This is a genomic window from Pseudomonas solani, from assembly GCF_026072635.1.
Taxonomy (GTDB): Bacteria; Pseudomonadota; Gammaproteobacteria; order Pseudomonadales; family Pseudomonadaceae; genus Metapseudomonas; species Metapseudomonas solani.
This window is the reverse complement of record NZ_AP023081.1, coordinates 5516206-5974671: the sequence shown is the minus strand read 5'-3', so window position 1 is coordinate 5974671 and position 458466 is coordinate 5516206. Positions and strand designations below refer to the sequence as shown.

At 67.0% G+C, this 458466-nt stretch carries 393 protein-coding genes and 9 pseudogenes (2 of these 402 cut by a window edge); 202 read left to right on the top strand and 200 right to left on the bottom strand.

Annotated elements, in window-relative coordinates; genetic code table 11:
- On the top strand, nt 1–76 hold the end of the coding sequence (locus tag PSm6_RS27010) for an ABC transporter ATP-binding protein/permease (protein ID WP_265168778.1). It extends 1604 nt beyond the left edge of the window; only the last 76 of its 1680 coding nucleotides appear in the window; its start codon lies beyond the left edge, outside the window; its stop codon occupies nt 74–76.
- A 173-nt stretch (nt 77–249) separates the two neighbouring features.
- Nucleotides 250–948: a pentapeptide repeat-containing protein gene (locus PSm6_RS27005; protein WP_043244549.1), complete on the top strand. Its 699-nt coding sequence runs from the start codon at nt 250–252 to the stop codon at nt 946–948.
- A 2-nt stretch (nt 949–950) separates the two neighbouring features.
- Here the strand turns inward: PSm6_RS27005 and PSm6_RS27000 are convergent, their stop codons facing one another.
- The 3 genes from PSm6_RS27000 to PSm6_RS26990 all read right to left on the bottom strand — a co-directional run bounded on the left by PSm6_RS27000 (nt 951) and on the right by PSm6_RS26990 (nt 2469).
- On the bottom strand, nt 951–1415 hold the full coding sequence (locus tag PSm6_RS27000; RefSeq protein ID WP_265168777.1) for a hypothetical protein: 465 nt from the start codon (nt 1413–1415) through the stop codon (nt 951–953).
- Nucleotides 1408–1797: a GFA family protein gene (locus PSm6_RS26995; protein ID WP_265168776.1), complete on the bottom strand. Its 390-nt coding sequence runs from the start codon at nt 1795–1797 to the stop codon at nt 1408–1410. The genes PSm6_RS27000 and PSm6_RS26995 overlap by 8 nt, the downstream gene beginning before the upstream one ends.
- Nucleotides 1798–1878: 81 nt before the next feature.
- A complete protein-coding gene (locus PSm6_RS26990) occupies nt 1879–2469 on the bottom strand; it encodes a YopT-type cysteine protease domain-containing protein (protein ID WP_043244546.1) in 591 nt (196 codons plus the stop codon).
- 356 nt (nt 2470–2825) lie between these two features.
- On the opposite strand from PSm6_RS26990, the gene PSm6_RS26985 reads away from it, so the two are divergent.
- The 3 genes from PSm6_RS26985 to PSm6_RS26975 all read left to right on the top strand — a co-directional run bounded on the left by PSm6_RS26985 (nt 2826) and on the right by PSm6_RS26975 (nt 5527).
- Nucleotides 2826–3830 carry a TerC family protein gene (locus PSm6_RS26985; protein WP_265168775.1) on the top strand — a complete coding sequence of 335 codons (1005 nt, stop codon included), beginning with the start codon at nt 2826–2828 and terminating at the stop codon, nt 3828–3830.
- A gap of 90 nt (nt 3831–3920) precedes the next feature.
- A complete protein-coding gene (locus tag PSm6_RS26980; protein WP_265168774.1) occupies nt 3921–4835 on the top strand; it encodes a hypothetical protein in 915 nt (304 codons plus the stop codon).
- Complete coding sequence (locus PSm6_RS26975; RefSeq protein ID WP_265168773.1) at nt 4832–5527, top strand: hypothetical protein; 696 nt, start codon at nt 4832–4834, stop codon at nt 5525–5527. Before PSm6_RS26980 ends, PSm6_RS26975 begins: the two co-directional genes overlap by 4 nt.
- 18 nt (nt 5528–5545) lie before the next feature.
- Here the strand turns inward: PSm6_RS26975 and PSm6_RS26970 are convergent, their stop codons facing one another.
- A complete protein-coding gene (locus PSm6_RS26970) occupies nt 5546–7609 on the bottom strand; it encodes a TerD family protein (protein WP_043244540.1) in 2064 nt (687 codons plus the stop codon).
- 276 nt (nt 7610–7885) lie between these two features.
- On the opposite strand from PSm6_RS26970, the gene PSm6_RS26965 reads away from it, so the two are divergent.
- A complete protein-coding gene (locus PSm6_RS26965) occupies nt 7886–9565 on the top strand; it encodes an SEL1-like repeat protein (protein ID WP_043244539.1) in 1680 nt (559 codons plus the stop codon).
- A gap of 49 nt (nt 9566–9614) precedes the next feature.
- On the opposite strand, the gene PSm6_RS26960 is transcribed toward PSm6_RS26965, so the two are convergent.
- Nucleotides 9615–11111, bottom strand: a complete 1497-nt coding sequence (locus tag PSm6_RS26960) for an aldehyde dehydrogenase family protein (RefSeq protein WP_201769966.1) — start codon at nt 11109–11111, stop codon at nt 9615–9617.
- A gap of 909 nt (nt 11112–12020) precedes the next feature.
- On the bottom strand, nt 12021–13349 hold the full coding sequence (locus PSm6_RS26955) for an alginate export family protein (protein ID WP_265168771.1): 1329 nt from the start codon (nt 13347–13349) through the stop codon (nt 12021–12023).
- A gap of 343 nt (nt 13350–13692) precedes the next feature.
- On the opposite strand from PSm6_RS26955, the gene PSm6_RS26950 reads away from it, so the two are divergent.
- Together PSm6_RS26950 and PSm6_RS26945 are read left to right on the top strand one after the other, a co-directional pair.
- Entirely contained in the window at nt 13693–15192 is a 1500-nt protein-coding gene (locus tag PSm6_RS26950) for an APC family permease (protein WP_184489908.1), read from the top strand.
- Entirely contained in the window at nt 15173–15754 is a 582-nt protein-coding gene (locus PSm6_RS26945) for a DUF3156 family protein (protein WP_265168770.1), read from the top strand. Before PSm6_RS26950 ends, PSm6_RS26945 begins: the two co-directional genes overlap by 20 nt.
- Nucleotides 15755–15760: 6 nt before the next feature.
- On the opposite strand, the gene PSm6_RS26940 is transcribed toward PSm6_RS26945, so the two are convergent.
- Nucleotides 15761–16726: an ATPase gene (locus tag PSm6_RS26940; RefSeq protein ID WP_265168769.1), complete on the bottom strand. Its 966-nt coding sequence runs from the start codon at nt 16724–16726 to the stop codon at nt 15761–15763.
- A 133-nt stretch (nt 16727–16859) separates the two neighbouring features.
- On the opposite strand from PSm6_RS26940, the gene PSm6_RS26935 reads away from it, so the two are divergent.
- Nucleotides 16860–17033 carry a hypothetical protein gene (locus PSm6_RS26935; protein WP_184489911.1) on the top strand — a complete coding sequence of 58 codons (174 nt, stop codon included), beginning with the start codon at nt 16860–16862 and terminating at the stop codon, nt 17031–17033.
- Between the two features lie 53 nt (nt 17034–17086).
- Here the strand turns inward: PSm6_RS26935 and PSm6_RS26930 are convergent, their stop codons facing one another.
- Both PSm6_RS26930 and PSm6_RS26925 read right to left on the bottom strand, forming a co-directional pair.
- Entirely contained in the window at nt 17087–17353 is a 267-nt protein-coding gene (locus PSm6_RS26930) for a helix-turn-helix domain-containing protein (protein ID WP_265168768.1), read from the bottom strand.
- 28 nt (nt 17354–17381) lie between these two features.
- On the bottom strand, nt 17382–17657 hold the full coding sequence (locus PSm6_RS26925) for a hypothetical protein (protein WP_265168767.1): 276 nt from the start codon (nt 17655–17657) through the stop codon (nt 17382–17384).
- A 437-nt stretch (nt 17658–18094) separates the two neighbouring features.
- On the opposite strand from PSm6_RS26925, the gene feaR (PSm6_RS26920) reads away from it, so the two are divergent.
- Nucleotides 18095–19048 carry a transcriptional regulator FeaR gene (gene feaR, locus PSm6_RS26920; RefSeq protein WP_043246592.1) on the top strand — a complete coding sequence of 318 codons (954 nt, stop codon included), beginning with the start codon at nt 18095–18097 and terminating at the stop codon, nt 19046–19048.
- Nucleotides 19049–19068: 20 nt separating this feature from the next.
- On the opposite strand, the gene PSm6_RS26915 is transcribed toward feaR (PSm6_RS26920), so the two are convergent.
- The 8 genes from PSm6_RS26915 to PSm6_RS26880 form a co-directional block, all read right to left on the bottom strand.
- Complete coding sequence (locus tag PSm6_RS26915; protein WP_021221104.1) at nt 19069–20178, bottom strand: histone deacetylase-like amidohydrolase; 1110 nt, start codon at nt 20176–20178, stop codon at nt 19069–19071.
- Complete coding sequence (locus tag PSm6_RS26910) at nt 20175–21374, bottom strand: MFS transporter (RefSeq protein ID WP_052351448.1); 1200 nt, start codon at nt 21372–21374, stop codon at nt 20175–20177. Before PSm6_RS26910 ends, PSm6_RS26915 begins: the two co-directional genes overlap by 4 nt.
- Nucleotides 21364–22233: a transporter gene (locus tag PSm6_RS26905; protein ID WP_184489916.1), complete on the bottom strand. Its 870-nt coding sequence runs from the start codon at nt 22231–22233 to the stop codon at nt 21364–21366. The genes PSm6_RS26910 and PSm6_RS26905 overlap by 11 nt, the downstream gene beginning before the upstream one ends.
- Nucleotides 22234–22316: 83 nt before the next feature.
- On the bottom strand, nt 22317–23300 hold the full coding sequence (locus tag PSm6_RS26900; protein WP_043246588.1) for a response regulator transcription factor: 984 nt from the start codon (nt 23298–23300) through the stop codon (nt 22317–22319).
- A 187-nt stretch (nt 23301–23487) separates the two neighbouring features.
- Nucleotides 23488–24261 (bottom strand): SDR family oxidoreductase, encoded by a 774-nt coding sequence (locus PSm6_RS26895; RefSeq protein WP_043246587.1) that lies wholly within the window; start codon nt 24259–24261, stop codon nt 23488–23490.
- On the bottom strand, nt 24258–25052 hold the full coding sequence (locus tag PSm6_RS26890) for an SDR family NAD(P)-dependent oxidoreductase (RefSeq protein ID WP_043246586.1): 795 nt from the start codon (nt 25050–25052) through the stop codon (nt 24258–24260). Before PSm6_RS26890 ends, PSm6_RS26895 begins: the two co-directional genes overlap by 4 nt.
- Complete coding sequence (locus PSm6_RS26885) at nt 25045–25866, bottom strand: molybdenum cofactor biosynthesis F family protein (RefSeq protein ID WP_021221098.1); 822 nt, start codon at nt 25864–25866, stop codon at nt 25045–25047. The genes PSm6_RS26890 and PSm6_RS26885 overlap by 8 nt, the downstream gene beginning before the upstream one ends.
- Before the next feature lie 62 nt (nt 25867–25928).
- Nucleotides 25929–26165 carry a hypothetical protein gene (locus PSm6_RS26880; RefSeq protein ID WP_265168765.1) on the bottom strand — a complete coding sequence of 79 codons (237 nt, stop codon included), beginning with the start codon at nt 26163–26165 and terminating at the stop codon, nt 25929–25931.
- A 71-nt stretch (nt 26166–26236) separates the two neighbouring features.
- Here PSm6_RS26880 and PSm6_RS26875 point away from each other — a divergent pair, with 71 nt between their 5' ends.
- The 3 genes from PSm6_RS26875 (at nt 26237) to PSm6_RS26865 (ending at nt 29962) form a co-directional block, all read left to right on the top strand.
- Nucleotides 26237–27754, top strand: coding sequence for an amino acid permease (locus PSm6_RS26875; protein ID WP_021221097.1), 1518 nt, complete (start codon nt 26237–26239; stop codon nt 27752–27754).
- A gap of 92 nt (nt 27755–27846) precedes the next feature.
- The gene (locus tag PSm6_RS26870) at nt 27847–28623 is read left to right on the top strand and encodes an SDR family NAD(P)-dependent oxidoreductase (RefSeq protein WP_057387602.1); all 777 of its coding nucleotides are present in this window, start codon (nt 27847–27849) and stop codon (nt 28621–28623) included.
- Between the two features lie 430 nt (nt 28624–29053).
- A complete protein-coding gene (locus tag PSm6_RS26865) occupies nt 29054–29962 on the top strand; it encodes a helix-turn-helix transcriptional regulator (protein ID WP_021221095.1) in 909 nt (302 codons plus the stop codon).
- A gap of 9 nt (nt 29963–29971) precedes the next feature.
- On the opposite strand, the gene PSm6_RS26860 is transcribed toward PSm6_RS26865, so the two are convergent.
- From PSm6_RS26860 to PSm6_RS26845, 4 genes are all read right to left on the bottom strand, one after another.
- A complete protein-coding gene (locus PSm6_RS26860; protein ID WP_021221094.1) occupies nt 29972–30631 on the bottom strand; it encodes a helix-turn-helix transcriptional regulator in 660 nt (219 codons plus the stop codon).
- Nucleotides 30632–30729: 98 nt separating this feature from the next.
- Nucleotides 30730–31095, bottom strand: coding sequence for a cupin domain-containing protein (locus tag PSm6_RS26855; RefSeq protein WP_021221093.1), 366 nt, complete (start codon nt 31093–31095; stop codon nt 30730–30732).
- Nucleotides 31096–31275: 180 nt separating this feature from the next.
- Complete coding sequence (locus tag PSm6_RS26850) at nt 31276–32574, bottom strand: NAD(P)/FAD-dependent oxidoreductase (RefSeq protein ID WP_021221092.1); 1299 nt, start codon at nt 32572–32574, stop codon at nt 31276–31278.
- Between the two features lie 120 nt (nt 32575–32694).
- On the bottom strand, nt 32695–33138 hold the full coding sequence (locus tag PSm6_RS26845) for a GlcG/HbpS family heme-binding protein (protein WP_043244359.1): 444 nt from the start codon (nt 33136–33138) through the stop codon (nt 32695–32697).
- Between the two features lie 233 nt (nt 33139–33371).
- On the opposite strand from PSm6_RS26845, the gene PSm6_RS26840 reads away from it, so the two are divergent.
- A complete protein-coding gene (locus PSm6_RS26840; RefSeq protein WP_043244358.1) occupies nt 33372–34433 on the top strand; it encodes an extracellular solute-binding protein in 1062 nt (353 codons plus the stop codon).
- A 54-nt stretch (nt 34434–34487) separates the two neighbouring features.
- Nucleotides 34488–34910: a homoprotocatechuate degradation operon regulator HpaR gene (gene hpaR / locus PSm6_RS26835; protein WP_043244357.1), complete on the top strand. Its 423-nt coding sequence runs from the start codon at nt 34488–34490 to the stop codon at nt 34908–34910.
- A 402-nt stretch (nt 34911–35312) separates the two neighbouring features.
- Here hpaR (PSm6_RS26835) and PSm6_RS26830 read toward each other — a convergent pair whose 3' ends face one another.
- From PSm6_RS26830 to PSm6_RS26790, 9 genes are all read right to left on the bottom strand, one after another.
- Entirely contained in the window at nt 35313–36767 is a 1455-nt protein-coding gene (locus tag PSm6_RS26830; RefSeq protein WP_265168762.1) for an NAD-dependent succinate-semialdehyde dehydrogenase, read from the bottom strand.
- 88 nt (nt 36768–36855) lie between these two features.
- On the bottom strand, nt 36856–37659 hold the full coding sequence (gene hpaI, locus PSm6_RS26825) for a 4-hydroxy-2-oxoheptanedioate aldolase (protein ID WP_265168760.1): 804 nt from the start codon (nt 37657–37659) through the stop codon (nt 36856–36858).
- Between the two features lie 100 nt (nt 37660–37759).
- Nucleotides 37760–38563, bottom strand: coding sequence for a 2-oxo-hept-4-ene-1,7-dioate hydratase (hpaH, locus tag PSm6_RS26820; RefSeq protein WP_184489932.1), 804 nt, complete (start codon nt 38561–38563; stop codon nt 37760–37762).
- 12 nt (nt 38564–38575) lie between these two features.
- Nucleotides 38576–39880, bottom strand: a complete 1305-nt coding sequence (locus PSm6_RS26815) for an MFS transporter (RefSeq protein ID WP_265168759.1) — start codon at nt 39878–39880, stop codon at nt 38576–38578.
- Nucleotides 39881–39931: 51 nt separating this feature from the next.
- Nucleotides 39932–40324 carry a 5-carboxymethyl-2-hydroxymuconate Delta-isomerase gene (locus tag PSm6_RS26810; protein ID WP_184489934.1) on the bottom strand — a complete coding sequence of 131 codons (393 nt, stop codon included), beginning with the start codon at nt 40322–40324 and terminating at the stop codon, nt 39932–39934.
- A gap of 100 nt (nt 40325–40424) precedes the next feature.
- On the bottom strand, nt 40425–41348 hold the full coding sequence (gene hpaD / locus PSm6_RS26805; protein WP_265168758.1) for a 3,4-dihydroxyphenylacetate 2,3-dioxygenase: 924 nt from the start codon (nt 41346–41348) through the stop codon (nt 40425–40427).
- Between the two features lie 120 nt (nt 41349–41468).
- Nucleotides 41469–42929 carry a 5-carboxymethyl-2-hydroxymuconate semialdehyde dehydrogenase gene (gene hpaE, locus PSm6_RS26800; protein ID WP_021221081.1) on the bottom strand — a complete coding sequence of 487 codons (1461 nt, stop codon included), beginning with the start codon at nt 42927–42929 and terminating at the stop codon, nt 41469–41471.
- A gap of 2 nt (nt 42930–42931) precedes the next feature.
- Entirely contained in the window at nt 42932–43705 is a 774-nt protein-coding gene (locus PSm6_RS26795) for a fumarylacetoacetate hydrolase family protein (RefSeq protein ID WP_043244354.1), read from the bottom strand.
- A 10-nt stretch (nt 43706–43715) separates the two neighbouring features.
- Nucleotides 43716–44375: a fumarylacetoacetate hydrolase family protein gene (locus tag PSm6_RS26790; RefSeq protein ID WP_043244353.1), complete on the bottom strand. Its 660-nt coding sequence runs from the start codon at nt 44373–44375 to the stop codon at nt 43716–43718.
- 305 nt (nt 44376–44680) lie between these two features.
- Between PSm6_RS26790 and hpaR (PSm6_RS26785) the strand changes: the two genes are divergently transcribed.
- Together hpaR (PSm6_RS26785) and hpaA are read left to right on the top strand one after the other, a co-directional pair.
- Nucleotides 44681–45103 carry a homoprotocatechuate degradation operon regulator HpaR gene (hpaR, locus tag PSm6_RS26785; protein WP_021221078.1) on the top strand — a complete coding sequence of 141 codons (423 nt, stop codon included), beginning with the start codon at nt 44681–44683 and terminating at the stop codon, nt 45101–45103.
- 25 nt (nt 45104–45128) lie between these two features.
- The gene (gene hpaA, locus PSm6_RS26780; RefSeq protein ID WP_021221077.1) at nt 45129–46022 is read left to right on the top strand and encodes a 4-hydroxyphenylacetate catabolism regulatory protein HpaA; all 894 of its coding nucleotides are present in this window, start codon (nt 45129–45131) and stop codon (nt 46020–46022) included.
- Nucleotides 46023–46524: 502 nt separating this feature from the next.
- Here hpaA and PSm6_RS26775 read toward each other — a convergent pair.
- Nucleotides 46525–47781 (bottom strand): OprD family porin, encoded by a 1257-nt coding sequence (locus PSm6_RS26775; protein WP_265168756.1) that lies wholly within the window; start codon nt 47779–47781, stop codon nt 46525–46527.
- A 339-nt stretch (nt 47782–48120) separates the two neighbouring features.
- Between PSm6_RS26775 and PSm6_RS26770 the strand changes: the two genes are divergently transcribed.
- The 4 genes from PSm6_RS26770 to PSm6_RS26755 all read left to right on the top strand — a co-directional run bounded on the left by PSm6_RS26770 (nt 48121) and on the right by PSm6_RS26755 (nt 52276).
- A complete protein-coding gene (locus PSm6_RS26770; RefSeq protein ID WP_265168755.1) occupies nt 48121–49140 on the top strand; it encodes a TRAP transporter substrate-binding protein in 1020 nt (339 codons plus the stop codon).
- Nucleotides 49141–49144: 4 nt separating this feature from the next.
- On the top strand, nt 49145–49678 hold the full coding sequence (locus PSm6_RS26765; RefSeq protein WP_265168754.1) for a TRAP transporter small permease: 534 nt from the start codon (nt 49145–49147) through the stop codon (nt 49676–49678).
- Nucleotides 49675–50997 carry a TRAP transporter large permease gene (locus PSm6_RS26760; RefSeq protein WP_265168753.1) on the top strand — a complete coding sequence of 441 codons (1323 nt, stop codon included), beginning with the start codon at nt 49675–49677 and terminating at the stop codon, nt 50995–50997. Before PSm6_RS26765 ends, PSm6_RS26760 begins: the two co-directional genes overlap by 4 nt.
- Before the next feature lie 91 nt (nt 50998–51088).
- Nucleotides 51089–52276, top strand: coding sequence for a Bcr/CflA family multidrug efflux MFS transporter (locus tag PSm6_RS26755; RefSeq protein WP_265168751.1), 1188 nt, complete (start codon nt 51089–51091; stop codon nt 52274–52276).
- On the opposite strand, the gene PSm6_RS26750 is transcribed toward PSm6_RS26755, so the two are convergent.
- Nucleotides 52273–53481: an MFS transporter gene (locus PSm6_RS26750; protein ID WP_043244348.1), complete on the bottom strand. Its 1209-nt coding sequence runs from the start codon at nt 53479–53481 to the stop codon at nt 52273–52275. The two genes, PSm6_RS26755 and PSm6_RS26750, sit on opposite strands and share 4 nt — an antisense overlap.
- 277 nt (nt 53482–53758) lie before the next feature.
- On the opposite strand from PSm6_RS26750, the gene PSm6_RS26745 reads away from it, so the two are divergent.
- Together PSm6_RS26745 and PSm6_RS26740 are read left to right on the top strand one after the other, a co-directional pair.
- Nucleotides 53759–54931 (top strand): p-hydroxyphenylacetate 3-hydroxylase oxygenase component, encoded by a 1173-nt coding sequence (locus tag PSm6_RS26745; RefSeq protein ID WP_021221070.1) that lies wholly within the window; start codon nt 53759–53761, stop codon nt 54929–54931.
- A gap of 68 nt (nt 54932–54999) precedes the next feature.
- Entirely contained in the window at nt 55000–55944 is a 945-nt protein-coding gene (locus PSm6_RS26740; protein WP_043244346.1) for a p-hydroxyphenylacetate 3-hydroxylase reductase component, read from the top strand.
- Nucleotides 55945–55966: 22 nt separating this feature from the next.
- Here PSm6_RS26740 and PSm6_RS26735 read toward each other — a convergent pair whose 3' ends face one another.
- Nucleotides 55967–56158, bottom strand: coding sequence for a hypothetical protein (locus PSm6_RS26735; RefSeq protein ID WP_021221068.1), 192 nt, complete (start codon nt 56156–56158; stop codon nt 55967–55969).
- A gap of 598 nt (nt 56159–56756) precedes the next feature.
- On the opposite strand from PSm6_RS26735, the gene metC reads away from it, so the two are divergent.
- Nucleotides 56757–57938, top strand: coding sequence for a cystathionine beta-lyase (gene metC, locus PSm6_RS26730; RefSeq protein WP_043244344.1), 1182 nt, complete (start codon nt 56757–56759; stop codon nt 57936–57938).
- Between the two features lie 18 nt (nt 57939–57956).
- Here the strand turns inward: metC and PSm6_RS26725 are convergent, their stop codons facing one another.
- Nucleotides 57957–58223: a hypothetical protein gene (locus PSm6_RS26725; RefSeq protein ID WP_021221066.1), complete on the bottom strand. Its 267-nt coding sequence runs from the start codon at nt 58221–58223 to the stop codon at nt 57957–57959.
- Nucleotides 58224–58646: 423 nt separating this feature from the next.
- Between PSm6_RS26725 and PSm6_RS26720 the strand changes: the two genes are divergently transcribed.
- Entirely contained in the window at nt 58647–58880 is a 234-nt protein-coding gene (locus PSm6_RS26720) for a hypothetical protein (protein WP_021221065.1), read from the top strand.
- 6 nt (nt 58881–58886) lie between these two features.
- On the opposite strand, the gene PSm6_RS26715 is transcribed toward PSm6_RS26720, so the two are convergent.
- Nucleotides 58887–59117 carry a hypothetical protein gene (locus PSm6_RS26715; protein ID WP_148304300.1) on the bottom strand — a complete coding sequence of 77 codons (231 nt, stop codon included), beginning with the start codon at nt 59115–59117 and terminating at the stop codon, nt 58887–58889.
- A 240-nt stretch (nt 59118–59357) separates the two neighbouring features.
- Nucleotides 59358–59624, bottom strand: coding sequence for a hypothetical protein (locus PSm6_RS26710; protein ID WP_043244343.1), 267 nt, complete (start codon nt 59622–59624; stop codon nt 59358–59360).
- A 299-nt stretch (nt 59625–59923) separates the two neighbouring features.
- Between PSm6_RS26710 and PSm6_RS26705 the strand changes: the two genes are divergently transcribed.
- From PSm6_RS26705 to PSm6_RS26685, 5 genes are all read left to right on the top strand, one after another.
- A complete protein-coding gene (locus tag PSm6_RS26705) occupies nt 59924–61459 on the top strand; it encodes a nucleobase:cation symporter-2 family protein (protein ID WP_021221062.1) in 1536 nt (511 codons plus the stop codon).
- 886 nt (nt 61460–62345) lie between these two features.
- The gene (gene mltA / locus PSm6_RS26700) at nt 62346–63503 is read left to right on the top strand and encodes a murein transglycosylase A (protein ID WP_043244341.1); all 1158 of its coding nucleotides are present in this window, start codon (nt 62346–62348) and stop codon (nt 63501–63503) included.
- A 42-nt stretch (nt 63504–63545) separates the two neighbouring features.
- A complete protein-coding gene (locus PSm6_RS26695) occupies nt 63546–64367 on the top strand; it encodes a class I SAM-dependent methyltransferase (RefSeq protein WP_265168749.1) in 822 nt (273 codons plus the stop codon).
- A 41-nt stretch (nt 64368–64408) separates the two neighbouring features.
- Nucleotides 64409–64720: a DUF2845 domain-containing protein gene (locus PSm6_RS26690; protein WP_037022034.1), complete on the top strand. Its 312-nt coding sequence runs from the start codon at nt 64409–64411 to the stop codon at nt 64718–64720.
- A gap of 71 nt (nt 64721–64791) precedes the next feature.
- A complete protein-coding gene (locus PSm6_RS26685; RefSeq protein ID WP_265168747.1) occupies nt 64792–67155 on the top strand; it encodes a DNA polymerase II in 2364 nt (787 codons plus the stop codon).
- 12 nt (nt 67156–67167) lie between these two features.
- On the opposite strand, the gene PSm6_RS26680 is transcribed toward PSm6_RS26685, so the two are convergent.
- Nucleotides 67168–67716: an RrF2 family transcriptional regulator gene (locus PSm6_RS26680; RefSeq protein ID WP_043244333.1), complete on the bottom strand. Its 549-nt coding sequence runs from the start codon at nt 67714–67716 to the stop codon at nt 67168–67170.
- A 359-nt stretch (nt 67717–68075) separates the two neighbouring features.
- Between PSm6_RS26680 and PSm6_RS26675 the strand changes: the two genes are divergently transcribed.
- Nucleotides 68076–69278 carry an NAD(P)/FAD-dependent oxidoreductase gene (locus PSm6_RS26675; protein WP_043244330.1) on the top strand — a complete coding sequence of 401 codons (1203 nt, stop codon included), beginning with the start codon at nt 68076–68078 and terminating at the stop codon, nt 69276–69278.
- A gap of 225 nt (nt 69279–69503) precedes the next feature.
- Here PSm6_RS26675 and PSm6_RS26670 read toward each other — a convergent pair whose 3' ends face one another.
- Nucleotides 69504–70133 carry a LysE family translocator gene (locus PSm6_RS26670; RefSeq protein ID WP_265168745.1) on the bottom strand — a complete coding sequence of 210 codons (630 nt, stop codon included), beginning with the start codon at nt 70131–70133 and terminating at the stop codon, nt 69504–69506.
- Between the two features lie 113 nt (nt 70134–70246).
- Nucleotides 70247–70714 carry a PraA/PraB family alkane oxidation protein activator gene (locus PSm6_RS26665; protein WP_265168743.1) on the bottom strand — a complete coding sequence of 156 codons (468 nt, stop codon included), beginning with the start codon at nt 70712–70714 and terminating at the stop codon, nt 70247–70249.
- Nucleotides 70715–70946: 232 nt separating this feature from the next.
- Between PSm6_RS26665 and PSm6_RS26660 the strand changes: the two genes are divergently transcribed.
- Nucleotides 70947–71597 (top strand): helix-turn-helix transcriptional regulator, encoded by a 651-nt coding sequence (locus PSm6_RS26660; protein ID WP_021221053.1) that lies wholly within the window; start codon nt 70947–70949, stop codon nt 71595–71597.
- 28 nt (nt 71598–71625) lie between these two features.
- On the opposite strand, the gene PSm6_RS26655 is transcribed toward PSm6_RS26660, so the two are convergent.
- The gene (locus PSm6_RS26655) at nt 71626–72588 is read right to left on the bottom strand and encodes an AraC family transcriptional regulator ligand-binding domain-containing protein (RefSeq protein ID WP_043244328.1); all 963 of its coding nucleotides are present in this window, start codon (nt 72586–72588) and stop codon (nt 71626–71628) included.
- A 67-nt stretch (nt 72589–72655) separates the two neighbouring features.
- On the opposite strand from PSm6_RS26655, the pseudogene PSm6_RS26650 reads away from it, so the two are divergent.
- From PSm6_RS26650 to PSm6_RS26635, 4 genes and pseudogenes are all read left to right on the top strand, one after another.
- A pseudogene (locus tag PSm6_RS26650) lies at nt 72656–73517 on the top strand (sterol desaturase family protein).
- 86 nt (nt 73518–73603) lie between these two features.
- Nucleotides 73604–74497, top strand: coding sequence for a LysR family transcriptional regulator (locus PSm6_RS26645; RefSeq protein ID WP_021221050.1), 894 nt, complete (start codon nt 73604–73606; stop codon nt 74495–74497).
- A 108-nt stretch (nt 74498–74605) separates the two neighbouring features.
- The gene (locus tag PSm6_RS26640; protein WP_265168741.1) at nt 74606–75826 is read left to right on the top strand and encodes an MFS transporter; all 1221 of its coding nucleotides are present in this window, start codon (nt 74606–74608) and stop codon (nt 75824–75826) included.
- Nucleotides 75827–76148: 322 nt separating this feature from the next.
- A complete protein-coding gene (locus tag PSm6_RS26635; protein WP_043244323.1) occupies nt 76149–76352 on the top strand; it encodes a hypothetical protein in 204 nt (67 codons plus the stop codon).
- Nucleotides 76353–76427: 75 nt separating this feature from the next.
- Here the strand turns inward: PSm6_RS26635 and PSm6_RS26630 are convergent, their stop codons facing one another.
- Nucleotides 76428–78614, bottom strand: coding sequence for a putative bifunctional diguanylate cyclase/phosphodiesterase (locus tag PSm6_RS26630; RefSeq protein WP_265168739.1), 2187 nt, complete (start codon nt 78612–78614; stop codon nt 76428–76430).
- A 123-nt stretch (nt 78615–78737) separates the two neighbouring features.
- Entirely contained in the window at nt 78738–79055 is a 318-nt protein-coding gene (locus PSm6_RS26625; protein ID WP_021221046.1) for a hypothetical protein, read from the bottom strand.
- A 152-nt stretch (nt 79056–79207) separates the two neighbouring features.
- On the opposite strand from PSm6_RS26625, the gene PSm6_RS26620 reads away from it, so the two are divergent.
- Nucleotides 79208–80128 (top strand): pyridoxal-phosphate dependent enzyme, encoded by a 921-nt coding sequence (locus PSm6_RS26620; RefSeq protein ID WP_031288323.1) that lies wholly within the window; start codon nt 79208–79210, stop codon nt 80126–80128.
- Between the two features lie 18 nt (nt 80129–80146).
- Here PSm6_RS26620 and PSm6_RS26615 read toward each other — a convergent pair whose 3' ends face one another.
- The 3 genes from PSm6_RS26615 to PSm6_RS26605 form a co-directional block, all read right to left on the bottom strand.
- Nucleotides 80147–81952: a monovalent cation:proton antiporter-2 (CPA2) family protein gene (locus PSm6_RS26615; protein WP_021221044.1), complete on the bottom strand. Its 1806-nt coding sequence runs from the start codon at nt 81950–81952 to the stop codon at nt 80147–80149.
- A 114-nt stretch (nt 81953–82066) separates the two neighbouring features.
- Complete coding sequence (locus PSm6_RS26610; protein WP_021221043.1) at nt 82067–82264, bottom strand: helix-turn-helix transcriptional regulator; 198 nt, start codon at nt 82262–82264, stop codon at nt 82067–82069.
- Nucleotides 82261–82638, bottom strand: a complete 378-nt coding sequence (locus PSm6_RS26605) for a hypothetical protein (RefSeq protein WP_021221042.1) — start codon at nt 82636–82638, stop codon at nt 82261–82263. The genes PSm6_RS26610 and PSm6_RS26605 overlap by 4 nt, the downstream gene beginning before the upstream one ends.
- 123 nt (nt 82639–82761) lie before the next feature.
- Between PSm6_RS26605 and PSm6_RS26600 the strand changes: the two genes are divergently transcribed.
- The 6 genes and pseudogenes from PSm6_RS26600 (at nt 82762) to PSm6_RS26575 (ending at nt 89173) form a co-directional block, all read left to right on the top strand.
- Nucleotides 82762–83118 carry a VOC family protein gene (locus tag PSm6_RS26600; protein ID WP_031288322.1) on the top strand — a complete coding sequence of 119 codons (357 nt, stop codon included), beginning with the start codon at nt 82762–82764 and terminating at the stop codon, nt 83116–83118.
- 135 nt (nt 83119–83253) lie between these two features.
- Nucleotides 83254–84288, top strand: coding sequence for an AraC family transcriptional regulator (locus PSm6_RS26595; RefSeq protein WP_021221040.1), 1035 nt, complete (start codon nt 83254–83256; stop codon nt 84286–84288).
- Nucleotides 84289–84406: 118 nt separating this feature from the next.
- Entirely contained in the window at nt 84407–86044 is a 1638-nt protein-coding gene (locus tag PSm6_RS26590) for an AMP-binding protein (RefSeq protein WP_021221039.1), read from the top strand.
- Nucleotides 86045–86063: 19 nt separating this feature from the next.
- Nucleotides 86064–86830, top strand: a pseudogene (locus PSm6_RS26585) (3-hydroxyacyl-CoA dehydrogenase).
- Nucleotides 86831–86840: 10 nt separating this feature from the next.
- Complete coding sequence (locus tag PSm6_RS26580; protein WP_021221037.1) at nt 86841–88034, top strand: acetyl-CoA C-acyltransferase; 1194 nt, start codon at nt 86841–86843, stop codon at nt 88032–88034.
- An 11-nt stretch (nt 88035–88045) separates the two neighbouring features.
- Nucleotides 88046–89173, top strand: coding sequence for an acyl-CoA dehydrogenase family protein (locus PSm6_RS26575; protein ID WP_021221036.1), 1128 nt, complete (start codon nt 88046–88048; stop codon nt 89171–89173).
- Between the two features lie 204 nt (nt 89174–89377).
- Here the strand turns inward: PSm6_RS26575 and PSm6_RS26570 are convergent, their stop codons facing one another.
- The 7 genes from PSm6_RS26570 to PSm6_RS26540 form a co-directional block, all read right to left on the bottom strand.
- Nucleotides 89378–89839 carry a hypothetical protein gene (locus PSm6_RS26570; protein ID WP_043246938.1) on the bottom strand — a complete coding sequence of 154 codons (462 nt, stop codon included), beginning with the start codon at nt 89837–89839 and terminating at the stop codon, nt 89378–89380.
- 262 nt (nt 89840–90101) lie between these two features.
- The gene (locus PSm6_RS26565) at nt 90102–91217 is read right to left on the bottom strand and encodes an ATP-binding response regulator (protein ID WP_031288321.1); all 1116 of its coding nucleotides are present in this window, start codon (nt 91215–91217) and stop codon (nt 90102–90104) included.
- A complete protein-coding gene (locus PSm6_RS26560; protein WP_265168737.1) occupies nt 91207–92964 on the bottom strand; it encodes an ATP-binding protein in 1758 nt (585 codons plus the stop codon). Before PSm6_RS26560 ends, PSm6_RS26565 begins: the two co-directional genes overlap by 11 nt.
- Nucleotides 92957–93940, bottom strand: coding sequence for an ATP-binding protein (locus PSm6_RS26555; RefSeq protein ID WP_031288319.1), 984 nt, complete (start codon nt 93938–93940; stop codon nt 92957–92959). Before PSm6_RS26555 ends, PSm6_RS26560 begins: the two co-directional genes overlap by 8 nt.
- On the bottom strand, nt 93931–94329 hold the full coding sequence (locus tag PSm6_RS26550; protein ID WP_021221031.1) for an anti-sigma regulatory factor: 399 nt from the start codon (nt 94327–94329) through the stop codon (nt 93931–93933). Before PSm6_RS26550 ends, PSm6_RS26555 begins: the two co-directional genes overlap by 10 nt.
- Entirely contained in the window at nt 94289–94714 is a 426-nt protein-coding gene (locus PSm6_RS26545) for an STAS domain-containing protein (protein ID WP_021221030.1), read from the bottom strand. The genes PSm6_RS26550 and PSm6_RS26545 overlap by 41 nt, the downstream gene beginning before the upstream one ends.
- Nucleotides 94715–94726: 12 nt before the next feature.
- Entirely contained in the window at nt 94727–95569 is an 843-nt protein-coding gene (locus PSm6_RS26540; protein WP_265168736.1) for an STAS domain-containing protein, read from the bottom strand.
- A gap of 470 nt (nt 95570–96039) precedes the next feature.
- On the opposite strand from PSm6_RS26540, the gene PSm6_RS26535 reads away from it, so the two are divergent.
- The 9 genes from PSm6_RS26535 (at nt 96040) to PSm6_RS26495 (ending at nt 102063) form a co-directional block, all read left to right on the top strand.
- Nucleotides 96040–96186: a hypothetical protein gene (locus tag PSm6_RS26535; RefSeq protein ID WP_158481006.1), complete on the top strand. Its 147-nt coding sequence runs from the start codon at nt 96040–96042 to the stop codon at nt 96184–96186.
- A 98-nt stretch (nt 96187–96284) separates the two neighbouring features.
- Complete coding sequence (locus tag PSm6_RS26530) at nt 96285–96863, top strand: cupin domain-containing protein (protein ID WP_265168735.1); 579 nt, start codon at nt 96285–96287, stop codon at nt 96861–96863.
- A gap of 76 nt (nt 96864–96939) precedes the next feature.
- A complete protein-coding gene (locus tag PSm6_RS26525) occupies nt 96940–97275 on the top strand; it encodes a DUF2388 domain-containing protein (protein ID WP_021221027.1) in 336 nt (111 codons plus the stop codon).
- Nucleotides 97276–97390: 115 nt separating this feature from the next.
- A complete protein-coding gene (locus PSm6_RS26520; RefSeq protein ID WP_043246943.1) occupies nt 97391–97750 on the top strand; it encodes a hypothetical protein in 360 nt (119 codons plus the stop codon).
- A gap of 758 nt (nt 97751–98508) precedes the next feature.
- The gene (locus PSm6_RS26515; protein ID WP_265168734.1) at nt 98509–99006 is read left to right on the top strand and encodes a hypothetical protein; all 498 of its coding nucleotides are present in this window, start codon (nt 98509–98511) and stop codon (nt 99004–99006) included.
- 196 nt (nt 99007–99202) lie between these two features.
- On the top strand, nt 99203–99559 hold the full coding sequence (locus PSm6_RS26510; RefSeq protein WP_265168733.1) for a YciI family protein: 357 nt from the start codon (nt 99203–99205) through the stop codon (nt 99557–99559).
- Between the two features lie 18 nt (nt 99560–99577).
- On the top strand, nt 99578–100327 hold the full coding sequence (locus tag PSm6_RS26505; protein WP_021221022.1) for a DUF899 domain-containing protein: 750 nt from the start codon (nt 99578–99580) through the stop codon (nt 100325–100327).
- The gene (locus PSm6_RS26500; RefSeq protein WP_043245061.1) at nt 100327–101559 is read left to right on the top strand and encodes an RNA polymerase sigma factor; all 1233 of its coding nucleotides are present in this window, start codon (nt 100327–100329) and stop codon (nt 101557–101559) included. The genes PSm6_RS26505 and PSm6_RS26500 overlap by 1 nt, the downstream gene beginning before the upstream one ends.
- A 66-nt stretch (nt 101560–101625) precedes the next feature.
- Nucleotides 101626–102063 carry a YybH family protein gene (locus PSm6_RS26495; RefSeq protein ID WP_021221020.1) on the top strand — a complete coding sequence of 146 codons (438 nt, stop codon included), beginning with the start codon at nt 101626–101628 and terminating at the stop codon, nt 102061–102063.
- On the opposite strand, the gene PSm6_RS26490 is transcribed toward PSm6_RS26495, so the two are convergent.
- The 3 genes from PSm6_RS26490 to soxR all read right to left on the bottom strand — a co-directional run bounded on the left by PSm6_RS26490 (nt 102064) and on the right by soxR (nt 103977).
- Nucleotides 102064–102918 (bottom strand): shikimate dehydrogenase, encoded by an 855-nt coding sequence (locus tag PSm6_RS26490; RefSeq protein ID WP_043245062.1) that lies wholly within the window; start codon nt 102916–102918, stop codon nt 102064–102066.
- A 4-nt stretch (nt 102919–102922) separates the two neighbouring features.
- Nucleotides 102923–103363, bottom strand: a complete 441-nt coding sequence (gene aroQ / locus PSm6_RS26485) for a type II 3-dehydroquinate dehydratase (RefSeq protein ID WP_184489987.1) — start codon at nt 103361–103363, stop codon at nt 102923–102925.
- 140 nt (nt 103364–103503) lie between these two features.
- Nucleotides 103504–103977 carry a redox-sensitive transcriptional activator SoxR gene (gene soxR, locus PSm6_RS26480; RefSeq protein ID WP_021221017.1) on the bottom strand — a complete coding sequence of 158 codons (474 nt, stop codon included), beginning with the start codon at nt 103975–103977 and terminating at the stop codon, nt 103504–103506.
- Nucleotides 103978–104061: 84 nt separating this feature from the next.
- Between soxR and PSm6_RS26475 the strand changes: the two genes are divergently transcribed.
- Complete coding sequence (locus tag PSm6_RS26475) at nt 104062–104373, top strand: hypothetical protein (protein ID WP_021221016.1); 312 nt, start codon at nt 104062–104064, stop codon at nt 104371–104373.
- Nucleotides 104374–104483: 110 nt separating this feature from the next.
- Here the strand turns inward: PSm6_RS26475 and PSm6_RS26470 are convergent, their stop codons facing one another.
- Complete coding sequence (locus tag PSm6_RS26470) at nt 104484–105011, bottom strand: fimbrial protein (RefSeq protein ID WP_021221015.1); 528 nt, start codon at nt 105009–105011, stop codon at nt 104484–104486.
- Nucleotides 105012–105321: 310 nt separating this feature from the next.
- On the opposite strand from PSm6_RS26470, the gene PSm6_RS26465 reads away from it, so the two are divergent.
- Nucleotides 105322–106185: a LysR family transcriptional regulator gene (locus tag PSm6_RS26465; protein ID WP_265168731.1), complete on the top strand. Its 864-nt coding sequence runs from the start codon at nt 105322–105324 to the stop codon at nt 106183–106185.
- 45 nt (nt 106186–106230) lie between these two features.
- On the opposite strand, the gene PSm6_RS26460 is transcribed toward PSm6_RS26465, so the two are convergent.
- The gene (locus PSm6_RS26460; protein WP_265168730.1) at nt 106231–107433 is read right to left on the bottom strand and encodes an HPP family protein; all 1203 of its coding nucleotides are present in this window, start codon (nt 107431–107433) and stop codon (nt 106231–106233) included.
- A gap of 323 nt (nt 107434–107756) precedes the next feature.
- On the opposite strand from PSm6_RS26460, the gene PSm6_RS26455 reads away from it, so the two are divergent.
- Nucleotides 107757–108461 carry a lipoate--protein ligase family protein gene (locus PSm6_RS26455; protein ID WP_265168728.1) on the top strand — a complete coding sequence of 235 codons (705 nt, stop codon included), beginning with the start codon at nt 107757–107759 and terminating at the stop codon, nt 108459–108461.
- 212 nt (nt 108462–108673) lie between these two features.
- Here PSm6_RS26455 and PSm6_RS26450 read toward each other — a convergent pair whose 3' ends face one another.
- From PSm6_RS26450 to PSm6_RS26430, 5 genes are all read right to left on the bottom strand, one after another.
- Nucleotides 108674–109810, bottom strand: a complete 1137-nt coding sequence (locus PSm6_RS26450; RefSeq protein ID WP_265168727.1) for an IS481 family transposase — start codon at nt 109808–109810, stop codon at nt 108674–108676.
- Nucleotides 109811–110169: 359 nt separating this feature from the next.
- Complete coding sequence (locus PSm6_RS26445; RefSeq protein WP_043245068.1) at nt 110170–110403, bottom strand: integrase; 234 nt, start codon at nt 110401–110403, stop codon at nt 110170–110172.
- 80 nt (nt 110404–110483) lie between these two features.
- Nucleotides 110484–112943 (bottom strand): TonB-dependent receptor, encoded by a 2460-nt coding sequence (locus PSm6_RS26440; protein ID WP_265168726.1) that lies wholly within the window; start codon nt 112941–112943, stop codon nt 110484–110486.
- Nucleotides 112944–113145: 202 nt separating this feature from the next.
- Entirely contained in the window at nt 113146–114111 is a 966-nt protein-coding gene (locus PSm6_RS26435) for a FecR domain-containing protein (protein WP_371876976.1), read from the bottom strand.
- Entirely contained in the window at nt 114111–114617 is a 507-nt protein-coding gene (locus tag PSm6_RS26430) for a sigma-70 family RNA polymerase sigma factor (protein ID WP_265168725.1), read from the bottom strand. The genes PSm6_RS26435 and PSm6_RS26430 overlap by 1 nt, the downstream gene beginning before the upstream one ends.
- A gap of 224 nt (nt 114618–114841) precedes the next feature.
- Between PSm6_RS26430 and PSm6_RS26425 the strand changes: the two genes are divergently transcribed.
- The 24 genes and pseudogenes from PSm6_RS26425 (at nt 114842) to pcaC (ending at nt 142066) form a co-directional block, all read left to right on the top strand.
- Nucleotides 114842–116458: a phosphoethanolamine transferase gene (locus tag PSm6_RS26425; protein ID WP_265168723.1), complete on the top strand. Its 1617-nt coding sequence runs from the start codon at nt 114842–114844 to the stop codon at nt 116456–116458.
- Nucleotides 116458–117033, top strand: a complete 576-nt coding sequence (locus PSm6_RS26420; protein ID WP_265168722.1) for a class I SAM-dependent methyltransferase — start codon at nt 116458–116460, stop codon at nt 117031–117033. The genes PSm6_RS26425 and PSm6_RS26420 overlap by 1 nt, the downstream gene beginning before the upstream one ends.
- A 129-nt stretch (nt 117034–117162) precedes the next feature.
- Nucleotides 117163–119228 (top strand): annotated as a pseudogene (locus PSm6_RS26415) (LTA synthase family protein).
- A gap of 250 nt (nt 119229–119478) precedes the next feature.
- Nucleotides 119479–119880, top strand: a complete 402-nt coding sequence (locus PSm6_RS26410; protein ID WP_021221004.1) for a c-type cytochrome — start codon at nt 119479–119481, stop codon at nt 119878–119880.
- A gap of 34 nt (nt 119881–119914) precedes the next feature.
- Nucleotides 119915–121405, top strand: coding sequence for an aldehyde dehydrogenase family protein (locus PSm6_RS26405; protein ID WP_043245075.1), 1491 nt, complete (start codon nt 119915–119917; stop codon nt 121403–121405).
- A 244-nt stretch (nt 121406–121649) separates the two neighbouring features.
- On the top strand, nt 121650–122579 hold the full coding sequence (gene pcaQ, locus PSm6_RS26400; RefSeq protein WP_043245077.1) for a pca operon transcription factor PcaQ: 930 nt from the start codon (nt 121650–121652) through the stop codon (nt 122577–122579).
- A 117-nt stretch (nt 122580–122696) separates the two neighbouring features.
- Nucleotides 122697–123416, top strand: coding sequence for a protocatechuate 3,4-dioxygenase subunit beta (pcaH, locus tag PSm6_RS26395; protein ID WP_265168720.1), 720 nt, complete (start codon nt 122697–122699; stop codon nt 123414–123416).
- A gap of 12 nt (nt 123417–123428) precedes the next feature.
- A complete protein-coding gene (gene pcaG / locus PSm6_RS26390) occupies nt 123429–124034 on the top strand; it encodes a protocatechuate 3,4-dioxygenase subunit alpha (RefSeq protein ID WP_111263929.1) in 606 nt (201 codons plus the stop codon).
- Nucleotides 124024–125115 (top strand): cell division protein ZapE, encoded by a 1092-nt coding sequence (zapE, locus tag PSm6_RS26385; protein ID WP_031288310.1) that lies wholly within the window; start codon nt 124024–124026, stop codon nt 125113–125115. The genes pcaG and zapE overlap by 11 nt, the downstream gene beginning before the upstream one ends.
- Nucleotides 125116–125242: 127 nt before the next feature.
- The gene (locus tag PSm6_RS26380) at nt 125243–126085 is read left to right on the top strand and encodes an IclR family transcriptional regulator domain-containing protein (RefSeq protein WP_021220998.1); all 843 of its coding nucleotides are present in this window, start codon (nt 125243–125245) and stop codon (nt 126083–126085) included.
- Between the two features lie 320 nt (nt 126086–126405).
- The gene (gene pcaK, locus PSm6_RS26375; protein WP_021220997.1) at nt 126406–127755 is read left to right on the top strand and encodes a 4-hydroxybenzoate transporter PcaK; all 1350 of its coding nucleotides are present in this window, start codon (nt 126406–126408) and stop codon (nt 127753–127755) included.
- A gap of 195 nt (nt 127756–127950) precedes the next feature.
- On the top strand, nt 127951–128910 hold the full coding sequence (locus tag PSm6_RS26370; protein ID WP_265168718.1) for an AraC family transcriptional regulator: 960 nt from the start codon (nt 127951–127953) through the stop codon (nt 128908–128910).
- 853 nt (nt 128911–129763) lie between these two features.
- Entirely contained in the window at nt 129764–131122 is a 1359-nt protein-coding gene (gene benA / locus PSm6_RS26365; RefSeq protein WP_265168716.1) for a benzoate 1,2-dioxygenase large subunit, read from the top strand.
- The gene (benB, locus tag PSm6_RS26360; RefSeq protein WP_265168715.1) at nt 131119–131607 is read left to right on the top strand and encodes a benzoate 1,2-dioxygenase small subunit; all 489 of its coding nucleotides are present in this window, start codon (nt 131119–131121) and stop codon (nt 131605–131607) included. The genes benA and benB overlap by 4 nt, the downstream gene beginning before the upstream one ends.
- A 45-nt stretch (nt 131608–131652) precedes the next feature.
- The gene (gene benC, locus PSm6_RS26355) at nt 131653–132666 is read left to right on the top strand and encodes a benzoate 1,2-dioxygenase electron transfer component BenC (protein ID WP_265168714.1); all 1014 of its coding nucleotides are present in this window, start codon (nt 131653–131655) and stop codon (nt 132664–132666) included.
- A gap of 53 nt (nt 132667–132719) precedes the next feature.
- A complete protein-coding gene (locus PSm6_RS26350; RefSeq protein WP_265168713.1) occupies nt 132720–133493 on the top strand; it encodes a 1,6-dihydroxycyclohexa-2,4-diene-1-carboxylate dehydrogenase in 774 nt (257 codons plus the stop codon).
- A gap of 61 nt (nt 133494–133554) precedes the next feature.
- On the top strand, nt 133555–134883 hold the full coding sequence (locus tag PSm6_RS26345) for an MFS transporter (RefSeq protein ID WP_265168712.1): 1329 nt from the start codon (nt 133555–133557) through the stop codon (nt 134881–134883).
- 84 nt (nt 134884–134967) lie between these two features.
- Entirely contained in the window at nt 134968–136239 is a 1272-nt protein-coding gene (locus tag PSm6_RS26340) for a benzoate/H(+) symporter BenE family transporter (protein WP_265170575.1), read from the top strand.
- Between the two features lie 124 nt (nt 136240–136363).
- A complete protein-coding gene (locus tag PSm6_RS26335) occupies nt 136364–137215 on the top strand; it encodes a CoA transferase subunit A (protein WP_021217571.1) in 852 nt (283 codons plus the stop codon).
- Nucleotides 137212–138006, top strand: coding sequence for a CoA-transferase subunit beta (locus PSm6_RS26330; protein WP_265168711.1), 795 nt, complete (start codon nt 137212–137214; stop codon nt 138004–138006). Before PSm6_RS26335 ends, PSm6_RS26330 begins: the two co-directional genes overlap by 4 nt.
- Nucleotides 138003–139208, top strand: coding sequence for a 3-oxoadipyl-CoA thiolase (pcaF, locus tag PSm6_RS26325; RefSeq protein WP_265168709.1), 1206 nt, complete (start codon nt 138003–138005; stop codon nt 139206–139208). The genes PSm6_RS26330 and pcaF overlap by 4 nt, the downstream gene beginning before the upstream one ends.
- Nucleotides 139209–139482: 274 nt before the next feature.
- Nucleotides 139483–140844, top strand: a complete 1362-nt coding sequence (locus tag PSm6_RS26320; RefSeq protein WP_265168708.1) for a 3-carboxy-cis,cis-muconate cycloisomerase — start codon at nt 139483–139485, stop codon at nt 140842–140844.
- 10 nt (nt 140845–140854) lie between these two features.
- Nucleotides 140855–141643, top strand: coding sequence for a 3-oxoadipate enol-lactonase (gene pcaD / locus PSm6_RS26315; RefSeq protein ID WP_265168706.1), 789 nt, complete (start codon nt 140855–140857; stop codon nt 141641–141643).
- A 27-nt stretch (nt 141644–141670) separates the two neighbouring features.
- Nucleotides 141671–142066, top strand: a complete 396-nt coding sequence (pcaC, locus tag PSm6_RS26310; RefSeq protein WP_021217566.1) for a 4-carboxymuconolactone decarboxylase — start codon at nt 141671–141673, stop codon at nt 142064–142066.
- Nucleotides 142067–142953: 887 nt separating this feature from the next.
- On the opposite strand, the gene PSm6_RS26305 is transcribed toward pcaC, so the two are convergent.
- Nucleotides 142954–144216: an OprD family porin gene (locus PSm6_RS26305; RefSeq protein ID WP_021217663.1), complete on the bottom strand. Its 1263-nt coding sequence runs from the start codon at nt 144214–144216 to the stop codon at nt 142954–142956.
- A 117-nt stretch (nt 144217–144333) separates the two neighbouring features.
- The gene (locus PSm6_RS26300) at nt 144334–145710 is read right to left on the bottom strand and encodes an MFS transporter (RefSeq protein WP_021217662.1); all 1377 of its coding nucleotides are present in this window, start codon (nt 145708–145710) and stop codon (nt 144334–144336) included.
- Between the two features lie 579 nt (nt 145711–146289).
- On the opposite strand from PSm6_RS26300, the gene quiC reads away from it, so the two are divergent.
- Entirely contained in the window at nt 146290–148200 is a 1911-nt protein-coding gene (quiC, locus tag PSm6_RS26295; protein WP_265168705.1) for a 3-dehydroshikimate dehydratase QuiC, read from the top strand.
- A gap of 79 nt (nt 148201–148279) precedes the next feature.
- Nucleotides 148280–148948 (top strand): TetR/AcrR family transcriptional regulator, encoded by a 669-nt coding sequence (locus tag PSm6_RS26290; protein ID WP_021217660.1) that lies wholly within the window; start codon nt 148280–148282, stop codon nt 148946–148948.
- Between the two features lie 12 nt (nt 148949–148960).
- Here the strand turns inward: PSm6_RS26290 and PSm6_RS26285 are convergent, their stop codons facing one another.
- From PSm6_RS26285 to PSm6_RS26255, 7 genes are all read right to left on the bottom strand, one after another.
- Nucleotides 148961–150205: a TIGR02270 family protein gene (locus PSm6_RS26285; RefSeq protein ID WP_031287096.1), complete on the bottom strand. Its 1245-nt coding sequence runs from the start codon at nt 150203–150205 to the stop codon at nt 148961–148963.
- Nucleotides 150206–150250: 45 nt separating this feature from the next.
- Nucleotides 150251–151090, bottom strand: a complete 840-nt coding sequence (locus tag PSm6_RS26280; RefSeq protein WP_265168703.1) for a beta propeller repeat protein — start codon at nt 151088–151090, stop codon at nt 150251–150253.
- 71 nt (nt 151091–151161) lie between these two features.
- Nucleotides 151162–152253, bottom strand: a complete 1092-nt coding sequence (locus PSm6_RS26275; protein ID WP_021217657.1) for a PAAR-like domain-containing protein — start codon at nt 152251–152253, stop codon at nt 151162–151164.
- Entirely contained in the window at nt 152253–153290 is a 1038-nt protein-coding gene (locus PSm6_RS26270; protein WP_021217656.1) for a hypothetical protein, read from the bottom strand. The genes PSm6_RS26275 and PSm6_RS26270 overlap by 1 nt, the downstream gene beginning before the upstream one ends.
- On the bottom strand, nt 153290–154390 hold the full coding sequence (locus PSm6_RS26265; RefSeq protein WP_265168702.1) for a DUF2169 family type VI secretion system accessory protein: 1101 nt from the start codon (nt 154388–154390) through the stop codon (nt 153290–153292). The genes PSm6_RS26270 and PSm6_RS26265 overlap by 1 nt, the downstream gene beginning before the upstream one ends.
- A 13-nt stretch (nt 154391–154403) precedes the next feature.
- Nucleotides 154404–154850: a DUF6484 domain-containing protein gene (locus tag PSm6_RS26260; protein ID WP_265168700.1), complete on the bottom strand. Its 447-nt coding sequence runs from the start codon at nt 154848–154850 to the stop codon at nt 154404–154406.
- 28 nt (nt 154851–154878) lie between these two features.
- Nucleotides 154879–157104: a type VI secretion system Vgr family protein gene (locus PSm6_RS26255; RefSeq protein ID WP_043245419.1), complete on the bottom strand. Its 2226-nt coding sequence runs from the start codon at nt 157102–157104 to the stop codon at nt 154879–154881.
- Nucleotides 157105–157486: 382 nt separating this feature from the next.
- On the opposite strand from PSm6_RS26255, the gene PSm6_RS26250 reads away from it, so the two are divergent.
- The 5 genes from PSm6_RS26250 to PSm6_RS26230 all read left to right on the top strand — a co-directional run bounded on the left by PSm6_RS26250 (nt 157487) and on the right by PSm6_RS26230 (nt 160696).
- Entirely contained in the window at nt 157487–157915 is a 429-nt protein-coding gene (locus tag PSm6_RS26250) for a guanosine-3',5'-bis(diphosphate) 3'-pyrophosphohydrolase (RefSeq protein ID WP_021217449.1), read from the top strand.
- Nucleotides 157915–158178, top strand: coding sequence for a hypothetical protein (locus tag PSm6_RS26245; protein ID WP_021217448.1), 264 nt, complete (start codon nt 157915–157917; stop codon nt 158176–158178). Before PSm6_RS26250 ends, PSm6_RS26245 begins: the two co-directional genes overlap by 1 nt.
- Nucleotides 158179–158386: 208 nt before the next feature.
- Nucleotides 158387–158821, top strand: a complete 435-nt coding sequence (locus tag PSm6_RS26240) for a DcrB-related protein (RefSeq protein ID WP_184492199.1) — start codon at nt 158387–158389, stop codon at nt 158819–158821.
- A 46-nt stretch (nt 158822–158867) separates the two neighbouring features.
- Nucleotides 158868–160166, top strand: a complete 1299-nt coding sequence (locus tag PSm6_RS26235) for a PAAR domain-containing protein (RefSeq protein WP_265168698.1) — start codon at nt 158868–158870, stop codon at nt 160164–160166.
- Nucleotides 160163–160696: a hypothetical protein gene (locus PSm6_RS26230; protein ID WP_021217445.1), complete on the top strand. Its 534-nt coding sequence runs from the start codon at nt 160163–160165 to the stop codon at nt 160694–160696. The genes PSm6_RS26235 and PSm6_RS26230 overlap by 4 nt, the downstream gene beginning before the upstream one ends.
- 469 nt (nt 160697–161165) lie before the next feature.
- Here the strand turns inward: PSm6_RS26230 and PSm6_RS26225 are convergent, their stop codons facing one another.
- The 10 genes and pseudogenes from PSm6_RS26225 to tssA form a co-directional block, all read right to left on the bottom strand.
- On the bottom strand, nt 161166–163079 hold the full coding sequence (locus tag PSm6_RS26225; protein WP_021217514.1) for a type VI secretion system Vgr family protein: 1914 nt from the start codon (nt 163077–163079) through the stop codon (nt 161166–161168).
- 126 nt (nt 163080–163205) lie between these two features.
- A complete protein-coding gene (tssH, locus tag PSm6_RS26220) occupies nt 163206–165905 on the bottom strand; it encodes a type VI secretion system ATPase TssH (RefSeq protein WP_265168697.1) in 2700 nt (899 codons plus the stop codon).
- Nucleotides 165906–166020: 115 nt separating this feature from the next.
- A complete protein-coding gene (gene tssG / locus PSm6_RS26215) occupies nt 166021–167049 on the bottom strand; it encodes a type VI secretion system baseplate subunit TssG (RefSeq protein ID WP_021217512.1) in 1029 nt (342 codons plus the stop codon).
- Nucleotides 167013–168871 (bottom strand): annotated as a pseudogene (gene tssF, locus PSm6_RS26210) (type VI secretion system baseplate subunit TssF). The gene tssG and the pseudogene tssF overlap by 37 nt, the downstream one beginning before the upstream one ends.
- Complete coding sequence (gene tssE, locus PSm6_RS26205) at nt 168868–169386, bottom strand: type VI secretion system baseplate subunit TssE (protein WP_021217510.1); 519 nt, start codon at nt 169384–169386, stop codon at nt 168868–168870. Before tssE ends, tssF begins: the two are co-directional and overlap by 4 nt.
- Before the next feature lie 2 nt (nt 169387–169388).
- A complete protein-coding gene (locus PSm6_RS26200; RefSeq protein WP_021217509.1) occupies nt 169389–170174 on the bottom strand; it encodes a type VI secretion system accessory protein TagJ in 786 nt (261 codons plus the stop codon).
- Nucleotides 170175–170403: 229 nt separating this feature from the next.
- Complete coding sequence (locus PSm6_RS26195; RefSeq protein ID WP_031287032.1) at nt 170404–170892, bottom strand: Hcp family type VI secretion system effector; 489 nt, start codon at nt 170890–170892, stop codon at nt 170404–170406.
- A gap of 73 nt (nt 170893–170965) precedes the next feature.
- Nucleotides 170966–172462, bottom strand: a complete 1497-nt coding sequence (gene tssC / locus PSm6_RS26190) for a type VI secretion system contractile sheath large subunit (protein WP_263402563.1) — start codon at nt 172460–172462, stop codon at nt 170966–170968.
- Nucleotides 172463–172474: 12 nt separating this feature from the next.
- Nucleotides 172475–172990 (bottom strand): type VI secretion system contractile sheath small subunit, encoded by a 516-nt coding sequence (tssB, locus tag PSm6_RS26185; protein WP_021217506.1) that lies wholly within the window; start codon nt 172988–172990, stop codon nt 172475–172477.
- Between the two features lie 93 nt (nt 172991–173083).
- A complete protein-coding gene (tssA, locus tag PSm6_RS26180) occupies nt 173084–174118 on the bottom strand; it encodes a type VI secretion system protein TssA (RefSeq protein ID WP_265168695.1) in 1035 nt (344 codons plus the stop codon).
- Nucleotides 174119–174521: 403 nt separating this feature from the next.
- Here tssA and tagH point away from each other — a divergent pair, with 403 nt between their 5' ends.
- The 12 genes and pseudogenes from tagH (at nt 174522) to tagQ (ending at nt 192384) form a co-directional block, all read left to right on the top strand.
- Nucleotides 174522–176207 carry a type VI secretion system-associated FHA domain protein TagH gene (tagH, locus tag PSm6_RS26175; protein WP_265168694.1) on the top strand — a complete coding sequence of 562 codons (1686 nt, stop codon included), beginning with the start codon at nt 174522–174524 and terminating at the stop codon, nt 176205–176207.
- Nucleotides 176208–176277: 70 nt separating this feature from the next.
- Entirely contained in the window at nt 176278–176757 is a 480-nt protein-coding gene (gene tssJ, locus PSm6_RS26170; protein WP_031287028.1) for a type VI secretion system lipoprotein TssJ, read from the top strand.
- A 17-nt stretch (nt 176758–176774) separates the two neighbouring features.
- Nucleotides 176775–178109: a type VI secretion system baseplate subunit TssK gene (tssK, locus tag PSm6_RS26165; RefSeq protein ID WP_031287027.1), complete on the top strand. Its 1335-nt coding sequence runs from the start codon at nt 176775–176777 to the stop codon at nt 178107–178109.
- 6 nt (nt 178110–178115) lie between these two features.
- Nucleotides 178116–179479: pseudogene (locus PSm6_RS26160) on the top strand (DotU family type VI secretion system protein).
- Nucleotides 179476–182991: a type VI secretion system membrane subunit TssM gene (gene tssM, locus PSm6_RS26155; protein WP_265168693.1), complete on the top strand. Its 3516-nt coding sequence runs from the start codon at nt 179476–179478 to the stop codon at nt 182989–182991. The pseudogene PSm6_RS26160 and the gene tssM overlap by 4 nt, the downstream one beginning before the upstream one ends.
- A complete protein-coding gene (gene tagF / locus PSm6_RS26150) occupies nt 182988–183683 on the top strand; it encodes a type VI secretion system-associated protein TagF (protein WP_043247245.1) in 696 nt (231 codons plus the stop codon). The genes tssM and tagF overlap by 4 nt, the downstream gene beginning before the upstream one ends.
- Nucleotides 183683–184411, top strand: coding sequence for a PP2C family protein-serine/threonine phosphatase (locus PSm6_RS26145; protein ID WP_021217498.1), 729 nt, complete (start codon nt 183683–183685; stop codon nt 184409–184411). The genes tagF and PSm6_RS26145 overlap by 1 nt, the downstream gene beginning before the upstream one ends.
- Nucleotides 184412–184430: 19 nt before the next feature.
- Nucleotides 184431–187571, top strand: coding sequence for a serine/threonine-protein kinase (locus PSm6_RS26140; protein ID WP_265168691.1), 3141 nt, complete (start codon nt 184431–184433; stop codon nt 187569–187571).
- Nucleotides 187571–188287, top strand: coding sequence for an ABC transporter ATP-binding protein (locus PSm6_RS26135; RefSeq protein WP_184490496.1), 717 nt, complete (start codon nt 187571–187573; stop codon nt 188285–188287). Before PSm6_RS26140 ends, PSm6_RS26135 begins: the two co-directional genes overlap by 1 nt.
- Nucleotides 188287–189489 (top strand): FtsX-like permease family protein, encoded by a 1203-nt coding sequence (locus PSm6_RS26130; RefSeq protein WP_265168689.1) that lies wholly within the window; start codon nt 188287–188289, stop codon nt 189487–189489. Before PSm6_RS26135 ends, PSm6_RS26130 begins: the two co-directional genes overlap by 1 nt.
- On the top strand, nt 189482–191179 hold the full coding sequence (locus tag PSm6_RS26125) for a formylglycine-generating enzyme family protein (protein WP_021217494.1): 1698 nt from the start codon (nt 189482–189484) through the stop codon (nt 191177–191179). The genes PSm6_RS26130 and PSm6_RS26125 overlap by 8 nt, the downstream gene beginning before the upstream one ends.
- A gap of 227 nt (nt 191180–191406) precedes the next feature.
- Nucleotides 191407–192384, top strand: coding sequence for a type VI secretion system-associated lipoprotein TagQ (gene tagQ / locus PSm6_RS26120; RefSeq protein ID WP_021217493.1), 978 nt, complete (start codon nt 191407–191409; stop codon nt 192382–192384).
- A 160-nt stretch (nt 192385–192544) separates the two neighbouring features.
- On the opposite strand, the gene PSm6_RS30310 is transcribed toward tagQ, so the two are convergent.
- From PSm6_RS30310 to PSm6_RS26010, 21 genes are all read right to left on the bottom strand, one after another.
- Nucleotides 192545–193870, bottom strand: a complete 1326-nt coding sequence (locus tag PSm6_RS30310) for a methyl-accepting chemotaxis protein (RefSeq protein ID WP_286672675.1) — start codon at nt 193868–193870, stop codon at nt 192545–192547.
- Between the two features lie 125 nt (nt 193871–193995).
- Nucleotides 193996–195075, bottom strand: a complete 1080-nt coding sequence (locus PSm6_RS26105) for a protein-glutamate methylesterase/protein-glutamine glutaminase (RefSeq protein ID WP_265168688.1) — start codon at nt 195073–195075, stop codon at nt 193996–193998.
- Complete coding sequence (locus PSm6_RS26100) at nt 195072–195581, bottom strand: chemotaxis protein CheD (protein ID WP_111264215.1); 510 nt, start codon at nt 195579–195581, stop codon at nt 195072–195074. The genes PSm6_RS26105 and PSm6_RS26100 overlap by 4 nt, the downstream gene beginning before the upstream one ends.
- Nucleotides 195574–196383 carry a CheR family methyltransferase gene (locus PSm6_RS26095; RefSeq protein ID WP_021217489.1) on the bottom strand — a complete coding sequence of 270 codons (810 nt, stop codon included), beginning with the start codon at nt 196381–196383 and terminating at the stop codon, nt 195574–195576. The genes PSm6_RS26100 and PSm6_RS26095 overlap by 8 nt, the downstream gene beginning before the upstream one ends.
- A gap of 13 nt (nt 196384–196396) precedes the next feature.
- Nucleotides 196397–196930, bottom strand: coding sequence for a chemotaxis protein CheW (locus PSm6_RS26090; protein ID WP_265168687.1), 534 nt, complete (start codon nt 196928–196930; stop codon nt 196397–196399).
- Nucleotides 196931–196985: 55 nt separating this feature from the next.
- Nucleotides 196986–198620, bottom strand: a complete 1635-nt coding sequence (locus PSm6_RS26085) for a methyl-accepting chemotaxis protein (protein ID WP_265168686.1) — start codon at nt 198618–198620, stop codon at nt 196986–196988.
- Nucleotides 198621–198649: 29 nt separating this feature from the next.
- Nucleotides 198650–199177, bottom strand: coding sequence for a chemotaxis protein CheW (locus tag PSm6_RS26080; protein ID WP_021217486.1), 528 nt, complete (start codon nt 199175–199177; stop codon nt 198650–198652).
- Nucleotides 199174–201336 (bottom strand): chemotaxis protein CheA, encoded by a 2163-nt coding sequence (locus tag PSm6_RS26075; protein ID WP_265168685.1) that lies wholly within the window; start codon nt 201334–201336, stop codon nt 199174–199176. Before PSm6_RS26075 ends, PSm6_RS26080 begins: the two co-directional genes overlap by 4 nt.
- Complete coding sequence (locus tag PSm6_RS26070) at nt 201336–201641, bottom strand: STAS domain-containing protein (protein ID WP_111264209.1); 306 nt, start codon at nt 201639–201641, stop codon at nt 201336–201338. The genes PSm6_RS26075 and PSm6_RS26070 overlap by 1 nt, the downstream gene beginning before the upstream one ends.
- 13 nt (nt 201642–201654) lie before the next feature.
- Entirely contained in the window at nt 201655–202023 is a 369-nt protein-coding gene (locus PSm6_RS26065) for a response regulator (protein ID WP_021217483.1), read from the bottom strand.
- A 9-nt stretch (nt 202024–202032) separates the two neighbouring features.
- Nucleotides 202033–202806 (bottom strand): methyl-accepting chemotaxis protein, encoded by a 774-nt coding sequence (locus PSm6_RS30305; RefSeq protein WP_371877161.1) that lies wholly within the window; start codon nt 202804–202806, stop codon nt 202033–202035.
- Nucleotides 202807–203395: 589 nt separating this feature from the next.
- Nucleotides 203396–204025 (bottom strand): response regulator, encoded by a 630-nt coding sequence (locus PSm6_RS26055; RefSeq protein WP_021217481.1) that lies wholly within the window; start codon nt 204023–204025, stop codon nt 203396–203398.
- Nucleotides 204022–205845, bottom strand: coding sequence for a PAS domain-containing sensor histidine kinase (locus PSm6_RS26050; protein WP_043247072.1), 1824 nt, complete (start codon nt 205843–205845; stop codon nt 204022–204024). Before PSm6_RS26050 ends, PSm6_RS26055 begins: the two co-directional genes overlap by 4 nt.
- 189 nt (nt 205846–206034) lie before the next feature.
- Nucleotides 206035–206781 carry a substrate-binding periplasmic protein gene (locus PSm6_RS26045; RefSeq protein WP_021217479.1) on the bottom strand — a complete coding sequence of 249 codons (747 nt, stop codon included), beginning with the start codon at nt 206779–206781 and terminating at the stop codon, nt 206035–206037.
- Nucleotides 206782–207101: 320 nt separating this feature from the next.
- A complete protein-coding gene (locus tag PSm6_RS26040; protein WP_021217478.1) occupies nt 207102–207533 on the bottom strand; it encodes a YbaN family protein in 432 nt (143 codons plus the stop codon).
- Nucleotides 207514–208101, bottom strand: a complete 588-nt coding sequence (locus PSm6_RS26035) for a biliverdin-producing heme oxygenase (protein WP_021217477.1) — start codon at nt 208099–208101, stop codon at nt 207514–207516. Before PSm6_RS26035 ends, PSm6_RS26040 begins: the two co-directional genes overlap by 20 nt.
- 138 nt (nt 208102–208239) lie before the next feature.
- A complete protein-coding gene (locus PSm6_RS26030; RefSeq protein WP_265168683.1) occupies nt 208240–210864 on the bottom strand; it encodes a TonB-dependent receptor in 2625 nt (874 codons plus the stop codon).
- Between the two features lie 340 nt (nt 210865–211204).
- On the bottom strand, nt 211205–212227 hold the full coding sequence (locus tag PSm6_RS26025; protein ID WP_265168681.1) for a FecR family protein: 1023 nt from the start codon (nt 212225–212227) through the stop codon (nt 211205–211207).
- The gene (locus PSm6_RS26020) at nt 212224–212703 is read right to left on the bottom strand and encodes an RNA polymerase sigma factor (RefSeq protein ID WP_371877160.1); all 480 of its coding nucleotides are present in this window, start codon (nt 212701–212703) and stop codon (nt 212224–212226) included. Before PSm6_RS26020 ends, PSm6_RS26025 begins: the two co-directional genes overlap by 4 nt.
- Before the next feature lie 175 nt (nt 212704–212878).
- Nucleotides 212879–213379 (bottom strand): VOC family protein, encoded by a 501-nt coding sequence (locus PSm6_RS26015; protein WP_043246026.1) that lies wholly within the window; start codon nt 213377–213379, stop codon nt 212879–212881.
- Nucleotides 213380–213459: 80 nt separating this feature from the next.
- Nucleotides 213460–214347 (bottom strand): formate/nitrite transporter family protein, encoded by an 888-nt coding sequence (locus PSm6_RS26010; protein WP_265168666.1) that lies wholly within the window; start codon nt 214345–214347, stop codon nt 213460–213462.
- A gap of 222 nt (nt 214348–214569) precedes the next feature.
- Between PSm6_RS26010 and PSm6_RS26005 the strand changes: the two genes are divergently transcribed.
- Nucleotides 214570–214896: a hypothetical protein gene (locus tag PSm6_RS26005; protein WP_021217471.1), complete on the top strand. Its 327-nt coding sequence runs from the start codon at nt 214570–214572 to the stop codon at nt 214894–214896.
- Between the two features lie 28 nt (nt 214897–214924).
- Here the strand turns inward: PSm6_RS26005 and PSm6_RS26000 are convergent, their stop codons facing one another.
- Complete coding sequence (locus PSm6_RS26000; protein ID WP_021217470.1) at nt 214925–215488, bottom strand: GNAT family N-acetyltransferase; 564 nt, start codon at nt 215486–215488, stop codon at nt 214925–214927.
- 215 nt (nt 215489–215703) lie between these two features.
- Here PSm6_RS26000 and PSm6_RS25995 point away from each other — a divergent pair, with 215 nt between their 5' ends.
- Nucleotides 215704–215907 carry a hypothetical protein gene (locus PSm6_RS25995; RefSeq protein ID WP_021217469.1) on the top strand — a complete coding sequence of 68 codons (204 nt, stop codon included), beginning with the start codon at nt 215704–215706 and terminating at the stop codon, nt 215905–215907.
- 323 nt (nt 215908–216230) lie between these two features.
- Here the strand turns inward: PSm6_RS25995 and trhA are convergent, their stop codons facing one another.
- The 3 genes from trhA to PSm6_RS25980 all read right to left on the bottom strand — a co-directional run bounded on the left by trhA (nt 216231) and on the right by PSm6_RS25980 (nt 218441).
- Complete coding sequence (gene trhA, locus PSm6_RS25990) at nt 216231–216848, bottom strand: PAQR family membrane homeostasis protein TrhA (protein WP_021217468.1); 618 nt, start codon at nt 216846–216848, stop codon at nt 216231–216233.
- Between the two features lie 126 nt (nt 216849–216974).
- On the bottom strand, nt 216975–217892 hold the full coding sequence (ppk2, locus tag PSm6_RS25985) for a polyphosphate kinase 2 (protein ID WP_043246035.1): 918 nt from the start codon (nt 217890–217892) through the stop codon (nt 216975–216977).
- 171 nt (nt 217893–218063) lie between these two features.
- The gene (locus PSm6_RS25980; protein WP_021217465.1) at nt 218064–218441 is read right to left on the bottom strand and encodes a hypothetical protein; all 378 of its coding nucleotides are present in this window, start codon (nt 218439–218441) and stop codon (nt 218064–218066) included.
- Between the two features lie 291 nt (nt 218442–218732).
- Here PSm6_RS25980 and PSm6_RS25975 point away from each other — a divergent pair, with 291 nt between their 5' ends.
- The gene (locus PSm6_RS25975; RefSeq protein WP_265168665.1) at nt 218733–219602 is read left to right on the top strand and encodes a LysR family transcriptional regulator; all 870 of its coding nucleotides are present in this window, start codon (nt 218733–218735) and stop codon (nt 219600–219602) included.
- Nucleotides 219603–219648: 46 nt separating this feature from the next.
- On the opposite strand, the gene mep72 (PSm6_RS25970) is transcribed toward PSm6_RS25975, so the two are convergent.
- Nucleotides 219649–221499, bottom strand: coding sequence for a biofilm-associated metzincin protease Mep72 (gene mep72 / locus PSm6_RS25970; protein ID WP_265168663.1), 1851 nt, complete (start codon nt 221497–221499; stop codon nt 219649–219651).
- A 21-nt stretch (nt 221500–221520) separates the two neighbouring features.
- Nucleotides 221521–222201, bottom strand: a complete 681-nt coding sequence (bamI, locus tag PSm6_RS25965) for a biofilm-associated metzincin protease inhibitor BamI (RefSeq protein ID WP_265168662.1) — start codon at nt 222199–222201, stop codon at nt 221521–221523.
- Between the two features lie 801 nt (nt 222202–223002).
- Between bamI (PSm6_RS25965) and bamI (PSm6_RS25960) the strand changes: the two genes are divergently transcribed.
- From bamI (PSm6_RS25960) to PSm6_RS25925, 8 genes are all read left to right on the top strand, one after another.
- Nucleotides 223003–223695, top strand: a complete 693-nt coding sequence (bamI, locus tag PSm6_RS25960) for a biofilm-associated metzincin protease inhibitor BamI (protein WP_265168660.1) — start codon at nt 223003–223005, stop codon at nt 223693–223695.
- A gap of 20 nt (nt 223696–223715) precedes the next feature.
- Entirely contained in the window at nt 223716–225548 is a 1833-nt protein-coding gene (gene mep72 / locus PSm6_RS25955) for a biofilm-associated metzincin protease Mep72 (protein ID WP_265168659.1), read from the top strand.
- Nucleotides 225549–225972: 424 nt separating this feature from the next.
- The gene (locus tag PSm6_RS25950) at nt 225973–227022 is read left to right on the top strand and encodes a putative 2-aminoethylphosphonate ABC transporter ATP-binding protein (protein ID WP_265168658.1); all 1050 of its coding nucleotides are present in this window, start codon (nt 225973–225975) and stop codon (nt 227020–227022) included.
- 19 nt (nt 227023–227041) lie between these two features.
- Nucleotides 227042–228751 carry a putative 2-aminoethylphosphonate ABC transporter permease subunit gene (locus PSm6_RS25945; RefSeq protein WP_265168656.1) on the top strand — a complete coding sequence of 570 codons (1710 nt, stop codon included), beginning with the start codon at nt 227042–227044 and terminating at the stop codon, nt 228749–228751.
- Between the two features lie 15 nt (nt 228752–228766).
- Complete coding sequence (gene phnX, locus PSm6_RS25940; RefSeq protein ID WP_265168655.1) at nt 228767–229594, top strand: phosphonoacetaldehyde hydrolase; 828 nt, start codon at nt 228767–228769, stop codon at nt 229592–229594.
- A 48-nt stretch (nt 229595–229642) separates the two neighbouring features.
- Nucleotides 229643–230662 (top strand): putative 2-aminoethylphosphonate ABC transporter substrate-binding protein, encoded by a 1020-nt coding sequence (locus PSm6_RS25935; protein ID WP_021217455.1) that lies wholly within the window; start codon nt 229643–229645, stop codon nt 230660–230662.
- A gap of 97 nt (nt 230663–230759) precedes the next feature.
- A complete protein-coding gene (locus PSm6_RS25930) occupies nt 230760–231890 on the top strand; it encodes a TIGR03364 family FAD-dependent oxidoreductase (protein ID WP_021217454.1) in 1131 nt (376 codons plus the stop codon).
- Between the two features lie 161 nt (nt 231891–232051).
- Complete coding sequence (locus PSm6_RS25925; protein WP_265168652.1) at nt 232052–235519, top strand: AAA domain-containing protein; 3468 nt, start codon at nt 232052–232054, stop codon at nt 235517–235519.
- Nucleotides 235520–235522: 3 nt separating this feature from the next.
- Here PSm6_RS25925 and PSm6_RS25920 read toward each other — a convergent pair whose 3' ends face one another.
- The 5 genes and pseudogenes from PSm6_RS25920 to pdxR all read right to left on the bottom strand — a co-directional run bounded on the left by PSm6_RS25920 (nt 235523) and on the right by pdxR (nt 240494).
- Nucleotides 235523–236773 (bottom strand): hypothetical protein, encoded by a 1251-nt coding sequence (locus PSm6_RS25920; protein WP_021217453.1) that lies wholly within the window; start codon nt 236771–236773, stop codon nt 235523–235525.
- A gap of 249 nt (nt 236774–237022) precedes the next feature.
- Nucleotides 237023–237562 carry a cysteine hydrolase family protein gene (locus tag PSm6_RS25915; protein ID WP_021217452.1) on the bottom strand — a complete coding sequence of 180 codons (540 nt, stop codon included), beginning with the start codon at nt 237560–237562 and terminating at the stop codon, nt 237023–237025.
- Nucleotides 237563–237758: 196 nt separating this feature from the next.
- Nucleotides 237759–238196, bottom strand: coding sequence for a CZB domain-containing protein (locus tag PSm6_RS30680; RefSeq protein ID WP_265170574.1), 438 nt, complete (start codon nt 238194–238196; stop codon nt 237759–237761).
- Nucleotides 238197–238238: 42 nt separating this feature from the next.
- A pseudogene (locus PSm6_RS30675) lies at nt 238239–238574 on the bottom strand (methyl-accepting chemotaxis protein); the annotation flags it as partial.
- A 486-nt stretch (nt 238575–239060) separates the two neighbouring features.
- Nucleotides 239061–240494: a MocR-like pyridoxine biosynthesis transcription factor PdxR gene (gene pdxR / locus PSm6_RS25900; protein ID WP_265168650.1), complete on the bottom strand. Its 1434-nt coding sequence runs from the start codon at nt 240492–240494 to the stop codon at nt 239061–239063.
- A gap of 210 nt (nt 240495–240704) precedes the next feature.
- Between pdxR and PSm6_RS25895 the strand changes: the two genes are divergently transcribed.
- Together PSm6_RS25895 and PSm6_RS25890 are read left to right on the top strand one after the other, a co-directional pair.
- On the top strand, nt 240705–240956 hold the full coding sequence (locus PSm6_RS25895) for a hypothetical protein (RefSeq protein ID WP_021221847.1): 252 nt from the start codon (nt 240705–240707) through the stop codon (nt 240954–240956).
- Between the two features lie 113 nt (nt 240957–241069).
- On the top strand, nt 241070–241366 hold the full coding sequence (locus PSm6_RS25890; RefSeq protein ID WP_021221848.1) for a YgaP family membrane protein: 297 nt from the start codon (nt 241070–241072) through the stop codon (nt 241364–241366).
- A 452-nt stretch (nt 241367–241818) separates the two neighbouring features.
- Here PSm6_RS25890 and PSm6_RS25885 read toward each other — a convergent pair whose 3' ends face one another.
- From PSm6_RS25885 to PSm6_RS25875, 3 genes are read right to left on the bottom strand one after another with little or no spacing between them, the layout of a single operon-like run.
- On the bottom strand, nt 241819–244905 hold the full coding sequence (locus PSm6_RS25885) for an efflux RND transporter permease subunit (protein WP_265168647.1): 3087 nt from the start codon (nt 244903–244905) through the stop codon (nt 241819–241821).
- Nucleotides 244902–245999 (bottom strand): efflux RND transporter periplasmic adaptor subunit, encoded by a 1098-nt coding sequence (locus PSm6_RS25880; protein ID WP_021221850.1) that lies wholly within the window; start codon nt 245997–245999, stop codon nt 244902–244904. Before PSm6_RS25880 ends, PSm6_RS25885 begins: the two co-directional genes overlap by 4 nt.
- Complete coding sequence (locus PSm6_RS25875) at nt 245992–247143, bottom strand: efflux RND transporter periplasmic adaptor subunit (RefSeq protein ID WP_286672682.1); 1152 nt, start codon at nt 247141–247143, stop codon at nt 245992–245994. Before PSm6_RS25875 ends, PSm6_RS25880 begins: the two co-directional genes overlap by 8 nt.
- A 216-nt stretch (nt 247144–247359) precedes the next feature.
- On the opposite strand from PSm6_RS25875, the gene PSm6_RS25870 reads away from it, so the two are divergent.
- On the top strand, nt 247360–247587 hold the full coding sequence (locus tag PSm6_RS25870; protein WP_263402597.1) for a hypothetical protein: 228 nt from the start codon (nt 247360–247362) through the stop codon (nt 247585–247587).
- An 8-nt stretch (nt 247588–247595) separates the two neighbouring features.
- Here PSm6_RS25870 and PSm6_RS25865 read toward each other — a convergent pair whose 3' ends face one another.
- Both PSm6_RS25865 and PSm6_RS25860 read right to left on the bottom strand, forming a co-directional pair.
- On the bottom strand, nt 247596–247823 hold the full coding sequence (locus tag PSm6_RS25865; RefSeq protein ID WP_021221853.1) for a DUF2188 domain-containing protein: 228 nt from the start codon (nt 247821–247823) through the stop codon (nt 247596–247598).
- A gap of 130 nt (nt 247824–247953) precedes the next feature.
- Nucleotides 247954–248229, bottom strand: a complete 276-nt coding sequence (locus tag PSm6_RS25860) for a hypothetical protein (RefSeq protein WP_148304376.1) — start codon at nt 248227–248229, stop codon at nt 247954–247956.
- A 671-nt stretch (nt 248230–248900) separates the two neighbouring features.
- Here PSm6_RS25860 and PSm6_RS25855 point away from each other — a divergent pair.
- Nucleotides 248901–249209: a hypothetical protein gene (locus tag PSm6_RS25855; RefSeq protein ID WP_021221855.1), complete on the top strand. Its 309-nt coding sequence runs from the start codon at nt 248901–248903 to the stop codon at nt 249207–249209.
- Nucleotides 249210–249273: 64 nt separating this feature from the next.
- Complete coding sequence (locus PSm6_RS25850; RefSeq protein WP_021221856.1) at nt 249274–249576, top strand: hypothetical protein; 303 nt, start codon at nt 249274–249276, stop codon at nt 249574–249576.
- A 54-nt stretch (nt 249577–249630) separates the two neighbouring features.
- On the opposite strand, the gene egtB is transcribed toward PSm6_RS25850, so the two are convergent.
- Nucleotides 249631–251745, bottom strand: a complete 2115-nt coding sequence (gene egtB / locus PSm6_RS25845) for an ergothioneine biosynthesis protein EgtB (protein ID WP_265168642.1) — start codon at nt 251743–251745, stop codon at nt 249631–249633.
- A gap of 527 nt (nt 251746–252272) precedes the next feature.
- On the opposite strand from egtB, the gene PSm6_RS25840 reads away from it, so the two are divergent.
- Nucleotides 252273–252710, top strand: coding sequence for a hypothetical protein (locus tag PSm6_RS25840; RefSeq protein ID WP_021221858.1), 438 nt, complete (start codon nt 252273–252275; stop codon nt 252708–252710).
- A 132-nt stretch (nt 252711–252842) separates the two neighbouring features.
- Here the strand turns inward: PSm6_RS25840 and PSm6_RS25835 are convergent, their stop codons facing one another.
- Nucleotides 252843–253520 carry a TetR/AcrR family transcriptional regulator gene (locus tag PSm6_RS25835; protein WP_021221859.1) on the bottom strand — a complete coding sequence of 226 codons (678 nt, stop codon included), beginning with the start codon at nt 253518–253520 and terminating at the stop codon, nt 252843–252845.
- Between the two features lie 157 nt (nt 253521–253677).
- Here PSm6_RS25835 and phlG point away from each other — a divergent pair, with 157 nt between their 5' ends.
- Complete coding sequence (gene phlG / locus PSm6_RS25830; protein ID WP_043246616.1) at nt 253678–254562, top strand: 2,4-diacetylphloroglucinol hydrolase; 885 nt, start codon at nt 253678–253680, stop codon at nt 254560–254562.
- A 41-nt stretch (nt 254563–254603) separates the two neighbouring features.
- On the opposite strand, the gene PSm6_RS25825 is transcribed toward phlG, so the two are convergent.
- The gene (locus PSm6_RS25825) at nt 254604–255206 is read right to left on the bottom strand and encodes a TetR/AcrR family transcriptional regulator (RefSeq protein WP_031288662.1); all 603 of its coding nucleotides are present in this window, start codon (nt 255204–255206) and stop codon (nt 254604–254606) included.
- Nucleotides 255207–255728: 522 nt separating this feature from the next.
- On the opposite strand from PSm6_RS25825, the gene PSm6_RS25820 reads away from it, so the two are divergent.
- From PSm6_RS25820 to PSm6_RS25795, 6 genes are all read left to right on the top strand, one after another.
- Complete coding sequence (locus tag PSm6_RS25820; RefSeq protein WP_265168640.1) at nt 255729–256811, top strand: hydroxymethylglutaryl-CoA synthase; 1083 nt, start codon at nt 255729–255731, stop codon at nt 256809–256811.
- A 29-nt stretch (nt 256812–256840) separates the two neighbouring features.
- Complete coding sequence (locus tag PSm6_RS25815; RefSeq protein WP_184490463.1) at nt 256841–258037, top strand: thiolase family protein; 1197 nt, start codon at nt 256841–256843, stop codon at nt 258035–258037.
- Nucleotides 258038–258049: 12 nt separating this feature from the next.
- Nucleotides 258050–258490: a Zn-ribbon domain-containing OB-fold protein gene (locus tag PSm6_RS25810; protein WP_184490462.1), complete on the top strand. Its 441-nt coding sequence runs from the start codon at nt 258050–258052 to the stop codon at nt 258488–258490.
- Nucleotides 258491–258694: 204 nt separating this feature from the next.
- A complete protein-coding gene (locus PSm6_RS25805) occupies nt 258695–259744 on the top strand; it encodes a type III polyketide synthase (RefSeq protein WP_265168639.1) in 1050 nt (349 codons plus the stop codon).
- Between the two features lie 70 nt (nt 259745–259814).
- Nucleotides 259815–261077: an MFS transporter gene (locus PSm6_RS25800; protein WP_043246760.1), complete on the top strand. Its 1263-nt coding sequence runs from the start codon at nt 259815–259817 to the stop codon at nt 261075–261077.
- Between the two features lie 5 nt (nt 261078–261082).
- Nucleotides 261083–261970, top strand: a complete 888-nt coding sequence (locus tag PSm6_RS25795; protein ID WP_265168637.1) for a fumarylacetoacetate hydrolase — start codon at nt 261083–261085, stop codon at nt 261968–261970.
- A 276-nt stretch (nt 261971–262246) separates the two neighbouring features.
- Here the strand turns inward: PSm6_RS25795 and PSm6_RS25790 are convergent, their stop codons facing one another.
- Together PSm6_RS25790 and PSm6_RS25785 are read right to left on the bottom strand one after the other, a co-directional pair.
- On the bottom strand, nt 262247–263182 hold the full coding sequence (locus tag PSm6_RS25790) for an NAD-dependent epimerase/dehydratase family protein (RefSeq protein ID WP_043246758.1): 936 nt from the start codon (nt 263180–263182) through the stop codon (nt 262247–262249).
- 215 nt (nt 263183–263397) lie between these two features.
- On the bottom strand, nt 263398–263895 hold the full coding sequence (locus tag PSm6_RS25785; protein ID WP_043246756.1) for a BRO-N domain-containing protein: 498 nt from the start codon (nt 263893–263895) through the stop codon (nt 263398–263400).
- A 618-nt stretch (nt 263896–264513) separates the two neighbouring features.
- Between PSm6_RS25785 and PSm6_RS25780 the strand changes: the two genes are divergently transcribed.
- From PSm6_RS25780 to PSm6_RS25755, 6 genes are all read left to right on the top strand, one after another.
- Nucleotides 264514–266283, top strand: a complete 1770-nt coding sequence (locus PSm6_RS25780) for a hypothetical protein (protein ID WP_265168635.1) — start codon at nt 264514–264516, stop codon at nt 266281–266283.
- Nucleotides 266284–266474: 191 nt separating this feature from the next.
- Nucleotides 266475–267443, top strand: a complete 969-nt coding sequence (locus tag PSm6_RS25775) for a hypothetical protein (protein WP_265168634.1) — start codon at nt 266475–266477, stop codon at nt 267441–267443.
- Nucleotides 267444–267724: 281 nt separating this feature from the next.
- Nucleotides 267725–268486: a hypothetical protein gene (locus PSm6_RS25770; protein ID WP_265168633.1), complete on the top strand. Its 762-nt coding sequence runs from the start codon at nt 267725–267727 to the stop codon at nt 268484–268486.
- 245 nt (nt 268487–268731) lie between these two features.
- Entirely contained in the window at nt 268732–269295 is a 564-nt protein-coding gene (locus tag PSm6_RS25765; protein ID WP_265168632.1) for a hypothetical protein, read from the top strand.
- Entirely contained in the window at nt 269295–270251 is a 957-nt protein-coding gene (locus tag PSm6_RS25760; RefSeq protein ID WP_265168631.1) for an acyl-CoA desaturase, read from the top strand. The genes PSm6_RS25765 and PSm6_RS25760 overlap by 1 nt, the downstream gene beginning before the upstream one ends.
- 465 nt (nt 270252–270716) lie before the next feature.
- Nucleotides 270717–271061: a hypothetical protein gene (locus PSm6_RS25755; RefSeq protein ID WP_265168630.1), complete on the top strand. Its 345-nt coding sequence runs from the start codon at nt 270717–270719 to the stop codon at nt 271059–271061.
- A gap of 113 nt (nt 271062–271174) precedes the next feature.
- On the opposite strand, the gene PSm6_RS25750 is transcribed toward PSm6_RS25755, so the two are convergent.
- Together PSm6_RS25750 and PSm6_RS25745 are read right to left on the bottom strand one after the other, a co-directional pair.
- Nucleotides 271175–272758, bottom strand: coding sequence for a rhodanese-related sulfurtransferase (locus PSm6_RS25750; RefSeq protein WP_265168629.1), 1584 nt, complete (start codon nt 272756–272758; stop codon nt 271175–271177).
- Nucleotides 272755–273363, bottom strand: coding sequence for a cysteine dioxygenase family protein (locus PSm6_RS25745; RefSeq protein ID WP_043246749.1), 609 nt, complete (start codon nt 273361–273363; stop codon nt 272755–272757). Before PSm6_RS25745 ends, PSm6_RS25750 begins: the two co-directional genes overlap by 4 nt.
- Before the next feature lie 107 nt (nt 273364–273470).
- Here PSm6_RS25745 and PSm6_RS25740 point away from each other — a divergent pair, with 107 nt between their 5' ends.
- The 8 genes from PSm6_RS25740 to PSm6_RS25705 all read left to right on the top strand — a co-directional run bounded on the left by PSm6_RS25740 (nt 273471) and on the right by PSm6_RS25705 (nt 281414).
- Nucleotides 273471–274391, top strand: coding sequence for a LysR family transcriptional regulator (locus tag PSm6_RS25740; protein WP_043246748.1), 921 nt, complete (start codon nt 273471–273473; stop codon nt 274389–274391).
- A gap of 228 nt (nt 274392–274619) precedes the next feature.
- Nucleotides 274620–275414: an ABC transporter permease subunit gene (locus PSm6_RS25735; protein ID WP_371877159.1), complete on the top strand. Its 795-nt coding sequence runs from the start codon at nt 274620–274622 to the stop codon at nt 275412–275414.
- Nucleotides 275415–275416: 2 nt separating this feature from the next.
- Nucleotides 275417–276178, top strand: coding sequence for an ABC transporter ATP-binding protein (locus PSm6_RS25730; protein WP_044402864.1), 762 nt, complete (start codon nt 275417–275419; stop codon nt 276176–276178).
- The gene (locus tag PSm6_RS25725) at nt 276175–277374 is read left to right on the top strand and encodes an acyl-CoA dehydrogenase family protein (RefSeq protein WP_265168627.1); all 1200 of its coding nucleotides are present in this window, start codon (nt 276175–276177) and stop codon (nt 277372–277374) included. The genes PSm6_RS25730 and PSm6_RS25725 overlap by 4 nt, the downstream gene beginning before the upstream one ends.
- On the top strand, nt 277371–278315 hold the full coding sequence (locus PSm6_RS25720) for a D-isomer specific 2-hydroxyacid dehydrogenase family protein (RefSeq protein WP_265168625.1): 945 nt from the start codon (nt 277371–277373) through the stop codon (nt 278313–278315). Before PSm6_RS25725 ends, PSm6_RS25720 begins: the two co-directional genes overlap by 4 nt.
- Nucleotides 278312–279175, top strand: a complete 864-nt coding sequence (locus tag PSm6_RS25715; protein ID WP_265170573.1) for a class II aldolase/adducin family protein — start codon at nt 278312–278314, stop codon at nt 279173–279175. The genes PSm6_RS25720 and PSm6_RS25715 overlap by 4 nt, the downstream gene beginning before the upstream one ends.
- A gap of 15 nt (nt 279176–279190) precedes the next feature.
- Nucleotides 279191–280144 carry an ABC transporter substrate-binding protein gene (locus PSm6_RS25710; RefSeq protein ID WP_265168623.1) on the top strand — a complete coding sequence of 318 codons (954 nt, stop codon included), beginning with the start codon at nt 279191–279193 and terminating at the stop codon, nt 280142–280144.
- Nucleotides 280145–280202: 58 nt separating this feature from the next.
- Nucleotides 280203–281414 carry a dipeptidase gene (locus tag PSm6_RS25705; RefSeq protein ID WP_265168621.1) on the top strand — a complete coding sequence of 404 codons (1212 nt, stop codon included), beginning with the start codon at nt 280203–280205 and terminating at the stop codon, nt 281412–281414.
- 328 nt (nt 281415–281742) lie between these two features.
- Here PSm6_RS25705 and PSm6_RS25700 read toward each other — a convergent pair whose 3' ends face one another.
- From PSm6_RS25700 to PSm6_RS25665, 8 genes are all read right to left on the bottom strand, one after another.
- Nucleotides 281743–282900, bottom strand: a complete 1158-nt coding sequence (locus tag PSm6_RS25700) for a glutathionylspermidine synthase family protein (protein WP_265168618.1) — start codon at nt 282898–282900, stop codon at nt 281743–281745.
- An 8-nt stretch (nt 282901–282908) separates the two neighbouring features.
- Nucleotides 282909–283640 (bottom strand): DUF1190 domain-containing protein, encoded by a 732-nt coding sequence (locus tag PSm6_RS25695; protein ID WP_021221886.1) that lies wholly within the window; start codon nt 283638–283640, stop codon nt 282909–282911.
- Between the two features lie 25 nt (nt 283641–283665).
- Nucleotides 283666–284091 (bottom strand): DUF350 domain-containing protein, encoded by a 426-nt coding sequence (locus tag PSm6_RS25690; RefSeq protein WP_021221887.1) that lies wholly within the window; start codon nt 284089–284091, stop codon nt 283666–283668.
- Nucleotides 284092–284107: 16 nt separating this feature from the next.
- On the bottom strand, nt 284108–284770 hold the full coding sequence (locus PSm6_RS25685) for a DUF2491 family protein (protein ID WP_021221888.1): 663 nt from the start codon (nt 284768–284770) through the stop codon (nt 284108–284110).
- Nucleotides 284767–285792 (bottom strand): ion channel, encoded by a 1026-nt coding sequence (locus PSm6_RS25680; protein ID WP_265168615.1) that lies wholly within the window; start codon nt 285790–285792, stop codon nt 284767–284769. Before PSm6_RS25680 ends, PSm6_RS25685 begins: the two co-directional genes overlap by 4 nt.
- A 45-nt stretch (nt 285793–285837) precedes the next feature.
- Nucleotides 285838–286395 carry a rhomboid family intramembrane serine protease gene (locus tag PSm6_RS25675; RefSeq protein ID WP_021221890.1) on the bottom strand — a complete coding sequence of 186 codons (558 nt, stop codon included), beginning with the start codon at nt 286393–286395 and terminating at the stop codon, nt 285838–285840.
- A gap of 71 nt (nt 286396–286466) precedes the next feature.
- Entirely contained in the window at nt 286467–287171 is a 705-nt protein-coding gene (locus PSm6_RS25670; RefSeq protein WP_265168613.1) for a PspA/IM30 family protein, read from the bottom strand.
- Between the two features lie 26 nt (nt 287172–287197).
- Nucleotides 287198–287854, bottom strand: a complete 657-nt coding sequence (locus PSm6_RS25665) for a YjfI family protein (RefSeq protein ID WP_031288674.1) — start codon at nt 287852–287854, stop codon at nt 287198–287200.
- Nucleotides 287855–288396: 542 nt separating this feature from the next.
- Here PSm6_RS25665 and PSm6_RS25660 point away from each other — a divergent pair.
- The 8 genes from PSm6_RS25660 (at nt 288397) to PSm6_RS25625 (ending at nt 298957) form a co-directional block, all read left to right on the top strand.
- Nucleotides 288397–289983: a flavin monoamine oxidase family protein gene (locus PSm6_RS25660; RefSeq protein WP_265168611.1), complete on the top strand. Its 1587-nt coding sequence runs from the start codon at nt 288397–288399 to the stop codon at nt 289981–289983.
- An 87-nt stretch (nt 289984–290070) separates the two neighbouring features.
- Complete coding sequence (locus PSm6_RS25655) at nt 290071–290565, top strand: RidA family protein (RefSeq protein ID WP_265168609.1); 495 nt, start codon at nt 290071–290073, stop codon at nt 290563–290565.
- A 66-nt stretch (nt 290566–290631) separates the two neighbouring features.
- On the top strand, nt 290632–293094 hold the full coding sequence (locus PSm6_RS25650; RefSeq protein WP_043242848.1) for a TonB-dependent receptor plug domain-containing protein: 2463 nt from the start codon (nt 290632–290634) through the stop codon (nt 293092–293094).
- A gap of 82 nt (nt 293095–293176) precedes the next feature.
- Nucleotides 293177–294031, top strand: a complete 855-nt coding sequence (locus PSm6_RS25645) for an aliphatic sulfonate ABC transporter substrate-binding protein (protein WP_265168607.1) — start codon at nt 293177–293179, stop codon at nt 294029–294031.
- Nucleotides 294032–294310: 279 nt separating this feature from the next.
- Nucleotides 294311–295087, top strand: a complete 777-nt coding sequence (locus tag PSm6_RS25640) for a 2OG-Fe(II) oxygenase (RefSeq protein WP_021221897.1) — start codon at nt 294311–294313, stop codon at nt 295085–295087.
- 4 nt (nt 295088–295091) lie between these two features.
- On the top strand, nt 295092–295841 hold the full coding sequence (locus PSm6_RS25635) for a tRNA-dependent cyclodipeptide synthase (RefSeq protein ID WP_265168604.1): 750 nt from the start codon (nt 295092–295094) through the stop codon (nt 295839–295841).
- 235 nt (nt 295842–296076) lie between these two features.
- Nucleotides 296077–297633: a DHA2 family efflux MFS transporter permease subunit gene (locus tag PSm6_RS25630; protein WP_265168603.1), complete on the top strand. Its 1557-nt coding sequence runs from the start codon at nt 296077–296079 to the stop codon at nt 297631–297633.
- A complete protein-coding gene (locus PSm6_RS25625; protein WP_265168601.1) occupies nt 297620–298957 on the top strand; it encodes an LLM class flavin-dependent oxidoreductase in 1338 nt (445 codons plus the stop codon). The genes PSm6_RS25630 and PSm6_RS25625 overlap by 14 nt, the downstream gene beginning before the upstream one ends.
- A 156-nt stretch (nt 298958–299113) precedes the next feature.
- Here PSm6_RS25625 and PSm6_RS25620 read toward each other — a convergent pair whose 3' ends face one another.
- The 4 genes from PSm6_RS25620 to PSm6_RS25605 form a co-directional block, all read right to left on the bottom strand.
- Nucleotides 299114–299800, bottom strand: a complete 687-nt coding sequence (locus PSm6_RS25620) for an amino acid ABC transporter permease (RefSeq protein WP_265168600.1) — start codon at nt 299798–299800, stop codon at nt 299114–299116.
- A gap of 1 nt (nt 299801) precedes the next feature.
- On the bottom strand, nt 299802–300527 hold the full coding sequence (locus tag PSm6_RS25615; protein WP_265168599.1) for an amino acid ABC transporter permease: 726 nt from the start codon (nt 300525–300527) through the stop codon (nt 299802–299804).
- A gap of 108 nt (nt 300528–300635) precedes the next feature.
- Nucleotides 300636–301448, bottom strand: a complete 813-nt coding sequence (locus tag PSm6_RS25610) for an ABC transporter substrate-binding protein (protein ID WP_265168598.1) — start codon at nt 301446–301448, stop codon at nt 300636–300638.
- A 250-nt stretch (nt 301449–301698) separates the two neighbouring features.
- Nucleotides 301699–302016 (bottom strand): hypothetical protein, encoded by a 318-nt coding sequence (locus PSm6_RS25605; RefSeq protein ID WP_184490439.1) that lies wholly within the window; start codon nt 302014–302016, stop codon nt 301699–301701.
- Nucleotides 302017–302189: 173 nt separating this feature from the next.
- On the opposite strand from PSm6_RS25605, the gene PSm6_RS25600 reads away from it, so the two are divergent.
- The 3 genes from PSm6_RS25600 (at nt 302190) to PSm6_RS25590 (ending at nt 304471) form a co-directional block, all read left to right on the top strand.
- Nucleotides 302190–302909, top strand: coding sequence for an STN domain-containing protein (locus tag PSm6_RS25600; protein ID WP_265168596.1), 720 nt, complete (start codon nt 302190–302192; stop codon nt 302907–302909).
- Nucleotides 302906–303451: an RNA polymerase sigma factor gene (locus tag PSm6_RS25595; RefSeq protein ID WP_184490438.1), complete on the top strand. Its 546-nt coding sequence runs from the start codon at nt 302906–302908 to the stop codon at nt 303449–303451. The genes PSm6_RS25600 and PSm6_RS25595 overlap by 4 nt, the downstream gene beginning before the upstream one ends.
- Nucleotides 303452–303517: 66 nt before the next feature.
- Nucleotides 303518–304471 carry a FecR family protein gene (locus tag PSm6_RS25590; protein ID WP_265168595.1) on the top strand — a complete coding sequence of 318 codons (954 nt, stop codon included), beginning with the start codon at nt 303518–303520 and terminating at the stop codon, nt 304469–304471.
- Between the two features lie 160 nt (nt 304472–304631).
- Here PSm6_RS25590 and PSm6_RS25585 read toward each other — a convergent pair whose 3' ends face one another.
- The gene (locus tag PSm6_RS25585) at nt 304632–304757 is read right to left on the bottom strand and encodes a hypothetical protein (protein WP_021221908.1); all 126 of its coding nucleotides are present in this window, start codon (nt 304755–304757) and stop codon (nt 304632–304634) included.
- A 151-nt stretch (nt 304758–304908) separates the two neighbouring features.
- Nucleotides 304909–305193, bottom strand: a complete 285-nt coding sequence (locus PSm6_RS25580; RefSeq protein WP_021221909.1) for a hypothetical protein — start codon at nt 305191–305193, stop codon at nt 304909–304911.
- Nucleotides 305194–305421: 228 nt separating this feature from the next.
- Between PSm6_RS25580 and PSm6_RS25575 the strand changes: the two genes are divergently transcribed.
- Nucleotides 305422–305832, top strand: a complete 411-nt coding sequence (locus tag PSm6_RS25575; protein WP_021221910.1) for a hypothetical protein — start codon at nt 305422–305424, stop codon at nt 305830–305832.
- 1 nt (nt 305833) lies between these two features.
- Here the strand turns inward: PSm6_RS25575 and PSm6_RS25570 are convergent, their stop codons facing one another.
- The 14 genes and pseudogenes from PSm6_RS25570 to PSm6_RS25505 form a co-directional block, all read right to left on the bottom strand.
- Nucleotides 305834–306328 carry a hypothetical protein gene (locus PSm6_RS25570; protein WP_021221911.1) on the bottom strand — a complete coding sequence of 165 codons (495 nt, stop codon included), beginning with the start codon at nt 306326–306328 and terminating at the stop codon, nt 305834–305836.
- A gap of 112 nt (nt 306329–306440) precedes the next feature.
- Nucleotides 306441–307499, bottom strand: coding sequence for a hypothetical protein (locus PSm6_RS25565; RefSeq protein WP_265168594.1), 1059 nt, complete (start codon nt 307497–307499; stop codon nt 306441–306443).
- 13 nt (nt 307500–307512) lie between these two features.
- On the bottom strand, nt 307513–309318 hold the full coding sequence (locus PSm6_RS25560; protein WP_021221913.1) for a hypothetical protein: 1806 nt from the start codon (nt 309316–309318) through the stop codon (nt 307513–307515).
- A 4-nt stretch (nt 309319–309322) separates the two neighbouring features.
- Nucleotides 309323–310591 carry a hypothetical protein gene (locus PSm6_RS25555; RefSeq protein ID WP_265168592.1) on the bottom strand — a complete coding sequence of 423 codons (1269 nt, stop codon included), beginning with the start codon at nt 310589–310591 and terminating at the stop codon, nt 309323–309325.
- A gap of 18 nt (nt 310592–310609) precedes the next feature.
- On the bottom strand, nt 310610–311542 hold the full coding sequence (locus PSm6_RS25550; RefSeq protein ID WP_265168590.1) for a hypothetical protein: 933 nt from the start codon (nt 311540–311542) through the stop codon (nt 310610–310612).
- Between the two features lie 74 nt (nt 311543–311616).
- Nucleotides 311617–314019, bottom strand: a complete 2403-nt coding sequence (locus tag PSm6_RS25545; RefSeq protein WP_265168589.1) for a hypothetical protein — start codon at nt 314017–314019, stop codon at nt 311617–311619.
- Nucleotides 314016–315179 carry a hypothetical protein gene (locus PSm6_RS25540; protein ID WP_265168588.1) on the bottom strand — a complete coding sequence of 388 codons (1164 nt, stop codon included), beginning with the start codon at nt 315177–315179 and terminating at the stop codon, nt 314016–314018. The genes PSm6_RS25545 and PSm6_RS25540 overlap by 4 nt, the downstream gene beginning before the upstream one ends.
- Nucleotides 315149–316593 (bottom strand): annotated as a pseudogene (locus PSm6_RS25535) (alkaline phosphatase family protein). Before PSm6_RS25535 ends, PSm6_RS25540 begins: the two are co-directional and overlap by 31 nt.
- The gene (gene eboE / locus PSm6_RS25530; protein ID WP_265168587.1) at nt 316586–317806 is read right to left on the bottom strand and encodes a metabolite traffic protein EboE; all 1221 of its coding nucleotides are present in this window, start codon (nt 317804–317806) and stop codon (nt 316586–316588) included. Before eboE ends, PSm6_RS25535 begins: the two are co-directional and overlap by 8 nt.
- On the bottom strand, nt 317803–318687 hold the full coding sequence (locus PSm6_RS25525; protein WP_021221920.1) for a TatD family hydrolase: 885 nt from the start codon (nt 318685–318687) through the stop codon (nt 317803–317805). Before PSm6_RS25525 ends, eboE begins: the two co-directional genes overlap by 4 nt.
- A 23-nt stretch (nt 318688–318710) precedes the next feature.
- On the bottom strand, nt 318711–319454 hold the full coding sequence (locus PSm6_RS25520) for an EboA domain-containing protein (protein WP_043242865.1): 744 nt from the start codon (nt 319452–319454) through the stop codon (nt 318711–318713).
- Nucleotides 319451–320341, bottom strand: a complete 891-nt coding sequence (locus PSm6_RS25515) for a UbiA family prenyltransferase (protein ID WP_021221922.1) — start codon at nt 320339–320341, stop codon at nt 319451–319453. Before PSm6_RS25515 ends, PSm6_RS25520 begins: the two co-directional genes overlap by 4 nt.
- Nucleotides 320338–322221, bottom strand: a complete 1884-nt coding sequence (locus PSm6_RS25510; protein WP_265168583.1) for a 3-dehydroquinate synthase — start codon at nt 322219–322221, stop codon at nt 320338–320340. The genes PSm6_RS25515 and PSm6_RS25510 overlap by 4 nt, the downstream gene beginning before the upstream one ends.
- 707 nt (nt 322222–322928) lie before the next feature.
- Nucleotides 322929–323840, bottom strand: coding sequence for a bifunctional GNAT family N-acetyltransferase/nucleoside diphosphate kinase regulator (locus PSm6_RS25505; RefSeq protein ID WP_265170572.1), 912 nt, complete (start codon nt 323838–323840; stop codon nt 322929–322931).
- A gap of 467 nt (nt 323841–324307) precedes the next feature.
- Here PSm6_RS25505 and ssuD point away from each other — a divergent pair, with 467 nt between their 5' ends.
- A complete protein-coding gene (gene ssuD / locus PSm6_RS25500) occupies nt 324308–325438 on the top strand; it encodes an FMNH2-dependent alkanesulfonate monooxygenase (RefSeq protein WP_265168581.1) in 1131 nt (376 codons plus the stop codon).
- Between the two features lie 134 nt (nt 325439–325572).
- Nucleotides 325573–325779 (top strand): tautomerase family protein, encoded by a 207-nt coding sequence (locus PSm6_RS25495; RefSeq protein WP_265168579.1) that lies wholly within the window; start codon nt 325573–325575, stop codon nt 325777–325779.
- A gap of 110 nt (nt 325780–325889) precedes the next feature.
- On the opposite strand, the gene PSm6_RS25490 is transcribed toward PSm6_RS25495, so the two are convergent.
- On the bottom strand, nt 325890–326774 hold the full coding sequence (locus tag PSm6_RS25490) for a LysR family transcriptional regulator (RefSeq protein ID WP_043245889.1): 885 nt from the start codon (nt 326772–326774) through the stop codon (nt 325890–325892).
- Between the two features lie 91 nt (nt 326775–326865).
- Here PSm6_RS25490 and PSm6_RS25485 point away from each other — a divergent pair, with 91 nt between their 5' ends.
- Both PSm6_RS25485 and PSm6_RS25480 read left to right on the top strand, forming a co-directional pair.
- Nucleotides 326866–327909, top strand: coding sequence for an NAD(P)H-dependent flavin oxidoreductase (locus PSm6_RS25485; protein WP_043245890.1), 1044 nt, complete (start codon nt 326866–326868; stop codon nt 327907–327909).
- A gap of 158 nt (nt 327910–328067) precedes the next feature.
- Nucleotides 328068–328964 (top strand): TauD/TfdA dioxygenase family protein, encoded by an 897-nt coding sequence (locus tag PSm6_RS25480; protein WP_021221664.1) that lies wholly within the window; start codon nt 328068–328070, stop codon nt 328962–328964.
- A gap of 42 nt (nt 328965–329006) precedes the next feature.
- On the opposite strand, the gene PSm6_RS25475 is transcribed toward PSm6_RS25480, so the two are convergent.
- A complete protein-coding gene (locus PSm6_RS25475; RefSeq protein WP_021221665.1) occupies nt 329007–329837 on the bottom strand; it encodes a cache domain-containing protein in 831 nt (276 codons plus the stop codon).
- Between the two features lie 456 nt (nt 329838–330293).
- Between PSm6_RS25475 and PSm6_RS25470 the strand changes: the two genes are divergently transcribed.
- Complete coding sequence (locus PSm6_RS25470; RefSeq protein ID WP_184490411.1) at nt 330294–330917, top strand: LuxR C-terminal-related transcriptional regulator; 624 nt, start codon at nt 330294–330296, stop codon at nt 330915–330917.
- 837 nt (nt 330918–331754) lie between these two features.
- Here the strand turns inward: PSm6_RS25470 and PSm6_RS25465 are convergent.
- Nucleotides 331755–333395: a hybrid sensor histidine kinase/response regulator gene (locus tag PSm6_RS25465; protein ID WP_021221667.1), complete on the bottom strand. Its 1641-nt coding sequence runs from the start codon at nt 333393–333395 to the stop codon at nt 331755–331757.
- 216 nt (nt 333396–333611) lie between these two features.
- Here PSm6_RS25465 and PSm6_RS25460 point away from each other — a divergent pair, with 216 nt between their 5' ends.
- Complete coding sequence (locus PSm6_RS25460) at nt 333612–334112, top strand: hypothetical protein (protein WP_021221668.1); 501 nt, start codon at nt 333612–333614, stop codon at nt 334110–334112.
- A gap of 86 nt (nt 334113–334198) precedes the next feature.
- On the opposite strand, the gene PSm6_RS25455 is transcribed toward PSm6_RS25460, so the two are convergent.
- Both PSm6_RS25455 and PSm6_RS25450 read right to left on the bottom strand, forming a co-directional pair.
- Entirely contained in the window at nt 334199–335062 is an 864-nt protein-coding gene (locus PSm6_RS25455; protein ID WP_265168577.1) for an acid phosphatase, read from the bottom strand.
- 34 nt (nt 335063–335096) lie between these two features.
- Nucleotides 335097–336371: an OprD family porin gene (locus PSm6_RS25450; protein ID WP_371876973.1), complete on the bottom strand. Its 1275-nt coding sequence runs from the start codon at nt 336369–336371 to the stop codon at nt 335097–335099.
- Between the two features lie 537 nt (nt 336372–336908).
- Here PSm6_RS25450 and PSm6_RS25445 point away from each other — a divergent pair.
- The 4 genes from PSm6_RS25445 to PSm6_RS25430 all read left to right on the top strand — a co-directional run bounded on the left by PSm6_RS25445 (nt 336909) and on the right by PSm6_RS25430 (nt 341552).
- Nucleotides 336909–337286, top strand: a complete 378-nt coding sequence (locus PSm6_RS25445) for a DUF4189 domain-containing protein (protein WP_021221671.1) — start codon at nt 336909–336911, stop codon at nt 337284–337286.
- 137 nt (nt 337287–337423) lie between these two features.
- Nucleotides 337424–337819 (top strand): DUF2946 domain-containing protein, encoded by a 396-nt coding sequence (locus PSm6_RS25440; RefSeq protein ID WP_021221672.1) that lies wholly within the window; start codon nt 337424–337426, stop codon nt 337817–337819.
- A 54-nt stretch (nt 337820–337873) separates the two neighbouring features.
- Nucleotides 337874–340039, top strand: a complete 2166-nt coding sequence (locus PSm6_RS25435) for a TonB-dependent receptor (RefSeq protein ID WP_043245891.1) — start codon at nt 337874–337876, stop codon at nt 340037–340039.
- Between the two features lie 10 nt (nt 340040–340049).
- A complete protein-coding gene (locus tag PSm6_RS25430) occupies nt 340050–341552 on the top strand; it encodes a PepSY domain-containing protein (protein WP_265168575.1) in 1503 nt (500 codons plus the stop codon).
- Nucleotides 341553–341746: 194 nt separating this feature from the next.
- Here the strand turns inward: PSm6_RS25430 and PSm6_RS25425 are convergent, their stop codons facing one another.
- The 5 genes from PSm6_RS25425 to imuA all read right to left on the bottom strand — a co-directional run bounded on the left by PSm6_RS25425 (nt 341747) and on the right by imuA (nt 349494).
- Nucleotides 341747–342661, bottom strand: a complete 915-nt coding sequence (locus PSm6_RS25425) for a response regulator (protein WP_021221675.1) — start codon at nt 342659–342661, stop codon at nt 341747–341749.
- A 4-nt stretch (nt 342662–342665) separates the two neighbouring features.
- A complete protein-coding gene (locus tag PSm6_RS25420; RefSeq protein ID WP_043247136.1) occupies nt 342666–343970 on the bottom strand; it encodes a sensor histidine kinase in 1305 nt (434 codons plus the stop codon).
- Between the two features lie 421 nt (nt 343971–344391).
- Complete coding sequence (locus PSm6_RS25415; RefSeq protein WP_265168574.1) at nt 344392–347469, bottom strand: error-prone DNA polymerase; 3078 nt, start codon at nt 347467–347469, stop codon at nt 344392–344394.
- Nucleotides 347466–348881 (bottom strand): Y-family DNA polymerase, encoded by a 1416-nt coding sequence (locus PSm6_RS25410; protein WP_265168573.1) that lies wholly within the window; start codon nt 348879–348881, stop codon nt 347466–347468. The genes PSm6_RS25415 and PSm6_RS25410 overlap by 4 nt, the downstream gene beginning before the upstream one ends.
- 1 nt (nt 348882) lies before the next feature.
- Nucleotides 348883–349494, bottom strand: a complete 612-nt coding sequence (imuA, locus tag PSm6_RS25405) for a translesion DNA synthesis-associated protein ImuA (RefSeq protein WP_265168572.1) — start codon at nt 349492–349494, stop codon at nt 348883–348885.
- Nucleotides 349495–349756: 262 nt separating this feature from the next.
- Here imuA and PSm6_RS25400 point away from each other — a divergent pair, with 262 nt between their 5' ends.
- The 10 genes from PSm6_RS25400 to PSm6_RS25355 all read left to right on the top strand — a co-directional run bounded on the left by PSm6_RS25400 (nt 349757) and on the right by PSm6_RS25355 (nt 359841).
- Nucleotides 349757–350797, top strand: coding sequence for a GGDEF domain-containing protein (locus tag PSm6_RS25400; RefSeq protein WP_021221680.1), 1041 nt, complete (start codon nt 349757–349759; stop codon nt 350795–350797).
- Nucleotides 350798–350981: 184 nt separating this feature from the next.
- Nucleotides 350982–351995 (top strand): methyl-accepting chemotaxis protein, encoded by a 1014-nt coding sequence (locus PSm6_RS25395; protein ID WP_371877158.1) that lies wholly within the window; start codon nt 350982–350984, stop codon nt 351993–351995.
- Nucleotides 351996–352009: 14 nt separating this feature from the next.
- Nucleotides 352010–352375, top strand: coding sequence for a response regulator (locus PSm6_RS25390; RefSeq protein WP_021221682.1), 366 nt, complete (start codon nt 352010–352012; stop codon nt 352373–352375).
- A 1-nt stretch (nt 352376) separates the two neighbouring features.
- A complete protein-coding gene (locus PSm6_RS25385) occupies nt 352377–352703 on the top strand; it encodes an STAS domain-containing protein (protein WP_021221683.1) in 327 nt (108 codons plus the stop codon).
- Nucleotides 352704–352717: 14 nt separating this feature from the next.
- Nucleotides 352718–354910, top strand: a complete 2193-nt coding sequence (locus PSm6_RS25380) for a chemotaxis protein CheA (protein WP_021221684.1) — start codon at nt 352718–352720, stop codon at nt 354908–354910.
- Nucleotides 354911–354922: 12 nt separating this feature from the next.
- Complete coding sequence (locus PSm6_RS25375) at nt 354923–356572, top strand: methyl-accepting chemotaxis protein (RefSeq protein ID WP_021221685.1); 1650 nt, start codon at nt 354923–354925, stop codon at nt 356570–356572.
- A gap of 9 nt (nt 356573–356581) precedes the next feature.
- Nucleotides 356582–357091: a chemotaxis protein CheW gene (locus tag PSm6_RS25370; RefSeq protein ID WP_021221686.1), complete on the top strand. Its 510-nt coding sequence runs from the start codon at nt 356582–356584 to the stop codon at nt 357089–357091.
- On the top strand, nt 357091–357900 hold the full coding sequence (locus PSm6_RS25365; RefSeq protein ID WP_043247064.1) for a CheR family methyltransferase: 810 nt from the start codon (nt 357091–357093) through the stop codon (nt 357898–357900). The genes PSm6_RS25370 and PSm6_RS25365 overlap by 1 nt, the downstream gene beginning before the upstream one ends.
- On the top strand, nt 357897–359021 hold the full coding sequence (locus PSm6_RS25360; RefSeq protein WP_021221688.1) for a protein-glutamate methylesterase/protein-glutamine glutaminase: 1125 nt from the start codon (nt 357897–357899) through the stop codon (nt 359019–359021). Before PSm6_RS25365 ends, PSm6_RS25360 begins: the two co-directional genes overlap by 4 nt.
- A 175-nt stretch (nt 359022–359196) precedes the next feature.
- Nucleotides 359197–359841, top strand: coding sequence for a response regulator (locus PSm6_RS25355; RefSeq protein WP_021221689.1), 645 nt, complete (start codon nt 359197–359199; stop codon nt 359839–359841).
- A 396-nt stretch (nt 359842–360237) separates the two neighbouring features.
- Here the strand turns inward: PSm6_RS25355 and PSm6_RS25350 are convergent, their stop codons facing one another.
- A complete protein-coding gene (locus PSm6_RS25350; RefSeq protein WP_021221690.1) occupies nt 360238–360960 on the bottom strand; it encodes a phosphatase domain-containing protein in 723 nt (240 codons plus the stop codon).
- A 297-nt stretch (nt 360961–361257) separates the two neighbouring features.
- Here PSm6_RS25350 and PSm6_RS25345 point away from each other — a divergent pair, with 297 nt between their 5' ends.
- On the top strand, nt 361258–361512 hold the full coding sequence (locus tag PSm6_RS25345; RefSeq protein ID WP_021221691.1) for a hypothetical protein: 255 nt from the start codon (nt 361258–361260) through the stop codon (nt 361510–361512).
- A gap of 174 nt (nt 361513–361686) precedes the next feature.
- Here the strand turns inward: PSm6_RS25345 and PSm6_RS25340 are convergent, their stop codons facing one another.
- Entirely contained in the window at nt 361687–362106 is a 420-nt protein-coding gene (locus PSm6_RS25340) for a hypothetical protein (RefSeq protein ID WP_265168568.1), read from the bottom strand.
- A 286-nt stretch (nt 362107–362392) separates the two neighbouring features.
- Here PSm6_RS25340 and PSm6_RS25335 point away from each other — a divergent pair, with 286 nt between their 5' ends.
- Both PSm6_RS25335 and PSm6_RS25330 read left to right on the top strand, forming a co-directional pair.
- Nucleotides 362393–364765 (top strand): glucose/quinate/shikimate family membrane-bound PQQ-dependent dehydrogenase, encoded by a 2373-nt coding sequence (locus PSm6_RS25335; protein WP_265168567.1) that lies wholly within the window; start codon nt 362393–362395, stop codon nt 364763–364765.
- Nucleotides 364766–364768: 3 nt separating this feature from the next.
- A complete protein-coding gene (locus tag PSm6_RS25330) occupies nt 364769–365932 on the top strand; it encodes a lactonase family protein (protein WP_265168566.1) in 1164 nt (387 codons plus the stop codon).
- Nucleotides 365933–365935: 3 nt separating this feature from the next.
- On the opposite strand, the gene PSm6_RS25325 is transcribed toward PSm6_RS25330, so the two are convergent.
- Nucleotides 365936–366268, bottom strand: a complete 333-nt coding sequence (locus tag PSm6_RS25325; RefSeq protein ID WP_265168565.1) for a four-helix bundle copper-binding protein — start codon at nt 366266–366268, stop codon at nt 365936–365938.
- Between the two features lie 256 nt (nt 366269–366524).
- Here PSm6_RS25325 and PSm6_RS25320 point away from each other — a divergent pair, with 256 nt between their 5' ends.
- Nucleotides 366525–367646 carry a mechanosensitive ion channel family protein gene (locus PSm6_RS25320; protein WP_371876971.1) on the top strand — a complete coding sequence of 374 codons (1122 nt, stop codon included), beginning with the start codon at nt 366525–366527 and terminating at the stop codon, nt 367644–367646.
- A gap of 1 nt (nt 367647) precedes the next feature.
- Here PSm6_RS25320 and PSm6_RS25315 read toward each other — a convergent pair whose 3' ends face one another.
- Entirely contained in the window at nt 367648–368166 is a 519-nt protein-coding gene (locus PSm6_RS25315) for a CinA family protein (protein WP_021221697.1), read from the bottom strand.
- A 314-nt stretch (nt 368167–368480) separates the two neighbouring features.
- Here PSm6_RS25315 and PSm6_RS25310 point away from each other — a divergent pair, with 314 nt between their 5' ends.
- The 16 genes and pseudogenes from PSm6_RS25310 to PSm6_RS25235 all read left to right on the top strand — a co-directional run bounded on the left by PSm6_RS25310 (nt 368481) and on the right by PSm6_RS25235 (nt 389414).
- Complete coding sequence (locus tag PSm6_RS25310; RefSeq protein ID WP_265168564.1) at nt 368481–369617, top strand: IS481 family transposase; 1137 nt, start codon at nt 368481–368483, stop codon at nt 369615–369617.
- A 423-nt stretch (nt 369618–370040) separates the two neighbouring features.
- A complete protein-coding gene (gene glgA / locus PSm6_RS25305; protein ID WP_043245534.1) occupies nt 370041–371582 on the top strand; it encodes a glycogen synthase GlgA in 1542 nt (513 codons plus the stop codon).
- The gene (gene treZ, locus PSm6_RS25300) at nt 371582–373348 is read left to right on the top strand and encodes a malto-oligosyltrehalose trehalohydrolase (protein ID WP_021221699.1); all 1767 of its coding nucleotides are present in this window, start codon (nt 371582–371584) and stop codon (nt 373346–373348) included. The genes glgA and treZ overlap by 1 nt, the downstream gene beginning before the upstream one ends.
- A pseudogene (gene malQ, locus PSm6_RS25295) lies at nt 373345–375428 on the top strand (4-alpha-glucanotransferase). Before treZ ends, malQ begins: the two are co-directional and overlap by 4 nt.
- Complete coding sequence (locus tag PSm6_RS25290; RefSeq protein ID WP_021221701.1) at nt 375421–378219, top strand: malto-oligosyltrehalose synthase; 2799 nt, start codon at nt 375421–375423, stop codon at nt 378217–378219. The pseudogene malQ and the gene PSm6_RS25290 overlap by 8 nt, the downstream one beginning before the upstream one ends.
- Complete coding sequence (locus tag PSm6_RS25285; protein WP_021221702.1) at nt 378216–378539, top strand: DUF2934 domain-containing protein; 324 nt, start codon at nt 378216–378218, stop codon at nt 378537–378539. The genes PSm6_RS25290 and PSm6_RS25285 overlap by 4 nt, the downstream gene beginning before the upstream one ends.
- 43 nt (nt 378540–378582) lie before the next feature.
- Nucleotides 378583–380709: a glycogen debranching protein GlgX gene (gene glgX, locus PSm6_RS25280; RefSeq protein WP_021221703.1), complete on the top strand. Its 2127-nt coding sequence runs from the start codon at nt 378583–378585 to the stop codon at nt 380707–380709.
- Nucleotides 380709–381743 (top strand): acyl-CoA dehydrogenase family protein, encoded by a 1035-nt coding sequence (locus PSm6_RS25275; protein WP_021221704.1) that lies wholly within the window; start codon nt 380709–380711, stop codon nt 381741–381743. Before glgX ends, PSm6_RS25275 begins: the two co-directional genes overlap by 1 nt.
- Nucleotides 381740–382495, top strand: coding sequence for a PIG-L deacetylase family protein (locus tag PSm6_RS25270; RefSeq protein WP_021221705.1), 756 nt, complete (start codon nt 381740–381742; stop codon nt 382493–382495). The genes PSm6_RS25275 and PSm6_RS25270 overlap by 4 nt, the downstream gene beginning before the upstream one ends.
- Nucleotides 382492–383103, top strand: a complete 612-nt coding sequence (locus tag PSm6_RS25265) for a class I SAM-dependent methyltransferase (RefSeq protein WP_265168558.1) — start codon at nt 382492–382494, stop codon at nt 383101–383103. The genes PSm6_RS25270 and PSm6_RS25265 overlap by 4 nt, the downstream gene beginning before the upstream one ends.
- Nucleotides 383100–383747: a glycosyltransferase family 2 protein gene (locus tag PSm6_RS25260; protein WP_265168557.1), complete on the top strand. Its 648-nt coding sequence runs from the start codon at nt 383100–383102 to the stop codon at nt 383745–383747. Before PSm6_RS25265 ends, PSm6_RS25260 begins: the two co-directional genes overlap by 4 nt.
- Before the next feature lie 461 nt (nt 383748–384208).
- Nucleotides 384209–385495: a zinc-dependent alcohol dehydrogenase gene (locus tag PSm6_RS25255; protein ID WP_265168555.1), complete on the top strand. Its 1287-nt coding sequence runs from the start codon at nt 384209–384211 to the stop codon at nt 385493–385495.
- Nucleotides 385496–385508: 13 nt separating this feature from the next.
- Nucleotides 385509–386429 (top strand): DUF72 domain-containing protein, encoded by a 921-nt coding sequence (locus PSm6_RS25250; protein ID WP_265168553.1) that lies wholly within the window; start codon nt 385509–385511, stop codon nt 386427–386429.
- Nucleotides 386426–387214 (top strand): endonuclease/exonuclease/phosphatase family protein, encoded by a 789-nt coding sequence (locus PSm6_RS25245; RefSeq protein WP_265168552.1) that lies wholly within the window; start codon nt 386426–386428, stop codon nt 387212–387214. Before PSm6_RS25250 ends, PSm6_RS25245 begins: the two co-directional genes overlap by 4 nt.
- The gene (gene clsB, locus PSm6_RS25240) at nt 387211–388431 is read left to right on the top strand and encodes a cardiolipin synthase ClsB (RefSeq protein WP_043245504.1); all 1221 of its coding nucleotides are present in this window, start codon (nt 387211–387213) and stop codon (nt 388429–388431) included. Before PSm6_RS25245 ends, clsB begins: the two co-directional genes overlap by 4 nt.
- Nucleotides 388428–389414, top strand: a complete 987-nt coding sequence (locus tag PSm6_RS25235; protein ID WP_265168549.1) for a lysylphosphatidylglycerol synthase domain-containing protein — start codon at nt 388428–388430, stop codon at nt 389412–389414. The genes clsB and PSm6_RS25235 overlap by 4 nt, the downstream gene beginning before the upstream one ends.
- 257 nt (nt 389415–389671) lie before the next feature.
- Here the strand turns inward: PSm6_RS25235 and PSm6_RS25230 are convergent, their stop codons facing one another.
- The 12 genes and pseudogenes from PSm6_RS25230 to PSm6_RS25175 all read right to left on the bottom strand — a co-directional run bounded on the left by PSm6_RS25230 (nt 389672) and on the right by PSm6_RS25175 (nt 402717).
- Nucleotides 389672–390643 carry a LysR substrate-binding domain-containing protein gene (locus PSm6_RS25230; RefSeq protein WP_184492173.1) on the bottom strand — a complete coding sequence of 324 codons (972 nt, stop codon included), beginning with the start codon at nt 390641–390643 and terminating at the stop codon, nt 389672–389674.
- 52 nt (nt 390644–390695) lie between these two features.
- The gene (locus PSm6_RS25225; protein ID WP_265168547.1) at nt 390696–391673 is read right to left on the bottom strand and encodes a peptidylprolyl isomerase; all 978 of its coding nucleotides are present in this window, start codon (nt 391671–391673) and stop codon (nt 390696–390698) included.
- A gap of 5 nt (nt 391674–391678) precedes the next feature.
- A complete protein-coding gene (locus PSm6_RS25220; RefSeq protein ID WP_265168546.1) occupies nt 391679–392161 on the bottom strand; it encodes a YbjN domain-containing protein in 483 nt (160 codons plus the stop codon).
- 49 nt (nt 392162–392210) lie between these two features.
- Nucleotides 392211–392864, bottom strand: coding sequence for a DNA repair protein (locus PSm6_RS25215; RefSeq protein WP_265168544.1), 654 nt, complete (start codon nt 392862–392864; stop codon nt 392211–392213).
- A gap of 26 nt (nt 392865–392890) precedes the next feature.
- On the bottom strand, nt 392891–394585 hold the full coding sequence (locus tag PSm6_RS25210; protein ID WP_265168542.1) for a putative porin: 1695 nt from the start codon (nt 394583–394585) through the stop codon (nt 392891–392893).
- Nucleotides 394586–394620: 35 nt separating this feature from the next.
- Nucleotides 394621–395349, bottom strand: a complete 729-nt coding sequence (locus tag PSm6_RS25205) for an energy transducer TonB family protein (protein WP_184492168.1) — start codon at nt 395347–395349, stop codon at nt 394621–394623.
- Nucleotides 395350–395351: 2 nt separating this feature from the next.
- Nucleotides 395352–395777 (bottom strand): ExbD/TolR family protein, encoded by a 426-nt coding sequence (locus tag PSm6_RS25200; protein ID WP_021221719.1) that lies wholly within the window; start codon nt 395775–395777, stop codon nt 395352–395354.
- Between the two features lie 10 nt (nt 395778–395787).
- Nucleotides 395788–397653, bottom strand: a complete 1866-nt coding sequence (locus PSm6_RS25195; protein ID WP_021221720.1) for a DUF2341 domain-containing protein — start codon at nt 397651–397653, stop codon at nt 395788–395790.
- A gap of 31 nt (nt 397654–397684) precedes the next feature.
- Nucleotides 397685–399334 carry a ShlB/FhaC/HecB family hemolysin secretion/activation protein gene (locus PSm6_RS25190; RefSeq protein ID WP_021221721.1) on the bottom strand — a complete coding sequence of 550 codons (1650 nt, stop codon included), beginning with the start codon at nt 399332–399334 and terminating at the stop codon, nt 397685–397687.
- Between the two features lie 324 nt (nt 399335–399658).
- Nucleotides 399659–400031: pseudogene (locus PSm6_RS30780) on the bottom strand (transposase); the annotation flags it as partial.
- A 535-nt stretch (nt 400032–400566) separates the two neighbouring features.
- Entirely contained in the window at nt 400567–400848 is a 282-nt protein-coding gene (locus PSm6_RS25180; protein WP_021221724.1) for a hypothetical protein, read from the bottom strand.
- Between the two features lie 975 nt (nt 400849–401823).
- Nucleotides 401824–402717, bottom strand: coding sequence for a LysR family transcriptional regulator (locus PSm6_RS25175; protein ID WP_265168539.1), 894 nt, complete (start codon nt 402715–402717; stop codon nt 401824–401826).
- A 146-nt stretch (nt 402718–402863) separates the two neighbouring features.
- Here PSm6_RS25175 and PSm6_RS25170 point away from each other — a divergent pair, with 146 nt between their 5' ends.
- Both PSm6_RS25170 and PSm6_RS25165 read left to right on the top strand, forming a co-directional pair.
- On the top strand, nt 402864–403841 hold the full coding sequence (locus tag PSm6_RS25170) for a hypothetical protein (RefSeq protein WP_265168538.1): 978 nt from the start codon (nt 402864–402866) through the stop codon (nt 403839–403841).
- Nucleotides 403842–403967: 126 nt separating this feature from the next.
- Nucleotides 403968–404744 (top strand): sulfite exporter TauE/SafE family protein, encoded by a 777-nt coding sequence (locus PSm6_RS25165; protein ID WP_265168537.1) that lies wholly within the window; start codon nt 403968–403970, stop codon nt 404742–404744.
- Between the two features lie 358 nt (nt 404745–405102).
- Here the strand turns inward: PSm6_RS25165 and PSm6_RS25160 are convergent, their stop codons facing one another.
- From PSm6_RS25160 to gspG, 14 genes are all read right to left on the bottom strand, one after another.
- Nucleotides 405103–413820 (bottom strand): filamentous hemagglutinin family protein, encoded by an 8718-nt coding sequence (locus tag PSm6_RS25160; RefSeq protein WP_265168536.1) that lies wholly within the window; start codon nt 413818–413820, stop codon nt 405103–405105.
- 137 nt (nt 413821–413957) lie between these two features.
- Nucleotides 413958–417788 (bottom strand): two-partner secretion domain-containing protein, encoded by a 3831-nt coding sequence (locus tag PSm6_RS30755; RefSeq protein WP_265168535.1) that lies wholly within the window; start codon nt 417786–417788, stop codon nt 413958–413960.
- Between the two features lie 207 nt (nt 417789–417995).
- Nucleotides 417996–419147, bottom strand: coding sequence for a substrate-binding domain-containing protein (locus tag PSm6_RS25150; RefSeq protein WP_265168534.1), 1152 nt, complete (start codon nt 419145–419147; stop codon nt 417996–417998).
- Between the two features lie 562 nt (nt 419148–419709).
- Nucleotides 419710–420504, bottom strand: coding sequence for a DUF2145 domain-containing protein (locus PSm6_RS25145; RefSeq protein ID WP_081711625.1), 795 nt, complete (start codon nt 420502–420504; stop codon nt 419710–419712).
- 1194 nt (nt 420505–421698) lie between these two features.
- The gene (locus PSm6_RS30665; protein WP_371877157.1) at nt 421699–421887 is read right to left on the bottom strand and encodes a PAAR domain-containing protein; all 189 of its coding nucleotides are present in this window, start codon (nt 421885–421887) and stop codon (nt 421699–421701) included.
- Between the two features lie 125 nt (nt 421888–422012).
- Complete coding sequence (locus tag PSm6_RS25140) at nt 422013–422792, bottom strand: hypothetical protein (protein ID WP_265168533.1); 780 nt, start codon at nt 422790–422792, stop codon at nt 422013–422015.
- Nucleotides 422789–425467: a glycoside hydrolase family 19 protein gene (locus PSm6_RS25135; RefSeq protein WP_265168532.1), complete on the bottom strand. Its 2679-nt coding sequence runs from the start codon at nt 425465–425467 to the stop codon at nt 422789–422791. The genes PSm6_RS25140 and PSm6_RS25135 overlap by 4 nt, the downstream gene beginning before the upstream one ends.
- A 343-nt stretch (nt 425468–425810) precedes the next feature.
- Nucleotides 425811–427019 (bottom strand): type II secretion system inner membrane protein GspF, encoded by a 1209-nt coding sequence (gene gspF / locus PSm6_RS25130; RefSeq protein ID WP_021217643.1) that lies wholly within the window; start codon nt 427017–427019, stop codon nt 425811–425813.
- Nucleotides 427019–428437, bottom strand: a complete 1419-nt coding sequence (gspE, locus tag PSm6_RS25125) for a type II secretion system ATPase GspE (protein WP_021217642.1) — start codon at nt 428435–428437, stop codon at nt 427019–427021. The genes gspF and gspE overlap by 1 nt, the downstream gene beginning before the upstream one ends.
- The gene (gspD, locus tag PSm6_RS25120; RefSeq protein WP_265168531.1) at nt 428434–430830 is read right to left on the bottom strand and encodes a type II secretion system secretin GspD; all 2397 of its coding nucleotides are present in this window, start codon (nt 430828–430830) and stop codon (nt 428434–428436) included. The genes gspE and gspD overlap by 4 nt, the downstream gene beginning before the upstream one ends.
- Nucleotides 430827–431378, bottom strand: coding sequence for a type II secretion system protein M (locus PSm6_RS25115; RefSeq protein WP_021217640.1), 552 nt, complete (start codon nt 431376–431378; stop codon nt 430827–430829). Before PSm6_RS25115 ends, gspD begins: the two co-directional genes overlap by 4 nt.
- The gene (gene gspL / locus PSm6_RS25110) at nt 431371–432540 is read right to left on the bottom strand and encodes a type II secretion system protein GspL (RefSeq protein ID WP_265168530.1); all 1170 of its coding nucleotides are present in this window, start codon (nt 432538–432540) and stop codon (nt 431371–431373) included. The genes PSm6_RS25115 and gspL overlap by 8 nt, the downstream gene beginning before the upstream one ends.
- Entirely contained in the window at nt 432537–433505 is a 969-nt protein-coding gene (gspK, locus tag PSm6_RS25105; RefSeq protein ID WP_021217638.1) for a type II secretion system minor pseudopilin GspK, read from the bottom strand. Before gspK ends, gspL begins: the two co-directional genes overlap by 4 nt.
- An 8-nt stretch (nt 433506–433513) precedes the next feature.
- On the bottom strand, nt 433514–433963 hold the full coding sequence (gene gspG / locus PSm6_RS25100) for a type II secretion system major pseudopilin GspG (protein ID WP_021217637.1): 450 nt from the start codon (nt 433961–433963) through the stop codon (nt 433514–433516).
- Nucleotides 433964–434245: 282 nt separating this feature from the next.
- Here gspG and gspI point away from each other — a divergent pair, with 282 nt between their 5' ends.
- Nucleotides 434246–434623, top strand: coding sequence for a type II secretion system minor pseudopilin GspI (gene gspI, locus PSm6_RS25095; protein ID WP_031287085.1), 378 nt, complete (start codon nt 434246–434248; stop codon nt 434621–434623).
- A 2-nt stretch (nt 434624–434625) separates the two neighbouring features.
- Here gspI and PSm6_RS25090 read toward each other — a convergent pair whose 3' ends face one another.
- Nucleotides 434626–435054: a type II secretion system protein N gene (locus PSm6_RS25090; RefSeq protein ID WP_021217635.1), complete on the bottom strand. Its 429-nt coding sequence runs from the start codon at nt 435052–435054 to the stop codon at nt 434626–434628.
- Between the two features lie 57 nt (nt 435055–435111).
- Here PSm6_RS25090 and gspH point away from each other — a divergent pair, with 57 nt between their 5' ends.
- The gene (gene gspH, locus PSm6_RS25085; protein ID WP_031287084.1) at nt 435112–435582 is read left to right on the top strand and encodes a type II secretion system minor pseudopilin GspH; all 471 of its coding nucleotides are present in this window, start codon (nt 435112–435114) and stop codon (nt 435580–435582) included.
- Nucleotides 435582–436199, top strand: a complete 618-nt coding sequence (locus PSm6_RS25080) for a PulJ/GspJ family protein (RefSeq protein WP_021217633.1) — start codon at nt 435582–435584, stop codon at nt 436197–436199. The genes gspH and PSm6_RS25080 overlap by 1 nt, the downstream gene beginning before the upstream one ends.
- 443 nt (nt 436200–436642) lie before the next feature.
- On the opposite strand, the gene glgB is transcribed toward PSm6_RS25080, so the two are convergent.
- Genes glgB through PSm6_RS25065 form a run of 3 tightly spaced genes read right to left on the bottom strand, consistent with a single transcriptional unit; the run spans nt 436643 to nt 442462 of the window.
- Nucleotides 436643–438844 (bottom strand): 1,4-alpha-glucan branching protein GlgB, encoded by a 2202-nt coding sequence (gene glgB / locus PSm6_RS25075; RefSeq protein WP_031287089.1) that lies wholly within the window; start codon nt 438842–438844, stop codon nt 436643–436645.
- Nucleotides 438841–440442 carry a putative maltokinase gene (locus tag PSm6_RS25070; RefSeq protein WP_021217651.1) on the bottom strand — a complete coding sequence of 534 codons (1602 nt, stop codon included), beginning with the start codon at nt 440440–440442 and terminating at the stop codon, nt 438841–438843. The genes glgB and PSm6_RS25070 overlap by 4 nt, the downstream gene beginning before the upstream one ends.
- A gap of 10 nt (nt 440443–440452) precedes the next feature.
- The gene (locus PSm6_RS25065) at nt 440453–442462 is read right to left on the bottom strand and encodes an alpha-1,4-glucan--maltose-1-phosphate maltosyltransferase (protein WP_021217650.1); all 2010 of its coding nucleotides are present in this window, start codon (nt 442460–442462) and stop codon (nt 440453–440455) included.
- A 246-nt stretch (nt 442463–442708) separates the two neighbouring features.
- Between PSm6_RS25065 and gcsR the strand changes: the two genes are divergently transcribed.
- From gcsR to PSm6_RS25035, 6 genes are all read left to right on the top strand, one after another.
- Nucleotides 442709–444229 carry a transcriptional regulator GcsR gene (gene gcsR, locus PSm6_RS25060; RefSeq protein WP_265168529.1) on the top strand — a complete coding sequence of 507 codons (1521 nt, stop codon included), beginning with the start codon at nt 442709–442711 and terminating at the stop codon, nt 444227–444229.
- Between the two features lie 520 nt (nt 444230–444749).
- Nucleotides 444750–445124: a glycine cleavage system protein GcvH gene (gcvH, locus tag PSm6_RS25055; RefSeq protein WP_265168528.1), complete on the top strand. Its 375-nt coding sequence runs from the start codon at nt 444750–444752 to the stop codon at nt 445122–445124.
- A gap of 11 nt (nt 445125–445135) precedes the next feature.
- Nucleotides 445136–448000: an aminomethyl-transferring glycine dehydrogenase gene (gene gcvP / locus PSm6_RS25050; protein ID WP_265168527.1), complete on the top strand. Its 2865-nt coding sequence runs from the start codon at nt 445136–445138 to the stop codon at nt 447998–448000.
- Nucleotides 448001–448153: 153 nt separating this feature from the next.
- Nucleotides 448154–449530, top strand: coding sequence for an L-serine ammonia-lyase (locus PSm6_RS25045; RefSeq protein ID WP_021217646.1), 1377 nt, complete (start codon nt 448154–448156; stop codon nt 449528–449530).
- A 106-nt stretch (nt 449531–449636) separates the two neighbouring features.
- The gene (gene gcvT, locus PSm6_RS25040; RefSeq protein WP_265168526.1) at nt 449637–450752 is read left to right on the top strand and encodes a glycine cleavage system aminomethyltransferase GcvT; all 1116 of its coding nucleotides are present in this window, start codon (nt 449637–449639) and stop codon (nt 450750–450752) included.
- 611 nt (nt 450753–451363) lie between these two features.
- A complete protein-coding gene (locus tag PSm6_RS25035; RefSeq protein WP_265168525.1) occupies nt 451364–451918 on the top strand; it encodes a hypothetical protein in 555 nt (184 codons plus the stop codon).
- Nucleotides 451919–452653: 735 nt separating this feature from the next.
- Here PSm6_RS25035 and feaR (PSm6_RS25030) read toward each other — a convergent pair.
- The 3 genes from feaR (PSm6_RS25030) to paaY form a co-directional block, all read right to left on the bottom strand.
- On the bottom strand, nt 452654–453568 hold the full coding sequence (gene feaR / locus PSm6_RS25030) for a transcriptional regulator FeaR (RefSeq protein WP_031286962.1): 915 nt from the start codon (nt 453566–453568) through the stop codon (nt 452654–452656).
- A gap of 156 nt (nt 453569–453724) precedes the next feature.
- The gene (gene paaX, locus PSm6_RS25025) at nt 453725–454648 is read right to left on the bottom strand and encodes a phenylacetic acid degradation operon negative regulatory protein PaaX (RefSeq protein WP_021217224.1); all 924 of its coding nucleotides are present in this window, start codon (nt 454646–454648) and stop codon (nt 453725–453727) included.
- 67 nt (nt 454649–454715) lie between these two features.
- Nucleotides 454716–455312, bottom strand: coding sequence for a phenylacetic acid degradation protein PaaY (gene paaY / locus PSm6_RS25020; RefSeq protein WP_265168524.1), 597 nt, complete (start codon nt 455310–455312; stop codon nt 454716–454718).
- Between the two features lie 420 nt (nt 455313–455732).
- Between paaY and paaF the strand changes: the two genes are divergently transcribed.
- The 3 genes in view from paaF to paaH are tightly spaced (at most 38 nt apart) and all read left to right on the top strand, a layout consistent with a single transcriptional unit that may run on beyond the window.
- Nucleotides 455733–456506 carry a 2,3-dehydroadipyl-CoA hydratase PaaF gene (gene paaF / locus PSm6_RS25015; protein WP_265168523.1) on the top strand — a complete coding sequence of 258 codons (774 nt, stop codon included), beginning with the start codon at nt 455733–455735 and terminating at the stop codon, nt 456504–456506.
- A 38-nt stretch (nt 456507–456544) separates the two neighbouring features.
- Nucleotides 456545–457336, top strand: coding sequence for a 2-(1,2-epoxy-1,2-dihydrophenyl)acetyl-CoA isomerase PaaG (gene paaG, locus PSm6_RS25010; protein ID WP_265168522.1), 792 nt, complete (start codon nt 456545–456547; stop codon nt 457334–457336).
- A gap of 4 nt (nt 457337–457340) precedes the next feature.
- Nucleotides 457341–458466: the 5' portion of a 3-hydroxyacyl-CoA dehydrogenase PaaH gene (paaH, locus tag PSm6_RS25005; RefSeq protein WP_265168521.1), read on the top strand. 398 nt of this gene lie beyond the right edge of the window; 1126 of the gene's 1524 nt are visible here — the first part of the coding sequence; it begins with the start codon at nt 457341–457343; its stop codon lies beyond the right edge, outside the window.

Sequence of the window (458466 nt, the reverse complement as noted above, 5' to 3'; positions counted from 1 at the left end):
GCCGACGGTGCAACGCCTGTTCCAACGGTCGCTGAACCTGGAGTCGGCGCCGTTGGCGGAAGCGGTGGCGGTGTAGAAGGGCCATCTTTGGTGGGCTGAAGCGGAGCGCCGCCCGGCCCACCCTACGCCCGGGCTACGCATAGGTCATGGCGGGTGCTTTGTTCACAGCAGGGGCGTTCCCGTCAATATTGACGGGGGCGTCGCGGAGCCCCGACCATGGCGCCTTTTCGACGATTCCGGGGCGGTGCGATGCAGGTTGTGGACGGCTATCTACAGGTGGGCCCGGATGAGCTGGAGCAGCAATCGCTGGCCGAATTGCTGCGTGGGCAGAGCCTGCCGCTGCATTTCAACGGGGTGGATTTCAGCGGGCAGGACCTGTCGCGCATGGAGCTCTCCGGCGCGCGCTTCGAGCGTTGCCTGTTTGCCGCTGCCGACCTCACCGCCGCCATGCTCGAAGCCACCGAGTGGATCAGCTGCCGCGCGCCGGAGGCGGTCTTCCGCTCGGCGCAACTCACCGATGCGCGCTTCCTGCGTTCGGACCTGAACAACAGCCGCTGGCAGCGCAGCAAGCTGGCCCAGGCGCGCTTCGAAGGCTGCAAGCTGACCGGCGCCAACTTCAGCGATACCTCCACCCTGGGCATGGTGTTCCACGACTGCGTGCTGCGCAGCGCCTGCCTCTCGGGGCTGTCGTTCTACAAGGGCGAGCTGTACAACCTCGACTTCGCCGAAGCCGATCTCAGCTACTGCGACTTCCGCAAGGCGGTGTTCGTCGAGGGTGGCAGCCTGTCCCTGGCGCGGGTCAACAACGCCCGTTTCGACCAGGCCGACCTGCGCGAGGCCAGCCTCGACGGCCTGCGCCTGGTGGATGCCAAGCTGTTCCACGGCGCCATCATTTCCCGCGCCCAGGCGTCGATGCTGCTGTCGGGGTTGGGCCTGACCGTCCTGTAGAACTAGCCCGGCCACTTCTCCAGGGCCGCGCGGCAATCCTCCACCAGCGCCGGCATGTCGGCCTCGATCTCCTGCCAGCCCAGCAGTGCCAGGGCCTCCTGCGCCGCGGCGCGCAGCGGCGCCCATGCAGGGTGTTCGAAGTTGTTGCCTTCCAGGTTGACGTAGGCGCCGTGGCTCAGGGTCATGCAGGCGGCCAGCAGCGCCTGCAGCTGCCCATGTGCCCGGGGCTGGAGCCGTGGCGGGAAGCCTTCGACGAAGGCCTCGAGGTGATCGAGGTAGGAGGACCAGAGGTCGCAGTCGGCGCAGCAGCCGATGTTCGCCAGCTGCCAATCGGCGTCTCCGGCGAGGAACTGCAGCGCCGGGCCCAGTTCACCGAGGAGGATCAGCCGGCGATATTCCTCCTCGCCGTACCAGAACCAGATCAGCGAAGCGAGGCTCCCCGGGTTCGCGGCACTGGCTTCAGTCATGCCGCGTCCCCGCGTGCCACCAGGCGGGGCGCCCATCCTCGAAGGATTCATAGGTCGGCATCAGCGCGGGGGAATCCTTGTGGTCGAGGCTGCCCACCAGGAGGGCGATGGTCGGCTCGTCGTCGATGGCGCCCAGGGAGCTGCCGCAGTGGGCGCAGAAGGCCCGGCTGGAATAGTCGGAGGAGCGGTAGGTCGCCGGGGCACCGGCGGGGCCGGTCCAGCGCAGCCGTTCGCGCGGCACTTCCACCCAGGTCACCGTCAGCGCGCCGCTGTGCCGCTGGCAGAACTCACACGAGCAGGTGTGCGGGTTTTCGAGCGGGCCCTGCACCTCGAAGCGCACCTGGCCGCACAGGCAACCGCCCTGATGGAGATCCGTGGTCATCGCCGCCTCCCTGGGCCTCGCTGGAATGGTCGCGAAATCTAGCACGGGGAGGGCCGCCGGTGGTGCGGCGGCTTCAACGGTTCAAAGCGTCACGACCTTGTACTGCCAGAGCTCGCGGCCGCCCTTGTGGTACTCCTTCTTGTAGCTGACCAGGCCTTTGAATTCGGACCCCTTGCCTGCCCAGAAGTCCTTCCACCAGTTGCGGATCGACGCCTGGTCTTCATTGATGAGCTCCCACTCGCCCACATTGGGATCGAGGAACAGCACGTGCTCCCTGTCGAGGCTGCTGAACGCCAGGGCATGCCCGCCATCGGCGCCATCCACCACATAGATGTAGGCGCCCGGGATCGCCAGTACATGGTCGATCACATCCTGGCGCGTGCGCAGCCCGGTGAATTTCTTGAAGGGGCCGCCGCCTTCCCGCTTGGTCACCGTCAGGCCGAATCCCTCCATGCTGTTGTCGCTTTTCTTGTTGCGTTGCCTGTGGCTCTCCAGCAGTTCCTGGATGGTCTCCGGGCCGATGATGTCGTAGATGGTTTCACCGGGTGTCAGATGGCCCGCCAGAACGGCCCTGACCCAGCGGCGGCAGGCTTCGAGGCAAACGCCCCGGGCATTGTTCCCGGTGCAGGCGAGGGCGCTGGACTGGTTGACCTTATGGCGTGCGATGGTCATGACACTTCCTTGTTCATGGGGTGGGCGTTCGTTGCGCTTTCTGGCCTGTTGGCTGAGGGAATGCAACAACGGAGGCGATTGAGGCTAGCCAGCGTCAGAGTGCTGTCAATAGACGACAACGAGGTGGCCTCATGCTCAATTCCAGCCTTCATGCAGGGCTGTGCGCAGTCAAGATCACCCGGTTACGGGCGGGGCTTTCGCATGACGCGCAGGAAACACTTTGCAAAAGCCCGCTCGTTGAGCGCCTGCCCCGGGATTCTGTAATTTATCTGCCGTGAAGCCGGGCCCCTCTGGCGGTTAATACCGCGATGTCGGAATCACAGTCTGTACAACTTCGACTGCAAGGAGGGGCTCCAATGACCGCCCTAGATACGTTCCTGTTTTCCGACTTCCTCGGCACCGCCACCTGGCTGTGGCTGGTCTTCTTCGCCGTGGTGTTCGCCCTGCTGGCCTTCGACCTGGGCGTGCTGCATCGCGATAACCGCGAGATCGGCGTCAAGGAAAGCCTGCTGCTCTCCGCCGGCTACATCACCGCCGGCCTGCTGTTCGGCCTCTGGGTGTTCTTCCAGAAGGGCGGCGACGCCAGCATGGATTACCTCACCGGCTTCCTCATCGAAAAATCGTTGTCGATGGACAACGTGTTCCTCATGGCGATGATCTTCAGCTTCCTGGCCATCCCCCGGGAGTACCAGCACAAGGTGCTGTTCTGGGGAATCATGGGGGTGATCGTGCTGCGCGCCGTGATGATCGGCCTGGGTGCGGCGCTGATCCACGAGTTCAGCTGGATCCTCTACGTGTTCGGCGTGTTCCTGGCCATCAGCGGCGTGAAGATGCTGTTCTCCAAGGTGGATGACCACCCGGACCTGGAGAACAACGCGCTGGTGAAGTTCCTGCGCCGGCGCATGCGCGTGACCGATAGCCTGCACGGGCAGCGCTTCTTCGTGCGCCAGGCGGATGCCACCGGCAAGACCGTGCTCTGGGCCACGCCGCTGTTCCTGGCCCTGGTGATGATCGAGTGCGCCGACCTGGTGTTCGCCATCGACAGCGTGCCGGCGATCTTCGCCATCACCCAGGACCCCTTCATCGTCTACACCTCGAACATCTTCGCCATCCTCGGCCTGCGTGCCCTGTACTTCGCCCTGGCGGCGCTGATCCACCGCTTCGCCTACCTGAAGTACGCCCTGGCCCTGGTGCTGGTGTTCATCGGCACGAAGATCTTCCTGGTGGGCATCATCGGCAAGATCCCGGCGGTGATCTCCCTCAGCGTGACCCTGGGCCTGCTGGTCGGCGGCGTGCTGCTGTCGCTGTACAAGACCCGTGGCCAGGCGCCGCAGCCCATCGAGGAAAACCGCGCGAGCTGATGGCGCGGCGTCACACCCGCCCCCTCGCGCACTGACGCGCCGAGGGGGCTTTTTGTTAGGCTGCGCTCCTTTTTTCGCAAGGAGCACTGCGTGGCCCTTTCAGCATGGAAGCACCTGCCCTCGTGGGCGGCCCTGTTCGTCGCCACCACGGCGAGCGCCCATACCCTGCCCAGCACGGTGTACCGCGGCACGGCGGGGGATATGCAGCTGGAGGTCATCCTCCAGTTCGACAGCGCCTGGGACGGCATGGCCGGGTTCGTCGAAACCTCGGCGGCGGCCGATCACCTGACCCTGGAAACGACGCCCTATGACCCCAGTGAGCCGCTGCTGATCAACCTGCGCGACGGCACGCCACTGCCGCCGGCGGCGATCGAGCTGCAGCCCTTCGCCCTCGACCAGCAGGTGCTGCAAGGGCGCTGGATCGACCTGCGCACCCGCGAGGAGCGCGTGGTGCAATTGGAGCGCAAGCTGGTGTTCCGCGACGGCTCCAGGGCGGTCTACGAGGCCGACCTGCTGCAGCAGGGCACCAGCCAGGGCATGAGCTTCCGCGTGCATGCACGCAAGGCGGCCAACGAAGAGGTGCCGGTCTTCGACCGCATCACCGTCACCGACAAGGCCAGCGGCGCGACGCGGCAGGTGATCGAGGGGCTGGATGCCTACTTCTATGGCACCGACACGCTGCGGTTGGCCTACCTGGACGATGACGATTTCATCGACTTCTCCTTCGTGCCCAAGCGCATCCGCGAGAGCGACCAGGCCCTGACCAGCGGCACGGTGCAGTACTACCTCTACGACCCGGCGTCCGGCCGCTACGCACTGCACGCGGGCCTGACCGAGATGGCCGGCAGCGGCTCGCTGTACCCCGATGCCCACCAGCGCGGGCGCTTCGAATACCGCCCCGAAGGCGGCGAACGCTTCCGGCCCGGCACCTTCCAGGCAGGCTTCTACCGCCTGGACGCAGGGCAACGGGTGGTGGCTGAAGCGGCCGGGGAGGCCGCGCAATGAGCCGCCTGTTCCGTTCCTGGCTGCGCCTGGCGCTGCTCGTGACCCTGTGTGGGCCCGGCCTGGCCGGTGCCGTGGACGTCTACCAGGGCACCCTCGGCAAGCAGGCGGTCACCCTGGTGACGTTCCAGCAGAACCGCGTCATCCGCGGCGTGTATTTCTATGACCGCTACCGCACGCCGATCCGCCTCAAACCGGTGTTCAGCAACAACGAGCCCAACAACGGCATCGGCATGGACGAGCTGGACGCCGGCGGGCTGCCGGCTGCGCGCATCCTTGTGTTCTTCTCGGGCTACTACAAGCGCGATGCCACCCTCAATGGCACCTGGACCGACTACCGCACCGGCAAGCGCCTGCCCATCCACATGAAGCACGTGGCCATGCTGCGCTCCGACGAAGCCTGGCCGGGGGCGACCACGGCGGTGTTGCAGGCGGCCTCCACCGAACGCTTCTACTTCCAGGTGCCGCTGGCCAAGGACGGTGGCCCGGCGTCGGCCATCGAGGTGTATGCGAAGAAGACCGGCAAGCGCGTGCAGACCCTGAGCCTGCCGGGTTGCCGCAGCGAGGATGTGGAAACCGTGCAGCTGGCGGTGGAGCAGGGCGCCACCCAGTTGCGGGTGGGCAAGCGCTACCGCTGCGCGGGCGTGGCCTTCGCCTGGGACGAGGGCACGGGGCAGTTCGAGTCGTTGCGTTGACGCGGCCCCGCGCCGGGCTCAGAGGAACTCGGCGCGGATGCGGTCGGTGTCGAACGGGGTGATGCCCTCGCGCAGGCCGAACAGCGTATCGGCCTGCTCGGGCCTGTCCACCCGGCTGCCGCGTGCCTCGGCATGCAGCGCGAACAGGGTGTGCAGGTCCGGGGCGGCGAGGCTGGTCATGGCGCGCAGCATCAGCGAAATGCCGCTGAGGTTGTTGGCGACGTTGTTCCAGCGCGGGTAGCCGCCCAGGCCGATATCCGTCCAGAGGATGCAGCGCTGCTCCAGGTCGATGATGAAGGGCAGGCAGGTCTGCTGGTTGGCGGAGAGGTCGAGGCGGTCTTCCACGGTGCGCGCCTCGAAGGCTTCGCCGGAGTCCACGTCGCTGCGGGCCATCCAGCCGGCGAAGCATTCCGGCAGGTCGCAATACGGCTGGTTGGTGTAGCTGTTGACGCAGGGCACCACGAAGCGCAGGCCCTTGTCGCGCAGCAGCTGCAGGTCGAGGTCGATGAACTCGGCAGCGCCTTGCGGGGCGTCGACGATGTCGCCGCTGTGGTGGCCGCCGTAGCCGTGCAGGTTGTAGTAGGCCACCAGGTCGCGGTAGACGAAGTCGCCATCGAAGAAGGCGGTCGACAGGTCGATGTCGGTGCGGCTGTGGCCGTTGGTCCACCAGAGGAACAGGCGGATGTAGCGCGACTCGGGCAGCGGCATGCGGCTGCCGCGCACCAGGGTACGCAGCGAGCGCGAGGCCGAACGCTGGGCCAGGGGCACCACCCGGTCGGCCAGCTCCGGTGCCAGGTAGCAGCGGCCCAGCGGCGGGCGGCTGGCGAAGCGGGCCACCAGGGTGGCGCGGATCAGCGCGATGGCATCGGCCAGGTGCTCGGGGGCGATGGGCGCGCGCCGATCCGGGAGCGTCCAGGCACGGGCGGCATCGCCCTTGGGGAAGAAGGTGCGCAGGGGCGCGTGCCCGCGATGCTCGAACTGCGCCAGGGCCTGCAACAGCACCGGCGTGGCGACCTGCTGGGCGACCTCGGCGAACTGCTTGAGCACCGCATCCGGCTGCGGGCTGGTGCGCAGCAGGTGGTCCAGGCGCCGGGCCATCTCGCCGGGGCGGGTGGCCAGGCGCTGGCTGGCGGCCTCGACCCGGCCGGTTTCCAGGTCCCGCTCCACCTGGCCATTGAAGCCGCTGAACGGCAGGCCCTCGCGCAACACCTGGAAGGCTTGCCAGGTACGCGGGCATTGGCTGCGGTAGTCGCCGGGGTGCAGGCCTTCGCCAAGGCGCTTCCAGCGTTCGGGCCAGCGGCGCATGTCTTCGGTGGGGTCGCCGCAGGCTTCCAGCAGTGCCAGCAGTCGGCGCCGTTCGCGACGCTTGAAGCCCTTGAAGCGGCAGGGCTCGGCCAGGGAGACATCGCCATCGCAGAGCGCCACGGCCAGGCGCAACACATCGGTGGCGGTGCCGATGCGTTGGTCGACGAAGCGCTCGGCGCGCTCGCCGGGGACGAAGCGCAGCAGCCAGGCGGCGATCAGCGCGAGGTTTTCCTTGAAGGGGATTTCTTCCGGCAGCAGGTCCAGCACCTTGTCGCGGTACTGGCGCACGAACCACTGCAGGTCGGCCTTGTCGTCCGCCGACAGCGAGGTGCGCGAGGCGGCCAGGCGGGTGCAGATGCGCTCGAATTCTTCCTGGGTGCCGAGGTCGATCTCCAGCGGCTGGCGGTGGTGCAGCAGGGGCGCCGGCAGGCTCGGATCCTGCAGGCGCAGGCGTTGCAAGGTGAGGTAGTGGAGGACGGCGCGCTGGTACAGCTGCGCCTCGTCCAGGGCCAGGCTGCCGGCCGGGAAGTCGGGGAACAGCGGGCGGTGTTCACGGTGTGCGCCGGTCATCGGGGCCAGGTGGCGGCGCAGGTCGCGCAGCACCCGGGCGAGCTGCTCCGGCGAGAGGGTCAGCAGGCGCTCGGCGAGGGCCTCGGAGAGCACGAAACCGAGCTGCTCGGTTTCCTTTTGCACCATGGCCACCTGGGCCAGGCTGGCGCCGCCTTCACCGGGGCTGACCGCGAACTTGCGGCAGCGGCGCAGGAAGATTCCGTTCACATCTGCCCCTGAAATGAAAAGCCCACCGTGAGGTGGGCGGGTGGGAAGCGGGCACCCTAGTTTCAGAGGTAGAAGGAAGGACGCCCATAGCCACGGCGTGGAGGATATTGCAGGTGGCGGGAAAAATGAATCGCCGTTTGCAGGCGAACGCTCGACGCTTTCGCATCGTGGCGATTTCTTCTGTGCCACGGCTGGTGAGCACCCGTGCTTCACGCCATGATTGGCCCCTTTGTGCGGGCCATGGATCGGCCGGGCCCGCTGTACCGGGAACGTGCGATGCACATGGAATCGGAACGGCCTTCCGCCGCCTGGCTCTACCTGGGTGGCGAGGGCATCGAGCCCCGTTGCCTGGCGACGGATGCGTACGTGTCGCCGCTTTGGTGCCTGCTGCTGGCGGGTGCCGAGGTGGTGCCGGCGATCACGCCGGCGCAGGTGGAGGTGCAGACGCCCGGCAATGGCCTGCGCCTGTCGCTGGAAACGGCGCAGGACAACTGGGCGCAGTTCGACGCCTATATCCGCCGTCACCCCCAGCACCATCGCGTGCCCGCCATCGGGCTTTGCCTGGACGCGGTGGCGGCCTTCCTGCAGCGTGCCGCTGAAGCCAGCGAGGGGCCTTTGCAGACGTTGTGGCTGCAGGGCGACCTGGATGCGGTTTCCGGCCCCTTCGATGCCAACACCGCTTCGCGCATCGGCTTCTGGAAGTGGAACGCCGACACGCGCCTGCAGGCGTTGCAGGGGGGCACGGTCGACCTGCATGACGTCACCCTGGTGCTGGATTACGAGAACCTCGACGAGTGGGTGCGGGCCTTTGGCCTGGATACGCTGGACCACCCCTGGTTCCGGGCACTGGCCCATCTCGAGGATTTCGCCGGGTTGCAGGTGCCCTTTGCCGAACTGGAGGCGCCTGCCGAAGCCGAGCCGCTGCCGGTCGGGCTCGATGAGCACGACATTGCGCTCGACCCCGGCCCTGAACACGAGCCGGAACACGAGCTGGAACTGGACGAGCCGGCGCCGCCGCCCGTTTCCCCTGGGGAATGGGCGCGCCGTTACCAGGCGGGCGACCCCGCTGCGGCACTGGCGTTGTCCCGTCTGGCCGATGACCCGGCCCAGGCCATGGACTGGGCGCGGCGCGCCTGTGGCCTGGAGGGGGCCGCCGAGCCCACGGCGGCGGCCTGGTTGCGGCTGGCGCAGCTCGCCTTCGAGAGGGCCGGCAGCACGGACGAGCTGCTGCAGGCGCGTGGCTGGGTGGAGCGGGCGCAGGCGCTGGATCATCAGCTGGACGAGGTCTACGCGCTGCTGTTGCTGCAGGCGCGCCTGTGGCTGGATGCCGACGCCGGGCCGGTGGACGGTGCACGGGCTTTCGCCGCGCTGGAGCGGCTGCTGCTCCTGAGCGGGCGCAACCAGGCGGTGCATACCGAGGGGCTGCACCTGCTGGGCATCTGCCGTCGCGATGGGTTGGGCTGCCCGGCGGACCCGGAGGCGGCGCGGGTGTCGTGGCGTTCCGCCGCGTCGGATGGCCATGGCCCGGCGACTCGGGCGCTGGTGGAGTTGCTGGCCGCACAGGCCGACGCCGAGGAGGATGCCCAAGCGGCGGAGCGCTTGTGGCTGGAGGCGTTGAACCACGCCGAGGTCTACCTGGAATGCTTCGCCGAGGAGGGCGACCCGCGGGTGCTGGCGTTCATGCACGGTTTCTGTGGCGAGCTGGCGCTGCGCACCGACCCCATCGACTGGGAGGCGGCGGAGCTGCACCTGGTGCGCGCGGCCGAGGCGGGGAACGTCGATGCCATGGGGCTGCTGGCGATCGACGTCTACCGCAACCGGCAAAGCCCGTTGCGCGACCTCAAGCGCGCGCTGCACTGGGCTTGGCGTTACGGCGTTGCCACGGGGGTGCTGAAGTCGGCCGACGCCGGGTGGCAGCGCTGGGTGTTCGCGCTGTTCTGGTTGCTGCGGGGGTAGGCGAGGTGCATCGCCCGAGCCATGGCGGGCCGGGCGATGGCGCGGTGCATCAGTAGGTGATGCACACCGACTTCAGCTCGGTGAAGCCTTCGATGGCGGCCTTGCCGAACTCGCGGCCCATGCCGGACTGCTTGTAGCCGCCGAAGGGCAGGTTGGGGTCCACCGGGACGTGGTTGTTGACCCAGACGGTGCCGGCTTCGATGCGCGGTATCAGGTCCATCACCCGGCCCAGGTCGTTGCTCCAGATGCTCGCGGTGAGCCCGTAGGGGCTGTCGTTGAGCATGTCCACGGCCTGGTCGACATCGTTGAAGGGCAGCACCGAGAGCACCGGGCCGAAGATTTCCTCGCGCACCGAGGTCATCCCCTGGGTGACCTTGCCCAGCACCGTGGGCTGCACGAAGTAGCCGGGCAGGTCGGGCTGGCCGCCACCGGTGCAGAACTGCGCCCCTTCCTCGCGGGCGATGGCCAGGTAGCGCAGCACGCTGGCCTGCTGGCGACGGGAGACCAGGGCGTTGACCTGGGCGTCCGGGTCCATGCCGGCGCCGACCTTCAGTTGTGCCACCTGGGCGGTCAGGGCTTCGACGAAGTCCTGGTAGCGGCTGGCGTGCACGTAGAGGCGCGAGGCCGCCGCGCAGACCTGGCCCTGGTTGAGCAGGCCACCGCCGATGGCACCGGCCACGGCCTGCTCGATATCGGCATCGGCGAGCACCAGCATGGGGTTCTTGCCGCCCAGCTCCAGGGTGAAGCGGGTCATGTTGTCCAGCGCCGCGCGGCCCACCTGCTTGCCCACGGCGGTGGAGCCGGTGAAGGACACCTTGTTCACCAGCGGGTGGGCCACCAGCGCGGCGCCGGCATCGGCACCGCCGACCAGCACGTTGAAGGCGCCCGCCGGGATGCCGGCCTGGATCGCCAGCTCGGCCAGGCGCAGGGCGGTGAGCGGGGTTTCGTCCGCCGGCTTGATGATGATGGTGCAGCCGCAGGCCAGGGCCGGCATCACCTTCCACAGGGCGATCATCATCGGGAAGTTCCACGGCACGATGCCGGCGATCACCCCGGCCGGCTCGCGGCGGGTGTAGGCGTTGAAGCGCGCCTGGGCCGGCACGGGGATGGACACATCCAGCGTCTGCCCTTCGATCTTGGTGGCCCAGCCGGCCATGTAGCGCATGTAGTTGACCGAGGCGCCGACCTCCACCGCGCGGGCGAGGTGGATGGACTTGCCCTGGTTGAGGGTTTCCAGTTGCGCCAATTCCTCGCCATGGGCTTCCACCAGGTCGGCGAAGCGCAGCAGCACGCGCTCGCGCTCGGCGGGGGCCAGGCCGCTCCAGACGCCCGAGCGGAAGGTGCGGTGGGCGGAGGCGACCACGGCATCCACCTGCGGCGCGTCGGCCTGCAGGATGCGCGAGAGCGCCGCGCCGCTGGCGGGGTTGTGCACCTCGCGCTGGGTGCCCTGGGCGGGCTGGTGTTGTTGGCCGTCGATGAACGAGGCGTGGGTGCGGTCGACGAAGGCGTCGACGCTGGGAAGGGTGTTGATCAGGGCATTGGACACGATCGGCTCCTGGTTCGGGCAGCGGGAGGGTTCGCCCGCGTAGGGCGTGCCCCAGCTTAGGGTCGGGCCCTGGCCAGGGCTTGACTCTGCCTGCCACGCGAACATGACCCAGCGTGCAGTGAGGCGGCCTGTCACGCAGGCGCAACGATCTGGCAGCAGCGGACAAGCCGTAAGAAGGGGAAGGGCGGATAGTCATCCCGTCGCCTTTGCTGGGCGTCGGTTATTGATTGCTCCGTGCTCCACGCTTTACCGCCGTTCTGGTCATCGGCGGTTTTTTTTGCCTGCGATTTGGTGGGAAGGCTTGGGTAGGGTGGGTAGAGCTGTGCGAAACCCATGCTGCCGGGGCGGCCAATAATCACGGTGTGTGACGGGGCCTCGGATCGATGGGTTTCGCTTCGCTCTACGCCATCCTACGGGGGTACGTGAGCGTGGGGTGCGGGGGTGGAAAAGGAAGGGCGGCCTGGCGATCCGTGCCGGGCCCGGCCCTTCAAAGGGGTGGATCAATTCGTAGGATGGGTAGAGCTGTGCGAAACCCATGCTGCCGGGGCGGTCAATAATCACGGTGTGTGACGGGGCCCCGGATCGATGGGTTTCGCTTCGCTCTACGCCATCCTACGGGGGTACGTGAGCGTGGGGGCGGGGTGGAAAAGGAAGGGCGGCCTGGCGATCCGTGCCCGGTCCGGCCCTTCAAAGGGGGGGATCAATTCGTAGGATGGGTAGAGCTGTGCGAAACCCATGCTGCCGGGGCGGCCAATAATCACGGTGTGTGATGGGACCTCGGATCGATGGGTTTCGCTTCGCTCTACGCCATCCTACGGGTCTGCGGGAGCGTGGTGTGCGGGTGCGGGGGTGGAAAAGGAAGGGCGGCCTGACGATCCGTGCCCGGTCCGGCCCTTCAAAGCGGGTGGATCAGAAGGCCAGGGCCATGGTCACCTGGCTGTAGACGTTGGTACCGTCGCCGCCCACCTGGTTGCCGCCGTTGCTGGCGTCGCGGTCGGGCTGGTAGAGGCCCACCAGCGGGCTGACCAGCAGGTGCTCGGTCACTGCCCATTCCAGGTAGATGTCCAGCTCGCGGGCGTCGAGGTTGAGGGCGTCGCGGCGCTGCAGGGTGTTGAAGTCGAAGTAGAGGACGCCGAGGGTGAGGTTCTCCAGCGGCTTGGCCTTGAGGCCGACATGGTGGATGCCGGTGTTGCTGTTGAAGGGGCCGGCGTAGTTGGAGGCCACCTCGCCCTGGAACCAGGTGCCGTAGCCGCTGGCGAAGCCGTTGAAGAGGCTGTCCCAGCCTTCGGAATAGCGGCTGTAGCGGTAGGTCAGCTTGGGTGCCCAGGCGATGTCGGCGAAGGTGTAGCCGCTTTCCAGGTACCAGGCGCGCTCGTTGCCGGCGTCCTTGTCCTGCACTGCGTATTCGAAGCCGAAGCTGGCGTTCTCGATGCCGGCATCGCCTTCGCCGCGCAGGCTGTAGATGTCCATGCCGTCGCGCTGCTGCTGGAAGTCGCTGGCCCATTCATCGGTGACGTCGAGGCCGTGGATCCAGGTCAGCCCCAGGGTGCCGGGGGCTGCGGTGTATTCCAGGGTGCCGGCGGCCAGCTCGGTTTCGGCCTGGGCGCGGTTGTCGGACTTCAGCCAGAAGGCGCTGCCGTGCAGGCCATCCTTGCCGCCCAGGCGCAGCACGGCGGTGCGGTCGAAGGCGTGGCGGGCGGCGTTGTAGTAGGCACCGCCACGGTTGAGGTGGCCGTCCGCCGGGCCGTTGCCGAGGTTGGGGCCGTCGTCGTTGATGAGGAAACCGGTGCCGATCTTCAGCACCTGGCGGCCGAAGGAGACATCGACACCGTCCTCGCCCAGGGCCGGGAACAGGTTGGCGGAGCGCCAGCCCAGGTAGGCCTCCTCGATCTTGGTGGTGCGCTCGTTGCCCAGGGTGTTGCCGCCCGGGTCGCCATCGCGCCAGGTGGCGGAGCTGACCCAGTTCAGCGCGCCGTAGGCGGTGCCGTTGCCGGCCAGGCCCTGGTCGCCGCTGAGGCCGTACTTGACGAAGCCTTCGGTCCAGGTGGAGCCGCCGGCGGTGCCGTCGTAGTTCTTGCGGCTGTTCATCCAGCCGTAGACGGCGAGGAAGTCGGCGTTCAGGTGGCTGTCGTCATCGGCGTAGAGTTCGTAGGCGCCGACGTTCGGAATGGCGGCCAGCAGCGCGGTGCCCAGGGCGACGGCACTGGCCAGCGGCTGCAAACGGAGCGTTTTCCTCATGGTTCTCTCCCTCGTATTCTTCTGTGTTGTACGTCCGGGGCAACGCCCTGTGAGTTGGCATGCCGCCCGGGGGAGCGCGGAGGCGCCCGGCGCGGCGACGGCTATTAACGAGGGCGTGGTGGGGGCGAGTCTTGTTCGAGGCTGCCAGCCGGTTTGCACGCGGCGGCCAGGCTGGAAGCGGCGCGGCGCGGGGATGTCAGGCTGCAACAAGAGCAGCGGCAGGCAGGGGCAAGACGCCCGGGGAGGGCGGGCGCACAGTGGTGGGGAACCTGCGGCTACGACCGCACCGGCCACCCCGGCCGGATAACGATAAACAAGAACAATGCATTCGAGGGCCCTGACGATGTCGATCAACGCCAAGCTCACCGCACACCTGAATCGAGGCTCGGTGGGGTTCCCCACCGCGCTGGCCAGCACCATCGGCCTGATCATGGCCAGCCCGGTGATCCTTACCGCCACCATGGGCTTCGGCATCGGCGGCAGCGCCTTCGCCGTGGCCATGCTGATCGCCATGGTGATGATGCTGGCGCAGTCCACCACCTTCGCCGAGGCGGCGTCGATCCTGCCCACCACGGGCTCGGTCTACGACTACATCGCCTGTGGCATGGGGCGCTTCTTCGCCATCACCGGCACCATCGCTGCCTACCTGATCGTGCATGTGTTCGCCGGCACGGCGGAAACCATCCTGGCCGGGGTCATGGCCCTGGTTAACTTCGAGCACCTCAACACCCTGGCCGAGTCGGCCGGCGGTTCCTGGCTGCTGGGGGTGGGCTTCGTCATCGTCTTCGGCATCCTCAACGGCTTCGGCGTCAGTGTGTTCGGCAAGGCCGAGGTGATCCTCACCTTCGGCATGTGGACGACGCTGATGGTGTTCGGCGTGGCCGGCCTGATCGCCGCGCCCGCCGTGCAGCTGGACGGCTGGTTCGGCACTTCGATGGTGGGCACCGACCTGGTGACCATCCTGTCCCTGGTGGGCATGGCGATGTTCATGTTCGTCGGTTGCGAGTTCGTCACGCCCCTGGCGCCGGACCTGCGCAACTCCGCGCGCACCATGCCCCGCGCCATGGCGCTCGGGCTGTTCGGTGTGGCCTCCTGCATGTTCATCTACGGCGCGGCGATGAAGCGCCAGGTGGAGAACGTGCTGCTCGACGAGGCCACCGGCGTGCACCTGCTGGATACGCCCATGGCCATCCCGCAGTTCGCCCAGCAGGTGATGGGCGATATCGGCCCGATCTGGCTGGGTATCGGCTTCCTCTTCGCCGGCGCCGCCACCATCAACACCCTGATGGCCGGCGTGCCGCGCATCATGTACGGCATGGCCGTGGACGGCGCGCTGCCGAAGGTCTTCGCCTACCTGCACCCGCGCTACAAGACGCCGCTGCTGTGCATCGCCGTGGCCGTGCTGATCCCCTGCCTGCACGCTGCCTGGCTGGGTGGCAACACCGACAACATCTTCCACCTGGTGCTGGCCGCCGTCTGCGCCTGGAGCACCGCCTACCTGCTGGTGACGATCTCTGTGGTGATCCTGCGCATCCGCCGCCCGGACCTGCCGCGTGCCTATAAGTCGCCGTTCTTCCCGCTGCCGCAGATCATCTCCAGCGTCGGCATCCTGCTGGGCATGTGGTTCATCACCCCGCCGGGCATGAACCCCAAGGACATCTACGGCCCCTTCGCCGTGATGCTCGGCCTCACCGCCGCCTACGCGCTGTTCTGGACGGTGGTGGTGCAGAAGGTCAACCCGTTCCGCCCGGTGCCGGTGGAAGAGGTGCTGGAGAAGGAATTCGCCAATGAGCCGGGCATCCACCCCAGCGAGAGCTATGGCCATGCTTCCCGCACTGCGTGAGTTCTTCGGCAACACCCGTGCGCCCTCCGGCTACCGGCCGGGGGCGACCCTGGCCCTGGTGCGGCGCAACCTCGGCGGCCTCGGTTTCGAGGCGCTGGAGCCAGGCCAGGGGCGCTTTACCCTGGACGACGGCCTGCAGGTGGAGGCCCGCGAGCGCACCCAGTCGGAACTGCTGATGCACCTGGTGCTCACCGAGTTCAGCCTGCAGGTGCCGTCATGCGGGCAGGGCGTGGTGAAGCTGGAGCTGCGTCACACCGGCGCCATCCGCCGCCAGGGCCTGGCCTGCACCCGGCGCGCCGGGGAGGCGGCCGAGCTGGCTGGCGTGATCGCCGCGCTGGAGAGTGACCCGGCCTTGCGGGCCGCGCTGATGCCCCTGGACTTCAAGCGCCTGCGCATCGAACGCGAGGACGGCCACTGGCGGGTGCTGCTGGAACACATGGGCGCCAGCGAGGTGGTCAACCGCATGCCGGCGTTCCGTCGCTACATCCGCCTCGACGACGCGCAGCAGGCCCACCTGCTGAATGCGCTGCCGGCGCTGGCTCGGGTGCTGGCGGGCTTTTGAGTGGCGTCAGGCCTCCGTCGCGGGGGCCTTCTTGATGCCCGGGATCAGCACCAGCTGGCGCAGGTCGGCGACCCTGAGGTCCAGGCTCTTGCCGCTGGGGGACAGTGCCAGCTCACCCATGGCGAAGACCCGGAAGTAGTCCACCTCTTCCCTCAGCAAGCCATCCAGGTAGCCCTTGAAGCGGTAAGCGTCCATTTGCTCCTTGGAGATGTAGAGGAACACCGGCTTGTTATCGATGCGGTCGTAGAACTTCAACTTGAAGCCGCTGCCGTAGCGGTCCACCAGCAGCGCGCCACCCTGCAACACCCGGTTGGCGTTGCCCAGCTTGGCGTACTTGATCGCCTTGAAGTACGCGCCCAGGGGCATCTCGCCTTCGCCCACCACGCGCAGGCGCATGGCCTTGAACTCGTCGTCGCCAAGCTCCAGCCGCGCTTGCCGGTAGCACTCCACCAGGCGCTCCAGGCTGCTGGTGCGCTGGTTGGCCGATTTCTTCTCGTTGCGCGGTGCCGGGGCTTCATCGGGAGTGCCGGTGGGCTTGCGCGTGGGGGCGGTTGGCATTTCGGGCTTGTCGGCGCTGGGCCTGGCCCGTTCGACCGGGGGCTCGAACACGTCGATGTAGTCATGCAACTTGCGCCGGGCGTGGCGCTGCCGGGCCTCGGCCTCGCTCTCGCCGGGCAGCTTGCCGTCGGCGTCCTCGTCCTCCTCGTCGGCCATCCATTCGCAGTCGGGCGCGTGGCTGGAGTGCGGGTTCTCGCGGAAGTGCGCGGCCTTGTAAGTCTCGTTCGGCTGCTTGTCGTAGTTCGCCGCGGTGACCTTGGTGCCTAGCGCGCGGCAGGCCTCGCTGGAGCAGAGGAAGTCGAAACGGCTGCGCGGCTCGGGCAGGGAGAAGAACGCCCGGCGCGCTTCGGCGATGGACAGCACCTCGTCCAGCTGGACGCAGTAGGCACGGGTGATCGGGGCTTTGGTGGGCATCCGGGCGGTTCCCTGGCTGGGGGCATGAGGCGGGATTATGCAGGCTGGCGCTATGGCGGCAAACGGGGGCTTGGAGTGGGCGGCGGGCGGGTGTTAGGTTCTCGGCATGTCGGCATTCAACAAGGAGTGAGTCATGGCATCGCACAAACTGAAAGGGCCCAGGGCCACCGGCTTCAAGCCGGGCATGGGCACCCATCACCCGAAGAAGACCCGGGGCGCCCGCAAGGAACGCTCGGGCATCCAGGCCCTGGTGATTGCCGGCGGCATCGTATTGCTGGTCATCGTGCTGGCGGTGCTGGCCCGCTGAGGTAGGGCGAGAACGCAAAAGAAGCCCCGGCCAGAGTGCCGGGGCTTTTCGTTTCAGCGATCCAGCAACTGCGGTGCGATGCCGAGGGCGCCAGCGACCTTCTCGCGGGTGGCCTTGCGTGGCTTGGCGGCCTGTTCCTGCTGGGCATAGGCCGGTTGGCTGATACCGATGCGCGCGGCCACTTCCGCCTGGGAAAGCCCCAGGTGTCGGCGCCAGGCGGCGATGGGGGTGAGGCCATCCTTGACCATATGGCCGACGACTTCGTTGGGGACCTGTTCCTCGTGGGTATCCAAGGATGCGGGTTGCGTAGAGGAAAGCATCAATCCGGCTCCTTTTTCTCTGTGCGGCTCAACCACGTTCGGCCTTGCCAACCAAGTGTTCGAACACCTTATGGTCGGCTGCGCAGAGTGTCCACGTTGAGCTGTCGAATGCCCTCAGGGCAATTTCGCAGTGGCTGTAGTCGTCCTCTGCAAGGCGTGCAGCGTCGATGCGGCCGTTCTTGCTGATGGCCACCAGCAAACAGTCATTGGTGGAGTCCAGACCTGCAGCGAAATCCCTGATCCCACGCCAGTCGAACTTCATTCCATACGGCAACGACTCCAGGTAGTCGCAGAACTCGGTCATCGAGCTTTTGATCGGGAATTTCCCCACCCCCGTCATATTCGAGCAGATGCCAGTCGAGATCGTTGTCGGGAATCCTTGAGAGCAGTTCGTCGAGCTCCACCCGCCAGTGGTCATCTCGGTGGAGCTTCACTTCCTTCGTTTTCATGTTCTTCCTGACTGTATGGAGGCATTCACGTGTTTCGGCGCGGTGTGTCGATCATGCCTTGCATGACTCAACACGAAAGAGGGCTCGTGCGATTTAGCCCGTTGCCAGCATTCATTCGAAGAGGCCCCGGGAGTCGCGTTGACAGGCAGCCGCTCAGCCTCGGGCAATCCGTGCCAGCCGGTGTGTCTGGCACCGAAACTGCATCTTCGGACGCCATCGAGTCCTTGTTGCGCTCGCATAGATAACATGTTAACAATCTCGCAACAAAAACAAGATAACTCCGGAGGTTCGTATGCGTGCTCAAGAAGCCCGTGGCGGTCTGGAAGACTGGCAAAAGTCGCTGCAGAACATCTGCGGCAGGTTCGAAACCCAACTGGCTACCAGCCGTTCGCTGTTCATCGGCGAGATCTCCGCGCAATGCCATTCCGGCCTCACCATGGCGCACCTGCGCACCAATGCCGGGCTTATTTCCCGTTCTTCCCTCAAGGCCGATCGCGATGACGACCGCCACTGCTTCCTGATCAGCCAGCGCAGCGGCTTTTCCCGGGTGGCGCAGGGCGGTGTGAGCATCGACCTGGCGCCGGGCGAGCTGCTGCTGATGGATTCGGTGGGCGCCTGCGAGATCACCCCCTTCGGCCTGATCGACCACGCCTCCCTGCACCTGCCGCGCGAGGCGGTGGAGCGCGCGTTCAAGTCCAAGCAGGCCAAGTTCGGCAAGATTTCCTCGACCCGCGCCAGCGGCAAGATGCTGCACCTGCTGATGGACCAGCTGTGCCGCGAACAGGCGGGTTCGGACGATGACGAGATCGAGGCCCTGGAGAACGCCTTCATCTCCCTGCTGGAGCCGGCGCTGGGCCAGGATCGCGTGGAGGCCGGCAACTGCGATTCCCTGCAAGGCGCCAACCTGCGCAGCTATGTGCAGAAGATCATCGACGAGTCGCTGTCCCAGCCCAACCTCACGCCGCTGGCCCTGGCCAACCGCCTGGATATCTCGGTCCGCCACCTGTACCGGCTGTTCGAGGAGCAGGGCGACAGCGTCTGCCGCTATATCCAGCGCTCGCGCCTGCAGCGCAGCGCCGATGACCTGGCCAACCCCATCCTCCGGGGCGAGTCCATCACCTCGATCGCCTACAAGTGGGGCTTTACCGATTCGGCGCATTTCAGCCGGTCGTTCAAGAAGCACTTCGAGCGCTCGCCCAAGGACTTCCGGGCCGGCGCGTTGATGGAGGCCGCCGCCGGCTTTTGACGGCGGCTCCATTCATCTTCCTAGCCCAGTTGCGTGGCCAGGTGCTCCACCTGGTCATGCAGGAAGCCGGCGAAGGCCTCGCCGGGCTGCTGCAGCTGGATGAAGGCCAGCATCGGGTCTTCCACGGCGGTACGCACCCCAGACAGCTCCTCCATCACCGCGAGCCCGCAGAAGGGCACGTAGGCCTCCGCGTAGCCACCCTCGTGCACCAGCACCAGGCGCCCGCCGCACAGCCCCTCCGCCGCTTCACGCAACAGCGCCGTCATCCCGCGGAACGAGTCGCTGTGCAGCAGCATGCGCGCCAGCGGGTCCACGGCGTTGGCGTCGTAGCCGCAGGCGACCACGATCAGCTCCGGGCGGAAGCGCTCCAGCGCCGGCAAGACGATGCGGCGCATGGCCTGCAGGTAGGCGTCGTGGCCGCTGCCGGCGGGCAGGGGGATGTTGATGTTGCTGCCCAGGCCGGCGCCGCGCCCGCGATCCTCCAGACCGCTGTAGCCCGGCGGGTAGCAGTTCTCCTGGTGCAGGGAAACGGTCAGCACCTCGCCGTCTTCCTCGTAGATCGATTGGGTGCCGTTGCCGTGGTGCACGTCCCAGTCGATCACCGCCACCCGTCGCAGGCCGTGGCGGGCCCGGGCCGCCTCGATGGCGATGGCGATGTTGGCGAGGAAGCAGAAGCCCATGGCCTGGTCGGCGAGGCAGTGGTGGCCCGGCGGGCGCGACAGCGAGTAGGCGTTGTCCGCCTCGCCCCGCATGACGCAGTCGACCGCGGCGATGGCCAGGCCGGCGGAGAGCTTGGCGATCTCGTAACTGCCGGGGCCGATGGGCGCCTCGCTGCCCAGCTCGCCGCCACCGGCGTCGCTCAGGGCCTTGAAGCGTTGCAGGTAGTGGGCCGGGTGGACGCGCAGCAGATCTTCGTCCGTGGCCGGCTCCGCACTGCGTTGCAGCAACTGGCGGGACAGGCCGGAGACATCCAGCAGGCTTTTCAGCCGGCGCTTGGTTTCGGGGGACTCGGCGAAGCCGGTGGCGGCCGGCGGTTGCACCCAGCCGCCCACGGGCAGGGTCAGGGCGTGCATGCCGGCGCTGTGCCAGAAGCAGAGTTCATCGGAGAAGAAGGCGGTACGGCGGCTCATGGATTGGCTCCGGTGTTGTCGAGGGAAGGGGACGGCGCGCCGCTTTGCAGGCGGGCGAGGCTGAGTGCGGCGAAGGACAGCAGCAGGCAGGTGGCACTGAGCAGCAGCACGCCGCGCATGCCGACGCTGCTTTCCAGCAGCGGGCCGGCGATGGCGGGGCCGAGGGCGAGGCCACCGCCGATCAGCAGGTTGGTGGTGTTCATCAACCTGCCGTCGCGGTCCAGGTCGGCCAGGCAGGCGAGGATGAAGGGCAGGGCGAAGGTCCAGGTGTACTTGAACACCAGGGCCGCCGTGGCGAAGCGCGCGAGGCCCGGTTGGTCGAGCAGGAGCAGCACCGCACCGGTCATCAGGGCGTAGCCGAGCAGCAGCATCGCCCCGCGCGGCCAGCGCTTGCCGATCAGCGCGGCGCAGGCCGAACCGGCGATGCCCAGCAGGGTGGCGACGGCGAGGATGCGCCCGCTGCTGGCCGGGTCGATGGCCGCAGCACCGGCGATGCTGCCGATGAAGGTCCACACGCCGCTGAGGCCGACGTAGAAGGCCAGTACGGCGAACAGCGCCAGCAACGCCCGCCAGCCGATGCCACCGGATGCCCGCTCAAGCGTGCGGGTGGCCGGGGTGACGCCCTGGAAGCTGCCCGCCAGCGGCAGGCACAGCAGCATCAGCAGGGCCAGGCCGAGGTACAGCGCCTGCAGGCCGAAACGCTCGAACAGCGGCGGCAGCAGCCACAGGCCGATGGCGCCGAGCACCAACTGGCCCATGACCCAGAGCCCGTACACGCGGTCGCGGTCCTGGCTCTGCGCCGCGCTGGCGATGCACAGCACCATCAGCGTGCCGCCGGCCAGGGCGCTGACCACGCGCAGGGCCATCAGCGGGTGGAAGGCGCTCGCCCAGGCCGACGCCAGGTTGGCGACGATGAACAGCAGGGCTGCGCCGCGCGCCACCCGCCGCCAGTCCAGGCGCGGCTGCCAGAGGTAGGCGGGCAGGGTGGCCAGGCTCATGGCGGCCAGCTCGGCGGAGAACAGCTGGCCGATCTGCGCCGGGCCGAGGCCGAGCTGGAGGGCGTACTGGGTGGCGATGGCCGGCGCGGCCATCAGCACGCAGGGGACGATGGCGGCGAACAGCACGATGGCCAGCAGGCGGGTGCGGGGCAGCCCCGCGGAAACGGCGGTGGTCATGGCGTGGCCCTCAGAAGACATGGACGAAGCGCAGCAGCAGGTTGTTCTGCTCGAAGGCGTTCTCGGTGGCGACGTTGCGCGTCAGGCCCAGCAGCACCTGGTTGCGCCGGTCCAGCCAGTGGCCCACTTCGAAGCCGAGCTGGGTGTAGCGCTGGTGGGTGTCGTCGAGGGTGCGGCCGTTGAATTCCAGCTCGCCGCCGTCGGCGTGGATCAGGCGCAGGGCGCCGTAGGTGCTGGGGGTGAAGTCGTAGGAGGCGAAGGCCTGCAGGCGGTAAAGCGGCTTCTGCTCCAGGTCCTGGCCGAAGTAGTCGTCGTTCTTGCCATAGACCTGGGCTTCGAGGTTGGCCTCCAGGATCCAGTTCTCGCCGACGCCCTGGGTGTAGTTGTAGTTGAGGTGCAGGGCCCAGCGGTTGGCGCCGGGGGAGGCGTCCGGGTTGCGCCCGTGGTACTCGCCCACCGGCACCGTGAGCATGGTCAGCAGGCCGCTGTAGGTGCGCGATTGCGGGTCGTTGATGAAGAACAGCGTGCCGCCCACCTGCGGGTCGCCCAGGCCGCGTTCGCTGCTGCGGCTGGCGGCGCCTGGCGCACGGATGTCGACGTCCACGTAGGGGACGATGAACTGCGGGGTGCACAGGGTGCCGCAGATGTCGGTGAAGATCAGCTGGCGCCAGGCGAAGGCGTTGACTGCGAGGTCGGCCTTGCCCGTGCTGTCGCCCGCGCCGTGGTAGTCGTTGGCACGGGTCAGCGGCAGGTAGCCGACACCGAGCACGGTGCCCACCGGTGCCGAGACGAAGTCGCGGGCATTGAGGTCGGCGGCCTGCGCGCTGGAAGCGGCAAGGGCGGCGGCGAGGGCAAGCGGAAGCGTGTAGCGGCTGTGCATGTGCAGGGTTCCTCTGGCGGGTAGGTGCAGGCAAAGGCTCCCCGTCCCGCCGTCTTCGGGGCAGGTGGAGGGAGCGGGTGGGTTTAGTTCGAGGTGTGGTGCAGCAGGTGGGCGATGCCCGCCTTGCCGTTGATGCCGAGCTTGTCGTAGATGCTGCGGATGTGATGGCGCACGGTGTTCGGCGCCAGGCCCAGGTCGCGGGCGATTTCCTTGTAGGTACTGCCGCCGCCGAAGCGTTCGGCGACGTCGGTTTCCCGGGCGCTCAGTTGCGCCAGGGCGGGGCGCAGGCGGGCGCTGAGCAGGAGCAGGTCGCCGACTTCGGTGGCGTCCAGCTGCAGGTGCTGGCCCCGGTAGCCGGCGGCGTCCACCGCCTCGGGCAGGCGCGGGCCGCTCCAGCGTGGCCATTCCAGCAGCAGGCGTTCGACGAAGCCGTGCTCGGCGTAGTGCAGGGTGCGCTGGCGGTCGCACACGGCCAGCGCCAGGGTGTTGGGCCCGTCCAGGGTTTCACGCAGGGCCACGAGGGCGCGGATCTGGTTGGCGCCCTCGGCGGCCACCAGGTGCGGCATCACCTGGTCGAGGAGGAAGCGCTCCTCCTCGCCGAAGCGCGGCGCGCCCGGGCGGCGGTAGAGCGTCAGGTGCACGCTGAGCTGGGTTTTCGGGTCGATGTGGATCACGCAGAGGAATTCACCGAAGCCGTGCTTGCGCCCCAGCCAGCGCAGCCCGGCGGGGGTGTCTTCGGCCTGGCTGTCGACGATCACCGAGCGCCCGGGTTGCGACTGCACCAGGCCGACGGTGATGTCCTGCTCACGGATCGACTGCCAGTCCTCCACGTAGCTGGCGGGCAGGCCGAACACCTGGGAGCTGTGTTCCTCCGGCAGGTCGGCGACCATCGCCGCGTGCCCCCACCAGGCCTTGTCGAAAGCCAGCAGCGCCTGCAGGCGTTGCAGGGCGTGGCGATGGAAACGGGCGAGGGGTTGTTCCTGGGCCAGTCGTTGCAGCTCCAGCACGCAGGCGTTGAAGGCGGCGAAACGGCGGGGGGTGATGAGGTGTTCGTCGATCTGGCTCATGGGAGGTACCTGTCTGCGACTTTGTTGTTTTTGTCGGAGCCGGCGAGCGGCTCTCAGTCATCAGTGGGTGGCCGGTGTCTGTACGACGAGGCAGGGCCTGGAACGAGTATCGCCAAGGGTGGCGGGGGTCACCATCCTACAGATGCAGGATAGGCCGGCGACCCCCGCCGGCGCTGGCCTTCGGCATTCAGCCGCCGGTGGCCGCGAGGGTCTCCGGGAGCGTGGCGCCGCCGTCCACCACCAGGGTCTGCCCGGTGATGTAGGAGGCCTGGTCCGAAGCGAGGAACAGCATGGCGGCGGCGATGTCACCAGGTTCCCCCAGGCGCCCCAGGGGCACGCCCCGGGCGATGGCGGCGGCATGCTCCCCGTCGCCCAGGTTGCCCATGGCGGGGGTGCGGATCATCCCCGGTTCCACCCCGTTGACGCGCACGCCCTCGGCGGCCAGCTCCAGTGCCGCATTGCGGATGAAACCGTTCACCCCGGCCTTGGACGCCGCGTAGTGGGTGAGCCCCGGGTAGGCCACCCGTGGCCCGGTCACCGAGGAGGTGACCAGCACGCAGCCGCGCCCCTGCTGGCGGAACAGCGGCAGGGCGCCCTGGGTGAGCCAGAACAGCGCGCCGAGGTTTACTGTCAGGGTGCGATCGAGCAGCTCCGGGCCGATCTCCTGCAGCGGCCTCAAGGGGAAGTAACCGGCGTTGTGCACCAGCACATCGAGCCGGGGCAGGCCGCCGAGCAACTGCAGGATGGCGTCGCGGTCCGCCAGGTCGATGGCCGCCGCATGCACCTCGCGGCCGGCGTCGCGCAGCGACTGCGCCAGGGCTTCGGCCGGGGCCTGTTGCAGGTCGGCGATCAGCACCCGCGCCCCACAGGCAGCGAAGCCTTCGACGATGGCCCGGCCGATGCCCTGGGCGCCGCCGGTGACCAGCACGCTGCGGCCGGTGAAATCGAAGGCGGGGCTCATGACGCACCGCCAAGCCGCGTATACGCGAGGGTGGGCACGTCGACGATGCTGGAGCCGCCGTCGGCCACCAGGGTGGCGCCGGTGAGGATGGAGGCCTCGTCGCTGATCAGGAAGCGGCACAGCGCGGCGATCTCCTCCGCCTGGGCCGGGCGGCGCAGGGGCACTTCGGCGGTGACCCGCGCGTAAGCAGCGTCGAGGCTCTCGCCGTGGTGCTGCATCAGCGGCTGCATTTCCTCGTCGGCCATGGGCGTGCGCACCCAGCCGGGGCATACGCAGTTGACCCGCACGCCCTGGGGTCCGTAGTCCCGCGCCAGCGAACGGGTGAGGCCCAGCAGCGCATGCTTGGCGGTGGTGTAGCCGCACACCTCCGGGCCCGCCGCCAGGGAGGCGATGGAGCCCAGCAGGACGATGCTACCGCGCCGCTCCAGCAGCGACGGCAGGCAGGCGCGGGCGCTGTGGAAGGCGGTGTCGAGGTTGCCGCGCATGGCCGCCTGCCAGGCGTCGTCGCTGGTGTCGGTGGCGCTGCCCAGGCCGTGGCCGCCGGCACAGGCGAGCAGTGCGTCGATACCGCCGAAGCGTGCGTGGATGGCGGCGACGAAGCCGGCCCAGTCGGCGCTGCTGGCGGCATCGCCCACCAGCACCAGGCCGCCGCACTCGGCGGCGACCCGTTGCAGGGGCTCGGCGCGGCGGCCGATCAGCACCAGGTTGGCGCCTTCGCGCCCCAGGCGCCGGGCGCAGGCTTCACCGATGCCGGTGCCGGCCCCTGTGATCACCACCGTGCGCTTATGCATCGCCATACACCGTGCGGTTGAGCACGTCGCAATGGGAGGACACGGGGAAGTTGGAGAGGGCGCCGAAATCGCCGTCGGCATAGCCGAAGATCTTGCCGTCGCTGCGGTGGGCCTTGAGGTCGATCATCACCACGCCGAGGGTGGGCACGATCTTCTCGCGCCAGACGAACAGGTACAGCTCGTCGGCGATCTTGAGGTAGTGGCAGCGGTCGGTGTCGCACAGGCCCTTCTCGACGCCCGCCAGGCACTGCCAGCTGTAGTAGTTCTCGTTGAGGTAGACGTGCTCGTAGACCTCGGTGGGGCTGTAGCGGTAGCGGTTGCGCAGGCCCACCAGCTCGGCGGTCGGCGCGTGGGGGCAGGCGCCCGGCTGGAAGGGGCGGTCGAGGGTGCCGTGGAAGAACTGCACTTCGACGCCGGTCAGGCTCTTGCCGGCCAGGGCGCGGCCGTACAGGCCCTCGCGGGTGGCGGCGGCATCGGGCAGGCGGCCCAGCACCGCGCTGAACGCGCTGGCGGCGGTGTCCAGCACCAGGGTCACGGACCACAGCTGGCCGTGTTCTTCCTTGATGAAGTCCACCAGGTAGATGCCCGGGCGCACCGAGGTGGCGCGGTAGGGCGAGCGACCGCTGGAAGAACCGTCGGCCAGCGCCCAGTCCAGGTGCCCATCGGCGAACACATGGGCAATGCTCCAGCCGTTGTCGAACTGCAGGTCGAAGCGCTTGCCGTCGAGATCGGCCAGGTTGGGCAGGATAAAGGCCTCCGGGGCAAAGCCCTCGGCCAGGGCGCCTACGGTGATCCAGTCGGATTGGGTGGTCATGAAGCGGTCCTCGTTCTTGTTGATGAGGACTCAATGGTCGCCAGATGGGGCGGTTGGGGGTATCAACCGGAGGGATGAGGAGCAGCCGGAAGCTTGAAGCTTGAAGCTTGAAGCTTGAAGCTTGAAGCTTGAAGCTTGAAGCTTGAAGCTTGAAGCCAGAAGCCAGAAGCCAGAAGCCAGAAGCCAGAAGCCAGAAGCCAGAAGCCAGAAGCCAGAAGCCAGAAGCCAGAGCCGCTTTTTCTTCCAGCTTTCGGCTTCCAGCTTCCAGCTGCTTTTTCGAGCTGTCCCTTTAGGGACATACCCATCCCCTTCATTTGCCCCGACCATCCCCCATACCCAACAAAACAAACCGAACAAGGGGAGGGGCGAGATGAACGAGAGCACCACACTGGGGCGGCCTGCCTCGGGCAGCGGTGGCGTGAGCTACCAGGATGTGTCGGCCGGCTATTTCGAGCAGCGCACGCTGCAGCGCCATGCGGGGTTCTTCACCCTGCTGGTGCTGGGTGTGGGCGCGGTGATCGCCGGGCAGTATTCCGGCTGGAACCTGGGCCTGGCACAGGGTTTCGGCAGCATGCTGGCGGCCACCGTGATCATCGCCTTCATGTACCTGCTGCTGTGCTCGTCCATCGGCGAGATGTCCGCCGCGCTGCCCCACACCGGCGGTGCTTATTCCTTCGCGCGTACCACCCTGGGGCCATGGGGCGGCTTCAGCACCGGGCTGGCGGAGAACATCGAGTTCATCCTGGCGCCCGCCGGCAATATGTTCTTCATGGGTACCTACCTGTCGGCGATCTTCGGCACCGCGCCGGAGTGGCAGCCCTTGTGGTGGCTGGTGGGCTACGCCTGCATGCTGCTGCTTTCTGTGCGTGGGCTGGGCGTGTCGATGCGCGTGGTGGTGGTGATCACCCTGGCGGCCATCGGTGTGCTGGTGTTCTTCTTCGCCACGGCCATCCCCCATGTGGATTTCGCCGCCAAGGCCCTGAACCTGGCCGCAGGTGACGCCGGCACGCCGGTGGAAGTGGCCGGCGGCAACGGGCCCTGGCTGCCCTTCGGCCTCACCGGAATCATGCTGGCGCTGCCCTTCGGCGTGTACATGTTCCTCGCCATCGAGCAGCTGCCGCTGACCGCCGAGGAGTCCCACGACCCCAGCCGCCATGTGCCGCGCGCGCTGGTGTTCGGCATCCTGATCCTCACCGTGCTGGCTTTGGGCGTGCTGTTCTTCAGTGCCTCCATCGGCGGTGGCGCCTTCGCCATGAGCAGCTCGGGCGAGCCGTTGCTGGACGGCTTCCGCGAGATCTTCGGGCACACTGCGAGCAAGGTGCTCTCGGCCGTGGCGGTGCTGGGCCTGGCGGCGTCCTTCCTGGCGGGCAGCTTTGCTGCCGGGCGCAACATCTACTCCCTGTCCCGCGCCGGCTACCTGCCCACCGCGCTATCGGTCACCCACCCGGTGAACAAGACGCCCAACGTCGCTCTGCTGACCGGCTCGCTGCTGGCGTTGAGCATCCTGCTGGTGTTCTGGTTCAGCTTCGGCCGCGAGAACAACGCGCTGATGGGCGGGATCATGGTCAGCATGATCGTGTTCGCCGGGATGATCTCCTACATCCTGCAGAGCATCGCCTTCATCCGCCTGCGCCGCCTGCACCCGGACCTGCCGCGCCCCTATCGCAGCCCCTACGGCGTGTTCGGCGCGCTGGTGGTGATCGGCATCTCGGCCATCACGCTGATCTACCAGTTCCTCGACCCGCTCTACAAATGGGCCGCCCTGGGCGCGGCCGCCTGGTACCTGATCGGCATGGCCTATTTCGCCTTCTACCGCCGTCACCGCCTGGTGCTGTCGCCGGAAGAGGCCTTCGCCGTCAGTGGCGGCCGCGAGGGGCACCCGCGCTGAAGCCCACTCTCGGATAACCCCATGCACGCCACGTGGCGGGGCCGATTCGTTCCCCGCCACGTCTACACAGAACCCTTGAACCAGGAGTTGCCATGCTTTCCAACCAACCACGCCTGCACGGCAAGGTCGCGATCATCAGCGGGGGCGCCGGCGGCTGCGGCGAGGCGGCCAGCCGGCTGTTCGCCCGCGAGGGGGCGGCGGTCGCCATCATCGACCGCAACGCCGAGGCCGCCCGCGCCCTGGCGGCGCAGATCGAAGCCGAGGGTGGACGGGCCATCGGCCTGGGCGCCGATGTGTCCCAGGCCGACCAGGTGGAGGCGGCGGTGGCGGCGAGCCTCGCCGCGCTGGGCCCGGCCGACGTGCTGTTCAACCATGCCGGTACGTTGATCGTGAAGCCCTTTCTGGAAGTGCAGGAAGAGGAGTGGGACTGGCTGATGGCGGTCAACGTCAAGAGCATGTTCCTGATGACCCGCGCCGTGCTGCCGCAGATGCTGGCGAAGGGCAAGGGCAGCATCGTCTGCACCTCGTCCATCTCCGCCCAGTACGCCACGCCGGGGGAGGTGGTCTACAACGCCACCAAGGGCGCTTGCCAGATGTTCGCCCGGGCCATCGCCGTCGAGTTCCGCGACCGCGGCATCCGCTGCAACGCGGTGGCGCCCGGCTTCATCCGCACCGCCCACGGCATGCGCGAGCTGCATGACCTGCAAGCCATGGGCGTCAACGCCAGCGAGGCCGACATCGCCGCCCAGCAGGGCCGCCTGTGCGAGCCGGAGGAGGTGGCGCGGGCCGCGCTGTTCCTCGCCTCCGACGATGCCTCCTTCGTCAGCGGTGCCCATCTGTTCGTCGATAACGGCTTTTCGTCCGTGTAGCAGGGAACGCAGCCGGACGAGCCCGATGCAGGTGACTGCCTCGGGCTTTTTCATTGGGGGGCGCAAGCGGTGGGGGTTATCAGGTGGTGAGGCTTTTGGGGTTGGGTTGTGGGAGCGGCTTCAGCCGCGAAAAGCATCGCGAATGAATTCGCTCCTACAGGACTGCACTGTGTAGGTTGGGCTGAGGGACGAAGCCCAACGTGGCGGGGCCTGACCTTGCATCGTTGGGCCGCGCTGCGCTTGGCACCAACCTACGGCGGTGCTGCGCACCGCTGGGCGAATGAATTCGCCCCTACGGTCGCGCTGAAAAGCGCTGGCGTGGAGGGCGTTGTGGCAAGCAAAATGCTTTCTTGAAAACACCCCTGAAACGCGCGCCCCAAGGCCCATTTCTGCACCTGGGCGGGGCGGCCGGACAACAAGAAGGTGAAGCATGGCGCACGCAGCAGGACTCTCCCATTCCCAGGGCTGGCAGGTGCTGGAAGCCTGGCACGCACACAGCCCCGAGCTGATCGCCAGCGTGGAGACGACGGCCTTCGCCGAGCGCCTGGACGAGGCGTTGCAGGCCCTGGCGCCCTTCGATCAGAGCTGCATCTTCGTCTACCCCGCCGGCGGCAGCCCCGCGCTGCTGCACGACAACCTGCACGGCATCCCCGAGCCCGGCGCGATGCAGCGCTACGTCAACGGCACCTACCTGCTGGACCCGGTCTACACCGCCTGCGCCCATGGTCGGCCCGCCGGCCTCTACCGCATGGCGGAGCTGGCGCCGGATGCCTTCTTCGAGGGCGAGTATTTCAATTCGCCGGACGTGCACCCGTGCATTTCCCTGGCGTCGGGCAGCCTGGCGGAGGAGATCGTGTTTCTTTCGCCCTTGCCCGGCGGCACCTACGCGGCCTATTCGTTGATGCGCTGCAACGGCTCGCCGGTGTTCTCGGATCAGGACGTGGCCGCGCTGCGGCTCTGCCAGCCGGCGCTGGAGGCCTTTCTCCAGCGCCATTACGCCAAGGTCGCCGCCCAGTCGCTGGGGGCACGGCCCGAGCGCAGCATCGCCGAGCACCTGGCGGCGGCTTTCTCCGGCTTCGCCACCGACCGCCTGACCGCGCGCGAGCAGGCCATAGTCGGGCTGATCCTGCGGGGGCATTCCAGCCTGTCGATCTCCCTGCACCTGGAGATTGCCGAGGGCACGGTGAAGAACCACCGCAAGCACCTCTACAGCAAGCTGGGCATCTCCAGCCAATCGGAGCTGTTCCACCTCTTCGTCAATCACCTGCTGGGCACCGAGCTGGGCGAGCCCCCGGCGGGTGTCGTGCCCGCCACCCTGGTGCAGCAGTCGGGGCGCTGAGGGGCGCCGTCAGAGGAACAGCATCGCCACCAGTTCGGTGCGGCTGCTGGCACCGACCTTGCGGAACAGGTTGAGCAGGTGGGTCTTCACCGTCGGCAGGCCGACGCCCAGGTGGCGGGCGAGCTGCTTGTTGCCGATGCCTTCGCGCAGCAGCAGGGCGATCTCCCGTTCACGCGGGGTGAGGCCTTGCAGCTTCGGCTCGGCGGCGGGCACCAGGGCCTGCACACCGGCTTCCATCATCCCCTGCAGGGCCGCCAGGCTGGCCAGTTCCTTTCCCGAGAACGCCGGCATGCCGCTGCAACGCAGCAGGGACAGCCCAGCCACGGGGCGCTCGCCGGCCTGGGCGATGACTTCAACGACGTCTATCACCTCATGGGCGCGCAGGAACCCCTGGTACTCGCGGTTCTGCGCCTCGTCCTGGCGTGCCTGGCCGGCTTGCAGGGGCACCACCGGCAGGCCGGTGGCCAGGCAGGCGCCGGGTTGCAGCGGGTCGAGGTGGCGGTAATGGCGCAGGTAGGCGTCGTGCATCTGTGGGTGCATGCCCAGCAGCTGGAAGTCGCGGGCCTGCAACTGATCGTCGATCAGGTAGAAGGCACCGAGGGAGGCGGGGACGAAGTGGGTGAAGGTGCTCAGGCAGTGCCTGGCGAATTCGACGGGGGATGGCGTCATGGAGGAACCCTCGTGTGGGCGGTGAGGGCAGTGCAGACCATCGCCGCAGAGGTTGCCAGTGGCGCGAACCTGCCCCGGGGGGCAGGCACCTGGAGAGGTCAGGCCACCGCGTAGTAGTGCTTGACGAAGCTCTCGCCGGGGACTTCCCAGAGCACCGGGGTGCCCTTGGCGACGTACCAGCTGTCACCGGCCTTGAAGCGGGTGGTCTGGCCGGTGGATTCGTCGGTGAGGATCACCTCGCCGGTGACCACGGTGGCTTGCTCGTTGAACGGGTAGACCATGCGGAATTTGCCGGCGGTGGTGCCGAAATAGGCCGCGCTGACCGGGTCGGTGGGGGCGCCGGCGGTCATCTTGCCGAAGGCCTTGACCTCGCCTTCGAGGATTTCCGAACCCAGGTCGGCGACGGTGCCCCAGGCATCCAGTTCAGCGAGGGTGATACCGGTCTTGATGGGGGTGAGGGACATGGCAGTTCTCCTGCGAGTGATGAAAAAGTGGGGTTGCGTTGTCTTGAGTCTTCCCTGAGCCGCTTCCGGCGCGAGCGAGCTGGAGCGGTACAAGGCGGGAGCGGAGTTCACATCTGTGAATGAGCATTCCAAGGCCGATCCCAACGCCGTACCGCCGACGCGCAGCCGCGCCGATCAGATTCAACGGCGGCCGTTCCAGTAGCCGGACACCTGATGCCAGCTCTTGCCGGCGGTCAGCAGCAGCGGGCGGATATGGTCCTTGCCGACCACCTTGATGCGCCGCACCGAGCTGATCAGGTCGTAGCGCGACGAGCCTTCGCTCATGCCTTCGGCCAGCACCTTGCAGATGATGTGGCTGGGGGTGACGCCGAAGCCGGAGTAGCCCTGCACGAAGTAGGCGTTGGGGCGGCCGGGCAGGGTGCCGATCTGCGGGAACAGGTTGGGGCTGCAGGCCATGGGGCCGCCCCAGGCGAGGTCGATCTTCACGTCCTTGAGGTAGGGGAAGATCTTCAGCATCAGGTTGCGGTTCCAGGCCTTGAGATCGCCGGGAATGTGCTCGACGAAGGGCGTCGCCGCACCGAACAGCAGGCGGTTCTCGTTGGTCACGCGGTAGTAGTCGATGACCGGGCGGATGTCGCTGTAGGCCCCGCGAATGGGGCTGATGCGCTGGATCAGCTCGTCCGGGAGCGGCTCGGTCATCATCTGGAAGGCGTAGGTGTTGATGGTGGTCTTGTGCAGTTCCGGCTCCAGCTTGTTGAGGAAGCTGTCGCAGGCCCAGAGCAGCTTGCCGGCGCGTACCGAGCCCTTGCCGGTGCGCACGGTGATGCGCTCGCCGTAGGTCACTTCCAGCGCCGGGCTGTATTCGAAGATCTTCACCCCGTGGCTGGCCAGGGCCTTGGCCTCGCCTAGCAGCAGGTTGAGGGAGTGCACGTGGCCGCCGCCCATGTGCAGCAGGGCGCTGCTGTAGGCGTCGGAGCCGATGATCTGCTTCACCTCGGAGCCGCCGAGGAAGCGGATCTCGTGGGGCGAGCCGAGGGATTTGAACTCCTTCTCCCAGGCGCGCAGGGTCTTCTCCTGGCGGCCGTTGAAGCCCATGTAGCCGTAGCCGTGGCAGAAGTCGGCGTCGATGCCGTACTTGGCGATGCGGCCCTTGATGATGTCGGCGCCCAGGTCGCTGATCTCGAAGATCTGCCGCAGGCCGTCCTCGCCCACGTCGTTGCGGATCTTCTCCAGGTCGTGGCCGATGCCGGCCATGATCTGCCCGCCGTTGCGGCCGGTGCCGCCGAAGCCCAGGTAGCGGGCCTCCAGCACGACGATGTTGGTGATGCCCTGTTCCGCCAGTTCCAGCGCGGTGTTGATCCCGGAGAACCCTCCGCCGATCACGACGACGTCTGCGTCCAGGTCCGCCTCCAGGGAGGGGAAGGCGAGGTCGTACTTCTTGGTGGCCGTGTAGTAGGTGGGTGTCTCGATATTGATCATGACTGCAGCCTGAAACGGTGGGTGGAATGCGTTCTGCTGGCGACTATTAAGGGGCGTGCGGCCCCTTGCGGTCTTGTCCCTCACTGCCCGTCACCTTGACCCGGGGTGACAGGCGCCGGGTCAACCTGGCGCCAGCAGCTCTGCGACGCGCTCCACGGCCGCGCGGGCGCAGAGCCCGTCGAGCCGTTCCGAGGCACCGGAAATGCCGATGGCGCCGATCACCCGGCCCTGGTGGTGGAAGGGCTCGCCGCCGCCGAACAGGGCCATCCCCGGTTGCAGGGGCAGGCCCTGGCGCACGGCGGCGGAGCAGCCCTCGAGGCGCTCCTGCCAGGCGCTGGTGGCGATGCCGAAGCCGGCGGCGGTGACGGCCTTGTTCAGGGCGATGGCGCGACTGGGGCCGGGGGCGCCGTCCATGTGCGCGCTGTGGATCGGCAGGCCGGCGGCGTCCACCACCTGGATGCTGACCCGGGCGCCCTGCTCGGCGGCGGCATCCAGGGCGGCCTGCAGCGCCTGCATGGCGAGGGCGAGGCCGAGGTGGGTCTGCGTGCGCAGCAGTGCGTTCATGGGGGGCGACCTGTAGGTATTTTTATCGCTCGATCATGAACAGGTTAATGACCGGCCGCAATGACCCGGGCGCGGGTTTTTCCGGGCGGTGAATGGGAACGGGGTCACGCTTGGGCGAATCCGGCACGGGCAAGCAAGAAGCTGGCAGCCTCGAACATGACGGGTGGGCGTCGCCTCGCTCCTAATGGCGCACCCGGCAGGTGCCGGCCCCATTCCCTGCAAGGAGTTGCGCGATGAGACTGCTGGCCTGCCTGGCGATGCTGTTGCTGGCCCTGGAAGCCCGGGCCGAGGAGGTGTTGCGGGTCCTCAACTGGAAGAACTACATCGAGCCGCAGGTGCTGGCGGACTTCCAGAAACAGACCGGCATCCGGGTCGAATACCAGACCATGACCGCCGCCGAGGAACTGGATGCCGCCCTGGGCCGCGAGCAGGCCTTCGACATCGTCGTGCCGTCGCACTTCCAGCTCTCGCGGCTGATCCACAACGGCCAGCTGGCGCCCCTGGATACGGGGCGCCTCAGCCATTACGCCAGCGTCGACGTGGGCCTGCTGGCGATGCTCGCCGGCATCGATTCGGCCAACCGCTATGCGGTGCCCTACCTCTGGGGCTCGGTGGGACTGGTGGTCAACCCGAAGCTGGCCGAAGCCAGCTATGGCGGGCCCTTGCCCAACAGCTGGGGGCTGCTGTTCGACGAGCGCCAGGCCGCGCGACTGGCCGGTTGCGGCATCGGCCTGTTGGACGCGCCGGAAGAGACCGCCTCGCTCTGGTTCAACTACCGGGGCCGCAGCCTGTCGAGCTATGGCGCGCGGCAGGTCGAGCGCAATCTGCAGCCCCTGCTGGGCATCGCCCGCATGGCGCGGCACCTGGACAACGACACCTACATCGATGCCCTGGCCGACGGCCGCCTGTGCGTGGCCATGGCCTGGGTCGGCCATGCGCTGACCGCCTCCGCGCGCAACCCGGCGCTCAGCTACCGGATTCCCGACGAGGGCGCGATGGTCTTCATCGACAGCCTGGCGATCCCCGCCAATGCCGAGCATCCGCACCTGGCCTACCGCTTCATCGACTACCTGCTGGAGCCGCGCAACGCCCTGGCCGATGCCCGCGCCAGCCAGTTCTACTCGCCCCTGGCCGCCGATACCCCCGAGCTGGCGGAGCTGGCCAAGGAGCGCCCCATGCAGGTGCTGAAAAGCGACGAGCGCCGGCGCCTGTACGTGCTCGAGCGGCTCAACCAGGAGCAGAAAATGGCCCTGGACGCCTTCTGGGCGAAACTCAAGGCGAGCCGTTCGCCATGACGCGGAAAGCGCCATTCGTTAAACTGTGAACTAATTTCCGACACTGCCCAATCCATGCCCAATACCCGTGCTTCCCTGACCCTCACCTTGCTGCAGGCCCGTGAGTCGGCCATGCGTTTCTTCCGCCCCCAGCTCAACCTCCACGGGCTCACCGAGCAGCAGTGGCGGGTCATCCGCATCCTCCGCCAGCAAGGCGAGATGGAAAGCCACAAGCTGGCGCGCCTGGCCTGCATCCTCAAACCCAGCATGAGCGGCGTACTCGCCCGCCTGGAGCGCGACGGCATGGTCCGCCGGCGCAAGGTCGCCGAAGACCAGCGCCGCATCCTCCTGGCCCTGACCGAACAGGGCGAGGCCTGCTTCCAGTCCATGAGCCAGGAGATGGAGCAGGGCTACCAATCCATCCAGGCGCAACTGGGCGAGGAGAAGCTGCAGGAACTGCTGGAGCTGTTGCAGGAACTGAAGGGCATCAAGCCTTGAGGCAGTGAGCGGTGGGAGCGGTTTCAACCGCAAAAAGCCGGGGCCGGGCCTTGCACCGTTGGGCCGCGCTGCGCTTGGCGCCAACCTACGGCGGCGCTGTGCGCCGCTTGGCGACTGAAGTCGCCCCTACAGAATTGCGCGGCGTTAGGGGGATTGTGGGAGCGGTTTCAACCGCGAAGAGCATCGCGAATGAATTCGCTCTCACAGGGTGGCGCCAACCTACGGCGGCGCTGTGCGCCGCTTGGCGACTGAAGTCGCCCCTACAGGATTGCGCGGCGTTTTGGGGGGATTGTGGGAGTGGTTTCAACCGCGAAAAGCTTCGCGAATGAATTCGCTCCCACGGGGTGCTGCCCGGTGGGGTGGGGCATTCCCGTAGGGTGGGCTTCAGCCCACCAGGGGGCTTCAGGCGATGCCGAGGCACATGTATTTCTGTTCGATGTAGTCGTCGATGCCGTACTTCGAGCCTTCGCGGCCGAGACCGGATTGCTTGATGCCGCCGAAGGGGGCGACTTCGGTGGAGATGAGGCCTTCGTTGACGCCGACCATGCCGTATTCCAGGGCTTCGCTGACGCGCCAGGCGCGGCCGAGGTCGCGGGTGTAGAGGTAGGAGGCGAGGCCGAATTCGGTGTCGTTGGCCAGGGCGATGGCCTGTTCCTCGGTGTCGAAACGGAAGATCGGCGCCAGGGGGCCGAAGGTTTCATCGCGGGCCACCAGCATCTCGGCGGTCACATCCCCCAGCACCGTGGGCTCGAAGAAGCTGCCGCCCAGGGCGTGGCGCTTGCCACCGGCGAGGAGGGTGGCGCCCTTGGCGAGGGCGTCGGTGATGTGTTCCTCGATCTTCTCCACGGCCTTGGCGTTGATCAGCGGGCCCTGCTGGGCGCCGTCCTCGTCCGCCGGGGCGACCTTGAGGGCATTGACCGCGGCCACCAGGCGCCGGGCGAACTCGTCGTGCACGCCGCTCTGCACCAGCAGGCGGTTGGTGCAGACGCAGGTCTGCCCGCTGTTGCGGAACTTGGAGCCGAGGGCGCCCTGCACGGCGGCGTCGAGGTCGGCGTCGTCGAAGACGATGAAGGGGGCGTTGCCGCCCAGTTCCAGGCTGACCTTCTTGATGGTTTCGGCGCATTGCGCCATCAGCAGCTTGCCGATGCCGGTGGAGCCGGTGAAGGAGAGCTTCTGCACCCGCGGGTTGCCGGTGAGCTCGCCGCCGATCTCCCGCGAGCGGGTGCCGGTGACGATGTTCAGCACCCCGGCGGGGAGGCCGGCGCGCTCGCCCAGTTCGGCCAGGGCCAGGGCGGACAGGGGCGTCTCCGAAGCGGGTTTGAGCACCACGGTGCAGCCGGCGGCGAGGGCCGGACCGACCTTGCGGGTGATCATGGCGTTGGGGAAGTTCCAGGGGGTGATGGCGGCGACCACGCCTATGGCCTGCTTGATCACTACCAGCCGGCGGCCGGGCTTGTCGTGGGGGATGACGTCGCCGTACACGCGCTTGGCTTCTTCGGCGAACCATTCGATGAAGCTGGCGCCGTAGGCGATCTCGCCACGGCTCTCGGCCAGGGGCTTGCCCTGTTCCCAGCTGAGCAGGTGGGCCAGGTCTTCCTGATTGGCCATGATCAGTTCGTACCAGGTGCGCAGGATGCTGCTGCGCTCCTTGGCGGTGCGGGCGCGCCAGGCGGGCAGGGCGGCCTGGGCGGCGTCGATGGCACGGGCGGTTTCGGCACGGCCGAGGGAAGCGACTTCGGCGATCAGCTCGCCGTTGGCCGGGTTGGTCACGGCGAAGCGGCCTTCGTCGTCGGCTTCGATCCATTGGCCGTTCACGTAGGCCTGTTCGCGCAGCAGGTTGAGGTCGTTGAGTTTCATCGGTCTGCCTTGTTTCGGACGGTCCATGCCCGTTCCCGGGCCTGCGAGCAGGGCCGGGTCGGGCTGTAAGAGGTTGAGGGTGTTCGGCTCAGTAGACGCTGCCGGCGCTGGATTGCGGGGCGGGCGTGCCCTTGAAGCGGCCGGCGAGGGCCTGCAGGGACTTCATCAGCAGGCTGGTGTCGACGCCGACGGCGACGAAGGCGCAACCCAGTTCCAGGTAGCGGCGGGCCAGGGTCTCGTCGGCGCTGAGGATGCCGGCAGCCTTGCCGGCACGGCGGATGCGCGCGATGGCATCCTCGATGGCGGCCTGCACCTCGGGATGCCCGGGGTTGCCACGATGGCCCATGGCGGCGGAAAGGTCGGCCGGGCCGATGAACACACCGTCGACGCCCTCGGTGGCGGCGATGGCATCGAGCGCGGCGAGGCCGTCGAGGTTTTCGATCTGCACCAGCAGGCACATCTGCTCGTCGGCCTGGTCCAGGTAACCGGGCACGCTGTTCCAGCGCGAGGCGCGGGCCAGGGCGCTGCCAACGCCACGGATGCCGGACGGCGGGTAGCGCATGGCGCGCACCAGCTCGGCGGCCTGGGCGGCGGAATCCACCATGGGCACCAGCAGGGTCTGCGCGCCGATGTCCAGCAGCTGCTTGATCAGCACCGGGTCGCCGATGGGCGGGCGGATGATCGGCTGCGACGGGTAAGGCGCCACCGCCTGCAGCTGGCCGAGCAGGCTGCGCAGGTCGTTGGGCGCGTGCTCGCCGTCGATCAGCAGCCAGTCGAAGCCGGCGTTGGCGGCCAGCTCCGCGCAATAAGGATCAGCCAGGCCGAGCCACAGGCCGATCTGCGCGTCGCCGGCCAGGAGGCGTTGTTTGAAGGTGTTGATGAGGGTGGGCATGGGAAGCTCCTTGGGAAGCTGGAAGCTGGAAGCTGGAAGCTGGAAGCGCGCACGAACCGCCTTTTCTTCCAGCTTCAAGCTCTAAGCTTCCAGCTCAAGTTCATACAAACCGACAGGCAATCGAGCCCAGTTGGTCGTAGTCGACGTGGAAGGTATCGCCGGGGTTGGCGGCCACCGGGCGGGTGAAGGAGCCGCCGAGGATGATCTGCCCGGCTTCCAGGGTGATGTCGTAGGGGGCCAGCTTGTTGGCCAGCCAGGCGACGCCCTTGGCCGGGTGGTTGAGCACGGCGGCGGAGACGCCGGATTCCTCGATCACGCCATTGCGGTAGAGGATCGCCGGGATGCGCCGCAGGTCTAGCTCGGTGGGGCGGATGGCGCGCCCGCCCATGACCACGCCGGCGTTGGCGGCGTTGTCGGAGATGGTGTCGAAGACCTTGCGGGTGGCCTTGGTGTCCGGGTCCACCTGCTGGATGCGGGCGTCGATGATTTCTAGGGCGGGGATCACCCATTCGGTGGCGTCGAGCACGTCGAACAGGGTGCAGTTCGGCCCGCGCAGGGGCTTGCCGAGGACGAAGGCCAGTTCCACTTCCACGCGGGGGACGATGAAGCGCTCGAAGGGGATGTCGCTGCCTTCGTCGAAGAACATGTCGTCCAGCAGCGCGCCGTAGTCCGGCTCGGTGATGTTGGAGGACACCTGCATGGCGCGGGAGGTGAGGCCGATCTTGTGGCCCACCAGCTTGCGGCCGTCACGGATCTTCTGCTCCACCCAGGCGCGCTGGATGGCGTAGGCGTCCTCGATGGTGATCTCGGGGTGGTCCAGGGAGAACTGGCGCACCTGCTGGCGCGAGCGCTCGGCGGCGTCTAGGCGGGCGGCGGATTGCTGGATGATGCTGGCGTCGAGCATGGTGAGTCTCTCTTAGCGTGGGTTGACCAGGGCGGCCGGGGTGCGCAGCACCAGCAGGCCGCCGAGGGCGATGAGGAAGGCCAGCAGGAACAGGGCGAGGCTGGCGCTGTGGGTGGTGTCGCGCATCCAGCCGATCAGGTAGGGCGCGAGGAAGGCGGCGATGCTGCCGAAGGAGCTGACCAGGGCGATGCCGGCGGCCTGCACCCGCACCGAGAGAAAGGCCGGCGGCAGCTGCCAGAACATCGGCAGGGCGGCGCTGGCGCCCATCCCGGCGATGAGCAGGCCGGTCATCACCGGCAGCACGCGGTCGGGGAACAGGCCGGCCAGCACCAGGCCGCTGGCGGCCATGAGCAGGGGCACGCAGAGGTGCCAGCGGCGCTCGCGCAGGCGATCCGAGGAACGCCCGAGGGCGACCATGAAGAAGCACCCGGCGAGGTAGGGGATGGCGCTGAGCAGGCCGACGTTGCGGTCCTGGGCGATGCCGGCGCCGTGGATCAGCGCAGGCATCCAGAAGGCGATGGTGTTCACCGCCAGCATCACCGCGAAGTAGATCGCCACCAGCAGCCAGACGTTGCGGTCGCGGAAGATGCCGCTGAACGAGGTGATGGTCTTGCCGCGCTCTTCGCCGGCCATCTGCTGGCGCAGGCTGTCCTTCTGCTGCGCGTCGAGCCAGGCGACCTGCTCGAAACCGTCGGGCAGGGCGCGCCATACCAGCAGGCCGAGCAGCACCACCGGCAGGCCTTCGATGAGGAACATCCATTGCCAGCCGCGCAGGCCCATGAAGTCGTGGAAGCCGTCGAGGATGCTGCCCGACAGCGGGCCGCCGATGACGCCGGCCATGGGCACGGCGATGGCGAACAGGGCGATCATCTGGCCGCGGCGCTGGGCCGGGAACCAGCGGTTGAGGTAGACCAGGATGCCGGGGAAGAAGCCGGCCTCGGCCACGCCCAGGAGGAAGCGCAGGGTGTAGAAGCCGGTGGCGCTTTCCACCAGCAGCATGCTGGTGGACATCAGCCCCCAGGTGACCATGAGGAGGGCGATCCAGCGGCGCGGGCCGACCCGCTCCAGGGCGATGTTGCTGGGCAGGCCGAACAGCGCGTAGGCGATGAAGAACAGGCCGGCGCCGAGGCCGTAGACGGTGTCGCTGAACTGCAGGTCGGCGCTCATCTGCAGCTTGGCGAAGCCGATGTTGATGCGGTCCAGGTGGGCGAACAGGTAGCAGGTCAGCAGCAGGGGCATCAGGCGCCAGCCGATGCGACGGAAGGTCAGGTCGTCGGCGCTGGCGTGGGACAGGGGCAGGGATTTCGCTTGGCTCATGGTTTTGTACTTCTTGGAGTTGCCAATGACGGGTCGGGGGTGGGGCGGTGGTCAGCCCGCCTGCCCCTTGAGGAACGCGTGGACGTTGTTGTGCTTGTAGTTGAGCTCCGGGTGCAGCTCGGTGAGTTCGAAGGACAGGGCCAGCAGGCGCGAGGCCTGGAGTTCGGCGAAGTGCGCCTTGATCACCTCGAACAGCGCATCGGCGACCTGGCGGCGGGTTTCCAGGTCACGCCCGGCGCCGACCTTGAGGCTCATGTGGACGAAGGCGTAGTCGTGCTTGCCGTCGGCCATGCGCCAGGTGTCCAGGCGCACCGCGCGGCTGCGGATGCCGCCGAGGGGGAAGACGCCGGAGTCGCCCAGGCAGGCGTGGACCTTTTCGAACAGGCCGGGCAGGTCGGCCTCGCGTTCGATGTTGTCGGTGTATTCGGCGATGAAATGGGGCATGGGGTCCTCCTCTGGTGCGGATGGCGGTTGCGCATCCGCCACCGGCTGGCGTGGCGTTCAGGGGGCGTGGCGGCGGGCGTGGGGCCCGCCGCCACGGGTGCTACAGGCGGCTGGCGGAAGCGACGCCGGCCGGGTTGGAGGCTTGCGCTTGCGGGATGGTCGAGCCGTCCTGCGGGGTGACCGGGAACACGGCGTTGAGCTGGCCGGTGCCGGAGGCGGCGAAGTAGGGGGTGATGACTTCGGCGTGGCCGTCGTACTTCGACCAGCCGAGGGCGCCGAGCAGCATCGCGGTGTCGTGCATGAAGCCTTCGCCGTGGCCCTTGGCCGCGTACTCGGGGAGCATGCCGCAGAACTCCTCCCACTCGGCGCCTTCCCACATCTGGATCACGCGCTGGTCGAGGGTTTCGAGGAAGGGGCTCCAGATCTTGGTGGCGAACTCCGGGGCCTGGCCGTTCTGGGCGAAACGATGGGACAGCGAGCCGCTGGCGAGGAAGGCCACGGTGCCGTCGTAGTGCTCTTCCACCGCCTTGCGCATGGCCCAGCCGAGGCGGGCGCTGTCGTTGAGGTAGTGGGAGGTGCACAGGGCGGAGACCGAGATCACCTTGAAGTGCTGGTCGGTGTTCATGTAGCGCATGGGCACCAGGGTGCCGTACTCGGGCGCCAGGGTGGTGGCGTCGTGGGCCATGGTCTCCACGCCGTAGCGGTTGCATTCCGCGGCCAGCAGGTGGCCCAGCTCGGGGTTGCCGGGGAAGCCGTACTCCATGTTGGCGATGAAGTGCGGCAGCTCGTTGCTGGTGTACAGCCCCTGGAAGTGCTTGCCGCAGTTGACGTGGTAGTTGGCGTTCACCAGCCAGTGGGTGTCGAACACCACCAGGGTGTCCACGCCCAGCTCGCGGCAGCGCCGGCCGATCTCGATATGGCCGTCGATGGCCGCCTTGCGGAAGCCCTTGCGCGGGCCTTCGAGCTCGCTGATGTACATGGATGGAACGTGGGTGATCTTGGCAGCCAGAGCGAGTTTGCCCATGGTCGTTCTCCGAGTGGAAGGCCCGCCGCCGGGCCTTCAGGGTTCATTGTGATTGTCGGTGCACGCTCGGTAATCGTTATCCTGCGCCCCTTCCTCGAAGGCGAGAAGGGGCGCGGCGCCTCACAATCCCCAGCGAGGGATGTGGTGGCTGCCCATGGAAATGCAGACGTTCTTGATCTCGGCGAACACTTCGAAGCTGTATTCGCCGCCTTCGCGGCCGGTGCCCGAGCCCTTCACGCCGCCGAAGGGCTGGCGCAGGTCACGCACGTTCTGGCTGTTGATGAAGACCATGCCGGCCTCGATGCCACGGGCCAGGCGGTGGGCCTTGCCGATGTCCTGGGTCCAGATGTAGGAGGCCAGGCCGTATTCGGTGTCGTTGGCCAGTTGCAGCGCTTCGGCCTCGTCCTTGAAGCGGATCAGGCAGACCACCGGGCCGAAGATCTCTTCCTGGGCGATGCGCATGCGGTTGTCGACGTCGGCGAACACCGTGGGCTGGATGAACTGCCCCTTGGCCAGGTGCGCCGGCAGGCCCGCCGGGCGATCGAGGCCGCCGGCCAGCAGGGTGGCGCCTTCTTCCATGCCGATGCGGATGTAGCCGGTGACCTTGTCGTAGTGGGCCTGGGTGATCATCGAGCCGACCTGGGTCTTCGGGTCCTGCGGGTCGCCGACGATCAGGCGTTTGGCGCGGGCGGCGAACTCGGCGACGAAGCGGTCGTAGACGGTTTCCTGGATGAAGATGCGGCTGCCGGCGGTGCAGCGCTCGCCGTTGAGCGAGAAGATGGTGAACAGCGCGGCGTCGAGGGCGCGATCGAGGTCGGCGTCATCGAAGATCAGCACCGGGCTCTTGCCGCCCAGTTCCATGGAGTACTTCTTCAGGCCGGCGGTCTGCATGATCTTGCGGCCTGTGGCGGTGCCGCCGGTGAAGGAGATGGCGCGCACGTCCGGGTGGCGGACCAGGGCGTCGCCGGCGGTGGCGCCGTAGCCCTGCACCACGTTGAGCACGCCCTTGGGAATGCCGGCTTCCAGGGCCAGGCGGCCCAGTTCGTTGGCGGTCAGCGGCGACAGCTCGCTCATCTTCAGCACCGCGGTGTTGCCCAGGGCCAGGCAGGGCGCGGTCTTCCAGGTGGCGGTCATGAACGGCACGTTCCACGGCGACACCAGCCCGCACACGCCTACCGGCTGGTAGAGGGTGTAGTTGAGCATCTGGTCGTCCACCGGGTAGCTGTGGCCGTCCATGCGGGTGCAGACCTCGGCGAAGAAGTCGAAGTTGTGCGAGGCGCGGGGGATCAGCACGTTCTTCGTCTGGTGGATCGGCAGGCCGGTGTCCAGGGTTTCCAGCTCGGCCAGTTGCGGCACGTTCTGGTCGATCAGCTCACCCAGCTTGCGCATCAGCTTGGCGCGCTCCTTGGCTGGGGTGTTGGCCCACTTGGGGAAGGCGTCCTTGGCGGCGGCGACGGCAGCGGCGATCTCTTCGGCGCCACCGCTGGCGACCTCACCGATGGCCTCGCCTGTGGCGGGGTTGTAGTTGATGAAGACGTCTTTGCTTTCGACCTCGCGGCCATCGATCCAGTGCTTGATCATGTTCAAACCTCGTTGTTACGGGACGCGAAGAACTCGGCTTCGCTGACGATGCGGTTGACCAGGCGGCCGACGCCTTCCACTTCCACCACCACTTCATCGCCCGGCACCACGTCGGCCAGGCCCTCCGGCGTGCCGGTGGCGATCATGTCGCCCGGCTGCAGGGTCATGAAGCTGGAGAAGTATTCGATCAGGTAGGGGATGTCGAAGATCATGTCGGCGGTGGTGCCTTCCTGCTTCAGCTCGCCGTTGATCCAGGTGCGCAGCTTGAGCTTCGAGGGATCGGGCACCTCGGCGGCGTCGACGACCCAGGGGCCGACCGGGGTGGTGCAGTCGCGGTTCTTCACCCGCAGGTTGGGCCGGTAGTAGTTCTCCAGGTAGTCGCGGATGGCGTAGTCGTTGCAGACGGTGTAGCCGGCCAGGTACTGCAGGGCGTCCTCGCGCTTGACGTTGCGCGCGGGCTTGCCGATTACCGCCACCAGCTCGCACTCGTAGTGCATGTAGGCGACGTTGTCGGGGCGCCAGGTGACCTGGTTGTGGCCGGTGTAGGTGCCCGGCGACTTGATGAAGGCCAGCGGCTCGGTGGGCGCCTTGAAGGCCAGTTCGGCGGCGTGGTCGGCGTAGTTCAGGCCCAGGGCGAACATGGCGCCGGTGGCCGGGGGTAGCCACTCGACGGCGTCTTCCGCGAGCAGGCGGCCGTCGGCCAGGCGCACGGCGTTGCCGGCCTCGACCGTGACCGCGTGGATGTCGCCCTGATGGCGGATGCGTGCGTGTTTCATCTGCGTCTCCTTATTCCGCGACCAGGGTGCTGGTGAGCCGGCCGAGGCCTTCGATCTCCACCACCACTTCATCGCCGGGGCGCACGTCGACGCGGCCCTCGGGGGTGCCGGTGATCAGCACGTCGCCTTCGTGCAGGGTCATGAACTCGCTGATCTCGGCGATCAGTTGGGGAATGCTGCGCACCAGGTTGGCGGTGGTGTTTTCCTGGCGCAGTTCGCCGTTGACGAACAGGCGCAGGGGCAGGGTGTGCGGATCGGCGATCTCGCTGGCCGGCACCACTTCGCTGGCCAGGGGGCAGAAGCCGTCGCGGCACTTGGCCTTGACCGCCGGGCGGTAGTAGCTGTCTTCCGGCAGGCTGAACTCGTTCACCACCAGGTAGCCGGCGACATGCGCCATGGCGTTCTCGGCGCTGACGCGGCTGGCGTTGCGGCCGATCACCACGCCGAGGGCAGGGCCCGGCTGCAGGCGTTCGACGTCACGCGGGTAGGGCACCGGCTGGCCGTCGCCATTGCGGGTGTTGGAGGTCTTGATGAACAGCACCGGCTTGACCGGTGGCTTCTGGTAAGGGGGGTGGTCGAACTCGGCCAGTCGGCTTTCGAGCAGGCCCTGGTAGTTCAGCGCGACGCCGAACAGGGTGCCGGTAGCGACTTCGCTGGTTGCGCGACGCATGGGTTCACTCCTGAAGCAGTGGGGTCATCCCCGGATAAAAGAAGGTGCGCGCTGACGGTGGGAAGCGGCACCCGAAGTCATTTCGTTAACATGCTAACTTTATAATTAATATATTAACGATGATCAAGCCCTACCAAAGGACGATTCGATCGTTGAGCCATTAGAAACCCCGGCGCGGCCGGCGGATTGTCCATTCCTGCCACGGGCTTGACCGGGTGTGACAAAGCGCGCGGGGCGGCTGGCAGGGTTTGCGTCGTGCCATCGGTTGTTGCTTAAATCCGCCATCGCGTTCATCCGGAGCACACATGGCAGCGCCCAGACCTTCCCTGACCCTGACCCTCTTGCAGGCACGCGAGGCGGCCATGGGATTCTTCCGCCCGCTGCTCAACCAGCACGGGTTGACCGAGCAGCAGTGGCGGGTGATCCGCATCCTGCGGCAGAACGGCGAGATGGAGAGCCACCAACTGGCCCACCAGGCCTGCATCCTCAAGCCGAGCATGACCGGGGTGCTGGTGCGCATGGAGCGCGACGGCATCGTCCGCCGCTGGAAGTCCCCGCAGGACCAGCGCCGCGTCTATGTCGGGCTGACCGAAGTGGGGCAGCAGTGCTTCGTGTCCATGAGCGACGGCATGGAGAGCAACTACCAGCGGATCCAGGCGCAGTTCGGCGAGGAGAAGCTGCAGCAGCTGCTGGGCCTGCTGAACGAACTCAAACAAATAAAACCCTGATAGAGATCGGGTGAGGCTGCGGGCCATGGCGTCTTCCCCGATCCCCAACATCGACATCGGCCAGGTCTACGACCAGCGCTACGCCGATGCCGACGTGCACTACGAGCAACTGGGCCGGCTGGCCGACTTCTTCGGCCGCAACATGCCGGTGCACCGCCACGACCGCTTCTTCCAGGTGCATTACGTAAAGAGCGGCTCGGTGCGCGTCTACCTGGACGAGCAGCAGTACCACCGCCAGGGGCCGCTGTTCTTCCTCACCCCGCCGACCATTCCCCATGCCTTCGTCACCGAGGCGGATGCCGATGGCCATGTGCTGACCGTGCGCCAGCAACTGGTGTGGCCGTTGCTGGAGGCCGGGCTCGGGCTGGCTGCCGGGCCGCAGATCGGTGCGGTGTGCGTGGCCTTCGATGAGCTGGATGACAGCTTCGCTGCCGAGGTGCAGCGCCTTGATCAGCTGTTCGATTACCTGGGCGAGGAGTTCCGCACCGAGCGCTCCGGCCGGGGCGAAAGCCTGGAGGCGCTGACGCGGCTGATCTTCATCAGCCTGCTGCGCCTGTCCACCCGCTCGCTCAAGGCACAGCCGGCACGGCGTGATGACCTGCAGTTCTTCCACCGCTTCAATGCGCTGATCGAGGAGCACTACCCGCAGCACTGGGCGCTGGCTGAGTACGCCGGGCAGATTGGCGTCACCGAGGCGCGGCTCAACGACATCTGCCGGCGCATCGCCGGCCTGCCGTCCAAGCGCCTGGTGCACGAACGACTGATGCAGGAGGCGCGCCGCCTGCTGCTGTTCACCGGCAGTTCGGTGAACGAGATCTGCTACCAGCTCGGCTTCAAGGACCCGGCCTATTTCAGCCGCTTCTTCTCCCGCCATGCCGGCATCACGCCCGGTGAGTACCGGGCGCGTAACGGCGGGTAGGTTTGTGCGGGCTTCGTTCCTGGGCTGAAGCCCAGGCTACAAGAGGCATGGAGCATGGGGCACCGTAGCCCGGGCTTCAGCCCGGGGAGCCGTGGCACAGAGCTTCGCGGATGAATCCGCTCCCACGGGGCGTGCGCCGGGCATGGGTCTTGTAGGAGCGAGCTCTGCTCGCGAAGCGCTTGTGATGTATCGCTTCGCGAGTGAACCGGCCCTACGCACAGCACCGTAGCCCGGGCTTCAGTCCGGGAAATCCTTGCACATTGCTTCGCGGATGAATCCGCTCCCACGGGAGCAATCACCAGCGGAATCGCATGAAAATCCGGAGCTCTTGTAGGTTGGGCTGAGGTACGAAGCCCAACGTTGCCAGGCCGAACATCGCTGCGTTGGGCCTCGCTGCGCTCGGCGCCAACCTACGGCACGGCTCCGGGCCCCGAGCACGAAAGGTGGACCGGTGAAGCGGGGTCCACCCGCGTGCGCTGTGCCGCAATCCCCCGCGGGGCAATCAGAACAGCGGCAGGGTGTAGCCGATGATCAGGCGGTTTTCGTCGACATCGGTGCGCAGGCCGTCGCCGGAGCGGAAGGTGGCGTTGCGCAGGCGGATGTTGAGGCCTTTGAGCGAGCCGTCCTGGAAGGTGTAGACCAGGTCGGTGTCGCGCTCCCATTCGCGGCCGTCCTGCACGGTGGCGGTCTGCACGTGCTTGCCGCTGACGTAGCGGGTCATGAAGGTCAGGCCGGGCACGCCGAGGGCGACGAAGTCGAAGTCGTAGCGCGCCTGCCAGGCATCGGTCTCGGCCTTGGTGAAGACGTTGAAGGTCACCAGGTTCACCGAGTAGGGGTCCAGGCCCGGGTAGGCGAAGTCACCGTCGCCGGAGAGGTTCTGGTAGCCGAGGCCGAATTTGTGGGCGCCCATGCCGAGGGTGACCATGCCGTTGAAGAAGCGGTTGTCGATGCGCCCGCCGTCCACCCGCGCGGCGCTGCGGTAGCGGTGCTCGCCGTCCTCGCCGGTGTCGAAGTAGCGCAGGTCGGTCTTCAGGGTGACGCCCTCGCCGAGGGTGGCGTTGTGCACCAGGCCGAGGTAGTGCTGGCGATAGATGTCCTGCATCTGTGCGTGGTAGTAGCTCAGGGTCAGCGCCGGGTTGAGGGCGTAGCTGCCGCCGAGCAGGTCCAGGTGCGCGCTTTCCACGCCGCCGTAGTTCATCTCGTCGTTGCTCGACGAATCCCGCAGGTTGATCTTCTCCAGCCGCCCCAGGTTGAGGGTCAGGCCGTCCACTTCCTGGGAGGTGAGCAGGCCGCCGGCGTAGGTGGAGGAGAGCAGGCGCACGTCGTTGTACGCCGCCACCGGCAGCTGCGGCTGCAGGGTGCCGATGCGCAGCACGCTCTTCGAGGCGCGCAGCTTGGCGGTCAGCCCCAGCTCGCTGTAGTTGTCCTCCGGCTCCAGGCTCTGGGCGCCATAGGCCAGCAGGCCGGTGCCGCGACGGTCGCGGCTCGAGTCGAGCTTGATCGCCACCTGGCCGATGGCGTCCAGGCCGACACCAATGGTGCCTTCGGTGAAGCCGGACTCGAAGCGCGCGGTGAAGCCCTGGGCCCATTCCTCGGCCTTGGCCTGGGCGGCGCCGCTCTGGCGGAAGTCGCGGTTCATGTACATGTTGCGCGCTTCGATGCTGGCCTTGCTGTCCTTGACGAGGTCCGCGTGGGCGGTGCCGGCGAGGCTCGCCAGCAGGCAGGTGAGTACGGGGGCGGAGCGTATTTTCCTGGTCATTGTTCTTGTCTCTAGGAAAGGTGTGTCGGAAGCCTATCGCCACGGTCTGGCCGCTGCGATGGCACGCGCAATCTAGTCATTAATTAAAATATTAACAATATGACCGGGTGGCGATTGGACAGGCCTTTAATGAGATATGACATGAATATATCTACATAAATATATGAAAAATAACGATTTAAAATTCTTAAAGTAAAACCTTAGCCTTTAGTATGCCCCTGGTTTCGGCTTCTTTCTGTTGACAGGCAAGCGATAAAAATTAATGTATTAACGTAATTCGCTTCCCAATGCCGCCAGCGCCCACACGCATGGCTACAACAACAAGACGGAGCTATCGCCATGAAATCCCTCGCAATTCCCGCCCTCTGCGCGGCGCTGTTCGGCGCCGCCTCGGCCCAGGCCGAAACCATCACCCTGAAGGTCGCCCACTTCCTGCCGTCCACCTCCAATGCCCAGGCGAACATCATCGAGCCCTGGTGCGAACAGCTGCGCCAGGAGTCGGCCGACCGCCTGAAGTGCCAGCTCTACCCCTCGATGCAACTGGGCGGCACGCCGGCCAAGCTGGCGGACATGGCGCGCAACGGCGTGGCCGATATCGTCTGGACGGCCCCGGCCTATTCCGCCGGCAAGTTCCCCCGTGTCGAGGCGCTGGAGCTGCCCTTCGTGCTGCCCATGGGCGGCAAGGCCGGCAACGCGATCATCTGGGACTTCTACGAGCGCTACGCCCGCGACGACTTCAAGGGCTACAAGGTGCTGGTGGTGCACGGTGACGGCGGCATGAGCCTGCACACCCGTGGCAAGCCGGTGCGCAGCCTGGCCGACCTCGCTGGCCTCAAGCTGCGTGCCTCCAGCCGCACCGCGGCGAAGACCGTGGAAAGCCTGGGTGCGACCCCGGTGAGCATGCCGCCGGCGCAGATGACCGAGGCGATCTCCAAGGGCGTGGTCGATGGCGCCCTGGCTGCCTGGGAGGTGGTGCCGGCGACCAAGCTGGACGAGGTGACCCAGTACCACAGCGACGTGCCGGCCTGGCAGCCCGCCTTCGGCTACACGGTGCTGACCCTGCTGATGAACCAGCGCAAGTTCGACAGCCTGCCGGCCGACCTGCAGGCGATCATCGAGCGCAACAGCGGCAAGGCGCTGTCCGAACGCTTCGCCAGCGCCTGGGACGTGGCCACCGACAAGGCCCACGACGCGACCCCGGCCGAGGGCCTGGTGGTGCTGGACCAGGCCGCCTACGGCGAGATGCGCCAGGCGTCCGAGAGCGCGGTGCAGCACTGGATCAGCGAGGCGGACGGCAAGGGCCTGGACGGCAAGGCGCTGGTCGAGGCCGTGCGCTCCCTGGCCGGTTCGGGGCACTGAGGCCATGAAGGAGTCGCTGCATTTCGATATCGAAGCCGGCGAGCAGGGGGGCCTGGTACGCCAGGCCCTGTTGCGCGTCACCCACGGCTTCGCCCTGGCCGGCGGTGCCATCCTGCTGGCGCTGGTCGGCATGTCGGTGGTGTCCATCGTCGGCCGCAAGCTGTTCTCCACGCCCATCCGTGGCGACATGGAGCTGATGGAAGTGGGCGCCTCGGTGGCCATCGCCGCCTTCCTGCCGCTGTGCGAACTGCGCGGCACCCATATCCGCGTGGATGCGCTGACCAACTGGCTGCCCGCCGGCGTGCGCCTGTGCCTGGACGCCTTCGCCCACCTGCTGTGCTGCGCGGTGGCCTGGTTGCTGGCCTGGCGCACCGGTCTGCAGATGCTCGACAACCGCGAGTTCGGCGATGCCACCACGCTGCTGTCGATCCCGTTGTGGATTCCGCTGGCGCTGATCGTGCCGAGCCTGGTGCTGCTGGGCATCTGTGCCCTGGCCCGGGTCGCCCAGGTGCTGCGCGGTGCGGGAGGTGAAGCATGAGCGGCCTGGCCCTGGGGCTGATCGCGCTGGCGATCACCATGAGCATGTTGCTGCTGCGGGTGCACATCGGCCTGACCATGCTGGTCGGTGGCGCGGCGTGTTTCTGGGCGGTCAACGACGGCGACCTGTCGAGCCTGCTGTTCACCCTCAACGACCTGGCCTATTCGCGCCTGTCCAACTACGACCTGGCGGTGATCCCGCTGTTCGTGATGATGGGCCAGTTCGCCACCCATGGCGGGCTGTCGCGCTCGATCTTCCGTTGTGCCTCGGCCTTCATCGGCCACTGGAAGGGTGGCATGGGCATGTCCGCCATCGGTGCCTGCGCGGGCTTCGGCGCCATCTGCGGCTCTTCCCTGGCCACCGCGGCCACCATGAGCCACGTGGCGCTGCCGGAGCTGCGCCGGCACAACTATTCCGGGCGCCTGGCCACGGCCACGGTGGCTGCGGGGGGCACCCTGGGCATCCTGATCCCGCCGTCGGTGCCGCTGATCATCTATGCCGTTCTGACCCAGGAATCCATCGCCAAGCTGTTCGTCGCTGCCGTGGTGCCGGGGGTGATCGCCATCATCGGCTACCTGCTGGTGCTGCGGATCATGGTGTCGCGGGACGAATCCCAGGCCACCGTCTCGCCCAAGGCCTCGTTGGCCGAGCGGGGCAAGGCGCTGGTCAACGTACTGCCGGTGGTCGGGGTGTTCCTGGTGGTGATCGTCGGCATCTACGGTGGCTGGGCCAACCCCACCGAGGCGGCTTCCATCGGCGCGGCGGCCTGCGGCGTCCTCGCCTTCACCCAGGGCGGCATGCGCTGGAAGGGCATGCGCGCCAGCCTGCTGGGCACGGCGGAAACCTCGGCGATGATCTTCCTCGTGCTGCTGGGTGCCGACCTGCTCAACTCCGGCCTGGCGCTGACCCAGATGCCCGGCGAGCTGGCCGCCTGGGTGATCGGCAGCGGCCTGGCACCGATGCTGGTGCTGGTGATCATCCTCGGCCTCTACCTGGCGCTGGGCTGTGTGATGGATTCCCTGGCGATGATCCTGCTGACCATCCCGATCTTCTACCCGATGATCATGGGCCTGGATTTCTTCGGCCTGAGCGACTCCGACAAGTCCATCTGGTTCGGCATCCTCGCCTTGATGGTGGTGGAGATCGGCCTGATCCACCCGCCTCTGGGGATGAACCTGTTCATCGTCCAGCGGGCCGCCGGCAACGTGCCCTACGGCGAGACCGCCAAGGGCATCGTGCCGTTCCTCTGCTCGGACCTCGCCCGCATCGTGCTGCTGGTGGCCTTCCCGAGCCTGAGCCTGTGGCTGCTGAGCCTCTGATCGTCCCTCGCTGCACCTGGCCGCCTGCGGGCGGCCTTTTTTCGTCCGCCATACCCGGCCTCTCGTCCATCGAACGCCCAGGAACCCACCCATGATCGCCCACCCCAAGCGCCTGATCCTGCTGCTCGCCGCCCTGGTGGCCTTCGGGCCGCTGTCCATCGACATGTACCTGCCGAGCCTGCCGCTGATCGCCAGCGACCTGGCGGCTTCGGAGGCGCAGGTGCAGATGAGCATCGGCCTGTTCCTCGCCGGGCTGTGCCTCGGCATGTTGCTCTACGGGCCGTTGTCGGATCGCTTCGGCCGGCGGCCCTTGCTGCTGGGCGGCATCGCCCTGTACCTGGTCGCCAGCCTGGGTTGTGCGCTGGTCGCCGAGGTCGAGCAGCTGCTGGCCTGGCGCCTGTTGCAGGCCCTGGGCGGTGCGGCTGCCTCGGTGCTGGCGCGGACCATCGTGCGCGACCTGTTTCCCCTGGGGGACGCCGCCCGGGTGCTGTCGCTGATGCACCTGGTGACCATGTTCGCCACCCTGGTGGCGCCGTTGCTGGGCGGCTACCTGATGCTACTCGCCGGCTGGCGCTCGCTGTTCCTGCTGCTGATGGCCTTCTCCGGCCTGTGCCTGGCCCTGGTGGCGCTGAAGGTGCCCGAGAGCCATCCACCCCAGGCGCGCAGCCGCTCGCTGGGGGCGGCCTTCCTCGCCTACGGGCACCTGGCGCTACGGCCCCGCGCGCTGGGCTACATCTTCTGCATGGGCAGCGGCTTCGCCGGGATGTTCGCCTTCATCACCGCCTCACCCTTCGTCTACATCGGCCACTTCGGGGTTTCGCCCCAGGGCTATGGCTGGCTGTTCGGCCTGAATATCGCCGGGATCATCCTGGCGACCACGCTCAATGCGCGGCTGGTCGGGCGCCTGGGGCCGCGCCGGCTGCTGTTTCTCGGTGCGCTGGTGGCGGCCACGGCGGGGCTGGCCCTGGCGCTGCTGGTGGGCCTGGGGCTGGGTGGCTTGGTGGCGATCGTGGTGTGCGTGGCGCTCTACGTCAGCGTCACCGGCATGCTCGGGGCCAACTGCCTGGCCTCGCTGCTCGCCGAGTTTCCCGAACGTGCTGGTGCGGCGGCGGGGTTGGCGGTGGCCACCCAGTTCGGCCTGGGCACCGCGGCCAGCGCGCTGGTGGGCGGCCTCCATGACGGCACGGCGCTGCCCATGGCGCTGGTGATGGCCGGCTGTGGCGCCTGTTGCCTGCTGGCGGCGCTGTTCGCCCGGCGCAGAGGGGGGGGTGTCGCCTAGGCCGCGACCTGGCGCTGATGGTTCGCCAGCCACAGACAGTAGCCGAGCAACAGCGCGCCCCCCAGTGCCAGCACCGGCGGGGCGCCGAGGTGCGAGGCGAGCAGGCCGGCGCAGAGGCCGCCGAGGGCGTCGAAGCCGAAGCGGGTCGAGGTGTAGAGCGCCACGACGCGGCCGCGCAGGGCCTCCGGTGCGCTGCTCTGCAGGATGATGTTGGTGCCGACGTTGCTGCAGGAGATGCCGAAGCCGAGCACCGCCATGGCTGCCAGCGACAACGGCAGCTGGGTGCTCCAGGCGAAGGCCAGCATGGCCAGGCCGCAGGCGCAGGAGGAGAGCAGGATCAGCCGCGACAGGGCGCTGCCGCCGCCGTGGTTGGCCAGGACGATGGTCGACAGCAGCGAACCCAGCCCGGCTGCGCCCCAGAGCCAGCCGAGGGTGGTGGCGTCGCCGCCGAAGATGTCCTTGGCGAACACCGGCAGCAGTACCACGTAGCTGGAGGCGGTGAGGTTGAGGGCCAGCACGCTGAGGATCATCAGGCGGATCTTCGGGTCGCGGCGCGCGTAGTCCAGACCCTCGCCGAACACATTGCGGAAGGTGCCGGTGGCCCGTGGCGTCGGCGCCATGCGCACCCACAGCAGCCCGGCCATCAGCGCCAGGTAGGAGGCGGCGTTGAGGGCGAAGCACACCGCCTCGCCAACCAGCCCCAGCAGCAGGCCGGCCAGGGGCGGGCCGATGAAGCGCGACAGGGTGAAAAGCATGGCGTTGAGGGCCAGGGCATTGGGCAGGTCGGCCTTGTCGTCGACGAACCGGCTCAGCAGCGATTGGCGCAGCGGCGTGTCCACCGCGTTGAGCACGCCGAGCAGGGCGGCCATGGCCACCAGCAGCGCCGGGGTGATCAGGCCGCTGGCGGTGAGCCCGGCCAGCGCCAGGGCCTGCAGGCCGAGCAGGCCCTCGACGGCGATCAGCAGGCGGCGCTTGTCGTGGCGGTCGATCCAGGCGCCGGCGAAGGGGCCGACCAGCAATTGCGGCAGCAGGGCGACGCAGGTGGTGATGCCGAGCAGCGCGGCGGAGCCGGTGAGCCGGTAGACCAGCCAGGCCAGCGCCACCTGCTGGATCCAGGTGCCCAGGGTGGAAATGCAATGACCGGTGAAATACAGACGGAAGTTGCGATGGCGCAAGGCGCGCAGGGCGTTGGGCAGTTGGGGCATCGGCGGGCTTTCGGGCTGGGCTGGAGGCGGGTTTCTCGGGGGTGAATGCTAAAGGAAAAGGCGGATCGTTAACACATTAATCGTTCCCCGCCGGGGATTTCTTCGGAGAACGCTTTTTCGCCATGGAAAGTGCAATCGAGTATCCGGATCGTGCATTTTTAGCCATCGTTCACATCTTCATAATGGGCCCCAGGTTACCGGAATCAGCCTCTTCGCCCCACGCGGCGAGGGCCGGCCCAACCGGTGGCGACTAACAATAAATAGACCGGGTATCCACATGAAAAAGCCAAATCCTCTGCTCGAAGACCTCCGTGCCATCCTGCCTGCCATCGCCGCCAATGCCGCCCGTGCGGAGCAGGAGCGCATGGTGCCCGCCGAGAACATCGCCATGCTCAAGGGCATCGGCATGCACCGCGCCTTCCAGCCCAAGGCCTACGGTGGCCTGGAAATCTCCCTGCCCGAGTTCGCCGACTGCGTGGTGGCCCTGGCAGGCGCCTGCGGCGGCACCGCCTGGGCCTTCAGCTTGCTGTGCACCCACAGCCACCAGATGGCGATGTTCTCCAAGCGCCTGCAGGACGAGGTATGGGGCGAGAACCGCGACGCCACCGCGAGCAGCAGCATCGCGCCCTTCGGCAAGGCCGAGAACGTCGAGGGCGGCATCATCCTCAACGGTGAGCTGGGCTGGAGCAGCGGCTGCGACCACGCCGAATGGGCCATCGTCGGCTTCCGCCGCCCGGCGGGCGAGGGCGAGCCGCCGGTCTATTGCTTCGGCGTGGTGCCCCGTGCGGATTACGAGATACGTGACGACTGGTACGTCGCCGGCATGCGCAGCAGCGGCACCAAGACGCTGATCCTCAAGGACGTGTTCATCCCCGATCACCGCATCGAGGCGGCCAAGGACATGATGGAAGGCCGCTCCGCCGGCTTCGGCCTGTACCCGGACAGCAAAATCTTCTACGCCCCGTACCGCCCGTACTTCGCCAGTGGCTTCGCGGCCATCAGCCTGGGTGTCGCCGAGCGCATGCTGGTGGCCTATGCCGAGAAGACCAGGAACCGCGTGCGTGCCTACACCGGCGTCAGCGTCGGCACCGCCACCCCGGCCTTGATGCGCCTGGCCGAATCCACCCACCAGGTGGCCGCCGCCCGTGCGTTCCTGGAGAAGACCTGGCAGGAGCACGCCGAACACGCCGAGCGCCACCAGTACCCGGATCGCCCGACCCTGGCCTTCTGGCGCACCAACCAGGCCTACGCGGTGAAGATGTGCATCCAGGCCGTGGACCGCCTGTTCGAGGCTGCCGGCGGCACCGCCTGGTTCGACGCCAACGAGATGCAGCGGCTGTTCCGCGACTCGCACATGACCGGCGCCCACGCGTACACCGACTACGACGTCTGCGCGCAGATACTCGGCCGCGAGCTGATGGGCCTGGAGCCCGACCCGAGCATGGTCTGACCTGCTCCGCGCCACACTCCGTTCGCTCACCTGCCAACCGGGCGCGGGCCCGGTTGCGAGGAATCGCCATGACCCAACAGAACAATGAAGCGGGCTTCGACCCGCGTGCCTTCCGCCGTGCCCTGGGTAACTTCGCCACCGGCGTGACCGTCATGACCGCCGCCGCCGATGGCCGCCGCGTGGGCATGACCGCCAACAGCTTCAACTCGGTGTCGCTGGACCCGCCGCTGGTGCTCTGGAGCATCGACAAGCGCGCCACCAGCCACGAGGTCTTCGCCCGTGCCGGGCACTTCGCGGTGAACGTGCTGGCCGCCGACCAGATCGACATCTCCAACCAGTTCGCCCGCCCCAGCGACGACCGCTTCGCCGGCCTGCGCGTGGAGGAGGGTGCCGGTGGTGCGCCGCTGCTTGAGGAATGCGCGGCGCGCTTCCAGTGTGAGAAGTACCAGGAGCTGGACGGTGGCGACCACTGGATCCTGATCGGCAAGGTCGTCGCCTTCGATGATCTGGGCCGGGCGCCGCTGCTGTATCACCAGGGCGCCTATTCGACGGTGCTGCCGCACCCGCGCCTGCTGAAGAAGGACGAGGCCGCCACCCGCACCGCCTTCCAGGGGCGCCTCAACGACAACCTCTATTACCTGATGACCCAGGCCGTGCGCGGCTACCAGGAGGACTACCAGCCCCGGCAGCTGTCCACCGGGCTGCGCACCAGCGAGGCGCGCATGCTGATGGTGCTGGAGAAGGATGCGAGCCTGGGCATGGCCGCCCTGCAGCAACTGGTGAACATGCCGACGCGGGAGATCGAAGCGGCGGTGGACACCCTGACCCGCAAGGGCATGCTCGCCGGCGATGCCCAGGGCTGCAGCCTCACGCCCGCGGGCATGGACCAGGCGGAAACCCTCTGGGAGATCGCCGAGCGCCAGCAGGAGCGCGTCTTCGCCCGCTTCAGCCAGGAGCAGCTGGCCACCTTCAAGGAGATGCTGCGGGCTGTCGCCCGACTGGGCGAGGCCTGAGGCGGAATGCCGTGCGGGAGGCCTAGACGGCGTCCCGCATGGCGCGCAGGTCCAGGGCGTCCTGGTGCATGCGCTGGATGACGTCGAACAGCTGCTGGCGCAGGGACTCGTCGCCGATACGGTCGGCGGCGCGCATCACGGCGATGGCGGCGTCCTCGTTGTGGATGGCGACTCTTTCCAGGTTCTTGCGGAAGTCTCGGGTGGCGCGTGTCACGGGTAGGACCTCGGGGAAAACTGCGCGCAGTCTGGGGGATGAATGTTGCCGTGAAGTTGCAGCGGGCCGGCTTGGTAATGGCCTGCAACGGATTCCCCGGCGCAAAAAAAAAACCGACCTGCAAGAGGTCGGTATTACCCATATGGGCCTGCCAATCAGAAGCATTCTGCATGCATCCATCTGCCGTTGGATGCAAGGCCATGATCGTGGGATTGGATGACGGTTTCATGTCGCGCGTGTGACGTTTTCATTCGAGCGTGGGAAGCCATGTCCTCAGGACGTGGTCATGAGTCATCGGCTCTGCCTGTGAGGATTCAAGCGGAGGACCCGACAGGATCGTAGGGTGTGCCGTGCGCACCGCCGCACGGTGCTTCCGGCGAGTTCCAGGTGCGCGCAGCACACCCTACGCGCGAAGTGAGCGGCGGCTGCATGCTCCGAGGTCTGATTGCGCCCTCCGCCAGGGGAGCAAAAGCAAAGCCACGCTCTAACGTGGTATCGGTCCTGAGGGTAAAGCCCGTCGGTGACGGGAAGCCTTCGTGAACCACGGGCAGGCTTCAGGTAGCATCGGTTGCTTCGACGATCCCTGGTCCGCCTCGCAATGAATAAAGACGATATCCCGGCATTCAGTATCAGCACCCAGCTCACCATGCTCGGCCGCGACCCGGCGGAGCAGTTCGGCTTCGTCAACGCGCCGCTCTACAAGGGCTCGACCATCATCTACAAGACGCTGGATGACATCGAAGCCCGGCGCAGTCGCTTCTCCTACGGCACGGCCGGTTCGCCGACCATCGCCCACCTGGAGGACGCCTGGACCCAGCTCACCGGCGCCAAGGGCACCGTGCTGTCCACCTCGGGCCTGGGGGCCGTGGCGCTGGCGCTGTTCAGCACCACCAAGGCGGGCGACCACATCCTGATCCCCGACAGCGTCTACCGGCCCACGCGCAATTTCTGCAACCAGATGCTGGCCCGCTACGGCGTGACCACCACCTACTACGACCCGATGATCGGCGCCGATATCGAACGCCTGATCGGCCCGAACACCACCACCCTGTTCCTGGAAGCGCCCGGCTCGCAGAGCTTCGAGGTGCAGGACATCCCGGCCCTGGTGGAGGTGGCGCGCCGCCACGGGGTGAAGACCATCCTCGACAACACCTGGGCGACGCCGATCTTCTTCCGTGGCCACGACCACGGCATCGACCTGACGGTGGAGGCGGGCACCAAGTACCTGGGCGGGCATTCGGACATCCTGCTGGGGCTGGTCACCGCCAACGAGGCCTGCTGGCCAGCCCTGCGCGCCACCTACGACGCCATGTCGATGCTGCCCGGCGCGGAAGACTGCGTGCAGGCGCTGCGCGGCATGCGCACGCTGTTCCTGCGGCTCAAGGAAGCGGAGCGGCGTGGCCTGGAGATGGCCCGCTGGCTGAGCGAGCGCCCGGAGGTGTCCCGCGTGTTGCACCCGGCCTTCGAGAGCTGCCCCGGCCATGCCCACTGGAAGCGCGACTTCAAGGGCTCGTCCGGGCTGTTCTCCATCGTCCTGGCGCCGGGCTACACCCGCGATGGCCTGGCGGCGATGCTCGACAACCTGTCGATCTTCAGCATGGGCTTCTCCTGGGGCGGCTACGAAAGCCTGGTGATCCCCTTCGATTGCAGCACCTACCGCACCGCCACCCGTTGGGAGGCCGAAGGCTTCGCCTTGCGCCTGCAGATCGGCCTGGAAGACATGGACGACCTCAAGGGCGACCTGGCCCGTGGTTTCGCCCGCCTGGCCGCAGCTGGCTGAGACGCTGCGGATGGGCGGTCAGGAAGAGTCGCGCCCGGGCAGCAGCTGGCTGTAGGGTGCCTCGGCGCCGCCCGTGCGCCGTAGCAGGCGCACGTCGGTGACTTCGATGTTGCAGTCGGCGAGCCAATCCTGGATCGCTTCGCTGGAGCGGGACGGCCGTTTCTCGCCCGGGAACTCGAGGGTGTAGATGGAGAAGCCTATGGCCTTGATGTTGGGGATGTCCCGGGTGTTCATCTTCATGTGCCGGGGTTCACCCTTGAACCGGTAACTGATCAACCATTCCATAAGCGTCTGCGGACTCGATCGCACTGCATCGGTGCACTGGCGTACCGATGACCCCCTGATATCAGAAGTGGCAAACCTAGCAGAACGCGCCGCGCTGGCAATGCTAGCAATCTGCTGCAACCCGCGCCCTTGAGCATTGGCGGCACTTGGCGACGAAAGGCATGTCACGCCATGCAGCGGAAGTCGTTTTTAACGGTCGATTTTCCTATCGGTAGCCAGGGTTCGGGGGTCGTCATGTGCGGAGGCGTCGAGGTGGCGGGTCGTTTTACGGAAAGCGGCAGGGCGAGGCGGGTGTACTTCCTCAGCCCCAGGGCGGAACTGCCCGTGGTGCGACCCGATGGCTCCATCGAGTGGGTTCCCTGGGGGCGCCGGCCACGGCAGCCGGGGGCCTTGCCCGCCAGTGGCTGGGCGCGGGAGAACTGCATGACCCTGGAAGCCTGGGAGCCCTATCGCCCACAGGCGGTGAAGATCGCCGTGCAGCGCTACATGGAGAAGGACCGGGCGCAGCAGCCGCACTGGTTCGACCTGGTGGCGAGCCAGTGCCTGCAAGGCGTGCTGCTGGAGACCGAGCGGGAGCGCCGGGTCTATGTGGTGATCGGGCAGCCGCCGCTGGGCTGCGAATTCATCCAGGACCGTTGGCCGTTGATCTCGGCCTGATCCGGGCTAGCCGTCCACCCGGTGGGTGGTGACGCCGGAGACGCCGATCTCCTGGGAGGCGAGCACCTTGTTCTCGAAGGAGGAGCCGCCCAGGCTGCGGTCCACCTCCAGCTGCCCGCGGTGCTCGGCAATGATGTGCGCGAGGGCCAGCTCCAGGCCCATTTCCTTTTCCGTGTGGCGCACACGAAGGCTTCTTGGTGCGCCCCTGAGCTTGTACTGGATATCGAAGTAATGCATTGCAGCCTTCCTTGTTGGCGAACCTGGCTCTTTCTCCCGTTGCGATAGTGCAGCGGAAACCGGGGCCTGCGCCAGTGCGAAGCCGATCTTTCGTCGCAACGGCGAATGCCGGCGGCGACCGCAGATTGGAGCGATGCAGGGGCTTGCGGGTTCCGGTCGCGTGCAGCGCGGGTCGAGGAGGGCGGAAGGATGCGGGTTGCGACGGCGCGCCCGGGTGGTTGCCCGGGCGTGCCGCTGGGGTCACGCGCTCAGGGCGCGGGGTCGAAAGCTGCGGCGGTTGGCGATGGCAATGGCGAATTCCTCGCTCAGCACCTTGCTCAGCTGCCGGATGGACAGCGGCGACGACAGCTCGGCCTGGGTCATGCCGTGGATGGTGATCACGTCCAGATCGGTACGGCGGGTGAATTGCAGCGAGACCGTGCCGTTTTCCATGCGGGTCGCCTCGCACATGTAGGCGGGCATGTAGAGGGTGAAGAGTTTGCCGATATCGGCCATGGCGAGCGGCATGCGCGTTTCCTCCTTGAATGCGGTTGGGCTGACCACCTGGTCACGGCATCAGCGTAGGCGAAATCCAGTCGCTGTAAACACTGTCAGTGTGAGCCGTGCCACGACTCGAAAAGTGCCGTCCGTCACGTCCGCTTTTGCTGCCTTCAGGCCGCAACCCGCATGGATACAGGGTTATGACCACTTGGTCAGGAAATGAGGATTTCACTAGCGTATTTTTTGTATACAACCCTCTGGATATATGCAGACACTTTTGTTTACAGTGCGCCCACAACAACGACAAGAAGTGAGTGCACCTCCTCATGAACAAGCTATCCGAAGCTACGTCCGTCGCATCACGTCCGGAAGACGAGAACCTTGGCATCGGCGCCAACCTCGCCTACGGATTGCAGCATGTCCTGACGATGTATGGCGGCATAGTCGCCGTCCCGCTGATCCTCGGCCAGGCGGCAGGGCTAAGCCCTTCCGAAATCGGTCTGTTGATCGCCGCCTCGTTGTTCGCTGGCGGCCTCGCAACCCTCCTCCAGACCCTCGGCCTGCCGTTCTTCGGCTGTCAGCTGCCCCTCGTCCAGGGCGTGTCCTTCGCCGGCGTCGCCACCATGATCGCCATCCTCGGCAGCAACAACGGTGAGGGCGGCATCCAGTCGGTGCTGGGCGCGGTGATGGCCGCATCACTGATCGGCCTGTTGATCACCCCCATCTTCTCCCGCGTCACCAAGTTCTTCCCGCCCTTGGTCACGGGGGTGGTGATCACCACCATCGGCCTGACGCTGATGCCGGTGGCCGCACGCTGGGCCATGGGCGGTAACAGCCAGTCCCCGGACTTCGGCAGCATGACCAACATCGGCCTGGCCGCCATGACCCTGGGCATCGTGCTGCTGCTGAGCAAGATCGGCAGCTCCACCATCTCGCGCCTGTCGATCCTCCTGGCCATGGTCCTTGGCACCCTGATCGCCATGGCCCTGGGCCTGACCGATTTCTCCAAGGTCGCTGAAGGCCCGATCGTGGCGATGCCGTCGCTGCTGCACTTCGGCATGCCGACCTTCCACGTTGCCGCCATCCTGTCGATGTGCATCGTGATCCTGGTGACCCTGGTGGAAACCTCGGCCGATATCCTCGCCGTGGGCGAGATCATCGGCACCAAGGTCGACTCCAAGCGCCTCGGCAACGGCCTGCGCGCCGACATGCTGTCCAGCGTGCTGGCGCCGCTGTTCGGTTCCTTCACCCAGAGCGCCTTCGCCCAGAACGTCGGCCTGGTCGCCGTCACCGGTGTGAAGAGCCGCTACGTGGTGGCCACCGGTGGCCTGATCCTGGTCACCCTGGGCCTGCTGCCGGTGATGGGGCGCGTGGTCGCTGCCGTGCCGACCTCGGTACTTGGGGGCGCCGGCATCGTGCTGTTCGGCACCGTCGCCGCCAGCGGCATCCGCACCCTGGCCAAGGTCGACTACCGCAACAACATGAACCTGATCATCGTCTCCACCTCCCTCGGCTTCGGCATGATCCCGATCGCCGCACCGAGCTTCTACGAGCACTTCCCCGCCTGGTTCGAAACCATCTTCCATTCCGGCATCAGCTCGGCGGCAATCATGGCCATCCTGCTGAACCTGGTGTTCAACCAGTTCACCGCCGGTAACCCCGACCAGCCTTCGGTGATCTCCGCCGGCCACGAACGCAGCCTGCGCTACACCGACATCGCCGCGCTGAACGATGGCGATTACTTCCAGAACGGCAAGCTGTACGACGCCGAAGGTAACGAAGTGCCGCTGGCCGACGATGACGACCACCACGGCAGCCCGGCCCCAAGGCCGACGCGAAGCCAGGCGGACGCGGTGCACTGACGCACCCCCGCGATAAACCGGACCCGGCCCCAGTGGCCGGGTTCTTTATTTGGGGCATCGGCCACACCGGCCGGCACGTTCCCGTAGGAGCGAGCTCTGCTCGCGAAGCTTCTGCGGGAGGCATGCCTTGACAGCCATCCACCGGAGGGGGGCGTGTCTGCGAGGGGGAGGGTGCAGGAGAGGCAAGGGCGATGCTGCGCATCGCTTGGCGACTGAAATGGCTCTGTCTGCGTTAGCTGTTGTGGTTTTAAAGCAAGCGCTCAAGCACGGCCCTTTCCGGGCGTCCAAGAGTTCGTACCACCGCCACCGCATGGGTTTCGCTTCGCTCTACACCATCCTACGAAAGCCCGTGCGCACCACGTAGCGATGCGCTGGACGAAGAAAGTTGGAGCAGCCGCCAACGCCCCTCCAGGAGGCCGAACGCAGTCGTTGCGCCGGGGGAAGAGCGGCATGGATGCCGCGAGAGGCGCGCCAGGCCATGGATGGCCCATCGCGCCGGCCCCCGATAGCGACGATGGAGTGAGGGAACCCCGGCGAAGCCGGGGCCGGATGATGGGGCAAGCCCTTTTGGTTCCTTTTAAGTGGTTCGGCATTCCGACGATTGTTAAAAGGGACTCGCCCGGGTGGGCGAAACCAGAAGCACCAACAAAACTCGGCAATCAGTTGGGTCCAAATCTTCTAGCAACACTTAACGCAGACAGAGCCACTGAAATCGCCCCTACAGTCACCCCGAAAATTGCGTTGGAAGGAGGGCGCAGGGAACCCCGGGGCCTTCCTGCAATCTCTGATAACGCTTTGTTACCGCTGCCCGGGCCGTTGCGTTTGACCTGGGCTTTTGCCTTCACCAAGCTACGCGCTTCGCCACCACTGCCCAGGAATCCCCCGCGTGTCCCCAGCTTTCCGCCACTGGCGCCGAACCCTTTTCTGCCTCATTCCCCTTGCTGCGCTGCTGTCAGGTTGCGACCAGGGCGAGCCCGAGAAGCCCCAGCCGCCGGTCAAGGCCACCACCTACCTCGCCGTCGACTGGAGCCAGGTGCCCGCCACGGCCGACCAGGAGCTGCTCAACGGCTTCGCCGCCTGGCGCTCGGCCTGCACTCGCCTGGCCAAGGACCCGGTCTGGTCCGCCACCTGTGCCGCCGCGGCGCCGGTGCCCATGGAAGCCAGCGCCGTCCGCGCCTTTCTCGGTGCCAACCTGCAGCCCTATAGCCTGCGTTCGGCGGAGAAGGGCGAGCACGGCCTGATCACCGGCTACTACGAGCCGGTCTACCCCGGCCACCTGCAACGCACCGAACAGGGGCAGGTGCCGGTCTATGGCGTGCCGGACGACCTGATCGTCGTCGCCCTTGACGAGATCTACCCCGAGCTCAAGGGCAAGCGCCTGCGTGGCCGCTTGGAAGGCCGGGTGCTCAAGCCCTACGACGATGCCGCCGCCATTCGTGGCGAGGGCGTCAAGGCCCCGGTGCTGGCCTGGCTCAATGACCCGATGGACCTGCAGTTCCTGCAGATCCAGGGCTCCGGGCGCATCCAGCTGGACGATGGCCGCCAGCTGCGCATCGGCTACGCCGACCAGAACGGCCACCCCTATCGCCCCGTTGGCCGCTGGCTGGTGGAACAGGGGCTGCTGCAGAAGGAGGAGGTGAGCATGGGCCGCATCCGTGACTGGGCTGTCGCCAACCCCGGCCGGGTCGATGAGCTGCTGGCCAGCAACCCCAGCTATGTGTTCTTCAGTGCCCGCCCGGACAGCAACGAAGGCCCCCGAGGCTCCCTCAACGTGCCCCTCACCGCCGGCTACAGCGTGGCCATCGACCGCAAGGTGATCCCCCTCGGCAGCCTGCTCTGGCTTTCCACCACCCGCCCGGACGGCGCCCCCGTGGTACGCCCGGTGGCGGCCCAGGACACCGGCGGCGCCATCGTCGGCGAAGTGCGCGCGGACCTGTTCTGGGGCTCCGGCCACGAGGCCGGCGAACTGGCCGGCAACATGAAGCAGGAAGGGCGCATCTGGATGCTCTGGCCCAAGGGCATGGCGCCGCCCGAAACGCCCTGAACCTGGGCGGTACTCGACTATCCGCAGGAAAAGGAGATTTCCATGAGCGACTACATCCTCCTGAACAAGGCCAACTGGGACCAGCGCGCGGTGCTTCACGCCACCTCGCGCGGCTATGACGCGGCGGCCTTCGTCGCCGACCCGCAGCACCTCTCCGAGGTGGTGCGCTTCGACCTGCCGCGCCTCGGCGACATCAGCGGCCTGCGCGGCGTGCACCTGCAGTGCCACATCGGCACCGACACCCTGTCCCTGAGCCGGCTCGGCGCGCAGATGTGCGGGCTGGATTTCTCGCCGCAATCCATCGCCGAGGCCCGTTCCCTGGCCGAGCGGTGCGGCACGCCGCTGGAATGGCTGGAGTCGGACGTGTACGACGCCGACCAGGTGCTGGAACCCGGCGCCTTCGACCTCGTCTACACCGGTATCGGCGCGCTCTGCTGGCTGCCCAGCATCGAGCGCTGGGCCCGCGTCGTGGCCTCGCTGTTGAAGCCGGGCGGGCGCCTGTTCATTCGCGAGGGCCATCCGATGATGTGGGCGATAGACGAGGAGCGGGAGGACACCCTCCATGTCGACCTACCGTACTTCGAACGGGCCGAGCCGCTGGTCTGGGAATGCGACACCACCTACGTGGAGTCCCCCGACACGCTCACCGCCACCGTCACCCATATCTGGAACCACGGCCTGGGCGAGATCATCACCGCATTGCTCAGCCATGGCATGGAGATCACCGCCCTGGAAGAGCACCAGAGCCTGCCCTGGAACGCGCTGCCCGGGCGCATGAGCCAGCACGCCGATGGCGAATGGCGCCTGGACGAGGCACCCTGGCGTCTGCCCCTGAGCTATACGTTGCAGGCGATCAAGCGCTGACGATTGCTGATTGCTGATTGCTGATTGCTGGAGGACGACCCATGAAGCCTTTTATCCCCCGTGCATTGCTCGCCCTGCTGCTCATCGCGGCCTGGTGCGCGCCGGCCCAGGCCCTGACCCTGCGTTGCAGCAAGGGCCTGGTGTTGCAGGAAGACAGCCTGGAGGAGGTGCTGCGCAAGTGCGGCGAGCCGGACAAGCGCGTGCGCACGCTGCCGGCCCTGCGCAACAACGGCGTGCCCAAGCTCAACGCGGTGACCGTGGACATCTGGACCTACGGCCCGCGCAACGGCATGACCCGCGAGCTGCACTTCATCGAAGGCAAGCTGAAGGAAGTCAGGAGCACCCGCGACTAGCCGATCGGGCGGGCGCGCGCCGCCCGGGCCACGTAGAATCGCGCCCCTGAATCTTTCCTCGAGGTCGCAAGGTGGAACTAGAGCAGGGCTTCGTCCTGACCCGGCACTGGCGCGATACGCCCGCGGGCACGGAAGTGGGCTTCTGGCTGGCGACCGATGACGGCCCCCGCTACCTGCGCCTGGCGCCGCAGACCTCCGTGGCCTTCCTCCCCGCCGAGCAGCGCGAGCGCGCCGAAGCGCTGCTGAAGAACGAGCGTGGCGTCGAACTGCGGCCCCTGGGGCTCTGCGATTTCCGCCACCGCCCGGTGCTCGGCCTCTATTGCCAGCAGCACCGGCAACTGATCGGCCTGGACAAGAGCCTGCGCCAGGCCGGTGTCGACGTCTTCGAGGCCGATATCCGCCCGCCCGAGCGCTACCTGATGGAGCGCTTCATCACCGCCCCGGTGCTCTTCGGCGGCACGCCCGATGCCGAGGGTGCACTGATGGACGGGCAGATGAAGCCGGCGCCCGACTACCGTCCGCGCCTGCGCCTGGTGTCCCTGGACATCGAGACCACCCTCCACGGCGAGCTCTACTCCATCGCCCTGGAAGGCTGCGGCCAGCGCCAGGTGTACATGCTCGGCCCGGCCAACGGCGATGCCCGCGAGGTGGACTTCGACCTGGAGTACTGCGACGACCGCGCACAGCTGCTCGAACGCCTCAACCAGTGGCTGGTGGAGCATGACCCGGATGCCATCATCGGCTGGAACCTGGTGCAGTTCGACCTGCGCGTGCTCAACGAGCACGCCAAGCGCCTCAAGGTGCCCCTGCGCCTGGGGCGCGGTGGCGAGGCCATGGGCTGGCGCGAGCACGGCAGCCGCAACAACCACTACTTCGCCGAAGCCCCGGGGCGGCTGATCATCGACGGCATCGAGGCGCTGCGCTCGGCCACCTGGAGCTTCCCCTCGTTCAGCCTGGAGAACGTCGCCCAGACCCTGCTCGGCGAGGGCAAGGCCATCGACACCCCCTACCAGCGCATGGACGAGATCAACCGCATGTTCGCCGAGGACAAGCCCGCCCTCGCGCGCTACAACCTCAAGGACTGCGAGCTGGTGACGCGCATCTTCGAGAAGACCGAGCTGCTCACCTTCCTCCTCGAACGGGCCACGGTCACCGGCCTGCCCGCCGACCGCAGCGGCGGCTCGGTGGCCGCCTTCTGCCACCTGTACATCCCGCTGATGCACCGCCAGGGCTTCGTCGCGCCCAACCAGGGCGAACGCATGCCCGAGGCCAGCCCGGGCGGCTTCGTCATGGACTCGCGCCCCGGCCTGTACGAGTCGGTGCTGGTGCTGGACTACAAGAGCCTGTACCCCTCGATCATCCGCACCTTCCTCATCGACCCGGTGGGGCTGGTGGAAGGGCTGCGCCAGCCCGGTGACGAGCACTCGGTGCCGGGCTTCCGCGAAGCGCGTTTCTCACGCACGCGGCACTGCCTGCCGGCCATCGTCGAGCGGGTGTGGCAGGGGCGCGAGACGGCCAAGCGCGAGCACAACCAGCCGCTGTCCCAGGCGCTGAAGATCATCATGAACGCCTTCTACGGCGTGCTCGGCTCCAGCGGCTGCCGCTTCTTCGACCCGCGCCTGGCCTCGTCCATCACCCTGCGCGGCCACGAGATCATGCGCCGCACCCGCGCGCTGATCGAGGCGCAGGGGCACCAGGTGATCTACGGCGACACCGACTCCACCTTCGTCTGGCTCGGCCGCGCCCATGGCGAGCAGGAGGCGGCCGCCATCGGCCGGTCGCTGGTGCAGCGGGTCAACCAGTGGTGGCGCGAGCACCTGCAGCAGGAATACGGCCTGGAAAGCGCGCTGGAGCTGCAGTACGAAACCCACTACAGCCGCTTCCTGATGCCCACGGTGCGGGGCGCGGAGGAGGGCAGCAAGAAGCGCTACGCCGGGCTGGTGACGCGTGCCGACGGCAGCGAGGAGATGGTCTTCAAGGGGCTGGAAACGGTGCGCACCGACTGGTCGCCGCTGGCCCAGCGCTTCCAGCAGGAGCTGTACCTGCGCATCTTCAACCGCGAGCCCTACCAGGACTATGTGCGCGACTACGTGCGCCGCACCCTGGCCGGCGAGCTGGACGAGCTGCTGATCTACCGCAAGCGCTTGCGCCGGCGGCTGGACGACTACGAGCGCAACGTCCCGCCCCATGTGCGTGCCGCGCGCCTGGCCGATGACTACAACCAAAGCCAGGGGCGCCCGCGCCAGTATCAGAACGGCGGCTGGATCAGCTACCTGATCACCGTCGCCGGGCCCGAGCCCCTGGAGAACCGCCGCGCGCCCATCGACTACGACCACTACGTCACCCGCCAGCTGCAGCCGGTGGCGGATGCCATCCTGCCCTTCGTCCAGGGCGACTTCAGCAAGCTGATCGACGGCCAGCTCGACCTGTTCTGAGCCGGGGTCGGGTCAGTCGGGCAGGTTGACCAGGGGAATCGCTTCGCCGCCGGTGCGGTTCTGCTGGCGTTCGTCCATCCACTCGGCGACCCGGGCACCGAACTCGGCGGGCACCTTACGGCCCACGCGGCGGGAAATATCGAGGATGGTCTGCTGGGCCAGCGCCTCTTCCATGCGCTTCTGCGCCGTCAGCATCACCGCATGGATGGAGCAGGTGCCTTCCAGCGCCCAGTCCGGCGGCGAACCTTCGAACAGGGCGCAGCGCCCGCGGATATCCCGGCATTCGAAGATCGACTTGTGCCCATCGATGGCGCGGACGATATCCAGCACGGTGATCTCGTCCGAAGGGCGGGCCAGGCGGAAGCCGCCGCGCACGCCTTCGGTCGCTGCCACCAACCCGGCCTTGGCCAGCTTGGTGAACACCTTCGCCAGGTACTCCTGGGGCACGCCCTGCAGTTCGGCCATGTCGCGCACGCTGGCTTCGCGGCTGTCACCGCGTTCGTCCACGAGAAAGAGCAGGCAGTGGATGCCGTACTCGACCCCTGCGCTGTAAAGAGACATTCATAACTCCGACTGTTTGTGTCGCATATATTCTGCGATCTGTTCCCATGCATCTCAAGGTCCGCTGCGGCTTCGGCGATGGGCGGGGCTGCCGTCCGTCCGCTCCAACACTGTTGTTCAGTGCCTTGGAGGCTGCAGAAAGGTGCGCCCTTGAGCGGTGCAGCCAGCAGCATGGCGAGCGAGGTACTGGAGGGCAAAGAAAAAATACTTGTCGCCATAAACTACGATCAATATAGTCGTAGATGTGAGCGGCTGATGGCGCCACACGAACAGCAGTACCCGGACATGCAGTTGGCGCCACTCGTAGCCCCGTCCCTATTCGAACCGAATACGACCCTTACCTCTTTGGAGATACGAACATGAAACAACGCATCCTGATCGTCGGCGCTGGCTTCGGTGGCATGTGGAGCGCCCTCAGTGCCACGCGCCTGCTGGACATCCATGGCCGCACCGATGTCGAGGTCAGTGTCCTCGCGCCCCAGGCCGAACTGCGCGTGCGTCCGCGTTTCTACGAAGCCGGCGTGCACCGCATGAAGGCGCCGCTGGGCGAGCTGTTCGCCGCCGTCGGCGTGAACTTCGTCAAGGGCCTGGTGGACCGCATCGATGTGGCAGGCAAGCGCGTGGCCTACCGCGACGAGCAGGGCGCTCCGGCCGAGCTGGCCTACGACCGCCTGGTACTGGCCACCGGCAGCAGCGTGGTGCGACCGAAGATGGCGGGCGTCGAGCACGCCTTCGACGTCGACCAGATCGAAGAGGCCGTGCGCCTGGAAGAGCACATCCGCTCGCTGGGCGCGCTGCCGGCCTCCAAGGCGCGCAACACGGTGGTGGTCGCCGGTGGCGGCTTCACCGGCATCGAAACCGCCGCCGAGATGCCGGCCCGCCTGCGTGAAGCGCTGGGCGCCGACGCTGAGGTGAGGGTGGTGGTGGTCGACCGTGGCGCGCGCATCGGCGCCGCCCTGGGCGACGGCCCGCGTGCGCAGATCGTCGAAGCCTCGGAAGAGCTGGGCATCGAATGGTGCCTGGACGCCAGCGTCGCCTCGGTGGACGAAGGCGGCGTGACCCTCGCCGACGGCCGTCGCATCGAGGCCAGCACCGTGGTCTGGACCGTGGGCGTGCGTGCCAGCTCGCTGACCGAACAGATCCCCGCCGAGCGTGACGCTCAGGGCCGCCTGCACGTGGACCGCAACCTCAAGGTGATCGGCCAGGACGACGTCTTCGCCACCGGTGACGTCGCCTACGCCGCCTCCGACGACCTGGGCAACTTCGCCCTGATGTCCTGCCAGCACGCCATCGCCCTGGGCCGCTCTGCCGGCAACAACGTCGCTGCCAACCTGCTCGGCGTCGAGCCGATCCCCTACAGCCAGCCCAAGTACGTCACCTGCCTGGACCTGGGCGCCTGGGGCGCGGTGTTCACCGAAGGCTGGGACCGCCAGGTCAAGCTGGTGCGTGAGGAGGGCAAGCAGCTGAAGACCCAGATCAACAGCGTGTGGATCTACCCGCCGGCCGCCAACCGCGCCGAAGCCCTGGCCGCCGCCGACCCGGCGATCCCGGTCGTCGCATAAGCCACGGCGTCACCCCAGCCCCGACGGTCGCAGGACCGGCGGGGCTTTTTGCATTGATGGGTTTCGCGGGGCTCGCGGAACGCCGCTCGGCCCGCCCACGAAGGCGCGTATGCACACCCGTAGGATGGGTAGAGCGGAGCGAAACCCATGGGGTTGCGAGCCCATAGACGAGTCGCCCCCGGGCACCGCCCGTAGGAGCGAGCTCTGCTCGCGAAGCGCCTCGCATCAAGCCGGCCGCTGCATCACCACCAGGCGCAGGGCGAGGGCGCCGAACAGGCTGGCCAGGCCCCATCTCTGCAGGCTGGCGAAGCGGCCACGGCCGTTGAGGCGGTGTGCCATGGCTCCGCCCACCAGGCCGAGGGCGGCATGGAAGAGGAAGGCCAGCAGGGTGAGCAGGGCGCCCAGCAGCAGGAGCTGCTCGGCGATGGGGCCGCGCTCGGGCACCACGAACTGTGGCAGGAAGACGATGAAGAACAGCAGCGCCTTGGGGTTGAGCAGGCTGTTGAGGGTGGCGCGCATCAGCACCGTCCGCAGCGGCAGCGGCGCGACGCCTGTGTCGCCGGCGGTGGCGCTGCTGCGCAGGGTCTTCCAGGCCATCCAGGCGAGGTAGAGCGCGCCGGCGAAACGGATGATGTCGAAGGAGGGCGGCCAGGCCGCCACCAGGCCGGTGATGCCGGCGGCGGTGAGCAGGGTCAGGGTCGCATCCGCCAGGCTGATGCCCAGCGCCGCCGCCAGGCCACCGCGCCAGCCGCAGGAAACCCCGTGGCTGATGACGAAGGCCATGTTCGGCCCCGGCGAGATCAGCAGCAGCGCCACCGCACAGGTGAAGATGACGAAGGTGTCGAGGTCGAGCATGGCAGCGGTCCTGGCGAGGGCCGCGGGTGCGGCCGGTCGCGCAACACTACCGGGCCGTCGCCGGCATCACCCGCTACAGCTGCGCGGTTTTTTCATGGCACACCCGGTGTCAGTCAGGGCAGGGTGAGCGCCGGCGTGGTCACCAGGGTCAGGCTCTGCAGGGTGCAACTGCCCCAAGGCAGGCTGGTCGCCGACAGGCTGTTGCTGGCGTTGCTCCAGGTGGTGGCCAGCGTTGCGGCGCTGCAGGTCACGGTGCCGATCTTGATGCCCATATTGCTGACATTCACGGTCGTGACGCTGGTCGGTTGCCAGGGCCAGGGCAGGCCTTGCGGGGCAATGTTCGCGCAGAGCGGGTTGCTGCCGGTCAGGGTGGCGGCCGTCACGGAGGCGCCACCGCCGGGGTTGGCGACCCCATGCACCGTGAGCGTGCAGGTGACCGCCGGCAGCACCGGGTTGTACTTCACGCTGAAGGGGCCGGTGGCGGTGAAGGCGCCGCCCGGGGTGAAGGCGGAGGAGACCAGGGACCAGATGGCCAGGCCGAGCAGGGCCAGTATCTTCAGGGCGGCTTTATAGGGGTTCATCGTGTCGTTCCTTGTCAGCATGCGGATGCCCCGTTGGCTGTCCTTGGCCCGGGGCGGTAGGCGCAGGCTAGACCCATCCAAGACGCTGCCCAGCCAGCCAAAGGATGGCGTCGCCGGATCACTCGCCTGGCCCATGGGAAGAAGTTACCCAGGGCGCAGGGCGATCCCCGCTCGACGCGCTTCGGGCGGCTCTCTAATATGCAACCATTCGCTTGGATATCCGGACCGCGCCTTGACCACCTCCAACCCCATCACCGACACCGCTGCCTCCACCGGCGATCGCACCCTGCTGCTGATCAAGACCCGGGGTCCGGTGTCCACCGCCGCCCTGGCACAGGCCCTGGAGATGACGCCGGAGGCGGCGCGCCAGCAGGTGCAGAAGCTGGTGGCCGCAGGGCTGGTGGAAGGCCGCCAGGAGCCGGCATCCGGTGCCGGGCGGCCGAGGCAGAACTGGGTGCTCACCGATGCCGGTTACGCCCGTTTCCCGGATACCCACGCGCAGCTCACGGTGCAGTTGATCGGCTCGGTGCGCCAGCTGTTCGGCGAAGAGGGGCTGGACCGCCTGATCTGCCAGCGCGAGGCGGAGTCCCGCGCGGTCTATCGCCAGGCCTGCAGCAGCCGCAGCCTGCCCCGGCGCCTGGAGCAGCTGGCGGCGGTGCGCTCGACCGAGGGCTACATGGCGCGGGTGGAGCGGGATGGCGAGGATTGGCTGCTGATCGAGGACCACTGCCCCATCTGTGTGGCGGCACGGAGCTGCCAGGGCTTCTGCCGCTCCGAGCTGCAACTGTTCCAGGAAGTGGTGGGCGAGGAGGCCGAGGTGGTCCGCGAGCAGCACCTGCTGGCCAATGCCTCCCGCTGCGTCTACCGCATCAGCGCACGATGACTTTCATACTCCCGGGCTGAAGCCCGGGCTAGCCGTAGTCGCGCCAGCGCTTGCGGGCGTGCTGGTAGGCGGCCAGGTCGGCGTAGCCGAGCTGTTCGGCGATCTCCGCGCGGCCCAGGCCCTGCAACTCCAGGTGCTGTTCCAGTTCGCCACGTACCAGGTCGAGCAACTGGCGGAAGGTCAGGCCCTGCTCCTCCAGGCGCCGGCGCAAGGTACGCGGGCTCTGGTGCAGGGCTTCGGCCTGGTTCTCCAGGCTCGGCGCTTCACCCCGTGCCAGGCTGCGGCGCACGCCGCTGGCGACCCGGGCGGCCCAGCCGCTGAGCTGGTGCTGGCGGGCCAGGCGGCGGTCGAGTTCGCTGGTCAGCAGGTCGAGCATGCCGGGGTTGTGTCCCTGCATCGGCAGGCTGAGGGTGGTCGGGGCGAAGTACAGGCGGTTGTGGTCGCAGCCGAACTGCAGGTCATCGCCGAACCAGGCCCGGTATTCGGCGTGATAGGCGGGGCGGGGGTAGGTGAAGCAGGCCCGTGCCGGTGTCACCTCGACGCCTGTGCCCCGGCGCAACTGGGTCAGCGCCATCACGTTGTAGTGCTCGACCACATAGCGGGCCAGGCCCTCGGGCGCGTCGATGCGCAGCTCCACGGCGACGCCACCGGCATCTTCCACCAGCGCCAGGTTCTCCATGTCCGAAGCCAGCGGTGCATAGCGCGCCCAGCAGGCGACGGCCTGGGCGACGTCGAGGCAATACAGGCACAGCTGGGTAAGCACGTGCAGGTCCCGCGAGGTGAACCGGGCGAACAGGTGCAGGCCGATGGCGGGGTCGTGGCGCGCGGCATCCGCCCAGAGCTGCTCCAGCTCCACCAACTGGTAGTCGCGCTGTGGGCCTCGGGACTGTGCATCGAGGTAACGCTCCAGCACCTGGCCCATGGCGCCGCGATGGAAGCGCCGGACCGGCGACTTGGCCTCGATTCGGATGTTTCTGTCCTCTTCTCGCATAGGTCGGGCGGGTGTCCTGGTTTCTCATGGCTGGGCAATGCCCCTGTCGGGCCGGAACGAGATTGCCATGAATACAACAACGCTCGCCAATAACCCCACGCTGATAGTCGCCGCCATCTTCCTGGGGTTCATCCTGCTGGAAATAGCCTGTGCCTGCTTTCGCCAACCCGAGGGTCGGCGCCGTGACGCGCTGATCGAGATCATCGGCTCCAGCCTGCTGCTGGGCTTCACCTTCCCCTGGTGATGACCATCAGCGCCAGGCTGCTGGACCACTTCGTGCCCGAGGCGAAAGGCAGCCTGGCCGGCCTGCCCTGGCTGGCGGGGTTCGCGCTGTTCCTGGTGTTCGATGACCTCACCCAGTACGCCTGGCACCGCCTGGCCCACCGCGTGCCGCTGCTCTATGCCCTGCACCGGGCACACACTCGGCGCCCTACATGAGCATCCGCATCGTCTACCGCAACAACAGCTTCTACTACCTGCTGATGCCGGGCCTGTGGTTGAGCGGGATGCTCATCCACATGGGGCTGGCGCCGGTCTACTACGTCTACCTGATCCTCAAGATGTGCGTGATCTTCGGCGCCCACAGCAGCGTGCCCTGGGACGACAGGCTTTACCGCATCCGCCCCCTGCGGCCGCTGATGTGGCTGCTGGAACGGACCATCTCCACGCCCTCCACCCACTCGGCCCACCACGGCCTCAGCGCCGACGACGGCGTGACCCATTACAAGGGCAACTACGGCAACCTGCTGTTCTTCTGGGATGTGCTGTTCGGCACGGCGAAGATCACCCGCCGCCGCCCCGAGCGTTACGGCATCGAGCACCTGCGCCCGGTGAGCTGGCAGCACGAGCTGTTCTGGCCTGTGGTGCGCGAGCGCGCACCGGAGCCGGAGACGGCTCCGGCCGAGGAGGCGGGTAAAGCTGCCGGTTGACGGTGAAGCCTGGAGCGGCGCTAGGTATCATCCGCCGATCCCCAGCCCGGCCCTTGTGCCGGGCTTTTCCATTCCCCGGAGCGCCCATGGACAAGCTGCTGGCCCTGAAGATGTTCGTCGCCGCCGTGGACGCCAAGGGCTTCTCGGCAGCCGCACGGCGCCTGGGCCTGGCCACCTCCTCGGTCACGCGCATGGTCGATGCCCTGGAGCAGGAGCTGGGCACGGTGCTGCTCAACCGCTCCACGCGGCAGGTGACGGTCACCGAGGCCGGTGCCGCCTATTACCAGAGTTCGCGCCAGGTGCTGGAGTATGTGGCCGAGGCCGATGCCTCGGTGATGGACGGCGGCGAGGAGCCCAGCGGGCCGCTGCGGGTTTCGCTTCCCAGCGCCTTCGGCCGCTGCCTGATTTCGCCCAGGATCGGTGAGCTGCTGCGCCGTTACCCGCGCCTGGAACTGGATATCACCCTGACCGACGAGATCGTCGACCTGCTCGGCGAGCGGGTGGACCTGTCCATCCGCCTCGGTGCGGCGGCGCCCATGGACGGCGTGGTCGCCCGCAGCCTGGGGCAGTTCCGTCGCCATGTGGTGGCCAGCCCGGCCTACCTGGCGGAGCACGGCACGCCCGGACAGCCGCTGGACCTGGCCGAGCACGACTGCCTGCGCTTCAACTACGGTGCGGCCCGCCAGGTCTGGACCTTCAGCGGCGAGGATGGCGAAGTCCGCGTACCGGTGCGTGGGCGCATGCGCAGCAACAACGTCGAGGTGCTGCGCGACGTGGCGCTGGCCGGGTCGGCGGTGGCGCTGCTGCCGGACTGGCTGGTGGATGCGGATATCGCTGCCGGCCGCCTGCTGCCGCTGTTCCCCGAGCACCTGGTCAACCCGGACGACACCAGCGCGGTGATCAGCGCGCTCTACCTGCCCAGCCAGCGGGGTTCGCGGCGGGTCGCGGCGTTCATCGAGTTCGTCGGCGGCTTGCTCTAGCGGCTGGCATTGCGCAAAAGGCAAAGCCGCTTTGCGCCCCGGGCGGATTCCCTCCACCCGCCACCTTGCCCAGGATAGGCGCCTCGAACCGTTACACCCTGAGGACCGTTGGATGAACCCTGCCAGCCATTTCGCCACCCATGCCCCCAGGCGCTCAGCCGGGGCCTGGTGCTGCTCTTCGCCTTCTGCTGCGGCGCCATCGTCGCCAACATCTACTACGCCCAGCCGATCATCGAGCTGATCGCCCCCGATGTCGGCATCTCCACCCACGGCGCCAGCCTTATCGTCTCCCTGACCCAGGTCGGCTATGCCCTTGGGCTTTTCTTCCTGGTGCCCCTGGCGGACCTGCTGGAGAACCGCCGGCTGATGCTCGCCACCCTCTGCGTCAGCGTCCTCGCCCTGGTGGGCATGGCCCTGGCCGACGCGCCCGCCGTCCTGTTGCTGGTCTCGGCCCTGATCGGCTTCAGCTCGGTCTCGGTGCAGATGCTGATCCCCCTGGCCGCGCACCTGGCGCCCGAGGAATCCCGGGGCCGGGTAGTCGGCGGGATCATGGGCGGGCTGCTGCTGGGCATCCTCCTGGCGCGGCCGCTGTCCAGCGTGGTGGCTGACCACTTCGGCTGGCGCGCGGTGTTCTTCGGCGCCGCCGGGCTGATGCTGCTGATCGCCCTGGTGATGGCCATGGCGCTGCCCAGCCGGCGCCCCGACCACCGCGCCAGCTACGGCCAGTTGCTGGCTTCGCTCTGGCACCTGTTCCGCCGCGAGCCGGTGCTGCGCCAGCGCTCGCTGTACCAGGCGCTGATGTTCGGCACCTTCAGCCTGTTCTGGACCGCCGTGCCGGTGGAGCTGGCCCGCAACCATGGGCTGTCCCAGTCGCAGATCGCGCTGTTCGCCCTGGTCGGCGCCATCGGTGCGGTAGCTGCCCCCATCGCCGGGCGCCTGGCGGATGCGGGGCACACCCGGAGCATGTCGCGCTGCGCCATGCTGCTAGCGATGCTCAGCTTCCTCCCGGCCCTGTTCGGGCTGCCCTGGGGCGTGGTCGGCCTGGCGCTGACCGGCGTGCTGCTGGATTTCGCCGTGCAGATGAACATGGTGCTCGGCCAGCGCGAGGTCTATGCCCTGGATGCCGCCAGCCGCGGCCGGCTGAACGCGCTGTACATGACCAGCATCTTCATCGGTGGCGCCGTCGGTTCGTCCATCGCCAGCCTGCTGTACGAGCAGGGCGGCTGGCTGGCCATCGCCGCCCTTGGTGCCGCGTTGCCGCTGCTGGCCCTGGTCGCTTTCGGCCTGCACACCCGCCTGGCCACGCGGAGCCAGGTCCAGGCGGGATAACGGCCTGTTGGGTGGCACCTGTAGGGGTGAGTTCATTCGCCCAGCAGGCCGCAGGTCTGCCCTGGCTCGGTGCCCCCTGTGGCACCGCCTGGTGGATGAGAAAAGCGCCATCCACCCTACGCACCGGTCAGCTTCGTGGCTGCGGATACGCCCTTGTAGGAGCGGCTTCAGCCGCGAAAGACCTGACGCCGGCACCGGGCCGGGATGGGCGCAATCGATTTCGCTGATATCCACTAGTGACCGATTGCGTTTCTCCGGGCGGGGAGGTGACGCGACACTGGCCCCGTCGAATCACTCACCCATCCCCACAGGAGAATCCATCATGAGCCGCTACTTCACCGCCACCCTGCTTGCCGCCGTCGTCGCCAGCAGCGCCTTCAGCGTCAGCGCCGCCGACCATCATTCCACCATCGAACGTGCCTTCAAGGACGCCGCCAGCGACCGCGCTTCCGTCAGCGAAACCCAGGTCGACCGTGGCAACAGCAGCGAAGAGCAGCGCAAGGGCCTGCCGCGCTGGTGGCATTGATTCCATCGAGTTCCATGGATGCAGAAGGGCGCCTCGAGGCGCCCTTCATCGTTTCTGGGCAGGTCCGGCGCCAGGCTAGCTGGCGGTGCGCACCGGCAGGCGGATGTTGTACGCCTCGGTGAAGGCCTGGGCGGACATGGGCCGGGAGAACAGGTAGCCCTGGCCCTCGCCGCAGCGCTCCAGCTTGAGACGAGCGCGCTGGGCTTCGCTTTCGATGCCCTCGGCGATGGTCTCCAGGTCGAAGCTGCGGGCCATGTCGAGGATGGCGCGGACCACCGAGGCGTCCCGGCGTGACTCCAGGATGCCCTGGACGAAGGAGCGGTCGATCTTGATCCGGCTCAGGGGGTAGGTCTTGAGCAGGATCAGCGAGGCGTAGCCGGTGCCGAAGTCGTCGAAGGCGATGCCTACGCCGTGGGCCCGCAGGCGCTGCAGGGTTTCCAGCACGATGTCGTCGTTGTCCAGCACGATGTTCTCGGTGACTTCCAGTTCCAGGGACTCCGGGGGCAGGCCATAGCGGGCCAGCGCCTCCAGCACCTCGGTCACCAGGTCGCCGACGCGGAACTGGGCGCTGAACAGGTTCACGCCCATGCGTATGTCCTCGGCGCCGTTGTTGCGCCAGAAGGCTAGTTGCGCGCAGGCCTCGTCGAGTATCCAGCTGCCCACGCTGGCCGCCAGCGGGCCGCCCTCCAGGGCCGGCAGGAAGGCCGCAGGCGGCAGCAGCCCGCGCTCGGGGTGCTGCCAGCGGATCAAGGCTTCGGCGCCCCGTAGGGAACCGTCGCTGAGGCGCACCTGGGGTTGGTAGAAGAGCACGAACTCGCGGTTCTCCACTGCACGGTGCAGCTCCATGGCGTGTAAATGGCGGCTCACCGCCTCCATGCGCAGTTCGGGGGTAAAGGCGGCCACCTGGCTGCGGCCGACGCCCTTGGCCTTGAACAGCGCCAGGTCGGCGTCACCCACCAGCTCCAGTGCTTCCAGGGCGTGCAGGGGCGCCAGGGCCAGGCCGCAACTGGCCGCGACCCGCACCTCGTGGCCGTCCACCAGGATGGGCTGGGCGATGTCGCTGATGGCGTTCTGCGCCACCAGCAGCGCGGACTCGGCCTGGGTGATGCCGGTGAGCAGCAGGGCGAACTCGTCGCCGCCGATGCGTGCCACCAGGTCGCCGGGGCCGGCAATGGCGGCCAGGCGGTTCGCCACTTCGCGCAGGATGCCGTCGCCGATCAGGTGGCCCAGGGTGTCGTTGACGTCCTTGAAGCCGTCCAGGTCGATCATCAGCACCGTCACCGGCTCGGCCGCTAGCAGCGCCTCTTCGGCACGGCGGTAGAAGCAGCCGCGGTTGGCCAGGCCGGTAAGGGCGTCGAAGGTGGCCAGGCGGCGCAGCTCGGCCTCTTCCTGTCGGCGCTGGCTGTTGTCGCTGAGCACCGCCTCGAAGCGCGGGTAGCCCTTTTCGCTCCAGGAGAACAGCGACAGGCCCAGGTCGAATTCGCTGCCGTCCTTGTGCAGGCCCTTGAGGGTGGTGGGTGTGCTCAGGTCGGCCAGGTAGCCGGCGGTCACGGCACGGCGGATCAGCGCCAGGAAGGACGGGCGCTCGGCCACGGCCAGCAGCGCCTCCACCGGCAGCCCGGCGCCTTCCTCGGGGGCGTAGCCCAGCAGGTCGGCGGCGGCGGGGTTCCAGGCGAGGATATGGCCCCGGTGGTCGAACCAGAGCACCGGGGTGTCGGAGTGGCCGGCGTAGCTCTCGAAGGCCGGGCGCTTGCGCTCGGCGCTCACTTCGATGCGGCGCAGCTCCAGGCGGTCGGTGGCCATGCGCGCCAGCTCCCGCAGGCGCTCACGGTCTTCTTCGGAGAAGTCCTGGTGGGGCTGGTCGTCGATGATGCACAGCGCGCCCAGGGGCAAGCCCTCGGCGGAGAGCAGCGGCACTCCGGCGTAGAAGCGCAGGTTGGTGGGGCCCAGCACCAGGGGGTTGTCGTGGAAGCGGTCGTCCTGGGTGGCATCCGGCACCACCATGACCTGGTCCTGGGTGATGGCATGGGCACAGAAGGACACGTCGCGGTCCATGTCCACCTCGCCGACGCCGGTGCTGGCGGCGAAGAACACGTGGTCGCTGCCGATCATGTTCACCGCGGCCACGGGCATGTCGAACATGCGTGCGGCGATGCGCACCACGGGGTCCAGGCTGGGGACCATGCGTTCGTCGTCGAGACCGTAGTCGACGAGGGCACGCAGGCGTTCGGCTTCGTTCGGCAGCTGCGAGGGACAGCGCATGGCAACCTCCTGTCGATGATTTCTCCCTGTTGCAACGGACTAAGGATAGATGCGCCTTACGCCCTGCCAGCGGTGGACGCACACGAGCGGACGGACGGTTTCCAGGCGGCGGATCTCTCTGCTTCAACCTTCTGGGGTCTGCTCGCGCAACTTCGCCAGGCGTCGGTGGACCAGCATCAGCGCCACGGAGGTGCCCTGGCGCACCGGTGCGTCGAGCCTTGCGCTGAACACCGGCGGCGGGTCGATGGCCCCGCCGGCTTCCAGCTGGCTGGCGATGCGCTCCAGCTCGTAGATGCCGTCGCCCTCCGCAGGCTGCGCCGCGCGGGCCTGGGCGATCGCCAGGTCGAGCCGTTGCGTCAGGTCTTCGAGCGGGCCGGTGTCGAACAGTTGCCTGGCCAGTTCCAGGCCGGCGAGGTGGGAATGGTCGGGCGTCTTGTGCATGCGAGCGTCCTGTTGGCGTTAACGGGTAGACCGTGGCGCTCGTGGGTTGCTCAAGGAATTTGACGTGCCGCTGTCCCGCTGCAAGAACATACAAGACGCCCCGGCCGTGGTCGGCCGAAACTGGCGGCCCGAGAATGCCGTGCGAGCCCGAGATGACCCTGCATATCCAAACCCCGTTGATCCATTCCCGCCCCCTCAGCCTCGCCGCCGGTACCGAGGTGTGGCTGAAGCTGGAGGCCCTGCAGCCGTCGGGCTCGTTCAAGTTGCGCGGCATCGGTGCCGCCTGCGAGGCCCATGCACGGCAGGGCAAGCGGCGCTTCATCTCGTCCTCCGGTGGCAACGCGGGCATCGCCGTGGCCTATGCCGGGCGCTGCCTGTCGATCCCGGTCACGGTGGTGGTGCCGCAAACCACTACCGAGCGCGCCAAGGCGCTGATCCGCCAGGAGGGCGCCGAGGTGATCGTCCACGGCGCCGCCTGGCACGAGGCCAATGCCCTGGCGCAATCGATGCTGGGCGCGGCCGATGCCTTCATCCACCCCTTCGATGACCCGCTGCTCTGGCAGGGCCATGCGAGCCTGGTGGACGAGGTGGCCGCCAGCGGTTTTCGCCCGGACGCGGTACTGCTCTCGGTGGGCGGTGGTGGCTTGTTCAGCGGCGTGGTGGAGGGCTTGCAGCGCAACGGCTGGAATACCGTGCCGGTGATCACCGCCGAAACCACGGGCGCGGCGTCCTTCGCCCGGGCGCTGGAAGCGGGACGGCGGATCGAACTGGAGCGCATCGACAGCGTGGCCACCTCGCTCGGCGCCAGGCAGGTGTGCGAGCGGGCCTTCGCGCTGGGGCGCAGCCACCCGGTGCAGGCGCAGGTGGTGAGTGACCGGGCGGCGCTGGAGGCCTGCGAGCGCTTCCTCGATGAGCAGCGCATCCTCGTCGAGCCGGCCTGTGGCGCGGCGTTGGCCCTGGCCTATGCCGGGAACGAGGCGCTGCGGGTCCATGGGCGGGTGATGGTGGTGGTGTGTGGCGGGGTCACCGCCACGCTGGAACAGATAAGCGCCTGGAAGGCCGCCCAGCCCTGAGGCCGAGCGGTTGGGTGCTTACTTGACGCCCTGGTCCTCGATGCGGTCGGCGTCGAACAGGGTTTCCAGCTCGGCACGGGCTTCGCGGGCGGTCTGCATCACTGCAGCGGCGTCGCCATGGACCTTGTGCTGGGCCGCCAGCACTTCCTCGTCGTGGCGCTGGAAGCGGCGGATGCGTGCATTGGCCTGCTCCTCGTCCAGGCCCATGCCGATGAGCACCTGGCGGCTCATCTCCAGGCTGGAATAGAAGGTCTCGCGCACCGGCAGGGCGCCGAGGTCGAGCAACTGGTGCACATGCTGGCGGTCGCGGGCGCGGGAAATGATCTTCAGGTGCGGGTAGAGGCGACGCACCAGCTCGGTGGTCTTCAGGTTGGTCACCGGATCGTCGGTGGCGATGATGAAGAACTCGGCCTTGTCGACCTTGGCCGCGCGGAGGATCTCCGGGCGCAGCGGGTCGCCGTAGAAGATCGGCATGCGGCCCAGGCTGCGGGACAGCTCGATGGTTTCCACCGAGGTGTCCAGGGCCAGGAAGGGCACGCGCTGGGCGCGCAACACCCGGGCGACGATCTGGCCCATGCGGCCGGTGCCGGCGATCACCACGCGGGGCGAGTCGCTTTCGATCTTCTCGTATTCCGGCGGCACGTTCACCGGCGCGGGCTTGGCCTTGAACACGCGGTTGATGGCGAGGATCAGCAGCGGCGTCAGCGCCATGGACAGGGTGATGGCCAGCACCAGGAAGCCATGCAGCTGCGCGTCGAACAGACCCTGGTCGCGGGCCATCTTGAACACCACGAAGGCGAACTCACCGCCGGCGGCCAGCACCACGCCCAGGCGCAGCGCGCTCTCGCGGGTGAGGCCTCCGGCGCTGCGGCCCACCAGGAACAGCACCGGGAACTTGAGGCCGATCAGCAGCGCAGTGAGGCCCAGCACCAGCAGCGGTTGGCCCAGCAGCAGGCTGAGGTCGGCGCTCATGCCCACGCTGATGAAGAACAGCCCCAGCAGCAGGCCCTTGAACGGCTCGATCTGGGCTTCCAGCTCATGGCGGTATTCCGAGTCGGCCAGCAGCAGGCCGGCGAGGAAGGCCCCCAAGGCCATGGAAATGCCCGCCAGCTCCATCAGCCAGGCGGTGCCGATCACCACCAGCAGCGCGGTGGCGGTGGACACCTCCTGCAGGCCGGTGCGGGCGACGATGCGGAACACCGGGCGCAGCAGGAAGCGACCACCGATCACCACCAGCCCGATGCTGCCGACCACCTCGGCGAGGTGGGCCAGCTGGCCGCCGTCGTCGCGGGCGGCGGTGGCACCGCTGAGCAGCGGGATCAGGGCGATCAGCGGGATGGCCGCGATGTCCTGGAACAGCAGGATGGCGAAGGCCAGGCGGCCGTGGGGGCTGGTCAGCTCCTTGCGCTCGGCGAGTATCTGCAGGCCGAAGGCGGTGGAGGAGAGCGCCAGGCCCAGGCCCAGCACCACGGCGCTCTGCCAGGAACGGGCGAAGGCCAGGTAGGCGATGCCGGCGATCAGCGCGCCGGTGAGCAGCACCTGGGCCAGGCCGACGCCGAACACCGAGCGCCGCATCACCCAGAGGCGCCGGGGCGAGAGCTCCAGGCCGATGATGAAGAGCAGCAGCACCACGCCCAGTTCGGACAGGTGGGCGACGTTCTGCGGGTCGCTGACCAGGCGCAGGACGGAGGGACCGATCAGCACGCCGGCCAGCAGGTAGCCGAGCACGGCCCCCAGTTGCAGGCGCTTGGCGAGAGGCACGGCAAGGACGGCGGCGAGCAGGAAGACCACGGCGACCTGCAACGGGCTGCCTTCATGGGGCATGGGAAGTTCCTTGGGCAAACGGTAAGAAAGGTCCGACGGAGCGGCGGAGGGCGCAAGAATAGGGGGTGGGGGCCGCCGCTGTCACGGTGCGGCCCTGTGTCCGGTTGGCGCGGGTCAGTCTTCGGGGGCGTCGAAGATGGCCTCGATGGGCAGGGTGAAGACCCTGGCGATGCGGAATGCCAGGGGCAGGCTGGGGTCGTAGCGACCGGTTTCGATGGCGTTCACCGTCTGCCGTGAAACCCCCAGGTGCCCGGCCAGCTCGGCCTGGGACCAGCCCGCCGCGGTGCGCAGTTCGCGTACGCGGTTGATCAACGGTAGCGCCTCGTGCCGATGAAGGCGCCCAGGGCCCAGAGCGGGCCCATCAGGCTCCATACCATGAACATCGACAGGCGTGGGAAGCCGGCGGTTTCCAGGAAGCCGTAGGAGAAGGTGATCAGCGCGGTGCCGAGGAAGGCGATGCCGAGGGCTTCGAGCTGGATCATCCGGCCCATCTCGTCAAGCTGGCGCAACTGCCGCAGCACGGCGATGGCCACTGCCACCAGGGGGATCACCGGCAGCACGGCGAGCAGGGTCTTGCCGACGCCTGGCTGCAGGTCGCCCAGGAAGAGGGAGGTGACCACCACCGTGACGACATAGAGGGTCATGGAGAGGCCGAACTCCAGGGCGAAGCGTTTGCGTGGGGACATGATGGAATCCTCGGATGGAAAGCGTGCTTTACATTATGCGGCGCGCTTTTTTGAGTCAAGGACGCTTTACATCGATTCGTGCACAGCTATGCTGCTGCGGTCTTCAACAAGGAGCCCGATGCCATGAAGGTGCTGCGCCTGGTCGCCAATTTCGCCACCCTCGATCCCGCCGCGCTGGCGGATTTCTACCGCCGCCTGCTGGACCTCGATGTGGTGATGGACCATGGCTGGATCGTCACCCTGGCCTCCCCGGAGGACGTGCGCATGCGCCCGCAGCTGGGCCTGGCCAGCGAAGGCGGCTCGGGCACGCCGGTGCCGGAGCTCTCGGTCGAGGTGGACGATGTGGCGGAGGTGCACCGCCGGGCCGAGGCCCTGGGCGCCGAGATCGCCTACCCGCTGAGCGATGAGCCCTGGGGCGTGCGGCGCTTCTTCGTGCGGGACCCGGCGGGGCGCCTGCTGAATGTGCTGGAGCACCTGTAGCGGGCCGCGTTTGCACGGATGCGGGGGCTCGGGTGGGTGTGGTGCCCCCGGGCTGAAGCCCGGGCTACATCCGGGCTGCGCGCCTCGACGTGATCGCTCTACAATCGGCCTCCCCACTGCACGCGCCAGGGAACCATGACCGGCACCCTCACCGAAAAAGGCACCATTTCCGTCCAGCTGGTCCGCGAGGCCCTGCAGGAGCTGCGTGCCCGTGGCCTCGATGCGCAGCCGCTGCTGCTGCACGCCGAGATCGCCGCCGAGGCGCTGGAGCGGCCCTATGGGCGGGTCTCCACGCAGCAATACGCGCGGCTCTGGCTGGGCCTGGCACAGCGGATGGACGATGAGTTCTTCGGCATGAACGCGCGGCGGATGAAGTCCGGCAGCTTCGCCTTCATGGCCCGCGCGGCCTTGAAGGAAGCCAGCCTGGGGGATGCGCTGGAGGGCATCCTCGGCTTCCTCGGCCTGGTGTTCGATGGCCTGTCGCCGCGCCTGGTGCGCCAGGGCGGCATGGCGGAGATCGTGCTGGAGGAGGCGCCGGGCGAGTCCCAGCGCGCCTTCGCCTATTTCACCCTGTGGATGATCGTCCACGGCCTGGCCTGCTGGCTGGCCGGGCGGCGCATTGCCATCCTCGCCATCGACCTGCGCTGCGCGGCGCCGGACTACATCGAGGACTACCGGGTGATGTTCAGCGACAACCTGCGCTTCGGCCGGCCGCGCACGCGCCTGTTGTTCAATGCCGACTGCCTGGCGTTGCCGGTGCGCCGTGGCGAGCGCGAACTCAAGCGCTTCCTCGGCGGTGCGCCGGCCAACATCCTGGTGCGTTACCGCGACCCGCAAAGCCTGGCGGCGCGCATTCGTGCCTACCTGCGTAGCCTGCGTCCCGAGCGCTGGCCGGACCTGGAGGCGCTCTCCAGCCATTTCTACATGGCGCCTTCGACCCTGCGTCGCAAGCTGGCCCTGGAAGACCAGTCCTACCAGGCGCTCAAGGACCAGGTGCGCCGCGACCTGGCCATCGCCCGCCTGGACAGCGGCGAGGGCAATTTCGCCGAACTGGCCTTCGAGCTGGGCTTCGCCGACGCCAGCGCCTTCTACAAGGCCTTCCGCAAATGGACCGGCACTACGCCCGGTCAGTACCGCGAGCTGATGCAGCCGAGCCCGCCGTCGGGCTGAGCTGGCCACTGGCCGTTGTCAAAAGCGCTCGCCCAGGTTGGCGCCATTCGACATTGCCCCTGGGCAACGCCGGTCCGAAGATTCCGCTCACTACAAGAACAATGCGGAGTCACCGTCCATGCGCGACTACCACGAGGCTGCACGCCGATTCGACCTGGCCGACGCTTTCGCCGGCACCCTGGCGGGCACGCCGGACGCCCTCAACGCCTGCATCGAATGCTGTGACCGCCACGCCGAACCGGGGCGCGTGGCACTGGTTTGGGAAGGCCGTGACGGCCGCCGCGAGGACTGGACCTTCACCCGGCTGAAGGAGGCCAGCGCACGCTTCGCTCATTACCTGCGCGAACAGGGCATCGGCCCGGGGGATTGCGTCTCCGGCCTGCTGCCGCGCACGCCCGAGTTGCTGGTCACCATCCTCGGCACCTGGCGCATCGGCGCCGTCTACCAGCCCTTGTTCACCGCCTTCGGCCCCAAGGCCATCGAGCACCGCCTGCAATGCGGCCAGTCGCGCCTTGTGGTGGTGGACGCCGCCAACCGCGCCAAGCTGGATGAAGTGGCCCAGGTGCCGGCGATCCTCACGGTCGGTGGCAGCGAGCCGGCTGGCTGCGCCTTCTGGAATGCCCTGGCACAGCACGACGACGATTTCGAGCCGGTGCTGCGCCGTGCCGATGATCCGTTCCTGCTGATGTGCACCTCGGGCACCACCGGGCTGCCCAAGGCGCTGCAGGTGCCGCTGCGGGCGATCCTCGCCTTCGTCGGCTACATGCGCGATGCGGTGGGCCTGCGCGAGGACGACCGCTTCTGGAACCTGGCCGACCCGGGCTGGGCCTACGGGCTTTACTACGCAGTGACCGGCCCTCTGGCCCTGGGCCACGCCACCACCTTTTACGAGGGTGGCTTCAGCCTCGAAAGCACCTGCCGGATCATCCGCGAGCTGGGCATCACCAACCTGGCCGGCTCGCCCACGGCCTTCCGCCTGCTGCTGGCGGCGCGGGAGCAGGTGGAGCCGGAGCTCAAGGGCCGGCTGCGCGCGGTGAGCAGTGCCGGCGAGCCGCTGACCCCGGAGGTGATCCGCTGGTTCGGCGAGGGCCTGGGCACCCCCATCCACGACCATTACGGCCAGACCGAACTGGGCATGGTGCTGTGCAACCACCACGAGCTGGCGCACCCGGTGCGCATCGGCGCCGCCGGTTTCGCCGTGCCCGGCCACCGCGTGGTGGTGCTGGACGACGCCCATCGCGAGCTGCCGGCGGGGCAGCCGGGCATCCTTGCCATCGACCGCGCCCGCTCGCCGCTGTTCTGGTTCCCCGGCTACCTGGGCGGCACCACCAAGGCGTTCGTCGGCGACTACTACCTGAGCGGCGACACCGTGGAGCTGAGCGCGGACGGCAGCATCGCCTTCGTCGGCCGCTCGGACGATGTGATCACCACCTCCGGCTACCGGGTCGGGCCCTTCGATGTGGAGAGCGCGCTGATCGAGCACCCGGCCGTGGTCGAGGCGGCAGTGATCGGCAAGCCGTGCCCGGAGCGCACCGAGCTGGTCAAGGCCTTCGTCGTGCTCAAGCCCGGCCATGCCGCTGATGCAGGCCTGGCGGAGGCCCTGCAGCAGCATGTGCGCAAGCGCCTGTCCGCCCATGCCTACCCCCGCGAGATCGAGTTCGTCGCGGAACTGCCCAAGACACCCAGCGGCAAGATCCAGCGCTTCCTGTTGCGCAACCAGGAAATCGCCAGCGCCCAGGCGCGTGCCGCCCACTGACCACCAAGGAGCCCTAGACGTGCAGATAGAAAACAGAACCTTCCTGATCACCGGTGGCGGCTCCGGCCTCGGCCTGGCCACCGCCCGCACCCTGCTGCAGCAAGGCGCCCGGGTGCTGCTGGTGGACATCAACGCCGAAGCCGGTGCCGCCCGCGCCGCCGAACTGGGCGACAACGCACGCTTCCAGCGCGCCGACATCACCCGTGAAGACGAAGCCCAGGCGGCCGTTGCCGCCGCAATCGAAGCCTTCGGCGCGCTGCACGGCCTGGTCAACTGCGCCGGCATCGCCCCCGCCGAGAAGGTGCTGGGGCGCAAGGGCGTGCACGGGCTGGAGAGCTTCCGCCGGGTGGTGGAGGTCAACCTGATCGGCAGCTTCAACATGCTGCGCCTGGCCGCCGAAGCCATGGCCGGCAACGAGCCGAACGAGGAGGGCGAGCGTGGGGTGGCGATCAACACCGCCTCGGTGGCCGCCTTCGACGGGCAGATGGGCCAGGCCGCCTATTCCGCCTCCAAGGGCGGCGTCGCCGCCATGACCCTGCCGCTGGCGCGGGACCTGGCGCGCTCCGGCATCCGCGTGATGTGCATCGCCCCCGGCATCTTCGAGACGCCGATGATGGCCGGCATGCCCAGGAGGTGCGCGATTCCCTGGCCGCCGACGTGCCCTTCCCGCCGCGCCTGGGGCGCCCGGACGAGTACGCCGCCCTGGCCGCTCACATCATCGGCAACCCCATGCTCAACGGCGAGGTCATCCGCCTGGATGGCGCGCTGCGCATGGCCGCGAAATAAGGAGCCCGTCATGAACGCGAAGATCGACCCCATCGTGATCGTCAGTGCCGCCCGCACGCCCATGGGCGGCTTTCTCGGTGACCTGCGCGAGATGACCGCCGCCGAGCTGGGCGCCGCCGCCATCGCCGCTGCCCTGGCGCGCGCCGGCCTGGCCGCCGACGCGGTGGACGAGGTGCTGATGGGCTGCGTGCTGCAGGCCGGCCAGGGCCAGGCTCCCGCGCGCCAGGCGGCACTGGGTGCCGGGCTGCCCCAGGGCGTGGTGTGCTCGACGGTGAACAAGATGTGCGGCTCCGGCATGAAGGCGGCGATGCTTGGGCATGACCTGCTGGCGGCCGGCAGTGCCGATGTGGTGATAGCCGGCGGCATGGAGAGCATGTCCAACGCGCCCTACCTGCTGGAGCGCGCGCGTTCCGGCTACCGCATGGGCCATGGCAAGGTACTCGACCATATGTTCCTCGACGGCCTGGAGGACGCCTACGACAAGGGCCGCCTGATGGGCACCTTCGCCGAGGATTGCGCCCAGTCCTACGGCTTCACCCGCGAGCAGCAGGACGCCTTCGCCATCGAATCCCTCACCCGCGCGCAGAAGGCCCTGACCGAAGGCCGCTTCGCTGCCGAGACGGTGGCGGTGCAGGCGCGGGCCGGGCGTGAGCTGCGCAGCATCGAGGCCGACGAGCAGCCGCCCAAGGCACGGCTGGACAAGATCCCCACCCTGAAGCCGGCATTCCGCGAGGGCGGCAGCGTCACCGCGGCCAACTCCAGCTCGATTTCCGATGGCGCGGCGGCGCTGCTGCTGATGCGCCTGTCGGAGGCGGACAAGCGCGGCCTCGCGCCCCTGGCGCGGATCGCCGGCCATGCGTCCTTCGCCCAGGCGCCGGGGCTGTTCACCACCGCGCCGGTGGGCTCGATCCAGCGCCTGCTGGCACGCACCGGCTGGAACCTCGGCGATGTGGACCTGTTCGAGATCAACGAGGCCTTCGCCGTGGTGCCCATGGTGGCCATGCACGACCTGGGCATCGCCCATGAGCGCCTCAACGTGCACGGCGGCGCCTGCGCCCTGGGCCACCCCATCGGCGCATCCGGTGCGCGGGTGCTGGTGACCCTGCTGGGCGCGCTGAGCCAGTACGGCCTCAAGCGTGGCGTGGCCTCGGTGTGCATCGGCGGCGGCGAAGCCACGGCCGTGGCCATCGAGCGCCTGGACTGAAGGAGAACCCGATGATTCCGTCCGAACAAGACCTGCAGATACGTGACGTCGCCCGCCAGTTCGCCCAGGAGCGGCTCAAGCCCTTCGCCGCCGACTGGGACCGCGAACACCGCTTCCCGGCCGAGGCATTGCGCGAGATGGCCCAGCTGGGCTTCCTCGGCATGCTGGTGCCGGAGGAGTGGGGCGGTGCCGCCACCGGGCACCTGGCCTATGCCATGGCCCTGGAGGAGATCGCCGCCGGCGACGGTGCCTGCTCCACCATCATGAGCGTGCACAACTCGGTGGGCTGCATGCCGATTCTCAAGTTCGGCGACGAGGCGCAGAAGCGCCGCTTCCTGCGCCCGCTGGCCGAAGGCTCGATGATCGGCGCCTTCGCCCTCACCGAACCCCAGGCGGGCTCCGACGCCAGCGACCTGCGCACCCGCGCGCGCCGTGATGGCGACCACTACGTGCTGGACGGTGCCAAGCAGTTCATCACCTCGGGCAGCCACGCGGGGATGGTCATCGTCTTCGCGGTGACCGACCCGGCCGCCGGCAAGAAGGGCATCAGCGCCTTCATCGTGCCCACAGACACGCCCGGCTACCAGGTGCTGCGAGTGGAGGAGAAGCTCGGCCAGCATGCCTCCGATACCTGCCAGATCCAGCTCGACGGGGTGCGCATCCCGGCCAGCCTGCGCCTGGGCGGGGAGGGCGAGGGCTACCGCATCGCCCTGTCCAATCTGGAGGGCGGGCGCATCGGCATCGCCGCGCAATCGGTGGGTATGGCCCGGGCGGCCTTCGAAGCGGCGCGCGACTACAGCCATGAGCGCCGCACCTTCGGCAAGCCGATCATCGAGCACCAGGCAGTGGCTTTCCGCCTGGCCGACATGGCCACGCAGATCGCCGTGGCGCGGCAGATGGTGCACCACGCCGCGGCGCTGCGGGAGGCGGGGCTGCCCTGCCTGACCGAGGCGTCCATGGCCAAGCTGTTCGCCTCGGAAATGGCCGAGAAGGTCTGCTCGGCGGCGATCCAGACGCTGGGCGGCTACGGCTACCTGAAGGACTTCCCGGTGGAGCGCATCTACCGCGATGTGCGCGTGTGCCAGATCTACGAAGGCACCAGCGACGTGCAGCGCATGGTCATCGCGCGGAGCCTGTAAGGGCGCCCGGACGTAGGGTGTGCTGCGCGCACCTGGAGTTCGCCGGAAGCACCGTGCGGCGGTGCGCACGGCACACCCTACGGCACGTGTTCATCCGTCCTCGGTTTGAATCTTCGCAGGCAGAACCGATGGACCACGTCCTGATGGCGTGGCTTTCCAGGCTCAAACGAAACGGCGGGAGGGAGGCCCGAAGGCCTCCCGGGTTCAGCGGTAGGCGGGGTGCTCTTCCCCGCAATCGTAGGGCGGCTCGCCTCGCCGTTCCTCCGGCTCGGCCAGACCGGAGCGCCGGAACATCAGGTAGGCGTCCAGCAGCAGGGCCTCCAGGCCGGAGAGCAGTTTCTCCTGGCGCACGGCCCTGTGGCTGTACTCGCAGTAGTCGGACTCGTCGCGGATGCGCTGGATCAGGTGCGTGGCCTGCACCAGGCGGTAGTTGCCCAGCGCGTAGCAACTGGCGCAGGGCGAGTCGGGGCGAACATCGAGTACGTACTCGGAGAAGTCTTCGAGCCGGGGGAACTGCAAGGGGTCTTCCATCACGTGTATCTCCTCACTGTCGTGTGCGCTGGCCGAGGCCTGGGTAGGGGCTTCGAACAGGTAGAGATGCGGGGCGCGGGCGTCGCGCGTGAGTACGTCGAAGTGCGGGCGGGGAAAGTACCGGATGTCAGGCACGGCGCTTGTCCTCGTGTCGGGCGAGACGATGTGAGGCTGCTGCGGGTGGTACAGGGTGCATGGCAAGGTCCTCGCGACAGGTGGATTTCCCGGCGTGCCGGGTGAGCGACGATCATGGCGGGGCCATGAGCTCAGGACTCTAGCGAGGGGCTTTGTAGGGGCTCAAGAATGATACGCGGTAGGCGGGGTCTTTCTCGAATGTGAGAAAGCGGGAACGTGCGGGGGAAGCAACGAGGGGGCCGGGTCGGCGCCCCTCGCGGGCTCAGGCGGGGCTGACCAGGGCCGCCGGCAGGCTAAGGCGCACGCGTGCGTAGCCGTCCTGGTTGGCGAAGGAGACGCCGCCGCCATAGCTCTCGCAGAGCGCCTTGACGATGGGCAGGCCCAGGCCCCAGCTCTTGGTTTCGCTCTTGGTGGAAATGAAATACGGGGTGGCGAGGTTGGTCAGCACTTCCTCGGGGAAGGCGCCCAGGTTGCTGACCTCGAACACCACCTGGTCATTTTCCATGTGCTGCGACACTTCGATTGGCGTGCCCGCATCGCCATGTTTGGCGGCGTTGAGCACCAGGTTGTCGAAGATGCGCAAGAAGGCCAGCTTGTCCCAGAACACCATCTGGTCCGCGCCCTCTGCCTGGAGGTCGAGCGGGTTCTCCACCTGCAGGCGCAGGTTGGCCACGGCTTCCTCCAGCAAGTGGGCCAGGGGCATCTGCTCACCGATCAGGCGGATGCCGCCGCCCATGCTGACATGGGAGATGTCGAGGATGTTGGCGACCATCTTGTCGATGCGCCGGAGGTTGTCCTCCAGCAAGGTGATCATCTCTTCGGTGCGCCGCGCGGGGTTCTTCTGCATCAGCCCGGCCACCATCACGGCGGCGGCCAGGGGCGAGCGCAGGTCGTGGCTGAAGGAGCGCATGAAGCGCTCGAGCATGATCTTCTCCGCCCGCAGGTGCTCGCTTTGCGCCTCGGCCACCTCGCGCTGCTTCTCGACGTGTTCGAGCTTGATGTCCGATTTCATCAAGCTGGCGATGGTGGCGAGCATTTCGTCGGGGTTGATCGGGTGGGTCAGATAGGCTCGGGCACCGGTGTTGAGCCCCATCGCCTTGTCCTTGCCGCTCATGAAGGTGGCGGAGATGTTGATGATCGCCGGCAGCTTGCCGTGGCCGAGCCGCTGCTCGGCCTTCTGGATCAGCTCGAAGCCGCTCATGTCCGGCAGGTTGATGTCGAGGATCACCAGGTCCACGCCGCTTTCCAGGTGCGCCAGGCCGTCGGCGCCGTTGGCGGCTTCGAGCACCTCGTAGTGGGGCTCGGCGCCGAGGATCTTGCGCAGCACGTAACGATTGGCATCCATGTCGTCGATGATGAGGATTCGCCTAGTTCGCATCGTGATATCTCCCTGCCAGGCGCTGCACATGGTGCAGGAGCGTCTCGGCATGGTTGGGATGGGACTTGTTGAGGATCGCCTGGCAGCGGCTGCCGAGGAGGGCGCGTTCGTCGTCATTCATCTGCTTGGCGGTGTTGACCAGCACCCGTGAGTGCATGCTCCAGTCCATGCTTTCCAGCAGGTCCTCGCCGGAAATGTCCGGCAGGTCGAGATCGAGGATGATGATGTCCGGGCGCACGGCATGCAGCTTGTCGATGCTGGAGCTGGCGTTCTCGGCCTCGATGATCACCGGCTCGTAGGGCTGCAGCAGGTGGCTGATCAGGTAGCGGTCGGCCGGGCTGTCGTCGATGACCAGGATGGTGGTGCCGGCCAGGCTGGCCAGCACCGGCTGGCGCTGGTTGTACTCGCGCGCCACCAGGGCGTGGAAGCGGCTGCCGCGCCCCGGCTCGCTGCTGAGGTGGATGTCGCCCTTGAGCAGGTTGGCCAGGCGCAGCGCCAGGGGCAGGCCCAGGCCGTTGCCGTGGACCTGCATGCCGGGCGCGCGGATGCGGGCGAACTCTTCGAAGATGCGTGACTGGTTCTCCACCGAGATGCCGAGGCCGGTGTCTTCCACGACGAACTCCAGGTTGTCTTCGTCGGGCTGGAAGCAGCGCAATGTGACGCTGCCCCTGGGGGTGTACTTGAAGGCGTTGCTGATCAGGTTGCGCATGATCTGGAACAGGCGGTTGCGGTCCGTGTCCAGGGGCAGGTCGAAGGCGGGCTCGGCAATCTCCCAGGTCAGCTCCGGGTAGCGCATGGCCAGAGCACCGGTGAACTGGCGCAACTGGTCGAGGAAGTCGCTCAGCTGGAAGCGCTCGGGCACCACTTCCATGCGCCCGGACTCGGTCTCGGCCAGGTCCAGCAGTTCGTTGACCAGCTGCGACAGGTCACTCGCAGCGTCGGCGATGAAGCGCATCTGCTTGTGCTGCTCGGTGTTGAGGGTGCCGTCCACGCCACTGAGCAACAGCTTGGAGATGTTCTCGATGATGTTGATCGGCGTGCGGAATTCGTGGGTCATGTTGGAGAAGAAGCGGCTGCGCGCCTCGCTGGCATCCTTCAGCTCGGAGGAGGCCTTCTCCAGCTCCGAATAAAGCGCCACCACGCCCTTGTTGGTGTTTTCCAGCTCGAGGTTGGTGGCTTCCAGCTCCTGCTGCTTGCCCTGCAGTTCGGCGGTGGTCAGCAGCAGTTCGGAGCCGCGCACCTGGAGCTCCACGTAGGGGTCGGCGGCGCCTTCGGCTTGCAGCTGGCGGCGGATCTGCTGGATCGAATGCTCGTCCGGCAGGGGCCGGGGCGGGTGCACGGCCTTGCAGGCGCGGATGTGGGTGCCGCTGGGCGAGGTGTCGATCTGGAACTCGTCCATCAACCGCTGGGCCCCGCGCAGGCCGACGCCCATGCCGGTGGGCGACACGTAGCTGCCATCGAGGATGCGGTCGATGTGAGGGATGCCGCCGCCCTTGTCCAGCGCATCGAAGCAGATGCCCTTGACCAGGCCACGGCTGTCGAGGCGCAGGTCGAAGTTGAATACCCCGCTGCCGGCGTATTGATAGACATTGCGTGCCAGCTCGGAGACCGAGGTGGCCAGGCGGATCTGTTCCAGGGGCGAAAGCCCCAGCCAGGCGGCGATCTGCTTGGCGCTCTGGCGGCAGCTGACCACGTCCACTTCGTTGATGATGCTGACACTGGTGATGCGGCGTTTGTCGCTAGCCATTCTTCACCACCACCACTGTCGCATCGTCGTTGAGGCGCTTGTGATCGCGGTGGATGAGCGCGGCGATCACCCCCGGGTGACGAACGCGCAGGCCAGGATAGGCGTTGAGGTCGAGTTTGGTGCTGATGCCGTCCGAGGCGAGGATCATGATCGAGCTGTCATCCCAGGGATAACTGAAGGTATGGATACGACCGATGCGGTAGCCGACCGTTCCATTGCTCGATGCCATGCTGCGGGCCTTGTCGGTGAGCAGGCTGCCGGCGATGTTGCCGATGCCGCAGAACTGCACCTGGCGTTGCGCGGGCTGGACCTCGGCGATGGCAGCGGCACCGCCCCGGGTGGACATCAAGGCGCGGTGCAACTGCTCCATCAGTGCCTGCAGGGGGATGTGCGGGTCATGGCCGAGAAACACCTCGCGCGCCTTCTGGCTGGCAGTGCTGGCGGCATGGCCATGACCCAGGCCGTCGCAGACCAGCACGCGGTTGCCGAGCACGGCCCAGGCGTCGCCGCTGAGGGTCTCGCCGGGGTAGGGCGTGCACACGGCGCCCACCTGCAGGGCGCCAGCGGCCGGGCGCTGGCCCAGGTGGAAGCGGGCCTGCACCACGGTACCGAGACCCGGCTGGGAGAACAGGTCGAAGCCATCGGACATGCGCTGGATGGCACCGAGGCCGGCGCCCATGGTGCCGGTGGTGGAGTAGTTGTCGCTCAGGCACTGGGCCACGTTGGTCATGCCGGGGCCACGGTCCACCGCGGTGACTTCGAGGCCGGCTTCGTCGCAGCGGAACAGCAGCTCGCCCTGGCCGGCGTGGTTGATCAGGTTGCGGGCCATTTCCTGCACCACCACGGTGAGGCGACCGAGCAGGGTTTCATCGCCGGTCAGCTGGCTGGCGTGGCGCACCACGGTGCGGCGCACGGCATCCACATGGGCGCTGTCGGACACCTCGAGCAGCAGGTGGCAGCTGGGGATCATTTCCATTTCCACAGCTCCACCCGCGTGCCTTCGCCGGGACGGGTGTCGATGGCGAACTCGTCCACCAGGCGCCGCGCACCGCTGAGGCCCAGGCCGAGCCCGCCGCCGGAGGTGTAGCCATCCACCATGGCGCGCTCCAAGTCGGCGATGCCGGGGCCCTGGTCGCTGATGCTCAGGCGCACCGCCGCGCGGCCGTCGCGCAGGCAGCTCTCGATCACGCATTCGCCACCGCCGCCGTAGATCAGGGCGTTACGTGCGATCTCGCTGGCGGCCGTCACCACCTTGGTCTGGGATATCAGGCCGAGCCTGGCTTCCTCAGCGGCTTTGCGCACGCGTTGGCGGATGACGACGATGTCAGTCTCCTGCTTCAGCGGAAGCGTTTCGGTCTTCGTCACGCTCTTGCTCCAGGATCAGGTCGTCGTCAGCCACGGTTTTTTCCAGCCAGCGCATGCCTTTCTCGACATTCAGCGCAGTGGCGATGCCCTCCAGCGAGAGGCCCAGCTCCACCAGGGTGATGGCCACGGCGGGCTGCATGCCGACGACAATGACCTTGGCGTCGAGGATGCGGGAAACGTTGGCGATGTGGGAAAGCATTCGGCCGATGAAGGAGTCGACGATTTCCAGGGAGGAGATATCGATCAGTACGCCCTTGGCCTTGTGCCGCACGATCTGTTCGGTGAGGTCTTCCTGGAGGTCCAGGGCGAGCTGGTCATGCATGTCCACCTGGATGGTCAGCATGAGGTATTTGCCCATCTTCAGGATCGGGATTCTGTCCACCATGGTGCGTTCCCCTTAACGGCCGCCGACCAGGCGGACGTTCAGTTCCTTGAGCGCCAGCTGGAAGGCATCGGCCAGGGACGCCTTGGTCATCACGTCACCCAGCTCGACGCCGAGGTGGACGATGGTGGCGGCGATCTGCGGGCGGATGCCGCTGATGATGCACTTGGCGCCCATCAGCTTGGCGGCGGTGATGGTCTTGAGCAGGTGCTGGGCGACCATGGTGTCGACGGTGGGCACGCCGGTGATGTCGATGATGGCGATGTCGGACTCGGTCTCGACGATCTTCTGCAGCAGCGCCTCCATCACCACCTGGGTGCGGTTGCTGTCCAGGGAGCCGATCAGCGGGATGGCCAGCACGCCTTTCCACAGCTGCACCACGGGGGTGGAGAGTTCCAGCATGCTTTCCTGCTGCTCGCGGATCACCGTTTCACGGCCGGCCATGAAGGCCTGCATGCTGTACAGGCCGAGCTTGTCGAGCAGGCGCGTGGTGATCCAGACCAGCTCGATGGCGTTGTCGCCACGGTCCTGGATGCGCCGGAACAGCGGCTCCTTGAGGGAGAGCACGAAGGTGGCGGTTTCCGACGGGGTGAAGCCTTGGCGGCTCTGGGCCTGGGACAGGCGCTCCAGCAGCGAGCGCACCGGCTTCCAGGCTGCTGCCTGGAAGTCTTCACCGCCCTCGGCGATGGCGGCGGTCAGGGCCTTGAGCAGCTCCCGGGAGTTCTCCTGCACGGTGCGGTCGTCGATCAGGTCGGAGCGGATGCCGGCGCTGCGCTGGGCGGCCATCCACTTGTCGAGGATCGGCTTTTCGTTTTGCTTCAACAGATCGGCTAGAACGGCGGTGGACGCTGTGGACATTGGTTAACTCCCTGTCGCAGAAGGCTCGTTGGATGAGCGGGGCGGCCTTGAGCCGCAAAAAATGCTCAACACTAGCAAGGCGCACCCGCAAAAAGAACAATGGGAACCGAGTTTGCAGCGCTTTTCGTGCAACGGGCGTCACACGCCTGACGGGGCTCCCTGGCCATAGGATTGCAGCCGCTGCGTTTGGTGCGATCGGAAGTTGCAAAAAGCGCAGTGAACACAGGCAGCTGCTGCCGCTTGGCCCGGGTTAAATGTTGAACGGGTGGGTCCTGGCGTGGCCTCAGTTCATGAGCCGCAACAGGAGACGATCATGGCTCATGCCTACCTCGAGCGCGCCGCAGCGCCTCGCCTGGAGGCAATAGGGAGCGAGCCATGGCGCGCTCCGACGGCGGACCACACCTGCCCGGCAACGAGCCTGCCTGCGCGAGTGCTGCCCGATCTGCGGCGCGCGCCCGCGCGAACTGCTGTTGACCGACGACTACGCCCATATCGACTGCCCGGAATGCGGCCTGTATTGCGTCGACCGGCCCTTTCTCGACTTCATGCGTTGCCACCCCATCGAGGCGACCCGGGCGCGCCTGCGCCTGGCGGAGTGTGTGCGGTTATGCCGATGACCTGAGGGTGGATTAGGGGCCGATGGGTCGATGGAATTGAACCCAGGCCGCCGATGAGGCTCCCACCTTCAGATAACACCGAGTCGGAGGACCGCCAGATGCCTGCCAGCCTGACCCACTTCGCCACGCGTCCCGCACGCCGCCCCCTGATTTCCACCGCCGTGGGGCCTGCCGAACCCGAGCTGCTGTTCTTCGAAGGTGACGGCCGCACCCCCAACAGCTGCTTCCCGGTGCTGCTCTACCGAGGCGTGCTCTGGCGCGAGGCGGACCGCGCCGCCGCCTTCGAGCGACGCTTTGCCGCCCATCGCTGGGCGCCGCTGTGGCGTGCCGGGGTGTTCGACTACCACCACTACCACGCCAGTGCCCACGAAGCCCTGGGCGTTGCCAGCGGCCACGCCCGGCTGATGCTCGGTGGCGAGGCCGGACGGGAAATCCACGTCCGCGCCGGCGATGCCCTGGTGCTGCCGGCCGGCACGGGCCATTGCTGCCTGGAAGCCAGCGAGGACTTTCTCGTGGTGGGTGCCTACCCGCGCGGGCAGGAGGACTATGACATCCAGCGCGCCGGCTCCGACCGCTACCTGGCCTCGGTGCGGCGCATCGCCCAGGTGCCGACCCCGGTGGCCGACCCGCTGACCGGGCGCGACGGTGTGCTGACCCAGGCGTGGCGCGTGGCCTGACGCCGAGCTTGATCGGCCGTTGCCATCGGTGCACCCTCGGCCATCGCCCTGAGTGCCGCGACCGAGGAAGGACCCCATGCTGACCAGGCCCCTGGCCCTGTTGCCCGTGCTGCTGGCCGCCCACGTGCAGGCCGCCGAGCCGCCACCGAACGGCAAGCAACCGGCTAACGCCTTCGAGGCGGCGTTCTCCATGACCCTGGTCTCGCCGATGATCAGCATCATCGCCACCACCGACCTCAGCAGTGACGAGAAGCAGCTCAAGCTGAGCCGCGCCCGCGAGGATGCCCTGGCCTTCGTCGCGTCCGCCGGGGTCATCCGTGGGCCGCACCTGGAGCAGGCCCTGCAGCTGCTGCGCGACGGCTCGGCCACCCGCGACATGGCCTGGGCCCAGGCCATCGCAGCGAGGCCCTGACGCCCACCATTGGTCACCCTTACACAACCTTTACCCAGCGCCAGTGAGCGGCGATTCCGCGCCGTTGTCTGATCCTGTGTCCCGGTCCATTCCTTCACCGGGTACAGGAGGAGTCATGTTTCGTCGTTTGCCCCAGGTTGCCCTGTTGCTGGGCGCCGCCGCCCTGGCCGGCCAGGCTTCGGCCCACGGGCATGATGCCGGCCCCGCCGTGATCGGGGCGGTCGTGGGGGCCGTTGTCGGCGGTGCCATCGTCGCGTCGCGCCCGGCCCCGGTCTATGTACAGCCCGCCCCGGTGTACGTGGCACCGCCTCCGGTCGTCTATGCGCCTCCACCGCCGCCCCCGCCGGTCTATTACTACCCGGCACAACCGGTGTACTACCAGCCGGCGGTGGTCGCCCAACCCGTCTACTACGGCCCCGGCCCTTACTACGGCCCGCCGCGCCACTGGCACGGCGGCGGCCCGCGCCGCTGGTGATCGAGGAGGAACAGGCCCCGCTTAGGCGGGGTCTTTTCGTTTCTGGCCGGCGTGGAAACGGTGATGGTGCGGCGATGCTGCGCATCGCTTGGCGAATGAATTGGCTCTGTCGGCGTTAGCTGTTGTGGCTTTAAAGCAAGCGCTCAAGCACGGTGCTTTCCGGGGGCCAAGGGTTCTGCCACCGCATGGGTTTCGCTTCGCTCGCGGAACGCCGCCCGACCCATCCTACGAAAGTCCGTGCGCACCACGTGGTGATGCGCTGGGCGAAGAAAGCTGGAGCAGCCGCCAAACGCCCCTTCCCAGGAGGCCGAGCGAATCGTCGTGGAAGGGGTTGAGCGACATGGATGTCGCGAGAGCCGCGATGGGCCAGGGATGGCCCTTCGCGGCGTGCCCCTGGAACGATGATGGAGCGAGGGAAGTCTGGCTTCAGCCAGACCCGTATGCAGGGGCAAGCCCTTTTGGTTCCTTTTCTGGCGATTGAGAAAAGGGACTCGCCCGGGGGGGCGAAACCAGAAGCACCAGCAAAGCTCGGCAATCAGCTGGACTCCACTCTTCTAGCAACACTTAACGCAGACAGAGCCAATGAATTCGCCCCTCCAGGTTGGTCATCCGTAGGGTGGGTGAAACCCGCGAAACCCTGCACCGTCAATGTCGGGTTGCACCCGACCTACGACTACATGGCAGTGGCGTACGTAGGATGGTGTAGAGCGAAGCGAAACCCATGCGGTGCGAGTGCGGGAATCCATTCTGTAGGGCGGGTGGAATCTGCGAAGCCTTGCACCGCCCATGTCGGGTTGTACCCGACCTACAGCAACGCCGCCGCCCAGGGCTGGCAGGCATCGCCCGCGCGGGCGCTGCTGGACCAACTATGGAGCATGGGCCTGCTGTCGTGGACGGAAGTGGGTGAAGGCGCCTATTGCAACGCGCCGGTGGCCGCCTGCTACCTGCACCCGCAGGCGCCGCGCTACTGCGGTGATGCGTTGCTGTTCCGCCTGCGCACCTTGCGGGCGTTGGGTGCGCAACTGGAAGGCCGGCTTGCCGGCGAGGTGCCCGCCGGGCCGCCACCGGGCGGCTGGGCCGATGCGGCGCGGGTGCTGCCCTATTACCTGGGGCTGCGCATGCAGGGCCGTTACCTGCCGCTGTCGGGGGAGCTGGTCACGGTGCTGGAAGCAGTGGGCTTCGAGGTGATCGAGCAGCTGCCGGCGGTGACCTTCCCCCTGGCGCCGGTGGCGGTGCAGATCGCCCGGCGACGCTAGCGGAACCGATGGCATGGGGCGCGTTATAGGCGCCCGTTCCCAGGAGTAGGCCCCTTAGCACCAATCGGTCGAAGGGCCGGCCAAGGGCGGACGGACTATCACTGTCTATGCTTGGACGACTTTTTTTCAGCGGGCCTGTCGATCCGGCCCGCTGCCGTTCGACTATGGATGCAAGCCCCACAACAAGGAGCGAATGATGAAGTACCTGTGCCTGATCTACTTCGACGAGACCGTGCTCGATTCCATGCCCGCCGAGCGCTTCGAATCCATCGTCGGCCACTGCATGGAATACGAGCAGCGCCTGCAACGCAGCGGCCAGTACATCGCCGCCGAGGCGCTGCAATCCACCGCGACCGCCACCACGCTGCGCCTGCAGGGCGACAAGCTGTCGATCACCGACGGCCCCTTCGCCGAGACCCGCGAGCAAGTGGGCGGCTTCTACCTGATCGATGCCAAGGACCTCAACGAGGCGATCCAGATCGCGTCGAAGATCCCGCCGGCCCGCCTGGGCTGCATCGAGATCCGCCCCATCAAGGAACTGCCCAGGCTCTGAACAACGGAGGAATCCCCGATGAAGATCGAATCCCATCCCGTGGTCAGCCACGAACAGTGGCTGGACGCCCGCAAGGAGCTGCTACGCAAGGAGAAGGCATTCAACCGCCTGCGTGACGAACTCAGCGCCGCCCGCCGCGACCTGCCCTGGGAGCGGGTGAGCGATGCCTACCGCTTCGAGGGCCCCACGGGGCAGGAGACGCTGGAGCAGCTGTTCGCGGGCCGCAGCACCCTGGTGGTCTACCACTTCATGTTCGGGCCGGGGTGGAAGGAGGGCTGCGACGGTTGCTCATTCCTCGCCGACCATTTCGACGGCGCCAACCTGCACCTGGCCCACCACGACGTCAGCCTGGTGGCCGTCTCCCGTGCGCCCTGGCAGGAGTTCCAGGACTTCAAGCGGCGCATGGGCTGGGCGTTCAAGTGGGTGTCGTCCCACGGCTGCGCGTTCAACGCCGACTTCGGCGTCAGCGCCACGCCCGAGGCGATCGCCGCCGGCACCGCCCGCTACAACTACGACACCAGCCGCGACCCCGGCGAGGAGATGCCTGGGCTCAGCGTGTTCTTCCGCCTGCCCTCGGGGGAGGTGTTCCACACCTATTCCACCTACGCGCGCGGGCTGGACATGCTGGTGGGCACCTACAACTTCCTCGACCTGCTGCCCAAGGGCCGCGACGAGGACGAGATCATGGACTGGGTGCGCCACCACGACCGCTACGAAGGCGCTGGCCCGCGCCACGACTGCTGCTCGGCCAAGGCCGGGGGCGATTGATGGAGGTGACCCAGGCCCGCCAGCGGGTGGAAGCGGCCTACCGCGAGGAGTCGCGCCGGGTGCTGGCGACGCTGATCCGCCTGCTGGGGGATTTCGAGCTGGCGGAGGAGGCGTTGCACGACGCCTTCATCGCCGCCGTCGAGCAGTGGCCGGTCGACGGCGTGCCGGCCAACCCGCGCGCCTGGCTGGTGTCGGCGGGGCGCTTCAAGGCCATCGACGCCTTGCGCCGGCGCGCCCGTTTCGATGCGCGCCAGGCGCAGTTGATCATCGAGCTGGAGCGTGACGAGCCCGAGGAGATCGAGGATGTGGAAGACGACCGCCTGCGCCTGATCTTCACCTGCTGCCACCCGGCGCTGCCGGCGGACGCCCAGGTGCCGCTGACCCTGCGCGAGGTGTGCGACCTGAAGACCGAGGAGATCGCCCGGGCCTTTCTCGCCACGCCGTCGACCATCGCCCAGCGCATCGTCCGCGCCAAGGCGAAGATCCGCGACGCGCGCATTCCCTACCAGGTGCCGGCCATGGCCGAGCTGCCGGAGCGCCTGGATAACGTGCTGCGGGTCATCTACCTGGTGTTCAACGAGGGCTACTCGGCCACCTCCGGGGATTCGCTGACCCGCGCCGACCTTTCGGCCGAAGCCATCCGCCTGGGGCGCCTGCTGCTGGAGCTGCTGCCGGATTCGGAAGTCATGGGGCTGCTGGCGCTGATGCTGCTGCACGATTCGCGGCGCCAGGCCCGCACCGGCGTGGATGGTGAGCTGGTGTTGCTGGAGGACCAGGACCGTGCGCTGTGGAACCGCCAGCAGATCGACGAGGGCTGCGCCCTGGTGGAGCGCGCCCTGGCGTCGCGGCGCATCGGTATGTACACGCTGCAGGCGGCCATCTCCGCCGTGCACGCCAGCGCCGCCACGCCCGAGGCCACCGACTGGGCGCAGATCGTCGCGCTCTATGGCGTGTTGCAGCGCGGCATCGGCTCGCCGGTGATCGAACTCAACCGCGCGGTGGCGGTGGCCATGCACCAGGGGCCGGAAGCCGGGCTGGTGCTGATCGAGGCCATCCTCGAGCGCGGCGAGCTGCGCGACTACCAGCTGGCGCACTCGGCTCGCGCCGATCTCTACCGCCGCCTCGGCCGCCGCGACGAGGCCCGCGCGGCCTACCGGGTGGCACTGGGGCTGACCCGCCAGGACACCGAACGGCGCTTCATCGAGCGGCGCCTGGCGGAACTGGGGCAGTGATGTGGATTGCCCGGGCTGAAGCCCGGGCTATGGGTTTTCAGGGTTGGACCACGAAGGAGAAACAGCATGAGCAGCAATGAACAGGCCGTCGCCGAGATCCAGGCCCTGCTGGCCGATTGGGCCGAGGCGGTACGCAGCAAGGACGTGAAGCGCATCGTCGGTTTCTATGCCGAGGAGGTGGTGGCCTATGACGCCATCCTCCAGCTGCAGTTCGTCGGCCGTGAGGCCTATGGCGCGCATTGGGCCTACTGCATGGAGATGTGCCAGGGACATTCGATCTTCGACCCGCAGCACGTGAAGATCCGCGCCAGTGGCGATGTCGGCTTCGCCCACTTCCTCTGCCTGTGCGGCGGCACCAACGCCGAAGGGGTCGAACAGCAGGGCTACATGCGCGTCAGCTGCGGCTACCAGCGCAGCGGCGGTAAGTGGCGCATCGTCCATGACCACTTCTCCGCGCCCTTCGACATGGAGAGTGGCCAGGCACTGTTCGACCTGCAGCCCTGATCAGGCACCGAGGCGGCGGAAGTGTTCGAGCATGCGCTGGGCGTTTGCCTCGTTGCCGCTGAACAGCTCGAAGGCCTTCACCGCCTGGAACACCGCCATGGTGCCGCCGTCCAGGGTGCGGCAACCGAGGGCGCGGGCGTCCTTGAGCAGCTGGGTTTCCAGGGGGAAGTAGACGATCTCGGCGACCCACAGGGCGGGCCGTAGCAACTCGGCCGGTACCGGTGTGCCGGGCAGCTTGGCCATGCCCATGGGCGTGGTGTTGACCAGGCCCTCCGCCGTCGCCAGGGCGCCGGGCAGGTCCTTGCCCGCGTGGGCACGGCCGGCGCCGAAGTGCTGGTTGAGGTTGTCCGCCAGACTCTGGGCGCGCCTGGCGTCGACATCGAATATCACCAGCGTGCCGACGCCTTCGGCTAGCAGCGCATGGGCCACTGCGGCACCGGCGCCACCGGCCCCCATCTGCACCACGCGCTCACGGGCGACGTCGCCCAGGCCACGGCGGAAGCCTTCGGCGAAGCCCAGGCAGTCGGTGTTGTGGCCGACGCGTCGACCGCCACGCAGCACCACGGTGTTCACCGCGCCGATGCCGCGTGCCTCGGGGGAGAGCTCGTCGAGCAGCGGGATGATCGCCTGCTTGCAGGGGAAGGTGATGTTGAGCCCGGTGAAGCCGGTGCGCTCGGCGGCTTCCAGCAGCTGGGGCAGGGCGCTGACATCGAGCTGGAGCGGGTCGAGGTCGATCAGCCGGTAGAGGTAGCGCAGGCCTTGGGCATCGCCTTCGTGCTCGTGCAGGGCAGGGGTGCGCGAGGCCTGGATGCCTGAGCCGATCAGGCCGGCGAGAACGCTTGCATGTGCAGTCATGGCCTCACCCCGCGAGCCGCTTGGCGAAATGCTGCACGCCGGCGCGGTAGCCGTCGCTGCCCAGGCCGCAGATGACCCCGACGGCGATGGCGGAGACGAAGGAGTGCTGGCGGAATTCCTCGCGCTTGTGGACGTTGGAGAGGTGCACCTCGACCACCGGCAGCTCGCTGGCCACCAGGGCGTCGCGGATGGCGACCGAGGTGTGGGTCCAGGCACCGGGGTTGATCAGGATGCCGGCGCAGCGGCCGCGCGCCTGGTGGATCCAGTCGATCAGCTGGCCTTCGTGGTTGGTCTGGCGGCATTCGACCTCAAGGCCCAGCGCAGCGCCCGTTTCGCAGCACAGCCGCTCGATATCGGCGAGGGTTTCGTGGCCGTAGTTGGCGGGCTCGCGGGTGCCGAGCATGTTCAGGTTGGGGCCGTTGAGGACCAGCAGGGTGGGGGACATCGCGGACATTTCTCCATTGTTATGAACCCTCCCGAATGCACGGGGAGCGTTGCAATGAAAAATGTACTAACTGGTTAATTTAATCAATCGATGGCGGGCGGGCGGTGGGTTTGCCTTGGGTTATTTCGTTCGATAATCGGTCACTCGACGGCGTCGCCCGTGTCCAGCAGCACCGGCCCACTGCCCAGGTCGGAGAGTTCATCGCCGGGGTTGCGCAGGGGGCAGACCTCCATGGTCAGGCAGCCGCAGCCGATGCAGCCGTCGAGTTGGTCGCGCAACTGGGTGAGGCGACGGATGCGTTCGTCCAGCTCCGCCTTCCAGCGCGCCGAGAGCGCATGCCAATCGGCGGCGGTGGGCGTGCGACCTTCCGGCAGGGTCATCAGCGCCGCGTGGATGGACGCCAGGGGGATGCCCAGGCGCTGGGCCACCTTGATCACCGCCACCCGCCGCAGCACCTCCCGTGGATAGCGGCGCTGGTTGCCGGCGTTGCGGGTGCTGCTGATCAGTCCCTTGGCTTCGTAGAAGTGCAGGGTGGAGACCGCCACCCCGCTGCGTTCGGCCACCTGGCCCACCGTCAGCGCCTTGCCGATGTTGCTCGCCGTCACCTTGGGCATGCGTGCCATTTCCTCTTGACCTCAAGTTAAGTTGAGGTTTTACCCTCGCCGCCAGCATTGCACAACGGTAGAAGGAGTTTCGGCATGACCAACGAGCATTTGCAGGGCGTCGTCTCATCCATTCATTTCGCGGCCGACCCGGCCTGCCTGCCGGCGCTGGTGGAGGACCTGGGGGTGCGCCTGGCCGCCTGCCTGAAAGCCCAGGTGGGGCTGCTGTCCACCAGCCTGGAGACGAGCGCCGATGGCCGCTGGCTGATCCAGCGCAGCCGCTGGGCCTCGGCCGATGCGGCGCAGGCGGCCCTGGACGGCGACTCCTGCAGCGCGCGCCTGCTGGGTGAGGCGATCTGGCGCTACGGCGCCAAGGCGGTGCGCTTCGATGCGCCCGAGGAGGCATGACGGCTCGTCCGGCAGCTCGGTGAAGGTGTGGGGAGGTTGGAATAACGAGGAGGTTGGGGCGGGGTGTCGCATGAATGACTCGCCCGGCAGTGCCGGGCGAGCCGAGGGGCTTACTCGTAGCTCATGGTGTAGGTGATGCTGGTGCTGACCTGGCCAGGCAGGGCATCTGCGCCGCGCGGCGCGTGGTATGCCGCGAAAAGGCCAATGAAGGCGTTGCCGCCTGCGCCGCTGAGCTCTTCGAGGTTGTTCTCGCCGGTGGCGAGGTTGATGGGCTCCTGGTCCTTGTTGAACAGCTGCACCGCGACGTTGGAGGCGTCAGCGCCGCTGAGCTCGTTCTTCAGGGTACCGGTGGCGGGGTCGACGTTCGGGCCTATCTCGAAGTGCGCCTTCACCTTGGAACCCTGGGTGCAGTTGGAGAGTGCGATCACGAATGGGGTGAGGCCGGCATTCTGGCCTGCCACGAGGGAGCTCTGGGAGACGACCGGCAGTTGCACGGTCTGGTTAAGGGCAGGGGTGGCGATATCACAGGTCTTGCTGGAAACCTCGCCCTTGATGGTGACGGTGCCGTCGAATGCGAGCGCCAGATTGCTCAGGCCAAAACCGACCAGTGCCGCGCTGGTGGTGAGGAACTTCTTCATTTATCTCTCCTTGATGGCGCCTGGCTCCACGCGCCGGATTAAAGGTTGACCTCGAGAGTCGGAACCAGAACCGAATCGCGCTGCAGCCTCGATAATGAGAGCTGGATCGCATTCAGCAGAGCGAGCGCAATGATAACGAGGGCTTTCCAGGTCGAATGGAGTCCGCAATCCATATGGGTTGTAGGAATAGTCGCCCCGTCAGCAGGCTTGTTCCGAGGAGTTTGCCTTCGTGGCTATTCAGCAGGTTCCGACCTGAAAATCGTTGGGTGGCTCTTGCTAAAATCTCCACCTTTCTCAACGAGTCAGTACCTTGGACATCGACCTGGCGCGCACCTTCCTCGAAATCGTTCGTAGCGGCAGCTTCGTCGCCGCCGCCGAGCGCCTGCACGTGACGCAGACGGCGATCACCGCTCGGGTGCAGAACCTGGAGAACCAGCTGGGCTGCAAGCTCTTCGTGCGCAACCGCGCCGGTGCGAGGCTGACGGCCGAAGGCGAGGTGTTCGTCGGTCACGCCACGCAACTGGTGCAGACCTGGGAAGCCGCGCGACGTGACCTGCCGCTGCCCAAGGGCTATCGCGACCTGCTCGCCATTGGCGGCGAACAGAGCCTGAGCAACCCCTTGCTGCTGGGCTGGATGAGCCGCCTGCGCGAACGCATTCCCTCCCATGCGGTGCGCGTCGAGGTCGCGCCCGGGCAGCAGTTGCAGAAGCAGCTGGAGCTGGGCCTGCTGGATGCCGCACTGGTCTACCAGCCGGAGTACTGGCCGGGCATGCAGGTGGAGCAGTTGCTGGAGGAAAAACTCATCCTGATCCGCTCCACCGCCAACCCCGAGCCCTATGTGCAGGTGGACTGGGGCCCGACCTTCCGCCAGCAGCACGACGCCGCGCTGCCGGACAAGGCCCGCGCTGCGGTCACGGTGAACCTCGGGCCGCTGGCGCTGCAGTTCATCCTCCAGCACGGCGGTTCGGGCTACTTCCGTACCCGCGTGGTGCAGAGCTACCTGGACAGCGGCCAGCTGAAGCGCGTGGAGCGCGCGCCGGAATTCACCTACCCGACCTACCTGGTCTATTCCCGCGACAAGGATTCGCCGCTGCTGCAGCAGGCCATCGCCGTGTTGCGCGATGTAGTGGGCGAGGACATCGACTGGTCGCAGCGCTGGGAAGCCACGCTCTGAGCCCGGTGCGGGGCCTTCCCGGGCTGAAGCCCAGGCTACCGGGCGTCAGCTGGCGACTTTCAGCGTTGGGGCCGGAGCACGGGCGGTCAGATCCTTGAGCCAATAGCGGTAGAGCCCGCCGATCAGGTCGCTCTGGGTCACCAGGCCCACCAGCGTGTCGTCATCCCCCAGCACCGGCAGGCAGTGCAGGCCCTGGTCGGAGAGCATCGAGACCAGCACGCCGATATCGGTATCGCGCTTCACGCAGCGCACCGAGCGGGTCATCAGCTCGCCCAGGCGTGGCGCCGGGCGGTGGCGCAGGCGGCCGAACAGCGAGCCGGGGGTGTCTTCCTGGGCGTGGCGGAACAGGTCGCCGGGGGTGACGATGCCCACCAACTGCTTCTGTTCGTCGAGCACGGGCAGGGCCTTGATGTGGTGCTTCTCGAACAGCTTCCAGGCGTGCTCGCGGGTGGTCTGCGGGGTGGCGGTGAGCAGGTCGCGGGACATGATCTGCTCCGCCGTCACCTGGCCCACGCTGCGGCGCAGGGCGTTGCGCTCGGTCTGGCGCAGCAGGCGTTCCAGGTCGTCGCGGGTGATGTCGACGAACTCGCCGAACTCTTCCAGGGCCTGGTCCAGGTCTTCATCGGAGAACACGCCGCGCTCGCTGGGCAGCGGGTCGGCGGTCAGGTGCTGGCCGCTGCGGGCCTGGCTCGGGGCGGTGCTCAGGGCGCTGCGGGTGACGCGGTTATAGGCCAGGGCGACCGCCACCAGCAGGGCGGAGCCGAGCAGCACCGGCCAGGCGACGGCAAAGCCCTGGGCCTCGAACGCGGGGCCGCCCAGGGCCACCGATACGGCCAGCGCGGTGCCTGGCGGGTGCAGGCAGCGCAGGGCGTACATGGCCAGCACGGTCAGGGCCAGGCCCAGTGTGGCGGCCAGTATGGAGTGGTCGATCCACAGGCCCGCCGCCGTGCCCACCAGGGCCGCCACCAGGTTGCCCATCACCACCGACCAGGGTTGCGCCAGCGGGCTGGAGGCGACGGCGAACACCAGCAGCGAGCTGGCGCCGAGCGGGCCGGCCAGGCGCAGGGCGATCTCGGTGCCGAACACGTGGCCGCAGGCGATGCAGCACAGGGCCAGGCCCAGGCAGGCGCCCAGTGCGGCACGCAGCCATTCCCCGGGGTGGGCGGTGCGTGGGGCGGGGGACAGGCGTTTGCGCCAGCGCTGCCAGCGCTGCCAGCGCTGCCAGAGGGCGTCCGGGTTCTCGTGCATCGGGGTCTCGTTCGCTTTTCAGTCGTTCGGGGCGATAAAAAAGGGCCCCTTGAGGGCCCAGCAGGAGTCCCACTGCGTGCGCGGGAGGGGTGCCATCCTTGGACATGGAACAGGAGCAAGGGGGGCGATCGTTGCCGCTGCCGGCGTGGCCGGGCGGCGAGATGGTGGGCATCCTACGGGCGGTATCAGCTATGCCGCCAATGAATAATATTGCTCGTTTGCAGCAATTTATTTGCATCAAGGGCGCCGGCCGCCGTCTGGGCAAGGATCGGGGGCCGGCGTAGCATCGGCACCCTCCAGGTATTCGAGGCGGTGGTGAAAGCATGCAGCGACACACGGTGGGTGCGGGGCTGGACGCGGAACGGCAACTGCTGGACCAGGTCTACGACGGGCAGCGCGACAGCGGCCTATTGTTGTGGCGCCCCCTGCATGCGGCGCTGGTGATGCCCCGGCGCATGAGCCGCCTGCCAGCCTACGAGAGCGCCCGGCAGGCCTGCCTGGAGCAAGGCTGGCCCATCGCCCTGCGCGACACCGGGGGCGAGCCGGTGCCGCAATCATCGGCGGTGCTCAACGTCGCCCTGGCCTATGCGGTGCCTCGGGAAGAAAACGAACTGACGCGCATCGAGACCGCCTATAGGCGGCTGTGTCAGCCCCTGTGCGATTGGCTCAGCGGATTGGACCTGGAACCTGGGCTGGGCGAGGTGGAGGGCGCCTTCTGCGATGGCCGCTTCAACGTCAACCTGCAGGGCCGCAAGCTGGTGGGCACCGCCCAGCGCTGGCGCCGCCGGCAACGCGACGGCCGCCACGTGGTGCTGGCCCACGGCGCCATCCTCATGGGTAACCAGCGCGAGGCCATGGTGGAGGTGGTCAACACCTTCTATCGCGAGTGCGGCCTGGACACCCGCTGCCGCGCCGGCAGCCATATCGCCCTGGAGGAATGCCGTGCCGATGCCTGGGATGCCAGCAGGCAACTCGCCGGGTATTACCAGCGGATGCTCGAAGCCGCCGGAATCGACAACGACCTGTAGCCCGGGGGCGAGTGGGCGAATGACATTGATGGACGTCCTTGTGCACCCACCGCATGGGTTTCGCTTCGCTCTACGCCATCCTACGGAAAGCGTCATCCGCGGCGCGCATCCAGTCGTAGCCCAGGCGCAGCCCCGCGTAGGGTGTGCTGCGTGTTTAGCCGGGATACATGGGTAACGCTTGTCGGGGGACATGGGTAACGGGTTGCTGGTCGTTACTTCTTCTCTCTCAGGTCGAACTGGCGGATTGTCTTATGGATGAAAATCACATCGTAGACACCATCCACACCGGTGGGGCGTATTGCGATTCGCTCGCCCAATAACCCACCACCGACGAACCGGCTTTTCCCTTTGAATTGCACCTGTCCGGTTCCCCCTACCTTGAGCACCTTGTCCTCCGGCTCGTACTCGACTTCCGGCAATTGCTCCGGGTACGCCCTTAGGCTTGGCTGATAGCGCGATATCGGTGGTAACTGGCCCAGTGCCTCGTGAGGTCGTTGTTGGTTGTACTGGTCTCGCCATTGGTCCATCACGCGCTGGCAGTGCTCCATGTCACTGAAGCTGCGATGCAGCAGCTCACGCTTGAGGGTTTGATGGAAACGCTCAAGCTTGCCTTGGGTCTGTGGGTGGTAAGGGCGGCTATGACTGACGTCGATGCCTAGGCGCATCAGCCAGACCTCCATCGCAGATAGGCCGCCCTCGATGTTTGAGCCCCAGGGCGGGCCGTTGTCGGCCGTTATCCGGCATGGCAGCCCATAGCGACGGAAAACCGCGGCCAGCTTGGGGCGAACCAGTTCCAGGCGCTCCCCTTCACAGCCCTCCAGGCAGAGCGCAAAGCGTGAATGGTCATCGAGCACCGTCAGCGGGTGACAACGTGGTGAGTTGCGGTCCGAAAGATGGAAGTTGCCCTTGAAGTCGATCTGCCAGAGCTCGTTGGGTTGCTTGTGCTCGAAGCGTTGGGTGGCCGGTGCCTGTGCGTCTTCGGCGTGATAGCGCACCTGGCAGCCATGGCGCCGGAGAATCGCATCGAGGGTGCTGTGATGAGGGCGATCCATAGCTTTTGGCAGCAGGTGAAGCAGCTTGCGAGCACCCCAATAAGGGAATTGGTGGTGCAGGCGCACCACCTCTCGCTCCAGCTCGGCGCTGCTGCGTCCAGGACTCGTCAGCGGACGACGGGATTGGTCCTGCAGAGCGGAATCACCCAGTTCTTGATATCGCTCCAGCCATTTGTAAGCCGTCTTGGGGCTGATGCCGTAGCGTCGACAGAGCTCCCGGATGTTGCTCTGCGGGTGTTGGGCCAACAGTACGAATTCACGTCGTATCGACATGGTGGTGCACTCCTGCCACGGCATCGCTCGAACTCCTCTTCGAAGGATTCCGTAAGCCTAAATGCGTTACCTATGTCTCCCGACACCTGTCACCTATGTCCCCCGGCTGAACACTGCGCGCACCTGAAAGGCCACGCGCACGCGCATCCGCAACCGAGCGAAGAAAGCGGGAGCAGCGATCCCAGACAAGAAGGGTGGGCTGAAGCGGAGCGCTGCCCGACCCACCCGAAGCTGGCCTATGAAACCGCACAAGGCTCGGTATTCCCGGACTGAAGTCCGGGCTACGTGTTGCCTCACCTTCGTGGCTTAGGTTGGCTGTTGAGTGCGCATCACGTTCTCGGTGTGCGCGGCACACCCTACAAGGGGGCGTGCCGCTTTCCGGTTCAGCGATAGATGTAGGCAAGAGTGCCGGCGATGATGAGCGTCACGGCGACCAGGGTACGGGCCAGCCAGGGCGCGGCGAGCCAAACGCCTGCGACGCCGGCCACCTGGCCGATGTTCTTCTCCGAGAGCAGGCGCGGGTTGGCGCCGCCCTTCATCGGGTAGCCGCATTGCGGGCAGTTGGGGGCCTGGTCGGAGATGGCGCGGTTGCATTCGGGGCAGTCGATGAGGGCCACGTCGGGAACTCCTTGTCAGTGATCGTGCTGACCTTCTGACAAGGAGCGCGTGGCCCGGTTCAGCCGCCGGTCGTGTCGACCTAGAAGTCGAGGGTGGCCGAGACCTTGAGGGTGCGCGGCGCGCCCTGGGTCAGGTAGCCGCCGTAGGCGGATTCCCAGTAGTCCTCGTTGGCCACGTTCTCCAGCCCGGCGCGCAGGGTGATGTCGCGTTCGTCCAGCTTGAAGGCGTAGCGCGCACCCAGGTCCACACGGGTCCAGGCGGGGATGCTCAGGGTGTTGCCCGAGTCGTAGTACTGGCCGCCGGTGCGTTGCAGCAGGGCGTTGACTGCCAGCCCATTCACACCGGGCACATCCCAATCGGCGCTGAGGTTGTACTGGAACTCCGGCACGCCGACGGCGCGGTTACCGTCGTTGGCGCCCCCGGCGGTTCCCGATAGTTCGGTGTCCATCAGCGTGCCGCCAGCCAGCAGGCGCAGGCCCGTGAGCGGCTCGCCGAAGACGCTGAATTCGATGCCACGGTTACGTTGCTGAGCATCCACGCTGTAGACGCCGCCGCTGGTCAGGCCTTGGGGCTGCTCGATGCGGTAGACGCCGAGCTGTGCGCCGAAGGTTCCCTGGTCGAACTTGATGCCGGCTTCGATCTGCTTGGTGCGATAGGGCGCGAACATCTGCCCGGAGTTGCTCGCGGTGCTCGGGGCGATCGGTCCCGGGGCCAGGCCTTCGATACGGTTGGCGTAGAGGGAAATGGAATCGGTGGCCTTGAACACCAGGCCCACGACCGGGGTGGTGATCGAGTCGTCGTAGTCGGACGTGCGCACACCTGCGGTGGACCAGCCATCAGTAGCGATCGACTGGCGGCGGATGCCCAGGGTCAGCAGGGTGCGGTCATCGAAGAAGCCCAGGGTGTCGGAGACCGCCACGCTGCGCGCCTTGCTGGAGCCCGTTTTGCCGGGGTGATGAAGGTCGCCGTTACGAGTCGGCGTCGGCTCCGGGCTGGGGAAGGGGTCGTAGAGATTCCCTGGCAGGCGATTCCCGGCGCTGGTGGACTGGTTGGCGCTGCGGTATTCCCGCCAGTTGCCGGACAGCCCGAGGTTCACCTGGTGGCTCACCGCGCCGGTGTCGAAATGGCCGCGCAGGCCGCTGCTGACGCTGTTGCTTTCCTCATCACGCGGTGCGTACAGGCGACCGACACGCCCGGTGCCATCCGGTGCGCTGACATAAAGGGAGGAATACACGCCGTTCTCGCGGGTGTACTTGCTGCCGACCGCCAGGTAGCTGCTCCAGCTGTCGTTGAGGTCGTACTCGGCGTTGAGCATGCCGTAGGTGTCTTCCAGCTGCGACCAGGCCCAGGGCTGGGAGTAGCTGTGGTTGGCATCCGGTACTTTGGGAGTCTTTGGCAGGCTGGCGCCGGGGACCAGGTAGACCACCGAGCGGCCGTCGTTGATGCGCTGCTTCTGGTAGCCGAAGTCGCCGGACAGGCGCAGGCGGTCGCCTCGGTAGTCGAGGCCGACGCTGAACAGGCTGAAGTGCTGATGCTCGTCGTCCACCGCCGTCTCGCCGTCACGCTTGGCCATGTTGACCCGCACGCCGAAGCGGTTGTCCTCGCCGAAGCGCTGGCCGAAGTCGAAGTGGCCGCCGACGCGGTCGTCGCTGCCGTAATCCAGGGTCAGGCGGCGGGTGGGCGTGTCCTCGGCGCGCTTGGGCACCACGTTGATATTGCCGCCGATGCCGCTGCCGCCCGGGGACACGCCGTTGAGGAAGGCGCTGGGGCCTTTGAACACCTCGACGCGCTCCACCGACTCGGTGGCGATGATCTGCCGGGGCAGCACGCCGTACAGGCCGTTGAAGGAGATGTCGTCGCTGAACAGGGCGAAGCCGCGGATCACGAACACCTGGGAGAAGTTGCCGAAGCCGTAGGACTGGCGCACCGCCGGGTCGCTGCGCAGCACGTCGCCGATGTTCTGCGCCTGGCGGTTCTCGATCAGCTCGCGGGTGTAGCTGGAGAAGCTGAACGGCACGTCCTGCATGTCCTGGTTGCCCAGCATGCCGATACGCGCGCCGCGCGCCACCTGGCCGCCGGCGTAGCTTTCCGGCAGGCCGTCACCCCGCAGCGCGCTGTCGTTGATGGTGGTGGCGCCCAGCTCCAGGCCCGCACCGGTGGCGGCCGGCACCAGGGTGTAGCCGTTGCCGCTGCTGGCCAACTGGTAGCCACTGCCGGCCAGCAGGGTGGCGAAGCCGTCCTGCACGCTGTAGCTGCCTTGCAGACCGGGGCTTTGCTGGTCATCGAGCAGGCCTTGCTGGAAGGACAGCGGCACGCCGGCTTGAGCGGCGAAGCGGGCCAGCACATGGCCCAGCGGCCCGGGGGCGATGGCGTACTGGCGCGCGGCGGCCTGTTGCGTGGCGTCCTCGGCCTGGGCCGGCTGGGCGAACGGTGCGGCGCACAGGGCGAGGCCGATGGCCAGGCTCAGGGCGTGCAACGGAATACGGGCTGGAGCCGGTTGGGTGGCGGAGCGAAGCTGCTGGGGCGACCACGAAGTCATGCTGCTTTCCTGTCGACGCTTGGATGAAAGGGGTTCATCCACCACACCGGACGAAATCGAAAAAGGTGTCAGGGCACCGCGAAAATAATTCCGCGAGGCCGTGGGGCCCCGTTTCCCTGGGGTTTCGATCCGTGAGGTGAAGCGGCCTGCGGTCCTGTCGCAGGGCGTTGCGTCCGTGGGGGTTGGCGCCTGTCTGGTGGGGTCAGGCGGATGCCGCCGGCTCCAGCGTCACCCAATAGCGGGTCAGGCTGCTGAGGGCGATGGGCAGGGTGTCTTGCAGCAGGCGCAGGCTGGCGTCGGTGTCGCGCAGCGGGAAGGCGCCGGAGACGCGGATATCGGCAATGCGCGGGTGACAGCGCAGCACGCCGGGGCGGTAGCGGCCGAGTTCATCCACCAGATCGGCCAGGCGCATGTCCTGGGCCAGCAGCATGCCGGTTTCCCAGGCGGTGGCGGCCGGGTCCAGGGCGGTGCTTGGCAGCACGTGCTCGCGGTCGAAGGCGGCTTGTCGGCCCGCCTCGATCACCTGCGAGTCGCTGTGCCCGCTGTTGCTGATGCGTACGGCGCCTTCCATCACCGCGACCCGGCAACGCTCGCCGTCGAGGCGCAGGCTGAAGCGGGTGCCCAGCGCCTGGGCGATGCCCTGGGGAGTTTCCACCAGGAACGGCCGCGGCGTGGGGGACGGGTCCTTGGCGGTGGTGATCAGCACCTCGCCGCTGAACAGGCGCAGACGCCGGCGGGTGGCGTCGAAGGCGACGTCCAAGGCACTGGCGGTATTGAGTTGCAGGCGGGTGCCATCGGGCAGGTGCAGGTCCTTCTGTTCACCGGTTGCGGTGCGCAGGTCGGCGCTCCAGTCCTGCCAGGGCAGCTGGCGCCAGGCCGCCCAGGCGACGGGCGCGGCGAGCAGCAGCATGCCCAGGCGGGCGATGGCCTGGCGGCGACCGATGCCCTTGCGCTTGGCGCTTTCCAGGGTCTGCAGCGCCAGGCTGCCGGGCAGGTTGCGGAAGTCACCGAGGATGCTCTCGGCTCGGGCCCAGGCCTGGGCATGTTGCGGGCTGCGGTTGCGCCACAGTTGGATGGCGCGCTGGTCGTCCTCGGTGGCACTGCCAGAGTGCAGGTGCACCAGCCAGTCGGCGGCCTCGCCGAGGATCTGCGGGTCGATGCGGTTCATCAGGCTGCGCTCAGGCAGGCGAGGAAGGCGTCGCGCATGTAGCGCTTGACGCTGGTCAGGGACACGCCCAGGCGCGTGGCGATCTCGGCGTAGCCCAGGCCTTCGAGCTGGGACAGGAGGAAAGCCTGGCGGGTCTTCTCGGGCATGTCGGCGAGCAGCGCCTCGATGCGGCACAGGGTTTCCAGGATCAGCAGCCGGGTTTCGGGGGAGGGCGCTTCGGGCTCGGGCAGGTGGGCGATGCTTTCCAGGTAGGCCTGTTCGATGTCCTGGCGCCGCCAGCGGTCGATCACCAGGCCCTTGGCGATATGGGTGAGCAGGGCCCGGGGTTCGCTGCCGAAATCACGCCCGACCTGGCGGCCCAGCAGGCGCAGGAAGGTGTCGTGGGCCAGATCCGCCGCATCCCAGGCGTTGCCCAGGCGCCGGCTGAGCCAAGCGTGGAGCCAGCCGTGGTGGTCGTTGTAGAGGGTGTGGATCTGGCGGTTGAGGGGCTGATCGGCTGCCGACATGGGCTACTGCGTCCGTCAGGGCGGCCCGCCCTGGATGTAGATAAGAATTGATCTCATTCTATATTCGCGCCCTGAAAGCTGGCAATCGCCGCTGCTGGCCGTCGCGGCCCCTGGGCGCTGGCGGCGACGTTTCCACGAGGTTTTTTTCACGAATTCTTGACTGCCCCCTACCTAGGCTGCGAGCCGTCTCCTGCAACCCCTGCAGGGCCGGTCGAGCCCCGTCCATGCTGAAGAACCTCCGGTTGCGCCCCGAAGCCCTGACCCTGCTGGTCAGCGTCGCGCTGCTGCTTTTCTACAACCTGCCGCTGTGGCGCCATGTCGCGCAGATCGTGCCCGACCCCTGGCTGCGCGTGGTCTTCGGCGTGCTGGTGGTGCTGATCTTCAACCTGGTGCTGACGCTGTTTTCCTTCCGCTGGGTGTTCAAGCCGCTGCTGACGCTGGTGCTGCTGGGCAGCGCCGGGGTGTTGTATTTCATGACCCAGTACGGCGTGGTGGTGGACATCGAGATGCTGCGCAACGTCGCCGAGACCAACGTCAGCGAGGTGCGCGACCTGCTGACCCTGAAGTTCGCCGGTTTCCTGCTGCTGTTCGGTGTGCTACCGGCCGGCTTGCTGTGGCACCTGCAGATCGGCCATCGCCCGCTGCTGCGCGAGCTGCTGAGCAAGCTGCTGGTGACCGCGGCCTGCCTGGTGGCCCTGGGCGCCATCGCGTTGAGCAACTACCAGGCACTGGCCTCGCTGTTCCGCAATCACCACGAGCTGCGCCTGATGGTGGTGCCGAGCAACTACCTAGGGGCGTCGTTCAGCTACTTGCGCACCCACTTCGCCACGGCGGACGAGCCCCTGCGTGCCATCGGCACCGATGCCCGCCGTGCGCCCGCCTGGCAGGGCCATGCGCGCAAGTCCCTGACGGTGCTGGTGGTGGGCGAGAGCGCCCGTGCCGCCAACCTCGGGCTGCTGGGCTACGGCCGCGACACCACGCCGCTGCTGGCGAAGCAGCAGGGCCTGACCGCCTTCACCCAGATGCGCTCCTGCGGCACCGAAACCGCCGTGTCGGTGCCCTGCATGTTCTCCAACATGCCCCGCAGCGACTACAGCTACGCTCGCGCCAAATCCCAGGAAGGGCTGCTGGACGTGCTCAAGCACGCCGGCCTGGCGGTGCGCTGGCGCGACAACCAGTCCGGCTGCAAGGGCACCTGCGACCGCGTGGCCTTCGAGGACATGGGCAACGCCAAGGACCCCAGCCTGTGCGCCGGCGGTGAATGCCACGACGCCATCCTCCTCGACGGGCTCCAGAGTTACATCGACACCCTCAAGGACGACAGCGTGCTGGTGCTGCACCAGATGGGCAGCCACGGCCCGGCCTACTACAAGCGCTACCCGGCGGCCTTCGAGCGCTTCACCCCGGTGTGCCGCAGCGCGACGCTGAGCGACTGCTCGCGGGAGAGCATCATCAATGCCTACGACAACACCCTGGTCTACACCGACTACCTGCTGTCGAGTCTGATCGACCTGCTGCGCAAGAACCAGGACCGTGTCGACACGGCGATGATCTACCTCTCCGATCACGGCGAATCCCTCGGCGAATACAACCTCTACCTGCACGGCACGCCCTACGCGATGGCACCGGACGAGCAGAAGCACGTGGGCCTGCTGACCTGGTTCTCCGAGGGCTACCAGAAGGACTTCGGCCTGGACAACGCCTGCCTCGGCAGCCAGCGCGACAAGCCGGTGAGCCAGGACAACCTGTTCCATTCCGTGCTCGGGCTGCTGCAGATCGAGACCGGCGAATACCAGCGCGACCTGGACCTCTTCGCACCCTGCCGGAGGTCGGCGTCCTGATGACCCTGTCCCCCTGGTTTGGGCGCTGGCGCCAGCGGCAGATCGCCCGGCGTGCCCTCAAGGCCGCCGGCGAGCCCAACCTGGTGCTCGACCTGCCGTGCGGGCTGGGGCGCTCCTGGGCGCTGCTGGCTGAGCACCCGAACCGCTTCATCCTCGCCGCCGACCCCTCGCGGGACGTGCTCGAGCGCGCCCTGGCCGCCCGCAGCGGCGCCCTGGTGGAGCGCGTGCGCGGCTTCCAGACCTCGGTGCTGGCCATCCAGCTGCCGGAAAACGCGGTGGACAGCATCCTCTGCCTGCAGTCGCTGAGCCGCCTGAGTCCCGAGCAACGCCTGACGGCCCTGCGCGAGCTGCGCCGGGTGACCCGCGACACGCTGATCCTCTCGCTGCCGGTGGACGGCAACCTGGAGGCCTGGCACTGGCGGCGCCACCGGGGCGAGGGTGCCAGCGTGCCGCCGTTGCGCCGTGACGTGCTGGAGGACGAGTTCCGCCAACTGGGCCTGCAGATCCTCTCGCACCAGGACTTCCTGCCCGGCTGGGCGATGGTGCGCACCTACGTCCTGCGCAAGGACGGGTGATGGAAAAACCGGTTACAGCTGAACCTTTCCCCTTTGCGTCACCTAAGCACTATCATCGCGCCTCTCCGGCATCCCGTTTCGGCTGCCCGGCAGTTCGCATTTCCTTTCCAATTGGATGGACTCCGATACATGAGTAGAACCCGCAACCCGCTGGGCGCCTACCGCCCGACCCTGGGCAGCCACCTGGCCTTCACCCTGTCGTGTGGCCTGGTGTTCCTGGTGATGTACACCCTGCTGCGGGGGCCTTGCTGGTCTACAACCGCGAGTTGATCGGCGCCACCCCGGCCGCCACCTTCGTCGAGGCCTTCTTCAACGGCTTCCGCTTCGACCTGCGCCTGACCATCTACGCCCTGGCGCCGTTGCTGCTGTCCATTCCCTTCGCCGGTGCCATGGCCGCGCGCCGCCTGCACCTGGTGTGGCTGACCGGCTTCGCCAGCGTCACCCTGTTCTTCGGCCTGCTGGAGCTGGATTTCTACCGTGAATTCCACCAGCGCCTGAACAGCCTGGTGTTCCAGTACATGAGCCAGGACCCGAAAACGGTACTGAGCATGCTCTGGTACGGCTTCCCGGTGGTGCGCTACCTGCTGGCCTGGGCCATCGCCACCTGGCTGCTGTTCAAGCTGTTCCAGTGGCTGAGCCGGGTGCATCGCCCCCGTGGCGAGGTGCTGGCGGGCGAGGGCAGCGGCCGCGCCGCCATCGCCCCCTGGTACCTGCGCGCCGGGGTCTTCGGCCTGGTGCTGGTACTCGCCGTGGTCGCCGCCCGTGGCACCCTGCGCCAGGGCCCGCCGCTGCGCTGGGGTGACGCCAACACCACCGACTCGGCCTTCGCCAACCAGCTCGGCCTCAACGGCACGCTGATGCTGATGAACGCCGCCCAGGCGCGCTTCTCCGAAACCCGTGACAACCAGTGGAAGGCCAGCCTGCCGGAAGGCGAGGCCCAGGATGTGGTCCGCGACATGCTGCTGACCCCGCAGGACCAACTGGTGGACGAGGGCAGTGCCGCCGTGCGCCGCCTGCTCACGCCCAATGCCGATGGCAGCCTGCCGGTGCGCAACGTGGTGGTCATCCTTATGGAGAGCCTGGCCGGACACTACGTCGGCGCCCTCGGCGGCAAGGGCGACATCACCCCCAACTTCGACCGCCTGAGCAAGGAGGGGCTGCTGTTCACCCGCTTCTTCTCCAATGGCACCCACACCCACCAGGGCATGTTCGCCACCATGGCCTGCTTCCCCAACCTGCCGGGCTTCGAGTACCTGATGGAGCAGCAGGAGGGCACCCACAAGTTCTCCGGCCTGCCGCAGCTGCTCAGCGCCCGCCAGTACGACGACCTGTACGTCTACAACGGTGATTTCGGCTGGGACAACCAGCTGGGCTTCTTCGGCAACCAGGGCATGCGCAACTTCGTTGGCCGCAATGACTTCGTGAACCCGGTGGTGTCCGACCCGACCTGGGGCGTTTCCGACCAGGACATGTTCGACCGCGCCGCCCAGGAGCTGAAGGACAACTACGGCAGCAAGCCCTTCTATGCGCTGTTGCAGACCCTCTCCAACCACACCCCCTACGCGCTGCCCGAGCAGCTGCCGGTGGAGCCGGTGACCGGCTTCGGCTCGCTGGATCAGCACCTCACCGCCATGCGCTATTCCGACTGGGCGCTGGGGCAGTTCTTCGAGAAGGCCAAGCAATCGCCGTACTACAAGGACACCCTGTTCGTGATAGTCGGCGACCACGGCTTCGGCACCCCCGAGCAGCTCACCGACATCGACCTGTACCGCTTCAACGTGCCGCTGCTGCTGATCGCCCCCGGCCTCCAGGAGAAGTTCGGCGCGCGTACCGACGTGGTCGGCACCCAGGTGGACGTGGTGCCCACCATCATGGGCCGCCTCGGTGGCGAGACCCGCCACCAGTGCTGGGGCCGCGACCTGCTGAGCCTGGCGCCGGAAGACAAGGGCTTCGGCGTGATCAAGCCCTCGGGCAGCGACCAGACCGTGGCCATGGTGGCCGACGGGCGCATCCTGGTGCAGCCGCGTGGTGGCGACCCGCTGCTCTACGACTACCACCTCAACAGCGAGCAGGGCGCGACCCGCGTCGAGGACCCGGAGGCGGTACAAGCCATGAGCCGTCGCCTCGAAGCCTTCCTCCAGGTGGCCACCAAGAGCCTGCTGGGCAATACCACGGGCGTCGTCGACGCCAAGTGACCCCGCCGCCCCGGAGCCGCTCCGGGGTGCATCCCCTCCCTTCACGGCGCCCTGTTCCTTGCGGAGCGGGCGCTGGCAGAACTGCCAATACGTCTGGCATGCAGGAAAAACCCCGGGCTCTCCCGAGCGGTAAGAATCGACTGACCGCCACCCCAGTGGCCGCTCCCTTTGCGGGAGGGCCTCGAGGGCGGCATTTCCCGCAGGGCGCCCCGGTGTCCGCCGGGTGGCCCAGGTCATCAAGGTTCGTTGCATGCCGCCTAACAACAAGATCCGCCCGTTCCTCGCTGCCGCCTCTCTGCTGTTCCTGCTGCCGGCCCTGCCGGTTCTCGCCGATTGCGGCCAGGCCGGGGTGGAGCGGGGCGCCAATGCCTTCGCCGCCGAATGTTCGGTGTGCCACGCCGCCAGCAAGGGTGCCGCGCCGGGCATGGGGCCGAACCTGGCCGGGGTGATCGGCCGCGCCGCCGGCAGCCAGCCCGGCTTCGCCTATTCCCAGGCGATGAAGGCCCGCGCCCAGCCCTGGCAGCAGGACAGCCTGCAAGCCTTCATCGCCCAGCCGCAGGCCCAGGTGCCCGGCACCTACATGCCCTATGCCGGCCTGGCCGACGCGACGGATCGCCAGGCCATCGCCTGCTTCCTCGCCCAGCCGCACTGAGGCGCTCCGGAACTCCCATGAACGAGGAAAGAACATGAGCAAGGTTGACGTACTGCCGCAGGTCGCGGCCTTCCTGCAACGCCGCCACGGCTGCTTCATCGACGGCCAGTGGGTGGTGCCCGAAGGCGCTTCCACCCCGGTGCTGAATCCGGCCACCGGCGAGGTGATCGCCGATGTGGCGGAAGCCGACGACGCGCTGCTGGACCGTGCCGTGCAATCGGCCCACCGCGCCTTCAAGGCCGGCGTCTGGTCGGGCCTGCGCCCGGCCGACCGTGAGCGCATCCTGCTGCGCTTCACCGCGCTGGTGGAAGAACACGGCGAGGAACTGGCGCAACTGGAAACCCTGAGCCAGGGCAAGTCGATCAACATGGCGCGGATGCTCGATGTCAGCGCCACGGTGGAGTTCATGCGCTACATGGCCGGCTGGGCGACCAAGATCGAGGGCCAGACCCTGGACGTGTCCATCCCGCTGCCCGAGGGCGCGCGCTTCACCGCCTTCGCCCGTCGCGAGCCGGTGGGCGTGGTGGCCGGCATCGTGCCCTGGAACTTCCCGCTGATGATCACCACCTGGAAACTGATGCCGGCGCTGGCCTGCGGCTGCACGGTGGTGATCAAGCCGGCCACCGAGACGCCGCTGACCGCGCTGCGCCTGGCCGAACTGGCGCTGGAGGCGGGCATCCCGCCGGGCGTGTTCAACCTGGTGACCGGGGGCGGCGCCACCGTGGGCAATGCCCTGGCCTCGCACCCGCTGATCAACAAGGTGTCCTTCACCGGCTCTACCGCCGTGGGCAAGAGCGTCGGCGCGGTGGCGGTGCGCAACATGACCCGCTTCGCCCTGGAGCTGGGCGGCAAGAACCCGATGATCATCCTCGCCGACGCGGACATCGACAAAGCCATCGGCGGTGCGCTGCTCGGCGGCCTGCTCAACCAGGGCCAGGTGTGCGCCGCGGCGTCGCGCTTCTATGTGCAGCGCTCGCGCTACGACGAGTTCGTCGAGAAGCTGGCCGCTGCCGTGTCCGGCATGAGCATCGGTGCCGGCATGGACTGCACGGCAGCCATCAACCCGCTGGTGTCGCGCAAGCAGCAGCAGGGCGTGCTGCGCCATATCGAGCTTGCCCGCAGCGAGGGGGCCCGTGTGGTCACCGGTGGCACGCCGGTGGACAGCGAAGGCTTCTACGTGCGCCCCACGGTGCTGGCCGATGTCGACCACTCCATGACCGTCTCCCGCGAGGAAGTGTTCGGCCCGGTGCTGTCGGTGATCCCCTTCGACGACGAGGAGAGCGCCATCGCCATGGCCAACGACAGCGAATACGGCCTGGCCGCCAGCCTCTGGACCAACGACCTGACCAAGGCGATGAACCTGGTGCCGCGCATCGAAGCAGGCACCGTGTGGGTCAACGCCCACGTGCTGCTGGACCCCAACATGCCGTTCGGCGGCGTCAAGCAATCGGGCATGGGCCGTGAATTCGGCCGCACCGTCATCGAGGCCTACACCGAGCTGAAATCGGTGTGCATCGCCCACTGAGCAAGTGCGACACCCTCCTAATTCACAGGCCTTCGGGCCTGTTTTTTTATGGGGTGGAGTCATTCCTCGCCTGTGTCGACGGCTCGTTCGTAGGGCGGGTGAAACCCGCAGATGCCTTGTGCAGGGTTGTCGGGTTTCACCCGACCTACGCGACGCGAACTCGGTCCCCGGTCATAACCAAATCTGTTGGCCTGGCCCGGAATCAAGGCTAGGCTTCCGGCATTTCCCTGACCGGGCGCCTGCTGTGAATATCGATACCCGCATCAAGTTCCGCCACCTGGTGTGCTTTCTCGAAGTGGCGCGCCAGGGCACCCTGGCGCGGGCGGCAGACAAGCTGGCGGTGAGTCAGCCGGCCATTTCCAAGACCCTCAAGGAGCTGGAGGACCTGCTCGGCGCCAGCCTGTTCGCGCGCAGCAAGAGCGGCGTCACCCTTACCGAGGCGGGCGTCGCCTTCATGCGTTACGCCGGCCCCTGCGTGCAGGCGCTGCGCGATGGCGTGGACAGCCTGCGCAGTGGCGAGCACGAGTCCGCCACCCTGCGCCTCGGCGTGCTGTCCACGGTGGAGAGCCTGCTGGTGCCCGAGGTGGTATGCCGCCTGCACGCGCGCCACCCGACCCTGGTGGCCAGCGTGGTGACCGGCCCCAGTGCCTACCTGCTGTCGCAGTTGCACGTGGGTGAGCTGGACCTCGTGGTGGGGCGCATGACCGACAGCCCGCAGATCCAGGGCCTGCTGTTCGAGCACCTGTACAGCGAGTCGATGACCCTGGTGGTGCGCCCCGGCCACCCGCTGCTGGCGGGGCCGCCGGCACGGGAGCGGCTGCAGGATTACCCGCTGGTGCTGCCGCTGGCCGGGACCACCATCCGCAAGTACGCCGATGCCTTCTTCGTGCAATGCGGCATCAACCCGCCGCGCCAGCGCCTGGAAACCCTGTCCGTGGCCTTGAGCCGGCGCTACGTGCAGACCAGCGAGGCGATCTGGATCGCCCCCACCGACGCGGTGCAGCTGGACCTGCGCCGGGGCGAGCTGGTGGAGCTGCAACTGGGCATCCAGGAGCCGGGCGGTTCGGTGGGTATCTGCAGCAACGCCGCGCTGCCGCTGCCCCTGGCGGCGCACTGGTGCGTGGAGGTGTTGCGGGAGCTGGGGCAGTCCTACCGCGAAGGGCAATATCCTTAACTGATTGGTTATGGATGGGCGGCGTTATTTCAGTTTTACCGCCGCCAGCGAGGCGCGACACTCCGCCACAGCCTGCTGCCCTGCAGCCTCCATAAATCCAATAAGAAGGAGATCGACATGCCCGATGCGCAACAGAGCCGCTTCGTCATTCGTGATCGCAACTGGCACCCCAAGGCCCTGACGCCCGACTACAAGACCTCCATTCCCCGTTCCCCGCGCCAGGCGCTGGTGAGCATCCCGCAATCGGTCTCCGAGACCAGCGGCCCGGATTTCTCGCACCTGAAGCTGGGGCGCTTCGACAACGACCTCCTGCTCAACTTCGACCACGGCGGCCTGCCCATCGGCGAGCGCATCATCGTCGCCGGGCGCGTCTGCGACCAATACGGCAAGCCGATCCCCCACACCCTGGTGGAGATGTGGCAGGCCAACGCCGGCGGCCGCTACCGCCACAAGAACGACCGCTACCTGGCGCCGCTGGACCCGAACTTCGGCGGCGTCGGCCGGACGCTGACCGACAGCGAGGGCTACTACAGCTTCCGCACCATCAAGCCCGGCCCCTATCCGTGGCGCAACGGCCCCAACGACTGGCGCCCGGCGCATATCCACTTCTCAATCAGCGGCCCGTCGATCGCCACCCGGCTGATCACCCAGCTGTACTTCGAGGGTGACCCGCTGATCCCGATGTGCCCCATCGTCAAGTCCATCGCCAACCTCGAGGCGGTGCAGAGCCTGATCGCCAGGCTCGACATGAGCGCGGCCAACCCCATGGATTGCCTGGCCTACCGCTTCGACATCGTCTTGCGCGGCCAGCGCCGCACCCACTTCGAAAACCGCTGAGGAGCTGCGCGCATGCCCATCCAATTGCTGCCGGAAACCCCGTCGCAAACCGCCGGCCCCTATGTGCACATCGGCCTGGCGCTCGCCGCTGCCGGCAACCCGGTCCGCGACCAGGAGATCTGGAGCGAGATGGCCAAGCCCGGTGCGCCGGGCGAGCACATCCTGCTCATCGGCCACGTCTACGACGGCAACGGCCACCTGGTGCGCGATTCCTTCCTGGAGTTCTGGCAGGCCGACCATGAAGGCCGCTACGACAGCGCCTTCGACCCGGAGAAGCCCTTCAACGGCTTCGGCCGCACCGCCACCACCTTCGATGCCGGCGAATGGACGCTGAAGACCATCAAGCCTGGCGTGGTGCACAACGCCGCCGGGGTGCCCATGGCGCCGCACATCAACGTCTCGCTGTTCGCCCGGGGCATCAACATCCACCTGCAGACGCGCCTGTACTTCGACGACGAGGCCGAGGCCAACGCCCGCTGCCCGGTGCTCACCCTGATCGAGCAGCCGCAGCGCCGGGAAACCCTGGTCGCCCAGCGCTGCGAGGTGGACGGCAAGCTCGCCTACCGCTTTGATATCCGCATCCAGGGGGAAGGGGAAACGGTCTTCTTTGACTTCTAGAACGCTGCAGTCCGATCAGCCCGCCGAAACGGTCCTCGAGCGCATCCGGCGGCACTTCAACGCGGTGCTGGAGGCGCGGGGCTACCGCGCCGACAGCGCACAGCAGGCGGCCGTCGAGCACCTCGGCAGCTGGCTGGACAAACACCTGAACGCGCGTCGGGGCTGGTTCCGCCGGCCGGTGGCGGGTGTCTACCTGTGGGGCGGCGTCGGCCGGGGCAAGAGCTTCGTGATGGACGCCTTCTTCGCCGCCGCGCCGGTGCAGGCCAAGCGCCGCGTGCACTTCCACGCCTTCCTGCAGGAGTTGCAGGTGCGCATGCTCGCCTTCAGCGGCCAGCCCGATCCCTTGGCCCGTGTCGCCCGGGAGATCGCCCAGCAGACGCGGCTGCTGTGCTTCGACGAGTTCCACGTGCACGACATCGGCGACGCCATGCTGCTCGGGCGCCTGCTCAAGGTGCTGGTGGAGGAGGGCGTGGGCCTGGTCTGCACCTCCAACTACAGCCCCGACAGGCTGTGCCCGAACCCGCTGTACCGCGAGCGCTTCCGCCCGGCCATCCAGCTGATCGAGAAGCGCTTCGACGTGTTCTCCCTCGACGCCGGCCAGGACTACCGCCAGCACAGCACCGAGCTGGAAGCCTGGGGCGATTACTGCTGGCCCGAGCCGGAGGATGGCGGCGCGTCGATCCGTCGTTCCCTGGGATTGGGGGAGGGCGCCTTGCTGGACCAGGTGCTGGAGGTCAACCACCACCCGCTGCGGGTGCATGCACTGGAAGGTGACCGGGCCTGGCTGGACTTCCACGAGCTGTTCGCCACGCCGCGCTCGGCCAGTGACTACCTGTGGCTGATCGAGCACTTCCCGCACATGGCGGTGAGCGGCCTGGACCGCCTCGGCGACCACCCCCAGGACGTCAGCCAGCGCTTCCTGAATTTCATCGACATCGCCTACGACCGGGGGCTGCACCTGCGGCTGTTCTCCGCCGTGGCGCTGGAGCAACTGGCCGAGGGCGGCAATGCCGTGGATTTCGCCCGCACCCTGAGCCGGATGAAGCAGCTGCGCAGCGTGAAGCTGGATACCGCCCCCTAGAGAATCTGCCGGGAGCACCGTCATCCCCGCGAGCGCGGGCACCCACTGAACAGCCGCCAATTGCGATAACCGCCCACCGCTTCGATAATCGCCCATCAGCCCGGTGCGATAGCCAAGGACAACAACAATGAGCGACGAACAACGAGTCCCCCTGCCGCCCCTGGCGCCGCCCATCATCGCCTCGCCAGCCAAGCGCATCGAAGCCTTCACCGGCGACCCCAATTTCATGACCTCCCTGGCCCGTGGCCTGGCAGTGATCCACGCCTTCCAGGAGCGCAAGCGCCACCTGACCATCGCCCAGATCAGCCACCGCACCGAGATTCCCCGCGCCGCCGTGCGCCGCTGCCTGCACACGCTGATGAGCCTCGGCTACGTGACCACCGACGGGCGCACCTACTCGCTGCTGCCCAAGGTGCTCACCCTCGGCCACGCCTACCTGTCCTCGACGCCGCTCGCGGTCACCGCGCAACCGATCCTCGACCGTCTCAGCGAGCAGCTGCACGAGGCCTGCTCCATGGCCACCCTGGAGGGCGACGAGATCCTCTACATCGCCCGCTCGGCCACGCCGCAGCGGCTGATCTCGGTGGACCTCAGCGTCGGCAGCCGGCTGCCGGCTTATTGCACCTCCATGGGCCGCATTCTTCTCGCCGCCCTGGATGACGCGGCGCTGGAGGAGTACATCGAGCATGCCGACCTGCAGATCAAGACCAGCCGCACCGTGCACACGCCCGAGGGGCTGCGCGCGAGCGTCGCCGAGATCCGCACCCAGGGCTGGGTGATCATCGACCAGGAGCTGGAAGTCGGCCTGCGCTCGGTGGCGGTGCCGCTGAAGGATTCCGCCGGCCAGGTGCTCGCCGCCCTCAACGTCGGCACCCACGCCGGGCGCGTCACCCGCCAGGAGCTGGAGACACGCTTCCTGCCGGTGCTGCTGGAGGCGAGCAAGGAACTCAGCGCACGGCTGTTCCAATAGGCGCCGTTCCCCCTTGGGGCCGGCATCCGCCGACCTCTTGCAAAGCGTTCGATAAGCGCACGCATAGTCGATTATCGAATTGAACTGCCCCAGGCCTCTCCGTAGTGTTTGCCGGGCCGCACGAGACGCTGCGGTCCCATAAAAACAATGAGAGTCAGCCATGGCCAGCAGCCATCCGCAGCGCGCAAGCGCTTCGTTGTCGCACGCCGCAGGGTTCCGCTTGCCGGGCACGCTCATTCCTGTCTCATTCGTGCGTTACCCCACGGAGCCGAGATCATCGGCCCGTGCCGCGCGAAGACGCCTTCACAGGAACTTCCTACATGACCCGCCCTGCATCGCTACCGGCCGCCGGTACCCTCGACGTCCAATCCTTCATCAACGCCCAGCCGCTTTCCCGCTACCAATGGCGGATCGTGCTGCTGTGCTTCCTCATCGTCTTCCTCGATGGCCTCGACACCGCCGCCATGGGCTTCATCGCCCCGGCCCTGACCCAGGACTGGGGTATCGACCGCGCCAGCCTTGGCCCGGTGATGAGCGCCGCGCTGATCGGCATGGTCTTCGGCGCCCTCGGTTCCGGCCCGCTGGCCGACCGCTTCGGCCGCAAGATCGTGCTGGTGGTGGCGGTGTTCCTCTTCGGCCTGTTCAGCCTGCTGTCGGCCTTCAGCAGCGACATCGACCAGTTGCTGGTGCTGCGCCTGCTCACCGGCCTGGGCCTGGGCGCGGCGATGCCCAACGCCACCACGCTGCTTTCCGAGTACACGCCGGAGCGGCTCAAGTCGCTGCTGGTGACCAGCATGTTCTGCGGCTTCAACCTGGGCATGGCCTCCGGTGGCTTCGTCTCCGCGAAGATGATCCCGGCCTTCGGCTGGCACAGCCTGCTGCTGCTCGGCGGCGTGCTGCCGCTGCTGCTGGCGGTGGTGCTGGTGGTCTGGCTGCCGGAATCCGCCCGCTACCTGGTGGTGCGCAATCGCGGTGCCGACAAGGTACGCCAGGTGCTGGCCCCCATTGCCCCGGCGGAGGTGGCCGTGGCCACGGACTTCAGCGTGCCGGAACAGAAGACGGTGCAGAGCCGCAACGTGCTCAAGGTGGTCTTCGCCGGCACCTACAGCGCCGGCACCCTGCTGCTGTGGCTGACCTACTTCATGGGCCTGGTGATCGTCTACCTGCTCACCAGCTGGCTGCCGACCCTGATGCGCGACAGCGGCGCGAGCATGGAGCAGGCCGCCTTCATCGGCGCGTTGTTCCAGTTCGGCGGCGTGCTCAGCGCCGTGGGCGTGGGCTGGGCGATGGACAGATTCAACCCGCACAAGGTCATCGGCGTGTTCTACCTGCTGGCGGGCGTCTTCGCCTATTTCGTCGGCCAGAGCCTGGGCCAGGTCACCCTGCTGGCGACCCTGGTGCTGCTCGCCGGCATGTGCATCAACGGCGCGCAATCGGCCATGCCGTCCCTCGCCGCACGTTTCTACCCCACCCAGGGCCGCGCCACGGGCGTGTCCTGGATGCTCGGCATCGGTCGCTTCGGCGCCATCCTCGGCGCCTGGATCGGCGCCACTCTGCTGGGCCTGGGCTGGAACTTCGAACAGGTGCTGACCGCGCTGGTGGTCCCCGCTGCCATCGCCACGGCGGCGGTGGTGATCAAGGGGCTGGTGAGCCATGCGGATGCGACGTGACCCGATATGACCTGCAGGACGGGTCATTCGGGCGTGGCTTGCTTGAAAATTGCGGGCTGGCCCTGATTCATCGCACTCATCGCGGTGTTCGATAATCGAACGGATATTCGATTGTCGAATTGCCGCGGCGCAGTCCGGGGGATACCTTGCCGGGTCACTGTGGCTCCGTAAAATAACAACAAGAGTGCGTTGGACATGGAAAATTGCCTGCTGAGCGAGCGCAGCATGGTGTTTGAGCGTGCCGACCCTTATGCGGTGTCGGGTTACGTCAACCAGCATGTCGGCTCCCACGATATCCGCCTGCCCACCGTGGGGTGGCCCGAGGCCAGCCTCAATCACCGCAAGTTCGCCAGCCTGGACCTGTGCCGCATCAGCTATGGCGGCAGCGTGCGGGTCACCTCACCGGCCCTGGAGACCATCTACCACCTGCAGGTCCTGCTACAGGGCAATTGCCTGTGGCGCGGGCACCGCCAGGAGCACTACCTGGCGCCGGGCGAGCTGCTGCTGATCAACCCGGACGATCCGGTCGACCTGACCTATTCCGACGATTGCGAGAAGTTCATCCTCAAGATGCCGGTGGCGCTCATGGAGGCCGTCTGCGACGAGCAGCGCTGGCTGCGCCCGGGCGACGGCGTGCGCTTCCTGCAGAACCGCTATCGCCTGCTGGAACTGGACGGCTTCATCAACCTGCTGGCCATGGTCTGCCAGGAGGCGGAAAGCCGCGACCCCTTGCTGCGTGTCCAGGACCACTACACGCAGATCGTCGCCAGCAAGATGCTCACGCTGATGCGCACCAACGTCAGCCGCGAGCAGCTCGGTTCCCAGGCCGCGTCCTTCGAGCGCATCGCCGATCACATCGAGCGCAACCTCAGGCAGGACATCACCAGCGAGGAGCTGGCCGCCCAGGCGCAGATGAGCCTGCGCTCGCTCTACGCCCTGTTCGAGCGCCACGCCGGCACCACGCCCAGGCACTACATCCGCCAGAAGAAGCTCGAGCGCATCCACGCCTGCCTCAGCGATCCGGACTGCTGCGTGCGCAATGTCACCGAGCTGGCCCTGGATTACGGTTTCCTGCACCTCGGGCGCTTTGCCGAGAACTACAAAGCGCAGTTCGGCGAGTTGCCGTCGGATACCTTGAGGCGGCGGGGTTTGTAATCCAGAGCTCCGGCTCTGGGGGCTCCTGATCCATCCGCGGGGTAGGGTGGAGGTCGCTTTTTACCTCCACCATGATGGTGCTTCATGTGGCTCCGGGTTGGGGCATTCCTACGGCCTGGTTGGCGAATGAATTGGCTATGTCTGCGTTAAGTGTTGCTAGAGGATTTGAGTCCAGCTGATTGCCGAGCTCTGATGATGCTTCTGGTTTCGCCCTCCCGGGCGAGTCCCTTTTTTCAATCGTCGAGATGCCGAACCACAAAAAAGGAACCAAAAACGCTTGCCCCATCATCCGGCCCCGGCTTCGCCGGGGTTCCCTCACTCCATCGCCGTTACTCGCTACGCTCGCCCTTCGGGCCGCACTGAAGTGCGTTCGCCGCAAGCGTCGTCTGGGGGCCGGCGCGATGGGCCATCCATGGCCTGGCGCGCCTCTCGCGGCATCCATGCCGCTCGTCCCCCGGCGCAACGACTGCGTTCGGCCTCCTGGAGGGGCGTTGGCGGCTGCCCCACCTTTCTTCGTCCAGCGCATCGCCACGTGGTGCGCACAGGCTTTCGTAGGATGGTGTAGAGCGAAGCGAAACCCATGCGGTGGGGGGCACGAACCCTTGGGCGCCCGGAAAGGTCCGTACTTGAGCGCTTGCATTAAAACCACAACAGCTAACGCAGACAGAGCCAATTCATTCGCCCCTGCAAAAAGCGCATCCGCGCCTTGAAGCGGCCGCCATGCCCGCCATCCGCAACACCCCGTAACCCCTCTGCACAAAACGGATAGCGATCTGCACAAGGCGGATATTGCCGCTGCCCGCGCCTCCCTAACCTGAGCCTGCCTGAACACATAACAATGGAGGCCCTGGCCATGTCCCTGGGATTCGAGTTCCTGCATTCGCTGCTAGAGGAAGACAAGGAGAAGGGCGTCTACCGCTGCAAGCGGGAGATGTTCACCGATCCGCGTCTGTTCGAACTGGAGATGAAGCACATCTTCGAAGGCAACTGGCTGTACCTCGCCCACGAGAGCCAGATTCCCGAGAAGAACGACTACCTCACCCTGACCATGGGGCGCCAGCCGGTCTTCATCGCGCGCAACAAGGACGGGGAGCTCAACGCTTTCCTCAATGCCTGCAGCCATCGCGGTGCGCAGCTGTGCCGGCACAAGAGCGGCAACCGCGCGTCCTACACCTGTCCCTTCCACGGCTGGACCTTCAACAACAGCGGCAAGCTGCTCAAGGTCAAGGACCCGGCCGAGGCGGGCTACCCGTCAAGCTTCAACTGCGAAGGCTCCCACGACCTGACCCGCGTCGCCCGCTTCGAGTCCTACCGCGGCTTCCTTTTCGGCAGCCTCAACCCGGACGTGGTGCCGCTGGCCGAGCACCTGGGCGAGTCGGCGAAGATCATCGACATGATCGTCGACCAGTCCCCCGAGGGCCTGGAGGTGCTGCGCGGCTCCAGCAGCTACATCTACGAAGGCAACTGGAAGCTGACCGCCGAGAACGGCGCCGACGGCTACCACGTCAGCTCCGTGCACTGGAACTACGTCGCCACCCAGAACCAGCGCAAGCAGCGCGAGGCGGGGGAGGAGATCAGGACCATGAGCGCCGGCAACTGGGCCAAGAACGGCGGTGGCTTCTACTCCTTCGACAAGGGCCACCTGCTGCTCTGGACGCGCTGGGCCAACCCCGAGGACCGCCCCCTCTACGAGCGCCGCGACGAGCTGGCCCGGGACTTCGGCCGTGCCCGTGCCGACTGGATGATCGAGAACTCGCGCAACCTCTGCCTGTACCCCAACGTCTACCTGATGGACCAGTTCAGCTCGCAGATCCGCATCGCCCGGCCCCTGTCCGTCAACCAGACGGAAATCACCATCTACTGCATCGCACCCCGGGGCGAGAGCGCCGAAGCGCGCGCCAGGCGCATCCGCCAGTACGAGGACTTCTTCAACGTCAGCGGCATGGCCACCCCGGACGACCTGGAGGAGTTCCGCTCCTGCCAGCTCGGCTACCAGGGCAACCGTGGCTGGAACGACATGTCCCGCGGCGCCGCGCACTGGGTGGAAGGCGCCGATGAGGCCGCCCGCGAGATCGACCTGCACCCGCTGCTGTCCGGCGTGCGCACCGAGGACGAGGGCCTGTTCGTGCTGCAGCACAAGTACTGGCAGGCAACCCTGCTCGAGGCCGCTGCGGCCGAGCAGCGACTGATCCCCGTGGAGGCCGTGCAATGAGCATCTCCCATGACACCGTGCGCGACTTCCTCTACCGCGAGGCGCGCTACCTGGACGACAAGGACTGGGACAGCTGGCTGGAACTCTATGCCGCCGATGCCAGCTTCTGGATGCCGGCCTGGGACGACCGCGACGAATTGACCGAGAACCCGCAGACCGAGATCTCGCTGATCTGGTACGGCAACCGGGGTGGCCTGGAGGACCGCGTGTTCCGCATCAAGACCGACCGCTCCAGCGCGACCATGCCGGACACCCGCACCTCCCACAACATCAGCAACATCGAGCTCCTCGAGCAGGCCGCCGGCGAGTGCCGGGTGCGCTTCAACTGGCACACCCTGAGCTACCGCTACAAGACCGTGGACAGCTACTTCGGCACCAGTTTCTACCGCCTCGACGTGCGCGGCGAGCAGCCGCTGATCACGGCCAAGAAGGTGGTCCTGAAGAACGACTACGTGCGCCAGGTCATCGACATCTACCACATCTGAACACCCGGCCCGGCCACCTCGAGGCCGCGCTCCGTGGAGCCCGACATGACTCATCACATCGCATTGACCTTCGAAGACGGCGTCACCCGCTTCATCGACGCCAGCCCCGACGAGACCGTGGCCGATGCGGCCTATCGCCAGGGCATCAACATCCCGCTGGATTGCCGCGACGGCGCCTGCGGCACCTGCAAGTGCTTCGCCGAGGCGGGCCGCTACGACCTGGGCCAGGACTACATCGACGACGCCCTGAGCGCGGAGGAGGCCGAGCAGGGCTATGTGCTCACCTGCCAGATGCGCGCGGCCAGCGATTGCGTGGTGCGGGTGCCAGCCTCGTCCGCGCTGTGCAAGACCCAGCAGGCCAGCTTCGACGCGGCCATCAGCGCCGTGCGCCAGCTGTCCGACAGCACCATCTCGCTGTCGATCAAGGGCGAGTCCCTGAGCCGCCTGGCCTTCCTGCCGGGCCAATACGTCAACCTCAGGGTGCCGGGCAGCGAACAGTCCCGCGCCTACTCCTTCAGCTCGCTGCAGAAGGACGGCGAGGTCAGCTTCCTGATCCGCAACGTGCCCGGCGGCCTGATGAGCAGCTTCCTCACCGGGCTGGCCAAGGCCGGCGACAGCATGAGCCTGGTGGGGCCGCTGGGCAGCTTCTACCTGCGCGACATCCGCCGGCCGCTGCTGTTGCTGGCCGGTGGCACCGGCCTGGCGCCCTTCACCGCGATGCTGGAGACGGTCGCCGAGCAGGGCAGCGAGCATCCGCTGCACCTGATCTACGGCGTGACCAACGACTTCGACCTGGTGGAGCTGGATCGCCTGGAGGCCTTCGCCGCGCGCATCCCCACCTTCAGCTTCAGCGCCTGTGTGGCCAACCCCGAGAGCGGCTACCCGCACAAGGGCTACGTCACCCAGCACATCGAACCGCGCCACCTCAACGACGGCGACGTCGACATCTACCTCTGCGGCCCGCCGCCGATGGTGGAGGCGGTGAGCCGGTTCATCCGCGAGCAGGGCGTGCAGCCGGCGAATTTCTACTACGAGAAGTTCGCCGCCAGCGCCGCCTGAGCACCACTCCAACCCGTGAACCTCCTGGTGGCCGGCAACGGCAGAGGACCGTCATGAGCAACAGATTCAACGACAAGGTCGCGCTGGTCACCGGCGCGGCGCAGGGCATCGGCCGCCGTGTGGCCGAGCGCCTGGTGGAAGAGGGCGCCCGCCTGGTGGCGGTGGACCGCTCCGAGCTGGTCTTCGAACTGCGCGAACAGCTGGGGGACGGCCGTGTGCTGGCGCTGACCGCCGACCTCGAGCAATACGCCGAATGCAGCCGGGTGATGGCGGCGGCGGTGGCACGCTTCGGGCGCCTCGATGTGCTGGTCAACAACGTCGGCGGCACCATCTGGGCCAAGCCGTTCGAGCACTACGAAGTGCACGAGATCGAGGCCGAGGTGCGCCGCTCGCTGTTCCCCACGCTCTGGTGCTGCCACGCGGCGCTGCCCTACATGCTGGAGCGGGGTGCGGGGGCCATCGTCAACGTTTCCTCCATCGCCACCCGCAGCCTCAACCGCGTGCCCTATGGCGCGGCCAAGGGCGGCGTCAACGCGCTCACCGCCTGCCTGGCCTTCGAGAACGCCGGGCGCGGCATCCGCGTCAACGCCACCGCGCCCGGTGGCACCGAGGCACCGCCCCGGCGCATCCCGCGCAACACGGCGGAGCAGAGCGCCCAGGAGAAGATCTGGTACCAGCAGATCGTCGACCAGACCCTCGACAGCAGCCTGATGAAACGCTACGGCAGCATCGACGAACAGGCCGGCGCGATCCTCTTCCTGGCTTCCGACGAAGCCTCCTACATCACCGGCGTGACCCTGCCGGTAGGCGGTGGCGACCTGGGCTGAAACCCGAGCTGCGGTTCCACCGGCAACGCTTTCTCGACAACAAGAACAAGAGACGAATGCCATGCGAAAACTCGACGTACACGCGACCATCGACGACGCGCGCTTCACGCCCTTCCACTGGATGGTGATGGGCTGGTGCGCCCTGCTGCTGATCTTCGACGGCTATGACCTGTTCATCTACGGCGTGGTCTTGCCGGTACTGATGAAGGAGTGGGGGCTGACACCCCTGGAAGCGGGCGCCCTGGGCAGCTACGCGCTGTTCGGCATGATGTTCGGTGCGCTGTTCTTCGGCCCCCTGGCCGACTGCATCGGGCGCAAGCGCGGCATCGCCATCTGCTTCGTGCTGTTCTCCGGCTTCACCGTGCTCAACGGCCTGGCGCGCAACCCCACCGAATTCGGCATCTGCCGCTTCATGGCCGGGCTGGGCATCGGCGGGCTGATGCCCAACGTGGTGGCGCTGATGAACGAGTACGCGCCGAAACGGCTGCGCAGCACCCTGGTCGCCATCATGTTCAGCGGCTATTCCCTGGGCGGCATGCTCTCCGCCGGCGTCGGCATCTACATGCTGCCGCGTTTCGGCTGGGAGGCGATGTTCTTCGCCGCCGCCGTGCCGCTGCTGTTGCTACCGCTGATCCTCTGGTACCTGCCCGAGTCCGTCGGCTTCCTGCTGCGCCAGGGCCGCACCGAACAGGCGCGGGCCATCCTGCGCAAGGTCGACCCGCAGCGGGAGCTGCGCGATGACGACCTGCTCGAACTGGTGGAGGTGAAGGCCCAGGGCGCACCGGTGCTGGAGTTGTTCCGCGAGGGGCGCGCCCTGCGCACGCTGATGCTGTGGATCGCCTTCTTCTGCTGCCTGCTGATGGTCTATGCGCTCAGCTCCTGGCTGCCGAAGCTGATGGCCAACGCCGGCTACAGCCTGGGCTCGAGCCTGTCCTTCCTGCTGGCACTGAACCTGGGCGGCATGTTCGGCGCCATCGCCGGTGGCTTCCTTGGTGATCGCTTCAACCTGCCCCGGGTGGTGGCGGCCTTCTTCATCGTCGCGGCGCTGTCCATCAGCCTGCTCGGCTTCAAGAGCCCGACACCGCTGCTCTACCTGCTGATCGGCATCGCCGGCGCCACCACCATCGGCACGCAGATCCTGCTGTACGCCACGGCGGCGCAGTTCTACGGTTTGGCCATCCGCTCCACCGGCCTTGGCTGGGCCTCCGGCATCGGCCGCAACGGCGCCATCGTCGGGCCGTTGCTGGGCGGTGCGCTGCTGGGCATCAACCTACCGCTGCAACTGAACTTCATGGCCTTCGCCATCCCCGGCGCCATTGCCGCATTGGCCATGTGCTTCGTCTCGCTGCGGGCGCCCCAGGCTGCCCCGTTGGCGGGCGCCAGGCTCTGAAGCGCGCGGGGCGTCGGCGACGCCCCGCCTGACCCGGAAAGACAAACAGGAGAGCTGGCCATGGCCACGCGACAGGCAACCTTCCTGCGCACCCTGATCCGTGATTTCTCGCTGTCGGCGGCCGTGGCAGGCTTTATCGCCACGGTCATTTCCTATGCCGGGCCGCTGGTGATCATCTTCCAGGCGGCCAAGGCCGCGAACCTGCCCGACGCGGTGCTGTCGTCCTGGGTCTGGGCCATCTCCATCGGCAGTGGCGTGCTGGGCATCGTCCTCAGCCTGCGCCTCAAGGTGCCGCTGGTGATCGCCTGGTCCGCGCCCGGCTCGGCGCTGCTGGTGGCCTCGCTGCCGGGCGTCAGCCTCAACCAGGCAGTGGGCGCGTACCTGCTCTCCAGCCTGCTCATCCTGCTGGTGGGGCTGTCCGGTGCCTTCGATCGCATCATCGGCCGGCTGCCCGCGGCGATTTCCGCCGCGATGCTGGCCGGTATCCTCTTCAGCTTCGGCACCCAGCTGTTCGTCTCGGTGAAGGAGAAACCGCTGCTGGTGCTGGCGATGTTCGCCGCCTACCTGCTGGGCAAGCGGCTGCTGCCGCGCTATGCGGTGATGGCGGTGCTGGTGACTGGCTGCAGCATCGCCCTGGCGACCGGGGAGATGAACGCCTCGGCCCTGGTGATCGGCTTCGCCACCCCGGTGTGGATCACCCCGGAATTCAGCTGGCACGCCACGCTGAACATCGCCCTGCCGCTGGTGATGGTGGCGCTGACCGGGCAGTTCGTGCCGGGCATCGCCGTGCTGCGCAACGACGGCTACGGCACGCCGGCCAGCCCGATCATCGCCAGCAGCGCACTGGGCACCGTGCTGCTGGCCCCCTTCGGTTGCCACGGCCTCAACCTGGCAGCCATCACCGCCGCCATCTGCAGCGGCCGCGAATCCCACGAGGACCCGGGCCGGCGCTACGTGGCCGGTGTGGTCGGCGGCCTGTTCTACCTGCTGCTGGGCCTCTTCGGCGCCACCCTGGTGTCGCTGTTCAGCGCCTTCCCCCGGGAGCTGGTAGCGGCCCTGGCCGGGTTGGCGCTGTTCGCCGCCATCGCCGGTGCGCTGGCCGGGTCCATGGCGGTGGCGGAGGACCGCGAGGCGGCGCTGATCACCTTCCTGGTCACGGCGTCCGGCATGTCCCTGCTCGGGCTGTCGGCGGCCTTCTGGGGGCTGATCTTCGGCCTGGCCGCGCACCTGCTGCTGGGCGTGCATCGACCGCGGGCCCAAGCCCGGCCTGGGCTGCTGGCCCTGGACGAGGAGGCCGCGCCTATGCGCCCGGGGGAAATCCGTCGGCAGGCTCCCGGTGCCGAGAGAAATGCTTAGCAAGGTACAGAGTTGTTCGATTATCGAACGGATAGTCGATTATCGGATTGTTCCATGGCCGGGCCGGGGGTAGCTTTCCCTCACCCGGCGAACCTTCCGCCCTGGATAACAAAACGAGATCGACATGGCTGAAATCATCTCCCTCCGCGAAGCGGTCGAGCGCTTCGTCAACGACGGCGACACCGTCGCCCTCGAAGGCTTCACCCACCTGATTCCCACGGCCGCTTCCCACGAGCTGATCCGCCAGAACAAGCGCGACCTGACCCTGGTGCGCATGACGCCCGACCTGGTCTACGACCTGCTGATCGGTGCCGGTTGCGCGAAGAAGCTGGTGTTCTCCTGGGGCGGCAACCCGGGCGTGGGCTCGCTGCACCGCTTGCGTGACGCGGTGGAGAAGGGCTGGCCCCGCGAGCTGGAGATCGAGGAACACAGCCACGCCGACCTGGCCAACGCCTATGTGGCCGGCGCCTCCGGGCTGCCGTTCGCGGTGCTGCGTGCCTATGCCGGCTCCGACCTGCCCAAGGTCAATCCGCTGATCAAGAGCGTGACCTGCCCCTTCACCGGCGAAGTGCTGGCCGCCGTGCCCTCGGTGCGCCCGGACGTGACCGTGATCCACGCGCAGAAGGCCGACCGCAAGGGCAACGTGCTGCTCTGGGGCATCCTCGGCGTGCAGAAGGAAGCGGCCCTGGCGGCCAAGCGCTGCATCGTCACGGTGGAAGAGATCGTCGACGACCTCAACGCCCCGATGAACGCCTGCGTGCTGCCCACCTGGGCCCTGACCGCCGTCTGCCACGTGCCCGGTGGCGCGCACCCGTCCTACGCCCACGGCTACTACGAGCGCGACAACCGCTTCTACCAGGCCTGGGACCCGATCGCCCGCGACCGCGAGACCTTCAGCGCCTGGATCGACGACTACATCCGTGGCACCGAGGACTTCGCCCAGTTCCAGCAGAAAATTGCGGAGGCCAAGCAATGAGCGCCCAATCCACCGGCTACAGCACCAATGAAATGATGACCGTCGCCGCCGCCCGCCGCCTGAAGAACGGCGCGGTCTGCTTCGTCGGCATCGGCCTGCCGTCCAAGGCCGCCAACCTGGCGCGCCTGACCTCGTCCCCGGACGTGGTGCTGATCTACGAATCCGGCCCCATCGGTGCCAAGCCCACGGTGCTGCCGCTGTCCATCGGTGACGGCGAGCTGGCCGAGACCGCCGACACCGTGGTGCCCACTGGCGAGATCTTCCGCTACTGGCTGCAGGGCGGGCGCATCGACGTCGGCTTCCTCGGCGCCGCCCAGGTCGACCGCTTCGGCAACATCAACACCACCGTGATCGGCGACTACCACAAGCCCAAGGTGCGCCTGCCCGGTGCCGGTGGCGCGCCGGAGATCGCCGGCTCCGCCAAGGAAGTGCTGATCATCCTCAAGCAGTCCCACCGCACCTTCGTCGACAAGCTGGCCTTCGTCACCTCGGTCGGCCATGGCGAAGGCGGCGATTCGCGCAAGCGCCTGGGCCTGCCCGGCAAGGGGCCGGTGGGCATCATCACCGACCTGTGCATCATGGAGCCGGAAGCCGGCACCCACGAATTCATCGTTACCTCACTGCACCCGGGGGTGACCCGCGAGCAGGTGATCGAGGCCACCGGCTGGGCGATCCGCTTCGCCGACAGCGTCAGCGAAACCCTCGCCCCCAATGCCGAGGAACTGGCCGCGCTGCGTGCCCTGGAGGCCCGTACCGCCGCCGCCCACGGCCAGCAGGGAGGTGAGGAATGAGCCGCGACGTATTCATCTGCGATGCCGTGCGCACGCCCATCGGCCGCTTCGGCGGGGGCCTGGCGCCGGTGCGTGCCGACGACCTGGCGGCCATCCCGCTCAAGGCGCTGATCGAGCGCAACCCGCAGGTGCGCTGGAGCGAAGTCGACGAAGTGTTCCTCGGCTGCGCCAACCAGGCCGGCGAGGACAACCGCAATGTCGCGCGCATGGCGCTGCTGCTGGCGGGCCTGCCGGAAAGCGTTCCCGGCGTCACCCTCAACCGCCTCTGCGCCTCGGGCATGGACGCGGTGGGCACTGCCTTCCGCGCCATCGCTGCCGGGGAGATGGAGTTGGCCCTGGCCGGCGGAGTCGAATCCATGTCCCGCGCGCCCTATGTGATGGGCAAGGCGGACAGCGCCTTTGGCCGCAGCCAGAAGATCGAAGACACCACCATCGGCTGGCGCTTCATCAACCCGCTGATGAAGGCGCAATACGGCGTCGACGCCATGCCGCAGACCGCCGATAACGTCGCCGACGACCATCAGGTCAGCCGCGAAGACCAGGACGCCTTCGCCCTGCGCAGCCAGCAGCGCGCCGGTGCGGCCCAGGCGGCGGGTTTCTTCGCCGAGGAGATCGTCCCGGTGGTGATCAAGGGCAAGAAGGGTGACACGGTGATCGACCAGGACGAGCACCTGCGCCCGGACACCACCCTGGAGGCCCTGGCCAAGCTGAAGCCGGTCAACGGCGAAGGCAAGACCGTCACCGCCGGCAACGCCTCGGGCGTCAACGACGGCGCCGTGGCACTGATCCTCGCCAGCGCCGAGGCGGTGAAGAAACACGGCCTGACCCCGCGCGCCAAGGTGCTGGGCATGGCCAGCGCCGGCGTGGCACCCCGCGTCATGGGCATCGGCCCGGTGCCGGCGGTGCGCAAGCTGCTGGAGCGCCTCAACCTGGGCATCGACCAGTTCGACGTCATCGAACTCAACGAAGCCTTCGCCGCCCAAGGGCTGGCAATCACCCGTGACCTCGGCCTCGCCGACGACGACGCCCGGGTCAACCCCAACGGCGGCGCCATCGCCCTCGGCCACCCCCTGGGCGCCAGCGGCGCACGCCTGGTGCAGACCGCGTTGCACCAGTTGGAGAACTCCGGCGGCAAGCTTGGCCTCGCCACCATGTGCGTGGGGGTAGGGCAAGGGCTCGCACTCGTCATAGAGAGGGTGTGACAGGCTACTGCGCTCGCTACGCCTGCTGTGCGCGGCGCAGCCGTAGGGACGTTCCGTGGAGCTGCGAGGCACGTGATGGGTTTCGCTCCGCTCTACCCATCCTACGGCTGGCGGCGTGATGCAGCCGTAGGGTGGGCTTCAGCCCACCATGACCCATCGGACGAAGCGGTTTGAGCTCGCTACGCATGATGTGCCAGGCGGAGTGCGTAAAGGCTGGTCGTGACGGGCCGGCTGCTATAAAACGATTCACCTTCCTGATTTCCGGAGCACTGGCTTGAACAGCCCGAGCAACCAACTCTTCGATGCCTATTTCACCGCGCCGGCCATGCGCGCGATCTTCTGCGACCACGGCCGGGTGCAGGGCATGCTGGATTTCGAGGCCGCGTTGGCCCGCGCCGAGGCCCGTGTCGGGGTGATCCCTTCCGAGGCGGTGGCGGCCATTGAGGCAGCCTGCAAGGCCGAGCTCTACGACTTCTCCGCCCTGGCCGTGGCCATCGGCAGCGCTGGAAATTCGGCGATCCCGCTGGTCAAGGCGCTGGGCAAGCGCATCGCCGCCAGCGACGCCGAGGCCGAGCGCCATGTGCACCTGGGCGCCACCAGCCAGGATGCCATGGACAGTGGCCTGGTGTTGCAGCTGCGCGCCGCCGTCACCCTGCTGGAAAACGATCTCGCCACCCTGGCTGATGCACTCGCCAGCCAGGCCCGCCTGCATGCCGATACGCCGCTGGCTGGGCGCACCTGGCTGCAGCACGCCACGCCCGTGACCCTGGGCATGAAGATCGCCGGCTGGCTGGGCGCGGTGACCCGTCACCGCCAGCGCCTGGCCGAGCTGAAACCGCGCCTGTTGTGCCTGCAGTTCGGCGGCGCCTCCGGCAGCCTCGCGGCACTGGGCGACAAGGCCTTCGCCGTGGCCGGTGCCCTGGCGGAGGAACTGGACCTGACCCTGCCCGAGCAGCCCTGGCACACCCAGCGTGATCGCCTGGTGGAGTTCGCCAGCCTGCTGGGGCTGGTCGCCGGCAGCCTGGGCAAGCTGGGGCGCGACCTCAGCCTGCTGATGCAGACCGAGGCGGGTGAAGTCTTCGAACCTGCGGCGCCGGGCAAGGGCGGTTCGTCCACCATGCCGCACAAGCGCAACCCGGTGAGCGCCGCCGTGCTTATCGGCGCCGCCACCCGCGCACCGGGCCTGGTGGCGACCCTGCTGGCCGCCATGCCCCAGGAACACGAACGCAGCCTGGGCCTGTGGCACGCCGAATGGGAAACCCTGCCGGAGCTCTGCTGCCTGGTGTCCGGCGCCCTGCAGCAAGCGCTGCTGGTGGTCCCGGGCCTGGAGGTGGACGCCGCACGCATGCGCCACAACCTGGACCTGACCCAGGGGCTGGTGCTGGCCGAGGCGGTGAGCATCGCCCTGGCCCAGCGCATCGGCCGCGACGCCGCCCACCACCTGGTTGAGCAATGCTGCCGTCAGGCGGTGAAGGAGGGCGCGCACCTGCGTGCCGTGCTCGGCGCCAACCCCGAGGTCACCGCGCAACTGTCCGCCGACGAGCTGGACCGCCTGCTCGATGCGGCCCACTACCTCGGTCAGGCGCGTCGCTGGGTCGACCGCGCCGTGGCCGAGCATCAGAATTTCTCGCGTTAGGAGCCTTTGCATGCCTGCCGTACGACTCGCCGATGGCGACCTGAACTACCTGCTCGAAGGCCCGGCCGATGCGCCGGTGCTGGTTCTCAGCAACTCCCTGGGCACCGACCTGCACATGTGGGACGCGCAGATCCCGGCCTTCACCGAACACGTCCGTGTGTTGCGCTACGACACCCGTGGCCACGGCGCCTCGCTGGTGACCGAAGGCCCTTACAGCATCGAGCAGAACGGCCGTGACGTGCTGGCCCTGCTGGATGCGCTGGATATCGCCCAGGCCTCGTTCTGCGGCCTGTCCATGGGTGGGCTGATCGGCCAGTGGCTGGGGATCCATGCGCCGGATCGCATCCAGCGCCTGGTGCTGTGCAACACCGCGGCGAAGATCGGCACCCCGGATGTGTGGAACCCGCGCATCGAGACGGTGCTGCGCGATGGCCAGGTGGCCATGGCGGCCCTGCGCGATGCCTCCATCGCCCGCTGGTTCACCCCGGACTTCGCCGAGGCGCAACCGGCCAGGGTGGAGCCCATCGTCGCCATGCTGGCGCAGACCTCGCCCCAGGGTTACGCCGCCAACTGCGCGGCGGTGCGCGATGCCGATTTCCGCGAACAACTGGGCGCCATCCGCGCGCCGACCCTGATCGTTTGCGGCAGCGGCGATGCGGTGACCACGCCCGAGCACGGCCGCTTCCTGCAGGCGCACATCGCTGGCGCGGAGCTTGTGGAGTTCGACGCAGCGCACCTGTCCAACGTCCAGGCCGGCGAGGCCTTCACCCGCCGGGTGCTGGACTTCCTGATCGCCTGAAGGCCCAGGGTTAGCGAGGAGCCACCGATGGACGAGAAAGAACGCTACGAGGCCGGCATGCAGGTGCGCCGCGCGGTGCTGGGCGATGCCCATGTCGACCGCAGCCTGCAGAACCTCACGCCCTTCAACGAAGAGTTCCAGGAGATGATCACCCGCCACGCCTGGGGTGATATCTGGACGCGCCCGGGCCTGCCGCGCCACATCCGTAGCCTGGTGACCATCGCCATGCTCATCGGCATGAACCGCGAGGGCGAGCTGCGCCTGCACCTGCGCGCGGCGAAGAACAACGGCGTGACCCGCGACGAGATCAAGGAAGTGATCATGCAGAGCGCCATCTACTGCGGCATTCCCGCTGCCAATGCCACCTTCCACCTGGCCGAATCGGTGTGGGACGAACTGGGCGTGGAATCGCTGCAGGACTGACCTGCGAGCCATACAAACGCCGCCCGGATCCCGCATCCGGGCGGCGTTTTTGTGTGTGCGGCGTATCTTGCGCATGCACCCAGGGCCACCGCCGTCTGCGACACCTGTAGGGGCGAATTCATTCGCCAAGCAGGCCGCAGGGCTGCCCTCGCACCGCGTTCACCGGTGGCACCGCCTGGTGGATGAAAAGAGCGTCATCCACCCTACACATCGGTTGGCACCGTGGTTCGGGTTGAGCACGGTGCGCGGTTCGGCCTCGCTGCGGGCGTCCCCTGTGGGAGCGGCTTCAGCCGCGAAAGACCTGCCGCCGGCACCTGGCTCCGAACGACCGGATGCCTCATCGCGAATGAATTCGCTCCTACAAAAAAGCCCGTCACAAGGACGGGCGAGGGGCTGCAGCTACGAGGATGAAGCGGGGATTCAGAGCAGCGAGAACGGGTAGCTGACGATCAGTGGAGGTGGCACGAACCCTTGGACGCCCGGAAATGGCCGTGCTTGAGCGCTTGCTTTAAAACCACAACAGCTAACGCAGACAGAGCCAATTCATTCGCCAAGCAGGCCGCAGGGCTGCCCTCGCACCGAGTTCACCGGTGGCATCGCCTGGTGGATGAAAAGAGCGTCATCCACCCTACACACCGGTGGGTGTTTTTGATCGGGCGCGGTGGCGCAGCCCCCTGTGGGAGCGGCTTCAGCCGCGAAAGACCTTCCGCCGGCACCTGGCTGTGGATGGCCGGGCACTCCATCGCGAATGAATTCGCTCCCACGAGATGGGCGGTCCGTGCCACCCGACGATTCCTGCGCCGGGTTTCGCGGGTTCTACCCACCCCATAAAAAAGCCCGTCACAAGGACGGGCGAGGGGCTGCAGCTACGAGGATGAAGCGGGGATTCAGAGCAGCGAGAACGGGTAGCTGACGATCAGGCGGTTCTCGTCGAAGCTGTTGGTGTTGCCCCAGTCGCGGCGCTGGCTGGAGTTGCGCCACTTCACCGCCAGGCTCTTGAAGGTGCCGGACTGCACCACGTAGGCGAGCTCGCTTTCGCGGCCCCATTCCTTGCCGTCGGTGACGCTGCCGGTGTGCACGTTGGAGCCGTGGATGTAGCGGTTCATCAGGGTCAGGCCGGGGATGCCGAGGGCGACGAAGTTGTAGTCGTGGCGCAGCTGCCAGGACTTTTCCTTGGCGTTCTCGTAGCTGGAGTTGTAGCTGTCGTTGGCCAGGGTGCCGCCGCTGGTGCCGTTGACGCGCATCCAGGCATCGTCGCCGCTGACCTTCTGCAGGCCGAGGTAGAAGGTGTTGCCGCCGATCTTCGCCGAGAACAGGCCGGACCAGGTGCGGTTGTCCAGGTCGCCGGCCAGAGCGCTGCCGTCTTCCTTGCCGTTGAACCAGCCGATGTTGGCGCCCAGGGTCCAGTCGCCGAGGGGCTGGCTGTGGGTCAGTTGCAGGTAGTTCTGCTGGTAGATGTCCTCCAGTCGGGCGTGCCAGGCGCCGAGCAGGGTGCGGCCCTGGTTGAAGGCGTATTCGCCGCCGGCGAAGTCGAAGCGGTCCGAGGTGAAGGCCGCGCGGCCGTTGAGGGACATGTCTTCCATGCTGGCGTCGTTGCGCGGGCTGTTGCCGCGGAACTGGCCGGCGTAGAGGGTCAGGCCGTCGAACTCCTTGGAGGTCAGCTGGGCGCCTTCGAAGGTCTGCGGCAGGGAGCGGCCGTCGTCGGAACGCAGGATGGGCAGCACCGGCATCCATTCGCCGACCTTCAGCTCGGTCTTCGACAGGCGCATCTTGCCGGCCACGCCGAGGCGGCCGAAGTCGTCGGCGGGGCGGCCATCGTCATGCACCGGCAGCAGCTGGGTGCCCCGGGTGCCCTTGCCACCGTCGAGCTTGAGGGCATACAGGCCGAGCACGTCGACACCGAAACCCACCGGCCCCTGGGTGAAGCCGGAGCGGGCGTCGAGGATGAAGCTCTGGGTCCATTCCTCGGCCTGGGCCTGGGTGGTGCCGCCGACGAAATTGCGGTTCATGTAGAAGTTGCGCGCCGTCAGGGTGGCCGTGGCGTCCTCGACGAAGCCGGGCTCGGCAGACACGGCGCCGGCGCTTAGGGCCAGGGCGACGGCCAGCGGCAGGCGGGCGTGGGAAAGGCGGTTGCGATGCGGCTGTTGCATGGTGATCGTGCCTCTTTGCTTGTTGTTTTCAGGCATGGCGAAGCCGTCTCGCGCCGTGGCGCGAAAGGCGTTGAGTGGTGCAGGTGAGTGCGGGGCCCCGGAGGAGCCCCGGGGGCGTCAGTGGCTGGCGACGCGCAGGCTGTTTTCGCGGCTGCTGTCGTACTGGGTCTTGTCCATGGGCTTGGCGTCGGGCTTGCCGAGGTCCTCCATGCCCAGCCGGTAGGTCTCGGGCGCCAGGTAGGCGGCGAGGGCGCAGATGCAGGTGATGGCGAAGGCCAGGCTGCCAACGATCACCGGGACGTTGTCCGAGCCGGGCGGGGCGACGGCGGCGAACAGCGCCGGCAGCATGGCGGTGAACATGGTGCCGATGTTCTGCGAGATGGCCATGGCCGAGACGCGGTAGCGGGTCTGGAACAGTTCCGGGTAGAAGCTCGGGAACACCGCGTTGTAGCCCTGGTAGACCATGCCCCACATGAGGATCGACATGCAGAAGGCCAGGGGCACGTTCTGGATGCTGATGGCGTAGAGGTAGGCGAAGGCCAGCAGGCCGGAGCCCAGGGCGCCGGTGATCATGGTCGGGCGGCGGCCGATCCTGTCGGAGAGGTTGCCGATGAAGGGGATGACCAGCACCGCGACTATGTTGCCTACCACCGGAATCCACAGGTAGACGCTCTTGTCGAAGCCGATGCCGTAGGCCGGCTGCACCGCGTAGGCGGCGCCGAAGATGGTGGCCACCACCGGGATGACGTTCATCAGCGCCATGAAGGTGACCAGGATCATGTTCTTCCAGCTGTGGCGGAAGGCCTCGGTGACCGGCGACTTGGCGACCTTCTGCTGCGCCTCCTCGTTGACGAAGGCCGGGGTTTCGTGGACTTCGCGGCGGATGATGTAGCCGGCCACCAGCACCAAGGCGCTGAGCAGGAAGGGAATGCGCCAGCCCCATTCATTGAAGGCATCGCTGGGCATGAAGTAGGCCAGTGGCAGGAACACCGCGGCGGCCATCACCTGGCCGGCCTGCACGCCCTGCAGGGTGAAGCTGGCGTAATAGCCACGCCGGCCGAAGGGCGCGTGCTCCATGATCATCGAGCTGGCCCCGGAGATTTCCCCAGCCACGGCGAAGCCCTGGATCAGGCGCAGCACCACCAGCAGCACCGGCGCGAGGATGCCGATGTCGTGGTAGGTGGGCAGCAGGCCCACGGCCATGGTGGAGATGCCCATGAGGAACATGCACAGCAGCAACACGTTCTTGCGGCCGCGGGTGTCGCCCCAGTGGCCGAGCACGAAGGCGCCGATGGGGCGCGCCAGGTAGCCGACGCCGTAGGTGGCCAGCGAGGCGACGATGGCGATCTTCGGGTCGGTGGAGGGGAAGAAGATCTGCGGGAAGATCAGCGCCGCTGCCTGGGCGTAGATGAAGAAGTCGTAGTACTCGAGGGCGGAGCCTATCCACCCGCTGGCAGTTGCTTTCTTGGCTTGGGAGCTTGAGGGAGTAGCCATCGTTGTCTCCGTTGTTCTTGTCTGTATGCCGGGCAAGCGGGCTCGACCGGTAGTGTGCCGGGTCGAATGAGGTGCACGCAGGCTTGGCCGGACTGGCGGTGCCCTAGGGGCACGTGCCGGGTTGACCGGTCTGGTTCAGGGAGTGCTGCCGGGGATGGCTAGGCCGTTCGCGCCCGGGGGGCGGGGCACGGCATGGCTGAGGGAGGGGGGAGTGCGGTGAGGCGGCTTGGCGTGAGCATGAGGATTTACCCGATTCTTGAAATTGTTATGTGGTGACGCTGGGTTTCGATTGCGTTTTGCCGTGGCGTTTTCAGCAGGCTGTGCCGACGGCGGGTTGCAATGTGGTGAAGATGGTTGCGCAGTGAGCGAAATACCGTCAATTCGATAACCGGCCTTCTGTTCGGTAATCGAACACAAAACTAACCAGTTCGTACATTTCAATTGCTGGGCGGACTTTAGCTACGAATAATCGATTGCGCTACGGCTGCCGCGCAAAATCCTCCGACTTCGTGTCGGGAATCGCGGCGGCCACCCCTGCCGCCGACCGCAGAGCCGGCGCCCTCGATCAGGAGCTGAAGCATGCAGCGTTCGATTGCCACCGTCTCGTTGAGCGGCACCCTGCCGGAAAAGCTCGAAGCCATCGCCGCCGCCGGTTTCGACGGTGTGGAGATCTTCGAGAACGACCTTCTCTACTACGCCGGCAGCCCCCGTGAAGTGCGCCAGCTGTGCGCCGACCTCGGGCTCGCCATCACCCTGTTCCAGCCGTTCCGCGACTTCGAGGGCTGCCGCCGCGACCGCTTGCAGAAGAACCTCGACCGCGCCGAACGCAAGTTCGACCTGATGCAGGAGCTGGGCACCGACCTGGTGCTGGTGTGCAGCAACGTCGCCGCTGATTCCCTGGGCGATGAGCGCACCCTGGTGGACGACCTGCGCCTGCTCGGCGAGCACGCCGGCGCGCGCGGCCTGCGCATCGGCTACGAGGCCCTGGCCTGGGGCCGCCACGTCAACACCTGGCAGCAGGTCTGGAACCTGGTGCGCCAGGCCGACCACCCGGCCGTGGGGGTGATCCTCGACAGCTTCCACACCCTGTCGCTCAAGGGCGATCCCCGGGCCATCGCCGATATCCCCGGCGAGAAGATCTTCTTCGTGCAGATGGCCGACGCGCCGATCCTGGCTATGGACGTGCTGGAGTGGAGCCGCCACTTCCGCTGCTTCCCGGGTCAGGGCGAGTTCGACCTGCCGGGCTTCCTCGCGCCCATCCTGCGCAGCGGTTATCGCGGCCCGCTGTCGCTGGAGATCTTCAACGACGGCTTCCGCGCCGCACCGCCCCGGGCCAATGCCGCCGACGGCCTGCGCTCGCTGCTGTACCTGGAGGAGAAGACCCGCGACCTGCTGCGCCAGGACCCGACGCCGCCCGCCGACCTCGACCTGCTGTTCGCGCCGCCGCCGGCCGGCCGCTACGACGGCGTGGAGTTCCTCGAATTCGCCGTCGACGGCGAGCAGGGCGCGCGCCTGGCCACCTGGCTGGAGCGCCTGGGCTTCGCCCGCGCCGGGCAGCACCGCTCCAAGGACGTGAGCCTGCTGCGCCAGGGCGATATCAACATCGTCCTCAACGCCGAACCCTATTCCTTCGCCCACGGCTTCTTCGAGGCCCACGGTCCGTCGCTTTGCGCCACCGCCCTGCGCGTGGGCGACAGCGCCTCGGCCCTGGAGCGGGCGCGGGCCTATCGCGGGCAGCCCTATCGCGGCCTGGTCGGCCCCAACGAGCGGGAAATCCCCGCCGTGCGCGCGCCGGATGGCAGCCTGATCTACCTGGTGGAACCCTCCGCGCCGGGGCAGACCATCTATGACAGCGACTTCCGCCTCGACGCCGCCGCGCAGCCCAGCGGCAGCCTCACGCGCATCGACCACATGGCCATGGCGCTGCCGGCCGACAGCCTCGACAGCTGGGTGCTGTTCTACAAGGGCCTGCTGGATTTCGAGGCCGACGACGAGGTGGTGCTGCCCGACCCCTACGGCCTGGTGAAGAGCCGCGCCCTGCGCAGCCGCTGCGGTAGCGTGCGCCTGCCGTTGAACATCTCGGAGAACCGCAACACCGCCATCTCCCACGCGCTGTCCAGCTACCGGGGCTCGGGTGTGCACCACATCGCCTTCGCCTGCGACGACCTGTTCGCCGAGATCGCCCGGGCCAAGGACGCCGGCGTGCCGCTGCTGGACATCCCGCTCAACTACTACGACGACCTGGCCGCGCGCTTCGACTTCGACGACGAGTTCCTCAGCGAGCTGGCTTACTACAACGTGCTCTACGACCGCGACGCCCAGGGCGGCGAACTGTTCCACGTCTACACCGAGCCGTTCGAGGGGCGCTTCTTCTTCGAATTGCTGCAGCGCAAGGGCGGCTATGCCGGCTACGGCGCGGCCAACGTGGCGGTGCGCCTGGCGGCCATGGCCAAGGCGCGCAGTGGCACCGCACGCCAGGCGAAGCTCTAGCCGATGGGTGGGCCGGCGCTTCCTTCGCAGGGGCGACCGGCCCATAATCCGGCCGGTATGCATTTGGCCTGAGTCCGTTATGACCCTTACTGCTGACCTGCCCGACGAGCCTGTCGAAACACCCCGCAAGAGCCGCAAGAACAACCCGGAGAAGACCCGCGAGAACATCCTCCAGGCGGCCATCGTCGAATTCGTCCAGCAGGGCCTCTCCGGTGCCCGGGTCGATGCCATCGCCGAGCGCACCCAGACCTCCAAGCGGATGATCTACTACTACTTCGAGAGCAAGGAGCAGCTCTACCTGCGCGTGCTGGAGAAGCTCTACGGCGACATCCGCCACACCGAGGCGCAGCTGCACCTGGCGGAACTGGAACCGCGCGAGGCGATCCGCCGCCTGGTCGAGTTCACCTTCGACCACCACGACCGCAACGTCGACTTCGTGCGCATCGTCAGCATCGAGAACATCCAGCACGGGCAGTACATCCGCGAGTCCGATGCCATCGGCTCGCTCAACGTCACCATCCTCGCCAGCCTCGACGACATCCTCCGCCGTGGCGTGGCTGCGGGCGCCTTCCGCACCGGCGTGCAGGCGATGGACGTGCACCTGCTGATGTCGTCGTTCTGCTTCTACCGCGTATCCAACCGCCACACCCTGGGCGCGATCTTCGCCATCGACCTCAACGAGGCCGAGGTGAAGGCGCGCCACCGGGACATGATCGTCGAATCGATCCTGCGCTTTCTCCAGGCCTGACCCCGGGCGGGGTCAGGTACCCAGCAACTGGCGCTGGCGCACGGCCGGGGCGCTGGTGGGGAACAGCGGGCGGGTGGGGATGTAGCGGGCGAGGGCGCAGGCAGCGGCGACGCGCTGGCGCTGGTAGCCGGTCTTCAATACGTCCAGGCAGCGGGCTTCGCTCAGGGGCTGGCCCAGCAGGTAGCCGGTGCCCTTGGTGAAGCGCTCCTGGTTGGCCTGCCACCAGGCTTCCACCCGTGCCGGGTCCGGCCAGGCCAGGTCGGTGTCCGGGTCCATGTCCACGTTCGGGTCGTCGGGGTCGTCCGTGGGGCCGGCGTCGTAGTCGGGGTAGACCTTCAGCTCCAGGTCCAGCTCGGCCAGGTCTGCCCCGGTGATCAGGGTGAAGGCTTCGCCGGCCACGCGGGCATGGGGCAGGTCGCCCATCTGCTGGATCAGCCAGGGCACCGTCACCGGGTCACCGAACAGGCCGGTGGCCTGGATCACCAGGCGTCGATGCTGCGGGCTCTGCATCAGCCCGCGCAGCCAGGCGATGCTGGCCTCGCGGGGTTGCCAGCAGAGCAGGGCGTTGAGGGCCCGCAGGCGGAACATGCCTTGTTGTTCGGCCAGCAGGCGCAGGGGGCCCAGGGCCTCTTCGTCACCCATCTGCACCGTTGCCCAGTTGGCCCAGAAGCGCACCGCCTCGTCGGCGTGCAGGCGATGGGCGCGGATGGCTTGCATCAGGTCGCGCCGGCGCAGTTCGCCGGCGGTGCGCGCGGCACGGGCCAGCACGCCGGGGTCGGCGTGGGAGAGCCCAGCGATCAGCGCCGGGCCCGGATCGCGGCGGTGCATGCCGCAGGCGGCCAGGCCCAGGCGGCGGAACAGCGGCTCCTGGGAGGCCAGCAGGCGCTCGGTCCAGGGTTCGACCTTGTCCCAGTCCAGCCAGCCAAGGGCTGCGGTGAACGCCCGCTCGCCGTCCGGCGCCTTGCGCAGGTGCTCGGCGAGGGTGGACAGCGCCGGGCCGTTGCCGGCCATGAAGGCCAGCGCGGTGGCGGCGAACACCTCGCCCGTGGCCAGCGGATGCAGCCCCTTGAGCAGCAGGTCCAGGCCCTTGAGCCCGGCGATCAGCAGCCCGTCCAGGTGCGCCTCGATGCGGCCATCCAGGGTGCGCAGGTGCTTGAGGTCGTAATGCGGCGCGCGCACGGCGTAGTCGCGCAGGCCGGCGAGGAAGCCGGCCTCTTCGGCGTGCTGGTCGAGGACGCGCAAGACAGGCTGGTTCATGGGCACACCGCACTCGGGAGCACCGGGAAAAAGGTGAAGGGCGTATCAGTAGCTGGCATCGTCATAATCCACGACCGTCCAGTTCTCGCCGTCGGCGGTATAGGCGAGGTGCCGGTTGCCAACGGACCAGAGCACGCCGTCCCCCTTGGTGAGGTAGGACGCCGAGCCGGTGCCGACCGAGCCGATATCGGCTTTCTTCAGCTCGCCGTCGATGATCCGGTAGACGCCCTTGGAGGACGCGACGAACAGGGTCCCGTCGAAGGTCTGCACCCCCCACAGGTCTTCGCTGAAGTCGCTCAAGTCGATGAAGTCCCATTGGTCCCCTCGACCGAACAGCACGACGCCGGCCTGGCCGACGATATAGGCCGTGCCATCTTCGCTGCAGTGCACGGCCTGCAGCGCGACGGAGGTCGGGCTTTCCAGGGCCTGCCAGCGCTGGCCGTCGAATATCCAGATCTCGCCATCCATCCCCACGGTGTACAGCTCGTTCGGCGCGAAGCCGTCGATGGCGTTGAAGCCCTTGATGCCCTCGCGGTTGAGGATGGCGTCGGCGATGGATTGCCAGCTGCCGTCGTCGTTGCGCCGGTAGACCTGGCGTTGCATGCCCGCGGCATAGTGCGCACCAGCGATCAGGCGCATGTCGCGCAGTGGGCCGAAATCGCCCGGTCCCACGATGCGTTCGGTGGTCCTGTTGGAGCCCTGGAAGACATGGATGTCGCCATCGAGCCCCATCGACAGCAGGGTCAGGGGGGGCGTCGTCGCGCTGATCGCGGTGGTGGCCCAGTCGATCATGAAGTGCACGAAGGCACCGTCCTTCCAGCGCAGCACCTTGGTGTGATCGACGTTGCGTTCGTTCAGCTCGGTGACCTGGGCGCTGATGAACACCAGGTCACGCCTGACTATCGAACACCTGGCAAAGGTTACGTTTCCGTCATTCATGTTGTTCACATCACTCTTCAATCGTCATCCATCGATTCGAGCTGCTTGGCGCCCCATTCCTTCTGCTCGTCCTTTAGCGGCGAACGGTCCGCGCGTAGCGGCGTATCGTTGTTCTTCACGCCGACCTGCTTGTGGTAGTTGTCGAGCTGGGCTTCCAGGCAGCCTTCGCTGCAGGGCTTGCCATCCTTGCCGGAGGTGGGGAAGGTCTTCTGGTGGGCGAAGATTCCGGTCTTCTTCGCGGCGCCGTAGTTCCAGGTGTTGTCCTTGCCGCCCATCTGCGACCGGGCGCCGCCGGCGCTCTCCGACACCATGTAGCCTTTCTCGGCCGTGTTCTGGATGGCGTGCATGTTGCCGTGGGTCTCCGTATAGCGTGACCCCGTGACGCACACGCAGGGCGCACGCGTGTCGTCGTATGCGCTGAAGCCGCTCAGGCGGGTCTTCTCCTTCCTGCCGCCGGCCTCGGTGAAGCAGTGGACTTCCACGAGGTGGTGCGGGGTCTCGCCTTCGCAGCAGCCCTTCTGGTTTTCCGTCGAGCGTGCGGTGTAGGGCACCAGCATGCATTTCTTGGCGTTCTGGCAGGCGTCGTCCTTGCAGTCCTTGTCATGGTCCCCGGAGCACTTTTGCTTGACGTTCTCGCGCTCCTCCTCGCAGCCCTTGCCCGGCGCTCCCGTGGCCACCTCGTCGATGTAGGGCCAGGTGGGCGTGTTGCCGGGGAAGGACGCATGGTTGTGGGTGGTCAGGTCCATCATCCTCACGACGTTGAGGCTTTCGAACTTCACGTTCATCGACCAGGCGGTGAAGTAGACCTTGCCCTTGATCTTGCTGGTGACCACGCCCTTCTTGGGGGCGCAACCCGCCTCGTCGCCGTAGCTGGTCTTGAAGTAGCTCTTGTTCTTGAGCATCACTTCCTGGCCGGAGATCTTGATGGTCCGGGTGCCGTTGGTGGTGTCCTTGGCCATCCCGGTGTTGGGGTAGGGGATGGGCACGCCGGTGGGAGTGGGAGGAGCCTGCGGAGGCGTGAAGCAGACGTCGGGGAAGCAGGCCACGGACTTGCCGTCGGCCGCCTTGCACGAGACCTCCATGTTGTTCGCGTAGACCTGGTTGGCCATCAGGCAGCCCTCACGCGCTGATAGCTCAACAGGGCGACCGCGCGCTGGCCGGCATCGTTGCCCAGGTGGCAGAGGATGTTGTTGCCGGGGCTGTAGCCCTTGCGGCTGGCGGAGTGCGCCAGCGCCAGCATCGCCGGGCCTATCGCCGCGCCGCATTCACCGATGCAGTCGGCGGGATGCCAGAGGTCGAAGAACTCCTTGCGTACCCGAAGGTTGCGGCTGAGCGCGAGGGACGCTTCCTTGAAGTAGTACTGCTCTCCCGAGAGATCGGTGAGGCGGTAGTCGTAGGACTCCATGCGGGAACCGGCCTCCTGCAGTGCGGCGCGCAAGGCCTGGGTGAGGCCATCCGCGCGCAGGGGGATGTCGAGCGACTCGACGGTGGCCGGCTCCATGCCGAAGCCCAGGCCCGTGCAGACCAGCTGCGGTTGGTCTTCCGCGACCGGGGCGCAGAGGCTCACCGCCGCGGCGCCTTCTCCGGGGATGAAACCGTTCGAGTTGAGGCTGGTGAGCAGGCGATCACGTCGTTCGTAGGCCTCCATGACCGGGGCGTTGAGAAACGAGTCGACGCCCGCGATGAGCACATGGCGGTGGCCGAGTTCATGAATCAGCTTGCGCGCATTGAGCAGCCCCACCGCCGCACCGACACGGCCGCGGGCGATGAAGCTCGAGTCGGCATGGAACTCCACCCCCAGCTCTTTCTGGATGCCGCGAATCAGGCGCGGGCCGAGGTCGGCGAGTCGGGCGGGCCTGTCTTCTTCGGCGATGCAGAGCAGCAGCGGGGTCTTCGCGGGATCGAGGCCAGGCGTAGAGGCGATCGCTTCGGCAACGGCCCTGGCCGCCATCTTCACCAGCTTGGTCTGGCCGCGCCAGGCCTCTTCGAGCTGCACGCTGGAGCCGACCAGCCACTCGCCGCCCTTGTCGAGGAAACGGGTATCCTGGAAGTTGTCGATGGCGCAGCGTATCGCTGCACAGGTGGACAGGGCGTCATGGCCGACGGCCGTGACCATCCCGACGCCCTTGATACTGAGTGCCTGCATCACGGGTTGATTTCCTTGCGTCGCAGCATGTCCAGGGACGGGTAGTAGGTCTTGCCAAGCTCCCGTGCCCGCCACCATGCACGGGAACGTGAGCCGACCAGCAACTGCTCCACCTCGAACATGTTCCTCCTCAACGCCCGGCTCGCGCGCCAGGTGATCTCCACCTTGCCGGCATCGGTGTCCACCACCAGCGTGTCGATCACCGCCTGCAGCGTCTCGTGGCCACCCTTCTTCAGGAAGAAGGTCACCGGCACCTGCATCCTCGGCACCTTGAAGCCGGCGCGTTCCTGCTTGGTCAGGTTGAGCAGCAGCACGTCCTCGCCCCCTTGCAGGTGTTCGGTCTGCTGGTCCGGCGGGGCGGCCTGGTAGTAGCGGGGGTCGAAGTCCGGTGGCAGGAAAGGGAAGTGGTCGGCCAGCCAGGCGTCGTCGTAGGTGCCGGCGTAGCCGATGCGCGGTGGCCAGTGGCGGCCGATGGGGCCGAGGGCCATGGGGGTGAAGTCGCCGTGGGGGCCGTCGATGGGCTGGCCCAGGGCTTCGGTGTTGGGCATGGGCATGCCGACGATCTCGGCGGTGCCGGCGCTCTTCGGGTACCAGCCGGTGCCGGCCGGGTTGGGCAGGTAGGTCTCGGCGAAATCCGGGCGGTCGGCCATGGCGCGGCTGCCGCCGAAGGCGTGGGCGTAGCCGATGTCCTGTTCGAGGAAGGGCTGCGGCACGCCGGGGCTGGCGCCGAGCATGCCGGGCTGCCACTGGCGCGGGCCGAGCACGCTGAAGGCCTTGCTGACGCGGCCGACGCGGATGCCGGCGGTGATCTGGGTGGCGGGGCGGCCGTTGGGGGCGTGGGCCTTGCCCATCACCAGCACGTCGCAGAAGGGTTTGAGCGGGGCGAAGTCCATTTCCTGGCGTGGCGCCGAGAGGCCGGGCTCGCCGACGTATTCGTCGGCCATCAGCAGCGGGCGCTGGACCTCGGCCAGGCGCGCTTCGCTGCCGTCCAGCGGCAGGTCGAAGGTGCCCTTGGCGACCACCACCAGGGACTCGCGCCCGTCGGGGGCCAGGCCTTGGGTGTAGGCGGCCATCAGGCGGGTGGCGTTGAGCAATTCCATGTGCGCGGCTCTGTCAGTTGATCTGCACCGAACCGCCCTTGATGCGGTTGACCCCGGAGGAGCGGCTGGAGAGGTAGGCGCCCTTGATCAGCACCTTGCCTTCGCGGGTGAGGGTGATGCTGGCCTTGCCGCAGCGCAGGACGATCTCGCGCTCGGCGGAGAACTCCAGGCGCTCGCCGTCGATATGCGCCACCGCCGGTTCCTTGCGGGTTTCCGGCAGGCGCTGGATGCGGCCGATCACCAGGGGCTGGGCCGGGTCGCCGCCAACGAACATCAGCGCCACCTGGGTGCCGATGTCCTCGCGGGCGAGCACCGTGGTGGTGGTCGCGGTGATGCCGGTCTCCGACGGGCAGCCGGGGAAGGCCACCACCGGGCTGGAGGCCTCGGGTACGTCGAGGAGGATGCCGATCACCACGCCGTCGAGGCGGGTGGCGGCGGGGGTGTGGATCTGGACTGTCATGCTCTGTACTCCCTGACCGAGCGCGGGCTCAGTTCTGCAGGATCTTCTGACCCTTGACCACGACGTTGCTGCTGGCCTTGATGTTGATCGCGCCGGAGCCGTCGATGGTGATGTTCTTGCCACGGATGACGATGGTGCCGTCCTTCTTCATGGTGATGCTGGCGGAACCGGTGACCAGGCTGATGGAGTCGCCGGCGTTGAGCGAGAAGCTCTTGCCGATGTCGACGCTGTCGTTCTGGCCGACATCGGTGCTGCGATTCTGGCCGATGCTGCGCGACTCGTTCTTGCCGATGCTGGTGGTCTGGTTGCTGCCGATGTCCACCTGCTCGTTGGCACCCACGCTTTCGGTGCGGTCGGCGCCGATGGTGATGTTCTCGTTGCTGCCCACGCTCTCGGTGCGGTTGCTGCCGATGGTGATGTTCTCGTTGCTGCCCACGCTCTCGGTACGGTTGCTGCCGATGGTGATGTTCTCGTTGCTGCCGACCTTCTCGGTGCGGTTGGCGCCGATGGTGATGGTCTCGTTGCTGCCGACGTCCTCGGTGCGGTTGACGCCGATGGTGATCTTCTCGTTGTTGCCGACCTTCTCGGTGCGGTCGACGCCGATGGTGATGGTCTCGTTGTTGTCCACGGTCTCGGTGCGGTCGTGCTTCACGTGCACCGTTTCGTCGTGGTCGATGGTCTTGGTGCGGTCATGGCCGACCCAGTGGGTCTCGTCATTCTCGACCTCGATGTCCTGGTTCTTCTCCGCGTGGATGAAGAGCTGCTCCTCGCCCTTCTTGTCCTCCATGCGGATCTCGTTGAAGTTCGCCGGCGTGCCGCCCTTGCTGGAACGGCTCTTTGTACCGCTCTGGGTGGCGTTGGCGGGCAGCTCGTAGGGCACGGTCTGTTCGGCGTTGTACACGCGGCCGGTGATGATCGGCCGATCGGGGTCGCCTTCGAGGAAGCTGACGATCACTTCCTGGCCGATGCGCGGAATCTGGATATGGCCCCAGTTCTTGCCGGCCCAGGCCTGGGAGACGCGCATCCAGCAGGAGCTGTTCTCGTTGGACTGGTCGTGGCGGTCCCAGTAGAAGTGCACCTTCACCCGGCCGTACTGGTCGGTCCAGATTTCCTCGCCCTTGGGGCCGACGACCATGGCCGTCTGCGGGCCCTGGACGATGGGCTTGATGGTGGTGGGCATGGGGCGGAAGGCCTGGGAGGCCTCGATGCAGTCGAGGGCGCTTTCGAACTGCAGCACGCCGCCGGCCGAACCGCTTTCGTAGCTTTCCTGGCTGACCGAATAGCGGGCGCCGACGATCAGGTACTCGCGGTTCTGGTCGTCGCGGGGGTAGCCGGTCATCTTGAACAGGTGACCGCAGCCCAGGCCGCGGGCGTTGGTACGCAGTTGCACGCGCTCGTACTGGGTCTGGATGGCTTCGATGCGGTTGCGCGCGTACTGCTCGCCGTCCTTGCTCTGCACGTACTCGCCCGGGTAGTCGTACAAGGGGTGTTCGGCGTTGCTGTGGGGGCGGCTCACGGTGGAGCGCACTTCCAGCCGCGCGCTGGGGCGCTGGAAGTCATAGTCGTTGAGCGCCAGGGAACCGGGTTGCACCTCACGGGCCAGGTACCACTCATAGATGTGGTCGCGCTCGCGCATCTGGTCTTCGAGCGGGTAGAAGGGCACCGAGGCGTAGTCGGCCACCGTCTTGTGCGCGCCATAGGCATCGGAGAGCACCAGCACGTGGCGCTCTTTTTCATGGCGGAAGTAGTAGTAGATGCCTTCCTGTTCCATCAGGCGGCTGACGAATTCGAAGCTGGTCTCGCGGTACTGCACGCAGTATTCCCACTCGCGGTAGGAGCGTGACAGCGAATCTTCGAAGTCGGAGAAACCGAGGTCGCGGAACACCTGCTTGATGATGTCCGGCACCGTCTTGTTCTGGAAGATGCGGCAATCGGAGGTGCGCGACAGCAACCAGAACCAGGGGCGCAGGCTGATCTGGTAGCCGGCGAACTGGCCGGTGCCGGAGGTCTGGCTGCAGCGGCAGGCGATGCCGTGGAAGTAGCGCTGGCTGCCGTCGGGCAGTTCCAGGGAAACGCCCATGGGCTTGCCCAGCAGGGCATCCAGCTTGATCGAGTAGTTTTCCGAAACCAGGCTCAGTTCGTAGTCGAAGAGCCGGCCGAGCTCCTCGTGGCCGTCGAGCCGGTCCAGGACCAGCACGTTGGGCCCCAGCGGGCTGCTGACCTTGGCCATGCGGGCCTGTTGTGTGATTGCCATGCTGTCCTTGCCTCGTATACCACTGGGGATCGGAGCGAACCGCCAACGGGCCGACGTCAGGGTATCGACGCGGGGCGGGCAGGCCGGGATTTCCGGGGAAACCTTGGTCGAAGTATTAGCAGACGACGCTCGTCCCGGGCGCTTTTTCCGATATCCGCGAATCCATTCGGGGTGGCGAGAAACAACGGTGCCGATCATGCGGCAGAGTCTCGCCGGCGATTGTTGTAGTGCAGAGCGGCTCCGCTGTCCAGACGCCCGTTCTTCGAGTGCCCGATGCGCGCTCCACTTCAAGACGGGGTTCACATTCATGGCAACGGGGCGGGCGAGGGGAGACGGGGGCCGGGTGCTATGCTCGCCGCCTGCCCGAACCCCGGAGCCCTCCATGAACGACACCCTCGAACGTGCCATCGCGCTGGCCTGCCGTGTGCACGCCGGCCAGCGCGACAAGGCCGGCAAGGCCTATATCCTCCACCCCCTGCGCCTGATGCTGCGCTTCGACGATGCCGAGTCGCAGATGGTCGCCGTGCTGCACGACGTGGTGGAGGACGGCGATGTCGGCCTCGACGACCTGCGCGCCCTCGGCATCCCCGAACCGGTGCTGGCCGCCATCGACTGCCTGAGCAAGCGCGAAGGCGAAGGCTACGAGGCCTTCATCGAGCGCATCCGCCCCAACCCGCTGGCCCGCCGGGTCAAGCTCGCCGACATCCGCGACAACCTCGACGTCTCGCGCCTGCCGCACCTGGACGACAAGGACCTGGCGCGGGTGGCCAAGTACCACAGGGCATTGCAGGTGCTGGAGCAAGAGGGCTGATGGCCTGGCGTGATGTGGCGGTGAGCCGCGCCGGGCGTTTCGCCATCGGCGTGGAGGAGGGCAGCGGCCGCCATTACCTGGCCATCCCCGTGAGCAATCGCCTGGTGGATTACGAGGAGCGCTACGCCATCAGCGTCGAGGATTTCGAGCGCTATGGCCGCGACCTCGACAGCGCATTGCCCTTCGTCGAGCAATGCCGGGCACGGCTCATGGATCACCTGCTGCTGGAGCCTCCCGGCGCCGACCGGGGGATTCCAGGCTGACCTGTAGGTCGGGTGAAACCCGACAGGCCGCTCCCCGCATAGATAAATCGAGACCTGGGGCATATCCAGCGGCCTTGCTCCTTGATGTTTGTTTCGCGTTCCCCGAAAATTTTTCGCCTCACCGGTTGTCGAACCCGCACCCCCGGGTCGCGGCGAGGTATTCGGCGACCCGCTCATGCGCGATACAGACTAGGGAAGGCCTTCAGCAGTGACTCTCTACCGACTCCACGAGGCGGATCTGGATATTCCGGACTCCTGGCAGGACCAGAGCATCAACATCTTCAAACTGCCCGCAACGGGCCCCGCCAAGGAAGCCAGCTTCGTCATCAGCCGCGACCCCAGCAAGGGCGATGGCGTGTTCGCCGACTACATCGAGCAGCAGCTTTCCAATGCGCGCCAGCAGTTGCCGGGCTTCGCCCTGATCAAGCAATGGGACATCAACATCCAGGGCTCGCCCGCCGTGCTGCTGGATTACACCTGGCAGCGCGAAGGCCGCCAGCTGATGCTGCGCCAGGTGTTCATCGAACTCAGCGCCACGGTGCTGATCGCCACCCTCACCACCACGCCCCAGGACCTGCCGTACCACGAGCCGGCCTGGAAGCAGGCGATGCAGACCTTCAAGCCGCTGCCCCCGGCGGCCTGAACCGAGCGCCGCGAGGCGCCCCGCAACAAGGATGTAGACGTAACCCATGGATGCACAGGCAGCAGCACGGCTCGGTGATGAGATAGCCCACGGTTTCGGCGTGGCGGCCATGGTCGCCGGCGCGGTGGCGGGTGCGCTGATCGGTGCAGCGGTGATCGCCGCCACGGCGGCCACCGGCGGCGTGGCCCTGGCGGTGATGGCCGGCTCTATCGCTGCGGGCGGCCTGTCGATGTTCCAGATCCTCAAGGGCCTGAACACCATTTTCAACCTTCCCGAACCCACCACGGGGGTGTTGATACGGGGCAGCCCGAACGTCTTCATCAACATCCGCGCCGCCATGCGTGCCGGGGATGACGCCTCGTCCTCCTGCAGCGGCTTGCCCTGCAACCACCCCATCTGGCCCTTCGAGGTGACCATCGCCGAGGGCAGCGCCACCGTCTACATCAACGGCAAGCCGGCGGCGCGCATCACCAGCAAGATGGTCTGCGGCGCGCACATCAAGAGTGGCAGCGAGAACACCTTCATCGGCGGCCCCACCGAGCGGGTCGCCTTCGTGCTGGATATCGAAGGCTGGATGCACAGCGGCCTCGAAGCCCTGGGCCTGGCTGCCCTGGGCGTCGGCCTGGTGGTGGCGGCCATGGCCGGCCTGGCCGCCCTGGCGGCCACCGTGCTGATCGGCGGTGCCATCTATGGCGGCATGGAGCTGCTGGGTGACCTGGGCGACCGCCTCGGCCCTGGCTACCGCGACCTGCTGCAGGGCGTGGCCGGCATGGCCATGCTCGGCCTGGGGCCGAAGATGGCGCGCCTGGGCAAGCCGGCGCCGACCACGCGTACGCCCGCCTACAAGGCCGGCGTCACCGAGGCGGACATCATGGGCATTCCCAAGGGCTCGCGGCCGCCACCGGGCGACTATCTCGAGCAGCCCTACATCGACAAGCACCTGAAGACCTTCAAGGACGAAGGCGGCGCCTTCCTGTTCACGGCGGACGATATCGCCAACCCGAAATACGCCGCGTTCAACCCCAACAAGTTCGTCATGGCCGACTCCGACCTGTCCTCGGTGGTGGCCCAGTACAAGAAGACCGGCGATGTCTCCGTGCTGGAGTCGGCGCTCGGCTATGATCCCGGCTCCCTGGCGGGCAAGGAGATCTACATGCTCAAGGTGGAGAACCCCAAGGTGCTGATGCCCACCGGCAACGAAGGCGGGGTGAACTCCCTCTGGCGCCCCGGCGGCCTGACGCACCCGGGTGGCATGCGCGAAGCGGTGCTGGATAATGTCGCCATCAGCCACGGAAACGACATCAACGTACTGAAGTCGGCCCACGACGTCGTGAGAATCCAATGAATCAGAAACTGGACAACGTCCTGCTCCTCGCCCTTGCCAACGATGAACTGGACCGCTTCCTGGTGGGCGAGCCGTTCTACTTCCTCGAAGCGCGCAGCGACAACGACGAACCGCAGAACGTGGTGGCGGCGTTCGACCAGTTGGTGGTGCCCTACTGGCGCGAAACCCGCGACCCGGCCTTCCCCCAGCGCTTCGTCGCGGCGCTGCTGAAGATCCTGGCCACCTACCCGGACCGCAACCGCGCCATCTACCTGGCCCACGACTGGGTCTGGTACTACCGCTTCTGCCTGGCGAAGAAACGTGCCCAGCCCGAAGGGCCCTATGGCGAGCTGTTCGAGGTGGACATGAACGGCGTGGCGATAGCCCTGCAACGCCAGCTGGAAGCCAACAAGGCCGCCCTGCAGGCCGACACCCGCTGGGCCGGCGCCGCCTGGAACAGCCCCGACGGCATGTGGACCCCGCTGTTGCGCACAGCCGTGACCGTGCGCGACAAGCTCGGCGGCCCGGACTTCGTGCCGGCCAACGCCTGACGAGCCGCCTGAGGGGCAACGCCGTTGCCCTTGGGCGAATGAATTCGCCCTTACACCATTCCCAACCCAGGCGCCGTGCCGTGGCACCTTCGTGGATGACGCTCTTTTCATCCACCAGGTGATCTTGCAGCAAGCACCGTCGCCCGCCTCGTGGGAGCGAATTCATTCGCGATGGAATACCCGGCGACTCGCCGACCTGTGCCGGCTGCAGATCTTTCGCGGCTGAAGCCGCTCCCACAGGGAGAGCCCGCCGCAAGACCGGACATGGCGGTGTTGGGCCTTGCTGCGCTCGGCGCCAACCTACGGCACCGCGCCCCACCCGAACCACGGTGCCAACCGGCATGTAGGGTGGATGGCGCTTTTTCATCCACCAGCGGAGCGGCCGGCGAGCACGCAAGGTGGACCGATGGAGCGGGGTCCACCCTACGCGGCGGGGCACGGGTGATCGGCCGGCAGCCGGGCAGGGCGGTCAGGCCTTGGGTGGTGGGAACAGCGCCTTGACCATGGCGTCGATGGTGCCCTTGATGCCCTTGCCCTTGTTCGGCACTTCGCTGGCGACTCCGGAGTTGAGGTCGAGGCGGCTGCCGGTGTCGATGGCGGTGTTGCCGCTGGTGTAGAGGTTGAAGGCGGTGCCGGAGATGTTGATCTCGCCGCTGGCGTTGAACTCCAGCACGCTCTTGCCGCACACCAGGCGGATCTGCGCGCCGGCTTCGATCAGGTACTGGGTGCTTACGCTATCGGTCTTGGCGCCGCCCACCATCAGGGTGTCGTTGCGCTTCACCGCGCGGGTGCGGTCCTGGCCGATGCGCGCCAGCTCGTCGTTGTCCACGCTCTTGGTGCGGTTGTGGCCCACCCAGTGGGATTCGTCGTGCTCGACGGCGATGTCCTGGTTGCGTTCCGCGTGGATGTACAGCTGCTCGGCGCCCTTCTTGTCCTCCATGCGGATTTCGTTGAAGTTCGCCGGCGTGCCGCCTTTGCTGGAACGGCTCTTTGTGCCGCTCTGGGTGGCGTTGGCGGGCAGCTCGTAGGGCACCGTCTGCTCGGCGTTGTACACGCGGCCGGTGATGATCGGCCGGTCGGGGTCGCCTTCGAGGAAGCCGACTATCACTTCCTGGCCGATGCGCGGGATCTGCACCGCGCCCCAGTTCTTGCCGGCCCAGGCCTGGGATACGCGTATCCAGCAGGAGCTGTTCTCGTTCGACTGGTCGTGGCGGTCCCAGTAGAAATGCACCTTCACCCGGCCGTACTGGTCGGTCCAGATTTCCTCGCCTTTCGGGCCGACGACCATGGCCGTCTGCGGGCCCTGGACGATGGGCTTGATGGTGGTGGGCATGGGGCGGAAGGGCTGGCGCGCCTCGATGCAGTCCAGCGAGCTGTCGAATTGCAGCGGGCCGCCCGAGGCGCCGCTTTCATAGCTTTCCTGGCTGACCGAATAGCGCGCGCCGACGATCAGGTATTCGCGGTTCTGGTCGGCACGGGGGTAGCCGCTCATCTTGAACAGGTGCCCCGAGCCCAGGCCCCGCGCGTTGGTGCGCAGCTGCACGCGCTCGAACTGGGTCTGGATGGCTTCGATGCGGTTGCGCGCGTACTGCTCGCCGTCCTGGCTCTGGGTGTATTCGCCCGGGTAGTCGTACAGCGGGTGCTCGGCGTTGCTGTGGGCGCGGCTGACGGTGGAGCGCACCTGCAGGTGGGCGCTGGGGCGCTGGAAGTCGTAGTCGTTGAGGGACAGCGAACCCGGCTGCACCTCGCGCGCCAGGTACCAGTCATAGACGTGGTCGCGTTCGCGCATCTGGTCCGCCAGCGGGTAGAAGGGCACCGTGGCGTAGCCGGCCACCGGCGCATGGGCGCCGTAGGCATCGGAGAGCACCAGCACATGGCGCGCCTGTTCGTGGCGGAAGTAGTAGTAGATGCCTTCCTGTTCCATCAGCCGGCTGACGAACTCGAAGCTGGTCTCGCGGTACTGAACGCAGTATTCCCACTCGGTGTAGGGGCGGGTGAGGGCGTCTTCGAAATCCGAGAAGCCGAGGTCGCGGAACACCTGCTTGATGATGTCCGGCACCGTCTTGTTCTGGAAGATGCGGCAGTCGGAGGTGCGCGACAGCAACCAGAACCATGGCCGCAGGCTCACCTGGTAGGCGGCGAACTGGCCGGTGCCGGCGGCCTGGCTGCAGCGGCAGGCGATGCCATGGAAGTAGCGCTGGCTGCCGTCGGGCAGCTCCAGGGAAACGCCCATGGGCTTGCCCAGCAGGGCGTCGAGCTGGATCGAGTGATCCTCGGAGATCAGGCTCAGTTCATAGTCGAACAGCCGCCCCAGTTCCTCATGGCCGTCGAGCCGGTCCAGCAGCAATGCATCGCCGCCCAGCGGGCTGCTGACCTTGGCCATGCGTGCCCGTTGCGTAATCGCCATCCCACTACTTCCTTAGCGCTGCGCGCGTCACTGCCGGGTTCCGACGCGCCGGAACCGTTTATATCAGGCGGCGCACTCCAGGGCGGAGTGCGCCGCGTCACTTCAATCGAAGCTGTAGGTGAACTCGCCGTTCTCGGCGCCCACCACCACCTTCTCGACCTTGCGGCCTTCCAGCATGCGGCCGAGGAACTCGCGGGAGAGGTCCGGCAGCATGCTGTTGGTGAGGATGGCGTCGATCTGGCGACCGCCGCTCTCGGTTTCGGTGCAGCGCGAAACCACCAGGTCCACCACCTTGTCGTCGAAGTCGAAGGGCACCTTGTGCGAGCCCTCCACGCGCTTCTTGATGCGGCCCAGTTGCAGGCGGGTGATGCTCTTCAGCATCTCGTCGGTCAGCGGGTAGTAGGGGATGGTCACCAGGCGGCCGAGCAGGGCCGGCGGGAAGATCTTCAGCAGCGGCTCGCGCAGCGACTTGGCGATGCCTTCGGGTTCGGGCATCAGCTCGGGGTCGTTGCACAGGCTGGCGATCAGGTCGGTGCCGGCGTTGGTGGTGAGCAGGATCAGGGTGTTCTTGAAGTCGATCACCCGGCCTTCGCCGTCTTCCATCACGCCCTTGTCGAACACCTGGAAGAAGATCTCGTGCACGTCCGGGTGGGCCTTCTCCACCTCGTCCAGCAGCACCACGCTGTAGGGCTTGCGCCGTACCGCCTCGGTGAGCACGCCGCCTTCGCCGTAGCCGATGTAGCCGGGCGGGGCACCCTTGAGGGTGGAGACGGTATGGGCTTCCTGGAACTCGCTCATGTTGATGGTGATGACGTTCTGCTCACCGCCGTACATGGCTTCGGCCAGGGCCAGCGCGGTTTCGGTCTTGCCCACGCCCGAGGTGCCCGCGAGCATGAACACGCCGATGGGCTTGCTGGGGTTGTCGAGCCCGGCGCGGGAGGTCTGGATGCGCTTGGCGATCATCTCCAGGGCGTGGTCCTGGCCGATGATGCGCTTCTTCAAGTGGGTGCCCAGGTTGAGCACGGTCTCGATCTCGTTGCGGGCCATGCGGCCCACCGGGATGCCGGTCCAGTCGGCCACCACCGAGGCCACCGCCTGGTAGTCCACGGTTGGCAGGATCAGCGGCGTCTCGCCCTGCAGCGCGGTGAGGCGCTGTTGCAGGTCGGCCAGCTTGGCGCGCAGGCCATTGAGCTCGTCTTCGCTCAGGCTCGGCGCATCGGCGCCACCTTCGCGGCTGGTGCCGTCCACCGGTTCGGCGGCGGCGCGCAGGCTGGCACGGGTGGCCAGCAGCTCGTCCACCAGGGCCTTCTCTTCGTTCCAGCGGGCTTCCAGCTCGGCCAGGCGGCCGCGCTCTTCCGCCAGCGCGTTGTCGACGTCGGTGCGACGGCTGCCGATGGCGACGCCGATGGCGTGCTCGCGGCCGATGATGGCCAGCTCGGTTTCCAGGGCCTCGATGCGACGGCGGCTGTCGTCCACCTCGGCCGGCACGGCGTGCAGGCTGATGGCGACGCGGGCGCAGGCGGTGTCCAGCAGGCTCACCGACTTGTCCGGCAGCTGGCGTGCGGGGATGTAGCGGTGGGACAGCTTGACCGCCGCCTCCAGCGCTTCGTCGAGGATCTGCACCTGGTGGTGCTTCTCCATGGTCGAGGCGACGCCGCGCATCATCAGGATGGCGCGGTGCTCGGACGGCTCGTCCACCTGCACCACCTGGAAGCGGCGGGTGAGGGCGGGGTCCTTCTCGATGTGTTTCTTGTACTCGGCCCAGGTGGTGGCCGCGACGGTGCGCAGGGTGCCGCGCGCCAGGGCCGGCTTGAGCAGGTTGGCCGCGTCGCCGGTGCCGGCGGCGCCACCGGCACCCACCAGGGTGTGGGCTTCGTCGATGAACAGGATGATCGGCTTGGGCGAGCTTTGTACGTCTTCGATCACCTGGCGCAGGCGCTGTTCGAACTCGCCCTTCATGCTGGCGCCGGCCTGCAGCAGGCCCACGTCCAGGGCGCGCAGTTCGACGTCCTTCAGCGAGGGCGGCACGTCGCCGGCGACGATGCGCAGGGCGAAGCCTTCCACCACGGCGGTCTTGCCCACGCCGGCCTCGCCGGTGAGGATCGGGTTGTTCTGGCGGCGGCGCATGAGGATGTCCACCAGTTGGCGGATCTCGTCGTCACGGCCGACGATGGGGTCCAGCTTGCCGCTGCGGGCCTGCTCGGTGAGGTCGACGGTGAAACGCTTCAGCGCTTCCTGCTTGCCCATGGCGGAGGGGGCCATGGCTCCGCTGGCCTCGCCCGGGGCAGCGCCGGCGTTGAAGCCGTCGGTGGCGGTCAGGGCGTTTTCCGGGGAGCTGCCGACGATCTCGTCGAAGCGCTCGATCAGGGTTTCCACCTTGATCTTGTCGAACTCGCGGGAAATGGAGGTCAGCGCATGGCGCAGGCTCGGCGTCTTGAGGATGCCCACCACCAGGTAGGCGGTGCGCACCTGGCTCTCACCGAACATCAGGCTGCCGTAGACCCAGCCGCGCTCCACCGCTTCCTCGACGTGGGAGGACAGGTCGGTGATCGAAGTCGAGCCACGGGGCAGGCGATCCAGCGCCTCGGTGATGTCCTTGGCCAGGCGCCCGGGTTCGATGTTGAACTGGCGGATGATCTGGTGCAGGTCGGAATCCTGCAGCTGCAGGACCTGGTGGAACCAGTGCACCAGCTCGACATAGGGGTTGCCACGCAGCTTGCAGAACACCGTGGCCGCTTCGATCGCCTTGTAGGCGAGGCTGTTCAGCTTTCCGAACAGCTTGGCACGACTGATTTCGCTCATCTTGCTCTCCTTTTCCTGACGGCACGCTTGCTGTGATGGCCGTGTGGTTGGTCCTGTCTGAAGCACTCCATGCGCTTCGTGTTGTTTTCTATCGGCGGGTCGCGGTGGCGTGCACTCAGGCGCGCGCCTCCGCACCGTGGTTCAGGTGGCTCACCGCCAGCAGCAGGTCGTCGGCGTCGCCTTCGGGCTTGCCCAGCCAGGTGTTGAAGCCCAGCCGGTCGCCGCCGCCCAGGGTCATGGGCGGCACTTCGTCACGTTCCAGCACCAGGTTGCTGTCCCAGTCCAGCTCCTCGCCCAGGTATTCGGCGACCCAGGCGGCCAGCTCATGGAACAGCTCGCCACCGGGGAGGAAGCGCTGGTACTGCGAGAGCCCCAGCGGGCCGATGCGGATGCGGAACTTGTGCTGGCGGTCCCACACGTGGGTGCCCAGGCACAGGTCGACGCCCAGGGTGCTGGCCTGGGCGCCCAGGCGGCTGTATTCGGGGAGTTCCAGCCATTGGCCGACGTACTCCTCGATGGCCACGGGCACGCCGAAGAACTCCGCGAGTATGGTGCGCAGGCCGTCCGGGTAGCGGGTCTGTGCCGCCAGGTGGCCGGTGAAGTAGTAGCGCGCGGCGTCGTCGATCGGCCCCTGGCCCATCAGGCTCTGCATGCCGCGGCCGGAGAGGGCGCCGAGGCGCGGCGACCAGTAGTCGTCGCCGGGGCGGTCCTGGCTCACGGTCGGCCGGGCTTCGGCCCAGGCGCGGTAGAACAGGGTCAGCAGGCGGTGGTTGAAGACGTCGAGGAAGCGCTTGAAGGTGGCGTCGGCGTTGTTGCGCTGGCGCTCACGGGCGTATTCGGTCAGGTGCAGCGGCAGCGGGCCGTTGGGGCCGGTGAGGCCGAAGAAGTATTGCTCGATGCGCGGCGTGCCGTCGGGGTTGTGCTCGACGCTGGCCAGGGTCGAGGGGGCGAAACCGCAATCGGGTTTCTGCCCCAGGCGCAGCGGGTCGTCGGCCAGGCGCACGGAATGCCCCAGGCGCGGGCGCTCGGGGAATTCGCACTCGATGCGGCGCAGCGCCTGGAAGAAATCGTAGTTCCAGGGCGCGGTCTCCATGGCCGCGAGGGTGTTCACAGATTCGGACGGCGTCCGGGCTTCGCCCGCCATCGCATCACCTCGCCCCGTTCAGTGGTCCGCATCACCGTTTCGGTGAAGCTGTTGATCGACACGTAACGTGTCAGGAAACGTTCCAGCACCGCGCCCAGGAGGAAGACCCCGGTGCCGCGGAAGGCGTTCTCGTCGAACTCCAGGCCGATCTCCAGGCCGCGGCCGAAGACGATGGGCCCCGGCATCGGCAGGCGCCGCGTGCAGGGTTTGCTGGTGACCTGGCGCAGGCCTTCGATCTGCATCTGCAGCGCCGAGTCGGTGGGGTCGCCGTAGAGGCGCAGCAGTTCGCGCAGGGCGGCGGCGCCCTGGCCTTCCTGGCTCAGCGACAGGTAGTTGAGCGACAACTGGCTGATCAGGCGCCAGGCGCTGGCGTCATGGGCGCGGCTCACGCGCGGGCGGCTCGGGCCGGCCAGGCAGCGCACGGACACCACCGGGGCGCTGTCTTCCAGGGTGAAGTCGCTGCGGCCGTTGCCCACCGGCATGAACAGCGGCAGGTCGCGGTTGGTGCACAGCGCGCCGATGCCCAGCTGGCGCAGGTCATGGCGGTAGGGCGCCTGGTTGGCGTCCACCAGGGAGATGAAGGTCTCGCTGCCGATGTAGGTGGAGCGCGGGCCCTTGCGGCGTTGCTTGCTGGAGAGCACGCGGGGCTCGCGGCGCACCGTGTACCAGGCCTGCTCGCGGCCATAGCGGGACGGGTCGCGCACGGCATAGAAGGGCTGGAAGGGTTGCTCGGGGCCGGCGCCGTGGCCGCTGACCTCGGTGAGCGAATGCACCTCGAAATCCAGCGGGCGGGTGCGGTCGACGATCACCTGGTGCTCGTGCACGCGGTCGCTCAGGTGGATGCGGTCGGCGCGCCGGGGGAACAGGTTCACCGCCGGGGTGCAGAACAGCTTGAACTGCTCAGTGCCGATGCTGCCTTCCAGGCTCTGGTCGATGCGGTTGAACAGCACGATGACGTCCAGCTCCTGGCCGGCGCAGCGCTGCACCGGGCGGCGCAGGTTGGCCACATCGATGAACAGGAAGCGGTTGGGCAGGGCGAAGTATTCCTGCAGCAGGCGGTAGCCCTGGAAGGCGCGGGGCACCACCGGCAGCACCGCGTCCTCGTCGTCGAAGCCGCGCGGGCGCAAGCTTTCCGGCGGCAGGCGCTCGACCCAGTCGCCACCGGGGCCTGGACGAACACCGCGCAGGCATTGCCCAGCAGCTGCTCGTAGAGGCGGAAGGGTTGTTCGTCGGCGCCGTGCAGGTAGAACGACAGGCTTTCCAGGGGCAGGGCGCTGAACGGTAGCCCGGCACCGGTGCGCAGGCGCAGGCGCAGTGCGGCCTTGGCGCTGGGCTCGGAGGCGGCGAGGCGGCCGAGCACCGAGGCGGGGTTGCCGAAGTATTCGACCTTGGCCACTTCCAGCGGCCACAGGGTCACCGGCTGGGAGGTGCGGTACTCGCAGGCGGTCTGTTCGTCGGTGCCCAGCAGGCCGCGCAGGGAGGCATTGCGCTCCACGGTGAAGCCGCTGGCCAGGGAGCCTTCGTTGGGATCGGCCTGCAGCTGCACCACGGTCATCGACGGGGTCGGCGCCAGGTAGTGCGGGTAGGCGATCTCCAGCAGGTTGTGGGTAAAAGTCGGGTACTCGGCGTCGAGCTTCAGCTGCACCCGCGCGGTGAGGTAGGCGAAGCCTTCCAGCAGGCGCTCGACATAAGGGTCGGCGCAGTCGATGCCGGAGAGGGTCAGGCGGCTGGCGATCTTCGGGTACTCGCCGGCGAATTCCGCCGCGCTTTCGCGGATGTGCTGCAGCTCCTGGTTGTAGTACTCGAGCATGCGCGGGTTCATTTGTTGCGCTTCCGCAGGTGGTCGGCGGGGACGATCTGCACGTGGCCGGTCTCCAGGTCCAGGTCGGTGGTGAGGAGCATGCGCAGGGGCACGGGTTCGGCCCACAGGTCGCCTTCGATCTCGAAGGACAGGGCGTTGTGGTTCATCTGGTCGGCTGCCAGCTGGGCGCGCACGCGCAAGGTGGATCGGATGATGCGCGGCTCGTAGTCGGCAATGGTCTCGGTGAGCAGGGCCTCGATGGCCTGCACGTCGACGCTGGAGGCGGTGTGCCCGGCCAGCGGCGGCAAACCGTAGTTGACCACCGAGTTGCCGGCCTGGATCTCGCTGGAGGTCTCGCTGTCGAGCGGCGCGATGGTGTTGAACAGCCAAGCCAGGTCGCGCAGGACGGACGCCTTGAGCTGGGTCAGGGAGAGCACGCGCTTGTCGACGCTCTCCTTGGCGTTGCTCGGGTCCTCGTCGGTCAACCGGTCCAGAAGGGAGGGTTGCAGACGTTCCTGCAGCGTCAGCTCGGCCATGCTCAGGCCTCCGGCTGCCCGAAGGCGAGGGTGCGCAGCTCGAACAGCGCGGTGTCGCCCTGGTCGGTGACGAACAGGCGCTGGCCGATGGGGCGGCCGTCGTCGAGGAAGTCGGTCTTGCGGCTCAGGCGGATGGCGCCGTCGGCGTCGTCCTGGCTGCCCGGGTAGCGGCTGGGGATCAGGCCCACGGTGGCGCCGCCGTTGACCAGGGTGACTTCCACCGGCAGCCAGACCAGGTCGCGCAGGTCGGTGGGGGCCTCGGTCACCAGGCTCTGGATGTTATGCATCGGCAGCCACACGTAGCGGCCGTTGACGATGAGTTCGAGCACCGGGCCCAGGCGCGGGTCGGCGTCGGCGAACCATTCGAAGGGCTGGTCGTTGAGGGTGCCGGCGACGGCGGGTGCGGCTTCGAAGGCCTGGTCGCGCAGGGCCTGGGCGGCTTCGTGCTGGCCTTCGGCGTCATGCTTGAGGGCCTGGATCAGCGGCGCTACCCATTCGGCGGGCTCGCCCAGCACCACGGGGGTGAGGCGGCCGGCGAAGACTTCGGCGCGCAGGGCTTCGCATTCCAGGGCGGTGCGGTAGGTCTGCACCATGGCCAGGGTGCTGGCATCCAGCTCGCCGGCGACTTTCAACTGGTTCTGCGCGCGGCTCCATTGGCCGAGCACCGCCAGCAGCTGGAACAGGAACACCCGCAGCTCGGCGTTGGAAGGTTGGGCACGCACCTGGTCCTGCAAGGACTTCAGGGCTTCGTCGGCGCGTCCTGCGCGCAGTAGTTCTTCGGCGGTCATGGTCGTCCTGCCTGCAGCCGGGCTGCGCGAAGGGAATGGGGGATGTGGCTCGAGGTGGCGCTCTCCACTGCGGCCTGGGGCAGGCGGCAGTGGGCAGCGTCACGAAGGTCGACCGGCGGAGGGGAGGCCGCTGCGTGGGAATCGGGCAAGGGTCTGGCCATGGTCGGTCCGGGGGAGGGTGGCTTGAAACGCATCCGGGCCCGCTTGCGCAGGCCCGGATGAGAGAGCATCAGATCTTGACGTTCTCGCGGATGTTCCAGCCGTATTTGACCGGGCCGCCATCTTTGGCGCCGTCGGCTTTCTGCGGCTGGTAGTCGACCTTCACCTGGGCGAAGTTCAGGCTGATGTTTTCGGTCAGGCGATCCTCACCACCGCTACCGCCGGTGCTCACGGAGGAGATCAGCACTTCGCTCATGGTGATGATCAGGTACTCGACCGGCGACTCGCCGCCCGCCTTGCGGATGGTCAGCTTGGCTTCCGGGTAATGCTTACCGCTGGAGCAGGCCATCATCAGGTTGGGGCTGGACTTGTCGACGTACTTGGTCAGCGACAGGTCCTGCACGCTTACCTTGCCGGCGCCGCCGCCACCACCCTGGTGCATGTTGCCGGATTGGGACATGCCCCAGCTCCAGGCCAGCACATCGATTTCCTTGCCGTGGCTCTTGTCGGCGGACTCGCCTTCGACGTCGCCGATCTTGATGAACATATCTACAGCCATCATTCCTCCTTCGTGGCTTTCGCCACTTTGTCAGAGACGCCCGCCACCTGGCGGGCGCTTAAAGTGACGCGCCTCAGGCCCCCTTGGCCGAAGGCAGCTTGGATACCAGGCGCAGCGACACGGTCAGCCCTTCGAGCTGGTAGTGCGGACGCAGGTAGAACTTCGAGCTGTAATAGCCCGGGTTGCCCTCGATCTCCTCGACCACCACTTCAGCGGCTGCCAGCGGGTGCTGCGCCTTGGTGGTTTCGGTGGAGTGAGCGGGATCGCCATCGACGTAGTTGAGGATCCAGTCCTGCAGCCAGCGCTGCATGTCGTCCTTCTCCTTGAACGAGCCGATCTTGTCGCGAACGATGCACTTGAGGTAGTGCGCGAAGCGGCAGGTGGCGAACAGGTACGGCAGGCGCGCCGCCAGGTTGGCGTTGGCGGTGGCGTCCGGGTCGTCGTATTCGGCCGGCTTCTGCAGGGACTGGGCGCCGATGAAGGCCGCCAGGTCGGTGTTCTTCTTGTGCAGCAGCGGCATGAAACCGTTCTTCGCCAGCTCGGCCTCGCGGCGGTCGGAGATGGCGATCTCGGTCGGGCACTTCATGTCCACGCCACCGTCGTCGGTGGGGAAGGTGTGCGCCGGCAGGTTCGGCACTTCACCACCGGACTCCACGCCACGGATGCGCGAGCACCAGCCGTAGAGCTTGAACGAACGGTTGATGTTCACCGCCATGGCATAGGCCGAGTTGGCCCAGGTGTACTTGGCGCTGTCGGCGCCGGCGGTGTCTTCCTCGAAGGCGAACTCTTCCACCGGGTCGGTCTTGGCACCGTAGGGTTGGCGGGCCAGGAAGCGCGGCATGGTCAGGCCGATGTAGCGCGCGTCGTCGGACTCGCGCAGCGAGCGCCAGCCGGCGTATTCCGGGGTGGTGAAGATCTTGGTCAGGTCACGCGGGTTGGACAGCTCCTGCCAGGAACCCATGCCCATCACGGTAGGGGAGGCGGCGGAGATGAACGGTGCGTGCATGGCGGCGGAGACCTTGGCGATCTCGCCCAGCAGCTCCACGTCCGGCGGCGACTGGTCGAAGTAGTAGTCGCCCAGCAGGCAGCCGTAGGGCTCGCCACCGAACTGGCCGTATTCCTCTTCGTAGAGCTTCTTGAAGATCGGGCTCTGGTCCCAGGCGGTGCCTTTGAATTTCTTCAGGGTCTTGTGCAGCTCGCCCTTGGAAATGTTCAGCACGCGGATCTTCAGCTGCTCGTCGGTCTCGGTGTTGTTCACCAGGTAATGCAGGCCACGCCAGGCGCTTTCCAGTTGCTGGAAATCCGGGTGGTGCATGATCAGGTTGACCTGCTCGGTGAGCTTGGCGTCGATCGCAGCGATGATGGATTCGATCGACTTGATCGCATCGTTGGAGATCAGGCTGGTCTGTGCCAGGGCATGCTCGGCGAGGGTGCGCACGGCGGTTTCCACCGCTTCGCGGGCACGCTCGGTCTTGGGTTTGAATTCCTGCAGCAGCAGCGAGGCGAACTCGCTGGTCTGCTCGGTCGCTTCGCCGCCCTGGGGCGCAGCTTCGGTCATCAATTCGGCCATCTGGGTGTCCTCTTAAGCTTGCGGCTCGTTGTCTTGCGGCTTCGGCGCGCTGGCCAGGGCCTGCAGCAGGGCCGGGTCCTTGATCGCTTTCATGATCAGCTCTTCAGCGCCGGTCTTGCCGTCCATGTAGGTCAGCAGGTTGGCGAGCTGGGTGCGGGCTTCGAGCAGCTGGTTCAGCGAGTCGACCTTGCGCGCCACGGCGGCGGGGCTGAAGTCGTCCATGCTCTCGAAGGTGATGTCCAGGGACAGGTTGCCGTCGCCGGTCAGGGCGTTGGGCACGTTGAAGGCGACGCGCGGCTTCATGGCCTTGAGGCGCGAGTCGAAGTTGTCGACGTCGATCTCCAGGAACTTGCGGTCCGCAACGGCGGCCAGGGGTTCGGCCGGCTTGCCGGCGAGGTCGGCCATGACGCCCATGACGAAGGGCAACTGCACCTTCTTCTCGGCGCCGTAGAGTTCCACGTCGTACTCGATCTGGACGCGGGGCGCGCGGTTGCGTGCGATGAATTTCTGACTGCTGGTGCTACCCATGGTGCTCCTCCTTCGCTGCCTGTGCGGCTGTATTGGCGTCATCGGCAGCTAGCCGGTAACGGATGCGTGAACCCGCTTCGAACGTGCCCTGCACTATTCGGACTCGGGGCCCCGCAAATTCTCGAACTGGGACATCCCATCCGGGATCAGGTTGCGCACGATCGCCGCGAAGTCCGCCGTGACCAGGGTCTTCGCACGCTTGAGCAGGATCGGCACCGGGCTCGATGGCTCCTGGCGCGCGTAGTACTCGAGGATGCGATCCAGGGTCTTGAGCACGTCGTCGCGGTTGGTCACCTCGCCGGAGATGCGCGGCGTGGCGCGAGCGCTCGGTGCGCCACCGCTGCTGCCGGCGTCGGTGGCGGTGTCGTCACCGGCCGCCGGCTCGTCGGCTACGGCGTCGTCGCCGGGGGCCTGGTCCTTGTGGATCTGCAGGGCGTGGCGCAGCAACTGCTTGAGGGCGCCGAGGTCGGCGCTCTGGGCCGAGCCCACGCGATCGGAAAGGGTCGACTCGATGGTGGCCAGCGCGGACTGGGCATCGGTCAGGGCGTTGCGGGTGCTGGCGAGCAGCGCTTCATCGCTGTCGCGGAAGGCGCCCTGCAACTGCTCGGGGGTCAGCGTTTCACTGGGGAAGCGCTGCAGGTCGAGGGCGTTGAGGGCGGCACGCAGGCTCACCGAGCCAAAGGCCCGCGAGCTGGTCAGGCTGCTTTCGCGCAGCAGCTGGATCACCGGTTCCGCCGCCAGCCCGGTGAGGGCGTTGATGCGGAAGGTGGGGTCGTTGTCATCGTCGGCGTCGAGCTGCGGGTACAGGCCGTCCCAGTATTGGGTCAGCAGCTCGCGCACCAGGATCAGGCCCTGGGCAAGACCCGGCAGCCCTTCGAGGGCGAGGGTGCTCTGCAGGAAATAGTTGGCGATGCGCAGGTCTTTGCTGCGTTGCAGCAGCTCACTGGAAAGCTCGCGGACATCACGCCAGACAGGGGGCTCGGCGGGGAGTACGGAGTCGCCCATCTGGCGCTCGGGTTGCCCTTGGGCAATACGTTCCAGTTCGAGATACGCAGCGTCGTATTCGAGGTCGTCGCCGCAAGGCGAATCAGCGGAAACAGGGGATAGCAAACGCGACACATCCACCACGGTGGGTGTTCTCCTTGTCAGGCCTCAGAGGTAAAGGCGAGCAGTATTCAGAGTGAACGTACGGCCTGATCACAGTCCTTTGGATCAACGTTCCGATGACGCCAATTTCATGGCTTCACCCGCTGCAACTCTTTTCCATTCTTGGGGTCGTATTTCGCCCTTGTCAAGACAATCCCAGAGCACAAACGACAGATGTGCACCAGTCCACGCTAGCCTCTTTCAGCTGTCATTTTTGTCTTTTTTCGATCTAAGATATTTCGGCTAAAGCCATGCATATTTTCCGTTCGTCTATACGATGGGTGTATGGCCAAGGGCCACGTGCAGAACAGGGACCGGATCGAAGTTGCACGGCATCGAAGGGACTCGGTGCTCGCGTCCACAGTGAGAAGTGCAAGGAGTCGCAATGCCACTGCGTTTGACCATCACCAGTTATCACAAGCTGACGCCCGGACAACGTCCCGAGGTGGAGCTTGATCGTGGTGAGCTGAGGATTGGCCGCAGTGCCGATAACGATTGGGTGTTGCCCGATCCCGAGCGCCTCGTTTCCAGCCAGCATTGCACCATCCAGTTCCGCGACGGCACCTACTACCTGACCGACACCAGCACCAACGGCGTGATGCTCGCGCAGTCGGGCGTGCGCCTGCGTCGCGGTAACAGCGAGCCGCTGCTGGATGGCGAAATCCTCAAGCTCGGCGAGTACGAGATCCTCGTTCAGGTGCAGGGGATGAGCATGAACATGCAGCCCGCCAGCGCCGCGCCGATGAGCGGGGGCGGCGACCCCTTCAGCAGCTTCGATGCGCTGATGAGCCGGCAGACCTCCACGCCTTCGATTCCCGAGCCGATGGCGCCGCCGCCGGCTTCCATGGCCCACATCCAGGGTGGCGGTTCGCCGCTGGACACCAAGCCCGACCTGTTCGACTTCCTCAATCCGCCACCGGCTGCCGCACCGTCGATTCCCGATCACGTGCCTGCCGAGCGCCATGACTTCCGCCCGCCGACGCCGATCCCCAGTTTTGAGCCGACGCCGGTGCCGCCCGTGAGTGCACCTGCCGCCTTCGCCGAGCCTGCAGGCGCCGCACCGGCGATTCCCGCCGACTGGGACCCCTTCGCCGACCTCGGCCTTACCAGCCCCGCGCCCCAGCACGCGCCGGCCGTTCCGGTGCCGATGCCCACGGCGGCGGCACCGCTGGAACCAGCGCCGGTAGCCGTCGAACTGCCGGCGGACTTCTTCAGCAATCCGCCGCTTGGCCACGACTCCGCCGCCACCTCGATTCCGACGCCCATCCCTGATCCGCAGCCCATCGCCCAGCAGACCATCGCGCCGATGCCACCGGCCATCCAGATGGCCCCGGCGGCGATCCCGGCGCCTGCCGTCGCCACGCCCGCACCGGTTCCGGCACCACCCGCGCTGACGCCCACTGCCCAGGCCACCCACGCCGCCGCGGTGTCCGCCCCGGCCACTCAGGCGCCGGCCCATGCACATGCACCGAGCGGCGACGACGGTGCGCTGATGGATGCCTTCCTGCGCGGTGCCGGCCTTGGCCAGCTGCGCATCGATCGCGCCGAAGCCGCCGCGCAGATGGAAGCCGTCGGCCGCAGCTATCGTCTGATGGTGGAAGGGCTGGTGGATGTGCTGCGTGCACGCTCCAGCCTCAAGGGCGAGTTCCGCATGGCGCAGACCATGATCCGACCGGTGGAGAACAATCCGCTCAAATTCGCCCCCAACGTCGACGAGGCCTTGCTGCTCCTGCTGCGCCACGGCAACGCCGCGTTCATGCCGCCGGACCAGGCCGTGGGCGAAAGCTTCGACGACCTCAAGGCCCATCAGCTGGCGGTGATGGCCGGCGTGCAGGCGGCCATCAAGCACATTCTCAAACGCTTCGAGCCCTCGGTGCTGGAAGCGCGGCTGAACAAGCCCTCGGGGCTTTCGGCCTTGCTGCCGGGTTCCCGGCAGTCGCAATACTGGGAGTTGTTCACCGACCTCTACGCGAGCATCTCGCGGGAGGCCGAGGACGATTTCCAGGACCTTTTCGGGCGCGAATTCAGCCGCGCCTACGAGGAGCACAGCGCCAGACTTCGCGGGCATTGACCCCCGCAACCCCTTGGGTGCCAGGCAGTCGGCCCCGCGGATCAACAGCAGTCATTGAGGACGAATCGAAATGCCAAGGATTCTACTGGTAGCCGTAGTAGCGCTTCTGGGCGCATGTGCTTCCGAGCCACCGCCGCCACCACCGCCCACCGTGGTGCAGCTGCATATCGAAGCCTCCAGCGACGTCAACCCGGGCCCGGGCGGGCAGGGCGCACCCGTGCGCGTGCGGGTGTTCGAGCTCAAGAGCGCCACCGCCTTCAACCGTGCCGACTACTTCTCCCTGGTGGAGCAGTCGCAGGCCACCCTGTCCACCGACCTGGTCGCCCAGGACGAGTTGCTGGTCAAGCCCGGCGACAAGCAGATGCAGGAGCGCAAGCTCGATGACGCCACCCGCCAGTTCGGCATCGTCGTCGGCTACCGCGAGCTCGACAGCGCGGTCTGGCGTGACGTGATCACCGTGCCCTTGAACCAGACCAGCGCCTACAGCGTGAAATTCGGCGCCCACGCCATCAGCGTCTCGCCGGCTCCCATCGCCGAGCCGGCCAAATAGAAACGGAGAGTTCGTCCATGTCCTGGAACAACCGAGTGGTCTGGTCTGAGGGGATGTTCCTGCGTCCGCAGCATTTCCAGCAGCACGACCGCTACCTGGAGTCCCTGGTGGAAGGCCGCTGCCGAGCACTGCAAGCCGGCGGCTGGGGTTTCTCCGAGCTGAAGATCGACGAGGCGCTGCTCACCCAGGGCAAGCTGGCCATCGTCTCGGCCCGTGGCGTGCTGCCCGACGGCACCCCCTTCGACATCCCCGGCGACGACGTGGCCCCGGTGCCGCTGGACGTCGAGGACAGCCTGCGTGACGGCATCATCTACCTGGCCCTGCCGCTCAAGCGCGCCGGCGCCCGCGACACGGTGGAGGAGGGCGAGGCCCTCGGTGGCGCGCGCTACCAGAGCGCGGTGCGCGAAGTGCGTGACGACAACGCCCCCTTCGAGAGCCGCGCCCCCGTGTCCATCGGTGGCCGCGCCCTGCGCCTGCTCACCGCCCGTGACGGCCTCGGCGAATACGCCGCCGTCGGCGTGGTGCGGGTGGTGGAAAAGCGTGCCGACCGCTCCCTGGCGCTGGACGAAAGCTACATCCCGCCGCTGCTGGATGTGACCGCCTCGCAGCCCCTGGCGGCCTTCCGCAGCGAACTGCTGGGCCTGCTGCACCAACGTGGCGAGGCCCTGGCCGGCCGCGTGGTCGCTTCCGGTGCCGGTGGCGCTTCGGAGATCGCCGACTTCCTCCTGCTGCAACTGGTCAACCGCGCCGAACCCCTGGTCTCGCACCTGGCCAACATCACCCCGTTGCACCCGGAATGGTTCTACCGCGAGGCGGTGAGCCTGGCCGGCGAGTTCTCCACCTTCTCCGCCAGCGGCCGTCGCCCGGCGGAATTCCCGGCCTATGAGCACGACGACCTGGCCACCACCTTCGCCCCGGTGATGCTCGCCCTGCGCCAGGCCCTGTCGATGGTCATCGACAGCCGCGCTGTGCCGATCCCCATCATCGAGAAAGCCTACGGCGTGCACGTGGCGATGCTCGCGGACAAGAGCCTGCTGGACAACTCGGCGTTCATCCTCGTGGTGCGTGCCGACGTGCCCGGCGAGTCGCTGCGTTCGCGCTTCCCGCAGCAGGCCAAGATCGGCTCCGTGGAGCACATCCGCGACCTGGTCAACCTGCAGCTGCCGGGTATCGCGCTGCTGCCGATGCCGGTGGCGCCACGGCAGATCCCGTACCACGCGGGCAGCACCTACTTCGAACTCGACCGCGGCAGCGACCACTGGAAGCAACTGGTGCATTCCGGCGGCTTCGCCTTCCACATCGCTGGCCAGTTCCCTGGCCTGAACCTGGCCTTCTGGGCCATCCGGAGTTAATTCGCGATGCATCCAATCGACGATCCCTTCGGCGGGCCGCCCGCCGGTGGTGGCAGCGGCGGCAACGGTAACGGCAACAACGACCGCACCATGATCATGCCGCGCCCCGGTGGCCGTGCCCGGACCCGGCCGCGCCGCGCTACGACGCGCCCACGCCGCCGCCTGCGGGCCCTGCGCCCACCGGCCCGATGCTCACCGCACGCGGCCAGGGCCTCAACCCCCTGGAAGCCGCCGCCGGCCCGATGCTGGCGTTGCTCACCCGCCTGCGCAACACCATCGCCCACCCGATGCCCGCCAGCCTGCGCGCGCAGCTGCTGGGCTACCTGCGCCAGTTCGAGGAAAAGGCCCGCGCCGCCGGCATCGCCCAGGACGAGGTGATGCTCAGCCGCTACGTGCTCTGCACCGCGCTGGACGAAGCCGTGCTCAGCACCCCCTGGGGCAGCGGCAGCGACTGGAGCAAGCAGAGCCTGCTGATCACCCTGCACAACGAGGCCTGGGGTGGCGAGAAGGTCTTCCAGCTGCTCGACCACTGCCTGCAGAACCCGCGCCAGCGCCTCAACCTGCTGGAGCTCCTGTACCTGTGCATCAGCCTCGGGTTCGAAGGCCGCTACCGGGTGATGAACGACGGCCGCAGCCAGCTCGAAGCGCTGCGCGAACGTGTCGCCGGGACCATCCGCAGCACCCACGGCGAGATCGAGCGCGAGCTGTCGCCGCACTGGCGCGGCCTGGTGGTGGCGCGTGATCGCCTGCGCCAGTTCCTGCCGCCCTGGGTGGCCGTGGCCATCGGTGCCGCGCTGCTCCTGGCGCTGCTGTTCGGCATGCGCCTGAAGCTGGCCGCCGAGGCCGAGCCCGTGTTCAAGAACCTGCATGCCCTGGGCGACGTCCCGGTGCAGACCATCGACCGCCCGCCGCAACAGCCGAAGATCCTCGAGCGCCCGCGCCTGGCCGGCTTCCTCGCCGAGGAGATCCGCCAGCAGAAGGTCGCGGTGGAAGACGCCGTCGACCGCTCGGTGGTGACCATCCGTGGCGACCAGCTGTTCGCCTCCGGCAGCGCCACCATCGCCGACGATTTCCAGCCGCTGCTGCTGCGCATCGCCGAGGCCATCCGCAAGGTGAAGGGCAATGTGCTGGTCACCGGCCACAGCGACAACCGGCCCATCGCCACGCTGCGCTACCCGTCCAACTGGAAGCTGTCCCAGGACCGCGCCCAGCAGGTGATGGACGTGCTCGCGGCCAAGAGCGGCCAGCCCGAGCGCTTCCGCGCCGAGGGCCGCAGCGACACCGAGCCGGTCGCATCCAATGACACCGCCGACGGCCGTTCGCGCAACCGTCGGGTGGAGATCACAGTCTTTGCGGAGGGCGTCGAGTGAAGGCGTTTTTCAGTTTCCTCGCCCGCTGGGTGATACCGGTGCTGGGCCTGATCGCCCTCAGCCTGGTGATCTGGTTCGTCGGCCCGCTGATCGCCATCGGCGACGTCGAGCCCCTGGCTTCGGCCACCGTGCGCTGGGTGCTCATCGGCCTGCTGTTCGCGGTGTGGATCGGCTGGCGCGTGCTGCGCATCATCCAGGCGCGGCGCAACGCCGCCAAGGTGATGCAGGGCCTGGTCGCCGTGGCCCCCGATGCCGCCAGCGTGGCCACCAGCGAAGAGCTGGCCACCCTCAAGCAACGCATGGACGAGGCCCTGGTCCTGCTCAAGCGCGCCAAGCTCGGCGGCAACGAGCGGCGCAACCTCTATGAGCTGCCCTGGTACGTGATCATCGGCCCGCCGGGTTCGGGCAAGACCACCGCACTGGTCAACTCCGGCCTCAACTTCCCCCTCGCCGAGCAGATGGGCAGCGGCGCCATCCGTGGCGTCGGCGGCACCCGCAACTGCGACTGGTGGTTCACCGACGAAGCCGTGCTGCTCGACACCGCCGGCCGCTACACCACCCAGGACAGCCACGCCCAGGTGGACAAGGCCGCCTGGCTGGGCTTCCTCGATTTGCTGAAGAACCAGCGCAAGCGCCGACCCATCGACGGCGCCTTCGTGGCCATCAGCCTGTCCGACCTGCTGCTGGGCAGCGAGACCGAGCGCGCCGCCCATGCCCGCGCCATCCGCGCCCGGGTGCAGGAGCTCTACGCCCAGCTCGGCGTGCGCTTCCCCATCTACGTGATGCTCACCAAGCTCGACCTGGTGCCGGGCTTCATGGAGTTCTTCGACTCGCTGAGCAAGGAAGACCGCGCCCAGGTCTGGGGCATGACCTTCGCCCTCGACGACGGCAAGAGCGCCGAGGGCCCGCTGTCGGTGTTCGGCAACGAGTTCGCCCTGCTCGAACAGCGCCTCAACGAGCGCCTGGTGGAACGCCTGCAGCAGGAACGCGACCCCGCGCGGCGCGACCTGATCTACGGCTTCCCGCAGCAGTTCGCGGCGCTGCGCGATGCGCTGTCGAGCTTCCTCGACGGCGTGTTCAAGCCCAACCCCTATGAAGAGCGCGCGCTGCTGCGTGGCGTCTACTTCACCAGCGGCACCCAGGAAGGCAGCCCCATCGACCGCCTGATCGGCGCCATGGCGCAGAGCATGAACCTGGACCGCCAGCACCTGGCCCGCCAGACCGGCACCGGGCGCAGCTACTTCATCGAGCGCCTGTTCCGCGAAGTGGCCTTCGGCGAGCGCGGCCTGGTGGGCGCCAACCCCAAGGTCGAGCGCCAGCGCAAATGGATGGCCCGTGGCGTGCTCGCCGCCACCGCGATCCTGGTCCTGGGCATCGCCGCCATCTGGTTCGCCAGCTTCAGTGCCAACCGCAGCTACATCGCCGCCGTCGATGGCCGGGTCAAGCCGCTGCACGGTGAGCTGCAGGCCCTGAGCCCGGCGCAGCGCGACGTGCTGGCGGTGCTGCCGCTGCTCAATGCCATCCGCAACGTGTCCGGCGATGCGCCGAGCTGGGCGGAAGGCTACGGCCTCTACCAGGGCGACATGCTCGGTGCCGAAGGCGCCAGCGTGTACCGCAAGCTGCTGATCGCGGTGATGGCGCCGCGGGTCATGGCCCGCATCGAGGAACAGCTGCGCAGCGGCGGCTCCTCGGACTTCCTCTACGAGGGCCTGAAGGCCTACCTGATGCTCGCCGACCCGGAACACTACGACGGCGACTTCATCAAGGCCTGGGTGGCGCTGGACTGGGACCGCAGCCTGCCGCGCGACCTGGTGCCCGAGCAGCGCCAGGCGCTCAACGAGCACCTGGCCGCGCTCTACGACCGTGCGCCGCCAGCCGTGCGCCTGGACGACAACCTGGTGCAGGACACCCGTCGCCAGCTGCAGCAGCTGTCCATCGCCCAGCGCGTGTACGACCGCGTCAAACGCCAGAAGCTGCCCCAGGGCCTGCCGGACTTCCGCATCAGCGAAGCCGCCGGCCGCGACGCCGCCCTGGTGTTCTCGCGCAAGAGCGGCAAGCCGCTCAACGACCCGCTGTCGGGCTTCTTCACCCAGCGTGGCTACCGCGAAGTGTTCATGGTCTCCAGCCTGAGCCAGTCCGGCACCCTGGCCGAGGAGCAATGGGTACTCGGCCGCACCATGGACGACACCCAGGACGCCGCCAGCCTGGCCCTGGAAGTGCGCCAGCTGTACTTCCAGGACTACCTGCGCCAATGGGATGCACTGCTGGCCGATATCGACTTCGTCGCCATCACCAGCACCGCCCAGGCCGCCGACGTGCTGCGCGTGCTCTCCGGCCCGCAGTCGCCGCTGAAGAAGCTGCTCGAAGCGGTGGCCAAGGAGACCGACCTGCAGAAGGAAGAACGCCTGGCCGCCGAGAAGCTCAAGGGCACCAGCGACACCGTCGGCAAGCTCAAGGATCGCCTCGGCTCCCTGGTGGGGCAGGGCGACGACGCCCCGCAACAGCAGCAGGCGCCGAGCGAGGACCCGATCACCGCGCACTTCGCCGAGCTCAACAGCCTGGTGGCCAAGAACGACAACGAACCGGCGGCCATCGACGGCCTGCTGGCGGACATGAACGCCCTCTACGTGCAGATCAGCGCCATGAGCGGTGCCAGCGGCGACGCCCTGCTGGGTGAAGCGAAGAACCAGGCCCAGGCCGCCGCCCAGCGCGTCAGCCTCGGTGCCGAGCGCCAGCCGCCGCTGGTCCAGGGGCTGGTCAAGTCCGTGGTCAGCGCCACCACCAGCACCATGATGGGCGGCATCCGCAACCAGCTGAACGCCGCCTGGACGGCCGAAGTGGTCAACGTCTACCGCCAGTCCCTGGCCGGCCGCTACCCGCTGGACCGCAACAGCACCCGCGACGCCACCCTGGACGACTTCGGCGCCTTCTTCGGCGTCGGCGGGGTTATGGACAGCTACTTCCGCAAATACCTGCAGCCCTACGTCGACACCTCCGCCACCACCTGGCGCTGGCAGCCGGGCGCGGCGGAGAAGCTCGGCATCGGCTCCGGCGTGCTGGGCACCTTCCAGCGTGCCGCGCAGATCCGCGACGCCTTCTTCCGTTCCGGCAACACCACGCCCATGGTGCGCTTCGAGCTGAAGGCGGTGGCCATGGATGCCGCCATCGACCAGTTCCAGCTCGACCTGGACGGCCAGCAGTTCAGCTATGACCACGGCCCCAGCCGGCCGGTGGCCATGCAGTGGCCGAGCCCCAACAGCCTGGGTGTGGTGCGCCTGACCATCTCGCCGCCGTCCTCCAGCGGCCGTTCGGCCATCACCATGGAAGGCCCCTGGGCCTGGTTCCGCCTGCTCGATCAGTCGGACCTGACCCAAGGCAACGCGCCGGACCGCTTCACCCTGCGCATGCGCGTGGACAACGCCAGCATCTCCAGCGAGCTGCGCGCCAGCAGTGCCTTCAACCCGTTCCGCAGCCGTGTGGTCAGCGGCTTCGGCCTGCCGGAGCGCCTATGACGACGGCGGGCTTCTACGGCAAGCTCGCTGGCCGCGGCGACTTCATCCATCGCGGCCTGCCGCCGGCCTTCATCGAGGCCTGGGACCAATGGCTGGCCGCCGGCATGGCGCAGAGCCAGGCCGAGCTGGGCGCTGCCTGGCTGGATGCCTACCTGGTCAGCCCCCTGTGGCGGTTCGCGATCGCGCCCAACCTGCTGGGCGGGGACGCCGTGGTCGGCGTGGTGATGCCCAGCATCGACCGGGTCGGCCGCTACTTCCCGCTGGCCATCGCCGTGCTGCTGGACGAGCGCACCAACCTCGGTGCCATCGTCGGTGGCGCCGATGACTGGTTCGACCGCGCCGAAGCCTTGCTGCTGTCCACCCTGGAGCCGGAGGCGGATTTCGACGCCTTCGAAGCCGGGGTGCAGGGGCTCGGCTCGCCACTGGTGACCACGCGCCATGACGCGCGGCTCAGCGAGGTGGGGGCGTTGCGTTACGCGGTGCAGGGCGGCGAGTCGCGACAGGCGGTACTGGCGCAGATCGCCAGCGACGGCTGCAGTTTCTGGTGGGGGCATGGTTCAGAGCGTGTCGCGGCCGAGCTGGTGAGATTCCAGGGCTTGCCGCCGACGCGGTATTTCAGCCGCTTCCTGGTGGGCGAGGGCGCCGTAGAGCAGCCCGCCGGCATCGGGCAGATCGATTTCGGGAGCCTGTGATGCCACTGCCTCCGGTTGCGCAATACCGCTCGGCCAGCCACAGCCACGTCGGCATGGTCCGCCAGGTCAATGAAGACGCCTGCCTGGATGCCGGCGACAACGGCCTCTGGGTGGTCGCCGACGGCATGGGCGGCCACGCCGCCGGTGACTACGTCAGCAACCTGATCGTCGATACCCTTCGCGGCGTGCAATACGGCGACGGGCTCGATGCCTATGTCGACGCCTTGCGCGCGGCGCTGATACACGTCAACACCCTGGTTCGCGCGGAGACCCAGCATCGCGGGGTGAGCACCATGGGCAGCACGGTGGTGCTGCTGGCCGCGCGGGGCAGCGAGGGCACCTGCCTGTGGGCCGGTGACAGCCGCCTTTATCGCCTGCGCGAGGGCAAGCTGGAACCCATCAGCCGCGACCACAGCTACGTGCAGGAACTGGTGGACAGCCACCTGCTCAGCGAGGCCGAGGCGAAGGTGCATCCCATGGCCAACATCGTCACCCGTGCGGTGGGGGTCCAGGATGACCTGGACGTGGAAGAAACGAGGTTCGTGGTGCTGCCCGGCGACAGCTTCCTGCTGTGCAGCGACGGTCTGAACAAGACCGCCGAAGACCACGAACTGTGTGAAGTGCTGGGCCACGAGGACCCCTATCAGGTGGTCCGCAGCCTGGTGCATCTGGGCTTGACCCGGGGCGCGCCGGACAACATCACGGCGGTAGTCGTCAAAGCATCCTGAAAAAGAAAAAAAGACCAGCATGGACATAGAAATTCCGGGGTATGAAATCGAGCGCGAGCTGGGCGACGGCGCGATGGCCGTGGTCTACCTGGCCACCCAGCGTTCGCTGGAGCGCAAGGTCGCGCTGAAGGTGATGGCCGCGGCGCTCGCCGCCGACGCCAGCTTCTGCGAACGCTTCCTGCGCGAGGGCAAGACCCTGGCGCGGCTGTCGCATCCGCACACCGTCACCATCCACGACATCGGCAACGTCGGCAGCCTGTACTACATGGCCATGGAGTACCTGCCCAACGGCACGCTGAAGGAGCGCATCAACGCCGGCCTCAGCCCCGAGCAGGGCCTGGTCTGGCTGCGTCAGATCGCCTCCGCGCTGGGCTACGCCCACGCCCAGGGCCTGGTGCACCGTGACGTCAAGCCGACCAACATCCTGTTCCGCGCCGACGGCGGCGCGGTGCTCTCGGACTTCGGCATCGCCAAGGCGCTGGACGACCGCACCCAGTTCACCCAGGCCGGCTTCGCCGTCGGCACCCCCAGCTACATGAGCCCCGAGCAGGCGCGCGGCCTGGAAATCGACGGCCGCGCCGACCTCTACGCCCTGGGCGTGGTGCTCTATGAAATCCTCACCGGCAAGCTGCCCTATGTCGGCTCCGACTCGCTGTCCACCGCCCTGGCGCACCTCACCGAGCCGCTGCCGGAGCTGCCCATCGCCCAGGGTCGCTACCAGGAGATCCTCACCCGCCTGTTGGCCAAGGACCCCAAGGACCGCTACCCGGACGCCGCCGCGCTGATCGCCGCCCTCGACCGCCTGCCGACGCTGCCCGCAGCGGCCCCGGCGGACGACGACGGCGCCACCCAGTTCCGCCCCCTCGGCCTGCCGCCGACCCCGCCCGCCGCGCAGACCGGCAGCGGCATGACCGGGCTGACCCCGGTCTCGGTGACCATGCCGCCCCTCGACGCCCCCGCGCCGCCGACCCAGGTGCCGCCGCCGGCGACACCCCCGGCCACGCCGCCCAAGAAGGGCAAGCGCGCCTCGGTGCTGGACACCGAACTCAGCGCCGCTGCCGCCCAGCCCTCCAGCGGCCCCAACCGCGCACCGCTGATCGCCGCCGCCGGCCTGGCCGTGCTCGGTCTCGCCGGTATCGGCGGCGGTGCCTACTGGTGGCTGAACCAGTCGCCGGCCAAGCCCGACACGGCCCAGGTCGACGGCGGCCAGGTCGATGGCGGTGCCAGCGGCACCACCGGCGGCGAAGGCGACAAGCCGGCAGACAGCGGTTCCAGCACTGACGCCAAGCCCGTGGGCAACCAGGACGGCGGCAGCCGGCCGTTGATCATGGCCGGCAAGAAAACCCTTTTCGAACGCGTGCTGAGCAAGCCCGGTGCGCGCTTTGCCAGCGCCGCCGGCGCCCAGGCCGACGGTGCGCCGGTGCCGGCGTTCTCGGTGTTCTACGTGTACGCGCGCAAGGTCGTGGGCGGCACGCCCTGGGTGGAAGTGGGCGCCTCCAGCGATGGCCACCGCGATGGCTGGCTGCCCCTGGACAAGCTCAGCGACTGGAAGCAGAGCCTGGTGCTGAAGTTCACCGAACGTTCCGGCCGCTCGCCGGTGATGTTCCTGCGTGACCCGGACCAGGTCGAGCTGTTCCTCGCCGATTCCAACAAGGCACGCAACGCCGTGCACCAGGCCCAGTTCGGCGACAGCAGCGACCCCGAGATCGTCGCCATCGAGCCGGCCGCCAGCGCCATTCCCCAGGACCAGTTCTACCTGCTGCCGATCTTCGATTCCCGCGAGAGCTTCGACGCCAGCGGCCAGCCGGTGCAGCTGCTCAACGTCGCCTCCATCGACCCGGGCGACACGCCCCAGGTGAAGGGCGAGGGCAGCGCGCCGGCGGCGAAGACCGATGCCTTCCGTACCGCCATTGTGCTGGTGGTGGACACCTCGGTGTCCATGCAGCCCTACATCGACCGCGTGCGCGACGTGGTGCACGAGTTGCACAACCAGATCGCCGCCCGGGGCGAGCTGGACAGCGTCAGCTTCGGCATGGTCGGTTTCCGCAGCAACACCGACAAGACGCCGGGCCTGGAGTACACCGCCAAGACCCTGGTGAGCCTGGACGAGGGGCGCAACCCGGACCAGTTCCTGCAACTGGCGCAGCAGGTCAAGGCCACCAACGTCTCCAGCCACGACTTCAACGAGGATGCCTTCGCCGGTGTCATGGAAGCGGTCGACGGCATGGACTGGAGCGGCTACGGCGGGCGCCTGATCCTGCTGGTCAGCGATGCCGGCGCGATCCGCAAGAACGACCCCCTGGGCCGTACCCAGATGAACGAGGCCGAGGTCCGCGAGGCGGCGCTGCGCAAGCAGATCAAGATCTACGCCCTGCACCTGAAGACCGACGCCGGCAAGAAGAACCACGGCTTCGCCGAGCAGCAGTACCGCAGCCTCACCGCCGATGCCAACCCGCAGATCGGTGACCTGTACATCCCGGTGGCCGGCGGCGACGTGAAGAAGTTCGGCGACAGCATCGGCGAGATCGGCAGCGTCTTTGCCGACCTGGTGCACAAGGTGCGCAGCGACGCACCGCTGGAGGCGCCGGTGGCGGGCAACAGCATCGCCGCCAAGACCGCCGCCATCGGCTACGCCATGCACATGGACTTCCTCGGCCACAAGTCCCAGGCCCGTGCGCCGCAGCTGGTGACCGCCTGGACCTCCGACCGCGACCTGACCAACCCGCAGCTGCCGGCCTTCCAGGTCTGCGTGCTGCTGACCAAACTGCAGCTCAACGACCTGCAACAGTCGCTGAAGGTGATAGTCGACGCCGCGCGCCGCACCCAGAGCTCGCCCAAGGACTTCTTCCAGGAGATCGCCAGTGCCAGTGCGCACATGGCCCGCGACCCCTCGAAGCTGACCCGTGGCAGCAACCTGGCGCAGAGCGGCATCCTCGGCGAGTACCTGGAAGGGCTGCCGTACCGCAGCAAGTCGCTGAACATGAACCAGGACCTGTGGCTGTCGCTGTCGGTGGCCGAGCAGGAGGACTTCATCGACGAGCTGGACTCGAAGATCCGCCTCTACGAAACCTTCCACAACGACACCGCCAACTGGGTGCGCTTCGGCGACGCGGCGCCCGGCGACGCCCTCTACCGCGTGCCGCTGTCGACGCTGCCCTGATGCTCAGGCTTCGCGACCTGCGCAAGACGCGGGGGCAGGGCGCCCAGCGCTACAGCCTGGAAATCCCCAGGCTGGACCTGCGCGCCGGGCAACGCCTGGCCCTGGTCGGCCCCAGCGGCAGTGGCAAGAGCACGGTGCTCGACCTGCTGGCGCTGATCCTCTCGCCGGATGCCGGCGGGGTGATGGAATGCGAGCTGGACGGGCGCGTGCGCGATGTCACCGCGCTCTGGCGGCAGGGTCGCAACGACGAACTGGCGGCCCTGCGCGGTCGCGGCATCGGCTACGTGCTGCAGACCGGCGGCCTGCTGGGTTATCTCGATGTGGCCGGCAATATCGGCCTGTCCCGCGCGTTGCTGGGCATGCCCGACGACGACACGGTGCGCCACCTGGCGACCCACCTGGAAATCGCCGACCAGCTCGGCAAGCGCCCATCGGCACTCTCGGTGGGGCAACGCCAGCGCGTCGGCATCGCCCGTGCCCTGGCCCACCGCCCGCGCCTGCTGCTGGCCGACGAGCCCACCGCGTCCCTCGACCCCATCAACGCCGAGCGGGTGATGCAGCTGCTGGTGGAACAGGCCCGCGCCCACGACCTGTGCCTGGTGGTGGCGACCCACGACCAGGCCCTGGCCGCCCGCGCCGGCCTGACCCCCTTGCCCCTGGCGCTGCAACGCGGCGTCGACGGCGGCGTCACCGCCACCCTGGCGGAGGCCGGCTGATGCGCAAGGGGCTGCTCGCCACGCTGGCCTGGCACGACTACCGCAACGAGGCGCGGCTCTCGGCCTGTGCGGTGCTCGCGCTGGTGGCCGTGGTGGCTCCGCTGCTGGTGCTCTTCGGCCTCAAGCACGGCCTGGTCAGTACCCTGACCGAACGCCTGGAGCGCGACCCCGCCGTGCGCGAGGTGATTCCCCTGGGCGGCGCCCGCTACAACCTCGACAGCATCGCCGCGCTGGCCGTGCGCCCCGAAGTGGCCTTCGTGGTGCCGCGTACCCGGCAGATCGCCGCCACCGTTGACCTGCACGCTGACGGCGGCAGTCAGCCACTGACCGTGGAGATGGTGCCCACCGCCGAAGGCGACCCGTTGGTGCCAGCCGAGCAGCTGCCCCGGGGCAGCGGCGAGGTGGTGCTCAGCCAGCGCGCCGCCGAGCGCCTGGGCGTGAAGGTGGGCGACGAGCTCACCGCTGCCTTCGGCCGCTCGGTTTCCGGCACGCCCGAATACCAGCGCACCCGCGTGAAGGTGAAGGCGGTGCTGCCCCTGGAGGTCTTCCAGCGCCAGGCCCTGTTCGCCCGACTGGACCTGCTGGAAGCGGTGGAGGACTACCGCGACGGCCTGGCCGTGGAGCGCTTCGGCTGGCCGGGCCGCGAAGCCGCCGGCACACGGGCGCGGGTCTACCCCGGCTTCCGCCTCTATGCCCGCGACCTCGATGCCGTGGAGACCCTGCGCCTGCACTTCGCCGAACACGATCAGGAAGTCGCCACCCAGGCCGAAGCCATCGCCCAGGTGCGTTCATTGAGCCGCAACCTCACCCTGGTGTTCTGGATCATCGCCGGGCTGGCCCTGGCCGGTGCCTTCGCCGCCATGGCCGCCAGCACCCTGGCGGCGGTGGAGCGCAAGCGCCGCGAACTCTCGGTGCTGCGCCTGCTGGGCTTCTCCACCGCCGCACTGGTCGGCTTCGTGGTGCTGCAGGCGCTCTACACCGGCACCTTCAGCCTGGCCCTGGCGGGCGTGCTGTACCTCGCCGCCGAGACCGGGCTCAACCACTTGTTCCAGTCGGCGGCGGGCGAATCCGCCTGCCGCCTGCTGTTCTCCCATTACCTGCTGGCGTTGCTGGCGACCCTGGCCTGCAGCGCATTGGCTGCGGCCACCGGTGGCTGGCGTGCGGCCCGAATCGAAGCTTCGGAAGGATTACGTGATGTTTAAGTTGCTGACAGTCGCATTCTCACTGTCCCTGGCGGTGGCCTCGGCGCACGCCGACCCGGACCCGCTGTACAACCCCAAGCCGCTGCCGGACGACGTCAGCCTGCCGCTGCCCTGCGATGGCGAGATGGTCTTCCGCTACGTCTACGTGCTGGCCAAGGGCACCCTGGACGACCGTGAAGTGAGCCTCGGCTACCCCTTCAGCGAGAGCGAGACCGGCTACCAGCAGTCGTTCATCTCCGGTTATCGCCGCGACTACATCAACGGCCAGTTCACCCTGTCCGACCTGTCCAAGGACTGGCAGGCCAAGCTTTCCGGCAGCCTGCCGAAGCCGGAGAAGGGCACGCCGCTGAAGCCGATGCTGTACTTCGTCGGCAAGTACGAGGTGACCCAGCGCCAGTACGACCTGGTGATGGCCCAGGCGGCCTCCCTGGCCGGCCAGGGTGAGGCGCCGGCCTGCGAGCCGGCACCGGCGGGTATGGCTTCGCGTCTGCCCAAGGTCAAGCTGTCGCGCTTCGAGGCCGAGCGTTTCGGCGCCGTGTACAGCGCCTGGCTGCTGAAGAACCACCGCGACCTGCTGCCCATCAGCGGGCGTGGCAGCAAGGCCGAGGACGGCGGCGTCGGTTTCGTGCGCCTGCCCACCGAAGTGGAATGGGAGTTCGCCGCCCGTGGCGCCCATGCGGTGAGCCGCCAGGAGCTGGAAGCACGGCTGTTCCCGCGCAAGCAGGAAGGCGCCGAGGGTGACGGCCCGCTGGGCGACTGGGCGGTGTACAACCAGGTCGCCGGTGGCACCGGCCAGGCCGCGCGCCTGCTGCCCATCGGCTTGAAGAAGCCCAACCCCATCGGCCTGTTCGACGTCATCGGCAACGCCGCCGAGATGGTCCAGGAATCCTTCCAGCTGGTGCATGCCGGGCGTCGGCAGGGCACCTACGGCGGCTTCGTGGTCAAGGGCGGCAACTACCTGGAAGGGGAGATGACCCTGTTCACCGGCATGCGTCGCGAGTACCCGCTGTTCGCCGCCGACGGCACCGAGCAGCAGAACGAGACCACCGGCTTCCGCGTCGCCATCGGCGCGCTGTCGGCGCCGCGTTCGCGCTACAAGGACCTGTTCGAGCAGTGGAAGGCCGAGGGCCGCGCCTCCTCGCTCACCGATGAGATCGCCGACGACCAGGACCCGACCCAACTGCTCGACAGCATCATCGCCGGCAGCACCGACACCGAATTGCAGGGGCGCCTGGCGCTGGTCAACGAGGAGCTCAAGCGCAACATTTCGCTGATCGCCAAGCAGCGCGAAGAGGCGGCGGGCAACCTGATCCAGTCCGCTGCACTGGTGGCCGAGACCATCAACAACTACAACATCCGCCTGACCAACCTGAAGAAGAGCCGTGACCAGGCGAAGACCGCCAAGGACGAAGCCTCGGTCAAGCTTTACGAGAGTGCGATGGCCAACGGTAAAACGGCACTCGACGGCGCCGTGGCGATCTATATTGACAACCTGGCGACCGGTACTCGCTATACCGATGCGGTGATCCAGGCGCAGTTCCAGCGGACCAAAGAAGAACTCAATCGCAACCCGGTGCTGGGCAAGAGTCTCGTGACGCGCGCCACGCTTTTCGTCAAGCATGTGGGCGAGTATCGTCAGCAGCGCAGGGCGGACCCGGAAGCGATTCTGAAAGAACTGCTCGGCCCCTGAGGCCGCGCTACAAGGACGGCGTTTTAGGTGGCTTCCGTGAAGCCTTAATGGATTGGCAAGCCACTGAGAAGCGTAAGCGAGGCCGCCAGCGCAAGGCGAAAGCAGGCGAGAAAGCGGAGTCTACGAGCTGTAGATGAGCATTTCGAGACTGTTTTCAACGCTGCGATGGCAACGCAGATAGCTTCTCAGCGGCTTGTTAGACAAACTCAAGAACGAGAGCATCGACCATGGCAACCCCACGTAACATTCCCGCATTTTCCGCAGTACGCACCGCACTGTTCACCGCCGTCACCTGCACCAGCGTGCTGCTCACCGGCTGCGCCGGGATGGGCTCCCCCAGCTCCAAGGTCGCGGCCAGCACCAAGGCCGAGTACTACCCGCAGTGCTACCAGCCGGTCAGCCAGCTGCGCGCCTCCGACCAGGCGATGACCCAGTCGGTCGCCACCGGTGCCATCGCCGGCGGCGTGATCGGCGCCCTGGCGGGTGGCCTTTCCGGCGGTGACCACGCCGGCCGCAACGCGCTGATCGGCGCAGCGGGCGGTGCCCTGGTAGGCGGCGCAGCGGGTTACTACAGCGCCCGTCAGCAGCAGATCGCCGACGACAACGCGCGCATTGCCTCCTACGCCAGCGACATCGATCGCAGCAGCGGCGAGATCGACCGCAGCATCCAGTACGCCAGCGCCGCGCAGAACTGCTACCAGCGCGAGTTCGCCTCGCTGCAGGCCTCGCGCAAGGCCAAGACCGTCAGCGAGACCGAAGGCCGCCTGCGCCTGGCCGAGATCGTCAGCGGGCTGAACGAAACCAACGCCCTGATGGCGGCCGTCGACGGCCGTGCCGGCGAGAACATCAACACCTACACCCAGGCCTACGAGAAAGACCTGCAGACCGTCGGTGTCGAGCGCAAGGACGTGAGCCAGGTCGTCGCTGCCGAGACGCCGGTCACCCCGGCTACCACCAAGACCACGACCAAGACCAACACCAAGACCACCACGTCCAAGACCACCACGCCGCCGAAGAAGACCACCGCCACTGCCAAGGCCGTGCCGAAGGAAGCGGTGAGCACCGAGCGCACCCTGCAACAGGCCGAAGCCAAGCGCGCCGAAAGCCAGAAAGTCGCCAGCCGTGGCCAGACCATGGTCAGCGATGTGTGCAACAGCCCCGACATGGGTGACTGGGCCCCGGCCAGCTGCGCCTCCAAGGCCTGACCCCTCGGCAGGCCCCTCCAGCCCGCCGCCTGCATCACCCGCCCGTCTGGGCGGGTGATTGCCTTCCAGCGACAACCCTTCCTGTTTTCACCTCGTACCCGAGAGCGATGCTGCGTGCCGCCGGGTGGCCCCTGGACCGTGCCGGGGGGCTCGGGCCTGCTCAGTGGCCCCGCAGCGTGCGGGTGAAGCGCTGGATGGTGTCCACGACCCGCTGGGCTCCCTCCTGGATGCTCTGGATGGCCCGGCCCGCCTCGTTGGCCAGGCGTACACCCTGGTCCACCTTCTCGCAGCTCTCGCGCATGCTGCCGACGGCTTCCTGGGCCAGCTCATGGTTGCGCTTGACCACCTCGACAATCTCCTCGGTGGCCCGTGCGGTGCGTGCGGCGAGGTTGCGCACCTCGTCCGCCACCACCGCGAAGCCACGGCCTTGCTCACCGGCGCGCGCCGCTTCGATGGCGGCGTTGAGGGCCAGCAGGTTGGTCTGGTCGGCGATGCCACGGATGGACTGTACGATGCTGTTGATCACGTCGGACTGCTGGCTCACGGCGCCGATCCGCTCGGCGGCATGGTTCAGCTCCCCGGCGATGCCCTGGACCAGCGCCACGGTGCGATTGACCACTTCTGCGCCACCCTGGGCCTCGGCGTCGGTCTGCTGAGCGGTCTCGTACGCCACGTGGGCCGCTTCGGACTCGGCCTGCTGCTCGAGCACCTCGATGGTGATGTCGGAGGCGAACTTGACGATCTTGTACAGCTTGCCGCGGGTGTCGAAGACCGGGTTGTAGCTGGCCTCCAGCCAGATGACGCCACCGTGGCTGTTACGCCGTTCGAAGCGACCGCTGACGTACTCGCCCCGGTTCAGGCGCTGCCAGAACTGCTGGTAGCCGGGGTTGCCGGCTTCCTCCCTCGAACAGAAGATCCGATGGTGCTTGCCGACGACATCCTGCGTGCGATAGCCCGTCACCGCGAGGAAGTTCTCGTTGGCGGCGACCACCTCGCCGGCCGGGTTGAATTCGATGACCGCCATGGAGCGGTTGAGGGCATTGATGATCGCGTCCTCCTCATGTTCGTGCATGAGGTTGGCGCTGATGTCGGTGGCCAGCTTGATCACCTTGGTGACCCGCCCGCTGGCGTCGCGTACCGGGTTGTAGGTGGCCTCCAGCCACACATCGTGCCCCTGCTTGTCCAGCCGCAGGAAACGCTCGCGGATGAATTCGCCCTGGGCCAGCCGCTCCCAGAAGCGCCGGTATTCGGCGCTGTCGGCCAGCGCGGGTTCGCAGAACAGGCGGTGGTGCCGGCCGGAGATCTCGTCCAGGCGGTAGCCCATGGTGCGCAGGAAGTTGTCGTTGGCCGCGACGATGGTGCCGTCGGGCAGGAACTCGATGATGGCCTGGGAGCGGTCCAGCGCGTCGCGCAGGGCGTGTGCCGTGGCCAGTTCATCCTGGCACCTGGCCAGTTCGTTTTTCAGGGTTGCACTGAACAGGATCATTTCACGTCGCTCCAAGGTGGCGTCGGGCGTGTGGGGGGCTACACGCACACCCGGATTCCAAAGGGCCCAGCGGCACCGGCGACCGAGTGGGGAAGTCGCCGACTGCGCATCGCCGGGCCACGAACTCAGGGGCGGTCGCCCCTCAAAATCTGGGCCGGGATCTGCTCCAGGGGGATTTCCCGTCGCACCGCGTCCAGCTTGCGGGCTTCCTTGGGCATGCCGTAGACCACGCAGGTGGCCTCGTCCTGCCCCAACGTGTAGGCGCCGGCTTCGTACATTTCCCGCAGGCCTCGGGCACCGTCATCGCCCATGCCGGTCATGATGATGCCGGTGGCGTTGGCGCCGGCGGCGCGGGCCGTGGAGCGGAATAGCACATCCACCGAGGGCTTGTGGCGGGACACCGGCGGCCCGTCGACGATGTCCACCACGTATTGCGCGCCGTTGCGCTTGAGCAGCATGTGGCGGCCACCGGGGGCAATCAGCGCGCGGCCGGGAATCACCCGGTCGCCGTGGCGCGCCTCGCGCACCTCGATCTGGCAGAGGCCGTCCAGCCGTGCGGCGAAGGCCGCGGTGAATTTTTCCGGCATGTGCTGGACGATGACGATGCCCGGGCAGACCCGGGGCAGGGCGGTAAGCACGTATTCCAGGGCCTGGGTGCCGCCGGTGGAGGTGCCCAGGGCGACGATGCGCTCGGTGGTGCGGGTCATGGCGGCCGGCCCGCCGGCCGGCAGGATGGCGTCGGCGCTGAGCTTGGGCGCCACGGCCGGCGTGGCGGACGCGGGGGCGCCGAGCAAGCGCTTGAGGCGCGCCTGTGACGCGGCCTTGATGGCCCCCACCAGCTCCTCGGTGGCCTCGATGAGGAACTGGCGCAGGTTGCCCTGGGGCTTGGTGACGATGGCCACAGCACCGGCGGCCAGGGCCTCCATGGTGGTGGCCGCGCCTTTCTCGGTCAGGGTCGAGCAGATCACCACTGGCGTGGGTCGCTCCACCATCAGCTTCTTCAGGAAGGAGATGCCGTCCATGCGCGGCATCTCCACGTCCAGCACGATCACGTCCGGCCAGTTGCGGTTCATCCGCTCCAGGGCGAACAGCGGGTCGGCGGCGGCCCCGATCACCTCGATGCCGCTATGACCGGACAGGCTGCCGGTCAGTACCTGCCGAACGACGGCGGAGTCGTCGACGATCATCACCTTGATCTTGTTCATGGCGAGCAGGCCTCGTAGCGCCGACTGGCAAGTTGTTGCGGGTTGGGGTGGCGGAGCGCGACGTTGCCGCTCCACACGTCGAAGATCAGGTTGCGGTAGCCCTCGCCGCCGACGTGGCGGGCGTGGCAGGCGAGCCCGTGGGCGGCCAGCAGGGCCAGGCCGGCCTCGACGTTCTTGTGGCCGATGTGCCGGCGCTCGCGGCTGCCGAACATGTTGCCACCGCCGAACAGGCTGACCCGGTAGTCCGTGGCGCGGGTGCCGCTGTCGCGGATCTCCTGCAGCAGCTGGTGCAAGGCTTCGTCGGCGTAGCGCCCGTCCGGTTCGCGGCCCGGGTGGCGGCAGGTGGGCAGCATGTAGTGGCACATGCCCCCCAGCAGCGCCTCGCGGTGCCAGAGCACGATGGAGACGCAGGAGCCCAGCAGGGTGCGCAAGCGGGTGTAGCGGTCGCCGAAATACAACTCGCCCGGCTGCAGGAACACCTCGATGACGCCCTGGGGCTTACGCATGGGGCCTCCGGTAGATCGACGGGCGCACCGATTGCAGCTCGTCGCTGATGCCATTGAGGCTTTCCGAATGACTGACCAGGAAATAGCCGCCCGGGCGCAGGCGTGCGCAGAGGCGCTGCACCACCTGGCGCTTGGTGTCGGCATCGAAGTAGATCATCACGTTGCGCAGGAAGATCACGTCGAACACGCCCACGTCCGGCAGCGCGTTGTTGAGGTTGATCTGGCGGAACTGCACGCGGCGCTTGAGGGCCGGGTCCAGGGTGAACAGCCCTTCGTTGCGCCCGGTTCCCCGCAGGCAGAAGCGCTGGCGCAGGTTGCCGGGGATGCCTTCGGCGTCTTCCAGCGGGTAGAGCCCGGCCCGGGCCTTGTCGAGGATGCGGGTGCTGATGTCCGAGGCGAGGATCTCCCAGGGGCGGGCGGCGACGGCGTCAGCCAGCAGCAGGGCCAGGGTGTAGGGCTCCTCGCCGCTGGAGCAGGCGGCACTCCAGATGCGCAGCGGGCCGCTGCCGCTGCGCAGCTCGGTGCCCAGCTTCTCGCGCAGGAATTCGAAGTGCTTGGGCTCGCGGAAGAAGTAGGTCTCGTTGGTGGTCAGCAGGTCGACGGCGATCTGCAACTCACTCTTGTCCTTCATCAGCAACTGGTAGTAGTCGCCGTAGCAGCCCAGGCCGAAATGGCGCAGGCGCTTGCTGAGCCGGCCGGCGATGAGCTGGCGCTTGGCTTCCGACATGGCGATGCCGGCGATCTCGTGGATCATCCCGCGGAACTGCTGGAACTCGCGGTTGGAGAGGCTGAGATCGGTCATGGTGGGCTCCCGGTCAGGCCGACTGTTGCAGGTCGGCGGTGGTGCCGACGTCGGCCAGGCGCTGCAGATCGTCCAGGGACAGCACCTGGCCGATGTCCAGCAGCACCACCAGGCGGCCGTCGAGCTTGGCCATGCCGTGGATGAAGTCGGTGCGGATGCGGGCGCCGAAGCGGGGGGCCGGTTCGATGTCCTGTGTGCCGATCTCGATCACGGCGTTGACCGCCTCGACGAGGATGCCCATCACCTGGCGCAGGTCGTCGCGTTCCACCTCAAGGATGACGATGCAGCTGCGCCGGCTGATGGCGGTGTGCCCGGCGCCGAGGCGCTGGCGCAGGTCCATGATCGGCACCACGCCACCGCGCAGGTTGATCACCCCCAGCACGCAGGGCGGCATCATCGGCACCGGGGTCAGGTGGCCGTACTCGATGATCTCGCGCACGCTGCGGGTGCCGACGGCGAACACTTCGTCGGCCAGGGTGAAGGTCAGGTACTGCTCGGGCGCATCCGGCTGGGCGGCGTCGCCGGGGCGGCTGAAGACGCTGGACATGCTTCGCTCCTGGGGGCACCGGCAGGTGCCCCGGTCACGGTATCGAAAGGTCGGGTCAGTGCTGGAAGCGGACGAAGCCGGCCGGCACTGCGTCGTCGAAGGCGTCGTCACGGTCCTCCACCACCCTGAGGGAGGCCTTGCGGGCCGCACCGGCCTTGCCCTTGGCACTGGCGTCACGACCGGCCTTGCCGGCGCTGGCGACCTTGAAGAAGTCCATCAGCTGCTGCAGTTGCTCGGCCTGGCCGCTCATCTCCTCGGCGGTGGCGGCCAGCTCCTCGGCGGAGGAGGCGGACTGCTGGGTGATCTCGCTGAGCTGGTTCATCGCGGTGTTGATCTGGCTGACGCCTGTGGTCTGCTCTTCCGAGGCGGCGGCGATCTCCTGCACCAGGTCGGAGGTCTTGCCGATGGAGGGCACCATCTGGTCCAGCAGGGTGCCGGCCCGCTCGGCCAGGGAGACGCTGCTCTTGGCCACTTCGCTGATCTCCAGAGCGGCCACCTGGCTGCGTTCGGCCAGCTTGCGCACCTCGGCGGCCACCACCGCGAAGCCCTTGCCGTGCTCGCCGGCGCGGGCGGCCTCGATGGCGGCGTTGAGGGCCAGCAGGTTGGTCTGGTAGGCGATGTCGTCGACGATGCCGATCTTCTCGGCGATGGTCTTCATGGCCGCCACGGTGTCGCGCACGGCCTGGCCGCCTTCGTCGGCCTCACGGGCGGCCTTGCCGGCCATGCCGTCGGTGACCTTGGCGTTCTCGGTGTTCTGCGCGATGGAGGCGGACATCTGCTCCATCGAGGCGCTGGTTTCCTCCACCGAGGCGGCTTGTTCGGAAGCGCCCTGGCTCATGCTCTGGGCGGTGGCGGAGATCTGCTCCGAGGCGCTGGTCAGCGAGTCGGCGTTGCTGCGCACCTCGCCGATGATCTGGCTGAGTTTCTCCACCATGGTCTTGATGGCCGCCAGCATGCTGCCGGTGTCGCCGGGCTTGGTCTCGACGGTGGCGGTCAGGTCGCCGGCGGCGATGCGGCTGACCACGTCCACGGCGTAGGCCGGTTCGCCACCCAGCTGGCGCAGCAGGTTGCGAGTGACCAGCCCGCCGATCAGGCCGATCACCAACAGGGTGACGGCAGAGACCACGATGGAGATCAGGGTGGCCTGACCGAGGGTGGCTTCGGCCCGTTGGCCGCCTTCGGTGGCCATGCGGATGTTGTAGTCACGGTGCTTGCTCAGGGCCTCGTTGAGCGTGGCGATCTCGTGGCTCTGCAGCGCGACCATGCCGTCCCGGGCCAGCTCGTTCTCATTGGCCCTGGAATGGGTCAGCACCTTGTTCGCGCCGATGATGAAGGCCTCGATGGCCTTGCGGTCAGTGGCCAGCAGTTGCTCGTCTTCGCTGTCGGAGAGCAGCTTGGTGTACTCCTCGATGGCGGACTGGATGGCGCCCTCGTTGTCGAGCAGGCCCTTGTCCAACTCCTTCATGGCGGCCTCGTCGGTGGTGAGGATATGGGAGTAGGTCCGCTGGATCTGCTGGTTGAGCGCATTTCGCAGGGTGTTGATCGCCACGATGCTCGGCACCGAGTTGATGTTGGCGTAGTTGGCGGCGGTGTAGACCTGGTTCATCTGCTGATAGGCGACCCCCGAGAGCAGGAGGATGCCGAGCAGGGCGGACATCACCAGGAGGATCATTTTCTTGCTGATGGTCATTTTCAGGACTCCTGTGCGCGTCTGCGCAATCAGACGAGGGACAGTCGGGGGGTGTTGCGCTGGCCAGCCAGCGCGGCGATCTGGTCGACGTTCAGCACCTGCTCCATGCGCAGCAGGGTGAGGAAGCGTTCGTCCACACGGGCGAGGTCTTCGATGTATTCCGGGGGTACGCGGCTGCCGAAGGCAGGGGCCTGGCGCAGGGCGCGCGGCTCGATCTCGGCGACGGCGGTGACGGCGTCCACCAGGGCGCCCATCAGCTGGGCCTCGTCACCGTCCTGCAGCTCGACGATGACGATGCAGGTGCGGGTGCCCAGTTCGGTGCTGCCGAGGCCGAAGCGCTCGGCGAGGTCGATGATCGGCACCACGGCGCCGCGCAGGTTGATCACCCCGCGCACCAGCGGCGGCATCATCGGCACCTGGGTGATGGCGTGGAACTCGAGGATTTCCCGCACGTAGCGGGTGGCAACGCCGAACAGGTCGCGGCCGACCCGGAAGGTCAGGTACTGGCGTTGCTCGTCGTCGACGAATTCCGGCAGGGGCAGGCTGGCGGTACTCATTGCAGGCTACTCCGTTGGCTGAGGGCGGCGCCGTTGGCGCCGTGGCGGCCAGGCTGCGCGAACTGGGCGAGCAGGCCGGGGATGTCGAGGATCAGCGCCACCGCGCCGCTGCCGAGGATGGTGAAGCCGGAGAGCGACGGGACCTGGCCGAACACCTTGCCGAGGGGCTTGATGACGGTCTGGAACTCGCCGTGGAGCTGGTCCACCACCAGGCCGGCGCGGACCCCGGCGTAGCTGACCACCACCACGTTCTCTCGGCGGGGCCGCAGGCTGGCTTCCTCGAACAGGTTGCGCAGGCGGATGAAGGGCAGCACGTCGCCGCGCAGGTCCAGCTGGTCGAGGTCGTCCAGGTCGCTGCTGGGCAGCTCGATGCATTCCTCCACCATGTCCAGGGGCACCACGTAGCTGGAGCTGCCGACGCCGATCAGGAAACCGTCGATGATGGCCAGGGTCAGCGGCAGGCGGATGCGTACGCAGGTGCCGGCGCCGAGCTGGCTGTCCAGCTCCACCGTGCCGCGCAGGGCGGTGATGTTGCGCTTGACCACGTCCATGCCGACACCGCGGCCGGAGAGGTTGCTGATCTGCTCGGCGGTGGAGAAGCCGGGCTCGAAGATCAGGTTGAAGGTGTCCTTGTCCGAGAGCTGCTGGCCTTCGGTGACCAGGCCGCGCTGTACGGCCTTGGCGAGGATCTTCTCGGGGTTGAGGCCGCCGCCGTCGTCGCTCACTTCGATGACGATGCCGCCGGCTTCGTGGTAGGCGTTCAGGCGCACCACGCCCTGCAGTGGCTTGCTGCTGGCGCTGCGCTGCTCGGCCGGCTCGATGCCGTGGTCCATGGCGTTGCGTACCAGGTGGGTGAGGGGATCGCCGATCTTCTCCACCACCGTCTTGTCCAGCTCGGTGTCGCCGCCGCTGATGTGCAGGACGATGTCCTTGCCCAGCTCCTTGGAGACGTCGCGCACCACCCGCTGGAAGCGGTTGAAGGTGGCGCCGATTTGCACCATGCGCAGGGTCAGGGCGGAGTCGCGGACTTCCTCCACCAGGCGCGAGAGGGTCTCGGCGGACTCGCTCATGTTCACCAGGCCGCAGCCCTGGGCGAGCATGCGGGTGTTGGCGCCGGCGATGATCAGCTCGCCCACCAGGTTGATCAGTTGGTCCAGCTTGCCGGCGTCGACGCGGATCAGGTTGGCCTCGCCGCTGGCGCGGGCGGTTTCCTTGAGGGCCTTGCCAACTGCGGCGGTCTCGCCCGGTTCGGCGGCGGCCGGTGCCTCGGGGCTGGAAACGGCCTGGGCGTCGTTGGCCGGCGGGGTATCGAGGCTGGCCAGTTCGGCCTCGCTCAGGGTGCCGCAACGCAGCAGGCGCTGGCGCTGGGCGTCGCCTTCGTCGGTCTGTTCGGCCAGCAGCTCGGCGTAGCGGGCGAAGGGGGCGCCGGGCGGCAGGATGCGGATGCGGCCCTCTTCGCGGACGAAGTCGAAGGCGCCTTCGATCACCGCCTGGTCGGCTTCGGTGGTGAAGGCCACTTCCAGGCCCAGGTAGCAGGCTTCGGGGTCGAGGGCGTCGAAGGTGGGCAGGTGATCGAGCACCGGCTCGATGTGCAGCAGGTCGCCGAAGGTCGCCAGGTAGCGCAGGAATGAGACCGGGTCCATGCCATCGCGCAGGCTGTCGGCACCGAAGCGCAGGGACAGGTGCCAGTGCTGGCTGGCGACGCCTTCGCTGGGCGCGGCTGCGCATTCGGAGGGCGCTTCGGTAGCGGCGGCCGGGGTGCCGTTCAGGTACTGGCTGAGGCGTTGAACCAGTTCGGCTTCGTGGATGCCCATGACCTCCGGCAGCTCGGCCAGGTCGCGGCCCTCGGCGAGGTGGTCCACCAGGCCGGCCATGTGGTCGCCCACCAGCAGCATCAGGGCGCTGAGGTCGGCACTGAACGGCAGTTCGCCGGCACGGACGCGGTCCAGCACGCTTTCGGCCACGTGGGTGAAGGCGACGATGGAGTCGAAGCCGAACAGCCCGGAGGACCCCTTGATGGTGTGGGCGGCGCGGAAGATGGCGTTGATCAGTTCAGGATCGTCCGGCGATTGCTCGATCTGCAGCAGGGCGTCTTCCATCTGCTGCAGCAGCTCCCGGCTTTCGGCGATGAAGGTGCCGATCACGCTGTCGAGGTTCATCAGTGCAGCCCTCCGATGGGGAGCAGGTCACGCAGGCCACTCAGTTGCAGGATCTCGGTCATGGCCGGGCTGGCCCCTTCGAGGCTGAGGTGGACGTGCTGGCGGCGGGCTTCCTGGCAGGCCGCCAGCAGCAGCTGCAGGCCGGCGCAATCCACTTCCTCGATGGCGCTGAGGTCCAGGTGCAGGTCCACGGCCCCTTGCAGGGCGTTGGCCAGCAGCAGCTTGGTGTCGGCGGCGGTGTAGATGGTCAGCGCGCTGTCCAGGGCCAGGCGGCGGCTGCCATCGAGGGATTCAAGGGTGCTCATGGCGGTCTCCCGGTCAGGGCAGGATCAGTTTGGAAACGGCGGTGAGCATCTGCGCCGGCTGGAAGGGCTTGACCACCCAGGCCTTGGCCCCGGCGGCCTGGCCTTCGGCTTTCTTGGCGTCGCCGGCCTCGGTGGTGAGCATGATCACGGGGGTGAACTTGTAGGCCGCCAGCTGCTTGACGTTCTTCAGGAAGGTGATGCCGTCCATGTTCGGCATGTTCACGTCGCTGATGATCAGGTGGACCTTGCGCCCGTCGAGCTGGGTCAGCGCGTCCTTGCCGTCGACGCCTTCGAGCACGTCGTAGCCGGCGGTTTTCAAGGTCATGCCCACCACCTGGCGGATGGAGGCGGAGTCGTCGACGATGAGAATGGTCTTGGCCATGATGGGTCCTCAGAAGAAGGTGATGTCGGAAGCGGAATGGCTGGCGCCCGCGCTGCCCGAGCCGACCTGGCGGCCGTGGTGGATGGCGTGCTGTTCGGGGGTGGTGTAGGTGCGGGAGAGTTCGTCTAGCCAGGAGCGGGCGTCCAGGTGGCGGGCGTCGTCCTGCTCCAGGTGCTGGGCCAGGCGGCCGATGTCGTCGCGCATGTGGCCGAGCATCTGGCTGACCCGGTCCTGGAACTGCAGGGCGACCAGCACCTCGGAGATTTCCTCGCCGACGGCGGCGTTGTCATCGCGCAGGGCGTTGCCGTGCTCCACCAGGCGGGTGGCGCCGGAGCGGAACTGGGCGATCACCTGGCGGATCACCTGGCTGGCGTTCTCCAGGGTTCCGGCATCACGGGTGGCGTGTTCGTTGGAGACCTGCAGGGTGCGCTCGATGGCCCCGCTGACGGTCTCGATGGTGTCGCCGATGCGCTTGCCGGTTTCCTCGGAAAGGGTGGAGAGCTTGCGCACCTCGTCGGCGACCACGGCGAAACCGCGACCGGCTTCACCGGCGCGGGCGGCTTCGATGGCGGCGTTGAGGGCCAGCAGGTTGGTCTGCTTGGCCACATCGCCCACTTCCTTGGCCATGGTGCGCAGCTGGGCGGTGTAGCTGTTCAGCCGCTCCACCTCCTGCAGCAGGCTCTCCTTGCTGGAGAGCGCCAGGCGCAGCTGGCTGACGATGTCTTCGAGTTCCACCTCACTCTGGGCCAGCAGGGCGACCAGGGCATCGCTGTCGGCCTGCATGCCGCTGGAAACGGCTTCGCTGATGCGGCCGGCGAGGCGGGCGAAGCGCTCGGAGAGGGCTTCGATGGCGGTCTGGGTCTGGTGGCGGGCGGATTCGATCTGCGCCGACCAGATCGGCGCGATGCTGACGCACAGCTCCGGCAGGCCCTGCACGTGGCGCTCGGCCTCGAGCCGGGTACCTTCGGCCAGGGCCTCGTCGCGGGCCTGCTTGAGTGCCTGTTCGTGGGCGCCGCCACGGTGGGCAAGGACGACCCAGAGCAGCAGCGTGGGCGCCACGGCCGCCAGGGCCCAGGCCGGGGAGGGGAACTGGCTGGCCGTCCAGAACAGCAGCGCGCAACCGGCGCCGCAGAGGGCGATGGGCAGCCAGGGGACGCTGGAAGTGGGGTTCGGGCTGGTCACGGTCGCGCTCCTTGAGGACACGGGGCCCGCAGCGGCGATACCTTGCGGGGGTGTGTCCAGCATGAGCGCGGGGCGCCATCGGCCCTATCGTCCTATCCCGGTGATGGCATCGGGACATCCTGCTTTTTTGTAGGGATTTCCCGAGGGGCTGCGTTGCGCCACTCCCTAATATCGAGTGGCGACCTGTGGTTCAGGCCGTCAGGCCGTGGGTCATGGCGTATTTGATGATGTCGGCGTTGCAGGTGAAGCCCATCTTCTCCATCAGCCTCGTCTTGTGGGTGCTGACGGTCTTGTTGCTGATCACCAGCTGGTCGGCGATCTGGTTGACGCTGAGGCCCTGGGCCAGCAGGCGGAGGATCTGGAACTCGCGGTCGGAGAGTTGGGCGGCGGCATCGTCCGTGGGGCTGCTGCTGGCGAAGGCGAGCTGTTCGGCGATGCGCGGGTCCAGGTAACGCCCCCCATCGGCCACCCGGTGGATGGCGGCGAGCAGGGTCTCCGGGTTGTGGTCCTTGGTCAGGTAGCCGCTGGCGCCAGCGCGCAGGGCACGTTGGGCGATCTGTGCCTCGTTGTGCATGCTCAGTACAAGGATCGGCAGGCGCGGGTAGCGGCCGTGCACGCGGCTGATCAGGTCCTCGCCGCTGAGGCCGGGCATGCTCATGTCCAGCAGCAGCAGGTCGAACTCGCCCAGCCGCAACTGCTCCAGCACCTGGGCGCCGTTCTCCGCTTCGGCCGCCACCTGCAGGCGGGTGTCGAACTCGATGAGTTGCTTGAGGCCGCCGCGCATGATGGCGTGGTCGTCGGCGATGAGGATGCGGGTCATGCCGTCTCCGTAGGCTCGTTGATGGGGAAGGTGGCCTGCACCGTGGTGCCCTGGCCGGGGTGGCTGAAGATCACCACTTCGCCCCCCAGGCTGGTGCCGCGCTCGCGCATGCCGGCCAGGCCCAGGGAGCGCTTGCCGACCTTGGCCGGGTCGAAGCCGTGGCCGTTGTCGGTGATGTCCAGCACGTAGCGGTCATCGACCTGCTCCAGGCTGACCACCGCCCGGCTGGCACCGGAATGGCGAGCGATGTTGGTCAGCGCCTCCTGGACGATGCGGAAGGCGGTGGTGGCCTGGCTGTCGTCCAGGGCCGGTGCGCCGCTGTGGGCCACCAGCTCGAGGGTGATCTGTGTGTGGTGGCTGCGGAATTCGTCGATCAGCCATTCCAGGGCCGGGTAGAGCCCCATGTTCAACGCCGCCGGACGCAGGCTGGTGGCGATGAAGCGCACCACGCCGATGGTGCGGTCGCACAGGGCCATGAGCCGCTCCACGTCCTCACCGAGCCCCGCGGCCTGCTCGCCGTACTTCAGGCGCAGCAGGGAAATGCCCATGCGCAGGGCGGTGAGGTGCTGGCCCAGTTCGTCGTGGATCTCCCGGGCGATCAGCTTGCGCTCCTCTTCGCGGGCGCTTTCCCGGCGGCTGGACAGCTCGCGCAGCTGGCGGTTGCTGGCGGCCAGGCGGCGTTCCGCCTTGCGGATGCCGCTGACGTCGCGGGCCACCGAGATGACGCTGGTCACTTCGCCCTCGGCGTTGCGCTCCGGCACCAGTTGCATGAGGTAGTGGATCTGCTGGTCACTGGGGCCGTCGATGCCGTGGATCAGTTCCTCTTCCATGGACTCGCCGGTGGCGGCGACCTCGCGCACCAGGTCGCTCATGATGTCGACCTGGGAGTTGTCGCCGAAGACTTCCCGTGCCGGTCGGCCACGGGCCTCCACCAGAGGCAGGCGGCACAGGGCTTCCAGGGCCGGGTTGGCGTAGAGCAGGCGGAAGTCGGGGGTCAGCCGGCCTATGGCGTCGGGCGTGTTCTCGATCAGCGCGCGAAATTGCCGCTCGTTGCGCAACAGGGCGTCGGCGATGCGCCGCCGCTCGGTGAAGTCGTGCATCAGCACGAGGCTGTAGGGGCGCTGGTCATAGCGGAAGCGGTTGAACTGCATCGTCACATAGCGGGGGAAATCCTCCCCCGGGACGTGCAGCTCGCAACTGAGCACGCGCTGGGTGTCCAACGCTTCCTGCAGGCCATCCTCCCGGGCGAACAGTTCGGCGAACTGCTCCGTCAGCAGGGCCAGCACCGGTGCCAGCGGCTGCCCGACGAGGTGTTGGCGCGGCTGGCCGATCAGTTGGCAGGCGGCTTCGTTCAGGTAGCGGATGTTCTGCTCGCCATCGAGCAGCAGGACGCCATCGGCGGTGTAGTCCAGGGCGAAGCTCAGCAGGTGCGTCTGCTCGGCCCGCTCCCGGTGCCCGGCAAGGGGTTGCAGGCGCACCAGGTAATGGGTGGGCTGGCTGCGACCGTCCTCGACCATGCTCAAGCCCAGGTGCAGCCAGCGATGCTCGCCGGACGCGGTGATGAAGCGCATCTCGCCGCAGGACAGGTCGTCGTGCTGGCGACGTGCCCGGTCAAGGGCCTCGCCCAGTGCCTGGCGATCCCTGGGGTGCAGCAGGCTGTCCAGGGGCGTGCCGATCAGGGTCTGCCGGGAGCGCCCGAGCAGTTCCTCCGAGGCTCGGTTGACGTGGCGGACGGTGCCGTCCAGTTCCAGCAGGGCCAGCCCCACCGACGACGACTCGAATGCCCGACGAAAGATCTCTCCCCCAGCGCTTTGGCCCATGACTCCCCCGATCACGTGCGATGCGACTGACGGAGTATGGATCAGTGGCGAAATGCTGGCAGATTTTTGCTCAGGCCCGTCACTGACGCTGCAGTGACAGGGTGCGCTCCGGGGCATGCAGGGGGCAGATGGCCGCACCCGGGGTCCCACCTCGCGGCCGGGGGCGGCGTGCATCGGGCGCGGTGGGGGTCAGGGGGTGGGGGGCTCGACGCCTTGCTCGCGGTAGATGGACACCACCTCGCCATTGCGGCGCATGGCCTCCAGTTCGCGACCGAGGCGATCGTAGATCGCCGCGCGGTCGCTTTCGTAGAGCTTCTTCGAGACGGCGAAACGGTTTTCGACGCGGATCGGTTCGCGCAGCCCGGCGTAGGTGTAGTCGCTGAAACGGATGTTTTCAAAGGCCGTGTCGATGGCGGCCTTGTCCAGGACGGCGATGGTGTCGATGCGACCGGCGCGGAACATGCGCACCAGGATGTCGTCGTCCACTGCCGGCTGCTTGTGCAGGGCCGTGTCGGCGTCGAAACGCGGGAAGTACAGGGTGCTGCGCTTGACGCCGATGCGCAGGGGCGCCAGGTCCTCGTAACGCTCCACCCGTTGGGTGGGGCGGATGGTGAAGAGTATCTGCTTGTCCTGGGTGCCGATGCTCGGCAGGTAGTGCAGGTAGTGGTCGCGCTCCGGGTCGGGCAGTACCCGGGGCACCACGTCGATGCGCCCTTCACGCAGGTCCGCCAGGCTGCGGGCGAACGGCGCATAGCGCCACTCCAGTTGCAGCCCGGCGCGCTCGGCGGCCACTTCCAGCACCTTGACCAGGGGGCCGGTGGGGCGCCCGTCGATGCTCCACATCTCGGGCGGGCGGTCGCGCAGGTCCACACGCAGGGTGTCGGCCTGTGCCAGCACCGGGAGCAGCAGGATCAGGAAGGCAGAAAGCAATCGCATGGGAGGTTCTTCTATTTATTGTCCGTGCCCGTCGAGGGGCCCGCATGCCTGAACTGTGGTGCCGAAACCGCAGGGGCGCAACTCGACTCTCGTAGGGGGCGTCTTCGGCAGGCAACGCGGTGGGAGTGGGCACGAAGCCATGCGGGTTTCACCCGAGCCCGTGCTGGTGCGTCGTACCCCGGGGCGGCTGCTGTCGCCAGGCAGGCTGCAGGGATGATCGGCGCTCGGGCTGAAACCGCGCCTGCTGGCTCAGCCCCGTGGCTGAGGGGGAGGCCGTGTGCGAATCGACGATGACGGCTATGGAACCACGCCGAGAGGGGTCAGCGTCGGTCCGGGCGCGACCAGATCCACAGGTTGCCAAGCAGCATGCCGGCCATGACCAGGTAGAGCCAGGCGCCGTGGGGCAGGCTGATGAGCATGATGACCAGGGCCAGGAGCATCGAGGCGCTGGCGGCGAGCTTGGCACGGCGGGCGATGGCGCGGCCGTTACGCCAGTTCTTGAGGATGGGGCCGAACAGGCGGTGGTTGTCCAGCCAGTTGGCCAGGCGCGGCGAACTCTTCGAGGCGGCCCAGGCGGCGAGCAGGACGAATTCGGTGGTGGGCAGGCCCGGTAGCACCAGGCCGACCATGCCGACGCCCAGGCTGGTGTAGGCCAGCAGGGCGAAGAGCAGGCGGCTGATGCGCGAACGCGATGGAGCAGGCGCGGCGACCGGGAGGTCGCCGGCCAGGGACTCAGGCGGGGGTGTCGGCACTGGTGTAGGCGTGTTGCAGCAGCTCACGGAAGCGGTTGAAGGCGGCGAGGGCGCCCTTGTCCACATCGGCTTCCTGTTCGGCGCTGAGTTCCAGGCCGTCGAGGGTACGGGTGAAGCTTTTCCAGCCTTCGGCGCGGCCGCCGGCGGGCTCACCCAGGTGACGGGCACCGACTTCTTCGGTCAGGCCCAGTGCGGCGACGCGTTTGATCAGGAAGGCGGCGCCGAGCTTGGAGCCTTCGGAAACGAACAGCCAGCCCAGGGCTTCGGCGAAGCTGGGGTTCTGCACGGCGCCGGCGACCGGGGCGGGTACGTCGGTGTCCAGGTCGGCCAGGTCCAGGCGCGCCTGCTCGGCACGGCAGCGGGCGGGCAGGTCGGGGAAGACTTCCACCAGTGCGGCGTCCTGGTACAGGCTCTGCAGCTCGGCCTGGAACAGGTACTGGGCGACCACGAAGCGGGAGAAGTTCTCGCGGTTGGCGAAGGGGTCGTTGGCTTTCACCGCCTGGTCCAGCTCGGCGTGGGGCGCGTGGGTGATCTGGTTGATGCGTTGGGAGCGGAGGGTGCTGGTCATGGAGTCATCCTGAAAATTGGCTTCTGTTGACGAGACGAACGAGCCTGTCCATCGCGTAAAAAATGCCCGCAAGGGGGTGTCGCGCCTGGCGGCCTCCCCATCACGCCGAAGCGGGTAGGGAGGCTTGGCCGGCGGCGATCAGATGTCCCAGACGAGGTTGACGGAGAAGTTGCGGCCCGGTTGGGTCAGGCGGTCGAGGTTGGCCGGGGCGGTTACGCCGGCTTCGCCGACGCCGTCGTAGCCGCGCACGTCATCCCACAGCCAGTACTTCTTGTCGGTCAGGTTGTAGAGGCCGGCGTTGACGGTGAGGTCGTCGGTCAGCTTGTAGTAGCCGGTCAGGTCGAGCATGCCGAAGCCCGGGGTGGCGAACTGGCTGGGGCTGCCATCCGGGGCGTTGAAGTTGTCTTCGTCGATGCGCGTCTTGCGCTTGACCAGGGTCCAGCTCAGTTGGGTGCCGAAGGCATCCTGCTCGTAGCCCAGGCCGAATACGCCGGTCAGCGGGTTGATGCTGTTCAGCGGCTGGCCGGTTTCGTCGTTGCGGCCACGGGCATAGGCAATGGAGCCCTGGGTGTAGAGGCCCGGGAAGGCACCGAAATGCTCCAGGTCCAGGCGGCCCTTGACCTCCATGCCGCGGATGCTGGCACGGCCGATGTTCTTGCTTTGGAACACGGTCAGGCTGCCGCTGCGGCCGACGGCATCGTTGTCGAGGAAGTCGCGGTAGCGGTTGTAGAACACCGCCACGTCGAAGCTGCCGCCTTCGAAGTTGCCACGCAGGCCGGTTTCCAGGCTGCGGCTCTTCTCCGGCTCCAGGTCCGGGTTGGGTTCGACGATGTAACCCAGCGAGGTGTTCTCGAAGCGACCGTACATTTCCTTGGCGTTGGGGGTACGGAAGCCTTCGGCGTATTGGCCGAACCAGGTGTAGGTGTCGTCGAAGGCGTAGGTCACGCCGAACTTCGGCGATACACGCTGCCAGTGCTTGGTTTCGTCGCTCGGGCGGAAGGTGCTGGTACCGATGGTGCGCAGGTAGTCCGGGGTCAGCTCGGGCTCGAGGTCGGTGCGGTCATAGCGCAGGCCGGGGAGAAAGGTCCACTGGTTCCAGCGGATTTCATCCTGGGCGAACAGGGCGTAGGTCTTGACGGTGGGATCGGGGAAATCGCTCTGCGGGGTCAGGCTGTCACTGGCGGTGGGGCTGACCTGGCCGACGCGGTTGGTGCACGTGCCGATGGAGGTGTAGCAGAAAGCGGTGCCGCTGCGCAGGCCGGTGACTTCCTGGTGCTTGAGGTTGAGGCCGTAGGTCAGCAGGTGCTCGGTGTCGCCCAGGCTGAAGGCCTTGTCCAGTTGCGCATCGATCACCCACAGACGGTCCTTGTAGTAGGTGTCGCGGTAGCGCATCACGTCGCGGGAGATGACGCCGGTGAAGGGGTTGCTGGGGACGTAGCGTTCCTGGGTGCTCTGATCGGTCTTGGCGATCTGGTAGTTCAGGCTCCACTTCAGGTTGTCGGCCAGCAGGCTGTCGAGGGCGACGGTGTGTTCCAGGCCGAAGCGCTCGCGGGTGATGGTGTCGTTGCCGCTGCGCGACTTGTAGTAGTCCGAGCCCACGCCGATGGTGGGGGCGTTGAAGGGGCCGCCGACGGCGCTGAGCTGGTTGGTGTCGCGATCGTCCTTGTACTTCTCGTAGGTCAGTTGCAGGCGGTCGGTGTCGTTGTAGTTCCAGCCCAGCTTGGCCAGGACGTTGGTGGAACGCACGTCTTCCGGGTTGGCTTCGGTGCGGGCCAGGCCGGTGCCGCCGTGGCCGCCGAAGGATTCGGTCTCGTGGCCGTTGCGTTGGGACAGGTGCAGCAGGGCGTCGAACTGCTCGTGGCGGCCGGCGACGGTGGCCGAGTTGAGCCAGCTGTCGTCGGCGGAGCTGTAGCCGGTCTTCAGGCGGGCACCGACATCGCTGCCGGGCTTGATGATGTCGTCGGCATCCAGGGTGAAGTAGCTCACCGCGCCGCCGATGGCGTTGCTGCCATAGAGGGCCGAAGCCGGGCCGCGGAGGATTTCCACGCGCTTGACGATTTCCGGGTCCACGTAATTGCGGTGGGTCTGGGCGTAGGGGCCGTAGAAGAAGCTGGCCGGCACTTCGACGCCGTCGATCTGGGTCAGTACGCGGTCGCCGTCGATGCCGCGGATGTTGTAGCCGCTGGTGCCGGCGCGCTGGCCGGCACCGCCGACGGAGACGCCCGGCTCGTCACGCACCAGGTCGCGGATGTTGTTGACGTTCTTGCGGTCCAGCTGTTGGCGGCTCTTCACGCTGACGGTGACCGGCACGGTGCTGGCGCTCTGCTCGTGGCGGGTGGCGGTCACGGTGGTGGGGTTCAGCTCCATGGCCAGGCCCTTGGCCGGGGTGCGTACCAGCACCACGCTGCGCTCGCCGACGGCGCGGTATTCCAGGCCGGTGCCTGCCAGCAGGCGCTGCAGGGCCTGTTCGGCCGGCAGGCGGCCATTGACGCCGGGGGACTGCACGCCAGCGGCGAGATCGGAAGAGAGGCCGACCTGCCAGCCGCTCACGGCGCTGAAGGCGTTGAGCGCTTCCACCAGGGGCTGGCGGGCGATGGCGAAGCTGTAACCGCTCTGGCTGGCCAGCTGGGTCGGCGCAGCACCGGTTTCGGCGGCCTGGGCGATGCCGACGGGCAGGCTGCCCAGGGCGATGGACAGGGCCAGCAGCGACACGCCGGTGGGGGCGGACAGGCGCAGGGTGGGGCGGTTTGAGCGGGTGGTCATGGGAGCGGCTCTCTTCGGTCCGTTAATCGCATTTCTAATGCGAATCAGTGTCATTGGCTTTTGACTAGACGAACGAGAAAACGCAATCGCGTAAAAATAATGTCGGGGTTATTCCGACGGGGGGTGACAAGGCCCGTAGGCGCGTGTCGGGCGAGGCCTCCGAGCCGGTAACAGGGCTGCGCCCTGGTGAACTCGAACTCATGGCGCGTAGGGTGGATGACGCTCTGTTCATCCACCAACGGAGTGACCGGCTAGCCCGAGGCAGCCCTGGGCCAGGCACGATTCAGCAGGGGTTGGAAGGAGAGGCGCGGGGTGGGCGCGGCTGAACCGGCCCGCCCACTCAGTCGAGGATGACCAGTGCAGGGAATTCGTGGAGCTTGGCCGAGGTGATGTGGGCGAGGGAGCGCACCACGCCCAGGGGGTCGTCCAGGCGGTAGTTGCCGGTGACGGTGCGCTCGCCCAGGCGCTCGTCGGTGCTGATGATCCAGCCCGGGTAGTAGCGGCGCAGCTCGGCCAGCACTTCGCGCATGGGGCAGTCTTCGAACACCAGGCGGCCCTTGACCCAGGCCAGCTGGTCGGCCTGGCCGTGGCGGCGGTCACCGAAGCCGGCGGGCCCGATGCGGATGCTGTCGCCGGCGCTGAGGCTGACGCGGGCGTTGTCTTCCCGCGAGCGCAGGTCGACTTCGCCGCGCTCGACGCTGACTTCGGCCTCGTCACCCAGGTAGCGCACGGCGAAGGCGGTGCCGCGCACCGAGACCTGCACCGGGCCGGCGTCCACCTCGAAGGGGCGGCTGCGGTCGTGGGCGACGTCGAAGTAGGCCTCGCCCTGGTAGAGGCGGGCACTGCGTTGCTGGTCATCGATGCGGCTGGAGAAGGCGGTGTCGGTATTGAGCAGGATGCGCGAGCCGTCGGCGAGCTCCAGGTTCTGGCGCTGGCCGACCTCGGTGAGGTGGTCGGCGCGCAGGCGCAGCAGCAGGTCGCTCTGCAGGCCCACGCCCACCGCCAGGAGCAGCACGGCGGCTGCGGCCAGGGGCTTGAGCAGGGCGCGGCGGACCGGGCGCTTGTGTTCACGGTCGAGGCGAGCGGCGGCGGCGGTGAGCAGCGGCGATTGCCAGAGGCTCTGGGCCAGGCGGAAGGCCAGGGCGTTGTCCGGCGAGGCGGCCATCCAGGCCTCGAAGCGGGCGCGGCATTCGGCGTCGGCGTTGTCGAGGAGGATCAGCCAGTCCAGCGCTTCGCCCAGGCGCGCGTCGTCGGCACCGGGGCCGGCTGCGGGCGGAACGGGATCGGGCTGGGGCACGGCGCCTACCTCGGATTCGGGGGCGCCTATTCTTGTCGAACCCGAGGCCGAGCGGAAGTCCTTCATGTCGGCGGATCCAGGCGGCTGAGCAGGTTCATGCAGATCGCCATGATCAGCTTGAGTTCCTTTTGCACCGTGCTGGGCGACACATCCAGCTCTTCGGCGATCTCCGCGTAGCCATGCCCGTGCAGGCGGCTGAGGATGAAGATGCGCTGCTGGCGCTGGGTCAGCTGGGACAGGGTGCTGCCCAGGCGCTGCAGGAGCTTCTCCGCGTGGAGCCCGTCCTCGGCCGAGGAGATGGGTGCGGCAACGGCCTGGATGACGTCGTCGGGCACATCGTCCATCAGCGTGCGCGATTGCATGCGCATGTGCCGCAGGTGGTCGAGGGCCAGGTTGCGGCCGGTCTGGAAGAGGAAGGGTTCGAGGTGGTCGATGGGGCGTTCGGCCAGGGTGCGGGCGACGCGCAGGTAGGTCTCCTGCACCAGGTCCTCGGCGACGCTGGGGTTCTTCACCATCCTGGCCAGGGTACGCAGCAGGGGCATGCGCTGGGCGAGGAATACGCTGTCGAGGTTGGAGGAGGTCACTGCAGCATCCGGCCACTGGAAAATGGCGCAAATGATAATCAGTTTTATTGGTGCCGGCTAGCGATCGAGTCCCGCACCCTCGCCATCGCCTGGAGGCCCCGTCCCGTGGGGATCCAGGCGCCGTTCGCTCCGCTCAGCGGCCGTCGAAGGCCTGCTGCAGGGCGGCGATATCCAGCTTCTTCATGCCCAGCATGGCCTGGAAGGCGCGTTGGGATTTCACCGCGTCCGGCGCCTGCAGCATGGTGGGCAGCACCTGGGGCACGATCTGCCAGGACAGCCCGAACCTGTCCTTGAGCCAGCCGCATTGCTGGGCTTCCACCGGGCCGCCGGCACCCAGTGCGTTCCAGTAGTGGTCGACCTCGGCCTGGTCGCGGCAATCCACCTGCAGCGAGAGGGCTTCGTTGAACTGGAACACCGGGCCGCCGTTGAGGGCGGTGAAGGCCTGGCCGTCCAGCTCGAAGGCCAGGGTCAGCACGCTGCCGGCGGGGCGGCCGTGGATTTCCTTGCCGGCTTCGCCGTAGCGGGTGACGGCGGTGATCCGCGAGTCGGGGAAGATGCCGATGTAGAAATCGACGGCGGCTTCGGCCTGGTGGTCGAACCACAGGCAGGGGGTGATGCGTGGGCGGATGGGCATGGCGGTTCTCCAGTGCGGGCCGGTTCGAGGATAGCCGGCATGCCCCTGGTCGTCTGGCGTGGCGGCGGATCGACAACCGTTCAGCGGCGGGTGTCCTTGCGCCGGGGCGCGGGCTCGGTATCCCGGGTGGGCCGGGGGCTGTCGCCGTCGCTGCGCACCTGGGCGTGGCTGATCAGGGCGAAGATCAGGCTGCCACCGACGATGTTGCCGGCCAGGGTGGGGCCGGCGAAGGTCAGCCAGAATTCGCGCCAGTCCAGGTGCCCGGCGAACACCAGGTAGGAGACCTCGGCCGAGCCGACCACGATGTGGGTGAAGTCGCCCAGGGCCATCAGGTAGGTGATGAGGATGATGATCCACAGCTTGGCGCTTTCCTGGGAGGGGATCATCCAGACCATGGTGGCGATCATCCAGCCGGAGACGATGCCCTTGGCGAACATCTGGTTGACGTCGTTCTCCATCACCTTGCGGCCGATGTCGAGGAAGGCGGCATCGGTGGCGGCATCGAAGATCGGCAGGCGCAGCATCACCCAGGCCACCAGCAGGGTGCCGGCCAGGTTGCCGGCGAGCACCACGCTCCACAGGCGCAGCAGGCGCCCGACGTTGTTCAGGGTGGGTTTGCTCATCACCGGCAGCACGGCGGTGAGGGTGTTCTCGGTGAACAGTTGCTGGCGCGCCAGGATCACCGCGAGGAAGCCTGCGGAGTAGCCGAGGCTGGCGATCACCTTGCTCGCCTCGCCAGCGGGCAGGCGCGCGTTGAACAGCCCCATGGCCATCAGCGACAGGCCCATGGTCAGCCCGGCGGCCAGGGCCGACCACCAGAGCGCAGCGGCGTTGCGCTCCAGCTCCTGGTCGCCCTGGGTGCGGATGATCTCGTGAAGGACGGCGGCCCGGGGTGGCTGGTTTTCGTCGACGTCCTGTTTCTCCCGGGCGGACAACCCCGGTGTCTTGCCGTCTTTGGCCTGGTTCATGGCGACTCCGCTGGTGATTGGCGTATCGGTTGATCGTCGGAACGCCCGGGAAGTTCGCCGCTTGCTGCTTGTCAGCTCACGAGGGCTGGCTACTCTTTCATGACCAAGTCGCTACGCCGGAAGGCCTGGCGACCACAGCGAGGCGCGGCCGCCCTTGGCGAGGGCTGCGGTCACGTCGGCAGTTCGCTACCAGGCCTTCGGCTTTCAGGGCAACGAAAGAAGATGGGATGGGACCTGAGCAAGCGCAGCGGCACCGAACGCACCGGGCTGATTACCGACCTGGCGTTCCATGCGGCGGAGCAGGGCGAGCCCGTTTACCAGGACAGATCGGCCGGCTGCGAGGACACCCAGCAGGCGTGCACCTACTTCAACATGGATGGCATGAGCGTCTGCATGGTGGGGCATATCCACGTGCAGCTGAGGGTGGCACGCACGGGCGCCGGATCATCGGCAGGCTGGCTGGGTTGGTCGGCGCGCCTGGCAGAACCACGCTTCGCTGCATTGGCAGGCGCGGGCCATGGTGTGCCGCCGGGATGGCAGGCCCGCTGAGGGGCCTGCGTGTGAAGGTGGGTCGGGGTTACAGGTCCAGGCGGTGGATCACCTGGGTCGGGTCTTCGGCATCGCGGCGACGCTGCAGGCCGAGCTTGCGGGCCAGGCCGCGCATGCCGGCGTTGCTCGCCGAGTCGATGGAGTAGAGCTGGCGGAAGCCGTTGCGCCGGGCGCTGTCCGCCAGGTGTTCGAAGAGGATGCTGCCGAGGCCGCGGCGCAGCCATTCATCGGCCACGGTCACGGCGAATTCGCACTGGCCGAGTTCGCCGACCTTGGCGTAGCGGCTGATGCCGACTTCCAGCAGTTCGCCGTCCACATGGGCCAGGGCCACCAGGGCGACGCGGTCTTTGTCGTCGACATCCATGAGCTGGTTGAGCAGCGGCGGGGCCACTTCGCGGAACTCGCCGAGGAAGCGGTTGTGACGGGCCTCCGGTGACAGGCGGTTGATGAAGGCGCGCTCGCGCTCGCGATCCTCTTCGCGCAAGGGCCGGATGAGCACATGGGTGCCGTCTTCCAGGGGCTCGATCCAGTAATCGCCTCGCGGTGATTGGTGCAGCGGCTTGGCGACGAGGGCGGAGTTGAGTGCGGACATGGCTGTCTCCAGGTAAGGGAAAAGGGGCGGCGCATTGCGCCTATGCCTCCTGTTTACCCTTCTGGCGGGACCTTTGATTGATCGAAGTCAACATGCACTGGACGGTGCCCTGCGCCGGGTTGTCGCAGGGGCGTCGTGGACGGGACTGACCCAGGTCAATTTCCGCCTCGCGGCGGGCAGTAGCGTAAGGACAAAGCCATTGCCGGAGAACACCCATGGACAATCGGGACTGTGCATCCGCACACGCGTTGATCGAACTGCTGCTCCTGGGCTGCGACGGCCCGGAGCGGCCATCCTCGCCGCTGCTGGCCGGCCTGCTCACGGCCCGAACGCCAGGCGCGCGGCCGTCATCCGCCTCCATGGGCGACGCCCTGATGTCCGGCGGCCTCATGCCCCGGGCCTATTCGCGCCGGGATTGAAGCCTTTGCCCAGTGGGAGCGAATTCATTCGCGATGGGGTGTCCGGCCGCTCGCATGGCCATGTGCTGGCGGCAGGTCTTTCGCGGCTGAAGCCGCTCCCACAGGGAGGGGGAGTCAGCAGCGGCACGGTGCAAACCGGTGTGTAGGGTGGATGACGCTCTTTTCATCCACCAGGCGGTGCTGCCGGGAGGCACCGAGCGATGGCAGCCCTGCGGCCTGCTGGGCGAATGAATTCGCTCCTACATTTGCCCCACAGTCGCCCTGCACTGCACGCGCAGGTCGGGTGCAACCCGGCGGTTGCGACGCACGGTTTTTGCGGGTTTCTACACCACGAAGCGCAGGATCGCCACGAAGTGCAGCAGGCTGCCGGCGATGACGAACAGGTGCCAGATGCCGTGCCAGTGGCGGAAGCGGCTGTCGAAGGCGAAGAAGATGATGCCGACGGTGTAGAACACCCCGCCCGCGGCGAGCCAGGTGAAGCCGGTGGTGCCCAGGGCGGCGATGAGCGGTTTGATGGCGATGAGCACGATCCAGCCCATCACCGCGTAGATGATGATCGACAGCACGCGGGCTTCCGAGCGCGGCTTGATCTCCTGGAGCATGCCGATGATGCCGAGCGTCCAGACGATGCCGAACAGCGTCCAGCCCCAGGCGCCTTTCAGGGTGACCAGGCAGAAGGGCGTGTAGCTACCGGCGATGAGCAGGTAGATCGACAGGTGATCGAGCTTGCGCATGATCACCTTCGCCCGCCCACGGACGCTGTGATAGACCGTGGAGATGCTGTAGAGCATCACCAGCGTCACGCCGTAGATGGCGACGCTGACGATCTTCGCCGTGCTCCCATCCAGGGCCGCCAGGACCAGCAGCCAGATAGCGCCGATGCCGGCGAGCACCGCGCCCACCAGGTGCGTCCAGGCGTTGAATCGTTCTCCGTGGTACATGCATCGCTTCCTCAAGTCGCTGCGACTGCGCAGCGCGGCGGCCTTTATCGCTGAAAACGCCGCGCGCCGCGAGGGTTGTGTGTCTGCGATGCATTGGCGCGCGGGCGAGTCACGCCGGAATGACGGTCAGTACACGTCGGGCACGAGGATTTCCCGGGGCGTCGGGTTGCGCACGTAGTCGGCGTGGCGCAGGCGTTGCGGCAGTTGCACGCTGGGCTGCTCCACCTCCTCGTAGGGCATCTGGCTGAGCAGGTGGTGGATGCAGTTGAGCCGCGCCTTCTTCTTGTCGTCGGCCTGCACCACCCACCAGGGCGCCTCTTCGATGTGGGTGCGCTCGAGCATGATCTCCTTGGCCTTGGTGTAGGCCTCCCAGCGGCGGCGGGACTCGAGGTCCATGGGGCTGAGCTTCCACTGCTTGAGCGGGTCGTGGATGCGCGCCAGGAAGCGCAGGTGCTGTTCCTGGTCGGAGATGGAGAACCAGTACTTCACCAGCTGGATGCCGGAACGCACCAGCATGCGCTCGAACTCCGGCACGGTGCGGAAGAACTCCTCGTACTGCTCGTCGTTGCAGAAGCCCATCACCCGCTCGACGCCGGCGCGGTTGTACCAGCTGCGATCGAACAGGACGATCTCGCCGGCGGCCGGCAGGTGCGAGACGTAGCGCTGGAAGTACCACTGGGTCTGCTCGCGGTCGTTGGGGGCCGGCAGGGCGGCGACCCGGCATACGCGGGGGTTGAGGCGCTGGGTGATGCGCTTGATCACGCCGCCCTTGCCGGCGGCGTCGCGGCCTTCGAAGAGGATCACCACCTTGTGCCCGGTCTTGACCACCCAGCTCTGCAGCTTCACCAGCTCACCCTGCAGGCGGAACAGCTCCTGGAAGTAGTTGCGCCGTGCCTGGCGCCCGGGGTTGTCCTCGACGTGGTTGTCGAAGTAGGCGTCCAGGTCGTGGCCGTCTTCCAGCAGCTCCAGTTCGAGTTCTTCGTCGCTGTGGTCCAGCAGCTCACGATGGATGCGCTGTGCCAGCAGGTCGTTGCCAACGCTCATCTGCCACCTCCTTGGTTTATCGATTTTGCGGAGGTTATGACTCTTTTGTGACACAGAAGTGACAGGGGCCCTGAAACGAGCGAGCCCGCGCAGGCGCGGGCTCGTTGCTCGGGGAGGGAAAACCCGGCGCCCCGTACATCCCTGTACTCAAGGCGACGGGGGGAAACGCTATCAGCTGCAGGGGGCCTGGGGGCCGCCGGTCATGGTTTCGACGTTGTTGAGGATCTCGTTGCCCTTGTTGATCTTCTGGGCGTTCTCGACGTCCTGCATGGTGTAGCTGTTATAGCCATTGTTGGCGTTATTCATGTTGGCTTTGGTCTGCATGATGCTGGTGCCGATTTCCAGCAGGCTGCGGCCGGTGGAGATCAGGTCGGCCGTGGCATTCGGGGTGCAGGGGGCATTGGCCGAGGCGACCTGGGTGCCGGCGGCGGCATTGTTGGTAGCCGGGGGCGTGAACAGGCCTTGGGTCTGGCCATTCTGTGGGATGCAGCCGGTGGTGAGCAGGGTGGAGGCGAGGGCGAAACCGGCGGCGATTCCTTGGAGTTTCATGGGGGCATTCCTTTGGTGCGTGATCCGGGCCTACCGGGGCGGCAGGTGTCGTTATCGGCGTGGCGGCAGCACAGTGCCGCGGGACCCGGAGCTGGCGGGCGGGCCATAGCGCCTGCAGGGGAGTCTAGGGAGGGCGGCGAAAGGCTTGAATAGTACGGGTGTGCTAGTGCTTGTGAACCATTAGCCACTTTGCGTGTCTCGGCCAAGGTTCGGGGGCGTCACGCCCTGCATGAAGTCGGTTCGCCGTCGCGCTTATAATCGCCGCCTCCCTTCTATTGGAAAGCAGCCCTCATGCTCAGTGCCGAGCTCAAGGCGTTCTACATGGTCGCGCGCCTGGGCAGCATCACCCAGGCCGCCAAGAAGCTGGGCCTGAGCCAGCCGACCGTCACCACCCAGATCCGCAACCTGGAAGGCCAGTACGCCGTCGAGCTCTTCCATCGCGGTGGCCGCCGGCTGACCGTGAGCGAGGAGGGCGCGCGCCTGCTGCCCATGGTCAAGGTGCTGCTGCAGCAGGAAGCCGATATCGAGTTCTTCCTGCGCAACAGCGGGCAGATGCAGGGCAGCCTGCGCATCGGTGCCACCTCGCCTTATTACATCCTCGGGCTGGTGCGGACCTTCCGTGAGCGCTACCCGCAGATCGAGGTCTCGGTGGAGATCGGCAACTCCCAGCAGGTGCTGGAGGCGCTGGAGGAATACCGCGTGGACCTGGCCGCCTCGTCGCAAAAGCTCGATGACCAGCGCCTTACCCGCCTGGTGCTGGGCAGCGACCCCCTGGTGCTGGCGGTGCACCGCAGCCACCCCCTGGCCGGGCGCGTGTCGGTGGATATCGCCGCCCTCAAGGGCCACAACCTGCTGATGCGTGAACGCGGGTCGATCACCCGCCAGCTCACCGAGGCGCTGCTGGAAAAGGCCGGCCTGGACATCGGCCCGCTGCTGGAGATCGGCAGTCGTGAGTCCATCCGCGAGGCGGTGATCCGCAATATCGGCATCAGCATCATCGCTCGCCACGAAGTGCCGGATAACCCCGAGTTGTGCGTGATCGAGCTGGAACAGGCGCCGCAGATCGACGAATACCTCTACTGCCTCAAGGACCGCCGCCAGGCGCGTTTGCCGGCGGCCTTCATGGCCCTGGGGCGAGAGGCCTGCGAAGAGGGCCGCTGAGGGGCCCTGCAGAAGGGAAGCCCCCGGCAGCGCCGGGGGCCTTGGCTCAGAGCCGGTTGAAGCTGACGTTGTCCAGGTACAGGGACTGGTCCTTGCGGGTGCCCAGTACCAGCAGCTCCACGCGGCGGTAGGTGCCGGCGGGGATCTGCACGTCCTGTTGCAGGCGGCTCCAGGTGCCACCCAGGGTGGGGCTTGCACCCAGCGGCAGGTAGCGGCCTTGACCGCTGGCGTCCTCCAGGTAGAGGTAGCCGTAGGTGAGGCCCTTGATGCCGGCGTTGCGGCCGATCATCACATCGGCCGCCAGGCGGTAGTTCAGGCCGCCCTGCACCTTGCCCTGCAGCGGGATGCTGGCGCCGCTGCCTTCGTACTGACGGGCGTAGCTTTCCAGCGAGGTGCCGGTGTTGCCACCCAGGGCGACCAGGCGGGTGGTGCCGTGGAAGCCGGCCCAGCCGGCCGCGCCGTTTTCGAAGTTCCAGCCCAGCTTCGAGGGAACGGAAGGCGTGGTCGGGTTGGTGGGCGTCGGCTCGGCCACTTCGGTCAGTTCCACTTCGTCCACCAGCACGCTCAGGCCGTCGCGGCTGATCAGGCCCACGTAGGTGCTGCGCGGCGGGGTCTGGGCGCGGGTGTAGGTGAAGGTGCGTTCCAGGGTGGTGAACTCGCTGCTGGTGACCGACTGGGTCAGGCCCGAGGCGTTGCTGTAGCTGATGCGGTCGTTGGCCTCGTGGAGGACGCCCAGGTAGATGTTGCCGCGCGCATTGGTGCCCTTGAGCATGACCTTGGCGCGCAGGCGGTAGCGGGTGCCTTCACGCAGGGCGGCGACCGGGGTGGCGAGGATGTCGCTGCCGCCCTTGGCCAGCTCGAACAGCAGGGCGTTGTCGCGGCAGGTCTTGCCGACGTTCACCAGGCTCATGTTGGCGCTGCCCAGCAGGCCCTGCCAGCCGTCCGCGGTGCGGAATTCACCGTTGGCCACCAGGCCCTTCAGGGCCGGCTTGTTGCACCAGGCCGGGGTCGGCGTGGTGGGCGGCGTCGTCGGTGGCGTGGTCGGGGTGGTCGGCGGGGTGGTGGGAGTGCCCGGGTTGGTGGGGTTCTGCGTCTCCGGCACCTTGGTCGCCCGCAGGGCGGCAATCTGCGTGGCCATGGCGTTCAGCGCGCGGGCAGCGTCGGCCTGGTTTTCCTGGCCGCAGGCCTGGTTGGCGCAGCTGCTGTCGACCACGCGCGGCGAGGAGAACAGCGGCGCCTGGGCGCGGGCGTTGAACACGTGGGGGTAGCCCATGATGGTGGAGAACTGGCCCTGCACGCCGTAGCCGCGGCTCCATTCGAAGGTGCCCTGGTGCCAGCTGGACTGGTAGTAGCCCTCGGTCATGTCCTGCTCGTAGGAGTGGCGCAGGCCCATGTTGTGGCCGATCTCGTGGGCCATGGTGCTCAGGCTGCAGTCGACGCCGGTGATGGCGTAGGCGCTGTTGGCGGAGCCGGATTGGAAGGTGCCGCTGTTCTTCGGCCCGGAGAGCACGTAGCCGATGCCGCACACGCCGTAGCCCTGGCCTTCCTGGGTGCGGCCGATGAGGTGGACCATGTCGGCGCCATAGGTTTCACGCAGCTGCTGCACGCGGCTGTCGGCGGCGAAGGCGGCCAGGTCGCGGCTGGAGACGGTGGGGTAGCTGGCCCAGTCCAGCAACTGGCGGTGCACCAGGCGCAGGCGCAGGTCGACGTTGCTTTTCTTGTAGGCGTTGTTGGCGTACTCGATGTAGCTGGCGATGCGCGCATCCATGTCGCGGCCGTTGGGCAGCGCCTGGGCGTCCTTGGTGTAGAGCACCAACAGGTCCACGGTGCGGGGTTCGGCGGCGTGGGCGGCCTGTACGGCGACGGCCAGCAGGGTGCCGATGAAGAGTCTTTTCATGGTGGGACGTTCCTTGTGGGATCAGCCTTGGGCGGGCGGCGGCAGGGGCGGCAGTTGCTTGGCGTCGGGGGTGATGATCGGGTCCGGCGTGGCGCGCATCAGCAGCTCGTTCTGGTCCGTCACCTGGGTGGCGCCGGTGGCGTTGTCCACCACGAAGGACAGGGTCTGCTCGGTGGTGGCGAGGGTGATGTGGGTCTCCAGGCGGCCCTTGACCACGGTCAGGGTGTCGGCGTCGCTGCCGCCTTCCACCGCGCCGGTCCACACGGCGGTGGTGCCGGTGTTATGGGTTTGCTCCAGCGTGGCGCGCAGCGGCTCCGGCTGGCCCGGCACGCCCAGTTCCAGGGTGCGGCCCACGGCGAAGGTGCCCAGCAGCTCGGGAGCGACCTGGGTGCGGTACACGGCCAGCCCGTCCTGCTCGGCGGCCTGCAGGGAATCAGCCGTCCACAGGGCCAGGGGCGCGTCGGAGGCGCTGTCCGGCGCTGCGGCGGACGATGGATTTACCGCGGCCTGGCCGCTGGTCTGGACCGCAGCCTGTGCGCCGGCTGTGCCAGGCAAGGACGGGAGGGACACGCTGCCCGCGCCGGTCGGGGCCGAGGCGACGGGCGCCTGCCCACTCTGCGCGGGGGTGTCCTGCAGCAGGACGGCGAGCGTCGTGCCGGCCGTCACCAGGGCGACGGCCGGGTAGAGCCAGATTTTCCGCATGGGTTCTCCTTTCATGCACCCGGCCTGGGCCGGGTAGTGGTGATCCGCCTGGGCACGTCCGTGATGCGCAGGCGGGTTCAGTCGACGAGCAGGCAGGCTGGCCATTGAACTCAATGACGAGGCCAGGGGCTGTTCAGTCGAGTTAGTGAAGTAGCGCCCCGATCAGGTGGGCACTCCTTATTCAAACGCGTGACGTCGGTTTGAATTGAAAAGTGTGTTTTCTACTATCAGATTGCCAGCGTATTAAGTTGCGCAAGTTCAACTAACAGACACAGTGAAAAAGTCAGGCGCAATAATTGGAGCTGTTTCGCAACGGGTTGTAATCAAAGGGTTTTGTCGAACAATTACATCGGTGATGGCGACGTGTTATCAGCTGTTTGCTGCGGGATGTCGCCGGATTTCGCAATTACCCACGATTGGCGCCGGGGCTGTCAAACCAGCAATGTGCGAGAAATCCCAATTATTCCGACGGCCATTGAGTAGCGGGTTAAGGTGGCGGCTGGTTCACTTGCGGAAGTTGAACGCGTTCAACTTTATTTATGCCGCTCAACGTTCCCACGCTCCCGAATATCGACGTCAGGCAGCACAGCAGCGCAATGGTGTGATCCGGCGCCTGGCTAATAGCGAAAGCGTATTTATGCCCCATGCAGGCACTGTGATATCAATTTTCTGGCGTCAATAAATCGAACAACTGGCCGTTACCCCTCGCAACGGTCGAATCTGTTCCACGGTTCGTCAGGGATGCTCTTCCGTGGTTTCGCTGCCACCCGGCTGTGCCGGGTGAAACATGGGAAGGTGGTCATGCCCCGTACGCTCCTCTACCTGGCGGTTGCCCTGGTCACATCAGGTGTCACCTTCGCCGTCCTCCTGCGCGATACCCCAGCGGTCCCGGCCGCTACCCAGCACACCCCATCACCGACACCTCCGGCAGCTCCGTTGCCCGTCGCCCCGGCCATGGCGGGCGCTACGGTGGCGGCCAGCCCGATGCCAGCCGCCGTGAACGTGGTGCCGGCACCCCACGTCGCCTCGGTGCCGGTGGTGGACGCCCCCGCCGACACCCTGGTCGAACTCTGGGACAGCCACTCCCTGGTGCCCGAGCAGCAGCAGGAGATGACCCTTTACCGCACCCAGGTGGCGACCACCTCCCTGGGCGAACTGGCCGTCGGCAAGACCCTGCAGCTGGGTGTGCCCGGCCGCCAGGCACCGCTGCGTGCAACGCTGGACGAGACCCACAACACCGGCGGCGCTGCCGTCTGGAGCGGCGCGGTGGAGGGTGGCCAGCCTGAAGACACCCTCACCGTGGTGAAGGGCCAGCTGGAGACCCACATCACCCTCGCCACCCGCGATCAGACCCTGTCCATGGTGGTGGACAACGCCACCGGCAGCACCCTGGTGACCGACCAGAACCAGTTGCTGATGCGTGCCACCCCGGACGCCCTCGTGACCCCCGATTCCACGCCGTTGCAGCCCCTCCCGCCGCCGACCCGCGGCTGAGCGCTACAGGAACGATGACCATGAAGAAACTGCTCGCCTGCCTGGCCCTGCTCCTGCTGGCCCCCTTCACCCAAGCCGCCACCACCGAACCGCGCACCGTCGACATCCTGGTGCTCTACACCAAGGACGCCCAGGCGCTGCCAAACGGGCGGGACATGAACGCCCGCATCGCCAGCTACATCGAATTCGCCAACAACGCCTACAAGAAAAGCAACGTCAACCTGCGCCTGCGCCTGGTCAACGCCCAGCCGCTCACCTGGGCCAGCTACCCGACCATTTCCGACAAGGACCTTTCCGCCTTCGCCGCCGACAGCCGCGTGCAGCAGCTGCGCGAGACCTATGGCGCCGACGTGGTGCAGCTGATCAGCCGCACCCAGGTAGGGCAGGGCTATGGCGTGTGCGGCATCGGCTACGTGCTCTCCGGGCCGAAGAACAGCGGCACCTTCCAGAACGGTGCCTGGGCCAGTGCCTACGGCATCACCGGGGTGGACTGCAGCCTCAGCACCATGGCCCACGAGATCGGCCACAACATGGGCCTGCGCCATTCCTATGAGCAGGACCAGACCGAGGGCTACTACACCTACCTGGCCCGGGGCATCCACCAGGGCACCTACGAATGGGGTCGTGGCTACGGCGTGCAGGGGCGCTTCTCCACCATCATGGCCTACCCCCAGGTGTTCAACGCGTCCGTGCAGGCCCCGCTGTTCTCCACGCCTACCGTGGTCGATACCACCTGCGCCAACCAGGCCTGCGGCCGTGCCAGCTTCGCCGACGCCGCCCGCGCGTTGAACGACATGGCCGCGCAGATCGCCGCCCTGCGCCCGACCAAGGTGCCCGAGACGGTCAACCCGACCTCGACGCCCACGACCCCCACCACGCCGACCACACCCACCACGCCGGGCACCACGGCCTGGTGCGACAAGCCGGCGCTCAAGGGCCTGGTGGCCAACGGTGAATTCCGCACCCTGGACGGCTGGAAGGCCCTGCTCAACCTGGCCAAGCTCAGCACCCTCAACGTCGGCAAGACCTGCCGTGACGACGCCCTGCAGTTCGAGCTGCCGGCCGGCCGCGACGACGTGCTGGCCACCTCGGTGGGCGCGCTGAAGGTCGGCGCCACCTATCGGCTCAAGGCCAAGGTGATGCTCAAGGGCACCAACCTGCGCGGCAACGTCTACCTGGGCATGCTTCACGAAGAAAACGCCGGCATCAGCTACAGCACGGCCAACGGTGTGATCAAGTCGGTGACCAGCAGCGAGTTCACCCCCATCGACATGACCTTCGTCTACCAGCCGCCGGCCAGCGTCATCCGCAACACCTACCTGGGCCTGGTCAGCGTCAACCGCCTGGCCGTGCTGCTGGATGAGGTGGAACTCAGCGAAGTGACCCCCACCAACCCCATCACTCCGACGACCGCGGCCGCTTTTGGCTGGAACTTCGACAGCGCCATCGGCGAGTGGGCGGGCTTCTACGGCAGCACCCGGCTGACCGCCCTGGCAACCACCGGCAAGTCCCTGGAGGTCTATGCCCGCAAGGCCGACGGCACCGGCGCCAGCCTGCTCCTGGCCGGCAAGGTGCAGCCGGGGCTGTCCTACCGCTTCGCCGCCGACGTGATGGTGAGCCGCACCGCCAGCGTGGCCGCGCTGGCCTATGCCTACCTCTACCTGGAAGACACCGCCGGCAACGGCCGGTTGCTGTCCCTGGGCGTGGTGAACACCCAGGGCGGCGCCTGGGGCAAGCTGCAGCAGAGCTTCCAGGTGCCGGCCGGAACCTACCGGCGCATGGAGCTGATGGTGCTCAGCACCCGTGCCGACCAGTCGCTGTACCTGGACAACGTCAGCCTCAACCGGCTCTGACGCCGGCAGTCCGGCGCCCGGATCAGGGCGCCGGCTGCATCTGTACCTGGGGCATCACGTCCCAGGGCATGGAGTCATCGGCTCCATCGGAGACGTTCGAGCAAAGGCTCGACAGGATGAGCGGGGTACCGCAGGGGGCCGTGTGTTCACCCGCTCGCTCCTGCCGGCAAATCTTGGCAGTTGCAAATAGCCGCATGCCGCAGCGCGACTTGCTCAAAACGGCGCTCTCTCCAGCGCTGCCGCCTTCCACCTTCAGGCTCTCGGCTTCCAGCTCTCTCACCTGGCCTATACCAAATCCACCAATGCCACTATCGGTGGGCTTGGGGTTATCGCCACATAGATTTCGCATTGCCTCCCTAGCATCTGCCTCGTCGAGTCGTATCACGCTACCTGCGTTACGCCCACCGTTCTACGAGGTCATGTCATGCATCACGCCGCCCATCTCCAGGTCCACGACATCCATAAGCGCTTCGGCAGCTTCACCGCCCTGGATGGGGTGTCGCTGGATATCGCCGAGGGCGAGCTGGTGTGCCTGCTGGGACCTTCCGGCTGCGGCAAGACCACCTTGCTGCGCTGCATCGCCGGGCTGGAGCGCCAGGACAGCGGCAGCCTGCACATCGGCCCGCGCGACATTTCCACCCTGCCGCCCCAGGCCCGTGACTACGGCATTCTTTTCCAGTCCTACGCGCTGTTCCCCAACCTCAGCGTGCAGCAGAACATCGCCTACGGCCTGGCCGGTGCCAACCGCGACGAAGCCCGCCAGCGGGTGGCCGAGATGCTGGAGCTGGTGGGCCTTGCCGGCAGCGAGAAGAAATTCCCCGGCCAGCTGTCCGGCGGCCAGCAGCAGCGCGTGGCCCTGGCCCGTGCCCTGGCGCCGTCGCCGTCGTTGTTGCTGCTGGACGAGCCCATGTCGGCCCTGGACGCCCGCGTTCGCGAGCACCTGTGCACCGAGCTGCGCCAGCTGCAGAAGCGCCTGGGCATCACCACCCTGATGGTCACCCACAACCAGGACGAGGCCATGCTCATGGCCGACCGCATCGCGGTGATCAACCAGGGCCGCGTCGAGCAATACGGCACCCCGCGGGAGATCTACGAAAGCCCGGCCACGCCCTTCGTCGCCGAGTTCGTCGGCCAGGGCAACTGGCTGCCGTTCCAGGGGCGCCAGGATGGCCACGCGCGAGTCGGCGAGCTGAGCCTGCGCCTGCCGGAAGCCGCAGGGGGTGCCGAGCAGGGCCGCCTGTTCTGCCGCCCCGAAGCCATCGCCATCGACCCGCAACAGGGCGACGACAACCGCTTCCGCGCCCAGGTGCGCGAAATCACCTTCCTCGGCAACCGCTGCCGCCTGAGCTTCGAGCTGGAACAGCTGCCCGGCCATCCGCTGCTGGCGGAGCTGGACCCGGCGCTGCTGCCGCGCCTGGGCGGTGCCGATATCTGGGTGGCCTTGCCGTCGCGCAGCCTGCAGGTGTTCGCCTGAGATGGCGCGGGTGATGGAAATGCCGGCATCGCTCAAGACCGCTCCAGTGCGGGCCGCACGCAGCGATCTGGGTGACCGCCTGTTCGTGGTGGGCGGCAAGCTGCTGCTCCTGGTGCTGCTGACCTTTGCCGTGCTGCTGCCCCTGGCGGCCATCTTCTGGCGCGGCTTCAGCGGTGAAGCCGGGCAGGGCGGTGGCCTGGTGGCGGCGCGTGAGCTGCTGGCCAGCGCCAACTTCCACTGGCTGCTGGGCAACAGCCTCAAGGTGTCCCTCAGCGTCGCCGCCATCGTGGTGCCGCTGGCTTACCTCTTCGCCTATGCGCTGCAACGCACGCTGATTCCGGCCAAGGGCCTGTGGCGGGGCATTTCCCTGCTGCCGCTGCTGGCGCCGTCGATGCTGCCGGGCATCGCGTTGATCTACCTGTTCGGCAACCAGGGCCTGCTGCGCGGCTTGTTGCCGGACAACATCTACGGCTTCTGGGGCATCGTCCTCGGCCAGGCCATCTACACCTTCCCCCATGCGTTGATGATCCTGCTGTCGGCGCTGTCCCTGGCCGATGCACGCCTGTTCGACGCTGCCTCCAGCATGGGCGCCGGGCCCTGGAAGGCCTTCCGCAGCATCACCTGGCCGGCCACCCGCCAGGGCGTGTTCGCCGCCTTCTGCCTGGTGTTCACCCTGTGCATCACCGACTTCGGCGTGCCGGTGGTGGTGGGCGGCGACTACCAGGTGCTGGCGCTTGAGGCCTACAAGGCCGTGGTCGGCCAGCAGCAATTCGGCCGGGGCGCGCTGATCGGCATGATCCTGCTGCTGCCGGCGTTGCTCAGCTTCGGCGTCGATGCCTGGCTGCGCCGCGGCCAGGGCGACTCCATGAGCGGTCGCGCCCAGGTCTATCACCCGAAACCCTCGCGGCTGCGCGACGCCTGCTTCCTGGCCCTGGTGCTGCTGGTCTGCCTCGCCCTGCTGGCGGTGCTGGGCATGGCGGTGTACTCGTCGCTGGTGAAGTTCTGGCCCTACAACCTGTCGCTGTCCCTGCGTCACTACGCCTTCGAAGAGAGCGCCGGTGGCGGCTGGCTGGCCTATCGCAACAGCCTGACCATGGCCAGCTGCACCGCGCTGTTCGGCGGCGCGCTGATCTTCACCGGCGCCTACCTGATGGAGAAGACCCGCGGCCAGGCCGGCCTCAACCAGCTGCTGCGCATGCTCAGCTTCGTGCCCATGGCGGTGCCCGGGCTGGTGCTCGGCCTGGGCTACGTCTTCTTCTTCAACCTGCCGGCCAACCCCCTGCACGGCCTCTACGGCAGCATGGCGCTGCTGGTGGTCTGCTCCATCGCGCACTTCCTCACCACCGCGCAGATGACCGCCACCACCGCGCTGCGTCAGCTGGACGGCGAGTTCGAAGCCGCCGCCCTGTCGCTGAAGATGCCCCTGTACCGCCACTACCTGAAGGTGACGCTGCCCATCTGCCTGCCGGCGCTGCTGGACATCGTCCGCTACCTGTTCGTTTCGGCCATGACCACCGTGTCCGCCGCGATCTTCCTCTACAGCCCGGACAGCGTGCTCGCCGCCGTCGCCGTGCTGAACATGGACGACGCCGGCAACGTCGGCGGCGCGGCTGCCATGTCCACCCTGATCCTGCTCACCTCGGCCGCCGTCTCGCTGCTGCTGGCCGGGGCCTCGCGCGGTTTGCTGCGCCGCTCCCAGGCCTGGCGCCAGACCGCGCCCGGCCACTGATCCACGGAGAACACCATGCATTACCAGACCCCCACCTACCTGCAGGCCGCCATCCTCGACTGGGCCGGCACCGTGGTCGACTTCGGCTCCTTCGCGCCGACGCGGATCTTCGTCGAGGCCTTCGCCAGCTTCTATGTGGAGATCAGCCTCGAGGAGGCGCGCGGCCCGATGGGCATGGGCAAGTGGGACCACATCCGCACCCTGTGCGACGTGCCGGCCATCGCCGCACGCTTCGAACGCCGCTTCGGCCACCTGCCGACGGATGAGGACGTGACCGCACTCTACGAGCGCTTCATGCCCCTGCAGATCGCCAAGGTCGGTGAGCATTCGGCGCTGATCCCCGGCGCCCTGGAGGCCATCGCCGCCCTGCGCGCCAGGGGCCTGAAGATCGGCACCTGCTCCGGCTACCCCAAGGTGGTGATGGACAAGGTGGTGGAGCTGGCCGCCGAAGCCGGCTACCGCCCGGACCACGTGGTCGCCACCGATGAAGTACCCAAGGGCCGCCCGAGCCCGGCCCAGGCGCTGGCCAACGTCATCGCCCTGGGGCTGGACGACGTCGCCGCCTGCGTGAAGGTGGACGACACCGAGCCGGGCATCCTCGAAGGCCGCAGCGCCGGCATGTGGACCGTGGCGTTGCGCTTCTCCGGCAACTTCCTCGGCCTGGATTTCGACGCCTACCAGGCCCTGCCGGCCGCGCGCCTGGCCGAGGAGCGCGCTCGCATCGACGCGCTGTTCGCGTCGAGCCGCCCGCACTACCTGATCGACACCATCGCCGATCTGCCGGGCGTGATCGACCTGATCAACGCACGCCTTGCGCAGGGCGAAACCCCCGCCAACGCATAACCACAGCAAGCCAAACCTGACCCCAGCACACCAACCAAGGAGCTCCACATGTTCAAGCGTCTCGCCCTCGCTGCCGCCGTCGTCGCCGGGTTCTCCCTGCAGGCCCAGGCCGCCACCGAGCTGACCGTCTATACCGCCCTGGAAGCCGAGCAGCTGAGTGCCTACAAGAAGGCGTTCGAGAAGGAAAACCCGGATATCGAGATCAAGTGGGTGCGTGATTCCACCGGCATCATCACCGCCAAGCTGCTGGCCGAGAAAGACCGTCCCCAGGCCGACGCCGTGTGGGGCCTGGCTGCTTCCAGCCTGGCCATCCTCGATGCGCAGGGCATGCTGGAGAAGTACGCACCCAAGCACCTGGACGCCATCGGCGCCAACTACCGCGACGCCGCCAACCCGCCGGCCTGGGTGGGCATGGACGTGTGGGCCGCCACCATCTGCTTCAACACCGTCGAAGCCGAGAAGCTGGGCCTGGAAAAGCCGGTGAGCTGGCAGGACCTGACCAAGCCGGAATACAAGGGCAAGATCGTGATGCCGAACCCGGCGTCCTCGGGCACCGGCTTCCTCGACGTCAGCGCCTGGCTGCAGACCTTCGGCGAGAAGCAGGGCTGGCAGTACATGGATGACCTGCACCAGAACATCGGCCAGTACGTCCATTCCGGCTCCAAGCCGTGCAAGCTGGCCGCCGCTGGCGAGTTCCCCATCGGCATCTCCTTCGAATACCCGGCCGTGCAGCTGAAGCGCCAGGGCGCGCCGCTGGACATCGTCCTGCCGAAGGAAGGCCTGGGCTGGGAAATCGAAGCCACCGGCGTGATCAAGGGCACCCAACACGCTGAGGCCGCGAAGAAACTCGCCGACTTCTCCGCCAGCCCCGCCGCCATGGAGCTGTACAAGGAGAACTTCGCCGTTCTCGCCCAGCCGGGCATCGCCAAGCCGCAGACCGAACTGCCTGCCGACTACGAGCAGCGCCTGATCAAGAACGACTTCGCCTGGGCGTCGAAGAACCGCGACAGCATCCTGGCCGAGTGGCGCAAGCGTTACGACGGTAAGTCCGAGAAATTGCCGCAGTAACAAGCCCGACCTCCGCTCCCACCCGCTCCACACCTTCTCCCAGCGGGGAGAGGGTTGTGGGGAGGGCAGGGGCGGCACTGTTTTCCTGGAGAACTCCATGCCCATCCAAGACACCGATATCGCCATCGTCGGCGCCGGCATCCTCGGCCTGTCCCACGCCTATGCCGCCGCCCGGCGCGGCCTCAAGGTCAGCGTGTTCGAACGCAGCGACCGGCCCCTGGGCGCCTCGGTGCGCAACTTCGGCCAGGCCCTGATCACCGGCCAGGCCCCCGGCCCCATGTTCGCCCTGGCCCGTGAGGCGCGGACGATCTGGGCCGAGCTGGCTGAGGTGGCCGGATTCCATATCCGCCGCAACGGCTCCCTGCTGTTCGCCCGCACCGAAGCGGAAGAGGAACTGCTGGAGGCCTTCTGCGCCACCCGCGCCATCGAGCACGGCTACCGTGTCGAACTGCTGCGTGGCGAGCGCCTGCACGACCTCTACCAGGGCCAGTTCAGCCACCACCGCGTGGCCCTGCACGGCCTGGACGACCAACAGCTGTATTCCCGCGAAGCCATCCCAGCACTGGTGAACTACCTGCGCGACGAGCTGGGCGTGACCTTCCATTTTTCCACCCTGGTGCGCGACGTCGAGCAGAACCGCGTGCACACCAGCGCCGGCAGCTGCCGCGCCGAGCAGATCATCGTCTGTTCCGGCCACGACTACCTGACCCTGCTGGCCGAGCAGATCGCCCCGCTGCAGCCCAGCGTCTGCCGCCTGCAGATGCTTCGCGCACGCCCGGCGGTGGACATCGGCCTGCAGCACGCCGTGCTCACCGGCCTCAGCTGCGTGCATTACGGCGCCTTCTCCGACCTGCCGGAAGCCGAGGCCATCCGTGGCCAGATCGAGCAGCACACGCCCGAGCTGGAGCAGCACGGCATCCACCTGCTGGTCAGCCCCACGCCCTATGGCGAGCTGATCATCGGCGACTCCCACGACTACGGCCGCGACGCCTCGCCCTTCAACGCCGAAGCCGTGGACAACCTGATGCTCGACCTCGCCGAACACACCCTCGGCACCCGCCTGCAGGTGCTCGAGCGCTGGCAGGGCGTCTACGGCGCCCGTGGCCCCGGCCCGTTCTCGGTGCTCAAGGCCATCCCCGGCGTCACCGCCGTGCTGATGCACACCGGCCTCGGCATGAGCATCGGCCCGGCCCTGGGTGAGCGCACGGTGGCGTCGTTGTTGGGGTGAAGGCGGTCGGGCGCGGTACTTTAAAGCCCTTGCTCCCACCGGGTGGAGCGGTGGTTCTGCAGCGGGAGGCGATCGGTTTTTTGCTTGCGAAGGCAGCCATGGAATAATCGCCTGCTCGGGACCATCGTTGGAGAGCGCAGGTGCAAAGGACTGTCAGCGTCTTGGATTACATAGCGGCATCACTTGCTGATGCTCAGAATTTAATGCCGGACCTCTCCGGGCTTTGTCGAGAACTGAGCCTGGATGACATTTTGCAGGGACGGCTGTCAGAGCTGGCAGCCCGGAAAATGCACGCGGCACGTAAAAGCAAGGAAAGCAGAGACACTCGAGTCGAGGAAGAGAAATGGCCGGTGCGGGTGACGCTTTTCCCTCTGGTCTATGGGCGTCGTGCCGAGCACGCGGAGCTCGATAAAAAGCTTCCTGAACAGATCGCACCGATATTCTTCAATGCACTCTTGAGCCCCGATGGCAGTCTTGCTCTGGATGAAAAAGACTGCCTACCGTCGATTCCCAGGAATTTACTCGAGCCTACCTTTCTGCCTGTATCCATTGGCGCCCTCGATGATCTGGATAAGGCACGCTCCCAGTTGCCACAGCAACCAGACAATTGGCATGCCTTGTTGAAGGTCACCCACGACCTGTTGCAGCAAGTCTCCGGGTACGACTGGGGGACGCTGGAGATCGAACAATACGAATTGCAGGAGAATGCTGGCATTGCCCTCGCTGATGGAAACAGAGGGGCTACTCAGCACATCCAGGCTTTGGTCGGTGAATTGCGCAAGGACAGCGGAGCTCAGGCGAAGACCCCGCTCCTTGCTTCCCTTATGGAGGCCGCCGTACAACGCCCTTTGCTCGAGCTGGAGGCCCAGCTGGACCTCGGCACTGAACACCTTGGGCAGATGGAGTCTCGCTACGGACTGTCCGACTCGCAACGGGAATCGCTGGCGCATTTTTTTGCTCTGCCCGACGCCGTCACGGCGGTAGATGGACCTCCCGGGACCGGGAAGACCACCTTGCTACTGAGTGTGATTGCATCGCTGTGGGTGCGCAGAGCGCTAGAGAAAAGCGAACCGCCATTAATAGTCGCTAGCTCCACGAACAATCAGGCGGTGGTGAACATCCTTGAGGCATTTGCCAAGGTTAAGGAGCCGGCGGGCGAACTGGCCGGGCGTTGGCTCGATGACGTGAAAAGCTACGGCCTGTACCTGCCAGCAAAGAGCCGGGAAAACAACACCTTCAGTTTTCCTGTTCACATGCTCAAGGGCATGGCGAAAGATTCGAGCTACGAAGCCAAGTCGTTCGAAACGGTAGAGGGATTAGAGAGCGCTCGCCGCAGCTTTCTGAGCAAGGCTCAGCAGGCCCTGGGCGAACTGGCGGCACCTACCCTCGAGAGCGTGGCGGCGGCGTTGCATGCCCGTTTGAAGCAGCGATGCGACATGATCACCGTGGTGATGCGCAAGCTCATCACGCTGACTCGGCTCTGCAAGGGCCTGCCTCCTACAACGGAGCGCATCCTGGCGCTGGAGCAGTCTACAAGAGCACTGCTCGAAAGCTCTCAGACCAATCTTGAGCGACTTATCGAGCAGAAGAAGCACTGGCACGCCATCAACCTTGCATGGCAGCAGCACTGCCATGATGAGAGCTGGTGGATAGGGCTGTTATCCCGTCTTGGTATCACCACATCTCGGCGCCGTCGTGATGAACTATTTCGGGCGACGGTCATGCAAAGCCATGACTGGATTGCCCAGCACTTGCTTGAGATGGATTTGCGCCAAACATGCGGTGGCTGGTTGACCGAGCGAATCAAAGCGATAGCTCATCGGCAGGTTCAGGCTCAGGCAGAACATGATCTGCATCGTAAAACGATGGAAACCCTCCGTGAGCTGCTGAGTTTCTTGAGCGATTTCTGTGGCAAATCCAAGCGCCTCAGCCTTGAGGGTGTGCAATCGGCCCTGGATGTAGGTCCACGTTTCGAGGCCTTCAAGCTGGCCACCCACTATTGGGAAGCGCGCTACCTGATGGAAGTGGATGCGTTGCTGAAAAAATACCGCAAGGTGGAGGACAGTAAATCGGCGGACAGGCTCGAGCTGCAATACCGACGCCTGGCCAAACTGTACCCCTGTTCGGTTGCGACCCTGCACAGCTTGCCTTCGCGCTACACGGGATGGAGTGGCGTCGTGCAACCGATGTTCGGACGTATGGATCTACTGATTGTTGACGAGGCTGGGCAAGTGCCGCCTGAAATCGGTATGCCGGCCTTCGCATTGGCCAAGCGTGCATTGGTGGTGGGCGATGTGAATCAGATCTCTCCCGTTCATGGCCTGCCAGCCAGCATCGATAGGTCTAACGCGCACCGTTATGGCCTTCTCCAAGCAGGCTGGGAAGGTTTTCGGAAAACCGGCATGGCGGCCTCAAGCGGCAATGTGATGCAGATTGCTCAGCAGGCAACGCCCTTTGCAAAACACCCGCAGCGTGGTTCTGGAATGTTTCTCTGCGAGCATCGCCGATGCTGGCCGGAGATCATTGCAATCAGTAATGCCCTTGTTTATCAGAACTTGCTGCAACCTTGCCGTGATGACGACGGGAGCCGCTTGTTCTCTCCGACTTTGGGCTATGTCCACCTGGCTGCACGGGACGAGCGGGTCGGGAAAAGCCGCCGTAATCTGGTCGAGGCTCAGGCCATCGCTCGCTGGCTGAGACGCCGCAGAAGCGAAATCGAAGCGGCATTCGCAAGTGAGGGCAAGCAGTTCGGTGAACTGGTGGCGGTGATCACACCCTTTGCTGCTCAGAGCCATGCAGTCAGGCGGGCACTGGATGAGCACCTGGGGAGTGGACATGGCATCACGGTTGGCACCGTGCACAGTCTGCAGGGCGCAGAACGGCGCCTGGTGATCTTCTCCCCTACATACGGCGTTGGCACGGCACCGGGGAGTACGATGTTTGATAAGGATTACGGCTCGTTGCTCAACGTCGCTGTGTCACGTGCTCAGGATGCATTCCTGGTGTTTGGCAACATGCATCTGTTTCAGCCGGGGCACAGCAACCCTGCATCTGTCATGGGACGGTTCCTTCTGGAAAACGAGAAGCACGAGCTGAAGGATGTCGATGTCGAGCTTCTGACGCCATCCATGGGGCTTGCTCCGACCGTACTGATCAGGGACCTCGAAGGACACCGGAAGACACTGCGATCAGCTTTTGAAGGTGCCCGTCGCAGGCTGATCATCGTGTCCCCTTACCTGTCTCGAAGCGCCCTGAAGGCCGATGCGATAGAGGAGCAGATACGACACGCATGCCAGAGGGGTGTAAACGTTGTCGTGATCTCCAACAGCCGTCTAGCGGGCTCTCGGAAAGACTTCGGCGAGTGCATTGACGACCTCGAGGCAGCAGGGGCGAAGTACTGTGATAGTCAGGGACAGTGCGTTCACAGCAAGCTCTTGCTGGTCGATGAACAATGGCTCACGGTCGGCTCTTTCAATTGGCTTTCTTCCGTACGTGTCGCCAGTGATTACCGTTATCACGAGTCGAGCATGCGCTACGACGGCGAAGAAGCGTTCGTCATGATCCAGCGGAGTCTGACGGACCTCCGTGAGTTGATTCGTCCTCACTCAAGGGGCACTACCGTTCATTGAGTTCTACCTGTGGCGCCGGCCGACCAGGCTGGCTATTTTCTCGGGTCCGCTTTGGCGCAGAGGTTCTTTGGGACGTTCATCCACTTTGCTGGCGATCACATCCCATATCTGCCGTAGCCGTTTGACATGCAGGTCATCGCGGATCACCGAGACCAGGGCTTCGACCTGATCGCTCAGGTCCAGGGCCACTTCACCGTGCCCTTTTCGACGTTGCCGTGAGGGCAGGGACAGTGGCGGCGTGCCGGCCGGCGGCATTGCCGTCGATGTGCTGTCCGGGTCCAGGATTCTCAGCAGGCGGGCTTTGAGCACAGGGCTGTCGAGCATCTTTTCCAGATCGAAGATGGTGCGGATGTTGATCTGCCGCAGCTGCAGCGTCTTCTCTGGGCCGACGGCCAGGATCAGCTGTGCTTGAGCTACCCAGTCGATCACCTCGTAGAGCCCGTAGGGCGTCTCGACGAATATCTGGATCGGGTTGATGGTGGCGAGGTTCTGCACATCCTCTATCTCGAACTCCTCCAGGCGAAACTTCATGAAGGCGTCGATGCCGAGTATCACGTCGAGGGGCAACTCCTCCTGCAGGGCGCGGCTGTGCTCGCTGACGCGCTTGAGCCGGATCCAGGAGAACTTGGCGATCACGACATCGATGAACAGTGCCGGGTACATGCCCACCAGAAATGCCAGGGCGATGGCGAACCTGTCCGCGTTGAGCGCATGGAAGATCTGGCCACGGTAGAGCACCGTGGCCACCAGTACGCCGAGAACAAGGTGCAGTGTGGAGCGGAAGAACGAAATGGGTGACAGGTCGAAATTCGCCACCCGGCGAATCAGGTACTGCGCGCTCCAGATGTAGCCGCCAAGAAAGGCAAAGCAGATCACCGAGAGCAAGTGACGACTCTGGTCCGCCATGGGGCCTTCGAGGAACAGCGCGGCCTGGTTGAACGCCGCCGGCTCCGCCATGACCGCGAGAATTCCCAGCGTGGAGGTGAACACGTAGAGGAATACCGGTAGTACGTAGTCGTAGGGCCGTGCGCGCTTCTTCAGCAGTGGGTTGGGTTCATGGAGGTCGACGGGGCTGTACTTGTATTTGACCAGCTCGAAGGAGGGGATGATCAGCGGGTCGCCGGCCTCACGGCGGGCGAAGCCGAACAGGTTCTCCAGATCGCTGATGATCTCGTAGCGCCGCGCGCGAATGTTGCTGCGACCGATGAAGATACCGAGCGGAAGCAGGCCGCCCAGGACGAGGGCGACGAACATGGAAAAATAGCTAGGCATGCTTTCCTCCTTGAAAGACGCCGACTCCCTCACTCCCGGCTGGTTGCCCTTTGGATTTTCAGAGCCCTCATCCCGCTTGGCAAGCACTCCGCAGGCGCGAAGTGCCGGCTGCTAGCACCGTTTGCGATGGGCTTATAGGGAAAAGCTCGTAAACCGCCTGACCTGTTACACCACCGATACGGGGAAGCGCTGCGAGCCCAGAATGGTCGCCCGGGCCGTAGCCCGGGAGCCTCAGAGAAAACTCACATCATCGGTCTTCACCAATCGGGCGAACGGCCCCGACAATGTCAGGTTGTGATGGCGGATGATCGCGGCGGCGTCCAGCGCGGGGGTGTCCATGCAGCTGTGGGCGTCTTCCGCCAGCACCACGCGGTAGCCCAGGTCGGCGGCGGCGCGGCAGGTGCTGTCGATGCAGTACTGGGTCTTCATGCCCACGACCACCAGCTCGCCGATGGAGGCATCGCGCAGCCAGTCGTCCAGGCGGGTGCCGGAGAAGCAGCTGGGGCGGTTCTTGTCGAAGATGCGGTCGCGGGCAGGGTCCACCTCCAGGCGCGGGTGCAGTGCCCAGCCCTTGCTGCCTGGCGCCACCGGCGAGCCTTCCGGCCCGGCGAAGCGTGCGGCGAAGATCGGCGCACCGGCAGCGCGGGCACGGGCGATCAACTGGTTGACCCGGGTCAGCAGCAGCTCGGCCTGCCAGGGCTTGTCCGGTCCTTCATAGAGCGCCACCTGCATGTCGATGATCAGCAGGGCGGATTTGCGCGGGTCGTGCATGGCATTTCTCCTTGAATGCCAGCGCCGCCGGGGCAAAAGAAAAGGCCCCGTCCATCGCTGGCGGGGCCTTTGGGGTTCCTTGCGTTATCCGCTACGCACACCCACTCGCCCCGCACATGGCGGTGGTAGTGGTAGTAGTGGTACGGCGTGCGGATGCGTTCATGGCGTCGATAGTGCTGGGGGGCTTGTGCGGCTGTCAATCGGCGCCGACAACTCTCAGCAAGGGGGCCGCCGCCGAGCTTCGGGCCGGCACCTGCAAGCCCTTCTCATGCTCCGCCAGGACCTTCTTGACGATGTCCATCACCTCGACGTTGGAGTCCTCCATCAGCGCCAGCTGCTCGAGGGTGGTGTCGAGCCGGCCCTGGGCGAAGGCGTCGATGGCGGCGGCGCCGGCGTGGTGAACCTGTTCGTGGGGGCGTTCGATCAGGCGGAACTGGAGGTTGCCGCGCAGCGCGGCGTTGCCGTTGCCGTAGTACCAGCGGCCGAAGGGGCATTGTTCCTCGGTCGGCAGAGTGCTGGCGTCCGGTTCGCCGCTGAGGATGGCGTCGTAGACCGAGGCCTTGAGCGAGAGCTCGGCGAGGTTGGCCAGTTCGATGCCGGCGCGGAAGAAGGATTGGCCGATCTCGTGGTGCATGCGCTGGGCCTGGCCGTGGACGTCGAGCATGGCGCTGCTGGCTTCGGTGGTCATGGTGTGGAAGTGGTTGGCGCTGTCGACGTGGAGGCGGATCTCGTCCTGGGCGGTGTGGATCACCGCCTGGATGTCCGCCGTTTCGCGGACGATGTCCTGGGTGGCGCTGGCGGTTTTCTCGGCCAGGTCACGGATCTCCCCGGCGACCACGGCGAAGCCGCGACCGGATTCGCCGGCGCGGGCCGCTTCGATGGCAGCGTTGAGGGCCAGCAGGTTGGTCTGGCTGGCGATGCTGCCGATGAGGCCGACGATGCGGTCGATCTCGCCAGCGCGCTGCACCAGTTCCGAGATGCGCTGGTTGAGGGTGGCCAGGCCGTTTTCCATGCGCTGGGATTGCTCCTGCAGCACGCCGAACTTGAGCTTGTTGTGGATGGCGGCGCTGGCGACGTCCTGGGCGCGCTGGTGGTTGTCGTCCAGGCGGGCGTTGAGGTAACTGAAGGAGTCGCCGACATGGCCGATGGAGCGGCCGAATTTCAGCAGGTTGCCGGCCAGGCCCTTGTAGAACGCGAGGTCCGTTTGCAGCCGGGTGTCGTCGCGGCTGGCCTGGAGGGCATCACGCAGTTGCGTGGCTTCGTGTTCTGCGGCGTCGAGGCGGGCGAGGAGGGCCTGGTTCTGCTGTTGCAGCCGCTGGTGGCGGCCGGCACTGACGAAAAGCATGTCTCACCTCCGGTGAGCGAGTGGAATTGCCTTTACCTGTCAGTTTTCGTGCCAGCGCCAGCCGCCCGCAGTCACTGGGCTGCAGGCGGGTGCGGTCATATCGACCTGTTGTCGGGATGACTCGAATGCTGTCGCATTGACAGCATGCGGGCTTCAGGCGATGCGCAGGAGGATGTCGCGCACGCGGTCCAGGGCCGGGTCGATATCCAGGGTTTCGATGGCGCCGAAACCCAGCAGCAGGCCGGACTGGGGGGCTTGCTGGTGATAGAAGGGCGCCAGCGGGTAGAGCCCCACCTCGACCTTGCGCGCCTGCTCCATCAGCAGCGGCAGGTCGATCGGCACCTTGCACAGCAGCGCCATGTGCGCCCCGGCCACTGCCGGCACGGCGTCGAACCAGGGCGCGAGATCCCCCGCCACCCGCGCCAGGATGCGTTCGCGACGGCTGCTGTAGACGGCGTGGCAGCGACGGATGTGCTTGTGCAGCGAGCCTTCATCGATGAACTTGGCCAGGGCCCATTGGGGCAGGGTGGAGCTGTGCCAGTCTGTGATCTGCTTGACCTTGATCAGCGGCTCCAGCAGTACGCCGGGGAGGATGGCGTAACCCAGGCGCAGCTCCGGCAGCAGGGTCTTGGAGAAGGTGCCGACATAGGCCACCACGCCGTGCTCGTCCATGCTTTGCAGGGAATCGGTGGGGCGCCCTTCGTAGCGGAACTCGCTGTCGTAGTCGTCTTCGATGACGATGGCGCCGAGTTCGCGCGCCCGCTGCAGCAGCGCCTCGCGTCGTGCCGGGCTCATGGGCATGCCCAGGGGGAACTGGTGCGAGGGGGTGACGTAGATCAGCCGCGTGCCATCGGGGATGGCGTCCACACGCATGCCTTCGGCGTCCACCGGGATGCTCGCCACCTGGGCGCCCTGGATGCCGAACAGCAGGCGCGCCGGGGTGTAGCCGGGGTCTTCCATGGCGACGACGCTGCCGGGTTGCAGCATGACCCGGGCGAGCAGGTCCAGGGCCTGCTGGGCACCGCTGCAGACGATCACATCATCCCCCGTGCAACGCACCCCACGGGCGAAGCTGATGTGCCGGGCGATGGCCTGGCGCAGGGCTTCCACCCCTTCCGGCTGGCCGTAGAAGCCACGGGCGGAGGCCATCTGCCGCAGGGCGTGCTGGGTGCAGCGGCGCCAGTCGTCATGGGGGAACTGGCTGCGTGCGGTGGCGCCGCCGATGAAGTCGTAGCGCAGGGTGCCTTCCAGGGTCGGGTGGCGGAAGGGGATGGGGACGTCCTGCCAGTGACGGATGAAGTCCGCTTCGGCCAGTTCCGAGGCGAAGCGGCTGCGCACCCGCGTTGCCGCCCGGGCGTTGACGAAGGTGCCGCTGCCGATGCGGCCCACCAGGTAGTCCTCGTAGGTGAGCTGGGCGTAGGTGTCGGCCACCGTCTTGCGCGAGATGCCCAGTTGCTCGGCCAGCAGGCGGCTCGGTGGCAGCCGGGCGCCGCTCGCGAGGCGGCCGTCCTCGATGGCGTCGCGCAACTGGCGGTAGAGCTGCTGGGCGAGGTCCTTGCGGCCATTGATGACGATGTGCAGTTCCATGGTGGCTCCGGCGGGTGGTGGCGGGAGATTACCCATGGGGCGGGGTGGAGAGAAGGCTTTCGCTGCGCCCCGTGGCGATGCGTTTCGTCGGGCCGGGTGGGCAGGAGGCGGGCCTGCGCTAAGGTGAAGGTCCGCATGCCCGTCGGGCATCCACCTGCGAGGGAGCGGCCGTTGAATCCAGGCGGCCGCCCCGCGAATGGAGGCACAGCCATGAACAGCAGCAACCAGCTCACCCACCGCGATCACATCATCACCGCGCACCTGATCGAGCACCCGGGCATTCCCACGCCCTGGGCCGGCGGGCTGCACATCACCGCGCCCGATGGCAGCCGCACCCGGCGCATCCCACTGCCCGCCAACTCCGCCTTCCTCGCCGAGGAAGACAGCGCCCGGCGGGCGTCCCTGGCCCACGGTCGCTGGCTGGTGGACCAGAGCCTCGACCACGGCCATAAACCCGTGTGACCCCTGCGGCGCCGTCGCTTTCCGGCGGCGCCGCGCTCCGCTCGTCCAGCACTCTGAACCCCGCACGCGCCTGGCCAGTCGTTACTACAACCCCATAGAGCCAGGAGAACACCATGGTCGCTTTCGAACCGCAGTCCCGCGAAAACGCTGCCCGCCCCCATAACGTCGAGGGCTGGGAACGCTTCCTGTGCATCGCCGGTGGCCTGGTGATGGTCGGCACAGGCCTGCGCCAGGGTGGCCTGGTGGGCTGGCTGCGCGCCGGCACCGGGGGCGTGGTACTCGCCCGTGGCCTCACGGGGCAGTGCCCGGCGAAACGGGTGATCGCCGAACGCCGCGACGAGATCGAAGCGCTCAAGGCGCGCATCGAAGAGGCCGCCGCCAAGCTGGCCGAGCTGCATCGCAACGCCTGAGTCGGCCCATCGCGAATGAATTCGCTCCCACGGGTGTGTGCCAAGGCACAGTCCCGTAGGAGCGAGCTCCGCTCGCGAAGCGCTTGTGCGGTGCTGGTGGGCTGAGGCGGAGCGCCGCCCGGCCCACCCTACAACCTTCCCTGTCTCGGACCTTGCGGGTGCACGCCTGTAGGGTGGATGACGCTTTTTTCATCCACCAGAGGTACCCGGCATGGCGCCGAATGGTGGACCGATGGAGCGTGGTCCACCCTACGGCGGTGCTGCGCACCGCTGGGCGACTGAAGACGCCCCTACAACCTTCCCTGTCTCGGACCTTGCGGGTGCACGTCTGTAGGGTGGATGACGCTTTTTTCATCCACCAGGGGTACCCGGCATGGCACCGAATGGTGGACCGATGGAGCGTGGTCCACCTTACGGCGGTGCTGCGCGCCGCTGGGCGACTGAAGTCGCCCCTACGCCTCCTGCGGGTTTTGGGCCGGGGGCGTGTCATCGTCAGGTTCGTGGATGCGATACCAGGCGACGTAGAGGGCGGGGAGGAAGAACAGGGTGAGCAGGGTGGCGATGATGATGCCGCCGATCATGGCGAAGGCCATGGGGCCCCAGAACACTTCGCGGGCGATGGGCAGCATGCCCAGGCTGGCGGCCGCGGCGGTGAGGAGGATGGGCCGGGTGCGGTGGTGGGTGGCTTCGATCACCGCGTCCCAGGGGTTGGCGCCCTCGCGTTCGAACTCGTCGATCTGGGTCACCAGGATCACCGAGTTGCGGATGATGATGCCGATCAGCGCCAGTACCCCGAGGATGGCCACGAAGCCCAGCGGCGTGCCGGTGGGCAGCAGCGCGAGCACCACGCCGATCAGCCCCAGGGGCGCCACGCTGGCCACCAGGAACATCTTCTGCACGCTTTGCAGCTGGATCATCAGGAAGGTGGCCATGAGGAACAGCATCAGCGGCACCACCCGGCCGATGGGGCCCTGGGCCTTGCCGCTTTCTTCCACCGTGCCACCGGGGGTGATGCGGTAGGAGGCGGGCAGCTTGGCGGCGAAGTCGTCCACCTCGGGCTTGAGCCTGGCCATCAGGTCGGTGGGCTGCATGTCGCCGTGGACGCTGGCCTTGAGGGTGATGGTGGGCTTGCGGTCGCGGCGCCACACCAGCGGTTGCTCCAGTTCGTAGCCCACGGTGGCGAAGGCCTTGAGCGGGATGGAGGTGCCGTTGGGGGTGACGATCTGCAGGTTTTCCAGGGTCTCCGGCGAGTTGCGTTCGCCCTCGGCGGAGCGGCCCACCAGGTTGACCAGGTAGATGCTGTCGCGCACCTGGGTGATGGTGGCGCCGGTGACCACGCCGTTCATCATCTGCGCCACATCCTCGGAGGAGAGGCCCAGCTGGCGCGCCTTGTCCTGGGCGATGTCGATCTTCAGCACGCGCCCGGGCTCGTTCCAGTCGTAGATCATCTCGCCGACGTTGGGGTTGGCATCCAGCCGCGCGGCCAGCGCCATGGCGTAGTCGCGCACCTTGTCGATGTCCGGGCCGCTGACCCGGTACTGGATCGGCCGGCCCACCGGCGGGCCCATCTCCAGGGGCTGCACGTAGCCGCTGATGCCGACGAACTCGTCGCGCAGGCGCTGCTTGAGGCGGGCGGACAGGCGCTGCCGGGCGTCCATGTCCTTGGCGACTATCACCAGCTGGCCGTAGTAGGGGTTCTGCAGTTGCTGGTCGAGGGGCAGGTAGAAGCGCACCGCGCCTTCGCCGATGTAGGAGCTCCAGCGCTGGATGTCGTCATCGCCCTTGAGCTTGGCCTCGAAGCGGTCCATCACCGCGCGGGTCTCGGCGATGCTGCTGTTCTGCGGCAGGTTCAGGTCCACCAGCAGCTCGGGGCGGTCGGAGGAGGGGAAGAACTGCTGCTGGACGAACTGCATGAGGAACAGCGAGCCGCCGAACAGCGCCACGGTGAGCAGGATGGTCGCCCAGCGGTGCCCCATGGCCAGGCGCAGGCCGCGGTCCATGAGGCGGGTCATGCGGCCCTTCTTCTCTTCCTTGTGCTTGAGCGTGGCGGGCAGCACGTGCACGGCGATCACCGGGGCGAAAAGCACCGCGACTATCCACGACAGCAACAGGGCGACGGCGATCACCGCGAACAGGGTGAAGGTGTATTCGCCCGCCGAGCTGGCGTTGAGGCCGATGGGCACGAAGCCGGCCACGGTGACCAGGGTGCCGGTGAGCATGGGGAAGGCGGTGGAGGTGTAGGCGTAGGTGGCGGCGTCGTGCCGCGAATCGCCCAGCTCCAGGCGGGTGACCATCATTTCGACTGTGATCATGGCGTCGTCCACCAGCAGGCCGAGGGCGATGATCAGGGCGCCGAGGGAGATGCGCTGCATGGTGATGCCGCTGTACTCCATGAACACGAAGACCAGGGCCAGCACCAGGGGAATCGAGCAGGCCACCACCAGGCCGGCGCGCACGCCGAGGCTGATGAAGCTCACCACCAGGACGATGATCACCGCCTCGAATAGCGCGCTGGTGAAGCCGCCGATGGCCTTCTCCACCACCTCGGCCTGGTTCGACACCTGGTGCACGCCGACGCCGATGGGCAGCTCGTTGGTCACTTCCTGCATGCGCGCATGCAGCGCCGCGCCGAAGGTCTGGATATTGCCGCCGTCGCGCATGGCCACGGCCAGGCCGATGGCCGGCTCGCCGTTGAAGCGGAACAGCGAGGTGGGCGGGTCCTGGTAGCTGCGCTGGATGCTGGCCAGGTCGGCCAGGCGGTAGAAGCGGTCGTTGATGCGCAGGTTCACCGCCTCCAGGTCCGCCTGGGTGCGGAATTCGCCGGAGGTGCGCACCGAAATGCGCTCGGCGCCGGCCTCGATCACCCCCGAGGGCGTGACGCTGTTCTGTGCCTGCAGGCTCTGCATCACCTGGCGCTGGTCGAGGCCCAGGGCGGCCAGCTTGCGGGTGGAGAAGTTGAGGTAGAACACCTCGTCCTGCTCGCCGATCAGCTGCACCTTGCCCAGGTCCTTGACGCTGCGGATGTCCAGGCGCACGCGCTCGACGTAGTCGCGCAGCTGGCGGTAGCTGAGGCCGTCGCCGGTGAAGGCGTAGAGGCTGCCGTAGACGTCGCCGAACTCGTCGTTGAACGCCGGGCCCTGCAGGCCCTGGGGAAATTCGCCGCGGATGTCGTCGATCTTCTTGCGCACCTGGTACCAGATGTCGGGGATCTCGGTGCCGTCGGTGGTGTCCTTGAGGTAGACGAAGACGGTGGATTCCCCCGGGCGCGTGTAGCTCTTCACGTAGTCGAGGCTGTCCAGTTCCTCCAGCTTCTTCTCGATGCGGTCGGTGACCTGTTCCAGGGTGTCGTTGACCGTGGCGCCGGGCCAGCGGGTCTGGATGACCATGGTCTTGATGGTGAAGGCCGGGTCTTCCTCGCGGCCCAGCTCGAAGTAGGAGAACACCCCCATCACCAGCGCCACGGCCATCAGGTACCAGGCGAAGGATTGGTGCCGCAGCGCCCATTCCGAGAGGTTGAAGCCGCCCTTGGCATCACTCATGGCCGATCCCCTTCATCCAGTTTCACCGCTTGGCCTTCCTTGAGGCTGTTGACCCCGGCGCTGACCACCCGCTCGCCGTCGGCGAGGCCCTTGCCTATCAGCACGCGATCGCCTTCGCGGCGCAGCACCTGCACCTCGCGGCGGTGCACCACGGCGGCGTTCTCGTCCACCACCCAGACCTGCCCACGATCCTCAGGGGCGCCGGGCTCGGCGCGCACCAGCACGCTGGCGGGCAGGCTGACGCGGGGTGCCACGGGGCTGCTCAGCTCCACCCGCACCGTGGTGCCGAGGCGGAAGCTTTCCGGGGTCTGCTCCAGGCTCAGGCGCACCCGGCGGGTCCGGGTGGCCGCGTCGGCCTGGGGCGCCATTTCGCGGATGTGGCCGGTGGTGCTGGCCTCACCCTGCAATTGGGCGACCACGGTGAAGCGGGCGTCTTCGGGGATGGCCCCGGCGAGGTCGTCCGGCAGGTCGAACACGGCTTCGCGCACTTCCGGGCGGGCCAGGGTCACCACCTCCTGGCCGGCGGCGACCACCTGGCCGGCCTCGGCGCGCCAGGCGGTGACCACGCCGTCGAAATCGGTGGTCAGGCGGGTGTAGGCGAGCTGGTCGCTGGCCTGCTGTTCTGCGGCGCGGGCCTGGTCGAGGCTGGCGCGGGTGGTCTTCAGGCGGGTGCGGGCCGCGTCGAGGTTGGCCTTGGCGCCAACGCCCCGGGTGAACAGCTCCTCCTGGCGGCGGGCGTCGGCCTGGGCGTCTATCCACTGCGCTTCGGCGCTGGCGCGATCGCCCTCGCTGGCACGCAGGCGGTTCTGCTGGTCGGTGGGGTCGAGGGTGGCGAGCAGGGCGCCCTCGGCCACCTTGTCGCCGACATCCACCGCGCGGGAGGCGATACGCCCGTTGGTGCGGAAGCCCAGGGTGGTTTCGTAGCGCGCCTGGATGGTGCCGGCGAAGTGGCCGACGCTCTGCTGGTGCTGGCTCTGCACCACCAGGCTGAGCACCGGGCGGGGCGGTGGTGGTGGCTGTTCCTTCTCGCCGCAGCCGGCGAGGAGCAGGGCGGCCAGGGGCAGCAGGCAGGCGCGGCGGGTGGCGTCATTCATGGGGCACGCTCCCTTCGACCTGGGGCTGCGGCGCGGCCTGGTCCTCACGCACGGCGGCGGCCTTGTCGGGCTCTGCCGCCTGTTCGGCCCGGGCAATTTCCACGCGCTGGCCGGGGTGCAGCAGCTGGCCGCCGGCGATCACCACCTTCTGGCCCGCTTCCAGGCCCTTGCCCACCAGCACCTTGCCGCTGGCGTAGCGCACCGCGCCGACCTTGTGCAGCGATACCCGCTGCTCCGTGTCCACCAGCCACACCGCCGGCTGGCGCCCGGATTTGGACAGCGCCGACCAGGGCAGTAACACGCCATCGCCGCTGCGGGGCCTGAGCAGCGTGGTGACCACGGCGCCGAGGTTCATCTGTGGCGGCACCTGCTCCAGCGCCACCTTGACCTTGAGGGTGCCGCTCTGCGGGTCGATGGTGGGGGTGATTTCGCGCACCTGGCCCTTGGCGCTGATGTCCGGCTGGCCGAGGAGGGCGACGACCACGTCCTGGCTCTCCAGCTGCTGGTCGAACAGTGATTCGTAGACGTTGAACACCGCATCGCGCTCGCCTTCACGGGCCAGGGTGAAGATCGGCACCGTGGCCTGCACCACCTGGCCGACTTCCGCGTGGCGGGTAGTGATCACCCCATCGGCGGAGGCCTTGAGCTCGGTGTAGGCCAGCATGTCGCGGGCGTTGGCGGCCTGGGCTTCGGCCGCTTCCAGGGCGCTGCGGGTGGCGCGCAGCTGCGCCTGGGCCTGGTCGAATTCGCTTTGGCTGGTGTAGCCCTTGGGCAGCAGCTTGCGTTGCCGCTCGAAGTTCAGTTCGGCCTCCTTGAGCTGGGCGCGCTGGGCTTCCACGGCGGCATTGGCGGTGTCGAGGTTGCTGAGCTGCTCCTGCGGGTCGAGGCGCGCCAGCACTTGCTGGGCCTTGACCTGATCGCCCACGTCCGCCAGGCGCTCGATGATCTTGCCGCCGACACGGAAGGCCTGTTGCGCTTCGACGCGGGCCTGGATGTCGCCGGTGAGGCGCACCTCGGCGCTGAAGTCGGCGGCCTCGATGCTCTGCACCAGCACGCGCTGCACCGGCTTGGGTGCCTCGTGTTCCTGGCAGCCGGCGAGCAGCACGGCGGCCAGCAGAAGGCCGGGGGCCATGCGGGTATTCATCGGTGACGGGGTATGCGGCGGGATCATCCCTGGACCAAGCCTCCTGTTGCGAAAGCGACGTGAATGGCGCCGAGCGTGCAGCGAAGCGGCGGCGTCGATGGCATTTCGAGGGAAGCGGCAGGAGGAAAGTTCAAGTCGGGAAAGGAGGGATTGCAATGAACTCGCGGGCGCTTGTGCCAGTCAGCTCAGGTATACCCGCCAACGGAGGTCATCGTCATGGCGCACTGGACCATCACCTACAGCAAGGACAACAACACCGCGACGCTGGACAGCAAGGCGACGAGCAAACCCGACATGGAAGATGCCAACCGCGAACTGCTGGAGTGGGCCCGCGCGAATCTGCAGGCCGGTGAGTTCGCGGAGAGCGAGGACCCCAGCAGCGAGCCGGCGATGCAGTTGCTCAAGCGCTACGGCATCACCCTGACCGGTATCTCGCGGTCCTGACCGCGGCGCTAGCCGCTCGCCTGGTCGTGAAAGCGGCGGGCGGGCGGGTAGCGCAGCTCCTGTTCGACACTGCCGTCTTCGCTGTGCACCTTTACCGTCCCCGCACGGTTCTGCATGAAGTTGCCGATGCAATCGAGCAGCTCGGATCGTTCGCTGGCGGTCTTCGACGGGCGCGTTGCACCTTCCTTGCGCAATTCCCACCCCTTGTCCGTCGGGGAAATGTGATAACAGCCCATGTAGATCTCCAGTTCATTCCAAATCGACGGTCTTATCGCCGTTCGCGCACGCAGGCGCCTCCCAAGCACCTATAGAGCAGGGCTACGCCGCACAGGTTCCGATCTTTGTGCATGGCGATGCCGGGCGGGCTCAGAAGCCTTCGAGCCGCTCTTCGTCATTGGCGTCCGTGGCGTTTTCCAGCATCCGCTCCAGTTCATCGATCAGCGGCCCGCAGAGTGTGTCGAACTGCTCGCGGCTCGCCCAGTGCCGGGGGAACAGGCCGGAGACGACGGTCAGTTGCCCGCTGCGCAGGTCACGGAGGGAGAGCACCACCTCATCGTCGCGAAACTTCACCACGCACATATGGCTGTCCAGCCGTGCATCCAGCCTCTTCTGCAACTCTTCGCCGGAAGGTTGAAACGCCATGGCTACATCCAAGTACAAGTTGATCCATCCAAAAAATAAGCCCGACGCATGCCGCAGCGACCGGGCCTCAAGTTGGTATACACGTGAGTAGTAACTGAGAAGGCCGGGAGGCCGTGTGAGTTCAGCTTGAATAGGGGGGCGGACGGGCCCGTTCGTCTGTTGGAATGTTTTTAATATCATCGAGATGCCGCGTTGATATCAGGTTGTTTCTGCTGATGAGCAACAGTTGCCGATATGTCTTTGGAGTTGTTAGGGGTGGCTCTTCCAGGTGCTGTATGAACGTGGCGTACATCCCCGCAGGCGCCGTATTGGGTCGAAAAGGCGGTGATCAGCCGATATTGCAGGATCGCGCCCTGCACCCCTGTCGCGCACGACGCACCACATTGAACCCCTCGCACTCCAGACGCATTGCAAGTTGCCCGAATCGTGCATTTTGCTCGTGCAAGTTGCACAGGTAATACCTGTTTGAAGTGCACCGGTTCACCGGTCTTTTGGGTTGTTTGCCATCAGCGCGATATCGAGACGTACAACTTTTATCGTGAAAAAGGCCGCTGATCTGCAAGAACGGCGGAATAACTTCTACTGGCATGTTTATCGCTAGCCGCTAGTGCTCCCCTGGGGTGTTTCGGACCTTTTCCAGGCCTGTTTTCAAGGCTTCTGGAGGTATCAGGATGATCACTTCGCTTGCACATCTGACCCTGTACTCCCCCGCGCTCGCCGAGGGAGCCGTGCGGCTCGATCGCCGCTCCGTGACCCTGGACTTCGGCGTGCTGCAGTTCGATGGCTGGGCTGCGCTGGATGGGCTTTGCGGCCATATCAGCATCGAGGGTGCGACACCGGAGAATTGGAACCGCACGCGATTGATCGAACTGGAGCCCCTGGACCCCAGCCTGGACAAGGCGATTTTCGAGGTGATGGTCGAACGGCCATCGCCAAAGGGGGCGGACGGCACATCGGTATTCCCGGTGCGCATGCTCTGACCCACGGCATAGGGCACGGCCCGAATTCACGAGGCCGGCATAAGGCGTAACAAGGAGTGAAGCGATGAAGGCTGCATTGTCTGGCAAGGAACTGGATCTGTTGCTCGCACGTGCCATCCCCAGTTGCAAGGTGGAGAGCAGGACGCTCACCGATGGCACCTTCAACCTGATGGTGCACAACCCCGCGACCCACGAGCACTTCACCGTGGCCGGCCTCAATCATGGGGATTACCAGGACCTCGGCGCCGTGCTCCGCCTCGGCAAGCAGGTGTTCGAAGACATGGTGCTGCTCCAGGCCGGCAGCAGCAGCCGGCGCATCATCAAGCTCGCCAGCGCCCAGCAGGCTGAGGCCCGCCAGGCGCTCTGACGCGTGCCGCCGGGGCCGTTCGCGCCCCGGCTTCCCTCAGGATCCCCGAGCGGATCAACTCCCTTCCAGCACGAATATCCCCACCTGCGGCTCCGGGCTCAGCCAGTGGCGGGCCAGGTGCCAGCCGGATTCGGCCGCCATCTCGGCGATGCCTTCCAGGCTGTACTTGTGGGAGCACTCGGTGTGCAGGCGTTCCCCGGCGGCGAAGTGGAAGCGCCGGCCGGCCGCACGCACCTCCTGGTCCTGATGGCTGACCAGGAACATCTCCATGCAGCTGTCCTGCGGGTTCCAGCGGGCCAGGTGGGTGAAGGCGTCGAGGTCGAAGTCGCCGCCCAGCTCGCGGTTGATGCGGGTGAGCAGGTTCTTGTTGAACTGCGCGGTGATGCCGTCGGCATCGTCGTAGGCGGCCTCCAGGGTGGCGACGTCCTTCTGCATGTCCAGGCCGAGGATCAACCGCGCCTCGCGCCCGAGGAAGCGCCGCACCGAACGCAGGAAGCGCAGCGCCTCCGCCGGGGTGAAGTTGCCCAGGGTGGAGCCGGGGAAGAATGCCACCCGCGCCCGTGAGGCCGCTGCTGGGGGCAGGTGCGGCAGGTGGGTGAAGTCGCCGACCTGGGGCAGCACCCGCAGCTCGGGGTAGGCGCCTTCGAGCATGGTTGTGGCCTTGCGCAGGGCGGATTCGCTGATGTCGATGGGCAGGTAGAGGCCGATCTGCGGCGCCGCGTCGAGCAGCAGGCGGGTCTTCAGGCTGGCGCCGCTGCCGAACTCCACCAGCGCCGCGCCACGGGGGATGACCGTCGACAGCTCTTCGGCGATCTCGCGCAGCAGCGCCGTCTCCATGCGCGTGGGGTAGTACTCGCGGGTGCGGCAGATGGCCTCGAACAGCTCGGAGCCCGTGGCGTCGTAGAAGTATTTCGGTGGCAGGCTCTTGGTCGGTGCACCCAGCCCGCTGCGCACGTCTTCGGCAAAGCCTTCGTGCTCGCTGGCGTCTTCACCAGTGCGGGCGTCGCGGGCCAGGCGCAGCCCGGAGAACATCCAGCGTTGTGCCGGGTAGAAGAAGTTGCGGTAGCTGGGCCGCGCATGCCCGGCCGGGGTGATGCTGGCGCCGCCACGCAGGACCATCTGGCTGACCATGAACTTGCCGTTGTACTCGCCCACGGCCCCGGCGGAGGGGTGGAAGCCGGGGTAGGGCGTATAGGCGCTGGCGGTCCATTGCCAGGCGCAATCTTCCACCTGGCCGAGCAGGCCGGCGCGGGCGGCGACTTCCCACTCCGCCTCGCTGGGCAGGCGCGCATCGGCCCAGGCCGCGTAGGCACAGGCTTCGTAGTAGCTGATATGGGTGACGGGGGAGGCGTCTTGCAGCGGGTGCAGGCCGCCGAGGCCCATCTCCATCCAGCCTTCATCGCCGCGTCGCCAGTACATCGGGGCTTCCCAGCCTTCTTCCTGCACCCGCGCCCAGCCTTCCGAGAGCCAGAGGTCGGCGCGGGAATAGCCGCCCGCCTCGATGAAGGCCAGCCACTGGGCGTTGCTCACCAGGCGGTCGGCGATCTGGAAGGGTTGCAGGAACACCTTGTGACGCGGCCCTTCGTTATCGAAGGCGAAACCCTGACCGTCGTGGCCGATCTCCACCAGCCCACCGGCCAGGGCAACGAAACGCGCGGGCCGATCACTGCCCGGCTCGCGCCAGCGGGGGGAGTAGGCGGGCTGCAGGGGCGAGAGGCTGAACAGGTGCAGCACATCCATGAGCAACAGTTCCTGGTGCTGCTGCTCGTGGGCCAGGCCCAGTTCCACCAGCGCGCTGATCTCGTCCGTCACGCCGCCCTGCAGCAACACATGCATGTTCTCGTCGATGTAGCGCCGGTAGGCCATCAGCCGGGCCACCGGTGGGCGGGTCAGCAAGCCCCGTTGCGGGCGAGGCTGGCGCGGGCCCAGGGCTTCGTAATAGGAGTTGAAGAGGTAGGCGAAGGTGGGGTCGAAGACCGTGTACTCGGGCAGGCGCGGGGCCAGCAGGAAGGTCTCGAAGAACCAGGTGGTGTGGGCCAGGTGCCACTTGGCCGGGCTGGCGTCGGGCATGGACTGCACGACCATGTCTTCGTCGCTCAGGGGGGCTACCAGGGCTTCGCTGTGCTGGCGGACTTGCAGGTAGCGATCGAGCAATGCGGTGCTGTTCATCGGCCTCTCTCTTCAGTGCTGTTGGCAGGACTGTTGGATGCGCGTGATGGCGATGCCCAGGCGACGGGCAGGGCGGCGGGCCCCGAACGGGGTTATAGGGTCTGATGCTTTGTGTTCTAAGAAAGTTCGTGTGGTTTTCGTCGAGCCCATTCAAGGGATGACGGGCGTCGATCTAATCTTGATTTCATGTCGAGGAAAATCATTTAACTGATTGATAAATAGGTGATTTATTTTGATTTTATGGCGGCCATGATGCGCTTTTCGCCAGGATTCCACGGCCGCGAGCGGCACCTGCACGAAATGGGACCTGGAATAGCCGAAACGCGGGTGGAAAGACCGTATTTCCTCTCTAATGGCTTTAGATATATGTCGTAACTATATGAAATATATGGCTATAAAAATCTTAATGTGAATTCTAGGTTTGTCTGGAAAAGGGGCTGGCGCTTGGAACACAGGCCGTCGAACAGCCTGAATCTTTGCGGCCATGGGTCGGTCCACCCTGAACACGCCAAAACAGGAGAGACGCCATGAGCAGCAGCCAGCGCAAGCCCTATACACCCCGCGAGATCGATGACATCGAGGACCGCATGGGCTCGATGGAGCAACTGGATTTCAGTGACCGCAAGGACGAGCGCCAGGGCAGGGTGGGTGACCTGCGTCCCGAGGAAGAGGTGGAGCGCGAGTTCCCCGACCGTCGCGTGCGTGAAGCCGGCATGAGCGGTGGCGAAACCCTGGGGCGCAGCCTGCACGAGGACGGTGTTTCAGCCGACGACCTCAGCCCCGAGACGCTGATCGATGAGAACGAGACCCGCACCGGTCGTGGCCAAGGCGGTGTGCTGCCGGCGGACAAGGACCTGTCGGTGGTGGGTGGTGCCGACATCGGCGCCGGTGATGGCCTGGACGAGGCCGAGGAAGCCCGTGCGCGGCCGCTGGACGGCAAGCCCTGGGATGGCGAGGCGGAGTAGCCCGCAGACTCCGGGGAAGCCTTGCGTAGGATGGGTAGAGCAACGTGAAACCCATGCGGTGTCGACAACAGGACGTAGCCTGGGCTTCAGCCCGGGAACGCTCCTAGCCAAGCCCCCGGACTAAAGCCCGGGCTACGGGGTCGTGGCCTTGCGGTGGTGCTCGCCGATCGCCGCGAGCCCGCCCAGGGCGTATACCAGCATGTGCTCCAGCAGCGGCTGCGGCTCCGTGTCGAGGCCGGGCAGCACGGTGGTGCTGAGGCTGTCGTGGGCGATCAGCAGGAACAGGCACGGCGAGAAGATATTCAGCGCGCTGCGCAGTACGGCCGGGTCGTCCTCGGGCAGGTTCAGTAGTTCGCCGATGATGCGGCGGGTGGCGCGTGCCTTGGGGAACGACTCCTTCTTCAGGACGGCCGGCAGCAGCGGGGAGGGCGAGAGCAGCTCCCGCGCCAGCACCTTGGCCGGCCAGGCCAGGCGTGGGCTGCCGAGGCTGGCCAGCAGCTCGGTGATCAGCCGGCGCAGCTTGTCCTCGCCGGAGAGTTCGCTGGCGGTCAGGGCTTCCAGGGTCTCCAGGGTCATGATGCGCTGGTGGGCTTCCAGCAGGACGGCGGTGTAGAGGCCGTCCTTGCCCTCGAAGTGATAGTTCACCGCCGCCACGTTGGCCTGCGAACGGGCGCAGATCTCCTTGCTGGTGGCATTGGCGAAGCCGCGTTCAGCGAAAACCTGGCCGGCGATCTCGAGAATCTGCTGGCGCGTGGCCTGGCCATCCTGGCGAGGCGCGCGGCTTGGGGCCTGCTGCTCGGTAGTTGTCATGGAGCCGACTCTTCTTGTCTTAGTTTAAATTCAAATTTGACTTTGCTTTTGGCCTGTCCTAGCGTCTCTGGGGCCGACATCGCCTTGCCTGGGCGGTGAGATATGTGATCCACCCGCACCTGGTCCTCATCGAACCCAACGATGCAGGTTAACTTCAATGCAAACACGTGTGATGGTGCCATTCAGTTATTTTTCCTTGCCCATGCAGAAGCAGTTCCTGCGCAATCGCGAGGCGATCCGCGGCAAGCCCTATGCGCGCTTCTTCAGTGGCGACATGCGCGTCCCGCTGTCCGCCATGCGCCTGCTGCAGCAAGGGCCGCTGCCCCTGGAGCAGACGCTGACCCCCTCGGTGGACGACATCAATCGCCTGCTCGACCCGGACTATGCCAGCGCAGAGGCCGGGTACGCCCTGCTGGACGGGCCGATGGCCTATGTCCAGAGCCGCAAGTTCTTTCCGGGCTGCACGGCGCAGATGTTCGAGTGGTGGTTCCTCTGGCATCCGCTGGAGGCCGAACGCTACATGCTCTGGTTCCCCTATGCCCATGTGAAGAACCCCTGCCTGAACGCCCATAAGCTCTGTGACACCGACCGCTGCTTCAAGCACCGGCTGTATGGCAACAGCTTCTGCGCCACGGAATACGTCGGCTCGCGGCTGATGGACCTGAAGATCGACTTCCACGACCCGGCGGAGCTGGGCCTGGACCCGGCGCTGTACCGCGAGGCGAAGATCGATGGCAGCGTCAGCGCATTGATGAGCCTGGCCCAGGAGCCGGATGTGCCGGTGTCGCTGATGGTCCATCTGTTCAAGGAAACGGAGGAGGGGATGTGGCTGACCAGCCGTTACTGGGTCGGTGCGCATCCATCGATGGCGCGGTTCCCCGGGGCGGAGCGGGCGGAACAGCTGCTGGCGAGGCTGGGATTGGATGCCGCCGGGCTGGAGGAGCTGGCGTTCGAGTTCGCGGTGCATGACCTGTGCGAGTTCAACCATCTGGCGAGCTTCCTGCCGGAACTCTACCGCGAGTTTTCAGGCCACCCGGCCTGACGTTTGAGCGACCCGCGATCCCTGCGGGTCTCGTTCTGGCCTCAAGCGGTGGGGGAGGCGCAGACACCGTTGATCAGCAAGTTGATGAAATCGTCGATGTCCTGTTCGGCGCGCAACTGATCGGTGAGCAACCGGTACCAGCAGAAGCCGAAGATCATATCGAGCAGCAGATCCTGGTTGATGTCCTTCGGCAGCTCGCCGCGATTCACCGCATTTTCCACCAGGCGCTTGGGCACTTCCCGGCGCCGTTCCATGAACTGGTCCTTGAGCTCTTCGAGCGTCTCCGGGTCCAGCTGGGCTTCGGCGATGACGCTGCGGAAGGCCAGGCCGCAAATGGTTTCCCGCCAGATATTCCAGAGATTGTGCAGCAGAAAGGAGAGATCTTCGCGGAATGAGCCCAATTCCGGAAAGACCCTGACCTGCTCGCTTTCCTTCTCGTAGACCTCCGCAATCAGCGCGGCCTTGTTCCGCCACCAGCGATAGATCGTCGGCTTGCTGGCGCTGGCGCGTCGGGCAACGGACTCGATGCTCAGTCCGGCATAGCCGCTTTCCATCAGTATTTCCGTCGTCGATTTGAGGATGGCTTTGTGCGCATGCGGGCTGCGCAGCGAGCCGATGGAGCTCCTGGAGCGGGTTCGAGTCAAGGCAAAGTCCCCATAGAAAATGTATTGACAAACGGATTCTAAGGTATAGGCTCGTTTTTACGAAACGATACGGACCGTTTCGAGTAGTTATTCTGTAACAGAATCCCTCTTGAGATGAGGGGACCAGGTCGGCGGTCACATATCACAGGCAGATAGACCCTAGGCTACCGGTTTCCCAATCTCATAGGTAACTGAAGCAAAATTGTTTCCTAAAATAGATACGGTACGTTTCGTATCTTGTTGAGAGGGTGAGAACAACCAGTAGATACCCGCGCAGTGCCTTCAAGGCCTCAGCCGCGCTGAAAACAGCGCGCGCAAGCGCGAGACTTCGCGTGATGTACATCGGTGCCCGGGTGAAAGCGGACGCCGTGGACGCGTGCGGCGAGCGAATGGAGTTCTCGCTCCCGACTATCAGAACAACAACAAGCAAGACTTTCTTTTCGAGGTGATTTGCGTGCTGCCTATCCCGGACGGCAAGGGATGGCTCGTCTCAATGAAAATGTGCTCAAGAGGATATAGACCGTGCAAAAGACAGGAATAGTCAGCTACGGCTACGGGTTGCCAGTGTGCCGCCTGAAAGTCGAGGACGTGCTTAGTGTGTGGCGTAATGCCGACCTGAGATTGGTCAAGGAGCAGTTAGGAATAACCGAGCGTGCGGTGCTGCAGCCGGACGAGGATGTCATCACCCTGGGTGCCCAGGCGGCACAGCAGGCGCTGGAGCGGGGCGGCATCGCCGAACTCGAAGCCCTTTACCTGGGCACCTGCACCAACCCCTATGAATCCCGCGCCTCGGCGGCGGTGATTCTGGAAATGCTCGGCAGTGGCTACGACGCGTTCTGCGCCGACGTCCAGTTCGCCGGCAAGTCCGGCACCTCGGCGCTGCAGATCGGCCACGCGCTGGTCGCCTCGGGCATGGCCCGCAACGCCCTGGCCATCGGCGCCGACACCATCAACCGCAACACCGCCCCGGGCGACCTCACCGAAGCCTATGCCGGCGCCGGTGCCGCCGCGCTGCTGCTGGGCCGCGACAACCTGATCGCCGAGTTCGACGGCAGCGTCTCCTGCGCCGCCGACGTCGCCGACAACATCCGCCCCCAGGGCGAACGCTACATCCGCTCCGGCATGGGCCTGGGCTCCGACAAGAACAGCATCGGCCTGGAAGAGCAGACCGCCCGCGCCGTGCACAGCCTGTTCAAGAAGCTCGGAACCTCCAGCAGCGACTACGACTACGTGGTGTTCCAGCAGAACCTGGTCTCGACGCCGTATTCGCTGGGCCGTCACCTCGGTTTCGAGCCGCGCCAGATCGAGCCCGGCATCTACGCCGGCAGCGTTGGCGACACCGGTTCGGCCAGCCCGCTGCTGGGGCTGATCAACGTGCTCGACCAGGCGCGGCCGGGCCAGAAGATCCTGCTCTCCTCGTATGGGTTCGGCGCCGGCAGCGATGCCATCGCGCTGACGGTCACCGACGCGATCCTCGCCTACCAGCAGCGCGCCAAGCCGCTGCGCAAGGTGCTGGAGAACAAGGTGTACGTGGACTACGGCACGTCGATCAAATACGAATTCAAGTATTTGCGCGCCGACTACGCCCTGACCGCCTACCTCTAGAACAGCCCGTACCTGCAAGGAGCACAACCATGACTGCACGTCGCGTTGCAATCGTGTCGGCCGCCCATACGCCGAAACCCGGCAACTCCCGCGTCCGGCAGACCTTCAAGGAAATGATCGTCGAGTCCGCCTACCAAGCCATCCACGCCGCGAAGATGCACCCGCGGGAGATCCAGGGTGTCGCCTACGGCTACCACGGCGAAGGCATTTCCGAATACGGCGGCCTCGGCCCGACCCTGTCCGACGCCCTGGGCATCAGCCCGGCGCCCACCTTCATGAGCACCGCCAACTGCACCAGCAGCTCGGTGTCGTTCCAGATGGGCCATCAGATGGTCGCCTCCGGGGAGTACGACATCGTCCTCTGCGGCGGCTTCGAGAAGATGACCGACCACTTCAACTACGCCGAGTACATCGGCTCGAGCACCGAGTGCGAGTACGACTACTTCCTCGGCATCTCCCACACCGATGCCTTCGCCCTGGCCACCGCCGAGTACTTCCACAAGTACGGCTACGCCGGCCGCGAGGCGGACGTGCTCGCCAGCTTCGGCCGGCAGATGCGCATCTACGCCCACAACACCCCGGGCGCCACCCGCTTCGGCCAGCCGATCCCCAGCCTCGAGGAGCTCAAGCGCACCGAGGCCTGCGGCTCCATGCTGGCCTGGGGCGAGGCGAGCGGTTGCGCGATCCTGGTGGCCGAGCACCTGGCGCACAAATACACCGACAAGCCGGTGTTCATTCGCGGCTGCGCCTACACCGGCGTGTCGCATTACTACGGCACCCGCTACCACAACCCGACGCTGAAGTACCCGGGCCTGCCCCAGGACGTCGGCATGGCGGTATCGGCCAACTCCATCGCCTGCGCCGAGCTCGCCTACAAGAAGGCCGGCATCACCGCCAAGGACATCGACGTCGCCCAGGTCTACGACCTGCTCGGCGCCGGGCTGATCCAGATGGAATCCATGGGCGCCTGCAAGCCCGGCCAGGCCGGTGATTTCGTGCGCGAGGGCGGCATCGCCCTGGACGGGGAACTGCCGCTCAACACGGATGGCGGCAACATCGGTCGCGGTCACGCCTCGGGCGCCGACGGCATCCTCCACATCACCGAACTGTTCCGCCAGTTGCGCGGCGAGTCCCAGAACCAGGTCCCCGGGGCGCGCATCGCCGTCTCGCAGAACCTGGGGGGCTATGCCGCCCACAACTCGGTGATCGTCCTGTCCAACGACTAAGGAGTGTCGACCATGTCTCTCTACCCCGAACAGATCCACCGGATGACCACCGCCAGCATGCTCCGCGAATGGCGCGAGCATGGCGGCAAGTACCGGCTCGAAGGCACCCGCTGCGACGAGTGCCAGGAGATCTTCTTCCCCCGGCGCACCGTCTGCGGCGCCTGCAACTCGCTCAAGGTCAGCGCCTATCGCTGCCAGCGCACCGGCCATATCGAAGTCATGGCCAATGCCGAGAACCCGATTCTCGCGGCCATGGGCTATGGCGAAGTGGTGCCGCGGCATATCGCCATGGTGCGTCTCGACGACGGCCTGGTGATCGCCTCGGAGATCGTCGACGTCGTCGACCAGGCCCAGCTCAAGGTGGGGGCGCGCGTGAGGATGGTGGTACGCAAGCAGGTGCGCGAAAGCAACCTGGCCTGGCAGTACGCCTACAAGTTCGTGCTCGACCACTGAGTGTTCCGCTCGCGGAGCCTGCATGGGCTCCGCGGCAGCCATAACAAGAACCTTTTTCCGGCGTGCGGTTTAACGCCCTTTTCTCCTGCTGACGCCTCCTGGGAAGTGCTGGCCCCCGCCAGCGCCGACGGGCTTGGCTGTGCCTGAAGAACGGGTTTGTACCCACCGAATGAACAAATTTTGAACGATTAACGAGGATTCATCATGTCGACTCTTTGCCAGCCCCACGTACTGTTCCCGCAACACAAGATCACCCAGCAGCAGATGATCGAGCATCTGGAAAGCCTGCACAGCGACCACCCGCGCATGGCCCTGGCCAAGCGCATGATCCTCAACACCGAGGTCAACGAGCGCCACCTGGTGCTGCCCATCGACGAGCTGGCCATCCACACCGGTTTCACCCACCGCAGCATCGTCTACGAGCGCGCCGCCCGCGAAATGTCTTCGGCGGCCGCCCGCCAGGCGCTGGACAACGCCGGCCTCAAGCCCGAGGACGTGCGCATGGTCATCGTCACCTCCTGCACCGGTTTCATGATGCCGTCGCTCACCGCGCACCTGATCAACGACCTCGGCCTGCCAAATTCCACCGTCCAGCTGCCCATCGCCCAGCTCGGCTGCGTGGCCGGTGCCGCCGCCATCAACCGCGCCCACGACTTCGCCACCCTGAAGGACGACAACCACGTGCTCATCGTGTCGCTGGAGTTCTCCTCGCTGTGCTACCAGCCGGACGACACCAAGCTGCACTCGTTCATCTCGGCAGCCCTGTTCGGTGACGCGGTCTCCGCCTGCGTGCTGCGTGCGGACGACGAGGCCAAGGGCTTCCGCATCAAGGCCACCGACTCGTTCTTCCTGCCCAACAGCGAGCACTTCATCAAGTACGACGTGAAGGACACCGGCTTCCACTTCACCCTGGACAAGGCCGTGATGAACTCCATCAAGGACGTCGCCCCGGTGATCGAGCGCCTCAACCAGGCCGGCTACCAGCAGAACTGCGCGGAGAACGACTTCTTCATCTTCCACACCGGCGGCCGCAAGATCCTTGACGAACTGGTCCGCCACCTGGACCTGCCGTCCGAGCGTGTCTCGCTCTCGCGCACCAGCCTGTCGGAGGCCGGCAACATCGCCAGCGTCGTGGTCTTCGACGTGCTCCGCCGGCAGTTCGACAGCTCCCCCAAACCCGGCAGCAAAGGCCTGCTCGCCGCGTTCGGGCCGGGCTTCACCGCTGAAATGGCACTCGGTGAATGGGCAGCCTGAGTACCCTCGGGCACGGTGGCGCGGGGTAACCCGCGCCACCCTCTTTCTCCTTAGTTGAGGAGGGCAGGCCATGCGCAAGCAGGCAAGCGATACGGGCTGGGATGCCCGCTACGAAACACGAATGGTGATCCTGCTGTCGCTGAGCTTCGGCCTGGTGGGGCTGGATCGCTTCATCATCCTGCCGCTGTTCCCGCTGATCATGCGCGACCTGCAGCTGGACTATCAGGACCTCGGCAACATCTCCGCGGCCCTGGCGCTCACCTGGGGCGTCTCCGCCCTGGGCATGGGCTGCCTGGTGGAGCGGCTCGGCGCCAAGCGCGTGCTGGTGGTCTCGGTGCTGGCGTTCTCCCTGCTCTCGGGCTTCTCCGCCCTGGCCGGGGGCGTGCTCGGGCTGATCCTCCTGCGCGGCCTCATGGGCTTCTCGGAAGGCGCGTTCACGCCCACCAGCATCAGCGTCACCACCCAGGTCTCGCACCCCCGGCGCAGCGGCTTCAACCTCGGTGTGCAGCAGGCGGTGTTCCCGATCCTCGCGCTCGGGTTCGGCCCACTGATCGCCGCCGGCCTGCTGGCCTGGCTCGGTTCCTGGCGCTGGGTGTTCGTCAGCGTCGCCATCCCGGGGTTCATCCTCGCCTGGCTGCTGCAGCGCACCTACCGCCCGGTCCCGGCGCTGGCCGCCACCACGGCGGAGCGGCCCTGGCACCTGTGGCTGGCAGCACTGGGCAGCGGCAACGTGCGGCGCAACATCGGCATCATGTTCTGCATCCTCACCTGCCAGTTCGTGCTCTGCGCGCTGCTGCCCAGCTACCTCACCGACCACCTCGGGCTGTCGCTGGAGGCGATGGCGCTGGTGATCTCGGCGATCGGCTTCGGCGGCTTCGTCGGGCAACTGGTCATCCCCGGGCTGTCCGACCGCTTCGGGCGCAAGCCGATGGTGCTCCTGTCGTTCTGCGCCAGTGCGGCACTGGTGGCCACCTTGATCGTCACGCCAGCGCAGCCCTGGTTGCTGTTCGGGGTGCTGTTCTGCATCACCTTCTTCAACTTCAGCCTCATCTGCCTGACCGTCGGCCCGCTCACCGGCGAGTCGGTGGCACCACACCTGCTCACAGCGGCCACCGGCATCGTCATCGGCTTCGGGGAAATCCTCGGCGGCGGCCTGGCGCCGATCCTCGCTGGCTACCTCGCCACCCACCACGGCCTGCCGGCGATCCTCTACCTGGCGCTGGCCGGCAGCCTCAGCGGCCTGTGTCTGGCCTTCGGGCTCAAGGAGCGTCGCGCGCAAACAGCGCGCGGCACAGAGCTACCGGCCAACCGCGCATTGTTAATAAGGGAGTAATTGAAATGGGCGACTACCTGAAAGTCCTCGACATCGAACACAGCGGTGGGCCGCGCATCGGCCTGCTGGGCGACGACCCCGCGCATACGGTGCGCGTCCACGGCGAAAGCAGCGGCCTCTACCAGACCCTGCAGGACTGCGCGCGCCGCCACCAGGACCACCTGGCGCACCTGCGCCACCTGCCGGGCCCGACGCACACGCTGCCCGCCCTGCGTCAGGAAACCCGCCTGCGTCCGCCCGCCATGCCCGACAACCCGCTGCTCACCCACGTCAGCGGCCTGCCGCTGGGTGCGCGGGATGACGCGGGCTGGTTCTACAAGGGCAATGGCCGCGTCCTGCGCATCGACCGCGATGACCTCGAAGTGCCGTACCACGTCCAGGCCATCGCGGCGGACGCCTGCCTGGTCTCCATCTACCTGGTGGGCTCGCGGGGCCAGTTGCTCCACATCGGCGTCACCCTCGGCCACGACCTGCACGACCCGCTGCAGGGCCAATCCGCCCGCGCCCACCTGCTGGAATGCGCGGTGGCCTCGGAACTGCTGCTGGGCGAGCTGGACGAACCGCTGCACCTGCGGCAACGCATCGAGCGCAATGGCACCTGCTTCAGCGAAACCCACCTGCGCCTCGACCCGCAGGCCTGGCGCGCCTCGCGGGAAGCCGGCGAAGCCCTGTTGGAACAGCACCCGCAGTTCCTCCAGCCGGGCATGGTGCACTACCTGTTCAGCCGCCTCGACAGCGAGATCGTCGCCACGCACCTGCAGCACGGCGACTGCCTGGAACTGAGCTGCCCCATGCTCGACATGCGCCTCGAAAACCGCATCGTCGAAGAGGAACTGCGCCACCTGCTGCCGCTTTCGTCGCGCCGCCGCGCGGGGCAGGGCAGAGCGGCCTGAGGCGTGGTGCATCCCACAAAAAACGCCGCATTCCCATGCGGCGTTTTCATTCGAGCTCAAGTGGAAGAACCGGCAGGGTGAACGCGTGCCGTAGGGTGTGCCGTGCGCACCTCCGCTCGGTGCTTCCGGCGAGCTCCAGGTGCGCGCAACACACCCTACGTCCAAGGTGAATCACGACAGTCCTGTAGGGGGGGCGGGCGGCGTTCCGCTTCAGCCCACCGTTCCTGTCCGGCACACGCAACAAAGAAAACGCCGCACTTTCATGCGGCGTTTTCATCAGGCCTGGCGAATCGAGCCGGCGAGCACCTGTTCGAGTCCCTGGCGGTAGGTGGTCACCTCGAATTCGGGGAACCGCTGCTTGAACTTGGAGGAGTCGAAGAGATTGTCGTGCTCGTAGCGCGGCAGCAGCTCCCTCAGCTCGCGCACCTGGCGGGACACCAGGCCGGCGGCCAGCAAGGTCCACTTGCCGAGCACCTTATAGGAGGGCTCGCGGCCAACCCACTCGGACGCCAGGGCCACGAACTGCCGGTAGGTCAGCCGGTCGTCATCGCAGGGCAGGTGCCAGGTCTGCCCGAAAGCATCCGGCGCATTGCCCAGGGCCGCCAGCGCGCGGCTCGCGTCCGGGGTCCAGATCAGGGTGCGTCGGGTGTCATCCCGCACCGGTACGCGGGGCGTCTGGCCCGCCTTGAGTTTGTCGATGACCAGGGTGTTGGTGATGCTTTGCGTCTTGTCCGGGCCATAGAACTCAGGGGCCCGGCCGATAAGCACCGGGATTTCTCCCCGCGCCATCTCCTCCAGCACCATCGACGCCATCTTCGCGCGCACCCGGCCTTTGCGCCCGACCGGCTCGAACGGCGTCGCCTCGGTCAGTGGGCGGGCGTCCTGTGGGTACATATAGGTGTTGTCGAAATAGACGAACCGAGCCTTGGCCGCACGGGTAGCCTCCAGAGCGTTCTTCAACATCACCGGGAACTGCGTCTCCCAGAGCTGCGTATCCGGCGGCAGGCCCGCCGTGAAATACACGGTGTCGCTCCCCTCGACCGCCCTGGCCGCCTGCCCGGCATCGAGCAGGTCCGCCGGCAGCAGTGTATCGGCGTCATTGACCTTGCGCGGGCTGCGGCTCACCAGCCGAAGGTCCGTCGTATAGGCGCGGTTCAGCTCCCGCGCCAACTCCACCGCGATCTGGCCGGTGGCACCCAGGATGGTTTGCATGGGGTCTCCTCAAGTCCGTAGCGCGCCCGAAGACGAAGGGCACGGGGCGCTGGGTCGAACCCTAAGGTTCAAGTCCGGTTCAAGGTCAAGCCGCGCCGAACCGCCATTCACGGCCGTATTGGCGGGGATAAACATGCTGAATGGTAGTTGGCCGGCCAGCGGGCGCCGCCGGGGCCGGAAACGCCGCACCTCCATGCGGCGTACTCGCTGCTGCCCTAGAAGAACCGCTTCCAGCTAGGTCCATCACTCAGCGCCGGGTCATCGTGCGCCGCCATGAAATGCGGCAGGTCCCGCCGCGCGATCCACAGCTCCCCCTGCCAACGCAGGGCGCCGACACGCTGGTTCGCCCAGGTCATCAGAATGCGTCGCGGGCTGGCATCGACCTCGCGGTGATAGTCGTACAGCGCCGGGATCACCTCATCGCTGAGCCACTGGCTCAACGCGCAATGCTCCGGGTGCCCGAAGCGATACAGCGCCCGGTAAAGCCCGGCCTCGCTGATCAACTCCAGTTCCTCGCAACGACCGGTGGCAAAGCGCAGCATCGCGAAACGGTGCTGGTGGGGATACAGGCGCTTGGTCAGCCGATAGGGCCGGGCAGCGGCGATCATCAGGGCGAAATCGATGGCGACGAACCAGGGGCGGTTGTCGATCATCACCGCGCGCAGTTGATGGCAGTGGCGTTGAAAGGTGATGGGGGTGGATGCGTCATGCATGGTGCAGCTCCAACGTAAGGTCAGGTAGCTGTCGCCATTCGCTGTCAATCGAAGGGTGACAGGGCACGCGGGGTTGACAGACCGGTACGTTGGAACCGGCAGGCCACGAGGACCTCCCCGCGCGACCTGCCATAAAGCAGAGCAGTTATGAAAACTGCATGCGTGCTGATGCCTGCAAAAAACATTCGCCGTTTTTCGCATGCACCAACTGGCGCAATCGCGCCAACGTATGCGGGCTGTCAAACCCGACCACGGGATTTACCGTGGCTGGGGGAGGATAGGGAGGGGGAGGGTTTAGGGCAAGGGGAGGAGGTGCCTTGCGGGTGATGCGTTGTAGATGGCAGTTCGCGCCGAGCCTAACCATTGGCAGCTAAGGCATCAGCTATCAACGGCCGCAATCGGCCAAAAGTAGTCATCGAGTGGCCGGGGAAAGCCGGGACAATTCAGCAAATAATACAGGTGAGCATTCTGCGCTAGGTACGTCGGTACACTCTTGACAAGGTGGGTATCCCGAATAGCCTGCACGTGGATAGCGAGCAGCTGCAAGCCTATATTTAAACAAGACGAAGAAAATTCGCGCATGACCAAGACGCTGTTATGAATAACGGAAGCTTAACCATGACTGAAGAGTGGATTCTCCAAACCAAGGAAACTCGCAGAGTATTTTCTAACGCGGCATGGGTTCCTTTGAGAGCAGCTATAGAGAAAAAGGAAGGAGATGTAAAACAGGTAGGCCATGTCAGTGAATATTTCGGTTGTGGCTCCGTTGCATTTCCGCCAGAGCATCGAGCGCTGGTTGAGAAGAATCTTGGCTGGAGCGACATAGGAATTGGACATTCGATCGCCCCGCATGCGTACGAAGATGGATATTATGCATCAATCGATCAATATCAATACAATGATAAAGAGGCGATAGGCTTTAATTTAGTTTATGAGCAGCCGCAACCTGTCATTGGAGGCAGTAAATGGATATTGAGCCCTGATCTCATCGTTGCGCTACGCCTCATCAAGGAAGGTGATAACTGGGTTAGGCCTGAAGAAAATTTCATAGTAGTAGCTCGCGAAACCTTTGATTCGAACGGCGAGCATAGTCTTATTGAAATAAAAAGGGAGTTTCTAATTGACTATTTGGCAGCTAGAAACCTGTCACTCCGCTTGGCATATTATCGACAGCGAGTAGAAAACGTCGCCGCATTGCAGAGTAGCGTTTATTTAAATTTGCAAACGCGAAGTGAGGAAAGAGATAACGGCAGGTTCGAGCTAATCGTTAGGGATCTCAATGATGTGTTCGGAGGAAGCTGGGCGATGTTTCGTGCCTGGAGGACCGACGTTGATGAGGATGAAGACGCTCCGGTGATGGGCCCTGAAAATGATACGAACACAGGCCATGAAAGCTCCGATGGGTATCATGGAGGCTATAAGGGTGTTCGGGTCGAGGGGGAATTTTGGCGGGAGGAGTGGGTCGACCACCAATCAAAAAGTCAGCGAGTTCGTGGAGATACTGACCCGAACCTCCCTCAGTTCATCGTTGAAACAGATGGAACTCGAATGCCGTCACGAGCGCTTAAGAGCGAGGAAATCGGTCGTTGGTTGTGGTTTCGGGCGAGCGTTGTCACTGAGCTTCTGAATAATCGCGGCTTTAAATTAAAATGGTACACCGGCGAAACTGGGGCAATTCAGTCCACGTCGGGGTATAAAACTCACTTTGGGATCAATAGCGCTGACCTGGTTACCGTCTACGCCTATGACGTCGCACGCTTGGCTTCGTGGGAGCAACATGTTTGGGCAGCACATAATATTGCACCTGAAGGGAAAGTCTCAAGCGAGTTGCTAGAATCGCAGGTGAAGGCAAAACCAGCATCTACACATGCGGTTGAAGAACTATTCTTTGGAAGCATGAGGCTTCTAGAAAATGGATTTCGGGAAAAATATAATATATCCCTATTCACCCATGATATTGATGACGCCGAGACAGGGCAGCAAATATCTAGATTTGCGAGCAGAGATACAGCAACCCTACTCAGATTAGCCAAAGACATTATTCGAGTATTCTCCGACAGGCTCAACGTACGCGAACTACGCAAGCTTTCTACGCATGCAGAGAAAGATAAACTTGGCTCGAATAAATTGCTACAAAGCATTTTGGCTCAGAGCATTGGAATCGAAGGCGCCCAGAAGGTGTTTACTGAAATTGCCGGTGCCTATGATATGCGCGTAGGAGACGCACATCCTACTGGTTCGAAAGTTAAAGACGCGATTAAGCTCGCGGGCGTAAATGAAGATAGCTCACCTTTGCGACAAGGCGAGCAGCTTATTCACAATGTTGGACGGTCAATTTGGTACATAGGGAAATTCTTGTTTGGCGAGACTGGCGGTCCAGACGAATAGCACTCAAGTGATCATGGGCCGATTCTTTCTATCCCTCGTCTCTGCTAGCGCCTGGCAACTGTACTGCTCGTAAGATTCGCGCAGAGGCTTGACATACTGAGTGATAGTACAGTGAAAGACAAGGGCTAAGTCGAATGACTATTTTCGGCAGGCTCCGGCCTGTAATGACCAAAATTTAACAAGGAAGGTATATGGCAACAACAAAACCAGGCTTTTTCTTTTCTTCCACTCAAAGTGTTGATGGACGCCTTGGCGACGCTTTCACCTTTATATGGGCAAATTATGCAGGACTGCGAGAATTATGGTGGCAAGTGAGGGGATTTAAAGATCAATTCCCTGATTTGCATATTAAGGACATCGAGCAGAAATTTTTGTCTGGACTGCCGATGCCGGGAGGGATTGACTTAAGGCATGCCTTCCTTAATTCAACTTGGGACACTCACGAGCAGGGATTTTCAAAGTGGCTTCTATTCGAATGCTGCACACTTTACGAAGGCTGGGCCGAGAAGGTGTGTCATGATCTGTTCTCAAAACGAAAAGCCGAAAAACATGTCAAGAGTTTGCAGTTTCCGTATGTGAATGCCCAAAGCCCTGGATATATGGCTGTTGTCAGTGATGCAAACAGCAGCACGTCTTCGCTTATGGTTAAAGAGTTCTTCCCTACACTGAGGTCCTCAAAACTAAACTGCTGGCCAAATATTAACTCATACCTAATTGCATACGGCTATTTTAAGAAATGCCGAAACTCAATTATTCACTCTGAAGGGCTGTGTACGCAGTCTATTGTGGATTTGCAGACGGCGCTGACTTTAGAGCAGGGCAAAAAGCCATCTCCATTCAAGCACAACTTCTCCTTGCCAGCCCAAGTTGCAGGAGAGAAAATTTCGCTTAATCTTCGAGATTGCATATTGTTTTCGACTATCGTCCGAAAGCTCATTTGTACTTTTGATGCTGCACTAAGTGTGTCAGCGCAAAGCGAGCGTTTGCTTGAACAGCGCCTGCGAAACCTAACCAGTAAAAATGATAAGTGGCGAAATCTTCCTGCGGATCCCCGGAGATATGAGCAACGAATTCATCGCATGCTTACGGCCGCTAAAATCCCGGAGCCGCAAAATCTATCGAATATCATAAATTGGATGAAAGTGGAAAAATTGATCTAAATAACTCAGTTAATCTAATTTGCGATAAGGATAAGAAGGTGAGTCGCCTCTATTTTGTAGATATGTGATGCCCGCTTTTGGCCGAAGGGGCCGCTTAGCGCCTAGAGCCCCCTCGGTCACCAAAGCGCCACTGCTGTCGTAGTTGACTACGTATAGCTAGTACTCAAGAGCAACTAAGTCCTTTATTGGTCAGTACTCGATTCGATAACCACGCCTCACCAGACAAGACCCTTTTCATTTAATTTACACGGGCCCTCCAGATCGCTCGTCAGGCCCCCATCGTGTTCAAAAAACTCAAAGGCATCCTCGTCATCCAGCCCAAACCCGCTGGTGAAAACAGCTATGGCGACCATCTCCGTGGTGGTGCGGACGAGACCTGGCCTGAGGCCCTCAACCGTTTCGAGTCGTTCTGCCGGAGCCTGCATGCGTTCTACGACGAGGAGGGGGAAACCTATGAGCTGTACTTCGACGAGTACTTCCAGGACGGCACGCTGTTCGAATGGTCGGGCGCTGTATCCGACGAGGACCTGCTGAGCGCCGAGACGCAGCATGCGTTCGCGATGCCGGAAGCGTTGAAGGCGCTATTCAGGAAGCGCTTCGCCATCTACGACGTCATTGCGGATCGCGGCCGCTGGGGTGACCGTCGCATTCTCGAAATCTACGGGCGTTCGACCTCGACCTCCTACCAATGCCTGCACGCGTTCTGCCCGGCGATCGCCTGGAACTTCGGCGATTACTTCGTCGAGGAGGAGTTGTCGAAGGAGCAGATCGCGCACCTAAGCGCCAACTACTTCTGCTTCGGGCGCTGGTCGGACGATGACCACTACTGCACCTATCTCCTGGTGGACCGCCATGGCAACTGCGGGCGATTCCGCTTCCACACCGAAGACTATCCCGGCACCGTGCAGCGGCTCGAACCGCTGCTGAAGGGCCAGCCCCTCGATATGACGCTGGATGCGCTTCTGGTTTGGGCGATCAACAACTCGATGGAATACCTGCTCGAACGCAACGATCTGCCCAGCCCGTATGGGAAAGAGGTTTGAGGCCCCAAACGGGGCAGGCGATACGGCAAGGACTCACGTCGTAGAGCGCTTTGATCGAGTCGGCCCATGAAGCAGGTACCAGGCAGGTGCTTGCTTGAGCTTGCCGCCCAAATCGACGCTGAAATTTCTTCAGTCACCCAGTTGATCCATACGGGCGCCGCGTAAAGAATGGCGCAGCCGACGGCACAAGCTTCGTGCCCACGAAGCCCGCAACGACACGGCGAACCTGAAAGGAGTCAGGTGATATGGAAGTCGATCCGAATGCTTCGTTGAAAGAAGCCGTCGCACAGTTCTATACCTGCCATGGCTTCCCAATCGATGGCGGCGTCAGCGCCGAGCGCTGGTCACCCGTGGGCTGCCGCGACCTCAAGGTTTATCTGCCGAATTTCGAGTGGCGCCGTCGGGCGCTGCCGCTCCATGACATCCACCACGTCCTCACCGGCTATCCATTCCGGCCAACCGGCGAGTTCGAGATGGCTGCCTGGGAATTCGCCGCAGGCCGTTACCCCAACCCACTCAGCACACTGTTCTGCCTGCCGTTGGTGAGCATGGGGGCCTGTGTCGTACCCAGGCGCAGCTTCTCGGCGTTCGTGCGTGGCAAGTACAGCCGGACGCTGTACCAGGGGTACGCCTATCCGGAACTGCTTGAGAGGAGGGTGGCGGACGTCCGCGCCGAGATACTGCCTTCCGCTCCCGTAGCCGCGACGCCTCGGCATTACCTCGAATACCTGGCCCTGGTTGCCTGCTCGGCAAGCTTGATCGCGCTGCCCCTGCTGGGTATCGCCTTTGTCCTATCGGAGATCTTCTGATGTCCACTCACGCAGGTGCTGCCTCCGGCGCGTTCAAGGTCAACTCCCTGGTACTGGACAACGGGGCCAGCCCGCTGACGGGCACCATCGTCTGGGACACATGGCGGTCGCTCTGGAACAGCTTCATCTTCACCAGCGCCTTGGTGCTGGCACCGCTCTATTTCAGCTGGGGCGCGTTTCTGGTCTTCCTGCTGCTCAGTGCGGCAACTCTCTGCGCGGGGCACTCGGTGGGGTTCCACCGGCGGCTGATTCACCGCAGCTTCAAGTGCTCGAAGGCCACGGAACGCTTCCTCGTGTGGATGGGAACCATCGTCGGTATCGGCGGCCCGTTCTGGACCATCCGTACCCATGACACCCGCGATTGGTCCCAGCGGCAGCCGGCTTGCCACGACTACCTCGCCCACCGCCAGGGATTGCTCAAGGACGCCTGGTACAACCTGCACTGCAAGTTCGTGCTCGATCATCCGCCGGGCTTCAATCCGGGGCCGGAGATCGCCAACGATCGCTTCTACCAGTTCCTGGAAAAGACCTGGATGCTCCAGCAGCTTCCCATCGGCATCGCTCTTTACCTGATCGGTGGCATGCCGTGGCTGGTGTGGGGCGTGTCGGTCCGGGTGGCAGCCTGCACCACCATGCACTGGTTCATTTCCTACTTCGCTCACACCCGGGGCCCCCAGACCTGGGAGGTGGATGGCGCCGGCGTGCAGGCCCATGACGTGCCCATCGCCGCCATCCCCACCTTTGGCGAGAGCTGGCACAACAATCACCACGCATTCCCGGCTTCAGCGCGCCATGGGCTGTATCCCGGGCAGATCGACCTGGGCTGGCACTTCATCCAACTGCTCCAGCGTCTTGGTCTGGCCTGGGATGTGAATGTGCCGAGCAACCTGCCGCCTCGGGAGGGGATCACTGCACTGAAGGTGGGGGCTGAAGAGGTTATGTGTCGCAATGACTAGATGATCGGCAACAGGCCTGTGCAAAAACTAGAACTCAATCAACAGGAGAGCGGAACAAATTCCGCCACATACAAGTGCCCTCATGAAAGAAGAACCAAAGAATCCTGTGCTGGAAACCCCATGGCACAAGTCATCTTTTCTTTTCATTATCATTTTTTTCATTTCAATCAATGGGTACGGGCTCATTGCTCTAATCTCGCTGGTCATGGCTCTGTTGAATCTGAAACATGACAATTGGTACAGATTCCTATGGCCCTGGATTTTCGTCCTGATGTTCAGTTCTGCGGTTCTTGTAGGTTTTGCAACCCGAATCATCGCCGAGAACTACACATACGAGGCGTCAGAGTGATAAGTCTGCTTGGGAAGGCAAGAGAGAGTTGCTGGATGGCTATAGGCAGGCAAGGGGCGCGTCAGGGTAATGGGGAGTGACTCTATGCTGCAGCCGCCCACAAGGATGGGGTCTACATGACAGCCGGTGATGCATCCAAGCTAATCCGAGAGGCCGCGGCACGTTTTGCTGACGCGAATATTGTTTGGAGAAGAGCACGTATCGGATTGTTCGGATTTTGGGTTGGAGATGACCCACTAAAGGAAATGGAAACACCTTTGCAGCGGGCGCAGCTCTCTGAGGATGCTTGGGCGCAACTGCACAGTGACAGGCAAAATCCTTATACGTGCCTTGTCGAGTTCATGTCTCTTGGCGGGGTAGTTATCCGCTGGGAGCAACATATTCTGGATATTCAACTTCCCAGTGGGGAGAGGCTTGGTCTCCCCGAAGTCACGTTCAAGCAAGCAAAGCGCACTGTCTGATCGCGTTCAAAACGCTCAGTCCAATTACCGGCAACTTAGCTGAATCGTTAGCGTCAGATCGATCTGACGTGAGTGCCTGCTCCTGGCAGAGAGCAGGCACTCAGCATCCTCTCTCAAACCACAAAGAACCCACTCGTCCCATCCCGCCCCAACTGCTCCACCAACCCAAACTCCCAATCAAGGTAGGCCTGCATGGCCTCGCGCGGGTTGTCGGTGCCTTCGTACGGGCGGCGGTAGCGGTCGATGCGGGGTGACAGCAGGCCGTTTTCGCCGGCTTCCACCGGCAGGCCGGCGTCGGCCCAGGCGGTGTTGCCGCCGTCGAGCAGGAAGGCGGGTTTGCCGGTGAGGGCGGCGACTTCGTCCACGGCGAAGCGGGCCAGCAGGCCGCTGCCGCAGGTGAGTACGTAGCGTTCGGCCTTGGGGGCAGCGGCGAGGGCTTCACGCAGTTGGGCGCGCAGTACCCAGCGGGCGCCGGGGATGTGGCGTTTGACGTGGTTGGCGCTGGTGGTGAAGTCGAGCACTGCCGTGTCGCCTTGCTCCAGCCAGGTGGCCAGGGTCTGCGGGGCGATGGCTTCGACCTGGGGCAGGGCGGGCAGGGCGGGGCGCCAGGCGCCGCTTTCGCTGAAGTCCGACGCGGCGAGCCCGTCGAGCACATGCACCTCCCAACCCAGTTGCGCCAGCCAGGAGCCGGTCATGTTGGCGCGGGTGCCGTCGTCGTCGGCGAGGACGATGCGCGCGCCGCGCACGCTGGCGTAGTGGTCGGTCTCCTGCACCAGTTGTCCACCGGCGACCCAGCGCGCGCCGGGCAGGTGGCCGGCGCGGTATTCCTCTTCGGTGCGCACGTCGAACAGGTAGGTGGTGCGGCCGGCCTCGGCGCGACAGTCGTGCAGCTGTGTGAGGCCGGCGCGGCGCACACCGGCCTTGTCGGCCACGGCGCGGGCGTTCTGTGCGGCTTGTTCGTGGGTGGCCTGGCCGACCTCGGCGAAGCGCCGCTGCTGGCCATGCTCCAGCGTCTGCCCGGCGAGGGTCCAGCCGATGGTGCCGTTGCGCAGGGCGGCCACCGGGTTGGGGATGCCGGCGTTCACCAGGGATTGGGTGCCGATGATGCTGCGGGTGCGCCCGGCGCAGTTGACGATCACCTGGGTGGCTGGGTCCGGCGCCAGTTCGCGCACGCGCAGCACCAGTTCGGCGCCGGGCACGCTGATGGAGCCGGGGATGTTCATGGTCTGGTATTCGTCGAAGCGGCGGGCGTCGAGCACCACCACGTCGGCCTTGGCGTCCAGCAGCGCCTTCACCTCTTCGGCGGCGAGGGAGGGCGTGTGGCGCTGGCTTTCCACCAGTTCGCCGAAGGCCTTGCTGGGTACGTTGACGTCGCGGAACAACTCGCCGCCGGCCTCGCGCCAGCCGGCGAGGCCGCCTTCCAGCAGGGCCACGTTGCTGTAGCCCAGTTGCAGCAAGCGCTCGGCGGCGCGCTGGGCCAGGCCTTCGCCGTCGTCGTAGAGGGTCACGGCGGTGTCGCGGCGGGGTACGCGGTCGAGCACTTCCAGTTCGAGCTTGGACAGCGGGATATTGGCCGCGAACAGCGGGTGCGCCTCGGCGAAGGGGGCTTCCTCACGCAGGTCGATGAGGGCGACTTCCTCGGCGGCCAGGAGGGCGGAACGGATGGCGGCGAAACTGCGGCTGGGGATACGGCTCATGGTGCCAGGCTCTCTTTCGACAGGTCCCAGATATTGGGCAGGTGGAGGTTGGAATAACCGGAGATGAAGGGCTTCTCGACGCCGCCCTCGGCATAGACGGCGCGGCGCACCGCGCCGATGTTGGCGCCGTACACGTGGATGCTGATGGAGGTGCGGTTCTCGAAGGCGTTGCGCACCTGGTGGATGTCGCCCACCCGGGGCGACACGGCGACCACATCGCCGGGCTGCAGAGATTCCGCCGCGCCCTGGGGCCGCAGGCTGCCGTCGGCGTTGCGGGAGAAGCCCTGGCTGAGCTCGGCGCCGCGCAGCATGCCGATCAGCCCCCAGGTGCGGTGGTCGTGCACCGGGGTCGATTGGCCGGGCCCCCACACGAAGCTGACGATGGAGAAGGCCTGGCGCGAGTCGGCGTGCAGCAGGTACTGCTGGTAGCGCTCCGGGCTGGGCTGGGCGTAGGCGTCCGGCAGCCAGTCGTCGGTGCTCACCAGGTCGCGCAGCAGCGCGGCGCCCTGGTCGAGTATCCGTGGCTCGTCCGGTGCCTGGGCGAGGAGGTCGGCGAGGTCGACGATGAAGCCGCGTAGCCGTCCGAGGTTGGGCGTTTGAGACATGGTTCCCTCGATGTCCGTGAGTGCGCAGCGGTAACCGCTACCGTGCCGGGGCAAAAGATATTATTCTTCTTGCGTATTCTTCCAGCCATTTATTATGCGAATAAAGAATGAAGATAGATGATATCGATGCATTCGTGGCCGTCATCCGCAGCCAGTCGATCAGTCAGGCGGCGGAGTCCCTGCAGCTCACCCAGCCGGCCATCACCCGGCGCGTGCAGAACTTCGAGGAGGCCCTCGGCGTCAGCCTGCTGGACCGCAACACCAAGCCGCTGAAGCCCACACCCATGGGCATGCGCGTGTACGAGCAGTGCCGCTCGGTGCTGCGCGAGATGGACGCCCTGCGCGAACTGGTGCTGAGCGATTCCTCCCCCAGCGGCGCGCTGCGCCTGGGGGTGCCGCAGACCATCGGCGACGTGGTGCTGCTGGATGCCCTCAGCCAGCTCAAGGCCCTGTATCCGGACCTGCAGACCCAGGTCTCCACCGGCTGGGGCAGCCACCTGCTGGGCAAGATGGAGAACGGCGAGCTGGACGCCGTGGCGGCGTTGTTCCCGGCGGGCAAGGTGTTCCCCGAGGGCATCGTCGGGCGCTCCCTGGCGCGCATGGACCTGGTGGTGGTCGCGGCCAAGGGCGAGGTGCGCAAGCGCTCCTGCAAGCTTGCCGACTGCTACCAGCGCGGTTGGGTGCTGAACCCCGATGGCTGCGGCTTCCGCGCCGGCCTGCAACGCGCCCTGAGCGACGAGGGGCTGTCGCTGCGCATTAACCTGGAGACCTTCGGCACCGAGCTGCAACTGGGCCTGATCGCCAATGGCCTGGGCTTCGGCCTGGTACCGCGCCCGCTGCTGGAGAACAGCCGCCACCGCGAGCGCCTGGAAGTGGTGCCGGTGAGCGACTTCAAGCCGGTGATCGACCTGTGGCTGATCCACCCGCGCTTCCTCGGCAACCTGCAAGCGCCGGTGGGGCTGTTCGGCGAGACCGTGGCCCAGCGCGTGGCGCACCAGGCGGAGGAAGGGGCTGCGGCAGGCTCATAACCAAAGCATCTTGCATGTAACTGCATAGGTTAGATGCGCAATTTGTATATTAGATTAGAACCAGATCGAATTTCACTGCGGTTTTTTAGATGGATAGCATGTGGGTCAAGCCAGGCTGCAGCGGGCTCGATCCAATCTCCCGCCTGCGGCCCCCGACCATTGGAAAGGCCCTGAGCGAGGAGAAGGAATGTCCCGGCGAAGCAACGCCCTGGTGCCCCGGGCACCACACTGACGGCCCTGCTGGCGCCCCTGCGCTGGAAGGGCTGGAGCAACCTCGGCCTGCGCCTGGTCAGCCCGCTGGTGCTGCTCCTGCTCTGGGAGCTGGCCTCCCGCACGGGGTTGCTGCCGGCGCGCATCATCGCCGCACCCAGCGCCATCGGCGACACCCTCTGGCAGATGATCGCCAGCGGCGAGCTGGCCGGGCACCTCGGGGTGTCCCTCAAGCGCGCCCTCAGCGGGCTGGCCATAGGCGTGTCCCTCGGCACCGTGCTGGCCCTGCTGGCCGGCCTGTCGCGGCGCGGCGAGCTGATCATCGACTCCCCGGTGCAGATGCTGCGCACGCTGCCGTTCCTGGCCATCGTGCCGCTGTTCATCCTCTGGTTCGGCGTGGGTGAGACACCGAAGATCGCCCTGATCGCCCTCGGCACCACCTTCCCGGTCTACCTCACACTGTTCTCCGGCATCCGTGGCGTCGACCCCAAGCTGGTGGAGGCCGGGCGCATGTTCGGGCTCAGCCGCCTGGAGCTGGTGGCCCACGTCATCCTCCCCGGCGCCTTGCCGTCCTTCTTCGTCGGCCTGCGCTACGCCTTCGGCATCAGCTGGCTGGGCCTGGTGGTGGTGGAGCAGATCAACGCCAGCGCCGGTCTCGGCTACCTGGTCAACGACGCCCGCGACTTCATGCGCACCGACGTGATCGTCATCTGCCTCATTGTCTACAGCGTGCTGGGCCTGTCCATCGACGCCCTGGTGCGCCTGCTCGAACGCCTGGCCCTGGCCTGGCGCCCCACCTTCATAAGGAACTGATCATGGATGTTGCGCTGCAACGCCTGCGCCCGCCGGTGCGCGTGCGCGGGCTGACCCGTCGCTTCGCCGGCCAGGCCGTGCTCGACGGCCTCGACCTGGAGCTGGGTGCCGGCGAATTCGTCGCCCTGCTGGGGCGCAGCGGCTCGGGCAAGACCACCCTGCTGCGCGCCCTGGCCGGGCTGGACGCGGTGGACGGCGGCACGCTGGAAGTGCCCGAGGCCCACGCGGCGGTGTTCCAGGAACCCCGGCTGATGCCCTGGAAGCGCGCCTGGCGCAACGTCGCCCTCGGCCTGCGCGGCGCCAACCCGCAGACCCGCGCCCTGGCCGCCTTGCAGGAAGTGGGGCTGGGCCATCGCCTCGACGCCTGGCCCGGCACCCTGTCCGGCGGCGAGGCGCAGCGCGTGGCACTGGCCCGCGCCCTGGTGCGCGAGCCGGAGTTGCTGCTGCTGGACGAGCCCTTCGCCGCGCTGGATGCCCTGACCCGCATCCGCATGCACCAGCTGATCATCGAGCTGTGGCGCACCCACCAGCCCTCGGTGCTGCTGGTCACCCACGACGTCGACGAGGCGGTGCTGCTGGCCGATCGCGTCGTCGTGCTGGAGGCCGGGCGCATCGCCGAGCAGATCCCCGTACGCCTGCCGCGTCCACGGGAGGTGGCCAGCCGCGGCTTCCAGGAGCTGCGCCAGCACCTGCTCACCCTGCTCGGCGTCGAAGCGCCGGCCAGCCCCTTCGTCCACACCCTCGCACGGACCGCCCAACGATGAGCCTCGACCTGAAAACCGCCAAGGAGACGGCCTGCGTGCCCGACCTCGACTCCCCGGCCTTCGCCGACCTGCTGGCCCAGCTCAGCGACGAGTTCGCCGCCAGCGCCGCCCATTACGACCGCCACGGCGAATTCCCCCACGCCAACCTGCGCCGGCTGCACGAACACGGCCTCATCGCCCTCACCGTGCCGCGCCGCCTCGGCGGCAGCGAGGCCAGCCTGGCCCAGGCGCGTCGGGTGATCGCTGCCGTGGCGCGGGGCGAGCCGTCCACCGCCCTGGTGCTGGTGATGCAGTACCTGCAGCACGCGCGCCTGCAGAACAACAAGGCCTGGCCCGAGCACCTGCGCCTGCAACTGGCCCGCGAGGCGGTGGAAGAGGGCGCGCTGATCAATGCCCTGCGCGTGGAACCGGACCTGGGTACCCCCGCCCGTGGCGGCCTGCCCGGCACCATCGCCCGGCGTGTGCCCGAGGGCTGGCGCATCAGCGGGAGGAAGATCTACTCCACCGGCATCCCCGGGCTCACCTGGTTGTCGGTCTGGGCGCGCAGCGACGAGGCCGAGCCCCGCGTCGGCACCTGGCTGGTGCACCGCGACACGCCGGGTATCCGCATCGAGGAAACCTGGGACCACCTGGGCATGCGCGCCACCTGCAGCCACGACGTGGTCTTCGACGACGTTCTGGTGCCCGACGAATACGCCGTGGACATCCTCCCCGCCAGCCAGCCGCGCCCTTCGGAACTGGACTCCAGCGGCGTGCTCTGGCTCGCGGTGCTGCTCTCCAGCATCTACGACGGCGTCGCCCGTGCGGCCCGTGACTGGCTGGTGGGCTGGCTGGCCGAACGCACCCCGGCCAACCTCGGCGCACCGCTTTCCAGCCTGCCACGCTTCCAGGAACTGGTGGGGCGTATCGACGCGTTGCTGCTCTCCAACCGCGTGCTGCTCGACGCCGCTGCCGAAGGCCGCATCCCCGCCAGCGAGGCCACTCAGGTCAAGTACCTGGTCACCACCCAAGCCATCGCCGCCGTGGAACTGGGCGTGGAAGCCATCGGCAACCCGGCCCTGGCGCGGGGCAACCCGCTGGAGCGGCACTACCGCGATGTGCTTTGCAGCCGCATCCACACCCCACAGAACGACGCCGTGCTCGGTGCCGCCGGGCGCGCCGCCTTCGCCTTGCCCAGCCGTGGAGGCCAGGCATGACCGCAGCGCGTATCGCCAGCCAGCTGGATGCCGGCTTCAACGCGCTGCTGCGTGAGCGCCTGCCGGGCGTGGAGGTGCTGGACCTGCCCCGTGGCCTGCCGCGCGCGCTGCCGGCCGGTGTGCAGGCCCTGCTCGCCGCGCCGCACCCGGCCTTGCGCGACGCCGCCGAGCCGCCGCCCGGCTGGCCCTTCGGCCTGGGCTTCGTGCAACTGGTGAGTTCGGGGCTGGATTTCTTCCCCCGCTGGCTGCTCGACGGCCCGCCGGTGGCCAGCGCCCGGGGCGCCACGGCCAGCAGCATCGCCGAGTTCGCCCTGGCGGCCATCTTCGCCGCCGCCAAGCAATTGCCCGAGCTGTGGATCGACCACGCCGGGGCCTGGCAGCAACGCCCACTGGCGTCGCTCGCCGGCAGCACCCTCGGCCTCTACGGTTTCGGCAGCATCGCCCGCGAGCTGGCGCGCAAGGCCCGTGCGCTGGACATGCAGGTGCTCGCCCTGCGGCGCTCGGCGCAGCCCTTCGGCATGGACGGCGTGCAGCGCGCCGCCGACATCCACGAGCTGTTCGCCCGCGCCGACCACCTGGTGCTGGCCGCGCCGGCCACCGCCGAGACGCAACAGGTGGTGAACCGCGAAACCCTGGCCTCGGCGCGCCCCGGGCTGCACCTGATCAACGTCGCGCGTGGCTCCCTGGTGGACCAGGCCGCGCTGCTCCAGGCCCTGGACGAAGGGCGTCTGGCGCTCGCCAGCCTCGACGTCACCGAGCCCGAGCCGCTGCCGGCCGGGCACCCGTTCTACAGCCATCCCCGTGTACGGCTGAGCCCCCACACCTCGGCCAACACGCCGCAGGTGTACCGCAACCTCGCCGCGCTCTTGGCGCGCAACCTCGAACGTTTCCAGAGCGGACAACCGCTGGAAAACCTGGTGCAAGCCGGGCGTGGCTACTGAGCCGCCGGCCCTTCAAGGAGAAACCGCATGACCGCCAGGCTGACCGGACTCACCGGCACCCCACCACCCACGGCCTACTCGCTGCCCCGCGACGGCCACACCGTGTTCCGCTGGCAGGAGCCCCCCAGCAACCCACGATCGAGGCCGAACGCCTGCTGCGCAAGCAGCGCCTGGCCGGTTCCTTCCGCCTGTTCGCCCGCCACGGTTTCGACATGGGCGGTGCCGGGCACATCACCGTGCGCGACCCGGAGTTTCCCGATCATTTCTGGGTCAACCCGGTGGGCGTGTACTTCGGCCATATCCGCGTCTCCGACCTGCTGCTGGTCAACCCCCACGGGGAAATCGTCGAAGGGCAGGGCGCGCTCAACCTCGCCGCCTTCGCCATCCATGCCGCGCTGCACGAGGCCCGGCCGGACGTGGTCGCCGCCGCCCATGCCCATTCGCTCTATGGCAAGGCCTGGTCCAGCCTCGGGCGCCTGCTCGACCCACTGACCCAGGACGCCTGCGCCTTCCACGGCAAGCACGCGCTGTTCGACAACTTCACCGGCGTGGTGCTGGAAGCCAGCGAGGGCGCGCGCATTGCCGCCACCCTGGGGCCGAGCAACGTCGCGCTGATCCTGCAGAACCACGGCCTGCTCACCGTCGGCCGCACGGTGGAAGCGGCGGTGTGGCGCTTCATCGCCCTGGACAACGCCGCCCACGCCCAGCTGCTGGCCGAGGCCGCCGGCACGCCGCGCCCCATCCCGCCGGAGGTGGCGCAGCACACCGCGCGCCAGGTGGGCACCGAATTCGGCGGCTGGTTCAGCTTCCAGCCGTACTGGGACCGCCTGTTGCGCGACGAGCCCGACTTCCTCGACTGATTGCAAGGAGCACTCATGAACCGCCGTCACTTCCTCCAGTATTCCGCCCTGGCCGGGCTCGCCTGCACGCTGCCCACGGCCTTCGCCCGGGACTGGAACGGCCTGGGCCTCAACGTGGCCACCTACAAGGGCGCGGCGCCCACCTTCTTCGACGAGGCGGGCATCGAACGTCCGCCCTACGCGGTGAAGTACGCCGAGTTCAACGGCGGCAACCTCGGCTTCGAAGCGCTGATCAGCGGCACCCTGGACCTGGCGCCCATGAGCGAGATCCCACCCATCTTCGGCATCAAGAACCAGGCGCCGGTGAAGCTCATCGCCGTGCTCACCGGCGACGTCAACAACCAGGCCTTCGTGGTGCCCAAGGGCTCGACCATGCAGTCCCTGGCGGAGCTACCGGGCAAGCGCGTGGGCTACATCCGCTCCACCTCCTCGCACTACATGCTGCTGCGCGCGCTCAAGGAGCAGGGCCTGACCCTGGGCGACATCCAGCCCTTCGCCCTGACGCCCCAGGACGGTTTCGCCGCCTTCCAGAACGGCAACCTGGATGTCTGGGTGACCTTCGGCTACTTCATCCAGCTCGCCGAGCTGCGCAGCGGTGCGCGGGTGCTGCGCACGGGGCAGGGCTACCTCTCCGGCAACTACGTGATCGCCGCCAACCAGCGCGCCATCGCCGACCCGGACAAGCGCGCCGCCATCGAGGACTACGTCCAGCGCGAATACCGCAGCTGGCAATGGGTGCAGCACAACCCGGAAGCCTGGGCGACCAAGAGCGAGAAGATCCTCGGCATCCCCCGCGAGGTCTTCCTCGCCCAGTACAAGGCGCAAAGCGGGCCGCGCGTGCTGCAGGCGGTGGACGATGCGGCCGTGCGCTCGCAGCAGGAGGTGGCCGACACCTTCTTCGAAGCTGGCGTGCTGCCGCAGCGGCTGGACGTGGCGCCGTTGTGGGACCGGAGCTTCAGCTGGGGTTGAGCCGCTGCAACACGCCGGGTTTCACCCGACCTACAAGAACTGCCAAGGACCTGGCTCCATGCCCTTCAAACCCTCACTGTTCGCTCTGGCGCTGCTCACCGGCAGCAGCGCCCAGGCCGCTGATGTACTGGCCGATGTCCGTGCGCTGCACGAGCGGCTGCTGGTACTCGACAGCCACCTCGACACGCCCATGCAACTGGCGCGGCCCGGCTGGGATATCAGCCAGCGCCACCGCTACGCCGACGACCTGTCCCAGGTCGACCTGCCGCGCATGCGCGAGGGTGGGCTGGATGGCGGCTTCTTCGCCGTGTTCACGCCCCAGGGCCCGCGCACGGCGGAGGGGCGCACCCTGGCCAGCGAGCACGGCCTGGCGGTGATCACCCGCATCCGCGATATGGTCGCTGCGCGACCCGGTGAGTTCGCCCTGGCCACGCGGGCGGAGGAGGTGCCCGCCATCGTCGCCTCGGGCCGCCGCGTGGTGCTGATCAGCATGGAAAACGCCGAGCCCCTGGCGGCCGACCCCGGCCGCCTGGCCACTTACCGGCGCCTGGGGCTGCGCATGCTCGGCCTGGTGCACGCGCAGAACAACGCATTCGCCGATTCGGCCACCGCGCTGCCGGAATGGCACGGCCTCAGCCCGGCGGGGCGCGAACTGGTGGGGGAGGCCAATCGGCTGGGGATTCTCATCGATGTATCCCATGCCTCCGATGCGGTGTTCGACCAGGTGCTGCTGCTGTCCCGCGCCCCGGTCATCGCCTCCCACTCCGGCGCTCGGGCCATCGGCCCGCACCCGCGCAACCTCGATGACGCGCGCCTGCGCAGGCTCGCGGAAAAGGGCGGGGTGGTGCAGGTCAACAGCTTCCCCAGCGATCTCGTGCCACGTGCGCCCAACCCGGAGCGGGACAAGGCCCTGGGCCCGCTGTACCGCGAGTTCCGCCTGGCCGCCAGCCTCTCCCCGGAGCAGGTGGCCGACCTCGCCCGGCGCATCCGCGAAACCGAAGCCCGCTACCCGCTGCCACCCACCCGCCTGGACGACTTCATGGCTCACCTGCTGCACATACTCGAGGTGGTCGGCCCGCAACACGTCGGCATCGGCGCCGACTGGGACGGAGGCGGCGGCGTGGAAGGCCTGCGCGACGTCAGCGACCTGCCACGCATCAGCCAGCGCCTGCTCGCCGCCGGTTACAGCGAGCAGGACCTCGCTGCCATCTGGGGTGGAAATCTATTGCGAGTGCTCGGCGCAGCCGAGGCCGCCGGAACCGCTCCGTAGGATGGGTAGAGCTCCGCGAAACCCATGCTGCTGCCGTTATTGATGGGTTTCGCTGCGCTCTACGCCATCCTACGGGTGCCCTCAAGGCGGCCGGTGACGAGACGGTAGCCCGGGCTTCAGCCCGTAGGTTGGTGCCGAGCGCAGCGAGGCCCAACGGTGTGATGCTGGGCCTGGTCATGTTGGGCTTCGTACCTCAGTCCAACCTACGGTGAGTGCCTCGGCGCTGGCTTCGTAGGATGGGTAGAGGTACGAAACCCATGCTGACGTCGCTGATGGGTTTCGCTTCGCTCTACGCCATCCTACGAGGGAGCGCGCCAGCCTCGGCAACTCAATCCATCACCACGTGGGGCAGGAAGCGGCTGGTGTCCTTGGTGATCAGGCTGTCGTCCTCGCGGATGCCCATGCCGGAGGCGGTGTCGCCCACGATCCAGGAGCCGATCAGGGTGTAGCTGTCGCCGAAGCGGGGCAGGGGAGAGAACTGCTGGAGGATGTAGGGGGCATCGGTGTAGGGGCCGTCCTGCACCACCACTTCGTCCTGCGGGGTGCGGATCTCGATGTTGGCGCCCTCGCGGGAGAAGAAGGGTTTGCGCACCCAGCCCTTGGGTACCGGCGCGCGCGGGTCGTCGTCCACTTGCGAGGGCAGCAGGTTGGGGTGGCCTTCGTTGAATTTCCACAGCAGCGGCAGGATGCCCTTGTTGCTGATGATCGACTTCCAGGCCGGCTCGACGAACTGGGTGTCGCACCCCGGCACGGCCTTGCCGAAGGCTTCGCTGAAGATGTGCTCCCAGGCGTGCAGCTTGAACAGGCGGGGAATCCACTGCCCCTGCAGGTCGACGAAGCGCCCGTCGCCGGTGAGGCCGATGTCCTCGATGTCGATGTGCCGCGCGTCGATGCCGGCCAGGCGCGCCATCTGCGCGAGGAAGTCGGTGGTGCCCCGGTCTTCCACCGAGCCGGAGATGGCGGAAAAGTGGAAGGGGATTTCCTTGCCGAAGGTGCCGAACGCGCGGATCAGGTCCTCGGCCAGGGTGTTGAACTGGTCGGCCTCGGCGGGCAGCACGCCACGGCGTATCTGGTCTTCCAGCCAGAGCAACTGCACCGAGGCGCATTCGAGCAGGGAGGTGGGCGTGTCGGCGTTGATCTCCAGCAGCTTGGCCGGGTCCGTGCCGTCGTAGCTGAAGTCCATGCGGCCGTAGAGGTGCGGGTGCCCCTCCCGCCAGGAGGTGCGGATCAGATCGAAGAACGCCGGCGGTATCGCCAGGCCGGTGAGCAGCTCCTCGCTCGCCACCACGCGCTCGATCACGTCGAGGCACATCTCGTGCAGCTCGCGGGTGGGTTGTTCGATATCACGGGTCACCTGCTCACGGGTGAACAGGTAGTAGCCGCGCTCGTCCCAGTAGCGTTCGCCGTCGATGGTGTGGAACAGGAAGCCTTCACCCTCGACCTGTGCCTGCCAGCCCGGGCGTTCTTCGATGCTGATCTTCTTCATGAGCGGTGTTAGCCCCCGAATCCCGAGCCGCCGGTCTTGCCACCCCAGCCGCCGCGGGCGTTGGCCTGGGAGCCGAAACCGCCGCGGGAGATGGTGGAGGCCACCGCCGAGCCGCTGGTGCTCGCTTTGCTGCTCAGGCTCTTGCCCAGGGTCTGCTGGGTGTAGGTCGAGGTCGGGCTGTTGCGGGCCTGGTTGGAGCGGCTGAAGGTCTTGCCCTGTTCGATCTGCCGGGACAGCGTGGAGGTGCTGTAGCTACCCCGGGCATCGCGGTAGCGGTAGATCGGCTGGGAATAGTAGTGGTTGCCGCCGTTGCCCATCATCTGGCCGATGAGGATGCCGGTGACCAGGCCGTTGTCGCTATGGCCGGTGCTCTGCACCACCTGCTGCTCGGCCTGTTCATAGGTGCTGCGGGACACTTCGTTGGTCATCGACAGCTCGAAGCCCCCCAGGCGCGGCATGAACTGGCCGTTGGAGGTGGGCTGGCAGTAGTCGGGCACGAAGTCGGCGTCGCAGGCGGCCTGGCTGTCATAGGTCGGGGCGATCTGCTTGTGGTCGGCCATGGCGGTCATGTACGCGTCCGAGCAGACGTCGACGGGGAACTTGTCGGCGACGCAGGCCTGTACGTTCTTGAACGTCTTGGTCGCGGTGATCTGCATGGTGTCCTGCGGGTCGTTGCACCCCGCCAACGCCAGCGGCAGGGTGCCGGCGAGCACCAGCTGGATGGAATTGCGCTTTCTCATAAAGGTCTCCTTGCGCTGCCGGTGATCAGGTCGAAGGGGTCATGCAGGCGGAGTTGAGCAGGCCGATGCTGATGGCCACGGCGCCGGAGTAGATGGCGGCGGCATGTTCGCCACGGGCGATGCGGCCGGGCAGGTCCTTGAGCACCAGGCTGGTGACGAAGAACGCCAGCAGCTGGACGATGGCGGCGATCACCACCCAGACCACGAAATCGAGGACGCTGACGCTGTAGGTGATGATGTTGCTGGCCGGCAGGGCGAAGCCGATCAGCGAGCCCGCCAGGGCGATGGCGGCCGCGCTGTTGCCTTCGCGGATGAGGGCGAACTCGCGGTGCGGGGTGACGCGGGTGTAGATGAACTGGAACAGGGCGAACAGCGCCGCTGCGACCAGGATGTAGATGACGAAGCCGATGACGGCGGTGGAGTTGAGCGACATGCGGAGCGCGTCGAGCATGGTGGATCTTCCTTGGTCAGAGAACTTGGATGTCGGTGATCTGCAGTGTCACGCCCACGGCGGTGGTCAGGGCGATGGCACCTTCTTCGTCTTCCTCCACCGAGAAGAGCAGGAACTCCCTCCGGTTGAGCAAGCCGATCTCGCGGGCGTAGAGCATGCTTTGATGCTCGACGCCGTAGCTGGCGTCTGGGCTGACGACGTATTCGTGCAAGGGCACCAGTTCGGTCTGGCCATCTTCGCTGCCCCACTGGCGGCCGTATTCCTCGCCCTCCAGCTCGTAGACCTGCATGCCGATGCGCGCGTTGGGCCCGGCGAGGCGCAGCAGCTCCTCACGGCTGGCGATGGGGGTGACCTGGTGGTAACCGAACAGGATCACCGCCTCGATATCGCTGTCCTGCGGGCCGTTCATGATCACCTGCAGGAAGTAATCCTCATTGTCCAGGTAGTAGCGCTTGATCCGCGTGGACTGGCCGAGCTCGATGGTGCCGACGGCCCAGATCTTCTCGTCGCCGGGGAGGGTGACGTGGGATTGGCCTTCGAGCAGCGTCGCCAGCGAAGGGTCCAGGCAGAGCATGCGGCCAGACGCCAGCCCCAGGGGGCGGCTGTCACTGGGGTGGCGGCGCGCGTCGGCCGAGGGCAGCGGCGGCTCCAGGCCCAGCCAGCGCTTGAGTTTGCTCATAGTGCGTTCTCCTCCAGGCGTTCACTGGCGATGTAGAAGATTTCCCCACCGCGGATTTCCAGCGCGTTGGCGGGGTTGATCTCGAAGCGGCTGGAGCCTGAGGCGCGGTAGCCGATGAGGGTGGCGCCGTGGTCCTGGCGCAGGCGGATGTACAGCTCGCCGCAGGTACCACTGAAACCCTCGGGCAGTACATGGCGGAACTGGGTGGCGCCGTCGCCGACGCACAGCAGCTCGGTGACCACGGCGCTGGAGCCCGGGTCCTGGGAGGCGCGCACCAGCATCTCGATGGCCATGTTGGAGGTGCACTCCAGCTCGGGGGCGTAGCGGCGGGCGAGGGCGGCGCGCTCGGAGTCGTTGAAGTGCGCGACCACATGGGCGCGCGTGCCGATCGCCTTGATGGTGAGGACGATGGCCAAGGTCAGGCTGTCGGAGCGGGTGTGCACGAGGATGCGCTCGGCGTTCTCGATGCCGGCGCGGCGCAGCAGCACGGGGTTGTCCAGCGAATCACCACGGACGAAGGAGGCGCGCCCGGGCAGAGGGTTTTCCTCGATCAGCGCGTCGCAGATCACCAGGCTGTCGTCCCGCGTAGCTTCATCCTGGTACAGCAGCTCGACGATGCGCTCGCTGGCTTCGCCTTCCCAGCCGATGAGGACGGTGTGGCCCTTGAGGTTGGAGTAGTCGCCCAGGCCTTTCATGTTCTTTCTCCAGAGTTCGCCGACCGAAGCCGATGCCTTGCCGATGACCGCAGTGAGCAGGGCGATGCCGCCCAGCATGATCCACAGTGCCGTGACGAGTTTGCCGAAGGCGCTCTTGGGGGAGAGGTCGCCATAGCCCACGGTCGTCGCGGTGGTGAAATAGAAATAGGTGAAGTCCTGCCCTTGCAGCAGGTGCTGCTCACCGGCCAGCGCCAGGAGCAGGTAGGACGCCAGGTAGTGGATGGCCAGCAGCGAGCCGATGCCGGCCCAGCCGAAGCGCTGGAAGAAAGCCGAGGTTTGGTGCCGCAACAGCAAGATCAGCGACATGGAATCAACTCCATTGATCCTTTTCGAGTGGTTCAGGGGGCGGGGTCAGTGGGCGGTTTCGAGGAGCGACTTCGAGTGCATCAGCCAGGCGACGATGCAACCGGCGACGGCTCCGGCGATATGCGATTCCACCGATATCCCCGGGGTGGGGATGAAGCCGAAGACCAGGCCGCTGTAGCCGGCGAGCGCCACCAGGGCAACCAGCAGGCTGGCGATGCTGCGCTGGTACCAGGCGCGGGCCAGCAGGTAGGTCCAGAGCCCGAAGATCAGGCCACTGGCGCCGATGTGCAGGCTGTTGCGGGCGAACAACCAGACCATGCCGCCGCCGAGGATGCTCACCAGCAGGGCCACGCGGACATAGCGCCCGAGCCCCTCGGTGGACACCAGCCAGCTGAGGATGATGAAGGGTGGCAGGTTGCTCAGCAGATGAGCGAAGGAACCGTGCAGGAAGGGCGCGAAGATCAACCCCTGGAGCCCGCTAAGGGTACGCGGGAGGATGCCGTGATGGACCAGGCTGTTGGCGGTGAGGGTATTGAGCACCTGGACCACGGCCATGATCGCCGCCAGTGCCAGGATGACCCTGAGTCGCTTGCCTGTTTCCATCTGCGTTCCCCGAACTCCATTTGCGGGTAGGTGGTGGGCAGGCGACCGGGGTCGCCTGCCGGGCGCGGATTCTACTGCGATCCGTCCGGGGTTTGCTTGGCTTTCAAGCGGGCCAGTACATCGGTGCCGCTGCCGCTCTGGGCGCCGATGCCGGCTTCCTGCAGGCGACGCTCCAGGTCACCGCCGTTGGCAGCGGTCTGCAGCTCTTCGGCGGCGGCCAGACGGGCATCCTGCTCGTCCTGGCGCTGGCGCAGGCGGTTGAGGCTGTCCAGGGCGGACTCCACCTTGCCGTTGGCGCCACCGGTGGCTTCGGCGGTCGCGACGCGTGCCTTCTGCACGACTTCGCGGGCCTTGGCCATTTCGATCTGCTGCTTCAGGCTCTTGAGCTGGCCTTCGGCCTTGTTGACCTGGGCGTGGAGGAGGTCGGCCTGCTTGCCGAACTGCTCGGACTGGTTGCGCTCCTGGTCACGCTGGGCCTCGATCTCGGCGATGCGGTTGGCGCATTCCAGGGCCAGGCCTTCTTCGCCCTTGTTCAGGGCCGAGGTGGCCTTGGCTTCCCAGTTGGCGACGTCGCCGTTGAGGCTTTCCAGGCGTTGCTGCGACAGTTTCTGCTTGGCCTTGATGTCCACCAGGCCGTTCTTGGCCTGCAGCACCGCGCGGTCGGCGTCACGCATTTCCTGCTCGAGGATGCGGATGGCGTTGGCGTCGACGATGGCTTCGCCGACTTCGGAGGCGCCGCCACGAACGGCGGTGATGATCTTCTTCCAGATACTCATGAAAACTTCTCCTTGAATGGATTCGGTCAAGCCTTGAAGTGGTCTTCGAAGGCTTCGACGGCGCGGATCACGTTTTCCGCCAGGGTGTAGATTTCCTGGACGATGACGGTAAGCGACGAGGCGGCGCTGAGGGCGCCGAACATGGAGTACACCTCCTGGCCGTCGATAACCTCGACGCCGACCGAGGACAGCGGGAACAGGTCGCGGGTACGCAGCACCAGCGCGTTGAATTCGTTTGCATCCTTCACCAGGTCAAGCGGCACCAGGGTGGCGTCGACCATGATGTGGTCACCCTCGACTGCCAGGTAGATCGGCAGGTCGCCGTACTCGCTCATGGTCAGCCTGAGCCCGGCCTGCTCGCCGTCGATGACGCTCAGCAGGATCTCGCCAGACGCCACCAGGGCCAGTTCGGCGAGGGCGTTGTGCAGCGAGCTGAGGGTCCAGTTGCTGTTCTCGGTCATGTAGTCCTCCAGTTTGACTCGGCCACCCAGGAAGGGCTGCCGTAAAGCTCTCTCGATGCCCTTCAGGGCGTTCACGTTCTCGGGAAGGATCCAGAACTCACGTTTCACCAGTCCCGCTTCGCGGAGCCGGTTGCGCATATCCCGGACGTAGTCGGCCGAAGACTTGCCGGTGCTTCCGGTGGTCTTCTTGCCTGCTTTGTCCGTCGTGGTCTTGCGAGGCATCTGCATTCCTCCTCAAGGGTGTGGCGAGCAAATTACTGCGATTTTCGTCGGCGCGCAATTACTTACATGAAAGATTTTTTCATCTTTCATGTAAGGGAGATATTTGGATTCCGAAGTGCCAGGAATGACCCCGTAGGATGGGTAGAGCGTGGCGAAACCCATGCTGCAATTTGCAGGCGTGTGCCGGTGTTGATGGGTATCGCTGCGCTCAACGCCATCCTACGGCCGCCATCCCATTCCGCAGCTCCCACCTAGCCAACCCCGCGCCGCCCGTGCCCTGTGGCGTGCGGGCATGATGTTTCAAGATGATTATGCGTTTTGTGCAGTATGCGAATCTTAAAACATGAAACATTTTAATATTTGCATATGCTCAAAATGTATTTCTCTTATCAAATTCCGCCCCATAGGATGGCTCCATATAGAGCTATTTCGTAGCTCGACAGCATTGATTGATAACCGGATGCGATATCCGGCAGCAGCCAGGGAAGGGCGCCATCGGGCGATCCGTGCCCGGTGGAAGGGAATCAAGGAGAGTGCCTGCAATGCCTTTGACCAGACGACAGCTCATCGCCCGTATCGGTGCCGTGGGGGGCTACCGGGCCGCCACGGCGGCCATGGGCATGCTCGGGGTGATGAGCCCGGCCCTGGGCGCGAGCCAGGAGAATTACGCGGCGCTGCAGCCGGCCAGCGGCCTGGGGCAGGGCGCCAGCGTCACCGTGGTCGGTGCCGGCATCGGCGGGCTGGTGGCGGCCTACGAGCTGCGCAAGGCGGGCTTCACTGTGACCCTGCTGGAGGCCCGCGAGCGGGTCGGCGGGCGCAACTGGACACTGCGCAAGGGCGATCGCGTCGAGTACACCGACGGCACCACCCAGGTCGCCGAGTTCGACGAGGGTTTCTACTTCAATGCCGGCCCCGCGCGCCTGCCCAGCCACCACCAGCTGATGCTCGGCTACTGCCGCGAGCTGGGCGTGGAGCTGGAGGTGTTGGTCAACACCAGCCGCAACGCCCTGGTGCGCCCGGACCTCTCCGCTCCGCCGATGCAGATCCGCCAGGCGGTGAACGACAGCCGCGGCCACCTGGCCGAGCTGCTGGCCAAGGCGGTGAATCGCCAGGCCCTGGACCAGGAACTGAGCGCGGATGACCGGCGCAACCTGCTGGGCTTCCTCAAGACCTGGGGTGATCTGTCGGAGAAGCTCGAATACCTCGGCTCGGCCCGTTCCGGCTACAAGGTCTGGCCCGGTGCCGGCGACCAGCTGGCGCAGAAGAACGAGCCGTTGCCGCTGCGCACGCTGCTCAACCCGGCCCTGGGCACGGCGCTGATGATCGACGAGTACCCGGAGTTCTCGCCCACCATGTTCCAGCCGGTGGGTGGCATGGACCGCATCCCGGCGGCCTTCCAGCGCCACCTGCAGTCCTCCCTGCGCCTGGGCGCCGAGGTGCGCTCCATCCGCAACCATGAGGACCGCGTGGAGATCGCCTACCTGGACCGTCGCAGCGGCCGCGAGCAGCGGGTGACCAGCGACTACGCGGTGATCGCGCTGCCGTTGCCGCTGCTGGCGAAGATCGACGCCAACTTCACCGCGCCGGTGCGCCAGGCGATCTCGGCGGTGCAGTTCGGCTACGCCAACAAGGTGGCCTGGCAGTCTCGGCGCTTCTGGGAGACCGACTACCAGATCTACGGCGGGCTGTCCTTTATCAACCAGGAGTCTTCCGGGCTCTGGTACCCCAGCGGCGGCTTCAACCAGGCCGAGGGCATCCTCATCGCCGCGTACAACAACGGCGAGGTGGCGCGCAAATTCGGCGACAAGGGCATCGACGAGCAGATCGCCCTGTCGCGCCAGGCCGTGGAGCTGCTGCACCCCGGCCACGGGCAGAACCTGCGCAAGCCGCTGGCCATCGCCTGGAACCGCATTCCCCACAGCCTCGGCCCCTGGATCAGCCACGAGGTGGCGGAGCCGGACTACGGCCTGCTCAACCAGGCCCAGGGCCGGGTGCACCTGACCAGCGACGGCCTCGCCCACAGCGGCGTGGGCATCTGGCAGGAAGCCGCCGCCGGCGCTGCCCGGCGCGTGGTGCGGAATATCTTCGAGCGTGCGCAAGGCACGTCGCAACACCGGCAAACGGCCTGAACCACGCCGCGCCGCATCCATAACCAGAACCTAGTTGCCAGGTAGCGGACCTCCGAGGCTGGCGTTGAAAACCTTGGAGCTTTCGCGATGCTTTTCAAACACGCCCTTCTGGGGTTGGGGGTCCTTTTCGCCGCCGCTGGCCACGCCGCGGAGATCGAGCGGGTGCCTTCGACCTATCCCAACTCGCCGATCCTGCAGTCGGCGACCCTGCCGGCCGGCACGGCGCTGACCTTCGTCTCCGGCATCCTCCCTGACCCGGCCGATCCCAAGGCCGCCAAGGATGACCTGCGCGCCGCCGGCGACACCGAGGCACAGACCATCGCCGTGTTGCGCAAGGTGGAGGCCGCCCTGGCGCCGCGCGGGCTCGGCCTGGGCGATGTGGTGCAACTGCGGGTGTACCTGGTGGGTGACCCGAAGCTCGATGGGCGCATGGACTTCGAGGGCCTGCAGCGCGGCTTCCGGCAGTTCTTCGGCAGCGAGAAGCAGCCGCTGAAGCCGACCCGCACCACGGTGCAGGTGGCCGGGCTGGTGTTGCCCGGTGCGTTGATCGAGGTCGAGGCGGTGGCCGCCAAGGCCCGCTGATCCACTCCCTCCCCATTGAACGAGCCAGATGCGGCCGGGTTGCGGTCGCCTACAGGAAGTCCCGTGATGCGTAACGCCTTCAGCAAGACCTTCTCGCTTTCCCCGATCAGCGCCGCGCTGCTCCTCGCCCTGGGCGGCGAGGCTGTGGCCGCCAGCGACCCGACCCTGTCCACGGTGGTGGTGACCGGCGTGCGCGGCAGCCAGCAGCGCACCGTGACCGACAGCCCCGCGCCGGTGGATGTGATCTCCGGTGAGCAACTGAAAACCAGCGGCCAGAACGGCCTCAAGGACATGCTCACGCGCCTGCTGCCGTCCTTCAACGCGCCCACCATCAACGGCGGTGGCACCGCCTTCCTGGTGCGCGGCATCAGCATGCGCGGCCTGGGTGGTGACCAGGTGCTGATCCTGGTGAACGGCAAGCGCCGCCATAACACCGCGATGATCAACAACAACGCCCGGGTCGGCACCGCCGCCGTGCCGGTGGACCTGGACCTGATCCCCACCGCCGCCATCGAGCGCATCGAGGTGCTGCGTGACGGCGCCGCCGCCCAGTACGGCTCCGACGCCATCGCCGGGGTGATCAACATCATCCTCAAGAAGGACGCGGAAGGCATCACCTCGGACAGCTCCCTCGGCCAGTACTACAGCGGCGACGGCACCACTGGCCACGAGGCGGCCAACTTCGGCTTCGGCCTGGGGGAGGGCGGCTTCTTCAACCTCTCCTTCGACGCCAAGGTGCAGGAACCCTACGACCGCGCCGGCGCCGTGCGCGGCAACTTCGGCACCCTCGCCAACGGCCAGCCGGACCCGCGCATCACCCAGCGCCACGGCTGGGGCGAGGAATACGGCCTGGGCCGCGACCGCACCTACAGCAGCGCCTACAACCTGGAGCTGCCCCTGGGCGAGGACCTCAAGCTCTACTCCTTCTCCACCCTGAGCTACCGCGACGGCAAGAAGGTACTCGGCCACCGCGCGCCCACCGACATCACCGCCACCAACTGGCTGCCCAATGCGCCGTACCCCAAGGGCGGCCAGGCCACCCGCGAAGTGGAGGAGACCGACTACCAGTTCCTCGGCGGCATCAAGGGCCTGGCCGCCGACTGGGACTGGGACCTCTCCACCACCTACGGCCGCGACAAGGCCAAGCTCTACACCGACAACAACATCAACCTCTCCAACGACCCGCTGCGGAGCCAGCGCCGCTTCCACCTGACCGACGAGATCTTCGACCAGTGGACCACCAACCTGGACTTCAGCCGCGCCCTGGACATCGGCTGGAGCAGCCCGCTGGAAACCTCCTTCGGCATCGAATACCGCTGGGAGAAATACGAGCTCACCGAGGGTGAACCCAACTCCTACAACTACGGCAGCTACGTGATCCCCAGCGGCCCCAGCGCCGGCACGCGGCCGGACCCGGGCCTGTTCTCGGTCAACGGCACCACCCCCGAGGACGCCGGCGACATGATCCGCCACAGCGGCGCCGCCTATGTGGACTTCGGGCTCAACATCACGCCGGAGTGGTACACCGCCTTCGCCCTGCGCCACGAGAAGTACAACCAGGACATCGGCGAGACCACCAGCGGCAAGTTCACCACCCGCTACGAGTTCGCCCCCGGCTATGCGGTGCGGGCGGCGGTGAGCAACGGCTTCCGCGCGCCGTCCCTGGCGCAGAACGTGTTCTCCTCCACCAGCTCGGTGACCATCTTCGGCAGCGGCGGCTCCACCACCACCGCGCGCACCAAGCAGATGCGCCCCGGCTCGCCGGAAGCCATCGCCCTCGGTGCCGAGACCCTGGAGCCGGAAACCTCGCGCAACTACAGCCTGGGCTTCACCGCCGAACCCACCGACCGCCTGCGCCTGACCGCCGACTTCTACCTGATCGACATCGACGACCGCATCCTGCAGACCGGCGTGCTCACCGGCTCCGCGGTGTCGGCGATCCTGGTCGCCAACGGCCTGTCGCCGAACCTCTCCGGCCAGTACTTCGCCAACGCTGCCGACACCCGCACCAAGGGCGTCGACCTGGTGGCCGAGTACCGCCAGCCGCTGGACGAATACGGCACCGTGCGCTGGAGCCTGGCCTACAACCACAACAAGACCACCATCCGCGACCTCGCCGAGACGCCGTCCGAGCTCTCCAGCCTGGGCGCCGGCTACGTGCTCTTCGACCGCCAGCAGCAGACCGACCTGACCAAGGCCACGCCCAAGGACAAGTGGATCCTCAACACCAACTATAAGGTGGACGACTGGACCCTGAACCTGACGCTGACCCGCTACGGCGAATACACCGAAGGCTCGAACATCCCGGCCAACGACCGCACCTACAGCGCCAAGTGGATCACCGATATCGACGTCGCCTACGACGTCACCCAGAACCTCACCGTGGCCCTGGGCGCCAACAACCTGTTCGACGAATACCCGGACAGCATCGGCATCGTGCCCTGGGCCGGCACCTACGAGTACGGCATGTTCTCGCCCTACGGCCTGGGTGGCGGCTACTACTACGGCCGCGTGAGCCTGGCGTTCTGATGATGGGCAAGGGCCGTGTGCTGATGGGCCTGCTGTGCCTGGCGCTGGGTTCTGCCCCGCGCTGGGCGCCGAGGCGCTGCGGGTGTCGAGCCAGAAGAACTCGCTGAAGGTGCTGTTGCAGGCCGCTGGCGAGCTGGACGAAGTGCCGTACCCCATCGAGTTCGCCTCCTTCGGTGCGGCGGCGCCCACGGCCGAGGCCCTGAGCGCCGGCGCGGTGGACATCGGCACCCTGGGCGTCGCGCCCTTCGTCTTCGCCGCCTCGGCCGGTGCCGGGTTGAAGACGGTGGGCGTGGTGCGCCTGAAGGTCACGCCCACGGCGGTGGCCATCGTGGTGCCCGAGGGCTCGCCCCTCACCGACGCGGCGTCCCTGGTGGGCAGGCGCATCACCACCACGCGGGGCTCCATCGGCCATTACCTGGCACTGGCGGCCTTGCGTTCGGTGGGCCGCAGCGGGCGCGATGCGCAGTTCGTGTTCCTGCAGCCGGGTGAGTCACGCAGCCTGCTGGCCAATGGCGAGGCGGATGCCTGGGCCACCTGGGACCCCTACACCAGCATGGTGCAGATGGAGGGCGGCACGCGGGTGCTGGTCAGTGGCGAGGGGCTGTTCGCCGGCAACATGTTGCTGGTGGCCAACCCGGCGGCGATCCGCGACAAGCCCGAGCAATTGCGGGACTTCCTCCAGCGTGTGGGCCGCGCCTGGGACTGGGCCAATGCCCATGTCGAGGAATTCTCGACGCTCCAGGCGCAGCAGAGCGGCCTGCCACTGGAGGTGCACCTGCGCTCCAACCGCTACTCGCAGCCTCGGCGGGTGGACGTGGACGAGGCCCTGGTCAGGGACCTGGCCGACACCGCGCAGCTGTACCAGGACGAGGGCGTGATCGGCCCGGGATTCGAAGCCGAAACCCAGGTGGATCGACAGTTCAACAGTGCCCGATAAGTTGGCCGAAATCGCATTTAAAGTTGCTGTTTTCCGCAACTTTGAACTGTAATTTTCATAATCTTCATGCGTGGCGTTAATAGTTGTTCGGGTTGATTTGAAATAACCCCGTATTAATTGGAAACAAAGTTTTGATGCTAGAGAAAAACGATATTTCACAAGCCCTTGGCGCTTGTTGAATATGCAACTCAGGTGATCGTTCGATCACGCACACATAACAGGCAGGGACGCCTGCTGTTAATCCGAATGACAACTTTCAGGGATACGCAAGGAGTCTTCATGCTGACCATTACCACGGTCGAAGAACTGACCGCAGCGCATATACACGATGTTATCCACGCCCGCACTTACGGCATTCTCATCAAAGGCTTCGCTTCGGCCGATACCGTGGCCCTGGCGCTCGACCGCCTGAGCCGCCACGAGCTGCGCGGCGCCTTCAGCGAGCAGACCGAATTCGTGCGCCTGGGCAAGGCCTATATCGAGATCGGCGACGAGGCCAGCCGCCTGGAGTATCACCGCCAGGCTATCACCAACATCCGCAAGATCCGCAGCGTGTTCAGCCCCCTGGCGTCGCCCATCGACGAGCTGCGCCTGCTGCTCGACGAGGCCTGGCCCAAGGGCGCGCGGCTGCTGGATGTGAACGGCGAGAAGTGCTTCGTCGGCATCGCCCGCTTCCAGGGCAATGGCGTCGACCTCACGCCCCACACCGACAACCTGGAACGCAACGCGCCCCAGGACCACGAACCGAAGCTGCTCACCCAGCTCTCCACCAACATCTACCTGCAGATACCCGAAGACGGCGGCGAGCTGGAGATCTGGGGCATCCACCCCGACGAGATCGAGTACGACCGCCTGCGCGGCGAGCGCGCCTATGGCATCGAGCGCCACCTGCTGCCGCCGCCGGATCTGGTGATCAAGCCCGAGCCCGGCGACCTGATCTTCCTCAATCCCCGGCTGATCCACGCGGTGCGCCCCTCGGCCACCGCCACCCGGGTCACCCTCGGTGTATTCATCGGCTATTTCGGCGACGACCAGCCCCTTGCCTACTGGAGCTAAAGACATGAGCGATGTGGAAGCGATCAACCTCAAGGCCTATTTCAACAAGGGCGGCGAAGAACTGGATTTCACCGGTAAGCACTGCGTGCTGGCCGTGAGCGTGGGCCAGGAATACCACGAGGAGCAGAAGCTCAGCTCCACCGTGCACCTGATCAACAAGTCCGGCTTCAGCCGGGTGAAGGTGGTGGTGGCCGACACCCTGCAGCGCCACAACAAGCACGGCAAATCCCCGGGGGAGGCGCTCTCTGCCTCCATCCGCGACGGCGATGCCTGGCTGGCGCGCAACCGCAAGTACCTGGCCGGCCTGGAAGCGCCGGTGACCATCAGCCGCTGGAACCAGGAGCTGGCCTCCGACCGCTACGCCGAACTGCGCCAGCAGGTGAACCAGCTGTACCGCGAGAGCGAGGACCTGCGCGGCGCCATCGAAGCCACCATCGGCGTGTTCATCGAGCGCCTCCGATTGCGCGACCCGGACGCCGACACCGAGCGTGCCGCCGCCCAGTGCCGCGAATACATCCTCGAAGAGGTGCCGATCATCCTCCCGCTCTGGGCGGAGGAGGGCTACGACTACGTGATCTACCCGCAGCAGATGACCAACGCCATGGCCACCGCCCGGCGCCTGCTGATCGAACCCCATGCGCCGGACCGCGTGCACTGGCTGCCGCTGAAGTTCAAGAAGCGCGGCATCCCGATCCCCTTCACCCTGCCGGGCGCCGTGCACCCGGCTTGGGCCGGGAGTGCGATTGCGATCTGAGGGCGGCTTGCGCCGCCATCGCGAATGAATTCGCTCCCACAAGGCACGATCGTTCCCTGTAGGGGCGAATTCATTCGCCCAGCGATGCCCAGCATCGCCAACCCACCTCGGCACACGACTGGGAGGTTGATGAATTACACGTGGGAGCGGATTCATCCGCGAATAAAGCGCACCCAAAACGGCCCCACGCCACACGGACGATGGCCTCCAACCTGAATGACGGATAGGAGTTTCCATGAGCGTTTTTGCGCAACAGCAACGCAAATGGTGGGCCTTGCTCGGTGTGAGCATCGCCAGTTTTCTCGGCTGCGTGGATTTCACCATCGTGAACACCGCGCTGCCGGCCCTGCAGGCCGACCTGAATGCCTCGGTGGGCGGGCTGCAATGGGTGATCAACGGATTCATCCTGGCGCTGTCCAGCGCCATGGTGCTGGTGGGCCGCCTGGCCGACCTGCATGGCCGCCGACGGGTGCTGAACATCGGCCTGGCGGTATTCGGCCTGGCTTCCCTCGGGGCCGGGCTGGCGTCCGATATCGATACGCTGGTGGCGGCGCGGGTGGCCCAGGGGCTGGCCTGCGCGGTGCTCTACACGGCCTCCGGCGCCATCGTCTCGGCCACCTTCGCCAGCGAGGAACAGGGCAAGGCCTTCGGCGTGCTGTTCGGCGTCAACGGTGTCGGCCTTGCCGTGGGGCCGGTGCTCGGCGGGGTGATCACCAGTGCCTTCGGCTGGCAGTGGATCTTCCTGGTCAACGTGCCTTTCGTGCTGCTCAGCCTGGCGATCATCGCCCTGGCGGCGGACGAGTCCCGGGCCGAGCAGGATGGCGCCCGGCTCGACTGGGCCGGCGCTGCATTGCTGCTGGTGGGGCTGCCGAGCCTGGTGCTGGTGATCGTCCAGGGCGGCGCCTGGGGCTGGGCCTCGGCCACCACCCTGGGGTTGGTCGGCCTGGCGGTGCTGGCGTTCATCGCCTTCGTCGCGGTGGAGCTGCGGGTGCGTGCGCCCATCGTCGACCTGCGCCTGTTCGCCAATCGCCGTTTCGTCGCGGCCGTCAGCGCCAGCTTCGGTCTGGCGCTGTTCTACTGCGTGGCCTTCTTCGTGATGCCGCTGTACCTGTCGCTGATCCGTGGCGAGAGCGTGCAGGCCAGCGGGCTGTTGCTGCTGCCCACCACCCTGGGCGTGGCGCTGCTCTCGCCGGTGGTGGGGCGCCTGGTGGACCGCAAGGGCCCGGCGCTGCTGATCCAGGCCGGGCTGTTGTTCTTCGCCTTGTCCGCGTTGCTGCAGGCCGGCTTCAGCGAAGGCACCTCACTGCCGCACCTGCTCGGCGCCTTCGCGGTGATGGGCCTGGGCTGGGCCTGCATCCTCGGGCCGTCCACGGTGCTGGGCATCTCCTCGGTGCCGCAGCAGGTGGGCTCGGTGGCCATGGGCTCGCTGATGACCCTGCACAACGTCGGCGGCGGCCTCGGCCTGGCCGTGGGCGTGGGCATCTACCGCGGCTTCGCCGCTCACGAACTGGCCGGCGCCACGGGCGTGCCGGCGGATACCGACTGGCTGGCCCGTGCTGCCGCAGCGCCGGAGCAGGGCGTTGCACTGCTGGGCGAGCACCTGGTGCAGGCCCCGGAGGTGCTGCAGGGCTGGGTGCACGGCGCCTTCCTACAGGGCTACCAGGCGGTGATGCTGTTCCTCGCTGCCAGCGTGCTGCTGGTGTGGGCCAGCGTTGCCGTGCTGCTGCGGGCCAAGGCCGCTGCGCCCGTCGAGGCGGCTGCCGAGCAGGAGCCCAGCCATGGCAAGGCGTGACGGCCGCCTGCGCCTGGGTGCCTTTCTCTCCGGCTCCGGCGCCCACGCCGGCAGCTGGCGGCACCCCCGGGCGGATGCCGACGCCTCGATCAACTTCGAGCGCTACCGGCACTACGCCCAGACCCTGGAGCGCGGGCGCTTCGATGCGCTGTTCCTCAACGACAACGTGGCGGTGGGCGAGCTGGACCCGCGCGTGTTGCGTAGCAGCGCGTACAGCCTGCGCTGGGACCCCTTGACCTTGCTGCCGGCGCTGGCGGTGACCACGCAGCACATCGGCCTGATCGCCACCGCCAACACCAGCTACAACGAGCCCTACAACATCGCCCGCAAGTTCGCCTCGCTGGATCACCTGTCCGGCGGGCGCGCTGGTTGGAACCTGGTGACGGCGCTGATCGGCGGGGAGAACTTCAACCGCGCCGAGCACCTGCAGCATGCCGACCGTTACCAGCGCGCCGGGGAGTTCTTCGAGGTGGTCACCGGGCTCTGGGACAGCTGGGCGGACGACGCCTTCCCCCTGGACAAGGCCTCCGGCACCTGGCTGGAGCCGGCGCGCATGCGCGTGCTCGAACACGAGGGCGAGCACTTCCGCGTGCGCGGCCCGCTCAACGCACCACGGCCCCTGCAGGGCTGGCCGGTGATCGCCCAGGCCGGCTCCTCCGAGGCTGGCCGCGCCCTGGCGGCACGCACCGCCGAGCTGGTGTTCACCGCGCAACAGACCCTGGAGGAGGGCAAGGCCTTCCATGCCGACATCCACCGCCGCCTGGCCCGGGCCGGGCGCGGGGAGGATGAACTCAAGGTATTCCCCGGCCTGGCCCCGGTGGTGGGGCGCACGGCCAGCGAGGCCGAGGAAAAGCACGAAGAACTGCAGGCCCTGGTGGACCCGGAGGCGGCGCTCAAGGCGCTGTCCTTTCTGCTGGACATCGGCATCGACCTGGAACGCCTGCCGCCGGATGCGCCGGTGGTCTTGCCTGACCCGCTGCCGCTCACCGAGCGCCACAAGAGCCGCCAGCAACTGGTGGTCGACCTGATCCGCCGCGAGAAGCCCACCGCCGCACAGCTGCTGCGCACGCTGGGTGCCGGCGGTCATCGCCTGCTGGTGGGCACGCCAAGCCAGATAGTCGAGGAAATGGCCTGCTGGTACGAAGAACGTGCGGCCGACGGCTTCAACCTGCTGTTCACCCACCTGCCCGGCGGGCTGGAGGACTTCGTCGACCTGGTGATCCCCGAACTGCAGCGCCTGGGCCTGTTCCGCCGCGAATATGAAGGCCGCACCCTGCGCGAAAACCTCGGCCTGCAACGCATCGCCAACCGGCATTTCGCCTAGCCGCTCCCGGTAGCCCGGGCTTCAGCCCGTGGGTAGAGCGCAGCGAAACCCATCAATCGCCGTCAACGTCGCCAGGATACGGGCATGTAGGTTGGCGCCGAGCGCAGCGAGGCCCAACGGTGCAATCTCCAACCCCGTACCGTTGGGCTTCGTACCTCAACCCAACCTACGACTTGGGTTACGGCTCGCCACCCGCGCAAGCAAATCGAGCCCTGCGCACATCACGAAATACAACAACGCCACGAAGAGGAACACCTCGGTCGGGTGCACCATCACCCGGTTGCTCACCTGGGTGGCGACGAAGGACAGCTCGCCAACGCCGATGACGTAGCCCAGGGAGCTGTCCTTGATCAGCGACACCCACTGGTTGAGGAAGGACGGCAGCATGATCGGCAGCGCCTGGGGCAGGATGATCAGCCGCAGCACCTGCCAGGGGCGCAGGCCCAGGGCGCGGCCGGCGTCCCACTGGCCGTGCGGCAGGCTCTGGATGCCGGCGCACACCGAGTGCGCCAGGTAGGCGCCACCGATCAACGACAGCGCGCAGACCACGGTCGCCAGCGCCGGCACATCCACCTGGAACAGCACCGGCAGCAGGAAGTAGCTCCAGAAGATCAGCATCAGCACCGGAATGGCGCGGAAGAAGCCCAGCACCGCCAGCAGCACCAGGCGCGACCGGCCTTCGAGCACCGCCAGGGCGATGCCCAGGACCAGGCCCAGTGCCGCCGAGGCGATGCCCGAGAGCAGCGACAGCAGCAGGGTCAGCGCGGCGCCGCCCAGGGGGCCATCGGGCCAGGCACCAAGCAGGAAGTAATCGAGGTTGTCGAGAATCACCGAGAAATCCATCTCAGGCCTCCCCGCGCACGTGGCGGCGGTGCTGGTGGATCAGCGTGCCGGCCACTTCGATGGCGATCGCCGCGCCCAGGTAGAGCAGGGTGGCGATGCCGAAGGCCTGGAAGGTCTTGAAGGTTTCCGTCTCCACCTGGCGCGAGGCGTAGGACAGCTCGGCAAGGCCGATGGCCATGGCCAGAGAGCTGTTCTTCAGGGCGTTCATGTACTGGCCGAACAGCGGCGGCAAGGCCGTGTGCAAAGCCTGGGGCAGGATGATGTAGCGCCACACCTGGCCCGGTCGCAGGCCCAGCGCCATACCCGCTTCACGCTGTTGCGGGCGCACCGAGGCGATGCCGGCGCGCAGCTCTTCGGCGATGAAGGCGCTGGTGTAGAGCGACAGGCCCAGCGCGGCGGCGAGGAATTCGAAGGAGGGCCAGGCCAGCGTGACCGAACCCAACGCCAGCTCATGGGGCAGGTTGAGCCAGAACACCAGCTCCTCCGGCAGCAGCGCGGGCACGCCGAAGTACCAGAAGAACAGCTGCACCAGCAGCGGTGTGTTGCGCAGCACCGAAAGGTAGCTGCGTGCCGGCCAGGACAGGCGGCCGGGCAATTGGCGGCCGACGGCGACCAGGGCGCCGAGCAGGGTGCCGATGACGCAGACCAGCAGCGAGGTGCAGAGGGTCAGCAGGAAGCCGTCCAGCAGCCAATGCAGGTAACGGGGAGCGAGGAGGTCGCCGAACATTGTCGAGGTCTTTCAATGGGTGATCCCCGCATAGGCGGGGATCGGGGAGGGAAGGCGTGCGGTGTGGTCGGTGGGCTCCAGGCGCGGGCCCACCGGTTCATGGCGCGATCAGTGCACCGTGCCGATCTTGTACAGGCGCGCCAGCGGGGTCTTGGTGTCCGGGCCGAACCAGGTGTCGTAGATGGCCTGGGCGCGGCCCTTGTCTTCCAGCTCCTGCAGGGTCTGGTTGACGTACTCGGTCAGCGCGGTTTCACCCTTGGGAATGCCGACGCCGATCAGGTCGCTGGAGATGGTGAAGGGCGGGACTTCGTACTTGTCCTTGTCTGGCACGTTGGCCAGCAGGCCGATCAGCTTGGGGCCGTCCTGGGTGATGGCCTGGACCTGGCCGTTGCGCAGGGCGGTGAAGGCGAAGGGGGTGTCGTCATAGGCCACCACCTTGGCGCCGGGGAATTTCTCCCGCAGCACGCCTTCGTTGACCGTGCCCTTGTCGACGCCCACGCGCCATTTGTTCAGGTCGTCGGTGTTCTTCAGGGTGCCTTTCTTGACGATGAACTGCTGCCCCGAGGAGAAGTACGGAATGCTGAAGTTGACCTGTTCGGCGCGCTCCGGGGTGATGGTGAAGTTGGCAAGCACCAGGTCGACCTTGTTGGCCACCAGCAGCGGCACGCGGTTGGCCGGGTTGGTGGGTTGCAGCTGCAACTTGACCCCGAGCTTGTCGGCGATGGCGCGGGCGTAGTCCACGTCCAGGCCGGCCAGTTGCTTGGTTTCGCCATCGACGAAGCCGAAGGGCGGGTTGCTGTCGAAGGCCGCGACGCGCAGGACGCCGGCCTTGCGGATGTCATCGAGGCGGTCCGCCTGGGCCAGGCCGGAGAGGGTGGAAAGGGCGAGTGCGAGGGCGGTGAGGGCAGTCAGCTTCTTCATGAATATCCAGCTCCTTTGGCGGGCCCTGGCGCACATGGCCGGGCTCCGCTCATCTGTCGGGGGCGGTCGCTTCCGGGTGGGAAGCGCCGCCGTTCGCCGGAGGGGGTTGCCCGCTGGCGAGGCGATTCTGGCAGGGGGCTGAAGCGGACAAAAAAGAATTAATTTGTCTTTTTAAATTCGATAAATGAATAAGCAGGAGCGGCGCGGGCTGCGCTGAAAGTGGCGGGCTAGAGCGGTTGCCTGGCGCGGCTCAGGGCGCCGGGCGTTGCGGCTGCACCGAGTGGCCGAAGTTGGCGCCCATGCGCACGCCGGTAGCGGCCGGCGTGGCGAGGCCCAGCTGGTTGGCCGGGCGGCGTTCGATGGGCACCTGCAGGGCGGCCTGGTTGCGGCGGGCCGCCTCGGCGCCATCCGGGTTGGCCAGGCGCTGGCTCAGGCAGTCATAGGACAAGGCCTTGTAGCCGTTTACTTCGGCACTGATGCAACTGCCTTGCGGGGTTCCTTCATCGGCGCTGGCCAACAGCGGTGCAAGGGCGAGAACGAGGCCGGCGAGGGCGATGCGTGCGGGCATGATTGCCTCCAGATGCTGGATCATTGCCGGGAAATCTACGGTAAAAGCGCCGTCATCGCTGCGAAGTCTTTTTTGCAACGCCCGTCACACAATCGACATGAACAGACCTCAGGATTGCCTTCCTGGGTCAAGCCAGCAATGCATCGACACGCAGTACGGGTCGGAAGCCGCCTATGTCAATGGAAGCCGTGGCGAGGGGCTGCCTCGCGCCAGCGGTGCTGATCGTCCTCTTCGTCGCAGCCTGCTGCCTGGCGGCGTTGCCATGCATGGCGCTCGCGGGTGAGGGCCGGGCCGAAGAGGGCCCGCTGGAGTTCGACCTGCCGGCGCAGGACCTGTCCCAGGCCCTGGAGCGCTTCAGCGAGCTGACCGGGATGGCCATCCTGGTGGACCGCGAACTGACGCGCGGGCGGCGCTCGGCGTCGGTCAACGGCCGGCTCGGCGCACGCCAGGCATTGGCCAGATTGCTGACCGGTACCGGGCTCATGGCCCAGCACAGCGAGGGCCGGGCCTTCACCGTGTTGCCGGCCAAGGTTTCGACGGCGCCTGCGGGGCGCAACCACGGTGCGGCGACGCGCTGGGAACAGGGCAGCTTCGCGGCGGCCCTGCAGGGCGCGTTGGCGAAGGCCTTGTGCCGTTCACCACTGACCCGGCCCGGTGGCTACCGCGCCGCGTTGCAGCTCTGGATAGGCCCCGTCGGCCGGGTGGAGCACAGCCGCCTGCTGGGGCCCACCGGCAACCTGCGGCGCGATGCGGCACTGGTGGAAAGCCTGCGTGGCCTGATGATCGACAGGGCGCCACCGTCATCCCTGCCCCAGCCGGTCACCGTGCTGGTGGTTCCGGAGGCGGCCGCCAGCATGGAATGCAACAAGTGGGAAGGAGCTGCGGGGGCATGAATAACAAGGAGCGTGGCACCATGCTCAGGCTGTTTCTGGCTTCCTACGAGGAGTTCAGGACGCGCCTGAAACGGCGCCTGGGGTCGGATGACCTGGCCAACGATGTGCTCCACGAAACCTACCTGCGCCTGGATCGCATGGACGAGCCGGAAGGCGTGCAGAAGCCCGGTGCCTACCTCTATCGCATGGCCCTCAACGTCGCCGCCGACCGCCGTGCCCAGGACGCGCGCCTGCTCACCGGCGAGGAGGTCGAGGACCTGCTGCACCTGGCCGAGGAGCACCTCGACCCGGCGGTGATCGTCGGCGGGCAGATCGAGATCCGGGCGCTGGTCACGGCGCTGGCGGAGCTGACGCCACGGCGTCGGCAGATCCTTATCGCGGCGCGCATGGAAGAGGTGCCGCACCTGGAGATTTCCCGGCGTTTCGGCATCTCCACGCGCATGGTGGAGAAGGAGCTCAAGGCCGCGCTGGGCTATTGCGCAGCGCGCCTGGAAAGAAAAGTGGTGCAACGGTTCGGTCCCGGCGCCGGAAAACAGTCATAGGGTCGAGGGGCTGAACGAGCGCCCCGCGATCACTCCCGAGAACAGCTGCGGTTGAACGACGACGCCATGACAGCACCCGATTCCGGCACCGCCGGGCAGACCCGGCTGGAGGAAGAAGCCCGAGCCTGGTTGCTCCGCCTCACCTCCGGCCGCGCGACCACCCGTGACGCCGAGGCCTTCCGCCTGTGGTGTGCGCAAAGCGAGCGCCACAGCGCAGCCTTCACCCGTGCCCGGGCGTTGTGGCAGGCCCTTGCGCCCGCCGCGCTGGCGCTGCAGCAGCCTGCGCCGCTGGTGGCCAGCCTGCCGCCCCGGCGCTTCGGCCGGCGTGCCTTCCTCGGTGGTGCCATCGCCGCGTCCCTGGCCGTGGTAATGGCGCGCCCCTGGTTGCCGGACGCGCTTCCCGGCATGGGCGCCGACTACAGCACCGCAGTGGGCGAGCAGCGTCGTGTGGACTTCGCCGAGGGGCTGACCCTCGAACTCAACACCCGTACCCGCATCAACCGGCGCCCCCTGGGCGGCGGCGTGGCGGGCATCGAACTGCTCGAAGGCGAGGTGGAAGTGCTGGCGAAGGCGCCGATTCGCGTGGTGGCCGGGGCCGGCACCCTGGATGCCGCCGGTGCACGCTTCAACGTCCGCGCCGTGGGCGAGGCCATCTGCGTCACCTGCCTGGAAGGCAGCCTGGCGGTGGAGGTGCGCGGGCGCAGCCTGCTGCTGCCGCCCGGCCGCCAGCTGACCTATGACGCAGGCGGCCGCAGCGAACCGATCGCCTTCGACCCCGCAGTGGTCATGGCCTGGCGCCAACAACTGCTGGTGTTCGACGACGCGCCCCTGGCCACGGTGATCGACGAGATAAACCGCTACCGCCCGGGGATGATCCTGCTGGTCAACCAGGAACTCGGCCGGCGCAAGGTCCAGGCCCGCTTCCGCCTCGACCAGCTGGCCGAAGTCGCCGCCCTGATCCGCGACGCCTACGGCGCCACGGTCACCGAGTTGCCGGGCGGGGTGGTGCTGGTCAGTTGATCGGTGCCACGCGTATGCAGCACGTAGGTTGGGCTGAGGTACGAAGCCCAACGTAGCGATGTCGAGCACCGCACCGTTGGGCCTCGCTGCGCTCGGCGCCAACCTACGGTTTGTGCACCCCAACAACGCAACGGCCCGGATAAACCGGGCCGTTGGCGTTTCAGGTGGCTTCATCCTCCGCGGGTGGCGGCTTGCGGGGCTCGCGCAGGTGGTCGAAATAGAACAGCACCAGGCCAAAAGCGATGATGAGACCGATGATGACCAGGCCGATATGAGCGTTCTGCATCGCGGATTCCAGTTCCAGGAAAGCATGGGCTCAGGGCTGCGGGGGATTGTCGGCCAGGCGCCATTGGCGAGGCCAGCGGCGTTGCGGCAAAAGGCTGTAGGGAAGGGCGGAGCGAAGGCGGGGCCGCCAGGACAGCGGCCCCGCGTGCGGGTCAGACGAAGCCCTGTTCACCAAAACCACGGGGCAGGCGCTGGCGGCCGGGCAGGGCGGCGAGGTGTTGCTCCCAGCTGCTGCGCCAATCGTTGGCGGCGTTTTCGGCCTTGGCCTTGCGGGCGGCACGCCGTGCGGCATTGCGCGCGGTGCGACGGGCCTCCTTGAAGACTTCGGTGTTGCGGCAGGTGCGGCACTTGACCCGTGCCAGTTCAGTGGTGGAAACCAGGTTGTTGCCGTGATGACCGCAGGCGAGGTGGCCGGCGACCTTGTAGTGAGTGACCATCGGTGGGTCTCCTTATGTACGGCCGCACCGCGCCGATACCTCGGCCACGGTTGGCACGTTAATGGGTCCTACCTGGTTTTCGACTGCGGATGGGGTTCCGTGGTTCGGTTTATCGAAGCGGCGGCAGGGCTGCAGGCCACGGATGCCGGGCCAGCGAAAGATCGGAATCGAGCTGGTGGCCTGGGCGTAAGGGCAGTAGATTCGCAGCTCTCATAAGGAGCATCTGGCATGGACAACCCCTATCAATCCCCTTCATCGGCTTCCCCGGCGGAGCTGACTGCCGACGGATCGAGCAAGAACCCCATTGCGCTGCGCCTGGCGATTATCGCGGCCGGCGCCATCCCGTTCCTGGTGCTGCTGTGGCACAGCGGGGAAATCTGGGAGCTGCTCAGGACCGGGGGCATCTCCCTGTTCGGGGCCGCCGGGCTCTACCTCTTCGCGCTCCTCCTCACCCTCGCCGGTGCGCTGCTGTTCTTCTCACGCCGGTCGGCGCTGTGGCTGCTCCTGGCCTGCCTGCCTTACCCGCTGTATGGCGTGGCGACAGCGGTGGATCGCCCCTCGCAGCTGTTCGGCATCCTCTCGCTCGTCTGCATCGCGGCTTGCCTGGCGTATTACTGGCGGCTCAAGAGAGCGGCCTGACTCATTCGGTCTTGAACCTGATCCGGTTCACCCGGTACTCGATCATGCTGCTGTGGGCCACCATGGATTTCAGCCATTCATCCGCCACTTCCTTGCGGGTGAATGCGCCCATGGAGGCGACGCGTTTCCAGTTCTTCTCCTCGCGCAGGCGTGACTCCAGGACATAGACCGCCTCCAGGCCCGGGTCCTGGTACCAGGCCAGCGGGGCGTCCTTGCGCTGTTCCAGTTCGCGCAACTGCTTGAGCAATGACTTGGCCTTGGCCTCCCATTCCCGCGCCTTCTGTTCCGCCTGGGCCTGAACCAGAAGCGCCAGGTCGCGTTGGGCGCGCAGCTGTTCGCTGCTTTCGAGGGTTTGCTGGGCTCGCTCATTTAACGTTACGGCCTCGGCGTTACGCTTTTTCGCCTGGCGCTCGCGGTAGGCGCGTTGGCGCTCGGCGTTGCTCATGGCGTTGCCGGTGGCGGGGCGGCCGCGTTTGCGGGATTCGGGGGTGTTCATGGGGCCGTTCCTGGGGAGACGGCGCAATTCTAGTTACGTAACGGAAAAAAGAAAGCGTTACGTAACGAAAATATCCCGTGGCGACAGGCACGCCGCCACGGGAGATCCGCCTCTAGAGATACCCCTGCAACAGCACCCGCCGTATGCGCCCATCCAGCGGGGTGGTGCCGCCGCCGGGGAGGGGCAGGGGGCGGCCGTGGAGGCCCATGCCTTCGCTGACCAGCACGGCGTCGTCCAGCAGGCAGAGGTTGGAGGGGGTGTCCAGGCCGGTGGCGAGGACGCGGGTGGTGCCGGTGGCCAGGTCGCAGTGCAGCAGGCGGCCGCTGAAGCGCTCGAAGCCGCCGTGGCGGGCTTCGCCTTGCCAGTCCGGGCCGAGGGGCTGCAGCAGGGAGCGGCACAGCTCGAGGATCAGCAGCCCGCCGCCCGGCGTGAGGGCCAGGCCGGTGGGCAGTTGCAGGCCGGTGATCAGCGGCTGGATGCGCCCGTCCTCTGGCCAGACGCGGATCACCTGGCCGGCCCGTTCGACGAAGTCGACGCCTTGGCGCGTCGGGTCCAGCCGGCGTTCGCCGGAGAACAGGCTGACCAGGACTGCACCGGTGGTGGGCTCGTACACCAGGGTGACCGGCACCGCGTCCTGGCCCTGGTCCATGTCGGGTATCTGGGCGACCACCCGTTCACCCTGGTCGTCGAACTCCACCACCTGGTTGGTATCGGGCTTCACCGAGAGCCAGGTGCGTCGCCTGGGGTGGAAGCACAGGGCGTTGAGGTTGCCACGGCTGTGGAACACCGCCGTGGGCGGGTGCTGCGCCAGGTCGAGCACCCGCGAGCCTTCGACGTAGTCGGTGAGGCTGGCCAGGCAGCGGCCGTCGGCGCAGGCGATGTCCGAGAGCCCCATGATCTCGTCGCGCAGCATGCGCACCTGCATGTTCATGGAGCGGTAGCCCTCGGCGACGAGCTCGGCGGCCAGGTAGGCGCCGGGGCTGCCCGGTGCAGGGCGCAGGCGGCTGATACGGCCGCTGAAGGGCGCGTCCGGGTGGCCCGAGCCGGCTTCCACCAACAGCAGGCTGCCGTCGGCTTGCAGGCACAGGCCCCGAGGGTTGAGCAGGCCTTCGACGACCACGGTGGAACGGCGCAGGTCTTCCTGTGGGGAGGGGGGGATGGTCACGGTCATGGGTGCCTCCTGCTCATGGCTGCCAGGGCGTGCTGGTGAGGTAGGCCTTGAGCAGCGCCCGCTGGCTAGGCGACATGGAACGCACCACCGGCATGTACAGGGTGGTGCCGCGATAGGCATCGGCGGTGCGCGCGACGATGGCCGCGCGGGCGTTCCAGATGGCGTCCTGCTGGTTCAGCGGGATGAACCGCGACATGGCCGGGAAGGCCAGGTAGTGGAAGCGCAGCACGGCCGGGTAGACCTGGTCCCAGGTGGGAACACTGCCAGCGGGGATGCCGAAGTCGGTGATGGAGTAGATGCGGAAGTTGCTGAAGCTGCTGCCGTCCTCCAGGGAGTATTCCAGGTTGGTATAGCCCGCCTGGGCGGTGGTGCCGGCCTTGCAGCTGATGGGGATCTGGACGCTGGTCTGGCCCTTGGCGATGGCGAACGTGGCGGGGTAGTCGAGCAGGTCCCAGTACTTCGAATCCTCGTAGCTGCCAGGGGAGGAGGCGGCCAGGGTGATGCTTCCGGCGGCGGGCACCGGCCCGCCCAGGTAGCGCACCTGCAGGTCGAGGGTAACGCCTTCCGGGTACTCGTCCATGTACAGGTTGCGCTGGTCGCAGTAGAGCCGGTAGGTCATCTCGCTCACCGCCAGCTTGGTGCCGGCGACGGTGTTGGGGGCGGAGAGGCTGAGGGGCGAGCCATTCACCTGGGTGAGCTGCGTGGCATTGAGGGCCTGGTCGAGGATGCCGCCGTAGAGGTAGTAGTCCAGCAGGTAGGGGTTGCTCGACGGCAGGGTGACCAGGGTGGTGCCGCCGGCGCTGATGCTCACCGGGCCGTAGTCGATGTTCGGGCCGATGGGGCTGGTGATGTCGGTGCGCACGGCGCGGAAGGTGGCCTTGGGGATCAGGTTGAGCATGTCCAGGCTGAGCAGGTTCTGGCCCTTGAGGGCGACCACCTCCGCGTAGCCGGTGCCGCCGGTCTTGCCGTTCACCAGTTGGCGTCCGACTGGGCAGATCAGCGGCTCGCCGGCGAAGGCCGGGGCGAGGGTGCCGACCACCCGGCCGATGCTGGGGTTGGGGGTGTACTGGCCGGCGGCGTAGTCGGCGTCCAGCTGGGGCGTGGTCATGCCAGGGCACATCTCGAACATCACGAAGCGCACCACGATGCCGGTGGCGCCCGGCGCCTGGATGATGGACTTGAGCATGGCGCTGTTCTGGTTCCAGCTGACGACGGCGCTCAGCGGGAAGGTGACCTGGAAGGTGCCGGACAGCGGTGACGAGCCCGGCGCATCGGTCTCGCCCACGAGCAGCCGCTTGGCCACGTCGAAGCTGCTGGCCACCACGTCGGCCTGGATCACCAGTTGCGGGTTGCTGGTGCCGCCGATCTGCAGGCCGCCGATGTAGATCTGCGTGGTGATGCCGCTGGTGGGGTCGAGGTCCACCATCATCGGGCCGGAAACCGGCGGCTGGTTGGTCACCGGGTCCTTGGAGCCGAGCAGGTAGACCGGTTGCCCCACCAGGTCGCCGGTGGTGCTGATGGCGCCCGGCGTGCCCTGGGAGCTGATCAGCACGTTCTGCATGTCCACCACGTGCTGGCCGTAATGATTCCAGCCGCCGGCGGTGTAGTAGTCGCCATTGGGGGCGTTGATCAGTTCGTTGAGCTGGTCGTCGCTGTAGCTGGCGGCTTCGGCTGCCACCTGGGAGTTGGGCAGGTCGAAGAGGTTCAGCGTCTGCGAGCCGCCGGTGCCCATGGGAATGGTCGGCGAGTTGTTGGGCAGGCTCACGTCGGTGCGGATGCCGCCCCAGAAGTTCAGTCGGGGTCCGTTCAGGATGCTCATGGGGTCATTCCTCGTCCTTGTGGGGTGCCGTTGCCGGCGCCTTGGCGAATTTGAACAGGTAGGAGAAGTCCGATTTGTAGGGGCTGTGCACCGGCGTGGCCATGGAGTGGCAATTCATGCAGCTGCTGTTGGGCTGGATGTAGCTCTCCATGGTGACGTTGGCGGACAGCGCCGGAGTCGGCTGGCCCAGCGGGTTGCTGGGGTTGTCCGGCATCAGCGGGCGCTGGGTGGTGACCAACTGGTAGTAGCGCAGCACGTTGCTGCCGAGGTTCTGCTGGTAGAGGCCGTTGACGGCGGCCGTGGTGCTGGCAATGGGGGTGACGCGGCTGAGCGGGTCCGGGGTCTGGAAGGTGGCGCCGGGCTTGGGCGTGCACACCAGTTGGCTGCCCTGCTGCTGCCAGTTGCAGGGCGACTGGTTGACGCTGGCCGCCGGCGCGCTGGCGTTGTAGTAGCTGTAGGTGCCGTTGCCGGCAGAGGAACCCGGGACGTTGTCCACCTGCTCGAAGGTGGACCAGATCCACTGCGGGTAGCCCGGCGCCTTGACGATGATGTGCAGGCCCACCAGCCCCAATGTGGCCGGGGCCGTGCTGCCGGTGGGCTGGCCCTGGGCATTGAACTGCGCCACCTGGGCCTGGGTGGTCAGGTAGCGGCTGGCGTCGTCCTGGCTGGTGAGCACCCGCCAGGCGGCCTTGACCTCGGTGGCCTGGGCCGGGAAGGCGATGTTCTGCGCCCTGGACACGGTGTTGGCGTTGTAGAAGCCGTTCTGCACGATGTAGTCGTAGGAGGCCTGGTTGGCGGAGATGTCGTAGTAGGTGGGGTTGCCCTTCTGGTCGATGAGCCAGCCGCCGACGGCCTGGTCCACGGCCTGCACCACCGAGGTGTTCTTCAAGGCGGCGATGTTGATGATGCCGAGGCTGCGCGTGCCCAGCGGCGAATTCCAGGGACCGGGGTTGGCACCATTGGGCAGGAAGATCTCGCTCACTGTCTTGTAGCTCTGCCAGACCCTGGGGCCGGCCCCGCCGAGGGGCTGGCTGCAGTCCGGCTGCCCGCGCTGGCCGGCCATGGCGGGCCAGTTGAGGGCGATGAACAGTCGCCAGCTGTAGTCATCGAAGGCTTGCTGGCTGGCGTTGGCGGCCGGGGCGGTGGTGGGGGGCTGGCACTGTGCGTTGGTCGGTGCGGGCGTGGTGGGGACTGGTGATTGCTCGCGCAGGTTGCAGCTGGCGCAGGCGAGGGCCAGCAGTGCCAGCCCGGTGAGGCGGAAACTTGGATTCATGGCGGCTCTCCTTGCCGGTCAGGGCTTGCGGGACTGGAGCTTGTTCCACTGCGCCTCGGCGCCGTTGTCCTGGGACGCCGGCGGGTTGAACAACTGGCAGGGCTGCGGGTTCACCGGGCACTTCTTGGCCACCTGGTCCCAGGTCTGCGCCGGGTCCGGCTTGTCGGTGCGGAAGTTGACGTAGTTCTGGCTGACGATGGGCGCGTTGGCGACGCTGGCGTCCCCGGAGAAGTAGAACGACTGCGGGTGGCGGAACAGCGGCTGGCCAGGCCCTGCGCGGGTGGCGTCCTTGTGGAAGGCGTAGCCGAACAGGATCGGCCCCTGGGGCGACTGCACGTCCAGCGCATAGGCCTGCACGCTGCCGCCCAGGTTCTGGCTGCGGGCCGGGCTGTAGGGCAGGTGCTGGACGAAGTCCTGGCGTGCCGGGTGGTTCATGGGCGAGAAGGAGCAGCACTCGGGCATGTCCTTGGGCCGGTCCTCGTAGGTGAGGAAGAACGCCTTGTTGCCCAGGGAGACGAAGGAGCAGGTGTAGTTGTTGTCCTTGATCGGGAAGATCGGCAGGCAGTACTTCTCGTAGTGCTCCATCATCGCGCCGTAGCCGTCGCCATCGGCGGGGATGTAGGTGGTGTCGTAGTAGCTGGTGCCCTTGGAGACGGTGTAGTCGGCCGGCTTCAGGGTGCTGGGCGGGTTGCTGTAGGGCGGCGGGTTCTTCTCGTAGTTCTGGGTGACGCGGAACATGGTCCAGTCGCTGATCCAGGTGGCGGGGAAGAACGGATCGCTGGGCTCGCCGGGCTTGCGCTCGGCGATGCAGTTGCCGTTGCTGGCGTCGCAACCGAGGGTGTTGTGCACGCCGTTGGTGAAGAACACGTCGCCTTCGTCATCGGCGGCGAGGGCAGGTTGGCCGAGCAGTGCGAGGGGCAGCAGCCAGGCGAGCAGACGGGCTTTCTTCATGGGGACACTCCTTCGTAACGGGCAGGGCGGGCGAGCGGTGCCGGCCCGCCTGCGGGTTCCAGGTCTACGACGGTTCAGGTCAGGGGCCGGGGCGGGTAGTTGAGCTTCACCAGCTCGTTGGCCCAGCGTTCCAGCACCGCGCGCCGGCTCTGCGGCAGGTCGCGGGTGATGGGCATGGCCAGGGTGCTTTCCTCCTGGTAGGGCTTGCTGACCAGGCGGATCAACTGGTCGATGGCGCCCTCGATGCGCTGCAGGGAGTTCAGCGGCATGTACTTGTCCATGATCGGGTAGAGGTAATAGAACGGCTCGAAGATGCGCGGGTAGATGAAGCCCTCCCAGATCTGCACCCGCGCATCCTGTTGGATGCACACCTTGTTCCAGGCCGCGACGAATTCGCCCATCAGCCCGGGCTCGTCCGGCAGCACCCGCAGGGGTGCGAGGAAGTCGGTGTAGGCGGTCGGATAGTCGAAGCTGAAGGGCACCGCAGGCGCTGCACCGGGGCCGTCCTGGACGAAGAAGCGCAGGGTCGGGAAGCCGGCGGCGATGGCCTTGACCGTTACCTGGGCGATGCCGTTGGCGTCGGTGGTGATCTGCGTGAGGCTGTAGTCCACCGTGGCGCCGTTACCCAGCACGCCCGTGCGCGGGATGGACGGGACGAACTGCAGGCAGGGCGCCAGGCTGACGCCGGCCGGGGTGGCCTTGACGTGCTGGTAGTTGATCGTGGCCGTCGGGGTGTCGCCCGCCGGCAGCATGTGCTGCAGGCTGCGGCCGGCGCCCTCGCTGACCAGGCTCGCCGGCGCCTGGGTGCCGGCGAACTGTGGCAGCAGGGTGGCGTTCTTGTTGCGGTTCGCGGGGTCGTCTGCGATCAGCCCGAAATCCACGTCATTGCCGAAGGCCAGGAAGTAACTGCTGGTGGTCAGCATGTAGGGGTTGTTGTATTCCGCCACCCACAAGGTGGTGCCGGCCGGTGCGGGCAGGCCGTCGTACTGCACCATGATCTGCAGGACGCGGGTGTCCCCGACGTCGATGAAGGTGCCGCTCTCGATCACTTCGGCGGTCCACATCTGCTGCTGGGCGGCGAGCATCGGGCTGGCGCCCTGGGTCTGCAGGGCCAGGGTGCCGGCCTGGGTCCTGGCCACGGCATCCTTCACGGGCAGGTCCACCAGGCCTGCACGCTTGTCGAAGGCGGCCTGGGCGTACTGGGCGTAGGCGAGGTCGGCCAGGGGCTGGAACTGGCCGTTCTGCTGGATGCCGACCTGGAAATCGCCCAGCTGGAGCTTCTCGCACTCCGGCACGGTCGCCTCGGTCGCTTTCAACGGCTGGAAGGGAAAGCCGGTACCGAGGTCCAGGGACAGCAGGTCGCCCTGGGCCTGGGCGGAGATCACCCCCAACTGGATAGTCGCTCCCGGTCTGCCCCCCGGGATCGGGAAGTCGCCGACCGGCTCCAGCCGGCGACCGGCAGGGGCCGTGGGGTACTCATCGGCGAACCACAGGCCCAGCACGCCGGCGGTGCGACTGTAGGCCGGGTTGAAGAAGATGTCGGCGACGTTGTCCAGCCCCTTCTGGTACATGTCCTGCAGCGCCTGCTGCTGCACGGCCAGGGCCTTCAGGCACTGCTGGCAGTCAGCGCACTGGGGATCGGTCGCGCAGGTCTTGCAGCCGGGCCCGTCGGTACGGGTCACCACCTTCGGGTAGTCGTTGAAGATGCCGTTGCGGTCGTAGTAGGTCAGGTAGGTGGTGAAGCGGAACATCAGGCCCTTGGCGTTCTGCGCCTCCATCTGTTGCTGCAGGGCCTTGAGCAGGGCCGAGTCGCCCAGTTGCCACTGCAGGTTCTCGCGGGGGAAGCAGGTCTGCCAGGTGGTGGTGACCGTGTTCAGGCCCTGCACGGCCCCCCAGTTGAAGTTGAGGAAGCGGTCGAGCATGCGGTAGGCGCGCTTGGCCGTGAGGCCGCAGGTGGCGTCGCCCAGTACCAGGCGGTCGAAGTACAGCGCGGTGAAGGTGTTCTGCCAGGGGCTGATGTCGACGAAGCGCGCCGGGGTGGGCTTGTCGCTGCCGAAGGGGTTGCCCAGCAACTGGAAGCCCTTGCCCACGATGGGGTCTTGCTCGATGTAGCTGTTGGCCTGCAGTTCGCCGCCGATGATGAGCGAGCGGATGTCGTTGTAGTCCACGGTGCCGCAGGCGTTGTCGCCGAACAGGTCCCATTCCGCGGGGATCTGCGGCAGGCCGCTGTTGGCGCTGTTGTTGGGCACCTGCAGCACGTAGTCCGGCACCTGGGCCTCGGGCAGCGGGGCGATCATCCAGGGCAGCACCTTGTCCCGCGCGTTGGCGGGGTTGATGCCGAAGCTCTCCAGGAAGGGCCAGTTCAGGTCCATCTTCGCCGCGTCGTAGAGCGGGTAGATGTCGTTGTTGTTGGCCGTCGGCGGGTTCCAGAAGAAATGCCCGTTGAGGTAGAGGCGGGGGAAGTTCAAGACGCTCATTGCTGTACTCCTTGACGCTTCCACTGGGCGCGTTTCAGCGACCAGACGAAGTCCAGTTTGTTGTAGCCGGCGAAGGCCGAATCCGGCAGCGGCTCGGTGGGGTAGACGATCCCGTCCTGCTGCGGCAGCGCGAAGTTGAAGTAGCCCTTCTTCGCCGAATAGGCCGCGGTGTCGTGGCAGGCGAGGCACGAGGACTGGCTCTGGAAGGCCGACTCCAGCTGGGAGTTGGCCAGCAGCTTGGGTGCACCGCCCGCCGTGTGCTGCACGCCGATCAGCTCGTACTGGGCGAGGGCCGGGTACTGCGACTGGAAGCTGGCGTTGACCGGTTGCGCGGCGCTGGTGGGCCCGGTGCTGTTGGTCATGGGTTTGGGCGGGATGTCGTTGGTGACGGTGTACTTGCTGTTGTTGCGGTTTTCGAAGGTGGTCCAGGCCCAGTCCTGGGTGAGCTTGTTGATCACGTGCATGCCGCTCAGGGCCGCGTAGCCCACCTGGTACTGGCTGCCGTTCTGCAGGTAGTAGGCCTGGGCGATGTAGTAGCCGTCGTTGGCCAGGGTCTTCATGAAGGCCTGGTCGTTGCCGATCCAGATCCATGAGGTCTTCAGCTCCCAGGCGGCGGCGGGAAAGGCCAGGTTGCCGGTGAGCGCGGCCTGGCCGTCGACGTTGTAGACCCCCTTGTCGACGATGTAGCCGAAGGTGTCCCTGCCCATCAGCAACTGGAAGCGCACCGGCTGGCCCCTCTGCGCCGCCGGCACATTGCCGCCCATCTCCAGGATCAGGCCGTCGACCTGCTGGGTGCTGTCGAGGTTGTGGAAGGTGCGCGTGGTGTCCATGCCCATGGCCTGCGCGGCCTTGATCACCGCGACCGGCGTGGGCTCGCGCTGTTCATAGGGCAACGGCTGGCTGCCGTCGGGCAGGAAGACCTGGTCGGTGGGCTTGAGGCCCTCCCAGACGCGATCGGTGCTGCCCTTGATCTCCGGCTGGTTGAGGCAGGTGAACCAGTTCCAGGCCATCGTCTCGGGGGATTGTTCGAATGCCTTGCGCACCTCTTCGGGCTTGCCTCCGTACTCGAAGAAGGCGGTGCAGTCGAAGGCGGGTTGGCTCTGGGCCTGGGCCAATCCGGCCAGGGCGCTCAGTACTGCAAGGGGGAGGGCTCGTTGCATGGGGTCTCCTTGGCTATGGCCTTGTCGAGAGTTCGGTGCCCCAGGAAGTACTGCAGGAGCAACTGTTTTACCGCGGTGACCGGCAGCCGGTCCGGTAAAGGCAAGTCGCAATCGGTGATGAGCAGCGGGCCATCCTGGTCGCTGCGGGGAAGGCGGCCGTGGCTCCCGCGTACCAGGCGGGTGTCCAGCGGGATCAGGTCCATGTAGTAGCGGAACCCCAGTTTCTTGCGCAGCAGGCGCCGCGCCACCCGGAGTTTCGGCAGGGTGATGGCAGGGTCGATGAACAGCTCCAGCGGGTCGTAGCCGGGCTTGCGGTGGATGTCCACGGTGCGGGCGAAGTCGGGCGCCTTGTCGTCGTCGAACCAGTACTGGTAGTCGAACCAGTGCCCGGGGGCGGCGATCGCCACCAGGTCGCCGCTGCGCGGGTGCTCCAGCTGCCAGGCGCGCTGCTGGGCACGGTCCAGCACCCGTTCGATGCCCGGTTCGCATTCCAGCAGCGTGCGCACCCTGGGCAGGTCCTGTTCGCGGCGCAGGTAGATGTGCGCGACCTGGTGGTCGGCCACCGCGAAGGCGGCGCTGGCGCCCGGGTCCAGCAGCTCCCAGCCGAGGGACTGGCGCACCTGCAGCCAGCCGTCGGCGCGCAGCAGGCGGTTGATGGAGATGGAGCGCTGCACCGCCTCGATGCCGTATTCGGACACCAGCATCACCGCGGCGCCACGCTCCTGGGCGAAGGCCAGCAGGCGGCCGACCTCGGCATCGATGGCCCGCACCTCGGCGGCGATGCCGGGGTGGTCGGGGCCCAGGCGCTGCAGGTCGTAATCCAGGTGCGGCAGGTAGACCAGCTGCAGGTGCGGGCGGTTGATCTCGAACTCGGCCATGGCGCAGTCGACTATCCAGCGGCTGGAGCCGATGCCCGCGGCCGGCCCCCAGAAGTGCTGGAAGGGGAAGGTGCCGATGCGCTGCTCGATCGCCTGGTGCAGGCCATCGGGGCGGAGTAGAGGCCGAATTCCTTGCGCCCGTCGGCGGGGTAGTGGGGGCGCGGGGTGATGGAGGCGCCGACATCGGCGTAAATGTTGTACCACCAGAACAGCTGGCTGCAGCGGAAGCCGGGCAGCTCCCGGGCCAGCACCTCCCAGACCTTCTCGCCCTGGACCAGGGCATTGGGCTGCAGCCAGAAGCGCACCTCGGCCTGGTCGCGGAAGTACCAGCCGTTGCCGACGATGCCGTGCCCGGAAGGCGGCAGCCCGGTGAGCATGGACGACTGCACCGTGGTGGTGACCGCCGGGAACACCGGCTGCATGCAGGCCATGCGGCCACGGCCGAGCAGGGCGTTGATGTGCGGCGTGTTCTCGCCCAGCAGGGCGGGCGTGAGGCCGACCACATCGACCAGCAGAAGGGGCCTGGGCTCAAGCATGTCGTACCTCCCGCAGCGGCTCGCAGGCGAGGGCGCCATGCCGTTGCAGCTGTGCCTGCACCCAGTCCAGCTCGGCGGCGATGCCGCTCGCCAGGGCGGCTTCGGAGCCGGGCCGCAGGGTTTCGGGAAGCACCATCCAGCTGTAGGTCTCCACCTCCAGCGCCGGGCGGAAGTCCGGGTGCTGGGCCAGGTATTCGAAGACCCGGCCCAGGGCCTGCTGGCTGCCGCCGAGTTCCGGCAGCTGGAAGCGCTCGCTGAACAGCGGCACGTGGAAGTGCACGCGCAATTCGCTGCAACCGGCCAGGGCCGGGTCGAGGAGGGCGGCGGGCAGGTCCGCCCAGGCCAGCAACTGGCCGCTGCGGTGGCGCGCCTTGACCTGGTGCAGGTAGGTGACTTCGGCAAAACCACCGAGCACGGCCAGCACCTGCTCGCGGCGTTGCTCATCCCCGGGAAGGCGGCACACCAGGGCGTTGGAGAGCTGGATCTTGCCGATGGTGACACCTGCCTGGCGCAGGGATGACAGGGACGCGTGGCAGTCCTCGAACAGCACCGCCTGGTGGCAGACGTCGAAGCACAACGCCAGGTGGTCGTGGTTGGGGTCCCGGGCCTGCCAGTGGGCGAAGAAGGCCAGGGCCTGGTCGGTGTGTTCCAGCACGCAGTCGGGCTCCATTTCCAGGCACAGGCGGATGTTCTTGCCGGTCCTGCGCTTCAACTGCGCGAGGGCTTCGGTCAGTTGCAGCAGGTGCATCTCCGCGCGGGCCAGGTGTTCGATCGACCAATCGGCGGCATAGCCCAGGGGAACGCTGGAAATCACGCCCTGGTCGCAGTCCTCGGGCAGCGCCTCGGCCAGCAGCGCGGCCAGTTGCAGGCTGTAGTCCAGGCGCGGGGATTCGGACCAGTCCGGCCGGTAGACACCGCTCTTCACGTGGCCGCCATGGAAGCGCCCATGGGGGAAGCCGTTGAGGGAGGTCAGGCGCAGGCCGCAGTCTTGCAACAGTGCGAGGAACGCCGCGCGCGGGCCGGGCTGCTGCAGCTCGGCGGCGGCCCGGGCGCTGATCCACAGGCCGCTGTCCTGGCGCTGCAGTCCGCGTTGGCGGCGCACGGCCTGGAAGGGCCCGGCGATGGAAGCGCGCAGGGCGGCCAGGTCATGGGCCGGGTGCACGTTGCCGCAGTAGCCGAGCTGGGTCGGGGTCCATCCCATGGCGGGGCTCATCGCACTACGGGCTCCTGGCCACGCAGGGCGGAGTTTTCCTGCCACTGGCGACGCTGGTCGATGGGCAGCAGGGTGGCGACGGCTGTTTTATCCAGCTGGCCGCTCTGGGCAAAGAAGTCCACCGGGTTGTCGAACAGCACCTGTTGCACCTGGGCGTCGCTGAAGCCTGCCTGGCGCATGGCTTCGCCCGTCTTGGGCACCTTGAGCGGGTCGCTCACGCCCCAGTCGGCCGCGCTGTTCACCACCATCTTCTCGGTGCCGTACTGCTGCAGCAGGGTGACCATGCGCTGCTCGGACATCTTGGTATTGGGGTAGATGGAGTGCCCGCGCCAGCAGTCGCTGTCCAGCACCAGGGGCAGGGTCAGCTCGTTGAGGTGGTCGATCAGCACGCGGTCTTCGGCGATGCCGACCTCGCGGATCACCGCCAGGGTGCGCTTGGTGCCGCCGATCTTGTCGCGATGCGGGGTGTGCACCAGGACCGGCAGGTCGAACTGCCTGGCCAGGTCCAGCTGCAGGGCGAGGAAGCGGTCCTCTTCCGGGGTGATGTCGTCGTAGCCGATCTCGCCGACGCCGACCACGCCGTCCTTCACCAGGTAGCGGGGCAGAATGTCCAGCACCTCGTTGGCCAGCCCGTAGTTGTTGGCTTCCTTGGGGTTGAGGCCGATGGTGCAGAAATGGTGGATGCCGAACATGCTGGCGCGGAAGCGTTCCCAGCCCAGCAGGGTGTCGAAGTAATCCACGAAGCTGCCCAGGCTGGTGCGCGCCTGGCCTTGCCAGAAGGCCGGCTCGATCACCCCGGTAATGCCGGCGGCGGCCATGTTCTGGTAGTCGTCGGTGGTGCGGCTGACCATGTGGATGTGCGGGTCGAAATACGTGGGCATGGCGACGTCCTTTTGCTTTTTTGTCAGGTTCGTAACGGGAAATCACTGGGCAGCCAGCCGGGCGGCAGGCGGCCCTGGCGCTGATGCTCGGCCAGGCGTTGCAGCTGTTCGGCGTCCAACTGCTGCCAGGCGAGCAGATGGGCGATGCCCGGCGGCGCGGGGCGGTCGGCGGCGAGGCGTTCCTCCAGCATGTCCAGGGCCAGTTGGTTGAGCGTGGGGCCACGGCGTGGGGCCAGGCCCTCGACCTGGCGCAGGTCCAGCTCCATGCCGACGCCCTTGAGCATCAACAGGTGGAAGGCCCGCTCGGGGTAGTGGCGGGCGGGGTAGGGGTTATGCAGGGCGAGGGCGGCGAACACCTCGCAGCTGTTGGTGCGCCCGGCGAACAGGGCCAGTTCCAGGCAGGCACCCTGGCCGTCGAGCCAGTCCAGGGCCCGCAGAGCGGCAGCCTTTTCCTGGTCGTCGCCCCAGTCGAAATAGCGTTGCAGCAAGGCTTCGCGGCCCGGCCCGGCGTCGGCTTCCAGGGCTTGGGCGAGCAGCAGGGCACGGGCCAGCCCGGCTCGGGTCCAGGGCAGGCCGGGCATGGGCGCGTCGCCGACATGGCGGCGGCAGGGGCCGCTCAGGAGCATCAGCGTCTGGGCGTCGGGCTGGGCGGCGAGGCGTTGTTGCGCCTGGTTCCACCAGTCCAGGGATGCGCCGCTCAGTTCATCGAGCAGGCTCTGGCGCAGGTCGGCGATGCGGTCGGTGCCGAGTTGGAGTGTGGTCGTCATGTCGGCTTCACCCATTGCTGCAGGCGCGGCAGGAGCAGGAACACGCCCACGCAGGCCAGGCTGCCCAGGGGCTGGCCGGCCAGGGCCAGGACCATGGCGTCGATCAGCGGCAACGCGGTGAGCCCGGCGCCGATGAAGGCCCGCACGTTGCGCCGCTCGGGGTTCGCCAGGTGGCGGCGGTAGCTGAGGCCGAGCCAGCCGAGCCAGAGCGCCAGCAGCGGCCAGAACCACAGGCCCTGGGCATAGACCGCCAGGGCCAGCGGGCTGAGCATGAGCAGCACGGGGGCGAGGCTGGCCAACTGGTTGAGGTGTTCCTGCCGGGCCACGTAGGTCAGCCCGCTGATGTAGGTGCCCAGCAGCAGGGCGCAGAGCCACAGCGGCGCCGGAGGTGCAGCCAGGCTGGCGGCGGCGGTGAGGTAGAGCGCCGCGCGGCAGCCGCCCATGAGCCAGACGCTGTGGGCGTGGCGCTTGTGCAGCAGGTTGTAGGCGACGATCAGCCCCAGCAGCAGCGCGGCACTGCCCAGCAGCCAGCCGGGGTGCTCCAGTTGCCGGCTCAGGCCCAGCAGCGCGGCGGCGGCCAGCAGCAGGAGCGCCGCGCTGGCCAGGGCCACCTGTTGCCGGGTGACCAGCCCCAGGGCGATGGGCCGGGGGTTGTGGTGGCGGCTGTCCCAGTCGGCGTCCATCAGGTCGTTGAGCAGCATGCCGGCCAGGTAGAGCGCCGAGGCAGCGGCCAGGAGCAGGGCCCAGGCCAGGGGGGAGGGTGGGGCGAGGGCGCTTGCACTGCTGGCCAGCAAGGCGGCGGCCAGGGCGTTGGTCCAGACCGTGGGCAGGTTGGAAATGCGCCCAAGGGTCATCCAGGTCTGCAGGCTCGGGGTTGGCTGGCTCATCGTGCGCAGCCCTCGGTCCAGGCGGGCTCGGCGACCTGCAGCTGGGCCAGTTGGCGCAGCGCCTGCTGCATGCTGGGCATGTCGATGTGGTGCACGTCCACGGCGTGGCCGATGCGTTCCAGCATGGGGATGGAGAGTTCGCCGCCCAGGTGCTGGCGGAAATCCTCCAGCCCCTGCACTACGCGCAGGTTGCCCTGGTCATCGGCCAGGGTCAGTTCCGGGGGTGACAGGTTGAAGCCGAGCCGGGTCAGCAGGTCCAGCAGGCGTTGCGCTTCGCTGGGTGCGAGCAGGCCCAGGGCCTTGGCGTACAGCGCATCCAGGGCCATACCCACGGCCACCGCTTCACCATGGCGCAGGCGATGGTGGCTGAGTTTTTCCAGCTTGTGTGCGGCCCAGTGGCCATAGTCCAGCGGGCGGCCGTTGCCACGCTCGAAGGGGTCGCCGCCCCGGGTGATCTGCTCCAGGTGCAGCTCGGCGCAGCGGCGAATGGCGTGGCGGCTGGGATCGTGAGCGAAGGCGGCGAGGGCGTCGGCGTTGTGTTCCATCCATGCGAAGAACGCGGCGTCCTTGATGGCCGCGACCTTGACCGCTTCCGCCAGCCCGGCCAACTGGTCGCGCCGGGACAGACCGAGCAGCAGCTGGAAGTCGTTGATCACCGCATCGGCGGGCTGGAAGGCCCCCAGCAGGTTCTTCTGCTCGAAGGCGTTGATGCCGTTCTTCACCCCGATGCCGGCGTCGTTCTGCGCCAGCACGGTGGTGGGGATGCGGATCAGCCGCACACCACGGTGGAAGGTGGCGCAGGCATAGCCCACGGCATCCAGCAGAGCGCCACCACCCAGGGCGAGCACGTAGCAGTGGCGGTCCAGGCCCTGTTCGAGCATCTGCCCGTAGAGGCGCTGCAGAACCTCGGGCGTCTTGCAGGCTTCGCCTGCTGGCACCGCCACCGGCCCGGCCAGCAGGCGCAAGTCGTCGGCGCGGGATTGGAAGTAGCGGGTGATCTGCTGCTCCAGGGCCGGGTTGCTGCGCAGCAGGCCCTCGTCGGCGAAAACCATGACCGTCACCGGGCGCTTGCCGCTGGCCATCAGCTGTTGCTGCAGGCAGTCGTTATGGACGGCGAACAGGTGCTCGGTGAACAGCACCGGGTAGCGGTAGGTGACAGTGAAGGCGCCTTCCAGGTGGGCCGGTTTCGCTGTGGCGGCAGAGCGCTCGCGCCGCCATGCCAGCAGCCCGCGCCCGGCGAGGAACAGCGCCGGCAGCAACATGCTGGCCAGCACCGCCAGGAGCATGGCCTGGTCCTCGGCGATGTAGCTGCCCAGCGCGCTGTAGACCAGGGCCAGGCCGGCGTTGGCCAGGGTGGTGATGACCAGGAAACGGCCCAGCGGGTAACGCTGCATGCCGGCGGCCAGCACCGAGGTTTCCGCCAGTACGGGCACGCCGCGCAGGCAGATCAGCGACAGGGTGTTGAGCCGGTTGGCCAGGCGCCCGGCCTTGCGCCAGTCCTCGATATCCAGCAGCCCGGAGGCGATGCGGAAATACCCGGCCCCCAGCCAGTAACCCAGCAGCGAACCCAGGCACAGGCCGATGAAGATCACCAGGTAGCCGCCGACGGCCCCGAGCATGGCCACTGCCAGCAGCGACACCATGCTCGACGGCACCGGCAGCACCACATCGAGGGCCAGCAGCGCCACCAGCAGGACGGCGAGATTGAATGCGCGGACAGGGTCGGCAGGATGCTGGCCGAGGCTTTCCAGCAGGTGCTGCATCTGCTCTTCGAAGAGCAGGAAGCTGATGATCACCAACCCCGCGAACAGGGCAAGCGACAGGCAGAAGTGTTCCAGCGGTCCTCTCCGCGAGAGGACGTGACTCATCAGGCGCTTCATCAAGATCCCTTTGCTCAGGCTGATTTCCTTATCGCTGTCGAGGTCCATGCCTCAACAGCGCCAGCCTTCACTTCCTAATGCCCGGCTGGCTTCGCTTATCTACGGCGACTGCGTAATTGCAACGTAGACAGTGGGGTTATTTTTGCAAGCAAGCGGATGGCGGCGGCAAAGACCGAAGACGGCGCGTTGAAAGCTGCCCGGGCGATCAGGAAATGGCGGGCGCAGATGCAGGCCACGAAATCCGGGACCTGTGGTGAAGCGCGAATTCGTTTGTGGAACGCAGCGTCAGGTATCCGGTTATGGATAGCGAAGCGCTGATGAGGAATGGCTCTAGAAAGTTGCAGCGCGGCTGACTCAGGGGTGTTACAGAAGCAGCAGATGCGAACGATGGACGCGGCTGAAAACCAAGGAGCCGACATGGCGAAGTGCGCACCTGGAAAATCGGATCAGCAGATCGACGTGGTGAGATCACCAATGGAGGTTGTCGAAACGCAGTGAGGAGCAGAAATGATCGAAACGGTGAAAGTGGCCATTTTGAGCGTTGAAATCTGTGCCCTGGGCGCCTGCTGGGAAAATACGAAATTACCTATAATGTAGATTATGTTAAATCACATATTAATAGGTTAGGCCGATGAACTCATCAGCCCTCCCTGCTTCATCAAATCGCCGATTTCCCGTCCTTGGGATCCTCGCCAGTTGGACGAACGCTAGAGATGGAAATCGCCCGCTGCTTCCGGCTGGTACAGCACCTTCCTGATTTCGATCCGGCGCGTCCGATCAGCCACTCGCCAATCGATTACATCGCCTTCCTGGTAACCGAGGATGGCGGCGCCGATGTCGGAACACACGGAATGCTTCCCTGCGCTGGCGTTCGCGTCTTCGGGATACACCAGGGCCACTTCGATCTCTTCGTCGTCCAGTCGCAGCAAGGCCCTGGAGTTCATCGTCACGACATTGCGCGCCACCTGCTGCGGCGTGACCACCAGGGCTCGCTCGAGCTCATGTTCGAGTTCCACGACGGCCGGCCCTTCCTCGAGCACGATCAGGCTTTCGAGCCTGGCCTTGTCGATCTCGGTGATATAGATCCCGGTGGAATCGCCAAGGGCCCCTTCGCGCAACAGCTGGAGGTAGCGCCCCGCCGTCATGGCGAATGACTTCAATGCCGGCGTTTCGCTCTCGAGCTGGAAGCCGCTGCGCAGAAAAGCGTTCAACGACCGCGTGTTGTCCGGGTGGATCTTGGCGACGAGCGTCTTGGCCCGCATGTCGAGGAAGGCCAGCTTCATGCCCTCGCGGATGGTGCGGGCGCCAAGGTTACGGCCCCATTCGCCGCGGTTGCCGATGGCCAGGACCATTTCGCAGTTCGCGCCGGTCTTGATGAGGCGGACGAAGCCCACCGGGGTGTCGTGCCTGTCGAAGGCCATGAAGAAGCGGCCGTCGCGGTTGAACAGATGGGTCAGGATCGGGGCTCGAGTCCGCTCGATGGCCTGCTCGATGGTGCGTGAGACATCATCGGAATCGCTCAGGTAACGGGTGACGCGCTCATCTTCCAACCAGTCCATCAACGTCAGTGCATGGGCCCGAGTGATTTCCGGGCACAGCGAAATGAAAGGCTTGTTCATCTTCACCACAGCTCTTCGTCAAGGATGAAAGCCCTTCATGGCTTCGGCCATGACGGTTCTTTCGGCGACCCGCGACTTTACGGGAATGCCGAACGACTTGCGTACCTCTGTTTCGACATTAAGCGCTTCCCGACAGGTGAACGCGGTGCCCAAAGGGCTCCAGCACACCCGCCCCGCCCTGCCCCCTACGGCCTGCTCAGAGCAGGTCGCCACCACGACCAATCAATCCCGGACATCCCGGCCTGCCAATCTTTTCGGCACATGAATATTCCTGAAAAGTATTTATCGACGAAATATAAGAGCGAATAGGATATAAGCCGATCCGACGGGCAGCGCCTTTTCTGCGCCTCTTCCCCAAGGACTGCTCGACAGAGACTTGCCCAAGCAAGCGCCTTCCCGCCCTGCGTTGCACACCCATTCATGCGCCCTGCCCCTGCAGGACGCTAGTCTGCAACGAGGATTGATCCATGAGCTTCGACCTTTTCTGGTTCCTGCCGACGTCCGGCGATACCCGTTTCCTGGGCCGTTCCGAGACTGGCCGCCCGGCCACCAACGCCTACATGCGGCAGATCGCCGTGGCGGCGGAGCAGCTCGGCTACGACGGCGTGCTGATCCCCACCGGCGCCAGTTGCCTCGACCCCTGGGTAACCGCCGCCAGCCTGGTGCCCGTCACCCAGCGCATCAAGCTGCTGGTGGCCCTGCGCACCACCCTCGGCAACCCCACCGCCACCGCACGCCAGGCCGCGAGCCTCGACCAGGCCAGTGGCGGGCGCCTGCTGCTCAACGTGGTGCCGGGTGGCGACGCCACCGAGCTGGCCGCCGATGGCGTGTTCCTTGACCACGACGCGCGCTACGCCGCCTCGGACGAGTTCCTCACCATCTGGCGCCGCCTGCTGCAGGGCGAAACCGTCGACTTCGACGGCGAGCACCACAAGGTCCGTGGCGCGCAGAACTTCTTCCCGCCGTTGCAGAAGCCCTACCCGCCGCTCTACTTCGGCGGCTCCTCGGTGGCCGCCCACGAGCTCGCCGCCAAGCATGTGGACGCTTACCTGAGCTGGGGCGAGCCGCCGGCGGCGGTGGCCGAGAAGATCGCCGACGTGCGTGCCCGCGCGGCCAGGCATGGGCGCACCGTGCGCTTCGGCGTACGCCTGCACGTGATCGTGCGGGAAACCGAGGAGGCGGCCTGGGCCGCTGCCGACGAGCTGATCAGCCACCTGGACGACGCCACCATCGCCGCCGCCCAGGCCAACTACGCGCGCATGGACTCCGAAGGCCAGCGGCGTATGGCCGCCCTGCACCAGGGCCGGCGTGACCGCCTGGAAGTGGCGCCCAACCTCTGGGCCGGCGTCGGCCTGGTACGTGGCGGCGCGGGCACGGCCCTGGTGGGCGACCCGCAGACCGTCGCCGCGCGGCTGCAGGAATACGCCGACCTGGGCGTCGACAGCTTCGTGCTCTCCGGCTACCCGCACCTGGAAGAGGCCTACCGCTTCGCCGAACTGGTGTTCCCGTTGCTGCCCGGCAAGCGCAAGGTCACTGTCGACGGCAACTTCACCGGCGGTGCCTTCGACGTCCGTGCCGGCAAGGGCCAGGCCGCCTAGCAAGCCCCGCTCACGGGTGATAACTGAAAATTCCGACCCTGCACTCATCCACGGAAGGGGAACATGTGCCGCTAGAGTCCCCAGGCCGGCAGCATTCGCTACGGTCCCATTCGCTACCGCCAGAGGAGCTCCAGATGCCATTCGTCAATGTCCGTATCACCCGTGACGGCGTCACCCGCGAACAGAAGGCCCAGGTCATCGCCGAGATCACCGAGACCCTGCAACGGGTCCTGGGCAAGGCACCGGAATACGCCCATATCGTCATCGAGGAGATCGACACCGATAACTGGGGTTATGCCGGTGTCACCACCACCGAGTACCGCAAGAGCCAGCCCAGTTGAGGGCGAACGGCAGCAAACGCGCAGGGAGGCCTGTGCCTCCCTCGATCGAGCGGCTGCGCCGCCATGGGCTCGAGCGGCCAGCTGCAAGTGTGCAGCGCCCCGCCGCCTGGCTAGCGCGCCAGCAATGACTCGCGCAAACGCTCGAACGCCGCCGTGGCATAGCCCTCGCGCCAGACCAGCAGCGTATCCACCGGCATCACCGCCAGCGCGGTGAGCGCCGGGCTCTCCCGGTACAGCGCGAGCACCGAGCGCGGCACGATGCCGGCGCTGTCCCCCGCGCTGACGCAGGCGAGGATGGCGTGGTAGGAACCCACCTCGCGCACCTGCAACGGCGTACCTTCACTACGGTGCTCGGCCAGCCAGCGCTCGGCGAGCAGGCGGTAGGTGCAGCCCCGGGCGAAGCAGGCCAGCGTGCCGACACGGATGTCCCCCGGCGAGGCCGCTGGCGGGTGGTCCGGCGGCAGCACCATCACCAACTCTTCATGGAACACCGGGCTGGCGCACAGGCCGCGTTCCAGCGCCTGGCCGGCGAGGTCTTCGCGGTGCAAGGCATCGGGGTGGGCCACCAGGGCGCAATCGAGGCGGCTGGACAGCACCCCCTCGATCAACGCCTGGCTGGTGCCGGTGGACACCTCCAGGGACACCGCCGGGCACTCGCGGTGATAGCGCGCCAGCACCGCCGGCAAGCGGCTGGCCGCGGTGCTCTCCATGCTGCCCAGGCGCAACGTGCCGCTAGCCAGGTCCGGATGCATGGCTTGCCGCGCCTCCGCCGCCAGGGCCAGCAGGCGTTCGGCATAGGCGAGGAATTCACGGCCCTTGTCGGTCAGCGCCATGCGCTTGCCGTCCCGTTGGAACAGCGGCACGCCCAGCTCATCTTCCAGTTGCTGGATGCGCGTGGTGACGTTCGATTGCACCCGTTGCAGCTGCTGGGCGGCACGGGTCACGCTCTGCTCGGCGGCGACGGCGCGGAAGATCTCGAGGCTGGTCAGGTCCAATTTCAATCTCTTTTGGAGAACAAGTTGATCTAAATATTCTCTTTATGAGATTTTGCGTCAAGCCAACCATCGACCGAGAGGCCTGCCGAACATGTTGCTCACCGAACTGCTGGGGATCGACATCCCCCTTATCCAGGCGCCCATGGTGGGGGTTTCCACGCCGAAGCTGGCCGCCGCCGTGTCCAATGCCGGCGCCCTGGGCTCCATCGGCATCGGCGCCAGCACGCCTGAGCAGGCGCGGACGATGATCCGCGACACCCGCGCGCTCACCGCCAAGCCGTTCAACGTCAACCTCTTCTGCCACCAGCCGGCCCAGGCCGACCCGGCGCGCGAGCAGGCCTGGCTCGAGCACCTGCGCCCACTGTTCGCCGAATTCGACGCCGAGCCGCCGACCACCCTGCGGGAGATCTACCGCAGCTTCCTCGATGACCCGGCCATGCTCCAGGTGCTGCTGGAAGAAGCCCCGGCGGTGGTCAGCTTCCACTTCGGCCTGCCGCCACAAGGCTGGATCGACCCGTTGAAGGCTCGCGGCATCCGCCTGCTCGCCACCGCTACCAGCCTGGCCGAAGCACGGCTGATCGAAGCGGCCGGGGTCGACGCCATCGTCGCCCAGGGCGTGGAGGCCGGCGGCCATCGCGGCGTGTTCGAGCCCGAGCAGGATGCGCTGATCGGCACCTTCGCCCTCACCCGCACCCTGGCCAGCCAGACCCGCCTGCCGGTGATCGCCGCCGGCGGCATCATGGACGGCGCCGGCATCCGCGCCGCCCTGCAGCTGGGTGCGAGCGGCGCACAGCTCGGCACCGCCTTCATCCTCTGCCCGGAATCCGCCGCCAACGCCGCCTACCGCGAGGCCATGAAAAGCCCACGGGTCGAGCGCACCGCCCTCACCGCCGCCATTTCCGGCCGCGCCGCCCGGGGCCTGCCGAACCGGCTGTTCAGCGATGTCGGCCACCCCCGGGCCCCTGCCCTGCCCGACTACCCCATCACCTACGACGCCGCCAAGGCGCTGCACGCCGCCGCCTCGGCCAAGGGTTGCGACGACTACGCCGTGCAATGGGCCGGCCAGGGGGCGCCCCTGGCCCGCGCACTGCCCGCCGCCGAACTGGTGGCCACCCTCGCCCGCGAACTTTCGTGATGATGTAGCCCGGGCTTCAGCCCGGGGCGCCTGAACCAAGGGAGGCCCAGCGCCTCCCTTTCACTTCCCGTCCGGACTTTGGCCGGACTCGCCGTGGCAAGGCGCGGCCAGCTTGGCCATGCTGAGCAGGCCCATGACAACGATAAGAGGTGGCCGCCATGTTCGAGTTCTACCATGCCCATCCCAGCGTCAACCGTGCCCTGCAGACCCGCCGATTCCAGACCCTTCCCGCCACCGGCGCCCTGGGCGCGGATGTCAGCGGGGTCGACCTGAAACAGCTGGACGAGGACGGCTTCGCCGAACTGCGCCAGGCGCTGCTGCACCACAAGGTGCTGTTCATCCGAGACCAGCAACTGGAAGTCGAGGACCTGGAACGGGTGACCCTGGCCTTCGGCGAATTCGGCCGCGAGCCCTATGTGAAGTGCATGCCCGATCACCCGAACGTGGTCCATGTGGTCAAGGAAGCAGACGAGAAGACCCCGGTGGTCTTCGGCGGCGCCTGGCACACCGACTGGTCGTTCCAGGAGAAGCCGCCGGCCTTCACCCTGCTCTACGGCAAGGACATCCCGCCCTTCGGCGGCGACACCTTCTTCGCCAACCTGGCGCTGGCCCATGACTGGCTGTCGCCGCCGCTGCAGGCCTTCCTCCAGGGGCTGGACGCCATCCACAGCCCGGAGCGCGCCTATGGCGTCGGCGCCGCGCACAACAAGCTGCTGGAGAACATGGACATCCGCTTCGGCGAAGCCACCGATGGCGAGGTGCGCCGCCATCCGCTGATCACCCGCCACCCGGAAACCGGGCAGCGGGTGCTCTTCGTCAACCCGGCCTACACCAGCGGCATCGAAGGGCTGCGGCCCTCGGAGGCAACGGCCCTGCTGACCCACCTGTTCAGCGTCGCCGCCCAGCCGACCTTCACCTGCCGCATGCGCTGGAGCCCCGGCACCCTGGCCATCTGGGACAACCGCAGCACCTGGCACCTGCCCATTTCCGACTACCACGGCATGCGCCGCGAGATGTACCGCACCACGGTGGTCGGCGAGGCCCCCAGCCGCTAGCCCCGCAGCGGGGGCTGCTCGCCGGCCGCCCCCGCGCGCCCGTCAGTCGCTGTAGTAGCCGGTCACCACCAGGTAATGGCCGACCTTGCGCAGCAGCGCGTGCTTGTACTCCACCTTGCCGGTCACCGGGTTCTTCCAGCGGTACTCGTAGTCGCCCTTGTCGGCCTTGGTCATCAGCTCGAGGATCGGCGCACCCACCGGCTTGCCTTCGGGGTCGTCGATGGTGGCGAAGTCCACGCCAACCAGGCGCAGGTTGTAGCCGTGGGCGACGTAGCGGCGGTCCTGCAGGTCGATCACGAAGAGGTACAGGTCGTCCTCGCGGAAATCGGGCGACAGCGCATTGATCGCCTTGATGCTCCCCGCCGCGTCGGCCTCCATCGCCTTCACCGCGCGGGCCATGAACTGGTGGGCCTGCTCGGGCGTGGCCCGGGGCAGGTAGTGACCGACGGCGATGATGCGCTCGCCGACCCGGCGGAAATACACCTCCTTGCGCTCCACATGTCCGTCGCGCCAGTTCTTCCAGCGGTATTCGGCGGTCTGCACGCCCTGCTGCTCGGTGGTGGCCAGCACCTTCTGGAAGGCGTCGCGCAACTCCGGTTCCAGCACCTGGGACACATCGCGGCCGATCAGCACCGCCGAGGGCCCGCCGCTGGCCAGCATCACGCCGTGGGTGTCCACCACGAACACGTAGCGGTCCTCCTCGATGAACTCGCCCTGGCGGCTGAAGACGGCCAGCGCCGCATCACCGTGCGCCTGGTAATAGTCGACGGCGCGGTCCAGCAGCGCCCGCGCCTTCATTGCATCCAGCGCCGGGTCGGCATGGGCCAGGCAGGCGAACAACAGGCCGAAGGCCAGGGCAATGCGTCGGATCATGGGTACTGCTCCTTGCGCCCACAGGGGCGATGGCGGCGACCACCTGGCCGCAATGAATGATGGATGTACGCCTATGCATTCTTGCCCACTCCACGGATATCGCCAGAACAGGGAGGCAGCTGCGACTCGAGCTGGCTATGCCCGTTGCCAGCCAGGGAAGCGCTCCGCAACCGGGTGGACAGCGCACCGCCACGCTCTTCGCGCGCCTGGCATGCAGCGGCGGAGGCGACGGTTGCGAGCGCTGAAGCACTGAAAAGCACTCTTTCGAGGGACATTGCCGATGGTCGATGCGGCGATCTGTTCGATGGCGTGACCGGCGATTTGTCTCTAACCTGAGACACTTTCAGGGAAGAACCACGGGCTGCAGGATGCAGGCAGTCGATTATCCGAAGCACGCGGGCCAGGTCGACACGCCGTCGAGGGCTTGCGGCTTCCCAAGAACAAGACAAGAAACGGATGTCCGAAGAAAACAGTTCCGAACGCATCATCGTTGCCGACGATCACCCCGTATTCCGCGATGGTCTGCGGCGTATCGTCCAGCGTGTACTGCCCACCGTGCAGGTGGAGGAAGCCGGCAGCATGGAGGAAGTGCTCGCCCTGGCCAATGAGGGCGCTGCGCCCAGCATGTTCATCCTCGACTTGCTCTTCCCCGGCCAGTCCGTCGAGGCCATCGGCGCACTGCGCCAGGCCTTCAAGCGCAGCTCCATCGTCATCGTTTCCATGGTCGACAGCCAGAAGGCCGTCGATGAAGTCATGGCCGCCGGTGCCGACGGCTTCATCGGCAAGGCCATCGCCCCCGACGAGGTCGGCGAGGCGCTGCTGGCCATTCGCGAGGGGGATTTCGTGGTGCGCTTCGGCGAAACCGGCCTGCTCGCCCACGACGCCGAACTGACCCAGCTCACCCCGCGTCAGCAGGACGTGCTGCGGCTGATCGCCAACGGCCTGTCGAACAAGGAAATCGCCCGCGAGCTGGACATCTCGCCCTTCACCGTGCGCATCCACGTCTCCTCGCTGCTGCGCACCCTGGGCGTCAACACCCGCGCCGCCGCCGCAGCCAAGGCCGCCAAGGCGGGGATCTAAACCCCACTTATCCGATATCGCCACTAGGTAGCCCGGGCTTCAGCCCGGGAGCAGCGATATCAGGCCCCGCTTCGGGCCCTCTCTATAGGAGCGGCTTCAGCCGCGAAAGACCTTCTGCAGGCACCTGGCTATGCGTGGGCGGACACCCCATCGCGAATGAATTGGCTCCCACGAGGCGGGCATGTGTGTGGGCTTCAAGGTCGCTTGGTGGATGAAAAAAGCGTCATCCACCCTACACATCGGTCAGCGCCGTGGTTCGGGTTGGGCACGGCGCCGTAGGTTGGCGCCGAGCTCAGCGAGGCCCAACACAACCATGTTCGGCCCCGCTTCAGGCTCTCCCTGTGGGAGCGGCTTCAGCCGCGAAAGACCTATCGCCAGCCCATGGCCATGCGAGCGGCCGGACACCCCATCGCGAATGAATTCGGCTCCCACGAGGCGGGCATCCGTGCGGCCTGCAAGGCCGCGTGGTGGATGAAAAAAGCGTCATCCACCCTACACGCCGGTCAGCGCCGTGGTTCGGGTTGGTCACGGCGCCGTAGGTTGGCGCCGAACTCAGCGAGGCCCAACACAACCATGTTCGGCCCCGCTTCAGGCTCTCCCTGTGGGAGCGGCTTCAGCCGCGAAAGACCTATCGCCAGCCCATGGCCATGCGAGCGGCCGGACACCCCATCGCGAATGAATTCGGCTCCCACGAGGCGGGCATCCGTGCGGCCTGCAAGGCCGCGTGGTGGATGAAAAAAGCGTCATCCACCCTACACATCGGTCAGCGCCGTGGCTCGGGTTGGGCACGGCGCCGTAGGTTGGCGCCGAGTGCAGCGAGGCCCGACACCACCCCGCTTAACTAGCCGCGGCCTGCTCCGGCATGCCCAGCTTCAACGCCATCAACACGGAGCGCAGCTCGGCCGGGTGGATGGGTTTGGAGAGGATGGGGATGTCCGGGTCGGCCACCGATTCCTGCACCCGGCGTACTTCGTGGCCGGTGATGACCACTGCCGGCACCTTCCAGCCGCTGCGGGCGCGGACCTGGTCGATGCAATCGGCCCCTGACAGCTCGGTGTCCAGGTCGAAGTCAGTGATCACCAGGTCGCATTGCACATCGCCCGGCGGCAGCGAGGGCCGCGCCTCGACGATGCAGCCCCATTTCTCCAGCAACGTGGCGGTGGCGCGCAGCACGTTGCCGTCGTCCTCGATGAGGATCACCCGCAGGCCGTCGAGCATGCGCAGTGGCGCGCGCCGTGCCGGCAGCGGTGCATGGCGTGGCGCCTCGCTGGCAATCAGGCCGCCAATGGACACGCTGGTGCCCCGCCCCAGGCGCGAGGCGATGCGGATCTCCAGCCCCATCAGCTCGGCCAGGCGCTTGACGATGGCCAGGCCCAGGCCGACGCCTTCGATGTCCTTGTCGCGCACCTGGCGCACCCGGTAGAACTCGTCGAAGACGTTCTCCAGGTGCTGCGGGGGAATGCCCCGGCCCTGGTCGTGGACCTGGATGACGAAGCGCCCTCCACGGCGGCGGCAGCCGATCAGCAGCGGCTTGCCCGGCGCGTACTTGAGGGCGTTGGAGAGGATGTTCTGCACCATGGTCGCCAGCAGATGCGGGTCGCTCAGCACATGCAGCCCGCGCGGCACCCGCAGGCGGATGCGCACCCCGGCCCAGCGCGCGGCCTCGGCATTCTGTTGCACCAGGTCCTCCAGCAACTCCCCCAGCGCCACCGGCTGCGCCCGGGGCACCACCTTGCCGCCGTCGAGGCTGTACATGTCGAGGATCGAGCGGAACAACTGCGACACGCTGTGCAGCGACTTGTCGATGCTGTCCACCAGTTGCCGTTCCTCGTGGCCAAGGTCGGCATCGCGCAGGCAGGCGGTGAACAGGCTGATGCTGTGGATCGGCTGGCGCAGGTCGTGGCTGGCCTGGGCGAGGAAGCGCGACTTGGCCAGGTTGGCGGCGCTCTCCGCCTCGGTGGCGCGGCGGGTCTGGCCCAGCAGGATGTTCACGTACGCCGGCACGATGATGGTGGTCACCACCAGCGTCAGCACCACATAGGGCTGTTCCTGCCAGTAGGAGTTGAACAGGGTGATCACCCCCAGCGCCGCCAGTGCCAGCAGGGTGGACACGGCCAGGTAGCGCGAGCCGAAGCGCAGGCCGTTGCCCACCGTCACCCACAGCAGCAGGCCGTAGGCCGGCAGCATCGCCGCCCCGCCCACGCCCATGGAAAACCCGATGCCGGCGTAGTCGTGGACCATGGAGAACAGCCGCCGCGCGGGGTAGTTGCCGGGCCGCCGCACAATGGCCATCAGCAGCACGAAGGACACCACCAGAAACAGCGAGTTGTAGACGAGGATGGGCACTGCCAGCTCTTCGGGCATGCGCCCCATGAGCTGGACAGCCGCGGTGTAGAGCGTTGCGAGGCTGGTGATCACCAGGCGGACGACCGCCTGGGAGCGTTCGGTGTCGATGGCGCTACTGCGGGGAGCGGTCATGCGGAGTCCTGTCCGTTCAGGGTGCCCGGTTGAACGGGCCTCGTCCTTTTTTGAGGGTGACACCTTATGCGCCACCCTCCCGCATGATCAAGCACGCCGGCTTGCGGCTGCCGCTCCCCTGACCAATGGCGCCGAGCCACCGTTGATCATTCTTCCCGAACCCTTCCCGCCGCCATGGGCCGTAATTCCTGTAACCCCACTGTTCTGGAGAACCCCATGAAACTGAACACATTGACTGCCTTCCTGCTCAGCGGCTGCCTGGCCGGAGCCTCCCTCACCGCGCTGGCCGAAACCGATGGCGGCACCGGCCCCACCGTGCCCGGCCCGAGCACGCCCGGCTCGCCCACCGCGCCTTCCACCGACAGTGGCAGCGGGACCGGCTCCGGCGCCCAGTCACCGGGCAATGGCATCGGCGGCCCGAGCGCACCGGGCGGAACCGGGTCAGGGACCGGCGGAGCCGGCAGCGGCACCGGAGGCCAGGGCGGCGCCCCCACCCCGGGCACCAATGGCACCGGCACGGGTACAGGAACCGGCACTGGCACCGCGCCTGGCGGCACCGGAACCGGCGGTTCGGGAACGGGCGGCGCTGGCACCGGCTCCGGGACCGGCGGTGCGGGCACGGGTACCGGCGCTCCCGCCGGCACCGGCGGTACAGGCGGCTCGGGCTCCTCGGGTGGCAGCGGCAGCGCCACCGGCGGCTCCAGCGGCAGCCAGTGACCAGCCTGCGGGCAACCACGCTTCCCGCGTGGTTGCCGCGCCTGCCGAAGCGGGCCCAACAGCGTCAAGGTCTTCTCCCTGGCGCTCTAATCGATGCCCGCCGCCAGGGCTCGAGCCTCAGCGGCACAGTCGCGACCGCTGTCCAGACCCTGGCTGCGCGCGGTTGCGAGTTCCTTTCGGGCCATGGCGAAATCGGCCTGGAAGGTCGGATCGCTGTGCAGGCGTGCCACGGCGGTGGAACCCACCTCACGCCCCTCACGGATATCGCTGTACCAGTGCACGTTGCACACCATGCGGCTCTCCGAATAGGCCCGGCCACGGGCCCAGATGGCGTCGGCATGTTCCGGAGCCAGTTCGCTCAGCACCAGTGCCCAGGCCCAGCCAATCGCGCTATGCCCGGATGGATAGGAACCATCCTTTGCCAGCTTCGGCTCATCCTCCGGGGTGCAACTGGGCTGCTGGTTCAGCACGAAAGGCCGAGTACGGCTGTAGCGCGTCTTGGCGCTGTAGGTCGCCAGGCCGGCGTCGGCCAAGGTCCGGCGCAGTAGCCTGTACAACGCCGGTGTCTGCTGCTCGCTGATGGGCGCACCCAGGGCACAGGAAAAGGTCCCGGCGGCAGCGGGGAATTTCAGGTCGGCATCGCGGATAGCCAGCTCCCAGCGCGCACTGCCCCGCAAAGCCTGGCTTTTTGCGGCCAGTGTCTGGTCCAGCAGGAACGCCGGCGTGCCAGCAGCAGGCGGTGGCGGTAGCAGCGCCAGGCTATTGGGCAGGTCTTCCTTCTGCAGGTAGCCCACCAGGTAACCCGGGCGGAATTCCGGGATCGCTTGCTCCGGGTCAGCTTGCCTGGCTTCGCTTGGGTTGATGAGCGTCAGCAACAACAGGCTGGCCAGACAGTTCGATACGTGACGTTGCATAGGAATAGCCTCTTTATATTTATAGGTGCGAGCCATTGCAGTGGTTTCGTTATTGAATCGCCGAAATTAACTACCGGATGACCCACGAGTAGTTGAACATCAGGCGTGTATCGTTGGTGTCGCGCTGGAAGTTAACCGCGTGATTGGAACGAAAGACCGCACTGCGCAAGCGAACACTGACGTCCTTCAGCGGACCGTTCTGCACGACATAGCGCAGTTCATTATCCAGCTCCCAGGACGTGCCGATCTTGCGAGTTCCGATGATCTCGGCATGGTCGCCGAACATATAACGGCTATTGAGACTAAGGCCGGGTAATCCCAGGCCGGCGAAGTCATACCCATAGCGCAATGCCCAGGAACGCTCCTTGGCATTGGCGAAGTCGCCGAGTATCGACAAGTTGATCAGGTTGGCATCCGAGCCCAGGAGGTAGGCGTAGCCGGTATCCCCCATCATCCGCTGGTAGGCCACGCCGAGACTGTGGCCGGCGTAGGCATACCCGAGAAACCCCTGCAGGGCCCGGTTGTCGATCTTGCCGCCCTTGGCGCCTCCATGGTCGCGCATGTAGCTCAAGCGCAGGTCGCTGCTCAGGGCTCCGGCACCCAGGGCGCCCTTGTGGCTCAGGACGAAGACTTGCTGGCGGTAGATATCCTCCAGTTGGGCGATGTGGTAGCGACCCAGCCAGTGCGCCTGGAATCGGTAGTCGACCCCGGCCGTGTCGAAGTGCGCCGCCGTCGCGCCATGCCCCTGGAAGCGCCGGTTCAGGGTGTTCAGCCGCAGTGGCGTGTACTGCGTGGCGTTGCGCTGCATGACCCGGCTCAAACGCCCTGCGGTCAGCTCCAGGTTCTCGAACTCGGCGGAGGTCAGCAGCCCGCCTTCGAACAGCTGCGGGAATAGGCGACCATCGTTGGGTTTGAGTGTCGGCAGGACCGGCGGCGCGAGTGACCCGAGCTTGAGCTGGGTCTTGCCGGACTTGATCTTCCCGGCCAGGGCGAGCTTCGAATAGTCATCCTTCGCACGGCCATTGCGGTCCACCTGCAGCAACCCGGTACCGCTGCTCCCCGGCGCCGAGTCCAGCTTGACGCCGAGCATGCCGATGGCATCGACGCCAACGCCCATGCTGCCTTCGGTGAAGCCCGAGTCCAGGCGCAGGATGAAACCCTGTGCCCACTCCTCACGGTCGGCAACACGGCCCTCGCGAAAGTCACGATTGAAGTAGTAGTTGCGCAGGTCCAGCCGAGCGCTGCTGTCGTCGATCAGATCGGCCGCTGCCGGCATGGCCAGCGCCCCTGTGCAAAGCAGGATCGAGTAATTGCGTCTTTGAAGTGGCAAGCATCTTGAAAGCATTGCATCGTCCTCTTTTATTGTTGTTCTTGGAGCAAGGCGACGTGTGGCGTTTTTATTGAAGCGTTGCAGGTTTATTCACTTGCGCGGCAGGTGCAGGTGTAACTCTGGCTCGACAATTTCCAGGTCATTAAGGGGTTTTATTGACCGCGTGACGCCTTGAACTGACGAGGCCGAGGCTAAAGTGCAGGCAAACTTAAACAAGAACCATCAAGCCCATGAATGAGGCACTACGTGAATCAGTCCGATAATTACCTGTCCGCGCCAGGCAAGTGTCATATCAGTGGAATATCCAAGTGATCTTTTATTGCGAGCGTTGTAAGTAATTTAAGTTTTGCCGTAAGAACTTACTTACTTGGAAAGCCACCCTAATTGTCTGCTTATTCATAGGGGGCAGTGTGAGTACTGGCACGCGAGGACTGCGCGTACGGTGTCAGTGCAGCGAGTGATGGCGAAATACTAGCCATCGTCATCCCTTCCCTTTAGTCTCCCTCCACCCGCACCCACCTTCCCATCCTGCGGGCCCTTCGAGGACTCACCATGCAGCGGACCCTGGCTATCGCCCGCAAACTTTCCCTGTGCCTGGCATTCGGCCTGGCCGCCACCCAGGTGCACGCTGCCGGCGCCCTGGCCATCGACAGCAACCAGGGCCTGCAATACGGCTTCGCCTACGACTACCCGGACCTGTCCCAGGCCCAGGACCGCGCCCTGAGCGAGTGCGGCAGCAACTGCGAAGTGGTGCTGAATTTCGAAAGCGGCTGCGCCGCCTACGCCGCCGACCAGGTCAATGGCTCCACCGCCTATGGCTGGGGCGCCGACTTCAACGCCGGCAACGCCCAGTCCCGCGCCATTTCCGAATGCCAGGACCGCGGCGGCAACGCCTGCCTGGTGCGCAGCTGGGGCTGCAACAGCGAGTGATAGCCAGGGCGCCGTCGGCTGGCCCGATGCGCGCCCATTGCCCACTTTCCCGGTTATTCCTGCCCGCACGGCCCTGCGGCAAAACGCCACGAGCGGCCACTCCCGAGCGGCCCATCGACCTGCTAAAGTCGCCGCCCATGAAATTCACCCGCACCGAACGCCCGCTGATCGCCTGGATGCTCTACGCAAGCGTCCTGTTCAGCCTGTTCGCCTGCGGTATTCACCACGGCCAGATGAGCGGCCTGGCCCTCAGCGGCCTGGGCGGTGCCTTCTGTTCGGCCACCGACGCCGAAGGTGCCGGGATCGACGACAGCGGCAAGCAACTGCCCCAGCTCGCCTCCCAGTACAGCTGCCCGCTCTGCTCCTCTTTCGCCCCGGCCGTGGCCCTCAGCAGCATCGGCTGGCAGATCGACGCCTTCCTCGGCGTGCCCGCGACACCGATCGAAGCCCACAGCTGGCCGCAACCGCCGCCGCGTGAACTCTGGCCTTCCCTCAACCCCCGCGCCTCCCCCACCTCTTCCTCGCTCGCCTGACCACTTGGCGCCTTCGCGCCGGATCCCCTGTGCACGCTCGACTAGGAAGAGCCGATGAACCCGAAACACACCTGCCTGGTGCTGCTGGCCTGTGCCTGCTCGCCCGCCTACGCCCAACACGCCAGTAACGCCCTGGAACTGCCCGCCAGCACCATCAGTGCCGCCGGGGAAAAGCCCGGCCTTGATCTCGACGCCGCTGCCGAAGGCACCTCGCGCCTGGGCCTCAGCCCCCGCGAGAACCCCGCCTCGGTGGCCATCGCCGGCCGCGAGAAGATCGAGCGCATCGGCGCGCGCAATTCCCTCGATGTCGCCAACGCCCTGCCCGGCGTCAACGCCTCGGCCCCGCCCGGCTGGGGCGGCTACGTCGCCTACCGCGGCTTCAACGGCGCCCAGGTCAACCAGCTGTACAACGGCATCAGCCTGCAATACACCAGTGCCAACCGCCCGGTGGACGCCTGGATCTACGACCGCGTCGAGCTGATCGGCGGCCCCTCCTCCTTCCTCCACGGCAGCGGTTCGGTGGGCGGCAGCCTCAACTACGTCACCCGCCTGGCCAGCCGCGAGAACAGCGGCGAGGCGCGCATCCGCTATGCCCGCTTCGACGACCGCGAGGTCTCCATCGGCATCAACCGCGTGCTCAACGACGGCCCCGGCCCGCACCACTACGCCCGCCTCGACTACAGCCGCAACGACGGCAACGGCTACATCGATCGCCAGGAGCGCGGCGCCGGCAACTTCGCCTTCTCCCTGCTCAGCGACCTCACCGACAACCTCTCCCACACCCTGGCCATCGAGTACCTGGAAGAGAAGGAAGACAGCCCCTACTGGGGCGCGCCGACCCTCAACCCCAAGGCCGGCGAACTGAAGATCGACCGCCACGATCGCTTCTCCAACTACAACGTCGAAGACGGCCGCTACGAGCAGCGCACCCGCTGGCTGCGCTCCATCACCGACTACCGCTTCGATGACGCCAGCAGCTTGCGCAACACCTTCTACCACTACGAAGGCCAGCGCGATTACCGCAACTTGGAGACCTACCGCTACACCGCCGACAACAGCGCCATCCAGCGCACCGGCGCCTACCTGCAGCGCCACGACCAGGAGCTCAACGGCAACCGCGTGGAGTTCCTGCACAAGGCCGAATTGTTCGGCCGGGCCAGCGACTGGGCCTTCGGCCTCGACTACAGCGTCAACCAGCAGGCGGTTTACCCGCGCTCCTCCTCGGCGATCTTCGACACCGTGCAACCCGGCGCCTTCGACCCCGGCCATTTCGACGACATCCCCGGCATGGCCGCCGGCCTGGTCAAGGCGCGCAGCAACGAAGTGAAGACCACCTCCGCCTTCGCCGAGAACCGCCAGCAGCTCACCGACGAGCTGGCCCTGGTCACCGCCCTGCGCTACGACCATATCGAGCTGGACGCCACCAACCACGGCGCCGTCAGCGCCAACGCCCCGTCCTCCTTCGAGCGCCGCTGGGACGCCGTCACCGGGCGTGCCGGGCTGGTCTGGCAGTTCACTTCCGACGCCAACCTCTACGTGCAATACAGCACCTCGGCCGAGCCGCCGGGCGGCACCCTCACCGGCGCCAGCTTTACCCAGGTGCGCGACTACGACCTGAGCACCGGCCGCCAGGTGGAAGTGGGCAGCAAGCTGGACTTCGACGAAGGCCGCGGCTCGGCCACCGTCGCCGCCTACCGCATCGTCCGCAAGGACTTCCCCATCGCCGACGCCACCAACCCCAACAGCACCATCCAGGCCGGCCAGCAGACCTCCGACGGCATCGAGATCGCCGCCTCCTACCGGCTCACGCCCACGCTCACCGCCGAAGGCAATTTCGCCTGGGTCGACGCGCGCTTCGACGAGTTCAACGAAGTGGTCAGCGGCGCCAACGTCTCGCGCAAGGGCAAGACCCCGGTCAACATCCCCGATCGCCTGGCCAACCTCTGGCTCAGCTACGAGCTGGCCGAGGACTGGCGCACCGGCGTCGACGCGCGCTACGTGTCCTCGGTCTACGCCAACAACGCCAATACCCAGTGGGTGCCCTCCTACACCCTCTACGGCGCCTTCGTCGAACACCGCCTGAGTGCCGACACCAAGGTCACCGCGCGCCTGCGCAACCTCACCGACGAGGTCTACGCGCGCTTCATCCACCAGACCGGTGCGCAGTACTACCTGGGCGAGCCGCGCAGCCTGGAACTGGCCCTGGACATGCGCTTCTGAGGGCCGCCGGATGAAACGCCACCTGTACCTCTGGCACCGCTGGCTGGGCATCGGCCTGTGCCTGTTCATGGCCCTGTGGTTCGTCTCGGGCGTGGTCATGCTCTTCGTCGGCTACCCGAAGCTGACCCAGGCCGAGCGCCTCGCCCCGCTGCCGCCCCTGGCAGCGGGCTGCTGCGTGGAGCCCGGCGTGGCGCTCGCGGCCAGCGGCCGCAGCGAAGCCCCCTCGAGCCTGCGCCTGGTCAGCATCGCCGGCGAGCCGCGCTACCTGCTCGGCTACCGCGACGCCAACCTGGCGGTGGACGCCCGCGACGGCGTCCTGCTGGGCGCCCAAGGGCCGCTGCAGGCCCTGGCCAGCGCGCGCAGCTTCAGCGGCGCCGAAGCCCATTACCTGGAAGGGGTGGACGAAGACCTGTGGAGCCACAGCCGCGCCCTGGATGCCGACCGCCCCCTGCACAAGGTGCGGGTGGACGACGCCGCCGGTAGCCTGCTCTACCTGTCCTCGCGCACCGGCGAGGTGGTGCGCGACGCCGGGCGCATGGAGCGCGGCTGGAACTACCTGGGCGCCTGGCTGCACTGGCTCTACCCGCTGCGCGGCGGTGTGCTGGATGGCCTCTGGGCCAACATCGTCATCTACCTGTCCCTGGCGGCCACGGCGATGGCCGTGCTGGGTGCGGTGGTCGGCCTGCTGCGCTGGCGTTTCTCCAGGCCCTACCGCAGCGGTTCGCGCTCGCCCTACCCGGCCGGCTTCGCCCGCTGGCACCACCTCACCGGCCTGGGCTTCGGCCTGCTGCTGATCGCCTGGATCTTCAGCGGGCTGATGTCCATGCGCCCCTGGCACCTCACCGAAGGGCGCTCGCCCCTCACCGCGCGGGATTTCCAGGGCGGCGAGCTGCGAGGCGGCGCCTTCCATGTGGGGGTGAACGAGGCCCTGCAACGCTTCCGCGAAACCGGCCTGGAGCCGGTGGAACTGCAATGGCGGATGCTCGGCGGCGCGGCCTACCTCGGCGCCCTGGATGCCCGGGGCGACAGCCGCGTACTGCCTCTGAACGGCGCAGGCCCGGCCCTGGCGCTGCTGCCACGCAGCATCCTGGAAGCCGCCGCACCGGAGCCCGTGGCGCAAGCCGACTGGCTGGAGGCCTACGACGCCTACTACTACCCCCGGGGCGAAGCCAGCATGTACGGCGGCCAGCCGAAGCGCCTGCCGCTGCTGCGCCTGGCCTTCGACGACCCCGGCCACAGCTGGGTGCAGATCGACCCCTACAGCGGCGCCGTGCTGGATGTGCTGGACGACAACCGTCGGGTCGGGCGCTGGCTGTTCAACCTGCTGCACAGCTGGGATTGGCAGCCGCTGCTGGAACGGCCGTTGTTGCGGGAGGTGCTGATCATCGCCTTCAGCCTCGGTGGCCTGGCCATCAGCGTCAGTGGCGTGGTGATCGGTTGGCGCCGGTTGCGCCCCAGGCGCAGGCCGGTGCGTTCCCGCGTGCCTGCGAGGGCGACTGCGCGCCAACCGTGACGCGCAGGCCGCTCATCCCTGACGAGCGGTCATAAATCCACCACCCCGGTGCAGCGCCCGGAATCCGGGGCCTGCACCCATCCGCACCCAGGTTATCCACAGAATAATCCACGGTTTCTGTGGGTAGCACCGGGTTGCACCGCGTTCCTGGGCGGGGCCGTAGCCTGGGCTTCAGCCCAGGGAAACAAACCGGCTCAAGCGCTCAACCGCCCCCGCAGCCGCCCAAGCATCCCCAGCAGGCTGCCGACCTTCTCCCGCTCGCGCTCCTCGCGGGGCGCTTCGGCCTTGCGGGCCAGGGGCTGCTGCGGTTGCGCATGCCAGGCCTGGGCCTGTTCGGCGGCGGCCTTGAGGCCCTTCTCGAACAACCCACGGCGGATCGGCTTGGGCAGGTAACGGAAGATCTGCGCCTCGTTGATCAGCTTGAGCAGCGCCTGGGTATCGCGGAACGGTGTCACCACCAGGCTCAGCAGGCGCGGGTGGGCCTGGGCCAGGGATTTGAGCAGGGGCGCGGTGTCTTCCCCGGCAAACGTCAGGTCGCCCACCAGCAGGTCCACCGGCTCGTCGTTGAGCAGGCCCACCGCCTCGGCCAGGTTGCGCGGGCGCAGCAGGCGATGGCCGCCACCCATGCAGAAGTCGGCGACGCTGGCCAGGGTTTCCGGGTCGTCGTCCAGCAGCAGCACGCTCAGCGCGACGGCCGTACTGGCAGCCGGCGGCGCGACCGGGGCCGGCACCTGGCGCCCGGCGATCTCCGCCGCCTGGCGCAGGGTGAAGGCCATTTCCTGCGGGTCCCAGGGCTTGGTCAGGTAGCGGAAGATGCCGCCGCTGTTCAGCGCTTCCACCGCCGCATCCAGGTCGGAGTAGCCGGTGAGCAGGATGCGCAGGCAGTCCGGCGCCATCTCGCGCACCTGGGTCAGCAGCTCGGCGCCGCTCATCTGCGGCATGCGCTGGTCGCTGACGACGATATGCACCGGCTCCCTGGCCAGGCGTTCCAGGGCACGCAGCGGGTCGCTCTCGGTGAGCACTTCGTAGTCACGGCGGAACTGCATGGCGAGGCTGCGCAGGATGCGTTCCTCGTCATCGATGAACATCACGCGGATGGGCGAAGTCATGGGGTCAGGCGCTCCGTTTCATTTCACGGGCCTGCACGCGCGGCAGGCGGATGAGGAAGCGCGTGCCGCGCCCCACTTCAGAGGCCACGCGAATGCTGCCGCCGTGGTCCTGGATGATCTTGTAGCTGATGGACAGGCCCAGCCCCGTGCCCTCGCCCACCGGCTTGGTGGTGAAGAAGGGATCGAAGATGCGCCGCACCACGTCCGGTGCCATGCCGCAGCCGCTGTCCTGCACCGAGATGCACACCCAGTCCGCCTCGGCCCAGCTCTTGATCTGGATGCGGCCGAAGCCGACCGTGGCCTGGGCGGCGTTGGTCAGCAGGTTGAGCAGCACCTGGTTGATCTGCGACGGCGCGCAGGCCACGCGGGGCAGTTCGCCCAGCTGCTGCTGCACCTCGGCCTTGTCCTTGATGTGGTTGCGGGCGATCAGCAACGCGCTGCGAATGCAGTCGTTGAGGTCCACTTCCTCGCTCATGGCGCGGTCCAGGCGGGCGAAGTCCTTGAGCCCGGCCACCAGCTCGCCGATCTGCTCCAGGCCATAGAGGGTGTCGCCATAGAGCTGGCGCAGGTCTTCTGCCAGCAGCTCCGGCGCCACCTGTTCGCGCATCGCCGCGGCGGCATCCAGGGCATCGCCCAGGCGCTGCTCGTCGCAGTCCGGATCACGCAGGCAATCGGCCAGGGCCGCCTGGCTGCGGGCCAGCTCGGTGAGCGGCGCGGTGAGCTGGTCGAGCAACTGCACGTTGTTCTTCACGTAGCCCAGCGGGGTGTTCAGCTCATGGGCGACGCCGGCGACCATCTGGCCCAGGGAGGCCATCTTCTCCGACTGCACCAGCTGGGCCTGGGATTCCTTGAGGTCCACCAGCGCCTTGCGCAGCACCTGGTTGCGCTGGGCGATGCGCAGCTCCATGGCCTTGAGCAGGTCGAGCACGGTGCCCAGGCCCTGGTAGCGGCCCTCGCCGTCCACCAGGATGAAATCCTCGGTGATGGGGTATTGCAGCTCGGCGGTGATCTGCTTGGCGGCCTGCTCCAGGCTCATCTCCAGGCTCAGCACCAGGGGCGTGGCGTTCATCACCTCGCTCACCGGGCGGCGGCCCCAGAGGTCGCGACCGAAGCGCTGCATGAAGATGTCCTGCAGCGTGTAGCGGCTCACCAGGCCCAGCGGCCGGGCCTCGGCGTCCACCACCGGCAGGGAGAGGAAGGTCTTGTGTTCCGGGGTCAGCAGCCGGTCGGCCACATCGCTGATGCTCATCGCCGGTTCCAGCCCCGCAACGGGTTTGAGCAGGCGCGCCAGACTGCTTTCGGCTGCCATGATCCAAGGCTCCTTCCACTGAGAATGGGCGCCATTCAAGCAGTGCCAGGTTGCCATCATGTGACAGCTGTCTCATTTCCCTTACACCCGGCTTCGCAGGCCAGTCGCCGGGTTGGGCGTAGGGTGGACGACGCCCCACCCGTCCACCATCCGGGCTCGCCGGAAACACCGCTGGTGGAGGTAAAAAGCGACCTCCACCCTACACAGCGGTCAAGCCCCCTCGGGCTGGCGGCTTTGTGCATGGGCGACCTTCATCCGGCTCACCGTTGGGTTCGGCACCAACCTCGGACGGGTGGAGGTCGCTTTATCGGTCCACCATTCGAGGTCATGCCGAACACCGCTGGTGGATGAAAAAAGCGCCATCCACCCTACACCCCCCCTCATGCTCCAGCGGGGCTGGCGGCTTTCACGATGCCTACGATCAATGGAAATCCCGGCTGCGCACATCCAGCCCGGCCAGCAAGGGCGTGAGGTCGTGCAGGCGGCGGGCGATGAGGTGGCGCACGCCGTCCTTGCTCTCCAGGCGTCCGTCCACCTGCAGCATCTGCGAGCCCACCAGCACGCGGCGCTGGCGTACGGCGATGTCGTTCCAGACCACCACGTTGACCATGCCGAACTCGTCTTCCAGGGTGACGAAGATCACCCCGCTGGCGGTCTGCGGGCGCTGGCGGCCCTTGACCAGGCCGGCGACGCTCACCCCCTGGCCGTGCTCGGTGGCGGCCAGGTCCCGCGAGCTGCGGCAGCGCCGCTTGGCCAGGGCACCGCGCAGCAGGGCCAGGGGATGGGGGCCGAGGGTGGTGCCCAGGGTGTCGTAGTCGGCGTACAGGTCCTCGCCACGGCTGGGCAGCGGCAGGTCCACGGGCAGTTCCGCCTGCTGCGGCAGGCCGGCGAACAGCGGCAGCTCCTCCTCCACCGCCGCCACAGCCCAGCGCGCCCGATGGCGATGGCCGGCCAGGCCACGCAGGGTGCCGGCATCGGCCAGGCGTTCACGGGCGCGGGCATCCAGGCGAGCGCGGTGGCAAAGGTCGGCCACGTCGTCGAAGGCGCGCAGGGCACGTGCAGCGGAGATACGCATGGCCGCCTCCTCGTTGAAGCCCTTGACCATGCGCAGCCCCAGGCGGATGGCCAGGCGCCCGCGCGCATCTGGCTCCAGGTCGCAATCCCAATCGCTGTGGCGCACATCCACCGGGCGCACCTCGATGCCATGGCGGCGGGCGTCCTGCAGCACCTGGTCGGGGGTGTAGAAGCCCATGGGCCAGCTGTTCACCAGGGCACAGGCGAAGATCGCCGGCTCGTGGCACTTGAGCCAACTGCTGGCATAGGCCAGCAGGGCGAAGCTGGCGGCGTGGGACTCGGGGAAGCCGTAGCTGCCGAAGCCCTTGATCTGTTCGAAGATGCGCGCGATGAACTCGGGCTTGTAACCCTTCTCCAGCATGCGCTCGGTCAGGCGGATGCGATGGGGCTCCAGGCCGCCATGGCGCTTCCAGGCGGCCATGGAACGGCGCAGCCCATCGGCCTCCTCCGCTGTGTACTTGGCCGCCACCATGGCGATCTGCATCACCTGTTCCTGGAACAGCGGAACACCCAGGGTGCGTTGGAGCACCGTCTGCAACTCCTCGGAGGGGTAATCCTCCGACTCCTCCTTGTTCCGCCGCCGCAAATAGGGATGAACCATATCCCCCTGGATCGGCCCCGGCCGCACGATGGCCACCTGTATCACCAAGTCGTAGAACTCTTTGGGCCGCAGGCGCGGCAGCATGGCCATCTGCGCGCGGGATTCGATCTGGAACACGCCAATGGTGTCGGCGCGGCTGATCATTTCGTAGGTGGCGGCGTCTTTCTCAGGCAGTCCCGCCAAGGTCAATTTCCTGCCCCGATGCCGCTCGATCAGCCCGAAGCAACGGCGCAGGGTGGTGAGCATGCCCAGGGCCAGCACATCCACTTTCAGCAGACCCAGGGCGTCGAGGTCGTCCTTGTCCCACTGCACCACGGTGCGCTCGGCCATGCTGGCGTTCTCCACCGGCACCAGGGTGTCCAGCGGCGCTTCGGAGATGACGAAGCCGCCCGGGTGCTGCGACAGATGCCGGGGAAAACCGATCAGTTCATGGGTCAGCGCCAGGACGCGGCGCATCACCGGGCTTTCGGGATCGAAGCCGGCCTCCAGCAGACGATCCACGGGCGGTGCGTGGTCGCTCCAGCTGCCGCAGCAATCGGCCAGGGCGTTGACCTGGTCCGACGGCAGGCCCAGCACCTTGGCGATATCCCGCACCGCCCCGGTGCCGTGGTAGGTGCTGGCCACGGCGGTGAGTGCAGCGCGGCCGCGGCCGTAACGGCGGAACACGTACTGCATCACCTCTTCGCGGCGCTCGTGCTCGAAGTCGACATCGATATCCGGCGGCTCCTTGCGCTCCTTGGACAAAAAACGCTCGAACAGCAGGTTGAAGCGGCTCGGGTCCAGCTCGGTGATGCCGAGCACGAAGCACACCACCGAGTTGGCTGCCGAGCCGCGCCCCTGGCAGAGGATGTCTTTCGAACGGGCGAAGCGGACGATGTCGTGCACCGTGAGGAAGTAGCTCTCATAACCCAGCTCCTCGATCAGCGACAGCTCGTGCGCCACCGTCTCCAGCACCTTCGGGCTGGCGCCCTTGGGCCAACGCTTGGGGATGCCCTCGGCCACCAGATGGCGCAACCAGCTCACCGGCGTGTGCCCTTCCGCCACCAGCTCGCGAGGGTACTGGTAGTTGATCTCGCCGAGGTCGAAGCGGCAGCGCGCGGCGATCACCCGGGTCTCGGCCAGCAGCGCCGGCGGGTAGAAACGCTCCAGTACCGCCCGCGAACGCAAGTGCCGCTCGCCATTGGGAAACAGCCGCTGCCCGGCCTCGGCCAGGGTGCAGTGGTGGCGGATGGCGGTCATGCAGTCCTGCAGGGCGCGGCGGCCCCGGGCATGCATGTGCACATCGCCGGCCGCCACGGCGGGAATGCCCAGCTCCGCCGCCAGGGCCTGCAAGCGGGCCAGGCGGCTGGCGTCATCGGCGCCGCGGTGCAGTTCCACCGCCAGCCACAGGCGGCCGGGGAAGCGCGCGCGCAGCCAGCGGCCTTCCTCTGCGTCCGCTGTCTCGCCGGGCAGCCAGAGGGCCAGCAGGCCATCGAGGGCGTCGTCGAAATCCTCCGCCAGCAGGCGGTATTCGCCCTTGGCGGCGCGGCGCCGGGCCCGGGTGATGATCCGGCACAGGTGCTGGTAGCCGGCCAGGTTCTCCACCAGCAGCACCAGGCGCGGGCCGTGCTCGATGGCCATCTCGCTGCCGACGATCAGCGGCAGCTCGCTGGCCTTGGCGGCCTGCCAGGCCCGCACGATGCCGGCCAGGGTGCATTCGTCGGTGATCGCCAGGGCCGCGTAGCCCTGCTGCTTCGCCCGCTCGAACAGCTCGGCGGCGCTGGAGGCCCCGCGCTGGAAGCTGAAGTTGGACAGGCAGTGCAGCTCGGCGTACCCGGCGCTCATGCGAACCACCCGAGCAGGGTGAAGGGCCCGATCTCCCCCGCCGGGCACCAGGCCCAGGCGCGGCGGCCGTCGCGGGTTTCCAGCTGGTAGTAGTCGCGGCGCTGGTCGTCGCCATCCCACCAGCCGGATTCCACCCGCTCCGGCCCGGCGAGGATGCGCGGCGCGAACTCGCGCAGCGGCTGGCCCTCGCGCAGCAGCCAGCCGGGCCGTGGCGGCCCCTGCAGCAGCGGCCCGGCCTGGCCGTCCACCCCCAGGCGCCAGGCATGTTCGGGGCGGTGGTCGGCCTGGGCCTGCAGGCCGCGCACGGCGTCATCCCCCAGGCGCGCGCGCAGGCGTTCGCGCAATTGCTCCCAGGGCAGGTTCTGCTGCGGGCGCGGGTCGAACAGCTCGCGGTGCTCGGGCACGAAGCGCGGCAGGTCTCGGGCCTGCAGGCGCATGCCGCGCACCGGCGCCACCACCTGCAACTGCTCCAGGCGGCCACGGGCCAGCTCGAAGAGCATCACCGGGTCGCGCTCGGCCCCCAGCAGGCCAACCGGCACCTGGCTGTCCGCCTGGCTGGCGTGTTCCAGGTGCAATACGAAGCGCTGCACGCCGCTGTCGCGCCCGGCGAGGAAGGCGGCGAGGTCCGAGGTGAGGCGGCGCAGGGGGAACAGCAGCGCCTGGTTGGATTCCACCTCGAAGTTCAGCTCGATACGGCCATTGAATTCATCTGGCGGCAGGTAGCAGTCCAGGACCACGGCACGGCTGCCCTGCAGTTCGTCCAGGTGCTGCAGCACCCGTGCGGGGAAGCGCTTGGCCAGGGTCTCGCGCGGCAGCGCCATCACCTGTTTCAGGCGGCGCAACCCCATGCGCCCCAGGGCCGTGGCCACCTCGGGCTCGAAGCCGGCACGCTCCACCGGGAGACGCTCCAGGGCCTCACGCAGGGCTGTGCCCTCCGCCACCGCCAGGCCGTCGTGGGCGTTGGCCAGGATGCGCGCCGCCACCGGGTTGGGGGCCACGACGATGCGATGGCGGAAGCCCAGCGCCGTCAGCTCTTCGCGCAGGCGTGCCTCGAAACGCGGCCAGGGGCCGAACAGGCCGAGGCTGGAGGCGATCTCCACCAGCAGCACACGGGGGTAGCGCAGGCTCACATGGGAGCTGAAGCCATAGCCCCAGGCAGCGAGAAAGCGCTGCCAGTGCTCGATCTCCGCGGCGTCGTACTCGGCCTGGGCGAAATCGCGGGTCAGCGCGTGGGCGGCGGTCAGGCCCATGCCCGCGCGCAGGCCCAGGGCCCGGGCGGCGGGGTTCACCGCCTGCAGCACGCGGCGCTGGGGCGTACCGGTGAGCAGGGCCAGGGGCGCCTCGGGGTCGTCGCGGCGGCGCAGTACGGCGTCCAGGGCCAGCTGCGGCAGGAGGATGCAGGCCCAGCGCATGTCAGTGCCCCGCCAGGGCCAGGCTGGCGGCCGGCGCCAGGCCACCCCGGCACTTGAGCACCCGCACCCGGCCGGGGCCGTCGAGGGCCAGGCGCAGGGCCGCCGGCGAGGGGTTGTGCGCCTCCTGCTGGGGGCGATAGGCGAAGGCCAGGGTCTGCCCGGTTTCCGCCGCCACCTGCAGCCGGCGCAGGGCGCGGTCATCCGCCTGGCGTGGCCAGCAGAGCACGGCGCCGCAGCTGCCCGAACGCAGGCACTGCTCGGCCGCCCAGAGGGCGTCGCGGCCCTCGGCCTCGACCAGCACCAGCCAGCGCAGGTCCACCCCGGCGGCCTGCCAGGCCTGGGGATACGGCAGGTACGGCGCGCCCACCAGGGCCACGCGCTCGGCGCTGGCGGTGAGGCGCGCCAGGGTCGGCCAGAGCAGTTGCAGCTCGCCCAGGCCGGTGCCCGGCACGAGGATTTCGCTGAGCGCGGACTCCGGCCACCCGCCCGCCGGCAAGGCCGCATCCAGGGCCGCATGCCCGGTGGGCTGGGCACCGCTCGGCTGAGTGCTGGCCTGGCCTTTCCAGACCCGGCGCTCGTCCAGCAGCGCATCGAGGGCGACCACGGCGCCCATCAGGCGTCGCTCCGGCTGGAAGCGCCCGTTACGGCAGGGGGAAAGGAGGCAGGCATGAAGGGCTCGGCATGAATAACTGTATTTATATACAGTAATCCAGTCCTATTCCTACGGCAATGCACGCCACTTGCCGTAGGACGGGCGGCCCATCCCTGGCGCGAATGCCCTGTACAAAAAGTGAGCGGAACCGGAGGAAAGGCTAACGGGGCGCCAATGCCTTGGGATAGCCTAGGCGCTCACGGCATGCAGGATGAGCCCGTCGATGCAGCAGCCCCACGAAAGCGCCACCGGCCTCGAAGACGCCGACCAGCGAGCCCTGGTACGGCTGATCTTCAGCTCCACCGCCCTGACCCTGGCGTGCTTCTCCGTGCTGCAGTTCATCGCCGGCAACCTCGTCCTGTCCTTCCTGGAAATGGCCACCGCGATCCTGCTCGGCTGGGCCTGCCAGCGCATCCGCCACGTCCAGGTCCTCACGCCCTGGCTCTATGCCTATCTGCTGCCCACCTTCAGCTTCCTCATCTACATCATCGTCATGCCCGACGCTTCGCCCACGGCCTTCGTCTGGATCTACCTGATCCCGGTGCTCTCCTACCTGTTGCTGGGCAAGCTGCGCGGCTTTCTCCTGGCCATGCCCTATCTGGCCGTGGCGGTCATCGCCTACCTGCTGCGCTTCCCCCCGGCGGCCGACGCCAAGGGCCTGATCGACCTGGGCAACGCCATGCTCTGCGGGCTGCTGATCATGGCCTTCGTGCACATCTACGAGGCCCGCCGTGCAGTGGCCCACGCCCAGTTGCGGCGCCTGGCCCACAGCGATGCGCTGACCGGCGTCGCCAGCCGCGACTTCTTCCAGCGCGCGTTGGAGCGCAGCATCGAGGAGGCCAAACGGGGCGGTCTCAGCCTGGTGCTGGTGGTGCTGGACGTGGACGATTTCAAGCAGGTCAACGACCGCTGGGGCCACGATGCCGGTGACCAGGCCCTGCGGCACATCTGCCAGCGCCTGCAGCAACGCCTGCGTGCCACCGACCTGATCGGCCGCCTGGGCGGCGAGGAGTTCGGCCTGCTGCTGCGCGAAACCCGACGCGACGCCGCCGCGCATCTGGTCGAGGCGCTGCGCCTCGACCTGCAGCAGTCGCCCCTGCACTACGGCGAACAGGTGATCCCCCTCTCCGCCACCTTCGGCCTGGCCGAATGGCAGGCCGACGGCCACAGCGGCGACGAGCTCTACCGCCGTGCCGACAAGCGCCTCTACCAGGGCAAGGCCCTGGGCCGCAACCGTCTGGTGATCAGCGACTGCGTGCCCTGATCGTCCGCGCCATTTCCGCTATGACCGGGTTCCCCTAGACGCCCCTAGGGGCCACCCCGATTTCGACGAAGCGCTTCACCTCCTATGGTTCCGGGTATCCATCCACTACCGGGACGTTGCCGTGCTGGCCTATTCCGTTCTCTGGTTCGCCCTCCTCCTCGGCCTCGCCGGCCTGGGGCTGGAGATGCCCTGGGTCGCGGGTGCCGGCATCGCCCTCGCCGCCGTCGCCGCCCTCCTCCTGCGCCCCCGCGCCCCGGTGGTGGTGGAAGCGGCGCCGGTGGATGTGGCCCCGCCACCCACCGATTGCCAGCCCCTGCTCAGCGCCGTGTTACCCGCCTGGGAGCAGAACATCGGCCAGGTGCGCCAACTGGTCAGCGGCAATGTCAGCAAGCTGTTCGAGCGCTTCGCCAGCCTGGCCCAGCGCCTCGACCAGACCCTGCAACGCTCGGAAAGCGTGATCGGCGGCGCCGGGGTCACCGACAACCTGCGCCAGGCCCAGCAACGCCTGGACGAGGTCACCACCGCCTTCCACGGCGCCACCGCCCACAAGAACGAACTGCTGGCCACCATCGGCCACCTCAACAGCTACGCCAGCGAGCTGCAGAGCATGTCCAAGCACGTCCAGGACATCGCCAGCCAGACCAACCTGCTGGCCCTCAACGCCGCCATCGAGGCGGCCCGGGCCGGTGACTACGGGCGCGGCTTCTCGGTGGTGGCCGACGAGGTGCGCAAGCTCTCCAGCCTCTCCGCCGAAACCGGCCAGCGCATGGTCGAGAAGGTCGGCGAGATCAACCAGGCGATCCGCTCCACCGTCAGCGCCGCCGAGGAACTCTCGGTCAGCGAGGAGAACAACCTGCGCTACCTCGACCAGGTGGCCGGCGACATCATGCAGGGCCTCAGCGCCAACCTCGACGAGCTCACCGACACCTCCCGCGACCTGCAGCGCGACGCCCGCACCACCCAGGCGGACATCCAGGACATCATCGTCAGCCTGCAATTCCAGGACCGCTCCGACCAGATGCTCGACCACCTGCAAGGCGACCTGGAGCGCCTGCAACGTGCCCTGCGCGAGCAGGACCCGATCCTCGGCCAGCCGCAGCGCTGGCTCACCGAACTGCGCCGGCAGTTCACCACGGACGAAGAGCGCACCGGCCGCCACGGCCAGCCTGCGCAGAACAGCGAAGTCACCTTTTTCTGATCATTGGAGGCCCCATGGCCAAGACCATCCTGATAGTCGACGACTCCTCGTCGATGCGCCAACTGGTGAAGATGACCCTCGGCGGCGCCGGCCACCAGGTCATCGAAGCCGTCGACGGGCGCGACGCCCTGACCAAGCTCAACGGCCAGAAGATCAACCTGATCATCAGCGACGTGAACATGCCCAACCTCGACGGCATCGGCCTGGTCAAGGAAATCAAGGCCCACAAGGACTACCGCTTCACCCCCATCGTCATGCTCACCACCGAAAGCGAGCAGAGCAAGAAGGCCGAAGGCCAGGCCGCCGGCGCGCGGGCCTGGATCGTCAAGCCGTTCCAGCCGCAGCAACTGCTGGCGGCCGTCGAAAAGCTGGTGGGCTGAGATGTTCAGCATCGCCTTCGACACCGCCGCCACCCCGGCCCAGCTCGCCCTGAGCGGCAGCCTGACCATCTACGAGGTGGCCCAGGCCCACGGCGAGCTGCTGGCCCTGCTGGCGGCCAATGCGCGGGTCGAGGCCTGGCGCCTGGACCTCGCCGAGCTGGAAGAACTGGACAGCGCCGGCGTGCAGCTGCTCCTCGGCCTGCGCCGGCAACTGGTGCTGGCCGGCAACACGGTCGAAGTGGTGAACCTGCAAGGCGCCGCGCTGGAAATCGTCAGCCTGCTGCGCCTGGACGTGCTGCTGCCCGGTGAGCAACCGGCCGCGGCCTGAACGGAGGCGCCCCCATGCTCAATGGCGAACAGTGGAGCCAGCTGCTGCTGGGCTTCATCGAGGAAGCCCGCGACCTCGGCAAGCAGGCCGAGGAGTACCTGCTGCAGCTGGACCAGCAGCCCGAGGACGCGGCGGCCATCAACGGCCTGTTCCGCGCCATGCACACCCTCAAGGGCTCTGCCGGGCTGTTCTCCCTTACGCCCCTGGTGAGCTTCACCCACCACCTGGAAAACCTGCTCATGGCGGTGCGCGACGGCCAGCGCGCCCTCGACCCGTCGCTGGTGTCGCTGATGCTGCGCTGCCTCGACGAAATCGTCTCGATGATCGCCCTCATCGACCCGGAAACCGGCGAGCTGCCGGTGGACGAACAACACCAGACCGAACTGCTCGCCGCCCTCGCCGCCCACCTGGGCACGGCCGCGCCGGCGGCCAAGGTGCCGGGTGAAGCGGTGCCGCCGGCCGATGGCAACGTCGCCGAAGACGGCGCCTGGCACATCTCCCTGCGCTTCCATGCCGACCTGCTGCGCAACGGTTTCGACCCCATCGCCTTCGTCCAGTACCTGAGCCGCCTGGGCGATGTGCTTAACCTCCAGGTGATCGACGATGCCCTGCCGCCCCTGGCCGAGCTGGACCCGGAAAGCTGCTACCTGGGCATGGAGATCGATCTGCTCAGCGACGCCGCCAAGGCCGAGATCGAGGACGTCTTCGAATTCATCCACGACTTCTGCACCCTGCGCATCCTGCCGCCCAACAGCGCCCTGGACGATTACATCCGCCTGATCCAGGAACTGCCCGAAACCGACGAGCGCATCGGCGCCATCCTCGTCGCCAGCGGCCTGCTCACCGAGCACGAACTGGCCCAGGGCCTGGCCCTGCAGGCCGGTGCCGCCGAGCTCAAGCCGGCCCTCGGCGCGGTGCTGGTGGAGGAAGGCATCGTCGCGCCGCAAGCGGTCAATGCCGCCCTGGCCAAGCAGAAGAGCTCGCGGGAACGCAAGGTCCAGGAAAGCAGCCAGATCCGCGTCGCTGCGCACAAGCTCGACGAGCTGATCAACCTCGTCGGCGAGCTGGTGATCAGCGCCGCCGGGGCCCAGCTGCAAGCGCAGATGCACGGCAACGCCCTGTGCCTGGAAGGCGCGCAGACGGTCAACCAGCGTGTCGAGCAGATCCGCGAGGCGGCGCTGAAGCTGCGCATGATCGAGATCGGCGACACCTTCAACCGCTTCCACCGCGTAGTGCGCGACGTCAGCCAGCAGCTGGGCAAGGACATCCGCCTGGAGATCCGCGGCGCCGACACCGAACTGGACAAGTCGGTGATCGACAAGCTCGCCGACCCCCTCACCCACCTGGTGCGCAACGCCATCGACCACGGCATCGAATCCGCCGAGCAGCGCCTGGCCGCCGGCAAGAGCGCCGAAGGCCGGTTGAGCCTCAACGCCTACCACGAGTCGGGGATGATCGTCATCGAAGTGGCGGACGACGGCCACGGCCTGAACACCGCGCGCATCCGCGAGAAGGCCATCGCCCGTGGCCTCATCGACCCCCAGGCCAACCTGCCCGAACACGATATCCAGCGGCTGATCTTCGCCGCCGGCTTCTCCACCGCCGACAACGTCTCCGACCTCTCCGGGCGCGGCGTCGGCATGGACGTGGTGCGCAGCGCCATCGACGCCCTGCGCGGCAGCATCGAGATCGACTCGCGCCCCGGCCTCGGCTGCACCTTCCGCATCCGCCTGCCGCTGACCCTGGCGATCATCGACGGCTTTCTGGTGAGCCTGGGCGAGGAACACTTCGTGGTGCCGCTGGACATGGTCACCGAGTGCCTGGAGCTGGAAGCCGGGCAACTGGCCGATGCCGCCTACGGCTACCTCGACCTGCGCGGCCGCCCCCTGCCCTGCATCGACCTGGCCGCGCATTTCGAGCTGCCGGTGCAACGCGGCAAGCGCCGCAACATCGTGGTCGTCAGCCTCGGGCGCCAGCAGGCCGGGCTGATCGTCGACAACCTGCACGGCGAGCTGCAAACCGTCATCAAGCCGCTCGGCCTGCTGTTCCAGCACCTGGAAGGCATCAGCGGCTCCACCATCCTCGGCTCGGGGCAGGTCGCCCTGATCATCGATATCGCCAGCCTGTTCCGGCACCTGCAAGGACGCGTCGATGCCGACGCACGTACCCCGTCAACCCAACCGCGCCCCGACCTCGCGGGCTCGTAGGAGAACACCGCCATGCAATTCATCAGCAACCTGAAGATCGGCGTCAGGCTGATCGCCGGATTCTCCCTGGTGGTGCTCCTGACCGCCGTGGTAGGGGTCCTGGGCATCGTCAACCTGGGCAAGGTCAATGACCTCTCCGACCAGATGTACAGCCGCGAAATGGCTGCCCTGGAAACCATGATGAACGCCAACATGGACCTCATCTACATGGGCCGCCACCTGCGCAGCAACCTGCTGTCGTCTTCCCAGCAGGAGCGCGACGCCACCGCCGCGCAGGTCCACGAGGCGATGAAGAACCTGCACGAGAACCTCGACAAGGCGCGCGGCAGCTTCGACAGCGAGCAGTCCCTCGCCAAGCTCGCCGCCCTCGACACGCAACTGGCCGAATACGAGAAAATCGTGCTGCAGATGCTCGAGGCGAATAAAAACGCCGCCCTGGCGCAGGGCACCGAGGCCACCGCACTGATGCCGCAGCTGCGCGCCCAGGGCAATGCCGCCGACGCCACCATCAGCGAGTTGGTGGTGCAGAAGAAAACCCGCGCCAAGGACGCCAACGACAGCATCACCGACATCTACCTGGGCTCGCGGACCCAGATGATCGTGCTGATCCTCATCGCCGCCGTGCTCGGCTTCGCCATCGGTATTCTCGTCACCCGCTCCATCTCGCGGCCGTTGAACCGCGCCATGGGCGTAGCCAACAGCCTGGCCGAGGGTGACCTGACGGTGAACGTCGAATCCGACAGCCGCGACGAGACCGGGCGCCTGCTGGCCTCCATGCAGCACATGACCGAGCGCCTGCGCAGCGTCATGGCAGATGTGCGCAGCGCGGCCGACTCGCTGTCCTCGGCCTCCGAGGAAGTCAGCGCCACCTCGCAATCCCTCAGCCAGGCCGCCACCGAACAGGCCGCCAGCGTCGAGGAAACCACCGCCTCGGTCGAGCAGATGTCCGCCTCCATCGCGCAGAACACCGAAAGCGCGCAGATCACCGACGGCATCGCCGGCAAGGCCGCCAACGACGCCGTGCAGGGTGGCCAGGCGGTGCGCGAGATGGTCCAGGCCATGAAGCAGATCGCCGACAAGATCGGCATCATCGACGACATCGCCTACCAGACCAACCTGCTGGCCCTCAACGCCGCCATCGAGGCCGCCCGCGCGGGCGACCATGGCAAGGGCTTCGCGGTGGTCGCCGCCGAGGTGCGCAAGCTCGCCGAACGCAGCCAGGTGGCCGCCCAGGAGATCGGCGGCGTCGCCAGCAACAGCGTGCACCTGGCCGAGCAGGCCGGCGCGCTGCTCGACCAGATCGTGCCCAACATCCAGAAGACCTCCGACCTGGTGCAGGAAATCACCGCCGCATCCCAGGAGCAGACCACTGGCGCCGCGCAGATCAACATCGCCATGGGTCAGATGAACCAGATCACCCAGCAGAACGCCTCCGCCTCCGAAGAGCTGGCCGCCACCGCAGAGGAAATGAACGCCCAGGCCAGCCAGCTGCAGGAGCTGATCGGCTACTTCCGCCTGGACAACGCCGCCCACGCCAACAAGCTGCCGGCGGTGCGCAACGACCGTGGCCCCGGCAACGTGCGCGAACTGCGCCGCCCGCCGGCACCGCGCAAACCGAACCAGCCGCTGGCCGACGAAGGCCAGTTCGTCAGCTTCAACTGAGGAGGCGGCATGAACGAAGCCAAGGCCATGGTGCCGGTGGCCCTGCCCACCAGCATCCAGCACCTGTCGTTCCGGGTGCGCCAGGCGCGCTACGCCCTGCCCATCGACCTGGTGCGCGAAATCATCGAGTACGGCCAGGTCACCACCGTGCCGATGATGCCGCCCTTCATCCACGGGGTGATCAACCTGCGCGGCAACGTGGTACCGGTGCTGGACCTGGCGGCACGCTTCGGCTTCGAGCTGAGCGTGCCGAACAAGCGCACCTGCATCGTCATCATCGAACTCAACCTGGATGAGCAGCAGCAACGCATCGGCCTGGTGGTGGACGCCGTCGATGCGGTGCTGGACATCGAATCCGACAAGGTCGAGCAGGCGCCACCCTTCGGCGCCGGCATCCGCACCGACTTCATCGCCGGCATGGCCCGCGACGAGCGCGGCTTCACCATCATCCTCGACGTGCGCCGCGTGCTCTCGCTGGACGACATCCGCCAGTTGAGCCTCGCCCAGCAGGCCGGCTGATGCCCACCAGCCACCTGCCCAAGCTCAGCGACAGCGACTTCCGCCGCCTGCAGCAGATGATGCTGGAGGCGTCCGGCATCCGCATGGCCGAGCAGAAGCGCACGCTGATGGCCGGCCGCCTGATGGGCCGCCTGCGCGCCCTCGACCTGACCAGCTACGGCGACTACATGAAGGTGCTCGACGACCCCGCCTCCCAGGAGGAGCGGCGCACGGTCATCGACCTGCTCACCACCAACGAAACCTACTTCTTCCGTGAGCCGCAGCACTTCAAGCAGCTCGGCGAATGGGTCACCCACCAGCGCCGCCCGCTGCACCTGTGGAGCGCCGCCAGCTCCTCCGGCCAGGAAGCCTTCAGCATGGCCATGACCCTGGCCGAGAACGCCCGCACCCAGGACTGGTCGATCTTCGCCAGCGACCTCAGCCGCCGCGTGCTGGAAACGGCGCGCCTGGCCACCTACCCCATGGAGCAGGCGGAGAACTTCCCCACCGGCTGGCTCAAGCGCCACTGCCTCAAGGGCGTGGAGGAAAGCGAGGGGCTGTTCCGCATGAGCCAGGCCCTGCGCCACCGGGTGACCTTCGCCGAACTCAATCTGACCCGGCCGATCCCCAAGGAGATCGGCCCCTTCGACGTGATCTTCCTGCGCAACGTGCTCATCTACTTCGGCCAGGAGGAAAAACGCGCGATGGTTGCGCGCCTGGTGGAGCGCCTGCGCCCGGACGGCCTGTTCTTCATCGGCCATGCGGAAAGCCTGCATGGCTTCAACCTGCCGCTGCGTGCCGTGCGGCCTTCGGTATTCCAACGCACATGAGCCCGCTCAGCAAACCCGCCCCGAACCCGATCAAGGTGTTCATCGTCGACGACTCCGCCCTGGTGCGGCAGGTGCTCACCGCCTGCCTGGACAACCACCCCGGCATCCAGGTCATCGGCCAGGCCGCCGACCCGCTGTTCGCCCTCGACAAGATGCGCAAGCAATGGCCCGACGTGCTGGTCCTGGACGTGGAAATGCCGCGCATGGACGGCATCACCTTCCTGCGCAAGATCATGGCCGAGCGGCCGACGCCCTCGATCATCTGCTCCACCCTCACCGAAGCCGGCGCCGCCATCACCCTGGAAGCCCTCGCCGCCGGCGCCGTGGGCGTGTTCACAAAAGCCCGCCAGGGGCTCAAGGACAGCCTGCAGCAGCTCTCCGGCGACCTGATCCGGCAGATCGAACTGGCCGCTCGCAGCCGCCCCCACGCCATGCCGCGCAGCGCGCCGCCGCCGGTCAAGGCCACGCCGGCAGCGGCGCCGGCCGAACCGGCGGCACGCCCCACCGGCTACGCCACCACCGACCGGGTGGTGGCCCTGGGCACCTCCACCGGCGGAACCCAGGCCCTGGAAGTGGTGCTGCGGCAACTGCCGGTGGATTGCCCCGGCATCGTCATCGTCCAGCACATGCCGGAGAAATTCACCGCCGCCTTCGCCCAGCGCCTGGACACCGTCTGCGAGATCGACGTGCGCGAAGCCCGGCACATGGACCGCGTGCGCCCCGGCCTGGCCCTGGTCGCCCCCGGTGGGCGCCACATGCAGCTCAAGCGCAGCGGCGCGCAGTACTTCGTCGAAGTGCTCGACGGGCCCCACGTCAACCGCCACAAACCTTCAGTTGACGTGCTGTTCCGCTCCGTCGCCCGCCACGCCGGGCACAACGCCCTGGGGGTGATCATGACCGGCATGGGCGACGACGGTGCGCGGGGCTTGCTGGCCATGCGCGAGGCCGGCGCCCGCACCGTGGCCCAGGACGAAGCCAGTTGCGTGGTCTTCGGCATGCCCAAGGAAGCCCTGCGCATGGGCGCCGCGCAAAGCACCGAACCCCTGTCGAAACTTTCCGAAGTCATCATTCGCTACTCACGGGGGCAAACACCCGACAAGACCGCCGAAGCCGCCAAATAGAAGGCCGCAACCCCTGAAACGAGCCGGCAGGATGCTGGCCCGGTGCTACCGTCCGTCCGGTCGATCCGGGCGAACCTTCGTGTCGGATGCTACTCCGTACCTGTAGGCGTGCTCTTTTTCAGGGCGGCCTGCACCTGGAGTAATGCATGAACGACGCGTTGCGCAAGGAGCGCCCATGACCTGTCGCCTGTTGCTGGCCGACGACCACGCACTGATCCGCGTTGGCGTCCGCGCCATGGTCAACGACCTGGAGGGTTACGAAGTAGTTGGAGAAGCGGAGGACGGCGAACAGGCCGTCGAGATGGCCGAGCGACTGAAGCCGGACATCATTCTCCTCGACATCTCCATGCACGGTGTGGATGGCCTGGAGGCCCTGCAGCGCCTCGGCACCCGTGTGCCCGAATCCCGCGTACTGATGCTGTCGATGCACACCGATGCCGAGGTGGTGCTCTCCGCCCTGGAGAAAGGCGCCTACGGCTACCTGCTCAAGGACGCCGCCATGGTCGAGCTGGCCCTCGCCCTCAAGGCCGTCGACCGTGGCCAGCGCTACCTCAGCTCGGCCATCGCCCAGCCGGTGATCGACCAGGCCCTGTCCCGCCAGCACGGCAGCGAAGACCCCGGCCTCACCCAGCGCCAGGTGGAGATCCTCCGCCTGATCAGCCGCGGTGCCTCCACCCGTTCCATCGCCGACGGCCTCGGCCTCAGCGTCAAGACCGTGGAGGCCCATCGTGCCCAGATCATGAAGCGCCTGGACATCCACGACATCCCCGGCCTGGTCCTCTACGCCGTACGCAAGGGCATCATCAGCCCGGACGATTGAACCCAGCCGCACGATGGTGAGGGCTGTGTAGGGTGGATGTCGCTTTTTACATCCACCAAACGGAGCTGCCGGCACCTACGGATTGCCGCCGAGCCACGACGCCCCTCAACGCACCCTCGTAGGGCGGGCCGGGCGGCGCTCCGCTTCAGCCCACCGCTCTTCTTGCTGTCGAACGCCCCTCGCCCCATCGCTCATTTTGTCTTTTTGGGTGCACCCGCCCCTCCAGGTGCGCGCAGCACACCCTACGGCGGGGCTGGCCACTTCTCGCCATCCCTGCAAGCGCGAATTCATCCGCAAAGCGGCTGCGCCTCAGCCCAGCCACAGCACCCGCCTGCGTAGGAGCGAGCTCTGCTCGCGAACCCGTTGTGCGCCCGACGCATCCGGCGAAAGCCGCCGTTAGGAGTCGGCACGCTCCTGCTGGACGGCATCGCCCTGGGCCACCTCTTCGTCCGGCCCCTCGCCGAAGGTGGCCCGCAACCAGCGCCCCACCTGGCAGGCGGCCAGGGCGCGGGTGCTGCAGGCGCCGCTGTCCAGGGCCTGGCGCAGGGCGTCGATATCAGCGCCCTCGACATAGGCGATGGCATCGTCCATCTGCCGCGCATCGCCGAAGCCGCCGGCCTTCATCTCCGCCAGCGCATCGGCACGGCTCCAGCCCTGCACCACGGTGCGGTACATGGCCGCCATCAGCCCGGTGCGGTCGCGACCGTGCTTGCAGTGCATCAGCACCGGCCCCTGGGCTTCGGCCCGGCGCAACACCCGCAGCACGCGGAGCACATCCACGTCATCGACCCGATCGGCATGCAACGGAATGCTCACCCGGCGCACCTGGGCATCACCCAGCCACTCGGCGTCGTCCTCCTTGATGAAGCTCACCACCGTGCGCACGCCCAGGCGCTGCAGATGCGGCAGGTCGCGGGCATCCGGCAGTGCGCTGCGGAACAGCGAAGGGGTCATGCGGTACAGGTTGAAGCCCGGGTCCAGCGACACCGCCCAGGCCTGGCGCGACAGCATGGCCGCCGGCTCCGGCACCTGGCTATTGCCCTGGGCCAGCGGCACGGCCAGCGAAGCGACGGCCAAGAGGCCTGCGAAAAACAGCGAGAGTCGGGGTCCGGGCGTCATGGCGCATCCTCCAGAAGATGGCCATACCCTGGAGCAACACCCGTAAAGGCTGGATCAAGAAGACGTGAAAAATTTGTCGGTTGGCGGCGATGACCGATCGCGAACCCAGCGCGCACGTGACGACGTGCTTTCGTAGGATGCGTCGGGCGGCGTTCCGCGAGCGAAGCGAAACCCATGCGGCGGAGCCCGCCCACCAGCCCAGCGCACATGCCATTTCACTGGATGTCCGACAATCGCCACACCACGCCGGGCCAAGCTGATCTAGAATCAGCGACGGTCCCCACCGCAGTCCCGTTCATGGATATCCAAAGCCGCACCCTGCTCCTGCGTTCCCTCCTTGCCCAGCTCAGTGAGGACGCCCCTCGTGATGCCGCCGTTCTGGAAGGCGACCCTGCCCGGGTCATGATCGGCTTGCGCGATCTCGCGGAGCTTGGCCTGATCAGCGGCCAGCTGTCTCACGGTGAGCAGAGCGACGGCCAGGGCCTGCTGCTGGTCAGCGCCACCGGCATCACCCTCACCCGCCGGGGCGCGGCCTTCAAGGCTGAACCCTGATTCCCCGCCCGGCCCGTTGGGCACTTCTAGAAACTACCTGCGTTGCCATCGCGGCGTTAAGAACAGGCTCGTGCGCGAGTCCGATCAAAATGCTCATTTACACGGCGTAACCTGCGCTTTTTCGCCTGTTTTGCCTTGCATTGACGGCTTCGCCTACGTTGTTAGAGGCACCCGTCAGTTGGCCGAAGACAGCTCCGTGCCCTTGCTCGCAGCCATCGACTCATAGGGACGGTTGTCGAACTGGCGGTACTTCTCCAGCCACTCCGCATAGGCCTGGCCATTTCCCGCGTAGCTGCCGGTGCTGGAATAGCGCAGGCCATCCGACCCCACCAGGCGCCGTTCGATCATCGCCGGGTAGGCCGGGTGCTTGCTGGTGGTGAACAGGTAGACCGAGCCGTCGCGCTCGTTCTTGACGATGGTCACCAGGTCCGACGACGAGTAGCGGACCTCCGGCAACGCCAGCGCCTCGTCGAAGGCCGCCTGCCACTGCTGCACGCTGATGGGCTGGGGGAGCGGCTGCACGGACTTCTGCTCATCGGCGACGGTTTCGCCCGCGCCGAACAGGCCGAGCAGCATTGCGAATAACTGGTTCATGGTCTTGCTCACCAGGAAAGGATCACAGAGGTTCAGAGGGAGGCTGGACGAGGACGGTTCAGGGAAAATTCGCAGGCCAGGCACGCCGGGCCCTCCAGCCAGGCTGGAAGGCGTGGCGCACAGCTAACCCGAAGCCCATGACGGAATGATGACCAAATGCCATCCAGCCGGCCTGGCGCTGAACTATTCACCCCAGCGGGGTTCGATCTCTTCAGCGAGGCCACGCCATTCACGTGTTCCGCCGCCCCCGACTACCCCCACAAAAACCCCATTCGGAGGACTGCCCATGTCCGCCCCCGGCGCCCGCCCTTCTCCCCTCGCCCGCCTGCTCGCCTTATTCCTGCTGCTGCTCGGCCTCGCGTTGCTCATCGGCGGCATCCGCCTGGTCTGGGTCGGCGGCTCCTGGTACTACCCGCTCACCGGTGGCGCCCTGCTGGTGGCCGGTTTCCTGCTGTGGAAAGGCCTCGGCTCGGCCCTGCTGGTGTTCGCCGTGACCTTGGCCGCCTCCACCGCCTGGGCGCTCTGGGAGGTGGGCCTGGACTGGTGGCAACTGGTGCCGCGCCTGGCCCTGTGGTTCGGCATCGGTGTGCTGTTGCTGCTGCCCTGGGCGCGCGGTGGCCTGGCCGGCGGCACCTCGCGGGCCAATGGCGGTGCGCTGCTGGTGGCGGTGCTGCTGGCCGGCGCCGTGGCCTTGCTCAGCCAGTTCACCGAGCCCCACAACCTGGAAGGTGAGATCGGCCGCGGCAACCCCCTGGCAGTGCAGAGCGAGCCGCCGATGCCGGAAGGCGACTGGCAGGCCTACGGGCGCAGCAACGCCGGCGACCGCTACTCGCCCCTGGGCCAGATCACCCCGGAGAACGCCCATAAGCTGGAACTGGCCTGGAGCTACCGCACCGGCGACCTGCCCGGCCCGGACGACCCGCAGGAAACCACCGCCGAGAACACCCCGCTCAAGGCCAACGGCATGCTCTACGTGTGCACCCCGCACAGCCAGGTGATCGCCCTGGACCCGGACAGCGGCCGCGAGATCTGGCGCTTCGACCCGAAGATCAGCACCCAGAACGCCGACAGCTTCAAGGGCTGGGCGCACATGACCTGCCGCGGTGTCGCCTACCACCAGGAAGACAGCCCCAGTGACAGCAAACGCTGCGAGCGGCGCCTGTTCCTGCCCACCGCCGACACCCGCCTGATGGCCCTGGACGCCGATGACGGCAAGCCCTGCGAGGAATTCGGCGACAAGGGCTCCATCGACCTCACCCGTGGCATCGGCAGCTTCACCCCGGGCGGCTACTACTCCACCTCGCCACCCGGCGTCAGCCGCGACCTGGTGATCATCGGCGGCCATGTCACCGACAACATTTCAGAAGACGAGCCCTCGGGCGTGATCCGCGCCTACGACGTGCACGACGGCCACCTGGTGTGGAACTGGGATGCCGGCAACCCCGACGACACCGCGCCGCTGCCCGAGGGCCGCACCTACACCCGCAACTCGCCGAACATGTGGTCGGTGATGAGCCTCGACGAGAAGCTCGGCCTGCTCTACCTGCCCATGGGCAACCAGACCCCGGACCAATGGGGCGGTCGCCGAACCAAGGCCTCGGAAACCTACAGCGCCGGGGTCACCGCCCTGGAGATCGCCACCGGCAAGGTGCGCTGGACCTTCCAGATGACCCACCACGACCTCTGGGACATGGACGTCGGCGGCCAGCCGAGCCTGGTGGACCTGCCGCCGCAGAAGGCCGGCGAGGCCCCGCGCCCGGCACTGATCGCCTCCACCAAGCAGGGCAGCCTCTACGTGCTCGACCGGCGCACCGGCGAGCCCATCGTCCCGGTCAGGGAAACCCCCGTGCCCCAGGGCGCCGCCAAGGGCGACTTCACCGCCCCCACCCAGCCCATGTCCGCACTCAACCTGATGCCACCGCCCCTGCAGGAGCGCGACATGTGGGGCGGCACGCCGATCGACCAGATGCTCTGTCGCATCGCCTTCCGCTCCCTGCGCTACGAGGGCATCTACACCCCGCCCTCCGAGCAGGGCAGCCTGGTCTACCCCGGCAACTTCGGGGTCTTCGACTGGGGCGGCATCGCGGTGGACCCGGAGCGCCAGATCGCCTTCCTCAACCCCAGCTACATGGCCTTCACCTCGAAATTGGTGCCAGAAGGCAGTGCCACCGATGAACCTGCGCGCAAGAGCGAGATCGAAGGCGTACAGCCGAACAAGGGTGCGCCCTTCGGCGCCCTGTTATCGCCGCTGCTCTCGCCCCTCGGCCTGCCCTGTCAGTCGCCGCCCTGGGGCTACGTCGCGGCCCTGGACCTGACCACCATGAAAGTCGCCTGGAAACACAAGAACGGCACCGTGCGCGACAGCTCGCCGATCCCCATCCCGCTGCCCATGGGCGTACCCAGCCTGGGCGGCAGCGTGATGACCGGCGGGGGCGTCGCCTTCCTCGCCGGCACCCTCGACCAGTACCTGCGCGCCTACGACGTGCGCAATGGCAAGCAGCTCTGGGAAGGCCGCCTGCCCGCCGGCGGCCAGGCCACGCCCATGAGCTACACCGGCAAGGATGGCCGCCAGTACGTGCTGGTGGTCGCCGGTGGCCATGGTTCCCTGCACACCCGCCAGGGCGACTACGTCCTGGCCTTCGCCCTGCCCAAGGAATGATCGATGCCGCGTAACGTCCCACTGCTGTTCTGCGCCATGACCCTGCTCGCCGGCTGTGCCGGCCGGGCGCCCGTCGACACCTCCCAACTGCTGGTGGGCTGTAGTGGCGAGACCTGCCCCGGCATCCAGCGCTTCGCCTTCGACGGCACCCAGGGCCGGCTGACGGAAAAGCCGCTGCAGACCCTCGCCAGCGCCAACCCCTCGTGGCTGGTGCTTTCGCCGGATGGCCACCAGCTGTTCGTCACCAACGAGAACCCGCCCAAGGGCCGCGACCCGGCCGGCCAGGTCAGCAGCTTCGCCATCGGCGAAGGTGACGAGCACAGCCTCACGCCCCTGAGCCAGGTGGCGAGCAAGGGCGCCGAGCCCACCCATGCCAGCCTCAGCGAGGATGGCCGCTTCCTCTTCGTCGCTCATTACGGCAGCAAGCCCACGCCCGGTGGCAGCCTGGCGGCCATCCCGGTCAGCGCCCACGGCACCTTTGGCCCGGTCGCCCAGCTGGTGCGCCAGCCTTTCTCCCGGCGCGGCTCGCAGCGCCAGGGCTCCTCGCACATGCACGCGGCGGTGCCGGCCGGCGACTTCCTCTTCGTCACCGACCTGGGTGCCGACAAGGTCTACGCCTACCGTTACGACGGGGATAAACCGAAGAAGCCGCTGCAGGCGGCCAAGCCCGGCGCCTTCGCCCTGCCCAAGGGCAGCGGCCCGCGCCACCTGGTGTTCGACCGCAGCGGCAACCGCGCCTACCTGACCCTGGAGCTGTCCAACCAGATCGCCATCCTCGGCCGCGACGAGGCCAAGCTGGAACAGCAGGGCCTGGTGGACCTGGACCCGCCCGGTGCCAACGCCCAGGGCGATCGCCGCTTGGGCGCCCTCCAGCTGTCGCCGGACGGGCGCTTCCTCTACGTCGCCCGTCGAGGCGTGGAGAACCAGATCGTGGTCTATGCGGTGAGCGCCGCCGACGGCAGCCTCAGCGAGGTGCAGCGCCACGCCAGCGGGGGCGATGAGCCGAGGGAATTCACCTTCGCCCCGAACGGGCGTTTCCTGCTGGTGGCCAACCAGAAGAGCGACAGCCTGGTGGTGTTCAGCCGCGACCCGCAAAGCGGCCTGCTGGTGGAGCAGGTGCAAAGGATCAGCACCCCGGCCCCCAGCGCCCTGCGCTTCGTGCCCTGAGCCTCAGGCAGCCAGGGCCAGGCCCTGGCATTGCTGCGCGCAGTCCTCGCAGACCTGGGCCAGCCGCTGGCAGTGCGCCAGGTCATGGCGCCGGCATTCGGCGGCGCACAGCCGGCAGATACTCGCGCAGAACCTGCCGAAGCCCACCACCTGCGCGCTCTCACGCTCCACCAGCTCCTGCATCAGCAGGCAGCTGTCCGCGCATTCGCGGCTCAGCTCGATGCAGCGTTCCAGGTACTCCCCGCCCTCATCCAGGCGACTCGCGGTCACGCATTGCGCGCATTCGTCGGCACACACCACGCAGGCATCGGCACAGGCTTGGGCTTCGGCATTCATAGGCTTCTCCAGGCAAGGGGCTCCTGTACTTCGGCCGCGCCGTTGCGCGGCGGTTCAGGGGATTTCTCGGCGCCGTAGCTCCCGTAGGTTGGGCTGAGGCACGAAGCCCAACGCAGCAGAGCCGAACCCCGCTCCGTTGGGCCTTGCTGCGCTCGGCGCCAACCTACAGGCGTGCCATGGCCGCCTGAACATCCACCCGAACCCATCATCGGGCTCCGGGTCACTAACAGGGTTACCGCGATCCCGGAGGTTTCCCATGCTCGAAGACTGGCTGCCCTACCTGCCGCTGCCGGAGCTCAAGGCCCTGCTCACCGCCGCAGCGGTGGTGCTGATCCTGAGCCTGGTGGCGCGCGGCGTGATGCGCGTGCTGGTTCGCCTGGCCAAGCCGGTGCTGTTCCTGCGCGAACTGCTGCAGCGCGTGCGCCGGCCGCTCTACCTGCTGCTGCCCCTGCTGGGCCTGCAGACGGTATGGAGCGCCGCCCCCGACGACCTGCTGTTCATCGGCCCGCTGCGCCAGCTCACCTCGATGGCCATCATCGGCACCTTCACCTGGCTTGGCCTGCGCGCTGTGGACGCAGTGCAACAGGTGATCCTGCTGCACAACCCGGTGGACATCAGCGACAACCTGCGCGCCCGCCGCATCCAGACCCAGACCCGCGTCCTGGTGCGCACCCTGAGCTTCTTCGTGCTGCTGTTCGGCGCCGCCACCATGCTCATGACCTTCCCCACCGCGCGCCAGTTCGGCACCAGCCTGCTGGCCTCGGCGGGCGTCGCCGGCCTGGCGGTGGGCTTCGCCGCCAAACCGGTGCTGGGCAACCTGATCGCCGGCCTGCAGATCGCCATCACCCAGCCCATCCGCCTGGATGACGTGGTGATCGTCGAGAACGAATGGGGGCGCATCGAGGAAATAACCGGCACCTACGTGGTGGTGCGCATCTGGGATGACCGGCGCCTGGTGGTGCCCTTGCAGTGGTTCATCGAGAACCCCTTCCAGAATTGGACCCGGGTCAGCTCGTCGATCACCGGGGCGGTGGTGCTCTGGGCCGATTACGAGATGCCGCTGGACCCGCTGCGCCAGGAGCTGGACCGCCTGTGCAAGGAAGTGCCGCAGCTGTGGGACGGCCGCGTCAGCGTGCTGCAGCTGGTGGACACCACCGAGCGCTCCATCCAGCTGCGGGTGCTGGTCAGCTCCATCGACTCCTCCCGCAACTGGGACCTGCGCTGCTACCTGCGCGAGAACCTGCTGAACTTCATCGCCCACCGCTACCCGCATTGCCTGCCGCAGCTGCGCGCCGAACTGACCCGCAGCGAAGCGCCGGAACTCGGCGGGCGGCACCCGGAACCCATCGTCGAGCCCGAGCGCCAGCCGCCAGTGTGACTCAGCCGTTGGCCGCCGCGCCTGGCAGCCGCGCGGCGATGGCCTGGTGCAGGCGCTCGTAGTAATAGGGCAATTGCAGCAGCACGTGCTGGGCGGCGGCCTCGCGCACCTGGTTGCGGTCACCGTCGAAGCGCAACTGCTCGCTGACCACCCAGGGCTCGCCGTCCATCAGCATGGCGCAGGCGACACACACCAGGCCGTCCAGGGGGCCTTCGGCCTCGGCCATGCCGGTGTTGGCCAGGGCCACGCTGGCCTCGCTGTTGGCCAGGGCGCCCAGGGCCATCTCCCGCGCCACCTCTTCGCTGGTCAGCCCGTAGCGGGCGATGGTTGCAGGGTCCACTCCCAGGCACTGCTGCTTGGCGGTGGGCGAATAGGCCACGTAGCCGCGGTCCAGCACCGCGCCGCAGCCGGGCACGCCGGCCAGCAGGGAGGCCATCAGCCCCCCGGTGCAGGATTCGGCGGTCACCAGGGACAGCTGGTACTTCTCGAGGAAACTCACAACCTGCTCGACGCTCTGCATGACGGCCTCCGGGTATCGCTGTGCCTGTTGTAGAGGCTAGGAATACCCCCGCGTCCCCGAGTTCCCCCAATCCACCGTCCCAGGCGACGGGCGCGCATGTCCTTAGGACGTGGTCATGAGTCACCGGCTCTGCCTGTTTGAGGACTCAACAGGATGAGCGCGTGCCGTAGGGTGTGCCGTGCGCACCGCCGCACGGTGCTTCCGGCGAGCTTCAGGTGCGCGCAGTGTTCAGCCGGGTGACATAGGTGACAGGTGTCGGGAGACATAGGTAACGCATTTAGGCTTACGGAATCCTTCGAAGAGGAGTTCGAGCGATGCCGTGGCAGGAGTGCACCACCATGTCGATACGACGTGAATTCGTATTGTTGGCCCAACACCCGCAGAGCAACATCCGGGAGCTCTGTCGACGCTATGGCATCAGCCCCAAGACGGCTTACAAATGGCTGGAGCGATATCAAGAACTGGGTGATTCCGGCCTGCAGGATCAGTCCCGTCGTCCGCTGACGAGTCCTGGACGCAGCAGCGCCGAGCTGGAGCGAGAGGTGGTGCGCCTGCATCACCAATTCCCTTATTGGGGCGCTCGCAAGCTGCTCCATCTGTTGCCAAAGGCCATGGATCGCCCTCATCACAGCACCCTCGATGCGATTCTTCGGCGCCATGGCTGCCAGGTGCGCTATCACGCCGAGGACGTACAGGCGCCAGCTACCCATCGCTACGAGCACAAGCGGCCAAACGAGCTCTGGCAGATCGACTTCAAAGGCAACTTCCATCTTTCGGACCGCAACTCACCACGTTGCCACCCGCTGACGGTACTCGATGACCACTCACGCTTTGCGCTCTGCCTGGAGGGCTGTGAAGGGGAACGCCTGGAACTGGTGCGCCCCAAGCTGGCCGCGGTTTTCCGTCGCTATGGGCTGCCATGCCGGATAACGGCCGACAACGGCCCGCCCTGGGGCTCAAACATCGAGGGCGGCCTATCCGCCCTGGAAGTCTGGCTGATGCGCCTGGGTATCGATGTCAGTCATAGCCGCCCTTATCACCCGCAGACGCAAGGCAAGCTCGAGCGTTTCCATCAAACCCTCAAGCGTGAGCTGCTGCATCGCAGCTTCAGTGACATGGAGCACTGCCAGCGCGTGATGGACCAATGGCGAGACCAGTACAACCAACAACGACCTCATGAGGCACTGGGCCAGTTACCACCGATATCGCGCTATCAGCCAAGCCTAAGGGCGTACCCGGAGCAATTGCCGGAAATCGAGTACGAGCCGGAGGACAAGGTGCTCAAGGTGGCAGGGACCGGGCAAGTGCAATTCAAGGGGAAAAGCCGTTTCGTCGGTGGTGGATTGTTGGGTGAGCGAGTCGCCATCCGCCCCACCGGTGTGGATGGTGTCTACGATGTGATTTTCATCCATAAGACAATCCGCCAGTTCGACCTGAGAGAGAAGAAGTAACGACCATCAACCCGTTACCCATGTCTCCCGACAAGCGTTACCCATGTATCCCGGCTAAACACGCAGCACACCCTACGTCCCTAGTTAGCGGCGGCTGCATGCTCCGAGGTGTCCTGAGGGCGTGGATGTTTACCCACGATGCTCCAGAGGGTGGGCCGTGCGGCGCTCTGCTTCAGCCCACCGCTCTCGACGACAACCGCCATCGCCAAAGTTCCCCGACAGCCGGCCGGAAGGAAAAAAAGTCGAAACTTCTCCGCGCTGCGTCCAGTCAGGGTTTATGTGGGGATGTGACGTCTGTGCCCGGTTTTCAAACTCATCTTTCCAACTGGCATCGGCGTTTGTGCGATGCAGGAACGATGGCCCGCGCATGGGTGGCGAGGACGGCATCCCCGTATCAGGGAATCTCGGATAGCGGAGGATGATATGGGAAATGCTGTAGCGAGCGCTCAGCTCGGGGGTTTGAGTTCCATGACCAATCGCCCCCAGCTGCATGTTGAAAGCCTGCACACCAACAAGAAAAGAATTCTCTTCGTCACCTCGGAGTTCGCCGACCTGGTCAAGGTCGGCGGCCTGGGGGACGTTTCTGCTGCCTTGCCCCGTGCCCTGGCTTCCCAACATGACGTTCGCGTCCTCATCCCCGGTTACCGACAGGTGCTGGAGAGCGGCCACCCGATCCGCGTGATCGGCCGGGTGCCGGGGCACGCCGCCCTGCCCGCCTGCCGCATCGGCCGCATGGACCTGCCCGACGGCCTGATCGTCTACGTGATCATCTGCCCCGAGCTCTACGAGCGCGAAGGCACGCCCTACGGCGACGCCAACGGCCGCGATTGGCCGGACAACCACATCCGCTTCGCCCGCCTGGGCCTGGCCGCCGCCGAGCTGGCCGCCGGCACCGCCTGCCTCAGCTGGTGCCCGGAGCTGATCCACGCCAACGACTGGCCCGCCGGCCTCGCCCCGGCCTACATGGCCTGGCGCGGGCAGACCACGCCCAGCGTGTTCACCATCCACAACCTCGCCTACCAGGGCCTGATCGACCCGCAATGCAGCCCCGAACTGGGCCTGCCGCCGGAAGCCTGCAGCCACGAGAGCATGGAGTTCTACGGCAAGCTGTCGTTCCTCAAGGCCGGTATCGCCCACGCCAACCACGTGACCACCGTGAGCGAGAACTACGCCCACGAGATCACCACCGAGGACTTCGGCTGCGGCCTGGAAGGCATGCTCAAGCACCGCGTCGACCAGGGCCAGCTCAGCGGCATCACCAACGGCATCGACGAAAGCTGGGACCCGCGCACCGACGAGCACCTGGTGGCCAGCTTCAGCGCCCAGCTGTGGCAGGGCAAACGCGAGAACCGCGAATACGTCGAGAAGCTCTTCGACCTGGAGCCCATGGACGGCCCGCTGTTCGCCGTGGTCTCGCGCCTGGTGCAGCAGAAAGGCATCGACCTGACCCTGGAGATCGCCGACGCCATCGTCGCAGGCGGCGGTCGCATGGCCATCATCGGCCGGGGCGAACCGGCCCTGGAAGCGGCCATGCAGGACCTCGCCCAGCGCCACCCACGGCGCATCGGCGTGCACGTGGGCTTCAACGAGACCGACGCCCGGCGCATGTTCGCCGGCAGCGACTTCCTGCTCATGCCCTCGCGCTTCGAGCCCTGCGGCCTGAGCCAGATGTACGCCCAGCGCTTCGGTTCGCTGCCCATCGCCCGGCGCACCGGCGGCCTGGCCGACACCATCGAGGATGGCGTCACCGGCTTCCTGTTCCGCGAGGCCGATGCCGCCAGCTACCTGGATGCCGTGCAGCGCGCCCTCAACGTCTACCGCCACCCCGATCTGCTCAATGCCATGCGCTGCCAGGCCATGGCCTCGCCGCTCTACTGGCGGCAATCGGTGAAGCCCTACGACCGGCTCTACAAGCGGCTGCTCAAGGCCACTTCGGTGGCGCTGCAGGCGGAGGGCCCGGCTTGATGTTTCCCCTCACGCGCAGCCATGGGGCGCTGCTCGAGGAGGACGGCACCACGCGCTTCGCCCTCTGGGCACCCGACGCCCGCTTCGTCGAAGTGGAGCTGGCCGACGGCAGCCGCCACCCGCTGCGTGCCCACGGCGAAGGCTGGCACTGCTGCCACCTGCCCGTGGGCGCCGGCACCCTGTACCGCTACCTGATCGACGAACGCCTGCGCGTGCCCGACCCGGCCTCGCGGGCCCAGGAGGACGGCCCCCACGGCTTCAGCCGGGTGGTCGACCCCGAGGCCTACCGCTGGCGCCACCCGGACTGGCGCGGGCGGCCCTGGCACGAGGCGGTGATCTACGAGCTGCACGTCGGCCTGCTGGGCGGCTTCGACCGGGTCGAGGCCCTGCTGCCCGGGCTCAAGGAACTGGGCGTCACCGCCATCGAACTCATGCCCCTGGGGGAATTCCCCGGCGCGCGCAACTGGGGCTACGACGGCGTGCTGCCCTTCGCTCCGGACAGCACCTATGGCACGCCGGAAGCCCTGAAGCGGCTGATCGACAGCGCCCATGGCCTGGGCCTGATGGTGTTCGTCGACGTCGTCTACAACCACTTCGGCCCCGACGGCAACTACCTCGGCCAGTACGCCAGCGCCTTCTTCAATGCCGAACGGCAGACGCCCTGGGGCCCGGCCATCGACTTCCGCCAGGTGCAGGTGCGCGACTTCTTCTGCGAGAACGCCCTGATGTGGGTGCTCGACTACCGTGTCGACGGCCTGCGCTTCGACGCCGTGCACGCCATCGCCGAGAAGGATTTCCTCACCGAACTGGCCAGCCGCCTGCGCGCGGCCGCCGGCAACGGCCGCCACCTGCACCTGGTGCTGGAGAACGAAGACAACGACGCCGGCCTGCTGGAACAAGGCTACGACGCGCAGTGGAACGACGACGGCCATAACGTGCTGCACGCGCTGCTCACCGGTGAGCACGAGGGCTATTACGCCGACTTCGCCAGCGACCCCACCAGCAAGCTGGCGCGCTGCCTGGGCGAGGGTTTCGTCTATCAGGGCGAAGCCACCCGCCGCGGCCACCTGCGCGGCGAACCCAGCGTGCACCTGCCGCCCACCGCCTTCGTGCTGTTCCTGCAGAACCATGACCAGGTGGGCAACCGCGCCTTCGGCGAACGCCTGGCCAGCCTGGCCGAGCCCGACGAACTCAAGGCCGCCACCGCCCTGCTGCTGCTCAGCCCGATGATCCCGCTGCTGTTCATGGGCGAGGAATGGGGCTCACGCCAGCCCTTCCTGTTCTTCACCTCGCACAACGAGGAACTGGGCCGCGCGGTGCGCGACGGCCGGCGCAACGAGTTCCGCGAGTTCGCGGTGTTCGCCGACGAGCAGATCCGCCAGAGCATTCCCGACCCCAACGCCCTGGGCACCTTCACCGGCTCCATTCCCGACTGCGCCACCTGCACCGAGCCCGCCCAGCAGGCCTGGCGCGTGTACTACCGGCGCCTGCTGGAACTGCGCCACGCGCATCTGGTGCCGCGCCTGCCCGGCAGCCAGGCCATCGGCACCCGGGTGCTGGAGGAAAAGGCCGTCTCGGCCAGTTGGCGCCTGGGCGACGGCAGCCTGCTGCGCATCGACCTCAACCTCGCCGCCGAGCCGGTACGCGCCCCGCTGCCCCGCGAAGGCGCGCGGGTGATCTTTTCCCACCGCACGGCCCTGGACGACTACCGCCAGGGCCTGCTGGCCGCGCGCAGCGTCGCCGTAACCCTGGAGGACAGCGCATGAGCGACGCCCTGTTGGCTGAACTGGCCGGTGCCGCCGGCCTCAGCATCCACTGGACCGACGCCGACGGCCGCCCCCAGCAGGTGGCGCCCGAGGCCCAGCGCGCGCTGCTCGAAGCCCTCGGCTACCCGGCGCAGAGCGAGCAGCAGCTGCACGCCGCCCTGGCCCACCTCGAACAGCAGCGCAGCCAGGCCGCCCTCGCCCCGCTGCTGACCCTGGACCAGGGCCAGCCGCTGTCCCTGGCCCGCCACTTCGCCGCCGGCACCCCCTTCCAGCTGCAACTGGAGGATGGCGCCCGGATCGACGCCCGCCTCGACCACGAAGGCCGTCTGCCCGCCATCGCCGCCTGCGGCTACCAGCGCCTGCTGATCGGCGACCAGGCCCTGACCCTGGCCGTGGCGCCACCGGCCTGCCAGAGCGTGGCCCAGCTCAGCGACCACCAGCGCCGCCACATCTGGGGCCTCACCGCCCAGCTGTACTCCCTGCGCCGCCCCGGCGACGGCGGCCTCGGCGACACCCAGGCCCTGGAGGAACTGGCCCGCAGCGCCGCGGCCAAGGGCGCCGATGCCATCGCCTTGAGCCCGGTGCACGCCATGTTCAGCGCCAACAGCTACAACTACAGCCCCTACTCGCCTTCCAGCCGCCTGCTGTTCAACGTGCTGCACGCCGCCCCCGGCTGCATCCTCGGTGAACGCGCCCTGCAGGAAGCCATCAGTGCCAGCGGCCTGGGCGCCGAACTGGCGCGCCTGGAGGCCGAGCCGCTGATCGACTGGCCCGCCGTGGCCGCCAGCCGCCAGGCCATCCTGCGCCAGCTGTTCGCGGGCTTCGCCGGCCCGGAGAACGCCTTCAGCGCCGACTTCGCCAGTTTCCGCCAGCACGGCGGCGACGCCCTGCTGCAACACTGCCGCTTCGAGGCCCTGCACGGCTTCATGAGCCGCAGCGGCCTGCCCACCGACTGGCGCGTGTGGCCCGAGCAATACCGCGACCCCCACCACGAGGCCGTGCAGCGCTTCGCCGCCGAGCACGAACAGGAAGTCACCTTCCACGCCTTCTGCCAGTGGCTGGTGGCCCGGGGGCTGGATCGGGTGCAGAGCGCCGCCCGTGGCGCCGGCATGAAGATCGGCCTGATCGCCGACCTCGCCGTGGGGGCCGACGGTGCCGGCAGCCAGGCCTGGGCGCGCCAGGCCGAATTGCTGCCCGCCGTGACCGTGGGTGCGCCGCCGGACATCCTCAACCGCTCCGGGCAGAGCTGGGGCGTCTCGGCCTTCTCCCCGAAGGGCTGCAACGCCACGGCTACCGCGCCTTCATCGAGATGCTCCAGGCCAACCTGGCCCACGCCGGCGGCATCCGCATCGACCATGTGATGGGCCTCAAGCGCCTCTGGGTGCTGCCCCAGGGCGCGCCGCCGGAAGCCGGCGCCTACCTCAACTACCCGCTGCAGGACCTGCTGCGCCTGCTCTCGCTGGAATCCTTCCGCCACCGCGCCCTGGTCATCGGCGAAGACCTCGGTACCGTGCCCGCCGGCCTGCGCGAGGAACTGGCGCAGCGGATGATCCTCGGCATGCGCGTGCTGCTCTTCGAGCAAAGCGACGGCCGCTTCCTGCCGCCCCACAGCTGGCCCCGCGACGCCCTCGCCACCACCACCACCCACGACCTGCCGAGCATGCGCGGCTGGCTGCTGGGCCGCGATATCGAGTGGCGCGAGATCACCGGCCAGCGCAGCGCCGAGCACAGCCACGGCGACCGCGAGACCCGCGCCCGGGAAAAGCTCGCCCTGACCACCGCGCTCTACGCCAGCGACCAGTCCCAGGCGCTGCAGGGCGAACGCGACAACGACGAGCAGCTGGATGCCTGCATCGGCTTCATCGGCCGCACCCCCGCGCCCCTGGTGCTGCTGCCCCTGGAAGACGTGATGGGCAGCGACGAACAGCCCAACCTGCCCGGCCCCGGTGACCACCACCCCAATTGGCGGCGGCGCTGGGCGGAACCCGCCGCGACCATGCTCGACGGCCCCGCCGCCGAGCGACGCCTGCACCGCCTCGACGAAGCACGCCGCCAGGTGGAGGACCAGGGCCATGAGTGAGATCCGCGCCACCCAGCGCCTGCAGTTCCACCGGGGCTTCACCCTCGACGACGCGGTGCCCCTGGTGCATTACTTCGCGCGCCTGGGCATCAGCCATCTCTACGCCTCGCCGCTGCTCACCGCGCGCAGCGGCTCCACCCACGGCTACGACGTGGTCAACCCCACCCGGGTCAACCCCGAGCTGGGCGGCGAGGCGGCGCTCAAGCGCCTGGTCGCCGCCCTGCGTGAACAGCGCATGGGGCTGATCCTCGACATCGTCTCCAACCACATGGCCGTGGGCGGCGACGACAACCCCTGGTGGCTCGACGTCCTCGAATGGGGCCGTGGCAGCCCCTACGCGCAGTTCTTCGACATCCAGTGGCGCTCCCACGATCCGCTGCTGCGCGGCCAGCTGCTGGTGCCCTTCCTGCGCAGCGACTATGGCGAGGTGCTGGCCGCCGGGGAGATCGCCCTGCGCTACGACGCCGACAGCGGCAGCCTCTATGCCCAGCACTTCGACCACCGCTTCCCCCTCACCCCGCCCAGCTATGGCGAGCTGCTGCGGGCCAGCGATGCCCCCGTGCTCAGCGAGCTGGCCGCGCGCTTCGAGGCCCTGGAGGGGCAGCCCGAGGCCTGGCAACAGGCCGCTGAACTGCGCCGCCAGCTGGCCGCCGCCGCGCCCCGCGACGAGCCCCTGCTGCGTGCCCTGGAGCGCTACCACCCCGACACGCCCGAGGGCCTGGAACGCCTGCACCAGTTGCTGGAACGCCAGCACTACCGCCTGGCCAGCTGGCGCACCGCCGCCGACGACATCAACTGGCGGCGCTTCTTCGACATCAATGAGCTGGGCGGCCTGCGGGTGGAACGCCCCGAGGTGTTCGAGGCCACCCACGCCAAGGTCTTCGAGCTGATCGAAGCCGGCCTGGTGGACGGCCTGCGCATCGACCACATCGACGGCCTGGCCGACCCGCGCGGCTACTGCCGCCGCCTGCGCCGGCGCGTCGAGGGCCTGCTGGACAAGCGTCCGCGCGCCCTGCTCGGCCAGCACTTCCCCATCTACGTGGAGAAGATCCTCGGCCCCGGGGAGTGCCTGTCCCGCGACTGGCTCGTGGACGGCACCACCGGCTACGAATTCATGAACCAGGTGTCGCTGCTGCAGCACTCGCCCCTCGGCGAGCTGCAGCTCACGGCCCTGTGGAGCACCCTCAGCGGCCGCTCCGGGCGCTTCGAGGACGAGGTACGCGAAGCCCGCCAACTGGTGCTCACCAGTTCCCTGGCGGGCGACCTGGAAAACCTCGCGCAGAACCTGCTGCTGGTGGCCCGCGAGGACATCGCCACCCGCGACCTGACCCTGGGCGCCATCCGCCGCGCGCTGCTGGAGCTCATCGTGCATTTCCCGGTGTACCGCACCTATGCCGGCGCCCTCGGCCGCTCCGAACAGGACCGGCGGGTCTTCGAGCAGGCCCTGGCCGGCGCCCGCAGCACCCTGGGCGAAGCCGACCAGCCCCTGCTGCAGCACCTCGACCGCTGGCTGGGCGGCCAGCCCCTGCGCGAGGTGCCGCCGGGGCCGCAACGCACGCTGCGGCGCAAGGTGCTCGCGCGCTTCCAGCAGCTCACCTCGCCAGCGGCGGCCAAGGCCGTGGAAGACACCGCCTGCTACCGCTCGGCGGTGCTGCTCTCGCGCAACGACGTGGGTTTCGACCCGCAGCAGTTCAGCGGCCCGGTCGGTGACTTCCACGCCCAATGCCTGGCCCGCTCGCAGCATTTCCCCGGCAACCTGCTGACCACTGCCACCCACGACCACAAGCGCGGCGAAGACAACCGCGCACGCCTGGCGGTACTCAGCGAACGCTCGGCCTGGTTCGCCGCCCGCTGCGAGCACTGGCGCCGCCTGGCCACGCCGCTGCGCGAGGTGCTGGACAACCAGGGCGCGCCCAGCGCAGCAGACGAGCTGATGCTCTACCAGTGCCTGCTCGGCAGCTGGCCGCTGGACCTGGACGCCGACGACCGCCACGCCCTCAACGCCTACCTGGAGCGCCTGCTGCGCTGGCAGGAAAAGGCCCTGCGCGAGGCCAAGCTGCACAGCAGCTGGAGCGCGCCCAACGCCGCCTATGAAGTGGCCTGCCGCACCTTCCTCCATGACCTGCTGGCCCGCGACACCGCCCGCGAGCTGCGCATCGAGATCGCCGCGGCGGCCAACGCCATCGCCCCCGCCGGCGCCCTCAACGGCCTGGCCCAGTGCCTGCTGCGCATGGCAACGCCGGGCATCCCCGATCTCTACCAGGGCACCGAATTCTGGGACTTCAGCCTGGTGGACCCGGACAACCGCCGCGAAGTGGATTTCGCCCGGCGCATCGACGCCCTCACCGAGCTGGCCGACCAGCCCGGGCTGATCGCGTCCTGGCGTGACGGCCGCATCAAGCAATCACTGATCGCGACCGTGCTGTCGGTGCGTTATGCCCGCGCCGAGCTGTTCGCCCGGGGCGACTATCAGCCCTTGCCGGTGGAAGGCGCCCATGCCGGGCAGGTGCTGGCCTTCGCCCGCAGCCACGGCGGCGATTACCTGGTGGTACTGGTCCCGCGCCTGGCCAGCGAGCTGCTGGGCGAGGCCGTCACCCCCCATATTCCGCCCGAGCGCTGGGCCGACACCCGCGTGGTGCTGCCCGCCGCCATCGGCGACAGCCCGCTTACCGGCGTGTTCTCCCGGGCGCCGCTGCACCCCATCGAAGGGTGCATCGCCCTGGCCGAGGCGCTGGCCGACTTCCCCGTCAACCTCTTGTGTTTCAGACCTCATCAGGAGCAGCAGCCATGAGTGCAGATGAACAGCGCATCCGCGAACTCGCGTACCAGATCTGGGAATCGGAGGGCAAACCCAGCGGCCAGGACGCCCGCCACTGGGAGATGGCGCGCAAGCTCGCCGAATCGGAAACCCGTGGCGAACGCCCACCGGCCCCCAAGCCACGGCGGGTGAACAAGCCCAAGGAAGTGCCGGCCAGCGCTCCGGCCGAAGCGGTCGCCACCCCGGCGCCCACGCGCAAGCCACGGGCGCCCAAGGCCGCCGCCGAAGAGAAACCGGCACTGCTGAAGAAACCCCGCGCCACCAAGGCCGCCGCCAAGCCGCCGAAAGCCTGATCCACCCCTGAAGACGAACCGAGCCGTGTGAGGAGAGACACCAATGAGCAGGCAACGCTCACGGATAACCGAAGGCCACCCCTTCCCCCTGGGCGCCACCTGGGACGGGCTGGGGGTGAACTTCGCGCTGTTTTCCGCCCATGCCACCAAGGTGGAACTCTGCCTGTTCGACGCCAAGGGCGAACAGGAACTGGAACGCATCGAACTGCCCGAATACACCGACGAGATCTGGCACGGCTACCTGCCGGACGCCCACCCCGGGCAGATCTACGGCTACCGCGTGCACGGCCCCTACGAGCCCGACGCCGGCCACCGCTTCAACCCCAACAAGCTGCTGGTGGACCCCTACGCCCGCCAACTGGTGGGTGGGCTGCGCTGGTCCGAGGCGCTGTTCGGCTACACCATCGGCCACAAGGACGGCGATCTGTCGTTCGACGAGCGCGACAGCGCTGCCTTCGTGCCCAAGTCCAAGGTCATCGACCCGGCCTTCACCTGGCCCGAGCACAAGTCCGTGCGCGTGCCCTGGGATGCCACGGTCATCTACGAGGCCCACCTGCGCGGCACCAGCATGCGCCACCCGGCCGTGCCCAAGCACCTGCGCGGCACCTGCGCCGGGCTGATGAACGCCGAGCTGCTGCAGCACATCCGCTCCCTGGGCATCACCAGCATCGAGCTGCTGCCGATCCACGGCTTCGTCAACGACCAGCACCTGCTGGAAAAGGGCATGAACAACTACTGGGGCTACAACAGCCTGGCGTTCTTCGCGCCCCACGCCGCCTACCTCGCCAGCGGCCACATCAACGAGTTCAAGGAAATGGTCGCGCACCTGCACGACGCCGGCCTGGAGCTGATCCTCGACGTGGTCTACAACCACACAGCCGAAGGCAACGAGCTGGGCCCGACCCTGAGCATGCGCGGCATCGACAACGCCACCTACTACCGGCTGATGCCCGACAACCGCCGCCACTACATCAACGATTCCGGCACCGGCAACACCCTCGACCTCAGCCACCCCTGCGTGCTGCAGATGGTCACCGACTCGCTGCGCTACTGGGCCACCGAGATGCACGTGGACGGCTTCCGCTTCGACCTCGCCACCATCCTCGGCCGCCACCCCCACGGCTTCGACGAACGCCACGGCTTCCTCGTCGCCTGCCGCCAGGACCCGGTTCTGAGCAAGCTCAAGCTCATCGCCGAACCCTGGGACTGCGGCCCCGGCGGCTACCAGGTGGGCGGCTTCCCGCCCGGCTGGGTGGAATGGAACGACCGCTTCCGCGACACCGTGCGGGCCTTCTGGCGCGGCGATGGCGGGCAGATCGCCGGGCTCGCCAGCCGCCTCACCGCCTCGGGCGACCTGTTCAACCAGCGCGGCCGGCGGCCCTACGCCTCGGTCAACTTCGTCACCGCCCACGACGGCTTCACCCTGCGCGACGTGGTCAGCTACGACCACAAGCACAACGAAGCCAACGACGAAGGCAACCGCGACGGCAGCGACAACAACTACTCCTGGAACCATGGCGTCGAAGGCCCCACCGACGACGCCGACATCCGCGCGCTGCGCCTGCGCCAGATGCGCAACATGATGGCCACGCTGCTGCTCTCCCAGGGCACGCCGATGCTGGTGGCGGGCGACGAGTTCAGCCGCACCCAACAGGGCAACAACAACGTCTACTGCCAGGACAACGAACTGGGCTGGGTGGACTGGGAACTCGACGACGAGGGCCGCAGCCTGCTGGACTTCACCCGCCGGCTGATCAGCCTGCGCCGCGCCTACCCGATCCTGCGCCGGGGCCGTTTCCTGGTGGGCGAGTACAACGAAGAACTCGGGGTCAAGGACGTCGCCTGGCTGTCGCCCTGCGGCAACGAGATGACCGAGGAACAGTGGCAGGACGGCAACGCCCGCTGCCTGGGCATGCTCATGGACGGCCGCGCGCAACCCACCGGCATCCGCAAGAGCGGTGCCGATGCCACCCTGCTGCTGTTGCTCAATGCCCACCACGACGTGGTCAACTTCCGCCTGCCGGAAGTCGCCCAGGGCACCGCCTGGACCCTGCTGCTGGACACCAACCGCCCCGACGAACGCTCCCTGGAGCGCTTCGAGTTCGACACCGAGTTCACCCTCACCAACCGCTCGCTGCTGCTCTTCGAGCTGCAACGGGAGATCGGCTGATGCAGGGTGCCCCGGCCGTTCCTGCCGAGCGCCTGGAAGGGTGCCTGGCGGAACGCCCGCGCCCGGGCGCCGACGCCCGCGAACTCGGTCATCGCCTGGCCGCACTGGTGGCGGCGGGCCTCGACCGCCTGCCGTTGCCCGGCGCGGGCGCCACCCTGGCGCGCTGGCAGGCCCTGGCCCGGGTCGCTGCCCGCGACCTGGGCCTGTGCAAGCTCTACGAAGGCCACACCGACGCCCTGGCCATCCTCCATGAACTGGGCGCCGACGCTCCGCCGGCCGGCAGCACCTGGGGCGTCTGGGCCGCCGAACCGCCCCAGGCGCGGGTGCGCATCAACGCCCGCACCTCGCAGCAGGACGTGCGCCTGGACGGCACCAAGGCCTGGTGCTCGGGTGCCGCCGTGCTCAGCCACGCGCTGCTCACCGGCTGGAACGAGGAAGGCCGGCAGCAACTGGTGGCCGTGGCCCTGGACCAGCCCGGCGTGCGCGTCGGCGAAGGCGGCTGGAACGCGGTGGGCATGGCCGCCACCGGCAGCGTCGCGGTGCACTTCGAGCAGGCCCGCGCCCACTGCATCGGCGCCGCCGGAGGCTACCTGGAGCGCCCCGGCTTCTGGCACGGGGGCGCCGGCATCGCCGCCTGCTGGTTCGGCGCCGCCCAGGCCCTGGGCGAGGCCCTGCGCCGCCATTGTGCCAAGCATGACGAACCCCACGCCCTGGCCCACCTGGGCGCCCTGGACGCGCACCTGCATGGGGCGGCCTGCGCCCTGCGCGAATGCGCCGCCTGGATCGACCGCCACCCCCGCGCCGACGCCGAAGGCCAGGTGCGCCGCCTGCGCGCCCTCTGCGAAAGCGCGGCCGAAGCGGCCCTCCTGCATGTCGGCCACGCCCTGGGCGCGGCCCCCTATTGCCTCGACCCCTACCTGGCCCGGTTGCTCGCCGACCTGCCGGTGTACCTCCGCCAGAGCCACGCCGAGCGCGACCTCGCCGTACTCGGTCGCCTCGCCGCCCTGGCCCCACAAGGGAGCTGGATGCCATGAGAGCCCACCTCATCCATGGCGACGGAACGCCGCTGCAGGCCTGGAACGCCTCGCACCACCTGGGCCTGGTGCCCAGCATCGATTGCAAGCGCCTGGTGCCGCCGGAAGCCCGCGCGGTGATCGTCGCCCCGCACCCGGACGACGAGGTGCTCGGCTGCGGCGGCCTGTTGCAGTTGCTGTTCCAGCTGGGTCGCCAGGTGCTGCTGATCTCGGTCACCGACGGCAGCGCCAGCCACCCCGGCTCGCCCTACTGGACGGCGCACCGCCTCGGCATCGTGCGCCCCCAGGAGAGCGCCGAGGCGCTGCACCGGCTGGGCATCCCCGTGGCCGAGCTGAAATGGCTGCGCGGCGGCTTCCCGGACACCGGCGTCGAGCGCCACCTGGGCGAGCTCAAGCGCTTCCTCACCACCTACCTGCAACCCTCGGACGTGGTCTTCACCACCTGGCGCGAGGACGGCCACGCCGATCACGAGGCGGTGGGCCTGGCCACGCTCGAAGCCGGCATGGAAGTCGGCGCGCTGGTCCATGAAGTGCCCATCTGGGCCTGGCACTGGGCCGCCCCCGAGGACCCGCGCATCCCCTGGGAACGTGCGCGCAAGGTGGAACTGGACAACTGGACCCTGGCCCGCAAGCGCCATGCCGTGCAGGCCTTCGCCAGCCAGCTGTACGCGGACCCGGACGGCGGCCAGCCGGTGCTCACCCCCGCCAGCCTGGAACGCCTGCAGCAACCCTTCGAGCTGGTCTTCCTGTGAGCGTGGCCGACAGCTATTTCGACACGCTCTACCAGGACAGCCGCGATCCCTGGGCCTTCCGTAAGCGCTGGTACGAGAAGCGCAAGCGCAACCTGGTGCTGGCCGCCCTGCCCCGCGGCTTCTACGACAAGGTCTTCGAGCCCGGCTGCAGCAACGGCGAGCTGAGCCTGCGCCTGGCCGACCGCTGCCATGACCTGCTGTGCTGCGACACCTCCGGCCGCGCCATCGAGCTGGCCGCCCAGCGCCTGGCCAACAAGCTCAACGTGCGCCTGCAGCAGGCGCGCCTGCCGGAGCAATGGCCCGGCGGGCGCTTCGACCTGATCGTCCTCAGCGAGCTGTGCTACTACCTCGACGCCGCCGACCTCGAACGCCTGATCGGATGCGCGCTACGGGCCCTGAACCGTGGCGGCACCCTGCTCGCCTGCCATTGGCGCCCGGTGATCGAAGGCTGCCCGCTGACCGGCGACCAGGTCCACGCGCGCCTGCATGAAGGCCTCGGCATGCCGCGCCTGCTGCGCCACGAGGAGCCCGACCTGCTGCTGGAGGTCTGGTGCCACGACGCCACCTCGGTGGCCGAGCGCGAAGGGCTGCGGGAGCGCGAAGCATGATCGGCGTCGTCATCCCCGTGCACGATGAGGAACAGTTGTTGGGCGCCTGCATCGACTCGGTGCTGCAGGCCGCCGCGCACCCCGAACTCGGCGGCGAAACCGTCCAGGTGCTGGCGGTGCTGGACGCCTGCAGCGACGGCTCCGCCGCCATCGCCGAGGCCGCCGGCATCGCCACCCTGGCCATCGATGCGCGCAACGTCGGCCAGGCCCGCGCCACCGGCGTGCGCTGGCTGCTGGACCGGGGCGCGCGCTGGATCGCCTGCACCGATGCCGACAGCATCGCCGGCGCCAACTGGCTGGCCGCGCAGCTGGCCCTAGGTGCCGATGTGGTCTGCGGCACCGTGCGCATCGCCCAGTGGGACGGCATTCACCTCGACGCCCAGGCGCGCTACCACGCCCACTACCAGCAGCACGACGACCACCGCCACGTGCACGGCGCCAACCTCGGTTTCAGCGCCGAGGCCTACCTGCGCGCCGGGGGCTTCCCGCCCCTGGCCGCCCACGAGGACCTGCACCTGGTGCGCGCCTTCGAACGCAGCGGCGCGCGCATCTCCTGGAGCAGCCGCCCCGCCGTGCACACCAGCGCCCGCCTCGACGCCCGCGCCCCGGAGGGCTTCGCCGCGTTCCTGCGCGGGTTGCTGTAGCAGCGCAATGGCCCAAGGCTCCACTCCCATGCCCCCGTAGCCACCGCCACCTCGGACCGTCCCGAAATGTGGACCACGCTTCATCGGTCCACCATTCGAGGTCATGCCGAACATTCGCGATTGGCGCCACACCGTGCGCCGGGTTTCACCCGACCTACTTGGCTGCTCAGCCCTCGATGCCCGGCCTCACCTTGATGTGCGCGTCGTCCTCCCCGTTGCGCGCAGCACACCCTACGGCCCTGCACCGCGCCTCCCTGGTGCAGGAGCGAATTCATTCGCGCTCGGTGTCACAACCACACGCCGGGCCTAAGCCCGGGCTGCGCCACGAGCCCAACGGGCAGAAAACCTGAACCGCTCCTATGCCGCCCAGTCGGAACTAGCACAGGTGCCGCTCCGGCGCCTGCCGTTTCCCATGCCTGGTCGCCGACGAACAGCGGCCCGGCCCCGAACAGGAGCCCTCCATGAAGGCAGTCGTATTCCATGGCGTGGGTGACATTCGCCTCGACGATGTCCCCGAGCCCACCCTCCAGGCTCCCACCGACGCCATCATCCGCCTCACCGCCTCGGCCATCTGCGGCACCGACCTGCACTTCGTGCGCGGCACCGTCAGCGGCATGGTCAAGGGCACCATCCTTGGCCACGAGGGCGTCGGCATAGTCGAGGCCCTGGGCAGCGACGTGCGCAACCTGCAGATCGGCGACCGGGTGGTGGTGCCCTCCACCATCGCCTGCGGCAACTGCTCCTATTGCCGCGCCGGGTACTACGCCCAGTGCGACCTGGCCAACCCCAACGGCAAGCAGGCGGGCACCGCCTTCTACGGCGGGCCCAAGGCCACCGGCCCCTTCCAGGGCCTGCAGGCGGAGAAGGCGCGCATCCCCTACGCCAACATCGGCCTGATCAAGCTGCCCAGCGAAATCAGCGACGACCAGGCCATCCTGCTGTCGGACATCTTCCCCACCGGCTACTTCGGCGCGGAAATGGCCGAGATCACCCCCGGCGACACAGTGGCGGTGTTCGGCTGCGGCCCGGTGGGCCAGTTCGCTATCGCCAGCGCCAAGCTGCTGGGGGCCGCCCGGGTGTTCGCCATCGACCACCTCGACGACCGCCTGCGCATGGCCCGCCAGCAAGGTGCCGAGGTGATCAACTTCGATCTGGAAGACCCGGTGAAGACCCTGCGTCGCCTCACCAACGGCATCGGCGTCGACCGCGCCATCGACGCCGTGGGCGTGGACGCCGAGCACGCCTGCCACGACCACCACGGCGCCGGGCGCATGCGCCGGGAAATGGCCGAACTGACCCCGCGCACCCACCCCGACGGCGATAACTGGCACCCCGGCGATGCCCCGAGCCAGGCGCTGCAGTGGGCCGTCGAGGGGCTGGCCAAGGCCGGCACCCTGTCGATCATCGGCGTCTACCCGCAGCAGGCGCGCAGCTTCCCCATCGGCCTGGCGATGAACAAGAACCTCACCATCAACATGGGCAACTGCCACCACCGCAAGTACATCCCCACGCTCATCGAGCTGACCCTGAACAAGCGCGTGGACCCGGCGAAGATCCTCACCCAGGTCAAACCCATGAGCGATGCCATCGAAGCCTTCAAGGCCTTCGACCGCCGCGAGAACGGCTGGATCAAGGTGGAGCTGCACCCGCAACGGCAGCAGCCGGCCGGCGACAGCGGCGAGGAGATCATCAAAGGCGAGGAACAGCTGGAGCGGACCCTGTCCGCATCCAAGGGCCAGGCTCGTTAACGGGGACGCGGTGATGGCAGAGATCCGTATCGGCATTTCCGGCTGGCGCTACGCCCCCTGGCGCGGCGACTTCTACCCCAAGGGCCTGGTGCAGAAGAAAGAGCTGCGCTTCGCCTCGCGGGCGGTCAACAGCATCGAGATCAACGGGTCCTTCTATGCCCTGCAGACGCCCGAGCGCTACGCCGGCTGGGCCGCCGACACCCCCGAGGACTTCCTCTTCAGCGTCAAGGCGCCGCGCTACATCACCCATGTGAAGCGCCTGCGCGACGTGCAGCAGCCGGTGGCCAACTTCATGGCCTCGGGGCTGTTCCACCTGGGCGACAAGCTCGGGCCGCTGCTCTGGCAGTTCCCGCCCAGCTTCGCCTTCGACCCCGCGCTGTTCGCCGACTTCCTCGCCCTGCTGCCGAGGGACAGTGACGCCGCCCGCACCCTGGCCCGCCACAGCGATGCGCGCCTGCACCAGGCCGGTTACCTCGACATTCCCAAGGGCCGGCCCCTCCGCCATGCGGTGGAGATCCGCAACGACAGCTTCCGCGACGAGGCCGTCATCGCCCTGCTGCGCCAGCACGGGGTGGCCCTGGTGGTCGCCGACACGGCGAAAAAGTGGCCCTACGCCGAAGACCTCACCAGCGACTTCGTCTACATGCGCCTGCACGGCGACAAGCAGATCTACGCCAGCGGCTACTCGCCCGCCGCGCTGAAGGCCTGGAAGAAACGGATCGAAGCCTGGAGCCAGGGCAGCCAGCCCGACGACGCCCGGCTGATCAGCGCCGAGCCCCCCGCAAAACGCGCCAGCCGTGATGTGTATTGCTACTTCGACAACGACATCAAGGTGCGCGCGCCCTACGACGCGCGCCACCTGCTGGAGACCCTCAAGCTGGCCACGCACCTGCAGACCGAACCCGGCCAGGCCCTGGAAGGAGCCGACCTGTGAATACCGTCACCACCGCCCCGCTGCCCGCCACCGACCTGCTGCCGGCCGTGCACCAGCTGCGCATCATCACGGTGAACGCCCACAAGGGCTTCACCGCGCTGAACCGGCGCTTCATCCTCCCCGAGCTGCGCGACGCCGTGCGCACCCTGGGCGCCGACCTGGTGTTCCTGCAGGAGGTGCTCGGCACCCACCAGTCCCACGCCAGGCGCTTCAGGAACTGGCCGCCGACGCCGCAGTACGAATTCCTCGCCGACAGCATGTGGACCGACTTCGCCTACGGCCGCAACGCGGTGTACCCGGAAGGCGACCACGGCAACGCGCTGCTGTCGAAATTCCCCATCCTGCGCTACGAGAACCTGGACGTGTCCATCGCCGGCAACGAGGAACGCGGCCTGCTGCATTCGGTGCTGGATGTGCCCGGCCACCGCGAGGTGCACACCGTCTGTGTGCACCTCGGGCTGCGCGAAGCCCATCGCCGCGAGCAACTGGCACTGCTCTGCCGCCTGCTGGACAGCCTGCCGCCCCTGGCGCCGGTGATAGTCGCGGGCGACTTCAACGACTGGCGCGTGCGCGCCGACGACATCCTCGCCAGCCGCGGCATGGTCGAGGCCTTCGCCAATGCCTATGGCACCCCGGCACGCAGCTTCCCGGCACGCTGGCCACTGTTGCGCCTGGACCGCGTCTACGTGCGCAACGCCACCAGCCATTCGCCCCAGGTGCTGCTGCGCCGACCCTGGTCCCACCTGTCCGACCACGCCCCTTTGCTTGTGGAGGTGCACCTGTGAAATTCGACTGGCGTGAAGGCAACCAGGTCGAGTTGCTGATCAATGGCGAGGACTTCTTCCCCGCAGTGTTCGAGGCCATCGACAAGGCCCGCCACGAAGTGCTGCTGGAGACCTTCATCGTCTTCGAGGACAAGGTCGGCCTGCGCCTCAAGGAGACCCTGATCGCCGCCGCCCGGCGCGGCGTGCGCGTAGAGCTGACGGTGGACGGCTACGGCACCGCCGACCTTGGCACCCGCTACATCCGCGAGATGACCGAGGCCGGCGTCAACCTGCACATGTTCGACCCGCGCCCCCGGGTACTGGGCCTGCGCACCAACCTGTTCCGCCGCCTGCACCGCAAGCTGGTGGTGGTGGACGGCGAGCTGGGCTTCATCGGCGGCATCAACTTCTGCGCCGACCACCTCGCCGACTTCGGCCCCATGGCCAAGCAGGACTACGCCGTGGCGGTGCGCGGGCCCATCGTCTGCGACCTGCACCACGCCTGCAGTCAGTTGCTGGCCCACAGCGCCAGCGAGGTGCATAGCCTGCTGCCGGAATCGCCGGAAAACCGCGCGGCCGGGCAGGCGCGCATGCTGCTATCGATCCGCGACAACGAGCGCCATCGCAACGACATCGAGGAGCAGTACCTGCGCGCCCTGCGCTCGGCCCGGCAGCGGCTGGTGGTGGCCAATGCCTATTTCTTCCCCGGCTATCGCCTGCTGCGAGAGCTGCGCAACGCCGCCCGCCGTGGCGTGCAGGTGACGCTGATCATGCAGGGCCAGCCGGACATGCCCCTGGTGCGCCTGTGCTCGCGACTGCTCTACAACTACCTGCTGCGCGACGGCGTGGTGATCCACGAATACTGCCAGCGGCCGCTGCACGGCAAGGTGGCGCTGGTGGACAGCGAATGGGCCACGGTGGGCTCCAGCAACCTCGACCCGCTGAGCCTGTCGCTGAACCTGGAGGCCAACCTGATCATCCGCGACCCGGCCTTCAACCAGCAGTTGCACGACCACCTGCAGCAGCTCGCCGACGCCAAGTGCAAACGCGTGACCCTGCAGCGCATCACCCGCGGCCACTGGTGGCGGGCGCCGCTGATCTTCCTCAGCTTCCACTTCCTGCGGCACTTCCCGGCCATCGCCGGCTGGTTCCCCGCCCACTCGCCGCGCATCAAGTCGCTGCAGCCCCTGGAAGAGGCCGGCGCCGAGCCGGTCTACGAGCAGGAGAAGAGCTCATGAGCGCAGGCAAGGCCACCTGGAAGACCTGGGCCAAGCGCGGCCTGACGGCGTTCTTCTTCTGCCTGGTGCCGGTGCTGCTGTTCATGCTGGTGAAGAACCTCGACTGGCAGGAAGTGCGCCAGGCCATCACCAACTACAGCGCCACCACCCTGGCCCTGGCCGGCCTGGCCTGCGCGGCGAGCTACGCCACCTACTGCTGCTTCGACCTGGTGGGCCGCCACTACACCGCCCACAAGCTGCCGGCCTGGCAGACCATCCCGGTGACCTTCGTCTGCTACGCCTTCAACCTCAACCTCAGCTCCTGGGTGGGCGGCATCGCCCTGCGCTACCGCCTCTACTCGCGCCTGGGGCTGGATGTGCCGACCATCACCAAGGTGCTCAGCCTGAGCCTGATCACCAACTGGCTGGGCTACATGCTGCTGGCCGGCTGCGTGTTCTCCTTGCGCCTGGTGGACCTGCCCGAGGGCTGGAAGATCGGCGAGACCGGTCTGCAAGCGATCGGCTTCGCCCTGGTCGCCGCCGCCCTCGCCTACCTCGGTGCCTGCCGCTTCGCCAAGCGCCGCAACTGGCGCTTCCGCGACCAGGAGCTGACCCTGCCGAGCCTGCGCATGGCGCTGATCCAGGTCGGCCTGGGCATGCTCAACTGGTCGCTGATGGCGCTGCTGATCTGGATCCTGCTGCCCAAGGAGGCCTTCTACCCCTCCATCCTCGGCATCCTGCTGATCAGCAGCATCGCCGGGGTCATCACCCACATCCCCGCCGGGCTCGGCGTGCTGGAGGCGGTGTTCATCGCGCTGATGCAGCACCAGATGTCCAAGGGCACCCTCCTCGCCGCGCTGATCGGCTACCGCGCCATCTACTTCCTCCTGCCCCTGGCCATCGCCTGCGTGGTGTACCTGGTGCTCGAACGCCGCGCCAAGCAGATCCGCAAGCAGGATTGGGCGCACACGAGCAAGCCGGATGCCCCGGAGCCGGGGAATTGATGGGCTTCGTGGCCTCTACCCATCCTACGGGCATGGTGCTTCGTAGGATGGGTAGAGCGAAGCGAAACCCATGCTGATCCGGGCGAACACCGCGCCAGGCAGATCCGCGCACACGAGCAAGCCGGACGCGCCGGAGCCCGGGCGATTGATGGGTTTCGTGCCTCTACCCATCCTACGTGGGCACCGTGCCAGCGGGTCGAATAACGCTTCGTAGGATGGGTAGAGCGAAGCGAAACCCATGCTGCCGGTCTCCCCGGCTAGAACCAATCCCGACGCTCATCGAAGGCGGCATGCACCAGGGCGATGAGGCGGCGGACTTCCTCGCGCTCTTCTTCGCCGGCGCGCACGGCGAGCCAGGCCTGCATGTCCATGCGCGGTTCGAACAGCGCCGGCAGGGCCATGAGGTTCTTGTCCAGCTGGCCGACGTAATGGGGCAGCAGGCCGATGCAGGCGCTCCACTGGATCATCTGCCGGAGCATTTCGTAGGAGTTGACCCGGGTAACCCCGGCGCGGCGGTCGGCGATGGCCAGGTTCCAGGGTTGCAGCGCCTCGATGCCGGCGTAGCCCTGCAGGTCGACGAGCATGTAGTCCTCCAGCTCCACCAGGCTGCGCGGGCGGCTGGTCTCGCGGGAGTAGCGCTTGGCGACGTGAGGCAGGTATTCCAGCTGGGCGAGGCACTCCAGGTGGGCGCTGGCAAAGCCCGGCCAGGGTTCGACGTCGTCGGGCGGGGCCAGCCAGACGCGCAGGTCGGTGTCCGGCGCGGGGGTTTCGCCCTCGTCCAGGCGCGCCAGTTCCAGGCGCACGTTGGCGTGCTGGCGGAGGAAGGCCAGCAGGTCGCGGCCGAGGATGTCGTGCAGCAGCGGCTCGGCGACGGCGATGCGCACCAGCGGCTGGTCTTCGTTTTGCGCCAGGCCCGGCGACAGCACCGCCAGGCGCGCCACCAGCTGGGTGCGCAGGCGCCGGCCCTCGGGGCTCAGCACCAGGGCGTTGCCCTGGTGCAGGAACAACGGGTGCCCGGCCCAGGCGGCCAGCAACCCGAGCTTCTTGCGCAGCAGCGTCGGCTTGATGCTGAGGCTGCGCGCCGCCTGCATGAAGCAGCCGCAACGGGCCGCCACCACGAAGTAGTGCGCCGCCTCTACGTCCAGGCCGAAGAAGCCGTCGTCCGCCGCATGCCCGCCTGCAACGGCCGCGCCATGGGTCGTCGCCTGTTCGTTCTCCTGAAATGCCATATGCCCTCCTCCGTAAGGTTGCGGCGCGCCGGGCCTCCCGCCCGGCGCTGTGTCAGCGGCCCTTCTCCAGTGCCTGGTTGAGGCTCGCCCCGTCGATGCTCAGGGTCGCCGAGCTGACCATGCCGTCCATGTAGGCCCGTGCCACCTGCTCCTGGCGCTGGGCACGCAGGGCCTGGCGCAGGCGGTCGCGCACCTCGTCGAGGTTGGCGCTGCGCCCGGGCTGCTGCTCGGTGAGCTTGAGGATGTGGTAGCCCGCGTCGCTACGCAGCGGCTCGGAGACGCTGCCCACGCGTTGGCGGGCAAGCACCTGGCGCATCGCCGGAACGAACTGCTGCAGCGGCTGCAGACCAGTGTCGCCGCCCTGCTCGGCCGTGCGGGCATCCTGGGAATACTGGCGCGCCAGGGCAGCGAAATCGGCGTTGGCCGCCGCCGCGCGGCGGGCCAGCTCGATGGCCTGCTTGCGCGCCTGTTCTTCCGCCGCACCGGGACCGACGGCGAGGAAGATCTGGCTGACGCGGTACAGCGGCGGGGTCACCCAGTTGTCCTTGCCGGCCTCATAGGCGGCCTGCAACTCGGCATCGCTGGGGTAATCGGCAGGCACCTGGCTCACCGATTCCAGGTAGGTGCGCAGGAGGATCTGCTCGGTGGCGGCGCGGGTCATGAGCTGGATTTCCGGGCGCTCCTCCCAGCCCTGGGCCTGGGCCTGCTGCAACAGGGCCTTCTCCGCCAGGCGCCCGCGTATCCAGCCTTCCAGGGCGCCACGGTCGGCGCGCAGCTGCTCGCGGCTGGCCGCCGGCAGGCCATCCAGTACCGCCTGCAGTTCGCCCTCGCCCAGCGCCAGTTCACCCAGGCGCGCCACTGCCCGCTCTGCAGGAGCGGCCTGGCTGGCCGCCCTCGCCTGCTGCACCTCGGGCACGGCCTGCACCGCCGCCTCGAGGCCGCTGCCCGGGCGCAGCCCGAGGGCCAGGCCCACGGCCAGCGCCACGGCAGCAAGTGCACCGAAACCGAGCATCCAGCCCTTGGCGTTCATCCGGCTCACGCCTCGCTGTCTGCGGTTTCGACCGGCGCCGGGGTGGCGGCGGCCTGCTCGCGGGCCATGGCCTGGCTGTAGTCGCGCAGGTAGGCGATGAATTCCTGCAACAGGCGGTCCCACAGTTCCATCTGGCTTTGCAGGTGCTGCGGGCTGACCCCGGCGGCGACGATGGCGTCCATTTCCAGCACGAGGAACTCGCCCTGGCGCGACAGGCGGGCGAAGCGGCGGGTGGCGTTCCACACCTCGGCCATGCCCGCCGGCAGCTCGCCCTGGATGCGCAGCGCGCAGCTGAAGCAGTAGTCGAGGTAGGCGCCCGGCTCCTGGGCCGGGTTGCCGAAGCGCACGGCGAAGCCGATGCCCTGGCTGGCGCTGAGCAGTTGCACCACGCCGCCCTGTTCGCTGCGGTTGACGCGGTAGCCGGCGGCCTGCAGGCGTTCGGTGAGCTGGTCGGGGCTGATGCTGTGGATCATGTCGATTGCGGTCATTGCGCTACTCCTTGTCTGCGGTTGGCGCCGGCACTGCCGGCGCCCTGGATCACTGCCCGGTGGCGGGCACCATGGCGGCGTCGAACTGGTTCTTGTAGAGCGCGTCGCCGTAGACCTGCCCCAGTTCCTCGAACTTCACCCGGGCACTGCCGGCGAAGGGCTGACGGATCTTCATCACCTCGGCGACGTCGATCTTCTCGTAGGCCTCGAGGATGCCCTTGGCCACCTGGTACATCTGCTGGTTCTTGGTGGTGCACTGCTGCACCTGCTCATCGCGGGTGGCCAGCTCGGCGGTGAGCTGGGCGCGGGCCGATTCGATGCCACGGGCGCGCCCCAGCAGCTCTTCGTAGGCCTGCTTGAACTTGCCCACCTGCTCGTTGCTGGCGGCCACCTGGGCCTGGGCGGCGTTGCGCAGGCTGTCCTGCTGGCCGCTCAGTTGCTCGGCCTGGCCTTTTGCCTTGGCCAGCTCGGCGGTGAGCTGCTTGATCTGCGCCTGGGCCGCCGTCAGCTGGCCTTCCGCCGCAGTACGCGCGGCGGCGGCCTGGGCCTGTTCGCTCTGCAACGCCTGCAGTTGCTGGGTGGTGGTGCGCAGCTGGGCGCGCAGGCGCTCCTCCATGCCGTCGGCCGAGGCCGAGTTGGCGACGCAGGCCCCCAGCAGCAGGGCCAGGCCCAGCTTCAGCGGTGTGTGCGATCGGGTGTTCATGCTCTCGCTCCTTGGCCACACGCGCATCAGAAGCGCGTGTTGACCTCCAGTTGCAGGACGTCGATGTCGAAGGGCGCGCCGTACACCTCTTGCGCGCTCAGCCAGCGCACGCTGCCGACCACGTTCTTGTCGAAGCCGTAGTTGGCGCCGAGGAACCAGCCCTTGGCGTTGGTGCCGCCGAGGTGGAAGGACGAGTCGTTGAAGCCGTCCGGCAGGGCGTCGGGCTCGATGCGCTTGTAGCCGGCGTAGAGGTTCCAGTCGCCGTGCTTCTTCAGGTCCAGGGCGTTGCCCAGGGTGAACTGCAGCATCCAGGCGGTATCGCCGCTTTCGATGTTGCCGTTGGCATCGACGTTGCTGGCCAGCTGGCCGGCGGAGCGCTTGCGCATCTCGCCTTCGTCGTAGCCGAGGTTGCGCACGTAGTGGGCCTGGCTGCGCAGCTTGAAGTCGTGGAACAGCGCGGTGTCCCAGGCGAGGTTGAGGTCCACCAGGTTGAACTCGGAGGCCAGGCCGACGAACTGCGGCTGCGGCGTGGTGGTGGGCCGGGTGGGGTCGATGACGACGTCGCGCAGCAGCATCAGGGTGTTGCCCTTCTGCATGAAGGCAGGGCGCGATTCGTCGGTGTCGCAGGCCGGCTGCCCCGAGTACAGCGAGCAGGGGCTGGAGCGCTTGCCTTCGATATCGTCGAAGCGGTAGTAGGCCAGCGCACCCTTGACGCTGTTGTCCGCGTCCAGCTGCCAGCGGGCGCCGAACTGGGCGCCGTAGAGCCAGTTGTTCTCGCTGCTTTCCTTGTCGAAGCCGTTGCTGCTGGCGGTGTCGGAGGTGTACTCCACCGGGAACGCGCCGACGGTGCCGAACAGCCCCATGTCGCGGTCCAGCGGCTGGTCGAACACCGCCGCCAGGCCGTCGAAATTGAGGTCACCGGAGTACAGCAGGTCGGTGGTGTAGAACGGGTTGGGCATGCGCCCGCCGGTAAGGGTCAGGCGCTCGTCGGGCTTGTAGGCGAGGTAGCCCTGGTCGAGCCAGAGGTCCTTCTTGCCGAAGCCGCCGCCCAGGGTCTGGGTGGTGGACACCGGGCCGCTGTCGGAGCCGGTGCCGACGCGCATGACCGCCGTCCAGCTCGGCGAGAGCACCGCGCGCATGCCCAGGCGGGCCCGCAGGCGCAGCAGGTTTTCGCGGTCTTCGCGGGTGTTGAGCAGCGGCGGCAGTTGCGTGTTGGTGTTCTTGTTGACGTCGTAGGGGCCGCGGTCGTTGAGCCGCGCGAAGTCGGTGATGCGGTCGCTGTTGGTGTCGGCGAAGTAGCGCGACTCGCTGCGCAGGCGCACGTCGCCCTCCAGGCTGATGCGCGACACCCAGTCGGGGAAGGTGTTGGGCGCGGCCCAGTTTTCCTGCTTGGCCTGGGCCATGACCTCGGCCTTGACCTGATCACGGATCTGGTCGCGGACGATGGCCGGCACGTATTGCACACGCACCTCCCCCGGCTCGCCGGCCGGGGCCGCCGGAGCGGACGCGGCGGCCTGGCGGGCCTGCACGGCCTCGGCCTCGGCCTGCTGGATCAGCGCCTGGGCCTGCTCCTGCTTGAGCACGCCCTGCTGCACCAGCAGGCGGATCAGGTTGATGGTGGCGTTCTCCGAAGGTGCCGGCGGTTGTGCCAGCGCCGGGCCGGCCAGGCCGGCGACCACGGCACCAATCCCCAGCGCCAGTCGGCTCATTCTGCAGATCATGGTTCTACTCCTTGGCTGTTCTTGAGTGGCGCGGCCTAGCTGGGCCGGCGTCCTTGCAATGAGAGGCGGACCGGCATCGACATCGAGGCCGGCGGGCGTTCCAGGGGTGGCGAGCCGCGCAGCGCGGCCAGCACCTTGGCGTCGAGTTCCGGGTCGCCGGTGGAGCGGGTCAGCTCCACGCGGGTGACCTGGCCGCTCTGGTTGATCCACACCTCCAGGTTCACGCGGAACGCCAGCGAACGCAGTTCGGGGCTGTCGCGCATCAGGCGCTGGAAGGCATAGGAGAGGAACTGGCTGTAGGTGCCGTTGCCCAGGCGCCCACTGCCGCTGCCGGCCATGCCGCCACCCTTGCCGGCGCCGATGTTGAAGGCGTCGGAACCGGCCTGGGCGTCGCCATCCATCTGCATGGGGTTGGCCAGGTCATCGGCGGGTGTCGGCGGTGCTTCTTCCTCCGGCTTGACCTCTTCGGGCTCGGGGGTGGGCTCCGGCTCCACGATCTTTTCCTCCACCGGGGTTTCCGGCTCCGGTGGCTTCTCCTGCACCGGCGGTGGGGGCGGCGGCGGTGGCAGCGGGATGATCGCGGGGATCTTCGGCGCCTCGCGGCGTATGCCGCTCATGTCGTTGGCCCACTGCCAGAGCAGCCAGGCGAGGCCGGCGGCGACCAGCGCCCCCACGCCCCAGACCAGCGGCCGGCGCCATTTCGGCTCGGCGCTGCGGACTTCGGCGAGCCCGCTGTCCGGGCCCTTGCTGGGAAAGGTGGTCATGGTCAGCCCTGGTTCGGTTTGCCGGTGACCAGCCCGACCTGGGAAAGCTCCAGGCGCCGCAGCAGGTCGAGCACTTCGATGACCTTCTGGTACTGCACCGTGGCGTCGCCGCGCACGATCACCGGGAAGTCGGGGTTCAGCGCCTTCTCGGTGCGCAGGCGGTCCTCCAGCTCCGGCAGGGTCACCGGGTAGGCATCGAGGAACACTTGGCCGCCGTCGTTGACCGAGATGGCCTTGGTCTTCGGCTGCGCCAGGGAGATGGCCGCGCTGGCCTTGGGCAGGTTGATCTGGATGCCCGAGACCTGGGCGGTGGCGGTAAGGATGAACATCACCAGCACCACCATCAGCACGTCCACCAGGGGTGTGATGTTGATGCTGTCGACGGCGGCGTCTTCGTCGTCGTCATGGCTGCTGCTCAGGTTGGCCATGGCTGCGTCCTCAAGCGGTCAGCGGTGCGCTGCCGGCATGGAAACCCCGCCGGTGCGCCGTTTCGCTGAACTGGGATTCGCCGTGCACTTCGGCCAGGCGGGTGACGAATTCGTCGACGAACACCCGCATGTCGGCGCTGACCTCGCGGTTGCGCGTGGTCAGGCGGTTGTAGCCGAACAGCGCGGGGATGGCGACGAACAGGCCCATGGCGGTGGCCAGCAACGCGGCGGCCATGCCGGGGGCGATGGCGTTGATGTTCACATCGCCGGCCATGGCGGTGCCGAGGAACACCACCATGATGCCCAGCACCGTACCCAGCAGGCCGATGTAGGGGCCGCCGGCGATGGCGTTGGACAGCGTCGAGAGGCGCGAGGACAGCTGCTGGTTCTCACGGGTGCGCACGCCGTCCATGGAGGCGCGGATGGCTTCGATGGTGGCGGCGGAAATGGACGAGGTGTCGGCGCCCTGGTCGCGACGGGTGCGGATCTCCTTCACCGCCACCTGGTACAGGCGCCAGAGCGAGGAATCCACCAGCCCCTCGTTGAGGGCGCGGTCGTCGGCGAGCATTTCCAAGCGGGTGCCGACGCGAGCGAACTGCTCGCGGAACAGCTGGTTGGAGCGGGTCACGCGGGCCACGCTGCGGCTCTTGCGGATCATGATCACCCAGGACTGGATCATCATCAGCACCAGGACGGCGATGATCACCCAGGCGTCCACCGGCACCGCCTTGAGCAGGAAGCCGAGGCTGCCGAAACCGAAGCCGGACTGTTCTTCATCCACGCCATAGACCACCAGGCGCGATTCGGCGCCCTGGGCGGTGGCGTCGGCGAGGATCAGCGCCGCCGGGCGCGCCACCTTGGACAGGCGCAGCTCGTCGATGGCGCCGGCGAAGGCACCGAAGGCGGCCGGGGCCGGGGCCGGGGTCTCGGCGGTGGCGCCTTCGACGGGTGCAGCCGGTGCGGCCTGGGTGTTCGGCAGGTCGGCGCCGATGGCGATCACCGAAGCGAAGGCCGGCAGCGACAGTGCCAGGCTGCCGGATTCGCGACCATTCACGTACAGGCGCAGGGCGCTGCCGTCGGCGCTCAGGGCCAGGTGCTGCCACTGCCCGGCGGCCAGGGCCTGGGTGGCCTGGGCGCGCTGGCCGTTGACCTCGACGAAGGGCAGGCCCTGGGCCAGGCCCAGCAGCAGCGTGTTGCCGCCGTCGCGACGGGCCAGCAGCAGCTGGTCACCGGCGGACTGGTCGGCGCGCACCCAGGCGCTGAAGGTGAAAGCGCCACCGGCCGGCAGGGCCAGGGACGGGCTGGCCGGCAGCATCAGCGGCTGGCCGTTGAGCTGGGCGGCGCGGCCGATCACCCCGTCGATGCTGCTGGCGGGCGGCGTCTGCCCGTGGTTGCCGTAGGCGGTGGTGTCACGGGGGGGCGCGCCGACGGCGCCGTCGAAGTGGTAGACCAGGCTGTAGTCGGGATCGAAGGTCAGCTGGCCGTTGCCGGTGGCCGGGGCCTTGGCGTTGCCGTAGTACATCCAGATGTCCTGGCGCTGGCCGCCTTCCACCTGGGGCACGTCGACCCAGATCAGCGCCATGCCCATCAGCGGGTCGAAGCTTTCCACCTGGTGGTTGAGCACGGTCTTGTCATCGGCGGCGACGAAGCGGATGTCCGAGCCGTTCTCGTTGACCCCGTCGAAGCTGAAGTTGCCGGTGTGCAGGCGTACCAGCAGCGGCGTGCGCCCGGCGGCCTGGTCGATGGCCGCGCCCTGGGGCGTGGTGTCGACGGAAATCTGCTTGCGGTAGAGCCAGTCGTCCTGCCACCAGGCACTGGCGATCGCCGGGTACATAAGCCCCAGGCTGATGAGCGCGGTGAAGATCAAGCGTTGCATGTGTGTCACTCCGAAGTCTGTGCCTGTGGGGTCAGAAGTTCGCCTGCACGCTGAAGTGCACGCGCGGGTCTCGTTTTTTGGTGTTGGGGCCGTCTTTCAGCGGGTAGCCCCAGTCGAGGCTGCCGGACAGCCATTCGCGCAGCGTGGCGCGGGTGCCCAGGCCCACGCTGGCGAGGCTGTAGCTGTCTTCCTGGTCGGGCAGCGGGTCCTGCAGGGAGAGGTGCGCGCCCTCGGCGAAGGCGTAGAAGCGCCAGTCCTCGACATGGCTGCCCAGGCCCTTGCCAAGGAAGCTGACCAGCGACGGCGTGCGCAGCTCCTGGGAGAGCAGCCAGCCGTCGTCGCCGGTGCGCTCGGCGGCCAGGTAGCCGCGCACGCTGGTGGCGCCGCCGGCGGAGAACTGCTCGTTGGAGACCAGCGGCCCGGAGGCCAGCTGGAAGCCCAGCTTGGAGGCCGACTGCCAGTCAGCGCCGAAGCCGAAGGTGTAGGTGGCGTCGCCCTTGAACACGGCGAAGCTGGGGTTGGCGCGGTAGCGCTTGTAGTCGAACTCCTCGGCGTCGCTGCCGTAGCCGAGGAACTCGCGGGTGCCGGCCACCAGCGACAGGCCGAGGCCCAGCTGCGAGGCCTCGGTGTAGCGGTAGCCGTTGTAGCCCAGGGTGATGGGGGCGTACTTGAGCGGCACCTTGTCTTCGGCGCCGCCGAACTGCAGCGACTCCTCGAAATCCTTGAAGTCCACGCCCACCGACAGCGAGTGGGCCCAGGGGCCTTCCGGCGGCAGGCCGTAGATCAGCGAGGCGCCGTAGGAGTGGCCCTTGCCGAGCACGTTGCTGCCGCCGATGGTGGCCACGTCGCTGTCGGACTGGTAGCCGGAGAACTGCAGCGTCCAGCGCTCGTCCAGGGGCGCGGCGTAGGAGCCGGACCAGACCTCGGCGTTGTTGCGGTCCTCGGGGGCGGTGAAGTAGGTCAGCGAGGCGCTGTGGCCGCGCTGGAAAAGGTTGTTGTAGCCGAGGCTGACCACGGAGCGCAGCTTCTCGGTGTCGGCGCTGTAGTCGTTGTTCAGGCCGACGCTGGCCTGCCAGGGGTTCTTGTCCTCCACCTGCAGGTCCACGTCCATGGTTCCTGGGCGCTGGCCCTCGCGTACCAGTGGCACCACCTGGCGCCCGGGGTTGCGGTTGATCGCCGCCAGTTCGCCCTGGACCTTGGCGAAGTCGGGCACCTTGCCCTCCTCCAATGCCGGTACGTCATCGAGGATGGCCACCGGCGAGTAGTGCTTGGCACCGACCACGCGCACGCGGCCGACCTTGGTTTCGCTGACCTGCAGGTAGACCACGCCGCCTTCGACCTGCTGCTCCGGCAGCTCGACGAACACCGACTGGTAGCCCTTGCCCTGGTAGCGCTGCTGCAGGGCGTCGCGGGCACCCTCGATGTCGGCGAGGCTGCGCTGCGGGCCGAGGAAGGGATAGACCGCCTCCTCGATGTCGCGGGCTTCCAGCACCGTGTTGCCGCGCACCACGTATTCGTTAACGTCGACCAGCCGCGCCGGAGCGTCGGCGCTCGCCACCGGCTGCGCCCCCTCCTCCGCGAACACCGGCGCGGCGTGGATCGCCAGGGCCAGGCAGGCCGGCGCGAACGGCAGGCTCAGGGCCGCGGCGACGCCTCGTTGGTTGAATGACAGATGACCCACACAGCCCCCTCGTGAAATGGCGCCCGGCATCCCCGGGCTGCCTTCCGTGCAGGCGTGGCCGCGCCGAACGCGCGCACCCCACCGCATCAGTGAACGTTTCGTTGTTGGTTCGCAGGCCGCCTCAGCGTTGCCTTGCGCCGGCGGCGGGCCGGGCCAGCCAGGTGTGCAGCTGGGCGAAGTTCAGCGAGAACTCCGGCATCTGCATCAACCCGCCGGAGAACACCTCGCCTATCACCCGCTCGATCAGGCGTACCGCCTGGGGGTTGTCCAGCACCACGCCGAGATCACGGACGAAGGTGGCAAAGCCCCAGACCCGCTGGTTCAGCTCGAGGCCGACGAACCAGCGGAACAGCAGGTTGTAATTGAGCTGCTCGTAGAGCTGCTTCTCGCTGGGCAGCGAATAGAGCAGTTGCAGCAGCAACGCATGGAGCAAGGCCGGCAGCGGCACCTGCAGCTGCTGGGTGGCCGCCCAGCCCTGGAGTTCGGCCAAGGCCTTGCCCATCACCTCGTCGATCTGCGGTCGCAACAGGACCAGCGAATGGCCGGGCGGGATGTAGCTGGACACTTCCTTGAGGGCGCTCTGCCAGTCGTCCTGGGACACGATCCAGACCCAGGGTGCGCCGTAGCGGTAGACCGAGACCGGCTTCTTGCGGGCCGCCTCGACGATTTTCGACAGCCGCTGGTCAAGCTCCTGCATCCCCACTTTCGAGTAACCGTCCATATTCCCCATCGCCCTTGTTCCAGTGGCCTCGGCACGCCCGCAAACCGCGGGCGAAAGTCGTCGCCATCCCTGGCGACACGTTCCCTCTCGGCGATATCCCTCGCCGTTGACGCTCCGTACATCACCTTGACCGGGGCCGGACGGCACCACCGAACTTTTGTCATCGAATCTTCATGAACGGAGGACGGCGGGAAGGGCCTGGCGGGGTGAAAAGCGTCTGGAATGGGCATTACAGGGAAGCCACGCCCACCTCCGCCCGGTGGATGCGAAGAGCGGCATCCACCCTACGCACGGCCCTGCCCCGCGCCTCGCTCAGCTTTTCGTAGGATGGGTAGAGCGCAGCGAAACCCATGCGGCGGATCTCGCAGCACCTTCCAGGATCGCCAAGGGCTGCGCTCGGAAACGTGCTGTCCGGGGCACCCGGAACCTCTGCCATCTCGGCCGAAACGGCTCGCCTGAAATGAAGAAGCCCGGCTGATGCCGGGCCTCTTCATGGGGGTACGTAAAGGGCTTAGCGACGAACGCCCAGGCGATCACGCCGCACCGCCTCGCGGGCGGCACGGAACAAGTCGCTGGCATCGGACAACAGCAAATAGGCCGCGTCGGCCACATTGGCCAGATCACGCCCATCGACACAGGAGCCCTCCATGCACGAGAGACTGGCGAGCAAATCTCGCGCAGCAACCAGGCGGTACTCGGCTGTCTCCTGGAGTTCCATGTAGGACCGGCTGCCATCGAGCAAGAGGACAGAAGCACCGGAAGGGTTGGCGGAGAGCGGGCGCAGGTCAGCCATGACGAACACCTCCATCACTGCAACGGTGGCTGGGTGCGAATACAGAAGAAATGAAGCTACCGAGAGCCGCGCGAGTCATGACGTGATGCTCCTAGAGTGAGAGCCATCACCCCTCGCGGCCAAGCGAAGGAAATGGGTGACGGCTGTACGCAGGTTGGCCGACCGGGACTCTAGGTGCCCGGCACACCCGAAGGTGTCCCGCGCACAGCCGCCATAACACGACGTCGCAGGCATGAAAAAAGCGCCTGCAATCGGATGGTCGGCGCCTGTGCGCCTAGAGAGTTCGACCGGCCAAGGTCGGCTGCGGGATTGACCGCAACGGGCGGACTATATGAGGCAGTGGGAAAGCCTGCAAGGGCAGTTTTGCATGTGAGTGGAGGAAGCACCGTGCTTGAGCGCTTGCTTTAAAACCACAAAAAGCTAACGCAGAAAGAGCGTTTTCATTTGAGCATGGGAAGCCAGGTTCTTAGGACGTGGTCATGAGTCATCGGTTTTGCTTGTGAGGATTCAACCGGAGGACCCGGCAGGATCGTAGGGTGTGCCGTGTGCGCACCGCCGCACGGTGCTTCCGGCGAGCCACTGATAGGGTGAAAAGCGTCTGGAATGGGCATTACAGGGCGCCCATGCCGGCCTCCACCTGGTGGATGCGAAGAGCGGCATCCACCCTACGCACGGCCCTGCCCCGCGCCTCGCTCAGCTTTCGTAGGATGGGTAGAGCGCAGCGAAACCCATGCGGCGGATCTCGCAGCCCCTTCCAGGATCGCCAAGGGCTGCGCTCGGGACCGTGCTGTCCGGGGCACCCGGAACCTCTGCCATCTCGGCCGAAACGGCTCGCCTGAAATGAAGAAGCCCGGCTGATGCCGGGCCTCTTCTTCTGGTCACGCTATTCATGAGTGAGCGGGTGATCTGAACGTTTTTGATCGGTTTGCTGCTTTCAATATCAGCGAAGTCTGAGGTCGGTGGAAAATGCCGGGCTCATTCAGGCCGTTCCTGGAATGTACTGATGTTTCTGAACTCATCCGTTATCAATTCTGCAAAGGCATCCCGTGCTCGATGCAATCCAATATTCTTGTTCCAGATGAAGTAATTCTGTATTGGCGTCAGGTCGTCGAAGGCATAGCCTTTTATATTGCCAATCTTCTTGTACTGCTCGAACACGCCAGAGGGAACCAGAGAAACCCCCGCACCTGCACTGACGCAGCCAAGAATGGTTCCATAGCTCGCGATGCTGGTTATCGGTGTTGATACCTGTGCGGCCTTTAGCCAGCGCTCAAGGGCATGGCGATAAGGGCAGCCTTCAGGCCACATAAAAATATTCAGATTGTTGACATCATCAGCAGAGGTGATTTCGCCTATGGAGTCTGATGCGATCAGTATCAAGGGCTCTTTGTATATTTCCAGCTGGGCAATGTCAGCGTGGTCGCTCTTTACGGCGATGATTGCGCCATCCAACTTGTGCCCAATAATCTCGGCGACTAATTGTGACCACGTGCCGGTACTGAACTGCATGTGCACACTCGGGTAGTGCACATGGTAACGGGACAGTAGAGCAGGTAGGCGGCCAGTCGCGGCTGATTCGATAGCGCCTATCTTGAGCACCCCGGCTGGTGTCGCCTCAGGGTCAAGCGCTCTTTTCGCCTCTTGGCAAGTATCGAGAATCTTGTTCACGTAACCGAGAAGCAACTCACCGGAAGGGCTTATGATCAGCCCCCGACCTTTACGTATAAAAAGACTCACTCCAAGTTCCTGCTCCAACAGTTTTATCCTGTTGGTAATGTTGGAGGGGACGCAATGCAATATCTTGGAGGCTTTGACAATACTTCCCTGCTCTGCAGTCACTTTAAACATTTTGAGTTGCGACAGTTCCATTGCTGCACCGACGATTCATTTAAAGTGAATAGTGGCGTGATTATAAATTACTTGTTTGGCGCGTACAAGTGACCTAGCTTCGTGCCCGCCCTTAACTTGAAGCGACAACACGTCCGCTCACACACTTTATGGAAGAAGGTTAAGCAATGAATTCTATTGTTATGGAAAGCAATATAGTTGTGCCCCAGCATCAACTATCCATGCAGCAATTTGGCGAGGCATTTATTGAAGATCTTCCCAAGCACTTTGCAGCCTTGAAGATACCTGGCCGAGTGATTTGCGGTGATCAGCGTAAAGCTGCAATTCCTGCACACGTGGATCAGGTGCCCGCTATCCAGTTGGCGATGCATGAAGTGCTAGGCCATGAAACAACTCAAGCGTCGCAGGATTGGACAGAGAAGAGCTTCAATGCGTTTTTAGAGAAAGCGGTTGTCGATGAAGGTGTGCTGAAATTCTTCAATGGCTGGAATGAAACCCATAAGACCACAAGCCTGGTTTCAGCAAAAATAATCATGCGACTGGCTGCTGACGCAGGCGCGATTCCTGCTCACCAGCAATCCCTGTACAACAATGTCATGGCACATATGCATGAAGTGGCCAAGGATGACTTCGGTCTCGGCCATGAAGGGCACGATGGCATGTACGGATACATGACGTCCGCGTTCGGCGCTTCGCGCTGGGTCGAAAGTCAATATGTCGTACCCGGTTGCAATGAGTTTTCAGGCTTCCTCTACAGAGTAGGCATCGCAGAAAACAAATCGCCTTTGAATTCCCATGAATACAAGCGCTCCATGCTGGAGGCCATGATGACGTCGGTGGCGTCAGAGCTCTGGAATGGTCGTGAATATAACTATATTGCGCAATATATCGAGGAGAAGCTAAACGCCGTCAATCCAGATCTTCGCGCTGACGTGAAGGCGCTTCGGAATGCCAAGGGTTATGTCATGGGGCATTCAGGAGAGGTGGAGAACAGGCATGGATTGCATGCGTTGGCCGCCGCTCAGGCCTATTGCCGATTCGCCGACTTGGAGTTTGATATCCATCGCCTGAAAGAAATCATGATTGATTATAACGGCCGTGTTGGAAAGGCATTCAGTAGCTTGCACGAGGCGTTAACTGCTTGATCGTGTTTTAAAACTGCTTGCCGCTGATGCGATGCGGCTGCGCATCAGCGGTTTCGCTCATCTGATCTCTGCATGGATACGGCTTCGGGAGATGATGTGAACAGTGGAAGGTGAAGAGATGTTTTCATGACCGTTGAATACACCCTCGTCGCATTGGGTTTTTTTGCATTCTGCGGCGGTTTAATCGATGCAGCAGTTGGAGGTGGGGGGCTTGTTCAGGTGCCTGCCCTGCTTCATGCGCTCCCTCAGCAAAGCCTGGCGACGGTCTTCGGAACCAATAAGCTGGCCGTGCTGCTAGGGAATTGCTTTTCCATATCCCGCTACCTGAGACGCATACATATTGCTTGGAAATTAATTCTTCCAACCATGATTGCTGCCTTTATTTTCTCTTTTCTAGGTGCTTTCTCTGTTTCATTGATACCTAAAGAGGCAATGGAGTACGTCGTCTTTGTGGTGTTGATAGTGATGGCTGTCTATACCTTTGCCAAGAAGGACTTAGGCCGAGTTCATCGATCTGTCGAACATGGGCCAAAAGAGATTGTGCTGGGCGTTTTCTTTGGCGCGATACTGGGGTTTTATGACGGCGTATTTGGCCCTGGCAGCGGGAGTCTTTTGCTGTTTGTTTTTGTAAAGTACTTCGGCTTCGATTTTCTTAATGCGTCGGCTTCGGCCAAGCTCGTTAATTTGGGCACCTTCAGTGCTGCGCTCTTCTTCTTCGTACCCTCAGGTAATGTGCTCTGGCTTATCGGTGGCATGGTGAGCCTGTGCAATATCGCCGGCGCCCTCACCGGCGTGTTCTTAGCACTTCGTTATGGAAGTGGATTCATTCGGATTTTCTTCCTGGTTTTATTGGTGTTCCTGATAGGGCGCATGGGGTTCTCAATTTTTATTGAGGCCCCGTGACATAGACTCCCCCGTTCACGCAGCTCGCTACTGGCGATAGCCGTAACCCCCTCTCCTCACTATGGCGCCGGGAACTTCGCTCAAGCCCTTCCCCGCCCGCCCATGTAGGGCAGCAGAGACTAGCCAAGGCACCCTTGTAGGAGCCAATTCATTCGCCAAGGACCGCGCAGCGGTCCCCTGAGCCGCACTTAAATCCTCGCCAACCTCGAGCGTACGGCGCTCCGCTTCAGCCCACCGATCTTGGCGTGTTTCGAGGCCCAACTGCGGTTGCCCCCACTCCCCCAACAAAAAAAGAGCGGCAGTCGCCTGCCGCCCTCGGGAAAGGGGTACCGCCCCGCAGGGCGGTGAAGGGGTGGGATCAAAGCGTCAGGTTGCGCTGTTCCTCCGGGGTCAGCTGGTTGCGTGCCTGGTCGTCCAGTTGGCCGGCGCCGAGCACCTGCACGCTGCTGCCGGGGTCGTAGGTCGGCGTGCGGCTGGCGCCCTCGTTGGTGGGCTCCACCCGCTCGTTGCCGAAGCCCAGTACCTGCACCGTGAAGATCGACGGCTGGCGCTGGCGCGAGGCGGCCTGCTGGTCGCGGGCCACGCCTTCGGCGGCGTCGCTGGCGGAGCTGGCCGCCGAACTGGCCGAGGACAGCGCGCCGGTGTTCACCGCAGCCACCACCGGCACGCCGTTGGACTTGCCCTGCACCTGGATGTTGGCGGCGTTGACCACCTGCAGCGCGGCGATGTTGACGTTGCCGGAGACGCGGATGCCCGCCTCCCCCGCATCGATGGTGCCCAGGGGCGCCAGCAGGTCGATGTCGCCCGACGGCACCTCAGCGATGGGGGCCAGGGTGGCGATGCCGGCGCCGGTACTGGGCACGCTCGGCGACAGGGTGACGTTGCCCCAGTTGTCGTAGACCCGGCGCGGCGGTGTGTACACCAGGGTGGTCTTGGAGCCACGCCCGGCGTTGATGTCGCCGGCCGAGGACCAGGCCAGGATGTCCCCGCCGAAGGTGGTCATGATGCGGCTCTGGCCCAGCAGCACGCTGCCATTGGCGAACAGCTGGATGTCCCCCGCGCCCTGGGTGATGACCCCGGCGGTGGACGGCGGCGCCTCGCCCTCGATGCCGAACACCTGCTGCCCGCCCGGGGTGAGCATCTGGATGCCGCCACCGAAGTTGGTGTGCACCCCGGCCCCGCCGTACATCGTGATGTCGCCCTGGTAGAGGATCGGGTTGCCGGCCACGTCGTGGGTGGGGAACAGCGCGGCGATGGCGTTGCGGCCCCGCAGGTAGCTGCCGAAGCGCGGGCTCTCCGCATCGTTGTACTCGCGGCCACCGGCACGCAGCTCGGCGAAGTAGATATCCCGGGCGAACACCCGCTGCTGCTCCGCCGGCAGCGCGGCGTAGTAGGCGCGTGCTTCCTCGCTCGTGCCGCTGAAGCCGAAGCGCTCGGCCAGCCAGGCCGCCAGTTCCACCTCGTAGGTCTTGGCCACGCTGCCACCCGCCAGGCTGCCGCCGGCCTCGACGCGGTTGGCCGGGTCCAGGTAGCGCTGGGCGAAGGCCAGGTAGTCCGGGCCGCTGCCGACGCCGGCCTGCATGACGATGTCCGCCCCCGGCCGGTTGTCGCCCGGCACGATGGCGCCGAGGCTGGTCACCGCGGCCTTGTCTTCCATCAGGATGTTGCGCCCGGCACTGATCTCCAGGGTGCCGGGGCCGGCGACGTTGAAGGTGCTGTAGAGGATGTCGCGGCCGGCCGAGACGATGGAGATGTCGGCCGGGTCGTCGTGGATGAAGAGGTTGCCGGTGCTGGTGGCCAGGCCTGCGAACTGCGGCAGCAAGGTGCCGGTCAGTTGGCCGCTGTTGACGATATCGCGGCCGGCCATGATGCGCGCCGGCCGAGACGCTTCGTACCAGGTCTCGCCCGCCCTCGGTGCACTGGCGAAGGTGATGATCTCACCGGTACGCAGGCCGATGATGTCGCCGTTCAGGGCGTAGAAACGGGCCGGCTCATCGGCACCGCGGTAGGCGCTGCGGGTCCCCGTGCCACCAAAGGCGAACAGGCTGCGCCCGAGGACCCCGGCACCCGACAGGTCTCCTTGATTGGCGCCTCTGGAATCGAGGTAGTAGAACGCCGGGTTGAAGGGAGTGGCCAGGCTGGAAACCGGTGCATTGCTGGGCGTGACGGCATAACCGCCGGCATAGATCGAGTCGCCTGCCAGGAATTCCAGCTGCGCTCGGCTGCCGGGTGCCAGCAACAACGAATAGTGGGTGGTGTTCAGGCTGTTGTCCGTCCACAACGCCGATGGGCCGTAGTAAAAGCTGCCGCCCGGTGCTGTGGCACGCAGGATCGACGGGTAGACGAAGCGGCCATCGGTGGCGGAGAAGTCCAGGCCGCTACGAACACTGTCGTTGGAGCCCGCAGGAAGCTCACCGACCTGCGTCGAGGGGGTGAGGTTGCCGCCTGCGGAGAACAGGTCGATGGCCGTGTGGTCGGTCCACAGGCTGAACCAGGAGCGGCCAATGCTCTTGCCGCCATCGAGATCCACCGGCTGCCAGTTGCGTGCCTGGGTCCGCCCTGCATCGGACGCCGCGCCAAGCACCAGATCACCCCGTGCGTCCAGGCTGATGGTGGCGTCTCCCGGCACCAGTATCAGGCCGCCGGTGGCGCTGGCCATGGTGGCCTTGAAGGGATCGTAGGCACGGCTTTCGCGGGGGTCCTGCAACATCTGCATCGGCCCAGTGACCTGCTCGATGCCGCCGAAGGAGCCCGCACCGGCACGCACGGCGCCACGCAGGTTGGCCAGGCTGCCGTTCAGGTCATGGCGTTGTGCGACCGGGCGGCTCCGGTCGTCCAGCATCGCGCGCGCCGTCAAGGCCGGGTTGAGCCCACCGCCGACCTTCAGATCGAGGTCGCCACCGCCGGTAAGCACCAGTTCACCGTCCACCCTACGCCCGGTCGAGCCCACCGCCAGTACCAGCCCCTGGCTGCGGGTGGCGATGAGGTTATACAGGGTGCCCCGGGCCGCCAGCATGCCGGCGTCGCCGCCGACACGTACATCGAGGTTGCCGCCGCCCAGGGTTCCGAACCCGGTGAAGCCGGTGAAGGCGACGTTGTCCTGGAAGGGCATGTAGGTGCCGAAGTTGATCCACCAGGCGGTGGGCACCTCGCCGTTGACTCCACCGCCCTGGCGCCACAGCCAGCTGCCGACGCTTGAGCTTTCAGGCTGGTCGAGTCCGCCACTGCCCACCAGCTTGGAACCGAGGATATCGCCGGTCAGGTCGCCGCCGACGGAAAGCAGCAGGTTGCCGCCATGATCGGGGTACCAGGCGCGATAGAGGCTGCTGGAGCCGCCATTGACCAGGGCTTCGTAGCTGCCGCCGTTCTTGCCCAGTACCGTCGTATCGAGCGTGCCGTTAGAAAGCTGAGTGAAGGCCCGTGGCTGATTGAAGACTGCTGACGCTGCCAGATCCAGGGAAGAGGTGCCGGCCGTATAGATGCCGTACAGGGACTGCATTTTGAAATCGCCAGCACTGATCAGGTCCAGGTCGCCGGTACCGACCCGGAGCACGCTGAAGCGACTGGTTCCCAGTGCGTATTCATATTCCGTTGGCGCCTGCGTATTTCCACCGCTACACAAACTGGCCCAGGCGCAGACCTCGTCCTCGGAGATGGCGAACTCCAACGCGACTTCCGCCACGGGCCTCCCTGCCTGGGAAGCGTCCCCATAGAACACCGTGGAGCCCTCGGCAGTCAGCAGGCGCGGTGACGCCGCTGCATTGCACAGGCTGGCCCAGGCACAGACCTCGTCCTCGGTGATGGCGAATTCGGCTGCCACGTCCGCCACGGATTTACCGGCGTGGGATTCGTCCCCGTAGAAGGTCATGGAGCCTTCGGCCGTCAGCGTGCGCGGAGCGGTCGTTGCCTTGCACAGGCTGTCCCAAGCGCAGACCTCATCCTCGGAGATGGCGAACTCCGCTGCCACGTCCGCAACGGGCTTGCCGGCATGGGACTCGTCGCCATAGAACACCATCGAGCCTTCTGCCGTGAGCACTCGCCCACCTGTGGGCTGCCCGGGCTTGGCGGTCACCAGGTAGCCGTAGTGCGTATCAGCCACGCGAAGCTCACCCCGCTCGGCGTAGGGGTCCACCAGGCGGGTGTCTGCCGCCTGCAGATCGGCGCCTGCCACGGCGCGCAACGACCAGGACTGAGTGCCTTCGGCCAGCATCTGCGCGGCGGCCCAGTTGCGCCCTTTGCCATCCCCGCCACGCAGGTTGATCTTCTCCACACCGGCGGCGAGCTTGACGTCGGTTCCGGCTGGGATGAGCGCCCCCAGGGCCAGGGTCAGGCTGCCGGCCTGGATCACCACATCCGGATGGCTGCTGTTGACAGCGCGCAGCGGATTGTTCGGCAACGCCACGCCCTTGGGCCAGTTCATGCCCGTGACCGCCGTGTCGCCCACCAAAAGCGTGCCGGCGCCGAGGATCATGTCCTTGGCCAGGGTGATATCGGCGGAGAGTCGCGTACCTGCCGCATAGGCCAGGCTGTTGTCGGCGTTGCGTATATCACCGGAGAGCACGGTGCCGGCTGCCAGCGTCAGGGGCTGATCCAGCGTCGCAGCGATCGGCAGGCGCGTGCCGGACGCCAGGGTCATGGCCTTGATGGGCAGGTCGTAGTTGAGCACGGTCCCCGCCGGGAAGGCGGTGCCATCCTGCAACTCGATACCCGCGCGCGGCACCACCACATCGCCATTGAACATCTGCTTGCCGGGCGTCAGCACCCAGCCGGCGTCGTCCTGGGTTTCCGGCGGCGGCATGAAGCCGTCGTTGACGCTGCCGAACACGGAGAGGTCGCCACCGGCGCGGATCACCAGGTTGCCCACCTCGCCCGAGCCGTAGACGCCATTCAGCTTCTGGGTATGGGGATTGAGGCTTTCGTAGCGATGGCCAGAGAGGTCCAGATCACCCTGCACCACCAGGTCGCCATCAGCGGTCTTGCTGACGATCTCGACGCCCGGGCGCAGGTGGAAGGCATCGGCATAGGTGGCGTTGTTGAGGCCGGCCAGCTTGCCGTTGACCAGCGCGCCATTGGCCAGGGCGTTGCCGATGAAGGCCAGGCTGTCGGTGTGCTTCTGGTTCAGGTAGTCCTGGTCGATCTGCTGGTATTTGTGCCCGTTGACGGGATCGGTGACCTCGCGTGCGTCGTCGTAGCGCTGCACGCCGTTCACCGCGATCAGCCTGGCGCCCTGGATGTCCAGGCTGCCGCTGGCGTCAATGGCGATATCGCCGGCGGTGGCGCCACCCAGACGCGGCGCGTTCAGTTCCAGGGTGCCACGGGCCTTGCCATCATGGCCGCTTGTAGCGGCGGTGCCGTGGCGCAGGTCGATGCGCGCGCCATCGGCCAGGGTCAGCAAGCCGTCGCTGGAGCCCAGTTCCACTGTGGCGCGGTTGGGTGAGTCGATGATCTTGCCGTAGCTGTCCACCCGCAGGCGGGTGCCGTGGGCGTCCAGCAACGCCGTGCCGCTGATGGTCAGGCCCTGCTTGCCGGCCAGGCGGATGGAGCCCACCCGCTCACCGCTGGCATCCACGGTGCCGTTGACGGTGAGCGTGCCGCCATCCACCGAGACGTTGATCTCTCCGGCCCTGAGGCCATCGCCGATCACCAGGTCACCCTGCTTGAGCTGGAAGCTGCGGGCCCCGAATACCTGGCCCTGGTTGAGCCGCTGGTTGAGGGAGGCGAAATCGTCGCTGAGGCTGCCAGCGCCTAGACGCTGCGCACGGATATCGACGCTGCCGGCCTTGAATGGCACCAGGGTGCCGCCAGCGTCGTAATAGCCGCTGCTACCACCGAGGATGCTGCCGCGCAGGTCGACGACCCCTGCATCGGCGGCCAGGGCAGTGGCCTTGAGGCTGCCGCCCTGGTTGTTTTTGGCCGACAGGTCGATCACCGAGCCGGCGGCCTGGCGGATATCGCCGTTGCGGCTTTCCAGGATCAGGTCGCCGCCCCAGCTGTACTTGTTCACGTCGTTGAAGGTGACCTTGCGCCCGGCCAGGTCGATGCGCGCGGCATCGGTGAGGGTCAGCTGTTCCTCGGCCTTGAGGCTCAGCTTGCCGCTGGGCAGCACCACGGCGCCCTCCAGCAGCAGATTGCGGCCGCTGAGGGACAGCTCGGCACCCAGGGCATCACCGCCGATGCTGGGCACTGCATTGCCGTTCGGCGCACTGACACGGATATCGCCGCCGGCAGTGATGTGGTTGACCGAGCCCGCACCGCCGGTCATCACCGGGGTGCTGATGTTCAGGTTGCCGCCGCTGTACTGGAAGCCCTTGCCGGTGACGTAGCCGTCCTGGCGCTGATACACCGACAGGCCGCCCTTGTGGTTGGCGGTGATGCGCTCGCTGGCGTTGAGGTTGACGTTGGCAAAGCCCACGGCCAGACGGTCGCGGATCGTGGCAGCGGTGGGTTGCGTATCCGGCTGATAGCCGAACTCGATGCGCTCGGCGTCGATCACCAGGTTGCCCGCACCGGTGCCGGCACCACCGGCGATGATGGAGCCGGCCTCGTTGTGGGCGCCGTTCCAGATCAGGTTGGAGGTGTGGATGCGCGCAGTGTCCCCCGCCTCGCCCTTGCCGTAGAGGGCCGGGGTGGTCAGCACCAGTTCCTTGAGCCGCGACTTGCCGTCGGCACCGTAGGTATCCAGGCTGGCGTTGCCGAAGAAGTTGAGCGAGTCGCGAGCGCCCAGCACCAGGGTTTCCAGGGCCGGCGCGCCGGTGCTGGTATCACCGCGCAGCAGGCGGTCGAGCACCTGCTGGTTGAGGGTCAGGCCGCTGGGCAGCAGGTTGCGGGCGGCGAGGTCGGCCAGCGCCTCGGCGCTGCCGACATTGATGCCGCCCACTGCCAGGGTCAGGTTGCGGGTGCCATAGTTCACCGCCTCGCCCAGTTCGAAGGCGTTGTCGGTGGCCGTGGCGATGGTGCCCTCGGAGTAGAGCCCGGTGGTACCGCTACAGATGCCATCGCACACGCCGATGCGGATGCTGCCCGGGGCTTTCTGTGGCTCCTGCGGGTTGGCAGCGTCCGGGGCCAGCATGTTCAGGTAACCGTTGGAAACCGCCAGCACGCTGTTGCGCCCCGGCTTGTAGATGTAGCCATCGCGGGAGTCGCGGGGTGCATCGCCCTGGCCCAGGGTGTTGATGCTGGCGCCCTGCTCCACCGTGATGCCACCGGTGGGCCCGGCGGTGACCAGGAAGACTTCCGGGGCCTTGAGGGTCGCGCCGCTGCGCAGTACCAAGTTGGCGGTGCGGGCCACGCTACCGCCCGTGCTGCTGGCACCGTCGTCGAACTGGATGAAGTTGCCGCCCTGGCCGTAGAAGGAGCGCGCATAGGCGCCGATGTTGAGGCTGCCGGCACCGATGGCGTTGAGGGATTCATCGGTCAGGGTCACGCCGTTGAAACCGGCGGTGGCGCCCTGCCCGGCCCTGACGATCTCCAGGTTGCCCGTGGAGGTCTGGGTGATGCTGGAGGTGCTGCCACGCCCGCCCTCCCCGCGCGCCTTGAGCAGTTCGCCGGCGAAGCTGAAGCTGGGCCGGTCGGTGGTGTTGTTCGCAAAACTCAGGTTGAAGGCCTTGGCGTCCCTGGGCATCAACGCGGCGGGAATGCCCAGGCGCGCCGCGTCGGCCTGGAGGAACTGGCTGAAGCGGGTCTCGTTGTACTGGGAGTAGCGGCGCAGCACATCGGCCGGGGTGAGGATCACCTGGCTGGCCAGGCTATCCCGCGCGCCGCTGGCCAGGCCGAGGGTGCCGGCGGTGGACCAGGAGCCATTGCGCATGGCCTGGGTGGCGATGACGCCGCCCTGCCCGGCCAGGCCGTTGACCTCCACGCGGAAGGCCCCCGGCAACAGCGCGTAGGTGGATGGCAGCAGCGTATAGGTGCCCGCCGGCAGGCCCGGCACGCCGGCGCCGAGGGTGATCTGCTGGCCTACCCGGGGGTCGACCGCACCGTCCTCACCCCCTTGGGGCGCATAGCCGGCCTGTACGCCAGGCACGATGGCGTAGACCGGGTTGCTGCCCAGGGCCGGCAGCAGGAAGCCATCGGCACCGTATTGCATCAAGGGGCTGAAACGCGCGTCGGTGGAGCCACCGCGACCGGAGACGAAGCCGGCACCCACCAGCTCGCCGCTGCCGGAAACGTCCACGACCGCACCTTGCTCGACATTGATGACCTGCCCAACGAGGTCGACCTTGCCCGGCATCAGGCTCTGCCCTTCCTTGAGCAGGCTGTTGGACAGGGAGACACCGTCGTAGAGCCAGGTCTTGCCGTCCACCGTGCCGCCGTAGGGGATCACCAGGCCGGCGCCGCTGACAGAAGTCAGGCTGCCGGGCAGCAGGTTGACGATGCTGGCAGGACGGGTGGCGTCGCCCTGGTAGCCGAGTATCAGATCGCCCAGCGGCGCACGCAGGATGCCGCCCTGGTTGATGACGTCCGCCTGCAGGCTGAGCGAGCCGAAGGCCGAGTAGGGAACGGACGGCAGGCCGCTACCGCTGCGGGCGATGTCGATCCTCGATGCACTCACCTGCCCTTTGACACCGGTACCCGGATAGATCTGGGCGGCGCTCATGGCCAGGTTGCCGGGCACTTGCAGGCGCATGGCGCGGGCGTCCTCCGTGCTCAGCAGTCGCATGTCCCCCTGGCTGCTCAGGTGCATATCGGAGAAGGCACGGCGGTCTACTACCTGTGCGCCCCTCTGCAGCATCACGATGCTGCCCCGGGCGCCGAGCCTGACGGAATCACGCACATCCAGCAGGCCTCTGGCCGATAGATTCAACTGCCCCGTGGCAGGGCGCTGCGAACTGCCGACGCGGATGGCGGTGTCCGTACTTGCGCTGTCAGCAGGCGCCCCCAATGCCCCGGCCAGGCGCAGGTAACCACCGCGCAGATCGACCACGGAACCTGCAGCAGCTGTCTCGGCCTGGCCGTAAGTACCGGCATAGAGGTTGAGCGCGTTGGCCATGTCCAGGTTCACAGTGCCGTCGAAGCTGAGCAAACCGGTGCTCAGCAGGGAGAGGTTGTCGAAGCCCCCGCCCACCACCTGATCCACGCCCAGCCGACCGTGTCCGTATTGCAGCCAGGCGGCGCCCTGGCCCGGCTCAACGCCGGTCGGCAGCGTTTCGCCCTGGTGTTGCGCCAGGACCAGCTCCCGAGCCTGGCGTACCGCATCGGTCGCCCTGGGGTCGTTTATCCGATAGGACGGGGCGCCGAGTGCAACGGAGAGGCTGCCCCCGATGCCCCTGCGCCACCGGCCTCGGCCTTGAACTGGCCATCCAGATAGAGCCCGCTGGTGGACGCGAAGGCGATGCTGCCGCCATGGCTGGCCACGGGGGTGGCGCCCTGCCCCGGGATGTCCAGCACGGCCTGGGCACCGGATGCGTCCAGGCGCGCGCCCTGGCGCACCACCACGAAGGCGTCGGTGGCGGTGAGGCCGCCCGTGGCGTGATCGATCTCACCGCCGATGACGATGCTGCCGCCGTCGCGCACCGTGCCATAGCGATTGCCACGGCTGTCCACGGCCGTAACGGCGCGGGCGGCGGCATCCAGCACGGCGTTGTCGCCGATCCAGATGGACTGGTAGGTCTCCAGCGGTTTCTGCAGCTCGGTATCCGGGGCCGAAACGATGATCGATCTGACCGAGATCCGTCCGCCCCAGGCGTTCAGGGTCCCGTCCACCGTCACTTGGCCGATGCCGGCCAGGCCGATGGATTGGCCCGGGTCGACATTGAGCATCGCCCCCTTGCCCACCAGCAGATGGGTGGTGGCGATATCACCCGCCGCCGTGATGCCGCTACCGGCGCGCAGCGACAGGCTGGCGCCCTGGCGCTGGGTCAGCACGCCCTTGGCGGCGTCCTCCAGGTAGAGAGGGGGCGTCCAGGTTTCCAGGGCGTCACGGGGCGCGCCGCCCGCGGCCAGGTTGGTCGCCCCATCGCCCTGCCGGTACACCGGCATGCTCACATCCACCCGGGTGCCATCGGCCACTTCCAGGCCACGGTTGCCCGCCACCTCGTAGGCGGAGAAGCCCTTGTCGAAAAAGTCGCCACGCAGCAGCAGGGTACCGGCATCGGCCGAGGTGGCGCTGTCGCTGATCAGCACCTTGCCGGCCTGCAACGCCAGGGTTCCACCGCCCTTGACGCCCTGGCCGCGCAGCTCGCCGCCCAGGCCCAGTACACCTGCGCCACTGTCGGTGTTGGCGTTGGCCGCCAGGGTCAGGTTGCCGCCCTTGCCGCCTTGCAGCTTGCCGCTGGCCTGCAACGCGGCGCCGGAGGAGACGTCCACCAGGCTGCCGCTACCCAGTAGGGTGCTGCCGCTGCTGCGCAGGGAGACGCTGCCGCCATCGAGGTACGCCAGCGCACGGCTGTCGTTCGGGTCCAGTAGCAGGTTGCTCCACAGGCCGCTGGCATCGAGCCTGGCGCCAGCGCCGAGGGTGACTGAGGCCACACCGCCCAGGGTGGTATCGGCCTTGCCGTTGGCGGTGATTTGGTTGAGCACGTTGCCCAGCTCGATGCTGCCGCCATGGGCAGTGATGTCGGCGTTCACTTCCACCTTCGGACCGAACAGGATGACATTGCCCGCCGGGGCCACCTGCAGGTCGCCATCGACGCGGATGCCCTCGCTGGCGGCCACCTTGACCGCCCCGAGGTTGAAGCCGTTGAGCTGGGCGCTATCGAGGTACAGGGTGCCCTGGCGGCCAGCCGGCAAGGCCGAGCCCAGGTCCAGCCCATCGGCGATGCGGGCGCCGCCCTCGCCGAGGATCACGTTCTTCAGGGTGTTGGCATCGGCGCCCAGGGCGTACTCCAGGGTGCCGCTGCTCTTCACGTACCAGGGGGTGTAGCCGCCCACCACCAGCTGGGCGCCACGGGCCACGGCCTTCTGCGACTGGCTGTAGCCGTCGAGGCCGGATTGGGCACCTTGGGTCTGGCGCTCGCCCTGGTAGGTGTCACTGGCCAGGGTGCCTTCCAGCACGGCGTTGCGGGTGCCGATCACCAGGGTCCCGGCGTCACGGCCCACGGTGTAGCCGCCTTCCTTGCGTTCGGTCGAGGCGATCAGCGGGTTGTAGTAGTAATCGGTCTGGCCCCAGCGCTGGCTGTGGTCTTCGTAGCCCTTGTAGAGGCCGGTGTAGAGGATGTCCCCCGGCGCGCTGGAGAGCTCGTAGAGGCGCCCGTCGGCGCCCTTGAGCCAGGTCTGCTTGATAGTGCCGGCCTGCACATCCAGGGTGCCGCCGGAGAGGTTGATCTGCGAGCCCGCCTGGGTCACCACCTCGTTGCCGGTGAAGCTGACGGTGCCGCCCTGGGCCATCCACTCCGCCACGCTGTGGCCCTGGGTACCCAGGTAGCCGCTGACTTCCAGGAGGCCGCCGGCGGTGTACCAGCGGTCGGTGGCGTAGCCGTTGGTGCCGGCGGGCACGAACACCAGGTCGCGCACATCGACCCACACGTCATTGTTGTTCAGGCCGCCACCGTCGCGGTTGACCGAGGAATCGCGCTGCTCGTTGCCCTGCAGGTTGACCTTGACGCTGTTGGACGCCATCGCGACCTTGACCCCGGTGGCGCCGGAGACGTCGATCACCGCGCCATCGCGCACCAGGCTGCGCTGGCCGGCGTTGACCGCTACCTGGCCACCGGTGGCCAGGGTGATGGAGCCTTTCTGGAAGTCCACGGTGCCGCTGCTGTCGATCTGCACCAGGGACAGGTCGCGACGGTAGGCATCGCCGGGAATGACCTTGCCGTCCTGGGTCACCGCCGGCGCGATCAGCGCATCGCGCTGGCTGTCCAGGGCCGTGGCGCTGGCGTCCAGCAGGATGGCGGTGGTGCTGCCCTCGCCCAGGGTCACGCTGCCGTTGGCGCCGGTTGCCGTGAGGTGCACCGTGCCACGGGCATCGGCCGAGGTGCTGGCCAGGGCCGCGCCGTTCTGGCGCACCTGGTGGCCGGCCAGGGTCACATCGCCGCTGGCAGCGAGGATGACCCCGCTGTTGGTCACCGTGCCATTGCCGCCGACGGTCACCTCGTTGCCACGGGTGGTGGAGGTTGGGCTGCCGTCGGTGCCGTAGCCCTTGCGGATGGTGAAGCTGTCACCCGCCGCCAGCAGCGCCTGGCCCTTGGGCGTGGCGATGGTGCCGGCGTTGTCCACTTCCTTGCCCAGCAGCAGCACGTAGCCGCCACCAGCAGTGGAAGTAGCCGGTGCGGCGGTGTTGAGCTGCGCGCCCTGCTCCACGCGGATGGCGCCCTGGGCGTTGGTGAAGGCCGGGGTGCTGCCGCTGTAGAGGCCGCCGGTCTTGAACTGCTCGTCGCTGAAGTCGGTGGCCGCGGCCACCAGGTTGCGCACGTTGACCTGGCTGCTGCCGCTGAACACCACGCCATTGCCGTTGAGGATCATCACCGTGCCGTCGCCCTTGATCTGGCCCTGGATCTGGCTCGGCGCCGTGCTGTTGTTGACCTTGTTCATCAGGGCCCAGCTGGCGTCCTGCTGGAAGGCCACGGTGGTGTCGCGGCCGACGTTGAAGGTCTCCCAGTTGAGGATGGCCTTGTCGGCGGTCTGCTTGATGGAGACCAGCACCTTGCCGTTAGCGTCGGTCTGCACCGGGCCCTCGGCGTTGATGAACAGCGGCTTGCCGTCCGGGCCGATCACCACATTGAGGCCGTTGCCGCCCAGGCCGTTATGGAGGGTCTGCGGCCCGCTGGAGGCGGCGGCGCGGCCTGCTGCCTGCGCGGCCTGGGCCGCAGCGATGGCGGCCACCGTGTTGTTCATGTTGGCGAAGCTGCGCCCCAGGCGCTCCTGCACCCGTTGCTGCTGGGCCAGGGGCGGCGGCGTGCCCGGCGCCGGGGTGGTCGGCCGAACGGCGCCCGATGCCTGCGCCGCGCCCTTGGAGGCGAACCAGGATGAGCTGAACGCCTGCTCCGCCTGGGCGCCACCAGTCAGCAGCATCAGAGCGATGGCCTGGGCCAGGGGCTTGAGCGGCAGGAAGGTGTCGTGGCGGGTGGCGGTGCGGGAAGCGGGCTTGCTCGGCTGGGAACGCATCACTACGGATCCTTGTGTACTCGCGAAAGACGGGCGCATCGCCCTCCCTTGAGGTGCGCGCCATGGCTATACCCCAAGGCGGTGCCAGCGGCCTCCGACCGAACTTTTGTCATGCAAAGTTCATCTGTCCGGCAGGCGGCTGAAACAGGAAAACCGGCAATGGCGCGAGGCCATTGCCGGTTCGTGGAGCGGTGCCTGTTTAGAGGCTTAGAGCGGACGACCGATCTGGTTGCAGGCAGTGGTGTTGCCGATGGCCAGGGAGTTGGTCGGGGTGTAGAAGGTGCTGCGAATAGCAGTCTTCCAGTCGTCGGTCAGCGGGATCAGCTTGTTGGCGATGATCTCGTCGTCGTTGTTGTTGAGGTCATCGGTGTTGTAGTGACGGCCAACGAAATCACGGATGGAAGTGCGGTCGGCGGTGTCCTTGTAGCACTGGCTGAACACCAGGTTGGTGTAGCCGACGATCTTGTAGCCGCTGGCGGGGTTGGCCAGTACCGGTACCCACTTGGAAGGATCGGCGCGATCAGCAACAACCGGCGGAGCGATGGTGCTCAGGGCAGTAGTGACGTTACCGATGGTAGGCAGCAGGCCATTGACCTTGGCCACTACGGCGTTGTTGGTGGCATCCACGTCTTCCGGGCCGACGTAGCCGATGGCGCCTTCGGTGGAAGCGACGGTGCTGGCCAGGTTGGCGCTGCTGGTGGCAGCGATCCAGGAAGCCGGCTCGGCGCCGACGTTGGCGGTGGTGAAGGTGCTGTTGGTGGTGAACTTGGCCGAGCACTGGCTGTTCAGGTGACGGGTGAATATCTCGGTGGTGCCGCTGCTGCCGGCACGGTAGACGACCGTGATGGCGGTAGCCGGGTAGCTGGCGTTGACCTGGTTCCAGGTGGTGATGGTGCCCGAGAAGATGTCGCACAGCTGAGCACTGGTCAGGTCCAGGTTGTTCAGCGCGGCGCCACCGGCCAGGGTCAGTTTGTAGGGGATGGTCACCGAGGTGGCGGCCGAGGGAACCTGGACCAGCGGGCCCCAGTTGGCGGCGCTGCTGGTGGGAACGGCCGGGGACTGGTGAGCGGCCTGGTAGGTGGAGATCTCGCTGGCGGACAGGATGGAATCGCTGCCGGCGTAGTCGACGGTGATGCCGGAAGCCAGGCCCAGCTTGGTGGAGTCGTTGGTCAGCACGGCGGATTTGCCAGCGCCGCTGCCCACGCCGATGTAGGCGTTGAAGCCCGACGACAGGACGGTAGCGGTGTTGTACAGGTTCTGCGGCAGAGTGGCGCCGCCACCGACTACGGCAGCCATGGCCTGGGCGGAGCACAGGCCGGCGACGGCCATGGAAATAGCGAGAACATTGCGCTTGAACATGAAGAATCTCCTTTCATCGTGTCTGGACGTTGAGTGGTTCGCTCTTGCATCACGCTGCGGCCTGGCCCCGAGCAACATTCCCCTGCTCGTCGGTGGGCTGGCCACGAGATAGACGTTCTCAACTTCCGGTGACAGAGAAAGGAAAAAACCTCGGGAGCTTGCGCAGATTTTTTCCAGTATTTCTCGGGAGTTAGCGAAACTTTCCTGACATGTCGGCCAGTCCCTCCAGCCATTTCCCATGGGGTGTGGATCGCCCTCTCCCGCCATTGCTGAGCCGGGCTGTCGTTGCATGACGGAAGGATGAACCCGAGTGAAGGAAAAGCAGGGCTCAGGTGTGGGTGGCGCAAGAGTGACCATTGGAGAGGTTCACGCGCAGCAGCCTGTGGTACGAGGCTGGAGAATGTACAAAGAAGGAGGAAGCGGTTAGCCCATCCCGACTCGGGGGCGTCGAAGAACCATGACTCGGCGCTTTGGGGCAGTTCCAGAGCACGTGCTTGATGCGTGAGAATATAAGAACGGCCCTGAAAGGGCCGTTCTGAACAGTGAATTACCCAATTTCAGGTTAAATTTCGATCTCGTAAATCTCCTTACCCAAATCGTAATCCTTCATAAAGTTCGCAATGGTCGAATACGTTGCCGTCTTGATTTCTCCGCCATGTTCCTCGGGAAAGAAGTCCTGAACGAACATAGAGCCAAGCACTCGCTTCACGCTGCCGATTTTTATAGCCTGCGGCTTGAAATAGGTTCGCTTGTTTGCAGTTAACTGCGCGCGATCACTCGTGCCATAAATAGCACTAAAAAGAACGTTCAGCGTGAACCCCGTACAGTTCTGATACCGCTCAGAATCCATCTTCGCAACAACGGAGTAATTGGAGTTATGCAATTTTCGATAATCGGAGGAATCGATTATTTGCAGCAGCTTCTCCTGGAGTGATGGCTTTGGAATTATCACGCCCGACTTCAATGAGTAGACTCCAGCATAGAAGTCCAAAGGAAAGTCACTTATCAAGTCGCTGATATTTTTCTGACCTTCGCGCTGATACAAATTATAAACCTGGTAGCCTTTCAGCTTCCGACCGTCTTGGGCGGTGATATCCGAATAGACCCAGAATGCCACATGAGTATATTTGACCCCCTCGGGCAGCTCGCTTTCCGGCCTACCGACCCGAGATACGATCGCAACTCTAGCCCCTCTTTCAGCAAGGCTTTTTTCCACTTTCTTAGAAAAGGAAATCAGTTGCTCGGCCGTGTACTGGTCATTGTTTTCAGTCGCATCACCCTGGTTGGAGAAACCTTGTGCAATGGCAAGGTATGGAAACAATAACGCCAAGAAAGGCAACGAATATTTTTTGAACATTGAACTCTCCTACTCCGCCTTCGGCGCAGGGCCCGCTGAAACCGTCTCGTCGGAGACGTGCAAAGGTTTGGAATCACCAGTAGCGTCCAACAGGGTATCGCCGGCTGTGTCCGCTGCCTTTCCAACGGCGCCTACAGCTTTCAACGGCAAGGCCACGGCACCCGTGACGACTTGGCCTGAAGCCACCGCCCCGTGAGTTGCTGCGGAGGCGGCATGTCCCGAGGCAGCGGCTGCATGCTGAGTAGAGGCTGCGGCATGTTGATAAGGCCCGCCTGAGCAGCCCAACAACACGAGCGAGAGTGCGGTAATACTTACTTGATTGGCATTCACTTCGATTATTTCCTTTTGCTGTTAATTTAGCTCCGCACCAAATTCTTGATGATTATTGCTCGCACAGAGCCACCATGATGCGATAATTAATAAACCAACTTGTAACATTCAAGGAAAGAGCAAAAAGCAGGCGCATAATACGAATTAGCTCGCACCCCTGCGCCAACTCGACCACCTATCCTCTCTCACTCATGAACTTATGAACTTATGAAGCGAGACTCTAAGTCATACCCAGAACAGAAAATAGACGGCACGCGCCTGATTTGCGTACGGCGCCATCTTGATTTGGCAATGGAAATTTCCTAACACCAAGGAGGCCGGCGTAAGACTCTCTGACTTCCATTACCCCCCTGAGCAACCACAACACCAAGGACAATAGAAAACAGCAGCCACACCCAACCAGCCTCGACCAACCAGCGGAGTTGACGATATGAATTAAACCTATTGTGACGCCACACAGACAAAACGCTTAATTGCTTCGCCAGCAGAAAAACACTTCACATTTATACTTGCCCCGCAGGGGGCAATGACGTGAATCCAATTTCAAAATACAAATTTTCCGCCCCAAAACTCCATCGCTCAAATCAGCAACTGCAAAATCGCAATTAAAATCCCTTCCATCTAGCGAAAAATGCTGTTTTTTTCCGAATCCGGATCACCGCCTCCCAACCCTGAACCCCACAACTGTTAACATTAAAGTCGCCCCCTGGGACCTGAATCACTTCCTTCCTCATGAAGTCATAAACAAGCAAGAGTAATTTGTACTACTGCTCCCAGCTCTATTATCACCACCAACAAAATCCCCTACAGCCATACACGGCTCCTTCAGAGCTGCAGGAACCTTATTAAACTGGACCGGCATACTCAGCTCGCGGTCGCTCCAGGCAATGGCGTGAGAAGTACGCAGCAGCAGGCGCAACGATGGCCATGAAAGGCAACCGGTACGCCATGATCCTTGAACACTGGGTATCCCTCAGCGACCACCGTCGAACCGTGGCCGGGAAAAGACAAGTGACTGCATCGCCAACGCGTGCCACCGCTATTCCGAAAAATTTCATGTCAGCAGAGCGCTGATATAACCGTACCGTCGCCAGTGGTATTGGCGCCTAGACAAATGATTCCGTTCATCAATTACGTCCCAAGAACTAGTTTAGCTAAACCTCCAAAGAGTCTCATATCTAATGGAATGCGCACGATTCAACATCACTGCAGCGCAACCAGCCTTCAGTTACCACCTTTCCTTTATAACGAACTTTCACCCACGACCCGTAGGTATTCTTTGAAAAGCTGCGAACCAAATATTTATCATCCTGCACTAGGTATTTTTTTGAGAGCTGCTGTACAAACGGTTCGGAATAGACAAAAGCACGCCTGGACAAAACAGTTCCAACAATGGGTGTTCGACCTTTAAAATCTTCACTATCAGACACCAAATAATCAGAAACCACCCCATCAAAATCGAACGCCCGTCTAGATATATACCCGCAACCAATACACGCGTCTTTAAACGCCAGACCGAATACCCCCCTCTCAAATTTATATATATCCTCTACCCATGCCGACCCGCCTCTATATGAGCTGATCAAGTACCCATCCTCTTTACGATAATTACATATGCTCCCTTCGGAAAACACAACCTCAGACAGAGCATTACCTTTCAGATCGTACCTAAAAACCTTCGAACAAGAATTAACCCCTCCGCCCGCTGGAATAGTCATCACCACTTCATCCACACCATCACCATCAATGTCATCCAGCGTGACCGACGTATATATATCCTCCGTATCCTTTACAACAGCCAAAGGAACTATCACGGACATTTTACGCCCAGCCTGCATGACAGATAGCGTGAGTGGACTGACAGACTCTACATCTAGCAGAATTTGACTATCTGAATTAGCCGCACCTGAAGAACATATCAAAGCAAAAAAAATCAATAAAACTTCAAGATATCTCATCCCAACCCCCACTCACTTATTATTCTCCCAAATATTTTTTCCCTCTCCGCAAGCCCATTATCCCCACCATTAACCGCCAGAGTTACTAGCCTCACGTTCCGAGGTTCATTTTCTATCAGAATATTTATATCTCCCTTGGCGTCGTATTTTTTATGTACACCGCCATTTTTCCTCCAGAACCAGCATGAAGCATCCACTGCCAGATACATATCCTCTGCAAGAAGATATGGATTAGACACGAAATCAAAGCCCTTAAAATCCGAGTACAACTTATAGTTTTTCTTCCAAGTCAATTGAATCAGGCCTTTGCCCTTGTATTTCGGACCATCGCCCAGCTCTGTATTACCATTCTCAACAGCATCGGGATGATTGCCAGGGTTGTATCTTTCTCCAGACCCGAACTCAACCGCAGTCTCAAAATGCGCACACTCATGAAAGCACTGAGAAATAAAATGCGCTTGCTGGTAAGGAGTTTCTATTCCATATCTTCGAAGAGCACCATTTAAAATATCTATAAAATCATATTTATTGAATTTATAAATATTCGGGTATCTCTCAGGAAATGCGTTAACAAAATTCGCACCACCTCCCACCCCCGTAAACCAGTCCCCAATTTTTCCGGTGACTTCTTCCAAAAACTCAACTGTAATTCGATCTCTGGAAGCTAGAGAAATACCGAATATTAGAGGGTGCAAACACGAAACGGTCCCAGAGGCTGGGAGTTTTCCGCTAGTCACAATATCTCCCCACCACCCTAACTCTCTTATCCGCTCCTTCTCCGCCACCCAATTCAAGATAGGTGTCGATCCCGTATGCCCCAGCACCTTATCCAGTGCATCCCACTTCCGTTGTTGATAGAACCACTCACTTTCGTAGTGAATGACCAATTGAGAAATGGACTGGGCGTAGGCGGGAACCTTGAGCGCCTTCTGAATCTCGTCAGTGGTGATCTTCCCATCACGATCTGCATCGATGATTTCGAAGAGCCGCTCTCTTACCGGTCCTTTGTCTGATGCATCGGCCAGGGGCTTCCACTGCTCCATTTCCTTGCCATCAAAGTAATCGCCCATGTTCAACAGGAAGTGGGCCAGGGCGTTCTGTGGCGGGTCGTCGTTGTAGATGACTTCATAGCCGTCCCACGACCAGGGGTTGACCCAGGGCGTTACACCGATTTCATCGCAGATCCACCCCATGGGGATGTCCTTGCCCGCTGCGTCGATCAACAGGTCATCCAGGCGATACCAGTTCCTGGCCTTGGACGTCTCAGTGGCGGGTACGGTGATCTTTCTATCTGCCGACAGGCCGTCCAGTTCGGTACGCGGGATCAGCAGCTTCGCACCGCTCGCAACATGGGGGTCGCCAAGGTTCGGCGGAGCCGAGTGGCTGTGGCCTGGCTGGTGGACGACGACCGTCGTGCCCTTTTCCAGCTTCAGCCAGGTTCTGGCTTTCTCGGGCATTTGGTCTGCCCATTGGCGGCTTCGAGCGAAGAAGGCCTCCACGTTTTCACAGGCGAAGACTTCCAGGTGCAATCGCTCCTGCGGGGCCTCCTCATTGCTCTCCTGGTAGGGGCCGAGGTGACCGATAAGGTCGCCGGCCTTGATCGGGCGGGGCCTGTCCAGCACCACGACCTTCCCCCGTTCGGGTACGCGCTCACCCTCCAGCGAAGCGAGATGCACGTACTGGACGACGCTTTCCAGCTTGCGGAAGTCGCCTTCTCCACTGATGGTGATTTCCGTGCCGCTGGGCAATTCGAAGATCTTGTCGCGGGAGGTGTCCGGTGTGGGTCGCACCCGCAGCGCATCACGGGTCGTATTGACCCGATAGGCTCCACCGCCCAGGTCCAGCAATGCGCTGAAGCCGACATAGCCTTGCAAGGTGCCGTCTGGGTTTTGCAGTTTCACCGGCCCCTTGATGCCCTCGACTTTGCGATAGGCACCTTCACCGCTGACGGTGATGGCAGTGCCTTGCGGTAGAAAGCCGATGGTCTTGCCCTGAGTCGGAGCGTGCCTGAGGTTGAGGCCTCTTTCGCCAGCACGGACAGGACTGAAGTCTGTATCCGTCTTCACCCGGTACTGGTTCGACTCCGGCCAGAACGCTGGCCGTGGTTTGTCAGGGTCCGCCAGGTAGCTCGCCCAGTCCGCGAGGTGCATGTACAGGCTGTAGAAGATTAGGCTGGGGGGCGTGTCGGCGACGCCTTCGATCTTCGGGGCCTCCAGACGGTGGCAGACCAACACGAAGCCCGTGGCGAAGGGTGCCTTCATGATCACGCCTGGTGCCGGGAAGAACGTGGTCTTAGGCGTTTGCTCGGGAATGCGATAGGCGATCACCTCACCATCGGCCAGGCAACGCACGAAGCTCTGGCCTTGAGGGCCCGCCGTGCCCGCCGTGCCTGAATCGAAATGCACCCCGCCATGCCACAGGCCATTGCGCCCCAGCGGAAAGTAGCCCGACTGTGCCTTGGCCAGCGTGGCCAACTGCTGGAAGACGGACGAGGTATCGCCAAAGGGGTGACTCCAGTTCTTCACCGCCGGCAAGTCGCTTGGCGGCGGCGGTTCTGGCGTCGGAGTCGGTGCGGGAGACACCGCGGTCACCGATACGGTGGAAGGCGCGGGAGGTCCGTCGCGCCAGCGACGGTACTCATCCCTCATCGCGTCATAGAGATCGAGAATGAACAAGGGGCACGCTCCTAACGGCATAGGTACGAGAAGCCTGTGAGGCTGGCGGTGGTATGCCCCGCATGCAGCCAAGGTCCGCAACCACATGAGTACAAGATGGCGAGCCTGCATCCGGGGCAAGACAGTAGGCTGAAAACCCCGATGGGCTGGGAATAGGGAAAAGCCCCCAAAGGGCTCGGGAAGCGTCCGAAGCAGGCATCGGCGCGCGGGAACTATCTGATGTACAGGACGAGGCTCGCCTTGTTCAGTGGGTCCCGCGTACGCGGGGATGTCGGTGCACTGGAACTTCCCTGCTCGCCTCGTCACCCTCGCGAACGCGGGGGCCCATTCGACGGAGAGCTCGCTACTGCACCAGTTGGTTGATCTCGATGATGGGCAACAGCACGGCCATGACGATGGTCAGCACCACGCCGCCCATGACCACGATCATCAGCGGCTCCAGCAGCGCGGTCATGCCCATGGCGCGGCGTTCGATGTCGCGGGACAGGGTCTGTGCGGCGCGGTCGAGCATGGGCGGCAGGGAGCCGGTCTTCTCGCCGCTGGCGATGAGGTGGATGAGGATGGGCGGGAACACGCCGCCGGCCTTGAGCGCGCTGGCCAGGCTGATGCCCTCGCGCACGGCGAGGGTGGCGTCGGCCACGCAGGCGGCCAGGCGGTCGTTGGCCAGGGTTTCGCGGGCGGCGTCGAGGGCGCGCAGCAGCGGCACGCCGGCGCTGCCGAGAATCGCCAGGGTGGAGGCGAAGCGCGCGGTGTTCACACCCAGCACGAAGCGCCCCAGCAGGGGCAGGCGCAGCACCCGGGCGTGCCAGGCCAGGCGCGCGGCGGCGTCGCGCAGGTACATCCGCCAGCCCCAGAAGGCCCCGGCGATGCCGGCGAAGCAGACCACGCCCCAGGCACGGACGAAGTCGCTGGCCTGGAGCATCACCCGGGTCAGCGCGGGCAGGTCCTGGCGTGCCTGGGAGAAGGCGCTGACCACCTGGGGCACGACGAAGCCGAGGAGGAAGACGACGATGCCGATGGACACCAGCCCCACCACCGCCGGGTAGATGAAGGCGGTGAGGATCTTGCCGCGCAGGTTGTTGCGCTCCTCGATGTAATCGGCCAGGCGCTCCATCACCTGGGCCAGGTTGCCGGATTCCTCGCCGGCGGCGATCAGCGCGCGGTAGATGTCGGGGAAGTCGCGCGGGCGTGCCGCCAGGGCTTCGGCCAGGCGCATGCCGCTGCGCACGTCGGTGCGCACCGCGCCCAGGGTCTCGGCGATATGGCGGCGCTCGGCCTGGTCGACGGTGGCCGACAGCGCCGACTCCAGCGGCAGCCCCGCCGCCAGCAGGCTGGCCAGCTGGCGCGTGGCCCAGGCCAGGTCGCCATCGGACAGCCGCGGCGCGAACAGGCCGCCAGCAGCGCTGCCACCGCCCTCCTCCTCGGCCAGCTCCAGGGGCGTCAGGCCACGGGTGCGCAGCAGGCCCATGGCGCCGCGCGGGCTGTCGGCCTCCAGGGTGCCGCTCTCGATGCGGCCGCTGGCGTCGGCGGCCTCGAAACGGTAGCGGTTCATCAGGCGTCCCTCGTGACGCGGAGGATTTCCTCGGGCGTGGTGAAGCCGCCCTGCACCCAACGCTCGCCGTCCTCGCGCATGCTGGCCATGCCGGCGGCACGGGCGGCCTCGCGCAGGCTTTGCTCGGCCTCGCCCTGGTGGATCAGGCGGCGGATGTCGTCGTCGATCACGAAGAGTTCATGGATGCCGGTACGGCCGCTGTAGCCGGTGTTGTTGCAGGCGGCACAGCCCACCGCGCGCCACTGCCCGGGAAAGGCCGGGTCAGGCTCGCGGCACTGGTTGCACAGGCGGCGCACCAGGCGCTGGGCGAGCACGCCGAGCATGCTGGACGCCAGCAGGAAGGGCTCCACGCCCATGTCGGTGAGGCGGGTGACGGCCGAGACCGCGTCGTTGGTGTGCAGCGTGGCCAGCACCAGGTGCCCGGTAAGCGAGGCCTGCACGGCGATCTGCGCCGTCTCCAGGTCGCGGATCTCACCGATCATGATGATGTCCGGGTCCTGGCGCAGGATGGCGCGCAGGGCCAGGGCGAAGCTCATGTCGATGCGCGCGTTGACCTGGATCTGGCTGATGCCCGGCAGGTCGTACTCCACCGGGTCTTCCACCGTGAGGATGTTGCTGGTGGCGGCGTCCAGCCGCGCCAGGGCGGCGTAGAGGGTGGTGGTCTTGCCGCTGCCGGTGGGCCCGGTGACGAGCACGATGCCGTGAGGCTGGCGGATCAGCCGGTCGAGCTGTTCCAGCAGCGTCGGCGCCATGCCCAGGGTTTCCAGGCGCAAGCGCCCGGCCTGCTTGTCCAGCAGGCGCATCACCACCCGCTCGCCGTGGCCGGTGGGCACGGTGGACACGCGCACGTCGATGGGCCGGCCGGCCACGCGCAGGGCGATGCGGCCGTCCTGGGGCAGGCGTTTTTCGGCGATGTCCAACTGCGCCATGATCTTGATCCGCGACACCAGCGCCGCGTGCAACGCCTTGCGCGGGGCGACCACGTCACGCAACGCGCCGTCCACCCGGTAGCGCACCACCGAGTGGGTCTCGAAGGGCTCGATATGGATGTCGCTGGCCTCGTCCCGTGCGGCCTGGGTCAGCAGGGCGTTGATCATGCGGATCACCGGCGCGCCGTCCTCGGTATCGAGCAGATCGGTGACCTCGGGCATGTCCTGCAGCAGGCGATCCAGGTCCACCTCGCTCTCGGCGGCGCCGACCACCGCGGCGGCGCTGCCGGTGTCGGCGTAGGCGCTGGCCAGCAGGGTTTCCAGCTCGGCATCGGTGACCCGCTGGATGGGCGTGGCGCCGTGGCGACGGCGCACTTCGCCGATGGCCCAGCCGGGGGTGCTCGGGCTCACCAGCAGCCGTGCGCCCTCCCCCTCGCCCTGCAGCAACAGGCGCTGGGCGCGGGCCCAGGCGTAGGGCAGCGCGCTCATGGCTGCTCGCCCGGGCGCAGCGGCACGGCGCGCATGGGCCGGGGCTGCGGGGCCGGCAACGGCGCGGCCGGGTTCAGCGGCATGGCCTGCTCGGCCGGCGGCAGTTGCGGCGCCTGCATGTCGGTGAGGGGCCACTTGTGCTCCGGCTGCATGGCGCCCTGGGCACGGCGGATGAAGTCGTAGCGGTTCAGGGTGATGCTGCGCCCCACGCTGTCGTCGCGGATGATGTAGGGCCGCAGGAACACCATCAGGTTGGTCTTGGTCCGCGAGCGGCGGTCGCCGCGGAACAGCGCGCCGATGCCGGGCAGGCTGCCGAGGCCGGGCACCGCCTCGCTGCTCTGGATGAAGCTGTCCTGCAGCAGGCCGCCGAGCACCATGATCTGCCCGTCGTCGAGGAGGATGCTGGTGTCGATGGCGCGCTTGTTGGTCACGGTGCCGGCGTCGTTGTCGGCGCGCTCGTCGACGCTGCTGACCTCCTGGTAGATGTCCAGCTTCACCGTGCCGCCTTCGGAGATCTGCGGGCGCACGTTGAGGCGCAGGCCCACCTCCTCGCGCTCGATGGTCTGGAACGGGTTGTTGCTGGTACCGCCGCCGTTGGTGACGTAGTTGCCGCTGACGAAGGGGATGGTCTGGCCGACGAAGATGCTCGCCGCCTCGTTGTCCAGGGTCAGCAGGTTGGGCGTGGACAGCACGTTGGTGCCGCCCTTGCTCTTCAGGGCGCGGGCCAGGACCTTGAGGTCGAGCACGCGGCCGATGCCGGGGATGTCCACGCCGCCGGAGACCTTGCCGATGCTCAGGCCGCCCGGCAGTGCGTCGATGCTGTTCTTGGCGCCGGTGTTGATGCCCGCGCCGCCGAGGTTGGCGCCGCCGATCCAGCCGTTGCCGGCCAGGTTGCCGGCCTGCCACTGGATGCCGAACTCGCTGGTGTCGTCTTCGCTGACTTCGACGATCAGGCTCTCGATCACCACTTGGGCGCGGCGCTGGTCGAGCAGGTCGATGACTTCGCGCAGGTTGCGGTACAGCGGGTCGGGCGCGGAGATCAGCAGGGTGTTGGTGGTGGTGTCCGCCTGCACGGTGACGCCGTTGGCGGAGAAGGCCACCGCGCCCTCCTGGCCGCCCTGCCCCTTGGCCGCCGACAGCAGGCCGCCGCCCGACTGCCCGTAGCCGCCGGAGCTGCCGCTCTGCCCGTTGCTGCTGGTGGCGGTGCCGGAGCTGGAACCGCTGCTGCCGGTGCCACTCTGCGTGCTGCCCCCCAGGTTGCCGCCGTTGAGCTGGGCACGGCTGCCGTCGCCCTGCCCGGCGCTCTCGCCCTCACCGGTGAGCAGGCCGCGCAGGGCCTGGGCCAGCTTGTTGGCCTGGGCGTTGCGCAGGTAGACCACGTGCAGGTTGCTGGGGTTGCCCTGGGCGCTGTCGAGCTTGGCGATCAGCTGCCGGGCCAGCTCGCTGCGCTCCGGGCTGCCGGTGCGCAGGATGATGCTGTTGGAGCGCGGGTCGCCGATCACCGCGACCTTCTGCGCAACGTCGTTGCCCGGGCTCTCCATCAGCTCGGAGACCATGGCGGCGATGTCGGTGGCGATGCCGTTCTGCACCGGCACCACATCGGTGTCGATGGAGCCGGGCACGTCGATGTTGGCGATGATCGCCGCGACCCGTTCGAGGTTCTCCGCGTAGTCGGTGACCACGACCGTGTTGTTGCCCGGGTAGGCGTTGATCGGGTTGTTCGGCGAGACGATGGGGCGCAGCACCGGGATCAGGTTCACCGCGTTCTCGTACTGCAGGCGGTAGGTGCGGGTGACCATGCCGTTGCCGCCGGGGCGGTCGGCGTCGCTCACCGGGCCACCGAGCAGCTTGGCGTCCGCCTCGGGCACCACCTGGCTGACGCCACCCACTTCCACCACCGAGAAGCCCTGCATGCGCAGCGCCGCCAGGAGCATGTCGTAGGCGGTATGGGCCGGCACCTCGCCCTCGGACACCAGGGTCAGCTGGCCCTTGACCCGGGGATCGGCGAGGAACTGCCGGCCGGTGGCGCGGGACAGCGCCCGCAGCACCGCGGGGATGTCCGCCTCGACGAAATTCAGCTGCACCGGCTGGTCGCCCAGCCCGGCGCTGCGGGCCTGGCGCGGCGGCGTGCCCGTGCGATGGGCGGCCTGTTGCGCACGCTGGGCCTGGGCCGCCCGTTGCTGGCGCTCCGCCTGGGCCTGGATGCGCTCGCGCTCCGCCAGTGCATCGCCCTGCCCCACCTGGGCCATGGGCCGGCCCAGTTCGCTTTCGGCGGGGATCACCGGCGGCGGCGTGCCACCGGACTGGCTGCAGGCGGCGAGCACCGCCGCGAGGGAAATCGCCACCCCATGCCGCAGCGGTCGCCGCAGCCCTTGTCCATCGAACCGCTTCATGAGGATTCCTTAGCGCCTGGCGCCTGTTCCATGCCGACGACGCCGGAAAGCCGCGCGTCCGTCTGTTCGCTCTGTGTCCCGCCGTCGCGCCGCAGCTGCACCTGGCGCAGCTCCAGCGGCAGGCCCGGGGTCACGCCCAGCAGCCAATCCATCACCCCTTGCGCGGGGGCGCCTTGCAGTTCCAATCGCCAGTGCGGGCCTTCCGCGCGCAACTGGTAGTGGCCGGCCAGACCGTTGTCATCCAGCCCCTGGCGCAGCAGCGCTTCCAGGGATGCACCGGGTGCCAGGGCTGCGGGCCCCTGCACCTCGGCAAGTACCGCTTCGAGGGTGTGCGCCTGGGCGCGCAGGCGCGGCAGCTCGGCCTGCCAATGCTCGATGCGCGCCAGGGAGGGTTCGATCAGGGCGAACCACAGCAGCATCGGCGGCAGCACCAGGGCAGCCAGGCGCAGGATGCGCCGGTCACGCGGGCCCAGCCGCTGCCAGCGCTGGCGGGCCTGGGCCGTCTGCTCACGCCAGGTGCCCCGCAGTTTCAGCAGGCGTTCATTCATCACGGCCGGCCTCGCTTTTCAGCGCATCCGCCGGCAGGCGTTTCAGGCTCCAGCCATCGGCGCCGATGCCAGCTTGCAGCCCGGCCTGGGCCAGGGCCGCCTGCCAGGCGGGGTCCGCCGGGGGCTTGCGCACGCCGGCGCGGGGCGTCAGGCGCAGGGTCTCGCCGTCGTAATCGATGGACTCGATGGCGCCCAGGGCGAAGGGCATGGCGCCAACGGCCTGCTGCACCATGGCGGCGAAGCGCCCGGGGCCGTCCTGGGTGCCACCGGCCAGGCGCGCGTCGCGCTGCTGGCGGGCTTGCTGCAAGGGGTTGAGCACCACCGGCAACTGCGGGAAGACCTGCTTCACCCGCTGCGACATCTGTTGCTTGAGCGCCAGGCCCTGGCTGGCCATCTGCGAGGCGTGGAGGTTGAGGCCGAGGGTCCACACGGCAGCAGCCAGGGCGCAGCAGGCCACGGCCCGACCCCAGCGCCGCGGCCCCTGGGCCGGGCCCGCAAGCCCCAGCAGCAGGTTGCAGGCGGGCACCGCGCCGGTCCAACGGCGGCTGGCGGCCACGGCCTCGCCCGGCAGGCCTTCGGGCACTTCGCCGGGCCAGTCCGGCGCCACGCCGCTCTCCAGCAAGCGCGGCAGGCAATCTTCAGGCAGGGGATGCACCCAGCCGCCCTGTGCACCGTCGCGCACCAACAATTGGCCGTCGCGCAGCTGCGCACAGGCCGTGCCCTTGTCCGCCGCCAGGAAGAACGGTGCGCCATAGAGGCCACGGGGCTCCAGCGCGCATTGCCGCAGGCCGTGCAACAGGCGTTGCAGGCGCTCGCGTTCCAGCCAGACGAGCTGCACCCGGCCATCGGCCTGACGCGGGCCGTGCACCAGTTGCAGCCCCTCGCAACCGCCGAGCACCAGGCCATCTGCTGCGCAACGCACGGCATCGCCCAGGCGCGCAGCGGGCAACGGCGGCAGTTCGAGGCTGGCCAGCAGGCTGTCGTCGGGGTGCAGCACCAGTTCCACGGCCTTGCCCCGGGCCTGGCGACCCAGCTCGGCGAGGCTGGCAATGCCTTGGTTATCCAGGTTGCCCTGGCGGTCCAGCCAGGCGTACTCCACCTCGGCCTCGGGGCGCAGCCCGTCCAGGGCTGGCAGGGCGATCCGCAGCAGCAGCGCGCTCATGCGCCCACCCGCGACCAGACGATGCGCGGCTGGCTTTCCTCGGCACGGAACAACAGCGCCTCCACCGGGCTGCGACGCTCACCAGCACAGGCCAGGCCGCGCACCAGGAACCACTCGCTGGTGATGCCGATGCGCACCAGTTCGGTGGTCATGTCCGGCATGCGTAGGCGGTTGAGCACGTCGCCACTGTTGATGAACCACTGGCCGCGGTCGCGCTCGGCGATCAGCGCACGGGCGCGCTCCAGGCCAAGGCCGGGTACTCGCGCGGCGATCACCTCGGCGCTGGCGGTGTTGCCGTTGACCCAGGTGGGCATGGGCAGCAGCGTGACGAAGGGCGCCAGGCGTTGCAGGGCATCGGCTGGCACGCCAGGCAGGTCGGCCAGGTCTTCGAGGCGACGCAGCATGGGGCGCTTGGCTTCGAAGGCGCGATTCTGCGCTTCCGGTGAGGTCAGCCGGCCGCTGTCGAAGCCGCTGTTGTTGGCCGGTTCGCTGCGGGGCGGGTAGATGCGGTAGGCATAGGCGTCGATCACCCGGCGGGCGATGCGTGCGGCGGCCTCCTGGGGCACCCCCAGCAGCGCGCAGAGTCGCTCGAAGGTGGCCATCTCCAGGGGGTCGAGCTGCTCGTCACGCACCAGGTTGCGCAGGTTGAAGCGGCCCTGCTCGTCGAGAATCGCGCCCTCGAAGGCAGTCCCCTCACCCAGGCTGAGGTTGCGCAAGGGCTGCGCCCAGGCCTGGTCGAGCCGGGTGGCGGGTTCGCGCAGGCGCTCCTCCCACAGCCGCTGGCGGCTCCACTCCAGGGCGCCGCGCGCGGCCCAGGCGCCCTGCAGGCGCTGGTTCTCGCTTTCCACCGCGCGGGTGATGCGCGTCTGACGGGCGATCATGCCGGCGGCGATCACCGCCACTACGGCAGCGATCAGCAAGGCGCTGATCACCGCCATGCCGCGTTGGCTGGCCAGGGGATGCATGGCGCGGCCTACAACTGCCAGGAGCCGATATCGGCATTCACGCCCTCGCCCTCGGGCTGGCCGTCGGCGCCCAGGGAGAAGATGTCCACCTCGCCGTTGGCGCCGGGGTTGAGGTAGTTGTACGGGCGGCCCCAGGGGTCGTTGGGCAGGCGTTCGAGGTAGGAGCGCCAGTTGCTCGAGGTGGCATTCGCCGGGCGTTCCACCAGCACCTTCAGACCCTCGTTCTGGCTGGGGTAGCGGCCCTGGTCGAGGCGATAGAGCTTGAGCGCCTGCATCAGCCCGCCGATGTCCTGGCGCGCGGCGGTGGCGCGGGCCTGGTCGGGGCGGTCGAGCACCTTGGGCACCACCATGGCGGCGAGAATGCCGAGGATGACCACCACCACCATGATCTCGATAAGGGTGAAACCTTGCTGGCCATTCCGGCCGCGAACCGGGGAGCTGAACCGCGCGATATCCATCTCGACACTCCTTGGGTTTGCATCGGGCCGCGTCTCCGGGAGCCGGGCCTGTCCTTTCGCCCCGGATTGTTCCAAGCGCATATGTCACTGGTATTGAAAATCCTCGGGAGGATTTCCCCAGCACCGCGCCACGATGCCCACGCCATGGGGCCTGCGACGCGCTGCCACGGAGAACGGCGGCCGCGTTCTCCGGTGTTTCCGTCAGCGTTTCGTCAGACGCGGCCGCTAGGCTGGAGCCTTCTTCCCTGCCCTGTGACCCCCGCCATGCGCAAGGCCCACGCGATGCACCGACAAGCGTCCGGTTTCACCCTGATCGAAGTGCTGGTGGCGCTGGCCATCGTCGCCGTGGCCATGTCGGCGGCGGTGCGTGCCGCTGGGCAGATGACCCAGGCCGATGGCCTGCTGCGCGACCGCTCCATCGCCCTGCTGGCGGCCCAGGGGCGCATGGCGGAGCTGCGCCTGGAGGGGTTGCCGGGCAATGGCCGCAAGGTGCTGGAATGTGATCAGGGGCGCTTGCGCTTGAGCTGCGAGCAGCGCGTCACCCCCGTGGGCGACCTGCTGCAACTGAGCATCCGCGTGCATGACCGCGAACGCGGCGGCCCGCCCCTGGCACGCCTGGAAACCCTGGTAGCGCGCGACCGCCTGCAGGTGACGCCGTGAACTCAACGCAGGGATGGCAGCGGCGGCGCCTCGGGCAGGCGGGCGATGGACAGGCGCTGGGTTTCGCTGCCCCGGGCGATGATCACCGCGTCCCCCTCAATGGCATCCAGGCGCACGCCTTCGCCCAGGCTTTCGCCGGTGAGGAAGGCGCGCGGCGGTGCATCGTCGATGGCGAGGATGGCCACGGCGCCGCGCTCCCCGGCGAACAGCCCGGTGAGGCGCACGTCCAGCTGGCTGGCACGGCTGGCGAACCACTGCGCCGCATCGTGGGCAGCGGCCGGCACCGGCTGCGGGGCTTCGCTGCGCGCCTGGGCCTGCTGCGGCGTGGGGTCCCCCAGCAACAGCCCCCAGGTGACCAGGCCCGCCAGGGTGGCCGCCAGCGCGGCGCCCTGGACCCATGCGGTGGGGTTGAAGCGGCTGATAAGGCGCATCCGGCGGTCCTCCAAAAATTCCTGGCCCCGACGCTAGCAGCCGATCTTCACGGTTTTATTTCACCTCCTCCCGAGGTTGCCGGGCGGTCGCAACGGGGCTTCACCCTGATCGAGCTGATGGTGGTGCTGGTGATCGTCGGCATCGCCACGGCCGCCATCAGCCTGAGCATCCGCCCCGATCCGGCGCGCCTGCTGCGGGAAGACGCCAAGCGCCTGGCCCTGCTGCTGCAGACCGCCCAGGACGAGGCCCGCGCCGACGGCCGCGCCATCGCCTGGCAGGCGGACGCGCGCGGCTACCGCTTCCTGCGCCTGGGCGACGACGGCGCCGATGAGCGTGCGTTCGCCGGCGACCCGCAACTGCGCCCGCGTACCTGGCAGGTGCACCCGCTGGATGTGCGCCTGAGCAGCGGCCGCTGGCTGCTGATCGACGCCGAGTGGATAGGCGAGCCGGCGCGCATCGAGCTGTCCGATGGGCGCAACAGCGTCAGGGTCGTGCGTGAACCATCCGGCCGTATCGAGGTGCAGTGATGACGAAGCAACGGGGTTTCACCCTGATCGAGGTGATGGTGGCGATCCTGCTGATGGCGCTGGTGTCCCTGGTGGCCTGGCGCGGGCTGGACAGCGTGAGCCGCAGCGACGCCCACCTGCAGGCGGCGGCCGAACGCAACGACGAGCTGCTGCGCGCCCTTAACCAGTTGCAGCGCGACCTGGCCCAGCGCGCCACCACCGAACTGCTGGAACCCCTGCGCCCGGACGCCGACGCGGATGCAAAACCGATCCGCTCCGGGCCGCCGGCCCTGGTATTGCGCGGCGGAGGCAATGGCCCGCCGCGCCTGGAACTGGTGCGCGTCGCCCCGTCCCGCCCCGGCCGCCTGCTGCGGGTGCGCTGGTGGGTGGAAGGCGACACCCTCTACCGCGCCGCCTCCACCCCCAGCACGCGCTACCCGCTGCCGGCTCCCGGCAAGGGCGTGGCGGTGATGAGCGGCGTAAGCGAGTTCGACCTGCGCACCTGGCGCCCCGGCAAGGGCTGGGCAACCCTCACCGGCACCCCGGTGGAAAACCCCCGGGGCCTGGAGCTCACCCTCACCCGCCAGACACCACAAGGCACCGAGCATTACCGCCAGGTGATGGGGCCGTTCGAGTGAAACCCGGGGCACACCCCGTGAGCGAATTCATTCGTGATGGACTGTCCGGCCGCTCGCAGCGTTGTGCCGGCGGCGGATCTTTCGCGGCTGAAGCCGCTCCCACAACGTGGAGCCGTCCTGGCACGGATGTAGGTTGGGTTGAGGTACGAAGCCCAACGCAGCAGAGCCGAACCCCGCTCCGTTGGGCCTCGCTACGCTCGGCACCAACCTACGGCGCAGCGCCACCTTGTAGGTCGGGTGCAACCCGACGTTCCGGTTGATCCAAGGCACGATTCGTAGGGTGGATGACGCTCCACCCATCCACCATCGCGGCCCCGTGCAACACCGCGGGTGGAGGTAAAGAGCGACCTCCACCCTACGCAGAGCCCGCCCTTTTGGCCCGGTCCGACATCGCTCCGTTGGGCCTCGCTGCGCTCGGCGCCAACCTACGGAACAGCGCCAACCTATGGCAAGGTGGGTTTGAGGATCAGCGCGCCGAGCGGTGGGAGGTCGAGCACCAGGGAGTGGGGTTGGCCGTGACTGGTGTCGTCTTCGGCGTGCGCTTCGGCGAGGGTGCCGGCGTTGCTGCCGGCATAGGCGTCGGTGTCGCTGTTGAGCAGCACCTGCCAGGTGCCGGGCAGCGGTACGCCGATGCGGTAGCCGAGGCGCGGCACCGGGGTGAAGTTGTGCACCACCAATAGCGGCGCGCCGTCCTGGCCCTTGCGCAGCCAGGCGTAGACGCTGTTGGCCTTGTCGTCGCCGATCAGCCATTGGAAGCCTTCGGCGACGCCGTCCAGCTGGTGCAACGCGGGCTCGGCGCGGTACAGGGCGTTGAGGTCGCGCAGCAGGCTCTGCACACCCAGGTGCTCGCCGTAGCGCAGCAGGTACCAGTCCAGCTCGCTGTCGTGGCTCCATTCGCGCCATTGGCCGAACTCGCAGCCCATGAACAGCAGCTTCTTGCCCGGGTGGCTCCACATGAAGCTGAGGTACAGGCGCAGGTTGGCGAATTTCTGCCAGCGGTCGCCGGGCATCTTGTCCAGCAGCGAGCGCTTGCCGTGCACCACCTCGTCGTGGGAGATGGGCAGGATGAAGTGCTCGGAGAAGGCGTAGAGCAGGCCGAAGGTCAGCTGGTGGTGGTGATGGCTGCGGTTGACCGGGTCTTCGCTGGCGTACTTCAGGCTGTCGTGCATCCAGCCCATGTTCCATTTGTAGGCGAAGCCCAGGCCGCCTTCGCGGGTGGGCCGGCTGACCCCGGGCCAGGCGGTGGATTCCTCGGCTATCACCAGGGCGCCGGGCGCCTCGGTGGCGACCACGTCGTTGAGGTGCCGGAGGAAGTCGATGGCCTCCAGGTTCTCGCGGCCGCCGTGGCGGTTGGGGATCCACTCGCCGTCCTTGCGCGAGTAGTCGCGGTAGAGCATCGAGGCCACCGCATCCACGCGCAGGCCATCGATGTGGTAGGCGCGCAGCCAGTGCAGCGCCGAGGCCAGCATGAAGCCGTGCACCTCGGTGCGGCCGAGGTTGTAGATGTAGGTGTCCCAATCCTGGTGGAAGCCCTCGAAGGGGTGCTCGTACTCGTACAGCGCCGTGCCGTCGAAGCGGCCCAGACCGTGGGCGTCGGTGGGGAAATGCGCCGGCACCCAGTCGAGGATGACGCCGATGCCGGCGCGGTGGCAGGCGTCGATGAAGGCGGCGAAGTCGCGCGGGCTGCCATAGCGCGATGTCGGCGCGAACTGCGACAGCGGCTGGTAGCCCCAGGAGCCGCCGAAGGGGTGTTCCATGATCGGCAGCAACTCGATATGGCTGAAGCCCAGCTCCTGCACATAGGGGATCAACTGCTCGGCCAGTTCGTGCCAGCTGAGCACGCGGCCATCGTTGCCGCCCTCCTTGCGCCAGGAACCGACATGCACCTCGTAGATCGACAGCGGCCGGTCATGGGCCTGGCCGCGCTGGCGGCCGTCCATCCAGCCCTGGTCCTGCCAGTGGAACTCCAGCGGCGCGGAAACCACCGAGCCGGTGGCCGGCGGCAGTTCGGTGGCCAGGGCCACCGGATCGGCCTTCAGCGGCAGCACGCCGTGCTGGCCGAGCAGCTCGTACTTGTAAACCTCGCCCGCCTGCAGGCGAGGCACGAACAGCTCCCAGACCCCGGCCGGGTGGCGCAGGCGCATGGGATGACGGCGGCCATCCCAGCCATTGAACGCCCCGACCACTGAAACCCGCCGGGCGTTGGGTGCCCAGAGGGCGAAACGCACGCCGGGCACGCCTTCGTGCTCGGTGAGCTGGGCACCGAAGACCTTGCCCAGTTCGCGATGGTTGCCCTCGGCGAACAGGTAAAGGTCGGTCTCGCCCAGCAACGGACCGAAGCTGTAGGGGTCTTCGGTTTCCTGGAAGCCCTCGCCCCAATGGATGCGCAGGCGGTAGCGGTGCAGGCGCTCGGGCCGGGCGATGAACAGCCCGGGAGTGGCGGATTCCACCAGGCGGCCCATGGACTGGCCACTGTCGCCGTCCAGCAGTTCGACGCCCAGGGCACCGGGCAGGTAGGCGCGGATCACCGGCCCCTGGTCATCCTGGTGCGGGCCGAGGAAGGCGAAGGGGTCGCCGTGCTCGGCCCGTACCAGCGCCTCGATCTGGGCGCGGTCGGCGCCCTGCCCCATGGCTACATCGTTCATTGCTTGCTCCCCAGGAGATGACGGCCCAACTCCACCAGCCCCAGCATCGGCACATCCAGCCAATCGGGGCGGTAGCGGGCTTCGTAAAGGATTTCGTAGGCGGCCTTCTCGATGCTGAACAGCGCCAGGGCGGCGACTTCGCCGTCACGCTCGTGCCAGGCATGGGGCAGGCTCGCGGCGGCCAGCCGGTAGGCTTCGTGGAAGGCGGTGCGCGCCTGGCTGCGGTAGCTGCTGGCGATGCGCTGGCGGGCGCTGGCGGCCTCGCTGGGGGCATCGGCGCCCTGGGCGTTGCGCAGGGCCATGGCGGCGGCGTAATCGAAGGAGCGCAGCATGCCGGCCACGTCCTTCAGCGGGCTGTGGCGGGCGCGGCGTTCTTCTAGGCTGCGGGTGGGCTCGCCCTCGAAATCGATGATGAAGGCGTCGCCCCGGGCCACCAGCACCTGCCCCAGGTGCAGGTCGCCATGGACGCGGATGCGGATGCCACCGGCGCTGTGCCGGGCCAGCTTGCCGACCACCTCGAGCAGCCCGGCCTGGTGGCTGCCCAGCCAATCGGCCAGCGCCCGGGCGGACTCGGAAAGGCCCTCGCGGGATTCGGCCACCCGTTCCAGCGCCTCGTGCAACTGCAGGCCGACGCTGTGGGCCCAGCCGTTGGTTTCCGCGATATCGCTGCTCCGGTAGCCGAAGTCGGGGTTGTCGCTGGGGCGGGCCAGCACCTCGTGCATCTCGCCGAGGCGGCGGCCGAGCATGCGGGCGAAGGCTTCCAGTTCCCCCAGTGCGCTGTGCGGGCTCTCCTGCCCGGATGCGCCGCCGGCCAGTTCGTCGCGCACGGCGCGCTCCAGGGTGTTCAGGGTCCACTGCCAGGCATCGCCCTGGTTGCTGAGGAAGGCCTGCAGCACCATCAGCGTATGCGGCGTGCCGGCCTCGTCGACGCGGCGCACCTCGCCCAGCAAGGGCGGGATGTTGGCGAAGCCGTGTTCGGTGAGGTAGCCGCCCATCTCGGTTTCCGGATGGATGCCCGGCAGCACCCGGCGCACCAGCTTGAGCACCATGCTGTCGCCGATCACCGCCGAACTGTTGGATTGCTCGGCAGACACCAGGCTGACGTCGCCGTCCAGGTCGCCGATGAAGTCCACCAGGCGCGAGGTGGGCACGAACTGCAGCTCGCTGCCCTGCCAGCGCAGCACCTGGCCACGGCTCAGCTGGCGCACCACCTGGCGCACGAAGCCCGGCAGGGTGAAGGCGTCGGTGAGCAGGCCCACCTGGCGGCCCCGGTGCAGGCGCGCCAGGGCCAGGTGTTCGGGCGCAGCGCTGCCGGCCTGGTGCTCGGTGACGAAAGCCAGGGGCAGCTGGTAATGCTCGCGGCGCTCGCCGTCGCGGCACTCCACCTCGGCCAGTACGCAGAGTTCGTCCGCCTCGCCGAAGGGCACGGCATAGAGCAGGTGCACCTCGCCCGCCGCGTCGCCGGAGAACCAGCGGCGCCTGGGCAGGTAGGCCGCCAGGGAATCCTTCATCAGGGAGCCGCTGGCGCCCTGGAGTAGCTCTTGCAGGTCCTGCTCGATGACCAGTGTGTGCAGCTCGGGCCGCTGTTGGTTCGCCATGGCGTTGTCCTCAGGTGGCGGCGCGGATGCGCCAGATGCCGAAGGGCTGGTGCCAGGGCTCGATGCGCATCCACTGGGTCTTGCCGTACCAGGTCCAGGTGTGGCCGTTCATCAGGTCTTCGCCCTGGGTGGCGGCATCCTCGGGCAGGCCCAGCTCCCACAGCGGCAGCTCGAAGCTGGCCTCCTGGGCGTTGTGCGGGTCGAGGCTGATGGCAACCAGGATGAAGTTGGAGCGGTCGGCGGTGCGCTTGCCGAAATACAGGATGCTGTCGTTCCAGGCGCTGTAGACCTGCAGCCCGAGGTGCGTCTGCAAGGCCGGGTTGGCACGGCGGATGCGGTTGAGCTGGGCGATCTCGCCGACGATGTTGCCGGGGGCGCGGTAGTCGCGTTGGCGCAGCTGGTACTTCTCCGAATCCAGGTATTCCTCCTTGCCCGGCACCGGCGCCGACTCGCAGATCTCGAAGCCGGAGTACATGCCCCAGAGGCCGGAGCCCATGGTGGCCAGGGCGGCACGGATGAGGAAGGCGGCGCGCCCCTGGCCGTGCAGCGGGAAGGGGTTGATGTCCGGCGTGTTGACGAAGAAGTTCGGCCGGTAGCAGTCGCACAGCGGCGGCTGGTTGAGCTCGGTGAAGTACTGGGCGAGCTCCTCCTTGGTGTTGCGCCAGGTGAAGTAGGTGTAGCTCTGGGTGAAGCCGACCTTGCCCAGGCGCGCCATCACCGCCGGCCGGGTGAAGGCCTCGGCGAGGAAGATCACCTCGGGGTGGGCGGCGCGGATATCGGCGATCAGCCACTCCCAGAACGGCAGCGGCTTGGTGTGGGGGTTGTCGACGCGGAACAGGGTCACGCCCTGCTCCACCCAACCCTTGACCACGTCGCGCAGGGCCAGCCACAGGTCGGGCTGGGCATCACGGGCGTAGAAGTCGACGTTGACGATGTCCTCGTACTTCTTCGGCGGGTTCTCGGCATGGCGGATGGAGCCGTCGGGGCGCCAGCTGAACCAGCCGGGGTGCTGGGCCAGCCACGGGTGGTCCGGGGAGCACTGGATGGCGAAGTCGAGGGCGATCTCCAGGCCATGCTCGCGGGCGGCCTGGACCAGGGCCTGGAAGTCTTCGCGGCTGCCCAGCTGCGGGTGGATGGCCTCGTGGCCGCCTTCGGCGCTGCCGATGGCGTAGGGGCTGCCGGGGTCGTCCGGGCCGGCCTTGAGAGAATTGTTCGGGCCCTTGCGGTGGGTGCGGCCGATGGGATGGATGGGCGGGAAGTAGAGCACGTCGAAGCCCATGGCCTGGATATCCGGCAGCCGCGCGATGACGTCGCGGAAGGTGCCGTGGCGCTTGCCGTCGTTGGCCGCCGAGCGCGGGAACAGCTCGTACCAGCTGGCGAACTCGGCCAGCTTGCGCTCCACGTCCAACGGGTACAGCGCGCTGCGCACGCGATGGGGATGGGCCTCGACGCGGGTCACGGCGGCCACCGTCTCGGGGGCCAGCAGCAGGGCCACGCGTTCGTCGATGGATTGCGCTTCTTCCAGGCGTTCGAGCAGCGCCTGCAGCGTGTCCACCTGGGCCGCCGGCGCCTGTTCCAGGGTCTGGCGTAGCAGCAGCGCGCCTTCCTGCAGCTCCAGCTTGATGGGCACGCCGGCGCCGTGTTTCTTCGACAGTTCGTAGCAGTAGCTGCCATAGAGGTCCCACCAGGCTTCCACGGCGAACACCACACGGCCCATGCGCGGCGGCACGAAGCTGGCCTGCCAGTGGTCGTTGCCGAGGAATTCCAGGGGCACGCGCTGCCATTCGGGGTCCTCGACCGGGCGCCAGAGCAGCTGGCCGGCCAGCTTGTCGTGGCCGTCGGCGAAGATCACCGCCGTGACGGTGCGGGCCTCCCCCTCGATGGCCTTGGCGGCGAAGCGGCCGCCTTCCAGCTGCGGCTCGACGGATTCGATGGCGATACGCGGGAATGCCAGGGCCTCGTCCAGCTGCAGCGCTCCGGAAAGACGCGCGGCGGACTCGGCGGGTGTGCTCGGGGACATCGGTCTGGCTCCTTCTGACCGGCGCATGGAGGCCGGCTGGGGCCGCGCCGGGTTGCGGAAGTGGTGTGCTAGTTCCGAACCCCCTGCGCGGGCAAAAGTTCGAACTTTCGCAAGGGGCCGCCGCTGCCGTGGCGCTCTGGCACAAGGCCAGCGCGGGGCCGGGTTCCATCACGCGGCACAAGCCATGGCCCGGTGGTGCCCGGAGCGGGCATAATCTGCGGCTTTCATCCAGCGGCTCCGCTTTCCATGCGCATTCACGTCACCTTCATCGATCGCGTCGGCATCACCCAGGAAGTCCTCGCCCTGCTCGGCGGGCGCAACCTCAACCTGGATGCGGTGGAGATGGTCCCGCCGAACGTCTACATCGATGCGCCGACCCTCAGCGCCGAGGTGCTGGACGAGCTGCGCGGTGCGCTGCACAAGGTGGAAGGCGTGCGCGAGGTGACGGTGGTGGACATCCTCCCCGGCCAGCGCCACCGCCTGCAGCTGGACGCCCTGCTGGCGGCGATGACCGACCCGGTGCTGGCGGTGGACCAGGACGGCCGCGTGCTGCTGGCCAACCCGGCGCTGCTGGCCCTGCATGGCGGCGAGCTGGAGGGCGCGACCCTGGCCCAGCTGTTCGCCGACGACAGCCTGCACAATGTGCTGCGTGAACAGGGCTTCCGCCTGCCGCTGCGCGAGGTGACCCTCAAGGGCCAGGCGCTGATGCTCGATGCCGTGCCCATCACCGAGGGCGAGCACCTGGCTGGCGCGCTGCTCACCCTTTACCTGCCCAACCGCATCGGCGAGCGCCTTTCGGCCCTGCACCATGACCATGCCGAAGGCTTCGATGCGCTGCTGGGCGACTCCCAGCCCATCCGCACCCTCAAGGCCCGCGCCCTGCGCGTGGCGGCCCTGGATGCACCCTTGATGATCAATGGCGAGACCGGCACCGGCAAGGAACTGGTGGCGCGGGCCTGCCATGCGGTCAGCGCGCGGCACAACCAGCCGTTCCTGGCGCTTAACTGCGCTGCATTGCCGGAGAACCTCGCCGAAAGCGAGCTGTTCGGCTACGCACCGGGTGCCTTCACCGGTGCCCAGCGCGGCGGCAAGCCGGGCCTGCTGGAGCTGGCCAACCAGGGCACGGTGTTCCTCGACGAGATCGGCGAGATGTCGCCCTACCTGCAGGCCAAGCTGCTGCGCTTCCTCAGCGACGGTTGCTTCCGCCGTGTGGGTGGCGACCGCGAGGTGAAGGTGGACGTGCGCATCCTCAGCGCCACCCACCGCAACCTGGAAAAGATGGTGGCCGAAGGCACCTTCCGCGAAGACCTGTTCTACCGCCTCAACGTGCTCAACCTGGAAGTACCGCCGCTACGCGACCGCGACCAGGACATCCTCATGCTGGCGCGCTTCTTCATGCAGCAGGCCTGCACCCAGATCCAGCGCCCGCCGTGCCGCCTGGCCCCGGGCACCTACCCGGCGCTGCTGGGCAACCGCTGGCCGGGCAACGTGCGCCAGCTGCAGAACGTGATCTTCCGCGCCGCCGCCATCTGCGAAAGCAGCCTGGTGGAAATCGGTGACCTGGACATCGCCGGCACCGCCGTGGCGCGGCAGAACGACGGCGAGGTGAGCAGCCTGGAAGAAGCCGTGGAGAACTTCGAGCGCGCACTGCTGGAAAAACTCTTCACCAGCTACCCCTCCACCCGCCAGCTGGCCGCCCGCCTGCAGACCTCCCACACCGCCATTGCCCACCGTTTGCGCAAGTACGGGATACCCGGCAAAAGCTGATATAGCACTTCAACAAATATTTATATCCATCTGTTTTTATTGATTATTTTATTAAAAACACCACGTAGGATGGGTAGAGCACCGCGAAACCCATCGAGAATGTGCTGCAGCACAGCATGGGTTTCGCTTCGCTCTACGCCATCCTACGGCGCATAACCTCACTGGATCTCTACATAAATCACATAACCTATTGATTTATAAATTATCTTTCTATGAACTCACCCGATCCGTATCGATTTCGCTACAGCGTAACGACTCCGTAACAACCCGCCACGCACCCCGCCGTCTCTGCCCCTCCCTGCGCACCCCTTGGAAAACCCCTATTTTCTGTAGCGTTTTCGCTACAGCCTTCTTCGCGAAAGACGTCTCGAATAGCGCCCAACCCCTTGTTTTCACTGGGTGAAAGCATCCTGGCACCGCCCTTGCTATGAAGCCGACCAGACAGCACAGGGCGACGCCCCGTGCGGGGGTCCATAGAGCGCCTGGCAAAGAACCGGGCCACAGCACCGAGGAGTTCCGAATGAGCGAGTTGCGTTTTACCGCCGAACACGAATGGCTGCGCCTGGAGGCCGATGGCCAGGTGACCGTGGGCATCACCGAGTACGCCCAGGAGGCGCTGGGTGACGTGGTCTTCGTGCAGCTCCCGGAGCTCCAGGCCTATGAGCAAGGCGCCGAAGTGGCGGTGCTGGAGTCGGTGAAGGCCGCCAGCAACATCGTCATGCCGCTGGACGGCGACGTACTCGAGATCAACGAAGCGCTCAACGACAGCCCCGAACTGGTCAACGAAGACCCGCTCGGCAAGGGCTGGTTCTTCCGCATGCGCCTGGCCGACAACGCCGTGCTGGCCGACCTGATGGGCCGCGCCGCGTACGAAGCCCTGATCAAGAACGCCTGAGGAGCCTGACCATGCCCATCCAGACCAACGCCCTCGGCACCGCCAACGAGTTCATCGCCCGCCATATCGGCCCGCGCGAGACCGACATCCAGGCCATGCTCGACCTGCTCGGCCACGCCGACCTGGAATCCCTCAGCGCCAGCGTCATCCCCGACAGCATCAAGGGCACCAGCGTGCTCGACATGGGCCCGGGCCAGAGCGAGGCCGACGCCCTCGCCGCGATCAAGGCCATCGCCGGCAAGAACCAGCTGTTCACCAACTACATCGGCCAGGGCTACTACGGCACCCACACGCCTTCGCCCATCCTGCGCAACCTGCTGGAAAACCCCGCCTGGTACACCGCCTACACCCCGTACCAGCCGGAAATCTCCCAGGGCCGCCTGGAATCGCTGCTCAACTTCCAGACCCTGATCAGCGACCTCACCGGCCTGCCGATCTCCAACGCCTCCTTGCTGGACGAAGGCACCGCTGCCGCCGAAGCCATGACCTTCTGCAAGCGCCTGTCGAAGAACAAGGCCAGCAACGCCTTCTTCGCCTCCCGCCACTGCCACCCGCAGACCCTCGACGTGCTGCGCACCCGTGCCGAGCCCCTGGGCATCGAAGTGGTCGTAGGTGACGAGCGCGAGCTGACCGACGCCGCGCCCTACTTCGGCGCGCTGCTGCAATACCCGGCCAGCAATGGCGACCTGTTCGACAACGCCGAGCTGGTGGAGCGCTTCCACGCCGTCGGCGCCCTGGTGGCCGTGGCCGCCGACCTGCTGGCCCTGACCCTGCTCAAGGCGCCGGGCGAATTCGGTGCCGACGTCGCCCTGGGCAGCGCCCAGCGCTTCGGCGTGCCCCTGGGCTTCGGTGGCCCGCACGCGGCCTACTTCGCCACCCGCGATGCCTTCAAGCGCGACATGCCGGGCCGCCTGGTCGGCGTCTCCATCGACCGCCACGGCAAGCCGGCCCTGCGCCTGGCCATGCAGACCCGCGAGCAGCACATCCGCCGCGAGAAGGCCACCAGCAACATCTGCACCGCCCAGGTGCTGCTGGCCAACATCGCCAGCATGTACGCCATCTACCACGGCCCGCAGGGGCTGACCCGCATCGCCAAGCGCGTGCACCAGCTCACCGCCATCCTGGCCCAGGGCCTGGCCAAGCTGGGCGTCACCGTCGAGCAGCAGAGCTTCTTCGACACCCTCACCCTGGCCACCGGCGCCCGCACCGCCGAGCTGCACGCCAAGGCCCGCGAGCAACGCATCAACCTGCGCGTGGTCGACGACCAGCGCCTGGGCCTGTCCCTCGACGAGACCGCCACCCAGGCCAGCATCGAAGCACTGTGGACCCTGTTCGCCGACGGCCAGGCCCTGCCCGCCTTCGCCGAGCTGGCCGCGACCATCCCCAGCCGCCTGCCCACCGCGCTGCTGCGCGAGTCGGCGATCCTCGCCCACCCGGTGTTCAACCGCTACCACTCGGAAACCGAGCTGATGCGCTACATGCGCAAGCTGGCCGACAAGGACCTGGCGCTGGACCGCAGCATGATCCCGCTGGGCTCCTGCACCATGAAGCTGAACGCCGCCAGCGAGATGATCCCGGTCACCTGGGCCGAGTTCGGCAACCTGCACCCCTTCGCCCCGGCCGAGCAGTCCCAGGGCTACCAGCAGCTAACCACCGAGCTGGAAGCCATGCTCTGCGCCGCCACTGGCTACGACGCCGTGTCGCTGCAGCCCAACGCCGGCTCCCAGGGTGAATACGCCGGCCTGCTGGCCATCCGCGCCTACCACCTGAGCCGCGGCGACGACCAGCGCGACATCTGCCTGATCCCGCAATCGGCCCACGGCACCAACCCGGCCACCGCCAACATGGCCGGCATGCGCGTGGTGGTGACCGCCTGCGACGCCCGCGGCAACGTCGACATCGCCGACCTCAAGGCCAAGGCCGAAGAGCACCGCGACCGCCTCGCCGCGATCATGATCACCTACCCCTCCACCCACGGCGTGTTCGAGGAAGGCATCCGCGAAATCTGCGAGATCATCCACGCCAACGGCGGCCAGGTGTACATCGACGGCGCCAACATGAACGCCATGGTCGGCCTCTGCGCCCCAGGCCAGTTCGGCGGCGACGTGTCCCACCTGAACCTGCACAAGACCTTCTGCATCCCCCACGGCGGTGGCGGCCCGGGCGTCGGCCCGATCGGCGTCAAGTCGCACCTGGCGCCCTTCCTGCCCGGCCACGGCCACATGGAGCGCAAGGAAGGCGCGGTGAGCGCCGCGCCCTTCGGCAGCGCCAGCATCCTGCCCATCACCTGGATGTACATCCGCATGATGGGCGGCGCCGGCCTGCGTCGCGCCTCGCAACTGGCGATCCTCAACGCCAACTACATCGCCCGTCGCCTGGAAGAGCACTACCCGGTGCTCTACACCGGCACCAACGGCCTGGTGGCCCACGAGTGCATCCTCGACCTGCGCCCCCTCAAGGACAGCAGCGGCATCAGCGTCGACGACGTGGCCAAGCGCCTGATCGACTTCGGCTTCCACGCCCCGACCATGTCCTTCCCGGTGGCCGGCACGCTGATGATCGAGCCGACCGAGAGCGAATCCAAGGAAGAGCTGGACCGCTTCTGCGACGCCATGATCCGCATCCGCAACGAGATCCGCGCGGTGGAAACCGGTGCCCTGGACGCCAACGACAACCCGCTGAAGAACGCCCCGCACACCGCGGCGGAGCTGGTCGGCGAGTGGACCCACCCCTACAGCCGCGAACAGGCCGTGTACCCGACCGCCAGCCTGGTGGAAGGCAAGTACTGGCCGCCGGTGGGCCGCGTCGACAACGTCTTCGGCGACCGCAACCTGGTCTGTGCCTGCCCGTCCATCGAGGCGTACCAGGACGCCTGATCGGCACGTGATCGTGGGGGCGGGTTCATTCGCGGATGAACTTGCCCCCACGCACCGCCTTGCGCTTCAACGGTCGGGCCGCGAGGCCCGATCCCTCCCAGTGTCTACGCTGACCAATAACAACGAGCGCGATCCAGGCTCAGGAGCGACACCATGTCCCTCAGCGTCTTCGACCTGTTCAAGATCGGTATCGGCCCCTCCAGCTCCCACACGGTCGGCCCCATGCGGGCGGCCGCACGCTTCGTCGACGGCTTGCGTCGCGAAGGCCTGCTGGCGGGCACGGAAACCCTGAAGGTGGAGCTCTACGGCTCCCTCGGCGCCACCGGCAAGGGCCACGGCAGCGACAAGGCCGTGCTGCTCGGCCTGGAAGGCGAGCAACCCGACACCGTGGACACCAGCGGCATCGACGAGCGCCTGGCGCAGATGCGCAAGAACGGCGAACTGCGCCTGGGTGGCGAAAAGACCATCCGCTTCGTCGAGAAGGATCACCTGGCGATGATTCGCAAACCCTTGCCCTTCCACCCCAACGGCATGATCTTCCGCGCCTTCGACGCCGCCGGGCTACAACTGCGCTCCCGCGAGTACTACTCGGTGGGTGGCGGCTTCGTGGTGGACGAGGAAGCGGCCGGGCACGACCGCATCGTCGAAGACCAAACCCCGCTCGCCCACCCCTTCAAGACCGGCAAGGAACTGCTCGCCCACTGCGCCACCAGCGGCCTCTCCATCAGCGCGCTGATGCGTGAGAACGAAAAGGCCTGGCGCAGCCCCGAGGAAACCAGCGCTGGGCTGCAGCGCATCTGGCAGGTGATGCAGGACTGTGTGAAAGCCGGCTGCCGCAAGGAAGGCATCATGCCCGGCGGGCTCAAGGTCAAGCGCCGCGCCGCCGCGCTGTTCCGCCAGCTCAGCGAGCGCCCGGAAGCCGCCCTGCGCGACAGCCTGACGGTGCTCGACTGGGTCAACCTCTACGCCCTGGCGGTGAACGAGGAAAACGCCACCGGCGGCCGCGTGGTCACTGCGCCCACCAATGGCGCGGCGGGCATCGTCCCGGCGGTGCTGCACTACTACGCGCGCTTCGTGCCCGGCGCCAATGACGAAGGCGTGGAGCGCTTCCTGCTCACCGCCGCCGCCATCGGCATCCTCTACAAGGAAAACGCCTCCATCTCCGGCGCCGAAGTGGGCTGCCAGGGCGAGGTCGGCGTGGCCTGCTCCATGGCCGCCGGCGCGCTCTGCGAAGTCATGGGCGGCACCGTGCAGCAGGTGGAAAACGCCGCCGAAATCGGCATGGAACACAACCTGGGGCTGACCTGCGACCCGGTCGGCGGCCTGGTGCAGGTGCCCTGCATCGAGCGCAACGCCATGGGCTCGGTCAAGGCCATCAACGCCGCGCGCATGGCCCTGCGCGGCGACGGCCAGCACTTCATCTCCCTGGACAAGGTCATCCGCACCATGCGCCAGACCGGTGCCGACATGAAGAGCAAATACAAGGAAACCGCTCGCGGCGGCCTTGCCGTGAACATCATTGAATGTTGATCGACAGCAGCTTGAAGCTGAAAGCCGGAAGCCTGAAGAGCACAGCGGTTCCTGCTCTCCCTTCCAGCTTCTGGCTTCAAGCTTCCAGCTAACAGAAGGAATCCCCATGACCCTCGCCAAAACCCCGCTGCACAGCCTCCACCTCGAACTCGGAGCGAAAATGGTTCCCTTCGCCGGCTACGACATGCCGGTGCAGTACCCGCTCGGCGTGATGAAGGAGCACCTGCACACCCGTGAGCAGGCCGGGCTGTTCGATGTGTCCCACATGGGCCAGATCCGCCTGCGCGGCAGCGACGCCGCCAAGGCCTTGGAGAGCCTGGTGCCGGTGGACATCATCGACCTGCCGGTGGGCCTGCAGCGCTACGCCGTGTTCACCGACGCCAACGGCGGCATCCTCGATGACCTGATGGTGGCGCGCCTCGGTGCGGACGAGCTGTTCCTGGTGGTCAACGCCGCCTGCAAGGACCAGGACCTGGCCCACCTACGCGCCAAGATCGGCGACCGCTGCGAGATCGAGCCGCTGTTCGAGGAACGCGCCCTGCTCGCCCTGCAAGGCCCGGCGGCGGTCAACGTGCTGGCACGCCTGGCGCCCGAGGTGGCGAAGATGACCTTCATGCAGTTCGGCAGCGCCCGCCTGCTGGGCGTCGAGTGCTACGTCAGCCGCTCCGGCTACACCGGTGAAGACGGCTACGAAATCTCCGTGCCCGCCGACAAGGCCGAGGCCCTGGCCCGCGCCCTGCTGGCCGAACCGGAAGTCCAGGCCATCGGCCTTGGCGCCCGCGACTCGCTGCGCCTGGAAGCCGGCCTGTGCCTCTACGGCCACGACATGGACACCGCCACCACCCCCATCGACGCCAGCCTGGCCTGGGCCATCTCCAAGGTGCGCCGCGCCGATGGCGAGCGTGCCGGCGGCTTCCCTGGCGCCGAGCGCATCTTTGCCCAGCAGCGCGAAGGCGTCGCCGCCAAGCGCGTCGGCCTGCTGCCCCAGGAGCGCGTACCGGTGCGTGAAGGCGCCGAGATCGTCGACGCCGACGGCACCGTCATCGGCCGCGTCAGCAGCGGCGGCTTCGGCCCCACCCTGGGCGCCCCGGTGGCCATGGGCTACGTCAACGCCGCCCATGCCGCCCTCGACAGCGAGATCTGGGCCGTGGTGCGCGGCAAGCGCGTGGCGATGAAGGTCGCCAAGACCCCCTTCGTGCCGCAGCGCTACTACCGCGGCTAACGCTTCACCCTCGATGCCCCGCAGGCTCCCCCAGCCGAAGCGAGGCCCTCAAGGCGGCGGTGCAAACCGCCGCCTTTTCTTTTTCCGGCACTCCGACCCAAGGCAGGGCCTATCCCGGAATGTGGGTGGAGGTCGCTCTTTACCTCCACCGGCGATGCCCGGTGTCACAACCCAATCCCGAACCGTGCCACACCGCCGTAGGTTGGCGCCGAGCGCAGCGAGGCCCAACGGTGGTCAATGGGAAGGTGCCAAGGCTGTTCGCGAGCAGAGCTCGCTCCTACGGGCCTCGCTCCGAAGGACGATCCTTGGCACGAATCCGCGCCGCCTGGGTGCTTCTTCGCGAATGAATTCGCTCCCACAAAAGCGGGCACAGGTGGGCCTCCGCAGGCTGCTCAAATCATCACATACAAGATTACAAATCTCTCGTAACTCATTGATTCATATGAAATTGAAAAACATAGAATTTACTTTAACTTCTGCCGTCATCCACTTGAAAACAGGCGATTCAGGCGCCGAAACCTCGCCGTAATACTTCTGGCATATCACCGTCATCTCGCCGTCACACGACTCGGGCAGATTCGCCTCTCACCAATCCTGGGGAGGACCATGAAATGCCCTGCAAGAAAAACCTGATCCAATCGCTGACCCTGGCCGCTCTGGCCATCGCCATCTCCGCCTGCAGCACCCCGCCGGCCGCTCCGGCCAAGGTCGAGGCGCTGAACAACGAAGACTGGTACCAGGTCCGTACCGAGAAGGAACTGTTCGTCTTCGACGACTACGCCACCTACCGCGGCTATATCGAGAACGGCACTGCCCCGCTGAAGAAGGCAACCGGCAAGAAAGACGGCTTCGACCGCGACATCACCCTGATCCTCAAAGCCGAAGACCAGGGCAAGGAAGCCAAGACCAGCGCCCAGCGCTTCCTCGACGTGAGCCTGCCGCCGGCCCTGCCGTTCTACGGCGAGCTGCGTGACGAAGACGGCATCATTTACGTATTCAGCCGCTACGGCGACATGATCGACATGTACAAGATCGGCGAACCCACCTTCAGCTACGTCGACATCGGCGGCGGCCCGCAAGGCCAACGCGTGGTCTACGTCCTGACCAAGGAAGAGCCCAAGCCCGAGAAGCAGATCGCCCTGTTCCACAGCAAATACAACATGTGATCCGCTAAGCACGGTCACCCAACGGCAGCGCCTTGGCGCTGCCGTTTTCATTTGCACGGAAAATGCCGGCGGTGGGAGCGAATTCATTCGCGAAGGAACCCGACACCAACCCACCCGGGAACACCCGTAGGGGCGAATTCATTGGTGCTGTCTGCGTTAGCTGTTGTGGTTTTAAAGCAAGGGCTCAAGCACGGCCCTTTCCGGGCCCCAAAGGGTTTGTGCCACCTCCACCGCATGGGTTTCGCTCCGCTCGCGGAACGCCGCCCGACCCATCCTACGAAAGTCCGTGCGCACCACGTGGTGATGCGCTGGACGAAGAAAGGTGGGGGCAGCCGCCAACGCCCCTCCAGGAGGCCGAACGCAGTCGTTGCGCCGGGGGACGAGCGGCATGGATGCCGCGAGAGGCGCGCCAGGCCATGGATGGCCCATCGCGCCGGCCCCCAGACGACGCTTGCGGCGAACGCACTTCAGTGCGGCCCGAAGGGCGAGCGTAGCGAGTAACGGCGATGGAGTGAGGGAACCCCGGCGAAGCCGGGGCCGGATGATGGGGCAAGCGTTTTTGGTTCCTTTTTTGTGGTTCGGCATCCCGACGACTGAAAAAAGGGACTCGCCCGGGTGGGCGAAACCAGAAGTACCAACAAAACTCGGCAATCAGCTGGGCTCAAATCCTCTAGCAACACTTAACGCAGACAGAGCCAATGAATTCGCCCCTACAGCGTCGCGCCTACAGGCCAATCAGTGCTGGTAGCGCTTGCGGTATTCGCCGGGGGAAACGCCGAAGCGCGCCTTGAAGGCCGTGGAGAAGTAGCTGGAGTCCGAGAAGCCCCAGGAGTAGCCGAGGGCCGAGAGCTTGTGCTCGGCGGCGCCCAGGCGCAGGGACTCGGCGCAGAAATCCAGCCGGCGGTTCTTGATGTACTGCGCCACCACCAGGCCCTTGCGCGAGAACATGCGGTACAGGCCGCGCACCGAAACCCCCACCTCGCGAGCCAGCAGCTCGGGGCAAAGCTCCTCGGAGCGGATGTGCGCATCGATGAAGTCCAGGGTCTTGCGGAACGCCCGCTCATGGGGATCGGCATCCCCTTCGGCGGCACTGATGGCCGGGCGCAGCAGGCTGACCACCGCCTCCAGGGTCGCCTCGCTCTCGTGCTGGCTGAGGCACTCGTGCTGGCTGGCCTCGAGGATCAGGCGATGGGTGAGCAGCGCGATGGGCGAGGTGGCGGCGATCTTCTGCGCGCAGCGCACGCTGCCGTAGCGCAGGTTCTGCTCCACCAGGTGGCGCGGCAGGATCAGCGACAGCTGCCGGGAGTTGGCGCCGTAGGTGAAATCGCTGGGCAGCGAGGAGTCGATCAGGGTGATGTCGCCAGGGGCCAGGCGCACGCGGTTGCCGCCCTGCTCCATGTTCGACTCGCCCTGCAGCTGGAAGGCGGCGAAGAAGTGTCGGCTGTCGCTCTGCGCCACCTCATGCTCGGTACGGTAGAGCCGGGCCTGGGCGACGTCGACGAAGCTGAGCTTGATCGCGCCGGATTTGTATTCGCGGACCGCCCCGGAGAATTCCTCCCCGAGGGTCTTGGCGCAGAAGCGCCCGCAAACCTGGTTGATCCGCTGCAACCATTCGTCGAAGCGGTCGGTTCTCAGTGCACGTGCAGTCATGGCCATGGAGCCTCTGGCTAGCTTTCTTATTGTTATTCAAGGCCGCATCGAGGCGACCTTCGTTCATTCTTCCTCCGTGCCATCCCGCAACCTGCGGTGCGGCCCGGCGGATCACGCCAAGCACTTCGCCCTCCAGGGCATTTCGAGACAGGAGCCCTATTTAAGCCCGCCGAACCGCCGATAGAAACTTTCGCCGACATCCGGCAGCGGGCCGTCGGCGGTTTCCAGGGCGCCATTGAGCCATTCCTCGGCCTTGGCTTGCACCAGGCGATAGATGTTGCGGCACAGCTGGCGCGCCGCGCGGCCCTCCCAGTCGCCCGGCAACAGCTCGTCGGGCAGCTGCGGGTCGCGCAGCAGCAATTTGCGGTACTCGTGTATGAGCAGGGTTCGTGCCAGGAAGCAGTCCTGCGGCTGCAGCGCCTCCTGTTCCCGCAGCGCCTGCCAGAGCGGGCGGAACAGCTGGATGAATTCGCTGTAGTGGGTCGCCAGCTCGTCGATGTTCCAGCTCTCGCGAACCTGCATGCGCAGGGCTCTGGACGCCAGGACGTCCTGGGCGGTGGTCTCGAAGACGATGGTTTCCTCCAGGGCGTCGAGGTCCTGCAGGGTGGCGTTCACGTCCATGCGGTCACAGCGCGGGCAGGCCAGCACGATGGGGGAAATCGCACCAAAACCTTGCCACTCCAGCTCCTCGCGCACCTGTTTGCGCTTTTCCTGGGGCAGCTGCGAGAGCATCACCAGGCACCAGGAGCCGTCCCAGGCCGGCAGGCTGGAGCTGTACACGCGCTTGAAGGCCTTCTCGAAACGCCGCCGCCCGGTGCCGGTGAGGCTGTAGTAGCTGCGCCGGCCGACCTTCTCGGCGGTGAGCCAGCCTTCCTTGGTCAGGCGGAAGATCGAAGTGCGGATCAGCCGCTCGTTGACGCCGATGGGCTCCAGCAGCTGGATCAGGCTGCCCAGCCACACGGTGCCGCCATGGGGCTCGATGGCATCGCCATAGAGGGTGATGATCAGCGAGCTGGCGCGCAGCGGCGTCTGCTCCTGGAAGCGGGTGATGAGGTGCTGCAGGGGAGCGAGGGACGTCATGGGCGAACCGGGCGCTGGAAAGTTGCCGAATATACCCGCCGCATCGGCGCGCTGACCACAGTCGCACTCATGCCGATTCCCCCTTGGGACGCAGGCCGTCGACGCGGTTGCGTGGGCGATCGGCCTCCACCGCCGCCAGCGGCTCGCAGGCCACCATGCTCGCCATGCAGCGCCGCGCCAGCGCCTGGTACTCCTGGGTGCCGCGCTGTTTCCAGGCCACCTCCTCGTCGCTGAGGCGGCGCTTCACCTGCGCCGGCGCGCCCATGACCAGGGACTGCTCCGGGCACTCGAAGCGCGCCTTGACGAAGGCGGCGGCGGAAACGAACGAACGGGCGCCGATCAGGGCGCCATCCATCACCACCGCATTCATTCCCACCAGGGCGTCCTCGCCGATGCGGCAACCGTGCAGCACCGCGCCATGGCCTATATGGCCGTTGCGCTCCACCACCGTGTCGCTTTCCGGGAAGCCGTGCATCACGCAGGTGTCCTGGATGTTGGCGCCCTCCTCCAGGACGATTCGCCCGAAGTCGCCACGCAGGCTGGCCAGTGGGCCCACATAGCAGTTGGGGCCGATGATCACGTCGCCGATCAAAACCGCCGAAGGGTGCACGTAGGCGCTCGGGTCCACCACCGGAACCAGGCCGTCGAGGCTGTAGCAGGTCATGGCTCGACACCCCGCGCGACGGGCTGTAGAGGGAAAAGGCGGCTCATGGTCGGTCCTCGCAGGGCGATGCCGCAACGGAAAGCGATGCGACGGATGACGCAACTTGTATCACATCATTTTTATCGGATAAAGCAGGTAATCGCGTATCGGTTGGTGCGAGGCCCACGCCCGCCTCGCGAAATCCGCATGAATACTGGATAAACCTCCCGGGAAAGGGCAGCAGGCCAGCACCCGGATATCCATCGAAGCATGGAAAGACACCTCATTAGAGACACATAAATACGATTCAATACTTATTGTTTTGTATCGCTTCATGCGTATACTCCGGAAAAACGCCAGCCCGCCCAATGGACGAACGCCTGGCAATCCAACAACAAAGCCCGGCCCAGATGCCGCGCGTGCACCCTGAGGGCCCGCTCCATGCCCGAGACTCTTGCCGTCCTGCCCCCCGACCGGGGCGTGCGCCTGATCACCCTGCAGCGCCCGGAGGCGCTCAACGCCCTGAACACCCGGCTGCTGGGCGAACTGGCCCAGGAACTGGACGATGCGGAACGCGACCCGCAGACCCGCGTGGTGGTGATCACCGGCAGCCGCAAGGCCTTCGCCGCTGGCGCCGACATCAACGAGATGGCCGAGCGCGACCTGGTAGGCATCCTCGACGACCCGCGCCAGGCCCACTGGCAGCGCATCACCCGCTTCCCCAAACCCCTGATCGCCGCAGTCAACGGCTTCGCCCTCGGCGGCGGCTGCGAACTGGCCATGCACGCCGACATCCTCATCGCCGGCGAGGACGCCCGCTTCGGCCAGCCGGAAATCAACCTCGGCATCATGCCCGGCGCCGGAGGCACCCAGCGTCTGCTGCGCGCCGTGGGCAAGTCCCTGGCCATGCAGATGGTGCTCAGCGGCGAGGCCATCGACGCCCGCCACGCCCTGCGCGCCGGCCTGGTCAGCGAAGTGACCCAGCCGGAGTTCACCGTCGAGCGCGCCCTGGCCATCGCCCGCGTCATCGCCGGCAAGGCACCCCTGGCCCTGCGCCTGGCCAAGGAGGCGCTGCTCAAGGCGCAGGACACCGACCTCGCCAGCGGCCTGCGCTTCGAGCGCCACGCCTTCACCCTGCTGGCCGGCACCCGTGACCGCAAAGAAGGCCTCGCCGCCTTCCGCGAGAAACGCACCCCCGAATTCACCGGCCGCTGACCCGGCCGCCCACAACTCGACTCCATAGAGCGCACGCCATGAATTTCGAGCACATCCTGTTTTCCATCGAGGCCGGGGTCGCCACCCTCAGCCTCAACCGCCCTGAACAGCTCAACAGCTTCAACGCCGCCATGCACGGCGAGGTCCGCGAGGCCCTCAAGCGCGTGCGCCAGGACCCGGAGGTGCGCGTACTGCTGCTCACCGGCGAGGGCCGCGGCTTCTGCGCCGGGCAGGACCTGGCCGACCGCAACGTCGCGCCGGGCGCCGAAATGCCCGACCTGGGGCTGTCCATCGAGCGCTTCTACAACCCGCTGATCCGCGCCCTGCGCGACCTGCCGCTGCCGGTGATCTGCGCGGTCAACGGCGTGGCCGCCGGTGCCGGCGCCAACATCCCGCTGGCCTGCGACCTGGTGCTGGCGGCGCGTTCCGCGAGCTTCATCCAGGCCTTCTGCAAGATCGGCCTGGTGCCCGACTCCGGCGGCACCTGGAGCCTGCCGCGCCTGGTCGGCATGGCCCGCGCCAAGGCCCTGGCCCTGCTGGGCGAGCGGCTGAGCGCCGAACAGGCCGAGCAATGGGGGCTGATCCACCGCGTGGTGGACGACGCCGAGCTGCGCGACGAGGCCCTGAAGCTGGCGCGCCACCTGGCCACCCAGCCCACCTACGGCCTGGCCCTGATCAAGCGCGCCCTCAACGCCAGCCTGGACAACGGCTTAGACCAGCAGCTGGAGCTGGAGCGCGACCTGCAGCGCCTCGCCGGCCGCAGCGAGGACTACCGCGAAGGCGTTGGCGCCTTCATGGAGAAACGCACCCCGAGCTTCAAAGGACGCTGAGCCCATGCACGCCCTGAACAGAGAAACCCCGGTGGCCGTGATCGGCGCGGGCGCCATGGGCGCCGGCATCGCCCAGGTCGCCGCCCAGGCCGGGCACCCGGTGCGCCTGTACGACACCCGCCCCGGTGCCGCGGCCCAGGCCATCGCCGGTATCGACCGGCAGCTCGCCCGCCTGGTGGAGAAAGGCAAGCTGGAGGCCGACGCCCAGGCCGCCACCCTCGCCCGCCTGCACCCGGCCGATGCGCTGGAAGAACTGGCCGACGCCGGCCTGGTGATCGAGGCGATCGTCGAAAAGCTGGAGATCAAGCGCGAGCTGCTGCAGCGCCTGGAAGCCCTGTGCGCCCCCGACTGCATCCTCGCCAGCAACACCTCGTCGCTGTCCATCACCAGCCTCGCCGCCGGCCTGCAGCACCCGGGCCGCGTGCTCGGCATGCACTTCTTCAACCCCGCGCCGCTGATGGCGCTGGTGGAGGTCGTCTCCGGCCTCGCCAGCGACCCGCCCCTGGCCGCCCGCCTGTTCGCAACCGCCCGCGCCTGGGGCAAGCAGCCGGTGCACGCGCGCTCCACCCCTGGCTTCATCGTCAACCGCGTGGCGCGCCCCTTCTATGCCGAAAGCCTGCGCCTGCTGCAGGAGGGTGCCGCCGACTGCGCCACCCTGGACGCCTTGCTGCGCGAGGCCGGCGGCTTCCGCATGGGCGCCTTCGAACTCACCGACCTGATCGGCCATGACGTCAACTACGCCGTCACCTGCTCGGTGTTCGACGCCTACTACGGCGACTTCCGCTTCCAGCCCTCGCTGATCCAGAAGGAGCTGGTGGAAGCCGGCCGCCTTGGGCGCAAGAGCGGCCGGGGCTTCTACGACTACGCCGAAGGCGCCGAGCGCCCACAGGCGGCGACGCTCGCCAGCACCGCCACCGTGGACGCCTGCGCCATCGAAGGCGACCTCGGTGTCGCAGCCCCGCTGGTGCAGCGCCTGGAAAGCGCCGGCGTGCGGGTCACCCGCCGTGACGGCGCCGGGCTGCTGCGGGTCGGCGACGCCACCCTGGCGCTGAGCGACGGCCGCCTGGCCGCCCAGCGCGCCCGCGAGGACGGCCTCGACAACCTGGTGCTGCTGGACCTGGCCCTCGACT

Bases quoted from the DNA above. Each gene is read 5' to 3' on its own strand.
- PSm6_RS26880 (WP_265168765.1), bottom strand. From the start codon at position 26,165: ATGTCCCTAAAGGGACAGCTCGAAAAAGCAGCTGGAAGCTGGAAGCCG.
- PSm6_RS26025 (WP_265168681.1), bottom strand. From the start codon at position 212,227: ATGAAGGACTTCCGCTCGGCCTCGGGTTCGACAAGAATAGGCGCCCCC.
- PSm6_RS26490 (WP_043245062.1), bottom strand. From the start codon at position 102,918: ATGACTGCACATGCAAGCGTTCTCGCCGGCCTGATCGGCTCAGGCATC.
- PSm6_RS25250 (WP_265168553.1), top strand. From the start codon at position 385,509: ATGGCAGAGATCCGTATCGGCATTTCCGGCTGGCGCTACGCCCCCTGG.
- PSm6_RS25795 (WP_265168637.1), top strand. From the start codon at position 261,083: ATGGGCGACTACCTGAAAGTCCTCGACATCGAACACAGCGGTGGGCCG.
- PSm6_RS25565 (WP_265168594.1), bottom strand. From the start codon at position 307,499: ATGACCGTGACCATCCCCCCCTCCCCACAGGAAGACCTGCGCCGTTCC.
- PSm6_RS26995 (WP_265168776.1), bottom strand. From the start codon at position 1,797: ATGACCACGGATCTCCATCAGGGCGGTTGCCTGTGCGGCCAGGTGCGC.
- phlG (WP_043246616.1), top strand. From the start codon at position 253,678: ATGCAAACACGTGTGATGGTGCCATTCAGTTATTTTTCCTTGCCCATG.
- PSm6_RS25430 (WP_265168575.1), top strand. From the start codon at position 340,050: ATGAAACGCCACCTGTACCTCTGGCACCGCTGGCTGGGCATCGGCCTG.
- paaX (WP_021217224.1), bottom strand. From the start codon at position 454,648: ATGACGTCCCTCGCTCCCCTGCAGCACCTCATCACCCGCTTCCAGGAG.
- gspF (WP_021217643.1), bottom strand. From the start codon at position 427,019: ATGAACCGCTACCGTTTCGAGGCCGCCGACGCCAGCGGCCGCATCGAG.
- PSm6_RS26770 (WP_265168755.1), top strand. From the start codon at position 48,121: ATGAAATCCCTCGCAATTCCCGCCCTCTGCGCGGCGCTGTTCGGCGCC.
- PSm6_RS25890 (WP_021221848.1), top strand. From the start codon at position 241,070: ATGGTCGCTTTCGAACCGCAGTCCCGCGAAAACGCTGCCCGCCCCCAT.
- PSm6_RS25170 (WP_265168538.1), top strand. From the start codon at position 402,864: ATGAATTCTATTGTTATGGAAAGCAATATAGTTGTGCCCCAGCATCAA.
- PSm6_RS25580 (WP_021221909.1), bottom strand. From the start codon at position 305,193: ATGGTCACTCACTACAAGGTCGCCGGCCACCTCGCCTGCGGTCATCAC.
- PSm6_RS25575 (WP_021221910.1), top strand. From the start codon at position 305,422: ATGGACAACCCCTATCAATCCCCTTCATCGGCTTCCCCGGCGGAGCTG.
- quiC (WP_265168705.1), top strand. From the start codon at position 146,290: ATGCAGCGTTCGATTGCCACCGTCTCGTTGAGCGGCACCCTGCCGGAA.
- PSm6_RS26010 (WP_265168666.1), bottom strand. From the start codon at position 214,347: ATGAACCAGGCCAAAGACGGCAAGACACCGGGGTTGTCCGCCCGGGAG.
- PSm6_RS25655 (WP_265168609.1), top strand. From the start codon at position 290,071: ATGCTTTTCAAACACGCCCTTCTGGGGTTGGGGGTCCTTTTCGCCGCC.
- PSm6_RS25320 (WP_371876971.1), top strand. From the start codon at position 366,525: ATGCTCGAAGACTGGCTGCCCTACCTGCCGCTGCCGGAGCTCAAGGCC.
- PSm6_RS25325 (WP_265168565.1), bottom strand. From the start codon at position 366,268: ATGAATGCCGAAGCCCAAGCCTGTGCCGATGCCTGCGTGGTGTGTGCC.
- hpaH (WP_184489932.1), bottom strand. From the start codon at position 38,563: ATGCTCGACGCCAGCATCATCCAGCAATCCGCCGCCCGCCTAGACGCC.
- PSm6_RS25805 (WP_265168639.1), top strand. From the start codon at position 258,695: ATGTCGACTCTTTGCCAGCCCCACGTACTGTTCCCGCAACACAAGATC.
- PSm6_RS26270 (WP_021217656.1), bottom strand. From the start codon at position 153,290: ATGCAGGCACTCAGTATCAAGGGCGTCGGGATGGTCACGGCCGTCGGC.
- PSm6_RS26975 (WP_265168773.1), top strand. From the start codon at position 4,832: ATGAGCCGCCTGTTCCGTTCCTGGCTGCGCCTGGCGCTGCTCGTGACC.
- gcvH (WP_265168528.1), top strand. From the start codon at position 444,750: ATGAGCGAGTTGCGTTTTACCGCCGAACACGAATGGCTGCGCCTGGAG.
- PSm6_RS25875 (WP_286672682.1), bottom strand. From the start codon at position 247,143: ATGAATACCCGCATGGCCCCCGGCCTTCTGCTGGCCGCCGTGCTGCTC.
- PSm6_RS25180 (WP_021221724.1), bottom strand. From the start codon at position 400,848: ATGGCTGACCTGCGCCCGCTCTCCGCCAACCCTTCCGGTGCTTCTGTC.
- PSm6_RS26540 (WP_265168736.1), bottom strand. From the start codon at position 95,569: ATGTCCACAGCGTCCACCGCCGTTCTAGCCGATCTGTTGAAGCAAAAC.
- aroQ (WP_184489987.1), bottom strand. From the start codon at position 103,363: ATGTCCCCCACCCTGCTGGTCCTCAACGGCCCCAACCTGAACATGCTC.
- PSm6_RS25495 (WP_265168579.1), top strand. From the start codon at position 325,573: ATGCCATTCGTCAATGTCCGTATCACCCGTGACGGCGTCACCCGCGAA.
- PSm6_RS26715 (WP_148304300.1), bottom strand. From the start codon at position 59,117: ATGCATTACTTCGATATCCAGTACAAGCTCAGGGGCGCACCAAGAAGC.
- PSm6_RS26085 (WP_265168686.1), bottom strand. From the start codon at position 198,620: ATGACCATCAGCAAGAAAATGATCCTCCTGGTGATGTCCGCCCTGCTC.
- PSm6_RS25470 (WP_184490411.1), top strand. From the start codon at position 330,294: ATGTCCGAAGAAAACAGTTCCGAACGCATCATCGTTGCCGACGATCAC.
- PSm6_RS25400 (WP_021221680.1), top strand. From the start codon at position 349,757: ATGCAGCAGCCCCACGAAAGCGCCACCGGCCTCGAAGACGCCGACCAG.
- PSm6_RS26955 (WP_265168771.1), bottom strand. From the start codon at position 13,349: ATGAGGAAAACGCTCCGTTTGCAGCCGCTGGCCAGTGCCGTCGCCCTG.
- PSm6_RS26870 (WP_057387602.1), top strand. From the start codon at position 27,847: ATGCTTTCCAACCAACCACGCCTGCACGGCAAGGTCGCGATCATCAGC.
- pcaD (WP_265168706.1), top strand. From the start codon at position 140,855: ATGCCTGCCGTACGACTCGCCGATGGCGACCTGAACTACCTGCTCGAA.
- PSm6_RS26145 (WP_021217498.1), top strand. From the start codon at position 183,683: ATGCCACTGCCTCCGGTTGCGCAATACCGCTCGGCCAGCCACAGCCAC.
- PSm6_RS25895 (WP_021221847.1), top strand. From the start codon at position 240,705: ATGAACAGCAGCAACCAGCTCACCCACCGCGATCACATCATCACCGCG.
- hpaE (WP_021221081.1), bottom strand. From the start codon at position 42,929: ATGATCAAGCACTGGATCGATGGCCGCGAGGTCGAAAGCAAAGACGTC.
- tagF (WP_043247245.1), top strand. From the start codon at position 182,988: ATGACGACGGCGGGCTTCTACGGCAAGCTCGCTGGCCGCGGCGACTTC.
- egtB (WP_265168642.1), bottom strand. From the start codon at position 251,745: ATGAACAGCACCGCATTGCTCGATCGCTACCTGCAAGTCCGCCAGCAC.
- feaR (WP_031286962.1), bottom strand. From the start codon at position 453,568: ATGACTGCACGTGCACTGAGAACCGACCGCTTCGACGAATGGTTGCAG.
- PSm6_RS26430 (WP_265168725.1), bottom strand. From the start codon at position 114,617: ATGTCGGCAGCCGATCAGCCCCTCAACCGCCAGATCCACACCCTCTAC.
- PSm6_RS26080 (WP_021217486.1), bottom strand. From the start codon at position 199,177: ATGAGTACCGCCAGCCTGCCCCTGCCGGAATTCGTCGACGACGAGCAA.
- PSm6_RS25700 (WP_265168618.1), bottom strand. From the start codon at position 282,900: ATGAAGAAGATCAGCATCGAAGAACGCCCGGGCTGGCAGGCACAGGTC.
- PSm6_RS25070 (WP_021217651.1), bottom strand. From the start codon at position 440,442: ATGGCGAACCAACAGCGGCCCGAGCTGCACACACTGGTCATCGAGCAG.
- PSm6_RS26945 (WP_265168770.1), top strand. From the start codon at position 15,173: ATGCTTCCCGCACTGCGTGAGTTCTTCGGCAACACCCGTGCGCCCTCC.
- PSm6_RS25800 (WP_043246760.1), top strand. From the start codon at position 259,815: ATGCGCAAGCAGGCAAGCGATACGGGCTGGGATGCCCGCTACGAAACA.
- PSm6_RS26020 (WP_371877160.1), bottom strand. From the start codon at position 212,703: ATGCCCCTGCTGCGTACCCTGGCCAGGATGGTGAAGAACCCCAGCGTC.
- PSm6_RS25615 (WP_265168599.1), bottom strand. From the start codon at position 300,527: ATGTTCGGCGACCTCCTCGCTCCCCGTTACCTGCATTGGCTGCTGGAC.
- PSm6_RS26845 (WP_043244359.1), bottom strand. From the start codon at position 33,138: ATGAACGCACTGCTGCGCACGCAGACCCACCTCGGCCTCGCCCTCGCC.
- PSm6_RS26035 (WP_021217477.1), bottom strand. From the start codon at position 208,101: ATGACCAGCACCCTCCGCTCCCAACGCATCAACCAGATCACCCACGCG.
- PSm6_RS26505 (WP_021221022.1), top strand. From the start codon at position 99,578: ATGAAGATCGAATCCCATCCCGTGGTCAGCCACGAACAGTGGCTGGAC.
- PSm6_RS25640 (WP_021221897.1), top strand. From the start codon at position 294,311: ATGCTGACCATTACCACGGTCGAAGAACTGACCGCAGCGCATATACAC.
- PSm6_RS26890 (WP_043246586.1), bottom strand. From the start codon at position 25,052: ATGCATAAGCGCACGGTGGTGATCACAGGGGCCGGCACCGGCATCGGT.
- treZ (WP_021221699.1), top strand. From the start codon at position 371,582: ATGTTTCCCCTCACGCGCAGCCATGGGGCGCTGCTCGAGGAGGACGGC.
- PSm6_RS30755 (WP_265168535.1), bottom strand. From the start codon at position 417,788: ATGCGTTCCCAGCCGAGCAAGCCCGCTTCCCGCACCGCCACCCGCCAC.
- PSm6_RS25460 (WP_021221668.1), top strand. From the start codon at position 333,612: ATGAAACTGAACACATTGACTGCCTTCCTGCTCAGCGGCTGCCTGGCC.
- PSm6_RS25855 (WP_021221855.1), top strand. From the start codon at position 248,901: ATGATCACTTCGCTTGCACATCTGACCCTGTACTCCCCCGCGCTCGCC.
- PSm6_RS25585 (WP_021221908.1), bottom strand. From the start codon at position 304,757: ATGCAGAACGCTCATATCGGCCTGGTCATCATCGGTCTCATCATCGCT.
- PSm6_RS25200 (WP_021221719.1), bottom strand. From the start codon at position 395,777: ATGGCCAACCTGAGCAGCAGCCATGACGACGACGAAGACGCCGCCGTC.
- PSm6_RS26750 (WP_043244348.1), bottom strand. From the start codon at position 53,481: ATGCCCCAACTGCCCAACGCCCTGCGCGCCTTGCGCCATCGCAACTTC.
- PSm6_RS26930 (WP_265168768.1), bottom strand. From the start codon at position 17,353: ATGCTTTCCTCTACGCAACCCGCATCCTTGGATACCCACGAGGAACAG.
- feaR (WP_043246592.1), top strand. From the start codon at position 18,095: ATGCGTGCTCAAGAAGCCCGTGGCGGTCTGGAAGACTGGCAAAAGTCG.
- PSm6_RS26575 (WP_021221036.1), top strand. From the start codon at position 88,046: ATGATTCCGTCCGAACAAGACCTGCAGATACGTGACGTCGCCCGCCAG.
- PSm6_RS27000 (WP_265168777.1), bottom strand. From the start codon at position 1,415: ATGACTGAAGCCAGTGCCGCGAACCCGGGGAGCCTCGCTTCGCTGATC.
- PSm6_RS26915 (WP_021221104.1), bottom strand. From the start codon at position 20,178: ATGAGCCGCCGTACCGCCTTCTTCTCCGATGAACTCTGCTTCTGGCAC.
- PSm6_RS25765 (WP_265168632.1), top strand. From the start codon at position 268,732: ATGGAAGTCGATCCGAATGCTTCGTTGAAAGAAGCCGTCGCACAGTTC.
- PSm6_RS25610 (WP_265168598.1), bottom strand. From the start codon at position 301,448: ATGAAGAAGCTGACTGCCCTCACCGCCCTCGCACTCGCCCTTTCCACC.
- PSm6_RS26560 (WP_265168737.1), bottom strand. From the start codon at position 92,964: ATGGCTAGCGACAAACGCCGCATCACCAGTGTCAGCATCATCAACGAA.
- PSm6_RS25570 (WP_021221911.1), bottom strand. From the start codon at position 306,328: ATGAACACCCCCGAATCCCGCAAACGCGGCCGCCCCGCCACCGGCAAC.
- PSm6_RS25755 (WP_265168630.1), top strand. From the start codon at position 270,717: ATGACAGCCGGTGATGCATCCAAGCTAATCCGAGAGGCCGCGGCACGT.
- PSm6_RS26300 (WP_021217662.1), bottom strand. From the start codon at position 145,710: ATGGCTACTCCCTCAAGCTCCCAAGCCAAGAAAGCAACTGCCAGCGGG.
- bamI (WP_265168660.1), top strand. From the start codon at position 223,003: ATGCCCCGTACGCTCCTCTACCTGGCGGTTGCCCTGGTCACATCAGGT.
- PSm6_RS25410 (WP_265168573.1), bottom strand. From the start codon at position 348,881: ATGCGCTGGGCCTGCATCCTCCTGCCGCAGCTGGCCCTGGACGCCGTA.
- PSm6_RS25670 (WP_265168613.1), bottom strand. From the start codon at position 287,171: ATGAGTATCTGGAAGAAGATCATCACCGCCGTTCGTGGCGGCGCCTCC.
- PSm6_RS25665 (WP_031288674.1), bottom strand. From the start codon at position 287,854: ATGCCTCGCAAGACCACGACGGACAAAGCAGGCAAGAAGACCACCGGA.
- PSm6_RS26950 (WP_184489908.1), top strand. From the start codon at position 13,693: ATGTCGATCAACGCCAAGCTCACCGCACACCTGAATCGAGGCTCGGTG.
- PSm6_RS25440 (WP_021221672.1), top strand. From the start codon at position 337,424: ATGAAATTCACCCGCACCGAACGCCCGCTGATCGCCTGGATGCTCTAC.
- PSm6_RS25745 (WP_043246749.1), bottom strand. From the start codon at position 273,363: ATGTCTCAAACGCCCAACCTCGGACGGCTACGCGGCTTCATCGTCGAC.
- PSm6_RS26335 (WP_021217571.1), top strand. From the start codon at position 136,364: ATGGCTGAAATCATCTCCCTCCGCGAAGCGGTCGAGCGCTTCGTCAAC.
- glgX (WP_021221703.1), top strand. From the start codon at position 378,583: ATGAGCAGGCAACGCTCACGGATAACCGAAGGCCACCCCTTCCCCCTG.
- PSm6_RS26500 (WP_043245061.1), top strand. From the start codon at position 100,327: ATGGAGGTGACCCAGGCCCGCCAGCGGGTGGAAGCGGCCTACCGCGAG.
- gspL (WP_265168530.1), bottom strand. From the start codon at position 432,540: ATGAGCGCGCTGCTGCTGCGGATCGCCCTGCCAGCCCTGGACGGGCTG.
- PSm6_RS25740 (WP_043246748.1), top strand. From the start codon at position 273,471: ATGAAGATAGATGATATCGATGCATTCGTGGCCGTCATCCGCAGCCAG.
- PSm6_RS26460 (WP_265168730.1), bottom strand. From the start codon at position 107,433: ATGCACGAGAACCCGGACGCCCTCTGGCAGCGCTGGCAGCGCTGGCAG.
- PSm6_RS26045 (WP_021217479.1), bottom strand. From the start codon at position 206,781: ATGCGATTGCTTTCTGCCTTCCTGATCCTGCTGCTCCCGGTGCTGGCA.
- PSm6_RS25475 (WP_021221665.1), bottom strand. From the start codon at position 329,837: ATGATCCGACGCATTGCCCTGGCCTTCGGCCTGTTGTTCGCCTGCCTG.
- PSm6_RS26755 (WP_265168751.1), top strand. From the start codon at position 51,089: ATGATCGCCCACCCCAAGCGCCTGATCCTGCTGCTCGCCGCCCTGGTG.
- PSm6_RS25395 (WP_371877158.1), top strand. From the start codon at position 350,982: ATGCCCTGGGTCGCGGGTGCCGGCATCGCCCTCGCCGCCGTCGCCGCC.
- PSm6_RS26990 (WP_043244546.1), bottom strand. From the start codon at position 2,469: ATGACCATCGCACGCCATAAGGTCAACCAGTCCAGCGCCCTCGCCTGC.
- PSm6_RS25450 (WP_371876973.1), bottom strand. From the start codon at position 336,371: ATGCTTTCAAGATGCTTGCCACTTCAAAGACGCAATTACTCGATCCTG.
- PSm6_RS25685 (WP_021221888.1), bottom strand. From the start codon at position 284,770: ATGAGCAAACTCAAGCGCTGGCTGGGCCTGGAGCCGCCGCTGCCCTCG.
- PSm6_RS25885 (WP_265168647.1), bottom strand. From the start codon at position 244,905: ATGAGTGATGCCAAGGGCGGCTTCAACCTCTCGGAATGGGCGCTGCGG.
- PSm6_RS25790 (WP_043246758.1), bottom strand. From the start codon at position 263,182: ATGCAAACCATCCTGGGTGCCACCGGCCAGATCGCGGTGGAGTTGGCG.
- PSm6_RS25230 (WP_184492173.1), bottom strand. From the start codon at position 390,643: ATGGCATTTCAGGAGAACGAACAGGCGACGACCCATGGCGCGGCCGTT.
- PSm6_RS25480 (WP_021221664.1), top strand. From the start codon at position 328,068: ATGTTCGAGTTCTACCATGCCCATCCCAGCGTCAACCGTGCCCTGCAG.
- PSm6_RS26565 (WP_031288321.1), bottom strand. From the start codon at position 91,217: ATGCGAACTAGGCGAATCCTCATCATCGACGACATGGATGCCAATCGT.
- PSm6_RS26510 (WP_265168733.1), top strand. From the start codon at position 99,203: ATGAAGTACCTGTGCCTGATCTACTTCGACGAGACCGTGCTCGATTCC.
- PSm6_RS26725 (WP_021221066.1), bottom strand. From the start codon at position 58,223: ATGGAATGGTTGATCAGTTACCGGTTCAAGGGTGAACCCCGGCACATG.
- PSm6_RS26225 (WP_021217514.1), bottom strand. From the start codon at position 163,079: ATGGCCAAGGTCAGCAGCCCGCTGGGCGGCGATGCATTGCTGCTGGAC.
- PSm6_RS25350 (WP_021221690.1), bottom strand. From the start codon at position 360,960: ATGACGCCCGGACCCCGACTCTCGCTGTTTTTCGCAGGCCTCTTGGCC.
- PSm6_RS26070 (WP_111264209.1), bottom strand. From the start codon at position 201,641: ATGAGCACCCTTGAATCCCTCGATGGCAGCCGCCGCCTGGCCCTGGAC.
- PSm6_RS26840 (WP_043244358.1), top strand. From the start codon at position 33,372: ATGAGACTGCTGGCCTGCCTGGCGATGCTGTTGCTGGCCCTGGAAGCC.
- PSm6_RS26925 (WP_265168767.1), bottom strand. From the start codon at position 17,657: ATGACCGAGTTCTGCGACTACCTGGAGTCGTTGCCGTATGGAATGAAG.
- PSm6_RS26670 (WP_265168745.1), bottom strand. From the start codon at position 70,133: ATGCTCGACCTCGACACCTTCGTCATCTTCACCTGTGCGGTGGCGCTG.
- PSm6_RS25525 (WP_021221920.1), bottom strand. From the start codon at position 318,687: ATGCCCACGTATTTCGACCCGCACATCCACATGGTCAGCCGCACCACC.
- PSm6_RS26005 (WP_021217471.1), top strand. From the start codon at position 214,570: ATGGGATGGGACCTGAGCAAGCGCAGCGGCACCGAACGCACCGGGCTG.
- PSm6_RS25080 (WP_021217633.1), top strand. From the start codon at position 435,582: ATGACGAAGCAACGGGGTTTCACCCTGATCGAGGTGATGGTGGCGATC.
- PSm6_RS26875 (WP_021221097.1), top strand. From the start codon at position 26,237: ATGAACGAGAGCACCACACTGGGGCGGCCTGCCTCGGGCAGCGGTGGC.
- PSm6_RS26630 (WP_265168739.1), bottom strand. From the start codon at position 78,614: ATGCGCTGTCCCTCGCAGCTGCCGAACGAAGCCGAACGCCTGCGTGCC.
- PSm6_RS25370 (WP_021221686.1), top strand. From the start codon at position 356,582: ATGAACGAAGCCAAGGCCATGGTGCCGGTGGCCCTGCCCACCAGCATC.
- PSm6_RS26965 (WP_043244539.1), top strand. From the start codon at position 7,886: ATGCACATGGAATCGGAACGGCCTTCCGCCGCCTGGCTCTACCTGGGT.
- benB (WP_265168715.1), top strand. From the start codon at position 131,119: ATGAGCATCTCCCATGACACCGTGCGCGACTTCCTCTACCGCGAGGCG.
- PSm6_RS25270 (WP_021221705.1), top strand. From the start codon at position 381,740: ATGAGAGCCCACCTCATCCATGGCGACGGAACGCCGCTGCAGGCCTGG.
- PSm6_RS25195 (WP_021221720.1), bottom strand. From the start codon at position 397,653: ATGCAACGCTTGATCTTCACCGCGCTCATCAGCCTGGGGCTTATGTAC.
- PSm6_RS26645 (WP_021221050.1), top strand. From the start codon at position 73,604: ATGGACAAGCTGCTGGCCCTGAAGATGTTCGTCGCCGCCGTGGACGCC.
- gspI (WP_031287085.1), top strand. From the start codon at position 434,246: ATGCACCGACAAGCGTCCGGTTTCACCCTGATCGAAGTGCTGGTGGCG.
- PSm6_RS25510 (WP_265168583.1), bottom strand. From the start codon at position 322,221: ATGAAGCGCCTGATGAGTCACGTCCTCTCGCGGAGAGGACCGCTGGAA.
- PSm6_RS26420 (WP_265168722.1), top strand. From the start codon at position 116,458: ATGACCCTGTCCCCCTGGTTTGGGCGCTGGCGCCAGCGGCAGATCGCC.
- benA (WP_265168716.1), top strand. From the start codon at position 129,764: ATGTCCCTGGGATTCGAGTTCCTGCATTCGCTGCTAGAGGAAGACAAG.
- gcvT (WP_265168526.1), top strand. From the start codon at position 449,637: ATGACCCTCGCCAAAACCCCGCTGCACAGCCTCCACCTCGAACTCGGA.
- mep72 (WP_265168659.1), top strand. From the start codon at position 223,716: ATGAAGAAACTGCTCGCCTGCCTGGCCCTGCTCCTGCTGGCCCCCTTC.
- PSm6_RS25550 (WP_265168590.1), bottom strand. From the start codon at position 311,542: ATGAAGAAAGCCCGTCTGCTCGCCTGGCTGCTGCCCCTCGCACTGCTC.
- PSm6_RS25880 (WP_021221850.1), bottom strand. From the start codon at position 245,999: ATGAATGACGCCACCCGCCGCGCCTGCCTGCTGCCCCTGGCCGCCCTG.
- PSm6_RS26590 (WP_021221039.1), top strand. From the start codon at position 84,407: ATGCGCGACTACCACGAGGCTGCACGCCGATTCGACCTGGCCGACGCT.
- PSm6_RS25835 (WP_021221859.1), bottom strand. From the start codon at position 253,520: ATGACAACTACCGAGCAGCAGGCCCCAAGCCGCGCGCCTCGCCAGGAT.
- PSm6_RS25935 (WP_021217455.1), top strand. From the start codon at position 229,643: ATGTTCAAGCGTCTCGCCCTCGCTGCCGCCGTCGTCGCCGGGTTCTCC.
- PSm6_RS26580 (WP_021221037.1), top strand. From the start codon at position 86,841: ATGAACGCGAAGATCGACCCCATCGTGATCGTCAGTGCCGCCCGCACG.
- PSm6_RS25465 (WP_021221667.1), bottom strand. From the start codon at position 333,395: ATGACCGCTCCCCGCAGTAGCGCCATCGACACCGAACGCTCCCAGGCG.
- trhA (WP_021217468.1), bottom strand. From the start codon at position 216,848: ATGTACCACGGAGAACGATTCAACGCCTGGACGCACCTGGTGGGCGCG.
- PSm6_RS25760 (WP_265168631.1), top strand. From the start codon at position 269,295: ATGTCCACTCACGCAGGTGCTGCCTCCGGCGCGTTCAAGGTCAACTCC.
- PSm6_RS26520 (WP_043246943.1), top strand. From the start codon at position 97,391: ATGTTTCGTCGTTTGCCCCAGGTTGCCCTGTTGCTGGGCGCCGCCGCC.
- gspD (WP_265168531.1), bottom strand. From the start codon at position 430,830: ATGAAGCGGTTCGATGGACAAGGGCTGCGGCGACCGCTGCGGCATGGG.
- PSm6_RS26665 (WP_265168743.1), bottom strand. From the start codon at position 70,714: ATGAACCCCTATAAAGCCGCCCTGAAGATACTGGCCCTGCTCGGCCTG.
- PSm6_RS25590 (WP_265168595.1), top strand. From the start codon at position 303,518: ATGACAGCACCCGATTCCGGCACCGCCGGGCAGACCCGGCTGGAGGAA.
- PSm6_RS26595 (WP_021221040.1), top strand. From the start codon at position 83,254: ATGACCGGCACCCTCACCGAAAAAGGCACCATTTCCGTCCAGCTGGTC.
- bamI (WP_265168662.1), bottom strand. From the start codon at position 222,201: ATGCGGAAAATCTGGCTCTACCCGGCCGTCGCCCTGGTGACGGCCGGC.
- PSm6_RS25710 (WP_265168623.1), top strand. From the start codon at position 279,191: ATGAACCGCCGTCACTTCCTCCAGTATTCCGCCCTGGCCGGGCTCGCC.
- paaG (WP_265168522.1), top strand. From the start codon at position 456,545: ATGAATTTCGAGCACATCCTGTTTTCCATCGAGGCCGGGGTCGCCACC.
- gspK (WP_021217638.1), bottom strand. From the start codon at position 433,505: ATGCATCCCCTGGCCAGCCAACGCGGCATGGCGGTGATCAGCGCCTTG.
- PSm6_RS26230 (WP_021217445.1), top strand. From the start codon at position 160,163: ATGAATCAGAAACTGGACAACGTCCTGCTCCTCGCCCTTGCCAACGAT.
- PSm6_RS26260 (WP_265168700.1), bottom strand. From the start codon at position 154,850: ATGACAGTCCAGATCCACACCCCCGCCGCCACCCGCCTCGACGGCGTG.
- PSm6_RS25810 (WP_184490462.1), top strand. From the start codon at position 258,050: ATGTCTCTCTACCCCGAACAGATCCACCGGATGACCACCGCCAGCATG.
- PSm6_RS26095 (WP_021217489.1), bottom strand. From the start codon at position 196,383: ATGACCGATCTCAGCCTCTCCAACCGCGAGTTCCAGCAGTTCCGCGGG.
- PSm6_RS25780 (WP_265168635.1), top strand. From the start codon at position 264,514: ATGACTGAAGAGTGGATTCTCCAAACCAAGGAAACTCGCAGAGTATTT.
- PSm6_RS25720 (WP_265168625.1), top strand. From the start codon at position 277,371: ATGACCGCAGCGCGTATCGCCAGCCAGCTGGATGCCGGCTTCAACGCG.
- tssG (WP_021217512.1), bottom strand. From the start codon at position 167,049: ATGGCGGGCGAAGCCCGGACGCCGTCCGAATCTGTGAACACCCTCGCG.
- pcaH (WP_265168720.1), top strand. From the start codon at position 122,697: ATGCCCGATGCGCAACAGAGCCGCTTCGTCATTCGTGATCGCAACTGG.
- ssuD (WP_265168581.1), top strand. From the start codon at position 324,308: ATGAGCTTCGACCTTTTCTGGTTCCTGCCGACGTCCGGCGATACCCGT.
- PSm6_RS26910 (WP_052351448.1), bottom strand. From the start codon at position 21,374: ATGTCTTCTGAGGGCCACGCCATGACCACCGCCGTTTCCGCGGGGCTG.
- PSm6_RS26250 (WP_021217449.1), top strand. From the start codon at position 157,487: ATGAACGACACCCTCGAACGTGCCATCGCGCTGGCCTGCCGTGTGCAC.
- PSm6_RS26285 (WP_031287096.1), bottom strand. From the start codon at position 150,205: ATGAACCAGCCTGTCTTGCGCGTCCTCGACCAGCACGCCGAAGAGGCC.
- PSm6_RS25310 (WP_265168564.1), top strand. From the start codon at position 368,481: ATGCCGTGGCAGGAGTGCACCACCATGTCGATACGACGTGAATTCGTA.
- PSm6_RS26350 (WP_265168713.1), top strand. From the start codon at position 132,720: ATGAGCAACAGATTCAACGACAAGGTCGCGCTGGTCACCGGCGCGGCG.
- PSm6_RS26530 (WP_265168735.1), top strand. From the start codon at position 96,285: ATGCCTGCCAGCCTGACCCACTTCGCCACGCGTCCCGCACGCCGCCCC.
- PSm6_RS26050 (WP_043247072.1), bottom strand. From the start codon at position 205,845: ATGGGCCAAAGCGCTGGGGGAGAGATCTTTCGTCGGGCATTCGAGTCG.
- PSm6_RS25980 (WP_021217465.1), bottom strand. From the start codon at position 218,441: ATGAAACTCCAAGGAATCGCCGCCGGTTTCGCCCTCGCCTCCACCCTG.
- PSm6_RS26655 (WP_043244328.1), bottom strand. From the start codon at position 72,588: ATGCGAGAAGAGGACAGAAACATCCGAATCGAGGCCAAGTCGCCGGTC.
- PSm6_RS25870 (WP_263402597.1), top strand. From the start codon at position 247,360: ATGGCGCACTGGACCATCACCTACAGCAAGGACAACAACACCGCGACG.
- pcaC (WP_021217566.1), top strand. From the start codon at position 141,671: ATGGACGAGAAAGAACGCTACGAGGCCGGCATGCAGGTGCGCCGCGCG.
- benC (WP_265168714.1), top strand. From the start codon at position 131,653: ATGACTCATCACATCGCATTGACCTTCGAAGACGGCGTCACCCGCTTC.
- eboE (WP_265168587.1), bottom strand. From the start codon at position 317,806: ATGAGCCCCGCCATGGGATGGACCCCGACCCAGCTCGGCTACTGCGGC.
- PSm6_RS26525 (WP_021221027.1), top strand. From the start codon at position 96,940: ATGCTGACCAGGCCCCTGGCCCTGTTGCCCGTGCTGCTGGCCGCCCAC.
- PSm6_RS25255 (WP_265168555.1), top strand. From the start codon at position 384,209: ATGAAGGCAGTCGTATTCCATGGCGTGGGTGACATTCGCCTCGACGAT.
- PSm6_RS26795 (WP_043244354.1), bottom strand. From the start codon at position 43,705: ATGAAACACGCACGCATCCGCCATCAGGGCGACATCCACGCGGTCACG.
- PSm6_RS26055 (WP_021217481.1), bottom strand. From the start codon at position 204,025: ATGACCCGCATCCTCATCGCCGACGACCACGCCATCATGCGCGGCGGC.
- PSm6_RS26140 (WP_265168691.1), top strand. From the start codon at position 184,431: ATGGACATAGAAATTCCGGGGTATGAAATCGAGCGCGAGCTGGGCGAC.
- PSm6_RS25425 (WP_021221675.1), bottom strand. From the start codon at position 342,661: ATGACTTCGCCCATCCGCGTGATGTTCATCGATGACGAGGAACGCATC.
- PSm6_RS25945 (WP_265168656.1), top strand. From the start codon at position 227,042: ATGCCGGCATCGCTCAAGACCGCTCCAGTGCGGGCCGCACGCAGCGAT.
- PSm6_RS25175 (WP_265168539.1), bottom strand. From the start codon at position 402,717: ATGGAACTGTCGCAACTCAAAATGTTTAAAGTGACTGCAGAGCAGGGA.
- PSm6_RS26865 (WP_021221095.1), top strand. From the start codon at position 29,054: ATGGCGCACGCAGCAGGACTCTCCCATTCCCAGGGCTGGCAGGTGCTG.
- PSm6_RS26740 (WP_043244346.1), top strand. From the start codon at position 55,000: ATGACCCAACAGAACAATGAAGCGGGCTTCGACCCGCGTGCCTTCCGC.
- PSm6_RS26850 (WP_021221092.1), bottom strand. From the start codon at position 32,574: ATGATCAATATCGAGACACCCACCTACTACACGGCCACCAAGAAGTAC.
- gspE (WP_021217642.1), bottom strand. From the start codon at position 428,437: ATGAGCGCGCTGCCCTACGCCTGGGCCCGCGCCCAGCGCCTGTTGCTG.
- phnX (WP_265168655.1), top strand. From the start codon at position 228,767: ATGCATTACCAGACCCCCACCTACCTGCAGGCCGCCATCCTCGACTGG.
- PSm6_RS25035 (WP_265168525.1), top strand. From the start codon at position 451,364: ATGCCCTGCAAGAAAAACCTGATCCAATCGCTGACCCTGGCCGCTCTG.
- PSm6_RS25385 (WP_021221683.1), top strand. From the start codon at position 352,377: ATGTTCAGCATCGCCTTCGACACCGCCGCCACCCCGGCCCAGCTCGCC.
- PSm6_RS25235 (WP_265168549.1), top strand. From the start codon at position 388,428: ATGAGCGCAGGCAAGGCCACCTGGAAGACCTGGGCCAAGCGCGGCCTG.
- PSm6_RS25725 (WP_265168627.1), top strand. From the start codon at position 276,175: ATGAGCCTCGACCTGAAAACCGCCAAGGAGACGGCCTGCGTGCCCGAC.
- gcvP (WP_265168527.1), top strand. From the start codon at position 445,136: ATGCCCATCCAGACCAACGCCCTCGGCACCGCCAACGAGTTCATCGCC.
- PSm6_RS25750 (WP_265168629.1), bottom strand. From the start codon at position 272,758: ATGAGCCGTATCCCCAGCCGCAGTTTCGCCGCCATCCGTTCCGCCCTC.
- PSm6_RS26620 (WP_031288323.1), top strand. From the start codon at position 79,208: ATGACCCTGCATATCCAAACCCCGTTGATCCATTCCCGCCCCCTCAGC.
- PSm6_RS26075 (WP_265168685.1), bottom strand. From the start codon at position 201,336: ATGAACCTCGACAGCGTGATCGGCACCTTCATCGCCGAAAGCCGGGAG.
- PSm6_RS25630 (WP_265168603.1), top strand. From the start codon at position 296,077: ATGAGCGTTTTTGCGCAACAGCAACGCAAATGGTGGGCCTTGCTCGGT.
- PSm6_RS26370 (WP_265168718.1), top strand. From the start codon at position 127,951: ATGGAAAATTGCCTGCTGAGCGAGCGCAGCATGGTGTTTGAGCGTGCC.
- PSm6_RS25275 (WP_021221704.1), top strand. From the start codon at position 380,709: ATGCAGGGTGCCCCGGCCGTTCCTGCCGAGCGCCTGGAAGGGTGCCTG.
- PSm6_RS25220 (WP_265168546.1), bottom strand. From the start codon at position 392,161: ATGACCGCAATCGACATGATCCACAGCATCAGCCCCGACCAGCTCACC.
- PSm6_RS25995 (WP_021217469.1), top strand. From the start codon at position 215,704: ATGGACAATCGGGACTGTGCATCCGCACACGCGTTGATCGAACTGCTG.
- PSm6_RS25345 (WP_021221691.1), top strand. From the start codon at position 361,258: ATGGATATCCAAAGCCGCACCCTGCTCCTGCGTTCCCTCCTTGCCCAG.
- hpaR (WP_021221078.1), top strand. From the start codon at position 44,681: ATGGCAGCGCCCAGACCTTCCCTGACCCTGACCCTCTTGCAGGCACGC.
- PSm6_RS25420 (WP_043247136.1), bottom strand. From the start codon at position 343,970: ATGGCAGCCGAAAGCAGTCTGGCGCGCCTGCTCAAACCCGTTGCGGGG.
- PSm6_RS25380 (WP_021221684.1), top strand. From the start codon at position 352,718: ATGCTCAATGGCGAACAGTGGAGCCAGCTGCTGCTGGGCTTCATCGAG.
- PSm6_RS25975 (WP_265168665.1), top strand. From the start codon at position 218,733: ATGCTCAGTGCCGAGCTCAAGGCGTTCTACATGGTCGCGCGCCTGGGC.
- PSm6_RS26015 (WP_043246026.1), bottom strand. From the start codon at position 213,379: ATGCCCATCCGCCCACGCATCACCCCCTGCCTGTGGTTCGACCACCAG.
- PSm6_RS25485 (WP_043245890.1), top strand. From the start codon at position 326,866: ATGTTGCTCACCGAACTGCTGGGGATCGACATCCCCCTTATCCAGGCG.
- PSm6_RS25365 (WP_043247064.1), top strand. From the start codon at position 357,091: ATGCCCACCAGCCACCTGCCCAAGCTCAGCGACAGCGACTTCCGCCGC.
- PSm6_RS26775 (WP_265168756.1), bottom strand. From the start codon at position 47,781: ATGACCAGGAAAATACGCTCCGCCCCCGTACTCACCTGCCTGCTGGCG.
- PSm6_RS25920 (WP_021217453.1), bottom strand. From the start codon at position 236,773: ATGTTCGTCGCCCTCGTCCTGGGCGGCCTGCTTCCGCTCGGTATCTTC.
- PSm6_RS26830 (WP_265168762.1), bottom strand. From the start codon at position 36,767: ATGAAACTCAACGACCTCAACCTGCTGCGCGAACAGGCCTACGTGAAC.
- PSm6_RS26305 (WP_021217663.1), bottom strand. From the start codon at position 144,216: ATGCAACAGCCGCATCGCAACCGCCTTTCCCACGCCCGCCTGCCGCTG.
- PSm6_RS26405 (WP_043245075.1), top strand. From the start codon at position 119,915: ATGAGCAAGGTTGACGTACTGCCGCAGGTCGCGGCCTTCCTGCAACGC.
- tssJ (WP_031287028.1), top strand. From the start codon at position 176,278: ATGCCAAGGATTCTACTGGTAGCCGTAGTAGCGCTTCTGGGCGCATGT.
- hpaR (WP_043244357.1), top strand. From the start codon at position 34,488: ATGCCCAATACCCGTGCTTCCCTGACCCTCACCTTGCTGCAGGCCCGT.
- PSm6_RS26455 (WP_265168728.1), top strand. From the start codon at position 107,757: ATGCAGCGACACACGGTGGGTGCGGGGCTGGACGCGGAACGGCAACTG.
- PSm6_RS25260 (WP_265168557.1), top strand. From the start codon at position 383,100: ATGATCGGCGTCGTCATCCCCGTGCACGATGAGGAACAGTTGTTGGGC.
- PSm6_RS25360 (WP_021221688.1), top strand. From the start codon at position 357,897: ATGAGCCCGCTCAGCAAACCCGCCCCGAACCCGATCAAGGTGTTCATC.
- PSm6_RS25675 (WP_021221890.1), bottom strand. From the start codon at position 286,395: ATGGAAACAGGCAAGCGACTCAGGGTCATCCTGGCACTGGCGGCGATC.
- PSm6_RS25210 (WP_265168542.1), bottom strand. From the start codon at position 394,585: ATGATCTGCAGAATGAGCCGACTGGCGCTGGGGATTGGTGCCGTGGTC.
- PSm6_RS26345 (WP_265168712.1), top strand. From the start codon at position 133,555: ATGCGAAAACTCGACGTACACGCGACCATCGACGACGCGCGCTTCACG.
- PSm6_RS25785 (WP_043246756.1), bottom strand. From the start codon at position 263,895: ATGCATGACGCATCCACCCCCATCACCTTTCAACGCCACTGCCATCAA.
- PSm6_RS26705 (WP_021221062.1), top strand. From the start codon at position 59,924: ATGAACAAGCTATCCGAAGCTACGTCCGTCGCATCACGTCCGGAAGAC.
- PSm6_RS25560 (WP_021221913.1), bottom strand. From the start codon at position 309,318: ATGAGCATCCTGAACGGACCCCGACTGAACTTCTGGGGCGGCATCCGC.
- tssC (WP_263402563.1), bottom strand. From the start codon at position 172,462: ATGGCCGAATTGATGACCGAAGCTGCGCCCCAGGGCGGCGAAGCGACC.
- PSm6_RS30680 (WP_265170574.1), bottom strand. From the start codon at position 238,196: ATGCACCACGAGATCGGCCAATCCTTCTTCCGCGCCGGCATCGAACTG.
- PSm6_RS25335 (WP_265168567.1), top strand. From the start codon at position 362,393: ATGTCCGCCCCCGGCGCCCGCCCTTCTCCCCTCGCCCGCCTGCTCGCC.
- PSm6_RS25285 (WP_021221702.1), top strand. From the start codon at position 378,216: ATGAGTGCAGATGAACAGCGCATCCGCGAACTCGCGTACCAGATCTGG.
- PSm6_RS25455 (WP_265168577.1), bottom strand. From the start codon at position 335,062: ATGGCTCGCACCTATAAATATAAAGAGGCTATTCCTATGCAACGTCAC.
- PSm6_RS26380 (WP_021220998.1), top strand. From the start codon at position 125,243: ATGAGCGACGAACAACGAGTCCCCCTGCCGCCCCTGGCGCCGCCCATC.
- PSm6_RS26815 (WP_265168759.1), bottom strand. From the start codon at position 39,880: ATGAGCCAAGCGAAATCCCTGCCCCTGTCCCACGCCAGCGCCGACGAC.
- PSm6_RS25840 (WP_021221858.1), top strand. From the start codon at position 252,273: ATGAGCAGCAGCCAGCGCAAGCCCTATACACCCCGCGAGATCGATGAC.
- PSm6_RS26255 (WP_043245419.1), bottom strand. From the start codon at position 157,104: ATGGCAATCACACAACAGGCCCGCATGGCCAAGGTCAGCAGCCCGCTG.
- PSm6_RS25650 (WP_043242848.1), top strand. From the start codon at position 290,632: ATGCGTAACGCCTTCAGCAAGACCTTCTCGCTTTCCCCGATCAGCGCC.
- gspG (WP_021217637.1), bottom strand. From the start codon at position 433,963: ATGGATATCGCGCGGTTCAGCTCCCCGGTTCGCGGCCGGAATGGCCAG.
- PSm6_RS26720 (WP_021221065.1), top strand. From the start codon at position 58,647: ATGACCCTGGAAGCCTGGGAGCCCTATCGCCCACAGGCGGTGAAGATC.
- soxR (WP_021221017.1), bottom strand. From the start codon at position 103,977: ATGCCCAAGGTGACGGCGAGCAACATCGGCAAGGCGCTGACGGTGGGC.
- tagQ (WP_021217493.1), top strand. From the start codon at position 191,407: ATGGCAACCCCACGTAACATTCCCGCATTTTCCGCAGTACGCACCGCA.
- PSm6_RS25690 (WP_021221887.1), bottom strand. From the start codon at position 284,091: ATGCTCGACGCGCTCCGCATGTCGCTCAACTCCACCGCCGTCATCGGC.
- PSm6_RS26435 (WP_371876976.1), bottom strand. From the start codon at position 114,111: ATGAACCGCATCGACCCGCAGATCCTCGGCGAGGCCGCCGACTGGCTG.
- PSm6_RS26290 (WP_021217660.1), top strand. From the start codon at position 148,280: ATGACCCTTACTGCTGACCTGCCCGACGAGCCTGTCGAAACACCCCGC.
- PSm6_RS25850 (WP_021221856.1), top strand. From the start codon at position 249,274: ATGAAGGCTGCATTGTCTGGCAAGGAACTGGATCTGTTGCTCGCACGT.
- PSm6_RS26675 (WP_043244330.1), top strand. From the start codon at position 68,076: ATGAAACAACGCATCCTGATCGTCGGCGCTGGCTTCGGTGGCATGTGG.
- PSm6_RS25815 (WP_184490463.1), top strand. From the start codon at position 256,841: ATGACTGCACGTCGCGTTGCAATCGTGTCGGCCGCCCATACGCCGAAA.
- ppk2 (WP_043246035.1), bottom strand. From the start codon at position 217,892: ATGAGCGTTGGCAACGACCTGCTGGCACAGCGCATCCATCGTGAGCTG.
- PSm6_RS26410 (WP_021221004.1), top strand. From the start codon at position 119,479: ATGCCGCCTAACAACAAGATCCGCCCGTTCCTCGCTGCCGCCTCTCTG.
- PSm6_RS25555 (WP_265168592.1), bottom strand. From the start codon at position 310,591: ATGAATCCAAGTTTCCGCCTCACCGGGCTGGCACTGCTGGCCCTCGCC.
- PSm6_RS25090 (WP_021217635.1), bottom strand. From the start codon at position 435,054: ATGCGCCTTATCAGCCGCTTCAACCCCACCGCATGGGTCCAGGGCGCC.
- PSm6_RS26470 (WP_021221015.1), bottom strand. From the start codon at position 105,011: ATGAAGAAGTTCCTCACCACCAGCGCGGCACTGGTCGGTTTTGGCCTG.
- imuA (WP_265168572.1), bottom strand. From the start codon at position 349,494: ATGGGCGCCGTGGTCGCCCTCGATGCGCTGCTGGACGAGCGCCGGGTC.
- PSm6_RS26135 (WP_184490496.1), top strand. From the start codon at position 187,571: ATGCTCAGGCTTCGCGACCTGCGCAAGACGCGGGGGCAGGGCGCCCAG.
- metC (WP_043244344.1), top strand. From the start codon at position 56,757: ATGAATAAAGACGATATCCCGGCATTCAGTATCAGCACCCAGCTCACC.
- PSm6_RS25355 (WP_021221689.1), top strand. From the start codon at position 359,197: ATGACCTGTCGCCTGTTGCTGGCCGACGACCACGCACTGATCCGCGTT.
- PSm6_RS26000 (WP_021217470.1), bottom strand. From the start codon at position 215,488: ATGTCCGCACTCAACTCCGCCCTCGTCGCCAAGCCGCTGCACCAATCA.
- PSm6_RS26765 (WP_265168754.1), top strand. From the start codon at position 49,145: ATGAAGGAGTCGCTGCATTTCGATATCGAAGCCGGCGAGCAGGGGGGC.
- pcaF (WP_265168709.1), top strand. From the start codon at position 138,003: ATGAGCCGCGACGTATTCATCTGCGATGCCGTGCGCACGCCCATCGGC.
- PSm6_RS26555 (WP_031288319.1), bottom strand. From the start codon at position 93,940: ATGGAAATGATCCCCAGCTGCCACCTGCTGCTCGAGGTGTCCGACAGC.
- PSm6_RS26125 (WP_021217494.1), top strand. From the start codon at position 189,482: ATGTTTAAGTTGCTGACAGTCGCATTCTCACTGTCCCTGGCGGTGGCC.
- PSm6_RS25045 (WP_021217646.1), top strand. From the start codon at position 448,154: ATGTCCCTCAGCGTCTTCGACCTGTTCAAGATCGGTATCGGCCCCTCC.
- PSm6_RS26860 (WP_021221094.1), bottom strand. From the start codon at position 30,631: ATGACGCCATCCCCCGTCGAATTCGCCAGGCACTGCCTGAGCACCTTC.
- PSm6_RS26105 (WP_265168688.1), bottom strand. From the start codon at position 195,075: ATGAACAAGATCAAGGTGATGATCGTCGACGACTCCGCCGTCGTTCGG.
- paaY (WP_265168524.1), bottom strand. From the start codon at position 455,312: ATGACCTGCTACAGCCTCGACGGCCTGGTTCCGGTGGTGGACCCGAGC.
- PSm6_RS25390 (WP_021221682.1), top strand. From the start codon at position 352,010: ATGGCCAAGACCATCCTGATAGTCGACGACTCCTCGTCGATGCGCCAA.
- PSm6_RS26330 (WP_265168711.1), top strand. From the start codon at position 137,212: ATGAGCGCCCAATCCACCGGCTACAGCACCAATGAAATGATGACCGTC.
- PSm6_RS25695 (WP_021221886.1), bottom strand. From the start codon at position 283,640: ATGAGAAAGCGCAATTCCATCCAGCTGGTGCTCGCCGGCACCCTGCCG.
- PSm6_RS26885 (WP_021221098.1), bottom strand. From the start codon at position 25,866: ATGACCACCCAATCCGACTGGATCACCGTAGGCGCCCTGGCCGAGGGC.
- PSm6_RS26030 (WP_265168683.1), bottom strand. From the start codon at position 210,864: ATGACCACCCGCTCAAACCGCCCCACCCTGCGCCTGTCCGCCCCCACC.
- PSm6_RS26625 (WP_021221046.1), bottom strand. From the start codon at position 79,055: ATGCACAAGACGCCCGACCATTCCCACCTCGCCGGCCTGGAACTGGCC.
- PSm6_RS25865 (WP_021221853.1), bottom strand. From the start codon at position 247,823: ATGGGCTGTTATCACATTTCCCCGACGGACAAGGGGTGGGAATTGCGC.
- PSm6_RS26790 (WP_043244353.1), bottom strand. From the start codon at position 44,375: ATGCGTCGCGCAACCAGCGAAGTCGCTACCGGCACCCTGTTCGGCGTC.
- PSm6_RS26810 (WP_184489934.1), bottom strand. From the start codon at position 40,324: ATGCCCCATTTCATCGCCGAATACACCGACAACATCGAACGCGAGGCC.
- tssH (WP_265168697.1), bottom strand. From the start codon at position 165,905: ATGAGCGAAATCAGTCGTGCCAAGCTGTTCGGAAAGCTGAACAGCCTC.
- PSm6_RS25435 (WP_043245891.1), top strand. From the start codon at position 337,874: ATGAACCCGAAACACACCTGCCTGGTGCTGCTGGCCTGTGCCTGCTCG.
- PSm6_RS26475 (WP_021221016.1), top strand. From the start codon at position 104,062: ATGACCAACGAGCATTTGCAGGGCGTCGTCTCATCCATTCATTTCGCG.
- PSm6_RS26680 (WP_043244333.1), bottom strand. From the start codon at position 67,716: ATGTCTCTTTACAGCGCAGGGGTCGAGTACGGCATCCACTGCCTGCTC.
- PSm6_RS25775 (WP_265168634.1), top strand. From the start codon at position 266,475: ATGGCAACAACAAAACCAGGCTTTTTCTTTTCTTCCACTCAAAGTGTT.
- hpaD (WP_265168758.1), bottom strand. From the start codon at position 41,348: ATGGGCAAACTCGCTCTGGCTGCCAAGATCACCCACGTTCCATCCATG.
- tagH (WP_265168694.1), top strand. From the start codon at position 174,522: ATGCCACTGCGTTTGACCATCACCAGTTATCACAAGCTGACGCCCGGA.
- PSm6_RS25330 (WP_265168566.1), top strand. From the start codon at position 364,769: ATGCCGCGTAACGTCCCACTGCTGTTCTGCGCCATGACCCTGCTCGCC.
- PSm6_RS25065 (WP_021217650.1), bottom strand. From the start codon at position 442,462: ATGTCCCCGAGCACACCCGCCGAGTCCGCCGCGCGTCTTTCCGGAGCG.
- PSm6_RS26695 (WP_265168749.1), top strand. From the start codon at position 63,546: ATGAGCGACTACATCCTCCTGAACAAGGCCAACTGGGACCAGCGCGCG.
- PSm6_RS26855 (WP_021221093.1), bottom strand. From the start codon at position 31,095: ATGTCCCTCACCCCCATCAAGACCGGTATCACCCTCGCTGAACTGGAT.
- PSm6_RS25540 (WP_265168588.1), bottom strand. From the start codon at position 315,179: ATGCAACGAGCCCTCCCCCTTGCAGTACTGAGCGCCCTGGCCGGATTG.
- hpaA (WP_021221077.1), top strand. From the start codon at position 45,129: ATGGCGTCTTCCCCGATCCCCAACATCGACATCGGCCAGGTCTACGAC.
- PSm6_RS26760 (WP_265168753.1), top strand. From the start codon at position 49,675: ATGAGCGGCCTGGCCCTGGGGCTGATCGCGCTGGCGATCACCATGAGC.
- glgA (WP_043245534.1), top strand. From the start codon at position 370,041: ATGGGAAATGCTGTAGCGAGCGCTCAGCTCGGGGGTTTGAGTTCCATG.
- PSm6_RS26935 (WP_184489911.1), top strand. From the start codon at position 16,860: ATGGCATCGCACAAACTGAAAGGGCCCAGGGCCACCGGCTTCAAGCCG.
- PSm6_RS25290 (WP_021221701.1), top strand. From the start codon at position 375,421: ATGAGTGAGATCCGCGCCACCCAGCGCCTGCAGTTCCACCGGGGCTTC.
- PSm6_RS25115 (WP_021217640.1), bottom strand. From the start codon at position 431,378: ATGAATGAACGCCTGCTGAAACTGCGGGGCACCTGGCGTGAGCAGACG.
- pdxR (WP_265168650.1), bottom strand. From the start codon at position 240,494: ATGGAACTGCACATCGTCATCAATGGCCGCAAGGACCTCGCCCAGCAG.
- PSm6_RS25705 (WP_265168621.1), top strand. From the start codon at position 280,203: ATGCCCTTCAAACCCTCACTGTTCGCTCTGGCGCTGCTCACCGGCAGC.
- PSm6_RS26195 (WP_031287032.1), bottom strand. From the start codon at position 170,892: ATGGCTGTAGATATGTTCATCAAGATCGGCGACGTCGAAGGCGAGTCC.
- PSm6_RS25505 (WP_265170572.1), bottom strand. From the start codon at position 323,840: ATGAACAAGCCTTTCATTTCGCTGTGCCCGGAAATCACTCGGGCCCAT.
- PSm6_RS25520 (WP_043242865.1), bottom strand. From the start codon at position 319,454: ATGACGACCACACTCCAACTCGGCACCGACCGCATCGCCGACCTGCGC.
- PSm6_RS26690 (WP_037022034.1), top strand. From the start codon at position 64,409: ATGAAGCCTTTTATCCCCCGTGCATTGCTCGCCCTGCTGCTCATCGCG.
- PSm6_RS25620 (WP_265168600.1), bottom strand. From the start codon at position 299,800: ATGGATTTCTCGGTGATTCTCGACAACCTCGATTACTTCCTGCTTGGT.
- PSm6_RS25215 (WP_265168544.1), bottom strand. From the start codon at position 392,864: ATGAACACCCGATCGCACACACCGCTGAAGCTGGGCCTGGCCCTGCTG.
- PSm6_RS25225 (WP_265168547.1), bottom strand. From the start codon at position 391,673: ATGAACGCCAAGGGCTGGATGCTCGGTTTCGGTGCACTTGCTGCCGTG.
- PSm6_RS26905 (WP_184489916.1), bottom strand. From the start codon at position 22,233: ATGCACAGCCGCTACACGCTTCCGCTTGCCCTCGCCGCCGCCCTTGCC.
- PSm6_RS26090 (WP_265168687.1), bottom strand. From the start codon at position 196,930: ATGTCCAGCGTCTTCAGCCGCCCCGGCGACGCCGCCCAGCCGGATGCG.
- PSm6_RS26615 (WP_021221044.1), bottom strand. From the start codon at position 81,952: ATGCCCCATGAAGGCAGCCCGTTGCAGGTCGCCGTGGTCTTCCTGCTC.
- PSm6_RS26265 (WP_265168702.1), bottom strand. From the start codon at position 154,390: ATGGAATTGCTCAACGCCACCCGCCTGATGGCCGCCTACACCCAAGGC.
- PSm6_RS25860 (WP_148304376.1), bottom strand. From the start codon at position 248,229: ATGGCGTTTCAACCTTCCGGCGAAGAGTTGCAGAAGAGGCTGGATGCA.
- PSm6_RS25730 (WP_044402864.1), top strand. From the start codon at position 275,417: ATGGATGTTGCGCTGCAACGCCTGCGCCCGCCGGTGCGCGTGCGCGGG.
- PSm6_RS25150 (WP_265168534.1), bottom strand. From the start codon at position 419,147: ATGTTCAAGCGCAATGTTCTCGCTATTTCCATGGCCGTCGCCGGCCTG.
- gcsR (WP_265168529.1), top strand. From the start codon at position 442,709: ATGCGCATTCACGTCACCTTCATCGATCGCGTCGGCATCACCCAGGAA.
- PSm6_RS25930 (WP_021217454.1), top strand. From the start codon at position 230,760: ATGCCCATCCAAGACACCGATATCGCCATCGTCGGCGCCGGCATCCTC.
- PSm6_RS25680 (WP_265168615.1), bottom strand. From the start codon at position 285,792: ATGTCGCTGATCTTGCTGTTGCGGCACCAAACCTCGGCTTTCTTCCAG.
- pcaG (WP_111263929.1), top strand. From the start codon at position 123,429: ATGCCCATCCAATTGCTGCCGGAAACCCCGTCGCAAACCGCCGGCCCC.
- PSm6_RS30310 (WP_286672675.1), bottom strand. From the start codon at position 193,870: ATGATCCTGTTCAGTGCAACCCTGAAAAACGAACTGGCCAGGTGCCAG.
- PSm6_RS25625 (WP_265168601.1), top strand. From the start codon at position 297,620: ATGGCAAGGCGTGACGGCCGCCTGCGCCTGGGTGCCTTTCTCTCCGGC.
- PSm6_RS26200 (WP_021217509.1), bottom strand. From the start codon at position 170,174: ATGACCGCCGAAGAACTACTGCGCGCAGGACGCGCCGACGAAGCCCTG.
- PSm6_RS26940 (WP_265168769.1), bottom strand. From the start codon at position 16,726: ATGCCCACCAAAGCCCCGATCACCCGTGCCTACTGCGTCCAGCTGGAC.
- PSm6_RS25600 (WP_265168596.1), top strand. From the start codon at position 302,190: ATGTCAATGGAAGCCGTGGCGAGGGGCTGCCTCGCGCCAGCGGTGCTG.
- PSm6_RS26895 (WP_043246587.1), bottom strand. From the start codon at position 24,261: ATGAGCCCCGCCTTCGATTTCACCGGCCGCAGCGTGCTGGTCACCGGC.
- PSm6_RS26275 (WP_021217657.1), bottom strand. From the start codon at position 152,253: ATGGCCAACCAGGTCTACGCGAACAACATGGAGGTCTCGTGCAAGGCG.
- PSm6_RS25415 (WP_265168574.1), bottom strand. From the start codon at position 347,469: ATGAGCGCCGGGTACGCCGAGCTGCACTGCCTGTCCAACTTCAGCTTC.
- PSm6_RS25340 (WP_265168568.1), bottom strand. From the start codon at position 362,106: ATGAACCAGTTATTCGCAATGCTGCTCGGCCTGTTCGGCGCGGGCGAA.
- PSm6_RS26985 (WP_265168775.1), top strand. From the start codon at position 2,826: ATGACCGCCCTAGATACGTTCCTGTTTTCCGACTTCCTCGGCACCGCC.
- PSm6_RS26545 (WP_021221030.1), bottom strand. From the start codon at position 94,714: ATGGTGGACAGAATCCCGATCCTGAAGATGGGCAAATACCTCATGCTG.
- PSm6_RS27005 (WP_043244549.1), top strand. From the start codon at position 250: ATGCAGGTTGTGGACGGCTATCTACAGGTGGGCCCGGATGAGCTGGAG.
- mep72 (WP_265168663.1), bottom strand. From the start codon at position 221,499: ATGAAAAGACTCTTCATCGGCACCCTGCTGGCCGTCGCCGTACAGGCC.
- PSm6_RS26130 (WP_265168689.1), top strand. From the start codon at position 188,287: ATGCGCAAGGGGCTGCTCGCCACGCTGGCCTGGCACGACTACCGCAAC.
- tssK (WP_031287027.1), top strand. From the start codon at position 176,775: ATGTCCTGGAACAACCGAGTGGTCTGGTCTGAGGGGATGTTCCTGCGT.
- PSm6_RS25145 (WP_081711625.1), bottom strand. From the start codon at position 420,504: ATGTTCAAAAAATATTCGTTGCCTTTCTTGGCGTTATTGTTTCCATAC.
- PSm6_RS25660 (WP_265168611.1), top strand. From the start codon at position 288,397: ATGCCTTTGACCAGACGACAGCTCATCGCCCGTATCGGTGCCGTGGGG.
- PSm6_RS26600 (WP_031288322.1), top strand. From the start codon at position 82,762: ATGAAGGTGCTGCGCCTGGTCGCCAATTTCGCCACCCTCGATCCCGCC.
- PSm6_RS26440 (WP_265168726.1), bottom strand. From the start codon at position 112,943: ATGACTTCGTGGTCGCCCCAGCAGCTTCGCTCCGCCACCCAACCGGCT.
- PSm6_RS26100 (WP_111264215.1), bottom strand. From the start codon at position 195,581: ATGCGTAAGCCCCAGGGCGTCATCGAGGTGTTCCTGCAGCCGGGCGAG.
- PSm6_RS26495 (WP_021221020.1), top strand. From the start codon at position 101,626: ATGAGCAGCAATGAACAGGCCGTCGCCGAGATCCAGGCCCTGCTGGCC.
- PSm6_RS26235 (WP_265168698.1), top strand. From the start codon at position 158,868: ATGGATGCACAGGCAGCAGCACGGCTCGGTGATGAGATAGCCCACGGT.
- PSm6_RS26900 (WP_043246588.1), bottom strand. From the start codon at position 23,300: ATGAGCCAGATCGACGAACACCTCATCACCCCCCGCCGTTTCGCCGCC.
- PSm6_RS25915 (WP_021217452.1), bottom strand. From the start codon at position 237,562: ATGCACGACCCGCGCAAATCCGCCCTGCTGATCATCGACATGCAGGTG.
- PSm6_RS25595 (WP_184490438.1), top strand. From the start codon at position 302,906: ATGAATAACAAGGAGCGTGGCACCATGCTCAGGCTGTTTCTGGCTTCC.
- PSm6_RS30305 (WP_371877161.1), bottom strand. From the start codon at position 202,806: ATGCAGGCCGACAGCGATGCCCTGGTCGCCCTGCTGGCCCAGAGTGAG.
- PSm6_RS25950 (WP_265168658.1), top strand. From the start codon at position 225,973: ATGCATCACGCCGCCCATCTCCAGGTCCACGACATCCATAAGCGCTTC.
- PSm6_RS26425 (WP_265168723.1), top strand. From the start codon at position 114,842: ATGCTGAAGAACCTCCGGTTGCGCCCCGAAGCCCTGACCCTGCTGGTC.
- tssE (WP_021217510.1), bottom strand. From the start codon at position 169,386: ATGGCCGAGCTGACGCTGCAGGAACGTCTGCAACCCTCCCTTCTGGAC.
- PSm6_RS25545 (WP_265168589.1), bottom strand. From the start codon at position 314,019: ATGAGCGTCTTGAACTTCCCCCGCCTCTACCTCAACGGGCATTTCTTC.
- PSm6_RS25605 (WP_184490439.1), bottom strand. From the start codon at position 302,016: ATGCCCGCACGCATCGCCCTCGCCGGCCTCGTTCTCGCCCTTGCACCG.
- PSm6_RS26710 (WP_043244343.1), bottom strand. From the start codon at position 59,624: ATGCCGCTCGCCATGGCCGATATCGGCAAACTCTTCACCCTCTACATG.
- glgB (WP_031287089.1), bottom strand. From the start codon at position 438,844: ATGAACGATGTAGCCATGGGGCAGGGCGCCGACCGCGCCCAGATCGAG.
- PSm6_RS25140 (WP_265168533.1), bottom strand. From the start codon at position 422,792: ATGAGATATCTTGAAGTTTTATTGATTTTTTTTGCTTTGATATGTTCT.
- PSm6_RS26450 (WP_265168727.1), bottom strand. From the start codon at position 109,810: ATGCCGTGGCAGGAGTGCACCACCATGTCGATACGACGTGAATTCGTA.
- PSm6_RS25445 (WP_021221671.1), top strand. From the start codon at position 336,909: ATGCAGCGGACCCTGGCTATCGCCCGCAAACTTTCCCTGTGCCTGGCA.
- PSm6_RS25165 (WP_265168537.1), top strand. From the start codon at position 403,968: ATGACCGTTGAATACACCCTCGTCGCATTGGGTTTTTTTGCATTCTGC.
- PSm6_RS25315 (WP_021221697.1), bottom strand. From the start codon at position 368,166: ATGCAGAGCGTCGAGCAGGTTGTGAGTTTCCTCGAGAAGTACCAGCTG.
- paaF (WP_265168523.1), top strand. From the start codon at position 455,733: ATGCCCGAGACTCTTGCCGTCCTGCCCCCCGACCGGGGCGTGCGCCTG.
- tssB (WP_021217506.1), bottom strand. From the start codon at position 172,990: ATGGGTAGCACCAGCAGTCAGAAATTCATCGCACGCAACCGCGCGCCC.
- PSm6_RS25375 (WP_021221685.1), top strand. From the start codon at position 354,923: ATGCAATTCATCAGCAACCTGAAGATCGGCGTCAGGCTGATCGCCGGA.
- PSm6_RS26745 (WP_021221070.1), top strand. From the start codon at position 53,759: ATGAAAAAGCCAAATCCTCTGCTCGAAGACCTCCGTGCCATCCTGCCT.
- PSm6_RS25635 (WP_265168604.1), top strand. From the start codon at position 295,092: ATGAGCGATGTGGAAGCGATCAACCTCAAGGCCTATTTCAACAAGGGC.
- hpaI (WP_265168760.1), bottom strand. From the start codon at position 37,659: ATGCCCACCCTCATCAACACCTTCAAACAACGCCTCCTGGCCGGCGAC.
- PSm6_RS26605 (WP_021221042.1), bottom strand. From the start codon at position 82,638: ATGTCCCCACGCAAACGCTTCGCCCTGGAGTTCGGCCTCTCCATGACC.
- PSm6_RS26065 (WP_021217483.1), bottom strand. From the start codon at position 202,023: ATGGCCAAGACCATTCTCATCGTCGACGACTCCGCCTCCATCCGCCAG.
- PSm6_RS26245 (WP_021217448.1), top strand. From the start codon at position 157,915: ATGGCCTGGCGTGATGTGGCGGTGAGCCGCGCCGGGCGTTTCGCCATC.
- PSm6_RS25515 (WP_021221922.1), bottom strand. From the start codon at position 320,341: ATGAGCCAGCCAACCCCGAGCCTGCAGACCTGGATGACCCTTGGGCGC.
- PSm6_RS25205 (WP_184492168.1), bottom strand. From the start codon at position 395,349: ATGACCACCTTTCCCAGCAAGGGCCCGGACAGCGGGCTCGCCGAAGTC.
- PSm6_RS26635 (WP_043244323.1), top strand. From the start codon at position 76,149: ATGAGCCGCTACTTCACCGCCACCCTGCTTGCCGCCGTCGTCGCCAGC.
- pcaK (WP_021220997.1), top strand. From the start codon at position 126,406: ATGACCCGCCCTGCATCGCTACCGGCCGCCGGTACCCTCGACGTCCAA.